Origin of the sequence: Flavobacterium sp. N1736 (genome assembly GCF_025947065.1) — a bacterium.
GTDB lineage: Bacteria > Bacteroidota > Bacteroidia > Flavobacteriales > Flavobacteriaceae > Flavobacterium.
In genome coordinates, this window is sequence record NZ_CP109994.1 from 3,633,301 (window position 1) to 4,094,673 (window position 461,373).

Sequence of the window (461,373 nt, forward strand, 5' to 3'; positions counted from 1 at the left end):
AATATGAGCCGTGAAGGTCAGGCAATGTGCTTTTTTGCCGGTGCAAATTCTATTTTTGCCGGAGATAAATTGCTTACTACGCCAAATCCGGATGTACACGAAGACATGAAAATGTTTGAAATGTTAGGATTGATTCCGCAAAAACCATTCGTAAAAGTTTCGCAGCCAAAAACTGTTGAAGCAGAAGATTCTCAATTTGCTCCTTTGGGTGAAAAACCAAAATGGTCAAGACCGGGACATACAATTGAAAGAAACCTTGAAGCTTCGATCAAAGCAAAAATTTAAGTTTTAGAGTTAATAAATCTCAAAAAATATTTTTAAATTGCTTATAACAAGTGTTATAAGCAATTTTTTTATTTAAAATGAGATGAATTTAAAACAAATCGAAAGGGTAAAAAAGATCTCAAAAGCGGATTTTATTTCCCTATACGTAAAAAATCAAATTCCCGTTGTTATTGAAGAACTGACCGAAGAATGGCCGGCTTATTCAAAATGGAAATTATCCTATATGAAAGAAATCGCAGGCGATGCCGTTGTTCCTTTATACGATGACAGGCCCGTAAATCATGAAGATGGCTTTAATGAAGCGCATACTAAAATGAAAATGAGCGATTACATTGATCTTTTAGAATCTAAACCCACAAACTATCGCATATTTCTTTATAATTTAATGAAGGAAGTGCCAACCTTAAAAAACGACTTTCTATGGCCGGATATTGGGTTAAAGTTAGTCAAGCAAATGCCGATGCTGTTTTTTGGAGGTGAAAATTCAAGAGTTTTCATGCATTATGATATTGATTATTCTAATATTCTGCATTTTCATTTTCATGGTCAAAAACAATGTATGCTTTTTGCACCCAATCAGTCGAAGTATATGTATAAAGTGCCGCATGCTTTAATTTCCAGGGAAGATATTGATTTTGATAATCCCGATTATGAAAAATGGCCGGCTCTTAAAAATGCAGAAGGATATATCACCAACCTCAAACATGGTGAAGTTTTATATATGCCGGAAGGATATTGGCATTATATGAAATATCTGACTCCGGGATTTTCTATGAGTTTGCGCGCTTTTCCAAAAAATATTACCAACTTATCAAAAGCCGCTTATAATGTTTTTATTATGCGCTATTTTGATATTATGATGCGAAAGTTTAAAGGGCAAAAATGGATCGATTATAAAAACAAAAAAGCGGTTGAAAACACCAATGAAAACTTAGCAAAATCTGCTTAGTAAAACAAAAAGCCTTTGGAGAATTATAGATTTACAAAGGCTTTTTGTCTTCTTTATACTTTCTTTTTATCTTAAAATATAATCTTATTTGTTGCTATATATCCATTCGTTAAAATTGTTTTTACGATTAAAACCTGATTTGTTACTGGCATATTTATTTCTAATACAGCTGTTTCGACTTTCTTTTTGTTGTAAATAGTTTTTCCGGAAATATCATAAATAATTACTTCCTGAATATTTTCTTTTACTGAATCTAATCTAATGACTTTGTTTTTTACGGATACGAAAAAAGTCTTTTCAAGATCTTCTAAATCTCTTGTTTCTAATAATGCATTCGTATATCGCAATACAAATCGTTCTGCAAATATTCCTTTTGAAGTTGTGAACGAATAATCACTTGCTTTTAAATCATGTATTGTATTTGTTATTTTATCTTCTAAATAAACAGATTGATTGTTTAAATTTCCATCAACATGATCTATCGCAATCGTGAAATTTCCGGCAATTGTGGTACGATAACCTAAAGGAATTGTATCGTTGCTGCTAAATGGCAAACTCCGCCCTTGAATGACCAAATTTTTAGTATCATTTATACTATAGAAATCAACATATTGATTTGCGTTTACAGATTCTGCATCATAATTTTCATCATACAAATTCGTTGCTCCATTTATATATCCTAATAAAATCTGCTTAAAAATGCCTTCATTATTTTTAAGGTTTAACCAAATCCGATGTTTTCCTGTAAAATTTTCATTTGCTTTTACTGGTTTAAAAAAAGCAGCATTTTGTCCCGAAATACGCATACTATTATCAAATTCGACAATTTCTGAATTTTTATTTGCCACAAAAAATGCTTGTCCGGAAGCAATAGTTCCATCAGGAATAATTTGATCATTAATTCCGGATGATAATGCTTTTGTGCCAACGCCGCCAAGTAAATTGTAAACAGCGTAATCATCAGAGACATATTTATTATTTGCAAATGGTGTATTATGTGTCCAGAAATATAATGTTCCTGAAATATTTGCAGCATTTTTTGTCAAAAAAACATCGGCGTTGATGGCTGAAGGATAAGGATTCCCAATTAAATTGAAACCATTTCGTTTTCCAAATGCTACAGTAACTTTTCCGTTTGTTGGAATACCTTTAAATGTGGCTTCATATTTTAAGGGATTGGTTACCGAAAAATCCTGTGGACCGCGAATAATATATCCTTTTCCGGAAACCATTATATTTGATGTACTTTCTTGTTTCCAACTGTTTGATATTGCATTATAGGAGAAAAATTTATCTGATAATGTATTGGGCGAAACATCTATTAATTTTTGATTCTGAACAGGAGACGACCAATAGGTGTAATCAAATTTTAATATTGGCGACGATTTTCTTTTGACCTTAACGGTTCCTGTATTTACAATTTCATCGTCTTGTTGATATAAACTCGCCCCATCTTCTAAAATCAAAGTTCCTGAACCGGAATAATCGAATTCAATTTTTAACGTATTTCCACTTAAAAGTGTCACCGTTTTTCCTTCATCAATATGACAGCTGCAAATATCTGAAGTCGTTAAGTTTGAGTAATTATCCTGAAAATAAACCTCTTTTCCTCCTGACGGAAAACCATTAGACCAAGAAATACCATTCCAAATTGTTGCATCTAAACAAAGTTTTAGGCGCGCAATTCTGTGTTTGGATATTCCTGAAACTGAATTAAAGTCGCCGCCTGTCATTAATTTAAAATCTGCAGTAAAAGCTATCGTGAAAAGCTTGTTGTTTAAAGGAGCATCAAAAGAAGTATCATAATCTCCTGTTTTTAGCAATCGAATTAAGCGTAAAGAAGTGAAATTTTTATACGTTCCTGAAAAGGTTCCGCCAACTAAAATACGATCGTCCGGCTGGACTAAAATACTTCGAACATCACCTTTGTTAAAACCTGTGCCGGAATCAAAAGCAGTATCTAAACTTCCGTTAGTATTTAACCGAACGATTCGTTTTTGTGAAGTTCCATTATAAACTAAAAAATTACCTCCTGCTATAATTTTTCCGTCAGATTGTAATGCTATGGCATAAATATATTTATCGAAACCTGTTCCTATATTAAAACCTGAATCTATACTTCCGTCGGTATTCAACCGAACCAATCTTGCAATCGGATTTCCGTTAAAACTATTAAATCTGCCGCCAACTAAAATTTTTCCGTCAGGCTGAATCAAAACGGTTTCGATAATACCATCTGCTCCGCGTCCAATATTAAAACTCGCATCGCGGGTTCCGTCAGGAAATAATCTCACAATTCGAAGTTGTGAATTAGCAGCGCCATTATAATTCGTAAAATTTCCTGCTGCAATTATTTTACCGTCTGCTTGAATTGCCATCGCGTAAACCTGACTATTAAAACCGGAACCTATATTAAATGAAGCATCAACTGCTCCGTCAGCTAAAATCCTGATGATGCGATTGCAATTTGTTTCATTGTATTTTGTGAAATTTCCCCCGAGAATAATTTTTCCGTCAGTTTGTAAAAGGGCACTTTTAATTAAATTATTAGCGCCTGAATTTGCCGGATTAAAACTGTCATCATAAGTTCCATCTTCTAAAAGCCGAACAATTCGTGAAGCGGGCTCGTTATTAAATTTTTTAAAACTGCCAAATACCATTGTTTTTTTGTTTGCCAATGGAAGTACTTTAAGAACGGAGTTATCGAAACCAATTCCTGCCGATAAATAACTTGTATCGTATTCTCCTTCGGGATTAATCTTTGCTAACCTACCTTGATTTAAACCATCAAAAGCCGAAAATGATCCTCCAATGTACCAAGATCCTTCTGTATCTTTTTCTAATGCTAAAACAGATGCAGATGCTGGTCCTGAACCAAAATCTAAATCAGTTTTTATAGTTCCGTTTGAATTTAAAAAACATATTCGATTGACCTCAATTCCATTATAAAAACCGGTGAAAGATCCGGCCACCATAATATTTCCTGCAAGATCTGTTTTTATAACCTGAACTGCATCTCCACTAAATCCTGATCCGGATAAAAAAGCGGTATCTAAAGTTCCATCTTCATTAATTCGGATAATTCTGTTCGCCGGAATTTCATTATAACTTGTAAACTTTCCTCCCAGCAAAATCTTACCGTTTGACTGGACTAACATCGCATTTACATCATCGTTAAATCCTGTTCCAATGTTAAAGCTTGTATCAATGTTTCCGTCTGGATGCAAGCGAATTATTTTATGAGAATCAACGCCATTAAATTTGATAAAATTTCCAGCCAATACTATTTTTCCGTTAGGTAAAACCTCAACATTTGTAATATTTGAAGGTGATCCAATTCCTGTATTAAAAGTGGTATCAAGTGCTCCATTTGGCAAAATGCGTGCAATCCTGTTTACTGTAACGCCATTGTATTTTGTAAAACTGCCAACAATTATAATTTTCCCATCAACCTGTTCGCAAACATCATAAATAATTCCGGTTGTTGCTCCAATACTGGTATTAAATGCCGCATTATATGAACCATCGGGATTTAGTCTGATAAGTCTGCCAACCGTATTTCCGTTATAGGATGTAAAACTTCCTCCAACAATTATTTTTCCATCGGCTTGAATGTGCGAAGTATAAACTTTGCCATTAAACCCGGTTCCTGTATGAAAGTTTGCATCAATTACGCCTTCTGGATTTAATCGGGTAAAATAAGGAGAAGCTATTCCGTTAAGATTTAAATAGTCGCCGCCAACAATCAGATTTTGATCTGATTCAATCGATAAAGTTCGAACTATATTGTCAAAGCCGTCTCCAAATAATCCGTCGTCGAGTGTATTGAATGTTGTATCAACTTTGCCTTGTTGTGCTGAAAGTTCGGCACTTATAAAGAGTAAGATCAGAACTATTGAAAAGAGTATTTTTTTTATCAAAATGGGAATAAATCTAGTTGTGATTGTTTTGTAAGAATCGGACTAAATTTATAATTCGTTTTAGAATCCTGCAATACCCACTTACCGTGATTTTTTGATTATTTTTCAGGGTGATTTAAAACAAAAAAGACGCACTATTTGTGCGTCTTTTAAAAGTAATTTTATGTTTTCTACTAATTAAAAATAATCTTTTTAGTAGTTGTAAAGTCATTATCAAGAGTCACTTTTACTAAGAGTACCTGATTTGATGACTGCAGGTTTTGGATTTGAAGTTCGCTTGTTCCCACTTTCTTTTTGCTGTAAATCAGTTTTCCTGTTACATCAAAAATCGTTACTTCCTTAATATTTTCTTTTGAAGAAGTTACTTTGACTGTTTTGTCTTTTACCGAAACCAGAAGACCATTTTCTACATTTTCAAAATCTCCTGTTCCAAGTGTTTTGTTGGTATAACGCAATACAAGACGATCGGCAAAAGTTCCCGCTTCGGTTGTAAAGGTGTACTTACCTGTTTTTAGATTATAAATGGTGTTGGTTTTTTTGTCTTCTATATAAATGTTCTGACTCGTTAAATCACCGTCTGCTTCATCAATCGAAATGGTGAAATCTCCAGCAATGGTAGTGCGGTATCCAAGAGGAACCAAATCAGTATCTTCAAAAGGCAATGCACGCGCCTGAATTACGTAGTTATTGCCATTGGCAACGCTATAGAAATCAAGGTATGGATTGGCATCAAAACTTACCCCGTCGTATCTTTTCTCGTATTCGTTGGTTGCGCCTGCCACATACCCTACCAGCATTTGCTTGAAAGCACCTCCTGCATTGGTCATGTTTAACCACACGCGGTGTTTTTCATCGCTTTGTGCTGATTTAAAAAACTGGCTGTTATTGGCTGCCCCAAGTCTCATACCGTTGTTAAAGGTAACGGTTCCGGCAGTTGTTGCACTTATAAAAAAGGATTGTCCCGCACCTACGTTTCCTGATGGTTTGGCGTTGTTGTTTCCCGGAATGCTTCCGCTAAGGGCAGATTCACTTGTAGCCACACCTCCGGTTAAATTATAACTCGCATAATCGGTTGAGCTGTATTGATAAGCTCCTGATAAAACCACAGGTGTATTATGGGTCCAGAAATAAAGCGTTCCGTCTAAAAACAGGTTGTCATCTAAAAATTTCTTGGCATTCAAAGCTGACGGATATGGATTTCCTACCAAATAGTATTTGCCTGCCGTCATGGTCTCTCCTGTTATGATACCGTTGTTTGGCACACCAATAAAGGGAGCCGTATAATCTGCTTTTACTGTTGTTGAATAGGTTTGCGGACCACGAATGATATATCCTTTTCCAACCACCATATTGTTGTTTCTGTTGGTTGATACCCAGTTATCGCCATTAAAGCCAAAATATTTATCTGACAAGGTTAATGGGGAAACATCAATAAGTTTTTGTGGGCTTACCGGTGTTGACCAGTAGGTGAAATCGGCGCGGCGTATCTGCGCAGTGATACGGTTATAGGTTATCTTTCCTGAATTGACACCGTTGTTGTTTACCTGAACCAGACTTGAGTGGTTGTCAAATGTTAATGATGCCGTTGGTGTAACGGTAAGTCCGTTTACGATATTTAACGTACGGTTTGAAGGTACTGTTATGGCTATTCCCGGATTAATGGTAAGTGAACAGGCATTTAAATCTGCCGATACGGTAAAAGGCCCCGCAATAATAGCTGCCTTTGTGGTATCAGGTATACCATTTGACCAAACTGAACCATTCCAGGTTGTTGAGGATTGGTCGGTGATGACAACGTTTGCCGAAGATGGCGATTTACAGCCTGCACTATTTGTTACTCTAAATGTATATGTTCCTACAGCTAATCCGGTAACGGTATAACTTGTTCCTGAACCTGTAGTTGTAATTAAACCGGGACTTCTTTCTAGTGTCCATGCTCCTGAAGGAAGATCCGTTAAGGTTACGCTTCCTAAAGTACTACAAGTTACTGGAGTTGGAGTTCCAACAGTTGGAGGTGTTAATAAAACAGTTGTAGTTGCAATATTATCATTGTTTGTTTGTCCCGAAATATCTTCCACTATATTTAATGAAGGATCTTTTCCGGTAACTTTTGCTGAATTAACAACTCGTCCGGCAGCTACATCTGCAGCTGTAATTGTATAAGTTCCGGTTAATGTTGCTTTGTCTCCGGGTGCTAAATAAGCAATCGGGTTTCCGGTAATAGTTGGTACTAACGGATCTGTAACCTGAATATCAGTTATTGGCACGTCTCTGGTGTTGGTAACTTCAAAAGTATAATTGATTTTATCGCCTAATTTTCCACAAGATGCCATTGAAGCTTTTTTAACAAGACTTAGTTCTGCAATTTTTAATGAGTTAGCATTAAAAGCAATAAAAGCACAATCTGAACTACCCGAAAAAGTAACTACAAAACGATCTACTTGGGCAGCATTACTGGCGTTAATGCCAAATGCGCTTGCTTCAATTCCTAACATTCGAATATCTCTGGTTGATGCAGGTGTAAAACCGACAGTACCATTATCTGCTCTAAATAAATCAAGGCTATAAGTACCTATTGCTGCAACAGCGTCAAATTTTATTGATAAAATACTTCCTACCGTGTTTCCCGACGCATCTACAAATTTGAAAGTGTCGTATTGGTTTCCCGGATCTGCCACCTGAGTTACAATTATGTCTGGAATATTATCATTTAAACCCGCAATATTTATGTTATTGGTTCCAATTTTAAATTCGGCTACACCTGCTTTTATATTTGCTATACCTGTTCCAATACTCAAACCATTGGTTCCATCAGTAAGTCTGGAAGCAAGCTCAGCGCCTGTAGAAGTTGTTCCTGTTAACGGAGGACGTAAAGATGCTGTAGAAGCTGATTCGTCTATCATTGAACCCTGCAAGTAATACATGCTTGTATCTAATCCTAAGGTTTGAATTTTTAATGCTCTAAATTTTTGAGCGTTAAAAGTTACTCCATGAGTAGTTAGCGCATTATCATTAACACCGGTAGAATAAGTTGCTCCATTCCATGAAAATGCTAATAAATTGTTTTCTCTGTCAGGTCGGTTTCCAACACCAGTTACGGCATTTGATGTCCAATATCCATTCCAGTCTGTGTGGATTCTTGTAATTGGAATAATGGTACTTTGGCTGAACATTTTAAAAGAAATCAGGAAAAAAAGTATTCCTAAATTTTTTAAAAATAAAGAACGGGTGGTTAAACGTATTTTTTGGGACATACAATTGTGGTTTGTTACAGGTTGGCAGGCTATTGGTTTAATTAGTACTGTTTTTAAATATTTTATTACATTGGTTATTATCCGAAAAAATCCGGCAACTTTCGCTGTCGGATTTAATACTAAATTTTATACATTATCTAAACATTGATTTTACTGTTTCGACATGGTCATTATCTAAAATTATCTTTACAAAAATGACTTGTTGACTTATACCGAGATTAGTAATTGTTACTTGTGTATCTCCAACTTTTTTCTTCGTATATAATAATTTGCCTGAAATATCATAGATGTAAACGGTATCTATATTTTCTTTGGTTGAGTTTATTGTTATCGTTTTATTTTGAACACCCACTAAAACAGCTTCTTCTTTATTTTCAAAATCTCCTGTACCAAGTGTTTTATTTGTATAACGTAATGCAAAACGCTCATTAAAAGTACCAGCGGCTGTCGTGAATTTATAATCGGTTTTAGATAAATCAGTCATTGTTCCCAATGTTTTATCTTCAAGGAAAATACTTTTGCTTGCTAAATCTCCATCGGCATTATCAATTGCAATTGTAAAATCTCCTTTTATTGTAGATGAATATCCTAACGGAACAATATCGCTATCATCTAATGGAAGCGCACGCCCCTGAATTGCCAGTGTAGTTGTACCGTCATTGATGCTATAGAAATTAATATAAGCATTTTGATTAAAGCTTACTCCATCAAAAGCACTGTCATAACCATTTGTTGCTCCATCAATATATCCTACTAAAGTCTGTTTAAACGCACCTTCGTCATTCGTTAAATTAAGCCATACACGGTGTTTTTCTGTAGCAGTTGTTTTAAAAAACTGAGAGTTTCCTATAATACGCATGCTATTATTAAAGTAAGCGCTTCCGGCAGCTTTTGTAACAGCAAAGAAGGATTGTCCGGCAGCAATTTTTCCTGCTGGTGTATTTGTGTTAGCTCCTCCGTTTTTTGCACTTTCTGCTTTTGAAGTTGCCAATCCGCCTAATCTGTTATAAGAAGCGTAATCATCTGAAGTATATTTGTTGTTTGTGTAAACTGTATTATGTGTCCAGAAATATATAGTACCTTCTAAAAATGAATTATTAACATTTGATAAAAAGGCATTGGCATCTAATGCTGATGGATATGGATTACCAATTAATTGATAAGTATTGGCAGTAAGCGCTTCACCTGTAATAATTCCGTTGTTTGGTACTCCAATGAAGTTTACCGGCTGCTCATAAGTTGTTCCTGTCCAGTAATCTTTTCCGTTAGAATAGGTACTATTTGGTTTCGGTACACGAATAATATATCCTTTTCCGGTTTTCATTGTATTATTGCTGTTTTCAACAACCCAATTCACTCCGCTAAATGACATGTATTTATCACTCAATGTGTTTGGAGATAATGTTTTTAGCTTTTGTCCAACTACCGGTGATGACCAATATGTATAATCAAAGTTTTTCATAGCAGTCGAGATACGTTCTATTTGAAACGAATCAGCAGCTCCGGTATATGTTGCATTATTATTTGTTTCTATTAATGATCCGTTGTTTTTTACAACAAGTTTACCATTTGTGTTTACAACAATACTTTCATTAACTGTTAATGTCATATCTGCCGGTATTGTAAATGTTTTATTAGCAGCAATTGTACATGAACAAACTTCTAAATTACCTGTTAAGGTTAAGTCATTATTAACTGTAATAGATGAACCAGTTGGAATTGTATTGGTAGATCCGTCATAAACAAAAGGTGCATCGATAAAATTAAATGCAACGTTGGCATCTCCTCCATCTTCTCTAAGGCGTACTTCGACTTTAGAGTTTTTATTTAATGGATAAGTCTGACCTCCATTTATTAACGAAGTTGCATTAGTGTAACCATTTTGGGTAAATATTTTTGTGCCATCAATATAAATTTCAGCAACATCATCACAGTTTACCAATTGTATTTGATAACGTCCACAAGGAAAACCCTGACGTTTATAAGTAATAGTATATTGATCTACGCCTATTGGAGCTCCTTGCCAACCTGCATAATATGAAGGCGATTTAGTTTTATTCCAAAATGCCTGTGTGTTAATGTTTGGGTTTGTGTCTACATAATATCCGGCGTAGCTTGCAGGCGGAAGTGAAAGATCTGCTAATGAAAAACCGTAAACATTCCATTTATTATCTCCGTAAGGAAATGTAGTATCTCCTTTTATTGCTCCGTATGAAAACGATAATCTTGAACCTCCTGCATTTTCATAATATTCTAAAATAAAATTATGAGTTCCGGCAGTTAAGCTGTATTGAGCCGCATAAGTAAAATAACTATGATCACTCCATGAATTTGTTGGTGTTGTAGTAACCAAAACTCCATCAATATATAATCGAATACCATCGTCACTTCCAATAGTAAAATTGTAAGTTTCAGTTGTTGCTACAGTAGTTTGCATTAAATAGCGAACAAGAAATTTATCACTTGGTGCAGTTCCACAAAAATTATTTGCTTCTACCGTTGTGTCTCCTGTAATGGTACCCTGATCAATATTTCGGTCAAAAATTGCTTTTTCGGCAATTGATCCTACGTAAGTTGTTGCCGCAGGAGTATTTCCTGTATACGTATAAACAAAACCTTTCCAGTAATTAATTCCCGCAGTTGGTGTAGCCGCACAAATAGGCGCGGTTCCATTTACATTTACAGTTGCAGAGGAGTAATTTGAATTTGCATTACGAAGTGTGTACGTAAATGATGCTGCCCCTGTAAAATTACTTGCAGGCGTAAAAGTGATATTTGTTGTGCCGTTTACCGTTACAGTTCCGTTTGAAGGCTGTGTTACAGTAATAGCTTGTAAGGCAGAACCTCCAATCACATCATTTGTCAAAATTGGAATTACAACAGCTACGTTACTTGGCGTTGAAATAGCATCATCATTAGCCGTTAACGTATTAACGTCTTTTACAGTTCCTGTTATAGCAGGTCCTTCACTATTACCATTTCCGTTTTTTATTTCGAAAGTGTTATTAGTGTTATAAACATAGAATCGTATATACACCGTTTCATTAGAAAGAACCGGATTAATATCTGAAGCTAAAGTATTTGTCAAAGTAGTCCATGATGTAGCACTTGTTGTTTCAGCAATCAAAACCTTAACTCCTGTTACAAAATTTACGTCTTTAGAATATCTAACCTGAAATTTTTGACTTCCTGCTCCTCTGTAGGTAAAATTAAATTGTTTAAGATTTAATTGATGATTGGAGTCAGGACTTATTTTAAATTGAATGTATTTATTAAGATCTAAACTTCCACCGTTTTGTTGTGGAGTTGGCCAGCTTCCTGTTTGAAAAAAAGCTGTAGTCGTATTTTGATATTGATAACTTAATGAAGCTCCAACTGTTGTTACTGGCGCATTAGAGTTAACATAAGCATTTGTAACGGGATTATAACTATTTGAAGCTCCGTTCCAAAGAGACAAAGTATCATCTGTATTGTCTGAAACAGTTACTTTTACCGTTGCCGTTGATGTTTCTGTTGCATTTGATATTGTATAGCTAAATGTTGCAGCACCGGTAAAACCAACTGCCGGATTAAAAGTTATTGTTTTATCAGGGTTAATAATTGCAGATCCCATTGCTGCTGTAGGCGGCGTAGAAATTACAAGTGATGTTACATTTGCTTTTTTTACGTCGTTATTTAAAAGATTAATGTTGACACCTAATTCTTTCTTAGTATCGACATAATCATTTACGGCTAAAATTTTTGTGGAATCAAAATTGGTAACTGTTCCCCTTAAAAGAGGCACAACATTGGTAGATTTAGTACCTGTTTTTATTTCAAACGTATTATTGGTGCTATAAGAATAAAATCTGATATAAACGGTTTCGTTATCCAGAACTGGATTTATTTCTGATGAAAAACTTGGGCTATACGTTGTCCATGAACTTGGAGAAGCAGTTGGTGTAATTAAATCTTTAACTCCGGTTGCAAAAGTAGCGTCTTTAGAATACTTAACTCTAAACTTTCCAGATCCCGATCTGCATTCAAAAGTAAATGTACTTAGATCGGTTTTATAGCCTGTATTGGGTTTTATTGCAAACTGAACATATTTTGCCGGATTATACTCACCTCCATTATCGGCTGGAGTTGGCCAGCTTCCTGATTGAAAAAATACGTTATCATCGTTATTATAAACATAGGCTAAACTTGCGCCATTTGATGTTATATTTTGACCAGCAACTGTGCTGACAATATTTGTTGGAGTTGATCTGTTACTGCTTGATGCTGCATCCCATTTTAACAGGTCAATTTGACTAAAACCAAAAAAGGGTAAAAGTAAAAATAAAAGTAAAGTTTTTTTCATGTTAAATGTTTTCTATCAGGTTGTTATGCTGGCATAATAAAATTGACCGAGCAAAGATAGATACATCTACGTGTTAGTATTATATGGGGTTTTCAGAAGAGCTATATAATCGATGAAATGTTAAAATAGTCGATGAAATACATCAAAAAAATTGACATTTTGTGTTATTTCTTATAAAACGTTAAAGTTAAAAATAAGAAAAATCGCTAATATATGACTAAATTTCATATTTTTTTTGGGCTAATTATCAAAAAAACGTCTGATATGGTGAATTATCTGCAAAATAATGATTTTCTGACATTTAGCAGAATTATGGAAATTATAGGTTTTTTTTGATTTTTAGATACAGCGTGAAAGCGATTTTACGCACAACTTTTTTTAAGTTAAAATTGATCCGGATTTTGTTCCAATTCTTTCATTTTATCATAAACCAAATTACTTTCATATCCTCTTCGTAACAAATAATCACAAAATTTCTTTCTCTTTTTTAAGCTGTTTTTTTCGTGTATACTTTCCCAGCATCTTTCAGAAAGTTGATCAAAAGTATTTTGATATTCTTCGGCAGAAATTTCTTTTAATGCCAGCTTAATATTTGTTGCTGAAATTTGTCTGGATTTCAACTCATTTGTAATTCTGATTTTACCCCAATGTTTAATCCGATGTTTTCCTCTGGCAAAACTGCAAGCAAATCGGGTTTCATTTAAAAAATTCTGCTCAATCAAATGCACAATAACCGCGTCCATTTCATCAGAAGTCATTTTAAAATCATACAGCTTCGAAGTTACTTCGGCGTGACAACGCTCCTGATAGGCACAAAAGTGTTCTAATTTTTGTATTGCTTCTTTGATTGTCATGGGTTTACGGGGAAAAATATAATAAGAAAATATTATTGATTGTTTATGAAAAATAAGAATTTACAACTAAAAAGGTAATTTTTTAAGAAAACAAAGATAGAAAATTTCTAATTACATAATTTTTGTAAGTAAAGTTTACTTTTATTTACGCAAATAGCTTTATTTCAGTAACTTAGAGATAGTACATTTTTAAGAAAAAAGATACATCGTTATTTATTCCTTAAATCGATGCTTTTTTTCCTTAAAGATAGTGCAAGTAAATTATTGTTATACTCTTAAATACCACTATTATGAGGCTAAAACTATCTTTATTACTATCTATTATTTCTATTTCTTTATGGGCTCAACCACCGCACACATTTACATCTAATGGTTCATTAATCGTTCCTGCAGGAATTACTAGCATGGCAATTCAGGCATGGGGTGCCGGAGGTGCCGGAGGTGCGGCTGCTCAGCCAGGACTTTTGACAGGAAGTTCTGGTGCTGGTGGAGGGGGTGGTGCATATGCTGCAGGTAATATTACTGTAGTACCCGGCGCAACAATAAACGCAGTTGTTGGAGGAACAGTAGCGGGCTCAACCTCAAACGGAGGAAATGGTGCAGCTTCTACAATCTTAGGTTTTGAAAATATAGTCGCTGCAGCCGGAGGTTTTGGTGGTGCAGCAAACCCAGGGACAGGAACACCTGTAGGCGGTCTCGGCGGACAAGCCTCCGCCTCATTTGGAACTACTAAAACATCAGGATCAAACGGCGGAAACGGAGCCACTGTATTATTGAGCGCTCTGTTTACATCCGGCGCAGGAGGAAACGCAGCAAATACTGCAGGGGGTGGCGGAACAGGTGGTGCTTCTATTACAAGCATAATTGGTGGCGTTACCAGTCCGGGAAATGCGGGAAATCCAGCAGGAGGTGGTGGAAGTGGCGCTATGAATGGTAATGTAACAACTACTCAGCCTGGAGGTGCAGGAGCTCATGGTCAGGTAATTGTTACTTATACATGTCCTACTTATAGTATCACGGGAAATTCTGCAACAGTTGCTTGTGTTACATCAGGTACTTCAACTATAACGTTGACATCATCGGCTACGTCATTGCCTGTTGGTGTTTATACAGTAACTTACAATCGTACTAATCCAACCGGAACAGCTTTAACTGCACCAATGACGGTTACAACAGCAGGCACAGGAACTTTTGACGTTTCAGGATTAACAACTGTAGGGAATAGTTCTATAACAATTACTTCATTAAAATCTGGCGTTTGTGTATCTTCTATATCGACAAATAATGTTGCAAGTGTAACAGTAGCTCCTATTTCTGATGGAGGATCTGTAACAGGCGGTACAACAATTTGTAGCGGTTTTACAAGTGCTTTATTAACTTTAGGAGTACATACCGGAACTGTAGTAAAATGGCAATATTCAGTAAGTCCATTTTCAACATGGACAGATATCACAAATACAGCAACAACATACACTTCGGGAGCACTTACTCAAACAACGCAATTTAGAGCAGTTGTTCAAAGTGGTACATGCGTTTCTGCAAATTCAAATTTCACTACAGTAATTGTAAATCCATTGCCAACAATTACGCTTGGCACCGTGACGCCTGTATGTGCAACGGGCATTGCTCAAAGCACAAATTTGACTTATAGTGCAACCACAAATTCACCAACAACATACAGTATTGTTTGGAATGCTTCGCCTACGAATACTTTTGCAGCGGTTACCAATCAAACTTTAAACGCAAGTCCAATTACAATTGCTGTACCTGCGGGAACTGCAGCCGGAACTTATACCGGGACAATAACCGTAAGAAATGCAAATACGTGTACTTCCAGTCCGGGAGTGAATTTTAATGTGGTTGTAAATCCGCTGCCAACAATTACCCTTGGCACCGTGACACCTGTATGTGCAACGGGCATTGCTCAAAATACAACTTTGACTTATAGTGCGACCACACAAACCCCGACAACTTATAGCATTGTTTGGAATGCTTCTCCCACGAATACTTTTGTAGCAGTTACCAATGCGACTTTAAACGCAAGCCCAATTACGATTGCTGTACCTGGAGGAACCGCGGCGGGAACTTACACCGGAACAATAACGGTAGCAAATGGTAATTCTTGTACTTCAAGTCCGGGAGTGAATTTTAATGTGGTTGTAAATCCGTTGCCAACAATTACGCTTGGCACAGTGACGCCTGTATGTGCAACGGGCATTGCTCAAAGCACAAATTTGACTTATAGTGCAACCACAAATTCACCAACAACATACAGTATTGTTTGGAATGCTTCTCCCACGAATACTTTTGCCGCAGTTACTAATGCGACTTTAAACGCAAGTCCAATTACAATTGCTGTACCTGCGGGAACTGCAGCCGGAACTTATACCGGGACAATAACCGTAAGAAATGCAAATACGTGTACTTCAAGTCCGGGAGTGAATTTTAATGTGGTTGTAAATCCGTTGCCAACAATTACCCTTGGAACGGTTGCACCTGTATGTGCAACGGGCATTGCTCAAAATACAACGTTGGCTTATAGCGCAACCACAAATTCACCAACAACATACAGCATTGTTTGGAACGCTTCTCCCACAAATACTTTCGCAGCGGTTACTAATGCGACTTTAAACGCAAGTCCGATAACAATTGCTGTACCAGCGGGAACTGCAGCCGGAACTTACACCGGAACAATAACCGTAGCAAATGGTAATTCTTGTACTTCAAGCCCGGGAGTGAATTTTAATGTGGTTGTAAATCCGCTGCCAACAATTACCCTTGGAACAGTTGCGCCTGTATGCGCAACGGGCATTGCTCAAAATACAACTTTGACTTATAGTGCGACCACACAAACCCCGACAACTTATAGTATTGTTTGGAATGCTTCTCCCACGAATACTTTTGCAGCAATTACCAATGCGACTTTAAACGCAAGTCCAATTACGATTGCTGTTCCTGCGGGAACTGTGGCGGGAACTTACACCGGAACAATAACCGTAGCAAATGGAAATTCCTGTACTTCAAGTCCGGGAGTGAATTTTAATGTGGTTGTAAATCCGTTGCCAACAATTACGCTTGGCACTGTTACGCCAGTCTGTTCAAGTGCGGGCGCTCAAAATACAACTTTGACTTATACCGCAACCACAAATTCTCCAACAACATACAGTATTGTCTGGAATGCTTCTCCAACGAATACTTTTGTAACCGTAACGGACGCTACATTATCAGCAAGTCCACTTACTATTGCTATACCGGCGGGAACTGCGGCGGGAACTTACACCGGAACATTGACTGTAAAAAATGGTAATTCTTGTACTTCAACAGGTGTTAACTTTAATGTTTTGATAAATGCGTCACCTTCGGCGCCAGTTATTGGAACAATAACGCCGCCCACATGTATGATTCCTACTGGAAGCATTGCTTTAAGCGGATTACCGGTTGGAGGAACATTAACCTTATATCCGGGCGCTATAACAGAGCCATATTCAGGAACAGCGGTTACCATTTCAGGGCTTTCTGCTAATACATACACTTTTATGGTTAGCAATGGAACTTGTACTTCATTAATTTCTACAGATGCGGTAGTGCCGGGATTGATTACAAATACCTATACAACTTCATGGTCTAACGGAACGCCAACACAAGATCAGAATATAGTTTTTGCAGGAAACTTTGTTACCGCAGGCGGAGGCTCTGGAAATATTAGAGCTTGTAGCTGTACTGTAAATCCGGGCGTAAATATCACAATTCAATCTTTTGACACTTTAACGCTAACCAATTCGCTGACAAATAATGGTGGCAGTTTAGTTTTTGAAAATAACTCAAGTTTACTGCAAATTACAAATGCTGTTAATACGGGTGATATTACTTATAAACGAACCAGTACGCCAATTCGTCAAGCCGATTTTATTTATTGGTCTACACCCGTAAGTCCTCAAAGACTTATCGATGTTTCATCCTTGACATTATCAGATAAATATTTTGGCTTTAATGGTGATAGCTGGGTAAATATCAATCGCAACAGCAATATGGTTGTGGGTAAAGGATATATTATTCGCGGTCCTCAAAATTATTCAAATACGACAAAAGTACCTTATCCGGCTTCTTTTATTGGCAAACCAAACAATGGTGATCTTTTTGGAGAAACTGTCGTAGCCGGTAAATATTATCTAATCGGAAATCCTTATCCTTCGGCACTTGACTCAAATCTTTTTTTAGATGCTAATCTTTTTTTAGATGGAACACTATATTTCTGGACACATAATACTCCTGTGGTTTTAGTTGGTGCTTATCAGTATAATTCAGATGATTATGCCAGTTATAACAGGACTGGTAGTGTAGGTACATCTGCCATTAGCGGAAGCGTTCCGGGAAACAACAACAATCCTCCAAGTGGAAAAATTGCTGCCGGACAATCTTTTTTCGCAACAGCTATTAATGCGGGAACAGTAAGCTTTACCAACGCAATGCGATTTGGAGGAATAGACAATACGCAGTTTTTTAAATCAACAAATACATCAGATGCACTAGTAGAAAGACACCGCATATGGCTTAATATGACAAATGACGGCGGAGCTTTCAAACAAATGCTGCTTGGTTATGTTGAAGGAGCCACTAATGAGTATGAAACCAGATATGATGGCGAAACATTCGATGGTAATCCATATCTGGACTTTTACAGTATTGACAATGATAAAAAATATGTAATTCAGGGTCGGGCATTTCCGTTTAATGATGAGGATATAGTCCCGCTAGGTTATAGAAGTACAATTATGGGTGATTTTACAATTTCGATAGATCATGCAGATGGTGATTTAAGCAGTCATGCCATTTATTTAGAAGATAAAGAAACGAACACAATTCATGATTTACAGTCGGGTAATTATACTTTTTCAACATCAACCGGAACTTTTACAGATCGTTTTGTATTACGATTTACAAACAAAACATTAGCAACGGGAGAATTTGAAACAAGTAATAAAAATGTAATGGTTGCTGTTCAAAACAAGATAATTACGGTTACATCTGATACAGAAAAAATAGACACTATTTACGTTTATGATCTTTCAGGTAAAATGATTTATAAAAAGACGAAATTATCAGATACAATTGTTAAAATTGACAATTTAAAGGCAAGTGATCAGGTTTTATTAATCAAGGTAATTTTAGAAACCAATTTAATAAAAACATACAAAATAGTCTACTAGAAAGCAATATTACTGCTAAAAGCCCACTTGTTTAAATGCAAGTGGGCTTTTTTTTGTTGATATAATAAAAAATTGTAGGTATAAAAAGTAGGGTTTTTAAAGCAATGTGATTTTAGTTAACATAAAAAAATGCATTTAGTCGGTAAATGATGTTATTGGTCGAAAAAGTTAATTTTTAAAATAAAACACTTGTAAGAAACTCTTTTTTATGGTTTATTTGGAATAGAATAATCTTAAAAGGAATACTTTATTTTAAAAAGTTCTGATATTTAAATAGTTAACTTTTTTTGAAAGTTGAACTGGTTTTGGTGTATCTATTTTGAAAATTTCATTTGTAAAAAAATGCTTTCAAAATGTTAAAATTTATTTTAACACTAAATAATTAAAACCGTTTAAATCAAAAAATCGTAAGTGGTTAAATATCAGTATTTTATTTTTTTAAAGAAAAACCGAGAATTCCTAGAGATAATAATCACAAATACCACAACGATATGATTAGAAAACTACTCTTACTAGTTGAGTCTTTATTCTTTAAATCTTTTTCAGAAAAAGTCTTAACTCACAATTTAAAATTCCTTTTTCTTGCGATGTTTTTTGTTGCTTCATTTACTAATGCGGCTACTAGATATTCAGTAAATAGTGGAAGCTGGAATTCTCCCTTAACATGGTCAGTGAATTCAGGCGGAGCCTCTGGTGCAAGTGTTCCAGTTGCTGGAGATATTGTTTACATTGAGGGACATACAATTACCGTTACAGCAGATGCAGCTTGTACTTCTATTACATTTAGAGGAACTGCTACTAATACTTTGACCGTAAATTCAGGATTTACTTTAACGGTTAGCGGTGCAATAACTGGCGAATCGGCTATTTCAATTTCCAGATCGGCTATTATTAGTGGTGCAGGAACTTTAAATTCTGCTTCTGTGACTGTTGGTACAACTCTAAATCCTACTACGGATATTAATACAGCTATAACTTCAACAATTTCAAATTTCAACATAACAGGAAATTTGACGCTTTATGGTAGTAGAAGTGGAGGAAATGTCAATAATGCTGCATTTTATCTTCAAAGTGGTACTGTCAATCTAGATGGTCAATTAACTACAACTAACGAGAATGGATCAAATACATCGACTTTTTCGATGGCAACCGGAGCACAATCAGGAACCTTATTATTAGGTGCAACTAACAGCCCTTTTACTTTATCAGGTACTGGTTTAAACACAATATCCTTAAATGGTACGGGTGCTACAGTTAATTATGACAGAGCAGGAAATCAAACAATCTATAATACAACTTATAACAATTTAATTACATCAGGGGGAAGCGGGACCAAAACTTTAGCAGCAGCCACAATTGTTAATGGTAACCTAAGTACCGAAGGAGGAACTACTCTTGCAACAGGTAATTTTGGATTAACTTTAGGTGGTAACTTTACAAACGGAGGCGGCATTACAGCAGGCAGTTCAGCAATAACATTGGCAGGGACTTCTAATCAAAGTATTGCCGGTTTTACAACAACAGGAAATGTCACAATGACAAAAACTGGGGGCACAGCAACTTTTACAGGAAATGTTTCAGGTAACACTTTAATATTAAGTGGTAGTAATGGAACGTTAAACTTAGGAACAAGATTATCTCACTCTTTTTTATCTGTAACACTTACAAACGGAACTTTAAATGGAGGAGCAAGTATAATTAATTTATCTGCCACAAATCCATTTAGTGGAACAGCGACTAATTTTTTACCTGCAACCGGTACAGTTAACTTAAATGGTGCCGCACAAAATACACTTCGTTCAAGTTTTTACAATTTAACTTTGTCTGGAAGTGGAACTAAAACATTTTCTGCAATCACAACTATTACTAATATCTTAACCATAACAGGAACTGCTAAAGCTACTTTAGGAAGTTTTGGAACAACACACACAGCGGCAGCTTTAGTAACAGGAGCATTGACGAGATCTTCAGGAGTTTATGGAGGAACAACTTCTTCTGCTCCACCAGCAAATATACTTACAGCTTATTTTAACACTGCAACAAGTATCGTAACAATCAGTACAGATTCATGTATGTCTTTTGCAGGAGTAGCGCCTATAACAAAGGTTACATTGAATAGTTTGAGTTCTGTAACTTCTGAAACCAGCACAACAGCTTACGAGAATATTCCATCAGGTACAGCGACTACAACACTAAACAAAGGAGATTATTACTCATTAGTAGTTAAAGGAAATACAACCGGAGATGTAAATATATATTATACTGCATTCTTTGATTGGAATGGAGACGGGGATTTTGTTGATTCAGGTGAAGGACCAATAGATATTGGAACAATAAGAAATTCTTCAGGAATTGATGAGAAAGCGGCTTCAGTATATTTTCAAGTACCTCCGGGAGCTACGGGTACTTCTATAAAAATGCGCATTATCGGACTTCTTGGTAATACTCCTAATTCAACTCCTTGTACGGTAAATGCAAGTACTGGTCAGGTAGAAGACTATACAATAACGCTTCAGTCAGGATGTACAGGTGTTTTGCCAAGTCCTGTTAGTACAGCTTCAACAGCATCAACTGTTTGTCCGAATGTGCCTTTTACACTTTCACTAGGGAATACTTTTAGTGATGGTGCCACTTATTTATGGGAAAGCTCTTCGTTATTAACAGGTCCGTGGTCAAGTTCGGCAACACCAACAATTGCTTTCTTTAACAGTAACTTTAATGTTGATCAAGCGTCTGGTTCAACTGTTGGAAATATAGCCATTTATGGTGGAACCGATACGCAAATTACAGGCGGGGTAGCAGTCTTAACAGACACTCCGTTAACTGGTCATAATGGAGGTCTTTTGATAGATAAAGCAAATACCGCGAATATTACTCCTTTTACGGTTACTTATAAATATAGAATAGAAGATGGCGGAACAGTAGGTGCCGATGGTCTGAGTTTAAGCTACGGCGGTGGTTTTGCAGCTGATGCCGGAGGTGGCGAAAGCGGAGAAGGATCAGGACTTAGAATACAATTTGATACTTATGATAACGAAGGCGTTGCTGAGGGAAGCCGTGTTAGAATACTATATAATAACACTTCTATTTTTAATACAGCAATAAACGCCCCTTTCAATTTAAGAACTGCTACTTATAAAGATGTAAATTTATATGTTGATACTGATGGATATTTAACATTAGGCATTCAAAATCCTTCAGGAACAATGGAAACAGTGGTTTCTAAATTGTTATTACCTGGTTTTGCAGCAGCAGACAAAACAACTTGGAAGTTTAAGTTTTCTGCCCGTACCGGTGGATCCAAAGATAAACATAGTATTGATGATCTAAATATTACTTTCTTAGATTCGGCAAATTCTAAAGCTAAATTTACAACATCTCAAACAGTAAAAACATATTATCGGGCTACAATAACTTGTGGTGCTTCTTCTGTAATATCTACACCTGTTTTAGTTGATATGACTTCTGCTGTTATAACAACTCAGCCAGCTGCTCCTTTGGCTGTTTGTTCTGGTGCCGGTACACGATCAATTACAGTTGCTGCAACAGGATCAGGGTTAACATACTCCTGGAGATTAGCAGGAACTCCTGTTGTTAATGGAGGTGTAATTTCTGGACAAGGAACCAACACACTTACGCTAACAAATCCTACAGGAACAAATGCAGGTAATTATGATGTTGTTATTAATGGAGCATGTTCATCAACAGTAACATCAACACCTGTAACAGTAGTGGTTAATCCTTTACCAACACCAACATTTACTGCACAGCCATTAACATCAACGTGTATTGGTACTTCTGTTACTTATACAACAGAGCCATCAATGAGTAATTATGTTTGGGGATTCCCCGGAGTTGCAGGAACTGATTATGCGATTGTTTCTGGTGGAACTGCTGCAGACAATACTGTGACTTTAACCTATAAAACGACAGGAAGCAAAACAGTAACGATCAATTATAAAACTGTTCCAAACGGATGTACTGCAGTTTCTGCAACATCATCATCTGCCGTTACAGTAAACGCTTTGCCAACACCAACATTTACCGCACAGCCATTAACCTCAACATGTATTGGTAGTTCTGTTACTTATACGACAGAACCATCAATGAGTAATTATGTTTGGGGATTCCCCGGAATTGCAGGAACTGATTATGCAATTGTTTCTGGTGGAACTGCTGCAGACAATACTGTGACTTTAACCTATAAAACGACAGGAAGCAAAACAGTAACGATCAATTATAAAACTGTTCCAAACGGATGTACTGCAGTTTCTGCAACATCATCATCTGCTGTTACAGTAAACGCTTTGCCAACACCAACATTTACCGCACAGCCATTAACCTCAACGTGCATTGGCACTTCTGTTACTTATACGACAGAGCCATCAATGAGTAATTATGTTTGGGGATTCCCAGGAGTGGCAGGAACTGATTATGCGATTGTTTCTGGCGGAACTGCTGCAGACAATACTGTGACTTTAACCTATAAAACGACAGGAAGCAAAACAATAACGATTAATTATAAAACTGTTCCAAACGGATGTACTGCAGTTTCTGCAACATCATCATCTGCTGTTACAGTAAACGCTTTGCCAACACCAACATTTACTGCACAGCCATTAACCTCAACATGTATTGGTAGTTCTGTTACTTATACGACAGAACCATCAATGAGTAATTATGTTTGGGGATTCCCCGGAGTTGCAGGAACTGATTATGCAATTGTTTCTGGAGGAACCGCTGCAGACAATACTGTGACTTTAACCTATAAAACGACAGGAAGCAAAACAGTAACGATTAATTATAAAACTATTCCAAACGGATGTACTGCAGTTTCTGCAACATCATCATCTGCCGTTACAGTAAACGCTTTGCCAACACCAACATTTACTGCACAGCCATTAACCTCAACGTGTATTGGCACTTCTGTTACTTATACGACAGAGCCATCAATGAGTAATTATGTTTGGGGGTTCTCCGGAATTGCAGGAACTGATTATGCGATTGTTTCTGGCGGAACCGCTGCAGACAATACTGTGACTTTAACCTATAAAACGACAGGAAGCAAAACAGTAACGATTAATTATAAAACTGTTCCAAACGGATGTACTGCAGTTTCTGCAACATCATCATCTGCCGTTACAATAAACGCTTTGCCAACGCCAACATTTACCGCACAGCCATTAACATCAACGTGTATTGGTACTTCTGTTACTTATACGACAGAACCATCAATGAGTAATTATGTTTGGGGGTTCCCTGGAATTGCAGGAACTGATTATGCGATTGTTTCTGGTGGAACTGCTGCAGACAATACTGTGACTTTAACCTATAAAACGACAGGAAGCAAAACAGTAACGATTAATTATAAAACTGTTCCAAACGGATGTACTGCAGTTTCTGCAACATCATCATCTGCCGTTACAGTAAACGCTTTGCCAACGCCAACATTTACCGCACAGCCATTAACCTCAACGTGCATTGGCACTTCTGTTACTTATACGACAGAACCATCAATGAGTAATTATGTTTGGGGGTTCCCCGGAGTTGCAGGAACTGATTATGCGATTGTTTCTGGAGGAACCGCTGCAGACAATACTGTAACTTTAACCTATAAAACGACAGGAAGCAAAACAGTAACGATTAATTATAAAACTGTTCCAAACGGATGTACTGCAGTTTCTGCAACATCATCATCTGCTGTTACAGTAAACGCTTTGCCAACACCAACATTTACTGCACAGCCATTAACCTCAACGTGTATTGGTACTTCTGTTACTTATACGACAGAACCATCAATGAGTAATTATGTTTGGGGGTTCTCCGGAGTTGCAGGAACTGATTATGCGATTGTTTCTGGTGGAACTGCTGCAGACAATACTGTGACTTTAACCTATAAAACGACAGGAAGCAAAACAGTAACGATTAATTATAAAACTGTTCCAAACGGATGTACTGCAGTTTCTGCAACATCATCATCTGCCGTTACAGTAAATCCTTTACCAACCGCACCAACTGTAGGAACGCCAACTGATATTACATGTACAACATTAGGAAGTGTAACTTTAACGAACTTGCCTGCTGGCAGCTGGACAATATATCAAACAGGATTCGCTTCAAATACAATATACAATTCAGGAACAAGCTATACCGTTACGGGTCTTGCGGCAGGAACTTATCAATTTACGGTAAGTAATGGTACTTGTACCTCGATAGTTTCATCTGATGCTATCATCACCGACCAATCTTCAACAACCTGGAATGGTTCAGTTTGGTCAAATGGTATACCTGATACCACAAAAGCTGCTATTATTGCGGGGGCTTTTACCGTATCGGCAGATTTAAATGCCTGTTCACTTACCATTAATCCGGGAATAGCCATAACAGTACCTTCAAACCGTACGCTGAATATCGTAAACGGACTTACCGTTACGCCAACAGCATCATTAACATTTGACAACCACTCAAGTCTGGTTCAGGTAAACAACAACGGTGTCAATTCAGGAAAGATAACCTATAACCGTATCACTGCGCAGATACGCCGCGCCGATTTCACCTACTGGTCAACACCGGTAAGCCCACAAAAACTTATTGATGTTTCACCATTAACCCTGTCAGATAAATATTTTGGCTTTAATGGCGACAACTGGGTATCAACCAACAGAAACAACAATATGGTAGTCGGAAAAGGATATATCATTCGTGGTCCGCAAACCTATTCAACAACAGCAAAAGCAGATTATACGGCTCCCTTTATTGGCGTGCCAAACAACGGTATCATAGCAGGAGAGACCATGACGGCAGGCAAATACTATTTGGTAGGAAATCCATATCCGTCAGCTTTGAATGCCAAGAAATTTTTAGACGACAACCTGTTTTTAGACGGAACGCTTTATTTCTGGACCCATAATACCCCTGTGGTTTTATCGGGAGCCTACCAATACAGCTCAACCGATTATGCGAGTTATAATTTAACCGGAGGTGTGGCTACAAGTGAATCTGCCCTAAGCGGAAGCATTCCGGGAAACAACAACGCCAAACCATCAGGAAACGTAGGTGCGGGACAATCCTTTTTTATAAGCGCCACAACTGCCGGAACCGTTACCTTTAACAACGGTATGAGACTTGGGGCAGCCAATAACAGCCAGTTTTTTAAATCAGCACAAAGCGATGAAAAACACCGCGTGTGGTTAAACATGACCAATGCAGGAGGTGCTTTCAAACAAATGCTTGTAGGGTATGTGGCAGGCGCAACTAACGAATACGAAAAAAGATACGACGGGGTAAGTTTTGATGCCAATCCGTACCTTGATTTCTATAGCGTTGCCAATGGCAATAACTACGTAATTCAGGCGCGTGCATTGCCTTTTGAAGATACTGATTTGGTTCCCCTTGGATACCGCACTACCATTGCTGGAGATTTCACCATTTCGATCGATGAAGCAGACGGTGATTTAACGAGTCAAAATATTTATATAGAAGACAAAAAAACCAACACCATTTATAATTTAAAAACAGGTAAATACACCTTTACAACCGAAGCGGGAACTTTTGCCGATCGTCTTGTATTGCGTTATACCAACAAAACACTTGGAACGGGAGATTTTGAAAATGTAGAAAATGGTCTTCTGGTTTCGGTAAAAGACAAAACAGTCAAAGTAACTTCTTCAAAAGAAAACATTAAGGAAGTAACGATTTTTGATGTAACAGGAAAACTGCTTTACAATAAAAAGAAAGTGGGAACAAGCGAACTTCAAATCCAAAACCTGCAGTCATCAAATCAGGTACTCTTGGTAAAAGTGACTCTTGATAATGACTTTACAACTACTAAAAAGATTATTTTTAATTAGAAAATCATAATCCGCAAATAAAAAATCCCAAGCTCCTATATGGAATTTGGGATTTTTTTTATTGTTATTTTATTAAGTTATTATGCTTTTTCAATTAAAATACTAACAGCATTTCCTCCAAAACCAACAGCATTAATTAAAACCTTTTTTATTACTTTCTTCTGATTTTGCTTTTCTGAAAAAGGAACATCAATAAAAGTATTATTCTCTATCATTAAAAGCGCCAGTTCTAAACTTAGTATTCCTGAAGCTCCAAAAGTGTGTCCTATTTTCCATTTATTGGTCGTTAATAAAGGTAATTTCTCTCCGAATACTTTTTCAATGGCACGCAATTCTGTTATATCTCCTTTTATGGTTCCGGGCGCATGCATTACGATTATATCAACTTCATCCAAATTATGATCTTTTAATGCCATTTTCATAGACTTTTGAAAACAATCTGCTTCGGCTGAAATCGAAATATTATGTTCTAAAATTTCGGTTGCATACCCTACTCCGGTTACATAAGCAATTGCATTTTCTTTCTCTCCGGCTTCTAAACAACAAACTGCGGCACCTTCGCCCAAAATCATGGTGTTTTGTGTTTTCTCAAAATCAAAAGCAAGATTTGGCCACGATTCGTTTTCCTGATCAATACGCGAATAAATCTTTAAAGCTCGCATTTGGGCAATTGTAAAATCGGTCAACGGAGCTTCACTTCCACCGACCAAAAACTTATCGGCCATTCCGGATTTTAACCATGCCACTCCGTTTAATAATGCATGAAGTGCTGTAGAACATGTAATAGAATGTGAAATTTCCGGACCTGTACTTTGCAAATCGTGTGCAATCCACGACGAAATATTTCCTAACGTAGTTGTTGGCGAAGCTAAGGTTTGTGCTTTTCCGGTATCGATATATTCTTTATAATGTTTTTCGAATAAATCTGTTGCTCCACGCGAAGAACCAATATTGATTCCGAAAACATCATCTTCTTTCCAGCCTGCTTTTTGCACCGCTTTTCGCGAAGCCGCCAAAGCAAATAAAACTGAATCGTCTAAGAATTTATATTTTATGTCAGATTCCCGAACTTCTGCAATAATTTGCTTCGATTCTTCTTCAAGAGCAGCTACAGAAGTTTCTTGTTGGTCTAAAAACTGTTTCGAAAAACAATGTTGATTATCAAGATATTTTTTCCAAACAGCATCAGCATTATTCCCTAAAGGAGAAATCGAAGAAAAGGCTGTTATGGAGATTTTTTGTGTATTCAAAATATTTTATTTAATTGCAAAATGCAAAATTAGACCATTTCAATGGCTTCTTCAATAATAGCATATACTTTTTGAAGCTGCTCATCAGTCATTATGTACGGTGGTAAAACATAAACAATATTACCAACCGGACGTAAAATAACGCCTTTATCAATAAAGAAATTGTACAGTTTTGTACGCATAGATCCGTAATAACTTTCTTCGGAATCTGATTTGATTTCAACTGCAAAAATAACACCCAAAGTTCTGGCTGTGATCACTTTTGTATGCTTTTCGATTTTCTGTTCAAAATTTAAATGGCTTTTATTTATTCTTTCAATATTAGCCTGCATTTCGGGAGTCTGCAACAAATCGATACTTGCCAAAGCTGCCGCACAACCCGTTGGATTTGCTGTAAAAGTGTGTCCGTGAAATAAGGCTTTATTAATATCATCATCATAAAAAGCATCAAAAACTTCCTGCGTAAAAGTGGTAATTGCCATCGGAATTGTTCCGCCCGTTAATGCTTTCGACAAACAAATCATATCGGGCTGTTCAGCAACATAATCCATTGCAAAAGTTTTGCCTGTTTTACCAAAGCCCGTCATTACTTCATCGGCAATCGTCAGGACTTTATTTGCTGCACAAATCTGGATCAGTTTTGCTAATGCTTCCGGCTCATACATCACCATTCCGGCAGCGCCTTGTACCAAAGGTTCAAAAATAAATCCGGCACAATTATGACTTTTAATTACTGCTTTCAAAGCATCAAAACTTGCCTGTTCCTGCCCTTTTACCGGAACCGGAATTCGAACGACATCAATAAACATTCCCTGAAATGCCTGCGTATAAAAGGAGATTCCGCTTGCTGCCATTGCTGCAAAAGTATCGCCGTGAAAAGCATTTTCGAAAGCAATAATTGTCGTTCGCTTTTCATTTTTGTTGAAAAAATACTGAAGCGCTACTTTTATCGCTACTTCAACGGCCGTAGAACCATTATCTGAAAAGAAAACTTTCTGCTGATTTTCAGGTAAAATCTCCATTAGTTTTTCGGCAACTTTTATCGCTGGTTCGTGTGTAAAACCACCAAACAAAACATGTTCTAAAGTCGTTAATTGTTTGTAAATCGCATCGGCAATAAATTTATTGCTGTGCCCAAAAGGGTTTACCCACCACGAAGCAATCGCATCAATATATTCTTTATTATTTTCGTCCCAAAGCAAAGCGCCTTCACCCCTTGAAATTGCAATTGGCGTTTGTGCTGTTTTATGTTGTGTATAAGGATGCCAAAGATATTGGCTGTCTTTTTCTGTTAAAGTCATGGTAGTGAGATGTTTTTTTTGTGAGATGTAAGATGTAAAATGCTGTCATTTTACATTTCACAAATTACTTTTTACATTTTTAGCTTGGGATATATCTTGTGAAATGTAAGACACTAACATTTTACTTTTCACAAATCCCATTTTACAATTCTAATAAGTTGTCTCTGAATAAATCGGCGTATTCTTTAATTACATTTTGATCGAAATACGGTTCTTCATCAATTCTTCCGATGCATTTTATGCCGGTTTTATTGAGAATTAAACTTTCTGTTGATTTGTTTTCGCTTCCGCTAAAGATAATTCCGGCAACCTCTAAACCTCGATTTCGAATGGCTTCAATCGTCAGTAAAGTATGATTGATGCTTCCCAGATAATGTCTTGAAACTACAATCACTTTATAATCGGGCTGAATTAAATCTATGATCGAATCTTTTTCGTTTAACGGAACAAAAATTCCGCCGGCGCCTTCAATAACCAAATGATTATCTGTTTTTGGTTCCTTAATTTGTTTCAAATCAATTGTAATTCCGTCAATTTCTGCTGCCAAATGCGGACTTGCCGGTGTGTTTAATTTGTAAGCATTTGGGTAGAATTGCGATTTGGCACTTCGACTCCCCTCAGTATGACAACTTAATAGATTTTTAACTTTGTGACTGTCAGAATTATCCAAATCTCCTGCCTGCACAGGTTTCCAATAATCTGCTTCTAAAGCTTCAACTACAATTGCCGAAGTTATTGTTTTTCCAACATCGGTAGAAATACCGGTTATAAATAGTTTCATAAACTTTGGTTTCGCAGAGATTCGCAAAGCAAAAAAGATCCACAAAGTCTGTGTCGCTTTGTGTTTTCTTTGTGTATCTCTGTGTAATAATAATTAAAATACAAAGTTAGCCAATAAGGCTAAAACAGCGCTGATTTCTTCTTCTGAATTATAACTGTGAATGCAAAAACGTAAACGTTCCTGACCTTCGGGAACGGTTGGCGACAATATTGGCTTTACATCAAAACCCTTATCCTGTAGCTGTTGAGCCAATTGTTTAACATTTTGATTGCCTGGAATTATTGCCGATTGAATGGCTGATTTACTTCGCACAAACATTGGCTTTAATCCTAATAAATTCTTTTGCTGATTAAAAAACACAATATTCTGACGCAACTTTTCGATTGTTTCTTTTTCGATTTCTAAATGTTGGTAAGCGGTGAGAATTGTAATTACAGAATGCGGTGATAATCCTGTGGTGTAAATAAAGCTTCTGGCAAAATTGACCAGATATTCTTTAAGATCCAAACTGCCTAAAACTGCTGCTCCGTGACAGCCTAATCCTTTTCCAAAAGTCATTATTCTGGCGAAAATTCGATCGTGAAGTTTTAAATATTGCGTTAAACCTTCCCCTTTTTCTCCAAAAACACCCAAAGTATGCGCTTCATCAACAATTAAATAACAATTGTATTTTTCAGAAAGTAAAACTAATTCTTCGAGGTTTGGACTATCACCATCCATAGAAAAGACGGTTTCTGTTACAATGTAAATATTTGTTTCAGGAAACTTTTGAATCAATCGTTCTAAATCTTCAAAATCATTGTGATTGAATTTATACGATTTTGCATTCGACATTATGATTCCGTCCCTAATTGAAGCGTGACTTAATTCATCATACAATATAACATCATTTCTTTGCGGTACAGCGCTAAAAAAACCAACATTGGCATCGTAACCCGAATTAAAAATTAAAGCCGATTCTGCCTCATGAAATTGCGCAATAAAAGTTTCTGCATTTTGGTATGCATCATGATTTCCAGAAATCAATCGGGAACCTGTTGCTCCGTTTTGTATAATTTCGTTTTCTACTAAATAATGGTGTGTCTGCCTGAAAATAGTTTCTGACTTAGAAAAACCAATATAATCATTAGAAGAAAAATCGACAAGATTATTAAAACTTGGCAATTTTCTAAGCGAATTATTTTCCTTTCGATTTTCTAATTTCTGTATAAGATTTTCTGGTAATTTCATAAAAGCAAAGTTATGAAATTGATGTCAATATAAAATTCTTTATGAAATTTGACATAGATAAAGCAATAAAAAAAGCCATTCACAATAGCGAATGGCTTTTAAATTTATTTTGAAATTGTCTTAGTCAACTAAAACAATTACTTTATTGTCTTTCATCTCGATTGTACCTGAATTGATCTCTAATGTATAGGTCTGTTCATTTACTTTCGTGAATTTGCCCGCTACCTCTTTAGAAAAATTAAATTTTGGAGCTGCAATTTTTACAGTTCCTTTTTCCAGAATAGAAACAATAGGAGCGTGATTATTCAATATTTGAAAGCTTCCATCAACTCCGGGTAATGTAACAGATGTTACTTCTCCTGAAAATAATTTTGCTTCTGGTGATACTATTTCTAAAATCATCTTTTTTTAGTTATGAGTTATAAGTTATGAGTTATAAGTTATAAGTGAGTTGAAACTCATAATTTATAACTCATAATTCATAATTATATTAAGCTTCAGCCAACATTTTTTCTCCGGCTTCGATAGCATCCTGAATAGAACCTTTCAAGTTGAAAGCTGCTTCCGGAAGATGATCTAACTCACCGTCGATAATCATGTTAAATCCTTTGATAGTATCTTTAATGTCAACCAAAACTCCAGGAATACCTGTAAATTGCTCCGCTACGTGGAAAGGCTGAGATAAGAAACGTTGAACACGACGTGCTCTTGATACTGATAATTTATCTTCTTCAGATAATTCTTCCATACCTAAGATCGCAATGATATCCTGCAATTGTTTGTATTTTTGAAGAATTTCTTTTACTCTTTGTGCACAGTCATAATGCTCAGCTCCTAAAATTTGAGGAGTTAAAATTCTTGAAGTAGAATCTAACGGGTCAACCGCCGGATAAATACCTAACTCAGCAATTTTACGAGACAATACTGTTGTTGCATCTAAGTGAGCAAATGTTGTTGCCGGCGCCGGATCCGTTAAATCATCCGCAGGAACGTAAACCGCCTGTACAGATGTAATAGATCCTTTGTTTGTAGATGTAATACGCTCTTGCATAGCTCCCATCTCTGTTGCCAAAGTTGGTTGGTATCCTACTGCAGAAGGCATACGTCCTAAAAGTGCTGATACCTCAGAACCTGCTTGTGTAAAACGGAAGATGTTATCAACGAAAAACAATACGTCTTTACCCTGATCAGTTCCTGCTCCATCACGGAAATATTCAGCGATAGATAATCCTGAAAGTGCTACACGTGCACGAGCTCCAGGAGGCTCATTCATTTGTCCAAAAACGAAAGTAGCTTTAGACTCTCTCATTCCCGGCATATCTACTTTAGATAAATCCCATCCTCCATTTTCCATAGAGTGCATGAAATCATCACCGTATTTAATAATTCCTGACTCTAACATCTCACGAAGTAAGTCATTTCCTTCACGTGTTCTTTCACCTACTCCTGCGAATACTGAAAGTCCACCGTGACCTTTTGCGATATTGTTGATCAACTCCTGAATCAATACTGTTTTACCAACACCTGCACCACCAAACAATCCAATTTTACCACCTTTTGCATAAGGTTCAATCAAATCGATTACTTTAATACCTGTGAATAAAACTTCTGATGAAGTTGATAAATCTTCAAATCTAGGTGCTTGTCTGTGAATAGACAAACCGTTTTCTCCTGTTTTTGGCAAGTTTCCTAAACCATCAATTGCATCTCCAATTACATTAAATAATCTTCCATATACATCTGGCCCGATTGGCATTTGGATTGGATTTCCTGTTCCAACTACTTCAAATCCTCTTGACAAACCGTCTGTAGAGTCCATAGAAATTGTACGAACAGTGTTTTCTCCAATGTGAGATTGCACTTCTAGAACTAATAATGTTCCGTCTTTTTTAGTGATTTCTAGTGAATCATAAATTTTTGGAAGTTCAACATCCTTACCGTTGAAAACTACGTCAACTACTGGTCCAATGATTTGAGCAACTTTTCCTATTACTTTTGACATTACTTATGTATTTATTAAATAGCTATTTAGGTTTATCGAAAATACCTCTTTTTTCAGAGCGCAAAGATAATTTTTTAAAATATAAAATCAATATTTTTTTTATAAAAAATACTGCCTTTTTGTTTGATTCCTAAAAGTCAGGCTTCAAATATCTAAAATGGCAATTTTTTTGACAAATGAAAAAAGCCACTACATTTTAGAAACGAGTGGCTTTCTTACTAAAAAAATGGGCTTTACGGCAATACCGCAGGATATAAGATAGGATAATTACCTACGTTTACTCCTTTCAGGTTTGATCCGTATTTCGTATTAATTGCTTCAATAAATTTATTGGCAATAAAAGCGTAACCTCTTGGCGATGGATGAATCCCATCCAGAGAGAAAGTTCCCCCTGTTACAAAAGTAGAAGCCATTGTAAAGTTATTGGCCACTATTCCGCCTTCATCAATTTGTTTCATAATTGTGTTTGCATCTACAAAAGCCAGGCCTTTAGAATCTGCAAGTGATTTTATAATTCCGTTAAATGCATCGGTTGCTGCTTTTAATTCTGCAATTTCTGTTGGAATCAATACATACTTATCCTGTAGCGGATATGTAATTCCAAATTTATCCAAAGGTGCCGGCGGAGCCATTCCTAATCCTGAATTTGCAGCTGTTGGAGCCGCCCCAATAGCAGTTTGTGTTGTTAACAACACTAAGTCTGTTGCAGTTGCCTGGCGTGCCTGTCCAAAAACAGCACCATAAAAAGCAGCTGTCTGAGCACCTAATGTAGGCGTAAAAGCAGCGGTTAACTGAACTGATAAATTTGTCAGTGATTCATCTTTTATCAATAATGGATTTGAAGCCGTTGTTGATAATAAGTTAATTCTTGTTCCTGCTCCAAAAGCAGTTAATGCCTGTTTTAACGGACCGTATAATTGTGAATTCAATGCATTTATCGTAGCTGTACCAACTGCTACATTTCCACTTCCTAATACAGATGCGGTTAAAGGATTATAAGGAACTGTCTTAAAAAACGGAATTGATGTTACATAAGGAATATTTGCCACGACTCCTTTTGCTCCCGCAGAAGTTAAAGTAGTAACAAGTGCGCCATAAGTTCCGTCAAAGCCAACGCCTGCTGCACCAGAAACCGGTGTAATTGGGTTTGTTCCGTCTCCTCCTGAAGTTGCATATCCAAGAACATCATTATTTCCAATCCATAAAGAAAAGAACGTTGGTGTCTGGCTCATGGCATACGCCAATACCGAAGTTGTTCCGTTTGGAGCAAAACGCACATAATACGGATTTGCTGTTCCGCCTGCTAAACCGGCGGGATCTCCATAAGTTGGAGATAATAAATGAAAACTTTTTGCTCCCGGAACTCCTGTATTATTGTAAGGTCCTGCGGCAGCAATTGCCGGATTCAACACTTCTGTTGTTGGTGTTCCGGTTACAGGAACCGGTGCTGTTCCGTTAAAATATAATCTTGGACCAAAAGCAGGATTAAATTGTCCTCCAAAAAGCAGTCCTCCAATATTATCATTTGTATATGGAATTTTAAATTCTCCACCACCAACAAGTTTAAATTGTTGTGCTAAGATGTTTGTATAAGCTCCTTCCTGTCCTTTTTTAAATAAGGCACCATCACTAAAACCTGAAGTCAGGGAATTCCCTAATGCAACATATTTTGAAAAATTAGCAGAACCTGAGGTCAAAGGCAGTCCATCAGCCGAATCGATTACCGTTACCGCATCATCATCACTATTACAGGCTACAAAGGTCAACGAAACCAATAAAAGCCATTTGAAATTTTTTATCATAATTTATATATTTTAAAATTATCACTTTCCGGATTATTCTAAGAGAAGCGAATAACATATTTGTTTTATCTGAAATACTTCATTATGGATTGATTGTCCAGGAAGCAAAAAACTGCTGTCCAATTGCTCCTGCTCCAATTACCTGAGTATATTCTTTTCCTCCAATATTTGCAGCTCCTAATTTGAAAACAGATTTCAATACCGGCACTGCATAATTGATTTGCGCATCAATAACCGTAGCTGATTTAATTAATCCATCAGCAAAACTTGATTCCCACATATATTCACTATTCCATCTTCCGCTTACGTTAAATCCGAAGTTTTTAAATAATTTTTCATTTCCAATAGACGCTTTAATTCTGTGTTTTGGTGTATTAAAACCTGATTCAAAGCTTGGGTCTTTCGCCTGATCAAAATCAAATTGAGCATAGTTGTAGTTCACTCCAACTTCAAAATCAGCAATTACTTTTTTAGAAAGTCCAATACCAAAACCAAGTGAATGAATTTCTACATCTGAGTTTGTATATAATTGATACGCTCTGTATTCTCCGTTTTGAATGGCACGTACAGATTGAACTCCCGGATCTGCTGTTCCTGCAGCCAGATTAGGATTGTCCTGAGCTGTTCCGTAATAAGTAGAAATAACATTAAGATTACCAATAAAATCATTGTAGATATTATAATATCCGTTTACATCTATGGAGAAACCTTCATAAACAGAGCGATATCCTAACTCAAAAGCTTTTACTTTTTCTGGTTTTACATAATTGGCTTTTGTTTTTTGCAACAATGCTGCCGCTGCAACTGGATTAGTTCCTGCCATCGCAGCAAATGCTGTTACTGAATTTGCCAGATAAGAGTTATTGTATGCATCTACACCGGTCATGTTTTTTGTTGCTTGCCCCCCGTTATATGTCTGACCTTCGGCACTAACATTAAATGTTTCACTAAATCTTGCCAGGTTATCAGGAGCTGAACCAATCAATACAGCATTTCCAATATTAAAACCTATATATTGATCTTGTGTAGACGGGTTTCTGAAACCTGTTTGAAAAGATCCTCTAAAGTTGTGATTCTTTTTTTCTCCTCCAGAATACACAAGGGCTAATCTAGGTGAAAAATTTCCGTCGAAGTTTTTTGATTTATCGTAACGAATAGATCCTGTAAACTTTAGTCGATCGTCCATGAATTTTTTTGCTAATTGTGTATAAGCTCCATATTCATTATAATTAATTGGGCCATTAGCATCTGTATATATTCTTCCATGCGAATTCAATTCATACAATCTGAAAGATCCTCCAACCTGAATTTCAGCAAATTTAATCATGTCCTTAAAATTATAGTTGGCATCAGAATGATATATTCTTGAATTATCAACCAATTTAGAACCTGTCAATACACTTTCGTCATTAATTACCGCATTGAAAGCATTTTTAAATTCTGCTGTACCCGGTAAAAAACGTCCTGTATCAGCAGTCGTTCTTGCGGCAGCATGAGCTTGCTCTGGTGTAGCACCGCCTAAAGTTGACTGAACATAAGCTCCTGCATATTGACCAAACCATGTTTTATCGTCTTTCCATTTTCTATCTACGTTGATTCCTGTAAATACCATGTCATAAGAATGTCCTCCATCTTCAGATGTTGTGTATCCTCTTAAAAAGAAATTTTTTCCTTTAAATTCCAATTTATGCTGCTGCATTGCAAAGTCATTCAAATAATATCTGTTTGCACCCTGATAAACAGCATTACCAAAACCAAATTTACTTTGCCAGATAATTTCCAGTCTTTCGTCTCCAAAAGGTCTTCCATGAAATGAGAAATCTATTTTAGTATTTCCGGCTTTATTATCTGTAAGATCTGTTTCTTTATAACCCGTTCTGCTCACATTAACATTTGGCAGTAAATTTACAGCTCCGGCAGGAATTAATCCAAGACCTGCCAAAGATTGTCCTACTCCTTTTATGTTTGTAGAAACTTCATCACCATAAATATTGACTCCATCATAATTTGGATTACTTCTGTCTATTCCGGCAATGGTTTTATCATTATAATCTGTTGCATACCAATCTGTAGCCTGCATGTATGTAAAGTTAGCTTTGGCAGCAAAATATTTATTAAAAGCGTGGGCGAATCTCATTCCAAAATCATAATATCCGTTATTACCGGCTGCATTTTGAGACGTTTGTCCTATTTTAAGATATGTCGAAACGCCTTGATTTGTAAACGGGCTTTTACTATTCATGAATAAAATTCCGTTAAAAGCATTTGCTCCGTACAAAGCAGATGAGGCTCCGGGTAATAGCTCGACACTTTGAACGTCTATCTCTGAAACTCCAATCATGTTTCCAAGTACAAAATTCAGCAATGGAGACGAGTTATCCATTCCGTCAACCAATTGCATAAAACGAGTATTTGCTACAGTCGCGAATCCTCTGGTGTTAACAGATTTAAAAGTCATACTACTGGTATTCATCTGTACCTCCTTCATGTTTTCCATACCGTCATAAAAAGATGGAGAAGCCGTTTTTTTGATGTCCTGAATTCCCATTCTTTCAATTGTAACAGGAGATTCTAAAACACGTTCCGGAGTTCTTGATGCAGAAACTACAATTTCATCCAGCTTATTTTCTTCACTGCTTAAACTTACATTTACCACTTGATTTGGAGATGTAATATTTATTGTTTTTGATGTAAATCCTACTGCCGAAACCTTAATTGTAAAAGGTGGCTTTGCAGAAGTGTTTAATTTAAAGGAGCCATCAAAATCAGTAGAAGCTCCGGTTGAAGTTCCAACTACATTAATATTGGCACCGGGAATAGATTGTTTGTTACCATCAGTAACAGAACCAGTAATTGTATTCTGCGCAAAGGAAATTCCGCTGAAAAACAACATAATTAGCAAATAGACTCTCATTTGGTTGGTTTTTTTGTTAGTTTATGCTACCAAAATACAAATAATTTTAGAATTAATAAAAAAACGTTAAAAAAAATTAATATAACATATCTTTTTTGCCAGTATTTTAACTTTTCCATATTCTATTTTGTTAAATTAACCACAACAACAAAGCTTTTCAAAACTTAAATAGTATGCATACATATAAAATTTAAGACAAAAATTGAGGATTTAATAAAAATACATGGGTGATAAAAAAAATTCGACAAATAAAAAAAGCGAGACATAAATCTCGCTTTTTTAACATTTGTATATTTGGTTATTTCACCAAACCCGATTCTATTTTTCCTAATCGACTTTTTAAATCTATAATCTGCTTGTTTTGTTCAATCATATAAAGTGTCATTTCTTCCATTTTTTTAAGCAAACTTAAATTCATTTCTGCCAGCATTAATCCATTTTTCTCTATTTCAGCTGCCGATGGAATTTCCGGCAAATGACTATTTTCTTTGATATAATCTTCTACTTCACTTAGCGATTTTAATTTATAATCATTGGCAAATACATAATCAGGAACTAATCCTGCATTGACAGTTACTTTTACTTCCTGAGCATGAATGTTTCCGGCAACTGTAAGTTTTGAAGTTGGGTTTAATGTACCAATACCAACATTGCCATTTGTTAGAATAGACATCTTTACATTATAATTAGTAATTAAGTGTAATGAATGATTGCTTTCTGTGCCAACAAATCCGCCGCCGCCATACCAATTTTCATTGTGTGAAAAAATGCCAACTTTATATGATGCATTTTCTGAGGTTGCTAAAATTTTTGAATCATGTATTCCAGCAACATCTAACACTCTACTCCAACCTTGAATATTTGAAGGATTTGTAGTTCCAATACCAACATTACCTTCTGTATTTATACCAATTGCCTGCTTGTCAACCCCAGCAGAAGATACAACATTGAAACTCATCGAGTTATCTAACAACCGAATATAAGAACCTCCTCTTGCCGGATTTAACAAATTTACACCAAAATAATTATTAACATTGTTTCCAATACCAACTCCGGAATATGTTAATCCGGGCTCACTTGCCCATAGCATTAGATCAGCTTGTCCAGCATCATCTCCTTTGCCAATAGAATGAAGTAAAAATTTGGAATCTGAATGGCTTCCATGCAAACTTAATAATTGAGAAGGAACGGTTGTTCCAATTCCAACATGACCTGTCGCTGGAAATGAGTTTTGAGCAAAATTAATTTGACAAACAAACAAGGCTACTATTAACAATCTTTTCTTCATGATTTATTTTGTTTCTATTTTCTCTATTCTTTTTTCTAATGATACTTGATTCTTTACAAGATTTTCATTCTCTTTCTTCATTTCAATCATATAGAGCGTCATTTCCTCCATTTTTTTAAGCAAACTTAAATTCATTTCTGCCAGCATTAATCCATTTTTCTCTATTTCACTTGCCGATGGAATTTCAGGTAAATGACTATTTTCTTTGATATAAGCTTCTACTTCACTTAGCGATTTTAATTTATAATCGTTAGCAAATACATAATCAGGAAATAATCTTGCGTTAATGGTTACTTTTACTTCCTGAGCATGAATGTTTCCGGCAACTGTAAGTTTTGAAGTTGGGTTTGTTGTACCGATACCTAAATTTCCGGAAATATAACTATTTCCGTTTCCGGCTATTTTTAGATCTCTAGATGAAATAACATCATTTTTAGAATCTAAAATATAACGCCAGCTTTCCCAGTTATTTTGATCATAAAATGCACTTCTATAAAGTATTCTGCCTCCATCCCACGTGTTGTCAAAATAAAGTTGAGAAATCAAATGATTCGTTTTACCACTTATTTCCAATAGTGATCCCCAATCAGAAGGAGCATTTAAGCCCCCATAATTATCCCATAACTTAATAGACATAGGATCAACTCCCACTCTTGGAGGCTTGTTAAAATCTTTTTGTTCTGTTGCCCATTTTAAACTTTTAGAACCTAGATCACCATCAAATGTTTGGCTATAAATGGCAGTATTGCAAATAAATGCAATAGCAAGTAATACTTTTTTCATTTTTTTTATTTTAAATTATTTTTTCGAGCGTTATATCTTGCTACCTCGCTACGCAAAGTCTCCTGACTTTGCGCTCCTTATTCTGTAGTTCTCATAAAACTTAAACCTGTAAAAGTCTCCTGACTTTTTTTCAAAATTGTCTTTAGAATAATAATCGTTTAAAATTTAGATCTTCGATACAAAACTTAATCGCTTTGCGGGCGCGAAGTTAGAGACATTCGCGCAGCTTTAACGATGAACACTTCGTAGAGCGGGAGCAGCAGAAAATTTAAAAAGTAGGGCGCGGAATTTTAAATTTGTTTAAAACTTTACCTTGATAATTTATAATTGTAATATTTTCTATATTATCAGATATAAAAATTTTTTTTTCGTTTTTGAAAAATGAAGTAGACTTTATCTGAATTCCAGGCTCTGATGTAAAAATAGCATCCAATTTTGAACCTTTCCCATCCCATAAAAAGATCTCAAAATTTGACGAAAGTAAATATTTTTTATCTTCTTTAGAATAACTTATCTTATTACTAAGAATCTGATCCATAGATGATGAATCAATCTTATTTATTATGTTTAATTCTTCTCTTTTGAAATTATTGTCTAGTGAATATTTAAAAATCCCCTTCAAATCACAATTGACAATAAAATTACTATTGCTTATGAAGTCATAACTGTTAATTGAATAATAATTGTTATCTGTAAGTTTTCTAGTTCCTTTAATCTTAAAATTATAACTGTACAAATCCATACCATTCGGATGTTGCTTTGCAATTGGAGAATGATTGGAATACTCAGAAGCTTTAATAAAATAAATTTCTTGAGCGTCATATTCCGAAAATTTTGGATTAAACAATAAATTACCACTATAGATCTCCTTCGAGTTTTTCCCATCAGAATTACATACAAAGAGATGAATAACCGGATCATTCTTTTTCCATGCCCGATAAATCATTCTCTTTTCATCAATGGTAAAACTAGGTTCAGATAAATTGTAACCCTCATTATTTATTAATATTTTCGACACTGTATCTCCAATTTTAAATCTATATATTTTTGAAGTGCCTTCTTTTTCATAAACATAATTTATTTCCTTATTGTTAGGAGACAAATAAACTTCATTAGTCAAAACTCCTTCGAATTTACCTTCTGGAAACAAAAAATAAACAAAAGCTATCAACCCAAAAAGAACGAATATCAAAATTAAAAATGTTCTATAATTCATATAATATATTTTAAGAATTAATTATTTTATTTATTAGAAATATAATGTTTTAAAAAATTGATTTTTAGAAAAAATAAAGTCCTGATATGTTGTTCGTGCATTTAGTAAACCTTGTTTTACTTGAATAATTGGGCCAAATGCAGACATAACAGCTGCCGCTCTTAGTTGGGTTTGAAATGATATTGGTTGTCGTGTTTGCGAATCAATAGTGTAATTATAATAATCATTATACACCTTTTTTGAATCATTATAAAGTTTCTGATCATATTTAAGTACATTTAAATCAAATAATGCTCCTGAAATCCCATCGGCTCCCATATAAATATATCCAGCATCATGCTTTTGTGCCGCCAAATCAACCATATCTACAGCTGTTTCTTTTTTGTAGTAAGTAGCTATGGGTGTTGGGCCAATATATTCTGTGCCCATCCATCCATCACAATTTCCTGTGCAAGGTAAACTACCTTTAGTAGAATTCACATTAATACTTGGATTTTGACTATTAATGTTTGCATATTTACTCATATTAGGCGGTGGTCCTGAATTTTTATGACCGCCTCCAAAGAGGTTTTTAAAACTAATTTTACTTTTAAACCATTGACTTATTTTATCTCCGTTGATGTTTTTATTTGCCCAATCTTTAATTCCCCATTCATCCCAATTAGCAGCAATGCTAGAAATTGCACTGCCAATAGCGGTTTGCTGACCATTGCTCAATTCTCCATCATTACAATAATCACATTTTTAGGTAAAACTAGTCTATCTAATTTTTTAATAAAATTTGAATTATTTTTAAAACTGTAATAATTATCAATATAATAGAGCCAATTTTGACATTTTTTATATGAATACTAATCCATTTTTCAAAGTTCATTTTGTTTTCTGTATCTACTGAATGTATTTTTGCTTTTAAATCATTCTTTTTCAACCAATAGTTTGAGAAAATGAAAGTTGTTACACAAAGCAATAAAAAAAGAATTGCAGGAATCATTTCATTCATATTTATAATTTTAACTTATTAGACGACACATTGAATTTATTCCAACTTTCTTCAAAAACAGGAGCAACATATGTTTCAACGTATATTTTAAAAGAAGACAGCATATTTCTTAATGTTGATTGTGGTATTCCACTCTCAATAGCTTTACCCATTCCTGCAGAAATAACAAATTGAGTCCATCTATTAGCTGCTGTTGAAAATTCACCATCAAAGATATCCATTACAGAATTACCTACTGTACCATATGCTGACATTTTCGCTCCATAAGCTGAAAATTCTAAAGAGGCACCTTCAGTAAATGGAGCACCTAAAAGTCCAATAATTTCTGCTGTACCACCACTAATTTCTGCTGCATCAAAATGGCTTCTAAATACTTGTTTATTTGAATTATATACTTTACTAATTGAAGAACCTAATTTGGCTCCTGTAAAACTGGCATTATTCAAATTCGCATATTTACTCATATTAGGTGGTGGTCCAGAATTTTTATGACGCCCAAATATATTATTAAGACTAATTTTGTCTTTTCTCCATTGGTCAATCTTTTTTAAATTAATATTTTTATTTGCCCAATCTTTAATTCCCCAGTCATCCCAATTGTTAACAACAGTACCTATTAAACCTCCAGCACCAATTTGCTGGCCCTCTGTAGGACCACAACCTTTACAATCTTTACCATCATTATAAGCATTTCCACTTGGGTCTGTATACAACAGCGGGTTGTTTAATACATAACCATACTGGTTGTAGTTTTGTGTATTGGTAGGGTCTTGTATAAAATTATCTATCTGCAAAAATCTGTGCAATACGGGGTCATAAAGTCTGGCATTCATATTAATTAAACCTACACTTTGCAGGTGTTCATGACCTGTATACCCTCTGTCTAAAAAGGTTAAGCCTTTTAAGATATTACCTGCTTTATCTTCTACTTTTATTAAAGCACCCCAGGCATCAAACAATCGTTTTTCCATAACAACTGCACTCGCATCTGTTATAGCGAGAATTGTTCCCTGATAGTCACGGTGTAAATATGAAATATTTGGAGTTGTATATGTTCCGTCATTCATGGCTACTATAGGAGCGGTGTAACCGTCGCCACCTACAAAAACGACAAATTCTGTACTGCCGGTTTTTATATTCTGCTTGATCTCCATCGTGCCATCGGCAGAATAGTGCTTGCGTAAAGGTCTTAACACTTCGTCTTCCATACTTCCGTAATACATGGTACTACGCTGGTTGTTGTCGTTATAGCTAAAACTTATTTTGTCTATAGTCGATTCTGTAATTTGCAGCGGGCTTTTAAAAGCATTATACGTAATGTCTAATTTTCTTTCTGTTGTACCGTCCTTAAAAGCGCCTTCTCTATCAACATAATATCCGTACGCTTCCGGCGTAAGTGTAATAGCCGTATTTTGATACGGTTTTTCTTTACTGTAATTATAAGTACCTAAGTTATTGTCTTTTATTTTTCCTGATGCTTCATAATTTTGTATTTCCTTAATGCCGTCTTTGTTTGTAAATTCGGTAAGTCGGTCGAGTTCATCATACTTAAAACTTTCGGTATAATTATTAAACGCACTGTTTGTACGGTTCTCTAAATTATCTGTTTTAAAATCGAATTTAGTATTTAATGTTAAAACATTCCCTGTCTGTCCTGTTGTTTTGTCAACTTGTATTTTTGATACATAGCCATTACTATCATATTCATTGGTGGTTTTTATACCGTTACCCAAAATACTTTCTTTTAGCTGACCTTTTGCATTTACGTCATTAATTTGCCACAATACTTTTTTAGTGTTATTTTCAAGAATTTGATACAAATTACCATTTTTATATCGTCTTTGTGTGGTCATGCCAATCTTTCTTGATCCTAATTCTGCCTCTTTGGTTTCTGTATCAATTCTTCCTAATCCGTCATAACTCCATATAGTAGTAAACTTAGACACACCTGTTTTATCTTCTACTATTTTCAGTACTCTTTTAAAAATATCATCATACGTATAGGTCGTAACAATTTGATTGTTTCCTACAGGTTCTTTTTTATCATTAAAAGTAGTTTTATTAAGCAGCTGCGTTGTTGCATCATACTCATAAATCGTTTCTGTATCTGTCCCAGAGCCTGTTACTGTTTTTTTGATTGGTTTACCGCCTTTGTCACGAGTAATTGTGGTTACGACTTCACCATTTTTGCTGGTTTCTGTTTCAAGTTCTCCCAGATCATTATTTTTATAGGTAAAAACTCCGGCAGACGGATCTGTAATTTTTGTTTTTCGTCCCCAGCCATCTTGTTCAATATCTATTTTTACACCATTATAATCGGTTTGTTTTAGATTTCCATTGGCAAAATAATTATACTTAATTGTTCCGCCAGTATTTTCGTTGGAAGATATAATATTGCCAATCGCATTTTTTGTGACGCTTTTTATTTTCTGACCATCAACAATAGTCGATGTTAAACCATTATATAACGCTTTTGTTGTTCTTGTATTAAATAATATTATTTCATCTGGTCGACTGTAAATATCAAATTTAGTTTCATTCCATTGCGACGGACCTGCATCAAAATAAGGTTCGCTCGTTTTATAGTTTCGGTCAAAAACATCATACATAAAGGATACGTATGCATATTTTCCGTTTAAATCTTTTTGTCCGGACTTTATTTTTCTTCCAAGATCGTCAAATGTTTCTTCGGTTGCGCTTCCGTCTAATGCATCAGTTGTTGTGCTAACGATTGCTTTTTCGGCATTTCTGGTATATACATGAGTTATTGTTTTATTTAATTTTTCATCTGTTATTGTTCGCTTTTTAAACCACGAATCATAGGTAAATGATGTAGTGAGATTATAAGGATTTGTTTGCGATTTTAAAGTTCCATTCACATTATAAACAAATGATGTAGACAGATTTTCATGATCAGTAACTTTTGTTAAAAATCTGCCGGAAGGATCATATTCATAACTGCTTTTTCTAATTGCTACGCCAGGAGCCAGAATTGATTTGTTTACAAGATTTCCAAAGTTATCATAATTATTAAGTTCTATAATAAAGTTGGTATTATGTCCTTGTCGCATAAATTGGTTTACAAGTCCGGTAACATGATCATAATAATAAATTTGTTTAGACCTCATGATATCTCCCGAAACAGAAACACTTTGTGTATTACGCTCCGGTCTTCCAATAACATAAGGCGATGTTGCAATATTATTATAGTACTCCGTATTTTCAACTGTTGTTTGAACGGTTGAAAAACCTTCTTTTAAAATAGCAGTAGTTGTTAAAGGATTATTATAGGCATCATATTCTATATATGCTTCACTATTGGTATTGGTAAGGGTATTAAATTGTTTATTAATCGTATTTTTTAATTTAAAAACCTTATTCGACAAAAGATTACTTTCATAAGTCGAAATAGATTTTGTTATAAAATCTACTGGTGTATTAGGCGAATTATTGGCTCCTTCGTTTATTTTTGCCGAAAACGTACTGCCTGGTTTAATCCAGGTATCAGGTTTTAATGTAATACTTTCTGTAGCCAGCAAATTGTCTGTACCACTTACTATATAGTCTGTAATTCCACCTTTAATAATTGAACTTGGTGTTTTACTGTCAAGACTTGATACTAAAGGTTCTCTAAAGCCGCGGATAAAATAATTTTCAATTGCGGCACCTCTTAAATTAATATCATTTTTTGTAATATTCGAAAACGTAGCTGTAGTATCATTATACCAGTCTGTTTGGGTTACAGATCTAAAACCCATAAAACCAAGACCTTCTGTATTTGATACAGCGCCATAATAAGCAAATAATCTTTTTTTGTAATCGTCTTTACTTTGTTTTTCTAATTTAGAAACTACATATAAATTAGGATCTGTAAGAATATCAAAATCAGGATAACTTGCAATCCCTTTACTTGATTTATAAATAGTCGTATTTTGATAGGTATTGGCAAATTGTGAATCTAACGGAATATACGTAATTGCTTCTTGTACACCATTGCCCGTTGTAATATTGGTTAATAAATTACTCTTTTTATAATCACCTCCAGAGTTAAAAAAATGAATTTTATTTTGATTAAAAAAGGCAATATCAAGTGTTGAATTGATTTTATTTAATATACTATTTGAATTATTGAGTGACTGAGGCAAAAATACTGGAAGTGCATAAATATTAATTTCAGGTTTTGGTCCCGTAGCAGCTCTATGTTCAGGATTAACGAAATCACCATTTATACTTTCATAACACGAAATAATAATATTGCCATTATTATTTTTAACCTCATTCCAAACTTTTATTAAGTCTGTTTTACCATCATTATTAAAGTCTGTGGCAATATAATTATAAGTGTTATAAGAGTCATTACGGCTAAAAATCGCCGTATAGGTTTTCTCTTCTTTTATCATGGTAGTTCCTGTCGAAGTATACTTATACCATTGTGATGATCCGTATGCTTTTGGTATCATGAAATCAGATTTTCCGTCTCCGTTATAATCGCCAATTAGAATTGGCATATTAGTTGTTAAATAAGGATATTCACTCGGTGCAATTAAAGTATGATCAAAAGCACTCTTATACAAAACGATAAGTTTGTTATCTCTGTTTAGCGAATAAATAGTCAAAATGCCAGCGTCGTAGACAAATAGGTCAGATTTTCCGTCGCCATTAAAATCCGCCACTTCTACTTTGGATGTTTTGCTCAATACTGTCTGTAGTTCACCTGCAAAAGTTGAAAAATCCGTGGTTTTGTCTCTTTTTAAATCAATAAAATAAACTTGTTTGCCAGCAGGATAATCTATAATGGTAGAGAAAGAATCAACGGCCAAAACATCTGTTAAGCCATCTCCGTTAAAATCACCCGCAATAATGTTTTTTAGAAAAAGGGTTTTGGGAATATTAACAACTCTTTCATAATGTTTCTGTATATTATTACTTCCAAGTGTATATATCATGCCATATATCGTAAAGGTAAATTGAGTATTTGTTTTTTTTGCAATAACCCAGCCTTGTGGTAAAATTTTATTATCAGAACTTAAAAAGGTTGCCGTAAAAATATCATCAAAAGCACCTACATTATGTTCTCGTCCGAAATTAACATAGTTTCCTGACTCAATTCCTGCATATAACCAATATTTAGTTTTAGCATCAGCACCAATTGTTGGATAAACCAAACAATCCATTTTGCCATCACTATCAAAATCTCCGGAAACAGCGCCCACATTTAATGATTCTATATTTCCAAGATCTAGTGAAGTTACTATATTTTGATATTTTATTGCCTCAGGTGTCATCCCATAATCAAAAACAGTGGGGTTATAACTTTTTGTTCCGTCACCACTTGTTTCTGTTATCTTATTGATACGATCACTTTCCATATAAGACAAACTATAATTTCTATAGCCAATTCCACTTGTAATGACTTTTATTTCTTTTAATCTTTTACTTCTTATAATATTTTGTCCTGCAACGTAACCGTTTTCAGGAAAAATTCTCTCTTCATAACTAAATTTTATTTCATTAGGCGCCGTATAACTATTTACAGACCCGTATTTAATACTATCAATATATAAAGTATTGTTTAACAATGTATATAAATAATTGATTCTAAGTCCCTGAGCATTTTCAAAATACAGAACAGACCATTCCATAATTGAGCTTGAATTTATCGAACTACCATAGAATGCCTTAGATCCATCCGGGTATTCTACATAAAAGTATGCCGGACCATAATTGGAGCCAAAATGAGAAACTCCGTAAGAAGTAACTTTAATATTTGAAAAATATTCAGTTTCATAAACTGTATTATTTGCTCCATAAACACCTGTTGTTCCTGTTTTTACTATTAGTCTTTGCCCGTCTAGTGCAAACCTGTCTAATGCATTAAAATCTACCGGATCTATCACTCCATCATGAAATTTAGTAGATGGAATTCTGGTTATCGATGATACTCCTGAAATATCCCAGCCACGCGCAGCTGTCCCGTTAAGTCCATTTTGACTATTATAAACTACACTTATTTGAGGCTCAACATTATTTATCCCTTTTGGAATTGTAATAGGAATGGTGTAGCTGGCATTTCCATTTAACGAAATTGATAATTCGCCTTCTGTAATCCCCACTTCTGCAGAATTGCCTGTTAGCGCAGTTGTTGCAGACATTACTGCAGATAATAGCGTTTTATCTGTTTTAGTAATAATTGGGGCATCACCGGAAATTTTTTTTATTGCGGTTGTTTCATTGACAATGTCGCCTTCTGTAGTTTGTGCAGAAACCAAAAAACCAAAAACTAAAAGTATAAGGGTAAAGTACTGTTTTTTCATGGCGTTTATTGTTTAATGATTTTAATCGATTTTTCTCCTCCATCTTTGTATGACATCAAAACAATATAAACTCCCGCAGGATAAGCCTGAAAAGGTATAGTAAGGTTATTGTCCTGAATGTTCTGCTGATACGTTCTTAAAACCTGTCCAGTTATCGAATACAAGTGTATTGCTGTGACATAATTATCATTGACTAACTGCCATTGCAAATACAGCTCTTCGCGTACCGGATTGGGATAATAGGAGATAAAATCTTTTTCTGAAAACTGTAATAAATCATCTTGAGTAATAGCCTCGATTTCTTTTACTTCTTTGACTGTTTTTGAAACACAGTTAATACAAAGAATTCGGTTGATTTGGTTTCCGGCAGCATCGTAACTAAAAGTTAGTTTAGGCTGTGCCTGAATAGTTGAATAAAATAATAATATAAAAAAGGACAGTATAATTTTCATAAGGCATATATTAAAATATTTCCTACAAAAATCTTTCAAATATTGCGCAAAGTAAAACAATTACTGTTAAATAACTTTTGAGCAGCATAAAAGCCAAACAATTAACATGTATATCAATAATTGATAATCGCTTCTCTTTTGCCGAATACATTTACTATTATATTTTAACATTTAAAAAAAGGCATAAAAAAAGCGAGACCTAAGTCTCGCTTTTTAACATTCTATATTTTATAAACTTTATTCTACAGTAACTGATTTTGCCAGGTTACGTGGCTGATCGACATTACAACCTCTCATTACAGCAATGTAATAAGAAAGTAATTGCAACGGAATTGTAGTAATAAGCGGTGATAAAGCATCTGAAGTTTCAGGAATCTCGATTACATAATCAGCCAATTCACGCACTTGTGTATCGCCTTTTGTAACTACGGCAATAATTTTACCGCTTCTTGATTTAATTTCCTGAATGTTACTTACAATTTTATCATAATGACCTTGTTTTGGTGCAATTACAATAACCGGCATATGCTCATCTATAAGCGCAATTGGTCCGTGTTTCATTTCTGCAGCCGGATACCCTTCTGCATGAATATATGAGATCTCTTTCAGTTTTAAGGCTCCTTCCAGCGCAACCGGAAAGTTATATCCACGCCCTAAGTACAAACAGTTTGGAGCATCTTTAAAAGCTGCTGCAATTTCTTTTGCTCTGTCGTTTGTTTCTAAAGCCTCGGCTACTTTTTCAGGAATTATTTCTAATTCTTGAAGATACGCATGAAAATCACTGTTTGATAATGTTCCTTTAGCTTTACCTAATCGCAAAGCAATCATGGTTAAAACCGTAATTTGAGTTGTAAATGCTTTTGTAGAAGCAACCCCAATTTCAGGTCCTGCGTGCGTGTAAGCACCTGCATGACTTTCTCTTGAAATAGAAGAACCGACAACATTACAAACACCAAATACAAAAGCACCATTTTCTTTGGCTAATTTAATAGCTGCCATTGTATCTGCAGTTTCTCCCGATTGAGAAATAGCGATAACAATATCATCTTTATTGATAATTGGGTTTCTGTATCTAAATTCAGAAGCATATTCAACTTCAACAGGAATACGCGTGAACTCTTCAAAAATATATTCAGCAACCAATCCGGCGTGCCATGAAGTACCACAGGCAACAATCAGGATTCGTTTTGCATTTAAAAATTTTTCCAGATTATCTTCAACACCTGCCATTTGAACAATTCCTTCATTGGCATGAAGTCTTCCTCTGTAAGTGTCTTTAATAACGCTTGGCTGTTCGTATATTTCTTTTAACATGAAATGATCGTAGCCGCCTTTTTCAATTTGCTCCAAATTCATTTGAAGTTCCTGAATATAAGGATCGACTAAAGAGTCATCTTTTATTTTTCTAACTTTAAGAGGTTTGTGCAATCTGATGTTTGCCATTTCACCATCTTCAAGGTAAATTGCATTTGAAGTATATTCGATAAAAGGCGAAGCATCAGAGGCAATAAAGAACTCTCCTTCTCCAACCCCAATTGCTAATGGACTTCCTAATCTTGCAGCCACGATTTCGTTTGGATTTTTCTTGTCAAAAACCGCAATCGCATACGCACCTACAACCTGGTTTAAAGCAATTTGTACGGCTTTACCCAGTTTTATATTTTCATTCTTTTGAACTTCTTCAATAAGATTTACTAAAACTTCCGTATCAGTATCCGATTTAAAAGTATAACCTCTTTTTATTAATTCTTCTTTAAGCGGTGCATAATTCTCAATAATTCCGTTGTGAATAATCACTAATTCACCGGAATTTGAAAGATGCGGATGTGAGTTTACATCATTTGGAACCCCGTGAGTTGCCCAACGCGTATGCCCAATTCCTATACTCCCGTTTGTATTAAAAGTATCTTTTGCTTTTGCTTCAAGGTCAGAAACTTTACCTTTTGTTTTACAAACTTTCACACCAGATTCGGCATCATATAACATAACACCGGCACTGTCGTACCCTCTGTATTCGAGTCGCTTGAGTCCTTTTATAACAATAGGATAAGCCTCTCTATGACCTATATATCCAACAATTCCACACATATATATTTATTAATTTGGTTTCGTGTAGTAAATTTCAAGCTGTAGTTTTTTACCCGTTGGAGCAGTCGAACCTGTACCTCCATACAATATCGTTCCCACCGGAGTTATCACTGTCGCTTTTGGCGCATCTGAAATAACGCTGTTTTTTAATTTCAACTTACTTGAGGCTGTAACACTTATATCATCAATAGCAACCAAACCTAACCTTACATTTTTTGCAGTCGCATCCTTAATAATATTACGAATATGATTGGTCAACCTAATTTTATAATATGATCCTCTTTTAGTACTGGAATTTACATTGATTATACCGCTATAAATAACTTTTGACATTCGTGAATCAGTTGTTACACTCGTACTTCCATCTGCGGCATAATCTACAATTGGTACATTATTATCCAGATCATATAAATAAACTCTCTTTGGCTCTTTTGCCATTTTTTTTATGTCAGCACTAGCATCGGCAGTTTTAGCCATTTGTAAAGTATCAATATAAAAAATCAAATTTGCTTCGTTAACAAGCCATTTATTAGTTCTGATTTCATCTAATTTTGCAGCAAGACCATTAAGTTCTAAAACAGCAAGTGATCCCTGACCTCCTTTTAGAAAGAGTCTTTCGTCACCATTGACTGTGTTTATATTAGCAGGATTTATTGCATTTGCATAAGTACTTTCTTTTACATCATTAAGTAAACTGGCTGTGCTGCCTGTTAAATTAATCACTATAGATCTGTCTTCCATAGTTTCTCCATCAGTTGTAACATCCGTTTTAGCTTTATATTTAATGGTGATTGTTCCTTTTGAAAAATCCATTAAAGCCATATTACCTGGATTGGCACCTGATTTTTCTACCTGAAAATATAATCCTCTAAAGTATTCCTGAAAAACATCTGCAGAAGCAAGTTTTGACTTAGCTGCAGCATCCAGGATTTTTTTCTGAAAAAAGGCTCTATTTAAACTCAAACGCATTTGTGGTGCTGTTCTTGTAGTTACATCTTCTCCCTTATCATTTTTTGTCTTGGTTACAATTTCCTTAGCATCAAAAAAGAACTGCTCATTCTGCAATACATCTGTACTATCATTTAAAGGCTTATTTGTTGTAGCATCAATTTTTTTATATGTATTAAAATCATTATTCTGATCTGTATAATACAATTGTGCAAATTGGTTACCTCCTTCAAAATAAGAAGCTCGCATTTGAACTCCTGATTCATACACACTCAATTTAAGTTTTCCTTCCGGTGCACCATAAATAGAATCTAATGCGTAAGTACTGCTTCCATCCGTATTAACAGCCGTTACATGACTAAGATAAGGCACACTAAGCACTACATTTTGAATTACAGGCGATTCTCCAATAGACGGAGCATAAGCCGCAAGTGCAACCTGTGTTGTAAAATTGGCTGTTGTTGTTCCTAAAACCGGATTATCGTAAATACCCAATGCATTTAAGCCTAAAGCATTAGACTGAATTGGTGTTACTTCCTGATTGTAAGCCAAAACATCATAATGTTCAGCTTCAAGACCAAAATGATCATCTCCAATTAAATTGTCTCCAATGGCGTTAAAATCTTTGTCACAAGAATATAAAAGAACTACAGTTGCTATTAATAGAATTTTCTTAAAGAAAGAAGTATTATACATGTTTAATAATAAAGTTAATATTTAAAGACCCATCGTTTTATAGAAATTTGTATACGCCTCTGCGAATGCATCTTTCGTGGCGAAAGGTAAAAAAGGTTTTCCTGAAGATTCTATAAATTTTGTTAAACTTGGTGATACGTTTTCAGATGCAATAATAACGGCATCAGAATGTAATATACTAGCTTTTAAAACGTTCTCGTAATTTGGAACTTCCAAATCAGCAATTGCTTCATGCGGAACGCCATCAAATTTAACCTTGTTTATCATTTCTAAATCTAAATTTTCGTCAAAAGATTGCCCATAAACAGAGGTAACAATTTTTGTTTCAGAAAACAAAGCTTCATTTTTATAATAATGTTTCATGTAAATTGGCAGCATTGCAGCCAGCCATCCATGAACGTGAATGATATCCGGAACCCAATTAAGTTTTTTTACGGTTTCAACAACTCCTTTTGCAAAAAATATCGCTCTTTCGTCATTGTCAGGATACAAAGCTCCTTCTTCATCGGCAAAAGTTGCTTTACGTTTGAAATATTCATCATTATCAATAAAATAAACCTGAATTCTTTCCTTTGGAATTGAAGCTACCTTAATAATCAGTGGCATATCTAAGTCATTCACTACCAAATTCATTCCTGAAAGTCTGATAACTTCATGCAACTGGTGTCTTCTTTCGTTGATATTTCCATATCTTGGCATGAAAATTCTTATCTGACCTCCTTGATCATTAATCATTTTCGGAACGTCATAAGACATTAAAGAAACCTCATTTTCAGCCAAATAAGGCACGACTTCAGATGATACATATAATATCCTCTTATCTTTCATAATAGTATTTTACTTAATTTTTGGTAATAAAAACGTTGCAAAATTACAAAATTTTATGCAGTTTATAACTAATATATTATGTTTGCACTAAATTTTAATAATACCAACATGCATATTTTCTACGGTAAAGTAGCTTTGATAGCCTATTTAAAAACTATCAAAACGGCAAATTCGACCATCGGGTTTGTACCAACAATGGGCGCTTTACACCAAGGGCATCTGGCTTTGATGCAAAGATCCCTTAAAGAAAACGACGATACCGTGGTAAGTATTTTCGTAAATCCAACGCAATTCAACAATCCTGAAGATTTGGAGAAATACCCAAGAACTTTAGAAGAAGATGTGAAAAAAATGCGCGGTTTGAGTGACAAAATGATTTTGTATGCACCATCAGTCGAAGATATTTACGAAGGAAATATGGTTTCGCAGGAATTTGATTTTGACGGTTTGGAAAATCAAATGGAAGGAAAATTCAGACCCGGACATTTTAATGGCGTTGGCACCATCGTAAAAAGGCTATTTGAAATCGTTACGCCAACAAACGCTTACTTTGGCGAAAAAGATTTTCAGCAATTACAGATCGTTAAAAAATTGGTCGAAAAAAATCATTTACCTGTAAATGTGGTTGGCTGTCCTATTTTTAGAGAAGAAAATCAACTTGCGATGAGCTCCCGAAATGAGCGTTTAACCCCCGAAGAACGAAAAGAAGCGGCGATTATTTATAAAACTTTAACCGAAGCAAAAGAAATATTCAAAACGAAAAGTCCGCAAGAAACAATTGAATTCGTCGAAAATTCTTTCAAAGACAATACAATGTTTGACCTAGAATATTTTGTTATTGCTGACGAATCCACATTATTACCTATCGATCACAAAAGTAAAGACAAAAATTACCGCGCATTTATAGTAGTATTTGTTAATTCTATTAGGTTGATTGATACCATTTCATTAAATTAATTTACCTTTGCAACATGCAAATTCAAGTTATAAAATCTAAAATTCATCGCGTAAAAGTAACCGGCGCCGATTTAAATTATATTGGCAGTATTACTATTGATGAAACTTTACTAGAGGCTTCAAACATAATTGAAGGCGAAAAAGTATCTATTGTAAATATCAATAATGGAGAACGTTTTGAAACTTATGCTATTAAAGGAGAAAAAAATTCAGGCGAAATTACACTGAATGGTCCTGCAGCCAGAAAAGTTCAAAAAGACGATATTATTATTATCATTTCATATGCAACCCTGGAATTTGAAGAAGCAAAAACCTTCAAACCATGGATCATTTTTCCAAATGAAAACGATAATTCGCTAACATAATCTTCCTTTTACACTTATCGCTTTAGTTTGTCAAATTTATTTTTGTACAAACAATATTCTATTGGCTTAAATTCAATATTGATTTTAAGGCAGAACTTACATTCTCATTTTTAAAAATCCTACAATAATAAAAAAGCAAATAAATTGTTATATTGCTACACTATTTCAATACTTTTTAATTCACTGAAATATCCCAAATCATGAAAAAAGTTTACTTACTATTTGCTTTAATTTCTGTCTCTGCTTTTGCTCAGAAATTCGACAACATTAAATCTGAAAAACTTGGAGAAGAGCGCAGAATTACGATTGGTCTTCCTGCATCTTACGAAGCTAATCCGGAAAAAAAATACCCGGTTTTATACTTATTAGACGGCGATTATTTATTTGATCCTTTTTCGGGAGCTGTAAGTTACGGCTCATATTGGGGCGATTTACCGGAAATGATTATTATTGGCGTTCACCAAAATAAAGACGATGAACGAGAAGACGATACTACTATTGATCAAAATACCGGACTTCCTTTTGAAAAAGGAGCTGAATTTTTTGAGTTTATTGGTGCAGAATTAGTTCCGTATATCGAAAAAAAATACCGTACTTCACCTTTCAGAATCATTGCAGGTCATGATGTAACAGCAAGTTTTATCAACTTTTATTTATATAAGGAACAACCATTATTTAACGCTTATATTTGTTTTAGTCCTGAATTGGCTCCTAAAATGGAAGTTCGAATTCCGGAAAAGTTTGCTAAAATAACAGAACCTGTCTTTTATTATTTATCTGCAGCTGACGGTGATAACAAAAAAATCAAAGAACCAATAGAAAAATTAGACAGCAATATTAAAATTGCCAATAATCCTTTGGTCAACTACAAATACGATTTATTTAAAGGAACAACGCATTACACTCAGGTTTTGCACGCAATACCAAGTGCTTTATATCAAATTTTTGAAATTTACAAACCTATTAATTCAGCAGAATACAATGATAAAATTGCTGTTCTTGAAACGGGTTATGCAGATTATTTAGAAAATAAATACAACACCATGTCTAAAGTTTTAGGAGTTCAGATTCCGGTAAGAATGAGTGATTTTAAAATTATCGAAAACCTTATCCTAAAAAAGAATGCTTACGATGAATTAGGTAAAATGGCCGAAATTGGAAATGTAAATTACCCAAAAGCCATGCTTGGAGAATATGAATTGGGATTGATGTACGAAAAAATGGGAGATCCTAAAAGAGCTTCAAAAAAATATCAAAATGCTTCGCAAATGGAGCCAATTGGTGATTTGAACAAAGATGTGATGTACGAGAAAATCGACGAAATGAATACGCTTGCTAAAAAAACAAAATAATGTCTAAAGTCAAAACTTCCTTTTTTTGCCAAAATTGCGGAACTCAATATGCCAAATGGCAAGGGCAATGCAACGCCTGCAAAGAATGGAATACTATTGCCGAAGAAATTATTCAGAAGCAGGAAAAAGTGGCATGGAAAAGTGAACCAACTTCAACCAGTAAAGCGCCACGCCCTTTAAAAATTAATGAAATCGATTCGGCTCAGGAAATTCGAATGAATACAACTGATGGTGAATTGAACCGCGTTCTTGGCGGAGGCTTGGTTCCAGGGTCATTAACGCTTTTAGGCGGTGAACCGGGAATTGGAAAAAGTACGCTTTTGCTGCAAATTTCATTAAAATTGCCTTATAAAACATTATACGTTTCCGGAGAAGAAAGCCAGAAACAAATAAAAATGCGTGCCGAAAGAATCACGCCAAACAGCGACAATTGTTATATTTTGACCGAAACCAAAACGCAAAATATATTCAAACAAATTGAAGCGATCCAGCCCGAAATTGTCATTATTGATTCAATCCAGACCTTACACACTGATTATATCGAATCTACTGCCGGAAGTATTTCTCAAATTAGAGAAACAACAGCCGAATTAATCAAGTTTGCCAAAGAAACCAATATTCCGGTTATTTTAATTGGACATATTACGAAAGACGGAAACATTGCCGGACCAAAAATTCTGGAACACATGGTTGATACCGTTTTGCAGTTTGAAGGCGACAGAAATCACGTTTACCGAATTTTGCGTTCGCTAAAAAACCGTTTTGGTTCTACTGCCGAGCTGGGAATTTATGAAATGCTGGGAAGCGGTTTGCGAGAAGTTTCTAATCCGTCAGAAATATTGATTTCGCACAAAGACGAAGAAATGTCGGGAACTGCGATTGCCACAACTATGGAAGGCATGCGCCCGTTAATGATCGAAATACAATCTTTGGTAAGTACAGCAGTTTATGGAACCCCACAACGCAGTACCACTGGTTACAACGCCAAAAGGCTAAATATGATTCTGGCTGTTTTAGAAAAAAGAGCCGGATTTCGTTTAGGCGCAAAAGACGTTTTCTTAAATGTTACCGGAGGAATTTCTGTTGATGATCCCGCAATTGACTTAGCGGTTGTAGCGGCTATTTTATCATCAAATGAAGATATTCCGATAACGAAAGGTTTCTGCTTTGCCGGCGAAGTTGGTTTATCAGGAGAAATTCGTCCCGTAAATCGTGTAGACCAACGCATTCAGGAAGCCGAAAAACTAGGTTTCAATACTATCTTTGTTTCCAAATACAATAAAATTGCTTTAAAAAACACAGGAATCAAAATAGAACTCGTGGCTAAAATTGAAGATGTAGCCAGTTTTCTTTTTGGTTAATTTTTTATAAACCCACTTTATGAAATTTCCAAAACAAAAAATATATAAAGCACTTTTAATACTTCTTTTGGTATTAGGAGTGCTTTTTTTAGGTTTATACTTTTTTCGCGATTCGCTTTTAAAACAAGCAATTGCCAAGGTAACCCTGAAAATGAATATGGAATACAACAGCACATTTTCTGTAAAATCAGCTTCATTTGAAGGTTTATCAGGAATTAAACTTACCGATGTAATTTTGGTCCCAAAAAATGCCGATACACTTTGTCACATTCAAAAAATAGAAACCAGTATTAGTTTATCGAATTTGTTGATTGGAGATGTTCAGGTTGGAACCTTAAAAATTAATAATGGTTATATTCAACTGGTAAAAAAAGGAAAAGTCCGCAATTTTGATGCTTTCCTTAAAAAAGATAAATCAGATTCTGATAAAAACGAGAAACGTAAATACGCCACTTTTGTTTATAGAATTATTTCAAAACTTTTAAATTTAGTTCCAACTGATATGAAATTGGAAAATCTGAATTTTAAAATTGATGATAATGGCAAAAAAGCTTCGATTGCGATAAATAAACTCGTTTTAGACAACAAACAGCTCGAAACCAATCTTCACGTTCAAAGCAAAGATTTTGATCAAAGATGGAATATAAAAGGTTTTGCCGACCCAAGAAATAAAAAAGCCGACATTCGATTGTTTAATTTAGATACCGGAGCTATTCGCGTTCCCTATCTTGATGAACGCTATAATTTTAAAGCAAGCTTTGATTCTATTCGCCTTAACGTTGCAAATATTGATAAAGACGGAAGCGAATTGCATATTGACGGTTATACTTCTATTGCCAATTTAAAAATTAATCACCCAAAAATTGCCAGTAAAGATGTCGTTATTAAAAATGCCCGTTTTGATTATCGCTTTTTATTGGGAGATGATTTTATTTCGATCGACAGCACTTCGACGATGCAATTGAATAAGATAAAAGTAAAACCTTATATTTCTTATAACACCGAAAAAGATACGGTTTATACGCTAAAAGTTGATATTCCGAAAATGAAAGCGCAGGATTTTATTGTTTCATTGCCGGACGGATTGTTTACGCATTTTCAGGGAATGAAAGCAACCGGAGATTTTGACTATAAACTGGATTTCAAATTCAATAAAAACAAACCAAATACTTTAGTTTTTGATAGTAAACTGAATAAACAAGATTTGAAAATCACAAAATATGGCGAAGCCGATTTGAATAAACTCAACGGAGAATTTGTGTATCGCGCGATTATTCAGAATGTATTGCAGCGTCCGGTTTTGGTTGGAAATGCGAACCCGAATTATACGCCTTTAGATCAAATTTCACCATATTTGCGAAAATGTGTTCTAACAACCGAAGATCCTTCTTTCTTTCAGCACCGCGGCTTTATAAATGAAGCTTTCAAACAATCTATTCTGAAAAACATCAGAACCAAAAAATTCTCACGCGGCGCCAGTACGATCAGTATGCAATTGATTAAAAACGTCTTTTTGACACGGGAAAAAACACTTTCGCGTAAGCTTGAGGAAATTTTATTGGTTTATATCTTAGAAAATAATCGCGTTGTGAGCAAAGAAAGAATGCTGGAAGTGTATTTCAACATTATAGAATGGGGACCAAATGTGTACGGAATTGGCGAAGCAAGTCATTTCTATTTTCAAAAAAGTCCTTCGGTTTTAAATGTTGATGAATGTTTGTTTTTGGCAACAATTATTCCAAAGCCGAGAAAATTCATGTATCAATTTAATGATGAAGGAAACCTGAAAGATTACGCCGTTAAAAATCAAAAATTCTTGCGAAGTTTAATGTTTCGCCGCGGTTTGTTAATTCCTGAAGATACTATTGGGCAATTACCTGTTTATATTTCAGGAAATGCGCGCTCTTTGATCAGAATTAAAGCTCCGGATTCAACTGCTGTTCCCGTTGATTCATTATCTGGTGAGAATGAATTTGATTTGTAAACACAGATTATTCCAGAATCTACAATGTCTACTCCTGCAAGGTTTTCAAAACCTTGTAGGTATTATTTTTTCTGCCTCTGCAAAACCTACAAGGTTTTGAAAACCTTGCAGGAGAACGAACAACTATAAAAACCTTTAATTACGGCGCAGGATCAGGAATTATCGCCTGAACTGCTGCAATCTCAGTTAAAATTTCTTTTGATAAAAACACATCAATTGTGTCGATGTTTTCTTTTAATTGCTCCATTGTTGTTGCACCAATAATGGCACTTGTTAAAAATGGCTGTTGCAATACAAAACCCATTGCCAGTTCTGTTAACGTTAAGCCATGTTTTTTAGCAATTTCCTGATACAATTTTGTTGCTTGCGTACATTGTTCACTAGCGTAACGTGTATATTGCGGAAAAAGATTAATTCTTGCATTTGGATGTGCTTCTCCGGTTAAAAACTTACCGGTTAAAACACCAAACGCTAAAGGCGAATAACCCAGCAAACCTACATTTTCATATTTTGAGACTTCGGCAGAACCCACTTCAAAAAGTCGATTTAATAAATTATATGGATTTTGAACTGTTTTAATTCTTGGCAGATTCTGATATTTGCTTTCTTCCAGAAAACGCATCATTCCCCACGCATTTTCGTTTGAAACCCCAATATGTTTGATTTTTCCTTCTTTGATTAACCCGTCAAAAGTTTCCAGGACTTCTCTAAAATTATCTTCCCATTGATCGTCAAAATCTTTGTAACCGCGTTGTCCAAAGTAATTAGTTTGTCGTTCCGGCCAATGCATTTGATACAAATCGATATAATCAGTTTGAAGGCGTTTTAAGCTATTTTCTAAAGCATATTTAATACTTGCAGGAGAAAAATCCAGTTTTTCGCGCATATAGCCAAAATTCACATTTGGTCCGGCAATTTTTGAAGCCAAAATTACTTTCTCGCGATTTCCTGATTTCTTAAACCATGTTCCAATGATTTTTTCCGTGCTTCCGTAAGTTGCTTCACTTGCAGGAACGGAATACATTTCGGCAGTATCAAAAAAATTAATTCCGCGTCCAAGCGCATAATCCATTTGGGCGTGTCCCTCTGCTTCAGTATTTTGTTGTCCGAAAGTCATTGTTCCCAGACATATTTTACTAACTTTTATATCAGTGTTTGGTAAAGTAGTGTATTTCATTTTTTCTTTTAAGGTTAAAAGTTGCAGAGGCTCAAAGATACAAAGGGAATAAGCAATGTAAAATAACACAAAAGTTAAAAAAGCTACAAAGTTGTATAAAGAACAGAGTACAAAGTTTTTTTAGTTTGTACACAAAAAAAGCCCAAAGTTAAAAACTCTGAGCCCTTTGTATCTTAAAAACTTAGTCTCTTAGAGACTTAGCAGCTTAGAAACTTAGTTTATACTATTAAGCATTTCAGCGATTTCATCTAATCTTGGAGTTAAGATGATTTCGATTCTACGATTTTTAGCTTTTCCTTCCGGAGTTGCATTGCTTGCAAGCGGAGAAAATTCACTACGTCCTGCAGCTGTCAATTTTTGTTTATTGATTTTAGTGTTTTCACTTAAAATATTTACAATTGCCGTTGCTCTTTTTGTAGATAAATCCCAGTTGTTTGCAATTGGTCCTGAACCTGCATACGGATCATCATCTGTATGTCCTTCAATAAGAACCGAAAGATCAGGATTGTCTCCCAACACTTTTCCTAATTCTACAACTGCTTTTCTACCTTCAGTTCCAACAGCCCAGCTTCCTGAGTTAAAAAGTAATTTGTTTTCCATCGAAACATATACTTTTCCGTTTTTCTGTTCAACGGTCAAGCCTTTACCTTCAAAACCATTTAAGGCTTTAGACAACGTTTCTTTTAGCTTTTTCATTGCAGCTTCTTTAGCAGCAATCATAGCTTCAAGTTCATTTAAGCGGCTTGCCGTTTTATCTAAACGTGCTTGTTCTTCGGCAAGTTTTTTAGATTTTGCTTCTAACTGTGCCAGCAATTCACGGTTTTTAGCCATATTGCTTTCAAGAGCATCATTGCTGTTTTTTTCAAGTGCGTTGTATGAATCCTGCAAAACCTTGAATTTATTTTGCGCTGCAGCTAAATCAGCTTTTTGTTTTGCAAGATCGTCTTTTGTGCTTGCAAGATCTTTTGTTAATTTGTCTCGATCTAATTCCAATTCATTTTTGGCTTTTTGCAAATCAGCATTTTGATCTGCAATAGAACGATTTTCTTTTTTTAGATCTGAATACTTTGATTCAAGATCGTTGTAAATTTTCTTAGAAACACACGAAGTCATGGACAAGGCTAATACCAGTAATCCAATGGAAGTTTTTTTAATCATCTTATTCTTTTGGTTTTTATTTGGGGCTTATTAATAATTCAAAATTTCTTATTCTACGGAATGCCCTAGCCCTGATGGGAGCGGCATCCTTTTTCTTGCTTTTTCAGCAAGAAAAAGATAATAGCGGACAGCAGGAAATAGCTCCTGATTTTCCAACTATATGCGTATTACATAATCACAGTTTTATTCTCACAATTAAAACTGCTTTTCTTTTAACAATAACAATACCAAACTTTACTCAATCTCAACTAAAACTGGGCAATGATCTGAATGCACGGCATCTGGTAAAATCACTGCACGTTTTAATCTGTGTTCTAACGAATCGCTTACCAGATTATAATCGATACGCCAGCCTTTGTTGTTTCCGCGGGCTCCGGCACGGTAACTCCACCATGAATAATGATGCGGATCTTTATTAAAATGACGGAAACTGTCTATAAAACCGGATTTCATAAAACCGTCAAGCCAGGCGCGTTCTGCCGGTAAAAATCCTGAAACCGTTTTATTACGAACCGGATCGTGAATATCGATCGCTTCATGGCAAATATTATAATCGCCACAAATAATCAGGTTTGGAATCGTGATTTTTAATTCATTAATATAGTTTTGAAAATCATCCATAAACATAAATTTATGATCTAATCTTTCAATATTTGTTCCTGACGGAAGGTATAAACTCATTACAGAACAATCATCAAAATCGGCACGAAGGTTACGACCTTCAAAATCCATATGCTGAATTCCGGTTCCAAAAACGACATTATTTGGTTTTATTTTAGATAAGATAGCCACGCCACTATATCCTTTTTTTGTTGCAGGATAATAATACTGATAAGGATAACCGGCAGCTGTAATATCTTCAACAGGAATTTGCTCCTGAGTCGCTTTGATTTCCTGAAGACAGATAACATCAGGATTGGCATGTTGCAGCCATTCTATAAATCCTTTAGTAATTGCTGCTCTGATTCCGTTTACATTATAAGAAATAATTTTCATTCAAGTTTTTTTTAAGGAATCCAAATGTAATAAAAAAGTGGAAAGTTTGTGTTTGAATCAACGAAAAGTAGAGTTTTTTGTTATCTTTGTTCGCTGCTCTAATAAATTAAAAATAGTACATGGGTTTAGTTACCGCGAAAGAAGTTGCAAAAGCAATAAATGTTGATAAGTACGGAGTTCTTGGTACTTTTTCAGGCTGGATTCTTATGAAGGTTCTTAAGATCTCTACCCTTAATAAAATTTACGATCACAATAAACATTTAGAAGATGTTGCGTTTTTAAATGGAGTTCTGGATGAATTGCAAATTAAATTTGAAATTCCGGAAGAAGACTTAAAACGTTTACCTAAAGACGGCGCCTATATTACGATCTCAAATCATCCGCTTGGAGGAATAGATGGTATTTTACTTTTGAAATTAATGCTTGAAAGAGAACCAAATTTCAAGATTATTGCTAACTTTTTATTACACCGAATTGTTCCGCTTAAAAAATATATCATGCCGGTTAATCCTTTTGAAAATCACAGGGATGCCAAATCAAGCGTGGTGGGAATTAAGGAAACTTTGCGCCATTTAAGTGACGGAAAACCGTTGGGGATTTTCCCTGCCGGGGAAGTTTCAACTTATAAAGACGGAAAATTAGTCGTTGATAAACCGTGGGAAGAAGGTGCTTTAAAATTGATTAGAAAAGCAAAAGTTCCGGTTGTACCCATTTATTTTCATGCCAAAAACAGTAGATTATTCTATTGGCTTTCTAAAATTGATGATACTTTGCGTACTGCAAAATTACCATCAGAATTGTTGACACAGAAAGATCGTGTTATCAAAGTTCGTATTGGTAAACCGATTTCTGTAAACGAACAAAACGAAATTGAATCTTTTGAAGAGTATTCAGAATTTTTAAGAAAGAAAACTTATATGCTTGCCAATCCTTTTGAAAAGGACAGTAAATTACTGGATACAGCAAGTTTAAAAATACCAAAAGCGCCTAAAAAAATTGTTACGCCGGCAAGTGAACCAAAAATGATTGACGAGGTAAATGCGTTAAGAGGAAGCGATTGTCGATTATTACAAAGCAAAAACTACGAAGTGTTTTTTGCAACCGCAAAATCTATCCCGAATATTCTGCATGAAATTGGACGTTTGCGTGAAATTACTTTCCGTGAAGTGGGTGAAGGAACCAATGAATCTATCGATTTAGACAAATTTGACCAATATTATCACCATATGTTTTTGTGGGATGATGAAACTAAAAGAATTGCAGGCGCTTACCGCATGGGATTAGGATCTGAAATTTATCCAAAATACGGGCTTGAAGGTTTTTATCTGAATGATCTTTTTAGATTTGAGCCTGAATTGCACGATATGATGCATAAATCGATCGAAATGGGGCGTGCTTTTATTGTTAAGGAATATCAGCAAAAACCAATGCCTTTATTCTTATTGTGGAAAGGAATTATACATACAACGTTACGTTATCCTGAACATAAATATTTATTAGGCGGCGTTAGTATCAGTAATCAATTCTCTGATTTCTCTAAATCACTGATGATCGAGTTCATGAAATCGAATTATTACGATCCATACATTGCGCAATATATTCACCCGAAAAAAGCGTATAAAGTTAAACTGAAAGACGCTGATAAGGACTTTATTTTTGATGAAGCCGAATCAGACCTTAATAAATTTGATAAAATCATTGATGAATTAGAACCCGGAAATTTACGTTTGCCTGTTTTAATTAAAAAATACATCAAACAAAATGCACGTGTTGTAGCTTTCAACGTCGATCCTTTGTTTAATAACGCTGTAGACGGTTTAATGTACATCAGAATCGCCGATATTCCGGAAAGCACCATGAAACCTGTTATCGAAGAGTTTCAAATAGAATTAGAACGTAAATTATCTGAAAAAGAAGATTAAGAGTTTACTTCCCGATAGAAATATAAAATCCCATTCAAATCAATGAATGGGATTTTTTTTAACTACAATTTTTTTTCTCTCAAAACTAGATTCTTTCATTCTTTCCAATCAATTTACCAAATCATTTTGGATTCGAAATACATCCTTATCCGTTTATAAAAAAGAACAATTGAATTTCGTTTGTAAAGACATGCAATATTAACTCGTGAGCAGCTTAAAATTATCCCCTATAAGTTATTAATATATAAAAAAGAGACACTAATTGAACCATAGAAATAGACTATTAAAACTCTTAAAGAAAACTGTTCTTATATTTAGAACCAGCCTTTTTGACCAATCTGATAGGTTTGATAAAACTCTTCGTCTGTTTTTGTTAAATAGAGAATTCCTTCAATAATACCAATAAGACCTCCAATTCCGCATAATCCTAAAAGAAATTGGATAATTCCTTCTCTTGTGTATCCTAAATAAAATTTATGAATTCCCAGCGATCCTAAAAAAATGGCAAAAAGCGCAGCGATAACTTTTTTATTTTCCTGTCTTGGCGGATTATTCCATGCTTCTGTTTTTGTATTTTCCATAGTATTTTTAATTAAATTATAATCTGAAATAAACTGATGTCTTTATATGTAAAGGAATCTTTTTACAATAACGAAAATAGAATTTATTCTGTTTTTAGAACCAAATCGACTGATGCAATATATCATCAAACGAATTGTTTTTTACAAAAAGTACCAATCGTATAAAATGATAAATGGCTAAGAAATAAGCCAATCTGTAAGCTAGTTTTTTATTGTATAAAAGACTTGTGAAATATTCTTTTTTGGTAATAATTTCTGCGATTAACACAATAATCGTTACCCAGCAAAAAGCGATTACAAAAGGTCCTAAAACATGGTAACTTATTGATTTGTATAAATCTCCCTGATAAAAATACACCAATGATTTTGTAATACCACAACCCGGACAAGGAAATCCGGTCATCATTTTAAAAGGGCAAAAAGACTGATCTGACTCTAAATGATCATTGTGATTATTGAGCATTAAAAAAAACGGAACTATCAGTGTAATTGCTGCACCGATAATTCCGTAAATTTTACGTTTTATTCTGTTATTATTTGTATAATCTGTTGATATCACCTTGTACGATCATTGCTGCTGCAATAGGAAAAAAGAATCCCAGAACAATTAATAAAGTAGACTGATCTTTTTGAAGCTCACCTGTTTGCTCATAAACTTTAGGCAATGCTTCTTTTCCTGCTAAATAATAAAAATAAATATTTACCGGCATACAGCATCCGGCAAAAATTGCAATAGGCTGCGAAATAACTTCTTTCTTTGCTACAGCATTGAAAACTTCTGCAACTTTAATATTCCAATAAATTAAATACAATCCGCAAGTTAAAAATCCGAAAAGTAAAACCATAATTGGATCCACTTTAAATACTGGGATTGGCTCATTAAAATTATTAGACGTTTCTTGTAAATTTTCCATTCTTTTATTATTTATATTTAGTTATTATTATTGTAATTCAACGTTACCGATTTCATTAATTTCTTCAATATTGCTTTTAGGATCTGAACCGTAGTCGTTAGAACCTGAATCACCTTCTGTACATATTACAACTAACAGCCATATTCCTCCAATAAAGGGAATTAACGCGATGAAATAAAACCATCCGCTTTTTCCAACGTCATGTAAACGTCTTACTACAACCGCAAGGGTTGGCAGAAAAGTAGCCAATGAATAAAGTGCAAAAACAAGATATCCAACAAAAAGTCCTCCTAAAGCATTGTCAAAAATGGAACCTATTCCTGCTCCAAGAATAAAAAAAGATATCAAAATTAAAAATTGCATAAGGGTAAAATACCAATACTCACTTCTTCTGGCACGACCGTTGAAGTTTGCATAGTTTTCAAAAACCACTTTTTTGTACCATTCAATCATAATTAATAAAATTAGTTAGTTTATACCTACTCTTTTGGATTTTCGGCTTCTCCTTTTCAAAAAATTTGTTAAAATTTCGAAACAATATTAACAAAAAATTATCTTAAAAACTAATTCAAAAAGTTACTTTTAAAGAAAAAGCCTGTTATTTTAAGACAACATTGAATGGAGATAAACTTTGCAAATTTTATTAAAATAGTAAAATTCTTAAATTATTTAGCATACACTTTTTTAATCTTGTTTACAATAACCTGTGCGAGTCTTTCATGACTTTCAAATGTCCAGCCTGCAATATGAGGTGTGAGCAAAACATTTTTTGCTTGTAATAAATATTGAAAAGCTTCGGGCGTATTTTTATCCTGAAAAAGAGTTTCAAAAGATAATTTTTCATACTCCAATACATCCAAGCCTGCGCCTAAAACCTTTTTTTCTTTCATGGCGCTAACTAAATCTGCCGTCACGATATTTTTACCTCGTGAAGTATTTATGATCCAAAATGGCTTTGCAAATGCGTTTATAAAATCAGCGTTGACCATTTTATCCGTTTCAGGCGTCCAAGGAAGATGTAAACTTAAAACATCCGTTTTTTGTTGTAATTCCCGCAACGAAACTTGTCTGGCATTTTCATCGCCAACATTATCCAAAATATCGTAACATAAAACATCCACTTCAAAACCATGAAGTTTTTTGGCGAAAGCTTTACCCATATTTCCATAACCAATAATACCAACGCTTTTACCGTCAAGTTCATGACCGCGATTGCTTTCACGGTTCCAGTGTCCCGCTTTTATTTCGGCGTCAGCCTGATTCAGATTATTAAAAAGCGACAAAATTACGCCAAGTGAATGTTCTGCAACAGCGTTGCGATTACCTTCCGGAGCAGCAATTAAGTGTATGTTTTTAGTCTCGGCATAATCGCAATCGATACTTTCTAAACCCGCGCCAACTCTGGCGATAAACTGTAAATTGGTGGCTTTGTCTAAAAATGTTTTATCGATTTTAAAACGGCTTCGAATTACGATTCCGTTATAATCCTGAATTTTTTCTTCAATTTCTTCTTTCGAAGATTTAAAGTCGGCGTGATTCTCGAAACCCGCTTCTTCCAATTGTCCCCAAAGTATGGGATGATTGCTATCGATATGTAGAATTTTAATGCTCATAGTATTCATTTATTATGAAACAAAAATACAGCTTATTATTTATTGGTACTCCTGTAAAATTTCAAGTTTCAAGTTTCAAGTTTCAGGTTTCAGGTTTGCGATAAAAACAAACTTATGAAACTATAACTTTTGCTGAAATTTTTTATTGCACATATTTTTTTTAACTTTGAAAATAACGTCGTTCGGAAATCCAATTGATATTTCTCTTCAAATCGGCATAACTTCTTTCAAATGAAATTAACCAAAACTTTTAAAACCTTTTTTGAAAACGAAAAATCAGGAGGACTCTTATTGCTTTTTGTTACCATTATTTCGCTTTGCCTTGCAAACTCGTCGTTTCAGACCGAATATATTGCTTTGTGGGAAATCGATTTAGGCGGACATTCGATCACACATTGGATCAATGATGGTTTAATGACGATTTTCTTTTTACTGATTGGCTTAGAATTAGAACGTGAAATTTATCATGGTGAATTATCAAGTATAAAAAATGCCTCGCTTCCAATTATGGCTGCTTTTGGCGGCATGTTAGTTCCTGCGGCGATATTTTTAGCTCTAAATTATGGAACAAATACTCAAAATGGAGCCGGAATTCCAATGGCTACCGACATTGCTTTTGCAATTGGTATATTATCGCTATTAGGCAATAAAGTCCCGCCATCATTAAAAGTATTTTTAACGGCACTTGCAGTAATCGACGATTTGGGTGCTATTATTGTAATCGCTATTTTTTATACCACTTCGATTGCTTTTACAAATCTTGCCATTGCTTTGGGAATTTGGGTCGTGTTATTTATTTTAAACAGAATGAAAATTCATAACCTGATTCCGTATCTAATTGGTGGCGTTGCCATGTGGTATTTTATGCTCAATTCAGGTGTTCACGCAACAATAACCGGTGTTATACTCGCATTTGTGATTCCGTTTGGAGATGGCGGCGAAAAATCACTTTCACATAAAATAGAACATTTTTTACATAAACCTGTTGCCTTTGTTATATTGCCTTTGTTTGCTATCGCGAATACCTGCATTGCCATTGAATCTGACTGGCATCAGGGATTAAATCACCCCAATACTTTCGGAATTATTTTAGGACTTGTTATCGGTAAACCATTAGGAATTTTACTTTTCTCTTTTATTGGTGTAAGTGCCGGTTATTGTGTATTACCAAAAAGCTTAAAATGGACTCATGTTTTAGGCGCGGGAATGCTGGGCGGAATTGGCTTTACAATGTCAATATTTATTACGATACTCGCTTTTAAAGATCCGGAAACTATCGTTTTCTCTAAAATCGCAATTTTGATTGCTTCATTGCTTTCAGGAATTTTCGGATTTGTTTATTTAAAATATGTTTTGAAGAATAAAAAGCCAAAAACATCATGACTTTACCAAACAAACTTACGGTTATACTATTTTCTACAATAATAATTTCTGCTTGTAATGATAAAAAAGCAGAATCTGTTATAGAAAAAAACAGCAATGATACCATAATTTCTACTCAAATAGCCAAAACAGACGAATCGCTTGAAGGCGTTTATAAAACTAATGAATGCGATATTTCTCTTGAAATAACAAAAACCAAAGACGGTTATGCCTATTTTTTAAAAACGAATCTACGCAAATTAAAAGGCAAAGCTGTTTTTAAAAATGAATCCGGAGAAAAATATTTGGTTTTAGAAGGGATCAAATGGGACGAGTATGAAGGCGATATTAGCAACGAAGAAGAAAACGATTCTATAACGGATTCAAAAACTGAAACTCTAGAACCGGAGATTCCCGTTGGAATTGATGCAGGTTATGTAAAAGATACGCTTATCATTCAGAATTATGGAAACTCAATGAATTCTTATACTAAGATTTCTGAATGTGGTTTGAAGTATATTCAGTTGGTTAAAAGGAAATAGATTCAAATCCCAATTTCGCGATATTTGTCTAATAAAAAACAAAAAATTCCAAACCCCAATTAAATTGGGATTTGGAATTTTATCCCGAGGCTTCGGGATTGGAATTTCTTTTTAAATCCTACCCTTTAATCTGTTTTAAAGAAGTCTTAATTCCTTTTATCAAAGACGAACTGAAACCATTATGTTCCATTTCATTCAAACCTACAATTGTACAGCCTTGTGGCGTTGTTACACGATCGATTAATTGTTCCGGATGTACTTTTTCCTCTAACAACATTTTTGCGGCTCCTTTTACGGTTTGCGCTGCAATTGCCAAAGCGGTATTCGAATCAAAACCAATTTCGATTCCGGCCTGCATCGAAGCACGAATATATCTCAAGGCATAAGCAGTTCCGCATGCGCCTAGAACTGTAGCTGCATCCATTAATTTTTCGTCGATAACCGGAGCTGTTCCTAAATCCTGAAACAAATCGACAATTGGCAAGGCTTTTTCTCTGTCCTTTTCAGGGAAAGAAATACAAGTTGCCGATTCGCCAAATTGTGCCGCAATATTAGGCATAATCCTGATTACCGGAATTGCATTATTTGTTTTAGATTGAAGCATATCAAGAGATAATCCGCTTACAGCAGAGGCAATTGTTTTACCTGCAATTACCGGTAAAATTTCTGCTAAAACAGTATCAACCTGATACGGCTTTATGGTTAAAACCACGACATCGGCTTCCTGAATATTATGTTTGTTATCTGAAGAAACCGTGATTCCGTATTCTGAAAGATATTGAATACTGGCTATATTTCTTCTCGTTACTGTAACCTGATTGTTTTTAGAAAATTTTGCAATTCCCAAGGCAATAGAAACGCCAAGGTTTCCTCCTCCTATTATGTGTACTTTCATTCTGATTGGTTTATTATTTGGTTGGTTAATAGCAATATGGGTTAATCGGTTAACTGTTTATTGTTGAATCGGTCAAATGAATTACCATTAAACAGTTAAACAATTTTAAAATCCAAGAATCAATTTGGCTACTCCAAAATAGAGCATAATTCCAAAAACGTCATTGGTTGTTGTAATAAACGGACCTGTTGCAATAGCGGGATCGATTTTATTTTTATGAAGAAAAAGCGGTACTAAAGTTCCTAAAGTTGCAGCAAAAAGAATCACTACGATCATCGAAATCGAAATCGCCACTCCCACCAAATATTGTTGATACATTAAGGAATGATATCCCAGCAAAAGCAATGAAATTATACTTCCGGAAATCATCGAAACGCTAATCTCTTTACTGAAATATCCCCGGCTAAATTCTTTTAAAGTTCCGTTTGCCAAACCCTGAACAACAATTGCCGAAGCCTGAACACCAATATTTCCGGCTGTTGCCGAAAGTAAAGGAACAAAAATAATTAAGGTTGAATATTTTTGAAAGGTCGCTTCATTTCCTTTTAAAACAAAAGAAGCCACAATTTCGATTACCATTCCAATTAAAAGCCAGGGCAAACGTGCTTTGGTTAATTCTAAAACGCTGTCATTCGATTCAACGTCTTGTGTAATACCCGCCGCTAATTGGTAATCCTTATCTGCTTCGTCTTTAATTACGTCTACGATATCATCAATCGTAATTCTTCCCACCAAACGACCAAGCTCGTCTACAACCGGAATAGCTTCCAAATCGTATTTTTGCATGATACGTGCAACCTCAACATCTTCGGTATCGACGTTTACGAAGTTTAATTTTCGAATATAAATATCACCAATTTGAGTTTTGGTTGATGTTGTCAGTAAATCTTTAAGTGATAATCTTCCTTTTAAGCGGTTTTCATCATCAACAACATAAATAGAATGCACTCTCGACACATTTTCGGCCTGAATGCGCATTTCTTTCACACAAGTTAGTACATTCCAATTTTCATTGACTTTTACTAACTCTTTTCCCATTAAACCACCGGCAGAATTTTCGTCGTAACGCAACAAATCGACAATGTCTTTTGCGTGTTCAACATCCAGCATTTCTGAGATTACCTCAGCTTTAATTTCCTGCGAAAGTTCGGCAATAATATCTGCCGCATCATTGGTTTCAAGCTCATCAAGCTCCTCTGCAATTTCCTTAGGCGAAAGTCGGCTTAAAATGTTTTCACGCAAATCATCTTCCAGTTCCAGAAGAATCTCAGCGGTTTTATCACTATCTAAAACCTTAAAAATATAAGTTGCTTCGTCGAAATCCAGTTCATCCAGGATTTCGGCAATATCGGCGTGGTGCAGATCGTTAAGTAAAATTTCAAGTTCCTTGTCGTTTTTCTTAACAATGTGCTCTTCTAATTGCTGTATTAATTCTTTGCTAACTTTGAACTCCATCGGCTTCTATTTTTTGAGTCAGTTCAATAAATTCTTCTACACTAAGTTGCTCGGGACGTTTATCAAAGATAGTGTCTAATCGCAAATTATCAGTTAAATTTAATGTTTTCAAACTGTTACGTAATGTTTTTCGTCTTTGCTGAAAAGCAGTTTTCACAACCGTAAAAAACAACTTTTCACCACACGGAAGACTGTAATCTTCCTTTCGGGTCATTTTCATCACACCCGACTTGACCTTGGGCGGAGGAATAAAAACATTTTCGTCAACAGTAAACAAATACTCGGTAATATAGAAAGCCTGCGCTAAAACGGATAAGATTCCGTAAGCTTTAGATCCTTTTTTCTCGCAAATACGTTCTGCTACTTCTTTTTGAAACATTCCGGAAAACTCAGGAATCTGGTCTCTTAACTCTAAAGTCCTAAAAACGATCTGAGTCGAAATATTGTATGGAAAGTTTCCAATTATAGCAAATTGTTTGTCTTTGTAAACCTCATTGATATTGTATTTCAAAAAATCCTGAGAGATAATCTGATCTTTTAATTTCGGATAATTTTCACCCAAATACACCACAGATTCTGTATCAATCTCGATAACGTGTGTATTTATTGGTTTGTCAAGCAAATACTTAGTCAACACACCCATCCCCGGTCCTATTTCTAAAACCTCATCGTATCCTTTTAAGCTCAAAGTATCGGCAATAGCTTTTGCAATACTTTCGTCTTTCAGGAAATGTTGTCCTAAATGTTTTTTGGCTTTTACTTTTTCCATTTTGTTTTTTAGATTCTTAGACTTTTAGACTTCTTAGATTGCCAGATTTTCAGTTAGTCTAAAAATCGAAGAAGTCTAATAATCTAAAGATCTCTTTTAATGTTCCGAAATAACTTCCAACTCTGTTCTGAAAGAAAGCATTTTATCGGCAAATAAACCTAAAGCTTCTCTGTGAAATTGTGGTTCGTCTTCGATATAATATTTTTCCAAAGTTTCTTTGCTGTCAGTCACATATTGAACAGAATAGGTAATTCCTCCCATTTCTTCCTCAATCAAAACTTTTACAATTCTTGCCGAAGAAAACTTGTTTGTAGCCAGAATTTCCGGTATGTGTTTTTCCTGCATCCATTTTAACCATTGGTCGTGAACGCTTTCGTGTATATTAGTGGTAACGTTGTAAATAATCATGCTTTTTTGTTTAATCGTTATATTCGGTTAAACGTTTAACCGAATAAACGGTTCAACCAAATTATAAATTCTTGTCTCCTCTCAACTCCCGGTATTTTTTTCTCGCATCAACAAAATAAATACTATCCTGATGGTTAAAAATTACCTTTTCATATAAAGCTTTTGCTTTTTCTGTATCATGCAATTCATCGTTGTAAATTTCTGCCGAAAAAAACAGCGCTTCGTCTACATAAATTCCGTCGCTATGGTTGTCAATGATTTGCTGGTATTGGCTTAAAGCCGAATTGTAATCTTTGAGACTTTCATAGATTTTACCTAAACGCAACATTGTAACAGCTTCTATTTCCTGTCCTTTAAACGATTTCAGAATGCTCTGAAACTGTGTAATTGCTTCTTGTTTTTTATTCTGATAAATTAAAAAATCGCCTTTTGCAAATTGCTTCAAAGCCGTTTGTGTCGAATCGGCAACCGTATTATCATTTATCAATAAAAAATATTCTAAAGCATCATTGGCAATCAATTGCGTATTCGCTGATTTTAACTCCTTAAATTGCTTTAAAGCCCATTCAAAATCCGTTTTAAAATAACTTGTTTTTGCCGCCTTCAAACTTGCTTCGTGCGACATGACATCATTCTTTAAATCCAATTGAATTTGTGAATAATAAATCAACGCCTGATTGAATTTTTCTTCTAAAAGCAAAATATCAGCCAGCTCCATTTTGGCATCTGCTCTTTGATATTCATTTAAATTGAGATCTAATGCTCTTTTTAAAATTAATTTCCCTTCTTCCGGTTTTCTTAAATTAAAAGCCAGGAAATGCGCCTGAATTATTTGCAAAGATAAGGTAAAAGGAGTTATATCATAGGTTGCAAGCAATTGTTGCAATTCTGTATTAATTATTGGATAATCTTTTTCCTGAGCATTATCAATTTTAATTTGCATTAAATTGGCATTCGTCTGAACCAGTAAATCTAAATCTTTGGTATTCTGCAGAATAAAATTCAATATTTCGGTTGCTGTTTCATCGTCATCTTCATTCATCGCAAACTGACTTAAATTAACGATGCTCATTAACGACTCAGGTTCACGCTTATAAATGGCTTTTTCCTGAATAAAAGCTTTTCCAAATTCTTTTTGCTGCACATAAAACCAACTTAAATAATGATTCCAAAAAACATCCTGATCTTTTTGTGTTCTCAGGATTAATGCTTTTCGCATCGCATCTTTAAAAGCCGTATTATCTGTTTCGCCTTGCATAAAGCGGGATAATTGCGTTTGAATCAGATTTGCATTTTGCGGATTTTGAAAAGATTCTGTCAATAAAAGATCAATCATCTGATCGGTTTTTCCTAACTGACCGTACAACATTCCTATTTGGAAATTGAAGTTATAATTCGGCTGAATCTGCATTGCGGTCTGATACGCTTTTAAAGCATATTCGAGCAATACTTTTTTCTCGAATGAACTTCCAATTCCGTAAACATCATTTGGATTTGTTTTGATTTTTTCGATAGCCTGATCGTAATAACTTTTGGCTTTCGAATCATTTTTCTGAAGCTGAAAATTATAACCCAATTCAACTAAAAAAACACCTTGTTTATAGCGGTTATATCGCTCCTGAATCAATTTTTGCGCCACGTCAAATTGCTGCATTTGCTGATACGATTCGACAGTTCTTAAAAAATATTGGGTATTTGATGGCGAACTGTTCAAAAGCTGTTCGTAAGCTATTTTGGCTTTTTCAAAATCGCCTTTATCGAAGTAATATTGAGCCAATTGCTCATTTTGTGCTAATGCAAAAGTAGACCACAACAAAACGATATAGATAAAGATGTTTTTCATATTTCAGTTTTTTTAGTCGCAGTTCTCGGTAAATAGTTTACAGTCTCGGTCGCAGTTTTCAGTCGCAGTTTGAACTGAAAACTGAGACTGCGACTCTAAACTAAATTAATCTATAATATCAAATCCGCAGTACGGACGTAAAACTTCCGGAATTACAATTCCTTCCGGTGTTTGGTAATTTTCTAAAATTCCGGCCAAAACTCTTGGCAATGCCAATGAACTTCCGTTAAGTGTGTGTGCCAATTGGTTTTTTCCGTCTTTATCTTTAAAACGCAATTTCAAACGATTTGCCTGAAATGTCTCAAAGTTAGAAACTGAACTAATCTCTAACCAACGATCCTGCGCTGTAGAGAAAACTTCAAAATCATACGTTAAAGCCGATGTGAAACCCATATCGCCGCCACATAAACGTAAAACGCGGTAAGGCAATTTTAATTCTTTCAATATATCTTTTACGTGCTCCACCATTCCGTCAAGTGCTTCATAAGACTTTTCAGGATGTTCGATACGTACAATTTCAACTTTATCAAATTGGTGCAAACGGTTTAATCCACGAACGTGAGCTCCGTAAGAACCTGCTTCACGACGGAAACATGGCGTATAAGCCGTATGTAAAACCGGTAATTCGCTTTCGTTTAAAATAACATCGCGAAATAAATTCGTAACCGGAACCTCAGCAGTTGGAATCAAATATAAATCATCAATTGTTGAGTGATACATTTGTCCTTCTTTATCCGGCAATTGTCCAGTTCCATAACCTGAAGCTTCGTTTACCAAATGCGGCACCTGAACTTCATTATATCCTGCAGCCGTATTTTTATCTAAAAAGTAATTGATCAAAGCACGTTGCAAACGAGCTCCTTTTCCTTTGTAAACAGGGAATCCGGCACCGGTAATTTTTACACCCAATTCAAAATCGATGATATCATATTTTTTCACCAATTCCCAGTGTGGCTGTGCGCCTTCGTGCAAAACCGGAATATCACCTTCCTGAAAAACATTCAAATTGTCATCCGGAGTTTTTCCTTCAGGAACAATATCTGCCGGAAGATTTGGTAACGTATATAATTTATTGGTTAATTCGGTTGCCAAAGCTTCTGCTTTTTCGCCTAATTCTTTACTTTTTTCTTTTAACGATACGGTTTTTTCTTTTAAGATTGCAGCTTTAGATTTCTCTCCCGCTTTCATTAGTTCGCCTATATCTTTGGATAATTTATTAGATTCAGATAAAGTATTGTCTAATTCTACTTGTGTTGCGCGACGGTTTTCGTCTAATTGCACCACTTCTTCAACAACGCTTTTAGCATCGATATTTCGTTTTGCTAAAGCCTTGATTACTTTCTCCTGATTCTCTCTAATAAATGCGATTTGTAACATAGCTTGGTTTTTATAACTAGTATTTTTATATAAAGGAAGCAAATTTAAGGAAATGTTTGCTAAGAATAAGACAAAGTTTAAGAGGAAAATCTATTTTTAAAGGTTATTCCACAAAGATGCGCGAAGGTTTTGCAAAGATTCGCAAAGTTTTTTATCAAAAATAGTACTTCGTGAATCTCTGGAAATTTTTGTGTCTCTCTGTGAAACTATTTTAACATCTTCAAAACAAAAAGAATTAATTAAATTGCAATTAAAATTTACCATGATACATATTGACCATTTTATTGAAGATTTTTCCATAAATTTCAAAGACTTTTCTTCGTTGCAGCCTTGGGAAATTACAACTAATCTCAAGACGATAATCGAAAAAATGATTCTGAATCTTGATGACGATTTTGTAATTGAAAACAATACTGCCATTCATAAAACGGCGATTATTGAAAACAATGTTACTATAAAATCGCCTGCAATTATTGGTAAAAACTGCTATATTGGAGCAAATGCTTATTTTAGAGAAGGCGCTTATTTAGCCGACTCTGTGAAAATTGGTCCGGGCTGCGAAATTAAAAGCAGTATTATTTACTCTGATACTGCGATTGCTCATTTTAACTACATTGGAAATAGTATTGTGGGACGAAACATCAATTTTGAAGCAGGTTCAATTGCAGCAAATCATTATAACGAAAGAGCTGTCAAGAAAATTTCTGTACTTTATAACTCAGAAATTATTGAAACAAACTCCGATAAATTTGGATCGCTGATTGGCGATAACTCCAGAATTGGCGCGAACGCCGTATTATCTCCGGGAACTATTTTAAGTAAAAACTCAATTGTAAAAAGACTTGAACTAATCGAACAAGTTGTACCCAAATAAACATTTCATTATGCTGATTTTGTGAAACTTTTCATAAAAATCAAAAACACAAATTAAGCTAATCAATTTTGTTTTAATTTTGTAAGGTTACCTAACAAGTTTAACTTTATAAATATGGAAACAAAAGATTTAGCTTCATCATTGCGTACTACAATATCGCTTCTTCACAAAAGTTTACGCAAACAAATGTATTCTGTTAATTCACTTTCGCTCACTGAAATGGAAACTATCGGGCATTTGATTCGAAATACTGCTTTACTTCCTTCTGAGCTTGCAAATTTGACACGGGTTAAAACACAATCGATGTCACAAATCATTAAAAAACTTGAAGAACTGGAAATCATTACCCGAACTCCTTCAACAAAAGATGGTCGAAAAGTCTATATTTCATTGACTGAATATGGAAAAAAAGCGGTTGAACAAACACGATTTGATCGCGATAAATGGCTTTCAGACGCTATTGATGAGACATTAACAAATGAAGAAAAGGCATTATTAGAAAAAGTAATTCCAGTTTTAAACAAAATTGTTCCAATCAATTAAAATCAAAAATATCAATGAAGATTTTAAACATCAGAACCTTCAAAGCATTTCAAAGTCGAAATTACGCTTTGTTTTTTGGAGGACAATTGGTTTCAAGAATCGGAATGTGGATGCAGCGAACCGCCGTTGTCTGGATGGTTTACAGCATGACACAGTCTACTTTTATGTTGGGATTAACCGTTTTTGCCGAGCAATTTCCTTCTTTTTTATTTTCACTTCTTGGCGGCGTTGTTGCAGACAGATACAATCGGTATAAGGTTTTAATGATTACCCAAATCATATCTGCCGTGCAAGCTATATTGCTTACGGTTTTGGTTTTTACAGAACATTATGCTATCTGGCAAATATTGTCATTAAGTGTTTTACTGGGAATTGTAAATGCTTTTGATATTCCGGCGAGACAGCCTTTGGTTCACGACATTATAAAGAAAAAAGAAGATCTCCCAAATGCTATTGCGTTAAATTCAACATTAAATAACCTGGCGCGTTTGATTGGTCCGTCGCTATCCGGAATTGTATTGACACAGTTTGGAGCAGGAAATTGTTTTTTACTAAATGCAATCAGTTTTGTAGCGGTTATTATTTCATTAATGCTAATGAAATTGCCGCCTTACAAACCAACTTTAACAAAAAAGAAAATTACAACCGATTTAAAAGAAGGCATAATGTATCTTAAAAACACGCCGAAAATTAGCATTATCATCTTAATGTTATCGCTTTTGTGTTTACTTGTTGTTCCGTACAATACACTGTTGCCTGTTTATGCCAAAATAATTTTTAAAGGAAACGCAGCTACTTTTGGTTATATCAATAGTTTTATTGGTTTAGGTGCGGTGACGGCGGCCATTTTTTTAGCCTCTTTAAAATCAAGTGCGAACCTGCAGAAAATACTGTTTATAAATACGCTTATTTTAGGTGTTAGTTTAATGATTTTTTCGCATCTCAATATTTTTCCAATAGCGATGGCAATTGCTATTATCTGCGGATTTGGAACTATGTCTCTAATTCCTATTTGCAATACAATTTTACAATTAGAAGCAGATGAAGCCATGAGAGGTCGGGTAATTAGCTTTTTTGCAATGGCAGCTTTTGGCATGATTCCGATAGGAAGTTTATTTATCGGAATGGTTTCTAAATATATTGGCGCACCAAACAGCTTACTTATTCAGGGCATTATAGCACTTATTATTGCCTTTTCTTTTTATCTTTTTTATAAAAGAAGAAAGAAAAACAAAAAAATAGTAATCCCGATACAAACAGAAGAAACAGATATTATTAACAATCAAATTTAATAGATATGAGTCAAAATACTGCTTTACTCGTCATGGATATGCAACTGGGAATTTTGTCAACTTTTCCGGAATCTCCAGCCATAATAGAAAATGTTGCAAACGCAATTGCAATTGCCCGAAGTAAAAACATTCCAATTATTTACGCCAGACTTGGTTTCAAGAATGGAGGTTCGGAAATTAGCGCTAATAACAAAGTTTTTGCTGCTACAAAAGAGCGAATAACTGAGATTAATCTTGATGAATTTTCAAAAGTTCATCCTGCATTAGAACCTCAGCTTAATGATATTGTTGTTACAAAGCGTCGTGTAAGTGCTTTTACAGGAAGCGAACTGGAAATTATTTTAAGGTCAAATGATATTAAACATCTTGTTCTTACCGGCGTGGCAACGAGCGGAATTGTATTATCGACCACAACCGAAGCCAGCGACAAAGATTATAAAGTCACTGTTTTATCGAACGGATGTGCAGATCGTGATGATGAAGTTCATCGTGTTCTAACTACAAAGGTTTTTTTACGTCACGCAAATGTATTGACTATTGAAGAATGGAAGAATTTAGAATAATTGAAAAGCGCTTTGTAACCGTAAAGCCCTAGCCCAGATAGAAGCGGTATCCTTTTCCTGCCTTCTTTAGGCAGGAAAAGATACAAGCGTATAGCTGGAAATAGCTCCTAAAAACTATTTGTGTTCTACCAATAATTCTTTTAATTCATTCGTTTTTAAATACGACGCAAAACGTCCGGCGAGTAACAACATTTCTCTTTCTTCGGGCGTTATTCTGAGTTTGGTTTCAACATGAGAAGCAAATTCGTATAGAATTAAAATTTCAGCAGCCGTCAATTCGTGAAATTTGTCTCTGGTTAAAGTTGCCAGGATAATTTCGCCGTCTTTGTCTTTTCTAAAACTAAGATCGCCAAACTGATCTATCAGATCTTGTTTAAACCTGTTCTCAAATTTTAGCCAATTAGCATATTCGTTATCCGTGTTTTTTAATTCTAAAACCAAATTTTCATACGCGGAGTCTTTCTTCATTTTCAATAAATATTCGCGCAAAGTAGTAAAACCAATAACCTGATAATTTGAAGTTGGTATTTTGTAGCGATCCATTAAATTTTCGACATCGCGCTCAAAAGTTATATATCGTGTTTGAACGGTGTATAAAGATGCTGTTTCTAACAAGGTAATCAGCCGTATCTTCTCATCAGTGATATAAGGTTCTTTTTTTCCTTGTCCCAAACAATCGATAAAAAGTGCTTTTTTGTTTTTATTGTCGACTTTAGTATCGTTATTAAGTAATTCGATTAAGGTTTTATAACCCATATTATCGGAAGCGCCGCCATCAATAATACACAATATTTTATCCTGATTTTTAACCCCGAATTTTACTTTTGGAAGCACACCCGGAAAAGCAGAACTTGCTGTAATCGCATACGTAAGCGGAAAATTATAACCGTCGTTTATCTGGTTTTCGTTTAATGAAATTGCAGCTTTATTGGGCGCTAAAGAAGCATTTAAATTTAATCCCCGAATAATATGTGGCATAAACGGAATGCGTTCGCCGTTATTATACGCGGTTCCATTGGCAACCATCATGGGTAAATACGGAACGTTTTTGCTTTCTTTGGGAACAAAAAAATCAGACAGCAGCATTTGGGTTTTAAACTTATACGGGTTTTCAGGATTTATAATATCGTATTGCAAAACCTCTGAATCTAATCGTTGTGTCATGGATATTTTATCTCCTTTTTCGTTTCGGCTATTACTTAAAAGTGATAAAATATTCGCCGATTTATCGACATAATCTTTATAAGCATCGGCTTTAGAAAAGTAAAACTCATTGAAAGTGCAGTTGTCGTGATAGAGTTTGTTTTTAAGGATTGTTAAATAATAACCTGCCGAATAACAGCCTCCGGAAACAGTCGAGAAATAATCAATTTCGTTTAAAAAATTGCGCTGGCTATTATTTTCCTTAATTTCTTCTAAACCCAAAAGAACGCCCATACTAAAAAACTGGGCACGCGAACCTCCGCCCGAAATTCCGATTCCTAATGCAATATTGGGGTTTTGAAAATTACTGTCACGTTCCTGAACCGATTTATAATCGGTTAATGAAACCGAAGGAATTGAGTTATAATTGATTTCTGAAAAAAGATTTATTTTGTTTTGAGAAAATCCTGTCTGAAGAAAAAGAAACAGCAATATTCGGCAGTATTTATATCTCATTTTTTGACTTTTATTGAATACCAAAATCAGTATAAGCGAAATTACAAGAAACTTTACAAAGTTAAATATCAGCTACTGAAATCTTTAACATTAAAAGCAATTCATTAAATTTATTATAAAACTTTGCGATAAAAAACCTCAAAACCTTTGCGTCTTTGAGCCTTTGAGCCTTTGAACCTTCAAAAATTAAGCACGCTTTATCTCATGCCCAACAAATTCTTCTAAAGCTGCAAACATATCATCGACCGAAAGTACTTCGAAATCAGGGTGATTTTTCAGGAAATTGGCATTTAGCGTAATCAGATTTTCTTCTAATTCATAAAAAGTATCATTGTTTAAGGAATCACGAATTGGCTTTACGCCTTCTAATTTGCCTTTTAAAAATTTAGCCAGCTTTACACTGCTCATCAATTTGACTTTTTTGCTTTGTTGTTGAAATAGCTCCAAATGTTTCTCGGCGCCAATTAAAGCCAAACCTTCTTCGATAAGTTCATTTAATTCTTTATTCCAACCCGATTTATGAACAAACTGAGCAAAATTTCCTTCGGCATATTGCGACCAGTAATAATCCAGATAATAACTCATTAAGGCATCTTCGTGAATAAATTCGTCGTCGACACCTTCCTCACGCATTAAATTGATTACCGATATATTTGAGTGAATAACATCCTGAAGATTTTCACTGTTCATTGCCGTTTCAGAAACTAATATTCTGCCAAATTCCTCCATCTTGATTTTTTGTTTTGTAATTGTGACTGCAAATTTCCATTAAATTAAAACAGAAAAGAAATACAATAGGTATTAAATGACATCAGATTCGTCACTATTCTTTTTTTCGTTCATTTTTGCAACTAAAGCTTTCAATCGCAATGCGCGTTCTCTTTTTTCTTCCTGAAGTTTCGCCTTTTTCTTATTTAGCAATTTGGTATGTAAAGCCTTGTTTTTGGTGTTTTTTTCGGGTCCTTTTGCCATGATTTTCGGTTCTTTACTTTGTTTTGCAAATTTCGGAGAAATAATGATATGAATGAGAATAATTTTTCGGGTGTTTTCCATCGCCGCGGATCGTCCCGAGGCTTCGGGATCACTGCAAGTCCTCGCACTTCCCTCGTCAGGCTGTGGGTTTTCCGCTGCTATCCCTAACGCGATCTCCGTTTTATAAGAAATATAATTTTGTGAGATTATCTTGAAGTTAAAAAGAGTATTTTAGCTTGAACTAACATCTATTTCACTTATGATTAAAAACTATTTTTATATTACTATTATAGCATTCATCTTTTTAAATTGCCAAAAAAGAGATTCAAACATACCTCAAAAAATAGACGAAATTGAATTTTCTTATATAAACAGTAGAAGAATTCCATTTAATGAAGTAAAAATTAAGATTGCAAGAATGTCAAGTAATGATAGTGCACTTGTATTTGTACAAACCAGACCCGCAATATATACTACTCGATGGGAATATAGTAAAATTGAAAAATTCATGACAATTGATATCAAAATTTTTAACAAATTTGCTGATGTAGCTTCTTCTTTCAATAAAATAAACATTGGCAAAGCCTTTGCAGATGAGAAAGATGGTAGCACTTGGCAAATACAATTTGGTTCAAAAGGAAAAAATCAAAGCTATAGTTTTTGGTCTCCAGACTATGATACCCAAAAAAGAGGACTAACTACATTTGTAAACTTATCTGAACAAATTATAGAAGTTTCTAAGTTAAAAAAGGAAGAAATTCTTGAAGATTAGCAAAAACAAACATATGATGAAAATATATTCAAATGCCGTATTTCTAATAATATTATTGGCAGGTTGTCAATCTCCAAAAAAGAAATACGATTTTACTTTCTTTAAATGGAATATTCGTGAATCTTATTATTTAAAATTCAACTCATCTGATACTCTTTATCATATTAACACTTATCGCCTTGAAGAACAAACTTCTTTTACAATTTTAGACGACGACGAAAGAGAAAGAATTCAAATCGCTTTAGATAACTTATCTTTTCCAAAAGAAAAGGAATTTTCAAACAGTTTAATTGAAGATGGAGAAACTAATGCTTTTTATTTAAAAGATGATAAACAATATCAACAACTTAAAATTCATGGTCATCAAGGTCCAGATCAATTTTGGCTATTTGGAAAAACATTAACAAATATTAAAAATCAACATAATTTTATGAAAATCAATAAAAAGTTTGATTTAAGTGGTATTGAGAAAATGGTAGCACCACCAATTTTATTTATACAAAAATAAACATGTCATAAACAAATCCGCGCTATCAAACCTGTCAAAAGGCACTGACTCGGGATAAGATCGCTTAATGGCGATTTCTCTTTTGTTGTTTATCTTATTTTTGTGGGGATTTAAGAGTAATGCTAAATATGTGATAATCTTTTTTAAAATTTAAAATATTACTAATCAATACATAGCAAATATTTAACAGTATTAGTTGTAACTTTGATCGTAAAAAAAGTACTAACTTGTTTTTAGAGTCAATAAACTAATTCAAAAAAAGATAAATAATGGAACAAAGAAAAGCATTAGAATATTATGTTTTAGATGTATTCTCGAATAAAAGTTACAGAGGAAATCCATTATCTGTAGTTTTTACTGATGGAATTTTAGATTTGGCAACTTATCAAAATATCTCTAAAGAATTTGGCTATTCTGAAACTTCTTTTGTTTATTATTCTACAAAACAAAAAGCGCTCAATGTTCGTTCGTTTACACCAACCGGAATTGAAATCGATGGTGCAGGACATAATTTACTGGGCGCAGTTTGTGGTGCGCTACTCAAAAAAATGCCCATTTTTGAAGATCAAAATGAAAGTGAGCCTTTTGTGATCATGAAAAATTCGCCAATACCATTAACGGTAAGTTTTGATCCGGTTACACAATATCCTGTGGTGCAAATGCATCAAAAATCGGCAGTGATTAAACAAGAAATTCCAACATATAGAATTGCGGTTGCGCTTGGTTTAAAAATTGAAGATTTAGACGTAAATGCTTTTGTTCCCACAATTGTTAAAACAGAAGTTGCACATACGATGGTTCCTATAAAAAACAGTCAAATACTCAATAACTGCATTCCTGATAATCAGCTTTTAATAGAAATTTCAAAAGAATATAAGTTTGAAGGGTTTTATTGTTTCACTATTGCTGATGAAAATCAGGAACATATAATCGAAACGCGATTTTTCAATCCAATAATCGGAATAAATGAAGATCCCGCGACTGGAACGGCTGCCGGACCTCTAATTGGATTTCTGACTCAAAAGAAATTTACTAAATCAGACAAAGAATATAAAATCCTGCAAGGTGTCAAGTTAAAACAGCCTTCGCTGATTGAAGTGATGCATCGCGAAGAAGATATTCTCGTTGGCGGTTCATCGATTATAACCATGAAAGGAGAATTATATCTATAAAAAAAGCTGCATTAAATGCAGCTTTTTTTATATTCCAACCAGAAATTAGTTCGTTTTCATTGGCGGTAAATCAAACGCAATTGAATCGTGTTCGAAATTATTGCGGTGTCCACCATCGCAAAAAGGTTTATTGTTCGATAATCCACAACGGCAAAGTCCTAATGCAGATCTTCCCTGAAGTCCGTATACAGTTCCTTCAGCATCCATGATTTCAAAGTCGCCTTCGATTTTTATAGATCCGTTTTTATTGATGATTAATTTTGTCTTGCTCATAACTTTGTTTTTGTTTTTTTCAGGGCAAAGATTGCGAAATAAATTTTGAAGATTTTAATTGAGACGCTAGTTTAAACTGGTTCTATTTTATGGGGTTATTTCATAGAGATACACAAAGAAAAAACGCGGAGATTCGGAAAGGTTTTGTTTCACGCAGATTGAGCAGATTTTAATTTAAAAATCATTTTAATCCTTTAATCTGTAGCATTAACTTAAAAAACTTTGCTTCTCTGCGCCTGCGAGATTAAAAAACTCAGCGAAAACCTTGGCGAATCTCCGTGAAATAACAAAATCTCAATTCTATTGCTTATTTTTGCACTCAATAAAATTGAGTTATGATACAAAATCCAAAGAGATATACTATTACGGCGGCTTTGCCTTACACCAACGGACCTATACATATTGGGCATTTGGCGGGGGTTTACGTGCCTGCAGATATTTATTCGAGATATTTACGTTTGCAAGGAAAAGACGTTGCGTTTATTTGCGGAAGCGATGAACATGGCGTTGCAATTTCGATGAAAGCTAAAAAAGAAGGAATTACACCACAAGAAGTTATTGATAAATATGACGGAATTATTAGAAAATCATTTGCTGATTTCGGAATTTCGTTTGATAATTATTCCCGAACTTCGGCTAAAATTCATCATGATACGGCTCAGGAATTTTTTAGAAAATTGTATGATAATGGCGATTTTATTGAAGAAGTAACGGAGCAATTGTACGATGCAAAAGCAGATCAGTTTCTGGCGGATCGTTTTGTAGTAGGAACTTGCCCAAGATGCGGTAATGAAGGAGCTTATGGCGATCAATGCGAAAATTGCGGATCGACTTTGAATGCGACAGATTTGATTAATCCAAAATCGACAATTACAGGAGAAACTCCAATCTTGAAATCTACAAAACACTGGTTTTTACCTCTTGACCGCTATACTGAATTCTTAACAGAATGGATTCTTGTTGAACATAAAAACGACTGGAAACCAAACGTGTACGGACAAGTTAAATCGTGGGTTGATGGCGGACTTGAACCTCGCGCCGTAACGCGTGACCTTGATTGGGGAATTGATGTTCCGGTTGAAGGTGCTGAAGGAAAAAAATTATACGTTTGGTTTGATGCGCCTATCGGATATATTTCGTCTACGAAAGAATGGGCATTGCGCGAAGGAAAAGATTGGGAACCATACTGGAAAGACGAAGACACGAAACTGGTTCATTTTATTGGGAAAGACAACATTGTTTTTCACTGTATTATTTTCCCGGCGATGCTTAAAGCCGAAGGAAGCTATATTTTGCCGGACAATGTTCCTGCAAATGAATTTTTGAATTTGGAAGGAAACAAACTTTCGACTTCGAAAAACTGGGCAGTTTGGCTGCATGAATATTTAGAAGAATTTCCGGAGAAACAAGATGTTTTACGTTATGCATTGACATCAAACGCACCGGAAACTAAGGATAACGATTTTACATGGAAAGATTTCCAGGCGAGAAACAACAACGAATTGGTTGCTATTTTCGGGAATTTTATTAATCGTGTTGTGGTTTTAACCAATAAATATTACGACGGATTTATCCCGACACCTAACGAATTATCTGAGGTTGACGAAAATACTTTGGCAGAATTAAAAGCGTATCCAGCCGTGATTTCAAGTTCGGTTGAGCGTTATAGATTCCGTGAAGCTCTTGGCGAATTGATGAATGTTGCGCGTTTAGGAAATAAATATCTTGCCGATGAAGAGCCTTGGAAAGTGATGAAAGACAATCCTGAAAGAGTAAAAACTCAAATGTATATTGCCTTGCAAATTGCTGCTGCTTTGAGCGTTTTGGCTGAGCCATTTTTACCTTTTACTGCGGCAAAATTGTCAAGAATATTGAAAAACGAAGGCAAATTGAAATGGAATGATGTTGCCGAAAATTCAGAATTGATTCCGGATGGTCACCAAATTGGTGAAGCCGAATTATTATTCGCAAAAATTGAAGACGAAGAAATACAAAAACAAATAGATAAATTGGAAGCTACAAAAACTGCAAATCTTGCTGAAAACAAACAAGTAGAACCTCAAAAAGATTTGATTCAATATGAGGATTTTGCTAAAATGGATTTACGCGTAGGAACTATTATTGAAGCCGAAAAAATGCCAAAAGCAAACAAACTTCTGGTGCTAAAAATTGATACCGGAATTGACGTTCGCACAATCGTTTCAGGAATTGCCGAAAGCTTTTCGCCAGAAGAAATCATTGGAAAACGTGTTACAGTTTTGGCAAATTTAGCACCAAGAGCTTTACGCGGAGTTGAAAGTCAAGGTATGATCTTAATGACAACAAACGCCGAAGGAAAATTAGTATTCGTAAATCCTGATACTGATGCTCCAAATGGAGAAACTATAAATTAATTATTTTGATAAATAATAAATTAAGAGAAAGTTATCCGCCTAAAATATCTGGCAGATAACTTTCTTTATTTAAATACGTTTATGCAATCTGAGAATAAATCTTTAATTTTAAAGAAAGAAATATTATGGACTCATCAGAACAAGAACTTTTTGAATTATCATATGAACAAAAAACGGCAATTGAAAGTAGTCGTATAGAAATTGAAAATGGAAATTTTCATAGAAATGAAGAAGTAATTTCTGAAATGCGGGAATGGCTGAAATGAAATAATTTGGTCTTTTTTAGCTAAACCTTACTGCAAAATGCCTTTTGAATATTGTTCCATTAGAAATGAAAGTCTAACTTAAAACTTATTTTTATATTCGTTTTCCTGCAAGGTTTTTTTCAACCTTGTAGGTTTTAAATATATTATCATACCTACAAGGTTGAAAAAAACCTTGTAGGATAAAAACAAATGTATTTTTCTTACATACTGAGTTTTTAGTTGTACATTCGTCTCGACTAAATATTTCAAACTTTAAATAAAAACTTATTAAAGTTAACATAAGCGAACCCTCGCCATGGTGATGGAACAGGAAACTGTCCTAAATCTATTCTTTGAATATTTAGTCACACCTAAAGCGAGGGTTTCGTGCGTTTAATATTTTCGATTATGACTAGAGAAAATGAAAAAACATCAGAGCCAGATGTAATGCGTGCAATGGCAAAATTCCTTTTAGCCCTTTGGTATGAGGAAGATTTTAGAGAGCAACCGGAAAATTTGTCTGAAATTTTCGAGACAATTCTCTTAACAGATATGGGTGACGACCAATATCTCCGTATCAAAATGGTAAGTTCTATTAGAATCAGTAAATTGTTGACAAACTTGCTTGGTTCTTTTTCTGACAGGGAAATTAACATTGCCTGCAAGAAAATCATGAATGCCTAATACCACACAAAAACAAGTTTAATCCTAAATTTTACTGATATTACCAATCAAAGATTAAAAATTGAATCTTTAATTTTTTGTGCCGTTAGGCACTAAATATTGGTAGAAAAAACATGAATTGAAATATATAGCGTGCCGTTAGGTACGCAATAGGAATCGTTTTGTTGCGTACCTAACGGCACGCTGCGGAATATGAAACCTAATTTTTTCTACCAATATTTAGTGCCTAATGGCACATTTTTTTTGCAATTTGTGCATTTTTTGTGCCTTTAAGCAAGAGATATTGATAGAAAAATACAAATGGTAATAATTTTAGCGTGCCGTAGGTACGCAATGATTACGTTTTGTTGCGTACCTACGGCACGCTGCAGAATATAAAACCTAATTTTTCTACCAATATTTAGTGCCTAATGGCACATTTTTTTTGCAATTTGTGCATTTTTTGTGCCGTTAGGCAAGAGATGTTGATAGAAAAATACAAATGGTAATAATTTTAGCGTGCCGTAGGTACGCAACAAACGATAACTATTGCGTACCTACAGCACGCTGCGGAATATGAAACCTAATTTTTCTTCCAATATTTAGTGCCTAATGGCACATTTTTTTTGCAATTTGTGCATTTTTTGTGCCGTTAGGCAAGAGATGTTGGTAGAAAAATACAAATGGTAATAATTTTAGCGTGCCGTAGGTACGCAATGATTACGTTTTGTTGCGTACCTACGGCACGCTGCGGAATATAAAACCTAATTTTTTCTACTAATATTTAGTGCCTAATGGCACATTTTTTTTGCAATTTGTGCATTTTTTGTGCCGTTAGGCACGAGATGTTGGTAGAAAAATACAAATGGTAATAATTTTAGCGTGCCGTAGGTACGCAATGATTACGTTTTGTTGCGTACCTACGGCACGCTGCGAAATATGAAACCTAATTTTTCTACCAATATTTAGTGCCTAATGGCACATTTTTTTTGCAATTTGTGCATTTTTTGTGCCGTTAGGCACGAGATGTTGGTAGAAAAATACAAATGGTAATAATTTTAGCGTGCCGTAGGTACGCAACAAAACGATAACTATTGCGTACCTACAGCACGCTTAATAATCTTAAATTCATGTTTTCTACCAATATTTATTGCCTAATGGCACATTTTTGATTGTTGCAACTCTACAATTACGGCTATTCTATATTTGTAGAAGATTAATCTTAATTTTTTATTGCTAATGTCAATCAACACAAGTTAAAAGTCAATAATTTTGCCTTAAACATTAGCATTTTTCAGCAATTTGAAAAAGCGTGAATCGATTATTATTAATTGGAAAACGCTTTTTTAAATCATAAATTATACTGAAAATATTTACAAAAATTAGCTTTCATCATTTAAAAGTAAGACATTCGCTGCAAAATGTTGATTATGGAGCTTTTAGAAAACTTACCTTACTTACTTAAATCCTTTTGGTATATAGCTATTCCCACAAGTTTAATTTTTATTATTCAAGCCATCATAACATTTACAGGTTTAGACTTAACAGATGGTATAGAATCGGATTTTGATACAGATCTAAATAACGGAAGTAGTGATTTTCAGCTTTTTTCTCTAAGAAACTTAATAAATTTTCTTTTAGGATTTAGCTGGACAGGAATTTCTTTTTATAAAATTATTAATAACCAGCTATTACTCATCCTTCTGTCTCTAGCAATGGGAGTTTTATTTATTATTCTTTTTTTCTTTATTATCAGACAAGTGCAAAAATTAGCCGAAGACAATTCGTTTAAAATTATAAATACATTACATAAAACCGCCGAAGTCTATTTAACGATTCCCGAAAACAAAAAAGGAAAAGGCAAAATCATGATTAGCGTAAACGGTGCATTTCATGAATTAGAAGCTATGACAGAAAATGAAAGAATCCCCTCAGGAACAGTTGTTAAAGTAGTAAAAATAGAAAACAACAATATTTTAATAGTAGAAACAATTTAATATGATAAACATGAATCCAATAATTTTGATTGCCGTTGCTGCAATCGTTTTATTTGTAACAATTTCGGCACTAATATCAAGATATAAGCGTTGTCCTTCTGATAAAATTTTAGTCATTTATGGTCGTACCGGTGGTACATCGGCAAAATGTGTACACGGAGGTGGCGCTTTTATCTGGCCTGTTATTCAGGATTATGCTTTTTTAGACTTAAAGCCGCTTTCTATCGAAGCTAATTTAACAAATGCCCTAAGTAGACAAAATATTAGAGTTGATGTCCCATGTAGATTTACAATCGCTATTTCTACAGAATCTGACAGTATGAATACTGCAGCTGAAAGACTTTTAGGATTATCATCCGAACAAATTCAGGAATTAGCAAAAGATATTTTATTCGGACAATTGCGTCTTGTAATTGCAACCATGACTATTGAAGAAATCAATTCTGACCGTGATAAATTTCTAGATAATATTTCAAAAAACGTTGACAGCGAATTAAAGAAAATTGGTTTAAAACTAATTAACGTAAACGTTACCGATATTAAAGATGAATCCGGCTATATTGAGGCATTAGGAAAAGAAGCTGCAGCAAAAGCTATTAATGAAGCAAAAATAAGTGTGGCTCAACAAGAAAAAATCGGAGAAACCGGTAAAGCTCTTGCTGACAGAGAAAAAGACACTCAAATAGCTGAAACCCACAGAGACAGAGATGTAAAAATCGCCATTACTCAAAAAGACAGAGAAATCAGTATTGCGACTGCTTCTAAAGATGAAACAATTGGAAAAGCAGAAGCCGAAAGAGACACAAGAGTAAAAACATCTGAAGCAAATGCTATCGCAATACAAGGAGAAAATGAATCAAAGATCGCTATTGCAAATTCAGAGGCACTACGTAGAGAAAAAGAAGCTGAATCAATGCGTATTGCAATAACTGCAGAGAAAGTTCAACAGGCAAGAGCTTTGGAAGAATCATATGTCGCAGAACAAAAAGCTGAATTGGCTCGTTCTGAAAGAGAACGTTCTACACAAATTGCAAACATCGTGGTTCCTGCTGAAATAGCAAAACAAAGAGCAATTATTGAGGCGCAGGCTGCTGCAGAAACAATAAGAGAAAATGCCAAAGGTGAGGCAGATGCTATTTTTGCTAAAATGGAAGCAGAAGCAAAAGGTCTTTTTGAAATATTAACTAAACAAGCCGAAGGTTATAAAGAGGTTGTTGCCGCTGCTGGCGGAGATCCAACCAAAGCTTTCCAATTATTGCTTTTAGAGAAACTTCCCGAATTGGTTAGAACTCAGGTCGAAGCTGTTAAAAACATCAAAATCGATAAAATTACAGTGTGGGATTCTGGAAATGGTCAAGGGGAAAATGGAAATTCATCAACTGCGAACTTTGTTTCAGGAATGATGAAAACAGTTCCGCCATTGAACGATTTATTTAATATGGCTGGACTTAATTTACCAACTTACTTAAAAGGTGAAGATATTCCTAAGGTTCTCCCAATAATTGAAGAACCACAAAAAGAGGAATAACAATCTACCGTTTATTATAAATTCTTTAAATTGCGTGAACTTTGATTCACGCAATTTTGTTTTATAAAAGATTAAAGTTCCTAACGCATTAAAATGAAAATCACCAAACCTAGACTAGCCTTAATCTGCGGAATACTTTGTATTTCGATATTTCCTATATTGATAAAACTTAAATTAGCACCTGGATTAATTTCTGCTTTTTATCGAATGACTTTTGCGGTGATTTTACTTTTGCCTTATGTGCTTATTACAAAAAGCTTCAAAATGCCAAAGACGAAATTCTTGCTTCTCGCAATGCTTTGTGGTATTTTATTCTCATCAGATGTTGCTGTTTGGAATATCGCCATTCAGGATTCAAGCGCGACTCAGGCTTCGTTGTTGACGAATTTATCTCCGCTTTGGGTTGGAATTGGTTCTTTTTTCTTCTTGAAGGTAAAACCCGCAACAAATTTCTGGATTGGAACCGTAGTTTCGTTATTTGGAATGATCACTTTGGTTGGCTTTAGCTTTTTTATGGATTTGAATTTTGATAAGGCTTTTCTTTTTGCAGTTTTATCCGGAATCTTATATTCGATTTATCTTTTGGTCAGCAAAAAAGTGCTTTCAGATGTTGATGTTCTTTCGTTTATGACCATTAGTTTATTTGCGTCGAGCATTTACTTAGGAATACTTTGTTATTGCTTAGATCAGCCTTTTACGGGATTTTCAGATACGTGTTGGTTTGTATTAATACTTCAAGCGGTTATTTGTCAATTGTGCGCTTGGCTTTCTATCAGTTATGCAACACAACATATGCGTGCAACCAGAGTTTCGCTAAGTTTATTGAGTCAGGCTGTAATTACTTCTGTTTTGGCTTGGTTGTTTTTGGAAGAACAAATAACTTTACAAATGGTTTTTGGCGGAATCATTTTGCTTCTCGGAATCAGAATTACTTTTTACGATAAAACTATATCTTTTAAGGGATTGTTTTCTAGGAATTAGAATTGAGAATTGGCACACGGATGATACAGGTTTAAACGGATTTACACAGATTGATTTTTAATTTATTGCGAAAAAAATTCTCTCGCAGATTAAGCAGATTGAGCAGATTCTTTTTTAATCTTTGACAAAAAATTAGTGTAATTCGTGGCGAAAAAACTTGAAACAAATTTTTTCATAAGACAAAAACCTGAAACCTGAAACAAAACAAACTTGAAACAACTTTTTCTATGTTACATAAAAGCAAAATACCAAACTTAAAAGTAATCGCATTTGATGCCGACGATACTTTATTTGTAAATGAACCTTACTTTCAGGAAACTGAACATAAATTTTGCGCTTTGATGGAAGATTATCTTTCACATCAGGGCATTTCGCAGGAATTATTTAAAATCGAAATCGCAAATTTACCTTTGTACGGTTACGGAATCAAAGGTTATATCTTGTCGATGATTGAAGCGGCGATGAATATTTCGAACAATACAATTCCGGTTGAAGTAATTCAGAAAATCATTCAATACGGAAAAGAATTACTCGAAAAACCAATTGAACTTCTGGACGGAATCGAAGAAACACTGCAGGCTTTACAAGGAAAATACAAATTGGTTGTTGCCACAAAAGGCGACTTAAAAGACCAGCACAGTAAATTGCACCGTTCTGGTTTAGGACATTATTTTCACCATATCGAAGTCATGTCAGACAAACAAACTGTTGATTACGAAAAATTAATTGGTCGTTTAGATATCCAGCCGAATGAGTTTTTAATGATCGGAAATTCATTAAAATCAGATGTTTTACCGGTTTTGGAAATTGGCGGTTATGCAGTTCATATTCCGTTTCATACCACTTGGGAACACGAAAAAATCAATCACAAAGTAGAGCACGAACATTTTAGTTCTTTTGAAAAAATTTCTGAAGTGCTCCATAATTTACAATAATGAAAACACTTTTAGATTTAGAAAACTGGAACAGAAAAGAACATTTTGCACATTTCAGTAAAATGGAAGAACCTTTTTTTGGTGCTACTGTCCAAATTGATTGTACAAAAGCGTATCAAACCGCAAAAAGTCTTAATGTTTCTTTCTTTATTTTTTATCTTCATAAAACTTTGGTTGCTGTAAATGCAATTGAAAATTTCAGATATAGAATTTCCGAAGGTAAAATCTATATTAATGACCGTATTGATGCTTCGGCAACAATTGGCCGTGAGGATGGCACTTTTGGTTTTTCTTTAATAGAATATAATCCTGATTTTAAGGTTTTCGAACAAAATGCTCTGGCAGAAATCGAGCGAATTCAAAACACAACCGGACTTTTTACAAGATCGTTTGATGACGATAATGTCATACATTTCTCGGCAATTCCGTGGTTAAATTTTACATCGCTTTCGCATGCCAGAAGTTATACGTTTCCGGATAGCTGTCCTAAAATTTCTTTTGGAAAAATGATTACTTCCGAAACCGGAAAAAGAACAATTGCAATGTCTGTTCATGTACATCATGGCTTAATGGATGGCTTACATTTGGGTCAGTTTACAGATCATTTTCAGGAATTAATGAACGGAAATTAGTAGTATGTTATTTTAACCTTATTCTGTTACAATTATAACTTATACCTAGGTATAATTCTTACAATTAATTGTTTTTTTGGGAAAATTTAAAATCTCAAATAACAATGAAAAAAATTGTAATTATTCTAGCATGTTCTCTAGGTTTAACGAACCTTCATGCACAAACAGAAGCAGAAAAAAACACTGTAAACGACTACAACAAATGGTCTGTAGAATTAGCGGGAGGTGTTAATAAACCGCAAAGCCCGATGACACAAGATTATTTTACTTCTACACCAAGCTTTTGGGTAGGTGATTTGGGAGTAAGATATATGTTTAACAACAAGTTTGGTTTAAAAGCAGATTTTGGATATAACAGTTTTACCGGAAAAAACAATTCAGTAGACTTTGATTCAAAATATTACAGAGCAGATCTACAAGCTGTTGCAAACTTAGGCAGAATCATGAACTTTGAATCATGGACTAAAACAATTGGTTTATTAGGTCATGCAGGTTTTGGTGTAGCTCAGTTAGAAAACAAAGACTTACATGTTAAAGACAGAATGGGTAATTTTATTGCTGGTGTTACCGGACAAATAAGATTATCTGACAGATTTGCTTTAACGGGTGATTTTACAACTATTGTAAATGCGTCGCAAGATTTAACTTTTGACTGTGCATGTCCTGTTCAATCAAGAGGTTTTAACGGTGTACTTTTTAACGGAACTGTTGGTTTAAATGTTTACTTGGGTAAAAACACAAAACATGCTGACTGGGTTGTTATTTCGCAAGAGTTTGATAGTTCTGCATTAGAAAACAAAATCGCAGATCTTGACGCGTTAGTAAAGAAAATACCAGAGAAGCAAGTAATTATAGAAAAACCAGTTACTACAACAGTAGTAAATGATAAAGATCTTTTGAAAGAAATGATCGATGCTAAATATTACAGTGTTTATTTTGACTTTAATAAAGCGACTCCAATTGAAAATTCAACAGCTGCACTTGATGTTGTTTTGACATATTTAAGAAAAAATCCTTCGGCTAATCTTGATATTTTAGGTTATGCAGATCAGGTTGGTAGTTCAGAATACAACGAAAAATTATCAAATTTGAGAGCTAATAATGTAAAAACCATTCTTGAAAAAGCGGGTATTGCATCTTCAAGATTAAATGTAGTTGCTCAAGGTGCAGATACTTCAATCCAAAAAGATTCTGAAGAAGCAAGAAGGCTGGCGAGAAGAGTTACTTTTAAAATAAGATAATCTCTTTCAAATTAAATAACGAAGCCCTAAAGAAAATTCTTTAGGGCTTTTTTTATGTTTAAACTATTGTAATTCAAAAGTACTATTTACAAAAAACATTGTTGTAGAGTATCAAATGCATTATGTGAAACGTATTCAAGCAGACTTTTATGCTTCAGTTTTTCTTCAATGAGTTAGAATCTATTATTTCACCTATGTGTCTCTACAACTTGTCAAGTTCATGTCAAAATAAGACTCAAATGAGAACTTATAAAACAAAAAAAAGCTGCAAGTATATCTTGCAGCTTTCTAATTAATTATCATTTAAATGCCTTTCTTAGGGTAAAACAAACCGAGTTTTATCTAACTCTTACTTATTATAATTTTATATAAATCTAGTAAGTGTATTCAGATGTTTCTACAGTAGTTTTACCTTCATTTTCTTTTGTCTCAATTCTTTTTACAGGATAACCATTTGCATCGTATTCATAGCTATAAGTTACAGTCCATATTGATATATTACCGCCGTTATTCGCTTTAGTTGTTTTCTTTGTTATATTGTTAACTGCAAATCCCTGGTCCATATCTACTACAGATTTAAATCCTAAAATATTAAGCCTTGGATTATTTTTAGAATCGTATTCATAAATATCTTCGTTTTCAGAGTCACCATTAGAAATCTGGTATCTAATTAGATTACCTTCAGAAAAAGTATAATTTCCAGATGTTGTAGTATGTTCTCCATCGTTTCCTGCACTATCACTTTTTATTTTATAGAAAAATATACTGCCATCTGGATTATACATATATTTTGTTTTATAGTAATTTCCAAACTCGTTACTAAAAATATAATCTACTTTTCCATTTGCATAAACATACTCTTTTGTAGAATAAACCTTTCCTGAAATGTCGGCTTTCTCAATTTTCGTTATTACATCTCCGGTATAGGTATAAAGTGTAAGGTTAGAATCATCTTTGTCTGACACTATTTTGTTATCGTTATACAGTGATTCAACTGTAGCGCTTAGCCCGCCAGAATAAGTATGAACCAGTTTTTGTAATAGGATAGGTTTAACAATTGGATCCACGATTGGATCGACTATCGGATCTACAATGGGATCCACAATTGGATCGACAATCGGATCAACATTCTTTTTTACTAAACAAGAACCATCGTAATCATTTGTACAAGAAGCAAGTGCTAATAAGGCAGCACTAAATAAATAAAGTGACTTTTTCATATTTTACAATTTTTTTACGAAAATAATGTAAGTACATATCTATCAGCTCCACTAAAAGGCATACGTGTATAAGAATAAGACTACTTTGACTATTTTTTTTAAAACAAGAAAAACTTAATAATTACAAAATAATATATCTTTAATATTCTTTAGTATTTTCCAATTTTGAATTTATAAATACAATTATTAAACTGGAATGATTTTTGTCGCACAAGATTTATGAAAAAACTTTTATTTTTATCGCTATTCATCTGCAAATCAGTTCTGTTTGGTCAAACTGTATTGGCTTCTTTTCCTTTAGATTTAAAAAAAACTGACGAATATAACCAGATTCTGAATGTTGAGAATACACAAACTCATGATGTATTTGTTTTTGCTGCTACAAATGAAAACATCAACATTTTAAAATACAACAATGCTTTGTTTCTGAACGATCAATATCTTTTTCCTAAAACAAATCTGGAAAACAGGTCATTAATTGGCTACAGTTTTGGCGAAGACCAAAATCCAAATTTATATTGGGCTTCAGAAGATTTTAAAGATATTATAGTCGCAAAATATTATTTAGAGACAAAAACGGTTAAACTGCTGAAATTTAATTTTCCGTTTTCAACCCAATATATTGTAAACTTTTTTCAGGAAAACAATGCATTTTATATCCTTTCTAAACATAAAACCGATCAAACTTTAATTTTCTATATTTTTAAAAATGGAAAGGCCGAAGAAAAAGAATTTAATTTTTCATCTTTCGTTTTTCAGAACAAAAACACACAGTTTGTCACTTTCAATAAAATTATTGACGAAAATCCAATAGAAAAAATAGAGATTGATAATTTTACTCCTTTGGATAAAAGTGCAGAAAAGAACAAAGCGTACTTAATCAAAAACCATCTGATTTTAACTTTAGACCATAATCCTAAAAAAACACAGGTATTTGATCTGGATATAGAAAATCATACCATCAACGAAAAATCCTTTGCCCAATCAGCCATTGAAAATATAAACAAGAGCAATTCATTTTTTAATGATAATAAACTTTATCAAATAAGCGCCAATAAATATGCATTTGCAATTGCGATAAAAGATTATAATTCAGGACAAACGCTAAAGGACATTAAAGTATTGAAGAATGACACGATTAAGTTTAAAACCTCTCCATTATTACTTCAAAACGATGGTCGAAAACCTATAGAATTAAAAAAAACAAGTCAGTTTTTAAACCATTTATCTTTCTTAAATATTGGATTGTCGGCTTTTAAAAATAAACAAAATACACTCGTTACTATTGGCGGAACTCCCAAAACAGAAGATTTTTATCAATATTATGATGGTGATTTTGGATTAATCGATCATACAGAAAGTGTTTATTTTGAAAGTATTCTAAATAATAATACTGATTTTATAAAAGACGAACAGCAGCCTTTGGCAATTGACAATATTTATTATTTTTTAAGTCTTCAGAAAAAAGCTGCCTTTCAAAATATCTTTAAATTTAAGGATTACTACATTTTGGGCTATTACGATTTTGACTCAAAACAATTCATCATGCGTAAGTTTACCGACGGATTTATTCAGCCCGATATTACAAATTCGATTATTAACAAAGCTATTTTTTCGAGATCTTTTCCGGTAGAAAAGCCTTAAATTTATTGAGAATTAATCCAAATGTCTCTCGTTTCGCATTTTGAAAAAAACGGAATGGATTATTTTTTTTAACTTTACAAAAAAGACACATATTATGCTATCAAAAAATATCGAAGCAGCTTTAAATAAGCAAATACGCATAGAGGCAGAATCTTCGCAAACCTACCTTTCTATGGCTTGTTGGGCTGAAGTACACGGATTAGAAGGAATCGCTCAATTTATGTACACACAATCAGACGAAGAGCGCGCACACATGCTTAAACTTGTAAAGTATGTAAACGAACGCGGAGGTCACGCTCAGATTACAGATCTAAAAGCGCCTAAAACTTCTTACTCTACATTTAAAGAAATGTTTGAAGCACTTTATAACCATGAAATTTTTGTTTCAGAATCTATTAACGAACTGGTTCACATAACTTTTGAAGAAAAAGATTATGCAACACACAATTTCCTGCAATGGTATGTAGCAGAACAAATCGAAGAAGAAGCTACTGCTAAATCTATTTTAGATAAAATCAACTTAATTGGTGATGATAAAGGCGGACTTTACTTGTTTGATCGTGATATTCAACAATTAACGGTTACAAGCTCGATCGCTATTAACCCAAAATAAAAAAGTTAAAGTTTATTTAGAATACATAAAAATAACATTTATTGCTATATATTTGCCTCTGTTTAATAATACCGAGTCAAATTGAGCAAGAAAGAAAAAGATAAGGACAAGAAAAAGGATAAAAAGAAGAAGAATAAAGCAATTCTTGAGAAACTTAAAAAGTTGGAAAACTGTAAATCTTCTTGTTGTGAGAAATATAAAAAGAGTGAGAACAAACGCTGCTCACGATGTCCTATGTTTGACTTATTAAAAAAGACTGCTTAAACTATATCATAAAAAACCCACCAATTGGTGGGTTTTTAGTTTTAAATTGCAGTCGTCTTAAAGACTCAAAATTTAATTATGAAAAACCAGATTATTATACCCAAATCAAGTCTTGATTTTTTACAGCAGCTTAAACAAAACAATAACAAACCCTGGTTTGAAGAAAATAAGCCACAGTATTTAACCGAATTAAATTATATAGAAACCTTTGCAGGTGCTTTGCTTCAGGAACTTTCTAAAACCGATGTTTTAGAAACCGCTTCGGGCAAAAAAAGTGTATACAGAATTTATCGTGATATTCGATTTGCTAAAGACAAAACTCCTTTTAAAACTTTTTGGGGAGGCAGTTTTACACGAGCAACAAGTACAAGACGCGGCGGCTATTATTTTCATCTGGAAAAAGGAAACAGTTTCTTTGCCGGCGGATTCTGGGGACCAAACGCTGCCGATTTAAAACGAATAAGAAGTGAGTTTGCACACGATTCCGGAACAATGCAAAAGATATTAAAATCAAAGTCTTTTGTGAGCACTTTTGGAACTTTGCAAGGCGAACAGCTTAAAACAGCACCAAAAGGTTTTGATATAACTCATGAAGCTATCGATTTACTTCGCTACAAACAGTTCCTGATTATTAAACGCTTTACAGATGATGAAGTATTAAGTTCGCAGTTTTTAGAACAGGCTTTAGAAACATGTAAAAATATGAGACCGTTTTTTGATTATATGAGCGAAATCCTTACTACGGATATAAACGGCGCATCGATTTTATAATTATTGACAACAACAAACCCGACAGGTTTTATCCCGAGGCTTCGGGACTGTCGGGTTTAAATGTCGAATCTACTAAACTATTTACTTAGCAATAAAATTTCACTGACAACAACTTCGGTTATATATTTCTTTTCTCCATTTTTATCATCGTAACTTCTGTGGGTTAGTTTTCCTTCAATCGCTACTTCTTTACCTTTTACAACATATTTCTCGATAATTTCGGCAGTTTTTCCCCAGGCGGTAACACGATGCCATTCGGTTTGTTCTACTTTTTCGCCTTTATCATTTGTGTATCTGTCATTTGTTGCAATCGTTAAATGAGCTAATTTTTTCCCATTTTCTAATGTTTTAATTTCCGGATCATTCCCTGCATTCCCAATTAATTGTACTCTGTTTTTCATGGCGTTCATGGCATATAATTTTTAAATGTTCGTATAAAAGAATTCGTTTATCAAATTCAACATTGCAAAGATGTGGCGACATGCAAAATTTATTCGGTTGCAAACTATTTACTTTCGGTTGTAACTATTTGTAAGCGTTTGTAAATGGAAATATTTTTTGTATATTTAGCAGAAATCTTACTATATGCAGGCGAAAATTAATAAAGTTGAATTAAGAAATTTAGAATTAGACGATTACAAACAGTTGAAAAATTCGATGGTAGAATCGTATCCTGAAATGGCTAATTCTTATTGGAGATCCAACGATATTAAAAAATTACTCTCCATTTTCCCTGAAGGTCAATTAGTTATTTTAGTTGACGGAATAGTTGTAGGTTCTGCATTATCCTTAATCGTCGATGAAAAACTGGTCGATAAAAGACACAATTATAAACAAATCATTGGCGACTATACTTTTTCGACCCATAATTCAGATGGGGAAATTTTGTACGGTATAGACGTTTTTATCCACCCGCATTATCGCGGTTTGCGTTTGGGACGTCGTTTATATGATGCCAGAAAAGAACTTTGCGAACAATTAAATCTTAAAGCAATTGTTTTTGCAGGAAGGATTCCAAATTATTCGCAGCACGCCAAAAAACTAACGCCACGATCTTACATCGACAAAGTAAAACATAAAGAACTGCACGATCCTGTACTTTCATTTCAGTTAAGTAATGATTTTCACGTTTTGCGAATCATCAAAAATTATCTGGAAGGCGACGAAGAATCAAAGGAATTTGCGGTTCTTTTAGAATGGAACAATGTTTATTATGATGAAAGCCCGAAACTTATTAATCTCGAAAAAAGCGTTATTCGATTGGGATTAATTCAGTGGCAAATGCGTCAGCTCAATAATGTTGAAGAATTTTTCGAACAATCAGAGTTTTTTATTGATGTTGTTTCCGGTTATGGTGCCGATTTTGCTTTGTTTCCGGAACTTTTTATAGCGCCATTAATGGCAGATTATAATCATTTATCTGAGGCAGAAGCCATTCGGGAACTTGCCCGATATTCTGACCCGATCAGAAAGCGTTTTCAGGAATTTGCTATTTCATACAACATTAATATTATTACCGGAAGCATGCCTTATCTGGATAACGGTAATTTATACAACGTTGGCTTTTTATGCAAAAGAGACGGAACTTCAGAAATGTATACCAAAATTCACGTTACACCAAACGAAGTTCAGCATTGGGGAATGAAAGGCGGATCTCATTTTAAAACCTTTGATACCGATTGTGGTAAAATTGGAATTTTAATTTGTTATGATGTTGAGTTTCCGGAGCTTTCAAGAATTATGGCAAATGAAGGAATGAATATTTTGTTTGTTCCGTTTTTAACGGATACTCAAAATGCATATACACGTGTAAAACATTGTTCGCAGGCGCGAGCGATAGAAAATGAGTGTTATGTTGCCATTGCAGGCTGTGTGGGTAATTTGCCAAAAGTAAATAATATGGATATTCAATATGCGCAGGCATCTGTTTTTACGCCATCTGATTTTGCTTTTCCAAGTAACGGAATAAAAGCCGAAGCAACTCCAAATACTGAAATGACATTAATTGTCGATGTCGATTTAAATTTACTAAAACAGCTTCACGAGCACGGAAGTGTACGAATTTTAAAGGACAGAAGACATGATTTATATGAAATTAAAAAAATAATTCCATGAAAACCTGCCTTGAATGTTCCGAAAAAATTGTAGGTCGGGAAGACAAGAAATTTTGTTCAGACAGCTGCCGAAATGCCTATAACAACAAAATAAATAAGGATAGTACTAATTTCATGCGGAATGTAAACAACAAATTACGTAAAAATTATCGTATTTTGTCCGAGCTAAATAAAGATGGAAAATCGAAGGCCACAAGAGATAAAATGGTAAATAAAGGTTTTGATTTTGATTTCTTTACTAATATTTTGCAGACAAAAACCGGAAATACGTATTATTTCCTTTATGATCAGGGATATCGCTCTTTAGACAATGATTATTTTATGCTCGTTAAAAAAGAAATTTAGTATATATTCAATATGAAAAAAAACCAGACTTCGATTCTTGCCTTCGTATGCGTTTTAGCAATTTTAGGTATTATATACGCCACAATGATGCCCCAATGGGTTTCAAAAAATGAAGAAGCACTTGCTGAATTCTCTACAGAAAGAGCGCTCAATCAGGTTGAAATAATTGCGCAGAAACCCCATTATGTAGGAACAACTAATCATGAATTAGTTGCTAATTATCTAAAACTCGAACTTAACCGAATTGGCTTAGAAGCCACAACTCAGGAAGGTTTCACGCTTAATGACAAAGGATTATTGGTTAAATCCAAAAATATTCTGGCTCGCATTAAGGGAACAAACAACTCAAAAGCGCTTTTATTGCTATCTCATTATGATAGTGCGCCGCATTCTTTTTCAAAAGGAGCAAGTGATGACGCATCCGGAGTTGCAACAATTCTTGAAGGCGTACGTGCTTTTTTATATTCAAAACAACCAAATAAAAACGACATTATAATTCTTTTTTCTGATGCCGAAGAATTAGGTTTAAATGGCGCTGCACTTTTTGTAAATCAGCATCCGTGGGCAAAAGATGTTGGTTTAGTATTAAATTTTGAAGCCAGAGGTTCTTCAGGTCCAAGCTATATGCTGATGGAAACCAACAAAGGAAACCAGACTCTTGTGAAAGAATTTGCAAAAGCAAAAGCAAAATATCCGGTCTCAAATTCGTTGATGTACAGCATTTATAAAATGTTGCCAAACGATACCGATTTAACTGTTTTTAGAGAACAGGGAAACATTCAGGGCTTTAACTTCGCCTTTATCGACGGACATTATAATTATCATACGCAACAAGATGATGTTCAGCATTTAAACAAAACCACTTTGTCTCATCAGGGAACTTACTTAATGCCCTTATTAAAATACTTTTCAAATATTGATTTAAACTCTACTCAAACTACAGAAGACAATGTATATTTTAGTGTTCCTTTCGGATTCATTAATTATCCATTTTCATGGGTTTTCCCAATGTCTATCATTGCTTTAGGTCTCTTAATACTTTTTATTTTTGTAGGTAAAGTGAAGCGCGTTATCTCTTTCAGAGAAATTTTCAGAGGTTTTGTTCCTTTATTGGGTGCTATAGCCATTGCAGGTTTGGTGACTTTTTTGGGGTGGAAAATACTTTTAGAGGCTTATCCTCAATATTCAGATTTGTTAAACGGTTTTACATATAACGGACACGCTTATATTGGCGCTTTTGTAACACTTAGTATAGCGATTTGTTTTGCTTTCTACCATCATTTTTCAGAAGCAAAAATTACAATGAATCATTACGTGGCACCTTTATTACTTTGGATCGTTATTAATCTATTTTTAGCCAATAGTTTAACAGGCGCCGGTTTCCTTATTATTCCGGTTTATTTTGGCATTCTTTTATTCGGAATATTTGTAATTACACAACATTACAGTTTAGGTTTAAACTTATTATTGAGTATTCCGGCATTAGCCATTATAGCGCCTTTTATCGTCATGTTTCCTGTTGGTTTAGGTTTAAAAATACTTTTTGGAAGCGCAATACTAACCGTTTTACTTTTTGGGTTATTACTTCCGGTATTTGGATCGTTTTTTAGAAAAGGAGCCTGGACTATTTTCTTTTTTATGGTTTCGGTTGCATTCTTTATTTATGCGGGTTCAAATTCAGGTTACGAATACGGAAAAGCAAAATCTAACAGTTTATTATACGTTTATAATGCCAATACAGATTCGGCAGTATGGACAACTTATGATACAAATCTCGACGAATGGACCAAAACTTATCTGGGAGAAAAAAATCAAAAAGCAGTTGGTTTAAATGGTCTTCCACTAGCCAGCAAATACAATTCGACTTTTACTTATAGTGCGATTGCACCAAAAATTGATGTTCCAAAACCAACTATTGCGTTTTTAAGAGACAGCGTGATTGGCAATAACAGGTATTTAAAAATAAAAATTACGCCAAACAGAAAAGTCAATCGTTACGATATTTTTGCAAATCCTAAAATGACCTTTTATAACTTTAAAGCAAACGGAGTTTCAACTTCCGGTCAAAAAGGAAATCGTTTAGAACGAAATGATATGAAAATTTTATGTTATTATGTTGTCGGCAACGAACCACTTGTAATGGATTTTTACATCAACAAATCATCTGTATTTGATATGGATTTAATCGAAAGTTCTTTTGATTTAATGACAAATCCTTTATTTCAGATCAAACCAAGAAGCGACTGGATGATGCCAACGCCTTTTGTTTTGAATGATGCCGTTTTGATTCAGCAAAAAATTAAAAAATATACCGAACCAGTAAATGTTCCAATCGAAACTGTACCGGTAAAAGACAGCGCTGTAATTGTAAAAGATACTTTGAAACCCATTGTAAAACCACAATAAAACAGAAACAATCTTATATAAAAGGCAAACTTCAATTAAAAAGTTTGCCTTTTTTATTTAACACGCACATTCAATTTTTAAACCTGATTTTACTCCGTTTGTTCCTTCGGTGGCGTAACCATCAAACTTCCACCACTCGATTCCGCCAATTAATTCTTTTACTTTAAAACCTAATTTTGCCATATTCAATGCTCCTTTGGTCGAAGCATTACAGCCAATTCCGTCACAATACGTTACGTACAAAACCTCTTTATCCAAATCTTTGGTGCTTTCTGCTGTCATTTCACGATGCGGAATATTAATCGCTGTCGGAATATGTTCTGCCTCATATCCAAATACCTTTCTCGCGTCAATTGCAATTACTTTTTCTCCGTTATTAAAAGCGTCAAACAAATCAGAAGGATCCATTTCGAAGGCCAGTTTATTTTCATAATGTTTAATTTGTGCTTCCATTTTCTTTTAGTTTTAATGATTTAGTTTTTTCAAAAGTAGCGGAACATTATATGTAATAAAAACGAAAAGAATTCATCGATTCGATTACTTTTTTTCATACAAAAGCAGCTTAAAATTTTGTTCCTTTGTATATTAATTCTCTAAAAATATGGAAATACGTCATTTACGATTGATAAAAGCGATTGTTGAAGAAGGAAGCATTACCAAAGCAATTGACAAACTTCATTTAACACAATCGGCTTTAAGTCATCAACTTAAAGAAGCCGAATATCAATTGGGCACGCCTGTTTTTTTTAGAATGAATAAAAAACTGGTTTTAACCAAAGCCGGCGAAAAAATGTATGAGATTGCCAATGAAATTCTGGACAAACTTTCGCAAACCGAATCTCAAATCAAACAAATGGTTTTTGGCGAACACGGCGAAATCAGAATTAGTACCGAATGTTTTTCAAGTTATCATTGGCTGCCTTCGGTTTTAAAGCAATTTCACCTTTTGTACCCCAATGTCGAATTGAAAATTGTTACTGAAGCCACACATATTCCATTACAAAAATTACTCGAAAACGTGATTGACATTGCTGTTATCAGCGATCAGATTGATGACAATAACATTAAATATCTCGAACTTTTTCAGGATGAAGTTGTTATGGCCGTTTCTGAAAACCATGCCTGGGCAAATAAAAAATACGTTGTTGCCGAAGATTTTATTGATGAACATTTACTGATTCATTCCCTTCCGATGGAAACTGTAACAATTCATCAGTTTGTTTTGGCTCCTGCCAAAGTAACTCCGAAAAAAATAACGGCGATACCGCTTACCGAGGCTTCACTTGAAATGGTCAAAGCCGATATGGGTGTGATGTCGATGGCAAAATGGGCATTGCACCCGCATTTAAAAAACAATCCCATAAAAGCCATCAAAATTGGAAAAAACGGCTTAAAAAGAAAGCATTTTATTGCAATTAGGGAAAACCAGATTTATCCCGATTATTTTCATCACTTTATTGCCTTTTTACAAACCGAAATTAACATTCAATGGACTATTTAATAAGAAGCTGCGAGGTTTCAGATTTGCCAAAACTTGTCATTCTATGCCAAAAACATGCTGAATATGAAAAGGCAGATTATGATGCAAAAGGAAAAGCAGAAGCATTAAAAAAAGCATTATTCGATTCAGATCCCAAGCTTTTTTGTTTGGTTGTCGCCGTCGAAAAAGACATTGTTGGTTATGTTTCTTATAATTTTAGTTATTCAACCTGGGAAGCCGGAGATATAATTTCTATGGATTGTTTATTTTTAGAAGAACAAGCAAGGAATTACGGAATTGGTGAAGTTTTAATCCATAAACTAAAAGAAATAGGAAAAGAGAAAAAGTGCATCAACATGCAGTGGCGAACACCGGATTTTAACGAAAGAGCTATAAAATTCTACAACCGAATTGGCGCAAGAGGAAAAGAAAAGGTTTGTTTTTTTCTGGATTTATTCTAATTCGCTAATATTTACTTCTTCATTTCAATCCGTCAAAATCTAGCGTAACGATAAAACCTTTGTACCTTTGCCCCTCTGACCCTTTGTACCTTAAAAAAAATGAAACAAATAAGCATTTTAGGCTGCGGCTGGCTTGGATTACCTTTAGCCAAAAGCATAATCGCAAAAAAGCGATATTCAATAAACGGGTCTACAACGTCTGAAAATAAGCTTGAGGTTTTAAAAGATGCCGGTATAAATCCTTATTTGGTTGCGCTTGAAAGCGAAAGTATTTCAGAAAGCATAAATCTGTTTTTAGCTGAAAGTGAAATATTAATTATTGATATTCCACCAAAGTTGAGAGGAAATATTGAGGATTCTACCAAAAAAGTCTTTGTTTCTAAAATTGAAAATTTAATTCCGTTTATAGAAAAATCAACCGTAAAAAAAGTACTTTTTGTAAGTTCAACTTCTGTTTACGGAGATGAAAATAATATGATTACCGAAGAAACTATTCCAAATCCGGAAACGGAAAGCGGGAAACAATTGCTCTTAGCAGAAGCGCTTTTGCAAAAAAATCAAAATTTCGAAACCACAATTCTACGTTTTGGCGGTTTAATTGGCGAAGATCGCCATCCGGTGAAACATTTAGCGGGAAAAGAAAATATAGAAAATCCTGATGCTCCGGTTAATTTAATTCATCAAAATGACTGCATCGGCATCATTGAAGAAATCATTAATCAATCAAAATGGAATGTCGTTTTTAATGCCGTTGCTCCTTTTCATCCAACAAGAGAGGAATATTACACTCGAAAAGCAAAAGAACAAAATCTGGTTTTACCGAAATTCAGCATAAAAAAATCGAATATAAAAAAGGTTATTTCGAGTGAAAAAATCGAAAACAGTTTAAATTACCAGTTTAAGTTGACAAATTATTAAACTATGGAAACAGTCTACATCAATTCACCATTAGGAATCACCAAAATAGTTGGTGATGAAGATGGCGTTTCTATAATTTCAGTTTCAGATGTTGGTACAAATGAAGTTTCAAAAGAGATTCCAAATGTTTTAAAAGAAGCCGTTTCACAATTAAACGAATATTTCGATAAAAAAAGAACCGATTTCAGTTTCAAACTAAACCCAAAAGGAACTGAATTTCAGCAAAAAGTATGGAAAGCTTTATTGGAAATTCCATACGGAAAAACCATAAGTTACATGGATCAAACCAAAAAGCTGGGTGATATAAAAGCGATTCGTGCAGTAGCATCTGCAAATGGTAAAAATCCGCTTTGGATCGTGGTTCCATGTCATCGCGTTATTGGTACAAATGGTTCTTTAACGGGTTATGCAGGCGGTTTGCCTCGCAAGAAATGGCTGCTTGAACACGAAAACCCAAGTACACAACAAAGTTTGTTTTGAAAAAATAAAAAGTTTGCCACGAATTTCACCAATTTAACGAATTAAAATTATAGTTTTATAAATCTTAATTATAGGTTATTGCTTACAATTTGTTTTGTAAATATTTGAAAGTCCAAAAATCTAAGGCATCTAAATAATGATTGAAAAAATAAACCTCAACAACATACTCTTTCTTGATATTGAAACCGTTCCCGAAGAAGAAAACTTCAATTCGCTTGACGCAGAAATGCAATCGCTTTGGGATTTGAAAACACAATACCAGCGAAAAGACGATTTTACGCCGGAAGAATTTTACGAGCGTGCCGGAATCTGGGCTGAATTTGGAAAAATCATTTGTATTTCTGTTGGGTATTTTACCATTAAAGGAGATATTCGGAATTTTCGTGTAACATCGTTTTTTGGCGATGAAAAGAAGATTCTTCACGATTTTAATAATCTTCTGAATAATCATTTTAACCAGCCGCAACATCTTTTGTGCGGACATAATGCAAAAGAATTTGATATTCCGTTTTTGGCACGCCGAATGATTATCAATCAAATTGCGATTCCGGATAAACTGAATTTATTTGGCAAAAAACCTTGGGAAATTGCGCATCTCGATACTTTAGAATTATGGAAGTTTGGCGATTATAAGCATTTCACTTCTTTAAAATTACTGACTAAGATTCTTGGCCTTCCATCGCCAAAAGGCGATATTGACGGAAGTCAGGTGGCTCACGTTTTTTATGTGGAGAAAGACATTGACAGAATTGTAACCTATTGCGAAAAAGATACCATTGCTGTTGCGCAGATTTTCCTGCGCTTTCGTCGTGAAGATTTATTGATTGATGATGAAATTATTCATGTTTAGTTTTTAGGTTTTAATTTTTAATGTTTTAGGAAATGACACATCAGGAAATCTCGTATTATAGACTTGCTGCTCAGAAACTTTTAGAAACAAATTCAAATTCTCCGCAAGAAATTGTGCATCATTTAGGCGCAATGCAGGCTCAGGATTATTCGATGGCAAAGTGGGCGATTGGTTCGCGATGTAATGCTACAGAAAAAGAGATTGAAGAAGCTATTGATGCTGCAAAAATTATTCGAACTCATATTCTAAGACCAACCTGGCATTTTGTATCTGCCGAAGATATTTATTGGATGTTGGATATTTCAGGACCGCAAGTACAAAAAATGACTATTTCTGCTGCCAAAAAATATGGTTACGACGTTCAAAAACTAAATCAGATAAATGCAGCAATAGAAAAACTATTATCGGGAAACAATCATTTAACGCGTGAAGAAATCATGCAGGAACTAAACATTAAAAAAAGTTCCGGTCAGGATTTTTTAGCCGCTGCAATTATGATGCATGCTGAACTTGAAGGTTTGGTTTGTAACGGAAAAATGAAAGGCAAACAAATAACGTATGCTTTGCTCGAAGAACGCGTTTCTAAACCAAAAACAAAACTGAATAAAGAAGAAGGTTTGGCGAGATTAGCTAAACGATATTTTGAAAGTCACGGACCTGCAACTTTATTAGATTTCTCCTGGTGGTCCGGTTTTTCGCCTACAATCTGCAAACAAATTATTAACGCAATAGGGTTGCAATTAAATTCTGTTGCAATTGAAAATCAAACCTATTGGTTTGGTAATCAAATTAATAAAGAAAATAATTTTAAGGAAAGCATACACTTTCTACCTGCTTTTGATGAGATTTTAATATCTTATAAATCTCGTGAAGCTTCTATTTTATTAGAACATCAATCGAGGGCTTTTACCAACAATGGCATTTTTAAACCGATTATTCTGGAAAACAGCAAGGTGATTGGAACCTGGAAAAGAACGATGAAAAAAGACCACGCCAAAATAGAAACGGAATTTTTTAATGAAACTGAAAGTCACAAAAAAGCAATTCTTTTTGAAGGAATTAAAGCTTTTGGAAACTATTTGGAAACCAAAATTGTTATCGAATAAATCGAATTTTCACTAAAACATTACAGTTTTAGGTAAATTCTTCTGGTTCGAACATTAAAATCTTTATGCATATTATCTCGAAATAATTACATTTACAAAAAAAACAGCGTTATGGTATTAAGTAGATTTTGGTTAACTATTTTTATTTCGTCGATTATCTTTATTATAGTCAGTTTGTTTACAGCCAACACTTATACTATTGATTATGTTTTGAATGGAAAGAAAGACGATCCGATTCTTGTTTCAGAAAAATACGCTGAACAGCTCCCTGCTTTCATCAAAGACAGCATCAAAAAAGCGCCGGATCAAACCATGATTATCAATCGCGATACGCTTAACGCCGACACGACTTATGTTTATAAAAACAAAACCGTAAAAATTTACAGCGGTGTTCAAAAATCCGATGGTTTATTGCCAACCTGTAAAAGTACTTTGGTCGATTTAATTTTACCGCTTATTGCCTATTTGGCTTTTTTCTGCGGATTAATGGAGCTTTTAATTATTTCAGGAGCATCCGGGAAATTGGCTAAAGGACTGAGTCCGGTTTTTGTAAAAGTGTTTCCAAGTATACCAAAAAACCATCCTTCTATTTCATATATGACCTTAAACTTCGCTGCTAATTTCTTAGGATTAGACTCTGCTGCGACTCCGTTTGGTCTTAAAGCGATGGAAAGTTTACAAGAAATAAATCCTGATAAAGACAAAGCCAGTGATGCGCAGATTATGTTTATGTGTCTGCATGCTTCGGGATTGACTTTAATTGCAACTTCAATTATTGGTTATCGCGCTGCTGCAAATGCAAGTAATCCTGCAGATGTTATGCTTCCGTGTATCATTACTTCTTTTATTGGTACAATTGCCGCTTTTTTAATTGTTGGAATTAAACAAAAAATCAACTTCAAAAGTGCTTCTCTTGTTATCGCCTTAATGCTATTAATAGCCGCCATTGTTGGTTTGCTGATGTATGTGAATCATTTGGATTTAATTGGGAAAAATTATTTCACTTCTAATCTTTCGGGATTAATTTTAATAGGAATCATTGTTTTTACGCTGATTTTCTCCTTCATAAACGAAAAGAAATTCAGTGAGGCAAACACCACTGTTTTTGATTCATTTGTAGTTGGAGCAAATAATGGTGTTAAAACCGGTGTTACTATTTTTCCTTATGTTTTAGGAATGTTAGTGGCCATTTCGTTATTCAGAAACAGTGGTTTATTTGAAATCATCAGCAACTGGATTGCTTTTATTTTTTCGAATATGGGCGTAAACAAACAAATTACTGATGCATTACCGGTTGCAATGCTTAGACCTTTTAGTTCTGCAGGATCAAGAGGCTTTTTGATTGATTCGATGAATACTTTCGGCGCAGATTCCTTAACGGGAAGATTGAGCAGTATTTTTCAATGCAGCGCAGAAAGCACTTTTTATGTAATTGCGGTTTACTTTGGCTCTGTAAACATAAAAAATACCCGTTATGCTTTGGGCACGATGCTTTTGGTTGATGTAATTTGTGTTATTACTGCGATTTTTGTGGCTAGCTGGTTTTTTTAGAATATGAGGCAAATATCAAAATTAATCTTTCTATTAATTGGAAACGTATGCAAATGGGTCGCTTATGGCGGTAAAAAATCTATGGATGACGTTCTAAAAATGAAGCCACAATACCTTTTTATTCTATTCCTTTTAATAAGCTGTCAAAAACCAAAGCCAGTTTCGCAAAATCAAACAAAAAATGTTACTGCAGAAAATAAAATAGAAGCAATTGCTACTGCAGAAAAGTTTCTAAAAACAGATACAATCCCGATTTCTAACGGAGAAGAAAATGCTATGGGCAATTATGTTCTCGCAAATCTATTAGATCAAAAAGCGGATAAAGACAGCATTGTTACTGTAAAATACCGATTGGATTTTTATGAAAATAAGGAGAAAAAAGCTTCTTCAAAAGTTACAATTGAAGGTTATCAAAAAGGAGCTGAATGGGGAGCTGATTATGGTTTAGCTACAGCTACAAACAAAAATACTTCATTTATTCAGGTTTCGTTTGGATATCCTGCATGCGGATATAATCAAAATAATTATCTGTATCATCTAAAAAACAACGATTTACAATTGGTTTATCAATGGGATTCTATGACTGACAGCGGCTGGGGAAGCTGGGTTGAATTTACAACTCCAAATGAAAAAGATACAGAGGCATTTTACTGCAAAAGAGTTGCCTTTGAGCCGGAAGATGGTGATGATGATATGGGAAAAGTTTCTTATTCTGATTCGACTGTTTTTCGCTTTAACGGAAATAAATGGAAAAGTCAGTTACTTTCTGCAAAAGACAAACCCTATTTTGAGAAAAAAATGTCGTTTAATGAATTTAATGATATTAGATAAACCTGTAAAACGATTCTTATTCAAATTCTTTCTTAGGTAAATAATTTTTAACTTTGTCAAAAACAAAGAAATGATTGATTTTATATACCAGGATCCTTATCCTATTTTAAAGGATGATACACAATACCGCAAAATTACTTCAGATTTTGTGAAAGTTGAAAAATTTGGAGAACGTGAAGTTCTGACTGTTGATCCAAAAGGATTAGAATTATTAGCTGAAGAAGCTTTAACCGATGTTTCGTTTATGTTGAGAACGACACATTTACAAAAATTAAGAAACATTCTTGATGATCCAGAAGCGACAGATAATGATCGTTTTGTGGCTTACAATTTACTTCAAAATGCATCTGTTGCTGCCGAAGGTCAGTTACCAAGCTGTCAGGATACCGGAACGGCAATTGTAATGGCAAAAAAAGGTGAAAGCATTTTTACCGGTGTTGATGACGCTGAATGGCTGAGTAAAGGAATTTTCAATACGTACCAAAAACGCAATTTACGTTATTCGCAAATTGTTCCGATTTCGATGTTTGAGGAAAAAAACTCAGGCTCGAACCTTCCGGCTCAAATTGATATTTATGCTAAAAAAGGAAATTCGTACGAGTTTTTATTTATGGCAAAAGGCGGTGGATCAGCAAATAAGACTTATTTATATCAGCAAACAAAATCTTTATTGAATGAAAAATCGATGGATGCTTTTGTTCGCGCAAAAATAAAAGATTTAGGAACTTCTGCTTGTCCGCCTTACCATTTAGCTTTGGTTATTGGAGGAACTTCTGCGGAAGCAAATCTAAGTGCCGTTAAAAAAGCATCTGCAGGATATTACGATCATTTGCCTACTACCGGAAATATGTCCGGTCAGGCTTTTCGTGATTTAGAATGGGAACAACGCGTACAGCAAATTTGCCAGGAAAGTGCTATTGGCGCTCAGTTTGGCGGTAAGTATTTCACCCATGATGTTCGTGTAATTCGTTTGCCTCGTCACGCAGCTTCTTGTCCGGTTGGATTGGGAGTTTCATGTTCTGCCGATAGAAACATCAAAGGGAAAATTACAAAAGACGGAATTTATGTGGAACAGCTTGAAATAAATCCGAAGCAATTTTTGCCTGAAACAGCGCCGCATTTAGAAGCTCCTGTAGAAATTGACCTAAACCAGCCAATGGCAGATATTTTGGCTAAATTGAGCCAATATCCAATTAAAACCCGTTTAAAACTAAACGGAACTGTAATTGTTGCCCGTGATATTGCGCATGCAAAAATCATGGAGCTATTAGAAGCAGGTCAGCCAATGCCGGAATACTTTAAAAATCACCCTGTTTATTATGCAGGTCCGGCAAAAACTCCGGAAGGAATGGCTTCGGGAAGTTTTGGACCAACTACTGCGGGACGTATGGACGTTTATGTGGATGAATTCCAAAAACATGGCGGAAGTATGATTATGCTGGCAAAAGGAAATCGAACGAAACAGGTTACAGATGCCTGCAACAAATATGGCGGATTTTATTTAGGTTCTATTGGAGGTCCGGCTGCAATTTTGGCGCAGGATAATATTTTGAAAGTAGAAGTTGTTGACTTTGAAGAATTAGGAATGGAAGCTGTTCGTAAAATTACGGTTAAAGATTTCCCTGCTTTTATTATTACTGATGATAAAGGAAATGACTTTTTTGAAAATTTATGATTTTTTAGCTTCTAAGTTACTAAGATAAATAAAACCGCCCAAAAAGGCGGTTTTTTGTTTTTTTGCGGTTAAACATCAAGCGCTTTTATCTACAGTTTCAAATGCTATAAAATGCGATAATTCTCCTTTTAGGTTAAAAACAGGAATTCCGTTGATTTTGCATTTGTATGTACGACCATTTTTTTTATAATTTTCGATTGTTTTTTCAAATGGTACCTGAAGTTTAATGGCTTCTCTAATTTCTTTTAAAGTAACATTGCAGGTTTCCGGTCCCTGAAACATTTTTGGTGTTTTTCCTAATATTTCATCTTCGGTATAACCTGTCATTCTTTTAATTCCGGTTGAGGCAAAAACAATTTTCAGATCGAGATCTGTCACGACAATTACCTCATCTTTAATTCGTTCCTTAATTTTCAGATGTTTTTCATTCCAGTTAAACTGATTTGAAATTTTGCTTACTTTTTTTAAATCTGCAAAAGTAGCTTTGAGTTCATTAACATATTCGTAATGAAAATCCCATGCTAAAATAGGAACCGAATTTCGATTTAATATTTCATCAGAATTGTCTTTTTTCATCCCCAAATGATTTATTCGTACTTAACTTCCATAAAGGTAAAATGAAAATATGGAATTTACTTACGGAAATCCTCATTTGGTGCAATTTATAACTGTTAAAAAGAAAATTTAAGCTGAACAACAACTGCCTTTTTTTCCTCGGTATTTAAATTATTCAATGAAATTCCGAGCAATCGAACTGAATCTTTCATGCGTTCCTGATATAATAATTCTTCGACGACTTCCAGAATAAGGCTTTTATCAGAGATAAAGTAAGGCAGTGTTTTACTTCTGGTTTGTTGTGTAAAGTCGCTGTATTTAATTTTAAGGGTAACGGTTTTACCTGAAATTTTATGCTTTTTTAATCTTTTTTCTAATGATGTTGCAATTCTTTCGAGTTGTTCGAGCATAAAAATTTCAGAAGATAAATTGACATCAAAAGTGTGTTCTGCTGCTACAGATTTGGCAATACGCGAAGGTTTAACTTCACTGTTATGAATGCCCCGAACTACATTATAATAGAAAGTACCGGATTTTCCGAAGTGTTTTTCGAGAAATTCAACCGATTTTGTTTTCAAATCAGCTCCGGTAAAAATTCCCAATTGATACATTTTTTCGGTTGTTACTTTTCCAACACCATAAAACTTTCTAATTGGCAGTTCTTCCAAAAAAGGTATAATCTCATCCGGATTTACTGTTTTCTGTCCGTTTGGTTTGTTGATATCGCTGGCAATTTTAGCAACAAATTTGTTGACAGAAATTCCTGCCGAAGCGGTGAGTCCAACTTCATTTAGAATTCTTAACCTAATTTCCTGAGCCAATAAACTGGCGCTTGGGTTTCCTTTTTTATTTTGGGTTACATCAAGATACGCTTCGTCAAGCGAAAGTGGCTCGACTAAATCTGTATATTCATGAAAAATTTTATGAATTTTATTTGATATTTCTTTATACCGATCAAAACGCGGACGTACAAAGATAATTTCGGGACAATATTTTTTAGCTAAAACGCCGCTTATGGCACTTCGAACTCCAAATTTTCTTGCTTCGTAACTCGCCGCCGAAACTACTCCTCTATTCTCTGAACCGCCAACAGCAACGGGTTTTCCGCGTAAAGCAGGATTATCCATTTGCTCTACCGATGCATAAAAAGCATCCATATCAATATGGATAATTTTTCTATATACAGGCGTTTCAGACATGCTACAAATTTAAATAGGAAAAGCAATAAAAAAGTCTTGAAAGTAGTTATAAATCATATCAATTTTAAAGATTCTCAACTTAATAGTTACAGACGAATGATTTTCTTTATTTTTGTATCTTATTCGAAAAAAATTGAAATGCGAACATTTGTTATAGGTGACATACATGGAGGATTACTCGCGCTTGAGCAGGTATTGAAAAAAGCCAATGTTACTAAAGAAGACACTCTTATATTTTTAGGTGATTATGTGGATGGCTGGAGTCAATCGGCAGAAGTAATCGAATATTTGATTGATCTTAAAAGCAAACAAAACTGCATTTGCATTAGAGGAAATCACGATCAGCTGGCATTGGACTGGCTTGAAAACCGCAATGAGGAATTTGATGAAGAAATGTGGTATAAACATGGCGGAAAAGCTACTGTTGAAGGATACTCTAAACTTTCTGACGAAAAAAAGAAAACACATATTGCTTTTTTTGAAGCGCTGCAGGATTATTATCTGGACGATCAAAACCGATTATTTGTTCACGCCGGTTTTACAAATTTAAATGGCGTTGTCTGGGAATACTTTCCAAAGTTATTTTATTGGGACAGAACACTTTGGGAATCAGCACTTTCTCTGGACCCCAATTTAAAACCCGGCGATTTATATTATCCAAAACGTTTTACGGTATACAAAGAAATATTTATTGGACACACGCCTGTAACCAGAATTGGTCAGACTGTTCCAATAAACAAGGCTTGTGTCTGGAATGTTGATACCGGAGCTGCATTTAAAGGCCCTCTGACGATTATGGACGTCGATACCAAGGAATTCTGGCAAAGTGATCCGTTAAATGAACTCTATTTTAATGAAAAAGGTAGGAATTAATCTGTAAAAAACTACATTTGCAATCCAAATAATTAATATTTAAGTTTATGAAAAAAGTTATTACACTTTTGTTTTTAGTATCATTCGGATTCACTCATGCTCAAAAAGCTTTTTCAGGAAAAGGTGATATGAAAGTTAATGTTGGTGCTAACCTTCAAGATGGTGGTTCAGGAATTCAAGGTTCTATCGACTTTGGTTTAGGAGAAAATTTCTCTTTCGGATTTGTTACAACTTATTTGCTTGGAGTAGATAATTTTAGTGGTGTTTACCACAATAATCCAACTCCATATTATGATCTAAAACCAGAATTTCAAGATCGTTTTGATGCCAAAGCAAGAATTAATGCAAATTTAAGCAGCGTAATTGGTGTTGAACAACTTGATGTTTATCCTGGTTTAAGTTTAGGTTTACACAATTTTGGCGGTCATGTTGGCGGTCGTTACTTTTTTACCGAAGGATTTGGTGTTTTCACAGAAATCGGATTCCCAATTGCAAAATACGGTAACAATAATGATGTATTCGATCATTTAAACAATCAGGCAACTTTTAGTTTAGGAGCTTCTTTTAATTTATAAGATTTTCCAATACAATTTATATTAGAAAGCGTTCATAATGAACGCTTTTTTTATTTCTAAAAGTCAGGAAGTTTTGTTTTCACGCAGATTCTGCAGATTCTGCAGATTTTTTTTAATCTTTTAATCTGTGGCATAAAACTTAGGTTTTGATAATTTTTGGCTTTACTTGATTAATGTTCAATCTTTACTTCAATAATCTTGTCATAAAAAAGCCCCGCAAATTGCGGGGCTTTTCATTTTTAACAATTACAATTTTTATTTCTTAGCGAATTTCTTAACGATTTTTTTGCTTCCGTTATTTAATTCAATGATGTAAATTCCTGTATTTAATTTACTTACATCGACAGCATTTTCATTAAGTTTTCCAGAACCAAGCTGTTGTCCTAATGCGTTTATAATTTTATATGTATATCCGTTACTTTCTGAAACCGAAATATTTAATTCGCTTTCAACCGGATTTGGATATAGTGCAAAACTTGAAGTTTCGGTAGTTTCTGTTAAGTTTGCAATACCTTCTTCAACAATTGCGCCTGAAGCGGTAATGTTTATAGAATAATCTTCAACTTGTCCGTAAGAGAAAGCCTCACAAGAAGTTGGAACTGCATTATATTTCATAGAAACTCTTAATCTTGTTGTACCAAGAGCTGCCGTTGCCGGAATTGTGATTGTTCCTGTTACCGGAGTTGTTTTTGATGCTGTTTTTGTCCAAACTGTTTCACCTGAATCTGAAAAATCACCATCTTGATTGTAATCTATAAATACTGCATATCCTTCATTATACGTTGTAGATGTCCAAACTGGCGTAATTGTAATTGTATAAGCCGTTCCTCTCGATGCATTTGTAGAAATAGCGGTATAATTTTCATATCCTGTTGTTCCTGTTGAAGTATTATTGATGGTACCAAACACAACTTTACTAATTCTTTCATCTGCAGTACTATTTCCCTGAGATGCACAATACGTTACACCGGCAGTAGTTGTTGTAACGTTTACTGTATTACTTGAAGCTGATGTATTTCCTGCAGCATCTTTGGCTTTTACACTAAATGTATACGCTGTTGATGCTGTTAAACCTGTTACCGTGTAAGATGTTGTTGCCGAAGAACCTTTTAAAGTTGTTCCCTGATAGATATCATATCCTGTTACTGCCACATTATCTGTAGAAGCTGTCCAGGTTAAATTAGTTGTTGTTCCTGTTGTTCCTGAAGCTGCTAAAGCTGTTGGAGTACTTGGCGCAACTGTATCTGTAGATCCTGAATATGCGGCTCCAATACCAACGGCATAAAATGCGTTTGTTGTAGCGATAACTTCTGCAGATCCTGCACCGTACAATTCAATAGCAGATTGTATTCCGTATGTTCTTGCAATTGCATAAGTCGAGTTGGCACTTAAATATTCGCTCTCTAAACGATATGCAATTTTTGCTGCTTTATCAATCGTAATTCCTGTTACGTTGTAAGCATTTCCAATATCATTTGTTCCTGTTTTACCAACTGAAAGGATATAAAACCAGTGATTTAAAACTCCTGAATTTGTATGTACACCACATTGATCATTGTTATTTGTTGGTGTACAGTTTACGTTTACCCAATATGTTCCTCCGTAAGTATCCGGTTGTCCTTCGGCATTTGGATTACTCATAGAACGCAAAGCAGTGTGCCCGCTTCTTCTCTCGATATCTTCACCTACTAACCAGGTCGATTTTGTTGGTGCAGCACGATATTCGATACAAGCTCCCCAAATATCAGAGAATCCTTCATTCATGGCTCCTGATTCTTTTTGGTAAGCCAGATTTGCTGTATAAGTACATACAGCATGTCCTATTTCATGTCCGGCAACATCCATTGCTGTTAAAACATCAAATCCTCCCGTTCCTGTTCCGTCACCATAAGTCATCACACTTCCGTTCCAGAATGCGTTATTATTATCCGGATATCCGGCGGCAACTAAGTTATAATGTACATAACTTTTAATTTTTGCTCCGGCATCATCATAACTGTTTCTTCCGTGTACAACAGACCAGTAATCATAAGTCATTTCTGCACCCCAATGAGCATCAAGAGCACCATTGTCTTTATTGGTGTTGTTAAATTCAGCCGCTGTCCAGTTATTATCTGCATCTGTAAAGTTTGTTGTTGGATATGTTGCTGTTCTGGCAGAATTATAGGTTTGAATTCCTAATCCGCGGGTTCCATCTAATAAAATATAAGAAGATCCGCTTAAAGTTGTTTGTATGGTTTGCGTTCCGCTATAGCGAGTGGCCGCATTTGCTGCAACAATTGCCATTTTTGAAGCTGCTGCATTTTTCTCTGTAGTATTTAAAATTGCGTTTGATTTTCCGTGTATATTTTCGCCGGCATGTTTTATAGTTGCGTTATAGAAAAGTGCTTTCCCTGTTTCGGCATCTATATAAAGATCTCCACGGCTTAAAGGTTTTGTGGCATAAATATCAAACTTGTATGCCAAACGAACTTTATCTGTTGTGCGTTTTTCACCTTGTTCTTCCATTGCAGGAAGTAAAACAAGTTCACCTTTTGGTTTTTCATAATCCATTGCCGCAGCATCTTGTGGTTTTTCCCAAAGATATTCTGTTGCGTGTGTGTAACTAAGTGCTTTATTAAAAGCTTCTGCTGCAGAAAGTGAAGGAGTAATTTTTACATTTTCGATATTATAGAATTCTCCATTCATGGAAATCAATTTGCCGTCTTTTGAATGCAAAGTATAATTCGCGAATTCTACTTTGATTCCTTGTTCATACAATTGAAATTTTTCATGGGTATATCCTTGTTTATCAGATACGGTTTTAATTTTTGCAAAAGACTGTGTCTCTTTTAATCCAAGTTGTTCTTTAAAAACTTTTTGTGAATCTGAACCTTTATAGGTCGATTTTTCATTAAAAGTAATTAAACTTGGTTGCCCGTTTTCTGAAACACTTTTTTGATTCACTTGCTTATCTGTCTGAGCAAATGAAGAAAGAGTGAAAGTAAATACAACAGCTGTTGTAATAAATCCTGGTAATTTTTTTTTCATAATCTAAGGGGTTTTTAAAGTTTGGTTAAATGATTACAAATAAAATATTTAAAGTAAGTAAATACTTTATTTTGGAATAAAAGTATTTTAATTTTGTTAGATAGTCGATGAAATTTGCCGTTAATCGATAAAATGCAACATTTTTTACCTTAAATTCACTTTTATTTAACAAACTGTAAGAATTTCACAAACAAAATGCCCAAAATTTATTAATTTAACTGATGCGAAAAACTTTATATAAAAAAAATAGTACAGATAATCAGTGTTATAAGTAATAAAACCTGACATACACTTAAATTTATCCTACAAAAAAATCAGCTAAAAAGCTGACTTTTATTAAGCATTATTAGCCTTAAATCGTTCATAAAATCCAATACGATTTATTAACTATTTATTTTTTGGTGAATTTTTTAACTATTCTTTTTTCGTTATTATTTAATTCTAGTAGATAAATGCCGGTATTTAATTGGGTAACATCAATGGCATTTCCTGACAACTCACCAAAAATTACTGGTTGACCAACAGTATTTGTAATAACAAATGAATATCCGGTATTGTTAAGAAATGAAATATTGAGTTTATCTACAACGGGATTTGGATATAATGCAAAACCCGAAGTATTGGTTGTTTCAAATAACTCAGAGGCTGTTTTTGATGTAAATGCGCCTTGTTCATATATAATGTTTATAGAATAATCTTCAACATCTCCGTAAAAGGAATTTTCGCAAGGACTTGAAAGAGCGCCTTGTTTCATAGAAATTCTCATTCTTGTATTCCCAAGTTGTGCTGTTAGAGGAATTGTAATTGTTCCTGTTACAGGATTTGATGTCGATGATGTTTGTGTAAAGGCAGTTTCTCCGGTATCTGTAAAATCACCATCCTGATTATAATCTATAAATACCGAATAGTATTTGCTGGATGGAAGTAAGGACCAGGACGGAGTGATTTTGATTGTATTGCCCGTTCCTATTTGTACATCTGTAGATAATGAGCTGAAATTTTCATATCCAAATATCCCTATAGAAAAATTGTTAATTGTTCCAAAGGCTACTTTATTAATTTTTTCATCTAGTCCTAAATAGCTTTGAGACGCACAGTAATTTAGATTAGGAACGCTATAAGCAGGACCAACTCCTACAGCATAAAATGCATTGGTAGTTGCAATAACTTCCGGCGAATTTACTCCATATAAATCTATTGCCGATTGTATACCGGAAAGTCTTGCAGCAGCATAATTTGAATTGGAAGTTAGATAGACACTTTTTATACGGTAAGCAATTTTTGCCGCTTTTTCAATAGTTATGCCTGTAACATTGTATGTACTTCCTATATCATTTGTTCCTGTTTTTCCAACGGACAAAATATAAAACCAATGACTAAGAACTCCGCCATTGTAATGAACTCCACAGAGATCATTGTTATTTGTTGGTGTACAATTATTTGTGTTTATCCAATAGGTTCCTCCATAAGTATCCGGATATCCTTCTCTTTTAGGATCACTCATAGAGCGTGGAGAAAGATGACCTATCCTCCTGTCAATATCTTCGCCACTTTCCCAAATAGATTTTGTTGGTGTTACCCTACTTTCTATAGCTGCTGACCAGATATCAGAAAAACCCTCATTAAGAGCTCCTGATTCTTTTTGATAAACCAAATCTGCTGTGTAAGTACATATGGCATGACCTATTTCGTGTGCAATAATATCCAATGATGTTAATATGTCCAGAAATCCTGACCCTTCTGCTTCTGTTGCATTACCGTCACAGTAAGTCATCCCAGTTCCATTCCAAAAGGCATTATTATTGTCCGGATATCCGGTTGCAATTAGATTAAAATGTACATAATTATCAATTCTTCCTCCTGCATTATCAAAACTGTTTCTGCCATGAACTTGTAACCAATAATCATAAGTCATTTCGGCACCCCAATGTGCATCAAGTGCGCCGTTATCTTTATTTGCATTTGCAAATTCCGCTGCAGTCCAGTTATTATCTGCATCTGTAAAGTTTGTTGTGGGATATGTCGCTGTTCTTTCACAATTATAAGTATGAATTCCATTTCCGCGATTTGCCTCTGACAATATGTAGGAACCTCCATTTAAGGTAGTTTGAATAATCTGTGTTCCGCTATAACGCGTTGCGGCATTTGCAGAAACAACTAAAGTCTCTGCATTAGAAATCTCTTTGTTATCCATTAATTTACCTGATATTGGTTTATCGTGACCAGGACTTCTAAAATGTTTTATTGTTGCATTATAAAATAAGGCTTCTCCGGTTTGGGCATCGATATACAAATCACCTCTGCTTATTGGGTTTGTTGCATAAATATCAAATTTATAAGCGAGCCGAACTTTATCTTCGGTTCTGCTTTCTCCCTGATTTTCCATATCGGTAAAAGAACCAACTCGCCTTTTGGTTTTTGATAGTTCATTCTTTTGGCATCTTCGGGAGTTTCCCACATATATTGCTTTGCATTAATATGGATAATTGCCTTGTTAAGTGCTTCTTCGGGAGAAAGTACGGGGCTTGTTTTTACATTTTGGATATTATAATATTCACCATTCATTGCTGTTAGTTTTCCATTTTTTGAATGCAAATTGTAACTCGCAAATTCTACTTTAATACCTTGTTGATATAGTTGAAATTTTTCGTGCGTAAATCCTTCCGGATCTGATTCAGTTTTGATTTTTATAAAAGATTGGTTTTCTTTCAAACCCAATTGATCCTGAAAGACTTTTTGTGAATCTGAAGTTTTATAAGTTGACTGATCACTAAAGGTAATTAAACCGGGTTGTCCGTTTTCTGATACCGTTTTTTGATTTACGCTCTTGTCAGTTACCTGAGCCACTGTAGATAATGAGAATACCATACCAACAGCAGCTGTTATGATCATTTTGGGTAGTTTTCCTTCCATAATAAAATTATTTTAAGTTTAATTAAATGGATTAAAAAACAAATAGTCTTTGTAAGTAAATACTTTGTTTAAGGTAAAAGTATTTTATTACTAATAGATTATCGCTGAAATTTCCTGCTAATCGACAAGATGCAGTGTTTTTTATTTTTAACGCACTATAATTAAAAAAACTATAATAATTTGATAAACAAAATGGCGGAAATAAATTATACTACTGATTTACAACATCTTATAAAAAAATAATCATTTCAACTTCTGATTTTTTTAAAACAAAAAAGGCTTGCTCTTTTCAGAACAAGCCTTTTATATTTTATGATAATTATGCTAACTAATATCCATTTCAGGAATTTCACCTTCAATAATTAACTCAGCTTCTGTAGATGCAATGATATGCTCAACAGAAATGCCTGGCGCTCGTTCTAAGAGCTTAAAACCCTTTTCAGTCACTTCGAGAACTGCAAGTTCTGTTACGACCTTTTTTACACAACCTACGCCTGTTAATGGCAAAGTACATTTTTTTAGTATTTTAGATTCGCCCGCTTTATTAACATGCATCATTGCAACAATAATATTTTCGGCGGAAGCCACTAAATCCATTGCGCCTCCCATTCCTTTTACCATTTTACCCGGAATTTTCCAGTTGGCAATATCTCCGTTTTCAGAAACTTCCATTGCGCCAAGTATGGTTAAATCTACTTTTTGACTGCGGATCATTCCGAAACTAAAAGCTGAATCAAAAAAACTTGCGCCCGGAAGCGTTGTAATAGTTTGTTTTCCGGCATTGATAATATCGGCATCTTCTTCTCCCGCAAAAGGAAATGGTCCCATACCAAGAACTCCATTTTCACTTTGAAACTCAACGGCTATATCTTCTCTGACATAATTGGCAACCAAAGTAGGTATTCCGATTCCAAGATTAACAAAATATCGGTTTTTTACTTCTTTAGCAATTCGTTTTGCAATATCTTCTTTTGTTAACATAGTTTAATGATTCAATTTAGAAATTAGATAATTAGATAATGCCTTATTGCACGATCTCAATAATCTAATTATCACATTTTATATCTAATACTTTACTTTATGTAGTTCATCTTAATAATCTAATTATCAAGTAATTTTCAATTATAAATTTTATTAACGCAACATTTTTGCATTAGTAAATTGATTATCTAATTGACAATTATCTCAATTATCTAATTATGCTCTCTGTCTTACTGTTCGCTGCTCAATTCTCTTTTCAAACTTTTCTCCCTGAAAGATACGCTGTATCATAATTCCCGGAATATGTATTTGATTTGGATCTAAGGTTCCAACAGGAACTAATTCTTCAACCTCGGCAATTGTAATTTTTCCGGCTCCGGCCATACAGGCATTAAAGTTTCTGGCTGTTCCTTTGAAGATAAGATTTCCGGCTTCGTCGCCTTTCCATGCTTTTACGATTGCAAAATCTGCTTTAAAAGCTTCTTCCATAATATGCATTTTACCATTGAATTCACGAACTTCTTTTCCTTCGGCAACTTCGGTTCCGAAACCAGCCGGAGTGAAGAAAGCCGGAATTCCCGCTTGTGCTGCACGACAGCGTTCTGCCAAAGTTCCTTGTGGCGTTAACTCAACGTCTAATTCTCCGGAAAGCATCTGACGCTCAAATTCTGCATTTTCACCTACATAAGAGGAAATCATTTTTTTAATTTGTTTCTTCTGCAAAAGCAATCCTAAACCAAAATCATCAACACCCGCATTGTTTGAAATACAGGTTAAATTAGAAATTGATGTATTTACCAAAGCAGTAATAGTATTTTCAGGGATTCCGCACAAACCAAAACCACCAAACATAATGGTCATTCCGCTTTCTATTCCTTTTATAGCATCGTGAACGCTCTCTACTTTTTTTGTTATCATAACAAAGGGTCTTTATTACTGTATATTTTTGATAAAAATACCATTTTTAGATTAAATTATAACGATTTCGTAATGTTTTTATTTTGGCAGTTTTAATGACCAATATTTAATTCCATGCGAAAATGCACCTGCTAAAGCATGTTTTTATTTATGTAAATATATCTCGTAGAGATTAAATGTTGGTAGAAAATATATTGTCCGTAATATTTTTGTCCCATAGGGACTATACGTTGAATTCATTAAGATTCTGAAAAGTTTAGTCCCTACGGGACATTCCGGAATGCCATATCGTTATTTGCTACCAACATTTAACTCCTAAAGGAGTATAGCAACATTACTCCAAAAAAAATCCTTTTGTATTCTTCCGAATTTCAGAAGGCACAAAAGGATTTTTTTTTAGATCCTGCAAGATTTTACAAAACCTTATAGAAAAACTGAAAACTGCGACTGTATGAACTGCGACTGAAAACTATAGTTCAAACTCGTCTGTATTTTGTTCTGTTTGCGTAGTATCTTTCACTTTTGGTGCGCTATAGCAATCTACTTTTATAGAAAGATTTGCCGGACGCTCAAATTCTGATTTAGAAACCTGAAGATTTGGATCGGCATAACAAAGTTTCATGAAATAAGCCCAAACCGGCAATGCAGCAGTTGCTCCTTGTCCGTAAGTTAAACTTTTAAAACGTGCTGAACGGTCTTCACAACCAACCCAAACACCGGTTACTAAGTTTGGAACCATTCCCATGAACCAACCATCAGATTGATTTTGTGTTGTTCCTGTTTTACCCGCAATCGGATTTTTGAACATGTATGGATATCCTGTCCAGCGGTTATCTCCGCTTCCACCGCCTTGTGTACGCAAACGTGCACCAGAACCGGTTTCTGTAACTCCCTGCAATAATTTGATTACGGCAAAAGCAATATCTTTATTTAAAACGTCGTGTGATTCAGGAATTGGCTCATAAATAACCTCTCCGCTTTTATTTTCGATACGGCTTAAAAATTGTGGTTTTACATAAACACCCTGATTTGCAAAGGTACTATAGGCCGCAACCATATCTTCGACAGTAATATCTACAGCTCCTAAAGCGATTGATGGCTGAACAGGAATTTCTGTTTTAACGCCTAATTTATGTGTTAATTCAACTACGGCTTCCGGACCAACACGATCTATTAATTTTGCCGAAACTGTATTGATCGAATTTGCCAAACCTTGTTTTAAGGTTACCATTCCGCGATATCTGTTGTCTGAGTTTCTTGGTTCCCAGTCTTCCGTTACGTGGTGACGTCCTTTATGAATCATAAAAGGTCCGTCTAAAATAGAATCGCAAGGAGACATATTTAATTCTTCGATAGCAGTTGCATAAACAAAAGGTTTAAAAGTAGAACCTACTTGTCTTGCTCCCTGTCCTACGTGATCGTATTGGAAATATTTATAATTGATTCCGCCAACCCACGCTTTAATATTTCCGGTTTGTGGCTCCATCGCCATTAAACCAGACTGCAAAAAGTGTTTGTAATAACGAATAGAATCCAGCGGTGTCATAATAGTATCACGCTCGCCTTTCCAGGTAAAAATGCGCATTTGTGTTTTTACCTTGAATGAAGCAATGATATCGTCTTCGCTTTTATCCATATCTTTCATGATTGCCCAACGTGTTGAGTTTTTCATGGCCTGCATCATAAGTTTATCTGTTTCTGCCTGGGTGATATTTACAAAAGGTGCATTTTTATTGTTTTTCTGTTCGATGAAAAATTGTTGTTGTAAATTTTTCATGTGTGCAGAAACTGCTTCTTCAGCATATTGCTGCATTCTTGAATCGATAGTTGTATATATTTTCAAACCATCTTTGTAGATATCATAATCAGAACCGTCCGGCTTTTTGTTTTCAGCCATCCATTTCTTCATATAATCACGAAGGTATTCTCTAAAATAGGTTGCTGTACCTTCACGGTGACTTTCAAGTTTGAATTTTAATGCGATCGGTAAGGCTTGTAATCTTTCTTTTTCTGATTCGGAAATCATCTTAGCCTTTTCCATTTGTGACAAAACCACGTTACGACGGTTTTTTACTCCTTCGGGATTTCTTACAGGATTGTATAATCCGGAGTTTTTGAACATTCCCACTAAAATAGCAGATTCATCCATTGTTAGATCTTTTGGATCTTTAGAAAAATAGGTTTGCGCCGCAGAACTTACTCCAACAGAATAGTTTCCGAAGTCATAAACATTGCAATACATTGCCAAAATTTCATTTTTGGTATATTGTCTTTCCAGACGAATGGCGATAATCCACTCTTTTATTTTCTGTACAACCCTAAAAGGCAAGAACTTAGAGCCTTCTCCGTGAAATAATTGTTTTGCTAATTGTTGCGTTAAAGTACTTGCTCCACCATTTGTTCCTAAAGTAAAAACGGCTCTTAAAGTTCCGCGTCCGTCAATTCCTGAATGTTCGTAGAAACGCGCATCTTCGGTAGCGACCAAAGCTTCAACTAAACTTTTTGGCAAATCCGAATATTTCAATTGTGATCTGTTGGTTTTGAAATACTTACCAATTACAACGCCGTCAGACGAAATAATTTCTGTAGCCAGATTAGAGTCCGGATTTTCTAAATCTTCAAAAGAAGGCATCGATCCGAATAATCCCCACGAAGCAAATAAAAAGAAAGCTAAAATGCCTAATAAAGTATAAGCAAAAACTCTCCAGAATTTCTTTTTATAGTAGTTAATATCTTTAATACTATTAGGTTGATTGTTTTTTTGGGTGGCCATAACTATTTATCTAATCTTTTTGTTCTATTCTAAAACCTACATCTGTAATACCATCTAAAGCTTCAACACCGGGTATTTTACCTGATTCACGAACTGCTTGTTTGATGTGCACTTTATATTTTCCTCTAAATTTTACATCTTCTTTATAAAACAGTTTACTTTCTTTTATGTCTGTAAAACCATTTCCTAACAATGTTCCGTCCGGATTTGCCATTTCATACTCTAAAGTATCAACTTTGGTGAAACCATTTGGCATTTCAATAGCAACAATTAAAAACAAGTTTTTGAAAGGATAATTGTTGTTATCTCTCAAATTTACAAATAAATTGTATTTTTTGGTAGAATCTAAAACCGGCAGATCAAAGGTTACAACACTGTCTTTATGCCAGGCACTTCCAACAGATTTGTACTGATCAAAAACTCTTTTTTTATCACACGAAAAAAGAAGTATTGCTGCCAAAAGAAGAATTCCGCTATTTTTTATTCTCATTTTTAGTAATAATTATAGGTTTTCTCGGTTCAGCCGGTTTATTATTTTCATTCGATTTTGGCTTATTCGAATGATTCGGCTTATTGTTATTATTCTTATTGTTCTGTTTGTTTGGATTTCCTCCTACAGGTTTATTAATGTTAGGGTTATTTGCTTGCTGAGGTTTAACCGGAGCTGCCACAATCGCATTTTCTGCGTTTGGTTTGCGTTTACGATTTGGTTTTTTCTTTCTTTTTGGCTGATCAAAACGGGTTAAACTTTCCTGACCCATTGCATTATTAAAGTCTTTTTCAGGTTCTGAAACTACTTCAATAGCAAAATCTTCCAATGAAGAAACTTTGTTTTTCTGTTTGTTTTCCGCAATAATTTCTTTTACCTGATCTATTTTCAAAACATGCCAGTTTGCGAAGTTATTAGTGTAGGCAAACCACATTAATCCTTTAAAAATATCTTGTTTTTGGCAGATTGCATCTCCTTTTTCTGTCACCAATTTAGTGTCATAATCCGGAAAATCCTTTAATGCATCCATGTAAGTGTCAAGCTCATAGTTTAAGCAACACTTTAATTTTCCGCATTGTCCGGCTAGTTTTTGTGGATTTAGAGAAAGCTGTTGGTAACGTGCCGCTGATGTATTAACACTTCTAAAATCTGTTAACCAAGTCGAACAGCAAAGTTCACGTCCGCAAGAACCAATTCCTCCTAAACGAGCTGCTTCCTGACGGAAACCAACTTGTTTCATTTCGACTCTTGTGCTGAATTCTTTTGCAAAATCTTTAATCAAAAGTCTAAAATCGACTCTGTCATTTGCTGTGTAGTAAAACGTAGCTTTCGATCCGTCTCCCTGAAACTCAATATCAGAAATTTTCATTTCAAGTTTGTGCGAAATCGCTAATTCACGTGCGCGAACTTTCATCGGTTCTTCGCGATCACGCGCTACAGACCAAATATCAATATCTTTTTGGGATGCTTTACGGTAGATTTTAGGTACTTCATTGCTTTCGTGATTTACTCCTTTTTTCTTCATTTGAATTTTTACCAATTCTCCTGTCAGGGTTACAATCCCAATATCATGTCCCGGTGATGCAACAGTTGCTACAATATCACCAATACTTAAAGTTAATTTTTCTGTATTTCTAAAAAATTCCTTACGTCCGTTTTTAAAACGAACCTCCACACAATCAAAAATTGCCTCTCCATTAGACGGACTCATGTTTGCAAGCCAGTCAAAGACGGTCAATTTATTGCAGCTATCGGTGCCGCAAGTCCCATTATTTTTACAACCTTTTGGCGCTCCGCCATCTGAGGTTGAACAACTTGTACATGCCATAATTATATATGTAGTGTTGCAAAAAAAGCAACTTAAGTTCATAAACGTTTGATCGGTAAAGATAGTATTTTTTTTAGTTTGCTTTTAACCATTGTTCTAAAGCTCTGTTAAATAGGTAACTCATTCATTTTTAAGTAAAAAGACTTTCTAAAAATTTTAAATATGGCTTATTCTAATACTCTCATGTCCTATACGGTTAATAAAATGCTACAAAATGAGGGAATTTTGCACCTTCAAACTTTACCAAATTAAAAAAAACCCTAAAGTACTGTTATTCAGAACAAATGCTGTCGATTATTAATGTAAAAAGTACCTGAATAAAGATTGAGTTTGAAAACCAAAATACCTAACTATTAATTACTTAATAACTAATTATGCAAAATTTTCAACATTTACAACTTATTTCATTTGAGCAGACTTTTTATCAAAAAACAAGATTTTCTTTTTGGAATACAATTTCATTTCAACTAGATAAAAATAATTCAGCAGGTATTTCTACGCGTTTAAGATTATTACAAATAATAGTTTTCTTTATGTATTGCTTTGCTATGCAAGGACAATGCACAGTTAATACCATAAATGCAGATTTTGAATATCCTGTAATATCCAGTTCTGGAACAAACATACATCAAGACACATATGCTCCACAACTAGGGTGGAGAACTACTGCCACAGATGGGCAGTTAGAATTTTGGAAAAATGGAGGGACTCAGAATCGTTATGCCTATTCCGGAACTCAATTTGTAGAACTTAATGCCAATCAATCTTCAGGATTATACCAGGATTATGATACATCAATTGCTACTTATTTTAACTATTCATTTGCCCATATGGGCAGAGATGGAGTGGATAAAATGGTCCTAAAAGCTGGTCCTCCCGGAGGTCCCTATACTACTGTCACAACAGTTTCTACTGGAAAAAAATGGGAATTATACGGAGGGACTTATACGGTGCCTAATGGTCAAATTAAAACCCGCTTTATTTTTGAAGCTCTTTCTACTGCTACGAGTGATTTAACGGTGGGTAATTTTCTGGACGCCATAAATTTTACTGCTACAATAGATCCTCCTAAAATTACAGATGGTGATGTTGATCCAGTTTCAGGGGCAATAGTTAAAACAATTAATACTAATACTTCTACTACTTTTACAGTGTCTGGATATCCCGGTGCCATTATTTCCTGGTACGATTCAACCGGAAGTGTATTGTTACATCAAGGTACTACTTTTACAACTCCAATTTTAACAGTAAACACAAAATATAAACTTAAACAAAAGAGTAGTGCAAATTGTGAAAGTAGTTTACAGGAGATTGAGGTTCGTATAGAAACTCCAACAATTTCTGCCTGGTTAAATGTAAGGGACGCAAATAATAATGGTATAATTGAACCGGGAGAAAATATCACTTTTATTTTAAGATTATCAAATACTGATCCTAATCATAAAACTCTTAAAAACGTAACGGGTTCTATTGATATGCCGGCTCATACAACTTTGGTGAGAGGACCGGAATTTATTACCCCTTCAGATAATTCCTTTTCATCTATTGGTGGTTCCACATATACAGATTTTCCGTATCTCTGGAATTTAGACTATATGCGTGATCCGGCTGTGTTAATCGTTGTAAAAGCAGATTGTGACTTAACCGATATAATGCAAATAGAGACCATAGGAAGAATATATATAGATGGGGAAGAGGTAAAAATATCAGTTCCTTCTATTCCAATATCAGATACTGGAACATGGGTAACAACTCCGGGAAATAATAAGTATTTAAATCCACCAACGTTAGTAAATTGTCAAAATTCTGCAGGTTGCCCTTCAGGACTGCCTGTTGCTACTAGTAAAGTAACAGTATTAAATATTACTAATCCTTCAACAGTATTTTTACCAGCTACTATAGATCTGGCAACAACTGTAAACGCAAATAGCTCACTGGGAATTTTAAGCTACTGGAAAGATTCTTTAGCAACGATTCCTTTAACAAATTCTGAAACGGTAGCCGTTTCCGGCACTTATTATATTAAAAACACAACACCTAACGGTTGTCAGATAATTAAACCAGTAGTCGTAACTGTAAATCCAAAACCAGCAATAATTGATGCCAAAGGAATTACGATTTGTAAAGGTGAATCCGGATCATTAACTGCAACTACAGATAGTAAAGCTGAAACGGTGTTTACTGGTACTTGGAATCCTCTTACAGATCCCAAAACATATATGCCAACTAATCCGCGTGTTAATCCTGGAATACCAACTCCACCCTGCTCATTTAATTCAACAGCTACTGCAACATACCATACTAAAACTTTTTCAGTAAATGTAACTGGTATTTACACTATGAAACTGACAGGTTTAAATACTGATTATAGAGCAGGATATATTTACAAAGGTAATTATACACTAGGCACTTGTCCCGGAGATGGAACATGGATTGTGGAAGGCGATGATTATGGCGTTTCGGGGGGGCAAATCCCTACACTTACTGCACGTCTCGAAGTAGGTACTCTCTATACATTAGTATCTCTTGTAAATGCATCTATTTCACAAAAACCAATAGACTATACATGGACATTAACGCCTCCTGAGGACGGCGGATTTTTCTTAAATCCTACAAATTCATGGTATACTTCAGAAACAGGGGGTAATCCAATTGCCTGGGGTTCTAATTTTAATCCTGCTGGAGTTCCCGGATCAGGTTTACCTGATACTAATACACCTGGCAAAACGACTTATTATATTTGGGATGGGATAACCGGTTCTCCTAGAATTGCGGTAGATTTTGTGATTTTACCAGAAGTAGCAAAACCTATAATTAGTACAACAGCTTCAACATGCAGCATGGAAGGCATCAATAAAATTGATAATTATGTTGGTGGCAACACTTATACCTTTGATCCATTGGGACCTGAGGTTTCTGCAAGTAGTGTTATAACCGGAATGATTCCAGGAATAGACTATACGGTTACTTCACGTGATGCGAATACTAATTGTACATCGACTGCATCTGCTCAATTTAGTAAGGTGGCTTTTGATAATTCTAATTGTTTGCCCTTTCTGACAACAGCTGTAAAGTCAATAACCAAGAATGTTTGCAATACTTTTGGGGAAATTATTTCTTATGAAATTACAATCAGCAATACAGGATTTGAAACTGCCAAAGGAGTTGAACTAAATTTAATTTTCCCAACCGGAATGTCTTTTGATTCTGCTACAGCATCGTATTCGAATAGTGCCAGTGGTCCAATAGGACAATTGACTAATGCTAATAGCTCAACTAATCCAATAGTACGGGGATTTGAGATTCCTTTTAATAGTATAGTGATAATTTCACTAAAAGGAAAAATTACTTCTGTATTTCCATCAGGAACTTATAGTGTAAATGCACAGGCAACCTACAATGACCCAACATCGCGTAATCCTAATAAAAAAATAACTCCTTATATAAATTCTTACGCAGGACTAAATAATTATGAAATAGGAGGAGATGTGCTTGGATCTAATTTTAATGGAAGTTTAACTACGGATGATGATGTAAAGATTAATGCGATGCCATTGACGCCAACAATGAGCAAAAAAGATGCAACGTGCTCGGCGGCAGCTACAAGTACCATCAGCAATTATGTTGCAGGGAATACTTATACTTTTGATCCAGCAGGACCAACTGTAGATACAGCAGGACTTATCAGCGGAATGGTAATTGGAACTCCGTATTCCGTAACTTCAGGAGATACTAACTGTACTTCTGCAGCATCAGTTCCTTTTAGCAATGCAGCTCAGTTGGCAACAGCCGAAGTTCCAACTATAACTGCTGTAACAGCAACTTGCTCGGCGGCAGCTACAAGTACCATCAGCAATTATGTTGCAGGGAATATTTATACTTTTGATCCAGCAGGACCAACTGTGGATACAGCAGGACTTATCAGCGGAATGGTAATTGGAACTCCGTATACTGTAACCTCAGGAGATGCTAACTGTACTTCTGCAGCATCTGTGCCTTTTAGTAATGCAGCTCAGTTGACAACAGCCGAAGTTCCGGTAATTGAAAAAACTCCTGCAACTTGCTCGGCGGCAGCTACAAGTACCATCAGCAATTATGTTTTGGGCAATACCTATACTTTTGATCCAGCAGGACCAACTGTGGATACAGCAGGACTTATCAGCGGAATGGTAATTGGAACTCCGTATACTGTAACTTCAGGAGATGCTAATTGTACTTCTGCAGCATCAGTTCCTTTTAGTAATGCAGCTCAGTTGGCAACAGCAGAGGTTCCAACTATAACTGCTGTAACAGCAACTTGTTCGGCGGCAGCTACAAGTACCATCAGCAATTATGTTTTGGGCAATACTTATGCTTTTGATCCGACAGGACCAACTGTGGATACAGCAGGACTTATCAGCGGAATGGTAATTGGAACTCCGTATTCCGTAACTTCAGGAGATACTAACTGTACTTCTGCAGCATCAGTTCCTTTTAGCAATGCAGCTCAGTTGGCAACAGCCGAAGTTCCAACTATAACTGCTGTAACAGCAACTTGCTCGGCGGCAGCTACAAGTACCATCAGCAATTATGTTGCAGGGAATATTTATACTTTTGATCCAGCAGGACCAACTGTGGATACAGCAGGACTTATCAGCGGAATGGTAATTGGAACTCCGTATACTGTAACTTCAGGAGATACCAGCTGTACTTCTGCAGCATCAGTTCCTTTTAGCAATACAGCTCAGTTGGCAACAGCAGAGGTTCCAACTATAACTGCTGTAACAGCAACTTGTTCGGCGGCAGCTACAAGTACCATCAGCAATTATGTTTTGGGCAATACTTATGCTTTTGATCCGACAGGACCAACTGTGGATACAGCAGGACTTATCAGCGGAATGGTAATTGGAACTCCGTATACTGTAACTTCAGGAGATGCTAATTGTACTTCTGCAGCATCAGTTCCTTTTAGCAATGCAGCTCAGTTGACAACAGCAGAGGTTCCAACTATAACTGCTGTAACAGCAACTTGTTCGGCGGCAGCTACAAGTACCATCAGCAATTATGTTTTGGGCAATACTTATGCTTTTGATCCGACAGGACCAACTGTGGATACAGCAGGACTTATCAGTGGAATGGTAATTGGAACTCCGTATACTGCAACTTCAGGAGATGCTAATTGTACTTCTGCAGCATCAGTTCCTTTTAGTAATGCAGCTCAGTTGATAACAGCAGAGGTTCCAACTATAACTGCTGTAACAGCAACGTGCTCGGCGGCAGCTACAAGTACCATCAGCAATTATGCTTTGGGCAATACCTATACTTTTGTTCCAGCAGGACCAACTGTGGATACAGCAGGACTTATCAGCGGAATGGTAATTGGAACTCCGTATTCCGTAACTTCAGGAGACACTAACTGTACTTCTGCAGCATCTGTGCCTTTTAGTAATGCAGCTCAGTTGGCAACAGCAGAGGTTCCGGTAATTGAAAAAACTCCTGCAACTTGCTCGGCGGCAGCTACAAGTACCATCGGCAATTATGTTTTGGGCAATACTTATACTTTTGATCCAGCAGGACCAACTGTGGATACAGCAGGACTTATCAGAGGAATGGTAATTGGAACTCCGTATACTGTAACTTCAGGAGATGCTAACTGTACTTCTGCAGCATCAGTTCCTTTTAGTAATGCAGCTCAGTTGGCAACAGCAGAGGTTCCAACTATAACTGCTGTAACAGCAACTTGCTCGGCGGCAGCTACAAGTACCATCAGCAATTATGTTGCAGGGAATACCTATACTTTTGATCCGACAGGACCAACTGTAGATACAGCAGGGCTTATCAGCGGAATGGTAATTGGAGCTTCGTATTCCGTAACTTCAGGAGATACTAACTGTACTTCTGCAGCATCTGTGCCTTTTAGTAATGCAGCTCAGTTGATAACAGCAGAGGTTCCAACTATAACTGCTGTAACAGCAACTTGCTCGGCGGCAGCTACAAGTACCATCAGCAATTATGTTGCAGGGAATATTTATACTTTTGTTCCAGCAGGACCAACTGTGGATACAGCAGGACTTATCAGCGGAATGATAATTGGAACTCCGTATACTGTAACTTCAGGAGATGCTAATTGTACTTCTGCAGCATCAGTTCCTTTTAGTAATGCAGCTCAGTTGGCAACAGCAGAGGTTCCAACTATAACTGCTGTAACAGCAACTTGTTCGGCGGCAGCTACAAGTACCATCAGCAATTATGTTTTGGGCAATACTTATGCTTTTGATCCGACAGGACCAACTGTGGATACAGCAGGACTTATCAGCGGAATGGTAATTGGAGCTTCGTATTCCGTAACTTCAGGAGATACTAACTGTACTTCTGCAGCATCAGTTCCTTTTAGCAATGCGGCTCAGTTGATAACAGCCGAAGTTCCAACTATAACTGCTGTAACAGCAACTTGTTCGGCAGCAGCTACAAGTACCATCAGCAATTATGTTGCAGGGAATATTTATACTTTTGATCCAGCAGGACCAACTGTGGATACAGCAGGACTTATCAGCGGAATGGTAATTGGAACTCCGTATACTGTAACTTCAGGAGATACCAGCTGTACTTCTGCAGCATCAGTTCCTTTTAGCAATACAGCTCAGTTGGCAACAGCAGAGGTTCCAACTATAACTGCTGTAACAGCAACTTGTTCGGCGGCAGCTACAAGTACCATCAGCAATTATGTTTTGGGCAATACTTATGCTTTTGATCCGACAGGACCAACTGTGGATACAGCAGGACTTATCAGCGGAATGGTAATTGGAACTCCGTATACTGTAACTTCAGGAGATGCTAATTGTACTTCTGCAGCATCAGTTCCTTTTAGCAATGCAGCTCAGTTGACAACAGCCGAAGTTCCAACATTAAGTACTGTAACACAACCTACCTGCGAAACCACAACAGGAAGTTTTACCATTACAAATTACGATATTTTATATAATTATACAATAACTCCAGAAACAGGAGTTGTTCAAACAGGAGCTATAGTAGTTGCTCCAGTCGGGCAATATTTAGTATACGCTAAAAATGGAGATTGCAAATCTGAACCTGAAAATGTTTTCATTATTGCCCCTTCAACATTAACCGCTGACCTTGTTACAAATAGTATAATTCCAGAATATTGTTCAGCAGATAAAGACGGATCATTCAAGATTGAAATTACAGGAGGAATAATGCCTTATACCGTAAGTTTAGATAATAAAAATGGTACATATACTGAAATCAACGATAATGAGAATACTTTTATGAATCTTGGTGGAGGCTCACATACCGTTTATATCAAAGATGCATCAGATTGTGTTACAGAACTTGAAGTGATTATGCCAAAAGCAACTGTAATTAATCCTGTCGCAAACGTTAGTTATTCTTGTCTGAATGATATTCCGTCAAACTCAGTTACAATTTCAGTAGACCCAAGTATTACAGATCTTAATGATTTAGACTACTCTCTGGACGGAATAACTTACCAATCAGATAATACTTTTGTAAATATCCCCCCAGGTAGTCACACGATAAAAGCGAGACACACAAATGGCTGTACACAATCAACCAGAGAATTTATTGTTGACTATATTGAACCTCTAACGTTAACGTTAGCTGATGGAGAACTAAATGAGATTGTAGCAACTACAACAGGTGGGGAAGGACAATACAGATATTCTTTTGAAGGAGAATCTTATAGTACCGTTAATAAGTTCATTATTTATAAATCAGGAACATATACAGTTACTGTAACAGATAAAAATGGATGTACAGCTACCGCTTCAAGATATTTCGAGTACATCGATGTTTGTATACCAAATCACTTTACTCCTAACGGAGATGGAGTAAATGACGAATGGGGTCCAGGATGCAGTATAAATTACAAGCACTTAACGTTCACGATTTTTGACAGACACGGTCGTATAATCGGTAATTATATGTTTGGTCAAAAATGGGATGGGAAATACAATGGCACAGAGTTGTCTTCCGGTGATTACTGGTATGTATTGAAACTCAACGACAATAAGGACAACAGAGAGTTTGTTGGACATTTCACCCTTTACAGATAACTAATAACAAAATAATTATGTTATCTAAAATTTACAATACCATGAAAAAAATTATCATAACAATTATACTTATGGCTGTAACAACAGGTTACAGCCAGGAGTTAAACTTACCGGTTTTTACACAATATTTATCAGATAATCCATTTGTTGTATCGCCAACCTATGCCGGAATTGGAGACAACCTAAGAATTCGCGCCAATGGTTTAACGCAATGGGTGGGCATTAAAGATGCACCAAACAATCAATCTCTATATGCTGATTTTAGAGTTTTGGATCGTTCCGGAGTGGGGATTTCACTTTATAATGACAGCAATGGATATACTAAACAAATGGGGGCTAAAATATCATTTGCCCATCACTTAATTTTAGATTATTATTCAAAGCAATATTTGTCACTTGGGATTTCTTACAACTTTAATAATTTTAAAATTGACGTTGATAAATTCAGACCTACTTATGAAAACCCAATTTCAGATCCCGGCATTACGAATAATCGATATGTAGCTAACAGCAACTTTGATGTAGGAGCATTATACAGAAACAAAGGTTATTTTTTGAGTCTGAATATCAGTAATATACTCGAGAAAAAGATAGATCAATTCACCGGAATAGAGCCAAGTTTACTTCGCAACTATCAATTGTATACAGGATATACGTTTAAAGCTGCTAGCAATAACAAGGTAGAATTCGAACCTTCTGTATATTATCAAATGTTTGCCAGTGATAAGCGTTCCAGTACAGATTTAAATTTTAAGTACCGACAATACAATCGTTACGAAGATTATTTTTGGATCGGAGTTTCTTACCGTTTCTTAAACGATCAGGTTTTAGAACCCTTAATGATCGGACCAATGGCAGGATTTAAAAAGAATGATTTCTATTTTGGATATTCTTATCAGGCATCATTAAACCAGCTTGGAGCTTACAATTCAGGAACACATGTTGTTACTATTGGTATTGACTTTTTACGCGGAATCAGTAATTGTCCTTGTACGCAAAGTCCGGTTCATCACTAAAAACATACGATTCCGGCTCTTATTTCAAGACTCGGATAATTAAATAAAAAAGCCTATTTCGTTTTAACGCGAAATAGGCTTTTAGATTGAACAAGGTTTTTAGTTTAAAACCTTATATATTTTGTCTGATAATCTTATTCTGAATGGAACTTCGAAAGTAACTTTATCTCCAATTTTTGCTATTGTGGTTTCAGCTCCATCAACGATCATTCTATCTAAAACCAATTCCTGATCACCGGTTGTTGGTCCTGAAATTAAGATTTTATCACCAACATTTAATTCTTGATTTTCAACAGTAAATTGTCCAACTTTTGCTTTAACGTAATAATGTTCTGCTTTTCCAAGTAATGCTTTTTTTACTTTAATCTTTTGACGGATATCAGCTGGCTTTTCGGCTGTGCCTAAAGAAGCATTTGATAGTTCTCCGGAATGTTTGAACTTTAAATTTTCAGATTTTCCCTTTCTAAAAACTTTGTTTCCAACTTGTTTTCCGGTTCTTAAACGAACTTGGTCAACCAAAGGCATATGTATAACATCCAGACATTCTGTAGAACAGCAATTTTCCATGGCGGCTTTACATTCATCACATTGAATAAATAATAAATGGCATCCGTCATTTTCGCAATTGGTATGATTGTCACAAGGTTTTCCGCATTGGTGACATTGGGAGATAATATCTTCGGTAATTCTTTCGCCAAGACGATTATCAAACACAAAGTTTTTCCCGATGAACTTGCTTTCCAAACCTTCTTCCTCAATTTGTTTGGCGTAATTAATAATTCCGCCTTCTAACTGATAAACATTCTTAAAACCCTGGTGTTTAAAATAAGCACTTGCTTTTTCACAGCGAATTCCACCGGTACAGTACATTACCAGGTTTTTATCTTCTTTATGATTTTGAAGCTGTTCGTTGATTATTGGCAAACTCTCTCTGAAAGTTTCAACATCCGGAGTAATAGCGCCTTTAAAATGTCCAACTTCACTTTCGTAATGATTTCTAAAGTCAACTACAATTGTGTTTGGATCATCTAAAATTTCATTGAATTCTTTGGCTTTCAAGTGAACACCAATATCTGTTACATCAAATGTTTCATCGTTTAAACCATCGGCAACAATTTTATCACGAACTTTAATGGTCAATTTCAAAAACGAATGATCATCATGTTCTACAGCTTCATTCAATCGTATGCCTTTCATGAAATCGTACACTTCAAGAGTTTCTCTAAAAGCCTCCAAATTTTCTTCAGGAATACTCATCTGAGCGTTTATTCCTTCGTTGGCAACGTAAATTCGGCCTAAAGCATCGAGCTTATTCCAGGCTAAAAATAAATCATCGCGAAATTTTTTGGGATCTTGAATTTTGGCATACGCATAGAAAGACAACGTTAGTCGTTGTTTACCGGCATCATCGATCATGATGGCTCTTTCTTCTGCGCTTAAAGTGTTGTACAGTTGCATGCTATAAACTTTTTTAAGTTGAGAAATAATATGTAGTGAATTCTATTTTCTGAGTGAATTCGGGTGCAAAGGTAAGTTTTTTATCTGCAATTTCAAAAACCCAAAAAGCCATTTAAATACTACTTAAAGTTTTTTTTAAATTAATTTCATCGGTCTTTTTTTCTTTTTAATCCGAAACATTAAAATATAAACATCAAAAAATCAGCTATTTACATTTATTTCGTACATTTATGTTAACAATTTTAACATTTATACGTATGAATGCTTTAAAACTACCAAAACCATTTTTCCCCATTCTTATATTTTTAACAATTTTCATCTCTTGCAAAAAAGAAGAAAAGAAAGCGCCACCGCCCATGCAAGCACCTTTTGTAACCGTCAAAAGTCAAGATGTGCCAATCTATAAGGATTTTGCCGGACAAACGTTTGGAGATTTAGACATTGAACTGATTGCGAGAGTCGACGGAATTTTGACCGGAATGTATTTTAAAGAAGGTCAAAAAGTCAAAAAAGGACAACTCCTCTATACTATTGACCCGTTGGAATATGAAACTAAAGTAGAACAAGCGCGCGGACAAGTTGCTGTTGCCCAAAGTGGTTTGGTTAATGCCGAGGAAGAATTAAAGCGAATTCGGCCGCTTGCAGATATGAACGCTGTAAGTAAACGAGAATTAGATGCGGCTGTAGCCAAAGAAAAAGCGGCAAAATCAAACTACGCGAGTGTTGTCGCAAGCTTAAAAAACCAACAAATAGAACGAGGTTATGCTAATATAAAATCTCCAATTGATGGCGTAATCGGACTTTCGAATGCGAGATTAGGCGACTATATTACGAAAGTCGGAAACTCTTCAAAATTAAACACCGTTTCAAAACTCGAAAAAGTCAGAGTGCAATTTACCGTAAGTGAATCTGATTATTTAAAATACCAAAAACAAACCAAAGCCGGAGAACGTATTACAGATCTTCAATTAATACTTTCTGACGGAAGTACACATCCTGAAAAAGGAAGTTTAAACTTCTCCGATACCAAAATCGATCCGACAACAGGAACTGTAACTATTGAAGCACAATTTCCAAATCCGGATGGGACTTTACGTTCCGGACAATTTGCCAAAGTGCGTGTTTTACTCAGAACACAAAAGGACGCCATTGTTGTTCCTCAAAAAGCAGTAACTGAAATTCAGGGACTTTTTCAGGTTTCAATAATTGATGATAAAAACACCATTCAAACCCGAATGGTTGAAGTTGGTCAAAAGATAGGCGTTGACTGGATTATTACAAAAGGATTAAAACCCAATGAAAAAGTAGCCATAATTGGCAATCAGTTTATACAGCCGGGGTCGCAAGTTGTTCCGGTTCCTTATGTGGCAGACAAAGACAAAAAACAGATTGCATCATCTCTAAATGACTAATTATGGATAATTTTTTTGTGAGAAGACCGATAGTCGCCATTGTACTATCCATATTTATCGTTATTGTTGGAGGGCTTTCTATACTAGGAACGCCCATTGCACAATATCCGGAAATTGCGCCGCCATTGGTTCAGGTTTCGACCAGTTATAGAGGTGCAAATGCATTAAATGTAGAACAAGCCGTTGCAACACCAATAGAACAAAAAGTAAACGGAGTTGAAAATATGCTCTACATGCAGTCGACCAATACTGGTGACGGAAGTATGACGCTCAACATTACTTTCGACATGGGAACCGATTTAGATATCGCAACGATGCTAACTCAAAACAGAGTTAACGAAGCCACTAATAAATTACCAAACGATGTAAAAACAACCGGAGTTACGACCAAAAAATCACTTTCGATGCCCATGCTGATTTTGTCGCTTTATTCTCCAAACAAAACATTCGACAATAATTTCCTGACCAATTATGCCAGCATTAACCTTGTAGATGCATTGGCACGTATTAAAGGAGTTGGAGAAGTTACACTTTACGGAGGAAGCAATTATGCCATGAGAATTTGGGTCAAGCCCGATATAATGGCCAAATACAACCTGACTGTTCCTGATATTATCCAATCCATAAAAGAACAAAATGCCATTTCGCCGGGAGGAAAATTTGGTGCTCCGCCCGCCAAAGACAACAACGAATTCACATACAACGTAACTTTAAAAGACCGTTTGATAAATCCCGAAGATTTTGAAAACATTATTTTAAAATCGAACATCAGCAACCAGCAAGTTCGGCTTAAAGATATTGGAACCGTAACATTAGGAACCGAAAGTTATGCCTCAGTAGCAAAATTAAATGGGAGTCCCGCAGGAACCATCGGAATCAAACAAATGCCGGGTTCAAATGCTTTAGAAGTTGCCGAAAATGTCAAAAAAACAATCGAAAAATTAAGCAAACGTTTTCCTCAGGATTTAAAATATCGCGTTTCGCTGGATACAACTTTAGCCATTTCTGAAGGAATCAACGAAATCATGCATACGCTGGTCGAAGCTATAATACTGGTAATCATCGTCGTTTTTATCTTTTTGCAAAACTGGCGCGCGACTTTAATTCCACTCTTAACCGTACCCGTTTCTTTGATTGGAGTTTTCATGCTTTTTCCTGTTTTAGGATTTTCCATAAATGTACTTTCACTTTTAGGATTAGTGCTTGCCATTGGTATTGTCGTCGATGATGCAATTGTCGTCGTCGAGGCCGTAATGCATCACATTGAGCAAGGCATGTCTCCAAAAGAAGCCACAAATCTGGCAATGAAAGAAGTTTCAGGACCCGTAATTGCCATCGCAATTGTGTTAACAGCCGTATTTATCCCAGTTGCATTAACACCCGGAATAACCGGAAGACTTTATCAGCAATTTGCCATTACAATTGCTATATCAGTTATATTCTCTGCTTTAAGCGCATTAACTTTAAGTCCGGCTTTATGTTCTCTTTTATTAAAGCCAAATCAGGAAGCAAAAGGCTGGCTTGGAAAATTCTTCGATGCTTTTAATCGAAAGTTTGGAGCTTTTACAGACAAATACACTGGTTTTTCAGGTTACTTAATCAAAAAAACAGCCCGTAGTTTTATTTTTATCGGAATTCTTATTGGAGCCATTATACTTTTGGGAGGAAAAATTCCGGGCGGATTTGTTCCTGAAGAAGATCAGGGATATATGTTTGTGAATATTGAGCTTCCCGGCGCTTCATCTTTAGAAAGAACCAGTAAAGTAATTGAAAAAATCGAACATATATTATCTAAAAATGAAGGTGTTGAATATTATACTTCAGTCGCAGGATTTAGTTTAATTAAAAATTCAGTTGCAACCAATAACGGGTTTTTCTTTGTTGCGTTAAAGGAATGGAAAGAACGGGAACAGGACGTTTTTCAAATTTTAAAAGAAGTAAACGGAAAAGTGGTTTTTGGAATTCCCGAAGCAACGGTTTTCGCTTTTGGTCCTCCGCCAATTACCGGAATTGGAAATGCCGCCGGATTCTCGATGATGCTTCAGGACAAAGAAGGAAACACACCGCAATATCTTTACGAAAATGCTCAAAGATTTATGGCAGAAGCCAGGAAACGACCGGAAATTGGAACCATCAGAACAACTTTTAATCCAAATGTGCCACAAATTAGTTTGGATATTGATCGGGAAAAAGTCACGGAACTTGGTCTTTCCTTATCCGATGTAAATCTTGCCATTGGAGCCAGTTTGGGAGGACAATATATTAACGAGTTTAACAAATTTGGACGTCAATATATTGTTTTGCTACAGGCAGATCCAAGTTTTACCGTAAATCCGGAAGACATCAATAAAATATTTGTTCGAAGTAAAGAAAACAAAATGATTCCGATTTCGAGTATTGCCACAATCAAAAAAGAAAGCGGTCCCGAATTTACAACCCGATTCAATTTGTATCGTGCAGCAGAAATTGGCGGAACGCCAGCGCCGGGATTTACATCTGTTGAAGCCATGAATGCTTTGCAGGAAACGGCCACAAAAGTTTTGCCCGCAGCGATGGATTATGAGTGGGCAAATATGAGTTATCAGGAAAAACAAGCCGAAGGAAAAGGAAACACCGTATTTATAATGGCTTTAGTTTTTGTGTTTTTAATACTTGCCGCTCAATACGAAAGCTGGAAACTTCCGTTTAGTGTACTTCTCGGAACTCCATTTGCCGTTTTTGGCGCCTTTTTAGGATTGTATCTCTGCCGATTATTTAGCCCGGATTATGTCAATAATGTATTCGCGCAAATTGGTCTTGTTATGTTAATTGGTTTAGCCGCAAAAAATGCCATTTTGATTGTCGAGTTTGCCAAAGAAGAATATGAAAAAGGAATGCCGGTAAAAGAAGCTGCGTTATACGCTGCAAAACTCCGTTTCCGTCCAATTTTAATGACTGCTTTTGCTTTTATACTTGGAGTAGTTCCGTTACTAACAGCAACCGGAGCCGGAGCGCAAGCCAGAAAAGTAATGGGAATGACCGTTTTTAGCGGAATGCTCGTAGCCACTATTTTAGGCGTTTGCCTAATTCCTGTGTTGTTTGTATTTATTGAAAGTTTTGGTAAAAAACATTCAAAAGAAACTGATGAACCTAAAAAAGAGGAATGATGAAAAATCTAAAATTAGTAGCAGCATTACTTTTGATAGCCATTTTTCCTTTCGGATGCATGGTTGGACCAAAATATGCTAAGCCGGAACACCCCAAACCAGAAAGTTTTCTATATGGCGATCATAGCACTGATACTACTGCATCAGTAAGAATGATAAAATGGTCCACAATTTTTAATGACCCGATTTTAATTGGATTAATCGAAAAAGGGCTTCAAAATAATTTCGATTTGAAAATTGCTGTGGCACGTCTGGAACAAGCTAAAGCTAATCTGGGAATCGCCAAAGCCGATTTATATCCTGCTTTTCAATATTCAGGACAAGTAAATAGTGCGGAATCCTTTCTTCAAGCCAGTTCTGCTTTTGCAAATATGTCTTGGGAATTAGATTTTTGGGGGAAATACCGCCATCAAAGCAAAGCTTTTCAAGCAGATCTTTTAGCTACTGATGAAGCCAGAAAAGTTGTCCTTTCGAATATAGTCAGCAATATTGCTATTTCGTATTTTGAATTACGCGATTTTGACAATCAGTTAGAAATTACCATTCATACTTTAGAAACCAGACAAAAAGCCTATGATATCATAAACGAGCGTTTTAAAAGTGGTTATGTAGCCGAATTAGATAAAGTTCAAATCGAACAGCAAGTCGCAATTGCCGAAGCGAATATTCCAGCAATTAAGAGGCAAATTACAGCGCTCGAAAATTCTATTTCAATATTAATCGGACAAGTTCCGCAACCTATAGAAAGAGGAAAAACCAACAGCGAATTATTGATTCTAACTACTTTTCCAACTTCAGTTCCATCGGCATTACTTGAAAACCGACCTGATGTAAAAGCCACTGAACTTTCATACAGAGCGGCAAACGAAAGAATTGGAGTTGCACAAGCCATGAGATATCCCTCGTTTAATATTGCAGCACTTGCCGGTTTTACAAGTGTTATGGTAGGAGATTTATTCAATGATGCTTCTTATTTGCAAAATGTTGGCGCCGGAGTAACTGGTCCGATTTTCAACTTTGGAAAAAACAAACGACGTGTTGATGTCAACCGTCAAATCGCCGAAGAAAGAAAATTTGATTTCCAAAAAACCTATTTGACAGCAATTTCTGAAGTCGAAAATTCATTGCAAAATGTAGCAATGTATAAAGAAGAATGGACCGCAAGAAATAAACAAGTAATCGCTGCGCAAAAAAATTACGATTTATCAAATGCCAGATATTATAACGGTTACGTATCGTATTTAGAAGTCTTAGATGCTCAACGATCGTTATTTGAAGCACAACTAAGCCTGTCTCAATTAACACAAAAACAATTAAGCTCTATGGTTCAATTGTACAAAGCACTTGGAGGAGGCTGGAATTAGTTCTTTTTGAGGTTCAAAGGGGCAGAGTTGCAAAGGTCCAAAGTGAAAAAATACTGAGATATTAAGTTGCTAAGGTTCTAAGTTCAAAAACACACCTATAAAAACAAAAAAGCATCAGCCGCAGCTGATGCTTTTTTTTAATCTTTGTACCTCTGTACCTTTGCCACTTTGAACCTAAAACCTAAGTAACTTAAAAATTAACAATACTCGTTAAATGCATCTTGCAAGTTCTCAGCGATTAATTCAGCTGGACGACCTTCGATGTGGTGACGCTCTAACATGTGAACTAATTCTCCGTTTTTGAACAAAGCCATAGATGGCGATGATGGAGGAAAAGGGAACATATGTTGTCTTGCAGCATCAACAGCTTCTTTGTCAACACCTGCAAAAACTGTGATTAAGTGATCTGGTTTTTTAGCACCTTCTAAACTCATTTTTGCTCCCGGACGTGCATTTCTTGCAGCACAACCGCAAACAGAGTTTACAACAACTAAAGTGGTACCTTCAGCTTTGATAGCATTATCTACAGCGTCAGCACTATGTAAATCTTGAAAACCTGCAGCAGTAAGTTCAGCTTGCATTGGTTTTACCATTTCTTCTGGATACATATTTTTATCTTTTAAATTTTACTTTTGAACTGCAAAGTTACAAAGTTTACTCGCAACTCGTTAATTTGAAGTATAAACTTTTGTTATAGTTAAATAGTAAATTTAAAATGGCACAAAATATTGATTCTGAATACCTAAACTACCTGTTTTAATTTTTTATCAGGAAATTGATAATTGTATTGCTTCAAATAACTATTTCTTCCTCTTATTTCGCGTCTGGTTGCTAAAACAGTAGATTTCTTTTGTTCACTAATTTCAATAGTTGAAAGGTAACTCGTCAAATATTTTTTAAGTATTTGTATGTTATCAACTTCGATAGAATAAATGATCTTTTTGCCTTCGTTTTTTATATTTACCAGATTTGCTTTTTTTAATTCTAATAAATGTTTGGATATCGTGGATTGTGCTAATGGAATTAATTCAACAATTTCACCACAAGTTCTATTATTTCTTTTCCATAACAAGGTCATAATCTGAATTCGCGTTGGATGTCCAAGTGCTTTACAAATTTTTCCTATTGCTTTTGTTTCCAGATCAAAATCGAAATGTTTAGTAACTCCCATAATTTGTCAATTAATTCATTATCGTAAATGAGCGATGACATCAGATCTACGTTGTTTTCAATTGGCAAAACTAGATGTTATATGATTTTTTAATCGCCAGAAAAAGTTCTTAAAACAAAAGAATAAGACATTTTTATACAGACAAATCTATATTTTCAAGGTATCAACTACTTTTTACGATATCAAGATTGTACTGTGATCAACTAAAAAAGTCTCGTTGAAATTTATAGTAAAAGGAAATAAAGAGAATTGCACGCAGATTCTACAGATTTAAGTAGATTTTTATTTAAAGTTATATGAATCAAAAATTGATCAAACAAATCTGCTTAAATCTGTAAATCTGCGTGAAACAAAATTTTTATCTAAATATAACCCCAAACAAAGCCTTAATAAATGGCACTTTTGGACATTTTAAAATCACTTGAAGATCTTCGATTAAGTTCGTTTCTTCATCCAGAAACTTAAAAATCAAAGCAGGATTTCCATTTCTGAATAATGAAGAAAAAACACCACTTCCGGATTCATTATGGCGATGAAGAATATCCAAAAGCAATAAATCGTAAAACCAAAATCTGTTTTTTTTATAAAACTTTGTCATCCTGAGTGATCCCGAAACTTTGGGAGAAGGAGTTTTACGCTCAAGAAACTTCACTAATTCAGATGATTTTTTGTCCGAATTTCTAAAAGTATAACCTGTACTTGCCTTTGTCCAACCGCCGGCAGTTCCAATATTCAGAACTCGTTTCGTGTTTTTTTCCCAAAAAGGATAACATGTCATTGGAATACTTCCCTGCTCCTTTTCTATAATTTCATATTGCAGAACGCCGAATTGCTCCAGATAAATTTGAATTTCATTTTCATATTCTTCTTTTGGAAGCAGGTTTTCTGAAAACAAAGTATATTCTACTAAAGCTTCGCTTTTAGAAGTTGGCAAAACATACATAAAACGCGTATTGCCTTTTTGTTCAACTGAAAAATCCATAAAAGTTGCTTCTTCAGGATTGAAATTTTCATTTTCAGTTTTTACAAACCAGCCCACAAAATGTTGTTGCAAAACCGGATATTTAGTCTGACTTAGAGCAAATGTTTTGGTATAAATACTGTTGAATAAATAATCGCAAGTGTATCGATTTGCTTCCGTACCAACAAAAACATGGGTTTCGAGTTCGTTAATATCCGTTACTTTTTCGTTTAGAAAAATAATATTTGAATATTTTGAAACTTCTTCAAAAACAAAATTGTAAAAATCTAATCCTCGAATTTGATTGTATTGGTAAGGCTTCAACGCTAAATTGCGTTTAAAATCTTCATTGGCAAATAAAGCCGAATCCCATCTTTTAGAAATAACAGAATCCCAGATTGTTTCTTCTTTTGCCCAAAAACACCAGGTTCGGTCATTGCTTTTCTTTTGATTTTCATCTAAAAGCAAAATTGACTTATCTGCAAACTTTCCGGACAAAGCCATTTTATAAACGGTCATTAAAGCAGCCAAACCCGTTCCGGTAAAAATGTAGTCGAAGTGTTTTATTTGCGAAGAATTCATCTTCAAAAATAATGAATTTTATTCTTTTAGTTTTTCCAAAACAAGTTTAAAATCCTTTGCATTGAGGTAATTGCTGTATTGAAGAATGATTTCGTTTTTTTCATTCAACACACATAAAACCGGATACACAATTTGATTGTTCATTGTTCCTAATTGCAAAGCCAGTTCATGAACGCCAACATTATTTCCTGACGGCTGATATTTAAATGTTTGATCATTAAACGTTATATTCCGTTTTTCCTCGGCATTAAAATCAATAAAATAGAAATTGGAATTCAGATCTTCAATAATTTCCTCATTCTTGAAAGTAGTGTTTTTCATTCTTTGACAAAACTGACACCAATCGGTATGAATGAAAACGACTATTTTTTTCTTTTGAATTTGCTGCAAACTATCCACTTCCTCAAAAGATCGGCTTTTAAGTTGGCAGAATCCCGTTGAAGTAATTCCTAAAAAGAAGATCATTAAAGCCAGCTTTTTCATTTGTTTTTGTTTTTATTTTTTGCCACAGATTTCACAGATTAAAAAGATTTAAACCGAATGTCATCCTGAGAATGTTATAAAAAATTTAAACGCTGTAATAAAATCCTTTTAATCTGTGAAATCTGTGGCATTAAACTTTTTACCTCAAAGTATATCGCAATCCAAAAAATCCCCGAATAGTTTGGTTTTGTCCGTAAACATAAGTGGTATCAAAAGTTAAACCATAAGGATTATCAGGTGTTACCACTACTTTTCCTGCTGAATCATATTGCACATTTTTATCAAAAGGATCATTCGTTCTTGAAATCAAAAACGGATTATTTTGCTTTGGTGTAAAATTCAACAGATTCTTGATTCCGCCATAAAGTTCAAAATTCTTCCATCCGGAATAGGTGAACTGAATATTCTGAATACTATACCAAGGCGATTTCGGACTTCTCGGATCTAAATCGCTCAATAAAGGCAAATTCATTGGGCTGTAAACATTTCCTGTATAATCTAACAATAAATTTAGCGATTCTATTTTATACGAAATACTCCAAGTTGCCGTGAAATTCTCTGTTAAAAAAGGTCTTTCAGATACGCCGTTTTCGACATTCTTATTATCTAAAACCGTAGCGCCTAAAATCATTTTTAAACCCATCGGAAAATTAACATCTACATTCGCGCTTATTCCCTGGCTTATCGCATATCCGTTGATATTGTCATAAATGATTTTGTTAGGATCCGTTTCATAATCGGAAATAATTTTATTGCTGAATCTTGTATAAAAAGCCGTAGTTTCAATTCCGATAAAAGTGCCATTCGTAAAGTTTATCTTTTGAATATAATTCAGATTTGCATTAATGGATTGTTCCGGTTTCAAATTACTTTTAAGTACAACATCTCTGGAACCTGTAAGTGCCGCGTGATCTTCGGTAAATAAATTTACAACCCGAAATCCGGTTCCGGCATTAAATCTAAAAATAGTGTTATCATTCTTTTTCCATCTGTAAGCAAATCTCGGCGTATAAATAGAGCCGTGAATGGAGTTATAATCGTAACGCATTCCTAACAAAATCTGACTTTTTGGCGAAAGCGTAATTTCATCCTGAACAAAAATCCCGGGTAACCAGGTACTTTCTGCTTCCTTTGTTGCCGTGGTATTATCGTCATAATACGAATAACGATTGGCAATTCCGGCAAGGAAATCATTTCGCCCTATTTTTTTATCCCATGTTAATTGCAAAAAACCAATTTTCTGATTGGCAATATAAGATGTCGTTCCGTAACGGCTGTCCTGATAATGAACGTTTCCGGAGAACGAAAGCATTAGTTTTTCTTCAAAAGGCAATTGATAACTTCCAATTAATTCACCACGTTTGGTATAAATACTTTCACCGTAAATTTCATCGCCGCCCCGGTATTTTTTCTCCCAACGTATATCCCCGCCCCATCTATCTTCGTACATTCCGCGGGCTGCAATCGTAAAAAGGCGATTATTATTTCTCTTAAAATTCCATTTATTAAAAACCGAAATTCTTTCAGACAGCGTTACATCGGTAAAATTGTCTTTGTCCCGATCAATAACCTGATCGTAGTTAAAGTAATTAACGCCTAAAAGAGAAGTCGCTTTTTTTCCAGCATTAAATTTCATTCCCAAATCAAGATTGCTTTCAAAATAAGAAGTAGTAAAATAATCTGCAGAAAAAACCGGAGCATTCGTTGGACTTTTAGTAATAATATTGATCAAGCCGCCAACTGCTTCACTTCCGTACAACGAAGATGCAGGACCTTTTACAATTTCAATTCTTTCTACCAATGAATTCGGAATTCCGGATAAACCGTAAACTGTCGAAAGACTGCTCACAATTGGCATTCCGTCAATTAAAATCAAAGTATACGGACCTTCCAATCCATTGATGTGAATATCGCCCGTGTTGCAAACGCCACAATTAAGCTGTGGCCGAACGCCGTTGATATTCTGAAGCGCTTCGTAAATACTTGCCGTTGGGTTTTTCTTGAAGAAAACCGTTGAATAAACCTCAACAGGAACGGCACTTTCTAATCTTTTTACTGCTTTTAAAGTTCCCGAAACTACAATTTCGTTAAGCTGGTTTTCATTATCGGTTAATTCAAAATCAAGTGAATTTACAGCATCTTTTACAACTTCAATTTTCTTTTTTAAAGTTTGAAAACCTAAATAAGAAACCTGAATAGTATGATTTCCAACAGAGACATTTTCTAAAGAATAATATCCCAAACTATCGGTAACTGTTTTTTGGTTAGTGCCCAGTAAATGCACATTCGCGGCTTGTATTTTTCTTCCTTCGCCAGAAACAAAACCAGAAACAGAAGTCTTTTCCTGAGCAAATGAAAATTGTAAACTAAACAAAATCAATATCAAAATTGAGTTTTTCATTATTATAAAATTAAATTTAGACAAAACTAAAAATTAAATTTGACAAATAATGTTTTTAAATTCAAAATTTATAACTCAATACACATCAATATGTTATATTTATATTTAAGTAATTATAAATAAAATCATAAAGATGTTTACTGCGCTTGAATAGCGTCCAGCTTCAGCTGGATGAAAATATAAATGAAAACAAAAAGGGCTTTAGCCAAATTTTATAGTTTGGCTAAAGCCTTTTTTTAATCAAATCTTTTTCCCCTAGCTGAAGCTAGGGGCTATACAAAAAAGACCTTCTACAGGCCAGGTTTCTAAAAACTTGTCTGTATTAATATTAAAAATCTTCGTCAATAAGTTCTTTATTGATTGTAGCGCCTGCAAAAGATCCGGAAGAAACGGCCATCGCCACAGATCTGGCTTGAATAACACAATCGCCGCTCGCATAAACACCAGAAATATTTGTTTTCTGCATCATATCAACATTTATTAAACCTTGTTCCGTTAAGCGACAGCCTAAAAATTCCGGCAAAAGACAATGCTGTTCAAAAGGAGGTTTGTGATAAATCGCTTTTACATCAATTTGAGATTGATCTTTAAAAACAACATTCTGAATATTTCCATTTTCATGTTTAAAGGAATTTATTTCTGTCTCGATAATACCGATATTATGTTTCTTCAAAACTTTGGTTTGTTCTTCAGTTAAAGTTGATTTACCGTTAGTTAATAATCTAAGGGCTTTTGTCCAGTTTGAAATTAATTTGGCATATTCAAATCCCATTTCTCCATTGGCGATAATGGCGGTTTTCTCTTTTTTAACTTCATAACCGTGACAATACGGACAGTGCAAAACCGAAATTCCCCAACATTCTGCAAAACCATTTATTTGAGGAAGTAAATCTTTTACGCCTGTTGCAAATAATAGTTTCCCGGCAGTAAATGTTTCTCCGTTCTCTGTTGCAATTTCAAACCCTTTTTCTGTTTTTATGGCTCTTACAGCAAGACCGTTATAAAAATGAACTGTATCATAAAAGTCAACCTGAATTTTGGCTTTCGCCGAAATAACAGCAGGCTTTTCACCGTCATGTGTGATAAAATTATGAGAATGCGGTGTTTGTCTGTTACAAGGCAAACCGCTATAATAACTAAAACCTGTCGCAAAGAACGACCCAAACTCATTGCGGCAGAAAGTCCGCTGTAACTTCCGCCAACAATAATTACTTCAAAATCTTTTTGCTGTATCATAATATTGTAATTTTAATGATTTCTGTTTCTATGCGATTTATAGTTTAAAAAATGTCCGATGATCATTCCGGTTCCACCGATAAAAATTAAATCCAGATGAATGTCGAGAATGATTTCACTCAAAACACTAATCCAAATTAAAACCATCGAAATAAGCAGAACAGTTGCTACTAAAAGATTCGATTTTTTAATAATTTTGAAAATGGCAAAACATCCTATTATGGCAAAAATTAAATCTATAAATGGATTGTGATTTAATCCTAAAGGCAGAATTGTCAGAAGCGGAAAAACCAAACAATGAACCAAACAAACGGTGGCGCTTGAAATTCCTAAAATATCGTAAAGATGTGTGGTGGTTTTCTTCATTTCTCGTACATTTGCTTAATGCAATTTTGTTGCAAATATACACATTAAAATCAATCGCAACATTGTTGCGTTAAAATATTTATATTCATATCAATGAAAACACCACGCAATACCGCAGCAAAGACAGCCGTTTTAGAGGTTTTTGGTAAATCTAAAACAGCACTGTCACACACAGAAATTCAAAAACAATTAAACGATATATGTGATCGCGTTACGATTTACAGAATCTTAGATCGTTTGGTAAATGACGACATTGTTCATAAAATTGTCAATCTTGACGGAACAGTAAAGTATGCAAAATGTCATCATCAGGCACAAAGAGTACACATTCATAACCATGCACATTTTAGCTGTGAAAATTGTCATGAAGTTACTTGTCTGGAAAGTGTGAAGCCAAGTTATATCATTCCGCATAATTACAAAGTCAATGACATAAACTTCACCTTGTCAGGATTATGTCCGAATTGTTTCAATTCTAACAACAAGATTTAGACTTGCCTAAAAAAATTGTTGTGCAAATATAATTTATAGTTATATTTGTTAAAACAACATTTTACAATGACCAAATCTTTAGAAGAAGTTCACCAATCAGTTGCAACAGAACATAAAAAAACAGGATTTAGAAAAATATTAGCCTTTTTAGGTCCCGCCTATTTAGTAAGCGTAGGTTATATGGATCCCGGAAACTGGGCAACAGATATTGCCGGCGGTAGCCAATTTGGCTATTCATTGCTTTGGGTTTTGCTAATGAGTAACTTAATGGCTTTGTTGTTACAGAGTTTAAGTGCAAGACTGGGAATTGTAACACAGCGCGATTTGGCTCAGGCTTCGAGAGAAACCTATTCTAAATTTATCAACTATATTTTATACTTCCTTGCCGAAATTGCCATCGCCGCTTGTGATTTAGCCGAGGTTTTGGGAATGGCAATCGGGATAAACTTATTATTCGGCATTCCGCTTATCGAAGGTGTTTTAATTACCGTTCTGGATACATTCATCTTATTATTTCTGATTAATAAAGGCATCCGAAAAATGGAGGCGTTTATTATCGCTTTAGTTGCTATTATTGGTTTCTCCTTTATTTTTGAAATGATTTTTGCCGAGCCTGAACTGGATAAGGTGATTTATGGATTAATTCCATCGATTCCAAGTTCAGCCGCTTTATACATCGCTATCGGAATTATTGGTGCAACGGTAATGCCGCACAATTTGTACTTGCATTCTTCATTAGTACAAACCAGAAAATTCGACAGAAGTCCGGCCGGAATCAAACAAGCACTGAAATACAACTTCATCGATTCGACAATCGCCTTAAATCTGGCATTCTTTGTAAATGCTGCTATTTTAATTTTGGCCGCAGCCACATTCTACAAAAACGGAATGTTTCAAGTTGCCGAAATTCAGGATGCGCACGAATTTCTTGAGCCTTTGTTAGGAACTAAGTGGGCGCCAATATTATTTGCCGTTGCCTTAATCGCTGCCGGACAAAGTTCGACCGTTACCGGAACTTTAGCCGGACAAATCGTAATGGAAGGGTATTTGAATTTACGTATTCAGCCTTGGGTTCGCCGAATCATAACTCGTTTAATTGCCATTGTTCCTGCTGTTATTGTGATTTTAATTTATGGCGAAAGTGTAACCGGAAAACTTTTGATATTAAGTCAGGTTATTTTGAGTTTGCAATTGGGTTTTGCGATTATTCCGCTGATTCACTTTGTGAGCGACAAAACTAAAATGAAAGGTTTTCATATTTCCAGAATCACTCAAATTGCTGCCTGGATTATTGCTTTAATTATTGTTACACTAAATGCAAAATTGGTTTATGATGAAATTTCTTCGTGGCTTGAAAATTCCAATCATCCTGTTTTTCTTTGGATTACGGTTGTTCCGCTCGCTTTTGGATTTTTAGGTTTATTGCTTTATATCGTTGTAAAACCATTTATTGCCAGAATTAAATCGAATATCGAGAACCATTCACCTCATCATTTAAAATTAGAATACACGCCAAGGGAAATTTACAATAAGAAAAACATCGCTATTTCAGTCGATTTTTCTAAAGCCGATGAAGCTGCACTAAACAATGCGTTCGAACTTGGCGGAATCGACGCGCAATATACCTTAATTCACATTGTTGAAACTGTTGGCGCATTAATGTATGGCGGTCATGTTGACGATCACGAAACAACAGTTGACGAGAAATTATTATTAGAATATAAAGATATGCTTTCGCAGAAAGGTTTCAGAATCAAAACTGAACTTGGTTTTGGAAAACCTAACAGCGTGATTCCGAAGATAATCAATGAAGGAAATTTTGATATTTTAGTAATGGGAACTCACGGTCACACTGGCTTAAAAGATATTTTATTTGGTACTACGGTAGATAAATTGAGACATAAAATTTCGATACCTTTGTTGATTGTTAAAAAATAGGCTCAAAGTAACAGAGCAACAAAGGGACAAAGGTTTAAAAACTTTGAACCATTGTCCTTTTGTAGCTTTGAACCTCAAAAAACAGGTTCTTTTTAGAGGTACAAAGGTTCAGAGGCAGAAAGCGGCAAAGGTTTTCCCTCAATCTAAAATCTAAAATCAACACTCTAAAATCTAAAATGGAATGACTTTTTCAGAAGAAAACTATCTAAAATCAATATATCATCTTACGGCTTCGAATGATGCTGAAGTAAGCACGAATGCTATTGCTGAAATGATGGAAACCAAAGCTTCTTCGGTTACGGATATGCTTAAAAAACTGTCTGAGAAAGATTTGGTCAATTATAAAAAATATCAGGGTGTTTCTTTGACGGAAAATGGAAAACTAGCCGCTAAAATGATTGTTAGAAAACATCGCTTATGGGAAGTTTTTTTGGTTGAAAAACTAAATTTTACCTGGGATGAGGTTCATGATATTGCCGAACAATTAGAACATATCAAATCAGAACAATTGATTAACCGTTTGGATGATTTTTTGGGAAATCCAACCGAAGATCCGCACGGAGATCCGATTCCGGATGCAAACGGGCGAATTGTTAAAATTGAAAAACAATTGCTTTCTGAATTAACCGAAAATCAAATTGGAGTTTGTGTTGGTGTAAAAGATACTTCATCAGAATTCCTGAAATATCTGGATAAACAAGAAATTGCCTTAGGTTCTAAAATTGAATTCTTATCCAGAGAATCTTTCGATTTATCTGTAAAAATTAAGGTTGATGGTCGTGAATTGTCGATTTCGAATAAAATAGCTTCGAATTTGTTTGTGAAGTTGGTTTAGGATTATTTCACAGAGATTCGCAAAAATTGCACAGAGGTTCACAAAGATTTTTTTATCGGATCTGTTATTTGGACGGATTAAAATCCGTTGAGGTTCACGAAGAATCTATTTTTTTTGTCAGACTGAGCGAAGTCTAAGTCCCGCAATGTGATTCAGCAAACGAGGCTTCGACTTCGCACTGCCTAACAAAGCAGGTGTCTATAACCACAAAAGATTGTAACGAAAGAGTTTATGTTAATTTGTTTTTTTCTTATCAATAAATTTCACAATCACTTTACTATTTGTCATGATTAAATAACCAAAAATGGTTTTTAAAAAGTAAAACATTATCCATGATGTTCCCATATAATCTTTAAACAATTCTTTCTGTCTTAAAAACTCATAAATTGTCGAGCAAAGTTTAGGAATAGCTTCAACAAAAACAAGGGCTCCAATAACAATTACAGCAATAGAAAGAACAGCATCGTACGGAATATTTATATCTATTTTTTCTTGGGTGAAATTTTTATCCAGTTTTAATATATTTATTATAAATTCTGTTTTAAAAAGGAAAAATCCAGTAACCAAAAGATAAACTATAAGAGTCCCAGATGTTATAAACCATACCGAAATCAAATTAGCCCAATTCAGCGTTCCATCATTAAAAGAAAATGTTGTGGCAAATTGTGGAATAACATATACGCTATTTATTAAAAGCCATAAACCGATCCCTTTAATAACAATTCTCCAAAAAGTTTTAATCTCCATATAGCTTTAAATTCTGTTTGACTCGAAATATTTAAACAATCCCCTTCTCTATCATTTCTAACATTACCGGCGAAGCGTTTTTAAACGTGGGTTCTTGTTCGATAATACTTCCCGCATTTTTCTTGTTTACTTTAAACGTCACATCATTGTCTGTCGTGAACAAAAGTGCTGTTAAAAATGGATTTTTAATGTAAGTTCCTAAAACCAATAATGCTTCATCTAAAGCGTGAATACTTTCAATTTCTTCTGTTTTGTAGCGAGAAGTTAATGAAATTGAATAGGTGTTGTCTTCATTTAAAACCAATCGGAAATAGATGTTTTTAAGTTCTGTATCTCCAATTGTTTTCGCTAAAGTTAGTTTGGCAAAAGTGCCGGCTTGAATGCTCTCTTTGACGCGTTCGCAAAAAAGAGTAAATATAGGTTCGTAGGACATGATTTTATTTTTTGTAATTGAATATTAGCCACTAAGGTTCTGAGTCACTAAGTCGCTAAGATTTTGAAAACCTTTGTGAGTCTCTGCGTAAAACCTTTGTGCGACTTTGTGTTATAACTTATTTCCCTGTAAATTCAGCTTTACGTTTTTCTAGAAATGCAGTTGTACCTTCTTTAAAATCCTGAGTTCCGAAGCATTTTCCAAATGATTTAATTTCGGTATCAAATCCGTTTTTACCATCTGTAAAATTAGCATTGATTGCTTTTATTGCTCTGCTGATCGCGAATGGTGCATTCTTGATGATTTTTTGTGCAATTGTATTTGTAAAAGTCAAAAGTTCAGCTTGCGGCACAACGTGATTTACTAAACCATACTCTTTTGCTTCTTCGGCAGAAATCATTGCTGCGGTCATGATCATTTCCATCGCACGGCCTTTACCCACTAATTGTGGCAAACGCTGCGTTCCTCCGTAACCGGGAATCAATCCTAAAGTTACTTCCGGTAATCCCATTTTTGCATTGTCTGATGCTACTCTAAAATGACACGCCATTGCCAGTTCTAATCCGCCGCCAAGAGCAAAACCGTTAACGGCAGCAATTACGGGTTTCTTTAAACCTTCTATAAAATCAAATAAACTTTCTTGTCCTTCTGCTGCAAGTTGCGCGCCTTCGACAATAGTATAATTTGCAAATTCTGAAATATCGGCTCCGGCTACAAATGCTTTTTCACCAGTTCCGGTAATTACAATAACACGAACATCATCATTTTTGGCTAATAATTTTACTGCTTTACTCAAATCACTAATCGTCGCTTTGTTTAAAGCATTCAATTTTGTAGGTCGGTTAATAGTTACGGTTGCAACTTTTTCTTCAATAGAAATTAAAAGATTTTCGTAGTTCATGACGGTGGTTTTATGAGTTTGTGATAGGTAAAGAAACTCTAAATGTGGTTCCTTTTCCGTAAGTTGATTCAAAGGTAATTGTTCCTTTGTAATTTTCGATAATGTTTTTGATAATTCCGAGACCAAGTCCCATTCCGCTGGTTTTCGTGGTGAATTTTGGTTCGAAAATTCTACTGATATCCTGTTTCTGAATTCCGATTCCGTTGTCTTTTACCGCAATTTCTACATTATTGTTTCTGCGTTTTACTGTAACTAAAATAGATTTATGAAACTGACTTTCGGGAATTGCCTGAGTTGCATTTTTTACCAAATTGGTAATGACACGAATTAATTGCGTTCGATCCATTTTAGAAATAATTTCCTCTTCTTCACTTTCAAAAACAATATAATCTTCGTTAAAAATATCCAATGAAAGCTCTACAACCTCAACCACATTTAAGGTTTCGTTTTGCTGTGCCGGCATCGAAGCAAAATTCGAAAATGCCGAAGCCACTGCCGACATTGTATCAATTTGCTGAATAAGGGTTTCTGAGTAATCGTTCAGTTTCTGTTTTACATCTGGTGCTGTCGGGTCAAACTTTCGTTGAAAACTCTGCACGGTCAATCGCATCGGCGTAAGCGGATTTTTAATTTCATGCGCTACTTGTTTTGCCATTTCACGCCATGCTTCTTCACGCTCACTTTGTGCCAATTTTATAGCACTTGTCTCTAATTTATCGACCATTCCGTTATAAGCCTTTATCAGGAAGTTCACCTCTTTACTATTGGCTTCTAATACAATTTTCTCGTTTTTCTGATCTAAATTGGTTTCTTCCAATCGGTCTGAAATGGTTTTAAGCGATTTTGTTATATAAGTAGAAAGAAAATAAGCCAATGCAAAAGCTACAATTAACATAAAGGAATAAACCTGGCTTAACCGAATTAAAAAAGTATTTAACTCGTTATCATAATAACCATCATCTTCTAAATAGGGAAGATTTAAAATTCCGAGCGGTTTGAATTTTTCGTCTTTGATTAAACTATAAGAAGATCTCTTTTTAACGCCATCGATGGTTTTAATGTCTACAAAACGCTTTTCGATAGAGGAACGCACTAATTTTAGGATATATTCCGGAATTGGCGGCGCTACTTTATCAACCGCAAAAGATTCTTTTGAGGATTTTAGTAATTTGCCGTCAAGGCTATAAATGTTGATTTCGATTTTATGAATCTGCGCTAATTCGTGAATTTTATCTTTAAAAATCAAATCCAGATTTCCTGTTTTTAAAGGATAAGTTGTTGTATTCAACACATAATTAATATGTTCTTTTACGGCATTTTCTTTTCGTTCAAGACGTTCCTGATGATATTCTTTAGCTTCATTTTTAAATTGAATAATAGAAATGGAAGCCAGTAAAAAAGATGCCACAACAATCAATACAATCATCGAAAGGAAAATCCTGACACGCAATGAAAGCATCGACATTTTGAAGTTACTCAGCATATTTTTTGTTTTTGTTTGTTTCAGGTTTCAAGTTTCAGGTTCCGTTGCGGTCGACAACTTGAAACTTGAAACCTGAAATTAAAAAAACTATTTTCTCTCTCTGATTCTCTTATAAAACCTAAATCCCAGCATAATAATAATCGAAAATAAAAAAATTCCGATTACACCGAAAATCCAGTTGATGGCACTCTTTAAAACTACTAAAAAAACTACTGCAAAAAGTATAATCGTTGCACCTTCATTCCATAAACGCATAAAATTGTTTGAATATTTTACCTCATCATTTTGCAATTGCTTAAATATCTGATGGCATTTCAAATGATACAAATACAGCAGGAAAACAAAACATAACTTAACGTGCATCCACGGCATTTTGAGCCAGGCATTTCCTAAATCGGTAAAAAGCAACATCCAAAAAGCAAAAATACTAGCCAAAATTGCGGATGGCCAAGTAATAATATACCACAAACGATATGTCATTATTTTGTATTGCGCTTGTAGAATTTCCTTTTCCGGAGATGGTTTTTCATTGGCTTCTATTTGATATACAAACAAACGCACAATATAAAATAATCCCGCAAACCAGGTTATTACAAAAATAAGATGCAGCGATTTTAGATAATTATAATATTCCATTATTATTTATTTCAAGTTTCAAGTTTAAGGTTTTTTTTAAAGTTGATTGTAACTTGAAACCTTAAACTTGAAACAACTATTATTTTGCCCAATCATTAATCCAATTCCCAACTGTTTGGCACCATTCATCGTCGTCATTCAAACACGGAATTGCTAAGAATTCTTCTCCTCCATTTGCTTCAAAATCTTCTTTGGCGCGCATCGCAATTTCTTCCAGAGTTTCTAAACAATCAGAGACGAACGCTGGTGTTACAACTGCAAGGTTTTTGATTCCTTTTGCCGGCATTTTGTCGATTTCAACATCAGTATATGGTTCTAACCATTTATCTCCTGCTAAACGCGATTGAAAAGTCAGACTATATTTATCTTCCGGAAGTCCTAATAATTTTACGACTTGTCTGGTAGTTTCATAACATTGATGACGATAACAAAAATCGTGCGCCGGTGAAGGTGTGCTGCAACAAGAACCATCAATTTTACAATGTGATTTCGTTATATCTGTTTTGCGAATATGGCGTTCCGGGATTCCGTGGTAAGAAAACAATAAATGATCATAATCAAATCCAACCAGATATTTCTGAATAGAATCGGCTAAATTCTTGATGTAATCCGGTTTGTTGTAAAACGCAGGAACATCGGTAAAAGTCATTTGAGGGAATTTCTTTTTACGGATTTCTTCGGCTTTTACTAAAATCGTCAAAGTCGAAGCCATTGCATATTGCGGATATAAAGGAAAAAGCAATACTTCGGTAACGCCTTTATCGTGCAATTCCTGAAGTCCTTTTTCGATCGTCATGCTTCCGTAACGCATTGCCAGCGAAACTGGAACATTTACCAAAGGCTGTACTTTTTTCTGCATTCTTTCTGAAAGAACCACTAATGGAGAACCTTCATCCCACCAAATTTTCGCATAAGCGTGAGCTGATTCTTCCGGTCTTTTTCTTAAAATAATTCCTCGAACCAACAAAGCTCTCAATAAATACGGAACATCGATCACGTATTTATCCATTAAAAATTCGTCTAAATATGGTTTTACATCTTTTGTAGTTGGACTTTCCGGAGATCCTAAGTTTACTAATAATACGCCTTTCATTTATTCTTTGCTTTAGGCTTTAAGCTTTAGGCTTTAAGCATTTTGTTTGTTTTAATTTTCGTCAAAAGTAGAACTTGTCACTTTTTAGAAATATGATAAATGTTATTTTTTATTTATGTTCTGATATCTAAAACTGATGCTAAATTACTCTCCATTTAAGATTATATTGTTTAACTCTTTCTTCATTTTTTCTTCCCATCTTTTTCCATTTCTCTTTTCAAGATAAATGTTTGTTATTTTATAATATTTACTAACTGCACTATCCAATTCTTCATTGCCTACTGTACAGCCTAAATTCTTTATAAACAAACCGTATTTGCGATAGACATTTACTATCTTGTTACCTCTTAATAATTCTAAAGAATCACGAGGCGGAAGTACTAATCCAAAACTAAAAGTTTTTACGCTATCGGCTTTAATATCATGATATGCCTGATTTTCATATTTTGCCAACAACGGATTCTCTTCAGATTTACAACCACAAAAAGCGATTAAAGCAATCAAAATACCTTTCTTCATTATTATACATTCGTATTAATCGACATTAGATATTTCTTTGGAGTTGTGGCAAACTTTTTCTTGAAAGCCGCAATAAAATGACTTCCGGTGCTGTAACCAATTTTCAATCCAACTTCGTTTACATTATAAGATCCGCTATCAAGAAGTTTTCGGGCGAAATCCATTTTGTAATCAAATAGAAAACCGTAAACCGTGTCGCCGTAAATTTGTTTGAAACCCATTTTAAGTTTCTTCAAATTCAAACCAATTTCATCTGCCAGCTCTTGCAATCCGGGTGGTTCAGCCATATTGGCGATGATAATTTCTTTGGCTTTTCTGATCTTCAAAACGTTATCTTCATCAATCAAAAACGGACATTGTTCTGCATTTGGATCTTCGGTTCTGTTAAAATACAGACTCAATAATTCATATCCTTTTCCTTTATAATAAAGGTTTTTTATGGATGGATGAAGGTTGTAATGAAACAGCTGACTTAGCACAATAGCCATTGAAGGACTTATATTTCCTTCGTTATAGTACTTTTTGTCCTTATTATCAGGACTTAAAAAAGTAATATAATCTGCTTCGGCAGAAAACAATGCGTGAAATTTCTTTATTGATACAATTACTGAAATTACCCATGAATTTGGAGCGAGTTCTAAATTCAACGGTAATTCTTTCTGCGGATTGTATAAAAGCAACGATTTTTCTTCTTTCAAATCTAAAGCATAACTACCCTGATTGAACAAGAATTTAGCATTTCCTTTTATCCCGAAATGAAACTGTATCAGGCCACTACCTACTTCATGCTGTGCAAAAAAAGGCTGCGGACTGTCGTTTTGAAAACGAATAAGCGTAAAGTCGTCTTCAATTTTTATAATTTCCTGAGAACTCATAGCGATATTTTTTTGAATCGAAAATCAAAACAAACTCAAAATGTTATTTAGAATCACTCTAAACAAATCATTTCAAACAAGTTGATTTTGCTACAAAAATACTTCTTTTTGCATAAATACAGACGTTTAGAAACAAAAAAACATGTAGCGATACAAAAAGTACTTTGAGCGTTACTTTTGTAAACACTATAATGATAATTTTGTTGCACTTTTATGAAAGTGAATTTATGGAAAACAATAACGTACCGAAACACCTGTATTTTTACTCAGTTGGTCTGAGTTATAAAAAAGCTGATGCTGAGGTTAGAGGTCAGTTTAGTTTGGATGCGATTGCCAAAACGCGTTTGCTGGAACAAGCTAAAACAGAAGGAATAGAAAGTTTAATTGTCACTTCGACTTGCAACAGAACCGAGATCTATGGTTTTGCAGAGCACCCTTTTCAATTAATAAAACTAATTTGTGATAACAGCAACGGTTCTGTTGATGCTTTTCAAAAAGTTGGTTTCGTTTATAAAAATCAGGAAGCAATTAGTCATATGTTTCGCGTAGGAACTGGTTTAGACAGTCAGATTTTGGGCGATTTCGAGATTATTTCTCAAATTAAAACCAGTTTTGCCCATTCAAAATCATTAGGTTTAGTTAATGCTTTTATGGAAAGGTTGACAAACGCTGTGATTCAGGCGAGCAAAAAAATCAAGAACGAAACAGAAATCAGTTCCGGAGCGACTTCGGTTTCTTTTGCATCGGTTCAATATATCATCAAAAATGTAGAAGATATTGGCAATAAAAATATTTTACTTTTCGGAACTGGAAAAATCGGAAGAAATACTTGCGAAAATCTCGTAAAACATACCAAAAACGAACATATTACTTTAATAAACAGAACGAAAGACAAAGCTGAGAAATTAGCCGGAAAACTAAATTTGATTGTTAAAGATTATTCGGAGTTACATCTGGAACTTCAAAAAGCTGATGTTGTTGTGGTTGCCACTGGCGCTCAAAACCCAACGGTTGACAAAACAATTTTAAATCTTAAAAAACCTTTGTTGATTTTAGATTTGTCTATTCCGAAAAACGTAAATGAAAATGTTGAGGATATAGAAGGTGTAACCTTGATTCACATGGATTATTTGTCTCAACTGACAGATGAAACTTTGGAAAACAGAAAATTACACATTCCGGCAGCTGAAGCGATTATTGAAGAAGTAAAAGAGGAATTTGTTGTCTGGACAAAAGGACGCAAGTTTGCACCAACTATAAATGCTTTAAAAGAAAAACTGAATGAGATTAAAGTTTCAGAATTAGATTTTCAAAGCAGAAAAATTGCTGACTTTAATGAAGCTCAAGCTGAAATTATCAGTAACAGAATCATCCAGAAAATCACTACACATTTCGCAAATCACTTAAAAGACGACAACACGATGGTCGATGAAAGCATCGAATGGATCGAGAAAGTCTTTAAAATAAAAGCATCTTAGTTTTTCTTTAAACATTAAGATATTAAGTTAACTTTAGCTTTGCGGTCAAAATATTTTACCATTAAGATATTAAGTTAATTAAGCTTTGTGCTTAAAAAAATAATGAAAGAGAATCATTAGACATAAGAATTAATTAAACTTTGTATGTATAAAGACAACCTTAACTTTCTTAATATCTTAATGGTTCAAAAATAAAAAACCTTGGTTTTTCAAAATAAAAACATGGCTGAAAAAACAATTAGAATTGGAACTCGCGATAGCGAACTAGCACTTTGGCAAGCACATACTGTCGAAAAAAAACTAAATGATTTAGGTTATAAAACTTCAATTGTTGCGGTAAAATCCCAAGGCGATATTATTCTTGACAAACCTCTTTATGAACTTGGCATTACAGGCATTTTCACAAAAACCTTAGATATTGCCATGATCAATGGTGATATTGATATTGCGGTGCATTCTATGAAAGATGTTCCAACAGCTTTACCAAAAGGTATTATTCAGGCAGCAGTTTTGGAGAGAGCCAATGTTCTTGACATTTTGGTTCATAAAGGAAATCCTGATTTTACGAATCCAAGTACAATTGCAACCGGAAGTTTACGTCGTCAGGCGCAATGGTTTAATAAATATCCAAATCATACGGTAGTTGATTTACGCGGAAACGTAAATACACGCATGCAAAAACTACAAGACAATAATTGGGACGGAGCTGTTTTTGCTGCTGCAGGTTTGGAGCGCATCAACTTAAAACCAGGAAATTATATAGACTTAGACTGGATGATTCCTGCGCCGGCTCAAGGCGCAATGCTTGTTGTGGCAATGGAAAATGACAATTATACTTTGGATGCACTTTCGCAACTAAACCATATCGAAACTGAGATTTGTACTTATATAGAACGTCAATTTCTAAGAACGCTGGAAGGCGGTTGTACCGCGCCAATCGGGGCTTTAGTAAATTATAACGAAGACGAAGATACTTTGCATTTTCAAGGTGTTTTACTTTCTGTTGACGGGAAACAAAAACTTGAAGTAGACAAGACCGTTGATATTTCTGAATGGAAAAAACTAGGTTTCTTCGCTGCTCAGGAAATTCTGAACAATGGCGGAGCTGAATTGATGGCATCTATTAAAGAAACTTTAAAAAAATAATGAGTAAATCAATTCAAATATTATCTACAAAAAAGCTATTGGGCGAACAGAAACAAGCATTGGTAAAAGCCAATATTGAAGTAATCGAATCTGATTTTATTCAAACCCAAAATAAACCTTTCGAACTTAAAGACCTCAACGATAATTTGATTTTTACAAGTCAAAATGCGGTTCACAGCGTTTTATCAGATCCGAAATCGGAAGAACTAAAAAGTAAAAACGTATTTTGTGTTGGCTTAAAAACCAAAATTCTTTTATCTGAAAGCGGCTTTAATGTTGTGGCTTATACAGGTTATGCTTCAGATTTAGCCGAAATTATAACTTTGATTTATCGCAGTGAAAGCTATACTTTTTTCAGTGGAAATCTTCGTAGAGAAACTTTGCCACAAGCGCTAAAAGATGCTGATGTAAAGTTTAATGAAATTCAGGTTTATGACACGTCATTAACGCCTCAAAAAATAAAAACTGCTGTTGATGCAATCTTATTTTTCAGTCCTTCCGGCGTTGAAAGTTATTTGAAAGACAATACTATTAAAAAAGAAAAGTGTTTTTGCATTGGAGAAACCACCGCAGAAGCTTTACATAAAATTACAAAAAACATCATCATTGCAGATCAGCCAACGGTTGAAGACGTAATCGAAGATGTAATTGAAGAATATAAATAATAAACACGATTTCCTACAAGGTTTCCAAAACCTTGTAGGTATATAAACTATCATCAACAATACCTACAAGGTTTTGGAAACCTTGCAGGATAAACAAATAAGAAATGTTAAAAAACGACCTATTTTTAAAAGCATTAAAAGGAGAAACTGTTCAACGTCCGCCAGTATGGATGATGCGTCAAGCCGGAAGATATTTGCCGGAATTTATCGCTTTGCGTGATAAATATGATTTTTTCACTCGTTGTCAAACTCCGGAATTAGCTGCTGAAATCACAGTTCAGCCAATTCGCAGAATTGCTCCGGATGCAGCGATTTTATTCTCTGATATCTTAGTTGTTCCGCAAGCAATGGGAATCGAAGTTTTAATGAAAGAGAATTTTGGTCCTTTTTTACCAAATCCTATTCGTTCAATGGCTGATGTTCACAGAGTTTATGTTCCGGATATTCAGGAAAGTTTAGGTTATGTAATGGATGCTATTAAGTTGACTAAAGAAATGCTGAACGATGAAGTGCCTTTAATCGGTTTCGCTGGTTCACCTTGGACAATTTTTTGTTACGCTGTTGAAGGAAAAGGTTCTAAAAGTTTTGATACTGCAAAAGGTTTTGCTTTCTCAAACCCTGCTGCGGCACATACTTTATTACAAAAAATCACCGATACTACTATTTTATACTTAAAAGAAAAAGTAAAAGCTGGTGTTGACGCTGTTCAGATTTTTGATTCTTGGGGAGGAATGCTTTCTCCTGTTGATTATCAGGAATTCTCATGGAAATACATCAACCAAATCGTTGAAGCGTTGGCAGATCACGCACCGGTAATCGTTTTCGGAAAAGGATGTTGGTTTGCACTTGGTGAAATGGGAAAAAGCAGAGCTTCGGCACTTGGTGTAGACTGGACTTGTTCGGCTAGAAATGCTCGTTATTTGTCTGGTGGAAATATTACTTTACAAGGAAATTTTGATCCGTCAAGATTGCTTTCTCCAATTCCAACCATTAAAAAGATGGTTCACGAAATGATCGACGAATTTGGAAAAGATAAATATGTTGTAAATTTAGGTCACGGAATTTTACCAAATATCCCTGTAGATCACGCAAAAGCGTTTATTGACGCGGTGAAGGAATATAATCAATAATATACAGTTTTTAGTCGCAGTTTCAAGTAACAGTTCGGCTTTCCTGCAAGGTTTTCAAAACCTTGTAGGTATAAATTAGGTCTTGTCGTTTATAAATCAGCAGACCTACAAGGTTTTGAAAACCTTGCAGGACACGTTGGAAAAATAATAACAATATGAAATTAGAGGTTTTAGAAAGAGATTGTTATTATCACATTTATAATCGTGGCATTAATGGAATAAATATTTTTGAGAATGATGCCAATAAGATTTATTTCTTAAAACAATTTTCAAAGTATTTATCTGATAAGATTTCAATTTTTGCTTATTGTCTGATGAATAATCATTTTCACTTAGTCATTCGATTAAATAATGAAGAGAAAGAAGTTACACAGGCTTTTTCAAACTTGTTTAATTCTTATGCAAAAGCATTTAATAAGCAGACAAACAGAACAGGAAGTTTATTCGAAAAGCATTTTAAACGAATAAAACTAAAAGATGAAAGCTATTTAAAGCAACTTATTCTATACGTTCATTTAAATCCGAAACATCATTTCAATATAGATTTTAAAGATTTCAGATTTTCATCTTATAAAGCTTTTTTATCTGATAAAGAGACAAAAATAGAACGTGAAGAGGTTTTAAATTTATTTGGAGATTTAGAAAATTTCATCTTTTGTCATAATCAAAAGAATGAATTTTTAAATGAAACATACACTTTTGAATAATTTTGGTTCGTCCAGCAAGGTTTTCAAAACCTTGTACTTGTAGGTCTGAAATATAAATTATAAATGGATTTAGCTTACCTAATAATAGAATACCTACAAGGTTTTGAAAACCTTGCAGGAAACAGAACTGAACAAACATGTTAAACAAAGGCCTCAGAGACGAAGAAGCAATAAGAATTGACAATGTCCTGAAAACATTGCGGTCTCTCGACTTTTTGCCTGAAAACTTGAATAACGACAAGAAGTTCGAAGTTGAAAATCAGTTAAAAGAATTCGGTTTAAATATTGAAACTTTAGTCCGTTATCAAAATGAAGAATTAATAACATTATTAACTCGCTGTCATTTAGATTTTAACCAACTAGAACAGTTTGCAGATTTCTTAACAGACTTTTCAAAAGTAGAAAATTATAATTTCGAAAATAAAGCTTTAGCCATATATCAATATATTCAACAAGAAAGTAAAGTTTTTTCGTTTGGAATAAATACTAAAATCGCTTCGGCTAAAAACAAATAAAGATGAGTTTTACAGATTGGAAGATAGATCGAATTGAACATGTTCACCCCTCAGCGTTTTTTAAACTAGTCAATAAAAACAGACATCACATCGGAAAAACTTTTCCTGTGACGCTTGCCAATTCTGATTCTCTAAAAAAAGCAGAAGATTTTCTGGAAGTCAGTCTTGATAAAGAAAAAAACAAGGAAGGTTTTTACTTTTATGCAAGAGACATCAAAACCAACGATTTAATTGGTTATTTATGTGTAAAAACTATAGATTATCGCATCTCAAAATGTGAATTAGGATATTTTGTTGATGAGGATTATCAGGGAAAAGGAATCACCTCAAAAATGGTTTCAAATGCACTCGCCTTTTGTTTCAATGAATTGTTAATGAACAAAGTTTTTATCTGCACCTCAGAAATTAATAGCGCAAGTCAGCAAATTGCTTTAAAACATCATTTTAAACAAGAAGGAATTTTACGTGACGAGTTTAGAAATGGTGACGGCGAATTGCAAAACACTGTTTATTTCGGCTTGCTCAAATCAGAATACAATACTCATGAAAGATAAATTTTACGCCTACATACAAAAGTTACAAGACCAGATTTGCGCCGGATTAGAAGCTGTTGACGGAACTGCAAAATTCCGTGAAGATCTTTGGAAAAGACCGGAAGGCGGTGGTGGACGAACACGCGTAATTGAAAATGGTGCCGTTTTCGAAAAAGGCGGTGTAAACATTTCAGCCGTTCACGGAACATTACCGGAAGCGATGCAAAAGATGTTTGGCGTTGGCGAAGCTGATTTTTTTGCTTGCGGATTAAGCTTAGTTTTACATCCTAAGAATCCTATGGTTCCTACTGTGCACGCTAATTGGCGATATTTTGAAATGTATGACGAATCCGGAAAAGTGATCGAACAATGGTTTGGCGGCGGACAGGATTTAACGCCTTATTATTTGTTTGGAGAAGATGCAACACACTTTCATCAAACATGTAAAACAGCTTGCGACAAACACAATCCTGAGTTTTATCCAAAATATAAAAAACAATGCGATACTTATTTCTGGAATGCACACAGAAACGAAGCTCGCGGAATTGGCGGTTTGTTCTTTGATTATTGCAAAGCAAATGAACAAATGTCGATGGAAGATTGGTACAACTTTGTAAGTGAAGTTGGAAACAGTTTCTTAGAAGCGTATGTTCCAATTGTTGAGAAAAGAAAAAATCTGGAATATAGTCCGGAAAACAGAAACTGGCAGGAAATCCGTCGTGGTCGTTATGTTGAGTTTAATTTGGTTCACGACAAAGGCACTTTATTTGGTTTAAAAACCAATGGAAGAATTGAAAGTATATTAATGAGTTTGCCTCCGCATGTACAATGGGTTTATGATCATCATGCAGAAGCTGGAAGTGAAGAAGAAAAATTAATAAATGTATTAGAAAATCCGCGCGAATGGATTTAAACTAGTCAAGGTATTTATAGTAAACTAAAATTTCGGTATTATGGAAAAGAGAGATTTACAATTAAACCGCATGCATTCCGGTAAAGGATTTATCGCTGCATTAGATCAAAGTGGCGGAAGTACTCCAAAAGCATTATCGCAATATGGCGTTAATGAAAGTAGTTACTCAAATGAAGAAGAAATGTACACGCTTGTACATGACATGAGAACCCGTATTATTAAAAGTCCTGCATTTGACAGTGATTATATCCTGGGAGCTATTTTGTTTGAAAACACTATGGATCGAAAGATTGACGGACAATGGACTGCTGACTATTTGTGGGAAAAGAAAAACATAGTTCCGTTTTTAAAAGTTGACAAAGGACTTGCTGATCTTGCAAACGGTGTACAACTGATGAAACCTATTGCTAATTTAGATGAAATGTTGACGCATGCTGTAGAAAGAAATGTTTTTGGAACCAAGATGCGTTCTGTTATTAAAGAAGCAAACACAGAAGGAATTCGTGAAGTTGTCGCCCAGCAATTTACAGTAGGTTTACAAATCTTTAAAAAAGGACTTGTACCAATCATTGAACCTGAAGTTGATATTTATAGTGCCGATAAAGAAAAATCAGAAGAAATTTTAAAAGAAGAAATCAAGAAACAGCTTCGTTTATTAGATAAAGATGTAAAAGTGATGCTAAAATTATCTATTCCAACTGTGAATGATTTTTATAGCGAATTAATGTCTGATCCACATGTTGTGCGTGTTGTAGCATTATCTGGCGGATATGGACAGGATGAAGCCAATCTAAAACTTTCACAAAACCACGGATTGATCGCAAGTTTCTCAAGAGCATTGTCTGAAGGTCTTAGCGCAGGTCAATCTGATGCTGAATTTGACACTAAAATTGGCAAGACAATTAAGGAGATTTACACAGCTTCTATCACATAAATAAGTCGAAAGTTTAAAAGTCATCAAGTCAAAAGTATTGACATCAATTAATAAAAATCTAAAATCTGCATTCTTAAATCAAAAATTTAAAACAATGTTCCCATTACAAAGAAACCGCCGTTTAAGAACCAATGAATCTATTCGTTCATTAGTTCGCGAAACAAGTTTAAGTCCACAGGATTTTATGCTTCCTATGTTTGTTGCAGAAGGAAAAGATGTAAAAGTTGCTATTCCGTCAATGCCGGGAATTTACCGTCATTCGTTAGACAATACCATTAAAGAAGTAAAAGAGGCCTGGGATTTAGGAATTAAAGCGGTTAATATTTACGTAAAAGTAAGTGACAAACTTAAAGATAACAAAGGTGTTGAAGCGTGGAATAAAGACGGTTTAATGCAACAAACTATTCGCGCCATAAAAGATGCTGTTCCTGAAATGATTGTAATGCCGGATGTAGCTTTAGATCCTTATTCAATTTATGGCCATGACGGAATCATTGAAAGCGGTCAATTGATAAATGACGCCACTGTTGATGCTTTAACCCGAATGAGTCTGAGTCATGCTGATGCCGGAGCTGATTTTGTAGCGCCAAGCGACATGATGGACGGAAGAGTTTTAGCAATTAGAAAAGCATTGGAAGAAAACGGACATCACAATGTGGGAATTATGAGTTATAGTGCGAAATATGCGTCTGCTTTTTACGGACCTTTTCGTGATGCTTTAGATTCTGCTCCGGTAGATTCTCAAAACATTCCTAAAGATAAAAAGACCTATCAAATGGATTATGCAAATCGAATTGAAGGAATTCGCGAAGCATTATTAGACGTTGAAGAAGGTGCAGATATTGTAATGGTAAAACCGGGAATTGCTTATTTAGACATTGTTCGTGAGGTAAAAAATGCCGTTCATGTTCCGGTTGCTGTTTACCAAGTATCAGGTGAGTACGCTATGGTAAAGGCCGCAGCAGAAAGAGGATGGCTTGATCATGACAAAATTATGATAGAGCAACTTTATTGCATTAAGCGTGCTGGAGCCAGTATTATCTCGACTTACTTTGCAAAAGAAGCCGCTGTAATTTTAAATAAATAAGAATGAAAAAAGAAGTATTATTCTTGTCAGCAGTTTTAGCTTTTGCATCTTGTAAAAAAGAAAGAATTGAAAACACCAATCAAAATACAACAGAATCCTATTCAGAAGGAGAATCGGCGAAAGCCAAAACACCTGAAGCTTTAGGAAAAGAAATTTTTGAAGGAAAAGGAAATTGTACCGCTTGCCATCAGGCTGATCAAAAAATAATTGGACCAAGTATTCAGGAAATTGCCAAAACATACAAAGACAAAAAGGGCGATATTATCACTTTCTTAAAAGGAAATGCAGAGCCCATTGTTGATCCGAGTCAGTTTGATGTAATGAAAACCAATTTTCCGGTTACAAAAGCAATGTCTGATGAGGAGCTAAAAGCAATCGAAACCTATATTTACAGTAATCTGAAATAAATAAAAGTTATAGATAAAAAACGGCGCTAATTTTAGCGCCGTTTTTATTATTTTATCTTACCAGATTTTAACTCTCTTTTCCGGTTCAATATACATTTTGTCTCCTTGTTTGATTCCAAAAGCCTGATAAAAAGTATCGACATTTTGAATTGGAACAATTGCTCTGTACATTCCCGGTGAATGCGGATCTGTTTTTACCTGACTTTTAATCGCTTCGTCTCTCGATTTTGTTCTCCAAACAGTCGCCCAAGAAATAAAGAATCTTTGCTCTGGCGTAAACCCATCAATTAAACCCGGATTTCCATTTGCTTTCAGGTACAATTGCAAACCATCATAAGCAGCATTAACTCCGCCTAAATCTCCAATGTTTTCACCTAAGGTAAATTTACCATCAACGTGAATTCCCGGTAAAGGCTCTAAAGCACTATATTGATTGGCAAGCGCAGTTCCTAATGCTGTAAATTGTTTCAAATCGTCAGCTGTCCACCAATCCACAAGATTTCCATCTGCATTATATCTTGCTCCGGAATCATCAAAACCATGTGAAATTTCGTGACCAATTACAGCTCCAATTCCACCATAATTTACAGCTTCATCAGCCTCGTAATTGTAGAAAGGCGGTTGTAAAATTGCCGCAGGAAAAACAATTTCGTTATAAGATGGATTGAAATACGCATTTACAGTTTGTGGCGACATTCCCCATTCAGTTTTATCAACCGGTTTACCTAATTTATCTAAATCTTCTTTATAATCCCATTTTGACAAGTTTACAGCATTGTCAAAATAAGTTCCACCTTCAGCAACATCTTTAATTTGCAAAGCCGAATAATCTTTCCATTTATCAGGATATCCAATTTTGATGGTTAGTTTCTTTAACTTCTCAATTGCTTTTACTTTTGTCTCACCAGACATCCAAGGCAACGCATTGATTCTGTTTTCATAAGCCAAAATCACATTCGCAATCATCTTCTTTGCTTTTTCTTTTGCTTCAGCAGGAAATAATTTCTCTACATAAAGTTTTCCTAAAGCTTCACCGGTTGCTCCGTTAATTACCTGCAAAGCCTGTTCGTCTCTTGGACGCTGCTTTAAAGCTCCGGTTAATGTCTTTCCGTAAAAATCAAAATTTGCACTTTCAATATCGGTAGACAACGAAGTTGCAGCTCTGTTTAAAGCACACCATTTCAAGTATTCTTTCCATGCCGCCACTTTGTTCTCTGTAAAAGTTTTCTCTAAAGCAGCCATATAACGCGGCTGCGTTACATTTACTGTATCTAATTTTGTAATTCCGATTCCGGCAAAATATTTATCCCATTGAATCGATGGCGTTGATTTTTTTAAATCAGCAATAGCCGTTGGGTTGTATTGTTTTCTACGGTCTCTGCGTTCAACACGATCCAGTCTTGGAGCAGACATTTCGGTTTCTAAAGCCAAAATCTGTGCAGCACTTTCTTTTGCTTTTGCAGGAGATTCTCCAATAAACTGCATCATTCGGGCAATATGAAGTTCGTATTTTTCGCGTTTTTCTTTAGAATCTTTATCATCAGCATTGTAATAATCCTTATCTGATAATCCTAAACGTCCAGGACCTAAATTTACTGAATTTACATTACTGTTTTTTGCATTTGCTCCAATAGAAATTCCAAAGAAACCAATGCCTCCCTGCGGTTCCATTTCAATTAAGAAATTTTGCAGGTCGGTAACATTTTTAATCGCATCAATTTTCTTTAAATAAGGCTGAAGTGGCTTAACTCCTCTTTTATTTCTTCCAACCGTATCAAGAATCGTGTTGTACAATGCAACCGCTTTTCCCTGATCTGTATTTGATTTGTACTTGGGGTTTTTGGATGCTTCTTTTAAAATTGCAAGTGAATTATCATCTGTTTTTTGACGTAATTCATTAAAACTTCCCCACGAAGTCCGATCGCTTGGAATTTCAGTTTTATCTAACCAGGTTCCGTTTACGTAGCGAAAAAAGTCTTCGCCCGGACTAATTTTAGTATTCATGTAGGAAACATTAATACCAGGTTCTTTGGCTGTTGCATTTTGAGCTTTGACTGCAGTAAAGGATAATATTGCAGAAAAGGCACAAAATAATGGTTTTGTAATCTGTTTGTTCATTTTCGAGTGTATTTATAGTGTATCTACAAACATATTGTTATTATTCTAAAATTTATGTTAAAACCACACAATATTCAACGTAAGTTTTTTAATGCAAATATTTCATCGCTGTCAGCAAAAATTTTCATGAATATATCTATGCTTTTTATCTTCTATTTAATTTTGTTTTTGGAATATTTGTTAAAAGAATCAAATCAAAGTGAGAGCAAAAATTCAGAGTGCATTTTCGGGAAAAATAGAAGCGATCGGTCTTCCAATTTTGGCTTTATGCTGGGTAAGTTTTTTTTGGGGAACTACCTGGCTGGCTTCAAAAGAAGGCGTAAAACATATGCCGGGTTTACAGCTGGCAACTATACGACAGTTTTTAGGCGGAATTCTATATGTTGGTTATTTTCTTCTAAAAAAAGAACCGTGGCCAAAAGGCAAACAATGGCGCACTATTCTGGTTTTGGCAATTTTAAATTTTGCTTTAAGTAACGGTTTAAGTACATGGGGCGTAAAATATATCAGCAGCGGATTAGGCGCTATTATCAGTGCGATTTTTCCAATATGGATTATCATAATTAATTTTTTTCATGGTGAAAGAGTTGCTAAACTTGCCATAACGGGAATTCTAATTTGCTTTGGAGGAATTTGTATCATTTTCATCGACCATTTGGCTGATTTCCTAAGACCTGATTTTCAATTCGGAATCATCCTGACGATTGCTTCAACAATATCCTGGGCTTTTGGAATTTTACATACTAAGAAAAAAGCAGCAAGTTTTAATCCCTATTTTAGTTTAGGATTACAAATGCTGATTTCGAGTGTACTGCTTCTTGTAATTACGGAAGCTTCGGGAACTAATATTCCGTTAAACGAAATTCCGTCTCAATCATGGTGGGCAATTGGTTATCTGGTTATTATTGGTTCGGTTTTAACGTTCATTGCTTTTATTTATTCGCTGCAGCATCTTCCAACAGAAATTAGCAGTATTTATGTTTACATTAATCCAATCGTTGCGATGGTTTTGGGCGCTATTATTTTCGGTGAAAACCTTACTTCTGCCATTGCAGTTGGTTCCGTTGTAACTTTAATTGGGTTATATCTGGTTAATAAGTCGATTAGAAAAACTAAAGTAAAATGAATCGCCACGAATTAATATTTAATCTTGCAGAGCCGCAAAGATTTTGTCATTTCGACGCAAGGAGAAATCACACAAGAAGCTCTACAAAGATTGGCAATTATCTGTGCGGAGTTACGTGTGTGATTTCTCCTTGCGTCGAAATGACATAAAATACGAAAATATATCTTCGAGACTTCAAAGATGTGTTTGTTAAAACAATCCATAATTAGCTTTTTAAAATGCGCTTTTTGTATTTTTGCGACAAATTATTTTTATGAAATCGTTTCTTTACAAATACCGTAAATTCTTTATTGTTTTAATTGTTTTTTCGGTTGTCACTATATCTCTGTTTTATTCGGCCTTAAAGCCACAAAAGACTTTACCAATTTACAATCCTGCCGATGTAAATCCTGAATTGGTTGACAGTACGATTCAATATAAAAGCAAATACCACACAATTGCTGATTTTTCGTTTGTAAACCAAAACGGTGATACTATAACTCAGAAAAATTATGAAGGCAAAATTTATGTTGCCGACTTCTTCTTTACAACTTGCGGATCTATTTGCCCAAAAATGACAACTAATCTTGAAGAAGTTCAAAAAGCGGTTTTGAATAATCCGAAAGTGATGTTACTTTCACATACCGTTTTTCCAGAAGTTGACAGTATTCCGGTTTTAAAAGAATATGCGATCAAACATCATGTTGTAGACAGCAAGTGGAATTTGGTTACCGGCGATAAAAAAGAAATCTATACAATGGCAAGAAAATCGTATTTAGCTGTAAAACTTGGAAGACCAGATCAATTGTACGATATGGTTCATACGGAGAATTTTGTTTTGGTAGATCAAAAACGCCGTGTTCGCGGATTTTATGACGGAACAAATAAAGAGGATATGAATCGTCTATTAGAAGATATCAATTTCTTGTGTCAGGAATAAAGCCCTTATTTTTAGAAAGATTTAGCATATTCAAAAGTGTTAAATGCCTTTGAATAAAGAATAATTGTCTACTTTTGTAATCTAAATTCAATCTAAATAAGCTTGCAAAATACAATTCACACTCTGAAAAAAGGCGAGAAAGCCATTATCAAAGATTTTGACATCGATCTTATTCCTCTAAAATTATTAGAAATGGGATGTTTGCCGGGCAACTTAGTCGAATTACTTCAAATTGCTCCTTTTGGAGATCCTTTATATCTTGACATTAACGGCTCGCATGTTGCGATTCGTGTTGAAACTGCTCGTGAAATTGAAGTTGAACTTATCAAAACCAATTTATAATGAGCATTCAAAATATTAATGTCGCCCTTATCGGGAATCCTAATACAGGAAAAACGTCTGTTTTTAATCAGCTTACAGGTTTAAATCAGCAAGTTGGGAATTATCCCGGAATTACGGTTGAGAAAAAAATAGGTTTCTGTAAACTACCTCATAATATAAAAGCTAACATTCTGGATTTACCCGGAACGTATAGTCTGAATGCGAGTTCGATGGACGAAAGTGTTGTTATTGAACTTTTGCTGAATAAAAATGATAAATTATATCCGGATGTAGCGGTTGTTGTTACAGATGTTGAAAATCTGAAACGAAACTTATTGATTTACACTCAGATTAAAGATCTTGAAATTCCGACGATTTTAGTTATTAATATGTCTGATCGTATGGAAAGAAAGGGAATTACTTTAGATATTCCGTTTCTTGAAGAAAAGCTAAAAACTAAAATTGCTTTGGTAAGTTCCCGTAAAGGTTTTGGAATTGAGGAATTAAAAGAATTAATTGTTTCTTATAAAACCATTCCGCACGAAGCTTGCTTAAATTCATCTGTTATTGATGCAGAATATTTTGAAAAACTACAACATGCTTTTCCGAATCAATTATTATACAAATTGTGGCTGGTGATTACGCAGGATGTGAACTTTTCGAATTTGGACCGAAATGAAATTCGAAGCACTTTTACCAAATCGCATTCTGAGTTAAAGCGTTTACAGCAAAAAGAAACCATTAAAAGATATCAGTTTATCAATGATGTTTTAAAAGAAGGTTTAAAGGTTGACGCCTCAATGGCAAAAGATTTCAGAGCAAAACTGGATCGTGTTTTAACGCATAAATTTTGGGGCTATTTTATTTTCCTTGCCATTCTGTTTGTTATTTTCCAGTCTATTTTTAGCTGGTCAACAATTCCAATGGATTTCATAGACAGTACTTTTGCTTCGTTAAGCAGCTGGGTTTCCTCAGAATTACCCAGCGGAATTTTAACTGATTTACTATCGCAGGGAATTATACCGGGAATTGGCGGTGTTATTATATTTATTCCGCAAATTGCTTTCTTGTTTTTGTTTATTTCAATTCTCGAAGAAAGCGGTTATATGAGTCGGGTTGTGTTTTTGATGGATAAAATAATGCGCAAGTTTGGGCTTTCAGGAAAAAGTGTTGTGCCTTTAATTTCAGGAACTGCGTGTGCGATTCCGGCAATTATGGCAACGAGAAATATCGAAAACTGGAAAGAACGCCTTATTACGATCTTGGTAACGCCTTTCACGACTTGTTCTGCAAGATTACCTGTTTATGCGATTATAATTTCTTTGGTAATTCCAAATAAGCGTGTTTTTGGAATTTTAAATATGCAGGGATTATCCTTAATGTTATTGTATTTATTGGGTTTTGGAACTGCAATTTTATCTGCCTATATATTGAATAAAATATTAAAACAAGATAACAAAACGTATTTCGTGGTTGAAATGCCAAGTTATAAAATGCCTTTACTCAAAAACGTTGGAATTAATGTTGTGGAGAAAACGAAGGCTTTTATTGTTGGTGCGGGTAAAATCATTCTTGCTATATCTGTTATCTTGTGGTTTTTGGCTTCGTACGGACCCGGGAAAAATTTCAATGAAGCTGAAACTATTGTAAAGGAAAGATTTGTAAATAACCCTCTAGACCAGGTTGCATTTGAAAATGAAGTTGCTTCTCAAAAATTAGAAAATTCTTATATCGGAATTATGGGTAAAGCAATCGAACCTGCCATTGCGCCTTTGGGTTACGATTGGAAAATTGGAATTGCCATTATTAGTTCGTTTGCAGCGCGTGAAGTTTTTGTGGGAACTCTGGCAACAATTTACAGCGTTGGAAATAGTGATAATGAAACGACTATAAAAAGTAAAATGCAGGAAGAAGTAAATCCTGAAACAGGAAAAAAGATATTCAATTTTGCTTCGGGAATTTCGTTATTACTTTTTTATGCTTTTGCCATGCAATGCGCCAGTACTTTGGCTATTACAAAAAAAGAAACCAATTCGTGGAAATGGCCTGCAATGCAGCTGGTTTTAATGAGCGGACTGGCTTATTTTGTGGCACTTTTAGCTTATCAACTTTTAAAATAAAATGCCATGATTCAGGAAATTATCTCTTTTGTAATATTGTTTATCGCTGTTGGTTTTTTAATCAAAAAGTTCTTTTGGAAATCTAAAAAGAAAAAAGACTGCGGCGACGGAAATTGTGGATGTTCTTAGGGAAAGGTTCTGAGTTCCTGAGTTCCTGAGTAGCTGAGTTTCTAAGATTTATAGGTATAATGGTTAGACATTTTTGTCTTTTTTTGACACAATTAAATCCTTAACTTCCTTTTTGTCAATCGTGTAACTTTTAATTTTGTTTTATTAATTCAAATTTTAAAGAGATGACAGATTTTGATAGAACAGAGATTATCAGAGACAATAGAGTTTCTAGAATATTGTGGTTTATGCTTGGTTTTTTAAGTGCCGGAGCGGTTTTTTATTTCTTTATGAAACATCATTAGTAATAATTTTAAAAGTCTGAAAAAGTTAAACTGAGACTAACTAACGACTAAATTATTTAACTCCTTCCCATTCTGCATAGAACTGCGCCAAAAATGATTCCATAAAACGATGTCTTTCTGCGGCGATTTGTTTTCCGGTTTCGGTATTCATTTTGTCTTTTAAAAGTAAAAGCTTTTCGTAGAAATGATTTATTGTTGGTGCATTATTCTTTTTATATTCTTCTTTTGTCATATTCGATATTGGCGCAATTTCAGGGTCGTATAAAGATCTGTTTTTAAATCCGCCATAATTAAAGGCTCTTGCTACACCAATTGCCCCAATTGCATCTAAGCGATCTGCATCCTGAACAATATCCAATTCTATAGACGAGAACTTCTTTTCGAAATTTCCGCCTTTATAAGAGATGTTTTCGATGATGTTTACCACATGCTGAATAACGTCTTCTGAAACATTTTCAGATTCTAAAAACAAACGCGCCGTTTTTGGTCCGATTGTTTCGTCTCCGTTATGAAATTTACTATCGGCAATATCATGAAGCAACGCGCCTAATTGCACTACAACCAAATCACAATTGGTGTCTTTTGCAATCAAAAGTGCATTTTTATACACACGCTCAATATGAAACCAGTCGTGTCCGCCTTCGGCATCATTGAGTTTTTCTTTTACGAATGAAATTGTTTTGTTTATTAGATCGGTATTATTCATAGTTTTATTTGTTGTCTTGAAATTTCACGCAGATTTTAGATTTAAGCGGATTTACATAGATTATTGTTGATTTATTCTTTCTAAATCTTATTGAATAAAAAATGTTGATTGCCAAAGTTATAAACTTCAACAATCAACAAATATTTTAATGCTAATCAAAAATCAACTACAATGTCAAAAATCAATTGCAATATCAATTTAAAATCTGAAATCTAAATTCTAAACTCTAAATTCTAAAATTTACAATCTAGCTGGTTCTACCCATTTAAAGATGTGTGATTCCTGTGGAATTACTATTCTCTCTGAGATTCTGGCCATACGAGATGGCAATTTCATTAAATAATCACGTGCTTTTTCGGCTTCATCTGTTAAATTAGAAATCTTGTCAATTTCCCATTTGTCGATCAATTTTTGCATGATGTCTACATAATCATTTGCCGTGTAAACACCGATACGTTGTGCAGAATCAGAAAATTGCTCAAAAGCTGAGCTTATTTTTTGACCGGATTCTCTTAAAAAATGTGCTGGCATTACGATTTTTTGTTTCATCATATATTGAAACGCTAACATCATTTCGCTTGGATCTACTGCAAAAATACGGGTAACAAATTCACTGTATGCATGGTGGTGACGCATTTCGTCTCCGGCAATCATTTTACACATTTTCGATAATTTGTTATCACCAAATTTCTTAGCCATTTGGGCTACTCTATTGTGCGAAACATAGGTTGCTAATTCCTGAAAACTGGTATAAACAAAGTTTTTATACGGATCAGAACCGGTTCCAATATCAAAACCGTCGTTGATTAAATGCTGTGTTGTCATTTCGATTTCACGCATGTTTACACGACCAGACAAATACAGGTATTTATTTAGTAAATCTCCGTGACGGTTTTCTTCTCCGGTCCATTGTCTAATCCACTTAGACCAACCGTTTCCACCATTTTCAACCTGATTTACTCCTTCTACATCCATTAACCAGGATTCGTATGTTGGCAAAGCTTCTTCGGTGATTGTATCACCTACAAGTGTTACCCAGAAATCATATGGTAATTCTTTGGCAATTTCACGTAATTCTCTAACCTCCTCAAAGAAATTATCTCCTTCAGAATTAGGCAGAAAATCTGACGGCTGCCAAATTTTTTCTACTGGAATTAAATACTGTTCTACGAAGCTATCCACGTTTTTTTCTAAAAACTGCATAACTTCTAATCTAATGTTTTTTATAGACATTACTAATTTAAGATTGGGATTTAAGTTTTAGTTCTTTACTAAAAAACAAAAATCTATTTATACTCATTTACTCCTTCTACTACTGCTTTTTCGGTCAAAGCTATTAACTCGGCAAAATCATAATTTTTTACTGCCAAAGCTTTATGAACGGTAAAGGTAAGATGATTTCCTAAACCTACCGGAAAAAGACCAAACTTTACCATTTTCCATGAATTATTAATACTCACCGGAACAACGTATGCTGACGGTGCGTATTTACATAATATCTTTAAACCATTTTGGGCAAATTCTTTAGGCTTTCCGGTTTTGCTACGCGTGCCTTCGGGAAATATTACTGCAGATCTTTTATGTTTTTCAATATATTCAGACAAGCCTTTGATTACAGGAATCGCTTGTTTCGGGTCTTTACGGTCGATTAGCACAGATCCTCCGTGGCGTAAATTGTATGATACGCTCGGGATTCCGCTGCCTAACTCTTTCTTACTTACAAATTTACAATGAAATCGTCTAAAATACCAAATCATTGCTATAATATCGTACATACTTTGATGATTTGAGACAAAAATCAAAGGTACATCAGTAGGAATTGTCTCTCTGTTTTCAATTTTATACGTTGTTCCAACAAGGTTTGTGCATCTTAATAACCAAAAGTTTAAATAATCGACGCTTTTTTTGTGCGCCTGATAACCAAAAACATTTAGGCAAAACCATTGTATTGGATGAAAAACCAATAAAACTGAACTAAAGATCAAATAGTAAATTACGGATATGGGATACGAAATTATTTTTTGCATGCTTTAAAAATTAATGCCCAAAAGTAATAAATAAATTTTTAGCGGTATTAAAATTGAAAACAATAACTGTTTTTATCGTTTAATTGTACCTTTGCCACAAAAACGGCACTTTTTTTCTGAATTAAATGAACTTTACTTACCCAAAAAGCGAACGCTTAAAAAGCAAAACAACGATTGGATTACTTTTCTCTGAAGGGAAATCGGTTTCTAAATATCCGTTGCGTTTGGTTTACCGTCATGCGGAAGCTGATTCAGAAGAAAAAATTAAGATTGGTGTTTCGGTTTCAAAGAAATATTTCAAAAAAGCCGTTGACCGCAACTACTTCAAACGTGTTTTAAGAGAAACGTACCGATTAAACAAACATTTGCTTTGGGATAATCTTGAAGAACCGTATTCCCTGATGTTTTTTTATCAGACAAAAGATCGTTTATCTTATGATGAAATCAACGTTAAAACGATTCAGTTGTTTGAGAAATTTCTCTTACAAGTGAATAAAACTCCCGATTCTGAAACCAAATCTGAATTGTAAAATCGTTTGTAATCAATCGTTTTGAAGGTATCATTTGAGATTCACCTCAAGGACGCACGGTTATTAATGATTTATTCTTATTTTAGTGCTTTATTTATTTCAGATATCATACAAATATGGCTACTTTTTTCAAAAGAAAAATCATTATACCAACTGTTGCGGCGGCATTTCTATTTATTGGAACCAGTTTCAAGGACGACTTCTTTGAAATTGCCAAGCAAATAGAAATCTTTACAACTTTATTTAAAGCTGTAAATACGAATTATGTAGACGAAACAAATCCGGGTGATTTGATGGACAAAGCCATTAAAAGCATGTTGGGAAGTTTAGATCCATACACGGTTTACTTTAATGAACAGGATGTTGTAAATTTCAAAATCAACAATACGGGAGAATATACCGGAATTGGTGCTATGATCGCCAGAAAGAAAGACCGTTTAATTGTTCGTGAACCTTATAAAAATTATCCTGCTGATAAAGCCGGACTAAAAGCGGGTGATGAAATTATTCAGATTGGCGATGTTTTAATTGCTGATTTTAAAGATGATGCTTCGCAATTATTGAAGGGAACAAAAAACACTAAGATTACTATAAAATACCTTCGTCAGGGAAAAACTTTTACTACTGAATTGGTTTTGGATGAGGTTGATATTAAATCAGTTCCATTTTATGGTAAAATTGATGACAAAACGGGTTATATCGTTTTGGCTCATTTTAGCCGAAAAGCTGCTGTTGAAGTAAGGGAAGCTCTTGAAAAATTAAAAGCTGACGGGGCGACGCAAATTGTACTGGATTTAAGAGGAAATCCGGGTGGTTTATTAAACGAAGCTATTGATATTTGTAATTTGTTTGTTCCGAAAAATGAAGTTATCGTAACAACAAAGTCAAGAATTGAAAAACACAACAATACTTATAAAACGCAAAACCAGCCTATAGATACCGAAATTCCGCTGGCAATTTTGGTAAACGGAAGAAGTGCATCTGCATCAGAAATTGTTTCGGGGGCTTTACAGGATTTAGATCGTGCCGTAATTTTAGGAAGCCGCAGTTTTGGTAAAGGTTTGGTACAACGATCTGTAGATTTGACTTACGGAACTCAGCTTAAAGTAACTATTTCCAGATATTACACACCTTCGGGCAGATGTATTCAGGCTTTGGATTATGCTCATAAAGACAAAAATGGCGTTGCCGTAAAAACAGATTCTAAAAACTTTAATGCTTTTAAAACCAGAAAAGGCAGAACGGTTTATGATGGCGGAGGAGTTTTACCGGATATTGAATTGGATGAAGCAAAAATGAGTCCTATTACGACTGCTTTATTGAAGAATGACGGGATCTTTGATTATGCTACAAGCTATTATTATAAAAATCCAAATTTAGGCGATAAAATCCCGGTTCTAACAGATGCGGATTACACCAGCTTTAAACAATATTTAAAAACGAACAAGATTACTTTTGATACTGAAACTGAAGTTGCTTTAAAAAATACTTTGGCTGCAGCCAAAAACGAAAAAATAGATGAAACGATCGCACCGGAATATCAGCAGTTATTAAACGCCTTAGAGAAAAGTGAAACCACTTTATTGGACAAGAACCAAAAAGAAATTAAAAACCTGATTCAGGAAGAACTGATTAAGAGATACCAATATCAGGAAGGTCTATATCAATTTTACATTAAAAACAATTCAGAAATTAAGAAAGCGGTGAGCGTTTTAAATAATCAAACTGAGTATAAAACCATTTTAAAAATGTAAAAAAATGAAACTTTGTAAAGTCTTCTTGTTTTTCTTTACTTTCTATTTATCGGCTCAGCAAAAAACAATTGAAACTATATTTTTTGATTTCGATAAATTTGATCTTACTGAACAGCAAACAGGCGTTGTTACGAATTTTATAAAAAAAATAGATACTTCAAAAGTAGAGTCAATACAAATCTACGGTTACTGTGATGATCGCGGAGATGACGATTACAACTTCAAATTGTCTAATAACAGGGTTAATACAATTCAGGAGTTACTGGTTTCGAAAGGTTTTAATCAAAGTAAAATCATCATTCTTGAGGGCAAAGGCCGTGTTATTGTAAAACCGGATACGGTTGAAAATCTTAGTGAAACACGATCTAAAAATCGGCGGGTTGATTTAATCGTCGTAAACAGAAACAGCTTTGGCAAGGGCGTTTATAATTCATTTAAAAACAAACTAAAAGTTGGCGACAAAATCTATCTGGAAAGCATCTTATTTGATCTTGGAAGCGCAAAACTAACGCACAATTCTAAAAAAGAATTAGATAAAATTGCTTCTATTTTACAAGATAAAAAGAATATTCAGTTTGAAATAAGAGGTCATGTTTGTTGTACTCCCGAAATTTATAGCGACGGAATTGACAAAGATACCAAAGAAAGAAGGCTTTCCTGGAATCGTGCCAAGACCGTTTTTAAATACCTGATATCAAAAAGAATCTCTTCGGGCAGAATGACTTTTCAGGGTTGCGGAAATAAATATCCTTTGGGAAAAGGCGATAATTATGACCGACGTGTGGAGTTTTGCATTACTAAACTTTGAGATGTAGTTTCTGCAAACTACAAAATCGCCAAGATATTTACTTAAAGTTATGATTTAAAATAAGTTGTTAATCTTTTGTTTATTAAGGTTTTACTTTTAAAATATAAGGCAATAATACTATCGCAACTAGTTTGCAATAACGAAATTTGACGTCTTTCTTGAATCAATCTTTAATATTCTATAAAAGTTACGTAAGTTCTTCATCAAGCCAAGAAACTATATCATTTATCAGTTTTTGAAATTGATCAAATATACTATGATCGGAATTTTCAAAAATTATAAATTTTGACTTGTACTTGTTTTCTAAAGTCTTTTGATAAAGTTCTTCACTATTAAAAAGTGCTACTTTCTCATCCTGATCTCCGTGAAGAAATAAAAAACTTTCTTTTTTGTTTACTATTGAATCAATCTGAAATATTGGTGATACTTTATTTGAATAGTAAATAGAATCTAATGCATAGTTCCTGATTCTATTTTGATAAACAGTAAACATTTCTTTTCTCTTTATTTTTAAAATGTTACTTGGTCCGGCAATATTAATTGTTGTTCTAATTTTCTTTGTTCTTTTCAATAATTGAAAATTTGTAATGCCTCCTCTGCTCCAGCCCATTTGGGCAATTTTAGTGCTGTCTGCAATTTTGATGCTGTCAATAATGTCAAATAATGCCATTACATCGTCTATGTCTTTGCCGCCAAATTCATCAACACCTTCACTACCTTCTGAACCTCTTAATTGTGATCCAATTATGACAAAACCTCTACTGGCTATTTTAGATAAAAAAGCAATAATGTACTGATCGTTGACCATTCCATAACTGCCATTTCCGCCACGATTAAAAATTATGACCGGATACTTTTTATCCTCTTCTGTTGGCAATAGTAAAAATCCTTTAACTTTTGTATTATCAAAAGACTTATAGGTTAAATCATAGATGTTTACATTTTCAAGCTGCTTCTGGATTTTTTTCATTTTGCTGTATCGTTCCGGAGCAAATCTGTCGGTCATAGTGTAGTTTTTATGCTGCACTATTGATTGCGCATTACTGCTGAGGAAAAAAAATAACGCCAGAATAAGTAAATAATGTTTCATCGGATTAGCTGTTTAATTTTTTCTTTTGAATAATTTGCGGCGAACTTTTATGTAATAATTAAACTAACTTTTACGAAGTCAACCAATTTATTACATCTTTAAAAACTTCATCCCAGTGATATGAATCTTCTGTAGGTTTGCCATTAACATCAAATTCTTTCTTTTCATAATTATGTCCATAATTAGGATACGCTTTAAGATTGACATTATTTCCCGATAATAAAAAAGGTATCAAATCATTGTGTATTGAGCCAATATCAGCTGTACCATATACAATTAATAATGGCTTTTTAAATTTTCTAAGGCTTTCATAACTTAGATTCTCATTGTAGCTCAACCAATTATTAAATCCTATGTTAGTCTTGTATTTTATTTTGCTTGATGGTATATTTTTGTAATCATTAATCAATTCGTTGATTTCTAATTGATTTGAAGTATCATTTTTTGTTTCAAAAGATTTAATACGTTCTCGCATTATACTTTCAGAAATTCTGTTGAAAGGGTCTGCAGACATACAAACTAATTTTGTAATCTTCTTATTGTCTTCTGCTAACCTTGCTGCAACTCTATAACCTTCTGAATGCCCAATGACAAATATTGAATCTTTTTTTACTCTTTTATCTTTATGCAAATAGTTTAGAACCGATTTAACCTGACTAACTCTGTAATAGAGATTATTATTTTGGGTGTATTCTTTAGGAATCTCTGCTTTTTCGTTTACATAACCTTGACTATCTCTATCATAGCTGCCTATTAATGGAATTCCTTTTCTAGCAACAATTACAAAATTGAATTTATTTATATATTCTTTTATGCTAAACGGAATAGTGGAATTTGCAGATTCCTGATCGTAAAAAATTACAGGCAATGGCAGTGATCCTTGTACAAATAAAATAGTGGGCTTTGCATTATTAGAATTGCTTACGGAAGTCAGAAAAACAATTGTATCATTCTTCGTTTTTAAAACTGTTTTCGTAAATCCCGCTTTTTGAAGATAAAAATCATCACTCTTTTGAGCATTTACAATTAAATTCGAAAAAAAAATTATGATGTATAGTACAAGTAATTTAATTATTTTCATTTGAAAAAGATTTAGTTATATCATTAAAATTAAGATACTCTATTCCTGATTCTAGTATTGTTTCTTTGGACATATCGTTTAATACTTCATTCTGGATATAACAAATAAGTTCAATTATTTCCTTACAATAAATAGATGGGTTATCAAATAAATTAGTTTTTGAAAAACGATGACCTAAATAACCACCACCACAAACTGGTTCTATTATGCAATTCTGACAAGTATTACATAAATTAGTATGGCTATTATAATACATTCTTGCAAGATTTGATTCTTTATATATTAGATTTAAGTCATTACTTAATACATTAAATTTAGTATTTGTAAATCCATCACCACAAATTTTTAAAGTATCAACGGTTTCTATACTACCATCTGTTTCAATTATTAAGGTTTGGTTTATACTGCTTCCAAAAATCTCAGTACCTCTAGTTTTACCAAAAATTAGTGCGATTAGATCTGTTAATGGTCTTATATTGGGTTTCTTCTTATCATTGTCATTGTACCATATCTCAAACATTTCACTAAGCCATTTTCCAACTTTTGGCACATCTTCTTGTGTAGATTGGATATAGTTAAAATCCTGAAATAAAAAATGAACGGATTTAGCGCCTAATTTTTTAAAATGGCTATAAACTTTACTTGCTTCTTGTGTAGTATCAATTACACAAAGACAATTTGCCATTTCATCTCCATATGTTTTCCTTACAATATTAAATCCTTTCACAATTTCATTATAAGATCCTTTTCCGTTATGATAAATTCTGTTATTATTATTTGACTTTGGCGAGCTATCAATACTTATTCCTATCTGGATATTTAATTTTTTTAAAGCATCTGCAAATTCCCTTGTTAATAAAGTACCATTAGACTGCATTGAGTATTCAATCAAGATATTATCTGGAATAATTTTTTTCTGAGTTTCAACAAAATTTATATAAAAATCTATTCCTGCAAGCAGAGGTTCTCCACCATGAAAAACTATAAAAAATTCTTTAAGATTGTTTTCAATACAATTATTTTTAATTCTCAACAGCATTGATTCTATGACTTCCTGACTCATAAATTTTGGTTGTCTTTTATAGCTAGTATCACCCATATTATATACATAACAATATGTACAATTTAAATTACATAGACTTGCGACTTTTATTACTAGGTTTGAGGTATACATATCGTATCATTAAAAATGGGCGATTAATCGCCCATAAAAATTATTTGAAAAAATTAACTAACGTCTTACATATGTACTTTCTGTATAGGTTCTATCATTTGAAGGATCCCTATCCAAATTCCCTCCGGTAATTTTTTTCATTTGGCTCTTTTCTAAAACAATGGAAGCATCAATCTCTTTTTCATTTTTCTCAAAGAAAAATTTTTTCTTTTCTGTTTTCATAATTAATTTTTTAATTGTTAGTATTTACTTAAAAAAACCTTTAATAAATCAAGTCGACTTTGATTAGATATTAAAGATACCTTTAAGATTACTCCACAAACATACAATGCAAAGCATTATAACCCTATGCAGTATTATGCGAATTTATTTGCATAATGTTTTTTATACTAAAATAATATCTTACAAAAAATATTGTATATATTTAAAAATTCTTAAATTATTATTACTTTATTAATCGAGAAATGAATTAAATATGAGCAAGACAAAACTTATACAAGCCAGATTAGCAAAAGGATTCTCTCAGCAGGAATTGGCAGATTTAATAGGTATGTCGCAATCTAATTACAGCCGTAGGGAAAATGGACGCAAAAATATTTCGGACATCGAGTGGAATAGAATTGCAAAAGAATTAGCTGTAGAAAAGGAATCTATTTACGAAGCTGATGAAGAAAAGTCTGTCGAAAATGCTGAAATAAATATACGTCAAATCAATATCCCTGACTTTATCATGGAACACATTGAATTATTAAAGGAGGAAAATAAAAATCTCAGAGAAGAATTAAAGAGATTAAAAGGTCAATAATTTTATTCTCTCGTCATCTCAATATGCGGAATGTCATCTTCAAGATACATTTCACTGGTTTGCACAAATCCGTGGCTTTCGTAGAATTTCTTTAAATACAACTGTGCGCCAATAGTAATTTTATCTTTATTGAAGTTAGACTTTATTCCGGCAATGGCTTCACGCATTAGATCATGTCCCCATTTTTTATCTCTGTAATTGGCATCAACTACTACTCTGCCGATAGATGCATTATCAAAACTAATTCCTGCATCAAATAAACGTGCATAAGCCACAATTTTATTATCGTATTCTCCAATTAGGTGTAATGCTTTCTTGTCTTTGCCGTCAATGTCTAAATAGACACAATTTTGCTCTACTACAAAGATCTCGCTCCTTACTTTGAGCAAATCATACAATTCATTAACAGTTAATGCCTCAAAAGGCTTTATTTTCCATTTTAATTCCATTTTACTACTTGCTGTTTTTACAAAGAGCTAAATTACTTGAAAATTTTAAATTACTATTTATTTTAAAAAAGAAATCCTGATTACAGTTTGTAATCAGGATTTTCTTATTGTCTGAATCTGAATATAGATTTTATTTTTTCTTCATTATAATTTCCATGCTTTTAAATTCTTCACCATTTTTTACATCAAACATTTCCATTTTACGGGTTGTTGCATCAACAATAGTATAGATTTCACGATATGGTGTTTTTTTTCCGTTTAACGGATTGATCATATCACCTTTTAGTTCCATGCTTTTGTTTTTATCATCAAATTTACCTGTGGCAACTAACATTCCTGTTCCCATATTATCGATAAAAGTGGTTGTATATTCTTTGTTTGCATTGTTGTATGCCAATGTACTTTTTCCCTGAAATGATTGTCCCATCATTGTTCCGCTATAGTTTGTTTCCTGATAACGACCGCCAAGTATCATTTTTATGATTGCTGTTGAATTTGCTTTCTGCGGTTTACCATTTGGTTCTGACCAAAAAGTCATATCACAGTTCCATGTACCTGTTTCATTGGCCATTAATTTGTGTGCACTACCCGGAGTTGCATAATCGGCCCAAGCTTTCATTTGTGCTGCAGAATCCAGAGGTTGTTCTGCTATTGGCTGTTTTGTTTTTATAGTATCGGTAACGTTTACTTCTTCAGTATCTGCCTTTACTTCCTTTTTACAGGAAACAAAACACAGTGCCAAAATTGACAATGTAAGATAGATTTTTTTCATGATTAATCGATTTATTGGTTATGACGCCAAATGTACGAAAAATAAAACAAATTACCTTTTGTCGACTTTTACCGATTTTATAATTGCTTCTAATTCAAGCATTAAGTCTCTTTCCTGATTTGACGGTGAATAACAAAATCCTTCAATTACTAAAATCCTGCTGTACGCTTCGTCGATAATTGCATAATTAATAAAAGGCCCGGTCATAAAGTCATTTTTCAATTCCCAGGTTCCTTTTGTCTCAAAAGCTTTCTTTCCGTCTAATTCGGTATTTGAAAAATAAGGCGCATAAGCTTCACCGGTAATCATTGGTGTATCCGGTTCGCGGCCTTTTATATATCGTCCAATTGAATCTCTCATTCGAACAATATTGCCTACAATATCTGAACCTTTGGTGAGTCTCCGAATTGGAATTTGATAAATAAGCAAACTTGTGTTCCCGCTTATAATCTCTTTTTTAAGCCACATAAAATTCTTTTTATGCAACATATATTCGTAACCGGAAGGAATTTGTAAGCTGATATGAAACTTGTTCTTTATTACTGCCGGATTCAATAACGATTTTCTATTGTCCTGCTGAATCTTTTGAATCTCGGCATCACGAATCATTTTGATAATTTGTGTCGAATTTAACTCGATACTGCAAATAATATCATCTACAGATTTTCCGTAAATACGAAATGTATTGTGTGGTAATGTTTTGCTGTGTTTGATTGCAAACTTATCTGTTGCCGTTTTTTTAACTACAATAATGCTTCGGCTATCGGTAACAAAACCTTCGAGTAATTTAGCCGGATATTGATTGATGGTAAATAACGGTTCTTCCTGGGTGAGTCCCAAAACGGGAGATGCAAATTTATTTCGAATGGTATCGCCTACTTCGCCATACCACAACTGATCGTCGATGATAATAGATATAGTATTTGTTTTGCCGGAAACAGGCTGTGGCTGCTTCTCGTTTTTAGCACAAGAAACGAACAAACACGAAAGTAACAGGTATAAAAAATGGGTTTTATTCATTTTCTTAGTTTAATGAAATAAAACCCAAATTTAGTCAAGATTTTTTATTATCCGTTTATTTTAAGTTTCATTCCGGGTTTAATATCTCCGTCTTTAATGTTATTCCATTTTTTAATGTCTGAAATAGTTACTCCGGGATATTTTTTTGAAATACTATATAATGAATCTCCTTTTTTAACGTAATAATCTTCTCCAATATTTTTTGCTGATGCTGTTTTTTTTCTGAATGAGTCAACTGATGCTGAAGCTACTGCAGTATTTGCTGTCGTTGTTGTTTCTTCAAAATGAATTTCTTTACCAACAATTAATGTTTTTCCTAATCCAAGATTGTTTGTAGTCAGATTGTTTAACTCTTTTAAATCAGCAATTGTTGTGTCGAATTTTTTAGCAATACTTCCTAAATTATCTCCGGCAACAACTACGTATTCCAGATTTTTACCGGATTTTGTGTTGTTATCTGATGATGCAACTGCTTCTTCAACTTGTTTTTTATCAATTTCAGGTGTTTTCAACTCTTTTGGAGCTTTTGCAATTGAATCAGTGTTTGCTTTGATTTTCAAGGTTTTTCCAAGTGCGATTGCATTTCCTTTAAGATTGTTCCATTTTTTTAATTCTAAAATCGAAACGTCATATTTGTCTGCAATTGAACCAAGGTTATCGCCTTTTCTAACTTTATAAAATTGTGTTTCTGATGCTGCAACAGCATTATCCAATTTCGCTTTTCCTTTTGGTGTAACTTTTAAAGCCAGTTGTTTTGGAAGTCCTTTGTGTTGCGATTGATAATTTACGTAAGCATAAATTTGAGCTTCGTTAGAAACAAAAGTTGAAATTTTATCTTTTGGCAAACGTAAAAAATGTGGTTCGTTTTGATAAAATGGAACTATGCCTAACTTATACGAAGGATTTAAAAGTTGTATTTGTGATTGTGGCATGTCTAACAAATCTGCAATTTGTTTGAATGACATTTGATTTTTGATTTGAACTGTATCTGTTTCAAAGTTTTTAACAACAGCTCTTTCCGGGTTAATTCCGTGTTCTTTATGAAATTCAAAAAGATACATTGTTGCAAGAAATGCAGGAACATAACCTTGAGTTTCTTTTGGAAGATGGTTACGGATATCCCAGTATTTTGTTTTTCCTCCGGAACGACGAATCGCTTTTGTAACATTTCCGGGACCTGAATTATAGGAAGCCAAAACTAATTCCCAATCGCCAAAAATTTTGAACATTTTGGTCATATATTCTGAACATGCTGCTGTCGCTTTTAAAGGATCGCTGCGTTCGTCAATATAGGAATCTATTTTAAGATTGTATTGTTTTCCGGTTCCGTACATGAATTGCCAAAGACCGGTGGCGCCCATTTGAGAAACTGCTTTAGGGTTTAAAGCAGATTCTACAACGGCTAAATATTTAATTTCTAATGGAACGTTTTGTTTGGCAAAAGCGTCCTCAAAGATTGGGAAATAATATTCTGACAAAGACATTAATCGTGAAAATGATTTTTTACGATTTTTAAGAAATGACTTTATTATGTTTTCTAAGCCCTGATTGTATTCGATCTCAAAAGGCGATTTTTCATTCATAACCTGTAGTCGCTGTTTAAGCAACTCAGTTGGCAATTCCTCATCTACAGTAATATCTGTATTGATGGTTTGAATGTCTTTGGTTAAATCATCGTATATATCTAAACTCACTAATTCGTTCATCCAAAGACTGTCTACGCGTGTAGCCATATCATCTTTTTTGAAAGAGCTTTTTACTGAATCTAAATACGAGATCTTAACATCTGGTTTAATTTGGATATCTGCCTTCGCAACATCTTGCGCAAAAGAAGCCATCGAAAATAAAACCGAAACCGCTAATGAAATTTTTTTTACAATCATATAACTTTTATTTAAAATTCTATAATTCAACCAATTACAGAACTGTTACTTTTGCAAACTTAAACAGATTAACGAAGAAAACTATGTAAAAAAATGTTAATTGTGATATTTAGTCTAAAATCGCAGCGATTCCAGGCAATACTTTTCCTTCTAACATTTCAAGCATAGCACCACCTCCGGTAGATACGTAACTCATTTTATCTTCAAATCCGAATTGTTTTACTGCGGCAACAGAATCTCCTCCTCCAACTAGTGAAAAGGCACCTTTTTCTGTAGCTTCTGCAATATAATCTCCTAAAGCAATGGTTCCTTTAGCAAAAGATTCCATTTCAAAAACGCCTAACGGACCATTCCATAATATTGTTTTTGACTCTAGAATTACTTTTTTGAAATTTTCTAATGATTTAGGACCTGCGTCAAGACCTTGCCATCCATCAGGAATTTCTCTTACATCTACTACTTTTGTATTTGCTGTGTTTGAGAAATCATCTGCAGCAATAACATCAACAGGTATATGAATTTGTACTCCTTTTTCTTTAGCCAGTCTTAAAATTTCAAGTGCTAATTCTTGTTTATCATCTTCACAAATAGAATCTCCAACTTTACCACCTTGTGCTTTGATGAATGTAAATGTCATTCCTCCGCCAATAATCATGTGATCTACTTTATCTAAGATATTTTCGATTACGGTAATTTTCGAAGAAACTTTAGATCCCCCAAGAACGGCTGTAACTGGTTTCTCGCTATTTTTAAGTACTTTGTTTAAACTTTCAATTTCTTTCGCCAATAATGTTCCGAAGCATTTTTCTGTTGGAAAAAATTGTGCAATAATGGTTGTCGAAGCATGCGCTCTGTGTGCGGTTCCAAATGCGTCGTTTACGTAGATATCTCCAAGTGAAGCTAATTCTTTTGCAAATGCAACATCTCCGGCTTCTTCTTCTGCATGAAAACGTAAATTTTCAAGTAATAAAACTTCTCCCGGTTTTAGGTTTTTTGCAGCTGACTGTGCTACTTCGCCAACGCAGTTTTCAGCAAACTGTACCGGAACTCCTAAAATCTCTGAAGCTGTTTTTAAAATATGTTTTAATGAGTATTTTTCTTCGGTACCTTTTGGTCTTCCTAAATGCGACATCAAAATTACGCTTCCACCTTGCTTTAATATGGCATCAATGGTTGGCTTTGCTGCTTCAATACGTGTTGCATCTGTTACATTAAAGTTTTCATCCAAAGGCACATTGAAGTCAACACGGATTATTGCTTTTTTATTTTTAAAGTCGAAATCGTTTAAAGTTTTCATTTGATAATTTTTTAATTTTTTGAAAGAATAACAAATATAGAACTTTTAATGAAGTATTAAATTCGGAAAATCTAAAAATAACCTATCAATAACAACGAAAACGTTGTAAATTAAGAAAACAAACAAATTTATTTCAAAAAATACAAAATTGTCTGATATAATTTTTAACAGTTAAAAGTTACTGTAAACCAAATATTGGTCTTTCATTTTTATTTTAAAACGAAAAAATATAGTATTTAGTTTACAGTAAATCTTATCTGCAATATTAGTCGTGAACCGGACTTTGTGTACAAGGACAGTTACTGATTGATCCGAAGAAATCGAAACCAATAGTTATGGAGTGTGTTCCTGTATTATAATTTCCAAGATCGTTGAACATTACCTGATAGGAATATCCGAAGTAAAATTTAGATTTCATGAAACCTACCATTGGCCCAACTGATAATGGTTTTGGAAACTGGTCGTTTAGGAAACGGTATGAAACTCCTATCCAATAATAATCTTCGTAACGATTGTAACGTCTGTATTTGAAGTTAAAATCGGTTGTAGAACGTTTATCACTTGCAAAATATTGGTAGTAAACAGATGGTTCGTATTCGATACGGCTGTTTTCTCCGTCTTTAAAAATCATACCGGTATACACTTGATAGTTTGAAAGTAAACTTGGTTCTACTCCACGATATCTATCGGTATTTTTTTGCAAAATGTTATTCGCATTAAAACTTAAATAAAAGTTTTTGTTACGGTATAAAGCACTAACATCAAAGTTGTTATTTGATGTATAACGATTATCTGTTACCGAAGGATCCAAAATAGGATGTTCGATTGTATTATTGAATTCATCAATGTCAATTTTAAAGGTATTAAAGTTATATGAAATACCAAAAGACAGATATTGTTTGGAGTAATAATCCAATATTAAGTGATGTGCAAATGAGACCTTAGCTCCCGTTTGTCTTGTATATCCATTTTTATCATTGTATAGCGAGATACCTATTCCGGAACGATCTAAAATACGAAAATCCGCATATAAAGACTGATTTTCGGGCGCATCTTTAATTCCAACCCATTGTGTAAGTCCATTGGCTCGAATTCTAAGATTATCACCAATACCCGCATAAGCAGGAGAAAGTACAAAAGGGTTATCAGCTAAATACTGGGTAAATACCGGTAGGTTTAACTCTTGGCTGTAACTTGTTGTTACAGCCATGAGTACTAAGGATAAAATTAATTTTTTCATTGTAATAATTTTTTTAGATAACATAATTTGGGGCTCTATTTTGTTATCTGTATAAAGTGAAATGTCCAACAAACTCTCTATCATCTTTCTCGTCATTTAGTTTAAGAACATACCAGTAATCACCTGAAGGTAATTCTTCTCCGTTATATCTACCATCCCATTTTTGACCGTAGTGGTATTTGGCAATTACACGACCGTATCTGTCAAAGATTGAGTACGTAAGGTTGTTGTAAATATTTGTACAACCAGGACCCCATGTGTCATAGACTCCATCTCCGTTTGGCGTAAAGTAATTATCAAGACAAACGTCATAATAAGTTCCAGGGAATTTCCATTCGAAAGTACATCCGTTTTGATCTCTAACGATTATTATATAATCTCTGGATTCGTAAATTTTGAATTTATTTTCAGATGTAAACGGTCCACCATCAAAACTATACTCATAAGCCGGAGCTCCACCTGTACCAATAACCGAAATAATATTCATTTCTTGTTTTCCGTCTAGCTTCAATCCTAAAGCAGTGTATGCTTTTATGTTGAACTTAACATCGGCAGGACATCCGTTTGTATGTCTCACTGTAATAGTGTGATCACCCTGAGCAACATTTGTAAAGATATTACCTGGCACGAATGCAGCACCATCAAGAGAATAATCTATTTGAGAATGATCTTCGTAACCTGGGTCAACTTTAACAAAATTAGCCTGAGTATTATTCACACAATCGTAATTTACCTCTACTGTTGGCTTCAGAGCTACTGCATCTGGCATATCAATATCTACTTGACTGATACATCCATTACTGTCTTTTATGAAGACACTACGTTTTCCACCTACAAGACCTACATAGTCTTTAATATTTCCTGCAAAAGGTTTAAATGGTCCATCACTGTTATCCAGACTTTCAAAATATGGACCTACTCCACCTTGAACCTGAATACTAAATGCTGCATCTTTATCTCCTGCGCAAATTTCAGGCAATACAGAGTTAGGAATAATAGAAGCAATTAAAATATCTGGTTGCAATACATCTATGTAAAAAGGAGAACCTCCTGTACAACCTAATACATCCTGAACAATTACTGTATATCTTCCAGCTTCTAAACCTGTAAACACATTGTTTTCTACAAACTGGCTTAAGTTTGGCGAAATTGCATATTTAATAGTTCCTGTTCCGCCAGTTGCGTTTATAACAATTTTACCGTCTTTATCTGACCAGCATTTTACTGGAGTAACATCAAAAGTAGCATTCAAAGCAGTTAGAGTTTCTGTTATTACAACAACTTTATCTTCTTCACAATCCACACTCTTAACGTGAACGGTATAGGTACCTGCGTAAAGGTTTTCGAAAATTCCTTCAGCTTGCGCCGGTCTGGTTTCTTTACCTGATAATGAATATTCATAATCACCTAAACCACCTGTTGCCGATACGAAAATTATTCCGCTGTTATTTCCTGTACAACTAACATTTAAACCATTTGCATCAACAGTCATAGCCAGAGGCTCAATAGCCGGTACTTCAATCTCATTTGTTTTATAGCTCACACAACCTAAATTGTCTTTTACGAAATAAGTATGTTTACCTACTAACGCCGGAATATCAACAGTTGAATTGAAAGTTGGACTAAAGTTGTTAATACCATCTACACTATAACTGTAAGGACCTGTACCTCCTGTTACACTAAGTGTAAGTACAGCATCTGTTTTACAAGTGTTTCCAATTTTTGTAGATAAACTTGGTTCTACCATAGTTGGTTCAGCAATACTTAATGTACTTGATGCCTCACAACTAAAGCCGTCTCTAACAGTTACTGTGTAATCTCCTGATCCTAAACCAGTAAATACATTTGAAGATTGTGGACCCCATGAAACTATTTCTCCATTATAAACATAACTTAAAGTATAGTTGTAACTAGTTCCTACTCCTCCTGTTGGAGCTGAAACGGTTATTATAGCATCTTTATTTCCAAAACATGTTAACACTGTTACGCTTGGTGTTGCTGTAAAGTTAATTGCATTCGGAAGAGTTAAGATTACCTGATCACTATCTATACATCCTTTACTATCCTTAACATTAACGGTATATGTACCAACTGCCAGGTTATCAAAATAGTATTTATCTGAGTATCCTCCAGTGTTTCCTGGTCCTACCAATTGGTATTGGTAATCACCTGTCCAACCACCTGTAGCAGACGCTGTAATAGTTCCATTATTATTAGCAGCACAAGTAATTACTGTGTGCTCTAAATTAATTGCCAATGCTTCTAAAGGCTGATCAATACTAAATGATGTCTCTACATCACATCCTATTGGGTTTACCATTGTCGCTGTGACATGGTAAATACCTGCTTTAAGGTTTGGTATTGTAAACGGACCAGCATTAGCTGTTGTTCCCGTAAGGTGAACTGTTCCGTCTTCGCTATCAATAACATATGAGAACGCTCCTGCATCATTTGATGGAGTTGGCTGATTATCTACAAAAGTTAAATCAACACTTCCGTTAGTTGTACCAAAACAAATTTGACTTGTTGTTGCTACAGCCTGAATTGCATAAGTATTAGGATCTTTAACATAATGGTAGTCTTCAAGTATACAACCTGTATCTGTATTTACTACTGTCATTAAGAAATCTCCAATACCTAAACCTGCAAACAATCCATTTGTATTTGTTTGATTGTATCCGTTAGGACCAGTTACTGTATAACTTAAATTAGGTGTTGCTCCTGCCGGAGTAGTTTTTACAGTAATCTGAATTGTTTCTGGTACTTTACAAGTAATTGCTTGGTTTACTGCTACTTGAATAGCATCTATACTAATGAATGGAGCAATTGCTGGTACAGTTGTAGTACCATCACAACCTTTATCATCTATTACTTTTACAGTATAACTTCCTCCTGCAAAATCAGTTTCAGTGTATACGTTCGAAGCTCCGTCTTGTACTACTGTAGTTCCTCTTGTAAATATGTATCTCACATAGTGACCTGCACCTGCTCCACCATTTACAGAGTTAACAGTAATCGTTGCTCTGATTGGTGAGTTTCCTGTTGTACATTTATATTGAGTTACAAGCGGAGGATCTACAACAATAGGATTTGGTTGATCTATAGTAGTTGTCGCTGTATCTGAACAACCTTTTCCTGATGTAACTTTAACTGAATATGATCCTGCAGCTAATCCTGAAAACAAATTACTTTGTTGTGGACCAACCACTGCTAATGTAACCGTATTTGTTAAAGTATACTCATAAACCGGGTTATTGTTTGAAGCAGCAAGACTTACAGTAATACTACCGTCTGAGTAACCATTACAAGTTGCCGGTCTTGGCGTTAATGTAATTCCTGTTACAAGTGTTGGAGCCTCAATTGTTTGAGATACCGGTTTCTCACAACCTGTAGCAATATCTCTTACTATGAAGTTATAAGATCCAGGTGCTAAATTACCAAACACTCCTGTTGGCTGAGATGTTAACCAACCATCTTTTGTATAAAGATAACCACTTGGTACTGTTCCTCCAGAAGCAGTTAAAGTAATCTCACCATCAGAAGCAGTACAATTAGGTGTTTTAGTAACCTCTGCACGTAATTCAAGCGGTGCCAAGATATTAACTGTAGCTGTGTTTCCACATCCGTTTACATCATGAATCGCAACACTGTGATTCCCTGAAGATAAACCTGTAATAGGGAATGGCGCCGTACGTGACTGGAACGCTCCTCCGTCAATACTAAACGTGTATGGCGAAACTCCTACAGTTGGTACCGTTACGTTGATAACAAAGTTACCCTCCGCAACATTACACTGTGCAGCTAATTGTGCATCTACAACCGGGGTTGGGTCTAAACCAATTGTAACGGCTTGTGATTGTGGACAATTGTTGGCATCTTTTACATACACAACATAATTTCCTGACTCTGCATTTAAAATGTTATTTGTTGTTGCCCAGCCTGCATCTGTTACCAGTGGCGGTGTAGCGGCTGCCGGTAAGATTTGGTAATAATATGGTGCTGTTCCGCCTTGCGCTTCTGCAACAATTTTTCCTGCATTTACATTACAGTTGTCATTAACTATTACTGCTGGTTTCAATGTTACTGCTGCGCTTGGTGAACCAATGGTTACCACATTTGAGGTTACTGAACAGAATGGACTTGCCGTTTCTGTTACAACAACGGTATAGTTGCCTGCCAATAATCCTGCAATAACGCGTGGGTTTACTGTTGTATCAGTTGAAATTGGTCCTAATACTGAAGTTCCTGCACCGTTTAGTACACTATAATCGTAAGTTCCTGTATAATTGGAAACATTGATTGACAATGCTCCGTTGGAATCTCCAAAACAGCTTACCGGTGTAGTGGCTGTAGCCACAAGGTTAATAACGTTGTATGGGGCTACTTTAAATACCGGTGCATCATAATAACAATGTGTGATATTATCAATTACTCGGAAATAATAATCTCCAGGTGCTGTGATAATAAAGAAGTTATTGGCTTGTGGTGCGCCGCTTGGCAGTAGTTGGTAACTAAAGTCTCCTGAACCGCCTGTTGCTGTAATTGTAGCTCTACCTGCGTTTAGACAGTCAATATTTGTACCCGCAACTGTTACGTTGGTGATTTTTGGAATGGTTGTAATTGGTACGAATTCATCATCAATACATCCGTTCAAATCTTTAACATAAACATGTAATGTCGTAGATGCTCCTGTATCTGCAACTGTAAATACATTGCTTGAGAAATAATCGGTACCGTTTATACTGTAAGTATAAGGTATATGACCATCCTGAGCGTTTATTGTTACTGTTGTTGTATTTACTGAATTGTCTGGCGCACATTCAAAAGCAGGAACTGCTACTGATGTAATCGTTACAGGATTTACTTCTGTAATCGTCACCAATTGTGGTGTAGTACAGCCTCCTCTTGCAGAGGTAACTGTAATGCTGTATTCTCTGGCTGTCAAGCCTGCAAATACATTATTATTAAGCTGTGTTACTGATACTACCGGAAGACCTGTAGTAGATGTTAAGGTATAAGTATAAGGAGGGTTATCATTTGTTGCCGGTAAAACAACTGTGATTTTTCCGTCATTGCCTCCAAAACAGCTAACATTAATCTGAGTCGTACTAAACGTTACCGGTGTTGGTTTTGTTAATACAACTGGTTTTGTTACTGAACATCCTGACGCGGCAGCAATATCGGTAACGGTAACGTCATAAGTTCCTGCAGCAAGTCCTGTAAAGGTATCTGATACCTGTGGTCCTGTGGTTACTGATGTTACTGTATTCAATAATGTATATCTGTAATTAGCAGAAGCTGAACCTCCTGTTGCCGTAACTTTGATAGATCCGTCATTATCAGCACATGTTGGTAATGCAGCAATATCTGCCAGCATGCCTAATGGTGACAGGATACTTACCGGAACCGTATTTCCACATCCGTTTACGTCTTTAATCGCAACGGTATGAGACCCTGATGATAAGCCTGTAATGCTGAATGGTGCAGTACGGGACTGGAATGCGCCGCCGTCAACACTAAACGTGTATGGTGACATGCCTGCCGTTGGTACCGTTACGTTGATAACAAAGTTACCCTCTACAACATTACACTGTGCAGCTAATGCCGCTGCTACAACCGGGGTTGGGTCTAAGCCTATTACAACAGCTTGTGATTGCGGACAATTGTTGGCATCTTTTACATACACAACATAGTTTCCTGACTCTGCATTTAAAATATTGTTTGTTGTTGCCCAGCCTGCATCTGTTACCAATGGCGGTGTAGCTACTGCCGGCAAGATTTGATAGTAATATGGTGCTGTTCCGCCTTGCGCTTCTGCAACAATTTTTCCTGCATTTACATTACAGTTGTCATTAACTATTACTGCTGGTTTCAATGTTACTGCTGCGCTTGGTGAACCAATGGTTACCACATTTGAGGTTACTGAACAGAATGGACTTGCCGTTTCTGTTACAACAACGGTATAGTTGCCTGCCAATAATCCTGCAATAACGCGTGGGTTTACTGTTGTATCAGTTGAAATTGGTCCTAATACTGAAGTTCCTGCACCGTTTAGTACACTATAATCGTAAGTTCCTGTATAATTGGAAACATTGATTGACAATGCTCCGTTGGAATCTCCAAAACAGCTTACCGGTGTAGTGGCTGTAGCCACAAGGTTAATAACGTTGTATGGGGCTACTTTAAATACCGGTGCATCATAATAACAATGTGTGATATTATCAATTACTCGGAAATAATAATCTCCAGGTGCTGTGATAATAAAGAAGTTATTGGCTTGTGGTGCGCCGCTTGGCAGTAGTTGGTAACTAAAGTCTCCTGAACCGCCTGTTGCTGTAATTGTAGCTCTACCTGCGTTTAGACAGTCAATATTTGTACCCGCAACTGTTACGTTGGTGATTTTTGGAATGGTTGTAATTGGTACGAATTCATCATCAATACATCCGTTCAAATCTTTAACATAAACATGTAATGTCGTAGATGCTCCTGTATCTGCAACTGTAAATACATTGCTTGAGAAATAATCGGTACCGTTTATACTGTAAGTATAAGGTATATGACCATCCTGAGCGTTTATTGTTACTGTTGTTGTATTTACTGAATTGTCTGGCGCACATTCAAAAGCAGGAACTGCTACTGATGTAATCGTTACAGGATTTACTTCTGTAATCGTCACCAATTGTGGTGTAGTACAGCCTCCTCTTGCAGAGGTAACTGTAATGCTGTATTCTCTGGCTGTCAAGCCTGCAAATACATTATTATTAAGCTGTGTTACTGATACTACCGGAAGACCTGTAGTAGATGTTAAGGTATAAGTATAAGGAGGGTTATCATTTGTTGCCGGTAAAACAACTGTGATTTTTCCGTCATTGCCTCCAAAACAGCTAACATTAATCTGAGTCGTACTAAACGTTACCGGTGTTGGTTTTGTTAATACAACTGGTTTTGTTACTGAACATCCTGACGCGGCAGCAATATCGGTAACGGTAACGTCATAAGTTCCTGCAGCAAGTCCTGTAAAGGTATCTGATACCTGTGGTCCTGTGGTTACTGATGTTACTGTATTCAATAATGTATATCTGTAATTAGCAGAAGCTGAACCTCCTGTTGCCGTAACTTTGATAGATCCGTCATTATCAGCACATGTTGGTAATGCAGCAATATCTGCCAGCATGCCTAATGGTGACAGGATACTTACCGGAACCGTATTTCCACATCCGTTTACGTCTTTAATCGCAACGGTATGAGACCCTGATGATAAGCCTGTAATGCTGAATGGTGCAGTACGGGACTGGAATGCGCCGCCGTCAACACTAAACGTGTATGGTGACATGCCTGCCGTTGGTACCGTTACGTTGATAACAAAGTTACCCTCTACAACATTACACTGTGCAGCTAATGCCGCTGCTACAACCGGGGTTGGGTCTAAGCCTATTACAACAGCTTGTGATTGCGGACAATTGTTGGCATCTTTTACATACACAACATAGTTTCCTGACTCTGCATTTAAAATATTGTTTGTTGTTGCCCAGCCTGCATCTGTTACCAATGGCGGTGTAGCTACTGCCGGCAAGATTTGATAGTAATATGGTGCTGTTCCGCCTTGCGCTTCTGCAACAATTTTTCCTGCATTTACATTACAGTTGTCATTAACTATTACTGCTGGTTTCAATGTTACTGCTGCGCTTGGTGAACCAATGGTTACCACATTTGAGGTTACTGAACAGAATGGACTTGCCGTTTCTGTTACAACAACGGTATAGTTGCCTGCCAATAATCCTGCAATAACGCGTGGGTTTACTGTTGTATCAGTTGAAATTGGTCCTAATACTGAAGTTCCTGCACCGTTTAGTACACTATAATCGTAAGTTCCTGTATAATTGGAAACATTGATTGACAATGCTCCGTTGGAATCTCCAAAACAGCTTACCGGTGTAGTGGCTGTAGCCACAAGGTTAATAACGTTGTATGGGGCTACTTTAAATACCGGTGCATCATAATAACAATGTGTGATATTATCAATTACTCGGAAATAATAATCTCCAGGTGCTGTGATAATAAAGAAGTTATTGGCTTGTGGTGCGCCGCTTGGCAGTAGTTGGTAACTAAAGTCTCCTGAACCGCCTGTTGCTGTAATTGTAGCTCTACCTGCGTTTAGACAGTCAATATTTGTACCCGCAACTGTTACGTTGGTGATTTTTGGAATGGTTGTAATTGGTACGAATTCATCATCAATACATCCGTTCAAATCTTTAACATAAACATGTAATGTCGTAGATGCTCCTGTATCTGCAACTGTAAATACATTGCTTGAGAAATAATCGGTACCGTTTATACTGTAAGTATAAGGTATATGACCATCCTGAGCGTTTATTGTTACTGTTGTTGTATTTACTGAATTGTCTGGCGCACATTCAAAAGCAGGAACTGCTACTGATGTAATCGTTACAGGATTTACTTCTGTAATCGTCACCAATTGTGGTGTAGTACAGCCTCCTCTTGCAGAGGTAACTGTAATGCTGTATTCTCTGGCTGTCAAGCCTGCAAATACATTATTATTAAGCTGTGTTACTGATACTACCGGAAGACCTGTAGTAGATGTTAAGGTATAAGTATAAGGAGGGTTATCATTTGTTGCCGGTAAAACAACTGTGATTTTTCCGTCATTGCCTCCAAAACAGCTAACATTAATCTGAGTCGTACTAAACGTTACCGGTGTTGGTTTTGTTAATACAACTGGTTTTGTTACTGAACATCCTGACGCGGCAGCAATATCGGTAACGGTAACGTCATAAGTTCCTGCAGCAAGTCCTGTAAAGGTATCTGATACCTGTGGTCCTGTGGTTACTGATGTTACTGTATTCAATAATGTATATCTGTAATTAGCAGAAGCTGAACCTCCTGTTGCCGTAACTTTGATAGATCCGTCATTATCAGCACATGTTGGTAATGCAGCAATATCTGCCAGTATGCCTAATGGTGACAGGATACTTACCGGAACCGTATTTCCACATCCGTTTACGTCTTTAATCGCAACGGTATGAGACCCTGATGATAAGCCCGTTATGCTGAATGGTGCAGTACGGGACTGGAATGCTCCGCCATCAACACTAAACGTGTATGGTGACATGCCTGCTGTTGGTACTGTTACGTTGATAACAAAATTACCCTCTACAACATTACACTGTGCAGCTAATGCCGCTGCTACAACAGGTGTTGGGTCTAAACCAATGATCTTAACTGTAGTAAATTGAATACATCCATTTGCATCTTTTGCATATGCTATATAACTACCAGCGGCTAAATCAAATGATGTGTCAGTTACCCAATTAGTATCAGCTGCAACCGGAGCCGGAGCCGATGATAATAATACCTGATACATATAAGGTGCTGTTCCGCCTTGAGCGGCAACACTAATATTACCTAATTTATTACAATTTTCAGTTCTATTTACTGTTGCATTTACTTTTAATGGAATTACAGATTGTGTAATTGTAAATGTGGCAGATGAATTTTTACAACCTGGGTTTGAACCTCCAACTTCTGTAAATAAAATATAATAAGTTCCCGGAGCAAGTGGACCTGCTGTAATCACAGGACTAGTTACAGTTCCAATCAAACCTGGTACCGTTCCCGTGATAGCCGGAGTTACTGCCTGATTAGTTTGAGAATTATAAATCTGATAACTAACAGTAGTAAGTGTTGGGAAATTTTTTGTGAATGTGAAAGATACACTTCCGTCAGCAGCTCCAATACATGTTACATTTGCTGGCGTAACAGTACTTGTTAAAGTTGACAACGTTGGTGTTTTTGTATCTGCTTGTTTAAAGAAATAACAATTTGTTGATTCATCATAAACAATGAAAGAATATAAAACTCCCGGATTTAAGCCAGTAAAAGTAGCCTTTAACAAATTAGGGTCTCCAGGTAAAGCTGGTGGACTAACTGCATCTGCATCATGATATGCAGCCAAGTGTGTTAAGTAATCGTAATCGTTTGGATTTAACGGATTTACCGGATATAATGCAAAATGATATGGTCCTCCAGGAATTGGTGGGTTAACACTAACTACAACTGTCGCATTTGTACATGATGCTGCACCTTGAGTTACATCAATAGTTAAATCCTGAGGTGGAGACGCTATATTTATCGTTTTAGTAACTGAACAACCGTTAAAATCTGTAACTGTTAATTCATAAATACCAAAATTTAAAATTTGGAAACTATGATCTTCTTTTGCATCCGGAGCAAAAGTTTGCGTTGCACTTGTATTACTTGTTAAGGTATAAACAAAACCTGATTTTGCAGGTAATGGTAATCCTGAAGTTGTTCCTCCTGTTAAAGCGGTAACTGCGATAGAACCTAATGAAGTTCCTGCACCACCTCCAACACATGTAATTTGAGTAACCGCTTCAGTAAATACAATCTGATTCGGCTGAGTAATAGTAACATTTTTAGTAAGTAAACAACCATTTGCATCAGTTACGGTTACAATATAATCACCTCCAGGAAGTCCTGTAGTTTGTGTACCATAATTAACATTTGGTATTGCTAAAAGTGTATTGTCTTTTACAACATTTATTACATAAGGAGCAGCACCAACAGTTGTATCAATTGTTACAGTGATAGATCCCGTAGCTTGCCCGTTACAGTAAATAAGATTTCCTTGTACTGCTGTAAAGTCAGGGTTTGTTTTAGGCTGAACAATTACTGTTGAAGTAGCGCTACAACCCGCAGCATCGCTAAATGTGAATAAATATGTTGTAGGAGTTGTAGCAGTTACAGCTGTAGCATCAGTATATGTAAAAGCATTTCCAACTACTGCATGTACAGTAGGATCTAATGTTCCGTTTATTGTTACTGTATAAGTATAATTTGGAGTTCCGGCATTAACTGTTCCATCAATAGTAATATCTGGTGCAGTACATTTTGGACCATTTGTCAGTACAGTACTTACTTGCAACTGATTTGCAATAGGCTGAACAATAGCTGTAGAAGTACATCCATAAGCATCTTTTACCAAAACGGTATACGTTCCAGGTACAAGCCCTGAGAAGGTATTGCCTGCCTGATAAGTTGCTCCGTTATTGATACTGTATTGGTATGGTGCAACTCCATTAGTTACCGTAACGGTAATAGTTGCCTGATTCGTTGCATCGTAACAGATATCTGATCCTGTTACACTTGCAATAGGTTTCACCGGTGTGCTTAATGTAAAAGGACTTGTAATATTACAATTGTTTGAATCTGTTACACTTGCCGTGTAATTTCCTGTTTGGGTTAAATTGCTAAATGTATTGGATGCCTGTGGTCCTAAAATAGTTCCGTCAGGCTGGGTTAAGCTATACGCATTTCCTCCCCATCCGCCTGTGGCAGTAAGTGTTACACTTCCCGGTGCGTCACAGGTAATTGGTGTTGGGGTATTGCTTAATGCTAATGCTGCTGCAGGTGCTGCAATAGTTACCGATGCAGTAGCCGTACAACCTGTTGCTGTATTGGTTACTTCAACTGTATAGGTACCTGCTGCCAATCCTGGTAAGTTGATTGGTGAAGTAGTTCCTGTCTGAGCAACTGTATTTAAGGTATAAGTAAAACCTGTTGATCCGTTTACGATAAACTGTGCTGTTCCTGTTAATGTTCCTGAACACTGTACATTGGTACGGGTTCCCGTTACAGTCAAGGCCGGAAGTGGCGCAACTGTAAAACTATCACTGTACGTACAATCTTTTTGATCTTTTACCTGAAATGTATATGTTCCCGGATCTAAATTAGTAAAGATTCCGTTGTTTAATCCAGATGTATTACCAATTGCTGATGCAGGGGCAGTAATACTATATGTTTTTGTTCCAAAACCTCCTGTTGATGTAACGGTAATACTAACCTTGTTGGTTGGACACGTAAGTGCCGAATTACTGAAAGCTAATGCTGTTGGAGGGGTTAATGGTGCAATAGTTACAGGCGCTAATGTTGCTGTACACATATTGGCATCTCTAACTGTAATGGTATAAGTACCATTAGTTAATCCTGTAAAGGTTGCACTTGTCTGGAATGTAGTTCCGTTGATGCTGTACTCATAAGCTCCTGTTCCCCCTGATGGGCTGGTAACTGTAATAGTAGCTGTTTGTAAACACGTATATGGTGTAACCGTAGTAGTTGCTGTAATTGGATTTGGAGCTGTAAGGGTAACCGTACCTGCAGTTGATAAACACTGGTTGCTGTCTCTTACCTGATAACCGTAAGTTCCTGCTGCCAAACCTGTATATAAAGACTGGGTAGTAAATGCACTTCCGTTAAAACTGAACATATATGGTCCAACTCCGCCTGAACCTGCTAATTGTACCGAACCATTTGTACCTGCATTACACGTAGGGTTGATTGGCGTACGGGTAGCAGTAACTGGTGTTAATGCATGTACTGTAGAAACTGTAGAAACAGCCTGACAAGTACTCGCATCGTTTACCTGAAATTGGTATGTTCCTGCAGTTGTTGTATCGTATGTAAATGTCGTTCCTGCAACTGTACCAACTAATGTATAGGGTGCTCCATTGATAGAAACACTATATGTAATTGGCGCTGTTCCGCCAGAAACTGTTCCGGTGATTCTTGCTGCCGGTGGTACGTTACAATCTATATCTTTAGTTAAAACTGTACCTACCGCTAGTTGATTTGCAATAGGCTGAACAATAGCTGTAGAAGTACATCCGTAAGCATCTTTTACCAAAACGGTATACGTTCCAGGTACAAGTCCTGAGAAGGTATTGCCTGCCTGATAAGTAGCTCCGTTATTGATACTGTATTGGTATGGTGCAACTCCATTGGTTACCGTAACGGTAATAGTTGCCTGATTCGTTGCATCATAACAGATATCTGATCCTGTCACACTTGCAATAGGTTTCACCGGTGTGCTTAATGTAAAAGGACTTGTAATATTACAATTGTTTGAATCCGTTACGCTTGCCGTGTAATTTCCTGTTTGGGTTAAATTGCTAAATGTATTGGATGCCTGTGGTCCTAAAATAGTTCCGTCAGGCTGGGTTAAGCTATAGCTGTTTCCTCCCCATCCGCCTGTGGCAGTAAGTGTTACACTTCCCGGTGCGTCACAGGTAATTGGTGTTGGGGTATTGCTTAATGCTAATGCTGCTGCAGGTGCTGCAATAGTTACCGATGCAGTAGCCGTACAGCCTGTTGCTGTATTGGTTACTTCAACTGTATAGGTACCTGCTGCCAATCCTGTTAAGTTGATTGGTGAGGTAGTTCCTGTCTGAGCAACTGTATTTAAGGTATAAGTAAAACCTGTTGATCCGTTTACGATAAACTGTGCTGTTCCTGTTGATGAACCTGAACACTGTACATTGGTACGGGTTCCAGTTACGGTCAAGGCCGGAAGTGGCGCAACTGTAAAACTATCACTGTACGTACAATCTTTTTGATCTTTTACCTGAAATGTATAAGTTCCCGGATCTAAATTAGTAAAGATTCCGTTGTTTAATCCAGATGTATTACCAATTGCTGATGCAGGGGCAGTAATACTATATGTCTTTGTTCCAAAACCTCCTGTTGATGTAACGGTAATATTAACCTTGTTGGTTGGACACGTAAGTGCCGAATTACTGAATGCTAATGCTGTTGGAGGTGTTAGTGGTGCAATAGTTACAGGCGCTAATGTCGCTGTACACATATTGGCATCTCTAACAGTAATAGTATAAGTACCATTAGTTAATCCTGTAAAGGTTGCACTTGTCTGGAACGTGGTTCCGTTGATGCTGTATTCATAAGCTCCTGTTCCCCCTGATGGGCTGGTAACTGTAATAGTTGCTGTTTGTAAACAGGTATATGGTGTAAATGTTCTGGTTGCTGTAATTGGATTTGGAGCTGTAAGGGTAACCGTACCTGCAGTTGACAAACACTGGTTGCTGTCTCTTACCTGATAACCGTAAGTTCCTGCTGCCAAACCTGTATATAAAGACTGGGTAGTAAATGCACTTCCGTTAAAACTGAACATATATGGTCCAACTCCGCCTGAACCTGCTAATTGTACCGAACCATTTGTACCTGCATTACACGTAGGGTTGATTGGCGTACGGGTAGCAGTAACTGGTGTTAATGCATGTACTGTAGAAACTGTAGAAACAGCCTGACAAGTACTCGCATCGTTTACCTGAAATTGGTATGTTCCTGCAGTTGTTGTATCGTATGTAAATGTCGTTCCTGCAACTGTACCAACTAATGTATAGGGTGCTCCATTGATAGAAACACTATATGTAATTGGCGCTGTTCCGCCAGAAACTGTTCCGGTGATTCTTGCTGCCGGTGGTACGTTACAATCTATATCTTTAGTTAAAACTGTACCTACCGCTAGTTGATTTGCAATAGGCTGAACAATAGCTGTAGAAGTACATCCGTAAGCATCTTTTACCAAAACGGTATACGTTCCAGGTACAAGTCCTGAGAAGGTATTGCCTGCCTGATAAGTAGCTCCGTTATTGATACTGTATTGGTATGGTGCAACTCCATTGGTTACCGTAACGGTAATAGTTGCCTGATTCGTTGCATCATAACAGATATCTGATCCTGTCACACTTGCAATAGGTTTCACCGGTGTGCTTAATGTAAAAGGACTTGTAATATTACAATTGTTTGAATCCGTTACGCTTGCCGTGTAATTTCCTGTTTGGGTTAAATTGCTAAATGTATTGGATGCCTGTGGTCCTAAAATAGTTCCGTCAGGCTGGGTTAAGCTATAGCTGTTTCCTCCCCATCCGCCTGTGGCAGTAAGTGTTACACTTCCCGGTGCGTCACAGGTAATTGGTGTTGGGGTATTGCTTAATGCTAATGCTGCTGCAGGTGCTGCAATAGTTACCGATGCAGTAGCCGTACAGCCTGTTGCTGTATTGGTTACTTCAACTGTATAGGTACCTGCTGCCAATCCTGTTAAGTTGATTGGTGAGGTAGTTCCTGTCTGAGCAACTGTATTTAAGGTATAAGTAAAACCTGTTGATCCGTTTACGATAAACTGTGCTGTTCCTGTTGATGAACCTGAACACTGTACATTGGTACGGGTTCCAGTTACGGTCAAGGCCGGAAGTGGCGCAACTGTAAAACTATCACTGTACGTACAATCTTTTTGATCTTTTACCTGAAATGTATAAGTTCCCGGATCTAAATTAGTAAAGATTCCGTTGTTTAATCCAGATGTATTACCAATTGCTGATGCAGGGGCAGTAATACTATATGTCTTTGTTCCAAAACCTCCTGTTGATGTAACGGTAATATTAACCTTGTTGGTTGGACACGTAAGTGCCGAATTACTGAATGCTAATGCTGTTGGAGGTGTTAGTGGTGCAATAGTTACAGGCGCTAATGTCGCTGTACACATATTGGCATCTCTAACAGTAATAGTATAAGTACCATTAGTTAATCCTGTAAAGGTTGCACTTGTCTGGAACGTGGTTCCGTTGATGCTGTATTCATAAGCTCCTGTTCCCCCTGATGGGCTGGTAACTGTAATAGTTGCTGTTTGTAAACAGGTATATGGTGTAAATGTTCTGGTTGCTGTAATTGGATTTGGAGCTGTAAGGGTAACCGTACCTGCAGTTGACAAACACTGGTTGCTGTCTCTTACCTGATAACCGTAAGTTCCTGCTGCCAAACCTGTATATAAAGACTGGGTAGTAAATGCACTTCCGTTAAAACTGAACATATATGGTCCAACTCCGCCTGAACCTGCTAATTGTACCGAACCATTCGTACCTGCATTACACGTAGGGTTGATTGGAGTACGGGTAGCGATAACTGGTACTAATGAATCTACAGTTCCGTCAATAGTTGTCGTGCAACCATTTTTATCTGTAACATCAAAAGTATATGTCCCTGCATTTTGAGTTGAATATGTAAATGTTGGGCCTGCAATAGTACCACTGGTGAACAATACTACTCCTGTTGCTTTATTTGTTACAGTATATGTATAAGGACTTGTTCCTCCTGTAATAGTAACTTCAATAGTTGCATCTGGCGTAGCCGGATCACAAGTTAATGAGTTTTTAATTGCTGTAGTTGCCGTAATTTTTGGGTCAACTTTTTGACTTGCTAAAATTACTTTACATCCATTACTTTTATCTATAATGGTAAAATCATACGTTCCCGGTGCTGTAGCATTATAGGTGAAAGTAGGTGAAGGAAATTCTGCTACCGGAGCACTAAGTGCACCTCCGTTATAACTTACCTGATACGTATATGGACCAACTCCGTCGGTAATGTTTACCGTAATAATAGCACTACCATTACCAAAACACAAACCAGAACTATGAGCAAGTTCTGCTTTTGGTGCATCGGCAGGTTTGATCGTTAAATTTGTACTACCTATATCTGAACAAGCTCTGTCATCAGTTCCTGAAACGGTATAGTTTCCTGGTTTAACATCATTTAAAATATAACTTCCTACTGGAAAAGGATATATTTTAGTTGGATCAGTATTATCTATAAGCACCAAATGATACGGTATAGTTCCTCCTGTCGTACCACTTGCGTCTACTGTACCTAAATTATTACTAGCACATGTAGCATCTATCTTTGTAACTTTTATGTCAAATACTGCTTTTTCAGTTACTATTGGCGAAAGGGTTTTTTCACAAGGAGAGGTAGCGGTGCCAGCTCTGCGAACTCTAACATCATATGTTTTTGCCGCTAAACCTTGAACTAAAACTTCTAAAGCAGTAGATTCTATCCAAGAACCTGCAACTCCTCCATTTAATGAATATTCCCATTTATCACCAAAATTTTTGACAACAATTTTAAATGAACCGTCTGCTTTACCATTACATGAAACATCACCAACTGGAATAATTTCCGCATCAAAAGCATTATCTTTTGGTACCGTGAACTTTGTTTCAAATTTATCTCCACAAATTCTAGGAACCTGATACACTTTTATATCATCTAATGTTAAATCGTTTCCTCCTGTCGCAATACTATAGGACCTTACAACAAAATCTAAAGTAGTATAATTACCCGGATTTAAATCCATATTATAATTTTCCCACTTATTGCTTTTTGGTATAATACCAGTTGCTTGCGATGCAACTAAGGTTTGTGTTGGCAAACCAAAATCTGCAATTAATTCAATGGTGATATCCGGGTCAACATCTGGATAATTCTTACCTCCTTCAATTAAGTTCTCAACCCAAAATGAAATTTTTACATCTTGATTTGGAATTACATCGTAAATAGGTTTTCTGTAAATAATTCCACCAACTCCTGCTACACCACCAATATTAATGGCAAGGAATCTTCCTTGAGAATCTACAGGTCCTGCAGCACTGGTATGATCTCTAATGTCCAGCCAGGTTCCAAATCTATAAGTAATATAATTGGTTACGGCATATTCCCCATCATTAATATTATTATCCTTATTACAAGGATAATCTGTTGGATGCGTTCCGGACATATTTTCGAAACAATATGCTGTATTAATACCCGGTGATGTGGTTGGATTTCCTCTACCAAAATCTTCGGATAATAAATTACTGTAGGTTGAAACCTTTTGTAGATTATATACCACCTCAATTGTATGTTGACCACTTCCAATATTAGTAAAAACATTTGCAGGGATATTAGTGTTCTCTACCCCATCAATTTTATAAGTATAGGTATAATTAACGCCTCCCGGATTAGTTGCCGTTGCAGTTATTGTACCAAAACCATTACAATCATAGGTTACTCCACTAAATATAACATCCGGATTAGCTGGTTTAGCATCAATAACAATACCTGACATTGAATAAATACAAGGTGTAGGCGAAGAATCTTTTATATATACTGTGTAACCAGTAGGTGAACCTGGATTCGGCGCCATATCTGCTTGATTTGAAGCAATAAATGTATTACCGCCATCAAAACTATATGTATAAGGAGGAATACCCCCTGATGGATTAGCAATTTTAACAATACCACTTTTTCCATCAGCACCGCAACCGGCTAAAGCAGCCACACCCGCAGATGCCGTTAAACCATTTGGCGCGTCTGTTATAGTAACAACATTAGTGTCGACACACCAGGTTCCTGAATTGCCAATTCTATATCTAACATAAACAGTATATGTTCCAGGATTAAGATTACTATAAGTAGTTCCTGTAGTACCAGATACATAATCACCATTATTTGTACTATTTAAACTATAACCCATTGAATAACCGTTAGCATTATTAACGGTTACTTTTATTGAACCTTTTGTTATACTACAATTAGGGCTTGTAGGTGTAACAACATAATCTGGTTTTGTAACTGCACTTCTAGTAATTGATGTTGTAAATTGACAACCGTTAGCATCTTCTACACGAACAGTATAGGTTCCCGGTGTTGTTACAACAACAGTTGTAGATGTATTAGGAACAAAAGCACCACTATTTATACTTAAAAAATATTTATAAGGTGATGTTCCTCCTGTAGCATTAATTTGAAGATTTTTGGTGCTACATCCTGATGCAGTGGCAATATCAGTTAATGTAGCTGATAAACTGCTAGGCGGAGCCTTAATTGTTAGATTATTAGGTGACGTATTATACGGATGACAAGTAGAATTAGTACTGCTTATCTCTACTTCTACTCTATAATTATTTGCCTGAGCTAAACCGGTAAAAGTATATTCAGGAGATCCTGAATTCGTTATAGTCGTTACTAAAGTAGCTCCTTTATAAAGTCTATAAGTATAATTAAGACCAACATCATTGGTTTTAACCAATATACTACCTCCGTCTCCACTACATTTTGGATCAATAATTGTTGTTGCAACATTAACAGCAGCAGTAGTAATTGGAACATTTAAAACTCTAAAAACACAAGAGCCCGGTACATTTTTTAATCTTATGAAAACATTATAGTTTCTTGCAGTTGTAATATTTCCAAAAATTGGACTGTCCTGCCATCCTGTTGTAGGCGCTGTTGTACCATTACTACTAGCGCTAATAGTGTATTCGTAACTTGCGTTAAAACCATTAACTATTATTCTGCCAGGGAGCGTACAAGAACCTGTTGTACCTGTAATAATATTACTTTTAGAGATATTTGTTGGGTCAATATCACTTGTATAAACATTAAAGTAGAATGTAAATACTGTTTTATCTGTATAAGTAATAACCAGTTTATATTCACCAGCTGTGTCGGCAGAAAAAGTTTGACCGGTTGATAAATAATCCCATCCACATGCAGCAGCATAATTAGGGCAATTTGTATTAGCAAAAGCTGTACATCCGGTTCCGGTTTTTAATTTCGACCATACAATAGTGGCATTTGCGGGTAAAATGCCTGTATCAATTAGTCTTGCGTCATTTTTACCACATAAAAATAATTTGGGAAGCTGTTCACCATTGTTGGGACAAGTAGAAACCGAACCAGCATAAGAACCCGTGGCATACTTAATTACAGGGTTAGGGATAATTGGTGCGGCCATCTTATCAGTACCGGTAACAGTAGTATCTAAACTAACAGTATCACCAGACTGATTCTTTGCTTTTAAGAAGATATTCTCATGTCGATTATCTTCAAATTTTGAATTGTAAGCTATTAAATTTTGCGAGTAGGATGCAAAATTTAATAACAATGCCAAAGCAAAAATTAGCGTTCTTAAAATAGTAGGTTTTTTCATAATCATTCTTGTTTTACTTACACTTCAGTTTCTGAGGGGCATCAGAAAGCAAAATAATTAGTACTATAAACATTTAATCTTTAAGTATTTACTCTAAAAAAGAGTTTGCCTATACTTTTATTTATCTTTAATTCTCCACTTTTACGATAGCCATTTTTCCGTTATATGGCTCTTTTCCTTTAGATTCCATAGCCTTTTGAGCTTCTTGCAATCCTTCGACTTTTTCGTAATAGATGTAATATTTACTTGTTGTTACGTTGTAGAAGAAATTCACATCTGTACGTCCTGCGGCAACCGCTTTAGTTAAGAATTCATCTCTTTTTTCAACACTGCTGTGAACGGCAATAATTAAATAGAAACCGCTGTCAGCATTTTTAATGTTTTTAATAATCTGCATATTCGACTGGTCTTCACCAAAATCAAAATCACTTGCAGTTAATGGCGTACTACTTGGTTTTGTAGTCTCTTTTATACGTTTAAGAGCAGCCACATCCTGCGCATATCTTCCCTGATCATTCTCGTATGCTGCCTGTTTAATTCTACGTTTTTTCTCAATTTCAGTTTCAGCTTTAATACGTTCTAAATTCGCAAGTAACGCTGCACTGTCTGCTTCCATTTTTAATTGTGCTGCTTTCAATTGGTTTATTTTCTCTAAATAAGCCCTGTTTGTAGCATCATTTTTATTAGGGAATTTTTTAAGTCTTTCGTTATATAAATTCGTCAGCCTTGCAATTTCATCTTTCTGAATTCTGTTTGTTTCCGCTATTTGTAATTTTAAAGCTTCTATCTGACTATTCTCAGCAGCTACACTTTTAAACGGTTTTGGTTCTTTATAAATTCCTTTATCACTTAAATCATTTTCTTCTTTTAAGTCATCAAGATCTTTCTGTTTATTGGCTACTGTAGCATTAAACTGAGTCAATAAATCACTTTGAGTTTTAGCAGATGCATCTAATGAAAGTGATAATTCATCAATCGCTTTTGCTGCATCATCCGTCGCGCTGGCTTTAGCGAGTGCGTCGGCATCTGCTTTTGCTTTAGCATCTGCAAGCAGTTTGGCTTGTTGAGCTTCTTCGGCTAATCTTAATTGTCTGCTTTCTTCTTCTGCTCTTAATCTCTCGTTAGCTTCTGCATCAGCTTTCGCTTTTTGGTCTGCCAATAATTTAGCTTGTTGCGCTTCCATATCCGCTTTTGCTTTTGCATCAGCAGCTAATTTTGCTTGTTGAGCTTCTGCATCGGCTTTAGTTTTAGCTTCGGCGGCTAATCTTTTTTGTTCAGCTTCCGCATCTGCTTTTGCTTTTGCATCAGCAGCAAGTTTCGCCTGTAGCGCTACGGCATCAGCTTTTGCTTTTGCATCAGCAGCTAATTTTGCTTGTTGCGCTTCTGCATCGGCTTTCGCTTTAGTTTCCGCAGCTAATCTTTTTTGTTCAGCTTCTGCATCTGCTTTCGCTTTTGCATCTGCTGCAAGTTTTGCCTGTAGCGCTACAGCATCTGCTTTTGCTTTATCAGCAGCTAATTTTGCTTGTTGCGCTTCAGCATCGGCTTTCGCTTTAGTTTCCGCAGCTAATCTTTTTTGCTCAGCTTCTGCATCCGCTTTTGCTTTTGCATCTGCTGCAAGTTTTGCTTGTTGAGCTTCTGCATCCGCTTTGGCTTTTGCATCTGCAGCTAATTTCGCTTGTTGAGCTTCAGCATCTGCTTTGGCTTTTGCATCTGCAGCTAATTTCGCTTGTTGCGCTTCTGCGTCTGCTTTCGCTTTAGTTTCGGCAGCTAATCTTTTTTGTTCAGCTTCTGCATCCGCTTTTGCTTTTGCATCTGCTGCAAGTTTTGCTTGTTGAGCTTCTGCATCTGCTTTCGCTTTTGCATCTGCAGCAAGTTTCGCTTGTTGTGCTTCTGCATCGGCTTTAGCCTTAGCTTCAGCAGCTAATCTTTTTTGTTCAGTTTCAGCATCCGCTTTTGCTTTCGCATCTGCGGCTAATTTTGCTTGTTGAGCCTCAGCATCAGCTTTAGCTTTTGCATCTGCTGCAAGTTTTGCCTGAAGGGCTTCAGCATCTGCTTTGGCTTTAGCCTCAGCAGCTAATCTTTTTTGTTCTGCTTCTGCATCCGCTTTCGCTTTGGCATCTGCAGCTAATTTTGCTTTTTGTGCTTCTGCATCGGCTTTCGCTTTATCAGCAGCTAATTTTGCCTGACGCTCTTCTTCTGCTGCTTGTAATTTTTTAGCTTCTTGTTCTGCTTTTAATCTTTCAGTAGCTTCAGCATCCGCTTTTACTTTGGCATCTGCCAATAATTTTGCTTGTAAAGCTTCCATATCCGCTTTTGCTTTTGCATCAGCAGCCAATTTAGCTTGTTGAGCTTCAGCATCAGCTTTTGCTTTAGCATCTGCTGCAAGTTTTGCTTGTTGTGCTTCAGCGTCTGCTTTGGCTTTAGCATCTGCAGCTAATTTTATTTTTAATGCTTCAGCATCCGCTTTCGCTTTCGCATCTGCAGCAAGTTTTGCTTGTTGCGCTTCTGCGTCGGCTTTAGTTTTAGCTTCAGCAGCTAATTTTGCTTGTACTTCAGCGTCGGCTTTCGCTTTGGCATCTGCTGCAAGTTTTGCCTGAAGTGCTTCGGCATCTGCCTTAGCTTTAGCTTCAGCATCAAGTTTTGCTTTCGCGTCTGCATCAGCTTTTGCTTTTGCATCAGCAGCTAATTTTATTTTCAATGCTTCAGCGTCTGCTTTCGCTTTTGCCTCTGAAGCTAATCTTGCTTGTCTTGCCTCTTCATCTGCTTTTGCTTTAGCTTCTGTTGCGGCTTTTTCTTTTAATGCGGCTTCCTGAGCGGCTTTCTCTTTAGCATCGGCAGCTAATTTTGCTTTGTTTGCTGCATCAATACTTGCTTTTGTTTTTACAGCTGCTGCAGCTTTGGCTTTAGCTTCTGCAGCTAATCTCGCCTGAAGCGCATCAGAATCTGCTTTTGCTTTGGCATCAGCAGCTAATATTGATTGTAAATCTGCAGCTTCAGCTTTCGCTTTAGCATCAGCTTTACGTTTTGCTTCTGCAGCATCGGCTTTAGCCTGAGCATCTGCAGCTAGTTTAATTTTTAATGCTTCAGCATCAGCTTTTGCTTTATTATCTGCGTCTAGTTTGGCTTTTGCAGCAGCTTCAGCATCTGCTTTCGCTTTATCAGCAGCCAATTCTGCAGCTGTTTTTTGTGGTTCGGCAACTGTTTCTGTAACAGCTGCTTTTTTAGCCACACCTTCAGCATCTACTTTTCCTTTTGAAGCTGCTAATCTTGCTCTTTCTGCAGCCTGAGCATCTACTCTGGCTTTATTATCTGCGGCTAGTTTTGCTCTTTCAGCATCTTGCGCATCTGCTTTTGCTTTGTTATCAGCAGCAAGTCTTGCTCGCTCTGCAGCTTGTGCATCTGCTTTTGCTTTATTGTCGGCTAATAATTTTGCTCTTAGTTCAGCTTGTGCATCAACTTTTGTTTTATTATCTGCAGCCAATCTTGCTCTTTGTTCCGCTTGTGCATCGGCTTTCGTTTTATTGTCTGCAGCAAGTCTTGCTCTTTCTACTGCCTGCGCATCAGCATTTGTTTTATTACCAGCTGTTAATCTTGCTCTTTCTGCAGCTTGGGCATCAGCTCTTGCTTTATCAGCAGCCAATTGCGCAGCTGTTTTTTGAGTTACTGCAGCAGTAGTAGGTTGAGTTGCTGTTTTTGGCTTGTTTGCAGCAGCAAGTTGTGCTTTTGCAGCAGCCTGCGCATCAGCTTTGGCTTTAGCATCTGCAGCCAATCTTGCTCTTTCTGCAGCTTGGGCATCAGCTTTTGTTTTATTGTCTGCGGCAAGTCTGGCTTTTTCCGCGGCTTGTGCATCGGCTTTCGCTTTTGCATCAGCGGCTAATCTTATTTTTAATGCTTCGGCATCTGCTTTAGCTTTATTGTCGGCTTCTAGTTTTGCTTTCGCTGCGGCTTCGGCATCAGCCTTCGCTTTTTCTGCAGCTGCAAGTCTTACTCTTTTTGCTTCGGCGTCAGCTTGTGCTTTTGCTTCGGCAGCTAATTTTGCTTTTTCAGCTCCATCAACTCTCGTAATCGGAGTTGTAGATGTTGTTTTCTTAGCCATTACCGGTTTAGCTTTAGCCGGATCTATAAGGGCTCCATCTTCATCATCTCCGTAATAGTAATTTTTATTTTTGAATTTGTAAGCAATCGCAAATTCATGAGAACCACCCAAATTGGTGAAATTCCCCATACCTCTTTCATAATTATATTCTATCGCAATATTTGGCGTAATATTAAACCCAAGTCCTGCAGAAACTCCATATAATGTATTATATCCTGCCTGAGCCCATACTCCTTTTGGAACTGCGATCATGGCAAGACCTGAAATAACTGTTTTTTCTGATTTAACTTCTGTTTTTACTATTGCAGAAAATTTACTTTGTTCAAAAAAACCGTAACTGTCAATGTATCCTGTATACATTGCGTGTAATTCTATGGCTCTTTCGGGATCGTCTTTTACAACTCCTGAACCAAAATTATATAGGATTAAATTGTTTACAGATAATCCGAAATCAAGAAATGCTGTTCCGTAGTTAATACCAGGATTTACAGTAAGCATTGTATTTGAAGGATATTCACCGGTTAAAAGATCAGTATCGTCAGATATGATTTTTCCTTTGTCTAAACCACTTTGGTAAGCACCAACGTTTAAACCAAAAGTTAAATTGCTGTCCTGATCTAAAACGATGTTATGCGCAAAGTTACCTACTCCGCCAAAAACGGTCATTAGACCATAATTTTGTTGAAATAAGCCAAAAGCAAACGCTTCGTTTTCTTTAAAACGACCAGAGTAACCAAATAAATAGCTATTTGGGGCGTTTTCAAACTGCGTCCATTGTCTTTTATTATAAAAACTTAAATAAGCATTTTGCTCACGAACGAAACTAAATGCCGGGTTAATTAAATATCTATTAAACTTTAAAGAATTTCTTATAGGTAATGAAAACGAAACAACTCCATTCTCAGAAGCATCCTGTGAATAGAGTAAATTTGAAAAACCGTAGAATAAAGTTATGAATAGTAAAATTTTCTTCATATTATTTAATCACAGTTATTGATCCTTTTTTCTCACCTGTGTCGCCTTTAATGACATAGTAATAAACTGGATTTACATTTTTAAAATCAATTGAGGTCTGTGGCCAATCGCCTTGATAATCGACAACATCCAGAACCATATCACCATTCGAACTTATAATCATTACTTTGGTGTTTGCATTTTTATATTCACTAGGGATATTCCAATATGGATTTAAACCACTTAATTTAATAATATTTGGAATAACCGTTGACGGACCTGACGGACCGGTAACTTTAAAATTAAACTCTCTCGTAGCCACACATCCTGATGCCTGAGAAATTACAACTTTGTAATTACCTCTTACGGCTATCACATGATTTGCAGTTGTTACACCGTTTATGATATTACCATTTAAATACCACTCAAATGTTGGACTTGTTGCATCGGTTGTTATGCTAACACTTAAAGTTTCACCTTCTTCTATAGTATTAGTTTCAGGAACATCAATGCTCGCATTAAAACCACTGCTGTTAAGATTAATACTTCCTGATGCTACACAACCACCAAAATCTACTTCAACTTTATAAACTCCTGAATCATTTGTAGTATAACTGCGATTGGTTGCTCCGCTAATTTCAGTACCGTCTTTGAACCATTTGTAGCTATTTCCAGATGTTGCTGTTAAAACTGTTCCTGTACCATTAGAGCAAAAAGGGTTTCCTAAACTTGAACTAATAGTTACTGCAGAACCAGAACTTGACGAAACAACATTAACCCTGTTTGAACTAATATTTGGTTCTGTACAAACTCCATAATCTACCTGAGAATAATACTGTCCGGGAGCATTCACGCTAAGTGATTTACCGGTTTGACCAGAAATAAGAACATCGTCCTTAAACCATCTGTATTTAAGATTTGGGAAATTTGCCGGTGATGAAGTCTCGGTAACGACAGAAAGTGTTATGCTTCCACCTGAACAAAGTGTTGCTGTACTGTTTTTGTCATTAATGAAAAAAGAGGCTTCGAAATTTTTGTAATAAGCTCCAAAAGAAGTATTTCCTGCTGCATTTTTAAATCTTGTACTTACAGTTCCTGTAGAACTTTTAACACGTACGCCATAATTATCAGCACCAACTAAAGTTGTTGGTACCGCAAATTTAATAGTTTGTTGTGTTGGAGTATTATTAACAGGCGGCTGTAGTAAAGTTGTAGCTACAGGATTATTTGAAGGATCCAAAAGCTCAATTACAAAAGTTGTTCCTACCGGAAAATTAATATAACTGAATGTAGCATAAAACTCATTGAAAGATTCTCCGGCGCACATTTGTACAAACCCATCATCAAATGTTTGCGGCACAATTGTTTGTGCATTAACGTTTGATTCGATTGCAAGAAATGCGCCGAAGAATAATATCAATTTAGTAAAAGATAGAGTAATTTTTTGAATCATATAGTGCGTGTTCTTGCTAAATCTATATCTTCAAAAAACAAAATATCAATAAATGTCTCAGAAAAATCGTATTTGTAATTCTCAATGATGCCTTTTGCAAGAACCGAATAAGAACCAGCAATTACTGAATTTTCTTCACATTCTGAAGTTGACTGATTATCCTGATCAGCTGCCATAGTAAGGCTATCTTTGGGGGTAGATAGCCCTACTATAAACTGATTAGAATTATCTAATTTGCTGATACGTTTATCAGCTATATCATTCTTTTGATTAAGTGTACACGAAGTCATTGCGCAATCAGAATGAATAGAAAACGTAGGCTCTTCTACTTTACTCTGTGCATACAAACATAACGTTACAGGCGAAATCAAAAATATTATACGAGTAAAATATCTTTTTATCGGGGCCATTATTTTTTGATCTTTATTTGGGTCCGTTGTAGACGAAATACATAAATTGTGTCTGGGGACTTATTAATAAAATTTACGCTCTGAAATAAAAATCTAAATGTATCTATCTGTTTCCGCTAGATGCTGTAATTTTTCCTAATTGTAGTCTGAAATCTGGTTTCTTAGGGTTAAAGATATCAATGAATGTCTCTTTGTTGTCGCTTTCAGATTTAACATTAAAGAAAACAGTATTACCATACCAGCTCTCTAAATCTTCGTTGTTAGAATTGTATTCTGTAAAGATGTTTCCTTTACATAAGTTGAAATACATTTCTTCAAATTTGATTTTTTTAAGGTTAGCATCGTTAATCTCCGTTTTGCTATCTAATAAAACAGCAGGATTAAATCCAGAGATTACGCTTCTTTTCATTTCAAGAGAAGCATTTTCAGCAACATAAATCGCCTCTTTTACTAAACCTGATTGAATATCAGCACTAATGTTTTCGCTATCATTAAGCATTGTAATGTTTGTTGCAGCAACTAAAGTTTGTTTTTTAGTAAAATCTGTTTCACTTTTCTTTTCGTATGATTTTACTTCCATGCAACGAGAACCATCTTTATTACTTGATAAATAAGAAGATCTTACCGCTAATGAATTGTATAAACGACATTGAACACCTTGAGTAAATTTGTAATCGTCGTTGATTGATTTGTAAGAAACCAATTTAGTAGCATTCAAATCACCTCCATAAAAAGCAAATGAGTCACCACCAGAGTAGCTTACCATTACGTTTTCAAGAATTGTTTTGTTTCCAACACCAGCAACTGTTAATCCGTTGAAAGTGTCAGCACCTTTAACTTTTTTACCTGCAAACTCGATTCTCACAAATCTTAAAATTCCTGAGTTACCAGCTACATTGTCACCACCGTAAGTAGTAAGTGTAGGGTCAAGATCTAAGTTATAAGAACCAACATTTCCAAATTTATTAATTGGTGCATCACCAAGCATTACAATTCCACCCCAGTCACCAGCTTTTTTCTGGCTGCGGTTTGATGTAAATACAATTGGATCTGTTTCTAAACCATCTGCAACAAGTTGCGCACCCTTTGTAACTACCAATGTTCCTTTTGTTTCGAAATCACCAATAATTAAAGTTCCCGGTTCAATTGTTAAAACGGCGTTGTTAGTAACATAAACGTTTCCTTGCAAAACATAAATGTTTCTTTTTAGCAATTTAGTATTAACAGAAATGTTTCCTGCTAAAATTTGGTTTGCTTCTCCATAGTCCACTTTGTTAGGCTTAAATTCAGTCCAGTTGTTCAACCAGTTGTTGTAGCCCATAATTCCTTTTTCTTGTTGAGCACTCATACTCGTAACTGTCAAAAGAACGCAGATAATTTGAGTAATTTTTTTCATGATAAAGGGTATTAGGTTAATAATAAATTTGGGTATGCGTAATATGATAAAAACTCATCTCGATTTTTCTGAAAAGATCAGAACACATCGAGAACGAGTTGATATTTTTAAACTTTCTTTTAAATGTTCGTGTTCATTTACGTAAACATTCCAAAAAAGGTTTTAAAAAATTATTCTTTGATTACATTTCGTTCAATTCGTTGAACTCATGTAAAGATTTTAATGTGCTTTCGTAAAATAAAATAGCTGCAATCAAGTTTCCTTTATCAGAGTAAGGCATCATTTTTCTTTGAAACTCTACAGTCACATCTAAAAATGCTGACGTACCAACAGCCTGATTATCTAAAACTTTTTTGTGCTCAGAATCGTCCGGAATACCTAAGTCTGCCATCGTCACACCAGGTTTTGTAACCAATGCAATGTAAGGAAGAGTCTTAACTAAAACTTTAATTCTTTCAATATACAACTCCAAAAGTTCTCCTTTTTGCATACCACTCAATTCTTTTTGATCATGGTATTTACGAATAAGAGCCGTTGTACTAATAATACTTCTGGGAGCGTTTTTAGCTTGAGCCGATGCTGCCGCAGTTGTCAAAATAAAAAATAAGCTTAAAAAAATAATTTTCCCTTTCATAAATTCTTATTAAAATTGGTTGTTGATGAAAACAAAAATATATAAATTATGTTAAATCGCAACTTTAATGTTTTATTTTTTGAAAAACCGACCTTCATTTTACCCTAAAAAAAGGTCGTAGGTCGAGAAAATATGCGTTTTGCCGAAGATTTTGTTAATTTTGTTAAAATTTTTTCTTGTGAGAAATGGATTATATTAACAAACCCTTTACGCATAATTTTAATTAAAAAAAACATATGATTTAAACATTTTAACAAAAACTATTAACAAAAAAATCTTAATATCTATTCAAATCATCTCAGTATTGATAAAACTTTAGCAGAAATAAATCAACAATTCAGTTAAAAACCTTTTCATAAATACAAAAATGAATGCAAAGATTTAAACTTTTTACTGAAAATTTTTGACTACATCATTTTCTGCTATCTTTGCTTCATGCAATTTTCACAAATTTTAGGTCAGGATTACATCAAAAGTCACTTGATAAAAAGTGCATCTTCCGGACGAATTCCGCACGCACAATTATTTATTGGGCCAGAAGGAAGCGGCACCTTATCGACCGCTATTGCTTACGCGCAATATATTTTATGCAACAACACAGGCGACGAAAATTCAAACGGAAATGATTCCTGTAATCTAAAATTCCAAAACATTTCACATCCGGATTTGCATTTTATTTATCCAACCGTAACAACCGAAGATGTTAAAACAAAACCCAAGAGTTTAGATTTCATCCAGGACTGGCGAAATTTTATTCAGGAAATGCCATACGGCGGATTATTTGACTGGTATAAAATTCTGGGCGTTCAAAACAAACAAGGCGAAATCAGGGTCGAAGATGCGCAGGAAGTTTTAAAATCACTTTCGTTAAAAGCATACGAAGGCGGTTACAAAATTATGATCATCTGGATGGCCGATAAAATGAATATTGCGGCATCAAATAAACTTTTGAAATTATTGGAAGAACCTTCGGATAAAACCATATTTATTCTGATTTCTGAAAATGAAGAAGACATCATACAAACCATACGCTCTCGCTGTCAGGTAATTCACTTTAATGGTTTACCCGAAAAAGTAATTGCCGACGCACTCGTTTCTCAGGAAAATACAGATTCAAATCTCGCCAAAAAAATTGCACATCAGGCACAGGGAAATTTCAACAAAGCCATTTCTTTATTAAAAGAAGACGATGCTGAATATCCTTTTGAACAATGGTTTGTAAATTGGGTTCGCGCCGCTTTTAGAGCCAAAGGAAATGCCGCAGCAATTCAGGATTTGATATCATGGAGCGAAGAAATTGCAGGATTAGGCCGTGAAAGCCAGAAAAAATTCATTCAGTTTTGTATCGAAATGTTCCGTCAGGCACTTTTGCTAAATTATGAAGCGCCGGGTTTGGTTTATATCGAACCAAAAGTCGACAAATTTAAACTCGAAAATTTTGCGCCTTTTGTAAACGGAAACAACATTCACGATATTTTCAAAGAACTTTCAGATGCAATGTATCATATTGAAAGAAACGGAAATGCAAAAATAATTCTTACCGATTTATCTATAAAACTGACTCGTTTAATTCATAAAAAATAATTTTCAAATGAATAATGTTGCCTCTATTTTACTTTTGATTTTTTTGGCCTTAACATTTTTACAATCAGGCTACGAGAAAATATTTTACTGGAAAGATAATGTTTCCTGGTTAAAAGAGCATTTTGCAAAAACGCCACTCAAAAATCAAGTGCCGCTTGCCTTGCTTCATCTTTTAATTTTAGAATTAATTTCAGGAACATTATGTGTCGTTGGCGCTATACAATTACTTACAAACAGTGGTCGTGAATTTGGTTTTTACGGTGCCGTTTTTTCTTGTATTTCATTGTTAATGATGCTTTTCGGACAACGGCTTGCCAAAGATTACGATGGCGCAAGAACCATTGTTATCTATTTTATTCCGGCTGTTATGGCTGTTTATTGGCTGAATTAAATTAGCCTCAATTTTAAAAAATAGCCACAGATTTCACAGATTCTCACAGATTTTTTAATCATTTTAATCTGTGAAATCTATGGCAAAAAAATAAATTTATTCGCTTTAGCGAATAGCAAAAACAAAATTTTATTATTAAAAAAATGAATCCAAAACATCCTTCAGAATCTCTAACTATTTTAACTGATTTAGTTTTGCCAAGTGAAACAAATCCTTTAAACAATCTTTTTGGCGGCGAATTATTAGCCAGAATGGATCGTGCAGCAAGTATCGCTGCCCGCAGACATTCGCGCCGAATTGTGGTTACGGCTTCTGTAAATCACGTCGCTTTTAACAGAGCAATTTCATTAGGAAGCGTTGTTACTGTTGAAGCAAAAGTATCCAGATCTTTCAAAAGTTCGATGGAAGTTTTTATCGATGTTTGGGTTGAAGACCGCGAATCCGGAAACAGAACCAAAGCAAACGAAGCTATTTATACTTTTGTTGCTGTTGACGATACCGGAAGACCGGTTGAAGTGCCGGCAATTGCTCCTGAAACGGAACTTGAAATACAGCGTTTTGATGCTGCATTGCGTCGTAAACAGTTGAGTTTACTGCTTGCCGGAAAAATAAAACCTTCTGAAGCGACAGAATTAAAGGCTTTATTTTTATAGTAAAATTTGTGACAATTTGGAACAATTTGAGGTAATGATACTTCAAAAAAAAGAACTAATTTTACAAAATTACATGCCCATGAAAATCTAAATCAGGAAGTTATTTCATTTTCTGATTTACACTTGAAAGAGAAAATATAAAAACTTAGATGAAAGAAAAAGAAAAAGAAAAGATGAGTTCAGAGAAAGATGCCAAATTAAAAGCGCTACAACTTACGCTTGACAAACTAGATAAAACTTACGGAAAGGGAACCGTAATGAAAATGGGCGATAAAGCCATTGTAGAAGTTGAAACAATTTCTTCTGGTTCTCTTGGTGTTGATTTAGCACTTGGAGTTAATGGTTATCCAAGAGGAAGAATTATCGAAATTTACGGACCGGAATCTTCTGGTAAAACTACATTGACATTACATGCAATTGCCGAAGCTCAAAAAGCAGGCGGAATTGCAGCTTTTATAGATGCAGAGCACGCTTTTGATAGAAATTATGCCGAAAAATTAGGCGTAGATATCGAAAACCTAATTATCTCACAACCAGACAATGGTGAACAAGCTTTAGAAATTGCCGAAAACTTAATTCGTTCAGGAGCAATTGATATTGTTGTTATTGACTCGGTTGCTGCATTGACTCCAAAAAGTGAAATCGAAGGCGAAATGGGAGATTCTAAAATGGGTCTTCACGCTCGTTTGATGTCTCAGGCTTTGAGAAAACTAACCGGAACTATCAGCAAAACAAATTGTACTGTTTTCTTCATCAACCAGTTGAGAGAGAAAATTGGTGTAATGTTTGGAAATCCTGAAACTACAACGGGTGGTAATGCCTTAAAATTCTATGCTTCTGTACGTTTAGATATTCGTCGTTCATCTCAAATTAAAGACGGGGAAAATGTGATCGGAAACAGAACCAAAGTAAAAGTGGTTAAAAACAAAGTAGCACCGCCTTTTAAAACTGCCGAATTCGACATTATGTACGGTGAAGGAGTTTCTAAAACCGGTGAAATTTTAGATTTAGCTGTTGAATTTGATATCGTTAAAAAAGCAGGATCCTGGTTTAGCTACGGAGACACCAAATTAGGACAAGGACGTGACGCAGTAAAAGCATTAATTAAAGATAATCCAGAATTAGCTGATGAGTTAGAGCTTAAAATTAAAGCTCATATCAAAGAATTGGCTAACGCTTAATAAATTAAAAGTCAGTAAATTACCGACTTTATAATTCCAACCCGACAGGTTTTAAAAACCTGTCGGGTTTTTTTATTTAAAAAAAGTAAAAAAATTGACGCAACCATTTTCAAACAATTGCATCTTATAAAAAGACTTACGATTTTACCTGGTATTTACTGCCATAAATACTGTATTCGAGAGTTTATTTTTAGAATAAATTTGGTTGTTTATTGTTTAATGAAAATCCGTTAGTTTTTTGGTGCTAACGGGTTTTTATTGTTTTTAAAGAAATAGTTTACTTTTCTGCGCAACCTTTCGTGTTTCTTACAATCTAATAATTGTGACGTTAACCTGAGTTCTAATCAAACTCTTTATTATCAACCTTTAAGATTGTAACCATGAAAGAGAAACTGGAAGTGTTGTTGAATAAAAACCGCAAAAAAACCAAATTAAAAATTAAGAAAGTATTACGTTTTATTTCTGAGAAAATAATACATCGATAAATTTTGAATATAAAAGGGGTTTTAATTCAAAATAAAACCCGGCAAACTGTAAAAGCTTGCCGGGTTTATTATTTAATTACTCTTGTAGTTTTTCCTTTTTAAATTCAAGTAAGCCTTTATAAATCAATTGTCTTACCTCGTCTCTAAGCTCTTTTCTGTTTTCGCTTGCAAGTCCTTTTGTTTCAACAAATGGTAAAACTTTAATTCTCATTTTGCCCGGACTTCCGCTTAAAAATGTATACGAAAATCGTTCTTTATTATCGGCAAAAACAATTGGCACAATCGGAATTTGATGATCAATTGCAAGGCGAAAAGCACCATCTTTAAATTCATCCAATAAAATACTTTCATCGTCCGGAACGCCTCCTTCAGGAAAAATACAAATACTAAGTCCTTGATTTAATCTGTCTTGTGCTCTTTTAAAAACTTCATTTTTACTTCTTGATGAACTTCTGTCTACTAAAATGCAGGTTCTTTTATAGAAAAATCCAAACAACGGAATCTTCGAAAGTTCTTTCTTTCCAACAAAAACAAACGGATTTCGAACAATCACCAACATCAGCATAATATCTGTCATTGAAGTATGATTGGCGACAATCATATAACTTTTGCCTTTCTCCAGTTTTTGCAAACGCTCGATTTTGTAATAAAAACCCATTCCGAAAAGGATAAATCTAGCCCAAATACGAGCCATTTTAAAGAAATATGGATATCCACTCTCAGTTATTATAGAAACAAGCAAAAATGGCAGCATAATCAATATCGGAATGGCCATTAAAATGTAAAACCAAATGCGCCAAACAATCCAAAAAACAATTTTAATTCCTTTCATGGTTTCAAATGTAAGAAATCAGAAAGGAATTTTACAAAAAGAATTAATCTTGCCTGGAAATCTTTTTAAATCCAATGACAATCGTACTGTTTGTCATTTCGACGGAGTAGAAATCACACATAATTCTACAAAGATTGGCGACTCTGCTTGTGGAAATTCTAGTGTGATTTCTCCTCCGTCGAAATGACATAAAATGAGAAATGACATAAAAAGAGAAAAAAACTTTGTGTTCTCTGTGGTGAAAAAACGATAAGATGGGATAATAAAATTTGAAACTTTACAAAAACTTACACATTTTGAGTTAAAAAAACGAACTTTGCGTTTAGTAATAAGAAAAAACGAGAATGGCAAAAATACTGACTGGTGTTCAGAGTACTGGAACGCCACACTTAGGCAATTTATTGGGAGCAATTATTCCTGCAATCGAATTATCAAACAATCCGGCAAACGAATCATATTTGTTTATTGCTGATTTACATTCGATTACGCAAATAAAAGATGGTAAAACATTAAGAGAAAACACTTATAGTACTGCAGCGGCGTGGCTTGCATGTGGTCTAAATCCTGATAAAGTTACGTTTTACAGACAATCTGATGTGACGCAAACTGCTGAATTAACCTGGTATTTAAGTTGCTTTTTTCCGTTTCAGCGTTTGACTTTGGCACATTCTTTCAAAGATAAATCCGATCGTTTGGATGATGTTAATGCCGGACTTTTTACCTATCCGATGTTAATGGCAGCAGATATTTTATTGTATGATGCTGAATTTGTTCCGGTTGGAAAAGACCAATTGCAGCATTTAGAAATTACGCGCGATGTGGCTTCCCGTTTTAACCACCAAATGGGAGAAACGTTTGTAATTCCGGAAGCTAAAATTCAGGAAGACAGTATGTTGATTCCGGGAACAAACGGAGGGAAAATGAGTAAATCTGCTAATAATATTATCAATATTTTCCTTGACGATAAAACGCTTCGCAAGCAGGTTATGAGTATTGAAACAGATAGTACACCACTTGAAGAACCAAAAAATCCGGATACCTGCAATGCTTTTGCAATTTATTCTTTATTGGCAAATGAAACTCAAATTGCCGAAATGAGAGCGAATTATTTAGGCGGAAATTATGGTTATGGGCATGCAAAACAAGCTTTGTTTGAATTGATTACAGAAAAATTTAAAACCGAAAGAGAAAAATACAATTACTACATTAGCAATCTTGAAGAAGTCGATAACTTATTAAAAAAAGGTGCTTCAAAAGCTTCTGTTGTTGCTGATGGCGTTCTCCAAAAAGTTAGAGAAGTTCTTGGATTTGGAAAATAAATTCGAAGCTGAACAAAATAAAAATGCCTCCTGAATATTCAGGAGGCATTTTTATTTGTAAATGTGCGAAAACTAATAAATAATTTGTAATTTCATCATATTCAATAAGTTGCATTAAAAATCAGTTAAAGCTTCAAACAAATCCATAACTAAAACCAAATAAAAATGAACAAATTAATAGAAGATTATGACGTTCCGCCTTATTTGTTTCAAATTCTGAACGTTATTTTCGCCATTATTATAATCATTGTTTTGTACCAATTGTACAAGCATTTTAAAAGTAAAAGCTGAGTTTATCATTGGGGAAATGATTTGAAAATCAGAATTTTAAAGAAGGAACAACACCATTCGTAGAAAAACGTAAAGCTGAATTTACAGGGAAATAAGTTATACCACAAAGCTGCACAAAGATTTCACAGAAATTCACAAAGTATTAAAAACTTAGGAACCGCTATTTAAAAGAATTTACGCCTTAAATAGATTCGAATAATTTGCCGGGCAAAGGTCGAATTACGCCTTTAAGTTCCATATTTAAAAGCATTCCTGATATTTTAAAAATCGGGAAATCACATTGTAGCGCAATAGTGTCAAGTAATTCTTTTCCGTTTTTGAGTAAAAAATCATATACCTTTTGTTCGTCGGGATCAAGATCAACAAACAATGATTTCTGAATAGGTTTTACTTTTTTCTCAATATCCCAGTTAAGAATATAAACTAAATCTGCGGCACTCGACAAAACATTTGCCTTTTGTGTTTTAATCAGGTTATTGCAACCCTGACTATACTTATCTGTAACTCTGCCGGGAACAGCAAAAACATCACGGTTATAATCATTTGCCAGATTTGCTGTAATTAGCGATCCGCCTGTATCAGCAGATTCGATAACGATTGTAGCCTCGGTCATTCCGGCAACGATACGGTTTCTGCGTACAAAATTCTCTTTATCAGGATTTGAAGAGCTCCAAAATTCAGTAATAAAACCACCGTTTTGTTCCATTTTTGCGACATATTTTTTATGTGTTTTTGGATAAATCTGATTTAAGCCATGCGCCAAAACTCCAATGGTTTGCAAGTTATTTTCCATGGCAAACTGATGCGCCATAATATCAACACCATAAGCAAATCCACTGACTATTACAGGATCAAGCGGCGCGAGATCTTCTATGAGTTTTCTGCAAAATTCAGTTCCGTACGAAGTAATCTGCCTCGTTCCAACAATGCTGATAATTCTTTTATTTTTAAGATTAATGTTTCCTGCAGAAAAAATTAAAACCGGCGAATCAATGCAATGTTTAAGCCGCTCCGGATAATCTTCGTCTTTAAAAAAAGAAACATTTATATCATTTGCCTTAATAAATTCAAGCTCTAAACTGGCTTTTTCAAAAATAGATTTGTCTCTTAGATTTCTCAATAATACAGATCCTACTCCGTCAATCGCAGCAATTTGATTTGTTTTGGCTGTTAAAACATCATTGGCACTGCCAAAATGCGTCAATAACTTTTTAGCCATAATATCGCCAACGCCGTCGACTTTTAATAAAGCTAATAAATAAAATAAATCCTGTTCTAACATACTTGTATTTCGTTTTTAAGAAGTCTAAAAAATCTTAAAAACAACATCAGCCTGACTACTTTTAAGAATAACAAAGATATGAAATAGATGTAAATTCTTCCTAAAATAAAAATTTTAAAGCAAATTATAATTATTTCCAAAAAAGTAATTACTTTTAAATTACTGAAAGCGAATCTTCTACAGATCTACGGAAAGTTGTTAATAAAAATTGTGAATAAAATTTTGATAACTATATTGGATGCATAACTTTGTTACTATGAAAATCGAAACTTACATCGCGCAATTATTGTATCGTTACCAGTGTGTAACGGTTCCTGGATTTGGAGCATTTCTAACAGAAATTCACCCTGCTCAGGTTAATGAGAGCACAAATTCGTTTTTTCCACCAAAAAAAACGATCTCATTCAATAGTCTTCTAAAAAACAACGACGGACTATTGGCAAATCATATTGCTCAGGCAGAAAAAACATCTTATGGTTTTGCTGTCAGTGCAATTGCCCATGAAGTTATGAACTGGAAAAAAACGTTAGAAGAATATGGTGTTTTAAACTTAAAAAACATTGGTGATATTCGTCTAAACGCAGATCAAAACATGGTTTTCAGTCCAAACGATCAGCATAATTACCTAACTACTTCATTTGGATTAAGTCCGTTTGTTTCTCCCCTTGTAAAAAGAGAAATTTTTGAGAAAAAAGTCGCAGAACTTGAAGAAAGAGAAGTTATAGCATTACTTGAAAATGAAGAGGAAGAAGTAAAATCTTCTAAATCTTATTTGAGATATGCAGCAATATTTGTTTTAGGTCTTGGAATTACAGGAAGTATTGGATATCCGATATACCAAAACCAAATTGCCACACAAACACTTATCGTTCAAAGTGCTGTTCAGAAAAAAGTAGAAAACAAAATACAAGAAGCAACATTCTTTATTCAAAATCCGTTGCCGGCTGTTACACTTTCTGTAGATTCATATAAAACAGAAACTGTTGAAACAAAAATGCCTTATCACATTATGGCAGGTGCTTTCAGGAGTGAACAAAATGCTAAAAAAGCGTATGACCAATTAATTAAAGATGGTTATAATGCCAGAATGCTTGGCGAAAACAAACACGGATTATTCCCAGTTTTATACGGAAGCTACGCTACAATGGCTGAAGCCGAAAAAGCTCAAAAAGAAATTCAAAAAGGCGAAAATCCACAAGCCTGGATTTTAGTCGAATCTTTATAAAAATTAAAAAAATCCAGTTCTAAAGAATTGGATTTTTTTTGCCTTATTTTATCTTCTAAAAACCTTATACAATCACAGCGCCAATAATTCAACGTTTATTTTTGTTTTCAATTTAAAAATAATCGAAATGAATAGTACCATTAAATTCACATTGGCAATAATGTTAATGCTAAGTTCTCAGGCGTTTTTTGCGCAGCAAATAGTAACTAGTGACAAAGAACAGCAAATCATCAATCAAAAGGCTCAAAAAGAAGCTAAAAAAGCATCTGATGAATATCATGCGAAACTAAATGACGAACAGGATAAATTAAAAAAAGAGCAAAAACGTGTAGAGAAACATCAAAAAGATTTGAAAAATTCTGAAAAAGATCTGCAGAACAACAAAAAGAAAGTTGCAAAACTAGAAGCAGATAATCAAAAGATAAGTTCTAAATTAGGTTCACTTTCTGATGAAGATGCACAGAAACAACAAGTGAAACTGAAAAAGAATGAACTTGAAATTCAAAAACTTAAAGTAAAACAAATTGATCAGCAAAAGGCTTTAGACAAAGTACAAGCCGAGATATAAAACAAAAAAGCCTGTTTCATGTGGAACAGGCTTTTTTTTTACTTCACTATTTTTGCATTCTGAGAGAGTATTTCTTTTTGGTTTTGATAGATCGTTAATGTTGCCGGCGGCGAACTATCCTCGCCCATTACAATGATATAACATTCATAAAGATAAGCTCCTTTTTTAAAATTATATTTACCGTTTCCTCCGCTTCCATCTGCAATCCACTGTCCGTTAGTAATCACTAAATCAGGCTCTGCACTCATTGGTTTTTTAATAGACCATGAAGCATATCTGTAATTGTCATTTCCCAAATTATCATTTCCTAAATTGTCAATTCTGATTCTAAATTTAGAAGTTTCCAAAATATAAACCGGATTAATAAACTTCGCGATCGACGGATGAAGTTTGCTTTTTTCAGCAGCTACTAACTTATTTTCCAGATCTGCTTCAAATTTTGACTGATAATTAATTGCAAAAACTTTCCCATTTGTATCAATCCATAAAGTACCGTTATTCAGCATTATGCCACGCCAGCCAACGTCGCTCCAATCTTTTGCAGGATTTGATTTAATAATTTCATTCCTCAGAGTGACATCAAAAATCTGATCGTATCTTTTTATAAAATCGGTTTTGTTTTTAACCGCAGTGATTGGATATTCTCTTTTAAGCGGAAAAGTAATAAAAGTCGCAATTCCTTCTTTGTCATTACTTTTCACTTTCGCAATAAAGCTTTTAACGAACTTTTGATACTCTGGTTTTAAATCTTGCCCTATTGCCAAATGACTCGAAAAAATAATGATGATGATATATAATAGCTTTTTCATAAATTTTTAGATAACGTTATAATATTTAAACCGATAAACTCTAAGTTACAAATATTTGCTGTTTAACGTGGAACAATTAAAAGAAATAATTACTTCCAATTCCCCTATTTTACATAATGTTAGTTAGCAAAATCTAAAATCTAAAATCTAAAATCTAAAATCTAAAATCTAAAATCTAAAATCTAAAATCAGTTTATGCTGGCTTTAAACATTTTAAGCTCATCCCATGTAAATTCGTCACCGTATTTTTCTTTTAACGGATTTAAAGATTCTTCCTGGTAAAACTGAAAAGCTTCACGAAGTGCGAGAATTTTATCATAAGGAAGCACATCGGATATATCCACTTTTTTCGCCTGAATAAGTTTAACAAAATGCATTTCTACAGTTTGCACCGTGAGTTTCCTGATTCTTGCAATATCCTGAATAGAATTTTTTTCAAGCCATAAATCGTGCGTTTCTTCTATTGTCGTTTTCTTTATAGCTTTTGGTTCGTTTTTATCCAGTTTTTTGGCTGTATAACGTATCGCAGGTTCATCAAGTTTAAAAATATCTGTATTAGTCATTTTAAACTCCTCCCGAATCCTGGCAATTTTATCTGTTTTATAATTTTTAATTGCCAAAGATGTTAGTTTTTCTTTGCAGATCGTTTCTCCCGAAACCACAATTTCAATTAGTAATTTGGCTTTCATTAAGCGTAAAACAGCCTTTGTTTGCAGATCATCTAAAAAAGCTAATTCTTCGTAAAATTCTTTTACTTTTTTAAATTTCTGAATCTCAGCCATTTTCTGCAAAAGATCTGTCACCAATTTGTCCATCGGTTTGAAAAAATAATCATAAGCTGCCACTACCCTTTCCTGCACAAAAAACAAATCGACGGTTTCTTTATTGAAAATTTTATTAAGTTGATGAATGAACTTTTGTGAAGGATCTATCAGCAATTCAATAGTTTCTAAACGTTTTGCGGCCCAAACTGAATGTTTTGCTTTTTCAGAATTGACGGCATTTTCGTTATAACTAAAACGGTGATTGCGCCATTCCTGAGCTAAATCTGTCCAGTTAAAACTGTTTATCAAATAGTTATGAATAAAATTCTTCGTTTCAAAATGCAAAGAATTCTTTAAAACTTCCTCAGTTGCTTTGTTCAAAGCGTAATCCATTACATCCTGATCATTCGAAATACCATTCATTTGTATCGGAGAAAGCAAAATAAGCCCGTTTAAGGAAGTTAAACGCGATAATGCAACATATGCCTGTCCGGGCAAAAAAACTTGCGATACGTCGAGCGCAGCTTTCTCAAAAGTTAATCCCTGACTTTTGTGCACCGTAATTGCCCAAGCCAATTTAAGCGGATAATGTGCAAATGTGCCCAAAACCTCCTCTTCTATTTCTTTTGTGAGCTCATTTACTTTGTATCGAATGTTTTTCCATTCGTACTTTTCAACTTCAATGGTTTTATTCTCTTCCGGAAAATGAACAAAGATTTCTTCTGGCGAAAGCGATTTTATAACGCCCATTTTTCCGTTGAAATAGCGTTTCTCAAAAGAAATATCATTCTTAACAAACATAACCTGCGCGCCTACTTTCAACTTTAGATTTTCTTCAACCGGAAATATTTTTTCAGGAAAATCACCAACAATAAACGGTTGAAAAGCAAATTCATTACCTGCTAAATCATTTATTGCCTGTTCGTTAATCGAATCAGCTTTCGCATTATGCGTTGTAAGCGTGATATAACCGGGATTGTTTTTTAAATCAAAATCCGGCTGCACATATTCGTTTAAAATCTGAATATCCTGCGGCGTTATCTGGTTATTTCGAAGATTGTTTAAAACAGAGATAAAAGTATCATCTGTCTGGCGATAAATCTTAGATAATTCAATATAAAGCGGCGGATTTTGCTGAATTGCATGTGAATGAAAAAAGAATTTCCCTTTGTAATAATTGCGCAAAGTTCGCCATTCTTCATCGCGAATTACGGGCGGCAATTGCAACAAATCCCCAATAAAAAGCACCTGAACGCCACCAAATGAGCGCGAATTCCTGCGAACGGTCTGCATCATAAAATCGATAGCATCCAGTAGATCAGCGCGCAGCATACTTACTTCGTCAATAATCAGCAATTCCATATTGCGAATTACATTTCGCTTGACATTATTCATTTTAAAATGCCTGCGAAGCGTTTCCTTATTCTCAAATTTCACGGTTTCTGTAAATTGAGAAGCTTCATCATAAGACGGAATAAAAGCCGAAAATGGCAATTGAAACATAGAATGAATCGTAACTCCGCCTGCGTTTAAGGCTGCAATTCCTGTTGGCGCCACTACAACTGTGTTTTTATGTGTTGTAGCGATAATTTCACGCAAAAGCGTCGTTTTTCCTGTACCTGCTTTACCGGTAAGAAATATAGATTTTTGCGTTTGATTGATGAATTGTAAGGTGTAAGCAGCAGCTTCTGAAACGTTTTGCATTGGGCAATTATTGAAGAACTAAAGTATCTTATTTTTATAAAAGAAAAAACCTAAATCGTTAAGGATTTAGGTTTTTTAAAATTGTTCGTTAGTTTGGTATTATTTTTTAGCTTCTTCGCCTTCTTTAGCAGCAGGTTTGTCAGCTTTTGGAGCATCTTTGTACTTATCATTCAAAGCTTTAATGATATCTTTTGTGATGTCATATTTCTCTTCAGCGTATAGTATTGAAGCTGCATCACCAGTCCCGTAGATATAAGAATAACCGTTTTTCTTACCGTAATCTTTAATGAATTTTTTAACACCGCTTACAAGAGAATCCATTTCAACACCGCTTTCTTGTTGCAATTGTTGCGATAATGCTTGTTGAGCATAACTTAATTGCTGCTCTCTTTTTTGCAGTTCAGCACCTCTTTGTTGAGCCCAGGCTTGTCCGTTTGCTTGTGCCTGACTTTGAAAATTAGCAGCGTCTTGTTTAAAACGAGTAATTTCCGCTTGTAGCTGTCTTCCCTTTTCTTCTGCTTGAGCTTTATATTTTGCTTCAAGATCTTTTGCTTCAGTGTACTCTTTCATTAAAACTGAAGTATCAACGTAAGCTGTTTTTACTTCCTTAACCTCTGCTGTTTTATTACACGAAACAACCAAAATTGAAAGTGCGATAATTACTAATGCTTTTTTCATTTTCTAAATTTCTAATTTTTTTAATGTATTGAAGACAAAAATATAAAAAAATAAATAGCATCAACATAAAGTTTAAAAAATGCTCGAATTTTATGATATTAGTTTTCCTTATAGCTCTTAAACTTACTATAAAATATCACTATTAAAAGTGGCTTTTATAGCTTTTGTTAGAGCTCGTTTCTCAAAAAAGAGGATATTTCTCCTCGCCAGCACCAAAATAGTCCTGCAAACACGCTTATTTTGCGTTTTAGCTGTTTTTTATGACGTAAATGTGCGATGAATACTCTTTCGTACCGCCTGCTTTTAAATTTGATCGTAAACCAACAAAAAATGCATTGATGTAATTCATTTTTCCCGTTTTGTATTTTTCAGATAATAAGCTCACATAAAAAGAATCAAATTTCATTGGAAGCACTTTTTCCAATTTCATATCGACTTTTTGAAAAAGCGACTGAATCGCTTTTTTTGAGAAATGCCAAAAATGAATTGGCACATCATAAGCTGCCCAAAATTCATTATAATATTTTGCGTCGTACGATTTAAAATTTGGAACCGCAACAATTAATGTTCCAGTTGGTTTTAGCAAACGCTTCAATTCCTGAATTTGAAGTTCTAAATTTGGAACGTGTTCTAAAACGTGCCACATTGTAATTACGTCAAAAGAATTATTTTCAAGTTCGCTAATTTCTTCCACAAAAGAAATTCCTTTTTGCTTTGCGATATTTTTTGCTCTGTCGCTTGGTTCTACTCCAACAGTTTCCCAACCATCATTTTTTGCCGTTAATAAAAAATCTCCGGTTCCGGCACCAATGTCTAAAATTTTTCCTTTTTGAGATTGTTCAGCATTTATTAAATTGAGTTTATTTTTTAAAGCAATATTTTTCACAAAGTGATATGCTTTTTCAAATAACGAACGTTTGTTATCTGTGTGCGAAATATAATCTTCGCTTTCGTAATATCTTCCCAAATTTTGTAAATCTGGTTGCGGAGATGTAATCAACATGTCTAAAGTTTCATCGTAATACAATTCGAAAATTTCTTTAGAAACAGAATGGTCTTTTACAGTAAGAAAATGTTTTTTGTTTAAAACGTCCATTTTTTAATTATAGGTATTTTTGGTTTAATGTTATAGCAAACCCTAAAAGTAAAATTTCACTTTTAGGGTTTCATTTTTAATATTTATATTTTTTCTTCGCTTCTCCAATTAATTTTTACAGCCGACATTTTTTCATTTTCAATTCTGGTTTCTGTCAAAATTGTAAAACCATTTTTAATATAAAACGGCATTGGAGATTTATAGAATTCATTATTTTGTTTTAATTCCTTTTCGTTATCAATTACCCAACCATTCAAACTAGTGTTTTTCTTTTTAATTTGATTGATCAAAAGCGAGCCGTTTCCTTTTCCCTGAATTTTGCTGTCCAAAATTATAGCAAACCAATCTTCTCCTTCTCTCAAAAAAGTAAATGTCCAACCAATAATTTTGTCTGAATCATCAAACAGTAAATAATGTTTTGTATTCGAAAGTCCGTTTAAATAGATTTCAAAATCTTCAATAGTTTTTAAATGCAATCTTGCCGGATATTCGTTGTTCCAAATCTCACGTAGAATTTCTTTTTCTTCTAATGATAAAATTTCTTTTTCAATAATTTTCATAATCCGAAAATTTACATTTAAACTTTTGTTATTCCTAACGAGGACACGAGCGAAAGCGAACTAGCGAAGCAATTTCCATTCAACTTTTTTGTCATTCCCTAACAAGGAATGTCCTTTACAATATCGACAAAGATTGGTTCTTTAGATTGAGGAGTTTCTTTCGGAGATTCCTCGGAATGACAAACTATGTCAAAAATCTTTATAATGTTTTTCTATTTCAAAATAGTTTCACGTGGAACAATACAAAAAACAGTCTCAGTATTCAGTTTTAAGTTTACAGTTCTAACTGAATACTTAGACTGGAACTTTCCTATAAGTTTCACGTGGAACAATTCATGTTACAGTCTCAGTATTCAGCAGCTGTTTCAAAACTGCAAACTGAATACTGAGACTGAAAACTTCTCTACCTCCCCATATAAATCAACAAAACCGAAATATCACTTGGTGACACTCCGCTTATTCTTGAAGCTTGAGAAATTGTTACAGGACGAATCTTGCCTAATTTTTGTTTTGCTTCAATCGACATTGATTTAATTTTATTATAATCGAAATTCTCCGGAATCTTCACTTCTTCTAAACGAGTTAGTTTATCTGCGTTGTTTCTTTCCTTTTCGATATAACCAGAATATTTAACCTGGATTTCGGCTTGTTCCAAAATTTCCTGATCAACATCATTGGCTTCGATATACTCCTTTACTTTTTCAAATTTCATCATATCCTCTAAATCAATTTGAGGGCGAGAGAAAACTTTAAACATTTTATCGCCTTGCGTAATTGGAGCTGTTTCTTTTGCTTCTAGAATAGGATTTGTTTCGGCAACCGAAACACTTGTTTCTTTAAAGAAAGCAACCATCTTTTCAGACTCGTTTAACTTCTTTTCCATTCTGCGTAAACGTGCTTCAGAAGCCAAACCAATTTCATGAGACATTGGTGTCAATCTAAAATCAGCATTATCCTGACGCAACAATGTTCTATACTCCGCTCTTGATGTAAACATACGATAAGGTTCTTCTGTTCCTTTTGTAATTAAGTCATCAATCAAAACACCAATATAAGCTTCATCACGTTTTAAAATTAACGGGGCTTTTTCATGCACTTTTAAATGCGCATTTATTCCGGCCATCAAACCTTGAGAAGCTGCTTCTTCGTATCCTGTAGTTCCATTAATCTGTCCGGCAAAATATAAACCTTCGACTAACTTTGTTTCCAAAGTATGTTTTAATTGCGTCGGCGGAAAATAATCATATTCGATTGCATATCCAGGACGGAAGAATTTCACATTCTCAAATCCAACAACAGAACGCAACGCTTTAAATTGAATATCTTCCGGAAGCGAAGTTGAAAATCCGTTTACATAAACTTCACAAGTATTCCAACCTTCCGGTTCAACAAATAATTGGTGACGCTCTTTATCAGCAAAACGATTTATCTTATCTTCTATCGAAGGGCAATATCTTGGTCCAAGACTTTTAATTCTTCCGTTGAACATTGGCGAACGATCAAAACCTTCTCTCAAAATATCATGAACTTCCAAAGACGTATATGTCATGTGACAAGATCTTTGAAGCGTTAACGGAACGGTTAAATCCGAATAAGAAAACTTATCCGGTTTTGCATCTCCTTTTTCTTCGTTCATTTTAGAATAATCCAAAGAACGTCCATCAACTCGTGGCGGTGTTCCTGTTTTCATTCTGCCTGCTTCAAAACCTGCTTTAACCAAATCTTCGGTAATTCCGGTTGCAGCACTTTCGCCTGCCCTTCCACCACCAAATTGTTTTTCACCAATATGAATTAAGCCATTCAAAAAAGTTCCATTTGTCAAGACAACAGATTTAGATCGAATCTCAACTCCTAACGAAGTTCTGATTCCTTTTATCTTTCCGTTCTCGATAATCAAACCTTTTACCATCTCTTGGTAGAAATCCAAATTTGGAGTTCCCTCCAACATCATTCTCCATTCTTCGGCAAAACGCATTCGATCACTTTGAACTCTTGGCGACCACATTGCAGGTCCTTTTGATTTGTTCAACATCTTAAATTGAATTGCAGTTCGGTCAGAAACAATTCCTGAGTATCCTCCAAGCGCATCAATTTCACGCACAATTTGTCCTTTTGCAATTCCGCCCATCGCCGGGTTGCAAGACATTTGCGCAATGTTCTGCAGGCTCATTGTAACCAATAAAGTTTTTGAACCCAAATTTGCAGCGGCGGCCGCAGCTTCAGATCCAGCATGACCTGCACCAACAACTATAACATCGTATTCTTCTAAAAACATTTTATTTTTTATTCTCTGGGATACCGTTTAAGTCGGTTCTCAGAATTAACTTTATACTCTTTTGTTCCACGTGGAACAGGTTTTTTGTTTCAGGTTTTTCTTGCTTCAAGTTTCAGGTATCACCCGATATAAAGTTCTACATGAAACATCTTTACTTTTCTTTTCTTAAAACATCAGATCAAATTTTAAACTAAATGTTCCACGTGAAACATTTCAATACAGGATTAAAAACCTTATCCTGTTCCACGTGAAACATTTTAAATTCAATATTAAAATTGAGATTTTTTTAATTGTTCCACGTGAAACATCTTTTAAAACATTAATTCAAAATAGCGTGTTTCACGTGGAACAATTAAAACATGTTTCAATAATAATTTTAAGCCTGAAGCCTGAAACAAGAAAAACCTGAAACTACTTTCTACTGTTCCACGTGAAACATTGCTATCTTTTCATCCTCTTTCGAACGCATTAAATCTGCATCTTTTTCTGATTTATCTTTGTATCCACAGTAATGTAATATGCCGTGAGCAAGAACTCTTTTTAATTCTTCTTCAAAAGAAACATTAAAATCCTTCGCGTTGTCTTCTACTCTTTCTACAGAAACAAAAATATCTCCGTTCAATTCGTTTCCAACTGTGTAGTCAAAACTAATAATATCTGTAAGCGTATCGTGATTAAGATATTCTACATTTATCTTATGAAGATATTCATCATCACAAAAAATGTAATTTATCTCCCCTTCGTTTTTACTTTCAGAAACAATTACAGCGCTCAACCAATCAGAAAAGGCTTGTTCGTTGTCTAAGGTAAATTCGGTTTCGTAATTAAAATTGATCATTTTGTATTAAAATATTCTTGAACCTTTTGATTAAAATTCGAGCGCAAAGGTAGTGATTGTCTATTTAAAATTTCTACACTGTTTAAATATTCTAAAAGTGAGCTTGGTAAAGCATTCGTTCTATTTGTAAATTCAGCTTTATTTGTTTCAGATTGACGTTTCGTATCCTGACCTTGTTGTTGAACTGCATTGTTTAATTTTAATAATTCCTGTTGAATATTAAGTATACGTTGCAGGTTTTCATTCTTAAAACCTTTATTTAAAATCTGCTTTTCTGAAGCTTTCATTTGATCGATTACAGATTTACCTTGAGAATCTAATCCCTGTTTTGCTAATTCTTTTTGCAACGCTTCACGAAGTTTTACTTGTTCTTTATATATCTCCATGATCGCTTCCGCATCTCCTTCTCCATCATTTCCATTCTCTCCGTCTTTTCCTTCGCCACCATTTTTACTTCCCTGTCCATTTTTACTATCACCATTCTTTCCTTGATTTCCTTTTCCTTGTCCTTCTTTTCCATTTCCATCTTTACCACCTTCTTTTCCCTGACCTTGTTTTCCTTCTCCGCTCTGTCCTTGTTTTCCTTCACCGGGTTTGTTGCCTTGCTGCATTCCTTCTTTCATTTTATCACCAAGTCCTTTTTGCTTTTGAATAATATCCGGTAATTGCATTCCTTGTCCGTCACCTGGTTTTGGTTTTCCTGCTCCAGGTTTAGACATAGACATCTGCATGTTGTTTAATAAATCACTTAAAAAGTCGGCCAATTTATTTGCAGATGAAGTGGCATATTGTTGGTGAGAAACTCCTTTTGGAATTTGAACATCAGTCAAAGTTTCGATAGCTTTATCAATATTGTATTGAACATTTCCAATTTCTTTTGTTACATCTTCTGCTACTTTTGGATTACGCAAAGACAATGCAAACAAACTATCATCAACATGTTTGAATTGCTGTTTCAAATTCTGCTGAATCTTTATGTTCTTTGTATATGCAGACGAACCTAATTTCATCGATTTAAATTGTTTCATTACATCTTCCTGAGATAAAGAATATGCTAAAAGATTATCAAGAATCTGACGAAGCATGGCAACATCTTCTTCCAATTGTTCCTGATCGCCGCCTTCCATACTTGACTGCATTTCCTGAGACATGCTTTTCATTTTCTTAGCCGCGCTTTTTTGTTTTGGCTTAGCTGAAGAAGTATTCTTTTTACTTAATTCTTCAGACGCTTTTTGCAAATCAGAATCAACATCTTTTTCTTTTGAAGCATCAGAAGGAATATCAATTGGAGATTTTAAAGTTTTGTTTTCCTGCTTTAAATCTTTTAAATCCTCTTTGATTTTATCAAACGCTTTATTAATATCGTCTTGTTTATCTTTAGTGTTTTCTCCCTCTTTGTTAGAAAGCTTTTCTTGTTCTTCTGCCAATTTGTTCAATTTCTCTGCAACCTGTTCTGCTTTCTTTTCAACATAAAAACGTTTGGTTAACTCAACTAATTGTTCCAAATTACGAGACTGGTTTTTGCTGATTTGTTTGAATTTTTCCATTTTATCAAACAACTCTTCGCTCTGTAATTTGTCATTTAAGTTCTTCAACTCGTCCATTAACTTCTGATTCTTTTCTAAATCTTTCTCTGCATTATCCAGACGCTTTTGTAAATCATCAGCAGTTTTATCTTTCTTTTCAGATTGAAACTTATCTAAATTCTTATTCATTTTCTCAGCAAATTGTTTCATCAATTCGTCTTGTTGTTTCTGACGTTTGATAAAATCATTTACTTTTTGCTGATCTTTAAATTCTAAATTATCTTTTTCCTTTCCGCTTTTTTGAATCTTATCCATCTCAGAAAATTGTTTATTCTGATTTTTTAAAGACTTTTCTAAACTATTGATATTGTCATTTTGCTGCTGTAATTCCATATCCTGAACTTCATCTGTAGTCGAAACACGATCAGAAAAAACAGAAGACTTTGTACTCTTAAATCCATGAGGCGCATCGTTATCAAAAACCTCAAAATAGTATTCATAAGACACTCCCTCTTCTACTGCAAGATTACTTGGAAAGTTAAAAACGAACTGATCAAAAACGGTTTGCTTTACCGGAATAGTTCCACGCTTTGCCGTTTGCGGTTTGTTACGTTCGTAGTAAACAATCTGTAATTTTGATAAACCGTAATCATCGCTTAATCTTCCTAAGACATAATTTTTATCCAGCTTTAAACTATCCGGCGCAGGCGAAACTGTGATTGTTGGATGCTGATCTTTAATAACAGTCACCTGATAATCTAGTTTTTCGTAGTTTTTGACCTTATTATTCGAAGTAAGGATTTGATATTCTGTGTTTTGACTAATGTTTTTAGCCAATTTAAACTCGTTTTCTGCTTTTCTAAACTTAAATATGGCGTTCTCATCCTTCCAAACAATCTCCTGAGTCGATTGTGTATTCATTTTCCAGGTTACCAAAGTTCCTTCCGGTACGATTGCATTTCCTGTTCCCTGAATAGTTTCTGATTTCTTTTTTAGATAAGATGGAAAATTCAAAACCATTTCGAAGTTTGCAATTGATGGAACTGTGATCACTTTCAATTCATATTCTTCAGATGAAACTGAATTTCCTTCAAATGAAAATTCAACATTTGATACTGGTTTTTCAATCTTGAATTCAAACTTTCCCGGTACAGATGATTCCATAAAATAGCTTTCGCTGCCAATATGAATCATTACATTTTCTGGAACTACATTTCCAACAGATTCTACTTTTACAACAAAATCTTTGTTTTGTTCTGTTTGCAAATTCTCATTTAAAACCATAAATTTAAATGGAGCCGGCGGTAAAAATGTCGCATTAAAATGCACTACTCTATTTAAACTTTGAGAAATAATATTGCTGTTTCCTGAAATATAAAACACAGCAAAAAGCAAAAGTGGTATAATTGCCAATGGCAAATATTTCTTATTTGTTTTAAAATTGATTGCATTTCCAAACGGAATTGGCTGCAATGAATTTGCTTTTTGTTCTATTGAAGCCAACATTAATTCTGAACTTTCAGCTGAATTCTCAGAAGCAGAAAGCTGTAAAAAGTTGGTCAGTTTATCACTTACTTCTGTAAAATGATTTCCAATAATGGTTGAAGCCTGATTATAATCGATCCCTTTTTGAAGTTTGAACAACTTAAAAATCGGGAACAAAATAAATCGGAACAAAAGGAAAACTTCCACACCTATAAATATCCAGAATAAAAGTGTTCTTCCAAGAGGTTTTAACCAAAGGAAATACTCAATAAAAAGCGTAAACAGAAAGTACAATAATCCGAAACCGATAAAAAGAAGTCCTCCTTTTATCAATTCGTTAGTGTAATATTTTTTAATAAACGCTTCTAATTTTAGATATATAGCAGATGTTGTTTTCAAAATAAAATCTCTTTTAATTATAACCCATAAAAGTAGTAATTATAAGTATAAGTTTGAAAGTCAAAAGTCGAAAGTCAAAAGTTCCAATCTTAACACAAAAGCTTTGAGACTTTCGACTTTTGACTTTTGACGAATGTTGTATCTTTGCATCAAAATTTAAACAAATGTCAAAGCAAGTTCGTGTGCGTTTTGCACCAAGTCCAACAGGACCTTTACATATTGGCGGCGTTCGTACTGCCCTATTTAATTATTTATTTGCCAAAAAAAACAATGGTGTTTTTTATTTAAGAATTGAAGATACAGATCAAACTCGTTTTGTTCCCGGTGCCGAAGCTTATATTATGGAAGCATTAGAATGGTTAGGAATTGCTCCTGAAGAAACCGTTGGAAAAAATGAAAAATTTGGTCCGTACAGACAAAGCGATCGTAAAGATTTATACCAAAAATATGCCGATCAATTGATCAATTCTGGTTGGGCATATTATGCTTTTGATACTCCTGAAGCTCTTGATGCTTTAAGAAAAGAACAAGAAGCTGAAGGAAAAACATTTATTTACAATCATACCATTCGTGAAAAGTTAGATACATCTTTGGTACTTTCTGCTGAAGAAGTTGCTAAAAGAATTGCAAATGGAGAACATTATGTGATTCGTTTTAAAACTCCGGTTGACGAAACTTTGCATTTAAAAGATATTATTCGTGGTGACGTAAAATTCGAAACTAGTTTACTTGACGATAAAGTTTTATTTAAAAGTGACGGAATGCCAACGTATCATTTAGCCAATATTGTTGATGATCACTTGATGGAAACTTCACACGTAATTCGTGGTGAAGAATGGTTGCCATCAATGCCGCTTCACGTTTTATTGTACAGAGCTTTTGGTTGGGATGCTCCGGAATTTGCACATTTACCTTTGATTTTAAAGCCCGTTGGAAACGGAAAATTATCAAAAAGAGATGGAGATAAATTAGGATTTCCTGTGTTTCCATTAGAATGGAAAACTGAAGAAGGCATTTCATCCGGTTACAGAGAAAAAGGATTTTTCCCGGAAGCAGTTATAAATTTCCTTGCGCTCTTAGGTTGGAATGATGGAACTGATAAAGAATTATTTTCTTTAGAAGAACTTGTAGAATCTTTTGACTTGAACAGAGTTCATAAATCCGGAGCTAAATTTGATCCGGAAAAAAACAAATGGTTCAATCATCAATATTTAATCAAACAAAATGACGCTGATTTAGCGGAAAGCTTCTCTTCTATTTTAGTTGAAAAAGGCGTTGATATTTCTAAATATGATGTAACAAGGATCGTTTCATTGATTAAAGAACGTGCCCACTTTGTTTCTGAATTTTGGGATTTGACAGATTTCTTTTTCCAGGCTCCAACATCTTATGATGAAAAAGCAAGCAAAAACTGGAAGGAAGAAACACCGGCTTTAATGCAGGAATTGATTTCGACTCTTGAATATATTGATGGTTTTGATTCAGCAAATATTGAAGCAATCGTAAAAGACTGGTTAACGAAAAATGAAATTGGAATGGGTAAAGTAATGCAGCCTTTCCGTTTGAGTTTGGTTGGTGCTTTAAAAGGTCCTCACCTATTTGACATTGTTGAAATTATAGGAAAAGAAGAAACTATTTCAAGAATTCAAAAAGCAATTGCTACTTTATAAAACAAAAAAGCTCCCAAATTGGGAGCTTTTTTTTAGTCTTTAAATAAGAGAACTTTATAATATTCTTTGTTATCAGTTTCAATTAACCAAATTCCCTGATCAGAAAAAACAGTTTCAAAATAAACTGAATTTCCCTTACTTGGAATTGTTTTTAAATAGCTATCCATAGTTGGACTAAGATCCATCGCAACAAATGAAACAGGTGAAAATGCTTTATTCTTCAAACTTTCTTTGTCGTATGTATTATTAATAAACGCCCTGGTTCTAGCAAAACTTGTCGTATTATTATAATTTACTCTATTCATTTTTAATACATTACCAGAAGATTTATCAATGACAGCATAATTAGAAAACTCAGTAGCTTCATTTACAGAATTAGTAAAAAGAAGTTTTCCATTGTATACAAATAAATTAAGCTTAAAGCTCAAACTACAACATACATCTTCAAAATATTTATCTTTGAGTGGATTAATAGATTCCCATATTTTATTTCCGTCTTTATCAAACTTAAAAATATAAAATCCAACAGGGTCAAAACCTTTATGAATTTTAGATTTCTTATTGGTATAGATTCCATAAACATACATATCACCATTCTTAGAATCTTCGTAATAATTATTGACTGCCTGTACATCCCAAACAAAATTGTCAACATAACCGTTACCACAGGAAGATAAAACAAAAAAGTTGTCCTTTAAATTTAATTTCAGCGCTACATCCTTTATCTTCTTACCTTGAATATCATAAGTAGTTTTATAAATAGTAGTTTCATTTTGTTCTGTTGAAAGTGATTTTGTCACCATATCAAAAGTATCATTTCCTTTTAGCCTGCAACTAAAAGTCACTCCATCCGTTGATTCTATTAATGAATTTCCTTTTAATAAATCTAACTTTGGCGTTTCTAATTTTACTCTGTTTTTTTGGTTGGATTTTAAATCAAAAACCTCTAAATAAAGTTCATCTTTCTCAAAATTAATCTTGTCCTTACCTTTCTGATTTGTAAAACCCAAATCATAAAAATCATTAAAAGAACTATAAAAAAGGCTGTAAAAAAAAAGTTTACCTAAGGACTCTCCTATTCTCTGTTTAAATTGATTATTACTATTTACAACTCCAAAATAATTATTGCCACTCTTTTTAATATCGTCTTTCTTAATACTACCATTATAAACATTATTTAGGTAATATTTTAGATCTGATTTAGTTGATATTTTATCTCCTCCATAGGCTTTAAAAGAATTTTCAGTTACCGAGAATGTACAATTGGCTAATTTTTCATTTTCAAACAAAGTAGATTTACTGCCGTTTTCATCAAAACTATAAGCAGACTTTGTCATGAAAAAAATGGTTTCACCATCCATAATACCTAACGGTACTGTTTCTCCTTTAAAAATTACAAGCTTTTTTGAGTTAGGAAGATATCTAAATCCTGTAGGTTCATTTTTCTTTTCAAACTTTTCATCAACAATAACAGTTTGAGCTGATAAATAAACAGAAGAAAGTAAGGCAATACTAAAAAGTATTCTTTTCATAAATTTTGGTTTTGGTTTTAATTGGAATCAAAAATAGAATAAAAATTAACAAATGAAATCTTCTAAAGAAATTAATATATAGATCAATGTCATTATATAATTCGTAATTTTAAAAAATTAATAAAATCTAAATTAATATCATTATGAGTACAGCACTTATTATCATTTTAGTCCTCGCTTTCTTTATTTTCATGTCGTCCTTCTTTACTGTAAAACAACAAAGTTCTGTTGTAATTGAAAGATTTGGAAAATTCCATAGCGTAAGAAATTCAGGATTACAACTAAAAATTCCAATAGTTGATAGATTGGCCGGACGTGTAAATCTTAAAATTCAACAGTTAGATGTTATCATCGAAACTAAAACGAAAGACAACGTTTTTATCAAAATGAAAGTTTCGGTTCAGTTTAAAGTTATTCAGGAAAAAGTATACGATGCTTTTTATAAACTTGAATATCCACACGATCAAATTACTGCTTATGTATTTGATGTCGTTCGTGCCGAAGTTCCTAAACTAAAATTGGATGATGTTTTTGAGAGAAAAGACGATATCGCAATTGCAGTAAAAAGAGAATTGAACGAAGCAATGACAACTTACGGATATGATATTATCAATACCTTAGTAACAGATATTGATCCGGACATTCAGGTAAAAAATGCAATGAACAGAATTAATGCTGCCGACAGAGAAAAAACGGCTGCAGAATTTGAAGCTGAAAGTTCAAGAATTAGAATCGTTGCAAAAGCAAAAGCCGAAGCTGAAAGTAAACGTTTACAAGGACAAGGTATTGCAGATCAGCGTCGTGAAATTGCAAGAGGTCTTGTAGAAAGTGTTGAAGTTTTAAACAATGTTGGAATCAATTCTCAAGAAGCTTCTGCCTTAATTGTGGTAACGCAACATTATGATACTTTGCAGGCAATTGGAGCCGATGCAAATTCTAATTTAATTTTATTGCCAAACTCTCCACAAGCCGGAAGTGATATGTTGAATAATATGGTCGCATCATTTACGGCTTCAAACCAGGTTGGTGAAATGATGAAAAAGAATAATAAAAAGATAGAAAAACCAAAACCAATTCAGCCACAATCTGGTTACGAAGATGATATTCAACCGGAAACAAAAGAATAGATAAAATAAAAAAGAGGCTTAATTGCCTCTTTTTTTATTAATAAACCAACCAATAATATAAGGTAAAATAGATTGTATAATGCTTACATATGAATTTGAAAAATAATCTTTATAGGAAGAAAATAATCCACCAACAATATTTTGAGGTGTAATAGTTTCCTTTGTTTTTTGAAAACTTAAAACCAATTTCTGATAACTAATTTCTTTCTCCAATTTTAAAATCTCAAGATCTCTTTCGATCTCTGCGTACGAGCTGTATTTTTTTGGTTCCATAAATTAATCGTTAAAAAATATTTCTGAAAATTTCTCTAAGATTGGACCTTCAACAATCTTATCTTTTATTAAGAAAAGTAAAATAGTGACCAAAAGATACATCCCTCCTACTGTTAAAAATCCTAAAGCATAACTTCCGAATATTGCACTAAAAGCAAAAGCTGCCGCTACAGATCCAAAAAGTAAAACCATACTAAAACATAATAAGATTAAAGCAAACTTTAAAATTAAAGTTGTGGATTTCATAGCAACTTTAAAACCCCAAAGTTTGTAATAAGCCAAATGACTTTCGAGATAAACTTTAGCCTGATCCTGAATATTTTCGGTATTCTCTTTTAATTCTTCAAAAGCCATAATTAGATTTTAAGTTAAAAAAAAGCACAAAACCGACTTATAAAAGAAGCAGGTTTTGTGCTTTATGAATTATTATTTTTGAAGTTTAGCGTTTTGAGCTTTTAAATCTGCCAATTTTGATTCTAAAAAAGTAATCACTTCTTCCGTTTTATGACTAACATTTGAAAGTAACTCATCTAAAGTTCCGTCAAGGTTTTGAGTCGCTCCGGCAAATTTTTCACGAAGAACATCAGAAGTAGCTCCTAATGAATCTTTTAAATTGTGTTTTGCATCATCAAAACCTTCTTTTAGTTTAGCTCTTGTATTTGAGCCTTTATCCGGAGCCAATAAAATTCCGATCGCTGCTCCTACTGCAGCACCAGCCAAAATAGCTGCAATTGTATTTGAATTATTTGACATAATATTAAAATTTAAATGAATACTAAAGGTACAGTTTTTTGAAATATAAAAAATTGATTAAAATACATTTACTAAAAATTTAACACTAAAATTAATACATATAAGCTACCGCCTGATATTTACTATCTTTTTCAATGATGCTTACAAAAGGATAACCACTTGAAGCTGATTGAGTTTTGATTCTCATTGCAGTATGATTTTTATTTGCAATTGGCGGTTCTCCTTTTGTTTTTGTCGAAACGCCACTAAAAGCAGCCGCTTGTTTTAAACCTATTGTTTTTTCCTGAGGTAAAACGGTTACCATTTTATAATCTGATTTCGAATCTATTATAACTTTGTTTGATATTTTTTGAGTTTGATTTGTTTGTTTATTGGTAATTTGTGAAACTGCATATTTGCTAATTTTATGTTCTTCAGAACTTCCGTTTAAGGAATAGTAAACTAAATCATTTTCAGCTTTAATAAAATTAACATCAAGTTGTTCCCCATTGTGTTTTGTAATTTGATGTGTTTGAGAAATTGAAATGTTGGCAAATAAAATAGATAGCGTAAAAAATAAAATTTTCATAGATTTAAATTTAAGTGATTAAAAATTATCGTAATGAAATTTTAAATTGAAATACTACACAAAGCTAATTTTATGGAATTTTGAAATTATGTGTCATTTTGAAAAATACTTTTACGCTGAAATATTATCAAAATAAAAATCACAATTGAAATGAGAACATAAATTTGTTTTTTAAGAAATCAGATAGAAATCAATTCAAATAAAAAATGTCTTTCTTAGTTTGAATAATTTCTGTTTTGAATCTTGAGTGAAAATTTCAATTTTATAAAATCATTATTGACTTTTGGTATAAGGCTAAAAATAGCAACTTTATAAACAATTGTATGTTAATAACCCGTTAAACTAAGAAAAATGATAGTTAAAAGTGAAATAAGGCTTAAAAATCAACTATTATTTAAAATATGAGTTAAGAGATAGAAGAACTAAAAAAATGTCTTAAAAATGATTTATGAAAGTCACTTTTTATCTAAAATAACTATAATTTTAATAAATACGATAGATTTAATAAATAATAAATATAATCAACTGTTTATTTAAAATTAATCAAATAAATTGATACGTAAAGTTGATGCAAATTTTGATTTTTGAATCGATTTTTGTGCTCATATTCTAAAATTAGAAGAAACCAGAGTTATAAACAAAACGTTGTTAATAAGCGTAAAACGGGAGTAAAATTACATCTAAAACTAAAATAAAGCGTTTTAAATAATCAATTTTAAAAAGATGATAATTGAGCTGGAAGAACTAAAATTTTCGCTTAAAATTAATTTATGAAGGTCACTTTTAATCTAAAATATTTATAAATTTAAGTATTTTGATAGAAAAAATAAATAATAAAAAAAGCGCTTATAAAAAGCGCTTTTCAATAGATTGTGATTATTTATATCTTCACCATTTCGGCTAGAATTTCAATTTCTCTTTCCGAAGCATTTTTTTGTGGATTTGAAAAAGATTTCAAAATATCGTCCTGAAATTGATTTCTCAAACTTTCATTTTCTAAATCTCTTAAATTTAAAAGTGCTTTTGATCGAACATAAGTTGATTCACTTCTCAAAGACATTGTATATAATTTCTTAATATCGTCTTCTTCAAAATCCGTAGATTTCCAATTCGAATATTTCAAAATAAATTGAGCAAATAACAATGAAGCTTTATTATTGTTGATATTCTTTTTTAATGAATTTTGTAATAAAGAAAAACTAGAAACATTTTTAATGCTCTCTCCTATCGCACTTTCAATTGCAATACGTTCCGGTTTACTCTCAACTTTAAAATATTTATTGATTTCCTTCAAAGAATTATTTATACTGTTTTCTTCTTTTTTGCCTTTTTCTTCCCAAGCATCTTTAAGTCCAACAGTTTTGTTAAATACTAATTTTGAAGCAGTTGAATCTTTATCAACAGTAAAATAACCCAAACGTTGAAACTGAAATTTCTCTTCATTTTGAGCTGTTGCTAAACTAGGTTCAACAAATCCTTTTACAATTTCTAATGAATTTGGATTCACAAAATCCAAGAAATTTTTCTCTTTATAACTGTCCGGCGCTTCATCTGTAAACAAACGATCGTACATACGAACTTCTGCCTCAACTGCATGCGGGATAGAAACCCAATGCAATGTTCCGGATACTTTTCTTTGGCTTGCCTCGGTCCCGCTTCCACTTAAAGAATCAGTATCATACGTTACATGAATTTCTGTAATATTTCCTTCTGAATCTTTTATAACACTTTCTCCTTTAATGATATACGCATTTTTAAGACGTACTTCTTTTCCTAAAGTCAAACGGAAAAATTTAGCCGGAGCTTCTTCTAAAAAGTCTTCTCTTTCTATGTATAATTCTCTGGAAAAAGGTACTTTTCTGAAACCTGCGTTCTCATCTTCCTGATTATTTTCAGCTTCCAACCACTCCTCTTTTCCTTCAGGATAATTTGTAATTACCAATTTTACAGGATCTAAAACAGCCATTACACGTGGTGCAATTTTGTTCAAATCTTCACGAATACAGAATTCTAAAACGGAAACATTGATCAAATTATCACGTTTTGCAATTCCGGTTGTATTGGCAAAATTACGTAAAGATGCAGCTGTATAACCACGTCTTCTTAACCCTGAAATCGTTGACATTCTTGGATCATCCCAACCGTTAACGTGCTTTTCTTTAACAAGTTGCTGTAATTTTCTTTTACTAACAACGGTATGCGAAAGATTACGTCTGGCAAATTCTCTTTGCTTTGGACGTATCTGATTTTCATCAATAATCTGGTCTAAAAACCAATCGTATAATTCGCGGTGTGGCAAAAATTCAAGTGTACAAAATGAATGTGAAATCTCTTCCAGATAATCACTTTGTCCGTGTGCCCAATCATACATTGGATAAATTTTCCAGCTATCTCCTGTTCTATGATGATGTTTATGCAAAATCCTGTACATGATAGGATCACGCATTAACATATTGGTAGATTTCATGTCAATTTTTGCACGAAGAATATGAGTTCCAGCCTCAAATTCACCGTTTTTCATTCTTTCGAATAAATCTAAATTTTCTTCTACAGAACGATTTCTGTATGGAGAATCTGTTCCGGTTGTAGACGGAGTTCCTTTTTGAATCGCCATATCTTCAGAAGATTGACTGTCAACATAAGCTTTATCTTTTTTAATTAATAAAACTGCCCAATCATACAATTGTTGAAAATAATCAGAAGCATAACGTTCTTCTGCCCAGGTATAACCCAACCATTCGACATCTTTTTTAATGGCGTCAACAAACTCCTGTTCTTCTTTTTCAGGATTCGTATCGTCAAAACGTAAATTTACAGGTGACTGATAATCAATACCTAAACCAAAATTTAGAGCAATAGAACTCGCGTGTCCGATATGCAAATAACCGTTTGGTTCTGGTGGAAAACGAAAATGAAGTTTAGTTTTAGAAAGACCTGATTTTAGATCTTCTTCTATGATTTGTTCAATAAAATTGAGTGATTTCTCTTCTGATGCCATTATTTTATAGTAATTTTAGCAAAGATAAAAAAGTTTACAGTTTTCGGTTTACAGTTTACAGTTTTCTTTAGAAACTTCGTAATAAACCCTAAACTTAATTTATTAGTATTTATGCTTAAATATTGAAAGTTATGAGACAATTAACTGTTACAATTCCAGATGATTTTTATGAAACTTTTATTAGTTTTTTTAAACATGTTCCAGATGTTTCTATTGATGAAAACACAGCGAATGAAATTCCGTTATGGCAGCAGGAAATGGTTTTAGATCGTATAAAAAACGCTAAACCAGAAGACTATATTAGTTGGGAAGAGTCTAAAAAAAGACTCAACGATAAATGGAATAAATAAATGTATGAAATAATTATTCTCCTACGAGCTGATTTAGAAGTAAATAAAACTGCTGAATATTATGAATCTTTATCTAATGGTTTGGGAACAAAATTCTTTAATGAATATCAAGAATATATAGAAACATTAAAGACATTTCCTTTTTTTGAAGAAAAGTACGATACTGTTCGTACTTTACCCTTAAAGAAATTTCCATACACAATCCATTTTACAGTTGATGAAAACAAAAAAATAGTTTCTGTACAAGCTGTAATATCCAATTACCAAGATCCAAACATTACAAGATTAAAATTATAAAAATGGGAGTTATAAAAATGGGAGTTATAAAATTAAAAAACATTCGCACTTTTTCGTACCACGGATGTTTAATCGAAGAAGGAAAAATAGGATCTGATTATACTGTCGATCTAAAAATTAAAACTAATTTACAAAAATCAGCAGATTCTGATCATCTTGCAGATACGGTTGATTATGTACATTTGAACAAAATTGTAACTGAAGAAATGGCAATTCGTTCGCATTTATTAGAGCATGTAGCCCAAAGAATCAATATTCGCGTTCTTGCTGAAATAGAAAGTATAGAAAAAACTACAGTTTGGGTTTCTAAAATAAATCCTCCTATTGGTGGTGATGTTGAAACAGTTACTATAAAAATGACTGAAAATAGAAAGTAATTTTTTTAATTAAAAAACTAATTTTTCAAAATACTTCATTTTAATCTTTTGAAATTTAAAGATTTTAGTTACTTTTGCCATCCGTTCAACTACGGCGTCGTGGCCGAGCGGCTAGGCTGGGCTCTGCAAAAGCTCCTACTCCGGTTCGAATCCGGACGATGCCTCCAAAAGAGATACAGAAATGTGTCTCTTTTTTTTATGCTTAATTTTTGTCCTTGCGAGGAACGAAGCAATCTCACTAATTGATCGACAAAGATTGTCGAAGTTCTAAGCGGAATTTCTTGTGTGATTTCTCCTTATGTCGAAATAACAAAATTGACATAAAAAAACCTCTCATTTTGAGAGGTTTAAATTTATATTTTTGAGTTATTAACAACTACTTTTCAATCTTCTCAAAAGCATTTCTAACCATTTCTTTTTCTTTTGGAAACCATCCCTGCGTTATTAAAACTACTCCAAAAACCATTAAAACAATACTAATTGCTTTTTTGATTTTAAGGATATTAGTTGGTGTCATTTTAGATTTTAATTGTTTGGCTAATAGTATTTTAATGCAATCTACAAGCAAATAAGTAATGATAACAGAAGTAAAAAAAGTAACCATTCTTGAGTTTTGCATTTCTAATTTTGGTCCGATTGAAATAATAACAGCCAGCCAAAAACCAAGAACTCCTATGTTAATAACGTTCAATAAAAAGCCTTTTATAAATAAACTGCCATAATTTCTTTTTATAATATCGCGATCAATTTCTTCGTCATCAATTTTTTCTTCATTTCTTAGTCTTACGAAAGAAATAATACCGTAAGCCAGCATAATGATTCCTCCAAAAATAAAAAGTGCCGGTTTATCTTTTAAACTCTGAATTAGCCTGTAACTTCCTAAATAGGCAATTGCTATAAAAAAAATATCACCTAATACTACACCAAGATCAAAGACTATAGCAGCTCTGAATCCTTTTGTAATACTGGTTTCAAGTAGTATAAAAAATACCGGACCTACCATAAAACTTAAAAAAAGTCCCCATGGCAGTCCAGCTAAAATATCATTTATCATTCAAATACAATTTGTTATTTAACCTCTTCAATCTTACCGCCAAGAACCGTTTTCTGATTGATTTGTTTTGGTTTTCCATAAATGTAAATAGAGCCTCCTGCGCTTACTTTTGCATCAACAAGAGTAGAAGCATTCACATCTGCTTTTCCTCCCGCAGAAACGCTTACTTTAGTTTGAGACGTACTTAATTTACTTGCTAACAAATAACCACCTGCTCCAAGACTTGCATCCTGATTAGAAGCTTTACCTGTTAAAGTGATTTCTCCGCCTGAAACTGAACTTACATTTAGTTTATCAACATCCAAATCTACATTAATTTTACCACCTTCCTGCGCACTAACTTTAAAAACTGTAGCTTTTATGGCATCTTTACTAGAAACATAAGCACCTTCGTTAACATCAATTAATTCTAAATGTTTATAATAAACCGTAATATCAAGATCATCTCCTGATAATAATTTAGGAAATGGCATTCTTAATTTTAACAAACCTTTCTTGTTAACAATTTCAACTTCTGCTTCTCGTGCTCCTTTTATAACAATCTTATTTTCTGATGACTGCACTAATTTTACACTTAATTTATCGAAAACTTTAACCGAATCAAAATCTCCTAATTCTTTTGTAACCTGGGCAAAAGACATTTGTGCAATTAATATTGCAGCTCCTACTAATAACTTTTTCATCACTTTATTTTTTAAATTCAACAATTATTCTGCTCTTCTTAAAAAATGAAAATCCAGTTGTTTTTTAACTAAATCAGCATTTTTTACTTTAACGTAAATTTCATCTCCTAATTGCAATATACTGTTTGAAGTCGCTCCAACTAAAGCATATTGTTTTTCATCGAACGTATAGTAATCATCTTTTATTTCTCTGATTCTTACCATTCCTTCACATTTGTTAGAAACAATTTCAACATAAATTCCCCATTCTGTAACTCCTGAAATAACTCCAAGAAATTCTTCATCCTGGTGATCCTGCATGTATTTAACCTGCATGTATTTAATACTATCTCTTTCAGCATTAGTCGCTAAACTTTCCATATTAGAACAATGCAGACATTTCGTTTCATAAACTTCATCATCTACAGAAGCTCCATTATCCAGATAATATTGCAGTAAACGATGTACCATAACATCGGGATAACGACGAATTGGCGAAGTAAAATGACTGTAATAATCAAAAGCTAAACCGTAATGACCAATGTTTTCTGTCGAATATTTGGCTTTACTCATACTTCTAATAGCAAGAGTATCAATTAAGTTTTGTTCTTTTTTACCGTTTACTTCTTCCATCAATGCATTCAAAGACTTTGAAATATCGCCTTTGTTACGGAAATCTATTTTATAACCAAATTTAGCAATTACGGTTTGCATCGCAATTAATTTATCTTCATTTGGTTCATCGTGAATCCTGTAAACAAAGGTTTTCTTTTGTTTTCCTATGTATTCAGCCACTTTTCTATTGGCCAAAAGCATGAATTCTTCGATCAAATGATTGGCATCTTTAGAGACTTTAAAGTAAACTCCTTCTGGTTCTCCTTCGGCATCTAAGTTGAATTTTACTTCTACTTTATCAAATGAAATAGCACCATTAGCCATTCTTTTCTTTCTTAGAATCTTAGCTAATTCATCTAATTTTAAAGTTGCATTTGTTATTTCATCAGAAACTGTATACGATTCTCCGGTAATTGAAACATCAACCGGAATTGTACTGTCTTTGGTTTCAATGATATATTGTGCTTCTTCATAAGCAAATCGCTGATCAGAATAAATTACTGTTCTCCCAAACCATTGATTAATAACCTGTGCATTTTCTGAAACTTCAAATATCGCTGAAAATGTATATTTCTCTTCCTGCGGACGTAACGAACATGCAAAATTAGACAATACTTCCGGAAGCATTGGCACTACTCTGTCTACTAAATAAACCGAAGTTGCTCTTTGATATGCTTCATCATCCAGGATTGTTCCTTCTTCAAGATAATACGAAACATCGGCAATGTGAATTCCAATTTCGTAGTTTCCGTTCTCTAACTTTTTGAAAGACAAGGCATCATCAAAATCTTTTGCATCTTTTGGATCTATCGTAAATGTAAGCGTATCACGCATATCACGACGTTTTGCAATCTCAGATTCCTGAATAGAGGTATCTATTTTTTGAGCAAAAACCTCTACTTCTACCGGAAAATCTGATGGTAAACCATATTCAGCCAGAATTGCATGAATCTCAGTATTGTGTTCTCCGGGTTTTCCTAAAACTCTGATCACAGATCCAAACGGACTATCAGCTCTTTTTGGCCAGTCTTCAATAGTAACTAAAACAACATCACCATTTTCTGCCTCTCCAATTTTATCTTTTGGAATAAAAATATCCGTATACATTTTAGGATTTGCGGTAGATACAAAAGCAAAATTTGCCTGAATATCTATTACGCCAACAAATTCAGTTTTGTTTCTTTCTATAACTTCAATTACTTCACCTTCAGGTCTTTTTCCTTTTCTTCTGTTATAGACGTAAACTTTTACTTTGTCTTTATCTAATGCACGATTCAAATTATTGGTTGGAATAAAAACATCTTCTGAAAAATCCGGACAAATAAAATATGCCGTTTTTCTGCTCGTCATATCAATTGTTCCTTCGTAATAATCCTGACTTTCAGCTTTTACTAAATATTTACCGGGTTCAGATTCTATAATTTTTTTTGCAGCAGCCAGAATTTTTAAATCTTTTATTATTTCATTTCTGCTTTTTGTATCGTCAAGTTCAAGCTTTGCTCCTATCTGTTTATAATTGAATGCTTTATTAGGGCTTTGCGATAAAATTTTCATTATTTTACTCGAGAAATCGCTCTCTTTTTTTATCGGCTTTCTAATTTTCTTACTCATATATCTTTTCTTAAAAAGTTAAAATTACAAATAAGATATCAGATTATAGATTTTAACAAATAAATTATTAAAAATATAACTTTCAAAAATAGATCTTTATTGGTTTTCAAAAGTCATTTGTAATTCTCATATTTAAGTAATGCTCATTTCGTATCTTTATAAAAAGACACTTTATGGAAAGCTTTAAAACCATCGCTATCTTCAATTATCAGCATGAAACCGTTGTTCTGAAACACTTATTAGATCAGGAAGAAATTCCGTATTATTTTGAAAACGAAATGACACTTTCTGTCGTTCCCATGTATACTTCGGCTCTGGGTGGAATCAAACTTAGAATTCATCCCAACGATTTCGAAAGAGTTCAGCAAATTCTTGACGATCTCAATAATCCACTTCAAATCGTTTAAAAGAGTTTCTTTTTTTTCATTCTAAAAATTTTTTTTCTCTTTTCAAATTTTAAAGTTGTCAACATATATTAAATACAACAAAAAAGAAATTTTAAATTTAATTAATTTTTGATGGTTATTATAGCTTGTTAATATGTCGAATAAATTTATTTTTAAATGTATTGAAATGAAGTTTTCTTTAGTTATCGGGAGTTATCAACATACTTATATTTTGTTAAGTGATTAATTTATAAGACTTTTTGTATTTTAATTAACAACGGTTGACAACCAAAAATGAGTTCATTTTGTAGATAACTTGATAACTTGATTTTTGTTGAAAATGGCATTTTTGATATTGATAACTTTTCTAAAAATTCATCAAACTTTATTAGGATTTTTAATTCCAATTTTGGATTAGGTTTTTTTTCGACACAACCAAAAAAAACTTCTAATATTCTATCTGAACTTATCAACAAATAATGTTAATTTAAAGTTAACTGAATATCAACGAATTAGGTTTTAGTATTAACATTCTAAAATTTTAACAAAAAGATTATTTATTTCTAATTGATAATCAGATTCTTATATAGATATCAAGATTGTTGATAAGTGTTAAGGATTTGATATGAAGCTAGTTGTAAAAGAAGGTTCTTTTGCTAAGAATTTCGCGAATGTACATCAATTATACTGATTTGTTAAATTGTTTTTTAAAGTTTTAAAAAAGAAAAAATTAGTGAAAATTGATGTAATTCGTGGCAAACATTTATTAATTGAGTAAATTTGCAAAACACAACTTAATAGTATTTAAAATGAAAATTTCGATAGGAAACGACCACGCAGGACCGGATTATAAAAAAGCAATTGTTACAATGCTGAAAGCAAAAGGATATGAAGTAACAAATTACGGAACAGATTCTGAAGATTCTGTTGATTATCCTGATTTTGGACATCCGGTGGCGAATGATGTATCTGAAGGAAAAGCCGATTTTGGAATTGTTATCTGCGGAAGCGGAAACGGAATTGCAATGACGGTTAACAAACACCCGAAAGTAAGAGCTGGTTTATGCTGGACTAAAGAAATCGCTTATTTGACACGTTTGCATAATGATGCTAATATTGTAAGTATTCCGGCGCGTTTTACATCGATTCCGCAAGCGGTAGAAATTGTTGAAACGTTTTTAGCAACTGCTTTTGAAGGTGGAAGACACCAAAACAGAGTGAATAAAATTGCTTGTCAGTAAAAAGTCAAAAAAAATCGGGTGCTTCGCACCAATATAAATAACAAGCCGGGCGAATTTTTAAAAATTCATCCGGCTTTTTTAGTTTATGAATAAAATTCCTGATATAATCACCAAATTAACGTTAATTGAAGTAATGTACTGACTGAATTAATGTTAATTTGATCAACGTACTGACTGAATTAACGTTTTTTAGATATATTTGTATTCTGATTCTGATTTTAATAGAATGAAAACATATTTAAAAAGAGCCGTAGTTCAGGAGTTTGAAAAAAAGATATTACCTAATAAAGTTCTTATTTTATTAGGAGCACGACGTGTTGGTAAAACAGAATTAATCAAAAATTATTTAAAAACAATTTCAACAGGAAGTTATTTACAACTTAACGGGGAAGATATTAATGATATAAATTTATTAAAGGAGCGTTCTATTGCTAATTATAAAAGACTTTTATCAGGTATTGATTTACTGGTAATTGATGAAGCTCAAAATGTTCCGGAGATTGGACAAATCCTTAAATTGATTGTAGATTCTATTGATGGAATTAAAATTATTGCCACAGGATCTTCGATGTTTGATTTAAGTAATAAACTTGGTGAACCATTAGTAGGTAGAAAAAATACAATTTACTTGTTTCCTTTGGCTCAAATGGAATTTTCGGAAAAAGAAAATTACAAACAAACGGTTGAAAATTTGGAAGAAAGGCTTCTTTTTGGAGGATATCCGGAATTGATTCAATATGAAACCTGGGAGGAAAAAAAAGATTATATTTTTGAAATTATCAATTCTTATTTATTAAAGGATATTTTGGTTTTTGAAGGAATTAAACATGCTGATAAAATCTATGATTTATTGCGTTTGATTTCCTATCAACTCGGAAAAGAAGTTTCGATACAAGAATTAGCGAATCAGTTACAACTCTCAAAAAATACGGTTGCGAACTATTTGGATTTACTTTCAAAAGTATTTATCCTCTTTAAAATAGAAGGTTTTAGCCGAAATCTGCGTAAGGAAATTGTAAAATCAAGCCGATGGTATTTTTATGATAACGGAATTAGAAATGCGATTATAAATAATTTCAACACCTTAGATTTAAGAAATGATGTTGGTGATTTATGGGAGAACTATTTGGCAGCAGAAAGGATAAAAAAACAGCATTATAAAAAGATAAAAACCAATAATTATTTTTGGCGTACTTATGATCAGCAAGAGTTGGATTGGCTGGAAGAAATAGGAGATAAGCTGGAAGGATTTGAGTTTAAATGGAACGAAAAGAAAAAAGTAAAAATTCCAACCGCATTTGCCAAAGCTTATCCCGAAGCTGATTTTACTGTTATAAGCAAAGATAATTATTTAGATTTTATCAGTTAATTTTAGATAAATCAATACAATTTGAAATATAAAAATGAGTGAAAACTTTATAATAAAAGAAGATTTACTCGTTTTATGTCTAAACAGAAGCATTGCTAACAATAAACCAATTGTTCCGCCAATAGCTGCCATAGTAAAAAGAGTATTTTCAGGAATTCTGTGCTTTTTATTTATTGCCAAATATTTGTCATATCCAGCTGCGACAAAGGTTACAAGATTTATGATTAAAAAATATACTAATAAAACTTCCATTGGCTTAAAATTAAAAACAAAGATATTATTTTAGCGAAGTGATTGACGACTTTATAAACATAGTTTTTAAAGATAAAACGGAATCATTTTCTAAGTAAGAAATTATTATATTATAAATATGACTAATATTCAATTCATTGCCAAGACTGTTCAAACAGCAGCGATTAACATTCAAAACACGGTAAAATTATTAGAGGAAGATTGTACGATTCCGTTCATTTCCCGTTACCGAAAAGATACAACCGGAAATCTTGATGAAGTTCAGATTGAGCAAATTGCCAAGCTTCAAAAAGATTACGAAACGATTGTAAAACGTAAAGAAGCAGTTCTGAAATCTATTGAAGAACAAAAATCGCTTACGCCGGAATTGAAGCAAAAAATTGAGCAAAGTTTTGACTTACAAGAAATTGAAGATTTTTATCTTCCATACAAAAAGAAGAAAAAAACAAAAGCAGATGTGGCGCGCGAATTTGGCTTAGAACCTTTGGCAAAAATTATCATATCTGAAAATGATGTTGATGTCGATTTTATTTCGACGCAATATTTAAATGAAAATGTTATTAATGAAGAAGCTGCAATGCAAGGCGCAAGAGATATTGTAGCCGAATGGATTAATGAGAATATTTATGTTCGTAAACAATTGCGACGACTATTTCAGCGAAAAGCAACGATAGGAACTAAAGTTGTAAAAAAGAAAGCCGAAGAAGAAGGAGCTCAAAAATTCAGTCAGTATTTTGATTGGGAAGAACCTTTAACAAAAGCGCCTTCACATCGATTATTAGCAATGCTTCGTGCAGAAAATGAAGGTTTTGTGAAGATGAAAGTTGATGTTGATATTGATGAAGCTTATGATGTTATTGATGAAATAATCATTAAAAAACAAAATAATACAACAGCACATTTGCAATTAGCAATTGAAGATAGTTATAAACGATTATTGAATCCGGCAATTGGAAATGAAACCTTGCAGGAAGCAAAAGCAAAAGCTGATGCAAACTCCATTCAGGTTTTTGCAAACAATTTAGGGCAATTATTATTGGCGCCGCCTTTGGGTGAAAAACGAATTCTGGCCATTGATCCGGGATTTAGAAGCGGTTGTAAAGTGGTTTGTCTGGACGAAAAAGGCGATTTATTATACAATGAAACGATTTATCCGCATGCACCTCAAAATGAGGAAGCAATGGCAATAAAAAAAATCCGTTCTATGGTAAATGCGTATCAAATTGATGCGATTTCTATTGGAAATGGAACGGCTTCGAGAGAAACGGAATTTTTCATAAAAAAAATCGCGTTCGACAAACCGCTTCAGGTTTTTATTGTTTCTGAGGCTGGAGCTTCGGTATATTCGGCTTCAAAAATTGCGCGTGAAGAATTTCCTAATTATGATGTAACCGTTCGTGGTTCGGTTTCTATTGGAAGACGACTTTCAGATCCTTTGGCCGAATTGGTAAAAATTGACCCAAAAGCAATTGGAGTAGGACAATATCAACACGATGTTGATCAAACCAAATTAAAAGAAGAATTAGACAGCACTGTAATTCGCTGCGTGAACTCGGTTGGAATCAATATCAACACGGCGAGTAAACATTTACTAAGTTACGTGAGCGGAATAGGAGAGAAGCTGGCAGAGAACATTGTACAATATCGTTCAGAAAATGGCCCTTTTGAAGATAGAAAACAGCTAAAAAAAGTGCCTCGCCTAGGCGAGAAGGCGTATCAGCAAGGCGCGGCTTTTATTCGAATTTCGAATGCTAAAAATCCGCTGGATAATTCGGCAGTACATCCGGAAGCATATCCTGTTGTAGAGAAAATGGCGAAAGATTTAAATCTTTCGGTAAACGACTTAATTGCAAACAAAGAGAAAACCGCTTTGATTAAGGCTGAAAAATATATTACACCCGAAATTGGTTTACTTACACTTAAAGACATCATTAAAGAGCTTGAAAAGCCGGGATTAGATCCAAGAAAGTCGGCTAAGGTTTTTGAATTTGATGCGAACGTAAAATCTATCAAAGATTTGAGAACCGGAATGATTTTACCGGGAATTGTGAATAACATTACCAATTTCGGCTGCTTTGTTGATATCGGAATCAAAGAAAGTGGTTTGGTTCACATTTCACAATTAAAAGCCGGTTTTGTAAGCGATGTAAACGAAGTGGTAAAACTGCACCAGCACGTTGATGTGAAAGTAACGGAAGTTGATGAAGACAGAAAAAGAATTCAATTGACGATGGTACTTTAGAACTAAATTCCAAGAAAAAAAATCAAAATTCCAATGCATTGGAATTTTTGAAATAAAAAAACTCCCAAACAACAATCGTCGTTTGGGAGTTTTTATTTTTAGGATTATTTCAAAATTACTTTTTTAGTAATACTTCCCGAAGGAGAAATTACAGAAATAGTTGATTGCTGAGATGCATTAATTGTGATTCGATGATCGCCCGGATTTCGAAAAAGCGTGACACTAGATTTTTGAGATACAAAAATGCAATACTTAATAAAAGTAGGTTTTTCATAGTATTAATATTTATTTGATTTAGGGACTCTAAAAATAAGAATTTTTAGATATAAAAAAAATCCCAAACTACAATTGTAGTTTGGGATTTTGAAAATCTTTAAAAAGAAATTATTTTTTTATGATGAACTTTTCCGCTTTTATTTTGGAATCGCCAGCACTTTTAATAAAATAAATTCCTTCTGATATATTCTCCATATTGATGGTATTAATTGTATTTTCATTTAAATGAACCAATTGAATAATTTTTCCGGATTGATCTATTATGCTATAATTTCCTCCATTTGCAGTAACAATATTTATTATTCCATTGCTAGGATTAGGATAAAGTTTAAATTCATTTGGTTTGAATTGACCAACTGCCAAACTTGTTATTGTAACACAATCGGAAGCAATTGTACATTCGCCAACTGTAATTTCAACTTTATAGTCGCCAGCCGTTAAAGGTGTGTAAGACTGATTTGTTTCGTTTGAAAGCAACGTATTTGGGCATTTGTACCATTGATATGTGGCCCCTAAATGATTTGATGTTAGTATTCCTGAATTTAAACTTACAGCTTTATCAATTGCTGATAAATTGTTTATTGTTAAATCTAAAATTTTAGTATCACAACCATTTACATACGAATATGTTCCGGAAACGGTGTATGTAACACCATTAACTGCCCAGTAATAGCTGTCGCATGCTGCAATTTTTTCAGTAGCTGACGTTTCTGGCGTAATTGTAAGGTTTAAAGTCTTGGTATCGCATCCTACAGTATAAGAATATGTTCCTGTTGTCGAATAAGTTGCATCGGCTAATGGCCAATAATAACTTCCACAAGCAGTTTGAGTTTCAGTAGCTGATGTTGCAGGCGTAATGGTAAGGTTTAAAGTTTTGGTATCACAGCCTACGGTTTTTGTTTTGATTCCCGAAGTTGTATAGGTGTTTCCGTCTACTGCCCAAAAATAACTATCACAAGCAACCTGCGTTTCCGAAGATGAAGTTGATGGTGTTATGGTAAGGTTTAAAGTTTTGGTATCACAGCCTGTGGTTTTTGTTTTAATTCCCGACGTTGTATACGTTTTACCATCTACTGCCCAATAATAACTGTCACAAGCAACCTGAGTTTCCGAAGATGATGTTGATGGTGTTATAGTAAGGTTTAGAGTTTTGGTATCGCATCCTACGGTTTTTGTTTTAATTCCCGAAGTTGTATAGGTGTTTCCGTCTACCGCCCAAAAATAACTGTCGCAAGCAACCTGAGTTTCCGAAGATGATGTTGATGGTGTTATGGTAAGGTTTAAAGTTTTAGTATCACATCCTACGGTTTTTGTTTTGATTCCCGACGTTGTATAGGTGTTTCCATCTACCGCCCAAAAATAACTGTCACAAGCAACCTGAGTTTCCGAAGAAGATGTTGATGGCGTTATGGTAAGGTTTAGAGTTTTGGTATCACAACCTACGGTTTTTGTTTTAATTCCCGACGTTGTATAGGTGTTTCCATCTACCGCCCAAAAATAACTACCACAAGCAACCTGCGTTTCCGAAGAAGATGTTGATGGTGTTATGGTAAGGTTTAAAGTTTTGGTATCGCATCCTACTGTTTTTGTTTTGATTCCCGAAGTTGTATAGGTGTTTCCATCTACCGCCCAAAAATAACTATCACAAGCAACCTGCGTTTCTGAAGATGATGTCGATGGAGTTCCTGTAACTGTTTTTACCAGTAATCTGTCGCTTGCACAATATGCAGCTTCACAGGCTACACAATACGTTGTATTGTTTGCTGTAGGCGTTGCTGTTGCTGTTGATCCTGTTGCAAAACTGCTGCCTCCGGTTAATGCGGTATACCATGTCGCTGTTGTACCAAGCGGACAAGTAGCGTTTAATGTTACTGCGGTACTGCCTAAGCACGGAATATTTTCTGTCGTAGTTGTAACGGTTGCGTTACCGGGTTTGATCGACGTTGTTGTAATATTTGAATTTACAGTCGCAAAATTAGTTCCGCTTACAGCTGCCTGATTCGTAACAGCACATGTATTTGCCGGCAATGAAGCAGCCGCATTTATTGTTGCACTGAAAGTTATTACAGTACTTTTTCCGCTGGCTAAAATAAATGGACCAACAGAAATTGTTTCTCCTGATGTTGTTTTTGCAGTGCTGTTTCCTCCGGCAGATTTGTTGGTAATGTTAGTAATTTCGTTATTACTTTGGCTTTCTGCAATTGGTGTAGTTTCTTCAGTTTCTTTTTGAGGTACCATTTTTGAAGCTGATCCATTAGAAGGAGTTGCAACTGTTCCTGAAACAATTGTTCCGCCGCCTAATTCATCTTTCGCAGTTCTTGTTGATGCCGAATTGTTTGCATTCCAGAAAGCAGTAAGTGCTGCAGATCTGTCGCCTGATCCAGCTGCAAGAGCAGTTGCACCTTGTAATATTACTTTATTTAAAGGGCCATAAGCCAAAACATCAAAAGTTGCTGTACCAAGATTAACTGTGGCATTAGTTATATTATTACCAATGTTCGCAGCACTTATTAGCGAAGAGCCTGCAACTGTTCCTACAGAAACTACCCCAACATGCGCATATGAACTTGGAACGACATTAATATTATTATTTTTTATAGTGGCATCCATTCTGGCACTACTAGTCGCTAAATTATTATCATTAGCTTCAGAAACAATACCATAGTTATTGACATTGGTAATGATATTATTTAATATTTCTGTAATATGTTTGGCATTTCCATAAGCCGCTACAGAAATACCATTAGACACAGATCCAGCTCCGCCACCGTCTATAGTATTAAAATTTATTCTTCCATTCATAGTTCCTGTATCCTGATTTCCAACATTACAGGTAAATGAACCGGTGAAACTTGATTTTATAGTATTGTTTATGATATTATAATTAACTATTGCTGCTGAATTTCCCTGAAGTGATAAACCATTACTTCCGGGACTTGCTGCTGCATTTATAATATTTCCGTCAGCAAGAGTATTTCCGCCAACCTGAACAGTATTTGTTGAGGAACCGCCAAAATTTAGTACTAAACCATAATTTTTTGCATTAGAAAAATCATTTCCTTTTAAAACTAAAGTATTATTTGAAGCTCCATAGCCTTCAAATATAAAATTACTGTCACCATTATTTTTATCAAAAGCATTTTTAAACTGAGACCCTGTTACCGTTACATTAGAAGTCCCGTAATCATTATGGGCATAAAATCCGCGACCCCATGAATCATTAACTTTTGTATTGGTTATTGTAGAAGTTCCGGTTAGATTTGTTGCGTAGATACCACCAGTTTCTGAACCGTTAATATTGTTTCCGCAATTACTTAAAACACTATTCGTTAATTCAAAATTATTTACATCATCTAGTTTAATTCCAAAAAGCCCGGCATTTGTAAAATTCATGTTTTTTAATGAAATATTTGTACATGAAGCAAATTTGGCACCAATTAATCCATTGGTAATATTTTGAATTGTTCCTCCAGATCCTGCAGTAGTACCAGTTCCTGTAACCTGAAAAGAACCCGGGATATTATTTATAACTATTCCGCCTGCACCGCCATTTGCAGAAACACTTTGAAAAATACAATCTATAGAATTTCCTCCATTAATGTTTACTGCAATTGCACTTCCTCCGGTAATAGAAGCATTTCTTACTTTTAAATTTCCAACACTTGTCCCGGTTATATCTGAAGATAAAATGACTGCTTGAATATCATTATTTGCTTTAAGAGAAATCGAAGAAAAAGTTGGATTTGTACCACCAGTTGTTGGTAAAACATTACTGTAAGATGGAACAGTAAGATTTAATATCGTTGCCAAACTAGCTGTTGCTCCCTGACCAATTACTTTTTGATTGTCTGATAAGGCTAATGTTGTACCACTATTAGCAGCTCCTGTGTAAATAAAAACAGGATTTGACCCCATTCCGGTTGCATTTTGTACTAATTTAAAAGGGCTTAATAAAGTTCCCGTTCCGTTTGTGGCAGCCGAACTGTTTATAAAATATATTGGTGCCGAAATTGTAACGGTTACTGTTGCAGTATCTGTTTTTCCGTTGGTACTTGTTAGTGTATACGTAAAAGTATCTGTACCGGAATAACCCGCTGTTGGGTTGTAGGTAAAAGATCCGTTAGAAGATATAGCTGCAACTCCATGACTTCCATTTGCTAAAATAGCGGCAGTCAATGCAGTTCCGTCAGGGCTAACATCATTTGCCAATATACCCTGGGCTGTGTTTAATGTTATTCCAACATTTCCGATACAATTATAAGCATCATTTACCGCAACTGGAGTAGCTTTAAGAGAACCCGGTACCAAAGTTAGATTAGAATCTAAAATATCCTGAAAAGTAGTTCCCGTAGCATCAGTTCCCGTATTATTGATAGTAATAGTAAAATCAAGTTGTGAACCCGGTTTTGCATTTCCTCCTCCGTTTACAGCAACAGCATTAGTAACACTAATAGTTGCTGCTACAGCTGCAGCGTTAACACTTGCTTCTTTTTTTACCGGAGCCTGATTATTCTTGTTAGGATTTATCTTAGCAACAATTTGTTTCTCAACTTCTGCTACCTGTTTTATAAATGGCGTAACAACATTTTCCTTAATAACATTATTATATGACATTCCGAATGTTAGGAATCCCATTAAGATTATAACAATTAAGAGTTTGTTTTTTTTCATTTTTTTTACTTTAATGAGTTAGCATTATTAAGAAAATATAGCTTCGTATTTCATGCCCACACTGTCAAAACCTAATGGAGAAAGAAACAAATCTAAATTGCCTTTTTGAGGATGAATAATTGTAAAAATACCTTGTTGGTAATACTCGTTTTTTTGTTCAGTACGAAAAACTATTGAAAAAGGACTCCTTTCCAAAGGAGAATAATTATTCAGCTTTGTTAGTTCAATTAACTCCGCATCAAGTTGAATTTCATCCGATATTTTAATCGTGAATGCTTTGTTTAAGAATGCGCTAAAATCATTTAAAGTAAGTAAAGCTATATCCATACATTATATTTTGTCGTTAATTTCTTTGCGGACTCCATTCCATGAGATGATAAACACCATTTGTCTCGCTAATTTTCGTAAATCCTAATCTTTTATATAATTCCATAGCAGGATTAAAACTTTCAACATGAATAGTAACATTCATATTTGTTTTTGCTGCTTTTTCCAGTATTTCTTTTAAAATTGAACTGCCAATATTTTTTCCACGCCAATCTGGCAATAGCGTAATATCAATAATTCGGATTCCCTTTTTTTCAAAAAAGAAATCAACATATAATCTTCCAACAGTGGTATTATCTTTTTCAACGATATAAAACTTAGCGCCTATATAATTTTTTTGATAATATTCATGCTGAGCCGAAAACTGATGTTCAATAAAAATATTCTTTTGTTCATCGCTCCAGTCTGTTCCTTTTTCTAATTCTTCGGTACGTGTACTGCCGTATATTTTGCACAGAACAGGCAAATCGCTTTCGTGTATATCACGAAGCGTAATATTTTGTATATCTAAATTCAAAGCAATTATTTATTAACTTCTTGGAGGAAAAATTCCCTGAAGAGCAATACAAAAAGACATAGTCAAATAAGGCATCATATTGTTATGAGGCTGACCACCTCCTGTAGGAGCGAGCGAATTAACATCCATAAGTGCTTCCGCTCCCGGAAGATCTGTAGAATAAATTTTTACAGGATTGCCTCGGCCTAAACTATTGTTTGTTGGAGTAGTAGATTGCGAATTTAAGCTCGCAGCCATTAGTGTATGAGTATGAGAAGGTATTTCTGATTCCAGTAAAGTTACAGTATCAGAACCGCCTGTTTCACCTAAATCATGCAATGACAATCCTGGTCCCTGACCTGGATGCATTGGTGTTCTTCCCTGCAAATCAGGTAAAGCAAAAGTTGATTTTCCATTGCCACCATAATTTGTACCTAATAAGGAAAAAAGAGCGGTGTTTTGAGATAAAGGTAAAATTTGTCCATCACAAAATGCCCAGCCCTTAGGAGCAAAGTTGAATGAAAATATGCGTATTTCGGCCACAAATGGATCCATAATATTTTATTTAATTTCTTATTAAAATTTTTAAGAACACTGTATTTAATTTTATGTTGGTGATGGAAATATCCCAAATAAGGATATTATAAAATTTATACATAAATAAGGTTGAAAATTGGTATGAGGCTGACTGCCGCCATCTGGTACAATTGCAGTATTATTTAATGCTACAGTTGGAGCACTTAGAGAATATATTTTACTTCCTGTTGCAGTGGTACTTAGAACAGCATCGGCAGGATTACCGGTATTGGCAATATCTGTTGTTGCTGTTAAAGGATGCGAATGACTGGGAATCTGGTTAACTGTTAAATTCACTTCTTCAACACCGCCGTTTTCAGCCAATATAAAGCCATTGCCATTATGTAAAGGAACACGACCGCGCATATCAGGCAGCCCAAAAGTGCTTTCTGCATCACCGCCATAAGTAGTTCCAATTAAGTTGAATAATGTTTCATTCTCTGAAATCGGCAGTAATTGTCCTTCGCAAAATGCCCATCCTGCAGGAGCAAAATTTCCGGCAAACATTCTGATTTCACCAACGTACGGTTGTGCCATAATTGTAGTTTTTTATAAATTATTAAGTAGGTGAAGGAAAATATCCTATTAGAGCAATACAAAAATTCAATGTTAAAAAAGGCTGCATATTTAAATGTGCCTGACTACCGCCAATGTTTGTAATTGATCCGGAATTCATTGCCGTAAAGTTTTTACCAGTGTTATTATACACTTGGTTAGGAGCTGTATTTGCTAATACAGTTGAATTTGAAGGAATGTTTGTAGTTACAGCCTGATTAATAACTTTTAATCCATGAGTATGAGTTGGTAATTCAGCTATACTTATTGTATGGGCCTGTTCACCACCTTTTTCACCAAGATTATGACCATTTCCACCATGTATGGGAATTCTTCCGCGTAAATCCGGCAAACCAAAAGTAGTTTGTCCATTACCGCCAAAAGTAGTTCCCAATAATGAAAATAAAGCCTGGTTTTGGTTTATAGGTAAAAATTGTCCATTGCACATTGCCCAGCCTTTTGGTGCAAAGTTGAAAGACATAATTCGGGTTTCAGCTAAAAATGGTTCTGCCATAATGAAACTATTTTATATGTTTGTTTTTTGAAGTTGGTTAGTTAAACTAAAACAGAATTAACAACTAAACTATGTTTAGAAATTATTTCCTTTTGATATACAACAGTATTTCCTTCTTTTATAATAATTTTTGTTGCCGTATTTTCAGGAGACAGTATTGTTTTTAGGTAAACGCTGCCTTTTTGAGTCATAAAACCATACGGTTCCAATTGTGTAGAAGCTGCAGGAAACAAATAGTGTGATAAATTTACATTGCTGTTATGCATTTGTAATTCTTCCATCGCTACAGTTATTGCTTCTAAATCAAATCCTGATAATGATTTTAATGATTTCCATTCTCCATTAGCATTTTTTCCAAAACACAACAAAACGTCATCTAACTTTCCGGCGCCATCAACATGAAGATGTATTGGAAACATTTTTAGACGATTCTCATCAGAACTATAACAGAAATTGTCGGAAGACTGATAACCTGTTTTTTGCCAATTTACAATTGCTTTATTATAACAGTCCGAAAGAGCTTTATCTAAAAGAAAAGCATTCGAAATACTTGATTTAGAAAATTTCGATAGAATATTTTTTTCTTCCTTATCCGAATCTGAAAAACCGGTAAAAGCATTTTGACCCAAAAGAGATCCACAAAAGAGCGTTGTGGCACCTACAAATCCAACATTTTTAATAAAATTTCTGCGAGTTAAATCTGTCATATTCAAAGCTTTTTAATAAAAATTTAATTGAATGTACTGAAAACAAGCTCAGAAACTAGAAAAATTATAAATTTTTGTTAAAACGTACAATAATATTTACTTTTTAGAGTTGTTCCGGTTTTTTTCTAAGAAAAGGTAGACATCAAAAGTGTATTCAAAGTAAAATTTGGACATAAAAAAAATCCCAAACAACAATCTTACAATTGTTGTTTGGGATTTTTAATAAGTTGAAGGATATTATTTAATTTCTTCCTCTTCTTTTTTTACAGCAGGACCAGGTTGATCGTCTTTAGCAGCGTTTTTAAATTCCTTAATTCCGCTTCCTAAACCTTTCATTAATTCTGGAATTTTTTTACCTCCAAAAAGTAATATCACAATACCTACTATAACAAGGATTTCTGTAAGACCTAATCTTCCCATGGTTGTATATTTAATGCCGAAGCAAATTAATTCTTAATTTTGATGCAAAGTTATATAGAATATACGAAGAACAAGTGCTTTTGGATTAAAAATTTATTTTTTAAGAGCGTTAAATATTTTATAAAATCATTAAATTAATACGCCATTCCATTTTTGTCCGTTATTAACAAAGACGATTAATTATTATATTTGCGAGTATATCCAACAACAATGGCAAGGAAAAAACGGAATTTAAGAAAAAAATTATACACCAAAAACAGATTGGTAATTTTAAATGAAGATACCTTTGAGGAGATATTTTCATTTAAATTAACCCTAATGAACGTCTTTGTTGTTTTTTCATTGGGCGGAATATTCTTAATATTAGTAACCACTTTTATTATTGCCTTTACACCATTGCGGGAATTTATTCCGGGATATTCTTCCACACAATTAAAAAAGAATGCCACACAATTGGCCATAAAATCAGATTCATTAGCTGTAGCTTTAAAGAAAAATGAAGCGTATATAAATGGAATTCAAAAAGTATTAAGAGGCGAATTAGAATACGCAAAATTTAATAAAGACTCCATTTTATCCGAAACCGAAGAAACCCCACATCTTGATATGAGAGCTTCTGAAGAAGAAATTAAATTGCGGGAAGAAGTAGATACCATAGAGCATCCAACTAAGAAAACGGGAAGTAAAAATAAAAAAGCCAAAAAATAACCACCATAAAATGTCAATTAAATCAATAGCAGCAAAATTATTTGCCGGTAAAATATATCATCAAACACTGGCTTGGTCCAATAAACCTGTTGAAACTCAATTGGCAGTATTTGAGAGTTTAATCAAAAATGCAAAAAACACAGCATTTGGCGTTGATCATCATTTTGACAAAATAAAAACATACGAAGATTTCACAAAAAATGTTCCCGTTCGAGATTACGAAGACTTAAAAACCTACATCGACAAAGTTAGAACAGGAGAAAAAGATATTCTCTGGAAAGGGAAACCGCTTTATTTTGCCAAAACATCAGGAACAACATCCGGAGCAAAATATATTCCGTTAACCAAAGAATCAATGCCAACGCACATAAATGCTGCCCGAAATGCGATTCTGCATTATATTAATGAAACCGGAAATGCTGATTTTGTTGATGGAAAAATGATTTTTTTGCAGGGAAGTCCAATTTTGACTGAAAAATACGGAATTAGATTTGGAAGACTTTCCGGAATTGTGGCACATTTTGTTCCTAAATATTTGCAGAAAAACCGAATGCCTTCTTGGGAAACCAATTGTATTGAAGACTGGGATACAAAAGTAAATGCAATTGTTGACGAAACGATAAAAGAAGACATGTCCGTTATTTCAGGAATTCCAGCCTGGGTACAAATGTATTTTGAGCGTTTACAGGAAAAAAGCGGCGGAAAAAAGATAAGCGAGATTTTCAGAAATTTTAATTTGTTTATTTACGGCGGCGTTAATTATGAACCGTATCGCGCCAAGTTTGAACAAATGATAGGCAAAAAAGTCGACAGTATTGAGTTATTTCCCGCTTCTGAAGGATTTTTTGCGTATCAGTCCCGAAATTTCGGGATCAAAAATGAAGAAGGAATGTTGCTGCTTTTGAACTCAGGGATTTTCTACGAATTCATTAAAACCGATGAATTCTTTACAGAAAATCCAAAAAGATATACAATTGGAGAAGTAGAAATGGGCGTAAATTATGCTTTGATTATTTCGACAAATGCCGGACTTTGGGGTTATAATATTGGTGATACAGTTCAGTTTACGTCCTTGTTTCCGCATCGTATCATTGTTTCCGGCAGGATTAAACATTTTATTTCTGCATTTGGCGAACACGTTATTGCCAATGAAGTCGAAAAAGCGATGAAAGAAGCAACAGAAGCAACAAAAACAGTTATAAGCGAATTTACAGTGGCACCACAAATTAATCCGTCAAGCGGATTGCCTTATCACGAATGGTTTGTAGAATTTGAAAATGAACCCGAAAATATGGAATCGTTTCAGGAAGCAATTGACGATTCGATGCGAAAACAAAACATTTATTATGATGATTTAATCACCGGAAATGTTTTAAGAAAAGTAGTGGTAACCAAAGTTTCTAAAAATGGATTTCAGGATTATATGAAATCACAAGGAAAATTAGGTGGACAAAATAAAATTCCGAGGTTATCAAATAATAGAGATATTGCAGATAATTTGAAATAGAAAACTTTAAATAAAATCCTCTCCATAAGTTTTTAATTTGCAGAAAATAAATTACTTACTATAAAATTATATTCTAATAACAGTTTAGTAATAGTGATGTTTTGCAGACTTAACATTTTTAATTCCTATTTTCGCCTAAATAAATAATACTCAGATAAATCTTCTATAGTTGAAGATTTTTAAAATAAAAAGCATGAAAGAAACCAAACATATATCAAGATCAAGAGCACAGGAATCATCTGCGGCGATTGAAAAAATGTACATTACAATGCGCCACTTATTCAACCGTGGTTTTTATAAACCAATGGGGGTTTCAGGCGATAGTCTGCGCGAATCATTATTGGCATTACGTCCGGAAATTTACGGAAATATAGGCGAAGAAAAAGTTGAACTTAATGGGCTTTTGTACGTTATAGAGCGTCTTCCGATAGGAATTGAACAATGCCGTTTTATAAATTTAACTTCGGATGAAGGATATTCTAAATCACATTTTCAGGCAATTGTTCCTCCAAAAAGAAGAAGAAATTGTTACCGAATTGATGAGGAACAAATGAATGTTGAAATCACGCGTGGACGTTCAGATATTTACGATATCTTGACGCATTTGACTTTTATTTTTATCGAATCGCATAAAATAAAAAACAGAGTTTTATTAGATGATGGCGGCGAAGTTTCGCGCGACTGGATGAAATTAGAACAAGCTGTATTGCAGACTAAAAAGCTTTCTCAAATAGAAAAAGAAAAAGCAATCTCGCATGTTGCCAACATTTTAGGCAGAACATTTGAAGAAGTTTTAGATATTTATGATGCTTTTGGATCTGAAAATGCTCCGGACCGTTTTCTGCATGTTATTTATTGGTTAGGAAAATTAGCGATCGAAGAAATGATCGATAATAATAAGCGTACTATTACTTTTAGTCCCGTTTTAAGAGAGCGCCTTGGACATCATATTCATGGCGAAATCTGGGCAACAAATATCAAGGAAGTTTTAAAAGCGAATAATCTTTTAAAACGTCCAATTCATGTAATAAGTGCCAATATGCACAGTGTCATGAATTCGATTTTTGCAACGCCGTTGTTAAAAACAAAATTCAAAGACAAATCTGATTTCTTTATTTATGAAGAATTAAGTAAATCGGGCGCTAAAGAAGTTAGGGCGCAAGTTGAAGAACTGGCGTTGAAAAACGGAATGATTTCATTACCGGACAGTTCAGGAACGAATATCGATGTTCAGATTTTTGACACAGCCAAAATTGACTGGTCAAAAACGACATTTTCGTATGCGAATATTGACGAAGAAAAACCTGTAATCATTGTAATGGATTATGCATTTGGTGAACAGGCTTACGAAACAATCGACGAGCTTTTAAAACCGTATAAAAAAGACACTTTACTAAATGTAAAATCGGTTTCGATAATGGGAAAAGCCGGAATTCTGGAAGGTGGAAAAGGAGATATTATGATTCCGACGGCACATATAAATGAAGGAACAGCAGATAATTATTTCTTCGAAAACGAATTGACAGGCGCCATGTTTGAAGGAAATGACATTGCAGTTTTTGAAGGCGCAATGGTAACCGTTTTAGGAACATCATTGCAAAACAGAGATTTGTTGAAATTCTTTCACGAGTCCACGTGGGGTGTAATTGGTCTTGAAATGGAAGGATCTTATTATCAAAAAGCAATTCAGTCAGCATCAAAAATCAGAAAAAGCGTTCCGCATGATATTAAAGTACGTTATGCTTATTATGCATCAGATAATCCTTTAGAAACCGGAAGCACACTGGCTTCAGGCGGATTAGGAACCACTGGTGTAAAACCAACCTATTTGATTACTATTAAAATTTTGGAACAAATTTTCAACGTAAAATAAAAACATAAATGAGTACAAAAGTACCCCAAAATACCACAGATCAGGAAATTGATATTTTTGATATTTCGAAAAGTATAACGAGTTTTATTGAGAAAACAAATGTTTTTATTTTTCGCGTTATCCATTTTTTTGTTCGCAACTGGATTTTAGTTTTGATTTTGATTGGTCTTGGTTTTGGTCTTGGTTTATATTTAGATGCCAGTAAAAAATCATATAACAATCAGATTATTGTAACTCCTAATTTTGGAAGTGTTGATTATTTGTACTCAAAAATTGATTTGATACAAGCTAAAATTATTTCGGGCGATACTGTCTTTTTGAAAAATGTAGTTGGTATTGCACATCCGCAAGCAATAAAAAAAATAGAAATTAAACCAATTTCTGATGCTTTTAAATTTGTAGAAGATAAAGAGCAAAATTTTGAACTTATTAAATTAATGGCTGATGATGGCGACATTAATAAAGTTTTAGTTGATAATGTTACCAGTAAAAATTATACACTTCATACGATTTCTTTTGTTTCAAATGAATTGACAGATGAAAATAAGTTTGTTGAGCCATTACTAAAATACCTGAATAGTTCTGAATATTTTAATGCTGTTCAAAAAATTGGGTTTAAAAATCTGGAACAGTTAATTGCTCAAAACGATACAATTATTTCTCAGATAGATCATGTTTTAAATGGTTTTACAAATTCTGTAAAAAACACATCTAAAAACGACAAATTGGTATATTATAATGAAAACACACAACTGAATGACATTATAAAAACAAAACAATATTTAGTTACAGAACAAGGAAAGAACCGATTAAAGCTGGTTGGTTTTGATCGCACAATTAAAGAAATCAGTTCGACATTAAATATAAAAAACACGCAATCGCTAAATGGAAAACTAAAATTCATTTTACCGATTTTGTTTATTTTGATGTTTGTTTTCATTTATCTTTTCAAAGGTTTTTACAGAAAACAATCTCAAAAGAACCTTTAGAATTAAAGCTAGAAACATGTTTACAAATAAATTTGCTGAAACTATTGTTGCAAACAAAAGGCATATTAATTCTTCCTTTTTTTTGTTTTTAATCAATTTCATCAATTTTGTTTATCCACTTTTGATCTCGCCAATTATTATAAAAAAATGTGGCCTTGAAGGTTTTGGTTTAGTGATTCTGTTTCAATCCGTTTTCATTTTTATAGCCTCAATAACAGATTATGGTTTTAATATTAATGCCACCAGAGAGATAACATTAAATCAAAATAAGGAGCAATTTGTAAACCATCATTTTTTTGTAATTGGTTATACAAAAGCACTTTTGTTGTTTTTAGCACTTTTGCTTTCGATATTCATTTACTTTCTTTTACCAAAGGCAAATGAATATTCTACACTGTATTTTTTATCTCTGGTTATTTTAATTGGAAGAGCTTTTAATCCTTTATGGATTTTACGATCAATACATAAAATCAAATATTTTTTTTACTTTTTTATTCTCTTCAAACTAATAAGTTTTTTAATAATCTGCTTCTTTTTGAATGATGAAAGTAATTTATATCTGGTGAATTTAACCATTGGATTATCTGATTTTTTAACCTGTTTGTTGTCGATTTTAGTTTTGTTTTTTAGCATGAAATGGCATTTTTGCAAACCAGATATTGCAGCTATCAAAAAAGAAATTATAACGGGTTTTAGCATTTTTATTCAGGTAATTTCAATTAACGCCAATGCTTATCTTAACCCGGTAATTTTAGGTTTATTTGTAAATGAATATGCTTTGGGGATTTATTGTGTGGTCGAAAAAATTATTTTGGTCGTTAAGTTTTGTGGCTCATTTGTCATTCAGAGCATTTTTCCAAAAGCTTGCGAAGTAGCGGCAAAAAGCATTTTTAGTTATAAACTTTTTTCGCGAAAAATATTTCTTTTTTTATTGGTTTCGATGATTTTGGCAGGCATACTCTTAACTGCTTTTTCAGACATTTTTGTTTCTTATTTCTTAAAAACGAATAGATTAATTTGCAGTGAATTTTTAGTTTATAACGCCTGGATTCCTTTTGTGGTGGCTTTAAATATGGTTCCGTATATGACCTTTATGGTTTTTGGAAAACAAAAAAGCATAACATCAATTATGATATTTTCTGTGATATTGAATGTTGTTATAAACGCAATTCTCTCAAAATATTATGGAATCTATGGTATAGCCACAGGAATTTACATAACAGAAATTTTTATTTCAATATCTTTATGGGCAATTTTAATACTTAAATTCCCAAAACTTAATTTTATGAACAATGACAAATAAGCTTAATATTGGTTGCGGAAATGATATTAAGGAAGGGTTTGTAAATCTAGATATTACACAATTACCCGGCGTTGATGTTGTTTGCGATATTGAAAATAGCCCATTACCATTTGAAGATAATTTTTTTGAATACATTGTATGTATAGATGTTTTAGAACATGTTGAATACATCAAGGTTTTAAAGGAAATACACAGAGTTTTAAAACCCGGAGGCATTGTCGAAATTAGAGTTCCACATTTTACATCGAGTAATAATTTTATTGATCCTACGCATAAAAAAATGTTTTCATTTCGAACTTTCAATTTTTTTGCAAACAACATAAAGTACAATCGAAATTATTATTTTGATTTTCAGTTTAGCGAAGTCCTCTATTCGAAAATTACATTTATTCGCAAAAATCCTATCAATTGGCCTTTTATTGTCTGGGTAAACATTAATAATGTAACCAAAAAAATTTACGAAGAAACATTCTTTCGTAATATCGCTCCGGCATTTAATGTTGAGGTTCAGCTGAAAAAGTAAACAAAAAAAAGAATCTATTTATAAATCGATTTTAGTTAAAAGTGAAAATAAATACAAATAATCTTAAATTGATTTTGACAGTTTGTTTGATTACATTTTGTATTCAAACGCCTGATGTTAAGTTAGGTTTTGTAAAAATTTCAGAGATTTTATTATTACTTATTGTACCATTTCTCTTTAAAAAATCGATCAATAAATTTATATTTTATTTTCTTGTTTTTTTTACCGTTGAAGCCATTTTGGGGCTTATAATGACATCAACACATCATTTTGAAATTCTTGGGCCATCAAAGTTTAAGGCACCATATATTATAACAATTGGTCGTTATTTTGAGTTAATAGCCTGCATAAGTTTGTGCATTTTAACATTTCGATTGTTTAAAAAAAGCCCTCAGGATTCAAAAAAAATAATTGACTATTTAGTAAATTGGAATGTTGCTATTACAGCAATTTTCTTTTTGATTTTTTTAGTCGTTAAAATTGGTCTGTTGTCAGCGCAGCATAGTATTGTTATTTATGACTCAAATAGATTAAGAGGACTTTATAATGAAGGCGGACCATTTGGATTAATGCTGTCTTTTATTTTTATACTTACCTTTTTTCAGGAAAATACACGTCAAAGGCTTTTTAAACAACTATTTTTATTTATAATTATTGCTTTTTGTGCCAGATCTAAAGCCGGAATTTTATTTGTTGTTGTTTGGATAGCATTATATAACTTCCAAATTTTGAAACACAAACTTCGTGCATTTGTAATTCCGTTGATACTCATTTTTTCGGTTGGATTTTACTTTCTGTTTATTAACGTTAGTTATATGTATTTTAATGAATTTAACAGAATAAAATTATCAATTAAAGAGCGTCCAACAGATATTAATTTAATTTTAGGAAGAGTTTCTGGAGTTTACATTGTACCAAAAATGGTTGAAGATAATCCTGTTTTTGGAATCGGAATGGGGAATTATCCATTATTAAGAAATAATGCCGAATACAGATCTATTTTTCCTAAACCACCAAAAGAATCAATAGATATTGATGCACATGGTTTTGGCGGAATTGTAGATATTATTGTAGAAATGGGACTTGTTGGTTTTTTCTTTTTTATGTTTATTATTTATGGTTTGTGTCAGGAAATAAAAACTTTTAATAAAGGAACCGTTTTAGTGTTGGGTTTTTTACTGATTTATTGCTTTGGTGTGCAAATTTACTTTTTATATCCATGGGTATTATTGGCTGTTATTTTGGCCTACAGAAATAATTATATAGATGAAATTAGTAATTGATATTAGGCTGATAAATGCCTCTGGAATTGGAACCTATTTAAAGAATGTAATTCCGGGGATTTTACACGCATTTGATGAGGTTTCTGTTTTAGGGAATACTGCAGAAATTCAACTTTTTGATTGGAGTAAAAATGTTGAAATAATAGAATTTAATGCAGCTATTTATTCAATAAAAGAGCAAATTCAATATCCATTTATAGTTCCAAAATGTGACATATTATGGTGTCCGCATTTTAATGCACCAATTTTTTCTGTCAAAGCCGATAAAATTGTAACAACAATTCACGACGCCTATCATTTAAATCCGAGTGCTTCCATTTCTTATTTAAAGAAAAAATATGCTAAAATTTTATTTGAAAATGCAGTCCGAAAATCTAAAATAATATTTACCGTTTCAGAATTTTCAAAATCTGAAATTTTAAAATATACAAATGCCAATCCTGAAAAATTAAAAATTGTTTATTGTGGAGTCGATAAATCATTTTTTAGAAATGTAAAATATAAATCGGATTTAAAACTTCCTCAAAATTATATTCTGTATGTTGGAAATATAAAACCACATAAAAACCTGATCGTTTTATTAAAAGCATACGCTTCTTTTTCAGAAGAATTTAAATCAAAATATTCATTAGTTTTTGTTGGCAAAAAAGAAGGTTTTTTAACAGAAGACAACCAAATTCACAATTTTATAATCAGTAATAATCTGCAAAAACACATTACATTTACAGGTTATATTGACGATTCTGAAATTCCAAAGATTTATCATGAAGCAAGATTATTTGTTTTTCCATCTTTATATGAAGGTTTTGGATTGCCAATTTTAGAAGCACTCGCTTCACACACAAAAGTAATAAGTTCAAGTGCAGCAAGTTTACCCGAAGTGGGAGGCGAAGCAGTTCTTTATTTTGATCCAGACAATTATTTAGAACTTGCCGGAATAATTAAAAACAACATTGAAGATTCGTCTAAGAATGAACTTTTATTTGCTCAAGGCGAAAAACAATTAGAAAAATTCACCTGGAAAAAATCTATTGAAGAACATTTAAATGCATTTAAAAAATTAAAATGAAACAATTTATTTTAAAATATAATAATTCCGTTTTCTATTTTTTTCTATTAGCAATAGCACTCTTTCCTATTTTACCAATGGGAGTAGAAAGTGTTTTAATGTTTAGCGGATTTCTGTTTTCGCTTCTTTATTTTATTGTTGAAGGGAAAAACTTTTGGACAAAAGAGAAAACAATTCAATTGATTTTATTTTCCTCATTATTTTTAATTTTTACATTTTCATTGCTTTACACTAACGATGTTAAAACAGGAATTAAATTCATAACCAGACTTTTACCAACTATTTTGTTTCCGGCTATTTTTTTATTCAATGAAAAAAAAATTATAAATACTGATCGATTCAGTAAAATAACCAGCGTTTATTGCGGTGCAATATTACTTGTACTTATCTATTTGAATATTGTTTTGTTTCAGGAACTATATATTTCCAGTGTTAAATTTTGGGATTTCAGACAATTTATCGAAATAAAAACAAAAGTACACGGGACTTATCTGGCCATGTGGGTAGGTTTTGCAATTGTTCTCCTTTTATATAAAATTAAAAATGAAATTTTGTCAGCAAAAAAGTATTCTACTATTTTTTTGATGTTGTTTGTTATCGTTTATTTCTTTTATTGGCAATATGTCATAGGTTCCAGAATGCCTTTTTTGGCAACAATAATAGTTTGCTTTTTTTGCCTTTTTAAAAATCTAAAACAAATGGTTTTGGCTGCTATTTTATTAGTCTTTTTAAGTGCGCTATTGGTTTTAAAAATGGATAGAATTGGCGAAAGATTTGGGAAATTAAAAAACTACGATTTCACCTTTCCAGAAGGAAAATACGAAGATAATTATCCCAATATTAGTAACGAGCAAATTAGAAATGGAATTTATTTTTGCAGCTACCAAACTCTAAAACAAGAGCCTTTTTTGGGTTATGGAGTTGGAGATGTTGATGCCAAATTACAATCCTGTTATGATAATACTTTTACCAATACTGATACTTATAAAGTAACAAATTATAATTCGCACAATGAGTATTTAAATATAATTTTATCAGCAGGAATTCTTGGACTTATTTTGTTTTTACTATCTAATTTTTATTTTATAAGAAAAGCGGTTAGCAGAAAATCAGGTATTTATATCTCATTTATTTCATTTGTTTTTCTAAATTTTTGCTTCGAAAACATTTTAAGCAGACATGATGGTGTTGTTTTTTTTAGTTTTTTTAATTCCCTACTTTTTTTTCAATACAATAATTTAAATGAAAAAAGCACTAATTAACGATTGGTATTATGTAAATGGAGGTGCAGAAAAGGTAATTCATTCTCTTAACTCCATTTGGGATGATTTTGATCATTTTGCATTGATTGATTTTTTAAATAATGACGATCGCAATTTCATACTTAATGGAAAAAAAGCCAGGACAAGTTTCATTCAAAAATTACCAACAGCAAACCAAAATCATCGTAAATTTTTGCAATTATTTCCATTAGCAATTGAACAATTTGATCTAAGTAATTACGACCTAATAATTAGTTCATCATCTGCAGTGGCAAAGGGAGTTCGTACAAAAAAAAATCAATTACACATTTGTTACTGTCATTCACCTATGCGCTATGTTTGGGATTTGCAAGAGCAATATTTGCAGGACGCAGGTTTAAATAAAGGTTTAAAAGGCTGGTATGCAAAATATGTTTTAAATAAAATTAAAAAATGGGATCTTGCCAATTCTCAAAATGTTGATTTTTTTATTGCTAATTCTAATTATGTTGCCCAAAGAATAAAGCGAATTTATAATCGGGAATCGACTGTGATATATCCTCCGGTTGATGTTGATTTTTTTGAGTTGGAAGAAAATAAAGAGAATTATTATTTTACATCGTCACGTTTAGTTTCATATAAAAAAGTTCAGTTAATTGTAGAGACGTTTAATGAATTACCTCATTTAAAATTAATTGTTGGAGGAGACGGACCAGAATTTCAAAAATTAAAAAAAATAGCAAAAAGCAATATTGAATTTGTTGGCTTTGTTAATTATGAAAAGCTTAGAAAATTAATGCAAAAAGCAAAAGCATTTGTTTTTGCAGCCGAAGAAGATTTTGGAATAATTCCAGTCGAAGCACAAGCCTGCGGAACTCCGGTTATAGCCTTTGCAAAAGGTGGAGCTCTGGAAACTGTTGTTGAAAATCAGACAGGAGTTTTCTTTGAAGAACAATCAATTCAAAAATTAAAAAACGCCATAAGGGCTTTTGAAAAAATAGAATTTGACCCCAAAAAAATTCGGGAACATGCAATTAGATTTTCTAAGCAAAGATTTGAAAATGAAATGAAAACTTTTGTTGAAAGCAAATTTAAAGAGCATTTAACTAAAAGATAATTGAAATAAGAATAACGTTATCATTTGAGATTTTTTTGAGAAGATATACAATATATTGTTAAAGATTTAATCAAAAGTTTTTCTGGAAACGAATAATTTTAACAGTAAAATAACTATTTTTAAAAAATTAATCTCAAATCATTAAGTCATGAAAAAATTATTTTCAATGTTTACATTGTTTATTTCAGCAATATGTTTTTCTCAAATTTATACGCCTTATGGTATTACATATGCTACTACAAATGCCAGTACAACAAGCAATATTGGAATTGCTGTAACTGATCCAAACGAGAAATTAACAATAGACGGAAATATAAACCTTATAAATCCGCCAAATGTGACTCGTAAAATTGGATTTACAACATCTGATAGTTTTCAAATTCGCAAACAAATAATATGTCAACTGCTACGTATGGTATGACTTTCGGTAGATTTGATAATTCTAGTTCATCACCAACAATTTCATTGTCCGGATGGAATGGAGTTAATTTTTATACTAATAATACAGAAAGAATGAAAATAAGTGGTTCTGGAAAGATAGGAATTGATGTAACAACATTTCCAACAAACTCGCTTTATGCAAATTATAAACTTTTTGTAAAAGGTGGTATTTTAACAGATGAAATTCGTGTTAGTTTAAGCGCAAATGGAACTTGGGCAGATTATGTATTTCTTAACAATTATAAATTAATGCCTTTATCAGAATTGGAAACGTTCATTTCTATTAATAAACACTTACCAAATGTTCCTTCTGCTGAGCAAGTAAAAGAAGATGGAATTAATCTAGCAGATATGATTAGAATTCAACAAGAAAAAATTGAAGAGCTTACACTTTATATGATTGAACAAAACAAAAAGATTGAAGCCTTAGAAGCAAAAATTACAAAAAAGACTAACTCTAGAATTCTAAACAAACATTAATGTTAACAAAAAGGCAATAATTTGTTTTTAAAGTGTTATAAAGCTGTCTAATTAATTTTAGACAGTTTTTTTTTAGAATTGTTTTTATAATTTTCAAATCAGTTACATTTGCGATGTATAAATAACCATTATGAAAAGAATACTTATTACCGGAGCGGCGGGTTTTTTAGGATCACATTTATGCGATCGCTTTATCAAAGAAGGATATTATGTTATTGGTATGGATAATTTGATAACGGGAGATCTTAAAAATATTGAGCATTTATTTAAATTAGAACATTTTGAATTTTACCACCATGACATTACTAAATTTGTGCATGTTCCGGGTGATTTAGACTATATATTACATTTTGCTTCGCCAGCAAGTCCAATTGATTATTTAAAAATTCCTATTCAGACTTTAAAAGTTGGATCTTTAGGAACACATAATTTATTGGGTTTAGCCCGAGTAAAAAAAGCCAGAATTTTGATCGCTTCAACTTCTGAAGTTTATGGAGATCCGCTTGTACATCCACAAACAGAAGAATATTATGGAAACGTAAATACCATTGGACCAAGAGGTGTTTATGATGAAGCCAAACGTTTTCAGGAATCTATTACAATGGCATATCATACTTTTCATGGCGTAGAAACCAGAATTGTCCGTATTTTTAACACTTACGGACCAAGAATGCGTCTTAATGACGGACGTGTAATTCCGGCATTTATTGGTCAGGCACTTCGCGGTGAAGATTTAACCATTTTTGGAGACGGAATGCAAACCCGTTCGTTCTGTTATGTCGACGATCAGGTTGAAGGTATTTTCAGATTATTACATTCTGATTATGTTTATCCGGTAAATATTGGAAATCCGGATGAAATCACTATTAAAGATTTTGCCGAAGAAATTATCAAACTAACAGGAACAAATCAAAAAGTGGTGTATCATCCTTTGCCAATAAACGATCCGTTACAACGTCAGCCGGATACAACCAAAGCAAAAGAATTATTAGGCTGGGAAGCAAAAGTTAGCCGTTCTGAAGGAATGAAAATTACATACGATTATTTCAGATCACTTTCAAAAGAAGAACTTTCAAAAGAAGAGCACAAGGATTTTTCGAATTACATCAAATAATATTAGAAAAAAGTAATTTCATAAACTATATAAAATCAGGATACGTAGTAAAATGATGGTTTACAGTAACTAAATATGACAGTAACAGGAAGATACTCAAAATATATCAGGCCAATTAGTATATTAATCGACCTTGCGGTAATTACTGCGGTAAACTTTTTTGTATTTAAAGGGCTTGTTTCAAACATGCTGTTTTTTATTTTCTATCAATATATTGGTTGGGGATTATTAGCTTTTTCAATTCAATTTTATGAGGTTTATCGTTTTACAACTCCAATTGAAATTGCTTCAAAAATACTTAGACAGGGAATTTTATTTCTTCTGGTTGTGATCGCTTTTTTTCCTTTTTCGAGAATGACTGTTTTTCGGGAATCGTCAATTATAATGTTTATTTCGCTTGTATTGATGTTAGTATTTATTTTTAAATTTTCATTGTTTTTTTATTTAAAAGAATATAGAATAATAACAGGCAGTAATTATAGAAACGCTATCATCATTGGATTTACACCGGAAGCAATTCGTTTAAAAAATCTTTTTGAAATTAGAAAAGATTATGGATATCGATTTCTCGGATATTTTTCAGACAAGAAAGCAGGTATTGACATTACAGGAAAACTGACCGACCTGAAGCCTTTTGTAATTGAGAATGCTGTAGATGAAATTTATTGCTCTTTGAATGAAGTATCAAATAGTTACTTAAAAGATTTAATTGAATTTGCAGATGAGAATAAAAAAACCATAAAATTTATTCCGGACACAAAAGAGATTTTTTCAAAGAATTTAAAAATAGATTATTACGACTTTTTCCCTGTACTTTCCTTAAAGCAAACAATGCTTAATGAACCTGCAATACAATTGTTAAAACGTTCGTTTGATGTTTTTTTCTCCATTTTAATAATTGTTTTTGTACTGTCATGGCTGGTTCCCTTATTGGCAATTTTGATAAAATTAGAATCAAAAGGCCCTGTTTTTTTTAAGCAGGGAAGACCGGGATTGGGCGAAAACGAATTTGTATGTTATAAATTCCGCTCCATGCGAATTAATAAAACTACCGAAAAAGAAGCTTCAAAAAACGATCCTCGCGTTACAGTAATTGGTCGGTTTATTAGAAAAACCAGCATAGATGAATTGCCGCAATTTATCAATGTTTTAAAAGGAGACATGTCGGTTGTTGGACCAAGACCACATCTTTGGTCGCAAAATAAAGAATACGGAAACAGAGTAAAAAAATATATGGTGCGGCATTGTGTTAAACCAGGAATTACCGGACTGGCACAAGTGAGTGGTTTTCGAGGCGAAATCACAATAGAAAGAGATATGATTAACCGAATAAAATTTGATGTTTTTTATATCGAAAACTGGTCTCTCATTTTAGATTTGAAAATAATTTTTCAAACTGTAATCAATATTTTCAAAGGCGATAAAAAAGCATATTAATGAGTGAATTAGTTTCGATTATAACACCAACTTTTAACGCCGAAAAATACATTAAGGCGACAATACAATCCGTGCAAAATCAAAGTTACCCAAATTGGGAAATGATTTTGGTTGATGATGCTTCTACAGATGAAACAGTTTCTATAATAAAAGAATTTGCTCAGAATGATAATCGAATAAAGCTAACCGAATTATCTAAAAATTCAGGAAATGGCTTTGCCAGAAACGTAGCTTTAGAAAACGCAACCGGAAAATATATTGCCTATTTAGACGCAGATGATTTGTGGTTTCCGATTAAATTAGAAAAACAGATTGCCTTTTTAAAAACAAATAATTTACCCTTTACATTTAGCTTTTACGATTGTATAGATGAAGAAGGAAACAATTTGCGCAAACGTGTTGAAGCACCTTTAAATTTAACTTACAAACAATTGTTTTTTTGCAATTATGTAGGCAATTTAACAGCAATTTACGATGCAGATTATTTCGGAAAAATTGTAATTGAAGCCACACAAAAAAGACAAGATTGGCGATTGTGGCTTACTATTTTAAAACAAATAAAAACTACTAAACCAGTTCCGGAACCTTTAGCGTTTTACAGAATTAGAAAAGATTCTATTTCATCATCAAAATTCAAATTGATAAAACACAATTTTGGTGTTTACCGAGATTTTCACGGATTTAATTTTGTGTTTTCTGTTTTATTAATGATCCGATTTTTATTTACGCAATTGATTATTAAGCCAAAATATATAAAGAAAGCATAGGTATTCTTCAAGGTCGCAAATTGCGACCTTAGAGAAATCGGTTTCCATTTTAAATCTTGAAGTCGCAAATTGCGACTTCAAGTTTAGAATCTTCAAATCCTACTAAGGGAAACATACAACTTGAGGTCACAAATTGTGACATCAAGTTTTCAAAGTCACAATTTGTGACCTTGAAAAATTTATTATTTTTTATATCCAATTTTCACTCTTTCACTTCCATCTTCTTTTTTCTCAGTTAGTTCATCTAAATAAGAAAAAACCAATTCAATATTTTTATCATGATTCTCTAACTTCTTCTGAATCTGTAGAATATCAACTTTTATTTCTGTTGTATCCTGAAGCATTTGTCTCACTTTCGTGAAAATTCGCATGATCTGAATATTGGTTTGAATTGCTTTGTCGCTATTTAAAATACTTGATAACATCAAAACGCCATGTTCTGTGAATGCCATTGGTAAATACCGCAAACCCATCTTTTCAGAATTGGAGGTCGCAAATTGCGACCTCCAATTTTCAAATTCTATTTTAGTAAGTTCAAACATAAAGTCTTCAGGAAAACGATTCCTGTTTCTTTTTACTTGTTCTTTTAATCTTTTAGTTTCTATTCCATAAAGTAAAGCCAAATCACGATCAAGCATCACTTTTTGACCGCGTATAAAATATATTTTATTAGAAATAGTTTCTTCAGAAAGTAGAGAATGATCGTCCATGAGTTTTTTATTAGTAAAAACAAATGTAAGATTTTATTTATATTATAAATACGATTTAAATTGCTTTAATTTTCCGCGATTAGTTCTTTCCAGAACTGTTTTTCGAGTAAAAGTGAAGTTTAAATTAGGTTCAAGATACAGCGCAATAGCTTCTTTAATTTTCTCAATTTGATCTGAATTCAATTCTTTTTCAGCAACATATTCAATTTCAAAAGTATCTAATTGCGTTTGTTTGATGATAAATTCTTTTACATTTCCGTCATCTTCAATAATGGTTTTGGTTACATAATAAAAGGTCAAACCGGGCGATTTTTTCCCGCTTGGTAAGATTGCTACATCATTGGTTCTGCCAATTAATTTTTTTAAAATTGGTTTTTGAGGATTGCTTTTTTCATCCAGAATTCCAATATCGCCAATATCATATCTTATAAAAGGATTTGCTTTATTAAATAAGGAAGTAATCACAATTCGACCTTCTTGTCCGTAAGGGAGAACATTATTATTGTCGTCTAAAATTTCGACAAACAGCGTTTCAGCATTCACTTGCCATTCGCCTTTTGGGTTTTCAAAAGCAATTAAATCCAATTCTGATGCACCGTATTCGTTAATAATAGGAATACCAAATTGTTTTTCAAGAAGTTTTTTATCTGATTCAAAAAGCATTTCCGAAGTAACAAAACAAGCTTTTAAAGTTGGACAAACTTCTTTTAATGTGATGTTTTTCTTTTCTAAATATTTAGCAAATAAAACAATCGAACTCGTGTAACCATTGACATAATCGAATTTTTTCGATTTGAATTTTTTTAAAAATTTTTCCAGAATTTCATCTGATAAATCAAAAACCGGAAAACGAAAACGTCCGCTCAAAAAATCCTTAAAACGTTCTTTTTGATATCCAATAAAATCCATCGGAATACCATAAAAACGAGCTTGGTACGAATGATTAAAATCAATGCCAAACCAGCCAAAACGCATAATATTTGACGCCCAGGTTAAAGCGTGAGAATATTTATCTTTAGCAAAAACAAAAGGCGTTCCGCTTGAACCGGATGTTTTGTTGAGGTAAACATTTTTTAAAGTAAATCCTTTTGAAAGCCTTTCTTCAAGTGGTTTTTGTAAATTTTGTTTGTTTAAAATGGGTAAATCTTCCCATTTGATATCCGTTTTATTTCCTACTAATTCCTGATAAAATGAATTATTTTTCAAATGAAAATCGACAATTTCTTGTTTTTTATTTTGAAGAAAAACAGCATAATCTTTTTCAGATAAATTCACGATTTTACTCAATTCAGTTTTTGCTTCCTTTATAGGAAAGCCATTTAATTTTAAGGAAAGATCAAAAAGTGAAATCATTTAAACTGCTTCTTTTAAGTCGTAACGTTTAATCGATTTTAACTCCTGACTTTTGTTTGATTCTTCTTGTTCAATATCAAAATCGTCTTGAAGTCCCAACCAAAATTTAGCTGAATTTCCAAAATAGTGACTCAAACGCAATGCAGTATCAGCCGTAATTCTTCGGTTTCCTTTAACAATTTCAGAAATTCTTGTCTGTGGAATTTTCAAATCTTTAGATAAACGATATGGAGTAATGTTTAGAGGAATTAAAAATTCTTCTGCTAAAATTTCTCCGGGATGTATATTTTTTAGTTTTTCCATTTTATAATTTTTTAATGATAATCAACAATTTCCACATTTAAAGCATTTCCATTTTCCCAAACAAAAATTATCCGCCATTGATTGTTAATCCTTATACTGTAAAAATCTTTTAAATTACCACTCAGCTTTTCTAATCGGTTTGAAGGCGGAATTCTCAAATCGGTTAAGTTTTGAGAGTTGTGAAGCATTCTGAGTTTTCTTCTGCCAATTTGTTGTATGTCAACGGAAGGTTTTTTAACAACAATACCATTCCAAATTTTTTCAGTTTCTTTCGACCCAAATAAAATTATCATACCTTTCGCATTACTAACGTCAAAAGTAAGTAAAAAAAATTATTATTTAAGGTTAAAACCCACTATTTTTGCACCACAACTAAATACAACTATAACATGACAATTTTACTATTGGGATCAGGCGGAAGAGAACATGCATTTGCATGGAAAATGATTCAGAGTCCGCTTTGCGAAAAACTTTTTGTTGCACCAGGAAATGCGGGGACGGCTGCAATTGCTACAAATGTGGCAATGTCTCCAACCGATTTTGATGCAATTAAAACATTTGTATTGCAGGAAAATGTAAAAATGGTGGTTGTAGGACCAGAAGATCCTTTGGTAAAAGGGATTTACGATTATTTTAAAAACGACGAAAGTTTACAGCATATTCCTGTTATTGGACCATCAAAATTAGGAGCTCAACTTGAAGGAAGTAAAGAATTTGCTAAAGAATTCCTGATAAAACATAACATCCCGACTGCTGCTTACGACAGTTTTACTGCAGAAACAGTAGAGAATGGATGCGTATTTTTGGAAACTTTACAACCTCCGTATGTTTTAAAAGCAGATGGTTTAGCGGCCGGAAAGGGAGTTTTGATTATTCAGGATCTTGATGAAGCTAAAACTGAATTGAGAAATATGCTGGTTCACCAAAAATTTGGAGCAGCAAGTTCTAAAGTTGTGATCGAAGAATTTTTGGACGGAATCGAATTAAGCTGTTTTGTTTTAACTGACGGAAAAAGCTATAAAATTCTTCCAACGGCAAAAGATTACAAAAGAATTGGTGAAGGAGATACAGGATTAAACACAGGCGGAATGGGAGCGGTTTCTCCGGTTCCTTATGTTGATGCTGTTTTGATGGAAAAAATTGAAACAAGAATTGTAAAACCAACTATTGAAGGTTTCCAAAAAGACGGAATCGAATATAAAGGTTTTGTATTTATTGGTTTGATTAATGTAAAAAATGAACCAATTGTTATTGAATACAATGTAAGAATGGGTGATCCTGAAACTGAAGTTGTTGTACCAAGATTAGAATCTGATTTGGTAGAATTGTTTTTATCAGTTGCAAATCAGGAATTAGATACTTTCGAATTAAAAGTTGATCCAAGAAGTGCGACTACAATTATGGTAGTTTCCGGCGGATATCCTGAAGATTTTGAAAAAGGAAAAGTAATTACCGGATTAGAAAATATAACAGATTCTATAGTTTTTCATGCAGGAACAAAATTAGATGGCGAAAATGTCGTTAGTAATGGAGGACGTGTATTGACTGTAACATCATACGGAGACGATTTTCAACAGGCCATAAAAAAATCTTACCAAAATATAGATAAACTAAATTTTGATAAGATGTATTTTAGAAAAGATATTGGCTTCGACTTACTTTAAAAAAGAGTGAGCTGTAGTATCTTGATTTTCTGTTCCGGCGTCATCAAAAATGCGTAATTGTTTAATCCAATAAACGATTGCGCATGCGCAGATGATCATGAAGATCCAGTTAATTGTATTCGCACCAAACCAACTAACACGTTCAAAATGACGTAAAAAGTCAAGTGGAGCAAATAAAATGTTAACGAATAAGTATTGTATTCCTTCAAAAAAAGCTGTCATAATTTATAAAATTATATGTTATTTATTGTTGTGTCACGCATTGAAAACAAATTCAGATTTTAGAATCTTTTTTCAACTTGTTGGTTTTACTTTTTAAACAAGTATTATATTTACAATCACAAAAGTATAAAATATCCTTATGATAACAAGTGTTTTTAGAAAATCTACACCATTAAATTATTCATTGGTCGTAATTTTAATACTGGTTTTCTTTTTTATGTTTCAATTTCAGGAACCATCGTGGATGAGTTCTTCATTTTTGGCGTTTCAAAAAATGAGTTTATTGTGCTTTTTATTTGCATCTTTTTTTCTGATAAATTTTATCGTAAAAAAGAACGGACTCAGTAAAGACAACGGTTACGCGATATTTTTTTACTTATTGTTTCTGTTATTTTTTCCAACAATATTCAATAATGCAAATGTTATATATGCCAACTTTTTTATTTTGCTGGCACTTCGAAGGCTGATTTCTTTACAATCATTAAAAGCTTCAAAAGAAAAAATATTTGATGCTTCTTTTTGGATTTTAATAGCTTCTTTATTTCAATTTTGGTGTATTCTTTTTCTGGTATTGGTTTTTATATCGATTATTTTTCACGTTTCACGCGATTATCGAAACTGGGTTTTGCCTTTTATTGCGCTTATGGCTGTTGCAGTAATTTTTTTATTGATATCATTAATCTTTCATATTGACGCTATTGCCTTTTTTCAAAAACGTGCTGTAGTCGATTTTAATATTGATTATTTTAAAGATAATTACGAAAACGGAGCTCTTTCAATATATGTTGCTGTTGCTTTATTTTTTGTGGTTTCGATGTTAATGACTTTTTCAAACAGACCTCAAATTGTGCATTCATCATACAAAAAAATTGTAGCGTGCTTTTTTATAGCGGCTTTTGTTTACCTTATTTCGCCTAATAAAAGCAACGATTTATTGCTATTCAGCATTGCTCCTTTAACCATGATGGCATCAAGTTATGTCGAATATGTGCAGCAAAAACTGAACAGTGAAGTTGTATATTATACTTTGATTGCGTGTAGTTTATTTACTTTTTTTACACAATTATAATTTGCTTCCGTAAGCAAGATCGCCGGCATCGCCAAGTCCCGGAACAATGTAATTTTTCTCATTTAGTTTTTCATCCAGAGAAGCAATCCATAAATGACAATTTTCAGGCAGATTTTTTTCAAGATACGCTACGCCTTCAGGTGCGGCAATAACAACAACAATATGAATTTCACTTGGAGTTGCATTCTGAACTAATTTTTCATGAACTGCCACAATCGATTGTCCTGTTGCCAACATGGGATCGAGAAGTAAAACAGTTTTATTATTGATGTCTGAAACAGCTTGATATTCAACCCTAATTTCAAATTCATCATCATTATTTGGATGATATCTGCAAGCCGAAACAAAACTATTTTCGGCATGATCAAAATAATTTAAAAAACCGTTATGAAGCGGTAATCCGGCTCGTAAAATCGAACATAAAACCAAATCGTCATTTATTTGAGTCGTTTTTTTTATGCCAAGCGGTGTTTGAATGTCAACATTTTTATACGATAAATCTTTGCTAAGTTCATAAGCCATGATTTCACCAATTCGTTCTATATTTTTTCGAAAACGCATACTGTCGTTCTGAACATTGATGTTTCTGATTTGACCTAAAAAGTGGTTTAGTACGCTGTTATTTTCAGAGATATAATGAATTTTCATGATGAATGTTTAAAATTATAATTACAATCTTAGCAAAAACGAAAAATTTCTACTTTTTTTCGGACTATAAAAGTATAAAAAGTATCTTTGTTACTCTAAAAAATAAAGACATGTTTTCAAAATTAGCATATTCTGTTTTCGAACAAAGCATTAAAGATTATCACCAGTTTGATAACGTTGATCAACCGATAAGCAATCCTTATCCGAAAGATAAATTTGAACATTTATTATATTTGAAAAACTGGATTGATACTGTTCAATGGCATTTTGAAGATATTATTCGTGATCCGCAAATTGATCCGGTTGCTGCATTAACTTTAAAAAGAAGAATCGATGCATCAAACCAGGAACGTACTGATATGGTAGAATATATCGATAGTTATTTTTTACAAAAATACAGCGATGTAAAAGCAAAAGACGGAGCAAAAATCAATTCTGAAAGTCCGGCTTGGGCTTTTGACAGATTGTCTATTTTGGCGTTAAAAATTTATCACATGCAAGAAGAGGCTAATCGTGCAGAGGCTTCGCAAGAACACAGAGATAAATGTCAGGAAAAATTAAATATTCTTTTAGAACAAAGAAGTGATTTATCAACTGCAATTGATGATTTGCTGGCTGATATTGAAAGTGGAGAAAAATTCATGAAAGTGTACAAACAAATGAAAATGTATAATGACGATGAATTGAATCCGGTTTTATACCAAAATAAAAAATAATTGGCAGAATTGTCCAATAAAATTAAGCATATAGCCGTCATGAGACTTTCTGCAATGGGAGATGTCGCCATGACGGTTCCTGTTTTACGCGCTTTTGTAAAACAGTATCCGGAAGTTAAACTAACGGTAATTTCACGCCCGTTTTTTAAACCGTTTTTTGACGGAATTCCAAATTTGGAGTTTTTTGCTTTTGATGAAAAAGAACGTCACAAAGGTTTTGCGGGACTTTTGAGATTGTTTAAAGATATACGGAAATTAAAAATTGATGCTTTTGCAGATCTTCATAATGTTTTAAGATCTAAAATTGTGAGTTTGCTTTTCGCTTTAAGCGGAAAAAAAAGAGCGACAGTCGACAAAGGCCGTGACGGAAAAAAAGAATTAACCCGCGCCGAAAATAAAATTTTCAAACAATTACCAACAATGTTCGAAAGGCACGCAAAAGTGTTTGAAGAACTTGGTTTTCCTTTAAATTTATCTAATCCTAGTTTCCCTGAAAAGGCAAAATTGAGTTCAGAAATCTTAGAAATTATCGGAGATCAAAATCAAAAACTAATTGGGATTGCACCTTTTGCACAATATGATTCTAAAGTTTATCCGTTAGATTTAATGACGGAAGTTATTACAACTTTGGCAAAAAATCCAGACTATAAAATTTTGCTTTTTGGTGGTGGAAAAAAAGAAATCGAAATTCTGGATTCACTTTCACAACCATTTGATAATGTAATTAATATGGCTGGAAAAATTAAATTTCAGCAGGAGTTACAATTAATAAGCAACCTCGATGTCATGCTTTCTATGGATTCTGGAAATGCACATATTGCGGCAATGCTTGGCGTAAAAGTAATTACACTTTGGGGCGCAACACATCCTTATGCGGGATTTTTGCCTTTTAATCAAAGCTTAGAAAATGTGTTAACTTCTGACAGAAATCAATATCCAAAATTACCGACTTCTGTTTACGGAAACAAAATTGTTGAAGGTTATGAAGATGCAATGAGAACGATTTCTCCTGAGAAAATAGTTTACAGTATTCAGTCGCAGTTATCATAGAAAATTTGAAATTTCATTTTATTTCTGAAATTCCAACTTTTTAATTCAAATGGCTTTATCTTTGATTCTTCAAAAAATTGATATTCATTATGGAACAGAAAATACATCAGGGAAGAAACGTAAAACGTTTCAGAGAAATGCTTGGCATCAAACAAGAGGCATTGGCTTTTGATCTGGGAAATGACTGGAATCAGAAGAAAATTTCTATGCTTGAGGCAAAAGATGTTATTGAAAATAGCCTGCTTAAACAAATTTCAACAATATTAAAAATTCCAGTTGAAGCTTTTCAGAATTTTGATGAGGAGCACGCGGTGAATATTATTGCCAACACTTTTCATGAAGGAGCAGTTGCTAATAATTCTGGATATTTCAATTGTACTATTAATCCGATTGATAAAATCGTACAAATACATGAAGAAAAAATTGTGTTATATGAGCGTATGTTGAAGGAGAAAGATGAATTGGTGGCAAGACTTGAAAAATTAATTAATAAATAATTTCAGAGCAGCTCAAAGAAAAGATATCCCATTGCTTTCTTTTTGTTTCTGTCGACTACGACTTTAACAAAATGATTTTCTTTTTCTGTAGCCAGTAAAATATGTTCAAAATCCTGGGTTGAATTTCTGTAAACTTTATGTATCAATTCAGATTCCTTAATTTTATTGGATAAAATTTTGGCTGCTTTTAATTCACTTACAAAAGGCCAAATATTAAAATAACTATCATTAGAAACTGATATTTCTGCCAGTCCATCAATCATTGATGCATTATATTTTTCTTGCGAAAGTAGTTTAGGTCCTTTTTTGTTTCTTCTTTTTTTAATTATAAAATAGACACAAACAATAGATGTAATTACAAAAAGTAATATAAAAGACAGACGAAGGTAGTGATGCATTGCCATGATATTTAATGTTTAAAGTTGACAATTTAGTTAAGCTTTAGAAATCTCAAAAAACAGGAGATTGCGATTACTATAATTTCACCTCTAATATAATAAAAATTCAGCAATATTTTAGCAAAAATTTGTTTTTATTGTAATTTCACTTATAGGCAGATTTTCTCCAGTCGCAGTCGCAGTTGCAGTCGCAGTCGCAGTCGCAGTCGCAGTCGCAGTTTTCAGTAACTAATAGACATAAAAAAGAGTTTGCATTGCAAACTCTTTTTATAACTGAGACTGATAACTGAGACTGATAACTGAGACTGATAACTGAGACTGATAACTGAGACTGATAACTGAGACTGATAACTGAGACTGATAACTGAGACTGATAACTGAGACTGAAAGCTGAGACTGAAAGCTGAGACTGAAACTCTATACGTCGTCGTAATCTACATAAATAGATTCTGAAGTTGGATGCGCCTGACAAGTTAATATTAAACCCGAAGCGATTTCTCCGTCAGTTAAAATAGAATTTTTAGTCATTTCTGCAGTTCCAGAAGTTACACGCGCTAAACAGCTGCTGCAAATTCCGCCCTGACAAGAATATGGAGCGTCGATTCCTTGTTTTAAAGCGGCGTCAAGAATGGTTTGTTTTTGAGACATTTCGAAAGTAACTTCATCATCATCAACCAAAACGGTAATTTTTGTATGTCCTTCTAATGAAGTTTTTATTTCATGTTCTTGTGATGAAGATGTAAAAAGTTCGAATTTAATGGCTGATTCTTTTACATTTTTTTCTTTCAAAATTCCGGAAACGGTATTGATCATTTCTTCGGGACCACACAAATAGAATTTATCAAACTCTAATTCTTTATGTTTGTTATTGAGCACAAAATTTACAGCTGATTTTTCGATTCTGCCAAACAAAGCATTTTCGGCTTTAGCCTGACTAAAGACATAATGCACAAAAAAGCGTCCCACATATTGCAATTGCAAGTCGTGTAATTCCTGGTAAAAGATGGTATCTTCGGGAGTTCTGTTTCCGTAAACTAATACGAATGAACTTTTTGGCTCACTTTTTAATATCGATTTTATAATAGAAAGTACAGGCGTAATTCCGCTTCCGGCAACAAAAGCTGCGTAGTTTTTTTGTCTTTCGGCATCTGGTTCAAAAGTAAATTTCCCTTCAGGCTGACCTACTTCAAGAACGTCTCCGGCTTTTAGTTTTGTATTGGCAAACTGCGAAAACAAACCATTTTTTACTGCTTTTACAGCAATTCGTAATTCGCCGCTTTCTGGTGCTGAACAAATAGAATATGCACGACGAATTTCTTGATTATCAAGCGTTAACTTTAAATTTAGGTATTGTCCGGCAACAAATTTATAGTCTGATTTTAGTTCTTCGGGAACATTAAAAAGTACAGAAACCGCATTGGCAGTTTCACGTTTAACCTCTTTAATTATAAGTTTTAAGAATGAAGGCATGATTTAATATTTTATGCAAAAGTAGCAAACAGCAACTAATTGATAGGTACTAAATTATTATTTTTAACTTTTTTTGTAACGTTTTCTTACATTTGGTCTCTTACTTTAAACTCAAAACCAAAACCATGATTAAAAAGTTTATTTATCTCGAATGGAAAGCCTTTACAAGATCAGCCTCTTTTGGAGCAAATTTGGCCATGAAAATTTTGATTGGTTTTTTGATGATCTATTTTTCTGTCATCTTTATCGCAATGGGAGTCGGGACATTTTATCTTCTTAAAGAAATGAATCTTGAACCATTAATAACCGTCAACAAATTTTTAATTTATTATTTTTTATTTGATTTAGTGATTCGTTTATTAATGCAGGCAATTCCTGTACTTAATATAAAACCGTTGTTGGTTTTACCTTTTAAAAAACCAACTATTGTTCATTTTTCGCTGGGCAAAACGGCTTTATCATTTTTCAATTGGGTTCACGCTCTTTTTTTTATTCCTTTTGCAATCGTATTATTGTTAGAAGATTATGATGTTATTGGAATTGTATTTTGGCTTTTGGCAATTTTCTCTTTAATATATATCAACAATTTTCTAAATATTATTTTAAGTAATATCGACAAATTGTTTGTTGTTTTTATTGGAGTTGCTTTGGCTTTGGGTGCAGCTCAATATTATGATTTGTTTAATATCACTGTTTTTACAACGCCTTTTTTTCAAGGACTTTATACGCAAAAAGGTTTGTTTTTAATTCCTGTTTTGGTTTTAATTGCATTGTATCAATTTACTTTTAAATATTTCAAAAACAATTTATTTCTAGATGCCGGACTTTCTAAAAAGGAAGATATTGCAACGACCGAAAATCTTGCGTGGCTAAATCAATTTGGAACTATAGGAACATTCCTTAAAAATGATATTAAATTAATTCGAAGAAATAAAAGATCGAAAACGACTCTTATCATGAGTTTTTTCTTTTTGTTCTACGGACTGATCTTTTTTGGTAATACGCACCAACCTGCGATCATGCATATTTTTGCCGGAATATTTGTTTCGGGCGGATTTTTATTTGTCTTTGGACAGTTTGTACCAAGCTGGGACAGTTCGTATTATCAATTAATGATGACACAAAATATTCCGTATCGCGGATATATTACGTCAAAATGGTGGCTGGTTGTAATTGCTACTTTTATCTCGACCATTTTAGCCTCTTTTTACCTTTTTTACGGATGGGAAATTTATCTGACTATTGTAGTTGGTGCCATTTATAATATTGGAGTCAATTCACATTTGGTACTTCTTGGCGGAGCTTTTACAAAAACACCAATTGATTTAAGCAATGCAAGTGGCGCTTTTGGTGATAAAAAAGCATTCAATGTAAGTGCGATGCTGCTGACTTTGCCAAAATTATTATTGCCTTTGGGATTATATGGTATCGGACTTTATTTAGGAAATAAAAACCTTGGATTAGCTTTGGTGGCCGGAGCAGGAATTTTAGGTTTTATTTTTAGAAACAGTGTTTTTTCATTAATCGAAAAAAGATATAAAATCGAAAAGTATAGTACAATAAGCGCTTACAAACAAAAGAGTTAATTAGAGAATGTGCCAATTTGATAATGAGATAATTTTTATCGGATTGCGAACCAAATTAACGATTAACCAAATCAACAATTAAACATTAAAAAAATGATACAAGTAAACCAACTTTCAAAAATATATAACGGAACAACAGTTTTAAACATTCATAATCTTGAAATTCCGAAAGGGCAAAGTTTTGGATTAGTGGGAAATAACGGAGCAGGAAAAACTACTTTTTTTAGTTTATTGCTTGATTTGATTCAGCCTTCGACAGGAAATATTAAAAGTAATAACATTCAGGTCAATGAAAATGAAAACTGGAAATCTTTTACGGGTTCATTTTTAGATGAAAGTTTTTTGATTGGCTATTTAACTCCCGAAGAATATTTTTATTTTATTGGAGATTTGCGTCATCAAAACAAAGCTGATATTGATGCATTATTAGCACAGCATGAAGAATTTTTTAATGGAGAAATCCTGAATAATAAAAAATATCTTCGCGATTTGTCTAAAGGAAATCAAAAGAAAGTGGGGATAATTGCCACACTTATAGGAAATCCGGAAGTAGTTATTCTGGATGAGCCTTTTGCGAACTTAGATCCGACAACCGTGAGTCGATTAAAAAAAATAATAAAAGAACTGGCGCAAAATCCAAACGTTACAGTGCTGGTTTCCAGCCATGATTTGCAGCATACCGTTGAGGTTTGCGATCGAATTGTTGCCTTAAATAAAGGAGAAATCGTAAAAGATATCCAAACATCGGAAGAAACCTTACAAGAACTCGAATCGTTTTTTGCAGTTTAAGTGTCGATATGTCAAAAAGAAACGTAATTTTACAGGGCTTTTATACTAAAAATCCTTTTTAGAAGTTAATTGATTTAAAAATCTTTTCTATTGAAAAAGAATACTCTTAAATATAGTTCTGCATTAGTGTTTTTATTTATTTTGATAGCTTGTTCTACCAAGAAAAATACTTTTTTGTCCAGAAACTCGCATGCTTTAAGTACAAAATATAATATTTTGTACAATGGCGGTATTGGTTTAGATAAAGGTTTAAAGTCAATTCAGGCTGATAATCAGGATAATTTCTGGAAGATGCTGCCTATTGAAAAAATGCAGGTTGATGAAGGTTTTGCTGAAGAAGGAAAAACAAAAAATCCTGATTTTGAAAAAGCAGAAACCAAAGCTACAAAAGCCATTCAAAAGCATTCGATGAATATTGGAGGCAGAGAAAAAAACTCCCAAATTGATGAAGCTTATTTAATGTTAGGAAAAGCCAGATACTACGACCAAAGGTTTATTCCGGCTCTGGAAGCGTTCAATTATATTTTATACAAATACCCAAACAGCAGCAATATTTATACGGCAAAAATTTGGCGTGAAAAAACCAATATGCGCCTGGGAAATGACGCTATTGTAATTAAAAACATTAAACTCTTATTAAAAAATACGGATTTAAATAAGCAAACATTTTCAGATGCTAATGCTTTATTGGCGGAGGCTTTTTTAAATTTAGAAGAAAGAGACAGCGCGGTTGCGAAACTTAGAATTGCCGAAGAATTTTCGAGAGTAAATGAAGACAAAGCCCGATACCGTTTTATTCTTGGGCAAATGTATCAGGAAGTTGGAAAAAAAGACAGCGCCTTTTATTTTTATGATGAAGTAATTGATATGAATCGTAAAGCCGACAGAAAATACATGATGCATTCTTATGCAAAAAAGGCTCAAATGTATGATTATGAAAATGGCAATGACACGATATTTATAGAAACCTACAATAAGCTGGTTAAAGATCGTGAGAACAGACCATATTATGATGTTCTTTTTTATGAAATGGGTGTTTTTTATGATAAAAGAAAAGAACAAAAAAGTGCGTTGGAATTCTACAATAAATCGTTGGCAAGAAAATCTAAAGATTCTTATTTAATAGCTTCGACTTATAGAAATATTGGTGACATGTATTTTAAAAATACAGATTATACAATGGCTGCCAAATATTATGACAGTACATTGGTAAAATTAGAACCAAAATCGAGAGAGTACGCTTTTATTCAAAAAAACCGAAAAAATCTGGATGATGTCATTAAATATGAAGCAATTGCAAAACGTAATGACAGTATTATAAAAGTACACGATTTGCCGGCACCGGATCGAAAAATTTATTTTGAAAATTATATCGCTGAGCTGAAAAAGAAAGATGAAGCCAAACGTATTTTAGAAGAAAAAGAAAAGGAAAAATTAGCGAATATAGAACGCAATACAAATTCTGACAATGGACCGGCGGCAGTAAACCCAAATTCGTTAGGAAAACCTTCTGATCCTAATGTTGGCTCAATTATTCCGCCTGACGGAAATACTACTGCAAGCACTTTTTATTTTTATAACCCAACAACTGTTGCGTACGGAAAATTGCAATTTAAAAAAATGTGGGGAAGTAATAGAACTTTAGGTACCAACTGGAGACTGGCAGCTGTAAAAGCGGCAAATAATGCGGCTTTAAATGATACTTTAAGTATTGATCCTGATATAGCAAATGCAGTAAAAGATACGATCGTTATTGAAAAGTATACAACAGAGTTTTATGAAAAGCAGCTTCCAACATCTCAAATTGTAATGGATAGTATTGGTAAGGAACGCAATTTTGCTTATTATCAATTAGGGCTTATTTATAAAGAAAAATTTAAAGAATATAATTTAGCAAGCGATAAACTGGAGCAGTTATTAAAAAACAATCCGGAAGAAAAATTGGTTTTGCCTACAATGTATAATTTGTATAAAATCTACCAGATTACTAATCCTGCGAAAGCCGAAGCTGTAAAAGCAAAAATTACAGGAACGTATCCAAATTCGAGATATGCTCAAATTTTGAATAAAACAAGCGAAGAAGATTTAATTACGCCGGACAAAGAATACAATAAATGGTATAAGTTGTTTGAAGAAGAACAGTTTAATGTTGTTTTAGAAAATATTGATAATTTGATTAACCAATATTCCGGTGATGAAATTGTTTCAAAATATGAATTACTGAAAGCGAATACTTTAGGAAAAGTAGAAGGATTGGCTGCTTATAAAAAAGGTCTTGAAGCAGTTGCAGATAATTATCCGAATACGGAAGAAGGCAGAAATGCCCGTGAAATTCTTGAAAAACAAGTTCCGGGTTTAGAGAAACTTGATTTTACGGCAGTTGATAGTAAAAACTGGAAAATTTTATATTTAATTCCTGCTAACGATTCTCAGACACGTAAAAAAATTGAAGAAGCAATTCGAGTATTTTTGTTAGTTGAAAATTATGAGAGATTAACAACTTCTGTGGACAAGTACAATAAAACCTACAATTTTGTAGTTATCCATGGAATGAAATCGGAAGGTTATGCAAACGATGTTGTGGGAATTTTAAGAGATGATAAAAAATATAAAATTGCACACAAGCCAATTATTATTTCTAGTGACAATTACAAAGTAGTTCAAATCAAGAAAAATCTTGACGCATATTTAGCCCCAAAAAACCCATAATCGCATGTTTGATAAAGTAAAAAAACCAGGAACGGAACTTTTAGGAAAAACCAACAGAATTGTTGAAGGAACTTCTATAATAGGAGATATTGTTTCTAAAGCCGATTTTCGGTTAGACGGAGAGTTAATAGGAAACTTTACGTCGCAAGGAAAATTAGTTATTGGAGCAACAGGAGTTGTTAAAGGAGAAATTGTTTGTAATAGCGCAGATATTGAAGGCGAATTTCAAGGCAAAATAAAAGTTTTGGAAATCCTTAATATAAAAGCATCAGCGCATATTCATGGAGAAGTAGCCGTTGGAAAATTGTCTATTGAACCGGGAGCCGAATTTACGGCTACATGTACAATGTTGGCAAATACTAAAGAAGTAATAGTAAAAGATGGAAAAGGAGCCGAACAAAAACAGAAGGAATAAATGGTTGCCGCTCATAAATATTCCTGTTCAAATGGGAATTATTATTTTTTTGTTTTCATATTTTGGATCTTGGTTAGATGAAAATCATCCAAGTCCAAAAGTTTATTATAATACTATTTTCGTTATGCTTGGTGTTGGTCTTGCCTTATACAATGTAATCAGACAGGTAAATGACATTAACAAAACAAAGTAAATTATCTTTAAAAACAGCTTTAAATAAATATTGCATCTTTGCATAAAATTTATTTTCATGTTTTTAAAAATTTACAGACCTATATTACAATTATTCTTTTTAGCTTTGGCAGCCTACATTTTGCACAAAGCAGCTTTCTTACTTTTAAAAGTTAACCCCCAAAACTTTTATTATAGTATAGAATTTTTGTATTTAATTTTTTTCGGAATATCCGCATTGTTATACCTTATATTATTAATAGTAAAAAAGAAGAATTTTGAAATTGTTGGAATGGTTTTCCTGTTTGGAACCTTTACACAAATGTTATTAGGATATTTAATTTTACGACCTATTTTAGAAAGCAAATCTGAAGAGGTCATGATTGAAAAAATCAGTTTTTTTATAACATTTATTTTATTTTTGTTATTTGAAACGCTTTTAACTGTCCGATTATTAAATGAAAAGCGTTAAAATAGCGATTCTGTAAAACAAGGTTCAAAAATAATTTTTCATATCCTTTTGAATATTAATAAAAAATGTACCTTTGCACCAAATTTCAGAAACGTAAAAATAAGATTTTTAACAGATATGGTGATTTCAAACAGACCTCTTAAATTTATTCTTGCAGCTTTAGTAGCTTGTCTTCCGGCATCGGGTTTTGCAAACTCAGAGAATGACTCAACGCATGTACAAACTGAGGTAGCTCATGAAGAGAAAGTAGTTTCGCATGATAATGCTGAAGCAGAACATGTAGCACAGGATCCAAAAGCAAAAGTGGACGCTTTTATTGATCATCACTTACAAGATTCTCATGATTTTGTTTTCTTTTCAGATGAGAAAGAAAATAAACATTATGGTTTTCCATTACCGGTTATTCTTATTGACGGAGGTTTGAAAATTTTCTCGTCTTCAAAATTACACCATGGTGAAGAAGTTGCAGAAGTTGATGGAAATTTCTACAAACTTGTTCACGGTAAAATATACAAAACAGATGCTGCCGGAACAATTACTTTTAATGAGCACGGACATCCTGAAAATGAAAAACCACTGGATTTTTCTATTACAAAAAATGTTGTGTCAATGCTTTTTGTTGCAGTGTTATTATTCTTCATGTTTACAGGTTTAGCAAAATCATATAAAAAAGGACCAATCCCAACAGGATTTGGAAGGGTATTAGAGCCGCTAATTATTTTTATCAGAGACGAAATCGCTGTTCCAAATATTGGTGAGAAAAAATACAGAAAATATATGGGTTACTTATTAACCGTGTTTTTCTTTGTGTGGATGTTAAACTTATTAGGCATGACTCCGCTGGGAATTAACGTTACAGGAAATATTGCCATTACAGTTTGTTTAGCAATGTTTACTTTTATCATTACTCAATTTAGTGCTAACAAAGATTATTGGGGACACATCTTCTGGATGCCGGGAGTTCCTGTACCAATGAAAATTATCCTTGCACCAATCGAGGTGTTAGGAACACTAACAAAACCATTTGCATTATTAATTCGTTTGTATGCAAATATCACTGCGGGTCACGTAGTAATTATGAGTTTAATTGCAATGATTTTTGTTGGAAAAAATTTAGCTGCAGATTTGCCAATCTCTATGGGATTAACATTATTTATTTCTGTTATCGAAGTTTTGGTTGCATTCTTACAAGCATTCATTTTTACAATGTTATCATCATTATTTATTGGTATGGCTGTTCAGGATCATGATCATGCACACCACCATGAAGATGAAACAGCAATTATTTAATTTAGAAGTTTAATTTTATATATATAAATACTTATGGGAACAATTCCAACTTTAGTAGGTGCAGGTTTAGTAGTAATCGGTGCAGGTTTAGGTTTAGGTAAAATCGGTGGATCTGCTATGGACGCGATTGCTCGTCAGCCAGAAGCTGCTGGTAAAATTCAAACTGCGATGATTATTATCGCGGCTTTATTAGAAGGTTTAGCATTTGCTGCTTTAATCTTAGGAAAATAATAAAGAAGAAAATAACAACATCTTTAACGGTTGGTTAAAGGTGTTGTTACCTTTTAAAAAAAGAAATTAAATATTTTAATATAGTATAAAATGGATAAGTTAATTAACGATTTTTCATTCGGTTTATTCTTTTGGCAAGCTTTAATCTTGTTGGTTTTAATTTTACTTTTAGTAAAATTTGCCTGGAAACCTATCATGCAATCTATCACAGATAGAGAAGAAGGTATTAAAGATGCATTACTTTCTGCTGAAAATGCAAAGAGAGAAATGGAAAACTTGCAAGCTGATAATCAAAGAATTTTGAATGAAGCTCGTGCTGAACGTGACGCGATGCTAAAAGAAGCTCGTGAAATGAAAGAGAAAATGATAGCTGATTCTAAAAACGAAGCACAGGTGCAAGGTCAAAAAATGATCGAGCAGGCAAAAGCTGCTATCGAAAATGAAAAAAATGCTGCTATGGCCGAATTGAAATTACAAGTTTCAACTTTATCATTAAGCATTGCTGAAAAATTGTTGAAAGATGAATTATCTAACAAAGAATCTCAAACTAAATTAGTGGAGAAAATGTTAGGTGACGTAAAGTTAAACTAAGATTATGGCAAGTACAAGAGCAGCAATTCGTTATGCAAAAGCAATTCTGGACTTAGCAAACTCTAAAGGTGTTGCCGAAGTTGTCAATAACGACATGAAATCAATTGCATCAGCAATTGAAACAAATGAAGAATTGAGTACGTTTATTCAAAACCCAACTACAAAAGTTGAAGTGAAACAAAGTGCTCTTTTAGAAGTTTTTGCAGATGTAAATGGAGTAACTAAAGGTTTATTTCATTTATTATTTGAAAATAAAAGATTCGAAATTTTAGAAGCAATTGCTTTAGAATATAAAAAATTATTTGACATAAATAATGGAGTTGAAGTAGCAACAGTTACTACAGCAATTGCAATGGATGCTGCATTAGAAGCTAAAGTTTTGGCGAAAATTGCAACATTGTCAGATAAAAAAATAACAATTGAAAATATCGTAGATCCATCAATTATTGGAGGATTTATTTTAAGAATAGGTGATAATCAATACAATGCTTCTGTTGCAAACAGATTGCAGGTATTAAAAAGAGAGTTAAGTAATTAGTTTTATTACACATAAAAGTGTCTAAATTATAAATTAAGATGGCGGAAATCAAACCTGCTGAAATTTCAGCAATATTAAGAAAGCAAGTAGAAGGTTTTGAATCTGGTGCTACGCTAGAAGAAGTAGGAACAGTACTTCAAGTTGGAGACGGTATTGCTCGTATTTACGGGCTATCGAATGTACAATATGGTGAGTTAGTTGAATTTGATAACGGACTTGAAGCTATTGTATTGAACCTTGAAGAAGATAATGTTGGTGTGGTACTTTTAGGACCATCAACAGGAATCAAAGAAGGATCAACAGCAAAAAGAACACAACGTATCGCTTCTCTTAAAGTAGGTGAGCAAATGGTAGGACGTGTAGTAAACACTCTTGGTTTTCCAATTGATGGAAAAGGACCAATTGGCGGAGACTTATACGAAATGCCTTTAGAAAGAAAAGCTCCTGGAGTTATCTTCCGTCAGCCAGTTACTGAGCCATTACAAACTGGAGTAAAAGCAGTTGATGCTATGATCCCGGTTGGTCGTGGACAACGTGAGCTTGTTATTGGTGACCGTCAAACAGGTAAATCTACTGTTTGTATCGATACAATCTTAAATCAAAAAGAATTTTACGATGCAGGAAAACCTGTATTTTGTATATATGTTGCAATTGGGCAAAAAGCTTCAACTGTAGCAGGAATCGCTAAAATGTTAGAAGAAAAAGGAGCAATGGCTTATACCGTTATTGTTGCAGCAAACGCTTCTGACCCAGCTCCAATGCAAGTTTATGCTCCTTTCGCAGGTGCTGCAATTGGAGAATATTTTAGAGATTCAGGTCGTCCGGCTTTAATTGTTTATGATGATTTATCTAAACAAGCTGTTGCTTACCGTGAAGTTTCTCTTTTATTAAGAAGACCACCGGGACGTGAAGCATATCCTGGAGACGTTTTCTACTTACACTCTCGTTTATTAGAGCGTGCTTGTAAAGTAATTGCTGATGACGGAATTGCTAAAAACATGAACGATTTACCAGATTCTATCAAGTCTATCGTAAAAGGTGGCGGTTCATTAACTGCATTGCCAATTATCGAAACTCAGGCTGGTGACGTTTCTGCATATATCCCAACAAACGTAATTTCGATTACAGATGGTCAGATTTTCCTTGATGGAGATTTGTTCAACTCTGGAGTTCGTCCTGCTATTAACGTAGGTATCTCTGTATCTCGTGTTGGAGGTAATGCTCAAATTAAATCAATGAAAAAAGTTTCTGGAACTTTAAAATTAGATCAGGCTCAATTCCGTGAATTAGAAGCTTTCGCTAAATTTGGTTCTGATTTAGATTCAGTTACTTTAAATGTAATTGAAAAAGGAAAAAGAAACGTTGAAATCTTGAAACAAGGTTTAAATGATCCTTATCCTGTTGAAAATCAAGTTGCAATTATTTACGCTGGTTCTAAAAACTTATTGAGAAACGTTCCTGTAAATAAAGTAAAAGAATTTGAAGCAGATTTCTTAGCTTACTTAAACAGCAAACATAAAGATACGCTTAACGCGTTGAAAGCTGGTAAGTTAGATGACAACATTACTGATGTTATCGAAAAAGCAGCAAAAGAAATTTCAGCAAAATATATCTAATTAGAGAATTCGTAAATTAGATAATTAGAAAATATCTCAAGAGAATTTCAAATTATCTAATTTTCAAATTGTCACATTTTTTAATCGACAAATGGCAAATTTAAAGGAAATCCGTAATAGAATTACTTCCGTTTCATCGACGATGCAAATTACATCGGCAATGAAAATGGTTTCTGCAGCAAAGCTTAAGAAAGCACAAGATGCGATCACTGCGATGCGTCCTTATGCCGAGAAATTAACGGAGTTGTTGCAAAACCTTTCTGCTACACTTGATGGTGAAGTTGGAGGTGATTATACAACACAACGTGAAGTAAAAAAAGTATTGCTTGTAGCTATAACTTCAAACAGAGGTTTATGTGGTGCATTTAATGCAAATATTATTAAAGAAGTTAAAAATCGTGCTGCTTTTTATGCAGGAAAACAAGTTGATGTTTTTCCTATTGGTAAAAAAGGAAATGATGCACTAAGTAAATCTTTTAAAGCACACGGTCACCATAATGCAATTTTTGATCATTTAACTTTTGAAAATGTTGCTGGAATTGCTGATAATCTTACTGAAAAATTCTTATCAGGAGAATATGACAGAATTGAATTAATCTACAATCAATTTAAAAATGCTGCGACACAAATCGTTCAAACAGAACAATTTTTGCCTTTAGCGCCAATTAAATCTGATGTACCGGTTTCTACTGGAGATTATATTTTCGAACCTTCAAAAGAAGAAATTGTATTGACTTTGATTCCAAAATCATTGAAAACACAATTGTATAAAGGTATTCGCGATTCATTTGCTTCAGAACACGGAGCGCGTATGACAGCTATGCACAAAGCAACTGACAACGCAACTGAATTGAGAAACCAATTGAAATTGACTTACAATAAAGCACGTCAGGCCGCAATTACTAATGAGATCTTAGAGATCGTTGGTGGAGCAGAAGCTTTGAACGGATAATTTATTTAAGAATACAAAAAGAGCCGACAAGTAGTTGTCGGCTCTTTTTTTTTAGAATTGATTTCTATTTTAAAAAATCTTAATCAATTATCTGTAAAGGGTAAAATGTCCTGTAAACTCTCTGTCATCTTTAGAGTCGTTGAGCTTTAATATATACCAGTAATCTCCAGATGGTAATTCATTACCATTATATTTTCCATCCCATTTTTGACCTAACTTATAATTAGCTATTATTCTACCATATCTATCTACGATAGTGTAGGTTAAGTTTTTAAAATTTACTGAACATCCAGGTTCCCATTCATCATTAATCCCATCACCATTTGGTGTAAAATGATTAGGAATACAAAGATCAATATATTCAAAATATTTTGAAACTGTAGTCGTACATCCATTTTTATCTGTTACCGTAACAATATAAATTTGAGATTGATAAAAAATTAATTTATTAATTGTGCTAAAGGATTTTTCACTAAATGAGTATTTATATGGTGCTTGACCACCGGTAACTGTTGCTACAATTTCATTTAATGCTCCATTATTCAATGTTAATCTTAAAGGTTGAATATCCTTTACGGTGAATGGCAATGTTGTTTGTTCACAACCATTTGTATGTCTGGCTCTGATTGTATGTACTCCGGGTGCAATATTTTTAAATACATTATCACGTTGATATGTAGTTGTATTATCTAATGCATAATCGATATCATCTAAATCAATGTTATCTGCCTGAATTGAAATAGTTACAGAATTTATTGTTTCATTTTTTATACAATAATAAGTGATTTCTGTTTGAGGTTTAAATATGACAGCGTTTTCCATATTCACTTCAATTTCTGTTATACAACCGACGGCATCTTTAATAAAGACCTTATATTTTTTACCACCAACAAGTTCTGTAAAATCATATTGTGAATCTGGGATCTCTTTATAAGGTCCGTCTGAATTATCAAGACTCACACTATATGGAAGAGTTCCTCCAAAAATTGAAATACTAAATTCACCATTTTTATCTCCTTCACAAATTTCCTGTAACACTGGATTAATAACTTTGGCTTGTAAAACATCTGGTTCCTTTATTTCTAAAATTAATTGTTCGCTTCCTGAACAACCTAATTCGTCCTGAGCTAAAATTTGATAAGTACCGGGAGATAAGTTATCAAACTCAAATTTATCTTCAAACTGTGATAAGTTTGGGGAGATAGCATATTTAATAAGACCAGTTCCGCCTGTGGCTGTAATTTTAATTTTACCGTCATTAGCTCCATTACAAGTAATATCAATTGCGTTGCCAGTAAAGATAAGAGGCGGTGGTTCATTGATTAAAAAATTGACCTGATCAGTACATCCTGATATATTATCGGTAACGCTGAAAGTATATTTCCCTTTTGATAAATCTGCAAAAGATATTAGATTCCCTGTTTGAGAAGATGTTAATCCTGATATATTAGGTATAAGCTCATACGTATAATTAGTTGAAGATATAAAGTTGCTTACGATAAAAGATATTGATCCTGTATTTTTGCCATTGCACATTATATCAATATGTGATTGTACATCTATATTAATTTGTGGTGCTTTTAAAACTTCAATAGATTTTGTTACGGAACATTTTGAAACATTATCAGTTGCCTTAATTTGATAAGTGCCTGGTGATAATCCTGAAAAAATCCCTGTAGAATTTGGTTGAGCAATCCCAATAGGATTTATAATTTCGTAAGTATATAAAGAACCAGTTGTTGCGCCTATTATATTATTTACAGTAACTGTTGCAACAGCACCAATAGTATTACAATAGATAGGCGTTGCTGAAATTTCTAAATCTCTTGGAGGATTATACCCAGGAACAAACACACTACCTGTAACTTTACAACCGTTTTCATCTTTAATGATATAGTTTATTGTTTGTTCAGAATTTACAGCAATAGAATTTTTTGTATTAGAGAAAGTAGTTCCATTATCGAAACTATAACTATATAATTCATTTTCTTTAATTGGATTAAGTTTTACAACAGCATCAAGCAACTCATTGTCAATAGAACATCTAAACGGAGTTAATTCTATTTTAATTTCCGGAGCTTTTAACTTCTTTAAGGTCAGTTTTTTAATCTCGAAGCAATTTGTTGTTTTACTTTGAAATCGGACCCAAATTTCTGTTATTCCCACATGAATATTATAGTTCGACAAATTCGATTTTGGAATTGAATTGATGAGTGTTGGGTTTTGCGCATCAGATAAATTAGTATAAAAAACAATTTCTAAATCGTCCAGCAAATTAGAATATTCAGGAATGCTATTGATCTGAGAAGTCATATGCTTAACTTCATCCAATAGATTTAAAATACTTTCTGTTTTTCCGTCAGATTCAAATTCACAAATACTCGCGCTTATGTAATCATTTGCCTTAATATACGGGTATATTTTTAGTTTGATTGAAGCAATATTATCACAATAACCAGCGGCATTAACCCTGACATATACAATATGTTCGTAAATATTTAGATTTCTCCAATTGGTAAAGTTGATTATTTCATTGGTGCTATTTTGCGCGTCATTTTTGGTAGGATAATATTTAAATCCAACATTTGTGTCTGTAGAAATGTTGAGTTTTACAGAACTTAAATCAAAATTTATTTTTCCGTCATTGTCTGATTCATCACATTTAAAAAGCTCCGGCTGGATTGAATTTACAGAAACTTTTTTATTAATCTGGAATTGTATACCTACAACAGAGAAACATCCGGTATTATCTTTTTTGTCAATACGTGCATAAATAGTATGGGAATCGGAAAAATTTCCGGATAGTACATCTGCTTCTGTAAAAGTATAATTTAAATTATTAACTGTATTTCCGTTTCCTGCAACAGCATCAAGTTGGTTTTTATAATAAGTATAGATGTATAGATTTTCAAGATTAGATTCTCCGTTAATTATTCGGGTTTTAAAAACATGTAAATCAGGAATGACATATTCTCCATCCAGTTTCCCATCCGTTTCATCGCAAACGGCCTCATATATATCCTGTGCTTTAGGAGTATCATAAATAATTACACTCAATTTTTTAATGATATAGCACCCCGTTGCTTTAGAGGCAAATTTTATCCAGATTTCACTTTTACTGGTTGCGATAAATCGTGTTATGTCCAGATTTAAAATAACATTATTTACTGCATTAGCTCGTGAGTTGTGATAACTTATGGCAAAATCATTTAGGTTTGAAGATGCTGTTATCATTTGTGGAGGGTAATTTCGTAAATCAACTTCCTTAGACATTTCTCCATTTCCGCACGCAATAATTTCAGAATCTATGATAACATTTTCCAGAGAAGGAGTTTGTTCGAAAATAATTGGTTTGATAGAAAAACATCCGGTTGGTGTATAAATTACTCTCACCCAAATTGTTTTAGGAAATGAAGTTATCGTATAAGCAGAAGATACTTTGCCAAAACTTCCTCCTGCAATAGCATCATTTTCAGAAGTGTCATAATAAGTAAATGTATGATTAGCAGTTATTGGAAATCCTAAAATATCATCTCTGTATTTATCTAATATCACATTTTCTTTAATTGCAGCATTTTCATTCCCTGTATTATTATTACAAATTGTATAAACCAGCGGTTTTGTTTCTAATTCGGGAGACTTTACCAGATCAAATTTCAGTTCAACTATTATTGGGCAATCTCCGATATTTTGAGCAACATTAACCCAAACAGAATTAGCTGAAGTTCCTTCAATAGCAGCAATCAAAGATGTTGTGTTAGCTATGGATTCTGCCTGCGTTTTATAAAATTTATAAACCATACCGGCTGAAAGACTTGGATTGTTAGCAATAAGTTGATCCTTTATATAACTAGCGGTTAAAAGTTCCTTACCATCATTTTCAAAATCACAACTTTTAATAATGGTATTAGTAAGTACCGGAGTTTTAATAAGATTGACATTAAAAGATACTATTTTCCAACAGGTAGTAATTTTATCGTATACCCGAACATAAATAGTCGTGGGAGAAACCGTTACCAGATAATTTACTGCCAATATATTAGAAATAAAAAATGGTGAACCTTCATTTCCTGCCTCTGCGGCAGACAAAGTAGCGTATAAAGTAATTTCAGCATTTGGATCACTGCTTACCAGTCCTTCATTTAAATTCACAAATTCCTGATTATCATTATTTACATCACATATAAGTAAGTTTTTAAGAACAGGCAAAGCTACAGCAGTAGTAAACTGAAATTTAACTTCAACTATAACAGGACATTCCTCATTTATGTTGAGTCTTGCAAATACAGACATTTGCAAAGGATTGATCTCAAAATTAGTGAGATTAGAAATATAATTTGTTGCTCCTGAATGAGCTTGAACCAAAGTTCGATAGTATCGTATTGGAGTTTGTAATTTGCTTAATTGTGTGGCTGACAGTTCATTTTTTATATCTGTTTCATTATTACTTATTTTAATTATGTCTACAATTTCTTTTTTATCATCATCAAAATCACAAACTACATAAGCAGGATTTATTGATTTTTCGATAATAGGAACCAGATTAAAATTTAGTTCATGGGTATAAATACAACCATAATATTTTACATAAACATATATCGTTGTCTGGGAACGAATTAAATTTATGTCGGTTATAATTTTAGTAATATTACTTGGGTCAGCTTCATAATTATTCAAATCTTCCAAGGCAGCAAAAAAATGTATTGTTGCTCCGGGATATTCTGCTTCCAATGCCATTTGCCATTTTGGTTTTGGATCGTAATTTGACTTTATAGTAATGATTTCTTTTCCGTCATTATAGATATCACATATTTCAAAAGTGCTCGGATTTATTGTTGCTTTTTTTGATGCACTTACCGGAAAATTGACATACGATTCTATCCCGCTATTATTTATTTTATATCGTGCCTGAACTACTTTAAAAAAAGGAGGTGAAAAAATATAAGTATAAGGAGCCATATCCGTAAGCAGGGAATTGTTGGCAGAATCATAAAACCCAATCAGGGTAATATCGGATAAAGTCAATCCTCCCTGTAAATAGAATTTGAGATAATCTACATCCAGATTCACTGTAAATGAAGTTTCATTTGTATCACAAATAGCGCCACCACCACCGCCGGGACCGCCGGGACCAGTTGCTGTTCCTCCTCCGCCACCGCCACCTCCGCCAGGCGAGCCGTCACAATCATCATCTGCTGCAAGTGAAATTTGCGTATATGCATCACAATAACCAACAGCTGTTGCCTTTACATAAATAGTAGTATTCATAGTCAAAGTTGCAGAAGCAGGATTGAGTATTTTATAAGAAGCAGCATAACTGGAATTAGTATAATATTCAAGGTTTATTCCTGTAATTGGAGAATCCAGAAGTTGTGCTTCATGCTGAGTTAAATTATAATTTTTTATTAATTGCCCCTCCGTTACATTACAAATTAAAAAAGCTTTATCTGGTGTTTTTACTTTTATATACTGTTTTAGTTTTATTTTAAATGGAACAATAGTATAGCAATCCGGATCATTATATGAAGTATTCCATACTCGTAAATACAAGGTTTTTGTATTATCAGATTCTCCGTTAACATCTAAAGGATAAGCCGTATAATTGGTTATTTCAGGATTACCATTATTAGCAGCTTCCTGAGATTCAAAATATTTATAAGTAATTCCATTTAACCCCGTAATGCCCAGAGTATTTAAATTAATGGTTTCTTTTCCATCATTATTTTCATCACATTTTTCAAAGAATTGATTCGGAGTAATTATCGGTTTTTTATTTAATTTCAGATTTAACTTTGTGGTACTGTAACAAACTCCACTTTTTAATACCTTGACATATATTGTTTTATTATTCGAAAAAGAATACGCATTTTTAGAATCAGATATTGGAATTGTAAGATTTTGATCTTCAAAATAAGAGAAGGAAAGTGACGAATCGGGATTTATTTCTGGTTCATACAAAGTTAAATCCAGCGTATAACTTTCGCCATTATTTACGCAAAAGGCAGCTGTTGTAATTTCTTTCGCGGTTGGGAAATCCTGAGAAAATTGTACTTCTATAGTATCTGTAACCCAAACTGGAGTACACAAATTATAAGTTACGGTTACTTCATATTTTGCATTTTGAGTGGGATAAACCAGTATGTTTTCCAAATTTCGTGTTCCTGTAATTTCACTTCCATCATTAAACCATTGTATAGCAATATTGGTATTTCCATTTGGAGTAAACCTCCATGCTTCATTATGAGCTTCCCAATTTCCGCTATCTCGTCCAGGAGCAGCAATTCCTGCGCTTGAGTCGTAATTAGTAAGACCTATAGCTGCATTTTTTTGAAATGAATTTCCATCAATGACAGAATTACTACCTTCATTTTTAAAGCGGTCTTTTACATACACATCTATTATGTTGGTTGTTTCATATAAAACAATTTGCGAAGTGGAACTTTTACCAGCCACTCCATAACCATACTGTGGGAGATTATTATAATTAATAATAAATTTTCTGTTAGGAAAATTTCCTTCTTGTCTATATAATATCTTATCTACACCTTGCATATCATGAAAAACTCCGAAAATAGAATTTCTGGTAAGTCCATTAGGAATCGACCCAGAAGGAGCACGATCAGACTTCTGTTCTGTCAAAAGAGTATTAAAATTTACTATTCCGTTATCACTTATTATAATTTGTGAATATAAATTACCGTAAAAACAAAAGGCAAACGGTAAGTTTATAATTTTGCTATAAACATCATCACTCTCACTAATATTAAAAACCTTTTCTCCTCTATCAAAATCTCCAACCGGAGCATAATCAACAGAAGATACATTATAGCTGTTTGTTTCTCTTATCTCAGGATATTGCGCAATTAGTTGAATTCCATTATTAGGTAAAAAATCATAATCACAATCAATATTTATTACAGCCGTGTTTTCTTTGTGATCTTTTATTTTTACCAAAGGAATAGTAACATTTTGCGAAAAAATATTCTTTAAAGGAAATAATAAGAACAGAAAAAGGAATAGTTTGACATTTAGTAATTTCATAATGCTTTATTCATTTAATTAACTCCGATAATAAATAGTAATGAAGCAATGATTTCCTTAAATAATCCAGATTAAAAAGGCTTAGACATTGTCGATGACTATTTTTTAAGAAATTCGGAAAAAGAAAGTTAGATAAGATTATGATAGCACAATAGCCACTATACGTTTTATAAGTAACAGAATAAGGCTTTTGTAGAAGCACTAACTATGAAAAAAAGGCACAAAAAAACCGACAAGTAATTGTCGGCTCTTTCTATTTATAGTAGTTTTTTAGTTTTTCTTTTTAAACTTATAAAACGGTGATTCTCAATTAATCAAAAAAGAGAATCAACACCATTTTATAAAATTTATAGGTAGATTTACGTCTCCGTATTGCTTTGTCTTTTATGGGAACAAACTAGCTTTATTAGTCCCAGTGCTCTGTTTTTTTAAGGGTTACAAATCAGCTGTTATCAAATCCCTACAAAACAAATTTACTATAACAATGTTGTTGGATTATTATATGATTTTTAGGTTTTGTTATACATTTATCATTTCATTATTTGAAAAATTAAAAATGTAATATTTCTGATATAAACACAATAAAAAAGAGCCAGCAATTATATTGCTGGCTCTTTTTGTATTAATATATAGTAGTTTTATTTTAAATAAAAATGATTATAAAATGGTGATTCCCAATTTGATCATAAACCGAGAATCAGTACCATTTTATAAATCTAAAAGGCAGATTTATGTCTCTGCAGTGCTTTGTCTTTCATGGGAACAAACTAGCTTTATTAGTCCCAATGCTCTGTTTTTTTAAGGGTTACATTTCAGCAGAATCAATCCCTTGTGCTTTGTCTTTCGTGGGAACAAACTAGCTTTATTAGTCCCAATGCTCTGTTTTTTTAGGGTTACATTTCAGCAGAATCAATCCCTTGTGCTTTGTCTTTTATGGGAACAAACAAGCTTTATCAGTCCCAGTGCTTCCTTTTTTATACGGGTTGTATTTAGCTTTCTCAATCCCTGTGAAGCAAATTTAAGAAGAGACTGTTAAAAAAATGTTACATAATTTTTGACAGGAATTTATATATTTCACATGTTTTAGTTCTTTTTTAGATGTTTAAACTGTAAAACCTCTTAAAATCAAGAGATTATCTCTGTGAGCAATCTATTGTTTCCGTTCAGATACAAACTGTAATTCATCTTTTATTTTGACTAATTAATACTATTTTCAATCCTGAATAATTTGTTTTTTATTAATTTTGACAACTATCTTAAAACATCATGGAATTAAAAATACGAGAACTTACTACAATTCAGGATATGTTGGAAAATATTGAAACCATACGATTTCTTTATCCCAATATTTCCGTTGAGAAATATGAAGATTATCTTTCTCAAATGGTACCACACAATTATATCCAGATTGGAGTTTTTGAAAGTGGAATTTGTCTTGGAATTACCGGATGTTGGTCTGCAACTAAGTTATGGACAGGTAAATATCTTGAAATAGATAATTTTGTTGTTAATCCTGAGTTTCGTTCCAGAGGAATTGGAAAATTGCTTACAGATTATATCGAACAAAAAGCCATAGATTTAGATTGCAGCAGTATTGTTTTGGACGCTTTTACAGGAAATTTTGCTGCACATCGTTTTTACTACAATCAGGGTTATGGTCCAAAAGGATTTCATTTTGTTAAAATTCTGGACGAAAAAAAATTAACCGTATAAAAATATACCGAAGTTTTTTTATTGAATTCAACAAAATCAATAATAAACGAAAGAATTGGTTATTTTTGTGTTACAAACTTTATTACATACATATTTTGGGATTATATAAAAGTCTATTCAAACAAACTGCTATTTACGGATTAGCAACAGTATTACCCCGAATGCTAAGTTTTTTATTAGTACGACTGTATACCGGGATTTTACCAACTGCAGAATACGGAGAAGTTTCGATTGTTTTATCCTGGATGGTTTTCTTTAACGTTGTACTTTCTTATGGAATGGAAACGGCTTTTTTTAGGTTTTACAGCGCCGAAGAAGACAAGAAAAATGTCATTGCAACATCAACAATATCAATATTTTGGTCGTCGATCGGGTTTCTTTTTGCGGCATTAATATTTAGAAATACCTTAGCAAACTGGGCCGAAGTTGACGCGCAATATATAACCTATTCAGTTTGGATATTAGTTTTGGATGCTCTGGTTTTAGTACCATTTTCAAAATTAAGAGCCAACCAGAGACCAATGGTTTATGCAGCAATTAAGATTGGAAATGTGTTCATTAATATGTTGCTGAATTTCTTCTTTTTAATATACTTGCCAAAATTGGCAGCGTCACATCCAAATTCTGTTTGGGATAATTTATATGTAGAAAATTTCCAGATTGCGTATATTTTCATTGCAAATCTGTTGGCAAGTTTAGCCACTTTTGTAGTGCTTTCGCCGAATTATCTTTCACTTGGCAGAAAATTTGATCCAGTACTTTGGAAAAAAATGATGAAATACGGTTTACCAATTTTGGTTGCCGGACTTGCATTTGCAGTTAATGAACATTTTGATAAAATTTTGCTTGGATATTTATTACCAGAAAATTTAGCCAAGTCAGAAGTGGGGGCTTATTCTGCCTGCTATAAATTAGGTTTATTTATGGTTTTGTTTGCAACCGCTTTCAGATTAGGAATTGAGCCATTCTTTTTTAGCCACTCAAAAAACGAAAATGCACCACAAACATATGCTGTAATCACCAAATATTTTGTGATTTTTGGTTCGTTGATTCTATTGGGAGTTATTGTTTTTGCAGATGTTTTAAAATATCTTTTGCTGGATAATAAATCATATTGGGAAGCCATGAAAGTGGTACCTTTAATTATTCTGGCCAATTTCTTTTTAGGAATTTACAACAATTTATCCGTTTGGTATAAGTTAACAGATCAAACAAAAATTGGCGCTTACATTTCTATAGTTGGTGCTATTGTAACATTGGTTTTAAATTATATATTAATTCCAAAATACAGTTATTACGGCTCAGCAATCGCAACAATTTCAGCTTATGGAAGTATGATGTTAATCTCATACATTTTAGGAAATAAATATTATCCAATACCTTATGATATGAATAAAATTGGAGCATATTTAGGAATTTCAATTTTGTTTTCGGCTATTTCTTTTTATGGATTTAGAGAAAATTATTTTGTTGGAATTCCGTTATTATTAGCTTTTATATATTTTGTTTATCATAACGAAAAAGACACCATTAAAGGAATTATGAATAGAAAGTAGTGTTACTTTTTAATCTTTATAAAATAAAAATGAAAATACAAATAATCAATAAGTCACAACACGCATTACCAAATTACGAAACAATTGCTTCGGCAGGAATGGATTTACGTGCCAATTTAACCGAATCAATAGTTTTAAAACCATTAGAAAGAACCATCGTAAAAACAGGACTTTTTATCGAATTGCCAATTGGTTATGAAGCGCAAGTGCGACCAAGAAGCGGCTTGGCAGCAAAAAAAGGAGTAACGGTTTTAAATTCTCCCGGAACTGTCGATGCTGATTACAGAGGCGAAATAGGCGTAATTTTAGTAAATTTATCTAATGATGAATTTGTAATCGAAAACGGAGAACGAATTGCACAATTGATTATTGCCAAACATGAAAGAGCAGAATGGATGGAAGTTGCAGAACTTTCTGAAACTTCAAGAGGCGAAGGCGGTTTTGGAAGCACAGGAGTTAAGTAGTTTTCAGTAATCAGTTTTCAGTCGCAGTTTCAGCGATCAGTTTATAAACTTTGCGGCCTCAAAATAAAGCGAAACTAACTTTGTAATCTTTGTGAAAACCTTTGCGAACTTTGTGGTAAAAATTTTAAGAGAAACAGAAATAAAACCTTAGGATTGCAAACTTTGCTGTAGTATAATTTGAACTAACCAAACTGAAGATTTTTAATCTTCCCATATTTAAAATAATTTCAAAATGAAAATAATCGTTCCAATGGCGGGTCGAGGATCAAGACTTAGGCCACATACATTAACTGTTCCAAAACCATTAATTCCGGTTGCAGGAAAATCTATAGTACATCGTTTAGTTGAAGATATTGCAAAAATATTAAAAGAACCAATCGAAGAAGTGGCTTTTATTTTAGGAGACCCTGCTTTTTTTGGCGATGATCTTGTAGCAAGTTTAGAAGAATTGGCAGGAAGTTTAGGAGCAAAAGCGTCTATTTACCGTCAGGATTTACCTTTAGGAACCGGACATGCCATTATGTGTGCCAAAGAATCTCTATCAGGTCCGGCAGTTATAGCCTATGCAGATACATTAATACGTGCAGATTTTGAATTAGATCCTTCGGCAGATGCTGTGATTTGGGTAAAACAAGTAGATCAGCCGGAAGCATTTGGCGTTGTAAAATTAAACAACAACAATGAAATCGTAGAATTGGTTGAGAAACCAAAAGAATTTGTTAGCGATTTGGCCGTTATCGGAATATACTATTTTAAAGAAGTTGGAGATTTGAAAAAAGAACTTCAGGGCGTTTTGGATAATAATATTCAAAATGGTGGTGAATATCAGATCAATGACGGAATCAAAGCAATGATGGCTAACGGAAAAGTTTTTAAAACCGGAAGCGTAGATGAATGGATGGATTGCGGAAATAAAGATGTAACTGTAGAGACTAATACAAGAATGTTAGGGTTTTTACACAATGATGGTGAGCATTTAGTAGATTATGACGTAACTTTAGAAAACTCAACCATTATTCCGCCTTGTTTTATTGGCGAAAATGTAGTGTTGAAAAATGCAACCGTGGGTCCAAATGTTTCTTTAGGAAAAGGATGTCATGTTATCGACAGTTCAATAAAAAACAGTTTAGTACAAACGTATTCGCAAATAAAAAATGCTAACCTGGACAATGCAATGATTGGAAACCACGTTAGTTATGATGGTAAGTTTACAAGTATTAGCATTGGTGATTATTCTGTTTTAGAATAATACTTTAAAAAGAAATTATGTAAATGATGAAAAAAAGAGTTTTAGTAATTTTAATATTCGCTTTGTTTAGCAATATATTTTCGGTTATGGCACAGACTAATCCGGAAGATATTGCTATGGCAACAGATGAGTATCAGGACTCTTTTTATGAATCATTGAAACAAAAAGGAATTGAAAATTACGATAAAGCGATTGTATCTTTAGAAAAATGTATCAAACTAAAACCTAATGACGCAGTAGCTTATTTTGAATTAGGGAAAAATTATCTGGCATTAAAAGATTATAATAATGCCCAAAGTTCATTTGAAAAAGCGACACAATTAGATCCTAAAAATAAATGGTATTGGTTGGGAATTTACGATGTAAGTTATGAAACCAAAAACTATCCTTTGGCAATCGAAACAATTCAAAAAATTATTCCGTTTGACGAAGAATATAAAGATGATTTAATTTCGTTGTATATGATTTCAAATCAGTACGATAAAGCGCTTGCAACGATTAATGAAATGAACGATAAGTTTGGTAAATCTGAAGATCGTGATCGTTATAAAATGCAAATTTTGTCGCAGGGAAAATATCAAAATTCAGAGGCTTCAAATTTAATTGACAAGATTAAAAAGAATCCAAAAGAAGAATCAAATTATACAGATCTGATTTTTTTGTATTCAAAATCAGAAGAAACAGAAAAAGCGCTGGATGTTGCAAAACAATTAGCAAAAGAAATTCCAACTTCAGAGTGGGCGCAGGTAAGTTTGTTTAAAGGATATTTAGACACTAATCAGTCAGAAAAAGCAATTAATTCGATGAATATAATTTTGGCAAGTTCAAAAATTGATTCAAAAATAAAACATCGCACATTAAATGAATTTTTGATTTATGTGAATAAAAACCCGCAATATGCACCCGCTTTAGAAAAAGCAATTGGTTATTTTGATAATGACCCAAATGTTGATGTTGCGAAAGAAATAGGTAAATTTTATCATAGCAAAAATCAATTTGAAAACGCAATCAGGTATTATGAAAAAGACCTGAAATCAAATTCAGATACAGATCGCGAAACCAATTTGCTTTTGCTTGATGCTTACACACAGGCAAAACAATTTGAACCGATGACAAAAAGAGCGATGACTATGATAGAAGTTTATCCAAGTCAGCCGCAATTTTATTATTATGCAGGATTAGGAAGCAATCAGCTGCAGCAATTTAAAAACGCAAAAACCGTTTTAGAAATGGGATTAGATTATGTGGTTGATGATGTTAAGCTTGAAGCAAATTTTAATATTCAGTTAGGAGAAGCTTATAATGGATTGGGAGATGCCAAGAAAAAAGAGGAATACTTTTTGAAGGCAAATGAATTATTAAAGAAAAAGAAGTAAAAAGAAAATTCAAGATGAAAAGATATATAGTAATTGTATTGGCATCAGTTTTTATGATTTCATGTAAATCAAAAGCAGTTGCAGTACAAAACACAGATACTAACGAAGTTGTTGCAAAAAAGGACAATAAAGTTATAGAAAAACATTACGATAATAAATTAGATTTTAAAACATTATACATAAAAGCAAGTGCAAAATATGTTGATGAAAAACAAAGTCAGAATGTAACAGCCGAAATTAGAATCGAAAAAGACAAACAGATTTTAATAAGTGTTCGTTTTCTTGGCATCACAATGGCAAAAGCATTAATTACGCCAACAACTGTAAGCTATTACGAAAAAATAAACAGTACCTATTATGAAGGAGATTTTACCAGTTTAAGTAAATGGCTGGGAACAGAACTTGATTATAGTAAAGTGCAAAATTTATTGGTTGGAGAAGCTTTAGACGATTTAAGAAAAGGAAAATATACACAAACAATTGTAGAAAACCTGATTCGTTTAGAAGATGAAAAAGACACTCAATTGAAAAAAGCTTTCTTTTTGGAACCTGAAAAATATTTGCTGCAAAAAGAACAAATTACGCAGGCGACAGAAAACATTATGTTAGAGATTAAATATGCTGACAACAAAGTTTTCGATCAGGGAAATCTTCCAACAAGTATCGAAATTAATGCGATACAGCCAAAAGGAAAAACAGACATCAATTTAAATTACAATAATATTTCGTTTAATGAAGAACTTTCTTTCCCTTATAGCGTGCCGGGTGGTTACAAGAAAGTTTTAATTAAGTAAATTTGCAAAAAGAAAAGATAAACATGCCGAAATTTCTCCTCAGCCTAATTTTTATATGTGCCACAACTTTTACGTGGGCACAAGATTCGCAGCAAGAAAAACTTGAACAGCGAAAAGCTCAGATTCAGCAGGAAATTAGAGACAACGAAAAAATGTTGCAATCTGTAAAGAAAAAAGAAAAATCAGCAGTAAATGTGTTTTTAATTCAGGCTAATAAAATTAAACTGAAAGAAAAACTGATTAATACAACAGCAAAACAAGAGAAAATCTTAAATAACGATATGTATATTAACCAGGTTCAGGTTAATAAACTAAAAAAAGAACTTACGGTTCTAAAGGAAGATTATGCTAAAATGATTTTGAAATCATATAAAAGCCGATCTGAACAAAGCAGAGCCATGTTTATTTTATCTTCTGAAAGTTTTCTGCAAGCGTATAAGAGAGCACAATATTTAAAACAATATACCAATTTCAGAAAAAATCAAGGATTAGAAATTCAGTCAAAAACAGCTCAATTACTTGATTTTAATGCAAAATTGGACGGACAAAGACAAGTAAAGAAAAAAATTATTGCTGAAAATCAAAAAGAAAAGCAAAGCTTAGAAATTGAAAAGAAAGAACAGCAAAAACTTGTTAACGAAATTAAAAGAGATAAGAATAAAATTATTGCCGATACAAGAAATAAACAGGCAGAAGCAAAACGTATTGACAGACAAATTGATCGTTTAATTCGTGAAGCTATTGCCGAAGCAAACAGAAAAGCAGCTCTTGAAAAAGCAAAAGATAACCCGGGATCAACAGCATCAACAGCACCGGTTTCATCATCTAAAATTGCATTAACACCCGAAGGTAAAATTTTAGCTGCCGATTTTAAAGCAAACCGTGGAAAATTACCATGGCCGGTAGAAAAAGGATTTATATCGCTGGGATACGGAGATCAGCCACACCCGCTTTATCCATCATTAACCGTACATAACTCCGGAGTTGAAATTACTACAGAACAAGGAGCAACAGCCCGTGCGGTATTTGAAGGAGAAGTTTCGAGCGTTATGGTTTTATCGCCAATTAACAGAGCCGTTATGATTCAGCATGGAGATTATTTTACCGTCTATCAAAACCTGAGTCAGGTATTTGTAAGCAAAGGCGATAAAGTAAGTATCAAGCAAAGTATTGGAAAAGTAAGAACCAGCGGCGATACCGGAAAAACAATTATTAAGTTTTTAATTCTTCAAAATACATCAAATAACAATCCGGAAGGATGGTTACAAAACAGATAAAGAAAAGGGAGCAATTAGCTCCCTTTTTAATATTATAATTTCAATTGAAATTTAAAAATAGTATTTTTGCATTATGGAAACAAATAGACAGAAAAAAATAGGCGGTGTCATCCAGAAAGATCTGGTTGATATTTTGCAAGGTGAAGTGAGAAAAAACGGAATTAGTAATTTGGTAATTTCGGTATCCAAAGTTAGTGTTACTTCAGATTTATCTGTGGCAACGGTTTATTTAAGCATTTTTCCTCAGGACAAAGCACAGGAAACTTTAGACGGAATAAAATCAAATACAACATTAATCAAACACGATTTATCACAACGTGTACGTTTGCAATTGCGCCGCGTACCAAATCTTGTATTCTTTATCGATGACTCTTTAGATTATATCGAAAAAATTGATAACGCTTTATCAAATAGAGAAAACCCAATCGAAAATCGTGATCTTTTAGACAAAAGAAGAAAATCATAAATTGAATTTCCCCCTTTACATAGCCAAACGTTATATTTTTAGCAAAAGTAAAAACAACGCTATTAATATTATCAACCGCATTGCCAGCTTGGGAATTATAGTTGGTACAATGGCTTTGTTTGTGGTTTTATCCGTTTTTAGCGGATTAAAAGTTTTTAGTCTTTCGTTTACAAACGAAATCGATCCTGATTTAAAAATGACAAGTACGCACGGAAAATCATTTTTGATAACACCGGATCAGGACCATCAGATTAAAAAAATTGATGGCGTCGCCTCATACACCAAAATTATCGAAGAACGTGTTTTGTTTTTGTTTAAAGACAAACAACAAGTTACTTATTTAAAAGGAGTTGACAGTCTGTATCCCGTAGTAAACGACATCAATAAAAAACTTTTTAACGGACAATGGATTAAACCAGACACATATCAGGTTGTAGTGGGTTATGGCATTGCCAGAGATTTTTCGATGGGAATATTAGACTTCGAAAATCCGCTGCAAATATTTGCTCCAAAACCCGGAAAAGGAGCTTTTGAAAATCCCGAAGAAGCATTTAATAAAACCGATGTTTTACCGGTTGGAATTTATTCTATAAGTGAAGATTTAGATTCTAAATATGTATTTGCTGACTTAGCTTTAGCGCAGGAATTGTTGATGTACAAACCCAATCAGATTTCAGGTATTGAATTTCATCTAAAAGAAAATGCGGATGAAAACGCAATAAAGGCTCAACTCGGGAATATTTTCAAAAACAAAATCACCGTAAAAAACAGAGCACAATTAAATGAGTCTTTATATAAAATGCTCAATACAGAAAATATAGTAGTCTATCTAATTTTTACATTAGTGATTATTGTAGCACTTTTTAATTTGGTTGGAGCACTAATTATGATGATTTTAGAGAAAAAAGGAAATCTTAAAACCCTTTTTAATTTAGGAACTGAAATCAATAATCTTCGAAAAATATTTTTACTTCAGGGAACATTATTAAGTGTATTTGGCGGTTTAATTGGTTTGGTTCTGGGTATTATTTTAGTGCTTTTACAACAACGATATGAACTAATTATGATCACCCCAACATTAGCATATCCGGTTGTTTTTAATCTCGAAAATGTTTTGATTGTTATGACAACCATTGTTTCACTTGGTTTTGTATCATCATTAATTGCCAGCAGTCGTGTGAGTAAAAACTTATTAGATTAATATTTCTTCCTAAAAAATATTACTTATATTTATCGCCGTAAAAACTACAGCATATGATTGTTTCTGCCTAATCCTATTTATCTTTCGAATAATTAGGGTACTTACGCTTATTTCTCCCGAGTTTAGATTAACGAATCTGAGCTAATTTTATCATTTATCCTAACAAATCATGACAGAAACTACAATAAAGAAAAGTTTATTTTCTAAAATTTTCACCACATTAAGACAAGCAATCAAAGGAGATGAATCTTTTGATTATACTGCCGGAAGTATCAAAAAAGCAGTCATTTTATTAGCCATTCCCATGGTTTTAGAAATGATGATGGAATCCGTTTTTGCTTTGGTCGATTTATATTTCGTCGGACATTTAGAACACAGCAGTTTTGCCATTCAAACCGTTGGTTTAACAGAATCTGTTTTAACAATTATATATTCCCTGGCAATTGGAATGAGCATGGCGGCAACAGCGGTTGTTGCGAGACGTATTGGAGAAAAAGATCCAATCGCTGCAGCAAAAGCCGGAATGCAGGCTATTATTATTGCATTTGCAGTAAATAGTGTAATGAGTATTTTGGGTGTTATTTATGCCAAAGATATTCTCCTGTTGATGGGAGCATCTGTTGATGCCGCTGAACACGGTTATCGATTTACACAAATCATGATTGGCTCAAGCTTATGCATCATGCTTTTATTTTTGATTAACGGAATATTTCGTGGAGCAGGAAACGCAGCCATTGCAATGAAAAGCTTGTGGATTGCTAATATTTGCAACATTATTTTATGTCCGATATTGATTAATGGTCTAGGACCAATTCCTGCTTTTGGATTAACAGGCGCCGCTTTGGCAACTACTTTAGGAAGAAGTATTGGAGTATTGTATCAGGTATATCATTTGTTTTCCGGAAACGGAATTTTAAAAATTAAAATAGCTTATTTCGCCCCTGATTTTAAACAAATAAAAGCATTAGTAAAAATTGCCGCTCCGGGAATTTTACAATTTGTAATTGCATCCTGCAGCTGGATATTTTTAGCACAATTAGTAGCAACAACAGGAGGCGATCACGGTTCTGCAGGTTATCAAACGGCGTTAAGAATTATGATGTTTTTCATTCTTCCGGCTTGGGGATTAAGTAATGCCGCCGCAACTCTGGTTGGGCAAAATTTAGGAGCAAAGCAAATCGACCGTGCCGAAAAATCTGTTTTTACAACAGCTAAATATAATGTGATTTTCATGGCAACAATTATGATAATTACACTGTGTTTTGGAAAATATATTATCTCGTTTTTCACGAATGACGAACTGGTAAAAACAGTAGCCGTTGAAGCGCTGCAAATTATGAGTGTTGGATTTATTTTCTACGGAATCGGAATGGTTTTAATCAATACATTCAACGGAGCAGGCGATACCTGGACTCCAACCGGAATTAATTTTTTCGGATTTTGGCTGTTTCAAATTCCGCTCGCATTTATATTGGCCAAACATTTTAATATGGGACCAACAGGTGTTTTCATTGCAATTCCGGTTGCAGAAACCGCTATTACTTTGGCGGGAATTTTCTTTTATAAAAGAGGAAAGTGGAAACGTATTCAAGTTTAAATTTCAATAAAAAAGACCTTCAATTTTGAAGGTCTTTTTTATTAAAATTATTTTGTACCTTTGAACGTACAAATAAAAGTACGCTATAAATTTAAAAAATGAAAGCAATAACAATATCAACATTAAGAAAAAATATTAAAAACTATTTTGATGAAGTATCTGAATCATCAGAAATAATTGTTGTTCCGAGAAATACAGAGGAAGATGCAATTGTAATAATATCTATGAAAGAATACAACTCGATATTAGAAACGCAACATTTATTATCAACTAAAGCAAATAGAAAGAGACTTTCAGAATCTATAGAGCAAATGGAAAATGGAAAACTTACCACATATAATTTAGATGAACTTTAGATTTTATGGATATTTGTTTTACAAAAAATGGTTGGGAAGAGTTTGAATTTTGGATTGAAAATGACACAGACACAGCGATAAAAATAAAAGAATTAATTAAATCAATTAGAGAAAATCCATTTAAGGGAATTGGGAAACCAGAACCTTTGCGTCATGATTTAAAAAGTTTTTGGTCCCGAAGAATTAACGGAGAACATCGTTTAGTTTATAAAGTTTCAGGAGCTAAAGGTGTTGACCAAAAATGTGTAATATTGCAATGTAGATTTCATTATGATGATTAATTTACACAAAAAAGACCTTCAAATTTGAAGGTCTTTTTTTTATATTTAAACAAATTCGTATCCTGCATAAACCTGTTCGATTTCTTTCATAATTGCAAAAAGATTTTCAGGTTCATCAGTCGTAACTAATTTTTGTTTGTATTCTTTAAACGAATGAATTCCTTTAAAATAATTGGTATAATGACGACGCATTTCAACAATTCCCAAGCGTTCACCTTTCCATTCCATCGACCACATTAAATGATTTCTGGCGGCTTCTACGCGATCAATAACGGTCGGTGCAGGCAAATGTTCTCCCGTTTTAAAAAAATGTTTAATTTCATTAAAAATCCACGGATAACCAATTGCGGCACGGCCAATCATGATTCCGTCAATACCGTATTCGTTTTTATATTTTAATGCCTTTTCAGGGCTGTCGATATCGCCATTTCCAAAAATAGGCATTGTAATTCTGGGATTGTTTTTTACACGTGCAATATGCGACCAATCGGCGTGACCTTTATACATTTGTGCACGGGTTCTGGCGTGAATTGTTAAAGCCTGAACACCAATATCCTGAAGCCTTTCAGCAACTTCATCAATATTAATAGAGCTTTCATCCCAACCCAAACGTGTTTTTACCGTTACAGGCAAATCAGTACTTCTGATAACCGCTTTTGTCAAACGCACCATCAAATCGACATCTTTCAAAACTCCGGCACCGGCACCTTTGCAAACTACTTTTTTTACCGGACAACCAAAATTAATATCAACCAAATCCGGTTTTACAGTAGAAACAATTTTAGACGAAAGCGCCATTGCTTCCTCATCTCCTCCAAAAATCTGAATTCCGACCGGACGTTCGTAATCAAAAATATCCAACTTCATTCTACTTTTGATTGCATCACGAATCAATCCTTCCGATGAAATAAATTCAGAATACATTAAGTCAGCGCCATGTGTTTTGCATAATCTGCGAAACGGCGGATCGCTAACATCTTCCATCGGTGCGAGTAATAAGGGAAATTCAGGTAATTCTATGTTGCCAATCTTGACCATCTTCAATATTTTGTGCAAAATTACAACATTTAGTTCAATTTGTACCAAATTGAGGTTCAAAGGTTCAGAGCAACAATCCCGAAGTCTCGGGACAAAGTTTTTTATCAGATTTTCACAAAACGTTTGTCCCTCTAAACCTTTGCAACTTTGTACCTTTATTGAACTCTATAATCAAAAAAGCGAATTGGTTTTCTGCTCATCGGATTAAAAACTAAAGGATTTAATATTTCTTTTGGAGCAAATTCTATTTTTGGAGTTACTCTTAATTTCGCTCTGAAATGGTCTTTTATTTCCTGTAAAAATTCAGGAGTCTGATTTTTTGAAGCGATTTTTATCAGGATTTCATCCGTTCCTAAATCATTGGTAGAAATCTCAATAATATGATTTTCGATGTTATCAAAATCAGTCAAAACATCATTCATCGCCGGCGGATAAAGCGTTGTACCTTTATATTTAATCATTTGTTTTTTACGGCCAACAACCGGACCAACACGTACCGTATTTCTTCCGCAAGCACAAGGTTCATTGTGTAATTGTACAATATCTCCGGTTTTAAAACGTAATAAAGGCATAGCTTCAATACCTAAAGTGGTAAAAGTTAATTCACCGATTTCACCATTTTTTACCGGATTATTTTCTTCGTCTAAAACTTCGATAATAATTAATTCCGGATGATGATGACCACCAATTCCGTGTTCACATTCTGTAAAAGCAGTACTCATTTCTGTAGAAGCATACGTCGAAAACAACTTAATATTCCACTTCTCAGTAATTTTTTTAGATAAAGTATTCATCGAAAAATCCTGATTTCTTAACGATTCACCAATACAAATTGCTCCTTTTATACTCGAATTATTATAATCGATTCCATGAATTTCAGCGTATTCAATTAATTTCAATAAAAAAGAAGGAACCGTAATTAAGTACGAAGGTTTGTATTTTAAAATAGAATCCCATTGTAATTCCGGAATTCCGGCGCCAACACGAATAACACCAACCTGTAATTTTCGCAAACCTAAAAAGTAAGCCAGACCAGCCATAAATTTTCGGTCAATTGTAGTCATTAATTGCACCACATCGCCTTCGGCAATTCCGGCGCAGGCAAATGAAATAGCTTCGTTATAAGCAAGTCGATCAAGATCAGAATCGGTTAAACCAAAAGTAACCGGATCGCCTAAAGTTCCTGAAGTCGAGGCATAATCAATAATTTTATGTTGCGGAACACATACAAAATCATCATTATATTGTTGTAAATCTTCTTTTGTAGTAACAGGTAAATGCTGTAAATCGTCAAGTGTTTTAACTTTTGAAACATCAATATTTTGTCCGGCAAAAAGGCGTTTGTAAAAAGGAGAATTTTGACTGATATAAGTTAAAAGCTCCGTTAATTTCTGCTCTTGAAAATTTTTAATTTGTTCTAAAGAATCCTTTTCTATTGTTGGAATCGTGTTCATTTTCTTTTGAGTTTTTTTAAATATTTTTCAATTGCTTCTTTTTCAGGAACAGTTGTAATTTCTTTGGTTAATGCTTTTTCGAAATTGTTTTGTGCAAACTGAAAGTATTTCTGTTCGTAAAAGTACAATCCCGCTTTATAATATACAACCCAATAATCAGGGTTTAAAGATTGGTAATTCTGAATAAATTCGAAAGAAATTTTCGCTTTATTTTTCAAATACAAATCCATTTTACGATCTTCAATTTTAAACTTCTGATAGTTTGAAAAAGCCGCACTTTCTATAAAAGGATCTCTGGCAATATTAAGGTTTTCTTCTTCCATAGAAACAGCCGGAGCAGTTTTTCTTTCCTTAAAAATCGAATCTAAATTATAACAGACAAATTCGCCCAATTGATACGGATTTGCAGAAACCCAAACTAATTTTTCTTTCGGTTTAAAAATAATTCCGTGATGTGCCATTAATTGGTTTAACGCTTTTTCGTTGCCATAACCCAAAGCAATATCATGTAAACCTTCTGTATTTCGCAATATTTTTGAAGCAATTTCAGGATTAATTTTTGGGTTTTCACTAAAAAGTTCCTGCATTCTGTCATAGCGATATTTCGAATGACTATTTGCAATTTGCAATTGATTACGTTCATCATTTTTAAAAGCGTCACTTTGAAAATGATTCGAACAAATTAACTGATTACTGTTTGGAACATCAAAGACATCCATTTTTTTAGGCGAAACTTCAATCAAAACAGCTTTATTATCCTTTGCGCTTCCAACCATAATAGATTCTGAAACAAATACTTCCCTTTTTTTTGCAATGGTAATTGCTTCATCAATATTTTGGGCATGCTGCAAAATCTCACGGGTTAATATCGAAATAGGAGTTTTTGCAACGATCGGAATTTTCGATTTTCCGGCATTAATCGTTACCGTTAAACCTTCCTTATTCATTCCGGAAACGGTACCAATCATTCCGGGCCAGGTAACCATCATAAACGGATAACCTTCTTTCGGATTTATAAACGCAGTTATCTTATTTTCTGCGAAAGCATCGTTAACATAAAAATCAAAATTTCGACCTAAAATTAAATCTCCATTTTCAGATTTTTCGCCCCATGCAGCAAAAGAAGAACAGCCAACTAAAGCCAAATCCTGCAAAGCGTGCCCAATATCGTGCGCGCCGTGCAAATATAAACTGCGTTGAAATTGTGGTGCAATATTGTCAAAATTGGGAGACGTGTATTGCGAAATGCCATAAATTTCGGTTTGGTATTCTTCCGGAACATTCAGGTATAATTTTCGATTGTACCATTTTAGAAAATTACGAAGCAGATTTTGTTGAAATCTTGACGGAACAATATCTTCAACTCTGGAGAAAAATATTTGTTCCTGCTTTTTTAAAAGAGAATCGGATAATGCTCCCGTTGCAAGTCCAATTTCTAAAGGATCACCTTCAACATATAATTCCCAAAGACCTTGTTTATTTTTTAATAAAGAGTTTTTTCCCGAAGTAAAAAGCTCCGGAGATTGTTTTATTACGATTGGTTTTTGTGCATCATAATGAGCAATATCAGGCAAATGACGCATTGATTTTGATGTACCGCAAGAAACAAATATCAATATAAATACTATAAAGAATAGAAGTAAACTTTGCTTTTTCATATCGCTATTTATTCAGAGGCTTTGTTAATTTTAGTGACCAGATATTCTTTTCCAAGAATTTCAGAACAAGTTACAACTGCACCAATTGTTACGCCCAAAACACCGTGCATATTAATGCTTTGTCCTGTAAGATAGAGATTGTCTAATTTTGTTTTTGACGGAATTAATGTTTTCATCGGGTTCGCAGCATCTTTTACATAACCGTACATATTGCCGTTTGTGCCGCCAATATAATCACGATACGATAGCGGCGTAGATGTATGAATAGATTGAATACAATCTTTAATTCCCGGAAATTTTATCTCGATTTCATCTAAAAATTTTGCAACTTTTCTCGATTTAAATTCTTCATAACTTTCTCCACGATCGTTTTTTTCGACAGTTGTATTAAAGGTATTCGCCCAAAGACTAACATCGTCGTATTTCATGTAGGTTATAAAAGTCATTCCTTCTGCCCATTCTTCCTGTTTTTTTGAAGCATTCATTGATGCCATAAAAGCCTTTGGCCAGTTGGTTTCATCATAATCATGGCAAGTCCAGACATCATCGGCTTTCTTAAAATGATAATGGTTATGATTGATATATTTGAACGTTTCCGGTTTAAAAACAATATACAAGCTAAAGGCGGAAATGACACCTTCAAGACTTTGAACACGGCTAAAAAATGATTTTCTAAAATGTTCTTCACCTACCATTTTCAAGGTAGTTTTTGGTTCAATATTAGAAATGAAATAAGAGCCCGAAACCTGAGTTCCGTCTTTCATTTCAACACAAGTTACTTTATTATCTTCAACATTAAATTTGACAACTTCTTTGTATTTATAAAATTCGCCACCATACTTTTTAAGCTGTTTTAAAAGCTGTTTTGTAATCTGACTTCCGCCATTAATGCAACGCCACGAACTCTGAATATAAGAGTTTACCGAAAGGGCATGAACGTAAAAAGGCGATTTATCAGGAATACCTGCGTATAAAAAATTAGAACCCGCCAAAACGGCTTTTAATTTTTCATTTTTGGTACATTCTTCAATCGTTTCTTTTGCATTTAAAGCCAGGATTTCATTATCATATTTCCCCTCCCATTTTAAATTGTACAGCGGAAAAGAGTCACAGATAACTTTTATTTTATCGCAATAATTTTCAATATTTTCTTTTTCATCGGGAAAAAAAACACCCAGCTGATTGACAAAATTATCGTAACCCTGCGCATGCGGATATTCGTTTTTATCATCGCCAAAAGAGATAATATCAAAGCCATTCTCATCCATTTTTTTTAAATTCAAATGGTCGATAATATCCAGATATTTAAAATATTTATACAAATTTTGTCCTTCACTTAAACCTCCGATGTAATGAATTCCGGTGTCAAAAATGGTTTTATCACGCACAAAAGTTTGCAGATTTCCACCGTATTGATTGTTTTTTTCGAGCACACAAACGCTATATCCTTCCTTTGCCAGAATAATTGCCGAGACCAAACCGCCTAAACCGCTGCCCACAATTATGACATCATACTGCTCTTTCATTTTAATTTTTCTTTAATATAATTAACGCGTTTTCTTCTAAAATAGAATCAAAACCAAAGTTAATCAATGTGTTTTTTAAACCCGGATTATCAATTAAAATAATACATGAAGCTGCAGCAATACTATTTTCAAGATCAATTTTGTACTCTTTATCAGAAATTAAAACAGCATCGTATTGATTTTCTAACAGAGATTCAAGGTTTTCTAAATACGTTATTTTTCTTTTTCTAACAATATAATTGATTTTGGCAACGTCCTGTTTTTCCTTGTCAATGTTGTACGAATATATTTTTCTTTGCGGTTCCTGCAAGGTTAACAATAAATCGAGCTGACCATAATCATTTGATATATGTAAAATTTTAGCTTTCGCCGAAAGATGTTTGTTTAAATGATGATATGTTTCTAATTGATTTTCTAAATTGTTTTTGACACTTTTTATAATTTCAATTTCCTTATAATCATAACTATGCAAAAGCATTTTTTTGAAATAAGAAGGACCCTCAAATTCCTGACGAATCTTATGATATTCATTTTTAAAAAACGAACTTAACAGCTTGGTTCTTTCCGCATAATTTTTTCCAAAAGAAAAATTATTTGGCGCAATTCTTTCTAAAATAGAAACCGTAAGATAACTATGGTGAATGACAAAATCGCCTTTCGGAATTGCTTCTGAAGCACCGTGAATAACTACAGGAATTATATCCAAATTAAATTCTTCGGCAAGATAAAAAGCACCTTTATGAAAACGCTTAATCTGATTACTTTCTGAACGGGTTCCTTCAGGAAAAATCATCAGTGAATATCCTTCGTTTACTTTTTGACGCAAATGTTCAACGCCGCCTTCAATTCCTTCAGAAACCGGATAAAAACCTGCCTTTCTTACCGTTCCGCCAAAAATAGGAGAGTTGTAAACCCAGTCGCTCACTAAAAATATTATTTTCGGGCTCAACATTCCCATTGCCAGAATATCTATAAACGACGAATGGTTGGCAATAATTATCGCTGGTTTTTCGAAAGTTTCATTAAATTTATTAATGACTTTTTTATGAATAAAAGGATTTGAATATAATACCGATTTCATGAATTTTGAAATCACATATCGAAATCCTTTCATTTTTGTTTTTTCATTTATTGGAATAATCGGCATAATTGTCATGCTGAAAATCGACATTAAAATACCGCCCATTCCGTAATAAAAAAACGAAATTACACCGTGAATAAAAGTGCGTAAAACAAAAGGAGGATTTCCTTTTTTTGATCGGTTTGAAATAAATAATTTAAAGAGAATCGGGTAGAAAATAAAGGTAATAATCAGCGCTGCAAAAACTCCAATTAAAGAAACAGATGAAATAGAACGCAATGCCGGATGCTTTGCAAAAATCATCGCGCCAATTCCCAGAATCGTAGTGATAACGGCCAAAATTATCGAAGTTCTGTAAATCGCAATCTCATTCTTTCCGTTCGTATATTCTTTTTGAAGCGCACTTGTCATAAAAATGCTAAAATCGACACCGTGACCAAAAATCAACGTGCACACAATCATGCTGAAAATATTCATTTGAATGCCAAAAATGCCCATAATTCCTGCCGTAACAATTCCGGTTAAAGCAATTGGAATACAGCTAACAATAACCAATTCAATTCTGCGGAAAAAGAAAAACAAAATCAAAATTACGGCAACAAACGAATAATTAACCAGCGAATTAAAATCAGTTTTTAAACTGCTGAAAAACGTTTCGTTCATTTGCTGACGGTCGATGGCAATACTATTATTTTTGGCTGCAGCCGATTTTATAAACGAATCACGCTGCTGTGGAGTAACTTTTACTAATGTCGAAATGGTATAAAAACCATTTTTTTCGGTTACAAATTCTTTTAATTGTAAAGCCTGAATTTTTAAATAATCTTGTGCCGAAACAGGTTTGAAATCAAAATTTAAATGATCAAAAAATGCGCTGTACGTTGTAGGTTTGAATCCTAATTTTGAACCTTCGGCAATTAATTCTGATTTTAAAATTTGTTTTTTATTGTTGTTCCAAAACGAATTCCATTGTTCGATCTTTTGTTTTTGCGCTTTCTGCGAAAGCATAATTCCTCCAACGGAACTGAAATTTAAAATTTGGTTACGTTGTTTATCTTTAGATAAATCGGTAAAAAGCTGTGTATTATGCTGCAAAACTTCTTCCATGCTATTTCCATAAGAAGCAACATAAATTGTTTTTGAAGTTAAACTCGTGCTTTCTTCAAGATCTTTTTCTGCGGATTTAATTTCTTTCGGAACAAAATTTAATTGCGACAAATCGTTATTGAACCCAACATTATTATACGTAAAACAGCAAATAATGGTAATAAGAACGCAAAAGCCAATTAAGAATTTATTGTTATGAAATGAAAAATGAGCCAGTTTATCGATCACATTTTTCTTATGATCAAAATTATTTTCTTTCGGTTTGTACAAATGTGGAACTATCAAAAGAGAGAAAAAAGCCGAAGCCATGACAATTACCGCAGCAAAAATACCTAAGTCGTTTAAGGCATCAGATTTTACAAAAAGCAAACATAAAAATGCAACAGCCGTTGTAGAACTGCTCATAATTACGGGCATCGTTATATCTTTATAAAGCGTTTTTACGTCACTGTTATGTTTGTAATGTGTTAGAATATGAATCGAATAATCGATCGTGATTCCTAATAAAATAGAACCAATTCCGAGAGAAATAGCTGAAATGGTTTCTTTTACAAAATATAAAAAAGCAACAGCAAACAAAGCGCCAAATACAGTTGGAAGAAAAATAATGAGCGGAATGAAAATCTTTCGATAAAATAAAATTAAAATCAACATCAGCGTAAACATGGCAATTGATGTCGTTAAAATAATATCGCTTTTAATTTGATTGGCATTTGCAACCGCAATTAATGCTGAACCAAAATAACTAATGGAAGTTTTAGTTTTAAATTGCTGATTTAAATTATCCTGAATCGATTTTAGTTTAGCAGCAAAAATGGTGTTTTTTTCTGTTTCGCTGGATGGAAGATTTGACGTAAGAAATAGTAATAATTTCTTTTTGTCTTTCGTCATTACAAAACCATTGTCGAGTGTAAAATCGTCTCCGATATTTAATTGCTGTAATTTTTTTAATGCGATAAAAGAAATTCCAAGCGGATCCTGCAGAATAAAATCTTTGGTTATAAAACCCGATGGCGAAATAATAGATTTGTAATTTCCCTGAACTGTTGCCGCAATACTATCTTTTTGAAGTTTATTTTCGATCGCAGCATAATCGTTATGATCTAAAAAAAGAGGTAAATTTTGATAAACAAAATCGATGGTTTCCTGAATGTTTTCTTCATCAATTTTTCCCTGAATTCCGGTTATGTAAGGTTTGCAGGATTTGGCAACACTGTCCGAAAACACGCTTGCCATTTCTTTCAAATCTTCATCGCTTCCGTTTTTTTCAAGTTTAAAAATAACGGTAATCTTATCGGCAAAATTAAGTTGTTTTAACACTTTTGCCGTAACATCTGCCTTATCGTTTGTTGGAATAAGTTTGGTAATATCTTCTTCAAATTTAATTTGGGAAGCAAAAAAACCAAAGGTAAAAAGCATCAAAATAGCCAGAAAAACCGACAAGGATTTTCTTCGGTTTACAAATAAATGAATGGCGTAGAAATAGTGATGCATGGTATTGTTTTTTTTTCCGCCACGAATTTCACGAATTAATTGTGTTGATTAGTGAAATTCGCGGCAAAAACTTTTACTTAATATTCGGTTTATTTTTAGAACTAAAAATGGTTAAAAGTAAGTAACTTAAAAGTCCGGATGATAGCGCTAAAACGGATGCTAAAATAAGACTTCCGACGATATATTGTGTAGCATTTTTTTGAATATCGTCAAGCGTAATTGAACTATCTAAAATTAATGGAGCGTCGCCAGATACAAAAAAGCTTCCCATTTTTAGTGAACCGTAGATAACAAAAGGGATAAAAGGAGGAAAGCTCACGTTTGATGCCATATAGGCAATGACTTTATTGAGCTTAAAAATGGTAGCAAAAAATAACAGCAAAATCGTCTGAAATCCCCAAAATGGCGAAATTCCTATAAAAACGCCCAAAGCAATTGCAGCAGATTTTTTAAAATTAGAATCGCCGCTTTCTAAAATATCTTCAAGAAAGAATTTTTTAAAACCTTTTTTTTTTGCTTTCCGAAAAAAGTTTCTTGGTTTAATGTAAAGCAAAGCATTTAAAACCAAAACAGTATTTAAGATACTAATTCTGGTAAAATCCTTAAATGGACGAAAATGCGAAACACGTTCTGCAGGATCGTATAAAATCTCGATAGGAATATTTTTTACCACAATTCCTTTCCATGCAGATCGCACAATTACTTCAATTTCGAATTCAAATTTGTTGGTATAAAATCGCTTCGGAAGTAATTGCAACGGATACAATCTAAAACCGGATTGTGTGTCGTCAAGTTTAATTCCCGTTTCGAACTGAAACCAGAAATTAGAAAATTTATTTCCAAAACTGCTTTTCTTCGGTACATTTTCCTGCGTCATATTACGGCTTCCAATCAATAGAGAATTTGGTTCTCTTTGAATTTCAGCAATAAAATTTGGAATATCAGCAGCAAAATGCTGTCCGTCAGAATCGATCGTAATGGCATATTCAAAATTCATTTCGATTGCTTTTCGAAACCCATTTCGTAACGCCCTTCCTTTTCCTATATTTTTAGGATGGTGAATTTGCGTGAATTGCGAATATTGTTTTAAAATTTCACTTGTTTCATCAGTCGATCCATCATTAACAATAATGATGTTTTGAGTGAAATCTACAATAGAATCCAATACTCTTTTTAATGTTTTTTGATTATTGTAAGTTGGCACAATAACACAAAAATGAGTAGAACTAAGCAATTCCTGCTGAGATAAAATTGGTTGCATGAGGGGATTTTTTTCTTTGCCTACTTCACAAATTGCTTCTCTTTTTCAGAGAAACTTTTCGATTGTAAAACAAAGTCTTTTAAATATTCCTTCAAAGCACCGCTTTGCTCAGCATAATGTGTGGTAATGAATTTTTTATCTTCTTTAATATTTTTTTTGTATCCTGTAATTCCGGGAACATCTTCCTGAATACTCAATCGGATCATTCTGATTTCGATATTGTTTGGATCGCTTTTTATGGTCGCTTCAAGAAGTTTTGCACCTTCTTTAAAACGTGAAATTTTACTTCCGATAAGGCTTTCAAATTTAGAATCAACCAAGATTGAAGCCGCTTTGTAAGCCACTAGAATTTTCTCGTCGTTATTTGAAATTACGGAAAGTTTTTCTGTAAATTCTTTAGCGTTTGCTTCTGATTTTGCCACATCAGGATATATTTTTCTAATAGCAGCCAAGTCTGGAGTTGTGGTAAAATTTACCAACAATAATAATGTCAATAGTAATTTCATAATTATAATTTTTTATACACATTGCTTAATTTCAAAGCAACGGTGTCGTTAAAATAAGTCGTGTTTTTCACTTTAACCAAATCATCTTCGGTTGTAACAATGTCAAGTTCTAAGCGCAATTCCGGAGTCGCTTCCGGATTAATAAGCGCCATGAATTTTACATTCGAGAGCGTTTGAATCATCAAAGTACTTTGCGTAATTTTCTCCGTAAGTTCTTTGATAATCTGAATCATGCAAACGCCGGGCATGATAGGATTTCCAGGAAAATGGCCTTTAAAAACATCATGTTTTTCATTGACCAAAATCGTAATTGTATATTTAGAATCAGTTATTTTTTCTTCTGACAGAACTTTATAAAAGTCTTTTAAAACCATATATTTTTTACTTTACTTTAAATGTATAACTAATACCAATCTGGAAAACCTGATTTAAAATAAGATCTTCATAATAATAATTGTCATTATTATCATAATCAAGACCATCATAACCATAAATATCAATTAATCCTTGTTTAAATCTTGCTTCAAATGTTAATCCGTTTGGCAAAGAATAACCAATTCCCGCTATTACAGAAAAATCAAAATCTATTGGATTAAAGCCATATTGACCAAAATTATCACTTGTTTTAAAATCTGCAGAAGGACCGGCTAAAATATGAAAACCTTGTCCGCCAAAATGAAATTTAGCAACAGCATCTACGGATAGATAGTTTAATTCATATTTTGCAGGAGTGCCAAAATCGGGGTTTTGATCGCTGTAATATCTCCCTTCAGAACCTTGTTGAGAATACGTTAATTCAGGTTGAAGTGTAAAATATTTATTGAATTTTATAGCGACAAATCCGCCGGCATAGAAATCAGATTTCAAACCATTATCATCAATATTGGTTAATCTTGAAAGATTTAAACCTCCGCGTAAACCCGGACTAACAGTTACTTGTGCCTGAGATGTTAGGATTCCGAGACATAAAACAAATGCAATTATGGTTATTTTTCTCATTTTGATTTTAGTTTAAATTTCTACTCTGATTTAAAATAATTTAATTCAATTTTTAGTTTAATATTCTGATGGATAATCTCAATTTTCTCGGCAAAAATATTGTTTTCTGAACTAAAAAGAAGCGTTATCTTTTCTTTTGTTTTCGACGAATTAATGACTTTCTCTAATTTACGATCTTTTTTTGATATAAATAAATAATTATCTCGTTTTCCGTCAGCAGATTTGTAAATATCGTCTGACTCGTTTTCAAATTGTTCCTGAATTTGAAAATCCTTCTTTAAAAGCAAACGAAAATCTTCTTTCAAAGTATTGATTAAAATTTTTCGGTCTAATTCAGATACAATCGAATTGACTTTGAAATTTTTCTCAGAAATTTCAAAATCTAATAATTTGTTGCCAAACTCTGTTGTGAAAACAACGCGATGCGTCGTGTCATTTATTTTCTTGGCAATAAAAATTCCGGATAAGTCGTGACCATAAACCGTAATGTTTGTTTTATAAACATAATCGGTTTTCGAATCTTTAAAATAGGGAATTTCGTAAGCCGTTTTATCTAATTTTTTGGGTGTATAATTTTTTGCGACTGAGCCACAAGAAGCCAGAATAATTGCAAGAAAGCAATTAATTAGTAAAAACTGAATCGTCGATTTTTGCATTGATTACTTTATTTTTAAGTACAATTCGGGTATAATCTTCAGATGATTCCAATAATTTTACTTGTTCTACCGTAGCTTCTTTATCAAAAGTCAACTCAATTTGTTTGATGTATTTTTTTAAAGTTGCATCTTTCGGAATAAACTTCGCAATGTTTTGTCCTTTCGATTTAAAATAAGAAATCGTAAATTCTTTATCGTCAAACATATTTCCGCTCACGCTTCCAATAATTAATTTATTGATTCGGCTAAAAATTTTGCTGTTGCCAATATCAACGGCACTTTTTTTACCTTCATCATTAATCAAGATTTTATTGTTTTTAAAAACGATACTATAATTGTACGGTTTTTTATATTGCCATTGCAGTAAATTGGGCTCTTTAAAAATCATTTTTCCTGAAGTTTCAATATCTTTCGATAAAAAATCCAAATGCTTATATTGTACAAAATCAGTACTTAGTGTTTTAATTTTTTTAGAAACTACATTTACATCTTCTTTAAAGGAAGCAATTTCTGCAGCAGTCATTTTTTGTTCCTGAGCAAATAAATTGCCTGAAATAAATAAAATTAGTAGTGCTATTTTAGTTTTCATATTTTTTTAAAATTGTGCTTTAAAATATTTTGCCACAGATCATTATTGAATTGAATTAAAGCCATTGGGTGTAATTATTTTAACACATAGAAACATAGAATTATTGAACGCAAAAAAGGCGTTTCACTTGCATTAACAAACATAGCTATGTTTGATAAACGAGTTTCTTTTGATTTGTGTTTAATTAAATTTTTCAGCATTACACTTATGGTTAAGTTAAAATCCGTTTTTATCCGCGTTTTCGCTTTAGCGAATCTGCGTTATCCGCGTTCAAAATAATAAGCATTGAGATTCAAAAGTTCTTCAATCGAAATCACTTTATAATTGTTTTGCTGTAAAAATTGCAAAAACTGTTCCAATACCAAAACAGAGTGAGGTGCCGTATCATGCAAAAGTACAATTCCGCCGGGAGAAATACGTTTTATTATGCGATTGAAAATTAAACTTTGATTTTTTGTTCCTCCGTCAAGTGACCGAATATTCCAGCCAATTACTTTATGACCGGTAATTTTTAATGCTCTTCTTATCGAAGGCGTTGTAACTCCGTAAGGCGGACGAAAGAAGTTTATTTTTTTGGAAGTATATTTTTCTAAAACGACATCTGTTTTTTCAATTTCTTCTCTGATTTTTTTTGCGTTATAAAAGTCAAAAAAAGGAGAATGATTGTACGAGTGATTTCCCACCAAATGCCCTTCGGCAATAACTTGTTTTAGAATTTCGGGATGCGCTTCAATATTTTTTCCGATGCAAAAAAAAGTCGCTTTGACATTGTATTTTTTTAGAAGTTCTAAAATTTCCAAAGTAAAAATACTTGGTCCGTCATCAAAAGTTATGGCAATTTTTTTTTCTGTTTCAGATGAGTTATTGCAGTATGCTTTTACATGATAATTAGAAGATATTCGGGCAGAACCAACACCATTAATTATTAGCCAAATCAAAATAGAGAGAACAAACCACCCTATATTTATTGCTATATAAAAATTCAAAAGAAACAATAAAAGCAATAAAAAGATAAAAAATAGTGATATGTTTTTATGCGTTATCATTTTGAGATTAACGTAAAACTATGATTTTTTCCGTTTAACTGATTGTATAACAAAATGGTTTTATAAGCTGTTTTTTCAACTGAATTTACTTTTATAATTTCCGGAATTTCCTGTGTTTTCAATACTTTTGCCGCCATCCATAAAGCAAATGCCGAAGCAGTATCATATTCGCCGCTTAAATGTTTGTAATACAATTGCGTTGTATTTGCAAAAGCATTTTCGCCCAGATTTCTATAATAAACCTCAAAATCGATATTGCCGTCAAAACCTAAAACCAAAGCATCGATATCTGAAATTTCTAAATTATTTGCTTTTAGAAAAGATTTGGTTTCAGCTTCGATTTCGTTTGGTTCCAATGTATTTATGATCGCAACGTCCAGAATTTCAGCATAAGTTGTTTCTTTTCTTTCGTTTTCTAAAACAAAAAAACTGGCGCCTTCTCCGTAAACTGCGCCGCTCGTATCAGAATCTAAAAGATTATAAGGTTGCTTATTGTCTGGTTTTATACGTCCTGATAATTTAAAAAGCGCTGTCGTATACTCACCATTTTCATCTACTCCGCCAACCAAAACCGATTGTGCTTCGTCTTCTTCGATTTGCATTTTAGCATCTAAAAGAGCAGATTCAAAAGAAACCGCACCGTTTACATACGTAAAATTATATCCTTTACATTGCTGTAAAAGTGCAATTTGCGCACCAACTGTATTGTGTGTAGATTGAATAAACGATGTTGGCGTTAAAAATTCTTCGTTATTATCCAGAATATTTTTCAGGAACTTTTCAGAATCTTCGATGCATCCCAAACCTGTTCCGGTAATAATCGCGTCTACATTTTCAACATTTGCATCTTTCATGGCAATTGCCGAAGCTACAATTCCGTTTTTTACCCCTTTTGCCATTCTTCTGGCGGCAGCAGGCGAAATAAAATCTTTGTAAACCGGCGGAACTATTTTAAAAACGTTCTCGTCATGATTGTGTACAGCTTCTTCTAAAAAAACGGTATCAAATGTTTTTTGAGTCGAAATACAACCTATTCCATTTATATATGTTTTTTTTAATTGCATTTTGAAAATATAAGTGTAGAACAATTTCCTCCAAACCCGAATGAGTTGGATAAAACGTGCTCAATATTTTTATTTTTTAAAGATGTCTGTGGCTTCAAATCAAATTCTTCCATTGGTGTTTCGAAATTCAGATTTGGGTAAACTACACTATTCTGAATTGCCAAAACACTGTAAACAGCTTCAATTGCTGCTGCGGCTGCCAATGTGTGTCCGGTAAAAGGCTTTGTAGAACTAAAATCCGGAACTTTTTCATCCTGATAAATTCTCTTTATCGCTCTTCCTTCAGATAAATCATTATTTGGAGTTGCAGTTCCGTGTACGTTGATGTAATCAATTTCAGAAGGTTTTAAACCTGAAACTTCAAACGCTTTTTTCATTGCCAAATAAGCGCCATCGCCATTTTCTGAAGAAGCAGTTTGATGAAAAGCGTCATTTGCATTTCCGTAACCGGAAACACGTGCGAGAACTTTTTTGTTTTGCTTTTCAACAATTTCATCTGATTCTAAAACTAAATAAGCTGCAGCTTCGCCAAGGTTTAATCCTTTACGATTATTGTCAAAAGGTTTGTTATAATCGTCAGATAAAATCATCAGCGTTTTAAACCCGTTGATCGTGAATTTTGCCAAACCATCCGTACCGCCCACGATAACGCGATCCAGTTTTCCGGTTTTTATCAAGCGCGCGCCCAGCATAATTGCATTTGCTGCAGATGAACAAGCGGTACTAATAGTGGTAACGAGTCCTTTTAAGCCTAATTCTTCAGCAATCTTTTCTGCCACGTCGCCGCCATCATGACAACTAATGTATTTTACAAGTTCAGGATGTTTGAAATAATCGTAATAATGTTTTTCAGTCATATCCATTCCGCCCACACTTGTAGCCGAAATAAGTCCGGTTCTGAATTCATTTATAGCACTAATTCCTGCATTTTCAACGGCTTGTTTGGCAGCAAAAGTACCAATCATAGCCGTTCTCGAAAAGTTATTATCTTCGTTAAGTTGTAATTCACTGACCAATTCTTCATTGGTTTTTTTAATTTCACCTACTTTGATAATATCGGCGTGAACAGTCGAAATATTTTCGATACGGGTAACGCCAATTTTATTTTCAATCAACGAAATATAGTTTTCTTCGACTGAATTTCCAATCGAAGAGATAATTCCCATTCCCGTTATAGCAACACCTTTACTCATTTTAGATTTTAGATTTTTAGATTTTAGATTATTAGACTATTCTTTTGGTTCGCAAAATTGAAAACCATTTTGAATTAGATTTTGAATATTTCTATCTAAGAAATCTAAAATCTAAAGTCTAAAATCTTTAATCTATTTAGTTCTGTTAGCGCTAATGTAAGCAGCCATACTTTCGATTGACTGAAAAATAGTTTTTCCTTCTTTTGGGTCGACCAATTTAATTCCGTAATCTTTATCTAAAATCACGATCAATTCAAGTGCATCAATCGAGTCTAAACCCAAACCGTCACCAAACAAAGGATCGTTATCTGCAATATCTTCAATTGCAATATCTTCAAGGTTAAGAGTAGTAATGATTTTGTTTTTTAATTCTTCTTTTAATGCTTCCATGATTATTTATTATATAATGTTTTGATAGTTTCGTTTTTATAGTTTTCGTTTTCTTCCTTACTAATTGTGCAAAGAAACGCTTTGTAATTGTCATTAAAAAATTCAACCCAGCCGCAAAGCACCATTTCTGCCTTATTTGAATTCAGCAGAATGTTGGAATAATTCGACATAAATTCAGGATTGAAAGCCTCAAATATAAAGAAAGAATTTTCACTTTTTAGCTGATGACGAATACTTATTTCGCCCAGGCAAATATTTGGCAGCGTATAAACAAAAACCGCCGGACTCGGAAAATAATTTTCTTTATCTGATATAGATTCCTGATACTTAACATCTGTATCTAAACTTGATGATTTATTCGCCAAAACCAAAGCAATATTATTTTCTTGTTCAGTTGAAGTTATCGGACTCAAAAGCAATTCAGATCCTAAAAAAGCCAGTTTACTCAAAGCATCCATTTTGAAAAATTTCGGATATTGCATATCAAAATTTCGATATGCTTGTTTCGAGAAATCGGCAAAATCTGTTGGTTCAATTTTGAATACAGAAGTTCCGCTCAAAACAATTTCGTTGTTTTCGATACTTATGTAATCTTGTATGTAGGTTTTATTTTGAATCATTATTTTAATTTAACACGAATTCCACGAATTGGCACAGATTATTTTTGGGTTTAAATTACACTAATTAATCTGTGAAAATTATCTTCTTCTTTAAGAAACCCAAGTATCAACAATATTTGTAATATGCCATTCTCCGGATTTGTTTTCAATTGTAATCTCAAATCCTCTTCCGCATTTTCCTCCCCCGCATGAAGCGTGGGCAGATAAAACTCCATATGTCCTCGTTTTATTGAAATGAATTTTATAAACTTTAATAGTGCCAACCGGCATTTTGTTTTTTTTGTCGTTAAGGTCCCAATATATTTCTTCAGGAAATTTAGAACTATATTGAAAATCAAACTTTTTATTGTTTCTAAATGGAGACAAATCAAATTTTTCATCATTGATTTCATTACTTACTATAAAATCATGAACACTAATTAAAATTCTTTTTTTATCATTTTTAATACTGTCTTGCTCAATCTGATATCTTTTTAATTTATCATGATATCCAACAGTATCTTCCTTATTAGTTTTAAAATCTATCCTTGGCATTGGTGGCGGTTCCATTGTTCTTCGATCCATATATATAGAATCAACAATTTCGACAAAAACATTATTTAAAACATCTTTTTCAAAATCAGATTCAGACACTTCTTTCTTTTTACATCCAAAAGATGACAGAAGAACTAGTGTTATAAATATGAATTTTGATAATTTCATTTACTTCAAATTTTGAACTTTCAAGATTTCCTTGCAAGTTGGATTTTTTTATTTGAACTCTTCGGAATTTCCTAACAATTCAAACACCTTAATTCGTGAAAATTTGTGTAATTAGTGTTTTATCTTTTCAAAAATCACAGCCGTATTACAACCCCCAAATCCAGAAGCCGTTTTCAAAAAATATTCAATCTTCTTTTCTTCGTTTTTTTCAATCACATTTATCGTTTCGCTCACGCCGATTTCATCAAAACCTTTCGATTCGAAAAGCATATTTTTATTGGCCGATTCTATTGCGATTACGGTTTCTAATAATCCCGAAGCGCCTAATGTATGGCCGTAAAATCCTTTTAAACTATTTATTGGAACGGTTTGTAAATTTAACCGACTTAATGCAATCGCTTCCATTTCGTCGTTAAACGGAGTTGCAGTTCCGTGTGCTGAAATATAATCTAATTTATCAGCATCAATTTGAGCTTCTTTCAAAGCATTCTGAATACTTCTAAACAAACCTTCTCCCGTTCTTGACGGTCCGGAAATATGATTGGCATCGTTTATTGAACTATCTCCAATCACTTTTATTTTAGCGTTTTTGGCTTTTGCCGAAACTAAAACGGCAGCTGTTGCTTCGCCTAAACTTACACCGGTTCTGTTTTTAGAATAGGGTTTACAAGGTAAATCGCTCATCGCCTGAAAAGCATTAAATCCCGATAAAACAAATTCTGAAACTTCGTCGCCGGCAACAACAAAAATATTGTCGTACAACTCAGACTGAATCATTCTTTTAGCAATTGAAACGGCTAAAATTCCCGAAACACAAGCATTTGAAACGACAATTGGCTGTGTTTTGAATTGGAAGTAATCAGCAACATTTTTTGCTAAAACATCTAAATGTGCATTATTAAAACTTGTTTCTGAATCATTTTTTAACGCCGTAACATTTCCTTTTGTAGTCGAAAGTATAAAAGCAGTTTTCGAATTTAATTCAACTCCGGAGTTTTTTATAATCGGCTCTAAAGCCAAAATCATCATTTTTTCTAAACGAGAATATGTTGCGTCAGCACTAATTTTTTCAAAAGCACTGTTTATTTTTTCAGTAGAAATAATAGCCGCATAAAACGAATTCGGCATTAAAGAAATATCTCCATGTAATTGAATTCCAGATTCACCACGAATAATTGCTTCGGTATTTGATTCAACATCAAATCCTAAAGGTGTGATACAATTGGTTTCGGTAATGTATATTTCTCTTATCATTTTATCTTTTTTATTCCTGCAAAATTTTTATTCTCCTGCAAGGTTTTCAAAACCTTGTAGGTATAGGTTCAATAGGACTTTAAAAATTCAAACCTACAAGGTTCTGGAAACCTTGCAGGAAGCGAATTAGATTATTTTAGAAGTCCCACTTTTCGTTTCCATTCTTCATAAAAAGGAGGATTCGTAAGCATTAAATTTCCTTCTTTATCTAAAAAAACCTGAACAGTTTCGCCCGTACAGGCAACTTCTCCTTTTGCATCGATAATTTTAAAACGGTAAATCATTTTGGCTGCCGGCGTATCAATAACTGTTGTTTCTATTGTTACCACATCGCCGTAGCGCAATGACAATTTATGTTCGCATTTTGATTTTACGATTGGAGTAGTATAACCGGTTTTTGCAATATCAAGATAGGTAAGTCCGTGCTGGCGTCCAAACGCTTCTCGTCCATCTTCAAAATAGGTAATATAATTGCCATGCCAAACGATTCCAAGTGGATCAGTTTCGTTAAAACGAATTCTGATTTCGTGAGAAACGGTTAGAGAAATGGCTTCGTTATACTGTTCTTTTCTTTTTGTCATAAAATAATGCGATGGATGTTGTACTAATAAAAAACAAAAACAATAAACTTATTTTTGGTATGATTTCCAAGAAAGAAGTGTTGCGTAATAAAACATCATAAAAACCTTCTAATGCCCAATTCATTGGTGATGATTTGGCAATAATCTGCATGATTTTTGGCATTGCAAAAACAGGAACCCATACGCCGCCAACGGCAGCTAAAATAATGACGCTTGTTGCACCAAAAGGAGCAGATTGTTCTTGTGTACTTGCAACGGTTCCTAATAAAATGCCGAAACCAATTGCTGCAAATCCGGAGAATAAAGCAACAATACTCATTAAAAATAAATGACCTTCGATGTTTAAGGAAGGCAAACCAATATGCGGAAATAAAAATACTGCAACGGCAACCATCATATAAAACTGAATCATACAAATGATGGAGTAGGTAATGGTTTTTCCGATAAAGACAACTAAGTTTGAAACCGGATTGGTTCTTAACCGAACAAAAGTTCCCTGTGTTTTTTCTTTTACAATATTAATAGACAACGGAATTACAATAAAAAATATTGCAAAAAGTGTCCAGGCGGGAACATTATGCTGTACCGAGTTTGGGAGTACTTCTTTGTTGTTTATTTTCGGAATTATTTCTTTGAAAGTAATGAAACTCTTTTGTTCAAATTTGGCATTTCCTTCTCCTAACTGATTTTGAAAAGTGGTGTAAATTGATTTTGTTTCGATTTGAGAAATCATTTTGTCAATCGAATTCATAACCGCATTTTTAAAACTCAATTGAACCGCTGGATCAAAATACAGTTTTACTTCTTTTTGTTTTATTGCTTTTGGCGTTGTTAACGGCGCTTCACTATTGGTTAAACCAATACTGCTTACAATATTCTCTACGTTTTGATCAATTTTTGTCTGTAAATCAGTACTTAGATTTTCGGGAATTACAATGGCTAATTGAAATTTTCCTTTGTAAACGGCTTCGCGCGCGATATCTTCTGTAATTGTTTTATTGTCGATTTGAGTGACAACACTAAACAACTGGCTTTTTTCGAGATTATCAAAAACGGTTTTAGAAACAGAACCTTTGTCTTTATCGACCAATAAAATGGGAATTTTATTATCGCTAATGGTTTTAAAAGTACTGTCTTGTATTAATGTAACGGTAATTACAAGTACCAGTGGCATTATAAACAAAATAATTAAACCGCCCAAATCTCGTTTTAGCAACAGGAATTCTTTTACGACCGACATCCAAATTTTATTCACCATCTCTGAATTCTTTACCGGTTAATGAAATAAAAACATCTTCAAGATTTCTGGCTTCATCTGTAGAAGCGATTAAACTTGACGGCGTTCCCTGGGCAAAAATTCTGCCTCGGTCTAAAATAGCGATATTGCTGCAAAAATCTTCGGCTTCAGCCAAATGATGTGACGTATATATAATGGTCGTTCCGTTTTGATTTAAGAATTTTAAATAATCGATAATGGCATTTTTAGATTGTACATCGACACCAACTGTTGGTTCATCCAAAAATAAAACTTTAGGATTGTGCAAAATTCCGGCAATCAGATTCACTCTTCGTTTCATTCCGCCCGAAAAGGTTTCAATGCGTTTATCGGCAAATTTTAATAAGCCTAAAAGGTCTAAAGTTTCCACCACTTTATCTTTTAAATGCGACCCTTTCAAGCCGTACATACTTCCAAAATAAAGCAAATTTTCACGAGCCGTAAGTGTAGGATATAAAGCATATTCCTGAGGTACGACACCGATAATTTTTTTGATTTTTTTAGAATGGTTTGCGTAGTTCAGATCATTAATGGTAAAATGTCCCGAAGTTGGTTTTACCAATCCGCAAAGCATAGAGATTAATGTGGTTTTTCCGGCACCATTTGGACCTAATAAACCAAAAATCTGACCTTCGTTTATGTTCAGCGAAAAATCATTCAAAGAATACATTTCTGCATTTTTGTATTTTTTCGAAAGTGATTCTATTTTAATTATTGGATGCAAAATATATTTAGCTTATTGCTTTTTTAAGTTTTTTGAAAAAGATTTCTTCTCTATTGGCAATATCCAAAAGTTCATCTGCGATGGTGTTATATGCATCTTCTTTGGCACTTCTGTTTTTGTAAATACGTGAAGCTTCTACGGCAAAATCACGCCATGAATCACCAATTTGAGTCATTTCTTTCGACAGCACTTTTAATTCGTCATTATTTAAAATAACCGATGCTTCTTGTAAAAAAGCGGCATATATAAAACGAAAACCTCCGCCTCCGGTTCCTATTTCTTCCTGCATACGCACCATTTGTGCCAGATAATGATTGGCTTTTTTAGTACCGTGTTTTATAGGCCATTTTCTAATTTGCCTTGATACAAGTCTAATGCCGCGTACACCAACAATTGGCACGGGAGCAAGCATATCTCTGCATGTATTTTTAATTCCTTTGATGATCGCGCTTTTCAAATCAACAGTTTCCGGAATTTGAATCGGATAGTACATTTGTCCTCTTGGAGCAAAAGCGCCTTTGGCAAAACGTACTTTATCAAGTTCATCGTGCGTAAGTGTTGTAACGCTTTCCATAACCGGATCACTGATTAAATAATCAGTTTCGGTTTTTCCGTAAACGACTAAATTATGTGCGTTAAAATGAAAGCGATATTCATCAGGAAAATAACTTAAATGATATACGCCAACTTGTAATCCGGTTGGAATATTATTTTTTAGATTTTCATCTAATGCTTTATTGGCATTTACTGAAGATGAAAATTTTTGTCTTTTTATTTTTAAATTTAAACGGCTTGCGAGTTTATTAAAAATTTGCCCGGGTAAAGTTCTATAACTAATTGCAGGCGCATGATTTACTTTTATAAAAGGCAAATACACAAAAAGAAGTCCAGAACCAATACCAAAAACCATCGGCTCACTAATATTGAGACCGTTGTATTTTAACAAATTCGAAGCTACTCCGTTTTCGCAATGGGCAGATTGATGGTGTGTGAAATTTGTCTGCATTATTCTGTTATACTATTTTTTAATTGTTCTACCGAAATCTCAAAAGCATCGGCGTATTTTTGTAAAGTTTTATCGTTTAGTTTTGCAAAAACAGCGGGTTTAAAATGTCTTTTTACGCGCCATTTCCAAAGTCCTACGTAACTTGCTAAAATAGTTAAATCCATTTTGTTGACTTCCATAAAATAACAAATCGGACTAACTTCGCCAGTTTCTACTTGTTGTTTTGCTTCGGCAATTCGCTCGTTTATTTCGTCAATAGAATTTGAGAGTGCAATTGTTTTTGGCTCCCAACCAGTACTTAAAGTAGTGGTATAATCGCCATTTTCATCGGTTGCATAAAGCAATTCTTTCAGATTATTTTTGGTTAGATTGCCTTTGTCTTGTGGTACTTTTTCTTTTTCCATGACTCTTTTTATTTTCGATAGAAATTATGAAATAACCGAAATCGTTTTTTGAATGAACAAATTAATTTCGCATTCTAAAAGCTTTTTTTCGCCAAGTAAACTTTCGCATCTCATGGTGCATAAAGTATAATCGTCGCCTGAAAATTTTGAGACCAAATTTGCTTTGGTTATAATTGTGTCTCCCACTTTTGGCAATTCGTGTATTTTCAGATTTTTTATTGCACTGATAAAACCCAGTACATTTACGTTTTCATTTTCTGTTCCGTCATCTTCAAAAAAATATTTTTTCCCTACAATAGACGAACAGGTTTGTGCTGTGTTTTCGATTAAACCGGCTTCGATAAAAGTGTCTTTGTCAACAAAAATATTGTCGTCTTTTATCAAAAATACCGTTTCAACAAAGTCTGATTCGATTTCCAAAATCAAATCCACCATAAGCAACGGTGCCCGGTGTGGTAAGTAATTTTGTATGTCGACAGCAGCAGTGTTCATACTTATATTATTTGGCTAAAACGGTTTTCATTTGCCCTTTAGCAATTTCTTCATTATTTAAAGTCGTTACGATATCGACTAAAGTGATTCCTGCAAATTCCTGCAAAATCGTTACTGTTGACTGAATCGTATCGTCTATTTTCGGTAATTTTTTTATTTCAATTTCTTTAATAGAGCCAATATATCCGGTTGGAGCGATTTCATTTCTTAAAAAATACTCGTAACCTGTATGTAAGGCAACAGATTGCGCCATGTGTTCGATTAATCCGGCTTCTAAAAAAGTATTATGATCAAAAAAAATATTGTCGTTTTGAATCTTTAAACCAGAAACTAATGAGGTTTCGGTATACGAATACATTTTATCGACCATTACAAAAGGACACTTTTGTGGCAATAAATCCTCAACCGCATTTTTTTCTAAAAGTAAAGTTCTTTCCATTAACAAACTGTTAAATAAGCATAGGCAAAAGAAAATCTTCCGCTTTCAGGAACTGATAAAAGAATTCGTTCTCCTTTTTTTAATTTACCGGAATTCATCAATTCTTCAAGTGCCAAATAAATCGAGGCAGAACCTACATTTCCAACTCTTGAAAGATTCATGAACCATTTTTCATCATCCATTCCAATTCCTTGTTCACGCAATCCTTTTTTTAATCCTTCAACAAAAAAGTTTGAAGAAACATGCGGAATAAAATAATCAACCTGATCTGATGTAATATTATTTTTAATCATGGCATCTTTCATACTCTCAGCACCTTTAGAAAGTATAAATTCATCCAATAATTTCACGTCTTGTTTGATTGCGAAAACAGATTCGTTAAGCAATTGTTCCGGCTCATAATCACTCCATGATTTAATTTCGCCGTTTTCTAATTTATCACCACCTGCATACATACAAGTCTCTAATTCAAATGCATATGAAAAAGCTTCCATCCATTCGATTTTAAGAGAAATGTCTCCGCCTGGTTTATTTTCTAATAAAAAAGCTCCTGCGCCATCCGATAACATCCAGCGTAAAAAATCTTTTTTGAAAGCAATAATTGGCTGCTCTTCAAGACTTTTTAAATTGTTAACTTCCTGACTGTATTTTTGTGCTATAAGCCAGGTCGAAACTTTTTCTGATCCTGTACAAACAGCATTTTTTGAATTTCCTGATTTTACAGAAAGAAAACCAAATTTTAACGAATTCATTCCGGCACAACAAACTCCGGTTGAAGAATTTAGCTCGACTGATTTGTTTTTAAGTAAACCATGAACCATTGCAGCATGCGAAGGCAGAAAAATATCAGGTGTTGAGGTTCCGCAAGAAAGCACTTCTAAGTCCTGAGCTGTAAAATTTTTATCGAATAATTGCTCTACGGCATTTCGAGTTAACTCGGCATTACTATGCGTACTTTTTCCTGTTTTGTCAACAGCGTAATAGCGGCTTAAAATTTTATTATTGCGTAAAATAATACGTCTTGCTTTAGAAGCAGTATCATTTATAAGGCCTAAATAACTTTCCATTTCATCATTTGAAACAGCTTCGTTTGGCAAAAATTTTGCGGCTTTGGTAATATATACTTCAAACATAATCTACTTTCGTCTTCTAAACTCCTTGATAATATTGAGTTTCTTTTTTTATGGTATTTAACTTAATGGGGTATGTAATAAGGTGCAATATATATACTATTGGTGAGATTAACCATATCGCAAGGAATAAATAAACATTAAATACTTTAAGGAGCAGTTTTCTGTTATTTTTATTTTTATAAATCAGATTTGACCATTTATTGAAAATTTTATTGGCAGTTTTGTCAACAGTCACAAGATACGAGCTAATTTTTACCGCACCAATTCCTGTTAATTTTGGCTGCAAATTGGCTAAATTATTCTGGTTAAATTCAGAAAGCATTACTTTTCCAAATTTTTCTGATTCCCGGATGTCTTTTTCAGAAACGCCCGGTAGTGGGAAAATTCCCAGATATTTTTTCTTTACTCCGGAGAACATCCATTCTACAATAGTAATAACACTAATTAAATTTCCAACTCTGTCTACCAAAGCTACATTTCCTACCAATTTTGCATTGGCTTCTTTTAGCAATACTTTAATTTTTTCCTGCGCCATAATCCACATATTTCGAGAACCGCTAATGGTTATAACAGGCGTGTTGTCTAATATTTTTTTAGCATCGGCACTTTTTAAAAATGAATTAACAGGAATTGACGGTGATAAATACCAAACCTGATAATGCATCAAAACAAGATCAAATTTTGTGTTTAAAATATCTTCCGGAATTGGTTTTAATGGGGTTGGAATTTGCAGAAAAGATTCTGGAAATGCATCAAAAAAAGAATTTTTATCCCAAGGAAAAGGGAAAGGTTTCTCTAGTTGAATTTCGTGAAAAGTTACTTTTATATCTTCTGAATTTAGAAATGGTTTAGCAACATTTCTTGCAATTTCTTCTAATTGCCCAGATTGAGAATAATAAACAACAAGAACATTTTTCATTTGAGATTGGTGGCTTTTTGGTTTAGTTGCAAAAGTAATTAATTTTATTAGAAGAATTCCTCTGTTTTTAGATGTTCATTTTTATGAATAAAATGAGGTGTTTAGAGGATGAATCGTATGAAAATTCATAAAAAAAGTAAAAAGCAGCCGAAGCGAATTTTACCTTAACTGATTCCAAAAATCAAAGTAATTGAACCACTGTAAAGGATATTTTTGCAGCATTGATTCTACGCTTTCAACATATGATTTTAAAAGTGCTTTTTCGTCGCGATGTTTTACAACGGCTTCGCGTGCGTATAAATGATAATGTAAATTTTGCTCTTTCATAACATAAACAAAAACTACCGGAACTTTTAAGCGCGATGCAATTAAAAACGGACCTGCAGGAAAGTTGGCTTCCTGACCTAATATTTTTTCGGAAATTGATTTCGTTCCTTCAAAATAGCGATCACCGGTAAAACATATTAATTCATTATTGCCCAAAGCAGCATTTATTTCAAATATATGAGACAAATCGTCTTTGATAATGATGAATTTTACGGTTGGTTTTTGTGTAACGCTTTCCAGATATTTTTTAATAGCGGAATGTTCTAAATCTGTAGTCACGAGATTAATTTGGAAGTCAAGATCAATTTCTCCAAAAAAATGTTCAGCAATTTCAAAGTTTCCAATGTGAGCACTAATTAAAACGCCGCCTTTTTTCTCGGCCAAAAGTTTTCTCAGAATGTCGATTCCGTCAAATTCGTACGTGAACTTATTTCGCATTCCTGCCGAAATAGAGATTTTATCAATAATGGTCTGTCCAAAAGTGTAATAACTTTTGAAAACCATTTTTTTAGATTTGAAGTAGGAATATTTTAGCCTTTCCTTAAAATAATATGAAATTGCCCGATTACTTTTTTTTAGAAATAAAAAATAATAGGAAGCAACAAAATAAAGTAAGACATAAGCGGACTTAACACCCGCTTTTTGTATTAAAAAAACGAATATCTTATAGCCTAAAACTGTTCCTTTTGATTTGCCATCCCATTGACTCATTAAACGGCTTTAGCTTTTAATTTGTTTTCGATTAAGTCGTAGAAAGTTTGAAACGAAGAAATTCCAACAAAATCAGCTTCAACTAATTTTACACCAAAAGTAGCTTCAATAGAAACCACTAAATCAACATAGTCTAAACTATCTAACCCTAGTGTATCTTTTAAATTTGCGTCTGGTTCAATATCATCATTGTCTACTTCAAATTCATCAACCAAAAAACCATTAATTTTTTTTATTATTTCTTCTTTATTCATCGCTTCATTTAAACTTTTTAACTACCAGTGCAGAGTTGGTTCCTCCAAATCCGAAGGAATTTGACAAAAATATATCAATTTTTTTATTTAACGTAGTTTTAACTAAATTTAATTTAGCTGAGTCTTCGTCTGTATTTTCTAAATTGATATTTGGTGCTATAAAATCGTGCTGCATCATCAATGTTGAATAAATTATTTCGCTTGCTCCTGCCATCCAGCATTCGTGACCAGTCATTGATTTTGTAGAACTTACGTAAGGATTGCTTTCTCCAAAGATTTCAAAAATAGCTTTGGCTTCGTTGCTGTCTCCAACCGGGGTCGAAGTTGCATGAGCGTTGATATAATCAATATCACTTGCTTTTAATTGTGCATCGTCAAGCGCTCTTTGCATGGCTGTTGCCGGTCCTTCAACATTTGGTGTCGAAATATGACCGCCGTTTGATGAGAATCCGTAACCGCCAATTTCGGCAATAATCGTAGCTCCACGCGCAATTGCTGATTCGTAACTTTCTAATATTAAGGTAGCGCCGCCGCCACTTGGGATTAATCCGTCGCGTCCGGCATCAAATGGTCTTGAGGCTTTTTCAGGATCACTTTCTCTAGATGAAAAAACGCCCAAACCATCAAAACTGCTCATGGCATATTTATTGATTTCCTGCGCTCCTCCGGTAATAATAATATCCTGAAAACCGCTTTTGATTAAAAAATAAGCCAATCCAATAGAATGTGAACCGCTTGCACAAGCAGCACTTATAGTTAGATTGATGCCTCGAAGTTTAAAAATCGTTGACAAATTCATGGTAACTGTAGAATTCATCGATTTAAAAATCGCTCCTGAACCAATTAAAGCGGTGTCTTTTTTCTCACGTACAATATCTGTAGCTTCGATAATTGCTTTTGATACACTATCGTTTCCGTACATAATACCAACTTCGCGCTCGTCAAAAAAAGCATCATCAATATTGGCATTTTTAAGTGCTTCAATTGTTGCCATATAAGCATATTCGGTTTCTTCACCAATGCTCATACGCTGTCTTCTGGTCAATAAAGATTTCAAATCAGTTTTTGGAACCATGCCTGTTAAGGCTGATTGAAAACCAAATTCTTTTCTTTCAGAATCAAACTGAATACCAGATTTTCCGTTGTATAATGACTCCTTTACTTCATCTAACGAAGTTCCTATACAAGAATAAATTCCCATTCCGGTAATTACAACTCTCTTATTCATGGTCTTTCAAAGTAATTTTTTAAGAATATATTCCTCCGTTAATGTTGATAATTTCTCCGGTAATATAGCTTGATTTTTTAGAAATTAAAAAACTTACTAAATCGGCTACTTCTTCTGCTTCGCCAAAACGATTTACGGGAATTAGTTTTAGTAATTCTTTTTCGTCTAACTGGCTCGTCATATCTGTTCTTATAAAACCCGGAGCAACTGCATTTACAGTAATATTTCGTTTTGCAACTTCTTGAGCAAGTGCTTTTGTAGCTGCAACAATAGCACCTTTTGCTGCTGAATAATTGGTTTGTCCGGCAGTTCCTTTTACGCCCGAAACAGAAACCATATTTACAATTCGGCCATATTTATTGCGTAACATTTTTTGAATAAAAAACTGTGTTACATTAAAAAAGCCATTCACACTTGTGTTTATAACGCCATTCCAGTCTTCGGGAGTCATCCACATAAAAAGACCGTCTTTTGTAATTCCGGCATTGTTTACAATTGCTTCAACGATAGCTTCCGGATTTGCTTCCTGCCATTGCGTTAATATTTTTTGTACTTCTTCAAAATTAGAAACATCAAAACCTAAGATTTCTCCGGTTGCGCCTAATTTTTGTATTTCCTGCAAAGTTTCTTCTGCAGCAGTTTTGTTAGAATGGTAATTAATCAGAATATGATAGTTGGATTCAACGGCTAATTTTTTGCAAATAGCACTTCCAATTCCTCTTGAACCACCCGTTACTAATACACATTTCATTTATGTAAGTTTTATTTTTTATAGGTCATAAATGGTATCGCTTTTTATTGGTGTTTGTTTCACAAACGGTTATTTATTGGCGATTTCATTATGTAAGTTTTATTTTTTTATAGAACACAACTGTTATTTCTTCTTTTTTGTTACTGTTTTTGCAGCTGCCGGTTTTGTTGTTTCCGGTTTCGCTTTTTCTGTAACGGCTTCAGTTGTGTTGTTTTTTTCTTTTGATTTCGAAAATAGTTCAGCGTTATCAAACCATTGATTTCCTATTACAGTTCCGTCTGGTTTAAGAAATCCCCATTTTCCTTCGTTTTTTACTCTGGCAACACCATCAATAAATCCTTTATCTTGTTGTACAAACAATGCAATAACAAATCCGTTTGAAGTAATGCCATATTGAGTTGGTATGACCAATTTTCCGGTTTCATTGATAAATCCCCAATTACTTTCTTTGACAGGAGCCAATCCATTTGGACTAAAAACTTCTGCATCACTATATGTTGGCGAAATAACAAATTCTGCTTTTGGATTTATATATCCCCATTTAGATCCTACACAAACCGGCGCTAAATTTTTAGAGAATGCTTTTGCTTTATCGTAAATAGGTGTAATTACCCAATTTCCTTTAAGATCGATGAAACCAATTTTCCCGTTTTTTTTGGCATAAGTCAAATCCTGCGTTTCAAAATCCCAAATTTTTTCGGCACCATCAACCGGAATAAATTTTCCGGCACTTACAATTCCAAAAGTTTTGTCTTTTCTCGCCCAGGCAGTACTTTTAAAGTAATTTCCAATTTCAGAATAAGCAGGCTCAATTACTTCTTTACCGGAAGCATTTATAATTCCCCAGTTTTTATTAAGTTCAACTCTTGCAAAACCATTTTCAAAAGGTTTTATCATGTCGTATTTTGGTTCTAAAACAACGGTCATTTTTGAATTAATTAATCCAATTTTGTTTCCTTGTTTTATAAACGCTACACCATTGTTAAAATCAAATAATTTTTCAGAAGCAGGAGCTTTCAAAACCTCTCCTTTTTCATTTATGTAAACCCAATCCTTACCTTGTTGTACGATCGCAATTCCGCTGTTAAAATCTTTGGCATTTTCAAAAGATGCAGGAATTACCCAGCTTCCTTTTGTATCGATAAATCCCCATTTTCCGTTATTTTCAACAGCTGCCAAACCTTCAGAAAAACTTTTAGCAGATTTGTATTGAGGTTCGATTTTAAAAGATCCGTCTTTAGATATATATCCAATTTTCGAATTCTTTTTAACTAATGCCAATTCCTGACTATTAACAAATTGAATAAAGAATAGCAACAAAAAAATAAGTGGTTTTTTCATGGTTTTAAAATTCAATATTAATAATATAAGTAAAAGCTTAACTATTGATAAGATAATCTTTTACCTGCTGAACAAACGGATACATAACCTGATCTTCCTTAAATACAGGAATTATTTTTCGAACATCATCGTACCATTTTCTGGTAACAGATGAAATTTTATCTTTTTGTGCCAAATAATCAATCGCCTGAACAATGGTAATCAATTCAATCGCCAAAACTTCAAATGAATTTTCGATTACTTTTGATGTAATAACGGCAGCGTTTGTACCCATACTTACAATGTCTTGATTGTCATTGTTGTTCGGGATACTATGAACGTACATTGGGTTTGATAACATCTGACTTTCGGCAGTTGTTGAGGTTGCAACAAATTGAACGCCCTGCATTCCGAAATTAAATCCTAATGTTCCTAAATTGACAAACGGAGGAAGAATTTCGTTGATTTTTGAATTCAACAGATAATTCAACTGACGTTCTGCCAACATCGTTAATTTGGTAATAACAATTTTTAATTTATCCATTTCAAGCGAAATATAATCGCCGTGAAAATTACCTCCGTGATAAACATGTTTGTTTTTTACGTCGATAATTGGGTTGTCGTTTGCCGAGTTAAATTCGTCTTCAAGAATAGAGGCAACGTTATTTATTGTTTCAAGAACCGGACCTAAAATTTGAGGTACGCAACGCAGTGAATAATATTCCTGAACTTTTTCTTTAAAAATTTCCTCTGTATTTTCGCCGGAATATAAGTGATCTTCTCTTTTACGGATTAAAGTACTGTCAGAAAGATTGGCTCTCATTTTTGCAGCCACTTCCTGTTGTCCTTTATGACGTTTTGTTTGGTTTAATTCTTCAGAAAAGTGATCATCATAAGCCTGAACCAATTCGTTTATGGCGCAAGAAGCTTTTAATGACCAGTCTAATAATTTATTTGCATGATGAACATTTACAACTCCAATTCCGGTCATTACAGATGTTCCGTTTATTAAAGCCAGACCTTCTCTGATTTCTACCTGAATTGGTTTTAAACCTTCAATTTCAAAAACTTCCTGAGTTGGTCTTCTGTCACCTTTATAAAAAACTTCGCCTTCGCCAATTAAAACTAAAGCTAAGTGTGATAATTGTACTAAATCACCGCTGGCTCCAACGCCGCCGTGTTCAAAAATTAACGGAGTAATATCTCTGTTAATCAACTCAGCCATTAAATGAATTACAGAAGGATGAACTCCAGAATTACCTAATGACAAGGTATTTAATCGGGCCAAAATTGCTGCTTTTGCACAAACAGGGCTTAATGGTTTTCCTGTTCCCGAAGAGTGGCTTCTAATTAAATTGTATTGTAATTGAATCTGGTCAGATTCTTTAATTCGGTATTGAGCCATTGGGCCAAAACCAGTATTTACGCCATAAATAACTTTATTTCCTGAAAATTCTTTTAGGAAATTAAAGCTTTCATTAACTCGATTTAAAACAACGTCGCTCACAACAACTTTGTTATTTCCAAATATTATGGATTCGAATTCTGCTAAACTTAAATATTCATTAATTGTGTTCATTAAATTGTTTTTGGTTGCGCTAATTTAATTTTATTTATCAAAATAAATGTAGTTATTTTGATGATGGCAAATGTAGGTTAATAATTGATAACATTTTTAATATGATAAAGGAGTTTGTTGATGTTTTAGTAATAGGTGCAGGACCATCCGGATGTGTTTCGGCATCTTATCTTCATAAAAACAATATTAAGGTAAAAGTTGTAGAAAAAACAAAGTTTCCAAGGCTTGTTGTTGGCGAAAGCCTTATCCCAAGAGTTATGGATCATTTTGATGAAGCAGGACTTTTGGACAGCCTTAATGCGATGAATTTCGAGAAAAAACTGGGCGCACGTTTTATCAGAGGCGAAGAAATTTGTGTTTTTGATTTTAGTCAAAAATTTGGAGAAGGCTGGGATTGGACATGGCAGGTTCCAAGAGCTGATTTTGACAACACAATGGCGCAGGAAGTTGTTAGAAAAGGAATCGATCTTGAATTTGAATCGGAAGTTTTGGAAGTTTCCTTTGAAGGAAAAAATTCGAAAACAATCGTAAAAGATAAAGACGGAAACCTAAAAGAAATTCACGCTAAATTTATTATTGATTCCAGCGGATACGGACGCGTTTTACCAAGACTTTTAGATCTTGATACGCCATCAAAACTAGATCCGCATTCTTCGATTTTTACGCATGTAAAAGATATTAACAGAGAAGAAGGCGAAGAAGGAACTCAAATTTCGTTTGATATTCTGGAGACCGAAGTTTGGTTATGGGTAATTCCATTTTCTAACGGAAATACAAGTTTGGGCGTTGTTGGTCCAACAGATTTTATCAATTCACTTTCAGAAAATAAAGATAATTCCGAAGCTTTGAGAAACGCAATTCAAAAGTCGGATTATTATATTAAAAGATTTAAAGGAACAGAGTTTTTGTTTGAACCCGTGAAATTAGAAAATTATTCAAGAGCGGTAAAAAGAATGTATGGCGATGGTTTTGCCTTAACGGGAAATAGTTCTGAATTTTTAGATCCTGTTTTTTCTTCGGGAGTTGCTTTCGCGACAGAATCCGGAATGCTGGCAGCGAAATTATATATTAAAGAATCGCAGGGAATTGCTGTAGATTGGGAAACTGAATTTACAGAATATATGAAAAGCGGAATTGCTGTTTTTACCACTTACGTGAAAGAATGGTATACCGGAAATTTACAAACTTTATTTTTTCACCAACCGGAAAATCCGGAAGTAAAAGAAAAAATTTGTTCGGTTCTCGCAGGTTATGTTTGGAACGAAGAAAACCCGTTTGTAAAAAAACATGATCACGTAATTAAGAATATGGCCTATTTACTGAATATGCAGAAGGAAGAAAAAGAAAACGAAGGTTCTAAGTAAAAAAAAGCGCAAACGTCTATTTAGACTTTGCGCTTTTTTATAAAATTATATACTAAGAATATTATTCCCGTTATGAACTATTTGAATGCCTTATAAATATCATTTCCATTCGCAAATAGAAGTAGGGCAATAAGTAATACAAAACCAATAATTTGAGCGTTTTCCAGGAATTTGTCACTAGGTTTTTTACCACTTATTATTTCGTAAAGTAAAAACATTACGTGACCTCCATCGAGTGCAGGAATAGGTAACAGGTTCATTACTCCAAGCATAATAGATAAAAGAGCTGTGTTACTCCAAAACGTTTCCCAGTTCCATACACTAGGGAAAATTTTATAAATAGCTGCAAATCCACCAACTTGTTTATACAATTTTGTTTCAGGACTAAAAATCATTTTGAGTTGATTGCCATAGCTTACTAATTGCTCTTTTCCTTTTTGAAGTCCTGCAAAGATAGATTCCGAAAAATTGAATTCTTGTTTTTTATTTTTGTAAAATTCAAATTGAACTCCTATTTTTCCTTCGTTAGAAACAATAATCGGAATTTGTTTTTCTTCCCCATTTCTAATTAAAGTGACCGTTATGCTTTTGTTTTTATTTTTTTCTAATATCGCTTCTACTTCGTATAGATACCTTGACTCTTGACCATTTAAAGATATAAAAACATCTTTTGGCTTTAATTCCTTGTTTATTGAATTAGGGTCAACTTCAGAAACTGTAGATGGTACCCTAATTGATATTACAGGCTTTTTTTTATCTGTTTTTGATAATTGATCTACAAAATCAATTGGCATTTTAATTTCTTTTTGAATACCATTTCTTTCAATAAGCACTTTTTTAGACATCATGATTTTCATGATCATATCTGTGTTGAACTTTTTAATTTTTTCATCATCTATTGATAGGATTTTATCTCCAGTTTTAAATCCAGCCGCAATCATTACTTCATTCTCAATTAGAAGGCCATCTTTGAGATCGGCATTTGCAAGATAGGAATCGCCATATGTAAAAGCCATTCCAATATAAATGATAAAAGCTAAAATAAAATTGACTGTCACGCCACCTAACATAATAATTAAACGTTGCCAAGCTGGTTTAGAGCGAAATTCCCAAGACTTGGCAGGCAAAACCATTTGTTCTTTGTCCATACTTTCGTCGATCATTCCTGAAATTTTTACATAACCACCAAGTGGTAACCAGCCAATTCCATATTCAGTTTCGCCAATTTTCTTTTTTAACAGAGAATATTTAACATCAAAAAATAAGTAAAATTTTTCAACTCTTGTTTTAAATAATTTTGCAGGAATAAAATGTCCTAGTTCATGTAATATTATAAGCAACGATAAACTCAATAAAAATTGAGAAAGTTTGATGATTATTTCCATAGCGACTATTGAGTTTATTTTTTTGTATTAATTTATTTACAAATAAAGAGAAAAACATCTTAAAAAAGTAAGAAATCGTTTGAAAATTTAATAAACACACTCTTAAATGTTGTAAATCAGTTAATTATATTTTGTATACATTTTAAATAATTTTGAGGTTTAAGTTTAAAATATGTTCGGTTTTTTCAGGTTATGGTTATTTCTGGAACGAATAAAATTCATTTATAAAAAACGCGAAAAGTATTGTCGGCTCTTTTTTTTGTTTTATATAAAATGAGATTCATTTTTTAGTTTTTCTTAAATAAAGTATTGCTTCTTTTTTGTAGTCATTAATTTTCTCAGATGGAATTTTGATTGGTAAATGGATAATTCTAAAAGCCATTTCCCTGGCTTTTGCTTCATGATTTGTTTTAACATATAATCTAAACAAATCCATATTAGCATCATACCTAAAGGGCTCAACATTCATATTGTATAAATAAATTTTTTCCGCTTCATTGTATTTCCCTTGTTTTTGATAAAATCCGGCTAAAATTTTTCCCAAACTTGGTTTCCCTGAATATTCGAAACCTTTTGCTAAATAATGAATACCTTCTGATGGATATTTATTTTTTAGTAAAACTCCACCAGTCATAAAAAATTCTTCTCCTTTTGCATCAATTCGCGTTATGTAGCTTTCAATATTTTTTAAGCTTGTAAAATGTCGTTTTCCATTATAATAATCTAGTAACTTATATTCTGCATTTAGTCTTAAAAAAATAATTGCTAAAAACAAACATGGAATTACGACAATTCCTATTTGAAAAAAAACATAATTATTAAAGGTATAAATTGGTTTATTGTCAATCAAATTAATAATATTTACAAAGCAATAACAGCCAATAATAAGAAAAAGAGGAACTGACAATATGCTATTTGTCAATGCGAAAAACAGGAGGCAAATTAAAATTAGTGCACATGTTTGCGTTTCCGTGCTTTGAAGTGAATAAGAAAGCAACCTGATTATAAGATAAGTAAAAATAAGCATCCATAATATACCAAATTCAAAAGCTAATTCAATAAAATCGTTATTGGCACTATAAATATAGCTTGCATTTTTAATTTCATTCCACGGTCTTTCTGTTGCAAAATAGTTCGCTTTGGCTGCATTATATTTTAATGAAAACGAATCAATTCCATAACCCGCTAAAGGATTTTTCATAATTTGTTCAAATGTTTGTTTTATGATGAACATTCTGCCTGAAACTGACTCTGATTTTACCGAATTGGTGTTTCCAATTATTAAAAATAGCGCCAAAGTTATAAGTAAGATAGCCGCAGATAATTTTGGTTTAGAATAGTTTTTTATTTTTTGTCTTACTATATACAAGCGAAATAAAATAGCGGCACTTACTCCTAAATAAGCGCCTCTGCATTCAGACAAATACAAACCATACAACAGAACAATAAGCGTAATGCATAAAATGATTCTGATACTTTTTTTGGTAGCATTTCTAAGTATTTCAAAAGTACTTATCAAGCCAAGAGCAAGATAAATCCCTAATTGATTTGGCGAAAAAAATAATCCGGTTGAACTAAAATATTCATTTGACGAATGAAGAATATAAATATTCTGTAAAACAGCAATAATGACATTTAAAAGAGCTGTTATACTTATAAAATAAAGTACAAAGCGTAGATTTTTTTGAATGACTTCTTTGCCAAAAAGTTTTTGTCTCAACGTAATATATAGCATAAGATAGCCGAAATAATACCAAATAGTTACATTATAAATTGTTGCGTTAGACAGATAAATGAAGTTTAATAAACCTATAGAGGTAAGAATTAAGACAATAATGTCAAAGTAGTTTAACTTATATGGCTGTTTTTGAAGGTTTACCAACAGAAAAAGGCTTCCAAATGTACTTGCAATTAGCCAATAAATATATTTTCCTTTCAAAAATGGCAACAATTCAATCTTACAGCTAAATAGTGATAATGCTAGTAAAATCAACAGGTAACAAGTTATTTTTTGAATTTTCATATTGTATTCGAGATTAAATCCTAAGAAAGCCGCGTAAATTTAACATTTTTTATTTTTTTTCTTACTTTTTTAGTATAAAATTGTAATCTTTAACTTATATAAAATGATAAAGATATTTACAATTACTTTTTTGCTGGTTTCTTATACTTTTTTCTCGCAATCGATTTCGCAATTTGATGTTTTGAAAGTTAATTTAGAGAAAACCGTTTTAAACCATTATCAATTCGACTCAGAAAAGCAGGAAGCTGCGCGGTTTTTAATTTCAAATATGGATATTCATTATAGCGAAAACTATAATTGGGTAGACAAAAGTGATGCAATAATTGATTTTAATGAATTCAATTATCCTAATCTGGAAATTGCTGTAAAAGCTTTTAAAAAACTACAGGACAGTATACAGATTACTCCGAAAGTTTATAAAATAATGGATGTTAATCTGATAACTCCCGAGTTATTAATTAAGAATATTAATCTGGCTTTTCATGTATGGAAAAATAATCCGTGGTCGAAATCCTACGATTTTAAAACTTTTTGCGAATACATTTTACCTTACAGAAGTTTAACAGAACCTTTAGAAGACTGGCGTGAGGATTATAGCGTTCTTGTTTCCGGTGCTGTTAATACGGTTACTAACAAAGAAGATCCTGTAGATGTAGCCACTCAAACAATTTTGGCTCTCAAAAATTTTAGATTTTTAGATAGCCGCCCGGATCCAATTGCTTATTTGAGTCCTGCACAATTGCTTTTTAGACGTGAAGGCGCCTGCAACGATCTTGCGAACTTAACCTTGCTCGCCTGCAGATCTGTAGGTCTTGCCATAACTTTTGATTTTACGCCTTTTTATGGAGCATCTTCCAAAAGACATTTTTGGGATACTGTAATTGATGAAAACGGAAAACATATTCCGTTTAACGGAAACTGTTTTGGTAATCCTAAAGGTCTGCCTTATGCTTATAACGCAACCGAAAAACGCCTAGCAAAAGTTTTTAGAAAAACCTATTCTATCCAGAAAAATACGCTGGCTTTTTTGCAGGACACGTTATCAATACCAAAAGGTTTTTTGAGAGAGAAAAATATTCTCGATGTAACGGCAGAATATGTTCCTACAGCAAAAATAATTTGTCCGGTTGCAGCTGCAAACAAAGATACTATTGGTTATCTCAATGTATTTAATCTCACTAAATGGAATGTAATTGATTGGGGAAAAAGAGTCAATAACACTATTGAATTTGAAAACGCAGGTACTAAAATAGTGTATTTACCGAGCTTCTATAATTCAAACACACAAAAAATGAATTATGCTCATTATCCAATTTTTTTAGATCAGGATAAAAAACAGCAATTGCTGCGTCCTGATTATTCAAAAACTTTTTCGTACAACATAAGCCGTGATAAAACCATAAAAGGACCAACACTTGATTTTAATTCATTTGAAGTATTCGAAAATGAAATTTTTAAACTCTATGTCTGGGACAATGGCTGGAAAAAAATCGAGGAAGCCAAAGCACAAAATGATTTTATCAGATTTTCTAAAATACCGGACAACGGATTGTTTTTAGTGTTATGCCCAAAAAGTAATGGTTACGAGCGCATTTTTAGAATTAATTCCCAAACAAAACAAATAGAATGGTACTAATTGTACCGCATTATAAATAATTAAAATTTTTTAATATGAAAAAACTAATCGCTCCCGTTTTCGCCATCTTCTTTTTTATGACGGGACTTTATGCACAAAATCCAGAATCGAAAGGAATGAACATTCAGGATGAAAAAGAAAATTTAACCGAATCTGCCATACAGCAAAATTTTTATGAAAGTGCCAAACGAGCGGGTTTAACAGATACTAAAATGACTGAACTGCTTAAAATAATTGAAGAAAGAAATAAGGTGCTAAAAGATTTAGATACAAAAAAGAAACAGGCATCTGCGCCGTATAGTATTCAGGATCCGGGAACACTTTACAATTTTAAAATTAACAATGCCAGAAATTATTACGCTAAAAAAATAAGCGGTTTCCTGACTTATAAAGAATACTGTGAGTTTGCTATGGCAGATTACAGGACAGAAGCGAACGAGAGCGCCAGATTAGAGTTTAGGCAAATAATTGCTAGTAATGACAATCTAAACGATGATCAGAAAAAGAAACTTTCCGGTTTGGTGTATCATTATCACTTACATCAGCTCGTAACATCAGCGTATTACAGTTATGATAAAACACTGCAAAAACCAAAACTCGGAATTCTGAGATTCAATTTTGAAAAAGATTTAAAAAAAATGTGCAAAGAATATAATATAAAAGCTTCTGAAGGAGGGGAAGGAAATACAAACAGTTTCCAATGGAACTGATATGAACTAAATGCCACAATCAATACGAATACTAACTATTAGCCAAAAAAAAGAATATGAAAAAGATGTATACCCTTATTTTCCTGTTCACAGCTCTGGGAGCTGTAGCGCAGGTTGACTGCACAGTCAAATTAGCAAAAGCTAAACAAATTTTAGACAGTAATAAACTTTATAAAAATTACAGTCAGCTATTTCAGGACATTTCATCGTGCGCAGAGTCCGGAGATCCAATGGCTCAAAACTATGTGGGACTTATGTATGTGTACGGCATGGGTACAGAAAAAGATGAAGCCAAAGGATTTACCTATATCGAAAATGCAGCCAAAAGTGGCAACGCGATAGCCCAAAACAATTTGGCGGTTTTATATCTCCACGGATATGGCTGTAAAATAGATTTAAACAAGGCTATTGAATGGTTTCATAAGGCTATTGATCAAAAAAATGCCCGGGCCACTTACTTATTAGGCTATATGTACATGAAAGGTTTTGGTGTACCGCAAAATTACAAACTGGCAACAGAATGGTATAAAAAAAGCGACTATGAAATGGCAAAACACTGGTTGGGAGTTTGCTATTATTTAGGATACGGTGTGCCTCAGGATACAGAGAAAGCTCTGGAATGTTTCTACGGAAATAAAACGCCTAACAGTGTCGCTTTTTTAAGAAACCTAAAAACAGAAAAACGAGATCTGGTTTTAAATCAGGCAGAAAATGCCATTCATGAAGCCAATAAAGGAGATAAAAAAATTGATCCTGAACTAATTGCTGACAGCAGGGAAATTGTGGTTTCGGGAGAAGCGCTACACCAAAATATCAAACAAAAAAACATTGTAGGCGAATGGACAGGACGTTTTGTAGAATACGACTGGTCAGGAACTACACCGCAGCGCATTTTGCCTATAGACATAAGTTTAAGTAAAAATGAACAAGGCGATTTACACACTAAAATAATTTTTGAAGGCAAAACTTTTGAAAATACGGCTTTGCTTAAAGACAATGTTTTGTTTGTTAACGATTTAAAGTTTAAACTGGATCAGTTATATCCGCATGATTTTAAAAACGAAAAGCTCAATTTTGAAATTTTAGGAATGAACCTAACGCTGAAAACCCATAACAATGTACCGTATTTATTAGCAGACATAGATAGTTTTATTGATAACTGGCGTGAACCGGGAATGCCTGTAACATTGGTTTTGAGACCAAAAAACAATACCGTTTCTGCTCAGGACGAAGCACTGCTTTTAGCATTAGCATCGCAAAAAGCAGAGTTTATTAAGGTATATCCTGTGCCGTTTAATGAGCAGTTATATATTGCCTTTGATTTAAAAGAACCTGCCCAAGTACAGCTTAATCTTATTAGCGTAGCCACGGCACAAACACAAAAAGTTGCGGTAACAAATCTTGAAGCGGGAAACCAGTCCTTTACAGTAGATACAGCAAATTTATCCAAAGGCTTTTACATTGTACAAGTGCAGGAAAATAGTAAGGTACACACCAGAACCATAATAAAAAAATAAGCCATGATAAAAAATTTAAAACAAGGCAGTACCATATTGTTACTGTTTGTATTGTTTATTTTTAGCAGTACACTAACGGCACAACCTCCTGAAGGCGGTGAGGTTCCATTTGATTTTCACGGATTGAATGAATTAGATAATCTGGATATTCCGCCAAAAAATGAACACGAGGCTCCACCGGATTTTGCATATGATTATGATTGGGACAATCTTGGTAAAGATTCTACCCCGCATAGTGATAACCCGAACAACGATGAAAATACTAATTACCCTACCAATCCGGGGCAGGCAAGCTCCGGTGGTGGCTTTAGTAATGCTGTAAATCGACAAACGAGTTCTTTAATTACTTTGACAAAAGCAGTAAAACCCGGGCAAACACATACCCAGGCGGTAAAAGTGCTGCGTGACACAAGTAATAGTGCGAACAAATATGTTTCGAATTTAGTTATAAACGGAGTTGTAGTGGGAACCATAACCTTTTCTGATCCTCAAAAAGATGAGAACGGAATTGATATTTATACCAAATTAACCGTCGAAGTATTTTCGAATTCGCCAATTGCTATAGCCAGTTTATCACCTCAGGATGCCGAAACATCAGAGTATGAAGGTTCACAGCATAGTACAGATGGTAATTTGAAGACTGTAATGGCAAATGTGGTTTTTGTTGATAACATTATGAAGATAGAATTTGTCTTGCCCGTTAATGATAACGAAGATTTGATTATTGGCGGAATGGATATGCCTGTAGATACACCACAATCGTATGAAAATGCCCTGAATGCCGTAAGCAACGGAGACTACATTATTACCAATGGTGTCGTTAAAATAAAGGCAGATAAAGGAAATATTTATACCTTAGTCTCAGAGGCAGATGTAAATTCGCCAAGTGTTTTGCAAAGGGTAAAAAATCTAGCAGCGATTATAGCAAAAAGTCTCGGAGGTAGCGGAAAAGACATTTTGATTAATGTGGAGAAAGGAGATGTATTATCTTCAAAAAATCCTGCATGGACTCGAAAAGTTAGTACAATTATTTTTAATAGTAATGGTGGGTTAAGTCCTTTTTTGAATAATATTAATAACTTTAAAAGTGTTATTAAACATGAGATTTTTCATGTTGAGGATAATAGAAAATCAGGATTTAAAACTGATATTTCTACGCACGCAGATGTCTACGTTAAAGCAGCAAATGATTATACCTTTAATAATACTACTGATGATTTTAAAAAAGATATTGCAGGTTCTTTTGCTAAATATTTATTAAATATGGCAACCGATGCTAATATCTCGCTCAGCGACATTTTAGCAAAAATTGATTCATTTAATAAGAACAATGCAGGAGTGCAAATTCTAAAACCCATTGGTATAATTACCAAAGCAAATTTAAGTTTACGAGTACAATATAAAAATGTAATATCTGATTCTATAAAATATGAAAAAATCGATGTATAAAACTAAACTAATAATGGTATTTTTTATTGTACTATGTATTTCATGCAGCAAAAAAAGTAAAATTGAATCCATATTTATGACTAATAAAAATGAATATTGGCAATATAGAGACTATTGCTGGAACACTAAAGGTATTTACTTTCGTTATAATAAAGATGGAAGCAGCAATCAATATTTTTTGCATATTAATGATGGATTTACTTTGTATGATAAAAATGGAACTTTGCGAAATGGTTCTGCTCTTTGGTCAATAAAAAATGATTCAACTTTTGTATTTGACGATTTAGAGTACAAAATAGAAAAAATTACTAACAAAGAAATTTTACTTTCATACTATAATCCAGAATTTAAAGATAAAAAGTGTTTTGTAAAACTTTCAAAATGGATAGATGGTCCAGAAGGTCCTAAACCATTAAATAATCAAGATAAACATGAAAAAATATAAATTTTTATTAGTATTCCTATTGGTATTGTCAATATCATGTACAAGAAAAAATAAGATAGAGGATATTTTTATTACCTCTGAAAATTATTATTGGCAATTCAACAGTGAATGTCAGGGAGCTTTTGGACATTCTATCAATTTTAAATTTGATAAAGATGGTTTGTCTCATCAGTATGGCTTTAGTGTAGAAAAAAGTTATCATTCAGTTGAGGGTGAGTCTCTAGCTCCTAAAAAATGGTTTATAAAAAACGACTCTATCTTATCATGGGATGATATGGATTATAAAATTGAACATATTGATGCTACAATAATTATTTTAAGTCGTTACCATCCAATTGACAAAAAACAAAAATGTAAAATAAGTTTCCTTAAAGTCGTCGATGGTAAATTAATCAATTAAAGCTATAAGATTTAAATTAAATAAAAGCACAGTGAGAGCTGTGCTTTTTAATAAATCATAAATATGAAAAAAATTAAACGAATTGTCGTTCTGTTTTTTTTGTTCATGACTTTTATTTCATGTAATAAAAAAAATAAATTGAAAGGTATTTTTATTTCTTCCAAAGATTACTATTGGCAATATAACGATGAATGTCATCCAAATGGGGGCTTAGGATCGATAAATTTTAAGTTTGATGATAAAGGTTTATCACATCAATATTCACTTGGTGCAACTAAGGGTTATGCTTTAGTTGAAGGAGAATCTCTTGCTGCTGAAACATGGTCAATAAAAAATGACTCTATCTTAACATGGGGAAATCGAGATTATACAATTAATCATATTGATAAGCGACTAATTGTATTAGTTTATAAAGATTCTAACAATAAAGATAAGAATTGCGTTATAAGACTTTTAAAAGTTGTAGATGATAAGTAATTGAATAATTGCTTTTTTTATAAAATAAAAGATAAAAAGTGTTTTGTAAAACTTTCAAAATGGATAGATGGTCCGGAAGGTCCTAAACCATTAAATAATCAAGATAAACTTGAAAAATAAACTTTTTTGCAGCTAATTTAATGTTAGCTGCAAAATACTGTAAGGCATTAAAATTTAAAGAAGCCGAATCTTATTAAGATTCGGCTTTTTTAAATTTTAGAAATGAGAATAAGAATAGAATCTACAACTCAAAAATCCTTTCCATTAAAACCCATTTTTCGCCTTCTTTTGCCCAGGGCAAAGCTTGTTGAAATTTCCACATTAAGGTTTCCCATTCCTGAACTTTTGGGTTTTCAGCATCTGATTTTGATTTTTTTTCGAATGAAAAATAAGCATCAGCTTCAATAATCATAAACAATCTGTTGCCGGTACAATAAATATCCAAAACAGAAATTCCGCTGCTTTTGATGCTTTCAATAATCTCTGGCCAAACGTTTTTATGGAGTGTTGTATATTCGCTAATTAAAGCAGGATCGTCTTTTAAATCTAAGGCTAAACAAATTTTTTGTGTGGTCATACTATGTAGATAGAAAGTTGGATTGTTGTTTTTCTGAATGCATTAATTTACAAAAAAAAGACTGTCATTTGCAGACAGTCTTTTATTCTTCAAAAATAATATAGTAAAAAATTATACTACCAGAATTTAACGTAAAGCGCAATAATTGCCAATACGGTGATTACGATTAAAACAGTTGTTTGAGGTTTTACTTTAAACATTTCTGTATCTAATTCAAAAGCTTTTGGATTAATTTTTGGACCGGCAAAACTGATAGCAACCATCGCTAATGTTGTAAAGAAGAATGATAATCCCATACAAATATGGAACGGAATTTCGAATCCGCCTTTACCGTTGTTATAAGCTGTGTATAATAAAGTTTCGTTTCCAAATAAAGCAGGTGCATATTCGTTGAATAAAACAGATAATAAAAATCCTAAAATTACCCCAACAATAGCAGCCGCTCCTGTTGTTCTTTTCCAGAACATACCCAGAATAAACATAGCAAATACTCCAGGGCTAATAAAACCGGTATATTTTTGAATGTAGGTGAATCCACCAACACCGCCAATACCAAGAACGTCATTCCATGTAAATAAAACAGCTAAAAGCATTGCAGCAAAAACAGCAATTCGACCAATGTTTACCTGTTGTTTTTCACCAGCGTCTTTTTGAATATATTTTTTATGAATATCTAAAGTATAAATCGTAGAAATACTGTTTACTTTTCCGGCTAACGAAGCTACAATTGCAGCCGTTAATGCAGCAACCGAAAGTCCTTTTAAACCGGTTGGCAAGAACGTTAATACAGCAGAATAAGCGCCATCTTTTCCTCCAACTAATTGAGGTAAATGTCCGTTTTGGTATAAAACATAAGCAGCAATACCAGGAAGCATTACGATTAAAGGCATTAATAATTTTAAGAAACCTGCAAATAAAATACCTGTACGGGCAGTTTGCAAATCAGCGCCCAAAGCTCTTTGAGTAATATATTGGTTACAACCCCAGTAGTTTAAGTTGATAATCCAGATTCCGGCAAGGTAAGATAGCAAACCAGGAAAAGTTAAGTATTTATCAATATCAAGTTGAGATGAAGTCGCAGTTGGTTTTGGAATAATCATTTTGAAATGTTCCGGAGCTTCTCTCATTAAAACCTTGAAACCGGCAATAGCATTTTCGCCTACGCCAAAATATTGTCCTACAGTTGTTAATGCAATGTATGAAGTTACTAAACCACCAATGATTAAAACAGCAACCTGAATAACATCAGTATAAGCTACAACTTTCATTCCTCCCAAAGAAATAAACAAGGCAAAAACTGCTAATCCTACCATAATAACATGAAGATATTCTCCTCCGGCAAGACCGTTAATCGCAACAGCACCTAAATATAAGATCGAAGTTAAGTTTACAAATACATATAAAAACAACCAGAAAACGGCCATAATCAATGCAGTCGATTCGTTATAACGTGTTTTTAAGAATTGAGGCATTGTGTAAATCTTATTTTTAAGATAAACAGGAATAAACCAAACGGCTACAATTATCAAAGCAATAGCAGCAATCCATTCGTAGGCAGCAACGGCAATTCCTAAAAAGAAACCTTCACCGCTCATTCCGATGAATTGTTCTGCCGAAATATTTGAGGCGATTAAAGATGCTCCAATTGCCCACCAGGTTAAATTTCCTTCGGCCAAAAAGTAAGCTTTAGCATCTTGTTCGTCTTTTTTACGTTTGTGGTAAATTGTATAACCGTAGGATGCCACTACGATAAAGTAGATAATAAAAACCGCATAATCTGCGAAAGCAAGGTTCTGGTTCATTGTTAGTATTTTAAAAATTAGTATAGGGTGATTGTTTGTTTAATTTTTTGTTTTAAAAAGCAGTACTTTCTAAAACCGGTTTATTTATTGTTTTTATTTTTATAAAAAAGAGAGCAAAAACTCAGATAAAAATCTTAATATCAAACTCATGCAAATGTGTTTTTTACATTTATATAAAGCGTAATTGTGTTAAGATTATTTTCTTTTTGTTATACTTATACTTTACTTTTTTCTTTGTTTTTATAATGTACAGTTGATAATTCTCTTAAAACTTCTGCGCTCTTTTCAGGTGAAATATCTCGTTGCGATTCGCCCAGCATTTCGTAACCCACCATGAATTTTTTTACACTTGCAGATCGCAATAACGGCGGATAAAAATGCATGTGAAAATGCCATCCCGGATGTTCTAAACCATCTGTTGGCGCCTGATGAATTCCTGACGAATACGGAAAAGAAGTATTGAATAAATTATCGTATTTTGTCGTTAACTCTTTCAATGTTTTGGCATAAGCAAGCGTTTCTTCCGGAGTAAAATCAGTGATTTTTCCAAAAGCCCTTTTGCTGATAATCATCGTTTCATAAGGCCATATTGCCCAAAACGGAACCAAAGCTACAAAGTGTTCGTTTTCGATTACAATGCGTTCTCCGGATCTTAATTCGGCATGAAGATAATCTGCCAGTAATGTTTTTTGGTTTTTATCGTAGTAGGCTTTTAGGCTGTTATGCGTTTTTTCAACCTGAGTTGGCAATGATGATTGTGCCCAGATTTGTCCATGCGGATGCGGGTTGCTGCAACCCATAACACTTCCTTTATTTTCAAAAATCTGAACGTAATTGATGTATTTAATATTTCCTAAATCAGTATATTCTTTTTGCCATGTTTTAATGATGTTTTCGATTTCATCAATAGTCATTTCAGGCAAAGTAAGATCGTGTCTTGGCGAAAAACAAACCACTCTCGAAATTCCACGTTCCGGTTGTGCTTTAAAAAAAGTGTGTTTAATATCTTCTTCAAAAATAATTTCGTCCTGTTTCATGGCTGCAAAATCATTTTCAAAAACAAAACTGTCCTTATAATCCGGATTGTTTACTCCGTTTGCACGAACATTTCCCGGGCATAAATAACAGGTAGAATCGTATTTTGGCAATGTTTCAGTTAAAACGGTTTCGTTTTGTCCTTGCCACGGACGTTTGGCGCGATGAGGTGATACTAGAACCCATTCATTAATTAATGGGTTGTAACGTCTGTGCGGGTCTTCGTTAATGTCAAAATTTTTCATTGTAATTGTTGTCGTATTAAAGTAGTGTTGTTCCGTTTGCGATTTTTACATCGTAAAATTTTAGTTCGATACCAAATATATCTAAATAAAGATTTGCAAACTTATTTTTCACCTCATTTTCGTGACCTTTTTTAATTAAATTTATGGTACAGCCTCCAAAACCACCACCCATTAATCGCGAACCAATTACATTATCATCTGCTTTTGCGGTATCTACAAGCATATCCAGCTCCTCGCAACTCACTGCATATTCCTGAGACAAACCATAATGGGTCTCAAAAAGCAATTGTCCTAAAAGTTCTATATTTCCATTATCCAAAGCCTCGCAAGCCTTCGTTACACGACCAATTTCTTTTACTACAAAATGAACCCTTTTAAAAACCGTTTCATTCATTTTATCACGAATACTCAAAATTTGTTCTTCCGTACAATCCCTGAAACTTTTTACCTCCGGAAAATGATTTTTGATAATCGATAATCCTTCTTCACACTCCATTCTTCTTGTATTATATTCAGATGTAAAAAGCGAATGTTTTACATTACTGTCGAATAAAACCAAAGAATAATCTTTGAAATTTGCATCGTGATATTCAAATTCAAGCGTATTGCAATCTAATTTTATAACCTTATTTTCAAGTCCGTGAACACTCGAAAACTGATCCATAATACCACAATTAATACCAACCCAATGTTCAGCTTTTTGCCCCATTAACGCAATATCAACCTTATTAATCGTAAGATTAAAAAGAGCAGCAATACCAAAAAGCATCCCGCATTCTAAAGCTGCAGAAGACGATAATCCGGAACCAACCGGAATATTACTGCTAAAAACACAATTAAAACCTTCAAACGAAAAACCATTATCCTGCAATTGTTTAATAACACCGCGAATATAATTCGTCCAGACAACATCACTTAATGTAACTTCCTGAGTTAAATCAATTTCAAATTCTTCTTTTAAATCGATCGCAATTATTTTTGATTTTGAAGAATTGCTTTTTTCAAATGCGAAACAAATTATTTTGTCGATCGCAGCAGGCAAAACATAACCGTCGTTATAATCTACGTGTTCTCCAATAATATTAATTCGGCCGGGAGAAAGCACCACTTTTTGAGGAACAGATCCAAAAGATTGCTCAAAAAATGCGGTTGTGTTTTGTATTAAAATGTCATTCATTGGGGTAATAACTAAATGTTGTTTTTTATAATTTATAGTTTATGGTTTGAAACTGATAAACTGTTTTTTGGTGGTATTGTTCTCCTTTTTTCAAAACCGAATTTGGAAAATGAGCATGATTTGGTGCGTCAGGAAAATTTTGCGTTTCAAAACAAATTCCGCTTGACGGGTGATAAGCCGCATTTTCCTTTCCTTTTAAAATGTCAAAACAATTTCCGCCTACATAGACATGCACACTTGGCTGATCTGTATAAACGTTTAGTTGCAAATTGTTTTTTGTGCTCAATAAAGTCGCAGCAATTTCATTTTTAGATTCAACCACAAATGAATTATCAATTACAGCAGGACAATTTTTTGGCGAACTGAAATCAAAAGCATGATTCGCAAGATTCGTGAATTTTCCTGATGGAATATTTTCGTCGTCTGTCTCTAAAATTTTATCAGAATTGACAAACATTTCCTGATCCAGAACGGTAGAATCATGACCGTTGAGGTTAAAATAACTATGATGCGTCAGGTTTATAACCGTATCTTCAGTCGTTGTAGCATTATATTCTAATTGTAATTCGTTTTCTTCCGTTAGTGTATACGTTAAATCGGCGTGTAATTCTCCCGGAAAATTTTCGTCTAAATTTTCACTTAACAAACTAAAAGTTATCGATGGGTTTTTACCTTGAGTGAATGCGGTAACAAACCATACTTTTTTTCCAAAACCAATATTTCCGCCGTGTAAAGTATTACCGTTGTTATTACCGGCTAATTGAAATTTTTTATCATTTAAAGTAAAAATTCCTTTATTGATTCTTCCGGCATATCGCCCAACAGTAGTTCCAAAATAAGGAGCGCTTGGCAAATTGTAAGATTGCAGATACGCATCTAAATTGTCGAAACCTAAAACAACATCAACGAGTTTTCCGTTTTCAAGAGGAATTTGTAAGGAAGTAACCGTTGCACCATAATTGATGATCTGTACTTTCATTCCTTTTTCGTTGGATAATTCAAAAGAATAAATCTTCTCTCCATCTGGCATTAAACCAAACAATTTAGCGGAAGATATATCTATTAAATGTGATATGTGTTTTAATTTCATAAAAAAATTACTAAAAATGAAATCCAAAAATAGAAACATTTTAAAATTATACATACCAGTACCTACCAGTTTTTTGTATATTGCCAAAAAATTCTGTTTCCATGAATATAATTTCCATTCAAAACAATCTTGGATTGCCAAAATATAAACAGATTATTCTTTCAATTGAAAAAGCAATCGAAGACGAACAATTGATAAAAGGAGACCGGCTTCCATCTGTAAATAAAGTTTGTCTCGCTTTTAATTTGTCTCGCGATACCGTTTTACAAGGTTATGATGAACTCAAAAAAAGAGGAATTATTTATGCCATTCCGGAAAAGGATATTACGTTAAAAGCGTTGAAATCACTATAAAACAAAAGATTTTTTTACTTTTTGATGAATTAAATATTTTCAAGGAAGATATTTATAATTCGTTTTTAAAGCATATCGGAAAAAATGTTCAGGTCGATATTTTCTTTCATCATTTTAACGTTCAGGTTTTCCAAAAGCTGATAAATGACAGCATCGGAAATTACACAAAATACATTATTATGCCCACAAACTTAATCGATATAGTTTATTCGATAAAAACCCTACCAGTAGGTGACGTAATTATACTCGATCAAACCAATCCTGATTTAAAAATATATCCTGCAATTTATCAAAACCACCAAAAAGATATTTTTGAAGGTTTACAAAAAGGAAAATCCAGATTAAATAAATACAAAAAACTGATTTTGATTTTTCCCGGATTTCGGGAACCACTGGGAATGAAAATTGGGTTCGAAAATTTTTGTGCCGAATATCATTTTGAATCTGAAATAATAACAGAATTTACCAACAGAGAAATTACCGTGGGTGATCTTTATATTATTCCGAATGACCGGGATTTGGTTCGCGTAATCGAAAATGCCAGAAATAAAAACTTGAAACTTGGAGTTGATTTTGGAATTATCTCGTATAATGAAACGCCTCTCAAAAAAATTGTAGCCAACGGAATAACCACAATTTCAACCCATTTTGAAGCGATGGGGAAAATTTTGGCCGAAATGGTTTTAAAAGGAATAAAAGATCAAATAGAAAACAAATCTTCGTTGATCATGCGAAACTCGTTGTAAACACAGATTTTACAAACTGAACAACTATACAAATTCGTGTAAATCCGTAAAATTCGTGTTTAATATCACAGTCAAATCAAGTTTTGTTTAATAAACCTTTAAGCTTTTAATTAAAAAATAATTATTTGTTTTAATAGAATTATTTTACATACATTTGTAAATGTAAATTCTACACTTATTTTTATTAATGTGGATTAAAAAGAAAATAATTTGTTAGTTTTTTAATTAGTAGTTTTATTGAAGGAAAAAAACCCTGAAAGATTGTAGCTTTCAGGGTTTGTTTTTTTATAGAATCGTCACAGATTAAAAGATTAAAATGATTAAAAAAATGTGTGTAAATCCTTTAATCTGTGGGTAAAAACTTTTCGTTATAAATTCAGAATAAAATCGTTCAATAACTTTTCTTCGTATTTTTCTTTGTTGAACGTATATAAATAAGATCCTTTTCTGGAAGACTGCATATCTTTTTCATCTAACTTATTTAGAATTTCCAGAGAATTAATTTTACTGATAAAATTTCGTTTGTCTAATTCTTTGCTCAAAATAGCTTCATATAATTCCAGTAATTGACGCATTGTGAATTTTTCCGGCAGCAATTCAAACCCAATTGGTTTTATCGAAGTTCTGTAACGTAATCTTCTAATGGCGTAATCAACCATTTCGTTATGGTCAAAAATTAAATGCGGCGCTTCGGCAATACTAAACCATTGCGCATTATAATTTTGAATCAATTCAGTATTATGATTTTCAATATTAATCAATGCATAATAAGAAACCGAAATTGTTCTTTCTACCGGGTCACGATCGATTTCACTGTAAGCATATAATTGCTCCATATATATATCATTCAAACCCGTATACGTTTTCAAAATTCTAATGGCAGCATTGTCTAATACTTCATCGCGCTTTAAAAACCCGCCAATTAAAGACCATTTTCCCTTTTCAGGTTCAAAGTCTCTTTGAATGAGAAGGATTTTTAACCCCTCGTGGTCAAATCCAAAAATGATACAATCTACTGCTAATAAAACCTTATCGGCAGAGCTATAACTGTTTAGCATATTTAATAATTTATTGGTAAATATATAAACTTATTAAGTTGTTTCATAATTTATTAATGTATTATGCACACTTATAAAGGTGAATTGACAAATAAAATAAAGTTTTAACAATTAAGAATTGTCTAAAACTAAAATGATTTGTTCTGTTTATTACTCATTTTAATGTTCAAATCAAGGTCAAAGGTAAAAACATTTTTAAAAGAAAATTCGTATAATTATTATTTTTCTTTCAAAAATTTAAACGCGTAATCTATTGTGAAAATAATGATGTTTAAGATTTTGATGTTTTCCTGGCTTATTCTTAAACGATTTTCAATGCTACAAATTGCTATATTTTTAGATTGTTTAAAATGTAATTACGAAATGTGTTTTTTGCAACCAGTTGTTTTGAGAAATTAATTTGTTTTTGAGATCTTTTTTTATTTAAATTTACAAATGTTGAAAAAACACTTATAAAATAACAATTAACCAAAGAAATAGTCTAACCAACTTTATTTAAATAACCACAAAACCTCATGAAAAAACCATTTTTTATATTGTTTGCTATACTATGTATACAAACAATGTCAGCACAAAAAGATCCCACAGTTATAACAATAAAAGACGATGTTTCGTCGCCTATTATCAACAAAAATATTTACGGACATTTTGCAGAGCACTTAGGACGATGTATTTACGGCGGATTTTTTGTTGGCGATACCTCAAAAATTCCAAATACAAACGGAGTGCGAAATGATGTTATTAAAGCACTGAAAGATTTAAAAATTCCAAATTTAAGATGGCCCGGCGGATGTTTTGCAGATACCTATCATTGGAAAGACGGAATTGGACCAAAAGAACAAAGACCAACAATTGTAAACCAATGGTGGGGCGGCGTAACAGAAGATAACAGTTTTGGCACGCACGACTTTTTAAATCTTTGTGAAGTGCTTGGCGCCGAACCTTATTTATCCGGAAATGTGGGAAGCGGAACCGTTCAGGAATTTGCAGATTGGATGCAGTATGCCAATTTTGGAGGTAAAAGCCCTATGAGCGATTTGCGAAAAAAGAACGGAAGAACAGAGCCGTGGAAAGTTAAATTTTGGGGAATTGGAAATGAAGCCTGGGGCTGCGGAGGAAATATGACGGCAGAATATTACGCAGGCGAATATAGAAAGTTTGCCACTTTTATGACGGACTGGAATAATAGCGGCGGCATTAATCGTATTGCATCAGGAGCAAATAGCAGCGATTATAACTGGACAGAAGTTTTAATGAAAAACATTCCGTTAAAAATGCTGGGTGGTATTGGCGTACATCATTATTCTGTAATTGACTGGAATAAAAAAGGTGATGCTGTTAATTTTTCTGAAGAAGAATATTTTAAAACCATGAAGCAGGCTTTAAAAATGGAAGAATTAGTAACAAAACATGCCGCTGTAATGGACAAATACGATCCGGAGAAAAAAGTTGCGATGGTTGTAGACGAATGGGGCGGCTGGTATGATGTAGAAAAAGGAACAAATCCGGGATTTTTATATCAGCAAAATACAATACGAGATGCCGTTTTGGCCGGAGCAACACTAAACATTTTCAACAATCACGCTGATAGAGTTCGAATGGCAAATTTAGCGCAATGTGTAAACGTGCTTCAGGCTGTAATACTTACAGATAAAACAAAAATGATTTTAACGCCAACGTATTATGTCATGCAAATGTACAACGTGCATCAGGATGCAAAATTATTACCGTTGAGTTTTAATTCGCCATTATATACGTTTAAAGATCAAACAATTCCGGCAGTTTCTGCATCGGCATCAAAAGATAAAAATGGTGCAATTCATATTTCGCTGGTAAATATTGACGCAAAAAACAAACACACAATTGAGATTGATACAAAAGATTTAGGTGTTAAAAATTTCACGGCAAATATCATTACTTCATCAAAATTGCAAGATTATAATTCTTTTGAAAATCCAAATAAAATTAGTCCTGTAGCTTTTAAATATTTTGAGAATAAGAAAGGAAAATTAGAAATCAATATACCTCCTTTTTCTGTTTTGGTTTTAGAAGGAAAGTAATTCAAAGGAGAAAAATTCAGATAAAATAGAGTCAGAAAAGCAGTTTGCATACCACAGTTTTTAATCTAAAGATGAAATAATCGCAACATAATAAATGTTATTCATACGTTTATTTTTTGATTTACTCTTAAAAGGCTGTTTCAGTGCAATATCTGCAAAAAATCACTGATGTTTTTTTGTTAAGTGTTTTTTACACACTTATAATATTTATAAGTATATTTGTCACCATTAAAAATAAAATCAGAATGAAAAAATATGTAATAGGATTAGACTACGGAACAGATTCTGTTCGCGCGGTGCTGATTGATACTGAAAATGGACAGGAGTTAGCATCAAATGTTTCTCATTACAAAAGATGGAAAAACAAACAATATTGTGACGCATCGATAAATCAATTTCGCCAGCATCCATTAGACCATATTGAAGGTCTGGAAAGCACGATTCAGAATGTTATAAAAGAAAGTAAAGTTGATGCTTCGCAAGTACGCGGAATTTGTATTGATACAACTGGATCTTCTCCGGTTCCGGTTACGAAAGACGGAATTCCGTTAGCATTAACAAAAGGTTTTGAAGAAAACCCGAATGCGATGATGGTGCTTTGGAAAGATCATACTGCAATAAACGAAGCAAACGAAATCAACGAACTGGCAGTTAGCTGGGGCGGAGAAAACGTAACGAAATATGTAGGGGGAATTTATTCATCGGAATGGTTTTGGGCAAAAATCCTGCACATTGCCAGAGAAGATGAAGCCGTTAGAAATGCAGCTCATACGTGGATGGAGCATTGCGATTTAATGACCTATTTATTGATTGAAGATAAAGATTTAAAATCATTTAAAAGAAGCCGTTGCGCTGCGGGACACAAAGCAATGTGGCACGAAGACTGGAATGGTTTGCCTCCAACAGAATTTTTAGAAAAACTACACCCGTATTTGGCAACGCTTCGCGGAAATTTATATGACGAAACGTATACATCTGATTTAGTTGCCGGAAAATTAAGCCAGGAATGGGCAGATCGTTTAGGACTTTCGACAGAAACAGTTGTAGCTGTAGGAACTTTCGACGCACATTCTGGAGCCGTTGGAGCAAAAATTGGAGAAAACACTTTGGTTCGCGTTATGGGAACTTCAACCTGCGATATTTTGGTGGGTTCTTATGATGAAGTAGGAACGAAAACTATTCGTGGAATTTGCGGACAAGTGGACGGATCTGTAATTCCGGGTTATATTGGTTTAGAAGCCGGACAATCTGCTTTTGGAGATTTATTGGCTTGGTACAAAGAATTATTGCTTTGGCCAACAGATCATTTATTGACTTCTTCAACTGTTTTAAATGACGCTCAAAAAGAACAATTAAGAGAAGAATTCAGCGATAAATTAATTGTTGAATTAACGAAAGAGGCCGAGAAAATTCCAGTTTCAGATAGTCTTCCAATTGCTTTAGACTGGATTAACGGGCGTAGAACTCCGGATGCCAATCAGGAATTAAAAAGCGCGATTTCGAATTTATCATTAGGAACAAAAGCGCCGCATATTTTTAAAGCTTTGGTAAATGCTATTTGCTTTGGAGCGAAAAAAATCGTCGATCGTTTTGAAGAAGAAGGCGTAAAAATTGACAGCGTTATCGGAATTGGCGGCGTTGCTCGTAAATCTCCTTTTATCATGCAGACTTTGGCAAACGTATTAAACAAGCCAATTAAAATTGCAGCCTCAGACCAAACTCCTGCTTTGGGAGCGGCAATTTATGCAGCAGTTGCAGCCGGAATTTATCCAAACGTAATTGAAGCAAGTCAAAAAATAGGAAGTGATTTTGATGGAGAATATTTCCCTCAATTAGACAAAGTAGCAGCATATCACAAATTGTTGTTGGCGTACGATCAATTAAGTGCTTTTGAAGATCCAACTATAAAAACATCACAACATGAGTTCTCTTTATAAAGATTTAAAACAGGAATGTTACGAAGCCAACATGCAGTTAAACGCATTGAATTTGGTTGTATATACTTTTGGAAATGTGAGTGCGGTTGATAGAAAAAATGGTGTTTTTGCTATTAAACCAAGCGGTGTTCCGTATGAAGATTTAAAACCGGAAGATATTGTTATCGTAGATTTTGACAATAATATTATTGAAGGAACAATGCGTCCGTCATCAGACACAAAAACGCATGCTTATTTGTATAAAAACTGGCCAAATATTGGAGGCGTTGCACATACTCACGCCACATATTCGGTTGCCTGGGCGCAATCACAGCATGATATTCCAATTTTTGGAACTACGCATGCCGACCATTTAACGGCTGATATTCCGTGTGCTCCACCAATGGCAGATGCACTTATAGAAGGAAACTACGAACACAATACCGGAATTCAGATTTTGGATTGCTTCAAAGAAAAAAATCTTTCATACGAAGAAGTAGAAATGGTTCTAATTGGAAATCACGGTCCATTTGCATGGGGAAAAAATGCAGCAAAAGCCGTTTATAACAGTAAAGTTCTTGAAGTCGTTGCCGAAATGGCGTATCTGACTTTGCAAATAAACCCAAACGCACCAAGATTAAAAGATTCTTTAATAAATAAACATTACAATCGTAAACACGGAAAAGACTCGTATTACGGACAATAAGGAATTTTAGATTGCAGATTATTGATTTTAGATTTAAGATCAAACGAAAAAACGATTAAACAGTTCAACAAAATAACGATTAAACAATGATAGATATATCTCAAAAAGAAGTATGGTTTGTAGTAGGAAGCCAGGAATTATACGGTGAAGAAACTTTAAGAAAAGTGGCAGAACATTCGCAAATAATTGCGAAAGGATTAGGAGCTTCATCTCAAATTCCGGTAAAAGTGGTTTATAAAGATGTGGTAAAATCACCTTCTCAGATTCTGGATGTATGTTTAGCGGCAAATTCGGCTAAAAACTGTATCGGAATTATAGCCTGGATGCATACTTTTTCTCCGGCAAAAATGTGGATTGGCGGTTTGAGTATCCTGAAAAAACCTTTGTGTCATTTACATACACAATATAATGCTGAAATTCCGTGGGGAACTATCGATATGGATTTCATGAACCTGAATCAGTCTGCACACGGAGATCGCGAATTTGGTTTTATTATGTCAAGAATGCGCAAAAAGCGTAAAGTCGTTGTTGGACATTGGGAAGACGAAAGAGTTCAGAAAAAATTAGGTATCTGGACAAGAGTAGCTCTTGGTTGGGATGAACTTCAAAACTTAAAAGTAGCTCGTATTGGAGATAATATGCGTGAAGTTGCGGTTACGGAAGGTGATAAAGTAGAGGCTCAAATTCGTTTCGGAATGTCGGTTAACGGTTTTGATTCTTCAGATGTTACAAAGTATATCGAGAAAGTTACGGATAAGGAATTGAATGATTTATTAGCAGTTTACGAGGCTTCTTATACTTTAACTGATGCTTTAAAAGAAGGCGGAGCGCAAAGAAGTTCTTTAGCGGAAGCGGCAAAAATTGAATTAGGTTTAAGAGCTTTTCTTGAAGAAGGAGGTTTTGGAGCTTTTACAGATACGTTTGAAAATCTTGGTGTTTGGAAACAATTACCTGGAATTGCAACACAAAGATTAATGGCTGATGGTTATGGTTTTGGTGGCGAAGGCGACTGGAAAACAGCAGCAATGGTTCGTGCATTAAAAGTGATGAATGTGGGTCTTGAAGGAGGAACTTCTTTCATGGAAGATTATACGTATCATTTTACACCACAAAAATCGTATGTTTTAGGATCACATATGTTAGAAATTTGCCCGTCTATTGCAGATGGAAAACCTTCTTGCGAAGTACATCCTTTAGGAATTGGAGGAAAAGAAGATCCTGCTCGTTTGGTATTTAATTCACCTGCGGGAGATGCAATCAACGTTTCTTTGGTTGATATGGGAACTCGTTTCCGTTTGATTGTTAACGAAGTGGAAGCGATTAAACCTATGGCTGAATTACCAAAATTACCGGTTGCCAGAGTTTTATGGGATTGTAAACCAAATCTTGATATTGCTGCAACAGCCTGGATTCTTGCCGGAGGAGCGCATCATACGGTTTACAGCCAGTCAATTACAACAGAATACATGGAAGATTTCGCTGATATTGCCGGAATCGAATTATTGGTTATTGATGAAAAAACTACCGTAAGAGACTTTAAAGATAAGATTAATGCGAATGAAGCTTATTATCATTTGTTTCAACATGGGCTGTAATCTGAGGTGCTGAGGTTCTAAGTTGCTAAGATTCTAAGTTTTTGTTACTTTTAGACTTTCACATCTTACATTTAACATTTTACAACAATTAAAAAATATCATTATATGAATGTATTAAAACGTTGCGTTTTTGGAATTGGCCTAATGAGTTTGGCTACAGTTTCAGTTCAATGTAAAAGCGATAAAAAAACGGATGCTACAACAGTTTCTTCAGATGAAAAAGCTACGGTTACAATCGAAAAATCTTCTTACGGAACAACTGCTAAAGGAGAAAAAGTCGACAGTTATAAGCTGAAAAACCAAAATGGGATGGAAGTTGATATCATCACTTTTGGTGGAAGAATTACAGATTTAAAAGTGCCTAATAAAGAAGGTGTTTCTGAAAATGTAGTGATCGGGTTTAATTCTTTGGCACAATATGAAAAAGAAAATCCATTTTTTGGAGCTTTAATTGGAAGATACGGCAACCGAATTGCGAAAGGAAAATTTACTTTAGACGGAAAAGAGTATAAGTTAGTAATCAATAACGCACCAAATGCTTTACACGGTGGACCGCAAGGATATTTTAATGTTGTTTGGAAAGCCGATGAGGTAAAATCCGGAAATACAGCTTCTTTAAAATTATCCTATTTAAGTAAAGATATGGAAGAAGGTTATCCGGGAAATTTACAGGTTTTTGTAACCTATACTTTGACAAATGATAATCAATTAGAAGTACTTTATGAAGCAACGACTGATAAGAAAACAGTTGTGAATTTAACGCAGCATTCGTATTTTAATTTATCGGGAGATTTTACAAAAACAATCTTAGATCATGAATTGACTTTAAATGCGGATAAATTAGTTCCGGTTGACGCTACTTTAATTCCAACAGGAAAATTAGAAGATGTTGCCAATACGCCTTTCGATTTTAGAACTCCAAAATTAATTGCAAAGGACATCGAAGTGAAAAACGAACAATTAGAAAGAGGAAAAGGTTACGATCATTGCTGGGTATTGAACAATCCTGAAAAAGGAAAAACAATCATAGCAAAAGTATATCACGCAGCAAGCGGAAGAGTTATGGAAATGACAACTGACGAACCCGGAATTCAGTTTTACTCTGGAAATTTCCTTGACGGAACTTTGCCAACACGCGACGGAAAAACGTATGCACACAGAACAGGATTATGTTTAGAAACAGAACATTATCCAGATTCGCCAAATCAGAAAAACTTCCCGACAACGGTTTTAAACCCGGGAGAAAATTATAAAACTAAAACTACTTTTAAATTTTCTGTGAAAAAATAGTTTTGGAATTATGTTAATTAGTTAGTAATTCTCTAAGAAACCTCGAAAGCATTTTCGAGGTTTTTTTATATTTTAAGTTTGACACTAATTTCACGAATTAGCACGAATTTTTGTCGTTTCGACGTGAGGAGAAACCTAACTCGTAACTCTACAAAGATTGGCACTTTTAGGCACTGAGTTTCTTGTGTGATTTCTCCTCACGTCGAAATGACAATATTGTGTTTAAACTTTGCGGCTTTGCGTGATTAATTCATTTGCAGCTTATAAAGTTTTAATTTAGCAATAGCAAAATCAAATATAAAATGAAACATCTATTTAAAGCAGCATTAAATTGGACTTCTACCAAAAATCAGGAAGAAGCAACTTCAAAATTTTACAGTAAAAGTCATAAGATTACTATAGAAGGAAAACCAGTTTTAAATGTTTCAGCAGCCAAAGCTTTCAAAGGCGATCCTGAATTATACAACCCCGAAGATTTATTATTGAGCAGTTTGGTTTCCTGTCATATGATGTCCTATTTATATGTATGCTCTCAAAACGGAATAGAAGTTATGGAATATTCAGATAACGCCCAAGCAACACTTGAAGTTTATGCCGATGGAAGCGGACGTTTTACGGAAGTTAGACTAAATCCTAAAGTGAAAATTTCAAATCCAGATAAAATTGAATTAGCAAATGAACTTCATAAAGAGGCAAATCGATTGTGTTTTATAGCTAATTCTTGCAATTTCCCTGTTTTGCATGAGGTGAGTTGTGAGTGAAATGAAAACATATAAAATCAAAAAAACCTCTTCCGTTAAGAAGAGGTTTTTTGTACCCGGAGCCGGAGTCGAACCGGCACGGTTTCCCACAGGTGTTTGAGACCAGCGCGTCTACCAATTCCGCCATCCGGGCTTAGCAGACGAAAAAACAATCAATAAATTAATTATTTTAACGCAATAGAATAAGTGATTATGATGCCATAAATGTGCTTATTCCTTTAACACGGTGCAAATGTAAAAAATAAAATTAAATGTTCTACTAAAAATACTTAAATATTTCCTTTCAGTGTCCAATAAATTTTCTAAATTTGCACCTCGTTAAAACGACGCACACACAACTAACTACAAAACAACAAATTATAATGTCGCACCTAGAACCAGAAGCTAAAATTTTTGCGTGTTCAAAAAGTGTTTATCTTGCAGAGAAAATTGCAGAACAATACGGAATTCCGTTAGGTAAAGTAACGATGTCAACGTATAGCGATGGTGAATTTCAACCATCTTACGAAGAGTCAATCAGAGGATTACGTGTTTTTATCGTGTGCTCAACTTTCCCATCGGCAGATAATTTGATGGAATTGTTACTAATGATTGATGCAGCAAAACGCGCATCGGCAAGACATATTACAGCTGTTATGCCTTATTTTGGTTGGGCAAGACAGGATAGAAAAGACAAACCAAGAGTTCCGATTGGAGCGAAGTTAGTAGCTAATTTACTAACCGCTGCAGGAGCAACAAGAATTATGACAATGGATTTGCACGCAGATCAAATTCAGGGATTCTTTGAAAAGCCGGTAGATCATTTATTTGCATCAACCATCTTTTTGCCATATGTGCAGAGTTTAAATTTAGAAAATTTAACTATTGCATCTCCGGATATGGGAGGTTCAAAAAGAGCATATGCTTACTCTAAGTTTTTAGAATCAGATGTAGTAATCTGTTACAAACAAAGAAAAGCAGCCAACGTTATCGACACTATGGAGCTAATTGGTGAAGTAAAAGGCCGTAACGTAATATTAGTAGACGACATGATCGATACTGGAGGTACATTAGCGAAAGCAGCAGATTTAATGATCGAAAAAGGAGCATTAAGCGTTAGAGCAATTTGTACACACGCTATTTTATCAGGTGGCGCTTACGAAAAAATTGAGAATTCGAAGTTAAGCGAATTAATAGTTACCGATTCTATTCCGTTAAAGAAAGAATCAAAAAAAATCAGAGTAGTGAGTTGTGCACCTCTTTTTGCCGAAGTTATGCACATGGTGCACCACAACAATTCCATTAGTGGAAAGTTTATAATGTAGTCATTGCGAGGAACGAAGCAATGTCATTACAATAAGGATTAGAATATTTATTAATAACTATATTTTTTTACAATGAAATCGATTACAATTAAAGGATCAGAAAGAGAAAGCGTGGGCAAAGTGTCAACTAAAGCCTTACGTAATGCTGGAGCGGTTCCTTGCGTGTTATACGGAGGAAATCAAGCAGTACACTTCTCAGCAGACGCTGCAGCGTTCAAAAACTTGGTTTACACTCCAAACGCACACACAGTTGTGATTGAGCTTGGAAAAGGAAAATCATTCAATGCAATTTTACAAGATATTCAGGTTCACCCGGTATCTGACAAAATCTTACACATTGACTTCTTTCAATTATTTGATGACAAAGAAATCACTATGGAAGTTCCGGTAAAAGTTGTAGGTACATCTAAAGGTGTTCTTGCAGGTGGTGTTTTACGTTTGAACACTCGTAAATTAAAAGTAAAAGCTTTACCTAAAAATCTTCCTGATTTTGTTGAAGCTGATATTACTCCACTTGAAATGGGTAACAAATTATATGTTACTAAAGTTGGTACACCAGATTACAAAGTTATGCACCCGGAGAACACAGTTGTTGCACAAGTAAGAATTTCTCGTGCTGCTATGAAAGCTGCTCAAGAAGCTGCAAAAGCTGCAAAAGCTCCTGCAAAAGGAAAGAAAAAATAATTTTTTTCAAATTCAATATCAAAGCATCAATCGAAAGATTGGTGCTTTTTTTTGCTTTAAAGGTTTTCTAAGAAAAGGTACAAAGGATCAAAGAGGCAAAGTTGTAAAGTGCAAAAACGCATTGATCAGTTTAAATGTGCATCATCTCCGTGCCATTCTTAGCGCGCTTTGCGTAAAACAGGGCTTATTTGCGGTTAAGTTCAAATTATTTAATTGCCACATTTCCTAATTATCTAATTAACACATTTTCTAATTACCAAATTAACCCTATTTTTGCAAACATGATAAAATGGATAACAAAACTGTTTTCATCAACACAAAAAGAAGAGAACATAGATAATATGAAAAAATATTTAATCGTAGGACTTGGTAATATTGGAGCCGAATACGTAAATACAAGACATAATATAGGATTTAAAGTCCTTGATTTTTTAGCCAAAAAAGAAAGCCTTTCATTTGAAACTGCAAAACTTGGCGCTTTAGCCGAATATAAATTTAAAGGAAGAACCTTCTTTTTGCTTAAACCAAACACGTACATGAATTTAAGCGGGAAGGCGGTAAAATACTGGATGGACAAAGAAAACATTCCATTAGAGAATATTCTGGTGATTACAGACGATTTAAACTTGTCATTCGGTACTATCCGGATTAAACCAAAAGGCAGCGATGGCGGTCACAACGGATTAAAAAACATCAACCTGGTATTAAATACACAACAATATACCCGTTTTAGATTTGGTATAAGCGACCAGTTTAAAAAAGGACAACAAATAGATTATGTTTTAGGCGACTGGGACGAAGAAGAAAAAGCAAAATTACCGGAACGCTTAGAGGTCGCTTCCGAAATTATTAAATCTTTTGGAACAGCAGGATTAGAAAATACAATGACAACTTTTAATGGAAAATAAAGATTTCCAACTATTTACGCATTAAATAACTAAATTATTAATTAATTAAATGGAATTATAACGAAATAGTATTTTCTATTCCAAAGTTAAATGTTTAAATTTGGGATAAATTATTATAAACCATAAAATCATAATATCATGGCTTTTGAATTACCACAATTACCTTATGCATATGATGCATTAGAACCACATATTGATGCACGTACAATGGAAATTCACCATTCAAAACATCATAATGCATACACAACAAATCTTAATGCAGCAATTGCAGGTACAGATTTGGAAGGAAAAACAATCGAAAACATCTTAATCAACTTAGATAAATCAAACGCTGCAGTTCGTAACAATGGTGGAGGTTTTTACAACCACAATTTGTTCTGGACTGTAATGACTCCAAACGGTGGTGGATTACCAACAGGTGATTTGTTAGCTGCAATTGAGTCTTCTTTTGGAACTTTTGAAGAGTTTAAAGCAAAATTTGCCAAAGCCGGTGCAACACAATTTGGTTCAGGATGGGCTTGGTTATGTGTGCAAAAAGGTGGAAAATTAGATGTTTGCGGAACTCCAAACCAAGACAACCCATTAATGCCGGAAGTTGGCTGCGGTGGAACTCCAATTTTAGGAATGGATGTTTGGGAGCACGCTTATTATTTAAACTACCAAAACAGAAGACCAGATTATATTGAAGCTTTCTTCAACGTAATTAACTGGACAGAAGTTGCAAGAAGATATGCTTTAGAAAAATAGTCTGGAGATAATAGAATAAAGAGTAAAGAAAAAAGACGAATGACCCGATGGTTATTCGTCTTTTTTTATTTATACATTTCCTTGTCTTACTATTTTCTTTTCTCTTTGTTCTTTTCTCTTTGTTCTTTTCTTTCTTTGTGAGAGTTTATTCCAATAAAAAAGGTGAAATTTCTTTCACCCTTTTTGCCCCAAATCTACCATATACTTAACCTACTAATGTTATGGTGTAATAAATTTATGACAGCTATTTTGTTTTGCCAAATATTTTAGACGAAATGCAAGAATAATCGATGAAATGCGTAATTTCTTACTTTAGAAAGGTTTTGAGTTTATTCCAATAAAAAAGGTGAAATTTCTTTCACCCTTTTTGCCCCAAATCTACCATATACTTAACCTACTAATGTTATGGTATAGTAAATGTATGATAGCTATATCGTTTTCACAAATATTCTAGATAAAGTGCAAATAAATTCGACGAAATACGTAATTTCTTACTTTGGGTGGTTTTCTTGAGTTTATTCCAATAAAAAAGGTGGAATTGCTTCCACCCTTTTTGCCCCAAATCTACCATAAACTTAACCTACTAATGTTATGGTTTCCCAAAAGTATCGTAGCTGTTCGATTTTGCCAAACATATAGGACGAACGGCAAAAAAAACCGATAAACTGCACAATTTAACCTTTTGTTAGTATTTTTTTAATATGCTCTTGCATCTTTTCCTTCATAAAAATTCATGAATGCTCTATTTACAACACGATTTCCTCCCGGTGTAGGATAGTCTCCTGTAAAATACCAATCACCAAGATTTTTAGGACATGCTATATGTAAATCTTCTACTTTTTGGAAAATAATTTTTACCTCGGCATTAATTTCCGGAGAACTCAACATTTCGGCAATTTTGTCTGAAATTTCTTCAGGAGTAAATTGATCATAAATTGCGGTTACATAATTTACAACATCTGTATCAATATAATTTTCCTGAGCTTTACATTTAGCATAAACTTCATCTACGATATGGTATAGGTTTCTTTCTTTCAACAAAGCCAAAGCTGCTCTAAAAGCAACAAGACCTTCCAGTTTTGCCATATCAATTCCGTAACAATCAGGGTAACGAATTTGTGGAGCCGAAGAAACGATAACGATACGTTTTGGTTTTAAACGATCCATCATTTTAATGATGCTCATTTTTAAAGTAGTTCCACGAACAATACTGTCATCAATAATAACTAAATTATCAGTTGGTTTGATAACTCCATAAGTTACATCATAAACGTGAGCAACTAAATCATCACGACTACTGTCTTCTGTAATAAAGGTTCTTAGTTTAGCATCTTTTATTGCAACTTTTTCAGTACGAATTTTTACAGCTAATAATTCCTGTAAAGTTTCGGCTGTAAGTGTATTTCTGTTTTCCAGAATATAATTATTTTTTCTCTGATTTAAGAAATCCTGTGCAGCTTCGATTAGACCATAAAAGGAAGTTTCGGCAGTGTTAGGAATATAAGAGAAAACAGTATTGTCTGTATCGCTGTCAATTGATTTAAGAACGGCTGGTAAAATTAATTTTCCTAAATTTTTACGTTCCTGATAAATTTCAGCATCACTTCCTCTGGAGAAATAGATTCTTTCAAAAGAACACGCTTTTTTAACGGTTGGTTCCAGAATTTGTTCCATCGAAACTTTTCCGCTTTTTTTGATGATCAAAGCATTTCCGGGTTCAATTTCCTGAACTTTTTCAAAAGGAACATTAAATACCGTTTGAATAACCGGACGCTCAGAGGCAACAACTACAACTTCATCATCCTGATAAAAATAAGCAGGACGAATTCCAGCGGGATCTCTAAATACAAAAGCATCACCGTGACCTAATAATCCGGCCATTGCATAACCTCCATCAAGATTTTTTGCTGAGCGGGATAATATTTTTGTGATATCCAATCGTTCTGCAATTACCGGAGAAGCTTCTCTTTTAGAATAACCTTCCATTTTACAATCCTGGTAAAGCTGCATAACTTCCTTGTCAAGAAAATGCCCAATCTTTTCCATTACGGTAACAGTGTCGGCCATTTCTTTTGGATGCTGTCCAAGCTCTACTAAGTTTTCGAAAAGCTCTTTAACATTTGTCATATTAAAGTTTCCTGCCAAAATCAAATTACGGTGCATCCAGTTACTTTGACGTAAAAATGGGTGAACACTTTCGATGCTGTTTTTTCCGAAAGTTCCGTAACGAACGTGACCTAAAAATAATTCTCCTATATAAGGAATGTTTGCTTTTTGAGCTGCAACATCATCTGCATATTCCGGATGAGCACCTAACTCTTCATTAATACGATCATTAATTTGGGCAAAAACATCTTGTATAGGCTGTGAATGATTCGAGCGAACTCTGCTAATGTAGCGTTGTCCCGGATCAACATCTAATTTAATGCTTGCAAAACCTGCTCCGTCTTGCCCACGGTTGTGTTGCTTTTCCATCATCAGATACATTTTTTGTATTCCGTAAAAAGCAGTTCCGTATTTTTCTTTGTAATATTCAAGCGGTTTAAGAAGTCTAACTAAGGCTATACCACATTCGTGTTTTAACGCGTCGCTCATTGTGTTTTGTATTTTTGTGTTGTTGTAAGTTGTGTGTATTAACGTAATAAAAAAGCCCCGTGTTATCGAGGCTTTTGGGCATTATATTTCTATGTCAAACTGCGTTAACGATTTAAATTGTTGTAATCGAATCGCTACTTCAGCTTTACTTAATGTTTCCATCCTTTCTGTTCCAAATTTCTCTACACAAAATGATGCTAAATTCGAACCGTAAATAATTGCATTTTTCATATTGCCAAACGATATGTTTTCGCTTTGTGCAATGAATCCTGAAAATCCACCTGCGAAAGTGTCTCCGGCTCCTGTTGGATCAAAAACATCTTCTAATGGTAAAGCCGGTGCAAAGAATACTTCTCTGTTGTGGAATAAAAGTGCACCGTGTTCTCCTTTTTTGATCACCACATATTTTGGTCCCAATTCCTGGATTTTAGCAGCAGCTTTTACTAACGAATATTCTCCCGAAAGTTGTCTTGCTTCTTCATCATTGATTGTGATAACGTCTACACGTTTAATAACATCTAATAATTCAGGTAAAGCGCAATCCATCCAGAAGTTCATAGTATCTAAAACCACTAATTTTGGTTTTTTCTCCATTTGATCTAAAACGCTGCTTTGTACTAAAGGATGTAAGTTTCCTAACATCACAACATCAGCATCTTTATAATTTTGAGGAACTTTTGGTTGAAAATCAGCCAAAACGTTTAACTCAGTTACTAAAGTATCTCTTGAGTTTAGATCGTTGTGGTATAAACCGCTCCAGAAAAAGGTTTTTCCGCCTTTTACAATTTCGATACCAGAGATATCAATATTTCTTGAAGTTAAAAGATCTAAATGTTCTTGTGGAAAATCGTCGCCAACTACAGAAACAATGGCCGATTGTAATTTAAAAAATGATGCAGATAAACCAATGTACGTTGCAGCACCACCTAATATTTTATCTGTTTTTCCGAAAGGAGTTTCAATCGCGTCGAAAGCAACCGTTCCAACAATCAATAATTTATTCATTTTATGAATTTCGAATTAGGGTGCAAAGATACTTTATAAGTTACAATATTGCAACGGTTTAGGTTCTCAAAATTTTCATAAAAAAACAATATCGTTTGCGATGCTAAAACTATTGTAAATGAATGAATTATATTAGATTCTGTGCAGTGCTTAAAATATGTTTTTTGGATTTAAAATGCAATAATTATTTTTGAAAAAAGCAATGAATTTCTGTATCAGTAATTCTAAAAGACAATAATTCTATAACTCATACTTCTTATCAAAATAATTTTTCAAAACTCCAATCTGAATTAAAAACATAACAGGTACTATTAAAAGCCCATATAATATATTTTTAGAAAAGTGAATTCCTGAAAATAGAGTAGAAGCTTTATCTGAATATATTTTTACAATTTCAAAATTAGAAATGTTGTTGCTTGAAAGAGAATAAAAAGTCAAAGCAATTAAAGATATACCAATAAATATCCATGTTGTTTTAGAAATCAACGGTTTATAAGCTTTAATTTTACTTTTTTCAGCTACTAAAACCTGAGACATTATTTTTGAAGTAAAGTCAATTGATGGCGATTCCAAAGTGTTTTCAGCCATCATTTTATCAATAAGATTCTCTATATTTTTATCGCTCTCTTTCATAATATTCTACTATTTCTGGTTCTAATCGCTTTTTCAAAATTACAGCTAATTTTTGTCGGCTCCTAAATAATTTTACTTTTACATTATTAGCATTAATGCTCATAATTTTCCCAATTTCCTCTAAGCTCTGATCTTCAAAATAAAATAAAGTTAGCAAAAAATTCTCGTCGCTTGGTAACAAATTCAAACAATTCTGAATCGTTTGCTTTCGTTCTTTATCTTCTAAAGCGCTTAAAGCATTGTCCATCGTCTTGATTAAATGTGACGAAAATTCATCTATCGAAATGTTATTTTCTTCCTTTTTGTTTTTCTTCAAACGATCTAAACACGTGTTATAAGCAATCTTGTAAATCCATGTCGAAAATTTAGAATCACCTTTAAACTTATTTAAAGAATTATAAATTTTTATAAAAGTATCCTGAGCAACTTCTTCGGCTTCTTCTCTGTTTTTAACCATTTTTAAAGCCAAAGTAAAAATCATATCCTTATAACGGTCAACCAGCACGGCAAACGAATTTGTTTCGCCCTGCAAAATTTTATCGATATAATGTTGATCACTTATTGTACTCATATTATATAGGACGACAGTTTATTTATAAAGGTTACAACTTTTCTAAAATAAATTTCAAATTCCAATCTATATATAAGTATAGATTTTTGTATTGTCATCTCGACGGAGGAGAGATCGCACGCGAAACTCCGTAAAGTAAATCGCCAATCGTTGTCGAGCTTCTAGTGTGATCTCTCCTCCGTCGAGATGACAAAATGAGGGTTGTTTAAAATTTGATTTTCATAAAAAACTCAAAATTACTGATAATCAGTGTTTTTTCTTCCCAAGATTTCGGGATGAATTTAAAAATATTGAAATTTTTCACTTTTGTTGTAACCTCAATTCAAAAGGTGTCGTCATATGGAGTATCAATCAATTAAATAAAACAAAATTATGGGAGCACAAATTTTAATACCAATTAGCATGTTTTTGATGATCTTCGGGATTATCTATCTTTTTTTCTCAACTAGAAACAGAGAGCGTATGGCTCTTATAGAAAAAGGTGTTGATGCCAGTATCTTTTTCAAAGGAGTAGGAAAAAGAGGTTCAGCATGGAAAGTTTTCGTTGTAAATTTTGCATTCTTATTAATAGGTACAGGAGTCGGAATTTTTCTTGCCTTATTAATTACAACGTATACTTCTTTAGAAGATGATGCCGTTTATCCGTCGATTATCTTTATCATGGCCGGAGTCGGCTTATTAACCGGATTTAAAACGGCTAAAGATTTAGATAAAGAAGAATAAGATTTTTTTAAGTTAGTAGTTTGAATAACGTATCGGGAGTGGTGATTCCTGATACGTTATTTTTTTTATTCCATTTTTGAACCAATGGTTTCGTAATATTCATCAACAGAAAGTTTGGGCTGCATAGATGCCATAACGGCCAATTGATCGCAGCGTTCGTTTTGAGGATGATTATTGTGGCCTTTAATCCATTTAAAATCGACTTGGTGTTTGCGGTAAATGATTAAAAATCGTTTCCATAAATCGGGATTTTTCCTTCCGGCAAATTTCTTTTTTTCCCAGCCCAAAACCCATTTTTTTTCGACAGAATCAACTACATATTTAGAATCTGAAATAACTAAAACCTTCATATTTGGGTTTTTTAGTTTTTCTAAACCCACAATTACAGCCAAAAGCTCCATTCTGTTATTAGTAGTAAGACGAAATCCTTCATAAAATTCTTTTTTATGCGGTGTTCCCACCAATTCCATTACTACACCATAACCGCCATTACCCGGATTTCCTTTTGCCGCGCCATCAGTATATATATGTACTTCGTGATTCATTATTTTAGATTGTAGAATTTAGATTTTAGATTGTTCAAACTGTATCTAAAAATTGGAATTTAGGATTTTTATATTGGAATTTATTTCTCCAATATAGATTGAATTATTTCCGGAAAATACTTTTGTTCCAGTTCGTGAATCTTTTCGGCGACGGTTTCTGGAGTATCTTCGTCTGTGAGCGCTATATTTTTCTGGAAAATAATTCCGCCTTCATCATAATTTTCATTTACATAATGAATCGAAATTCCGGTTTCTTTTTCCTTATTATTGATTATGGCCCTGTGTATGTGCATTCCGTACATTCCTTTGCCTCCATAATTGGGTAAAAGTGCCGGATGAATGTTGATTATTTTATTAGGATATTTCTCGATTATGTTTTCCGGGAACTTCAATAAAAAACCAGCCAGAATTATTAGGTCCGGGTCGATTTCTTGTATTTTTTGTAATACGTTTCGCTCCAAAAGTTCGTTTTTTGAGAAGATTTCGACCGGAATTTGATGATTTTTTGCTCTTTCGATAACTTTTGCAGATGCATTATTTGTAAAAACAGAAACCACTTTTGCAATTTTGGTATTCGAAAAATATTTTATAATGTTTTCTGCATTAGTTCCTGATCCTGAGGCAAAAACAACAATTTTTTTCATAATCTAGTTTATTTTGAGAATGCAAAAAACGGAATAAAAATCGAAAATAAATAGTATTAAAAGGGCTTTCTTGAAATTAATTTTATAAATTAGTATCACATTTATAAACTAAATAGTTGTTTTAAAATAAAGTTTTTTATTTTTGCCAACAAATTAAATTCTAAAATTAAAGATTATGTCAGACATTGCATCAAGAGTAAAAGCGATTATCGTAGACAAATTAGGTGTTGACGAAAACGAAGTTGTAACAGAAGCAAGCTTCACTAATGATTTAGGAGCTGACTCATTAGACACTGTTGAGCTTATTATGGAATTCGAGAAAGAATTTGATATTCAAATTCCAGACGATCAAGCAGAAAACATTGCTACTGTTGGTCAAGCTATTTCTTATATCGAGGAAGCTAAAAAATAATAATACTGCACCCGATTTTTATATTCTATAAGTCGGGTGTTATTATTTTTTTAAAATTTTAAATTTCGATTGATTTTCAATCAAAAAGATATATTTATATTGTAATGCCCATGGCTCTTAAGTAAACAATACAGTTAAGAAAGCGTGGGTTTTATTTGTTTAAAGTACAAAACACATATTTATGACGTTAAAGCGAGTTGTTGTAACAGGATTAGGTGCTCTTACTCCTATCGGGAATAATATCCAGGATTATTGGGAGGCACTTGTGAATGGGGTTAGCGGAGCCGCTCCTATCACGTATTATGATACAGAGAAGCATAAAACGAAATTTGCTTGTGAGGTAAAAAACTTCAATATTGAAGATTACATGGATCGCAAGGAATCTCGAAGACTAGATAAATTCGCTCAATACGCTGTTGCTGCAAGTGACGAAGCTATTAAAGATGCCGGACTTACTGATGATAATATCGACAAAACAAGAGTTGGTGTTATTTGGGGAGCAGGAATTGGAGGTTTAGAGACTTTTCAGGAAGAAGTAATTTATTACGCTAAAGGAGACGGAACGCCAAAATTCAATCCGTTTTTTATTCCAAAAATGATTGCCGATATTGCACCAGCGCACATTTCGATGCGTAACGGTTATATGGGTCCAAATTATACGACAGTTTCTGCATGTGCATCTTCTGCAAATGCATTAATTGATGCTTTCAATTACATTCGTTTAGGAATGTGTGATGTTATTGTATCCGGTGGTTCAGAAGCTGCCATTACGATTGCAGGTATGGGAGGTTTTAACTCTATGCACGCTTTATCAACACGAAATGAGAGCCCTGAAACAGCTTCAAGACCTTTTGATGCAACCAGAGATGGTTTCGTTTTAGGAGAAGGCGCAGGAGCTTTGGTTCTTGAAGAATATGAGCATGCAAAAGCAAGAGGCGCAAAAATTTATTGTGAAATTGGCGGAGGCGGAATGTCATCTGATGCTTACCATTTAACGGCACCACATCCGGAAGGAATTGGCGTTATTGCTGTAATGAAAAATACATTAAGAGATGCCGGAATGAATCCTGAAGATGTTGATCACATCAACACACATGGAACTTCTACTCCGTTAGGAGATGTTGCCGAACTAAAAGCGATTAGCGCTGTTTTTGGTGAACATGCAAAAAACATCAATATCAACTCTACAAAATCAATGACAGGACACTTACTTGGTGCTGCCGGAGCTATTGAAGCAATTGCTTCTATCTTGGCAATGCAACACAGTATTGTTCCTCCTACGATTAATCACACTGTTGTAGATGAAAACATTGATCCGTCATTAAACCTTACTCTGAACAAACCTCAAAAAAGAGAGGTAAATGTTGCTATGAGTAATACTTTTGGTTTTGGTGGACACAATGCGTGTGTATTGTTTAAAAAATTAGTTGACTAGTTTAGTTTTGTCTATGAATATTATCAAAAAAATATTTTCAAAATCCCGTTCTCAAGAAGACGGGATTTTTTTTGACACTATTCAGAAAATACTTGGTTTTGAGCCTGTTTCCGTAGACTTTTATAAGAAAGCATTTACGCACCGATCATCAAATAAATTGGATGAACACGGAAATCCAATTAATTATGAAAGATTAGAATTTTTAGGCGATGCTATGTTAAGTGCCGTAATTGCTGCACATTTGTTTAACAAAGCACCAAATGGCGATGAAGGTTATTTAACCAAAATGCGTTCTAAAATTGTAAGTCGTGAACATTTAAATGAATTAGGAAAAGATTTAAACCTGGTTCGTTTTGTAGAAAGTAAAGTACCGGTACAGCATTTTGGAGAAAATATTCATGGTAATATTTTCGAATCACTTGTTGGCGCTATTTATTTGGATAGAGGATATTCGTTTTGCGAAAAATTTATTCAAAAAAGAGTAATCACGCCATATGTTGATATTGCAAGGCTTGAAGGAAAAGTAATTAGTTATAAAAGTTTGGTTATCGAATGGTGTCAAAAAGAAAAGAGAATCTTTCATTATGATATTTTTGAAGATAACGGTATTGACGGCCAACGCTTGTTTGGTGTAAAATTAAGTATAGACGATAAAGTAATTGCTAGAGCAAGAGCTACTTCAAAAAAGAAAGCAGAAGAAAAGGCATCGCAACGTGCATATTTTGCCTTTCAGGAAAAGATAGATAAGAAATAACGCCAGAATTGCCGTAACTTTATCAAAGCTATAACGTTTTCGTTTATAAATTAACAAAAACAACCACATCTTAACTATTGATGCTCCAATAGAAATAGTATATTTACACCTAGATTTTTCATGATATGGCAATTCATAGATTGGATTTAGACGAATTTGACGAAATTGATTATTATTTAATGGCAATTCATACTTCATTAGAAGATTATAGACTGGCCTATTTTATCAATAAAAAACTTCCTGTTAATTTAAGTAAGAGCAAAAACGAGATCCATGCTCAAACTAAGGAAGGACAGGCAAATTTTTCTAGGTTTTATTATTATGATTCTGAAAAAGCCGTTGCGTGGAATCTAATTCAGAATAAAAATGAAATCATTTCAGTGAGTACAAATGATTTCCAGAATTTGTTTTCTAATGAAACAAGTGAGGTTTCAACAACAATTCATTTACTTCCTGAATTTAAAAAGGTAGATTTTTTCCTGAAAATAGAGAATAGTGACGAGGCTATTGATTTTTCAGAAATTCAACAACAATTAAATACCATCGAGAGCATCGCCGCTATTTATGTCGTTGATACCAATAAAATAAAATCAAAAAACAATTTAATTTTTTAAAAAAAATGCTAACAAACAAAAAAACTAAAATTGTAGCTACACTTGGACCTGCATGTAGTACGAGAGAGATTATCAAAGATATGATCGAAGCAGGTGTTAATGTGTTTAGAATCAATTTTTCGCATGCAGATTACGAAGGAGTAAAAGACAAAATTAATATCATTAGAGGTCTAAACGACGAGTTTGGTTACACAACTGCAATCCTTGGAGATTTACAGGGACCAAAACTTAGAGTTGGAGTAATGGAAGAAGGAACAGTTGTACATGATGGTGATTTAATTACTTTTACAACTGCCGAAGATATTTTAGGAACAGCTCAAAAAGTGTTCATGAAATATCAAAATTTTCCAAATGATGTTAATCCTGGAGAGCGTATTTTGCTTGATGACGGAAAACTTATTTTTGAAATTATTTCTACAGATAAAAAGACAGAAGTTGTTGCTAAAGTAATTCAGGGTGGAGAATTAAAATCTAAAAAAGGAGTTAATTTACCAAACACTAAAATTTCTTTACCGGCTTTAACTGAAAAAGATATTGCAGATGCTATTTTTGCTATCGAACAAAAAGTAGACTGGATCGCACTTTCGTTTGTAAAAACACCTCGCGATTTGCAAGATTTGCAAGAATTAATTGCGAAGCATTCTGAATACAAAATTCCAATTGTTGCTAAAATTGAAATGCCGGAAGCTTTAGAAAATATTGATAAAATTATAGCTTATTGCGATGGTCTTATGGTAGCGCGTGGAGATTTAGGAGTTGAACTTCCTGCACACGAAGTACCATTGGTTCAAAAAGATTTGATTCGCAGAGCAAAAACTGCCAGAATTCCTGTTATCGTTGCCACACAAATGATGGAAACAATGATTACAAGTTTAACACCAACAAGAGCCGAAGTAAATGACGTTGCAAACTCTGTAATGGACGGTGCAGATGCTGTAATGTTGTCTGGAGAAACTGCTACAGGAAACTATCCGGTACAAGTTATTCAAAAAATGACTCAAATTTGTGAGGCAGTTGAGGATTCTCCGCTTATTCAGGTTCCACAAAATACACCGCAAATTAAAACAAAACGTTTTGTTACAAAAACAGTTTGTCATCAGGCAGCTTTATTGGCAAACGAAATCAAAGCAAAAGCAATTTGTACGTTAACAAATAGCGGATATACAGCTTTCCAAATTTCGGCCTGGAGACCATCTTCACACATTTTGGTGTTTACTTCAAACAAAAGAATCTTAACACAATTGAATTTATTATGGGGAGTAAAATCATACTTCTACGATAAAGACGAAAGTACAGATGATACTGTTACTGATGTTAACGAAATTGCAGTTCAAAAAGGTTATGCTGTAAAAGGTGATTATTTAATTAATCTTGCAGCAATGCCAATTAAAGATAAAGGAATGGTAAATACCATGAGAGTATCTGAAATAGAATAGTTTTCCATTAAGAAAAATTGTAATATAAAAAGCCATTCGATGCGTCGAATGGCTTTTTTGCGTTTTATAAATCTACTTTTTCAATTACTTCATTTCTCCTCTTTCTGATTATAGAATTTACAAGAATGGAAGTTATTTCTGTGTAAGTGTTTTTTCAACGCTTCTCTGTTTTTATACTTTTCTACTTTACAAATACTAAATGCATCAAAATAAAGCATTTATATCGTTTCATTTTATAAAATGAAACAACGTCATCCCCTATAAATACATTTTTTCGGTTTTATATTAATTAATTTTGGATCAGTTAAATAAAAGCTAAGAAAATTCTTGTTTTAGAATAACCCTCAAAAAACTAGAAAACTGAAAACAAGCAATTTAACTTTTTTCACAGTTTCCAAAAGCATAATATTTTTCTTAATATTTTAAAGTAATTAGTGAAATTATTAATAAATTTTATTACCATGAAACAAAGTAAACTTAAAATTGAATTTAGAAATTCGATAATGCTTTTTGCATTAGTATGTTTTTCAGTAATACAGGCACAGAATACAAAAAAACCTAATATTCTTATAATTTGGGGCGACGATATTGGTACTACAAATGTTAGCGCTTATAGTGATGGATTAATGGGCTATATGACCCCAAACATTGATCGTGTAGGTAATGAAGGAATACGTTTTTTACATTATTATGCAGAACAAAGCTGTACCGCAGGACGTGCTGCCTTAATTACAGGGCAACATGGTATTCGTACCGGATTGACTAAAGTTGGTTTTCCCGGAGCACCAATGGGAATGAGCCAATTAGACCCAACAATTGCCGGAGTACTTAAACAGTTAGGATATGCAACCGGGCAGTTTGGTAAAAACCATTTGGGAGATCGAAATGAAAGTTTGCCGACTGTAAATGGATTTGATGAATTTTTTGGAAATCTGTATCACTTAAACGCAGAAGAAGAACCGGAATTACCTGATTATCCAAAAGATCCCGCTTATGTAAAATTATATGGACCGCGAGGTGTATTAAAATGTACGGCTACAAATGTTGATGATCCTACAATAACAGATGCCCGTTTTGGAAAAGTTGGAAAACAAAAAATCGAAGATACCGGAGCTCTTACTAAAAAAAGAATGGAAACAGTAGATGATGAAACCGTTGCTGCTGCTATTGATTTTATTAAAAGACAAAATGCTGCGGGGAAACCTTTCTTTGTATGGTGGAATGGTACTCGTATGCACTTGAGAACACACGTAAGAGCAGAACATCGGGGCAAATACACACACGGAGACAGTGAATATATGGATGGAATGATCGAACATGATCTAACTGTTGGAGAACTTTTAAAGGTTTTAGATGATTTAGGAATTGCAGACAATACATTAGTTGTTTATTCTACAGATAATGGCCCTCATATGAATACATGGCCTGATGGTGGGTACACATCTTTCCGTTCAGAAAAAAACACCAACTGGGAAGGTGCATTTAGAGTTCCTTGTATGGTACGCTGGCCAGGCGTAATCAAACCAGGTCAGGTAACTACCGAAATGATGAGCCACAACGATTGGTTTCCTACTTTGGTGTCAATAGCCGGAGAACCGGATATCATAAATAAAATGTTGAAAGGCTATAAAGCAAACGGAAATACGTACAAAGTACATTTAGATGGCTATGACCAATCAGCATTTTTAGAAGGAAAAACACCAAAAAGTGCCAGAAATGAATTTTTCTATTCTGATGATGATGGATTGCTTGTAGGGATGCGTCAGGGAGATTATAAATACGTTTTTGCAGAACAGCGTATGGCAGGAACAATGGGATTGTGGGCAGAACCTTTTGTGAAACTGCGTTTGCAAAAAATATTCAATTTATATCAGGATCCTTATGAAAGAGCAGACTTTACTTCAAATACATATTGGGATTGGGTGATTAATCATATAGGTTCTGTGTATGGAATGAATGTCGAAGTAATGAAATTTGCCGCAACTTTTAAACAATTTCCTCCACGTTCTATACCGCCAAGCTTTTCACCTGTAACAATTATGGAAGAAACACTTAATGAAATTAAACTGCAAAAAACAATACAACAAGACGCAGCTTCAAAGAAAAAATAAAAATATTAGCATTACAATAGAGCTTGAGTTCCCCATAATTCGAGCTCTGTTGATTTAAAATCAATATCATGTATAGAAAAATATATCTATTGCCTCTCTTTTTGTTTTTACTGGTTTCATGTAAAAAAAATGAAGATGCAACAACCGTAAATCCTAAAGACAGTACAGCTGTAGTTGCAAATAGCGCAGATCCGCTGCCAAGCTGGAACGACGGAACCCTAAAAAATGATATCATTGCTTATGTTACTAAAGTCACAAAAAAAGGAAGCCCTGATTTTATTCCGGTAGAAAACAGAATTGCCACTTTTGATAATGACGGAACACTTTGGGCTGAAAAACCCTATGTTCAGGAATTATTTGCTTTTTACCGCGTTAAAAAAATGGTAGAAGCCAAACCTGAATTAGCAAAAAAACAACCTTTTAAAGCTGTTATAGAAAAAGACAAAACTTTTTTTGAAAAAGGTGGTGATAAAGCTCTTATTGAATTGGTTGCCGCAACACATACCGGAATGACCGAAGATGAATTTGAAGCTTCGGCAAAAGAGTTCTTTTCCGGTGCCAAATATCCGGGCAAAAATGTTCCTATAAAACAAATCAGATACCAGCCACAATTGGAATTATTAAATTATTTACGTGCAAACGGATTCAAAACTTTTATTGTAACCGGAGGAACTATTGAGTTAGTACGTGCAATTTCAAATGATTTTTATGGCATCCCAAAAGAACAAGTGATAGGAACTTCTTTCAAATACAAATTTGATGATGCTAAAAATATCGTGTTAAGAGAACCAGCTTTAAATCAATTTAATGATAAAGAAGGAAAACCGGTTGGCATACAATTACACATTGGTCAAAGACCTGTTTTTGCCTGCGGAAACGAAGGCGGTGCCGGAGATCTTGCCATGTTGAGATATTCTCAGGGAAGCAAATATCCCTCTTTTCAATTAATTGTAAATCACAATGATGCTAGCAGAGAATACAATTATCAGGAAAAAGATAATCTTTCATTAAATACTGCAGCAAAATACAAATATCATATAATCAGCATAAAAGATGATTGGAAAAAAGTATTTCCGGACAAATAGTTTGTATCAAACAAACCAGATTTCTGTGAATAAAATTTAGAATTGAAATTATATAATTTATTCAGAACACCACCTTATGAAAACAAACTTTCTATCAATTAAATCAGCCAATCATGCTAAGATTTTTGGCTTGCTTTTTTGCTTCCTTATAGCCGGTATCGGATATGGACAGAAAAGCCCAAACATTATTATTTTATTATCGGATGATACCGGATGGGGAGATTTGGGCCCTTATGGAGGTGGAGAAGGACGCGGTGCGGCAACTCCAAATTTTGATCGAATGGCAAAAGAAGGGATACAATTTTGGTCCTTTTACGGGCAGCCAAGCTGTACACCGGGAAGAGCAGCATTAATAACAGGAAGAATTCCAAATAGAAGCGGAATGACCACTGTAGCTTTCCCAGGAGATGGTGGTGGTTTGCCTAAAGAAGAGTGGACACTTGCATCCTTACTAAAACGTAAAAACTACAACACCTTTTTTGCCGGAAAATGGCATCTTGGAGAAGAAGATTATTCCATGCCAATTGCACAAGGTTTTGATGTGATGAGAAATGTAACCTTGTATCACTTAAATGCTTATACGTATGCGGATCCGGATTGGAATCAGGATATGCCGGCTGATATTAGGGCAACATGGGCAAAAGGAACAAAAGGAGCATTGGATGGCGAAGCAGGAAAACCATATAGAGAAGTTAGAAAAATTGATGGAAAAGTAATTCCGTTTATTGATCAGTATACAGAAGAGGAATCTTTAAAATGGCTGAGAGAAAATGGTAAAAAAGACAAACCATTTTTTATGGAAATAGCATTTGCAAAAAATCACCAGCCTAATTTACCGCATCCTGATTTTGTTGGTAAATCAGAAGGTCAAAATAAATACGCTGATTGTATCGTAGAATTAGACACCAGAATTGGTCGTATTATGGATGAGGTTCGTAAAATGGGAATTGCAGAAAACACCTTAATTATTTACACAGTAGATAATGGTACATGGCAAGATGTATATCCAGATTGCGGTTATACCCCTTTTAGAGGAACAAAAGGAACTGTTCGTGAAGGAGGAAGCCGAATTCCAACAATGGCTTGGTGGCCGGGGAAAATTAAACCCGGAACTCAAAATCATGATATTTTAGGAACACTTGACTTTATGGCAACATTTGCAGCTTTATCCGGTCAGGAATTACCAACAGTTGACAGAGATGGTAAACCAACAATTTTTGATAGTTACGATATGTCGCCGGTTTTATTTGGCACCGGAAAATCAAAAAGAACAATGTGGTTTTATTTTACAGAAGACGAATTAACTCCTGGAGCAATTCGAGTAGGGAAATTTAAAGCAGTATTTAATTTACGTGGAGACGGCGGTATGCCAACCGGTGGTTTGGCAGTAGATTCAAATTTAGGATGGAAAGGCGCTAAAAGTTATGTAGCCCTGGCTCCGCAAATATTTGATTTATGGGCAGATCCGCAAGAACGATATGATTTGTTCATGAACAACTTTACAGAGAAAACCTGGTTCCTGCCTACGATTCAAAATATTATAGGAGACTTTGTTAAAACATACGAGAAATATCCGCCACATAAAGTACAGAGTAACTTATATCCCGGCCCTACCACTATTCAGGATTTCCTGATGTTTAAACATGTACAAGAAGCTTTAAAAGCAAGTTCTACTGCGAAAAAAAGTAGTGGAGGCTGATAAATAACTTAGGGACAATAGAATAATTTGAATATAGCTAAGATCAAAATGAAACAACTTTTACAAGATAAAAGCGGCTTCATTTTGGTTTTAAGAATCATTAAAAGAAAGAATTATGAAACTTCCAAACTTTTCTATTTCCATTAAATCTTTAGCACTGTTGTTGTTTCTAAATTTGACAGCATTTGCTCAGGAAGAACCAAAAGCAGGATCAAGCGCTCAGGAACTCGCAGATAAATTAGCCAATCCGGTTGCAAGCCTTATAAGCGTGCCATTGCAAAACAATCTTAATTATGGTATTGGTCCATATAACGGATCAAAATATACGATAAATGTACAGCCCGTAATTCCGTTTAAGTTAAGCGACAATCTTAATTTAATTACCCGTTACATACTTCCTGTTGTAGATCAAAGAGATATTACCGGCGAAAACACACATCAATTTGGTTTGAGTGATGCAACCGTAACCGCTTTTTTTGCACCAAAAACAAAAGGAATAATCTTCGGGTTTGGACCTGCATTTTTGATTCCGACCGCTACAGATGATTTTCTGGGAACAGAAAAATTTGGAGTTGGACCAAGCGTATTGGTTATGCATCAGGGAAAAGGACTTTCTGTTGGTTTTATCGCCAATCAAATCTGGTCCGTTGCAGGAAATGAAGACCGCGCAGATGTTAATCAGTTTTATACCCAAATATTCCTTTCGCATAGTTATAAAAGCGGAGCAAGTTTAGGTTTAAGTTCAGAGATTACTCAAAATTGGCAAGGCAATACAACACTTATTACAATCAGTCCCAATATTGGAGCCGTTACAAAATTAGGAGATCAGGTCGTTCAGTTTGCCATTATGCCATTGATTCCAATTGTTGGTCCACATGAAATTAAACCCGATTGGGGATTAAGAGCCGTTTTGGCTTTTGTGTTTCCGGGTTCTTAAAATTGCTTCAGAATTTCTTTCATCTTAAAAAACAAATTATGAGATCAAAAATTTTATCAATTGCTATAATCATTTTGTTAGTCGGATGCACAAGTTCAACGAAAAAAAACGAAACAACAACGGTTACAGATACCACACAAACCACAACATTTAAACCGGTAGATTTCGAAGAACAATTAGTATACAATCGTGCCGTTGAAGCTGTTATTTGGGGAATGCCTGCAGTTAATTCAGAATTAATGCACGAAAGTTTATTAAAAGCAAAAGGAGATTATAATCAAATAATTTATTGGTCAGGATTGATTAGTTCAAAAAATCAAACACTGACGCCAAATCCCGATGTGATTTATATAAATCCGTTATATGATACAAGAAAAGGTCCGGTTGTTCTCGAAATTCCGCCCGTAGAAGGCATTTCATCCTTAACAGGCAGTTTAGATGATGGCTGGCAAACGGCCATTGAAGATATTGGTCCGGCAGGAGTTGACAAAGGAAAAGGAGGAAAATACCTTATTTTACCGCCCAATTATAAAGAGCCAATTCCACTGGGATATATTCCGATGCCGTCCTCAACTTATACCGGATTTGCAATTCTGCGCTCCAATATTACAGACGGAAGTGCAAATGATATTAAGAGAGCTGTTGAATACGGAAAAAAAGTAAAAATATATCCGCTTTCTGAAGCCGATAATCCGCCGCCAACGACATTTATCGATTTAATTGATACACCGTTTAGCAATACCATTCCGTATAACCTGCATTTTTTTGAAATACTAAACCAATTTGTACAAAGAGAAGACTGGTTAACGCGTGATATGGCAATGATTGATCAGTTAAAATCAATAGGTATAGAAAAAGGAAAAACTTTTCAGGCAGATACCAGAAGACAAGAAATTTTAAATGCGGCAATTAAAGATGCACAAAGATGGATTGATACAAAGTATGAAAAAATTTTTACACCTCCTTTTTATGAAGGAACAAATTGGGCATTACCGGCATCAGCGGATGTTGTTAAAAGTCTTCCTACCAATTACACACTTCCAAATCTTTATCCTGTAGACGAACGAGCCATAAGTTATTCGATTGCCTATTTTAGTGCGAAGCATTTAGGAACCGGACAATTTTATCTCATGACGACCAAAGATGATCAGAAGCAGTCTTTTGATGGTTCAAAACTATATAAACTTCATATTCCTGCCAAAGTTCCCGTAAAATTATATTGGTCTGTAACCGCTTATGATCGCGAAACACACGCTCTTATTCTTGGGATGAAATACTCCAGTCGTGCCTCAACATCGCCTGGGCTTCAAAAAAATACTGATGGTTCAGTAGATATTTATTTTGGAAAAAAAGCTCCTGAAGGAAAACAATCAAATTGGGTTCCGACCAATCCGAAAGGAAAATTTGAATTACTCGCACGCTTCTATGGTCCTGAAAAAGGATTTTTTGAAAAAAGCTGGAAGCTGGGAGATGTTGAAGAAGTAAAGTAAAAAAGGATTTTTTGACATGGATATAAAGGATATAAAACAAAAAACTTCATGGACAAAAAACACACAGATATAATCGAAAACTTATTTGATCCGGAAGCATCAAAAGCAACACGTTTTGAAAATGGCGTTGCAATTAGAAAAGTTACGCCACGTTCTGTTCATCAACAATGGAATCCATCTGAGAATAGAGAAGATCCGATTGAAATTTTGATTAAAACAAATATTGGCAGACTTGAAAATTTGTTACCCATACGATATAGCCGAATGATGGAATCGCCATTTGCTTTTTTTCGTGGAGCAGCGGCGATTATGGCAGCAGATTTGGCACAAACACCAAATACCGGAATTCATCTTCAGCTTTGCGGTGATTGTCATTTGATGAATTTTGGCGGATTTGCAACTCCGGAACGCAAACTGGTCTTTGATATAAATGATTTTGATGAAACATTTCCCGGACCGTGGGAATGGGATTTAAAAAGACTTGCAGCGAGTTTTGCCATTGCCGGAAGATGGAGAAAATTTTCGAATAAAAACTGTAAAGAATTTGCATGGAATGTGGCAGATAGTTACAAAAGACATATGCTGGAATACAGTAAATTATCGGCACTTCAAATTTGGTATGCCGATATTGATCTGGCAAAACTTATAGAATTAGGAGCAGACGAAGAGATAAAAGAATTTCAGCAAAAGCGAATTAAAAAAGCATCAGAGTATACGGCTCATGAAAAAGAGTTTGCTAAAATGACCTATCAGGATGGATATCGAGCCAGAATAAAAGACGATCCGCCATTGATTTTTCATCCCACAGGAGAAGAAGGAAAACGAATAATACGAGAGGCAGAAATTGCACACAAACATTATATCGAGTCATTGCCGGATGATAAAAAGGTTTTATTAAGCAGGTATAAACTGCATGACCTTGCAATGAAAGTGGTAGGTGTAGGAAGTGTGGGCACAATTTGCGGAATAAGTTTATTAATGTCAGCAACGGGAGAACCTATTTTTTTGCAGTTTAAAGAAGCCAGACAAAGTGTATTAGAATCAAATTTGAAAATAAAAAACAAGTACAAACATGAGGGAGAACGAATTGTTATGGGGCAAAAGTTAATGCAATCAGCTTCGGATATGTTTTTAGGATGGACAAATGATGATCAGAATAAATTTTTTTACATCCGTCAGCTTCGTGATGCCAAAGTAAAACCCGTTCTCGAAATCATGAAAGCCAGAAATATGGCAGATTATGCAAAAGCCTGCGGATGGGCATTGGCAAGAGCACACGCTCGCACAGGAGATCCTTCGCTATTATCAGGTTATCTGGGAAACAGTGACGAATTTGCAAACGCAATTGCAAAATTTTCTATTTCATATGCAGATCAAAATGATAAAGATTATAATAAAATGTTGCAAGCAATAAAAGAAGGACGATTACCAATTTCGGCTGAAATATAAATTTTTTAATAATAGTAAAAATGCTTAATGTGAGGAAAAATAAACTAATAAAAAAGAAATATTTTTATTACAAATTAAATTATTTTTTTTAAGTTTATACTTAGAAAAAATTATTTAATTATGGGTTGCTAAATGCGTTAAAGAAAAATGATTTATCTTTGTCAGTCTGCAACTAATTGTTTAATAGATATTTAACATCTTATTAAGCTTTTTACAAGCCATTTCCTCAGTTCATTACAGTTTGAAGCATTTTTTTTTAATAATTAGCAGTTATACTCAATTAATCATTAATTTAAATATCACAAAATGAACAAGAAAATCACATCTCTTAGAATAATCCCAATGTTTTTTTTGGGTTTAATTTACAGTTGCTCGCCAACCGTAAATGTTACATCAGATTATGACCATGCAGCTAATTTTAGCGAATATAAAACCTTTGCGGTTTATGATTTAAAAGCGCAGGAAGGTCAGGTAAACCAATTAAATGTAGATCGTGTTACCAATGCAATTCGTTCTGAAATGATAGCAAAAGGTTTTACAGAAAGCAGTACACCTGACTTAAAAGTAAATGCAGTTTCGATATTGAAAAACAAACAATCGGTTACGGCAAATTCTGATTTTTATGGCTATGGCGGTATGTACCGTCCATACGGATATTGGGGTGGCGGAGCCATGATGGGCGGCGGAACCACAACATTTAATACGTACGATTATGTAGATGGTTCTTTGGTAATTGATATTGTTTCTACTAAAACACAAAAATTGGTTTGGCAAGGTATAGGTAATGCACAAATTGATAGTAAACCAGACAATCCTGAAGAATTCATTGCAAGCTCGATCAAAAAAATATTGGCAGGTTTTCCTCCTGGTTTAGCCAAAAAATAACATGTAAGTTGTTATCGTTAGTTATTATAAATGAGATTATGCTTGTCTTTTCAGGACAAGCTTAATCTTTCAAAAAGCAGATAGTCCCATATCGAAGAAATAGTAATAACTGAAATTTAACCGTATGATTGATATAATACTTTCTCTTTTCTTTTTTATAGCGACACTGGTTGGTTTTGCTACATCTTTCATGGTTCTTTTTTCACGAAAAAATTACTCAAAAAGTTTTTTTTTGGGATTATTTTTGTTCAGTCTCGCCGTTGTCAGCATTTATAATTTTTATTTGTCAGCCAACATATTTAAACATTTTCCGGATCTTTTTATGATCACAAAATCGTTTATTTTTTTGGCGGCACCATCGGCATTTCTTTATGTGAGAACCATTTTGTTCTCCTGTAAAATATTTAAAAAATACGACTGGCTTCATTTTTTACCATTTCTGCTTTATTTTGGGTTAACCATTTTTGTCTGGATCGGTAACTATATCAATCTTCGTGCAATTGATTATATCTCTCTCAAAGTAAAAAACCCGTTTTCGATGTTAAGTCTCACAGTTTGGCTGTTATACGCTTTTTGTCAAACGATGATGATTTTAAATTATGATTTGAAAAAATTTAAAGAAAATCATTTTCACAGAGTAAAAGTGTTAAGCTGGATACGGGTTTATAATTTGATGACCTTGTTTTTGTTCTCGACGCTTTTTGTGCATTATTTTTTGACCAGTCAGGTTAATAATCTTGATTTCTCCTGTTATATTTTAATTTCTACAGTGCTGGTTTTTACAGTTGGCTGGCTTTATTTTAAGCCTCAGGTTTTTTATGATTTTAATAATGAACAAAATGATGATTTTAGGTTAGTAACCCATGATTCATCAGTATTAAAAACAAAAGAGATTAAAAATAACCTGCCATTAGTAAAAGAATTAACACCCGATAAAAAACAGGAATATCTGGAAAAACTGGATTATATTTTTTCTGCCAAAAAACTCTTTTTGAAAAAAGATTTTGTGATTCGCGATTTATCAGATGAAACCGGAATATCCGTACATCATCTTTCTAATTTGATAAATTCAGAATTTAATCTTCATTTTCAGGATTATGTAAATTTAAAAAGAATCGAATATTTTAAAGATAAGATTAATGATCCTGAATGGAAAGATTTGTCGCTCGAAGGAATGGCCTGGGGATCTGGATTTAAATCAAGAACCACTTGTTTTAGAGCTTTTATAAAGCATACCGGTAAATCTCCTTCAGAATATTTTAAAGTAATTAGAATTAATTCTGAAAAAGCAAGTGCATATATTTAAAATAATAAAGCAATTGCCGGGTCTCATTAATTTAAAAAAATACACGATGAAAACGAAATTTAACATAGAAAGACAAGCAGTAAAATCAATCTTAACGTTATTCCTTTTATTGATTTATTTTACAGGAAATGCGCAGCTCAAAGGCGGACATATTCTGGGCGCAATGGGTTTACAATCCGGAACGCAGACTCCTGAAAACACTTTAAGTCTGTATGTTCCCGGATATTTTTATACCGCATCCTGTTTAAGAGATGCCAATGGCGACGAAGCTTTGGCAAATCCGGATTTAAATATGGCTATTACCGGAGTTGGCGCTTCATGGGTAAGCAATTTTAAAATATTGGGCGCTAATTATGGCGCAACCGCTTTGGTTGCTTTTGCATCAAATACCATTCAGGGAAATAATGTAAACGTCAATAATTCTTTGGCATTTACAGATACTTATATTCAGCCGCTGCAATTAGGATGGCATCATAAAAGAGCCGATTTTGTTTTTAGTTATCAAATGTATCTGCCAACCGGTAAATTTACTGCGGGTGCTTCTGATAATGCAGGTTTAGGAATGTTTATGAATGAGTTTTCTGCCGGAACAACCTTATTCTTCAATGATAAAAAAACGTTTCATTTTTCTGCTTTAGCATCCTATGAAATTAACGGAAAAAAGAAAGATACCGATATTAAAACCGGAGATATTTTAAGTGTCGAAGGTGGTTTAGGAAAAACATTTTACATGATGAATACTGAAAAAACAGCGCCAAAATCAATTATTAATGCAGGGCTAATTTATTATTTGCAATATAAAGTAACAAGCGATAAAATACCTGTACCTGTAATTGGAATTGTTGAAGGCAAAAATGACAGGGTTGGAGGTTTGGGTGCCGAGATAAATTATTTACATATTGGTTGTATGACTTCAGCAGGATTACGCTGGATTGCTGAGGTAAATGCTGTAAACAGATTTCAGGGAAACACTTTTTTTGTAACACTTGCACATGTTTTTAGTTTGAAAAAAGAACAGCCGCAATAGCGCTATTTTGAAGTATTGGAAATAGGTTTTATGATGCCATAAATTCTTAATTAGTTTAAAATGAAATTCGGACACTAATATGAAAAACACAAAACTTTTCCTGAAAAATATAGGTATTAATGTTTTCTTTCTTTTGTCATTTAATCTAATGATGGGACAAAAGCCTCATATTAGTGTAAAAGATTCTCTTGACGGAGCATTCGATTTAAGCGATTATATTATTTATGCACACGGTTTTATTGTAATTCCAACGGTTATAACCGAGCCTGCTTTGGGTGGAATTGGAGGTGCGATTGTTCCCGTTTTTCTAAAAAAACATGCGCCGGTAATTGATGATAACGGTAAAAAAAGATTTGTAAATCCTGATATTACGGGAGGAATTGGAATGTATACCGGAAATAAAAGCTGGATGGTGGGCGCGTTTCGTTCCAGCAGTTTAATAAAAGAAAGAATTTTATATCGAATAATGGGTGGTTATGGTGATATGAATTTATCATTTTATGAAAATCTGCCTAACGGAAACGATAAAGAATTTAAACTCAATTTTAAATCATACGCCTTTTATACACAATGGTTAAAACAATTTCGAAACCCGAAATGGAGTGCTGGTCCGCAATATCTTTTTCTAAATTCAGATATTAATCTTCCTGAAGTTGATCTTCCTTCTTTCGCCACATTAAAAGACATAAAAAGTACCGTGAGTCAGTTTGGTGGAGCGATCCAGTTTGACGGACGCGATAATATTTTTACACCAGATAAAGGTATCAGATTACAATCGGATTTCTTTTGGGCAGATAATGCGATAGGAAGTGATTATGATGCCTGGCGTGTAAATTTGTCTGCAATTGGATATTATCCCGTAACTAAAAAATTAATTGGCGGACTCCGAATTGAAGGAGAACAAGCCTTTGGAAAACCGCCTTTTTATCTCTTGCCGGGAATTAATTTAAGAGGAATTCCAGCAGCAAGATATCAGGGAAAAACAAGTATAGTAACCGAAGCCGAATTTAGATGGGATGTGTACCGAAGATGGAGTTTAATGGCTTACGGCGGTCTGGCAAGTGCTTTTAACGATTGGGATCAGGCATTTGCAAAACCAGTCGTATATAGTTACGGTTCAGGTTTCAGGTATTTACTGGCACGAAAATTCAAACTCAGAATGGGTGTTGACGTAGCAAAAGGTCCCGAAGATTGGGCTTATTATATTGTTTTTGGAAGTAATTGGATGCGATAAAATCTCATAGCAAACCCGACAGGTTTTTAAAACCTATCGGGTTTATCTTTAAAAGGTGGTTTTTATTTATTCTTCCAATAAGGTTTCACAATCTTGTTTCCTTTCTGACATAAAAAAAGTAATATCACTGAGGCTATAGAACAAAATATGATTGCCTGAAAACTGCCTTCAGGACCAAATTCTCCTCCGGTAATCCATACAGAACCTACGGTTTTGGTAACCAATAAACTCTCTGTTTTTTCATTTCCTGATGTTATCGCGCCAAAAACACCAGATTGCATAAAATTCCATGCAAAATGAATCGCGATAGGAAACCATAAATTTCGGCTGTACATAAAAGCGGCGCCGAGTAATATACCTGCTTCAATGGCAACACACAATGCAGAAACTAATGTTGCGCTTGGATTTGCCAAATGCAGAGCACCAAAAATAATAGCCGAAATAATCAAAGCATTATAACTTCCTAGTTTTTCTTCTAAAACCCGGAAAAGAATACCGCGAATTAAAATTTCTTCGAGAATAGCAGCTGTAAAAGCTACCGTAAGCGGAATAATGATGAATGAAACAGGATTTACAGCAACAATATTAAAACCGCCATTTATATAAATAACTAAAATAGTAAGCGATTGTAAAATAACGCCAATCAAAATTCCGACGATTAAATTTTTGGCAAGATTGTTTGTTGCTAATTCAGTTACCTTTCTTTTTTCGTAGTATTTAAAAAAAAGAATATATCCGGTAATCGCCAGAGCTGACACGAAAATCCCTTTAATAAGATTTCGGTAATTGCGATCAAGAGACGTTAAACCTAACAGTTTGCCTATAACTTGTTGTCCGATAATGACCAAAGCCATTGTGACAATTAATGCAAGAATGATCTTGATTAACGGGAAATTAAATATTTTTTGTTTTGTAGTAAAAGGCTGAGCTTCCATTTTGATTTGGTTTTAATTTGAAACAAATGTAGAAGGTATAAAAACCAAAAAATAGAATGAAATTTGCCTCTCTTATAATTTTTGAAACTGTTTGGGTAAAAATCCTGTTTGATTTTTAAATGTTCTTATAAAATGACTTTGGTCTGCAAAACCACATTGGAAACTAATTTCGGTCAGATTTATTTTATTGGATTCTATCAGCGAAAGCGAACGATTTATTTTAATTCTTCGCATGTATTCGCCCAAAGTACAGCCAAAATATTTAGGAAAATGTTTCGATATCGTGATTGGATTTAGGTTTAAAACCTGCGCCAAATCCTGCAAATTCGGATTCTCATTCCAGCAATCGTTCAATAATTCGTTTAAGCTTTTTACCCAAAAAGGACTTTTTTCAAAGCGTTCCAAGTGTGAACCGGAATGTGTTAATTGTGCAAAAAGCATCGTGATCGTATCGCTCGAAAAAGCATCGGCAACGAGAGATTCCTTAAAAATTTTCAGAATTAAAAATTTAGTAAGCGTAGTATTTTGAACCGATTTTTCGAGTATACCTTCGCTTATCTGAAGTTCTTTTAAAAGATTTTCTTCAAGTTCGATATTGATGTTTTTAGACGGAAAAAGCGTGTCGTGATTTAAATGTAATTCGTCGCTGTGGTAAAATAATAACGAACCCGGACCCACAGTTTCACTAAAGCTTTTTCGTTTTTCTGAAGTTCCGCCTTTTAGAAAAAGTGTAATATGCGCATTATTATGCGAATGCCAGCCTTCATAAACCTTATCTTGATACTCCGTTTCTACAACAGCAATTCCTTGCGTATTGTTGAATATTTTTTTGGTATTGCCTAAGTATTTTTCTTTTTGCAGTTCGTACATTTTTGGATTTATGTGGCGCTGTTACGGCAGGCAAATTAATACTTTTTGGTGAACAAATAATGAGATTATATGTTGATTTTAAAGCACATACTATTTTTGCTAATTTTGTAAGGTTATATCGCTTAACAAAAACATTATGAAAAAATTAACGGTTATACATCGCACAAATTATGTAATATTTAATTGATTTGTAACAAATATAGATTCCAGGCTACTAATTAGTCAACTATTTAAATCATTGATTATGTATAAAATTACGTTGAAATCAGTTTTCGTTGCATCGGCTTTTTTAGTTGGTGTAAGCAGCTCTTTTGCACAAGACGTTTTGGTTAACTCACTAAAGTTAAATGCAAGTGATAAAAGTAAAGAGAACTTTAAATTCACAGAACAAATTAATTTGGGAACAACTTCGGTAAAAACGCAAGGTTCATCAGGAACATGCTGGAGTTATTCTACAAACTCATTTTTAGAGTCAGAAATGATTCGTTTAGGAAAACAGCCTGTAGAATTGTCTCAAATTTACTCTGCAAGAAACGTTTATGTAGAAAAAGGAATTAATTATGTGCGTATGCATGGCGCAGTTACTTTGGGTGACGGAGGTGCATTGCATGACGTAATTAATATGTACAAAAAATACGGAACCGTACCAAGGGAAGTTTACACAGGATTAAACTACGGAACAGATAAAAATAAATTTGGCGAAATGGCCGCTATTATCGAAGGTGTTTTGACTGCTGTGGTGAAGAATCCAAATGGTGAATTAACACCAAACTGGCAAAAAGCTTATGCAGCCGTTATCGATTCTTATTTAGGAAAAGTGCCGGATAACTTCATCTATAAAGGAAAAAATTACACGCCACAATCGTTTGCTAAAGAAGTAGTAGGAATTAATCCTGACGATTATATCGAAATGTCATCTTTTACAACGGCTCCATATTACCAAAAAACAACCATGATGGTACCGGACAACTGGTCATTCGATCAGGTTTACAACGTAAAAGTAAACGACATGACAGATGTTATCGACAATGCTTTGAAAAAAGGATATACTGTAGCGTGGGCAACTGACGTAAGCGAGAAAAGCTTTAGCTGGAAAAATGGTGTAGCTTATGTTCCGCAAAAGAAATTCGATGACATGACCGTCGAAGAAAAAGCAGACATGTTTAACGGACCAAAACCAGAACCGGAAATTACTCCGGAAATGCGTCAGGCTGCGTTTGACAACTACACAACAACAGACGACCACGGAATGCACATTATTGGTCTTGCAAAAGATCAAACCGGAAGAGAATATTACATCGTAAAAAATTCTTGGGGAGAAACAAACGACTACAAAGGTTTCTTATTCGTAACCAAAAATTTCGTAAAATATAAAACGACTGCTTTAATGGTGAATAAGGGTGGAATTCCTACTGAGATTGCTAAGAAGTTGGGGGTTTAATAAGAGGGTTTTTTAAGAGATAGAAAAGCGCTGCAAGTAATTGTGGCGCTTTTTATGTTTATTCTTCAAACACATTGAGAAGCTTATTTGGCGTTTTTTTTGAATATTATTTTACTTTCATTTGATTTTTTCGGCTATTACATATGCAATTGAATTTTTTTTGGTGTGGCTAATACTAACATGCCAAGAAGTTATTCCAAGATTGTCGGATCTTTTTTTCACCTCTCCAAATAATTCAATGAATGGTTGACCATTTTTTGATTGTAAAGTTTGAATATCTTTTAATGAAAGTCCATCTTCCATGCCTATTCCTAAACATTTTAATACTGCTTCTTTTACAGCGAATCTTCCAGGAATAAAATTTGATTTTTTGTGAGTATTGTATAAATCTATTTCTTTTTGAGAGAAACATCTTTTTTGTAATTGCGCATTCGAATTCCATTTCAGTTTTTTTATTAAGGAATGCTCAACAATATCACAGCCAATACTAATTATCATATTGATATAATTAAGTTTATAAACTTAACTCATAAATAGCAGTCTTTTCTATCATGTTGAAATGTATATTTCCGCCATTGTTTTTTACTAAGTCATTGAATAATGAATATCCTTTTAATATTGCACATTCCCATTCTTTCTTACTTCGTTTAGCTACTTCGAAAGTAGATGTCAATTCCTTAATTTGTTTTAATAGAGAAGAACTGATTTTAGTTTGATTTTTGAAAAAATCTTTTTGTTTAGCTTTATTAAATATAAGTAGAGAAATTGCTTCTTCCGTAATTGTTGCTCTAGCTCCATCTTCAAATTCGTCAACAGTAAATATGCTTTTCCTTTTTCTTTTCATCATTGCTCTTGTACATGGAGACCATCCTAACATAGTTGCAAACGTGTAATGAAAGACATCATGAAATCTATACGAATCAGCTTCTTCAGAGTTGTCGTCAATAATATCACCAATTTGAGTTCCATTGATTGATACCTTAGTTTTAAATCTTGCATCAACTTTTAATGAAACAAAATTCACAGTATATTCTCTTAGAAGCTGTTCATGCTCTTCAAAATTTGAATCGAAAAAAACTATATTCTTTTTCATTTTATGGATTTTTGAGACGTTTAATTGTTTTATTTAAACTATCAATTTTAACATTTAGATCGATAATCTTAGATTCCATTTTTTTATACATAGAATCAGAACTAATTTCAATTGCCTTATTATTATAACCAAACTCAACTGCTTTTTCCATGTTGTTATGATCAGTCCAAAATTTGACATTAATACCAATTACAAGAGTTAAAATTGCAAGACCAACCCATTCTATTTTTGTTAAATGATCTTTTAAGGTATCAATTCTAGAACTAAGTACATTTGGTGAAGCTAATTCATTTTGACTCAATGCTTCAACAGGTTCATTAGGTATTTTTTCTTGATGTTCATGCTTTCCTTTGTAATCATCTGTCTTACTAATATCCGCAAACCAAATAGGAAAATATTTTTCTCCACTACTTAAAATTATAACAGCGGGTCCAGCATTATAAACAGAAAATAATAACTTACCTTCAAATCCAGGATCTACATGAAATCCCGAAACATTTACAAGACCTTTAAATTTAATTCCTGCCTTTATTGAAATGAAGGCAATTTTATCTTGGGGGACTTTTACTGTTTCTTCTGTAAGAAGCAAAGCAAATTGTCCAGGAGAAATATATATTTTTTCATCCTTACTCAGCGTTTTTACTGTCCTTGGTTTACTATCTGTCTGAAATACTTGATTACCTAATGATAATTCATAGGCAGCATTTTTTATATTTGCTTCCTTATAAGGTACAATTACATCTGTTGCCTCAAGAATTTTTATTAATTTTTTGTTACCTACAAATGCCATTTACTACTAAGTTTTAACAAAGTTACAATAGTTATCTGTTATTTCATCTAAAAACCAGATAATTACAATCAATCTTTTCAATACTTTTGTTTAATAAAACTAAATGTTTTTATTTATATCCCATTTAGGAGGGAACCAAAAATCAATAGGTTGTTGGTTCATTTTAAATGTTTGTTTTATTCTTAATCTATCGCTGTTTCCCATTATATCAGGATGTTTGACTCTAGCGTATTTATCTACCTCACAAAAGATGTTTTGACAATCTATAAGTTGTAATCTACGACCCCACAATGTTCTGAAAGATAGTTCCAGCCTTTCGAATTCTTTTTCTTGTATATCGGTCATAAATTTTATGATTTCAACATTACTTAATCCACCTGTATCACTAAAACATTTACTTATGCCTCCTTTTGCTCCAGGTCCAGCTACAACAAATTCAGACTCAGAAAAACTTAAAATAGGCGAGTAGTTAATATCAATAACAAGTTGATAAGCTAAAAAATCACCTAGCCCAGGAAAGCTCTTTAATAATTCAAAACACTGTTGCATAGTTTTAAAAGACATTAAAAGATCATGGGTGTTTTTATTTATTATTAGTTCAATTAATTTAAGATGATTACTATGTTTTCTTAAATGTCCAAAATATGATTTACATGAAGACATAATATACGCAGCTGAATAAATTGTATTTTTTGAAATAGCATCTGACAAAACTCTATCGTATTCTTTAAAATTGTAATCTTCCCACGTCAAATTAAAATTAACAGAAAGTAACTCCCATGTTTCAATTTTGTTAAATAATTTAAATAATAATATTCTAAATAAAATTTCTTTTGGAGAATTTGGTAGATTCTCATTATAAATTACATGTTTTATTAAATATTGACTAACTCTATCACTGGCTCTATAAACATTAGTAAACTTATATTTATTAATGATTGGATCTGAAGTAAACGGGAAATCCATACCTTGAAATCTATTGAAAAAGACTTCTTGTCTTAAAGAAGCAAATTTCCAATAGGAATCAAACACTTCAGTTGTTTTTGCTGGTGCCAATGGCACATGAATAATAATTTTACTTTCTTTAGCTTTTAAAACTAATTTTTCCTTTAATTGCTCCATATTGCAAAAATAGCAGTTAATTACTCACAGACTATATTTTCCTTAATATTTTGTAACAATTTTAGACCTTCCTTTTTCCCCAAATAATCAAGTTGCTCCACACCTACAAAACAATTGAATTTTTCAAATTCTAAATTCATTTCTTTCGCCATAAATTGTCCTAAATATATTAAACCTAGCCAATTCCCATATCCTCTTTCATACAAATATTGTATCGCATAAAAACTGTTTAATATTAATCCTCCATTTTTATTCACATAAAATGTTACATGTTGTAAGCAAGGGAATCCTTGGTATGGTAAATCAGTATGGTCATATCTTGGATCAAAAATAGATGCTTGTAATTTTGATCTCCTAACACCTTTGTCTTTTAGATAAGAAGATATAATAGTTTCTAATTGATTTTTATGTCCATCATATGAAATTAACCTTTCAAAATATGTTCCATTTCTATTCTTTGAGCTTGCTTTTTTTATGCGTATTAAGTTAGTTTTGTATCTTTTGTATAATTCAAAACGGTCATATTGCAAATATTGATATAATGATTGTGGAAATATCGTTTCAGCAACAGTTTGAATAGTTGCTTTTTGATTGTCTAAAAGACTTTTGTCTAATATTTCTCTAATTTTTATATCTTCTTCGAACCCTGTCAAGGTAATTAAAAATGGTGTAAGTTCTTTATGTTTGCTATTGACAGTTAACTCAAGCGTTTTATACCATGCTTTTGATAAATTTGTCTCCTCTACTTGTTCAATCATCTTATTTGTTTTTTTAGTTCTCTAAATGGCGATATTCTGAAAGGCCAACATATCTTTCATTTTGTATTCTGATAAAACAGGAAATTTCGTCATTTGTAGCTCTCGATATTCCAGCTTTTATTGATTTATAAGCAATCCCTAAAGATGTAACTTTAAATTCTTGTAAATGATCACTTTTAATTTTTATTGAGGGTGGTAAAATGATATAATTGTTGACTTCTAAATCAATGATTTTTGGATCTGATTTTCCATCAAGAATTTTAAAATGAGTATTTTCAACTTGTTCTCCGAATATGCTTTTTAACAATTTTGCAGGTGTATATTTCAAAAGAGATTCAGCTTTTGATTTACTAATAATTTTATTTGCACGACAATGTACTATTAGCGTTCCATAACCTGTCCCAAAGATTGAAGAAATCGTATAGAATTCGAAAGGACCAACCTCTTCTGGAATCCAGTTTCTCTTAACAAATTCAGCCTTTATAGCTATGATTGGCATTAGTAGCGCTCCGGCAAACATATCTACTAATTTTTCCTCTTCATTATTAGATGAAAATCCATTACTATTTAATTCATCCACTTTTGTTCCATGGTTAAAAACATGATGTCCAAGTTCATGTGCGCAAGTATAAGCCCTTCTTGGCATGGGGCGAAGACTTGAAAGTAAGATAGTTGAGTAAGATGAAGTATTCTTTATATACATTCCTTCCATATTAATATCTGCAAATCTTACATCTAAACCTAATTTTGTGCATGAATCAAAGATATTAATTGGCTCATGCAAACTAAGTTTAAGTGTATTTCTAATTTCACCAGCCATCCTTACTGCTTGCATATAAAGAAAATCCATATTTTAACGTTTTTTAGGAAGAATTTTTAAAATATCCATTACCTTTTTTAAATCTTCTTCACTTAATTTTTCTAATTCTCTAGCGGCCAGTTTAAATTGTTCTGTTTCTTCTTGGGAATCTTGAAGCAGTAACCAATTACTATCAACCTTATATAAATTGGCAAATTGAATTACTTCTTCGGCACTTACTTTTCGATTACCTGCTTCAATTTCAGAGATTGCTGGCCGTTGAAGTTTTAGCTGGGTTGCTGCTTGGGCCTGTGACAAACCAGATGATATTCTAGCTTCTTTAAGTCTTTCAGCAATTTTTTCCCGACTTGAACTCGCATTATTATTTTCCATAGTCTTTTCCTTCTTTAATCAGTTTTTTAGCCGCTTCTATTATTGATAATTGTTTTTTAGATTTTTTATCATGAAATATATAACAATCGTGAGGGATTTCTACTTTTAATTTGATGGATAATTCGGATATTACATCAATGAGAATTATGCTAGATATGCCTGAAATATTTCCAGGACAACTATTACTGTTGATTTCACCTCGAATTCCTAAAAGTTTTTGTGTGTCAGTGATAACTTTTACAATCTCATTTTCTACTATTTGTTGACTAAGTGTTACCATTTGTATGATTTTTATACAAATGTAGTAAGAAAATCTTACCAAGCAAATTTTTTGTGAACTTTTTTGCTCTCATTGTTGTAAATAATCTACTGTAGTTGAATTTGTTAGTGATGTTTGCAAAAAAAAGAGGCTTTGTAAGAGCCTCTTTCTTGATTATATATTTTATGAAAAGAAATCCTACTTCCCTTTCAACAGCTTCTCTAAATATTCTACTTTTTCTTTTTCAGCCAAAACCAAACGCTCATAAAGTTCCACAACTTTATCAAGAGGATTAAATGAGCATTGATGATTTACCGTTGGTCCAGCATTAATAACAGATCCTTCATAGTTATTTTGGATATTGTTTAAAATAGCTTCTTCAGAGAAATTTTTAATAGCTTCAGCCGAAACACCTAATATTTTAGCAATTGCCTGAAGTTTTTCATCATCAATTGTTTCGCTGTTTTCCATAATCGAAATAGACTGTTGGCTCACGCCTAAAGCATACGCTAGTGCTTCTTGTTTCATATCTTGAAGTTCACGAATACGGCTAATTTTTCGCCCTATATGATTTGGTTTTGTTAGTGTGCTCATAATTCAAAGATATTTAAAATTCTTGAGAAAATTATTTGTGTTGTAAGATACTAGATTGTATTTGTGCGATACATTTTTTGTGTGTTTCTTTTTTTGTTTAATTACAGAGTTGTTAAACAAAAATACAATTTTTCGTACACGTAACAAGTGCCTTTTGTCATTTCGACCGAAGGGAGAAATCACACAAGAAGTTCCACAATCATAATCGCCAATCTTCGTCGAGTTACGTGTGTGATTTCTCCTTTCGGTCGAAATGACAACATAATCAACTCAATGATTATTGTGGATTCTAATTTGCAGTTTTATCAAAAAAAAATACCACTTACAATTTGTAAGTGGTATTTAATAAGCTCCCCCTCTTGGGCTCGAACCAAGGACCCTCTGATTAACAGTCAGATGCTCTAACCAACTGAGCTAAGGAGGAATCACCTTAAAGGTAAATATGTTTGCTAAAAAAAGTTGCTCCCCCTCTTGGGCTCGAACCAAGGACCCTCTGATTAACAGTCAGATGCTCTAACCAACTGAGCTAAGGAGGAAGTTGTTGCTCTTTTTAGCGAGTGCAAATATAGTCGAATTTTTAATTCTCCAAAAATATTTTAACTCTTTTTATTAAATATTTTTACTTGCCTACAATTGCCTTGTAAATATCGTTTCCGTTAGCAAACAAAAGCAGCGTGATAAGTAATACGAAACCAACCATTTGGGCGTTCTCAAGGAATTTATCGCTTGGTTTACGACCACTAATTATTTCGTATAATAAAAACATCACATGACCACCGTCAAGTGCCGGAATTGGCAATAAATTCATAACTCCAAGCATAATCGACAATAAAGCGGTAATCGACCAGAACGTTTCCCAGCTCCAAGAAGTAGGGAAAATATTAAAAATCGCCGCAAAACCACCTACTTGTTTATATGCTTTTGTTTCAGGATTAAAAATCATTTTCAATTGCTTGCCGTAACCTACTAATTGATCCTTACCTTTTGTAAGTCCAACCGGAATAGATTCGAAAAAGCTGTATTCTTTTGTGCTTATTTTATAGTAACCAAGTTTTTCTAAAGATTCCATACCCAAACCACCGGTAATAACACCTAATTTTCCTGTTGCCGAAACCTTTACAGTAATTGGAGTTTCTTTTAAATCTCGTAATACAACTGCCGGAATAGTTTTTCCTTTATTAGCTTCTAAAACAACTTTTGCTTCATCAAAATATTTTATTTTTTGACCATTCAGGCTTACAATTAAATCTTTTGGTTTTAGAGATGAATTTCCTGACTCTTCGGCAACTTTACCTACAACAAATGGCATTCTAATACCTACAAGTAATCCTTTTTCGTGTTTTGATAACTGATCTACAAAATCATTCGGGATATTGATCGTTTGCTGTTGTCCGTTTCTTTCAATCAATACATGTTTCGACATGATGACATTCATGTTCATATCATTGTCAAAATTCTCAACTTTTTTACCATCGATAGAAATAATTTTATCTCCGGTTCTAAATCCTGCTTTAATCATTGCGGGATTTTCAATGTAAACACCATCTTTCAAATCAGAATTTGCCACATAAGTATCGCCATAAGCAAACGCCATTCCGATATAAATAATAAATGCCAGGATAAAGTTTACTGTAACACCGCCCAACATAATAATCAAACGCTGCCAAGCTGGTTTCGAACGAAATTCCCAAGGTTGAGGTGGCAAAGCCATTTGTTCCTTGTCCATACTTTCGTCGATCATTCCAGAAATTTTCACATAACCACCAAGCGGCAGCCATCCAATTCCGTATTCTGTTTCGCCAATTTTCTTTTTTAACAGCGAATATTTAACATCAAAAAATAAGTAAAATTTTTCAACTCTCGTTTTAAACAATTTTGCAGGAATAAAATGTCCTAATTCGTGAAGAATAATAAGTAAAGATAAACTCAATAGAAATTGAGAGAGTTTGATAACTATATCCATTTTGTATTTTTAGTTCGTAATTTAACGCACAAAAGTAACGTTTCTATTTTAATTTAATAGTGCAAGATAATACATAAGGTTTTAAATGTTTGTTAATTAATAAACATTTAGATTTCTACTTTTAAGAAGAAGCTTTAACTTTACTTTTTTATACACTACCATACCAATTGGTAGCTCAAAACCATTAAAAGTTACAAATTATGGCTTCATTGTTATTTTCTCCTCTTACTATAAAAAAAATTACCTTAAAAAATAGAATCGTTATATCGCCTATGTGCCAGTATTCTGCAATTGACGGATTTGCAAACGATTGGCATTTGGTTCACTTAGGAAGCCGTGCCAGTAGCGGAGTTGGTTTAATTATTCAGGAAGCTACAGCGGTTTCTCCCGAAGCCCGAATTTCTCCTTCCGATTTAGGAATCTGGAAAGACGATCACATTCAAAAATTAAAAACAATCAACGAATTTATCGTTTCTCAAAATGCAATTCCCGGAATTCAGTTAGCACACGCAGGACGAAAAGCAAGTGTTTCAGCTCCCTGGCTGGGCAATAAAAAGTTAGATTTCGCTCAGGGCGGATGGCAAACCGTTGCGCCAAGTGCAATCGGGTATCATGAAGACGAACCGTTTCTTCCTGAAGCTTTAGATAAAAACGGAATTCAAAAAGTAATAACTGATTTTAAAGCAGCAACAAAAAGAGCTGTCGAAGCCGGATATCAGGTTTTAGAAATTCACGGCGCACACGGTTATTTATTACACCAGTTTTTATCGCCTTTAACCAACACAAGAACCGATGAATATGGTGGAATTTTCGAAAACAGAATCCGTTTTACCTTAGAAATTGTAGAAGCAGTACAATCAGAATGGCGTTCAGATTTACCTTTGTTTGTTCGAATTTCAGCCACAGATTGGGCAGAAGGAGGATGGAATCCGGAAGAATCTGTGAGACTTTCGGCAATCTTAAAAGAAAAAGGAGTAGATTTAATTGACGTTTCATCCGGCGGATTAGTTTCACATCAGCAAATACCGCTGCATCCTAATTATCAGGTACCGTTTGCAGAAAAAATCAAAAAGGAAGCGTCCATTTTAACCGGAGCCGTTGGTTTGATTACGCATGCCATACAAGCCGAAGAAATCTTGCAGAACAATCAGGCCGATTTGGTTTTATTCGCCAGAGAATCTTTAAGAAATCCGAATTTACCTCTAGATTTCGCCAAAGATTTAAACGAAGATATTTTATGGCCAAAACAATACGCAAGAGCTAAAATTTAATAAATTATTTACCCACAGATTTTCATGATTAAAAGGATTTTTAAAAATAAAAGTTTGCCACGAATTTCACGAATTGTATTGACTTCAAAATTAAATTAAAATTCGTGGCAGAAAAAAAATCCTTTTAATCTGTGAAATCTGTGGCGAAAAAAACTAAATACCATACAAAATGCAAAAAATAAAAACAGCACTATTATCATACGGAATGTCGGGAAAAGTTTTTCACGCTCCGTTTTTAGATATTCATCCCGGTTTTGAATTATTAGGATCTTGGGAAAGAAGCAAAAAACTCATTCAGGAAGATTATCCAACTGTAAAAAGTTATCCAACAATCGATGATGTATTAGCAGATAATGTCGATTTGGTAATTGTAAATACGCCCGTTGGAACCCATTATGAATATGCTAAAAAAGTGCTTTTGGCAGGAAAACATGCCGTTGTAGAAAAAGCATTTACAACAACTGTTGCCGAAGCTGAAGAATTAGCAAAAATCGCTAAAGAAAAAGGATTAAAATTAGCCGTTTTTCAAAACAGAAGATGGGACAGTGATTTTAAAACCATTCAAAAAATAATCAAAGAAGGAACTTTGGGAGATTTGGTTGAAGCCGAATTTCATTTTGACAGATATAACCCATTATTGAGTCCAAAAGCGCACAAAGAAACCGTAAATGATGGCGCGGGAATCCTGAAAGATTTAGGGCCGCACTTAATCGATCAGGCTGTTTGTTTGTTTGGTTCGCCAAAGTCGGTTTTTGGAGATATTCGTTATACGAGAGAAAACACTTTGGTTGATGACTGGATGGATTTATTGTTGATTTATGAAGATTTCAGAGTGCGTTTAAAAGCCAGTTTTTTTGTTAGAGAAGCAAATCCTGCTTATACCATTCACGGTAAAAAAGGATCTTTCTTAAAACCTCGCGGCGATGTTCAGGAAGACGAATTGAAACTCGGCAAAAAGCCAAATTTAGAAAGCTGGGGAACAGAATCGGAAATCTTTCAGGGACTTTTGCATGCAGATGTTGACGGAGAATTAGTTCGCGAAAAAGTACCAACGCTTCAGGGAAATTATTTTTCATTTTTTGATGGCGTCTACGATTCAATTGCAAATGATAAAACAGAACCTGTTACAGCACAAGACGGTGTAAAAGTAATGCAGATCATTGAAGCTGCGATTGCAAGCAATACACAGAAAAAAGTAATTGACTTATAACAACAGTTTTCGCCACGAATTGCACGAATTTCCACAAATTAAATGGATTTCAAACAGAATAAAATTAGAGAAAATTAGTGAAATTCGTGGCAAAAAAAATCCTTTTAATCTGGAAAATAAGGGGCAAAACAATAAATTTCCTTCATTACAAAACCGTAATTTATAAACAATAACGTTATAAATAGAGCAACTACACGAGATAAATAGTCTATAAAAAAGGTTTTTAGTATTTTTATAGTAACAAACCCAAAAAAAATACGCTTTGATAGATTTTAATCCGTTATCACTTTTCCAAACCAAAGGAAAAATCAAGAAAGTATATAGAGAAGCAAAAGTCTCTTACTTAAACCGAATTCGCGTTGCTGTCGGGATGTTTTATTTTGGTATGGGTTTAAGTTTTGCAACCTGGGCAAGTAGAATTCCGGATATTAAAACCGCCTTACATTTAACGGAAGGTGATTTAGGTTCCATACTTTTTGCGCTTCCAATGGGACAATTGATCATCATGCCTTTTTCAGGAAAAATGGTTACTAAATTCGGAAGTCATCGCATTTTGGTTTTCTCCTTAATTATGTATGTTTTGTGTCTGGCCAATTTAGGTTTGGCAACAACAGCATTACAATTATCATTAGGATTATTTTTGTTTGGTTTATTTGAAAATCTTGCTAATATAGCGGTAAATACACAGGGCGTTTATACCGAAGTTCTTTTCAAAAAAACAATCATGTCGTCTTTTCATGGTATGTGGAGTTTTGCAGGATTCACGGGCGCTTTAGTTGGTCTGGGAATGTTAGCTTTAAACCTTTCTCCACTACATCATTTTTTAATTGTTGGAGCCGTAGTTATACTTATGGTAGCGTTTAATTTTAAATTTTTGGTAAAAGCCAAAGAGAAAAAAATCAAACAAAAAACGGAAGAAAAAAAAATATTTACAAAACCGGACAGCGCTTTAATTTGGCTTGGTGTAATTGGTTTTTGCAGCATGGCCAGCGAAGGCGTAATGTTTGACTGGAGTGGTGTTTATTTTAAAGACATTGTAAAAGCACCGGGACCTTTAGTGGTTTTAGGATATACTTCATTTATGATTATGATGGCCGGAGGAAGATTTTTAGGCGACGGATTAATCAATAAATTTGGACGTGAGTGCGTAATGCAAATTAGCGGAGTCATGATCTCTGCGGGTCTTTTTACAGCCGTTTTTCTTCCTTATATCATTCCGTGTACACTTGCTTTTATGCTTGTAGGTTTAGGCGTTGCTACAATTGTACCTACAGTTTATAGTATGGCAGGTAAAAACCCAACAGTTCCGCCGGGAGAAGCTTTAACAATAGTTTCCAGTGTAAGTTTTCTGGGTTTCCTTATGGGACCTCCGGTAATTGGTCATATTGCCCAAAATTTCGGACTTCAATTCTCCTTTGCTTTTATCGGAATCTTTGGGGTTTTAATTGCCTTTATGGTTTCTAAGATTAGAACGACGTAGTTTTTCTAAAAATAATTAATAAGAAATAACTTAGTTTATAATTTTTTTGTTCTACATTTGAATTTTAAGACTCAACCCAAAAATCAATTTTATTCTTTGAATGAAGAATTGAAAATGTATTCTCACCAAATTCATTTTCATTCGAAAACTAGTATTCAAAGTAAATTGGTTTTTTATGAGGAAGAAGTACTTGATGTTTTTTATTTTATTGTCTTTCAGTTTTGCTTTTGCGCAACAAACAACAATTATTTCAGGATTAGTGCTGGACTCTAAAACACAAAGTCCAATCCAGAATGTTGTTGTTAGCATCCAAAACTCTTCAATTACAGAACTTACAAAATCAAACGGAAAATTCGAATTACATGTTGCGCTTCAAGGACAACAATTGCTGCTTTTGCGCAGTCAGGGATATAAAGATTTGCTTTTAAAAGTAAGTTCAAATCTTGGAATTGTTAATCTTGGAACATTGCAAATGGAAGAAAGTTTTTCAGATGAAATCCCCGGAACATTAATCACCTTATTAGAAAGCGATTTATCAGATGACAATAGTTCATCTGAAATGACTTCCGGACTTTTACAGTCTTCAAAAGATGCTTTTATGCAAGCTTCTGCTTTTAATTGGGGTCAGGCCCGATTTAGGATTCGGGGCTTAGATAGTGAAAACGGCACAATGATGCTTAATGGCATGACCATGAATAAAATGTATGATGGAAGACCGCAATGGAGCAATTGGGGAGGCTTGAATGATGTACTTAGAAATCAGGAATTCTCAGTTGGCGCAGCAGCTTCAGATTATACTTTTGGCGGAATTTTAGGCACGCAGCAAATTTCTACACGAGCTTCATTATATAAAAAAGGCAGCCGACTTTCGTTTTCAGGAAGTAATACAAGTTATAATTGGCGTGCGATTGGTACTTATGCTTCGGGCATGAATTCAAAAGGCTGGGCGTTTGCTGTTTCTGCCGGAAAACGTATTGGCAATGAAGGCTATTTTGACGGAACTAATTTTGATGCAGAATCTTTTTTTATAAGTGTTGAAAAGAAATTAAGCCGTAAACACGCTCTAAACTTCACTGGATTTTACACACCAAGTTCCCGCGGAAAAAACTCAGCAAATACAACAGAAGTAACACAATTAACAAATGAAAAATACAATTCGTATTGGGGTTTTCAAAATGGCGAAAAACGCAATGCAAGAGTAAAAAAAGTCGAAGAGCCATTGCTGATGCTGAATCATTATTATAAAATAGATGAAAAAACAAATCTGAATTCAGCTATAATGTATCAATTTGGAAAAGTTGGCAACAGTACAATTGATTATCAAAATACAAACAGTCCGGATCCTGTTTATTATCGCAAATTACCAAGTTATTATGCTTCGCTTTATGCAAAAGACAGCGGTGAATTTTCGGGAGAATTTACTCCGGATTATGCAAATGCCGAAAAAAGTAAAACTATATTTCTTCAGAATTCCCAAATCAATTGGGACGAAATGTATCGCGCCAATCAAAAAACTATAACAAATTCTAACGGAGAAATAACAGGTTATGAATCCGGCAAAAGCCATTATGTTTTATATGATGACCGAACCGATGATAAAACATTTGCAGCAAACACAAACCTAAATATACAGCTTACAGAAAACAGTGCTTTTGATGGCGCAATTATATTTCGAAATTTAAAATCACATCAATTTCAATATCTTTTAGATTTATTGGGAGGAAAATATTTTGAAGATATTGATGCGTTTTATACCGGAAACGAAGCACAATCAGATTTGCAAAACCCAAATCGTCAAGTTAAAGAAGGAGATATTTACGGATATAATTATAATTTTTTAGCCCGTTCAATTGAAGCTTTTACGCAGTTTAAATTCAACTACAAAAAGGTTGATTTTTACTTGTCTCAATCGTATTCCGTCTCAAATTATCAAAGAGAAGGATTGTACCAAAACGGAATTTATCCAACAACTTCATTGGGTAAAAGTGAGAAAGTGAATTTCGAAAATTTCGGTTTCAAAGGCGGATTTACATATAAAATATCAGGAAAACAATGGTTGTTTTTTAATGGAATGCATCTTAGCAGAGCGCCTTCAATTCGCAACACTTTTTCAAATTCACGCTTAAATAATTCAGTTGTAAACGGACTTGAAAATGAAAGCATAAGTAGTGCCGAGATAAATTATGTTTTTCGCTCGCCTAAATTTAAAACCAGAATTACAGGTTATTGTACCTTGATAGAAAACACAACTAAAACCTCCTTTTTTTATGCAGAAGGAATTTTTGACCGCGGCGCAAGTTATAATAATACAGATGCTTTTGTGAGTCAGACATTGACTGGTTTAGACAAGAAAAATGTCGGACTCGAATTGAGTGTTGAATATCAGGTTTCAGCAACATTAAAAACGACTTTATCTGCAGGTTATGGCAATTATACATACATAAGTAATCCAAATGTTTCGATCACAAACGATGCAAATGCCGCAAAAGGAGACGCATTAACTTTTGATTTTGGAGAATCATATCTTAAAAATTATAAGCAATCCGGAATGCCTCAACAAGCTTATTCATTAGGATTAGAATATAGAGATCCAAAATTTTGGTGGCTGGCAACAAACATGAACTATTTGAACGAGAGTTATATTGATGTATCGCCCATTGCAAGAACTGCTCGTTTTTATAAAAATCCGATAAGCGGACTTGTTTTTCCTGAAGCGACAGAAGAACGGGCGTCGCAATTATTAAAACAGGAGAAATTTGATCCTATTTCATTATTAAATATTTCAGGAGGAAAATCCTGGCGTATTAAAAGTAAATATATTGGACTTTTTGTGAGTGTAAATAATGTTCTTGGCCGGATTTATAAAACAGGAGGTTTTGAGCAGGCTCGAAATGCTAATTTCAGAGCACTTAATCAGGATGTTTCGAGTGGAGCGCCATCATTTGGACCCAAATATTATTACGGTTACGGAAGAACTTATTTTATAAACCTTGCCATTAATTTATAAACTTTCAAAAAAGACTCTTTATGAAAAATAGATTTTTAAATTCACTTTTTGCACTAACAATTTTTATTTTTTGCTCTTGCAGCAGTGAGGTCGAAATTCCTAAATTAGGATGTACACAACCAGATTTAACAATAAATCAAACGGTTGAAAAAGTTAAAAATATTTCTGGCACATCGCCCAAAGTATATAGTTACGACGATGTTATTGAAGCTTATGTGGTGTCAAGTGATGAAGGAGGAAATTTTTTTAAAACGATTTCTTTTCAAACTTTAAAAACAGACAAAATGCCGGCAATAGGATTTAGTGCTCCGGTTGACGTTACAAATACGTATGTAGATTTTCGTATTGGGAATAAAGTGTATATAAAACTTAAAAATCAATTTACTGATTTATATTTTGGTGCATTGCGCATTGGAAGCTTGTATGTAAGTAATGCAGGCGACCCAACTATAGGCAGAATTTCGCAAAATGACTATAAAAATGTTCTAAATGCTTCGTGTATCATAATTGATGAACAGCAATTAGTGGAGCAGATTTCGATACAAGAAGCATTAAATGAAAGTAAACTGAACACTTTAATAGAATTAAAAGATGTTCAGTTTGCAGAAGCGGCAATTGGGCGACATTATTTTGAAGAATCTAACAATGTTGGCGGTGCTACAAATTGGAATTTAAGCGATAAAACCGGAAATCAAATCATTTTTAGAACTAGTAGTTATGCTGGCTTTGCGAGTAGTTTTGTACCGGAAGGAAGTGGTAAAGTTCGCGGAATTCTAACAAAATTCGGAACCGATTATCAGTTAATGATAAGAGATGAAAAAGATGTTGTTATGACGGGAAACAGAAGTGTTCCGTTTTTTTCAGAAGATTTTCAATCGGTTAAAAACAATGTCAATTTTGCACGTCCGGGTTGGAGCAATATTGTAGAAAAAGCATCAAAATTATGGAAAAGTATGCTTTATGCAGGAAATGGTTATGCGGAGTTTAATACCACAAGTACAACTGCTGCCGAAAATATTGCATGGCTGGTTTCACCAAAAATAAATATGACAGGTTATAAAAATGCAGTATTATCTTTTAGAAGTGCACAACATGATTTAAAAGTAGATTCTCCTTTAAACTCTTTAGAAGTATATGTGTCGACAAATTTTGACGGTTCAAGTATAAGCAAAGCAAAATGGACAAAACTAGAAGCAAAATTTCCGTCATTATTATCTCCTGCGCGCGAATTTATGAGTTCTGGCGGTATTGATTTATCATCGTATTCAGGAAATATTCATATCGCATTTAAATACATTGGTTCTGGAAAAGATAAAACACTTAATGGCGCTTTTATGGTAGATGATGTTAAGATTTTTGGAGAAAAGCAGGTTTCAGTTTTTTAAAAGTAAAATTAATGTGCTGATTTTTAGATGATACTTTAATAATTTATAGTTTTTAAATTACAAACTGTTTAAAATTGATAGAATTTTGTATTTTGGTCATCCCAAATTGATACAAAACTATGAAAACCTATTTTATTGCCATCTTGATGATGGTCTTTCCATGCTTAGTGCACAGCCAGGATCAGGCACCTGTAAGATTAAAACAGATTAATATTGTAAAAACAAATTACCAGAATTTTAAAGATGGTGAAATTGTGAACAAAACTGTAGTATTTAAAGAGGGTAAAATTCAAACAATTACCACTTCTGATGTTATACAGCATTTCTTTTATAACCCAAAAGGATTATTAGACATGACTGTTAAAGACAAAGTAGGAAGCGACTGGAAAGAAGTTGTGAATTATACGTATGATGCGGATAACAATATTACAAAACTTGTTAAAAAGTATCAGGAAGGTAATGACTATATTACTAAAACGGTAACCTTTACTTATGAAGGAGCAAGAATAAAAGTGATTACCAAAAAAAGTACAAATCACCAGAATGTTGTTGATGACATTGAATATATTGTTGAGAATGGCATTATTGTAAGACGTACATCTCGTGATAGAAACAAAGCAATTATTGGTAAAATAGAATATAGTTATACGAATGACAATGTGGTAAGACACAGAGGTTTGGTTGGAGATAAAATATCTAAAACATTTACTTTTGATGATAAAAAATCGGTTGATGCATTAATCGTTCAAAACTTGTTTGGTGATAATTATAAAATTATTGTGCCAATGATTTCATATCACGAAGACGAATTTGCATTTGAATCAATTTCATATAACAATGAAACAAATTTTAGTCCTTCATCAACAGTTTTAGTTGGTGTAAGTAAAAAATACAAATACAATAAATTAAATTTCCCAATCTCTTGTTCACAGCTTGAAGAAAACGGAATTGTAAAAACTGAAAAAACATTTATTTACGAATAAAGGCAGTTTACTAAACACTTTTCAACCATTTAAAAATTAAGTTTCATTGAGAAAAAATTCTGGATGATCTTAATTTCTAAATGGTTTTTATTTTTATCAGAAAGCGAAATTCTTAAATAGAACTTAAAAACCAAATTCTATAAGCGTTAGTAGCTTACAAATCATTAAATTTGCACCTTATTCAAAGCTATGTTAGAAAAAGAAGTTATAAATTTTGAGAGAACAGCCATTGTTGGTATTGTAACTCAAAATCAAAGTGAAGAAAAACTACACGAATATCTTGACGAATTAGAGTTTTTGACTTTTACCGCTGGAGGTGAAGTGATGAAGCGTTTTTCGCAAAAAATGGAACGCCCAAATCCGAAGACTTTTGTGGGGACGGGAAAAATAGAGGAAATCAATCTTTTTGTAAAAGAAAACGACATATCGACTTTAATTTTTGATGATGAATTATCACCATCACAACAAAAAAATATTTCGAAAATTATTGATTGTAAAATCTTAGACAGAACCAATTTGATTCTGGATATTTTTGCGCAAAGAGCCGAAACTTCATACGCAAGAACTCAGGTTGAATTAGCACAATGTATTTATTTATTACCAAGACTTTCCGGTTTATGGACGCACCTTGAACGTCAAAAAGGTGGTATTGGTATGCGTGGTCCCGGTGAAACTGAGATCGAAACGGATAGACGTATTGTGCGTGACCGAATTTCGTTATTGAAAGATAAAATCAAGACGATCGATAAACAAATGGGTGTTCAGCGTAGTAATCGCGGTGCAATGGTACGTGTTGCTTTAGTTGGTTATACCAATGTTGGAAAATCGACTTTGATGAATGCCGTTGGTAAAAGTGATGTTTTTGTTGAGAATAAACTATTTGCAACTCTGGATACAACCGTTCGAAAAGTGGTGATTAAAAACCTGCCATTTTTACTTTCAGACACGGTAGGTTTTATTAGAAAATTGCCAACTCAATTGGTAGATTCTTTTAAAAGTACACTTGATGAGGTTCGTGAAGCCGATTTGCTTTTGCATATTGTCGATATTTCACATCCTGATTTTGAAGATCATATTGAATCTGTAAACCAGACTTTGCAGGATATAAAAGCGCATGAAAAACCTGTAATTATGGTTTTCAATAAAATTGATGCTTATAAACATTTGACTATTGATGAAGATGATTTAATGACGGAGAAAACGCCGAGACATTATACACTTGATGAATGGAAAACAACATGGATGCATCGTTTAGGAGAAGATAATGCATTGTTTATTTCGGCTACGAACAAAGAAAATTTTGAGGAATTCAGAGAACGTGTTTATGAAGCTGTTCGCCAGATTCATATCACGAGATTTCCGTATAATAAATTCTTGTATCCGGATTATAAAGATGCAATCGAGAAAGAAGAAGATCAGGAAGATCAGGAATAAAGAAAAACGGCTTTTGAAAAATATTTCAAAAGCCGTTTTTTTTGTCACAGATTAAAAGATTTCAAATGATTTTTTAAATCAACTTGAACTGTTAATCGTTAAAATCCTTTAATCTGTGGCAGTAAAAAGTTTATGCTCCTTAATTAGAATCCAAAATTAACTCCTAAACCAAATACTTCTCTGGTTTGGAGACCCTGAAATGCGTTGTCGTCGTAAATAGCCTGAAATGCTAAATTGGCAGATAAGAATTTATTTACTTTCATGACAATATTTAGAGAGTAATTAATATCTACATTTTGTGGATCTTCTAAATAATTTGAATAGAGATTTAAGGTGTTTTCGGCAGTTACGTTGGTCATAATAGCCAGTTTGTAATATACAGAAGCGTAAAATCCGAGTTCGTAACGCATGGTTTTATTAGCATCAACTCCAAAATAATCTCCATCAACATAAGGCAAACCAGTTCCTGGATCGATTCCTGATGTATAAGCGCCGTCTACAAAAGTGAATTTTGAAGTTAAAGGAGCGAAGTTTATTTTTAGATTGTCATCTTTTGTCCAATAAATACCCGGACCTGTTGTAAGGTAGCCCGGAGACATAAATTTGGTGCTTTCCGTTCTGATTTCTTTGCCGTTTTCATCCTGACCATAAATATAGCCTGTTGTAAATTGCGTTCTGAAATTCAGAAAATAAGAGTAATACCATTCACCAAAAGCTCTTTTACCCAAAATAGAGTTAAATTCTAAACGGTCATCTGTCTTCTTTTCGAAATCGGCATTTTTAGTTTGTAAAAGTCCGTAGTAGGCTAAAACTTTATTATCCCAGGTAACATCGTCTTTTTTATAATTGAAATCGTAGTTTATTCCTAAAGTTCCGGAAAAACTATCTTCACCTCCGGCAATCCAGTTATTAAAACTCGACTGATTTAATAAAAGAGAAACTGTTCCTTTTGCTTTCCAGCCTTCGCCCTCGATTGTGTCATTAATTTTCTTTACCGCTTTTTCGGTATTTTGGATCAATTCCTTTTCTGAATTTTGTGCTTGTACAAAAGTAAAGTTCGCTAAAATAAAAAGTAATAAAGCTATCTTTCTCATGGTGTCTAGTTTAAGTGTATGTTAACAAATATACTAAAAACCGTGAAAAGGTAAGAGTTTATTGATAAGAATTGACGGTTATTTCTTCGTTTCCTTGTATAAAGGTACTGCAGAACATGCCTCGCCATACATAATACTTCGGGCAAAAGGCTGTAAATAGGTAGTTGCCAAAATATACGCGCGCATAGGAACGGGTTTTCTTGAACAGCCTTTTACAATAACAGGTTTGTTTTTGTATGCAGCATAATCTAGTTTGGTTAAGATTTCTTCGTATAAACTTCCGTCTAAATCTTCGATTGTTCCATTAACCGTTTTTTTGGCATAAGGCGCCAATTGAACAGCTACTAAAATTAATGCCCAAGCCGGCACTATAGCGTCTGTACTGCAATTAACGGCCACATATTGATCTTGATATTGCGACCAATCGTGATTTTTTAAATGTTCCCGAAAGTCTTTTTCTTTCAATAAAAATCCTTCCAAAAGCCATTGCGAAATGTCAATTTGTGTTCGTATTCCTTTTGGATAATAATCCTCAAGATCAAAAACTTCTAAAGTACTATTGGCAACTTTATTGATGATTTCTTCCATAAATGAAGTCTTAAAGTCGAATGTCGAAAGTCATAAAGTTTGTTCATTAAGACTTTATGACTTTCGACTTTATGACTAATTTTTAAAGCATTCCTAATTCTAATTTTGCTTCTTCGCTCATTAAATCTTTACTCCAAGGCGGATCAAAAGTAATTTCAACATCAACATCTTTTATGTGTTCAATTGTTTTTACTTTTTCTTCTACTTCTCTTGGTAAACTTTCCGCAACCGGACAGTTTGGAGATGTTAATGTCATCAGGATTTTTACTTCATAATCAGTATTTACCATTACGTCGTAAATTAATCCTAACTCATAAATATCTACAGGAATCTCAGGATCGTAAATGCCTTTTAAAACCTTTACAATTGATTCTCCTAATTCGTTTGTGTCTATTTCTTGTTCCATTTTTGTTTTTTGTTTTTCACTATATAAGTGATATAAGTTCATTTAAACAGCAAATGTTTTTTTCTAACCATTAAGATATTAAGAAAAATTAAGCTTTACTTCTTTGTAGATTAATGTCTTAACGTGAAAAATTCGACTTTACTTAATTTTTATTTTTTGAATCAAAAGCCAAAGCGTACATTTTGATGTTTTTTATCATCGAAACCAAACCATTGGCACGAGTGGCAGATAAATGTTCTTTTAAACCAATTTCGTCAATAAATTGAGTATCAGCATTAATAATATCTTCTGCTTTTTGATTGGAGAAAGCACGAATTAAAATGGCGATAATTCCTTTGGTTAAAATCGCATCACTATCCGCAGTAAAAACAATTTTATCGTCTTTTTGTTCTCCCTGCAGCCAAACTTTCGATTGACAGCCTTTGATTAAATTCTCGTCAATTTTGTACTCTTCTTTTATTATTGGAAGACTTTTTCCTAATTCGATGATGTACTCATAACGTTGCATCCAGTCATCAAACATCGAAAATTCGTCTATTATTTCGTTTTGTATTTCTTTTATTGTCATAATTATTCTTTCGTAAAATCAGTCAGCAAATTTACCAATTTTTCAATTTCCTTTGGAGGAAAACCGTTATCAAAACCTTTAGTTTCATATGTTTTCTGATTTTGAGTTATTTTTAGATTTCCAATTGCAGCGCCATCATAAAAACGTTTTTCGGTTGGTGCTTTTAAATTTGGAATACTATCTAAATTTACTTTTCCAAACTCGGCTACAATTTTGTTCCATTTTGCAGTATCTATTTTGCTTTCAGTTGCTTCTCCGCCGCGACTGTTAACCACAGAAACGGTTTGGTTTTGAACTATAATCTGTTTGTATAAACCTCTTGAAACCGCCGAATACTCAATTTGGGTAGCTGTCATATCTGCTTTTTTTTGGCTTGAACAACCAGTTGCAATAAAAATCGTTAACAGCAATAAAGATAATAGTCTCATAAAAATTTGTTTTAGCTTAACATTGTTTTTGCTTTTTTAACCGCTTCTACCATCGAATCAATTTCTTCTTTTGTGTTATAGAAAGAAAACGAAGCACGAATAGTTCCCGGAATGCAGAAGAAATTCATAATAGGTTGTGCGCAATGGTGACCGGTTCTCACGGCGATTCCTAATTTATCGATAATTGAACCAACATCGTAAGGATGAATTCCGTCAATATTAAACGAAACTACGGAAGCTTTATTTTTTCCGGTTCCGTAAATTTTCAAACCTTCAATTTCTAATAATTGTTTTGTTGCGTATTCTAATAATTCATTTTCATATTGCTGAATATTCTCAAAACCAATGTTATTTAAATAATCAATTGCGGTTCCTAAAACAATTCCTCCGGCAATATTTGGAGTTCCGGCTTCAAATTTATGAGGAAGATCTGCATAAGTCGTTTTTTCGAAAGTAACTTCCTTGATCATTTCACCGCCACCTTGATATGGAGGTAATTTATTTAACCACGCTTCTTTTCCGTATAAAATTCCGGTTCCTGTTGGACCGCACATTTTATGTCCGGAAAAGGCATAAAAATCACAATCTAAATCCTGAACATTCGGTTTTAAATGCGGAACAGCCTGCGCACCGTCAATTAAAACGGCTGCACCAACAGCATGAGCTTTTTCAATAATATATTTAATAGGATTGATGATTCCCAATGCATTCGAAATATGGTTTACCGTTACAACTTTAGTGTTTTCTGAAAGTAAAGCATCAAAAGCCTCTAAAATTAATTCGCCATCCTCATTCATCGGAATAACTTTTAAAGTTGCTCCTGTTTTTTCGCATAACATTTGCCACGGCACAATATTACTATGATGCTCTAAAGACGAAACAATTATTTCGTCGCCAGGTTTTAAAATAGAAGCAAAACCATTGGTTACTAAATTGATTCCGTGCGTTGTTCCTGAAGTAAAAAGTACTTCATGCGCAAATTTTGCATTTATATGCTCTTTTACTTTACCACGGGAAGCCTCGTAAGCATCAGTAGCTAATTGGCTTAAAGTGTGAACGCCACGGTGAATATTGGCGTTTATTTCCTGATAATATCTGACTTCGGCATCAATCACAATTTGTGGTTTTTGCGAAGTTGCTCCGTTATCGAAATATACTAAAGGTTTTCCGTTTACTTTTTGGGTAAGAATTGGAAAATCAGCTCTTATTTTTTGGATATCTAACATGTCTTATTTAGAAAAATTCTATTTACAAAAGTACTAAAACTAAATTGGTTTATCCATCAAAACTATAATTTCCTTTTATGATGCCATCAATGAAAGGCTTTAATAGTGATTCACTAAAAATTAATTCCCTTTTCTGAATTTTATGAATCGTAATTCTAAATTGAGTCATAAAATCGTGCACATAAATTAATTATATTGCAATAAAAAATAGCTGTAATCATTATGAAAAAATTTCTCAAATTACTTGTTTTAGTTTTAGTTCTTGCATTTTTATACTTCGGATTTACAACATATCCAAAACTTGATTTAATATCCGGTTTTTCGGCTAAAAGCATTGCGTCCGGACATTTTATCGATAATCGTTCAAAAGAGTTAATCGAAAAAACCGACAATGATATTGATATGATTGATTTGGCGACCAATACGATTAATGATTCCGGAAAGTTTGCCACTTCGGCAGTCTATGGTTTAAAAGAAAGAAAAGCGATTTACAGAGAAGGTTTAGGTGCAACTTTGATTAATGATGATTATGATATTTCTAAGCCTTATTTATTACCAAAGAGAACGAAATTAGTTAATAATCTTCCTTTTCCTTACGGGAATAACGAACCAAAAGATACGCTTTTTGCTAATGTCGATTATTCTAAATTGAAGAATGCGGTCGAAAATGCTTTTGATAAAAACGAAGGAAAAACAAAAAGAACCCGTGCCGTTGTGGTTTTATATAAAGATAAATTGATTGCCGAGAAATATGATAAAAATTTTAATAAAGACAGTAAAATTTTAGGTTGGTCAATGACAAAAAGTATTACGAGTTCTGCTTTTGGAGTTTTAGCCAAACAAGGAAAAATTGATATTTATAAACCAGCTCCAATTGCTGAATGGCAGAAAGACGATCGTAAAATTATCACGATAAACGATTTGCTTCACATGAATTCCGGTTTAGAATGGGAGGAGAATTACAGCACCATTTGTGACGCCACAAAAATGCTTTTTCAGGCCGAAGATATGGGGAAAGTGCAAATGGATAAACCTGCTCAATTTAAACCAGACACGCATTGGAATTATTCGTCCGGAACTACAAATTTATTGTCCCGAATTTTAAGAAATCAGTTTAAAACACAACAAGAATATCTTGATTTTTGGTACAGCGCCGTAATCGATAAAATCGGAATGAACTCGATGATTGTTGAGCAGGATATGTCGGGAACATTTGTAGGTTCGTCTTACGCATGGGCAACGCCAAGAGATTGGTCAAAATTTGGATTATTATATCTGCATAAAGGAAATTGGAACGGAGAACAAATTCTGGATGAAAGCTGGGTAAAATATACAGCAACGCCAACCAATACTTCTGAAGGAAAATACGGTGCACAATTTTGGCTAAATGCCGGAGGAAAATTTCCTGATGTGCCTCGCGATATGTTTTATTGCAGCGGATACCAAGGACAAATGGTAGCGATTATTCCGTCTCTGGATATGGTAGTTGTGAGAATGGGAGTGAGAGAAGGAGATAAAAGGTTTGACTTTAATGGCTTTTTGAAAGGCGTAATTGAAAGTGTGAAGAAATAGTCTAGATGCACAAAACCCGACAGGTTTTAAAAACCTGTCGGGTTTGAATATAATGTCAAATAGAATTATTTACAAATCAAATCCTAAATTCACGCCTAATTTCATGGCAATGATTTTAGTAATTCTTTGTTTTAATTCCGGTATTTTAATGCTTTCGATAACGGCATTTGAGAATGCGTACATCAATAAAGCTTTAGCTTCTTTTTTCGGGATTCCACGAGATTGCATGTAGAACATGGCTGTTTCGTCAAGTTGTCCAACGGTACAACCGTGAGAACATTTTACGTCATCAGCAAAAATCTCTAATTGTGGTTTTGCATTGATTGTAGCTTTGTCACTCAATAAAATATTGTTGCTTTTTTGGAAAGCATTTGTTTTTTGAGCTTCTTTATCAACCAAGATTTTTCCGTTGAAAACACCTGTTGAGCGATCAGAAAAAATTCCTTTATAATCCTGGAAACTTTCGCAATTTGGCGTTGCGTGGTTTACCAAAGTATAATGATCAACATGTTGCTTATCATTTAAAATAGAAATTCCGTTAAGCGTACTTGTCAATCTTTCACCAAAGTGATAAAAGTTTAAATTATTACGCGTAAGATTTCCACCAAACGAAAATGTATGAACCGAAGCGTGACTTTCTTGTTGTTGAGAAACATAAGTGTTGTCAACTAAGTTCGCTTCGCTATTGTCATTTTGAATTTTGTAATAGTCAACAATGGCACGTTTTTGAGCAAAAATCTCTGTAACCGAATTCGTTAAAACCGGATTTTCGTTCAAACTTTGGTGACGCTCGATAATTTGAACATGTGAATTTTCACCCACAATAACCAAATTTCTAGGCTGAACCATTAAAGCAGCTTCGTTTCCTGTTGAGAAATACATGATTTCGATAGGTTTATCTGCTACTTTCTTTTGCGGAATATTGATAAAGGCTCCTTCACTTGCAAAAGCAGTATTCAACGAAGTCAAACTGTCGTCTTTGCTTGCGATTTGATTGAAGTATGTATCAATAACCATTTTGTATTTTGGTTTGGTTAATGCCGATGACATTAAACAAACATCGATTCCGTCATGTGTTGTAGAAGACAAATGCGAACTAAAAACACCATCTATAAACACTAATTTATATGTGTCGATTTCGTGTAAAAAGTATTTTTTTACATGATTAAATTCGATTGCATTTTCCTGCTTAGGAAAAACCGTAAAGTCATTTTTTAAGATGGCATTTAGCGATGTATATTTCCAAGCTTCTTCTTTTTTGGTTGGGAAACCTTTATTTTCAAAGTTTTTTAAGGCATTTGTGCGAATGTCATGTAAATCTGAATGTACATCGACACGCTCTTCAAAAGCCATAAAAGACGATACTAATTTTTCTTTTAAATCCATTGTTCTTTTTTAGTCTTAAAGTCGAAAGTCGAAAGTCGAAAGACTCAGGATTGTCGACTGTTTGCCCAAAAGGTCAAAAAATTAAAGTATAAAGTTTGTACTTATGACTTTCTGTTTTATGACTTTTGACTCAAATATTTAATGAAACCACTTAATAATTTCGATATTTCTGTTACCGATTCTAAAAGTATTTCAAATTCTTCCTTAATAATGTATTCCAGATCAAATGCTAAATATAATTGAGATCGAACTTCTCCTGCTGATGCTTTTGCTACATATAAAAAGTAAATAAACTCTTTGTCTGTATTTCTCTCAAAGCCTTCAGCTATATTTGATGATATAGAGATTGATGCTCGTCTAATTTGTCTAACAAAATCGAAGTCTTTTTTAAAATTAGAGTTTTCAGTAATCAGATAAATTCTTTTATTAAAAATTCTTGATTTTTTCCAAGAATTAATTTCTTCGAAAGAATTAAATTTACTCATAATTTCTTTTGACTTTAAGACTTGCGACTTTGGACTGTTTAGTTCTCCGCTTTAATCCAGTCGTATCCTTTTTCTTCCAGTTCGTAAGCTAATTCTTTTCCTCCTGATTTTACGATTTTACCGTTGTAAAGAACGTGAACGAAATCCGGAACGATATAATCTAACAAACGTTGGTAGTGCGTGATAACGATAATTGCGTTTTTCTCGCTTTTTAGTTTGTTAACTCCGTTAGCAACAATTCTTAGGGCATCGATATCAAGACCAGAATCGGTTTCGTCAAGGATTGCTAATTTTGGCTCTAACATTGCCATTTGAAAAATTTCATTTCTTTTTTTCTCACCACCAGAAAAACCTTCGTTTAATGAACGAGATAAAAATTTACGATCGATTTCTAATAATTCAGATTTCTCACGAATTACTTTTAGCATTTCGTTAGCCGGCATTTCTTCCTGTCCGTTTGCTTTACGAGTTTCGTTAATTGCAGTTTTCATGAAGTTTGTTACACTTACTCCGGGAATTTCTACAGGATATTGAAAAGAAAGGAAAACTCCTTTGTGTGCTCTTTCTTCCGGAGCTAAGTCAGCAAGATCTTCTCCATCAAGGAAAACAGCTCCATCTGTAACTTCATAATTTTCGTTTCCGGCAATTACAGCCGAAAGTGTACTTTTTCCTGAACCGTTTGGTCCCATGATAGCGTGTACTTCGCCAGCATTAACTTCTATATTAATTCCTTTAAGGATTTCTTTATCACCAATTGAGGCGTGAAGGTTTTTTATTGATAACATTGTTTGCTTTTATTTTATATAAATGTCAATTCTATTTTTGTTTTTTGGTCAAGGATATTTGCATTAAAATGCGCGTGTCCTAAATATTCCATGCCTAAATAATCGGCTGTTTTTTTGAAGGGAATGTAAAAACTTTCTTCAATTTCATTATCGTGTGAATTTGATATCACACCAATTTTCTTTCCTCTAAGTTTTCGTCCGGTTTCTTTTTCAATTCGGATCAAATCCGAAAAACGATCAAAGAAAACCTTCATAATTCCACTCATATTATACCAATATATTGGCGTTGCAAAAATTAAAGTTTCGTACTCTTCAAGTATTCTTCTTATTAAAGGAAGAAAATCGTCTTCTCTGTTTTTGCTTTCGTAATCATAATGAGAAATGTTATAATCACTTAAATCAATTACGTCTATTCCATGTTCTTTAGAAATCTCATCCACAATTTTTGTTGTGTTTCCGTTTTTTCTGGCTGAACCTAAAATGATTACTTTTTTGTTTTCCATTAATGCTTATTCGTAATGTCCTCTTAAAGAAAGAATATCTAATATATCGATTGTGTCTTCTTCGGTAATCTTGTAAATTATTCGATGTTCTTGATTTATTCTCCTAGACCATTTTCCAGACAATTCATATTTTAGAGGTTCAGGTTTTCCGATACCTTCAAAAGGATGAAGCTGTATATCTTCAATCAAGGCAGTAATCTTATTCATAATTGCTTTATTCCCAGATTTTTTCCAATACTCTCTGTCTTTTTGAGCTTTTTCAGAATAAATTACTTCCACAAATCTTCTAATTTTATTTTAACTCCTTTTCCGTCCTTTATACTTTGCTCAGCATCTAAAATCTCTTTTACAAATTCTGGATTATATGGTTTTTCATTTTCTTCAACAATTTCAAAACCAAGAGATTTTGCCAGTGATTGAAAAACTGGAAAATCTTTTTTCTTTACATTTTTTAAGATGATATCCATATCGCTTTATTTTTATTAACCTACAGATCCTTCTAAAGAAATCTCTAATAATTTTTGAGCTTCAACAGCAAATTCCATTGGAAGTTTGTTTAATACATCTTTACTGAAACCGTTTACAATTAAGGCAATCGCTTTTTCAGTCGGAATACCTCTTTGGTTGCAATAAAAAACCTGATCTTCTCCAATTTTACTTGTAGTTGCTTCGTGCTCTATTTTTGCCGATGGATTTTTACTTTCGATATAAGGGAAAGTATGCGCTCCACAATTGTTCCCCATTAATAGAGAATCACATTGCGAAAAGTTTCTTGCATTTTCAGCTCTTGGGCTAATTTGCACTAATCCACGGTAACTGTTTTGTGATTTACCAGCCGAGATACCTTTAGAAATAATAGTCGATTTAGTGTTTTTTCCTAAATGGATCATTTTAGTTCCCGTATCTGCTTGTTGGTGATTATTGGTAACGGCAATTGAATAAAATTCTCCTACCGAATTATCTCCTTTTAATATACAAGAAGGGTATTTCCAGGTTACAGCAGAACCAGTTTCTACTTGTGTCCATGAAATTTTAGCGTTTGTTTCGCATAAACCTCTTTTGGTTACGAAGTTATAAACTCCACCTTTTCCTTCTTTGTTTCCGGGAAACCAGTTTTGAACTGTAGAATATTTAATTTCGGCGTCGTCTAAAGCGATTAATTCAACTACAGCAGCGTGCAATTGATTTTCGTCACGACTTGGTGCAGTGCAACCTTCAAGGTATGATACGTAACTTCCAGCATCAGCAATAACAAGAGTTCTTTCGAATTGCCCTGTTCCTGCCTGATTGATTCTGAAATAAGTTGAAAGTTCCATTGGGCAACGAACGCCTTTTGGAATATAACAGAAACTTCCATCAGAGAAAACCGCTGAGTTTAATGCTGCATAAAAGTTGTCTTTTTGAGGTACAACAGTTCCTAAATATTTACGAACTAATTCAGGATGTTCTTTAATGGCTTCTGAAATTGGACAGAAAATAATTCCCTTTTCTCCCAATGTTTTTTTGAAAGTAGTGGCAACAGAGACAGAATCGACAACAATATCCATAGCGACATTGTTCATCATTTTTTGTTCGTCGACAGAGATACCTAACTTTTTGTACATTTCTAAAAGTTCCGGATCTACATCATCCAAAGTTTTATTTGGATCTACTTGTTTCGGAGCAGAATAGTATGAAATTGCCTGAAAATCAGGTTTTACATAATGAACGTTTGCCCATTCCGGCTCGATCATTTCTTTCCATGCACGAAAAGCTTCGATACGCCATTCGGTCATCCATTCCGGCTCTTCTTTTTTAAGAGAAATAGCTCTTACAATATCTTCGTTTAAGCCAATAGGAAACGTTTCCGATTCAATATCGGTGTAAAATCCGTATTCGTATTCTTTGGTTTCGAGTTCGATTTTTAAATCGTCTTCAGTGTATTTGCTCATTGTTTTTTTATTGAAAGATTTAAAAATTGAAGGATTTAAATTAAATCACTTCCGTAATTTTTAAATCTTTAAATTTTGCAATCATTTAATTATTTTAAAGAGAGAATGATTCTCCACAACCACAAGTTCTGCTTGCATTTGGATTATTGAATACAAATCCTTTTCCGTTTAATCCTCCTGAAAATTCAAGAATTGTTCCGGCTAAATACAGGAATGATTTTTTTTCAACTGCAATTGTTATGTCGTTGTCTACAAATATTTTATCGTCGTCGCCTTTGGTTTTGTCAAATTTTAAATCATAAGACAAACCAGAGCATCCGCCACTTTTCACTCCTACGCGTACGTAATCATGTGCGGCATCAAAACCATCATCATTCATTAAGTCGATGATTTTCTTTTTGGCTGTATCAGAAACTTTTATCATTTTTATGGTATTTGTTTTTCTTCATTTTAATGTACAGCTAAAAACAGTAATGAATTTATTACAATTAAAGCGCTGTATGTCAATGTTGAAATGAAATTATCCGCAAAGATACGACTTAAAAACCTTTTTCCATAACGCTTCACATTATTATAACAAATGTTAAAATAGATAATAGTTATTTAAGGAAATCAAATAGTTCCAGAATTGATTTTTATTAAGGTTTTTATAATTTATTAAACAAATAAGAAATTATAAAAAGCGCTTCGATTGCTTTAGAATAATAGCGTTTTGAGTTTTTTAATAGAATATTTAGCATAACGAAATTGTATTGCCTAGCTTTGTTTTTCATATTAGAAATTTATACTCATGAAACTTTATCCAATAGAATCCGGAAATTTTAAATTAGACGGAGGCGCTATGTTTGGTGTTGTTCCTAAAACAATTTGGAATAAAACCAATCCGGCCGATGCAAATAATTTGATTGATATTGCAGCGCGTTGTTTACTTATTGAAGATGGAAATCGCCTGATTTTGATTGACACCGGAATGGGAAATAAGCAATCTGAAAAGTTTTTTGGATATTACTCGCTTTGGGGATCACATTCTATAGATAAATCACTGGCTAAATATGGTTTTCACCGAGATGATATTACCGATGTTTTTATGACACATCTTCATTTTGATCATTGTGGAGGAAGTGTTCAGTGGAATTCAGACAAAACCGGATATGAACCTGCTTTTAAAAATGCAAAATATTGGACTAATGAAAATCATTGGGATTGGGCAACAAAACCAAATCCTCGTGAAAAAGCATCTTTTCTTTCAGAGAATATTTTGCCAATGCAGGAAAGCGGACAATTGAATTTTATAAAACGCCCTGAAAGTGATTTTGGCTTTTCTGAAGAAATGAATTTCGGGATTTATTATGTTGATGGACATACCGAAAAACAAATGATTCCGCATATTCAATATAAGGATAAAACAATAGTTTTTTGTGCTGATTTATTGGCGACAGCCGGACATATTCCGTTACCTTATGTTATGGGTTATGATACCCGACCTTTGTTGACAATGCCGGAGAAATCAAAATTTTTAAACGCAGCGGCAGATAATAATCACTATTTGTTTTTGGAACATGATGCTCATAATCAAATTATAACGGTAGAACATACTGAAAAAGGGGTTCGACTGAAAGAAGTATTTACTTGCGAGGCTATTTTGTAAAGAGATTTAAAACATAAAAAAAATCCCATTCGCCGCAGCAAATGGGATTTTTTAGTTTAAAGAATAAAAAATTATTCGACTATAATTTTCTTAGCCGAAGCCGCATCCTGATTGATTAAATAGATGTAATAAACACCTTTTGACAAACCGGATAAATTGATTGTATTATTTGTATTATTTGAATCTAAAGTAAAAGTTTTTACCAGCTGCCCCAATTCATTATAAACATTTGCTTTGTCTAAAATGATATTACCAATGTTTACTTCTCCGTTAGTTGGATTTGGGTAAATCGTAGCTTTTGCAAAAACAGAATCATCAACACCTAATGTTTTACAAGTGTTAGAATAAATTGTAGTTGCTTCTTTAATTTGTGACCAATTTGCATTCGAATAATCTGCATCATCAACCTGAATACAGCCTAGAGTTGTAAGTCCTAAAAAGGTGGTGTATAAACCAGAAGCCGATTGTTTGGCAGTTTGTGTTGGCAAAATAAAGTTTTTATTATTGCCGTTTCGAAGGTTTAATGAAATCAAAGGATTATTTGTTATATAAACAATAGTCAGTTTAGTATTTTTAGACAAATCTAAAGTTGTAAGTTGGTTTGAAGAAACATCTAATATTTCTAAAAGTGCATTTTTGCTTACATCTAATGATTTTAATTGATTATTTCTAAGGTTTAAATAAGTTAGTGACGTGAAATTTTCAATACCTGATAAATCAGAGATATTACTGTTTGAAAGATCCAAAGAAGTAATAGAACTTATATTCGAAGCCGTTATTTTTCCGTTCAATCCATCTGTATCAATTCCTAAATCAATTAGTTTTTGCTCGAAATTCTGATCAGGAATTGCAACATAAAAAATGGAGCAATCTGTGCTAAAGTTTGCTGTTGCATCTTTTGCAGCAGACCAATTTGTGTTTGAATAAGATGCATTATCAACTTCAATACAGCTTAAATTTGGATTAATTGTAAATTTAGTAGAATACTGGCTAACTACAAAATTGGTATTGTTACCGTTTTTTACATTCAAATATGTAAGTTCATTCGAAAAGCAAACCAAATCAGACAAAACAATATTTTTAGAAATATCCAGGCTTTTTAATTTATTTCTATAGCAATGCAGTTGTTTCAAGCCTGTATTAGTAGAAACATCCAGGTTTGTTAATTGATTATCCGGACAATCCAGAGATTCTAATTTTTTTAGACTGGAAACATTTAAATTAGTCAATAAATTATCATAACAATATACAGTTTCCAATAGTTTATTTTGAGATAAATCTAAAGTAGTCAGTTTATTTGAGAAACAATCTAAATACCATAAATCAGGATTTGAATTTAAATTTAAGCTGGTTAATTTATTTTGATAGCATTCCAGTTGTTTCAGCTTTGTGTTTTTAGAAAAATCAAGAGTTGTTATTTGGTTATCTCCACAATATAAAGTCTCTAAAGCAGTAAATCCTTCTATACCGGTCAAATCACTAATAGAAGATTTATACAAATCTAAATCTGTAACAGAGGCAATATTTGCCGTCAATACCTTTCCATCAGGAATACCTAAATCCAGACCTCTGCTAATTAATTTTTTTTCAAAATTTATGTCGGGAATTAAAGTATAACTGCCATCACATAAAACGGTATAATTGGCAGTTGCATCTTTTTTGTCTGACCAGTTTAAGTTTGAATATGCGACATCATCAACCAATATACAAGTTAGATTTGGATTGTTTGTAAAATCTATAAAACGAGGTATTAAACTCGGATTGTTTCCATTTTTTAAATTCAGTTCAACTAAATTATTATTCTTTAAAATCAATTCCTTTAGTGCTGTATGCTTTGAAAGATCTAAACGGCTAAGTTGATTATTAGCGGCATGCAATGCGAGCAGTTTTGTGTTTTTTGAGATATCTAAATTAGTGATATAGTTGTTGTCAAAAACAAGAGCAAGCAGTAAAGGATTTTGTGATAAATCAATAGTTGTTAATTTGTTTTCAGCAAAATAAAAATCATCCAAAAGAATGTTTTTTGTTACATTTAATGAAGTCAAAAGATTTTGGGCACAATACAAATATGTTATTTCTACATTTAGAGAAACATCCAAAGCAGTCAGATTATTTGAAATACAATTAAGCATTGAAAGATGAATGTTCTTAGAAATATCCAGAGTAGTCAATTTATTATTCGGGCATTGGAGGAATGTTAGTGCCGTATTTTTAGTAACATCAAGGTTAGTAAGGTTATTACCAGAGCAATCTAAAGTTTTCAGACTTTTAAAATCCTGAATTCCGGTTAAGTCAGATATTGAACTTGCCTGAATTTGCAAGGTCTCAATATTCGCTATATTAGCAGTAAGAACCTTTCCGTCCGGAGTTCCGGAATCAAAGCCAAGAGAGATTAATTTATTTTCAAAATTTATATCAGGAATTAAAGTAAATAGAGACACACAAGTTTCATTATATGCTGCAGTTGCATCTTTTTTAGTTGACCAGTTTGCGTTTGAATAAGCTGCATTATCAACCTGTATACAAGTTAAATTTGGATTTGTTTTAAAATTCAGTGATGAATTTAAAATCGTGTTATTACCATTTTTTAAATTTAACTCAACCAACTTATTATTAAGAACACTCAGGTTTGTTAAAGCCGGGTTTTTAGAAACATCTAAACTTAATAACTGATTATTTACAGCATATAAAATAATTAATTTAGGATTTTTAGAAACATCAAGATTCGTTAGAAGGTTGTTGTGACAATATAAAGAAATCAATAAAGGATTTTTAGATAAATCTATGGTTGTTAGTTTATTATCAGAAAAATATAAATCGTCTAAAAGTATATTTTTTGTCACGATTAATGACGTTAATTTATTATTATAACAATATAACCAGGTTAATGCGGTGTTTTTTGAAACATCTAAAGATGTCAGTAAATTTACATTACAATCTAACTTTTTAAGATTGATATTTTTAGATAAATTAAGACTTGTTAGTTTGTTGCTGTCACAATTTAGAGTTGTCAGACTTATGTTTTTTGAAAGATCAAGACTCGTTAAATTATTATTGCTGCAATCTAAAGCAGTTAAATTTTCGAATGCCTGAATCCCCGTTAAGTTAGAAATCGAACTAAATTGCATGCTCAATTCTGTTACAGGAGTAATATTCGAGGTTAATACTTTTCCGTTTATACCATCAGTATCAATTCCTAAAGCAGCTAATTTTTCTTCAAATTTAATGTCTGGAATTACCGTGTACGGATAAGCGCAATCTGTACTAAAAACAGCAGTTGCATCTTTTTGTGACCAAAAGGTATTTGAATATGCGATATTATCAACCTGAATACAAGTTAAATTTGGATTGTTTGTAAAGTTGATAATATTATCTAATAAAGTGTTTTTCCCATTTTTAAGATTCACGGATGTCAGATTATTGTCATTGCATAAAAAATAGATCAAAGCTGTGTTTTTAGAAAGATCTAAATTTTTCATGAGGTTGTTATTACAAATAAAATACGTTAACAATGTGTTCTTTGATACATCAATTGTTTGTAGTTGATTTGCTTCAAATGTCAGTTTTATTAAAGCCGTATTTTTGGATACATTCAAACTCGTTAATTTGTTGAATCCTGTGTGAAATGTTTCGAGAGCTATGTTTTTCGAAACATCAATAGTTGTTAATTGATTGTTGTGAGACAATAATTCTTTTAATAATACATTACTCGAAATATTAAGGGCTGTCAATTTATTAATGCTGCAGTCTAAAGATGTTAAAGCAACATTTTTAGAAAGATCCACATTTGAAATTAAATTATGTGAAAAATTCAACGTTTTTAAAGATGTAAAATCCTGAATACCGGTTAAGTTAGAAATATTACCGTAAGAAATGTCCAAAGTAGTCAGTGATGTAACATTTGCGGTTAAAACCTTACCATCTGCAACTCCCGAATCAATGCCAAGAGCTATTAATTTGTTCTCAAAATTAATATCCGGTATTGAAGTATATTGAGCGTAAATAGAAAAATTTGCTAATAAAAGCAACAAAAGTAGTTTTGTTCTCATAGATTACATTTATGGTTTTGGAAGTACAAGAATACGAATTACAATTGGAATTTTATTACGGAAAGACGTATTAAAAATGTAAATATTAATAATGCCGTTGTAGTACGCCAAATTAGATAAGCTACTTAAATTTAGCGCTATAAAGTTTTTCCTGCAAAGAGATTCCAAAGAAAAAATGCATAAAAAAAATCCCATTCGCCGCGACGAATGGGATTTTACTGTTTACAATTTAATTGTTATTTTATGATAATTTTTTTAGCCGAAGCTGCATCCTGATTGATTAAATAGATGTAATAAACACCTTTTGACAAACCGGATAAATTGATGGTATTATTTGTATTATTTGAGTCTAAAGTAAATGTTTTTACCAGTTGCCCCAATTCATTGTAAACATTTGCTTTGTCTAAAATAATATTGTCAATGTTTACCTCTCCGTTAGTTGGATTTGGGTAAATTGTAGCTTTTGCAAAAACAGAATCATCTACACCTAATGTTTTACATGTATTAGAATAAGTTGTCGTCGATTCCTTGATTTGTGACCAATTCGCATTCGAATAAGCTACATTATCAACCTGAATACAACTTAGAGAAGTAAGTCCTAAAAAGGTTGTGTATAAACCAGAGTCAGCTTTTTTTCCGGTATTTGATGCTACAACAAAGTTTTCATTATTTCCGTTTTGGATATTTAAATATGTTAACGGATTAAAAATAACATGAGCCAGTGTAAGTTTTTTGTTATTCGACAAATCTAATGAAGTCAACTGATTTGATGAAGCGCTTAAATGCAGCAATTCCGGATTATTTTTTAGATCCAGCGCTTTTATTTGATTATTATAGCAATAAAGATCTTCCAGTTTGCTGTTATTAGAAACATTTAGCTCAGCTATATTATTTAATGAACATTCCAGCGCTATTAAATTTGGAAGGTTTGAAACATCAATTGTTGTTAAATTGTTACTTCCGCAAAAAAGTATTTCAATAGCAGGATTTGCCGAAAGATTAATACTGCTAAGTAAATTTCTGTCTGCGGCTATTATATGCAGGTTTTTATTTTGAGATAAATCGATTGTTTTAATCTGATTTAAACTAAAAGTTAGATTATATAAGTCCTTATTCGAACTAACGTCTAAACTTGTTAATTGATTATCATGTAGCGACAATTTAGTCAGTAACTTGTTTTTACTAACATCAATGGTACTTATTTTATTAAAATTACAGTCTAAATACGTTAAGGCAGTAAATTTTTCAATACCGGTTAAGTTTGTAATATTACTATTAGAGAGATCAAGATAAGTAACTTTGCTAATATTTGAAGTTACAATTTTTCCATTTAATCCGTCCGTATCAATACCTAATGAAATTAATTTTTGTTCAAAATTACTATCAGGAATTAACGTATAATTAATGCAGTCTAAGGTATAAGACGCCGTGCTGTCTTTAAGGTCTAACCATTTTTGATTGGCATAAATTTCATCATCGACAATAATACAAGTTAAATTAGAATTCTTTACAAATGTAGAATTCAGATTTAAATTTTTATTGTTGCCATTTTTTAAATTCAAACTAACCAGATTATTACTGCTGCAATTGATAAAAGTTAATGCTTTATTTTTAGAAAGATCTAAAGAAGATATATAGCCTGAATTACAGTCTAATGAAATTAGAGCGGTATTTGCTGTAAGATCTAATTGATTTAAACCAAAATTGGTATTAATTACCAGCGATGTCAATTTTGTATTTTTAGAAAGATCAACAGTGCTGAATTTATTTGACGAGCAATTCAAAGATTCTAAATTTATAAAGCTCTGAATACCGGTTAAATCAGAAATAGAGCCGGAAGAAACATTTAATGATGTCACCGTATTTATACTCGAAGTAAGGACTTTTCCATTTACTCCATCAGTATCAATTCCTAAATCAATAAGTTTTTTCTCGAAATTACTATCAGGAATTAATGTGTAAACTGCCTGACACGGA

Annotated in this window: 378 protein-coding genes, 4 tRNA genes and 2 pseudogenes (2 of these 384 cut by a window edge); 180 read left to right on the plus strand and 204 right to left on the minus strand. The window is 33.8% G+C overall.

Annotation, left to right across the window (positions count from 1 at the left end):
- Positions 1–285: the end of a biotin synthase BioB gene (gene bioB / locus OLM54_RS15505; protein ID WP_264535479.1), read on the plus strand. Its footprint begins 804 nt before the window's first position; the window shows 285 of its 1,089 coding nt (coding positions 805–1,089); its start codon lies off the left edge, out of view; the stop codon is at positions 283–285.
- Between the two features lie 82 nt (positions 286–367).
- Positions 368–1,234 carry a cupin-like domain-containing protein gene (locus OLM54_RS15510; protein WP_264535480.1) on the plus strand — a complete coding sequence of 289 codons (867 nt, stop codon included), beginning with the start codon at positions 368–370 and terminating at the stop codon, positions 1,232–1,234.
- 71 nt (positions 1,235–1,305) lie between these two features.
- Here OLM54_RS15510 and OLM54_RS15515 read toward each other — a convergent pair whose 3' ends face one another.
- The 4 genes from OLM54_RS15515 to OLM54_RS15530 all read right to left on the minus strand — a co-directional run bounded on the left by OLM54_RS15515 (position 1,306) and on the right by OLM54_RS15530 (position 13,604).
- Positions 1,306–5,154, minus strand: coding sequence for a calcium-binding protein (locus OLM54_RS15515; RefSeq protein WP_264535481.1), 3,849 nt, complete (start codon positions 5,152–5,154; stop codon positions 1,306–1,308).
- A gap of 173 nt (positions 5,155–5,327) precedes the next feature.
- Entirely contained in the window at positions 5,328–8,408 is a 3,081-nt protein-coding gene (locus OLM54_RS15520; RefSeq protein WP_264535482.1) for a T9SS sorting signal type C domain-containing protein, read from the minus strand.
- 133 nt (positions 8,409–8,541) lie between these two features.
- Positions 8,542–12,750 (minus strand): Ig-like domain-containing protein, encoded by a 4,209-nt coding sequence (locus OLM54_RS15525; protein WP_264535483.1) that lies wholly within the window; start codon positions 12,748–12,750, stop codon positions 8,542–8,544.
- Positions 12,751–13,133: 383 nt separating this feature from the next.
- Positions 13,134–13,604 (minus strand): regulatory protein RecX, encoded by a 471-nt coding sequence (locus tag OLM54_RS15530; protein WP_264535484.1) that lies wholly within the window; start codon positions 13,602–13,604, stop codon positions 13,134–13,136.
- 290 nt (positions 13,605–13,894) lie between these two features.
- Here OLM54_RS15530 and OLM54_RS15535 point away from each other — a divergent pair, with 290 nt between their 5' ends.
- Positions 13,895–18,811, plus strand: a complete 4,917-nt coding sequence (locus tag OLM54_RS15535) for a T9SS sorting signal type C domain-containing protein (protein WP_264535485.1) — start codon at positions 13,895–13,897, stop codon at positions 18,809–18,811.
- Positions 18,812–19,398: 587 nt separating this feature from the next.
- Positions 19,399–26,661 carry a T9SS sorting signal type C domain-containing protein gene (locus tag OLM54_RS15540; RefSeq protein ID WP_264535486.1) on the plus strand — a complete coding sequence of 2,421 codons (7,263 nt, stop codon included), beginning with the start codon at positions 19,399–19,401 and terminating at the stop codon, positions 26,659–26,661.
- Positions 26,662–26,741: 80 nt separating this feature from the next.
- Here OLM54_RS15540 and OLM54_RS15545 read toward each other — a convergent pair whose 3' ends face one another.
- From OLM54_RS15545 to OLM54_RS15630, 18 genes are all read right to left on the minus strand, one after another.
- Positions 26,742–27,911 (minus strand): beta-ketoacyl synthase N-terminal-like domain-containing protein, encoded by a 1,170-nt coding sequence (locus OLM54_RS15545; protein ID WP_264535487.1) that lies wholly within the window; start codon positions 27,909–27,911, stop codon positions 26,742–26,744.
- Positions 27,912–27,940: 29 nt separating this feature from the next.
- Positions 27,941–29,212 carry an adenosylmethionine--8-amino-7-oxononanoate transaminase gene (gene bioA, locus OLM54_RS15550; protein WP_264535488.1) on the minus strand — a complete coding sequence of 424 codons (1,272 nt, stop codon included), beginning with the start codon at positions 29,210–29,212 and terminating at the stop codon, positions 27,941–27,943.
- 142 nt (positions 29,213–29,354) lie between these two features.
- Complete coding sequence (bioD, locus tag OLM54_RS15555) at positions 29,355–29,993, minus strand: dethiobiotin synthase (protein ID WP_264535489.1); 639 nt, start codon at positions 29,991–29,993, stop codon at positions 29,355–29,357.
- A 93-nt stretch (positions 29,994–30,086) separates the two neighbouring features.
- Positions 30,087–31,223: an aminotransferase class I/II-fold pyridoxal phosphate-dependent enzyme gene (locus tag OLM54_RS15560; protein ID WP_264535490.1), complete on the minus strand. Its 1,137-nt coding sequence runs from the start codon at positions 31,221–31,223 to the stop codon at positions 30,087–30,089.
- Positions 31,224–31,343: 120 nt separating this feature from the next.
- A complete protein-coding gene (locus OLM54_RS15565) occupies positions 31,344–31,625 on the minus strand; it encodes a F0F1 ATP synthase subunit epsilon (RefSeq protein WP_264535491.1) in 282 nt (93 codons plus the stop codon).
- An 88-nt stretch (positions 31,626–31,713) separates the two neighbouring features.
- The gene (atpD, locus tag OLM54_RS15570; RefSeq protein WP_264535492.1) at positions 31,714–33,225 is read right to left on the minus strand and encodes a F0F1 ATP synthase subunit beta; all 1,512 of its coding nucleotides are present in this window, start codon (positions 33,223–33,225) and stop codon (positions 31,714–31,716) included.
- Positions 33,226–33,458: 233 nt separating this feature from the next.
- On the minus strand, positions 33,459–35,027 hold the full coding sequence (locus OLM54_RS15575) for a G-D-S-L family lipolytic protein (protein WP_264535493.1): 1,569 nt from the start codon (positions 35,025–35,027) through the stop codon (positions 33,459–33,461).
- A gap of 82 nt (positions 35,028–35,109) precedes the next feature.
- Positions 35,110–37,941 (minus strand): TonB-dependent receptor, encoded by a 2,832-nt coding sequence (locus OLM54_RS15580; protein WP_264535494.1) that lies wholly within the window; start codon positions 37,939–37,941, stop codon positions 35,110–35,112.
- A gap of 298 nt (positions 37,942–38,239) precedes the next feature.
- Positions 38,240–39,229 carry a tail fiber protein gene (locus OLM54_RS15585; protein WP_264535495.1) on the minus strand — a complete coding sequence of 330 codons (990 nt, stop codon included), beginning with the start codon at positions 39,227–39,229 and terminating at the stop codon, positions 38,240–38,242.
- A 3-nt stretch (positions 39,230–39,232) separates the two neighbouring features.
- Positions 39,233–40,012 carry a tail fiber protein gene (locus tag OLM54_RS15590; protein ID WP_264535496.1) on the minus strand — a complete coding sequence of 260 codons (780 nt, stop codon included), beginning with the start codon at positions 40,010–40,012 and terminating at the stop codon, positions 39,233–39,235.
- 268 nt (positions 40,013–40,280) lie between these two features.
- Positions 40,281–41,228: a hypothetical protein gene (locus OLM54_RS15595; protein ID WP_264535497.1), complete on the minus strand. Its 948-nt coding sequence runs from the start codon at positions 41,226–41,228 to the stop codon at positions 40,281–40,283.
- A 33-nt stretch (positions 41,229–41,261) separates the two neighbouring features.
- Positions 41,262–41,945 carry a hypothetical protein gene (locus OLM54_RS15600; RefSeq protein ID WP_264535498.1) on the minus strand — a complete coding sequence of 228 codons (684 nt, stop codon included), beginning with the start codon at positions 41,943–41,945 and terminating at the stop codon, positions 41,262–41,264.
- A gap of 46 nt (positions 41,946–41,991) precedes the next feature.
- On the minus strand, positions 41,992–42,228 hold the full coding sequence (locus OLM54_RS15605) for a hypothetical protein (RefSeq protein WP_264535499.1): 237 nt from the start codon (positions 42,226–42,228) through the stop codon (positions 41,992–41,994).
- A 2-nt stretch (positions 42,229–42,230) separates the two neighbouring features.
- On the minus strand, positions 42,231–48,542 hold the full coding sequence (locus OLM54_RS15610) for an FG-GAP-like repeat-containing protein (RefSeq protein ID WP_264535500.1): 6,312 nt from the start codon (positions 48,540–48,542) through the stop codon (positions 42,231–42,233).
- Positions 48,543–48,547: 5 nt separating this feature from the next.
- Positions 48,548–48,994 (minus strand): T9SS type A sorting domain-containing protein, encoded by a 447-nt coding sequence (locus OLM54_RS15615; RefSeq protein ID WP_264535501.1) that lies wholly within the window; start codon positions 48,992–48,994, stop codon positions 48,548–48,550.
- Positions 48,995–49,231: 237 nt separating this feature from the next.
- Complete coding sequence (gene glmS / locus OLM54_RS15620) at positions 49,232–51,082, minus strand: glutamine--fructose-6-phosphate transaminase (isomerizing) (RefSeq protein ID WP_264535502.1); 1,851 nt, start codon at positions 51,080–51,082, stop codon at positions 49,232–49,234.
- A gap of 9 nt (positions 51,083–51,091) precedes the next feature.
- A complete protein-coding gene (locus tag OLM54_RS15625) occupies positions 51,092–52,726 on the minus strand; it encodes a DUF4270 domain-containing protein (RefSeq protein WP_264535503.1) in 1,635 nt (544 codons plus the stop codon).
- Positions 52,727–52,747: 21 nt separating this feature from the next.
- Entirely contained in the window at positions 52,748–53,554 is an 807-nt protein-coding gene (locus OLM54_RS15630) for a glycogen/starch synthase (RefSeq protein WP_264535504.1), read from the minus strand.
- A gap of 78 nt (positions 53,555–53,632) precedes the next feature.
- On the opposite strand from OLM54_RS15630, the gene panC reads away from it, so the two are divergent.
- The 5 genes from panC (at position 53,633) to OLM54_RS15655 (ending at position 59,573) form a co-directional block, all read left to right on the plus strand.
- The gene (panC, locus tag OLM54_RS15635) at positions 53,633–54,511 is read left to right on the plus strand and encodes a pantoate--beta-alanine ligase (protein WP_264535505.1); all 879 of its coding nucleotides are present in this window, start codon (positions 53,633–53,635) and stop codon (positions 54,509–54,511) included.
- A 14-nt stretch (positions 54,512–54,525) separates the two neighbouring features.
- Positions 54,526–54,876 (plus strand): aspartate 1-decarboxylase, encoded by a 351-nt coding sequence (gene panD, locus OLM54_RS15640; RefSeq protein WP_026727479.1) that lies wholly within the window; start codon positions 54,526–54,528, stop codon positions 54,874–54,876.
- A 200-nt stretch (positions 54,877–55,076) separates the two neighbouring features.
- A complete protein-coding gene (locus OLM54_RS15645; protein WP_264535506.1) occupies positions 55,077–56,228 on the plus strand; it encodes an alpha/beta hydrolase in 1,152 nt (383 codons plus the stop codon).
- Entirely contained in the window at positions 56,228–57,589 is a 1,362-nt protein-coding gene (gene radA / locus OLM54_RS15650) for a DNA repair protein RadA (RefSeq protein ID WP_264535507.1), read from the plus strand. Before OLM54_RS15645 ends, radA begins: the two co-directional genes overlap by 1 nt.
- A gap of 19 nt (positions 57,590–57,608) precedes the next feature.
- On the plus strand, positions 57,609–59,573 hold the full coding sequence (locus tag OLM54_RS15655) for a transglycosylase domain-containing protein (RefSeq protein WP_264535508.1): 1,965 nt from the start codon (positions 57,609–57,611) through the stop codon (positions 59,571–59,573).
- 139 nt (positions 59,574–59,712) lie between these two features.
- Here the strand turns inward: OLM54_RS15655 and OLM54_RS15660 are convergent, their stop codons facing one another.
- The 3 genes from OLM54_RS15660 to OLM54_RS15670 all read right to left on the minus strand — a co-directional run bounded on the left by OLM54_RS15660 (position 59,713) and on the right by OLM54_RS15670 (position 62,904).
- Positions 59,713–60,750 carry an aldo/keto reductase gene (locus OLM54_RS15660; RefSeq protein WP_264535509.1) on the minus strand — a complete coding sequence of 346 codons (1,038 nt, stop codon included), beginning with the start codon at positions 60,748–60,750 and terminating at the stop codon, positions 59,713–59,715.
- A gap of 213 nt (positions 60,751–60,963) precedes the next feature.
- A complete protein-coding gene (locus OLM54_RS15665; protein WP_264535510.1) occupies positions 60,964–61,908 on the minus strand; it encodes an OmpA family protein in 945 nt (314 codons plus the stop codon).
- Positions 61,909–62,142: 234 nt separating this feature from the next.
- Entirely contained in the window at positions 62,143–62,904 is a 762-nt protein-coding gene (locus OLM54_RS15670; protein WP_264535511.1) for an exodeoxyribonuclease III, read from the minus strand.
- 119 nt (positions 62,905–63,023) lie between these two features.
- Between OLM54_RS15670 and OLM54_RS15675 the strand changes: the two genes are divergently transcribed.
- Positions 63,024–64,826: a lysophospholipid acyltransferase family protein gene (locus OLM54_RS15675; RefSeq protein WP_264535512.1), complete on the plus strand. Its 1,803-nt coding sequence runs from the start codon at positions 63,024–63,026 to the stop codon at positions 64,824–64,826.
- 314 nt (positions 64,827–65,140) lie between these two features.
- Here the strand turns inward: OLM54_RS15675 and OLM54_RS15680 are convergent, their stop codons facing one another.
- The 5 genes from OLM54_RS15680 to OLM54_RS15700 form a co-directional block, all read right to left on the minus strand.
- The gene (locus OLM54_RS15680; RefSeq protein WP_264535513.1) at positions 65,141–65,407 is read right to left on the minus strand and encodes a TM2 domain-containing protein; all 267 of its coding nucleotides are present in this window, start codon (positions 65,405–65,407) and stop codon (positions 65,141–65,143) included.
- Positions 65,408–65,501: 94 nt separating this feature from the next.
- Positions 65,502–65,966 carry a DUF2752 domain-containing protein gene (locus OLM54_RS15685; RefSeq protein WP_264535514.1) on the minus strand — a complete coding sequence of 155 codons (465 nt, stop codon included), beginning with the start codon at positions 65,964–65,966 and terminating at the stop codon, positions 65,502–65,504.
- On the minus strand, positions 65,941–66,321 hold the full coding sequence (locus OLM54_RS15690; RefSeq protein ID WP_264535515.1) for a DUF4234 domain-containing protein: 381 nt from the start codon (positions 66,319–66,321) through the stop codon (positions 65,941–65,943). The genes OLM54_RS15685 and OLM54_RS15690 overlap by 26 nt, the downstream gene beginning before the upstream one ends.
- 27 nt (positions 66,322–66,348) lie before the next feature.
- Positions 66,349–66,774, minus strand: a complete 426-nt coding sequence (locus OLM54_RS15695) for a DUF805 domain-containing protein (protein WP_264535516.1) — start codon at positions 66,772–66,774, stop codon at positions 66,349–66,351.
- A gap of 212 nt (positions 66,775–66,986) precedes the next feature.
- Positions 66,987–67,934 (minus strand): 2-hydroxyacid dehydrogenase, encoded by a 948-nt coding sequence (locus tag OLM54_RS15700; protein WP_264535517.1) that lies wholly within the window; start codon positions 67,932–67,934, stop codon positions 66,987–66,989.
- A gap of 231 nt (positions 67,935–68,165) precedes the next feature.
- On the opposite strand from OLM54_RS15700, the gene nhaA reads away from it, so the two are divergent.
- Positions 68,166–69,317, plus strand: a complete 1,152-nt coding sequence (nhaA, locus tag OLM54_RS15705; RefSeq protein WP_264535518.1) for a Na+/H+ antiporter NhaA — start codon at positions 68,166–68,168, stop codon at positions 69,315–69,317.
- Positions 69,314–69,838, plus strand: a complete 525-nt coding sequence (locus OLM54_RS15710; RefSeq protein WP_264535519.1) for a hypothetical protein — start codon at positions 69,314–69,316, stop codon at positions 69,836–69,838. Before nhaA ends, OLM54_RS15710 begins: the two co-directional genes overlap by 4 nt.
- Before the next feature lie 118 nt (positions 69,839–69,956).
- On the opposite strand, the gene proC is transcribed toward OLM54_RS15710, so the two are convergent.
- The 6 genes from proC to serS all read right to left on the minus strand — a co-directional run bounded on the left by proC (position 69,957) and on the right by serS (position 76,585).
- Positions 69,957–70,733 (minus strand): pyrroline-5-carboxylate reductase, encoded by a 777-nt coding sequence (proC, locus tag OLM54_RS15715; RefSeq protein WP_264535520.1) that lies wholly within the window; start codon positions 70,731–70,733, stop codon positions 69,957–69,959.
- A 105-nt stretch (positions 70,734–70,838) separates the two neighbouring features.
- Positions 70,839–72,188, minus strand: a complete 1,350-nt coding sequence (gene mgtE / locus OLM54_RS15720; protein WP_264535521.1) for a magnesium transporter — start codon at positions 72,186–72,188, stop codon at positions 70,839–70,841.
- Complete coding sequence (gene rsmA, locus OLM54_RS15725; RefSeq protein WP_264535522.1) at positions 72,172–72,957, minus strand: 16S rRNA (adenine(1518)-N(6)/adenine(1519)-N(6))-dimethyltransferase RsmA; 786 nt, start codon at positions 72,955–72,957, stop codon at positions 72,172–72,174. Before rsmA ends, mgtE begins: the two co-directional genes overlap by 17 nt.
- A gap of 96 nt (positions 72,958–73,053) precedes the next feature.
- Positions 73,054–73,365 carry a DUF4286 family protein gene (locus tag OLM54_RS15730; protein ID WP_264535523.1) on the minus strand — a complete coding sequence of 104 codons (312 nt, stop codon included), beginning with the start codon at positions 73,363–73,365 and terminating at the stop codon, positions 73,054–73,056.
- Between the two features lie 61 nt (positions 73,366–73,426).
- Entirely contained in the window at positions 73,427–75,208 is a 1,782-nt protein-coding gene (locus tag OLM54_RS15735) for a tetratricopeptide repeat protein (protein WP_264535524.1), read from the minus strand.
- Between the two features lie 105 nt (positions 75,209–75,313).
- The gene (gene serS / locus OLM54_RS15740) at positions 75,314–76,585 is read right to left on the minus strand and encodes a serine--tRNA ligase (protein ID WP_264535525.1); all 1,272 of its coding nucleotides are present in this window, start codon (positions 76,583–76,585) and stop codon (positions 75,314–75,316) included.
- Between the two features lie 262 nt (positions 76,586–76,847).
- Between serS and OLM54_RS15745 the strand changes: the two genes are divergently transcribed.
- From OLM54_RS15745 to OLM54_RS15760, 4 genes are all read left to right on the plus strand, one after another.
- Entirely contained in the window at positions 76,848–77,459 is a 612-nt protein-coding gene (locus OLM54_RS15745; protein ID WP_264535526.1) for a DapH/DapD/GlmU-related protein, read from the plus strand.
- Between the two features lie 114 nt (positions 77,460–77,573).
- Positions 77,574–78,002, plus strand: a complete 429-nt coding sequence (locus tag OLM54_RS15750) for a MarR family winged helix-turn-helix transcriptional regulator (RefSeq protein ID WP_264535527.1) — start codon at positions 77,574–77,576, stop codon at positions 78,000–78,002.
- A 14-nt stretch (positions 78,003–78,016) separates the two neighbouring features.
- Positions 78,017–79,294, plus strand: coding sequence for an MFS transporter (locus OLM54_RS15755; RefSeq protein WP_264535528.1), 1,278 nt, complete (start codon positions 78,017–78,019; stop codon positions 79,292–79,294).
- A 5-nt stretch (positions 79,295–79,299) separates the two neighbouring features.
- On the plus strand, positions 79,300–79,857 hold the full coding sequence (locus OLM54_RS15760) for a cysteine hydrolase family protein (protein WP_264535529.1): 558 nt from the start codon (positions 79,300–79,302) through the stop codon (positions 79,855–79,857).
- Positions 79,858–79,971: 114 nt separating this feature from the next.
- Here the strand turns inward: OLM54_RS15760 and OLM54_RS15765 are convergent, their stop codons facing one another.
- The 3 genes from OLM54_RS15765 to OLM54_RS15775 all read right to left on the minus strand — a co-directional run bounded on the left by OLM54_RS15765 (position 79,972) and on the right by OLM54_RS15775 (position 82,488).
- Positions 79,972–81,516, minus strand: coding sequence for a patatin-like phospholipase family protein (locus OLM54_RS15765; protein ID WP_264535530.1), 1,545 nt, complete (start codon positions 81,514–81,516; stop codon positions 79,972–79,974).
- A 186-nt stretch (positions 81,517–81,702) separates the two neighbouring features.
- Positions 81,703–82,245: a hypothetical protein gene (locus tag OLM54_RS15770; protein ID WP_264535531.1), complete on the minus strand. Its 543-nt coding sequence runs from the start codon at positions 82,243–82,245 to the stop codon at positions 81,703–81,705.
- A 72-nt stretch (positions 82,246–82,317) separates the two neighbouring features.
- Positions 82,318–82,488: a hypothetical protein gene (locus OLM54_RS15775; RefSeq protein ID WP_264535532.1), complete on the minus strand. Its 171-nt coding sequence runs from the start codon at positions 82,486–82,488 to the stop codon at positions 82,318–82,320.
- 259 nt (positions 82,489–82,747) lie between these two features.
- Between OLM54_RS15775 and OLM54_RS15780 the strand changes: the two genes are divergently transcribed.
- The 3 genes from OLM54_RS15780 to OLM54_RS15790 all read left to right on the plus strand — a co-directional run bounded on the left by OLM54_RS15780 (position 82,748) and on the right by OLM54_RS15790 (position 84,940).
- Positions 82,748–83,260, plus strand: coding sequence for a hypothetical protein (locus OLM54_RS15780; protein ID WP_264535533.1), 513 nt, complete (start codon positions 82,748–82,750; stop codon positions 83,258–83,260).
- Positions 83,261–83,273: 13 nt separating this feature from the next.
- Positions 83,274–83,768, plus strand: a complete 495-nt coding sequence (locus OLM54_RS15785) for a hypothetical protein (protein WP_264535534.1) — start codon at positions 83,274–83,276, stop codon at positions 83,766–83,768.
- Positions 83,769–84,037: 269 nt separating this feature from the next.
- A complete protein-coding gene (locus OLM54_RS15790) occupies positions 84,038–84,940 on the plus strand; it encodes a PhzF family phenazine biosynthesis protein (RefSeq protein WP_264535535.1) in 903 nt (300 codons plus the stop codon).
- 45 nt (positions 84,941–84,985) lie between these two features.
- On the opposite strand, the gene OLM54_RS15795 is transcribed toward OLM54_RS15790, so the two are convergent.
- Positions 84,986–85,213, minus strand: coding sequence for a CDGSH iron-sulfur domain-containing protein (locus OLM54_RS15795; RefSeq protein ID WP_264535536.1), 228 nt, complete (start codon positions 85,211–85,213; stop codon positions 84,986–84,988).
- A 335-nt stretch (positions 85,214–85,548) separates the two neighbouring features.
- Here OLM54_RS15795 and metG point away from each other — a divergent pair, with 335 nt between their 5' ends.
- From metG to OLM54_RS15840, 9 genes are all read left to right on the plus strand, one after another.
- Positions 85,549–87,606 (plus strand): methionine--tRNA ligase, encoded by a 2,058-nt coding sequence (gene metG, locus OLM54_RS15800; RefSeq protein WP_264535537.1) that lies wholly within the window; start codon positions 85,549–85,551, stop codon positions 87,604–87,606.
- A 125-nt stretch (positions 87,607–87,731) separates the two neighbouring features.
- Positions 87,732–87,872 (plus strand): hypothetical protein, encoded by a 141-nt coding sequence (locus tag OLM54_RS15805; protein WP_264535538.1) that lies wholly within the window; start codon positions 87,732–87,734, stop codon positions 87,870–87,872.
- Positions 87,873–88,259: 387 nt separating this feature from the next.
- Positions 88,260–88,535, plus strand: coding sequence for a hypothetical protein (locus tag OLM54_RS15810; RefSeq protein WP_264535539.1), 276 nt, complete (start codon positions 88,260–88,262; stop codon positions 88,533–88,535).
- A gap of 1,409 nt (positions 88,536–89,944) precedes the next feature.
- Positions 89,945–90,511 (plus strand): NfeD family protein, encoded by a 567-nt coding sequence (locus tag OLM54_RS15815; protein ID WP_264535540.1) that lies wholly within the window; start codon positions 89,945–89,947, stop codon positions 90,509–90,511.
- A 10-nt stretch (positions 90,512–90,521) separates the two neighbouring features.
- A complete protein-coding gene (locus tag OLM54_RS15820; protein WP_413614455.1) occupies positions 90,522–92,039 on the plus strand; it encodes a flotillin family protein in 1,518 nt (505 codons plus the stop codon).
- Positions 92,040–92,132: 93 nt separating this feature from the next.
- Positions 92,133–93,020 carry a DMT family transporter gene (locus OLM54_RS15825; protein WP_264535542.1) on the plus strand — a complete coding sequence of 296 codons (888 nt, stop codon included), beginning with the start codon at positions 92,133–92,135 and terminating at the stop codon, positions 93,018–93,020.
- A 227-nt stretch (positions 93,021–93,247) separates the two neighbouring features.
- Positions 93,248–93,955: an HAD family hydrolase gene (locus tag OLM54_RS15830; protein ID WP_264535543.1), complete on the plus strand. Its 708-nt coding sequence runs from the start codon at positions 93,248–93,250 to the stop codon at positions 93,953–93,955.
- The gene (locus OLM54_RS15835; RefSeq protein ID WP_264535544.1) at positions 93,955–94,587 is read left to right on the plus strand and encodes a chloramphenicol acetyltransferase; all 633 of its coding nucleotides are present in this window, start codon (positions 93,955–93,957) and stop codon (positions 94,585–94,587) included. Before OLM54_RS15830 ends, OLM54_RS15835 begins: the two co-directional genes overlap by 1 nt.
- Positions 94,588–94,691: 104 nt before the next feature.
- Positions 94,692–95,828: an OmpA family protein gene (locus OLM54_RS15840; RefSeq protein ID WP_264535545.1), complete on the plus strand. Its 1,137-nt coding sequence runs from the start codon at positions 94,692–94,694 to the stop codon at positions 95,826–95,828.
- Positions 95,829–96,202: 374 nt separating this feature from the next.
- Here the strand turns inward: OLM54_RS15840 and OLM54_RS15845 are convergent, their stop codons facing one another.
- Positions 96,203–97,048 carry a hypothetical protein gene (locus OLM54_RS15845; RefSeq protein WP_264535546.1) on the minus strand — a complete coding sequence of 282 codons (846 nt, stop codon included), beginning with the start codon at positions 97,046–97,048 and terminating at the stop codon, positions 96,203–96,205.
- A 219-nt stretch (positions 97,049–97,267) separates the two neighbouring features.
- Between OLM54_RS15845 and OLM54_RS15850 the strand changes: the two genes are divergently transcribed.
- From OLM54_RS15850 to OLM54_RS15860, 3 genes are all read left to right on the plus strand, one after another.
- The gene (locus OLM54_RS15850) at positions 97,268–98,692 is read left to right on the plus strand and encodes a hypothetical protein (protein ID WP_264535547.1); all 1,425 of its coding nucleotides are present in this window, start codon (positions 97,268–97,270) and stop codon (positions 98,690–98,692) included.
- Positions 98,693–98,786: 94 nt separating this feature from the next.
- Positions 98,787–99,305: a ferritin gene (locus OLM54_RS15855; RefSeq protein WP_264535548.1), complete on the plus strand. Its 519-nt coding sequence runs from the start codon at positions 98,787–98,789 to the stop codon at positions 99,303–99,305.
- 342 nt (positions 99,306–99,647) lie between these two features.
- Positions 99,648–100,340 (plus strand): DUF2461 domain-containing protein, encoded by a 693-nt coding sequence (locus OLM54_RS15860; protein WP_264535549.1) that lies wholly within the window; start codon positions 99,648–99,650, stop codon positions 100,338–100,340.
- Between the two features lie 77 nt (positions 100,341–100,417).
- Here OLM54_RS15860 and OLM54_RS15865 read toward each other — a convergent pair whose 3' ends face one another.
- Positions 100,418–100,750, minus strand: a complete 333-nt coding sequence (locus OLM54_RS15865; protein ID WP_264535550.1) for a single-stranded DNA-binding protein — start codon at positions 100,748–100,750, stop codon at positions 100,418–100,420.
- Between the two features lie 175 nt (positions 100,751–100,925).
- Between OLM54_RS15865 and OLM54_RS15870 the strand changes: the two genes are divergently transcribed.
- Genes OLM54_RS15870 through OLM54_RS15880 form a run of 3 tightly spaced genes read left to right on the plus strand, consistent with a single transcriptional unit; the run spans position 100,926 to position 105,205 of the window.
- Entirely contained in the window at positions 100,926–102,455 is a 1,530-nt protein-coding gene (locus OLM54_RS15870; RefSeq protein WP_264535551.1) for a bifunctional GNAT family N-acetyltransferase/carbon-nitrogen hydrolase family protein, read from the plus strand.
- The gene (locus tag OLM54_RS15875) at positions 102,452–102,799 is read left to right on the plus strand and encodes a hypothetical protein (RefSeq protein WP_264535552.1); all 348 of its coding nucleotides are present in this window, start codon (positions 102,452–102,454) and stop codon (positions 102,797–102,799) included. The genes OLM54_RS15870 and OLM54_RS15875 overlap by 4 nt, the downstream gene beginning before the upstream one ends.
- A gap of 12 nt (positions 102,800–102,811) precedes the next feature.
- On the plus strand, positions 102,812–105,205 hold the full coding sequence (locus OLM54_RS15880) for a M28 family peptidase (protein ID WP_264535553.1): 2,394 nt from the start codon (positions 102,812–102,814) through the stop codon (positions 105,203–105,205).
- Between the two features lie 57 nt (positions 105,206–105,262).
- Here OLM54_RS15880 and OLM54_RS15885 read toward each other — a convergent pair whose 3' ends face one another.
- Positions 105,263–105,658, minus strand: coding sequence for a rhodanese-like domain-containing protein (locus tag OLM54_RS15885; protein WP_264535554.1), 396 nt, complete (start codon positions 105,656–105,658; stop codon positions 105,263–105,265).
- 148 nt (positions 105,659–105,806) lie between these two features.
- On the opposite strand from OLM54_RS15885, the gene OLM54_RS15890 reads away from it, so the two are divergent.
- The 9 genes from OLM54_RS15890 to OLM54_RS15930 all read left to right on the plus strand — a co-directional run bounded on the left by OLM54_RS15890 (position 105,807) and on the right by OLM54_RS15930 (position 114,557).
- Positions 105,807–106,706, plus strand: coding sequence for a LysR family transcriptional regulator (locus OLM54_RS15890; RefSeq protein ID WP_264535555.1), 900 nt, complete (start codon positions 105,807–105,809; stop codon positions 106,704–106,706).
- A complete protein-coding gene (locus tag OLM54_RS15895) occupies positions 106,694–107,146 on the plus strand; it encodes a GNAT family N-acetyltransferase (RefSeq protein ID WP_264535556.1) in 453 nt (150 codons plus the stop codon). Before OLM54_RS15890 ends, OLM54_RS15895 begins: the two co-directional genes overlap by 13 nt.
- A gap of 99 nt (positions 107,147–107,245) precedes the next feature.
- Entirely contained in the window at positions 107,246–108,064 is an 819-nt protein-coding gene (locus OLM54_RS15900) for an NAD-dependent epimerase/dehydratase family protein (RefSeq protein WP_264535557.1), read from the plus strand.
- Positions 108,065–108,067: 3 nt separating this feature from the next.
- Positions 108,068–108,544, plus strand: a complete 477-nt coding sequence (locus OLM54_RS15905) for a methylated-DNA--[protein]-cysteine S-methyltransferase (protein ID WP_264535558.1) — start codon at positions 108,068–108,070, stop codon at positions 108,542–108,544.
- Between the two features lie 136 nt (positions 108,545–108,680).
- The gene (locus OLM54_RS15910; protein ID WP_264535559.1) at positions 108,681–109,394 is read left to right on the plus strand and encodes a 3'-5' exonuclease; all 714 of its coding nucleotides are present in this window, start codon (positions 108,681–108,683) and stop codon (positions 109,392–109,394) included.
- Positions 109,395–109,426: 32 nt separating this feature from the next.
- Entirely contained in the window at positions 109,427–110,500 is a 1,074-nt protein-coding gene (locus OLM54_RS15915) for a winged helix DNA-binding domain-containing protein (RefSeq protein WP_264535560.1), read from the plus strand.
- Between the two features lie 111 nt (positions 110,501–110,611).
- Positions 110,612–112,051 carry a nucleoside recognition domain-containing protein gene (locus OLM54_RS15920; protein ID WP_264535561.1) on the plus strand — a complete coding sequence of 480 codons (1,440 nt, stop codon included), beginning with the start codon at positions 110,612–110,614 and terminating at the stop codon, positions 112,049–112,051.
- A 99-nt stretch (positions 112,052–112,150) separates the two neighbouring features.
- The gene (locus tag OLM54_RS15925) at positions 112,151–112,882 is read left to right on the plus strand and encodes a hypothetical protein (RefSeq protein WP_264535562.1); all 732 of its coding nucleotides are present in this window, start codon (positions 112,151–112,153) and stop codon (positions 112,880–112,882) included.
- A gap of 70 nt (positions 112,883–112,952) precedes the next feature.
- Positions 112,953–114,557: a fumarate hydratase gene (locus OLM54_RS15930; RefSeq protein WP_264535563.1), complete on the plus strand. Its 1,605-nt coding sequence runs from the start codon at positions 112,953–112,955 to the stop codon at positions 114,555–114,557.
- A 75-nt stretch (positions 114,558–114,632) separates the two neighbouring features.
- On the opposite strand, the gene OLM54_RS15935 is transcribed toward OLM54_RS15930, so the two are convergent.
- Positions 114,633–115,133 (minus strand): PAS domain-containing protein, encoded by a 501-nt coding sequence (locus OLM54_RS15935; RefSeq protein WP_264535564.1) that lies wholly within the window; start codon positions 115,131–115,133, stop codon positions 114,633–114,635.
- Positions 115,134–115,228: 95 nt separating this feature from the next.
- The gene (dinB, locus tag OLM54_RS15940; protein ID WP_264535565.1) at positions 115,229–116,311 is read right to left on the minus strand and encodes a DNA polymerase IV; all 1,083 of its coding nucleotides are present in this window, start codon (positions 116,309–116,311) and stop codon (positions 115,229–115,231) included.
- 138 nt (positions 116,312–116,449) lie between these two features.
- On the opposite strand from dinB, the gene OLM54_RS15945 reads away from it, so the two are divergent.
- Entirely contained in the window at positions 116,450–117,184 is a 735-nt protein-coding gene (locus OLM54_RS15945; RefSeq protein ID WP_264535566.1) for a metallophosphoesterase family protein, read from the plus strand.
- Positions 117,185–117,231: 47 nt separating this feature from the next.
- Positions 117,232–117,759, plus strand: coding sequence for a DUF6646 family protein (locus OLM54_RS15950; protein ID WP_264535567.1), 528 nt, complete (start codon positions 117,232–117,234; stop codon positions 117,757–117,759).
- A gap of 255 nt (positions 117,760–118,014) precedes the next feature.
- On the opposite strand, the gene OLM54_RS15955 is transcribed toward OLM54_RS15950, so the two are convergent.
- From OLM54_RS15955 to OLM54_RS15990, 8 genes are all read right to left on the minus strand, one after another.
- Positions 118,015–120,789, minus strand: a complete 2,775-nt coding sequence (locus OLM54_RS15955) for a M4 family metallopeptidase (RefSeq protein WP_264535568.1) — start codon at positions 120,787–120,789, stop codon at positions 118,015–118,017.
- Positions 120,790–121,180: 391 nt separating this feature from the next.
- Entirely contained in the window at positions 121,181–123,175 is a 1,995-nt protein-coding gene (locus tag OLM54_RS15960; protein ID WP_264535569.1) for a M4 family metallopeptidase, read from the minus strand.
- Positions 123,094–123,702, minus strand: a complete 609-nt coding sequence (locus OLM54_RS15965) for a hypothetical protein (RefSeq protein ID WP_264535570.1) — start codon at positions 123,700–123,702, stop codon at positions 123,094–123,096. The genes OLM54_RS15960 and OLM54_RS15965 overlap by 82 nt, the downstream gene beginning before the upstream one ends.
- Positions 123,703–124,026: 324 nt before the next feature.
- Positions 124,027–124,683: a 3-oxoacid CoA-transferase subunit B gene (locus OLM54_RS15970; protein WP_264535571.1), complete on the minus strand. Its 657-nt coding sequence runs from the start codon at positions 124,681–124,683 to the stop codon at positions 124,027–124,029.
- Between the two features lie 216 nt (positions 124,684–124,899).
- Complete coding sequence (locus OLM54_RS15975) at positions 124,900–125,601, minus strand: CoA transferase subunit A (RefSeq protein ID WP_264535572.1); 702 nt, start codon at positions 125,599–125,601, stop codon at positions 124,900–124,902.
- A 469-nt stretch (positions 125,602–126,070) separates the two neighbouring features.
- Positions 126,071–128,374, minus strand: a complete 2,304-nt coding sequence (locus tag OLM54_RS15980; RefSeq protein WP_264535573.1) for a penicillin-binding protein 1A — start codon at positions 128,372–128,374, stop codon at positions 126,071–126,073.
- A 10-nt stretch (positions 128,375–128,384) separates the two neighbouring features.
- Positions 128,385–128,864: a gliding motility lipoprotein GldH gene (locus tag OLM54_RS15985; protein WP_264535574.1), complete on the minus strand. Its 480-nt coding sequence runs from the start codon at positions 128,862–128,864 to the stop codon at positions 128,385–128,387.
- Complete coding sequence (locus OLM54_RS15990) at positions 128,848–130,191, minus strand: stage 0 sporulation family protein (protein WP_264535575.1); 1,344 nt, start codon at positions 130,189–130,191, stop codon at positions 128,848–128,850. The genes OLM54_RS15985 and OLM54_RS15990 overlap by 17 nt, the downstream gene beginning before the upstream one ends.
- 374 nt (positions 130,192–130,565) lie before the next feature.
- Between OLM54_RS15990 and OLM54_RS15995 the strand changes: the two genes are divergently transcribed.
- Both OLM54_RS15995 and OLM54_RS16000 read left to right on the plus strand, forming a co-directional pair.
- Positions 130,566–138,263, plus strand: a complete 7,698-nt coding sequence (locus OLM54_RS15995) for a T9SS type B sorting domain-containing protein (RefSeq protein WP_264535576.1) — start codon at positions 130,566–130,568, stop codon at positions 138,261–138,263.
- 41 nt (positions 138,264–138,304) lie between these two features.
- A complete protein-coding gene (locus tag OLM54_RS16000) occupies positions 138,305–139,279 on the plus strand; it encodes a type IX secretion system membrane protein PorP/SprF (protein WP_264535577.1) in 975 nt (324 codons plus the stop codon).
- A 99-nt stretch (positions 139,280–139,378) separates the two neighbouring features.
- On the opposite strand, the gene OLM54_RS16005 is transcribed toward OLM54_RS16000, so the two are convergent.
- Positions 139,379–140,737 carry a rhodanese-related sulfurtransferase gene (locus OLM54_RS16005; RefSeq protein ID WP_264535578.1) on the minus strand — a complete coding sequence of 453 codons (1,359 nt, stop codon included), beginning with the start codon at positions 140,735–140,737 and terminating at the stop codon, positions 139,379–139,381.
- 230 nt (positions 140,738–140,967) lie between these two features.
- Here OLM54_RS16005 and OLM54_RS16010 point away from each other — a divergent pair, with 230 nt between their 5' ends.
- The 3 genes from OLM54_RS16010 to OLM54_RS16020 are packed head-to-tail and all read left to right on the plus strand — an operon-like array spanning position 140,968 to position 146,659.
- Positions 140,968–142,149 (plus strand): efflux RND transporter periplasmic adaptor subunit, encoded by a 1,182-nt coding sequence (locus OLM54_RS16010; protein ID WP_264535579.1) that lies wholly within the window; start codon positions 140,968–140,970, stop codon positions 142,147–142,149.
- A 2-nt stretch (positions 142,150–142,151) separates the two neighbouring features.
- Positions 142,152–145,295: an efflux RND transporter permease subunit gene (locus OLM54_RS16015; RefSeq protein ID WP_264535580.1), complete on the plus strand. Its 3,144-nt coding sequence runs from the start codon at positions 142,152–142,154 to the stop codon at positions 145,293–145,295.
- Entirely contained in the window at positions 145,292–146,659 is a 1,368-nt protein-coding gene (locus OLM54_RS16020) for an efflux transporter outer membrane subunit (RefSeq protein WP_264535581.1), read from the plus strand. The genes OLM54_RS16015 and OLM54_RS16020 overlap by 4 nt, the downstream gene beginning before the upstream one ends.
- Before the next feature lie 197 nt (positions 146,660–146,856).
- Here the strand turns inward: OLM54_RS16020 and OLM54_RS16025 are convergent, their stop codons facing one another.
- The 7 genes and pseudogenes from OLM54_RS16025 to OLM54_RS16055 all read right to left on the minus strand — a co-directional run bounded on the left by OLM54_RS16025 (position 146,857) and on the right by OLM54_RS16055 (position 153,859).
- Complete coding sequence (locus tag OLM54_RS16025; protein ID WP_029271207.1) at positions 146,857–147,267, minus strand: BrxA/BrxB family bacilliredoxin; 411 nt, start codon at positions 147,265–147,267, stop codon at positions 146,857–146,859.
- A 134-nt stretch (positions 147,268–147,401) separates the two neighbouring features.
- On the minus strand, positions 147,402–147,830 hold the full coding sequence (locus tag OLM54_RS16030; RefSeq protein WP_264535582.1) for an ArsR/SmtB family transcription factor: 429 nt from the start codon (positions 147,828–147,830) through the stop codon (positions 147,402–147,404).
- A gap of 358 nt (positions 147,831–148,188) precedes the next feature.
- Positions 148,189–149,373, minus strand: a complete 1,185-nt coding sequence (locus OLM54_RS16035) for a lycopene cyclase family protein (protein ID WP_264538573.1) — start codon at positions 149,371–149,373, stop codon at positions 148,189–148,191.
- 18 nt (positions 149,374–149,391) lie between these two features.
- Entirely contained in the window at positions 149,392–149,856 is a 465-nt protein-coding gene (locus tag OLM54_RS16040; protein ID WP_264535583.1) for a thioredoxin family protein, read from the minus strand.
- Positions 149,857–149,995: 139 nt separating this feature from the next.
- On the minus strand, positions 149,996–152,257 hold the full coding sequence (locus OLM54_RS16045; protein ID WP_264535584.1) for a TonB-dependent receptor: 2,262 nt from the start codon (positions 152,255–152,257) through the stop codon (positions 149,996–149,998).
- Between the two features lie 328 nt (positions 152,258–152,585).
- Positions 152,586–153,493, minus strand: a pseudogene (locus tag OLM54_RS16050) (NAD(P)/FAD-dependent oxidoreductase).
- 12 nt (positions 153,494–153,505) lie between these two features.
- Entirely contained in the window at positions 153,506–153,859 is a 354-nt protein-coding gene (locus OLM54_RS16055) for a MerC domain-containing protein (protein ID WP_264535585.1), read from the minus strand.
- Positions 153,860–153,952: 93 nt separating this feature from the next.
- Between OLM54_RS16055 and OLM54_RS16060 the strand changes: the two genes are divergently transcribed.
- From OLM54_RS16060 to OLM54_RS16070, 3 genes are all read left to right on the plus strand, one after another.
- On the plus strand, positions 153,953–154,351 hold the full coding sequence (locus tag OLM54_RS16060; protein ID WP_264535586.1) for a Fur family transcriptional regulator: 399 nt from the start codon (positions 153,953–153,955) through the stop codon (positions 154,349–154,351).
- A gap of 66 nt (positions 154,352–154,417) precedes the next feature.
- Entirely contained in the window at positions 154,418–156,289 is a 1,872-nt protein-coding gene (locus OLM54_RS16065; protein ID WP_264535587.1) for an Nramp family divalent metal transporter, read from the plus strand.
- 181 nt (positions 156,290–156,470) lie between these two features.
- The gene (locus OLM54_RS16070; protein ID WP_264535588.1) at positions 156,471–157,124 is read left to right on the plus strand and encodes a metal-dependent transcriptional regulator; all 654 of its coding nucleotides are present in this window, start codon (positions 156,471–156,473) and stop codon (positions 157,122–157,124) included.
- Positions 157,125–157,358: 234 nt separating this feature from the next.
- On the opposite strand, the gene OLM54_RS16075 is transcribed toward OLM54_RS16070, so the two are convergent.
- From OLM54_RS16075 to OLM54_RS16110, 8 genes are all read right to left on the minus strand, one after another.
- On the minus strand, positions 157,359–157,871 hold the full coding sequence (locus OLM54_RS16075) for a hypothetical protein (protein WP_264535589.1): 513 nt from the start codon (positions 157,869–157,871) through the stop codon (positions 157,359–157,361).
- 31 nt (positions 157,872–157,902) lie between these two features.
- Positions 157,903–158,304: a hypothetical protein gene (locus OLM54_RS16080; protein WP_264535590.1), complete on the minus strand. Its 402-nt coding sequence runs from the start codon at positions 158,302–158,304 to the stop codon at positions 157,903–157,905.
- Between the two features lie 118 nt (positions 158,305–158,422).
- Positions 158,423–159,205, minus strand: coding sequence for an enoyl-CoA hydratase/isomerase family protein (locus OLM54_RS16085; protein ID WP_264535591.1), 783 nt, complete (start codon positions 159,203–159,205; stop codon positions 158,423–158,425).
- 10 nt (positions 159,206–159,215) lie between these two features.
- The gene (locus OLM54_RS16090) at positions 159,216–160,631 is read right to left on the minus strand and encodes an ATP-binding protein (RefSeq protein ID WP_264538574.1); all 1,416 of its coding nucleotides are present in this window, start codon (positions 160,629–160,631) and stop codon (positions 159,216–159,218) included.
- A 144-nt stretch (positions 160,632–160,775) separates the two neighbouring features.
- The gene (locus OLM54_RS16095; RefSeq protein ID WP_264535592.1) at positions 160,776–161,324 is read right to left on the minus strand and encodes a CopD family protein; all 549 of its coding nucleotides are present in this window, start codon (positions 161,322–161,324) and stop codon (positions 160,776–160,778) included.
- Positions 161,325–161,403: 79 nt separating this feature from the next.
- The gene (gene hemH / locus OLM54_RS16100; protein WP_264535593.1) at positions 161,404–162,417 is read right to left on the minus strand and encodes a ferrochelatase; all 1,014 of its coding nucleotides are present in this window, start codon (positions 162,415–162,417) and stop codon (positions 161,404–161,406) included.
- A 144-nt stretch (positions 162,418–162,561) separates the two neighbouring features.
- A complete protein-coding gene (locus OLM54_RS16105) occupies positions 162,562–162,936 on the minus strand; it encodes a hypothetical protein (RefSeq protein ID WP_264535594.1) in 375 nt (124 codons plus the stop codon).
- Positions 162,937–162,938: 2 nt separating this feature from the next.
- Complete coding sequence (locus OLM54_RS16110; RefSeq protein ID WP_264535595.1) at positions 162,939–163,811, minus strand: helix-turn-helix domain-containing protein; 873 nt, start codon at positions 163,809–163,811, stop codon at positions 162,939–162,941.
- A 227-nt stretch (positions 163,812–164,038) separates the two neighbouring features.
- Between OLM54_RS16110 and hemA the strand changes: the two genes are divergently transcribed.
- From hemA to OLM54_RS16165, 11 genes are all read left to right on the plus strand, one after another.
- Positions 164,039–165,289, plus strand: a complete 1,251-nt coding sequence (gene hemA, locus OLM54_RS16115) for a glutamyl-tRNA reductase (protein ID WP_264535596.1) — start codon at positions 164,039–164,041, stop codon at positions 165,287–165,289.
- Positions 165,290–165,511: 222 nt separating this feature from the next.
- Positions 165,512–166,435 carry a hydroxymethylbilane synthase gene (gene hemC, locus OLM54_RS16120; protein WP_264535597.1) on the plus strand — a complete coding sequence of 308 codons (924 nt, stop codon included), beginning with the start codon at positions 165,512–165,514 and terminating at the stop codon, positions 166,433–166,435.
- Positions 166,435–167,100, plus strand: a complete 666-nt coding sequence (locus OLM54_RS16125) for a uroporphyrinogen-III synthase (protein ID WP_264535598.1) — start codon at positions 166,435–166,437, stop codon at positions 167,098–167,100. Before hemC ends, OLM54_RS16125 begins: the two co-directional genes overlap by 1 nt.
- A 104-nt stretch (positions 167,101–167,204) precedes the next feature.
- Positions 167,205–168,230, plus strand: coding sequence for a uroporphyrinogen decarboxylase (hemE, locus tag OLM54_RS16130; protein ID WP_264535599.1), 1,026 nt, complete (start codon positions 167,205–167,207; stop codon positions 168,228–168,230).
- Positions 168,231–168,385: 155 nt separating this feature from the next.
- The gene (locus OLM54_RS16135) at positions 168,386–168,937 is read left to right on the plus strand and encodes a transposase (protein WP_264535600.1); all 552 of its coding nucleotides are present in this window, start codon (positions 168,386–168,388) and stop codon (positions 168,935–168,937) included.
- Between the two features lie 137 nt (positions 168,938–169,074).
- On the plus strand, positions 169,075–169,452 hold the full coding sequence (locus OLM54_RS16140; RefSeq protein WP_264535601.1) for a hypothetical protein: 378 nt from the start codon (positions 169,075–169,077) through the stop codon (positions 169,450–169,452).
- A gap of 2 nt (positions 169,453–169,454) precedes the next feature.
- Positions 169,455–170,006, plus strand: coding sequence for a GNAT family N-acetyltransferase (locus tag OLM54_RS16145; RefSeq protein ID WP_264535602.1), 552 nt, complete (start codon positions 169,455–169,457; stop codon positions 170,004–170,006).
- Positions 169,996–170,898, plus strand: a complete 903-nt coding sequence (hemF, locus tag OLM54_RS16150; RefSeq protein ID WP_264535603.1) for an oxygen-dependent coproporphyrinogen oxidase — start codon at positions 169,996–169,998, stop codon at positions 170,896–170,898. The genes OLM54_RS16145 and hemF overlap by 11 nt, the downstream gene beginning before the upstream one ends.
- Before the next feature lie 40 nt (positions 170,899–170,938).
- A complete protein-coding gene (locus OLM54_RS16155; RefSeq protein ID WP_264535604.1) occupies positions 170,939–171,832 on the plus strand; it encodes a fructose bisphosphate aldolase in 894 nt (297 codons plus the stop codon).
- 94 nt (positions 171,833–171,926) lie between these two features.
- Positions 171,927–172,919, plus strand: a complete 993-nt coding sequence (gene hemB, locus OLM54_RS16160; protein WP_264535605.1) for a porphobilinogen synthase — start codon at positions 171,927–171,929, stop codon at positions 172,917–172,919.
- Between the two features lie 2 nt (positions 172,920–172,921).
- The gene (locus OLM54_RS16165) at positions 172,922–173,326 is read left to right on the plus strand and encodes a c-type cytochrome (protein ID WP_264535606.1); all 405 of its coding nucleotides are present in this window, start codon (positions 172,922–172,924) and stop codon (positions 173,324–173,326) included.
- 57 nt (positions 173,327–173,383) lie between these two features.
- Here the strand turns inward: OLM54_RS16165 and OLM54_RS16170 are convergent, their stop codons facing one another.
- Positions 173,384–175,444 carry a M13 family metallopeptidase gene (locus OLM54_RS16170; protein ID WP_264535607.1) on the minus strand — a complete coding sequence of 687 codons (2,061 nt, stop codon included), beginning with the start codon at positions 175,442–175,444 and terminating at the stop codon, positions 173,384–173,386.
- Positions 175,445–175,643: 199 nt separating this feature from the next.
- Here OLM54_RS16170 and OLM54_RS16175 point away from each other — a divergent pair, with 199 nt between their 5' ends.
- The 5 genes from OLM54_RS16175 to OLM54_RS16195 all read left to right on the plus strand — a co-directional run bounded on the left by OLM54_RS16175 (position 175,644) and on the right by OLM54_RS16195 (position 180,059).
- Positions 175,644–176,570 carry a DMT family transporter gene (locus tag OLM54_RS16175; RefSeq protein ID WP_264535608.1) on the plus strand — a complete coding sequence of 309 codons (927 nt, stop codon included), beginning with the start codon at positions 175,644–175,646 and terminating at the stop codon, positions 176,568–176,570.
- Positions 176,571–176,823: 253 nt separating this feature from the next.
- Entirely contained in the window at positions 176,824–177,489 is a 666-nt protein-coding gene (locus OLM54_RS16180; RefSeq protein ID WP_264535609.1) for an SCO family protein, read from the plus strand.
- A 102-nt stretch (positions 177,490–177,591) separates the two neighbouring features.
- A complete protein-coding gene (locus OLM54_RS16185) occupies positions 177,592–177,831 on the plus strand; it encodes a FeoA family protein (RefSeq protein ID WP_017495803.1) in 240 nt (79 codons plus the stop codon).
- Positions 177,831–179,930, plus strand: a complete 2,100-nt coding sequence (gene feoB, locus OLM54_RS16190; protein WP_264535610.1) for a ferrous iron transport protein B — start codon at positions 177,831–177,833, stop codon at positions 179,928–179,930. The genes OLM54_RS16185 and feoB overlap by 1 nt, the downstream gene beginning before the upstream one ends.
- Positions 179,931–179,936: 6 nt before the next feature.
- On the plus strand, positions 179,937–180,059 hold the full coding sequence (locus OLM54_RS16195; protein WP_264535611.1) for a FeoB-associated Cys-rich membrane protein: 123 nt from the start codon (positions 179,937–179,939) through the stop codon (positions 180,057–180,059).
- Between the two features lie 336 nt (positions 180,060–180,395).
- On the opposite strand, the gene OLM54_RS16200 is transcribed toward OLM54_RS16195, so the two are convergent.
- The 3 genes from OLM54_RS16200 to OLM54_RS16210 all read right to left on the minus strand — a co-directional run bounded on the left by OLM54_RS16200 (position 180,396) and on the right by OLM54_RS16210 (position 183,076).
- Positions 180,396–181,049, minus strand: coding sequence for an HD domain-containing protein (locus OLM54_RS16200; RefSeq protein ID WP_264535612.1), 654 nt, complete (start codon positions 181,047–181,049; stop codon positions 180,396–180,398).
- 240 nt (positions 181,050–181,289) lie between these two features.
- On the minus strand, positions 181,290–182,282 hold the full coding sequence (locus OLM54_RS16205; RefSeq protein WP_264535613.1) for an acyl-ACP desaturase: 993 nt from the start codon (positions 182,280–182,282) through the stop codon (positions 181,290–181,292).
- A 53-nt stretch (positions 182,283–182,335) separates the two neighbouring features.
- Entirely contained in the window at positions 182,336–183,076 is a 741-nt protein-coding gene (locus OLM54_RS16210) for a lysophospholipid acyltransferase family protein (RefSeq protein ID WP_264535614.1), read from the minus strand.
- Positions 183,077–183,201: 125 nt separating this feature from the next.
- Between OLM54_RS16210 and rnpA the strand changes: the two genes are divergently transcribed.
- From rnpA to OLM54_RS16225, 3 genes are all read left to right on the plus strand, one after another.
- Complete coding sequence (rnpA, locus tag OLM54_RS16215) at positions 183,202–183,606, plus strand: ribonuclease P protein component (RefSeq protein ID WP_264535615.1); 405 nt, start codon at positions 183,202–183,204, stop codon at positions 183,604–183,606.
- 116 nt (positions 183,607–183,722) lie between these two features.
- Positions 183,723–185,360, plus strand: a complete 1,638-nt coding sequence (locus OLM54_RS16220) for a S41 family peptidase (RefSeq protein WP_264535616.1) — start codon at positions 183,723–183,725, stop codon at positions 185,358–185,360.
- Positions 185,361–185,364: 4 nt separating this feature from the next.
- Positions 185,365–186,168 (plus strand): OmpA family protein, encoded by an 804-nt coding sequence (locus OLM54_RS16225; RefSeq protein WP_264535617.1) that lies wholly within the window; start codon positions 185,365–185,367, stop codon positions 186,166–186,168.
- A 187-nt stretch (positions 186,169–186,355) separates the two neighbouring features.
- Here the strand turns inward: OLM54_RS16225 and OLM54_RS16230 are convergent, their stop codons facing one another.
- The 4 genes from OLM54_RS16230 to OLM54_RS16245 all read right to left on the minus strand — a co-directional run bounded on the left by OLM54_RS16230 (position 186,356) and on the right by OLM54_RS16245 (position 189,735).
- On the minus strand, positions 186,356–187,258 hold the full coding sequence (locus OLM54_RS16230; RefSeq protein ID WP_264535618.1) for an alpha/beta hydrolase family protein: 903 nt from the start codon (positions 187,256–187,258) through the stop codon (positions 186,356–186,358).
- Between the two features lie 70 nt (positions 187,259–187,328).
- Complete coding sequence (locus OLM54_RS16235) at positions 187,329–188,339, minus strand: acyl-CoA thioester hydrolase/BAAT C-terminal domain-containing protein (RefSeq protein WP_264535619.1); 1,011 nt, start codon at positions 188,337–188,339, stop codon at positions 187,329–187,331.
- Positions 188,326–189,513 carry a radical SAM protein gene (locus OLM54_RS16240; protein WP_264535620.1) on the minus strand — a complete coding sequence of 396 codons (1,188 nt, stop codon included), beginning with the start codon at positions 189,511–189,513 and terminating at the stop codon, positions 188,326–188,328. The genes OLM54_RS16235 and OLM54_RS16240 overlap by 14 nt, the downstream gene beginning before the upstream one ends.
- A gap of 57 nt (positions 189,514–189,570) precedes the next feature.
- Positions 189,571–189,735, minus strand: a complete 165-nt coding sequence (locus OLM54_RS16245; RefSeq protein ID WP_264535621.1) for a hypothetical protein — start codon at positions 189,733–189,735, stop codon at positions 189,571–189,573.
- A 253-nt stretch (positions 189,736–189,988) separates the two neighbouring features.
- Between OLM54_RS16245 and OLM54_RS16250 the strand changes: the two genes are divergently transcribed.
- Complete coding sequence (locus OLM54_RS16250; RefSeq protein ID WP_264535622.1) at positions 189,989–190,318, plus strand: helix-turn-helix transcriptional regulator; 330 nt, start codon at positions 189,989–189,991, stop codon at positions 190,316–190,318.
- A gap of 2 nt (positions 190,319–190,320) precedes the next feature.
- On the opposite strand, the gene OLM54_RS16255 is transcribed toward OLM54_RS16250, so the two are convergent.
- The 12 genes from OLM54_RS16255 to OLM54_RS16310 form a co-directional block, all read right to left on the minus strand.
- Positions 190,321–190,767 (minus strand): GNAT family N-acetyltransferase, encoded by a 447-nt coding sequence (locus OLM54_RS16255; RefSeq protein ID WP_264535623.1) that lies wholly within the window; start codon positions 190,765–190,767, stop codon positions 190,321–190,323.
- A 130-nt stretch (positions 190,768–190,897) separates the two neighbouring features.
- Positions 190,898–191,539: a DUF1579 domain-containing protein gene (locus OLM54_RS16260; RefSeq protein ID WP_264535624.1), complete on the minus strand. Its 642-nt coding sequence runs from the start codon at positions 191,537–191,539 to the stop codon at positions 190,898–190,900.
- Between the two features lie 51 nt (positions 191,540–191,590).
- A complete protein-coding gene (locus tag OLM54_RS16265; RefSeq protein ID WP_264535625.1) occupies positions 191,591–192,559 on the minus strand; it encodes a DUF4837 family protein in 969 nt (322 codons plus the stop codon).
- A gap of 47 nt (positions 192,560–192,606) precedes the next feature.
- Positions 192,607–194,442, minus strand: a complete 1,836-nt coding sequence (locus OLM54_RS16270) for a LysM peptidoglycan-binding domain-containing protein (RefSeq protein ID WP_264535626.1) — start codon at positions 194,440–194,442, stop codon at positions 192,607–192,609.
- 109 nt (positions 194,443–194,551) lie between these two features.
- A complete protein-coding gene (locus tag OLM54_RS16275; RefSeq protein ID WP_264535627.1) occupies positions 194,552–195,739 on the minus strand; it encodes a phosphoglycerate kinase in 1,188 nt (395 codons plus the stop codon).
- Between the two features lie 265 nt (positions 195,740–196,004).
- A complete protein-coding gene (locus OLM54_RS16280) occupies positions 196,005–196,979 on the minus strand; it encodes a type IX secretion system membrane protein PorP/SprF (RefSeq protein WP_264535628.1) in 975 nt (324 codons plus the stop codon).
- 43 nt (positions 196,980–197,022) lie between these two features.
- Positions 197,023–216,618 (minus strand): T9SS type B sorting domain-containing protein, encoded by a 19,596-nt coding sequence (locus tag OLM54_RS16285; protein WP_264535629.1) that lies wholly within the window; start codon positions 216,616–216,618, stop codon positions 197,023–197,025.
- A 127-nt stretch (positions 216,619–216,745) separates the two neighbouring features.
- On the minus strand, positions 216,746–221,689 hold the full coding sequence (locus tag OLM54_RS16290; protein ID WP_264535630.1) for a PorP/SprF family type IX secretion system membrane protein: 4,944 nt from the start codon (positions 221,687–221,689) through the stop codon (positions 216,746–216,748).
- A gap of 1 nt (position 221,690) precedes the next feature.
- Complete coding sequence (gene sprC / locus OLM54_RS16295) at positions 221,691–223,121, minus strand: gliding motility protein SprC (RefSeq protein ID WP_264535631.1); 1,431 nt, start codon at positions 223,119–223,121, stop codon at positions 221,691–221,693.
- Positions 223,118–223,531: a hypothetical protein gene (locus OLM54_RS16300; protein ID WP_264535632.1), complete on the minus strand. Its 414-nt coding sequence runs from the start codon at positions 223,529–223,531 to the stop codon at positions 223,118–223,120. The genes sprC and OLM54_RS16300 overlap by 4 nt, the downstream gene beginning before the upstream one ends.
- Positions 223,532–223,634: 103 nt before the next feature.
- A complete protein-coding gene (locus tag OLM54_RS16305; protein ID WP_264535633.1) occupies positions 223,635–224,927 on the minus strand; it encodes a hypothetical protein in 1,293 nt (430 codons plus the stop codon).
- A 181-nt stretch (positions 224,928–225,108) separates the two neighbouring features.
- On the minus strand, positions 225,109–225,561 hold the full coding sequence (locus OLM54_RS16310) for a hypothetical protein (protein ID WP_042564935.1): 453 nt from the start codon (positions 225,559–225,561) through the stop codon (positions 225,109–225,111).
- 435 nt (positions 225,562–225,996) lie between these two features.
- On the opposite strand from OLM54_RS16310, the gene OLM54_RS16315 reads away from it, so the two are divergent.
- From OLM54_RS16315 to recA, 4 genes are all read left to right on the plus strand, one after another.
- Positions 225,997–227,145: an ATP-binding protein gene (locus OLM54_RS16315; RefSeq protein ID WP_264535634.1), complete on the plus strand. Its 1,149-nt coding sequence runs from the start codon at positions 225,997–225,999 to the stop codon at positions 227,143–227,145.
- Positions 227,146–227,152: 7 nt separating this feature from the next.
- Positions 227,153–227,536, plus strand: coding sequence for a DoxX family protein (locus tag OLM54_RS16320; RefSeq protein ID WP_264535635.1), 384 nt, complete (start codon positions 227,153–227,155; stop codon positions 227,534–227,536).
- A 143-nt stretch (positions 227,537–227,679) separates the two neighbouring features.
- The gene (locus OLM54_RS16325; RefSeq protein WP_264535636.1) at positions 227,680–228,189 is read left to right on the plus strand and encodes an acyl-CoA thioesterase; all 510 of its coding nucleotides are present in this window, start codon (positions 227,680–227,682) and stop codon (positions 228,187–228,189) included.
- 173 nt (positions 228,190–228,362) lie between these two features.
- Entirely contained in the window at positions 228,363–229,370 is a 1,008-nt protein-coding gene (recA, locus tag OLM54_RS16330; RefSeq protein WP_264538575.1) for a recombinase RecA, read from the plus strand.
- Positions 229,371–229,931: 561 nt separating this feature from the next.
- On the opposite strand, the gene OLM54_RS16335 is transcribed toward recA, so the two are convergent.
- On the minus strand, positions 229,932–230,687 hold the full coding sequence (locus tag OLM54_RS16335) for a lysophospholipid acyltransferase family protein (RefSeq protein ID WP_264535637.1): 756 nt from the start codon (positions 230,685–230,687) through the stop codon (positions 229,932–229,934).
- Between the two features lie 344 nt (positions 230,688–231,031).
- Here OLM54_RS16335 and trpS point away from each other — a divergent pair, with 344 nt between their 5' ends.
- On the plus strand, positions 231,032–232,006 hold the full coding sequence (gene trpS, locus OLM54_RS16340) for a tryptophan--tRNA ligase (RefSeq protein WP_264535638.1): 975 nt from the start codon (positions 231,032–231,034) through the stop codon (positions 232,004–232,006).
- A 165-nt stretch (positions 232,007–232,171) separates the two neighbouring features.
- On the plus strand, positions 232,172–232,297 hold the full coding sequence (locus OLM54_RS16345; protein WP_264535639.1) for a hypothetical protein: 126 nt from the start codon (positions 232,172–232,174) through the stop codon (positions 232,295–232,297).
- A gap of 181 nt (positions 232,298–232,478) precedes the next feature.
- Here the strand turns inward: OLM54_RS16345 and dprA are convergent, their stop codons facing one another.
- Positions 232,479–233,579, minus strand: a complete 1,101-nt coding sequence (gene dprA, locus OLM54_RS16350; RefSeq protein ID WP_264535640.1) for a DNA-processing protein DprA — start codon at positions 233,577–233,579, stop codon at positions 232,479–232,481.
- Between the two features lie 256 nt (positions 233,580–233,835).
- Here dprA and OLM54_RS16355 point away from each other — a divergent pair, with 256 nt between their 5' ends.
- On the plus strand, positions 233,836–234,804 hold the full coding sequence (locus tag OLM54_RS16355; RefSeq protein WP_264535641.1) for an SPOR domain-containing protein: 969 nt from the start codon (positions 233,836–233,838) through the stop codon (positions 234,802–234,804).
- A 127-nt stretch (positions 234,805–234,931) separates the two neighbouring features.
- Positions 234,932–235,372 (plus strand): hypothetical protein, encoded by a 441-nt coding sequence (locus OLM54_RS16360; protein ID WP_264535642.1) that lies wholly within the window; start codon positions 234,932–234,934, stop codon positions 235,370–235,372.
- A 38-nt stretch (positions 235,373–235,410) separates the two neighbouring features.
- On the opposite strand, the gene OLM54_RS16365 is transcribed toward OLM54_RS16360, so the two are convergent.
- From OLM54_RS16365 to OLM54_RS16400, 8 genes are all read right to left on the minus strand, one after another.
- Positions 235,411–236,181 carry a hypothetical protein gene (locus tag OLM54_RS16365; protein WP_264535643.1) on the minus strand — a complete coding sequence of 257 codons (771 nt, stop codon included), beginning with the start codon at positions 236,179–236,181 and terminating at the stop codon, positions 235,411–235,413.
- A 188-nt stretch (positions 236,182–236,369) separates the two neighbouring features.
- The gene (locus tag OLM54_RS16370; protein WP_264535644.1) at positions 236,370–238,649 is read right to left on the minus strand and encodes a helix-turn-helix domain-containing protein; all 2,280 of its coding nucleotides are present in this window, start codon (positions 238,647–238,649) and stop codon (positions 236,370–236,372) included.
- Positions 238,650–238,748: 99 nt separating this feature from the next.
- Positions 238,749–239,327 carry an OmpH family outer membrane protein gene (locus OLM54_RS16375; RefSeq protein WP_264535645.1) on the minus strand — a complete coding sequence of 193 codons (579 nt, stop codon included), beginning with the start codon at positions 239,325–239,327 and terminating at the stop codon, positions 238,749–238,751.
- 247 nt (positions 239,328–239,574) lie between these two features.
- The gene (locus tag OLM54_RS16380) at positions 239,575–240,423 is read right to left on the minus strand and encodes a class I SAM-dependent methyltransferase (RefSeq protein ID WP_264535646.1); all 849 of its coding nucleotides are present in this window, start codon (positions 240,421–240,423) and stop codon (positions 239,575–239,577) included.
- A gap of 83 nt (positions 240,424–240,506) precedes the next feature.
- The gene (locus tag OLM54_RS16385; protein WP_264535647.1) at positions 240,507–240,983 is read right to left on the minus strand and encodes a GNAT family N-acetyltransferase; all 477 of its coding nucleotides are present in this window, start codon (positions 240,981–240,983) and stop codon (positions 240,507–240,509) included.
- A 403-nt stretch (positions 240,984–241,386) separates the two neighbouring features.
- A complete protein-coding gene (gene mnmG, locus OLM54_RS16390) occupies positions 241,387–243,258 on the minus strand; it encodes a tRNA uridine-5-carboxymethylaminomethyl(34) synthesis enzyme MnmG (RefSeq protein ID WP_264535648.1) in 1,872 nt (623 codons plus the stop codon).
- 418 nt (positions 243,259–243,676) lie between these two features.
- Positions 243,677–244,096 carry an rRNA maturation RNase YbeY gene (ybeY, locus tag OLM54_RS16395; protein ID WP_264535649.1) on the minus strand — a complete coding sequence of 140 codons (420 nt, stop codon included), beginning with the start codon at positions 244,094–244,096 and terminating at the stop codon, positions 243,677–243,679.
- Positions 244,093–247,506 carry a DUF4175 family protein gene (locus OLM54_RS16400; RefSeq protein ID WP_264535650.1) on the minus strand — a complete coding sequence of 1,138 codons (3,414 nt, stop codon included), beginning with the start codon at positions 247,504–247,506 and terminating at the stop codon, positions 244,093–244,095. Before OLM54_RS16400 ends, ybeY begins: the two co-directional genes overlap by 4 nt.
- 164 nt (positions 247,507–247,670) lie before the next feature.
- On the opposite strand from OLM54_RS16400, the gene gltX reads away from it, so the two are divergent.
- Positions 247,671–249,176 (plus strand): glutamate--tRNA ligase, encoded by a 1,506-nt coding sequence (gene gltX / locus OLM54_RS16405; RefSeq protein WP_264535651.1) that lies wholly within the window; start codon positions 247,671–247,673, stop codon positions 249,174–249,176.
- 32 nt (positions 249,177–249,208) lie between these two features.
- On the opposite strand, the gene OLM54_RS16410 is transcribed toward gltX, so the two are convergent.
- Entirely contained in the window at positions 249,209–250,708 is a 1,500-nt protein-coding gene (locus tag OLM54_RS16410) for a hypothetical protein (RefSeq protein WP_264535652.1), read from the minus strand.
- 143 nt (positions 250,709–250,851) lie between these two features.
- On the opposite strand from OLM54_RS16410, the gene OLM54_RS16415 reads away from it, so the two are divergent.
- Positions 250,852–251,835 carry an SPFH domain-containing protein gene (locus tag OLM54_RS16415; RefSeq protein ID WP_264535653.1) on the plus strand — a complete coding sequence of 328 codons (984 nt, stop codon included), beginning with the start codon at positions 250,852–250,854 and terminating at the stop codon, positions 251,833–251,835.
- An 18-nt stretch (positions 251,836–251,853) separates the two neighbouring features.
- Here OLM54_RS16415 and OLM54_RS16420 read toward each other — a convergent pair whose 3' ends face one another.
- From OLM54_RS16420 to OLM54_RS16440, 5 genes are all read right to left on the minus strand, one after another.
- A complete protein-coding gene (locus OLM54_RS16420) occupies positions 251,854–252,108 on the minus strand; it encodes a DUF6327 family protein (RefSeq protein WP_264535654.1) in 255 nt (84 codons plus the stop codon).
- A gap of 3 nt (positions 252,109–252,111) precedes the next feature.
- Positions 252,112–252,462 (minus strand): competence protein, encoded by a 351-nt coding sequence (locus OLM54_RS16425; protein WP_264535655.1) that lies wholly within the window; start codon positions 252,460–252,462, stop codon positions 252,112–252,114.
- A 72-nt stretch (positions 252,463–252,534) separates the two neighbouring features.
- Positions 252,535–252,861: a YtxH domain-containing protein gene (locus tag OLM54_RS16430; protein ID WP_264535656.1), complete on the minus strand. Its 327-nt coding sequence runs from the start codon at positions 252,859–252,861 to the stop codon at positions 252,535–252,537.
- A 91-nt stretch (positions 252,862–252,952) separates the two neighbouring features.
- A complete protein-coding gene (locus OLM54_RS16435) occupies positions 252,953–253,429 on the minus strand; it encodes a hypothetical protein (protein ID WP_264535657.1) in 477 nt (158 codons plus the stop codon).
- Positions 253,430–254,309: 880 nt separating this feature from the next.
- The gene (locus tag OLM54_RS16440) at positions 254,310–256,427 is read right to left on the minus strand and encodes a glutamine--tRNA ligase/YqeY domain fusion protein (protein WP_264535658.1); all 2,118 of its coding nucleotides are present in this window, start codon (positions 256,425–256,427) and stop codon (positions 254,310–254,312) included.
- A gap of 131 nt (positions 256,428–256,558) precedes the next feature.
- Here OLM54_RS16440 and OLM54_RS16445 point away from each other — a divergent pair, with 131 nt between their 5' ends.
- From OLM54_RS16445 to OLM54_RS16460, 4 genes are all read left to right on the plus strand, one after another.
- On the plus strand, positions 256,559–256,777 hold the full coding sequence (locus OLM54_RS16445) for a hypothetical protein (RefSeq protein ID WP_264535659.1): 219 nt from the start codon (positions 256,559–256,561) through the stop codon (positions 256,775–256,777).
- Entirely contained in the window at positions 256,778–257,074 is a 297-nt protein-coding gene (locus tag OLM54_RS16450) for a hypothetical protein (protein WP_264535660.1), read from the plus strand.
- A gap of 17 nt (positions 257,075–257,091) precedes the next feature.
- A complete protein-coding gene (gene folB, locus OLM54_RS16455; RefSeq protein WP_264538576.1) occupies positions 257,092–257,451 on the plus strand; it encodes a dihydroneopterin aldolase in 360 nt (119 codons plus the stop codon).
- A gap of 93 nt (positions 257,452–257,544) precedes the next feature.
- A tRNA-Cys gene (locus OLM54_RS16460) sits at positions 257,545–257,618 on the plus strand.
- A gap of 209 nt (positions 257,619–257,827) precedes the next feature.
- On the opposite strand, the gene OLM54_RS16465 is transcribed toward OLM54_RS16460, so the two are convergent.
- Genes OLM54_RS16465 through rnr form a run of 3 tightly spaced genes read right to left on the minus strand, consistent with a single transcriptional unit; the run spans position 257,828 to position 261,393 of the window.
- Positions 257,828–258,505 carry a LysE family translocator gene (locus OLM54_RS16465; RefSeq protein WP_264535661.1) on the minus strand — a complete coding sequence of 226 codons (678 nt, stop codon included), beginning with the start codon at positions 258,503–258,505 and terminating at the stop codon, positions 257,828–257,830.
- 14 nt (positions 258,506–258,519) lie between these two features.
- Positions 258,520–259,188, minus strand: coding sequence for a head GIN domain-containing protein (locus OLM54_RS16470; protein ID WP_264535662.1), 669 nt, complete (start codon positions 259,186–259,188; stop codon positions 258,520–258,522).
- Between the two features lie 24 nt (positions 259,189–259,212).
- A complete protein-coding gene (rnr, locus tag OLM54_RS16475) occupies positions 259,213–261,393 on the minus strand; it encodes a ribonuclease R (RefSeq protein ID WP_264535663.1) in 2,181 nt (726 codons plus the stop codon).
- Positions 261,394–261,566: 173 nt separating this feature from the next.
- On the opposite strand from rnr, the gene OLM54_RS16480 reads away from it, so the two are divergent.
- The 3 genes from OLM54_RS16480 to OLM54_RS16490 all read left to right on the plus strand — a co-directional run bounded on the left by OLM54_RS16480 (position 261,567) and on the right by OLM54_RS16490 (position 264,389).
- Positions 261,567–261,800, plus strand: a complete 234-nt coding sequence (locus tag OLM54_RS16480) for a DUF2007 domain-containing protein (protein ID WP_264535664.1) — start codon at positions 261,567–261,569, stop codon at positions 261,798–261,800.
- Positions 261,801–262,588: 788 nt separating this feature from the next.
- Positions 262,589–263,020, plus strand: coding sequence for a ribose 5-phosphate isomerase B (gene rpiB, locus OLM54_RS16485; protein WP_264535665.1), 432 nt, complete (start codon positions 262,589–262,591; stop codon positions 263,018–263,020).
- A 226-nt stretch (positions 263,021–263,246) separates the two neighbouring features.
- Positions 263,247–264,389, plus strand: a complete 1,143-nt coding sequence (locus tag OLM54_RS16490; protein WP_264535666.1) for an ATP-binding protein — start codon at positions 263,247–263,249, stop codon at positions 264,387–264,389.
- On the opposite strand, the gene OLM54_RS16495 is transcribed toward OLM54_RS16490, so the two are convergent.
- Positions 264,372–264,641 (minus strand): DUF1294 domain-containing protein, encoded by a 270-nt coding sequence (locus tag OLM54_RS16495; protein WP_264535667.1) that lies wholly within the window; start codon positions 264,639–264,641, stop codon positions 264,372–264,374. The genes OLM54_RS16490 and OLM54_RS16495 overlap by 18 nt on opposite strands.
- A gap of 118 nt (positions 264,642–264,759) precedes the next feature.
- Between OLM54_RS16495 and OLM54_RS16500 the strand changes: the two genes are divergently transcribed.
- Positions 264,760–266,883 (plus strand): Tex family protein, encoded by a 2,124-nt coding sequence (locus tag OLM54_RS16500; protein ID WP_264535668.1) that lies wholly within the window; start codon positions 264,760–264,762, stop codon positions 266,881–266,883.
- 384 nt (positions 266,884–267,267) lie between these two features.
- On the opposite strand, the gene OLM54_RS16505 is transcribed toward OLM54_RS16500, so the two are convergent.
- From OLM54_RS16505 to OLM54_RS16540, 8 genes are all read right to left on the minus strand, one after another.
- The gene (locus OLM54_RS16505; RefSeq protein WP_264535669.1) at positions 267,268–271,830 is read right to left on the minus strand and encodes an Ig-like domain-containing protein; all 4,563 of its coding nucleotides are present in this window, start codon (positions 271,828–271,830) and stop codon (positions 267,268–267,270) included.
- A 27-nt stretch (positions 271,831–271,857) separates the two neighbouring features.
- The gene (locus tag OLM54_RS16510) at positions 271,858–272,157 is read right to left on the minus strand and encodes a DUF6916 family protein (RefSeq protein ID WP_264535670.1); all 300 of its coding nucleotides are present in this window, start codon (positions 272,155–272,157) and stop codon (positions 271,858–271,860) included.
- Positions 272,158–272,173: 16 nt separating this feature from the next.
- Positions 272,174–272,674 (minus strand): GNAT family N-acetyltransferase, encoded by a 501-nt coding sequence (locus OLM54_RS16515; RefSeq protein ID WP_264535671.1) that lies wholly within the window; start codon positions 272,672–272,674, stop codon positions 272,174–272,176.
- Positions 272,675–272,686: 12 nt separating this feature from the next.
- On the minus strand, positions 272,687–273,208 hold the full coding sequence (locus OLM54_RS16520) for a phage tail protein (RefSeq protein ID WP_264535672.1): 522 nt from the start codon (positions 273,206–273,208) through the stop codon (positions 272,687–272,689).
- A 51-nt stretch (positions 273,209–273,259) separates the two neighbouring features.
- Positions 273,260–273,766: a phage tail protein gene (locus OLM54_RS16525; RefSeq protein ID WP_264535673.1), complete on the minus strand. Its 507-nt coding sequence runs from the start codon at positions 273,764–273,766 to the stop codon at positions 273,260–273,262.
- 22 nt (positions 273,767–273,788) lie between these two features.
- Complete coding sequence (locus tag OLM54_RS16530; protein WP_264535674.1) at positions 273,789–274,298, minus strand: phage tail protein; 510 nt, start codon at positions 274,296–274,298, stop codon at positions 273,789–273,791.
- A 41-nt stretch (positions 274,299–274,339) separates the two neighbouring features.
- A complete protein-coding gene (locus tag OLM54_RS16535; RefSeq protein WP_264535675.1) occupies positions 274,340–275,005 on the minus strand; it encodes a hypothetical protein in 666 nt (221 codons plus the stop codon).
- Between the two features lie 237 nt (positions 275,006–275,242).
- On the minus strand, positions 275,243–275,425 hold the full coding sequence (locus OLM54_RS16540; RefSeq protein WP_264535676.1) for a twin-arginine translocase TatA/TatE family subunit: 183 nt from the start codon (positions 275,423–275,425) through the stop codon (positions 275,243–275,245).
- A gap of 210 nt (positions 275,426–275,635) precedes the next feature.
- On the opposite strand from OLM54_RS16540, the gene OLM54_RS16545 reads away from it, so the two are divergent.
- The 15 genes from OLM54_RS16545 to OLM54_RS16615 all read left to right on the plus strand — a co-directional run bounded on the left by OLM54_RS16545 (position 275,636) and on the right by OLM54_RS16615 (position 291,277).
- On the plus strand, positions 275,636–276,133 hold the full coding sequence (locus OLM54_RS16545) for a peptidase (protein ID WP_264535677.1): 498 nt from the start codon (positions 275,636–275,638) through the stop codon (positions 276,131–276,133).
- Between the two features lie 10 nt (positions 276,134–276,143).
- On the plus strand, positions 276,144–277,640 hold the full coding sequence (locus OLM54_RS16550) for a GH3 auxin-responsive promoter family protein (protein WP_264535678.1): 1,497 nt from the start codon (positions 276,144–276,146) through the stop codon (positions 277,638–277,640).
- A gap of 193 nt (positions 277,641–277,833) precedes the next feature.
- On the plus strand, positions 277,834–279,513 hold the full coding sequence (locus OLM54_RS16555) for a DUF6909 family protein (RefSeq protein WP_264535679.1): 1,680 nt from the start codon (positions 277,834–277,836) through the stop codon (positions 279,511–279,513).
- An 8-nt stretch (positions 279,514–279,521) separates the two neighbouring features.
- Positions 279,522–280,502 carry a hypothetical protein gene (locus OLM54_RS16560; RefSeq protein WP_264535680.1) on the plus strand — a complete coding sequence of 327 codons (981 nt, stop codon included), beginning with the start codon at positions 279,522–279,524 and terminating at the stop codon, positions 280,500–280,502.
- Positions 280,503–280,518: 16 nt separating this feature from the next.
- Positions 280,519–281,805, plus strand: coding sequence for an oligosaccharide flippase family protein (locus OLM54_RS16565; protein WP_264535681.1), 1,287 nt, complete (start codon positions 280,519–280,521; stop codon positions 281,803–281,805).
- Entirely contained in the window at positions 281,795–282,328 is a 534-nt protein-coding gene (locus OLM54_RS16570) for a class I SAM-dependent methyltransferase (protein ID WP_264535682.1), read from the plus strand. The genes OLM54_RS16565 and OLM54_RS16570 overlap by 11 nt, the downstream gene beginning before the upstream one ends.
- Before the next feature lie 41 nt (positions 282,329–282,369).
- Positions 282,370–283,611 (plus strand): O-antigen ligase family protein, encoded by a 1,242-nt coding sequence (locus OLM54_RS16575; RefSeq protein ID WP_264535683.1) that lies wholly within the window; start codon positions 282,370–282,372, stop codon positions 283,609–283,611.
- Positions 283,595–284,680 (plus strand): glycosyltransferase family 4 protein, encoded by a 1,086-nt coding sequence (locus OLM54_RS16580; RefSeq protein WP_264535684.1) that lies wholly within the window; start codon positions 283,595–283,597, stop codon positions 284,678–284,680. Before OLM54_RS16575 ends, OLM54_RS16580 begins: the two co-directional genes overlap by 17 nt.
- Positions 284,677–285,942 carry an O-antigen ligase family protein gene (locus OLM54_RS16585; RefSeq protein ID WP_264535685.1) on the plus strand — a complete coding sequence of 422 codons (1,266 nt, stop codon included), beginning with the start codon at positions 284,677–284,679 and terminating at the stop codon, positions 285,940–285,942. The genes OLM54_RS16580 and OLM54_RS16585 overlap by 4 nt, the downstream gene beginning before the upstream one ends.
- Positions 285,923–287,038 (plus strand): glycosyltransferase, encoded by a 1,116-nt coding sequence (locus OLM54_RS16590; RefSeq protein WP_264535686.1) that lies wholly within the window; start codon positions 285,923–285,925, stop codon positions 287,036–287,038. Before OLM54_RS16585 ends, OLM54_RS16590 begins: the two co-directional genes overlap by 20 nt.
- 148 nt (positions 287,039–287,186) lie before the next feature.
- Positions 287,187–287,459 (plus strand): hypothetical protein, encoded by a 273-nt coding sequence (locus tag OLM54_RS16595; RefSeq protein ID WP_264535687.1) that lies wholly within the window; start codon positions 287,187–287,189, stop codon positions 287,457–287,459.
- Positions 287,435–287,959, plus strand: coding sequence for a hypothetical protein (locus OLM54_RS16600; protein WP_264535688.1), 525 nt, complete (start codon positions 287,435–287,437; stop codon positions 287,957–287,959). Before OLM54_RS16595 ends, OLM54_RS16600 begins: the two co-directional genes overlap by 25 nt.
- A 130-nt stretch (positions 287,960–288,089) precedes the next feature.
- Positions 288,090–289,073: a UDP-glucuronic acid decarboxylase family protein gene (locus OLM54_RS16605; protein ID WP_264535689.1), complete on the plus strand. Its 984-nt coding sequence runs from the start codon at positions 288,090–288,092 to the stop codon at positions 289,071–289,073.
- A gap of 75 nt (positions 289,074–289,148) precedes the next feature.
- Positions 289,149–290,510, plus strand: coding sequence for an undecaprenyl-phosphate glucose phosphotransferase (locus tag OLM54_RS16610; protein WP_264535690.1), 1,362 nt, complete (start codon positions 289,149–289,151; stop codon positions 290,508–290,510).
- Positions 290,510–291,277 (plus strand): glycosyltransferase family 2 protein, encoded by a 768-nt coding sequence (locus tag OLM54_RS16615; RefSeq protein ID WP_264535691.1) that lies wholly within the window; start codon positions 290,510–290,512, stop codon positions 291,275–291,277. Before OLM54_RS16610 ends, OLM54_RS16615 begins: the two co-directional genes overlap by 1 nt.
- Before the next feature lie 182 nt (positions 291,278–291,459).
- Here the strand turns inward: OLM54_RS16615 and OLM54_RS16620 are convergent, their stop codons facing one another.
- From OLM54_RS16620 to OLM54_RS16635, 4 genes are read right to left on the minus strand one after another with little or no spacing between them, the layout of a single operon-like run.
- Positions 291,460–291,987: an ORF6N domain-containing protein gene (locus tag OLM54_RS16620; protein ID WP_264535692.1), complete on the minus strand. Its 528-nt coding sequence runs from the start codon at positions 291,985–291,987 to the stop codon at positions 291,460–291,462.
- 42 nt (positions 291,988–292,029) lie between these two features.
- Positions 292,030–293,340 carry a phenylacetate--CoA ligase family protein gene (locus OLM54_RS16625; RefSeq protein ID WP_264535693.1) on the minus strand — a complete coding sequence of 437 codons (1,311 nt, stop codon included), beginning with the start codon at positions 293,338–293,340 and terminating at the stop codon, positions 292,030–292,032.
- Positions 293,341–293,643 (minus strand): HigA family addiction module antitoxin, encoded by a 303-nt coding sequence (locus tag OLM54_RS16630; protein ID WP_264535694.1) that lies wholly within the window; start codon positions 293,641–293,643, stop codon positions 293,341–293,343.
- An 11-nt stretch (positions 293,644–293,654) separates the two neighbouring features.
- On the minus strand, positions 293,655–293,936 hold the full coding sequence (locus tag OLM54_RS16635) for a type II toxin-antitoxin system RelE/ParE family toxin (RefSeq protein WP_264535695.1): 282 nt from the start codon (positions 293,934–293,936) through the stop codon (positions 293,655–293,657).
- Between the two features lie 96 nt (positions 293,937–294,032).
- Here OLM54_RS16635 and purD point away from each other — a divergent pair, with 96 nt between their 5' ends.
- Positions 294,033–295,307 carry a phosphoribosylamine--glycine ligase gene (gene purD, locus OLM54_RS16640; protein ID WP_264535696.1) on the plus strand — a complete coding sequence of 425 codons (1,275 nt, stop codon included), beginning with the start codon at positions 294,033–294,035 and terminating at the stop codon, positions 295,305–295,307.
- Here purD and OLM54_RS16645 read toward each other — a convergent pair.
- The gene (locus OLM54_RS16645) at positions 295,299–295,529 is read right to left on the minus strand and encodes a DUF6341 family protein (RefSeq protein ID WP_264535697.1); all 231 of its coding nucleotides are present in this window, start codon (positions 295,527–295,529) and stop codon (positions 295,299–295,301) included. The genes purD and OLM54_RS16645 overlap by 9 nt on opposite strands.
- Before the next feature lie 139 nt (positions 295,530–295,668).
- Here OLM54_RS16645 and OLM54_RS16650 point away from each other — a divergent pair, with 139 nt between their 5' ends.
- A complete protein-coding gene (locus tag OLM54_RS16650) occupies positions 295,669–296,598 on the plus strand; it encodes a DUF6427 family protein (protein ID WP_264535698.1) in 930 nt (309 codons plus the stop codon).
- On the opposite strand, the gene upp is transcribed toward OLM54_RS16650, so the two are convergent.
- Entirely contained in the window at positions 296,593–297,246 is a 654-nt protein-coding gene (upp, locus tag OLM54_RS16655; RefSeq protein ID WP_264535699.1) for a uracil phosphoribosyltransferase, read from the minus strand. The two genes, OLM54_RS16650 and upp, sit on opposite strands and share 6 nt — an antisense overlap.
- A gap of 110 nt (positions 297,247–297,356) precedes the next feature.
- Here upp and OLM54_RS16660 point away from each other — a divergent pair, with 110 nt between their 5' ends.
- From OLM54_RS16660 to OLM54_RS16670, 3 genes are all read left to right on the plus strand, one after another.
- Positions 297,357–297,962 (plus strand): DUF4254 domain-containing protein, encoded by a 606-nt coding sequence (locus tag OLM54_RS16660; protein ID WP_264535700.1) that lies wholly within the window; start codon positions 297,357–297,359, stop codon positions 297,960–297,962.
- A 39-nt stretch (positions 297,963–298,001) separates the two neighbouring features.
- Positions 298,002–299,012 (plus strand): glycosyltransferase family 9 protein, encoded by a 1,011-nt coding sequence (locus tag OLM54_RS16665; protein WP_264538577.1) that lies wholly within the window; start codon positions 298,002–298,004, stop codon positions 299,010–299,012.
- Positions 299,013–299,101: 89 nt separating this feature from the next.
- Positions 299,102–299,509, plus strand: a complete 408-nt coding sequence (locus OLM54_RS16670; protein ID WP_264535701.1) for a helix-turn-helix domain-containing protein — start codon at positions 299,102–299,104, stop codon at positions 299,507–299,509.
- Positions 299,510–299,511: 2 nt separating this feature from the next.
- Here the strand turns inward: OLM54_RS16670 and OLM54_RS16675 are convergent, their stop codons facing one another.
- Both OLM54_RS16675 and OLM54_RS16680 read right to left on the minus strand, forming a co-directional pair.
- Positions 299,512–299,913, minus strand: a complete 402-nt coding sequence (locus OLM54_RS16675) for a hypothetical protein (RefSeq protein WP_264535702.1) — start codon at positions 299,911–299,913, stop codon at positions 299,512–299,514.
- A gap of 411 nt (positions 299,914–300,324) precedes the next feature.
- A complete protein-coding gene (locus OLM54_RS16680; RefSeq protein WP_264535703.1) occupies positions 300,325–301,377 on the minus strand; it encodes a ferredoxin--NADP reductase in 1,053 nt (350 codons plus the stop codon).
- Positions 301,378–301,502: 125 nt separating this feature from the next.
- On the opposite strand from OLM54_RS16680, the gene OLM54_RS16685 reads away from it, so the two are divergent.
- The 12 genes from OLM54_RS16685 to atpG all read left to right on the plus strand — a co-directional run bounded on the left by OLM54_RS16685 (position 301,503) and on the right by atpG (position 312,737).
- Positions 301,503–302,963, plus strand: coding sequence for a DUF5687 family protein (locus tag OLM54_RS16685; protein WP_264535704.1), 1,461 nt, complete (start codon positions 301,503–301,505; stop codon positions 302,961–302,963).
- 93 nt (positions 302,964–303,056) lie between these two features.
- Positions 303,057–303,752: an ABC transporter ATP-binding protein gene (locus tag OLM54_RS16690; protein WP_264535705.1), complete on the plus strand. Its 696-nt coding sequence runs from the start codon at positions 303,057–303,059 to the stop codon at positions 303,750–303,752.
- A 90-nt stretch (positions 303,753–303,842) separates the two neighbouring features.
- Positions 303,843–306,461, plus strand: coding sequence for a tetratricopeptide repeat protein (locus tag OLM54_RS16695; RefSeq protein WP_264535706.1), 2,619 nt, complete (start codon positions 303,843–303,845; stop codon positions 306,459–306,461).
- A gap of 4 nt (positions 306,462–306,465) precedes the next feature.
- Positions 306,466–306,876: a bactofilin family protein gene (locus tag OLM54_RS16700; RefSeq protein ID WP_264535707.1), complete on the plus strand. Its 411-nt coding sequence runs from the start codon at positions 306,466–306,468 to the stop codon at positions 306,874–306,876.
- Entirely contained in the window at positions 306,842–307,069 is a 228-nt protein-coding gene (locus OLM54_RS16705; protein WP_055096813.1) for an AtpZ/AtpI family protein, read from the plus strand. The genes OLM54_RS16700 and OLM54_RS16705 overlap by 35 nt, the downstream gene beginning before the upstream one ends.
- Before the next feature lie 57 nt (positions 307,070–307,126).
- Positions 307,127–307,519: a hypothetical protein gene (locus OLM54_RS16710; RefSeq protein ID WP_264535708.1), complete on the plus strand. Its 393-nt coding sequence runs from the start codon at positions 307,127–307,129 to the stop codon at positions 307,517–307,519.
- 117 nt (positions 307,520–307,636) lie between these two features.
- Positions 307,637–308,809 carry a F0F1 ATP synthase subunit A gene (gene atpB / locus OLM54_RS16715; RefSeq protein WP_264535709.1) on the plus strand — a complete coding sequence of 391 codons (1,173 nt, stop codon included), beginning with the start codon at positions 307,637–307,639 and terminating at the stop codon, positions 308,807–308,809.
- A 33-nt stretch (positions 308,810–308,842) separates the two neighbouring features.
- Positions 308,843–309,040, plus strand: coding sequence for an ATP synthase F0 subunit C (gene atpE, locus OLM54_RS16720; protein ID WP_008465835.1), 198 nt, complete (start codon positions 308,843–308,845; stop codon positions 309,038–309,040).
- Positions 309,041–309,130: 90 nt separating this feature from the next.
- Positions 309,131–309,631: a F0F1 ATP synthase subunit B gene (locus OLM54_RS16725; RefSeq protein WP_264535710.1), complete on the plus strand. Its 501-nt coding sequence runs from the start codon at positions 309,131–309,133 to the stop codon at positions 309,629–309,631.
- 4 nt (positions 309,632–309,635) lie between these two features.
- Positions 309,636–310,169, plus strand: a complete 534-nt coding sequence (gene atpH, locus OLM54_RS16730) for an ATP synthase F1 subunit delta (RefSeq protein WP_264535711.1) — start codon at positions 309,636–309,638, stop codon at positions 310,167–310,169.
- A gap of 38 nt (positions 310,170–310,207) precedes the next feature.
- Positions 310,208–311,785, plus strand: coding sequence for a F0F1 ATP synthase subunit alpha (atpA, locus tag OLM54_RS16735; RefSeq protein ID WP_264535712.1), 1,578 nt, complete (start codon positions 310,208–310,210; stop codon positions 311,783–311,785).
- Positions 311,786–311,876: 91 nt separating this feature from the next.
- Positions 311,877–312,737 (plus strand): ATP synthase F1 subunit gamma, encoded by an 861-nt coding sequence (atpG, locus tag OLM54_RS16740; protein ID WP_264535713.1) that lies wholly within the window; start codon positions 311,877–311,879, stop codon positions 312,735–312,737.
- An 87-nt stretch (positions 312,738–312,824) separates the two neighbouring features.
- On the opposite strand, the gene OLM54_RS16745 is transcribed toward atpG, so the two are convergent.
- Positions 312,825–319,778: a T9SS type B sorting domain-containing protein gene (locus OLM54_RS16745; RefSeq protein ID WP_264535714.1), complete on the minus strand. Its 6,954-nt coding sequence runs from the start codon at positions 319,776–319,778 to the stop codon at positions 312,825–312,827.
- A 1,266-nt stretch (positions 319,779–321,044) separates the two neighbouring features.
- On the opposite strand from OLM54_RS16745, the gene OLM54_RS16750 reads away from it, so the two are divergent.
- The 12 genes from OLM54_RS16750 (at position 321,045) to OLM54_RS16805 (ending at position 332,108) form a co-directional block, all read left to right on the plus strand.
- Positions 321,045–321,491, plus strand: coding sequence for a GNAT family N-acetyltransferase (locus OLM54_RS16750; protein WP_264535715.1), 447 nt, complete (start codon positions 321,045–321,047; stop codon positions 321,489–321,491).
- Between the two features lie 95 nt (positions 321,492–321,586).
- A complete protein-coding gene (locus tag OLM54_RS16755; RefSeq protein WP_264535716.1) occupies positions 321,587–323,047 on the plus strand; it encodes a lipopolysaccharide biosynthesis protein in 1,461 nt (486 codons plus the stop codon).
- 29 nt (positions 323,048–323,076) lie between these two features.
- Positions 323,077–323,511 (plus strand): dUTP diphosphatase, encoded by a 435-nt coding sequence (gene dut / locus OLM54_RS16760; RefSeq protein WP_264535717.1) that lies wholly within the window; start codon positions 323,077–323,079, stop codon positions 323,509–323,511.
- 232 nt (positions 323,512–323,743) lie between these two features.
- Positions 323,744–324,760, plus strand: coding sequence for a sugar phosphate nucleotidyltransferase (locus tag OLM54_RS16765; RefSeq protein ID WP_264535718.1), 1,017 nt, complete (start codon positions 323,744–323,746; stop codon positions 324,758–324,760).
- A 26-nt stretch (positions 324,761–324,786) separates the two neighbouring features.
- A complete protein-coding gene (locus OLM54_RS16770; RefSeq protein WP_264538578.1) occupies positions 324,787–326,136 on the plus strand; it encodes a tetratricopeptide repeat protein in 1,350 nt (449 codons plus the stop codon).
- A 14-nt stretch (positions 326,137–326,150) separates the two neighbouring features.
- A complete protein-coding gene (locus OLM54_RS16775) occupies positions 326,151–326,930 on the plus strand; it encodes a DUF4292 domain-containing protein (RefSeq protein WP_264535719.1) in 780 nt (259 codons plus the stop codon).
- A gap of 23 nt (positions 326,931–326,953) precedes the next feature.
- A complete protein-coding gene (locus OLM54_RS16780) occupies positions 326,954–328,207 on the plus strand; it encodes a murein hydrolase activator EnvC family protein (RefSeq protein ID WP_264535720.1) in 1,254 nt (417 codons plus the stop codon).
- 73 nt (positions 328,208–328,280) lie between these two features.
- The gene (gene rbfA / locus OLM54_RS16785) at positions 328,281–328,673 is read left to right on the plus strand and encodes a 30S ribosome-binding factor RbfA (RefSeq protein WP_264535721.1); all 393 of its coding nucleotides are present in this window, start codon (positions 328,281–328,283) and stop codon (positions 328,671–328,673) included.
- Between the two features lies 1 nt (position 328,674).
- Positions 328,675–329,874 (plus strand): ABC transporter permease, encoded by a 1,200-nt coding sequence (locus OLM54_RS16790; protein ID WP_264535722.1) that lies wholly within the window; start codon positions 328,675–328,677, stop codon positions 329,872–329,874.
- A gap of 169 nt (positions 329,875–330,043) precedes the next feature.
- Entirely contained in the window at positions 330,044–331,471 is a 1,428-nt protein-coding gene (locus tag OLM54_RS16795) for an MATE family efflux transporter (protein ID WP_264535723.1), read from the plus strand.
- Between the two features lie 98 nt (positions 331,472–331,569).
- Positions 331,570–331,827, plus strand: a complete 258-nt coding sequence (locus OLM54_RS16800; protein ID WP_264535724.1) for a type II toxin-antitoxin system Phd/YefM family antitoxin — start codon at positions 331,570–331,572, stop codon at positions 331,825–331,827.
- A 5-nt stretch (positions 331,828–331,832) separates the two neighbouring features.
- A complete protein-coding gene (locus OLM54_RS16805; protein WP_264535725.1) occupies positions 331,833–332,108 on the plus strand; it encodes a Txe/YoeB family addiction module toxin in 276 nt (91 codons plus the stop codon).
- Between the two features lie 45 nt (positions 332,109–332,153).
- On the opposite strand, the gene dusB is transcribed toward OLM54_RS16805, so the two are convergent.
- From dusB to OLM54_RS16970, 33 genes are all read right to left on the minus strand, one after another.
- On the minus strand, positions 332,154–333,146 hold the full coding sequence (gene dusB, locus OLM54_RS16810) for a tRNA dihydrouridine synthase DusB (RefSeq protein ID WP_264535726.1): 993 nt from the start codon (positions 333,144–333,146) through the stop codon (positions 332,154–332,156).
- Positions 333,147–333,301: 155 nt separating this feature from the next.
- Positions 333,302–334,600 carry a phenylacetate--CoA ligase family protein gene (locus OLM54_RS16815; RefSeq protein ID WP_264535727.1) on the minus strand — a complete coding sequence of 433 codons (1,299 nt, stop codon included), beginning with the start codon at positions 334,598–334,600 and terminating at the stop codon, positions 333,302–333,304.
- Positions 334,597–336,258, minus strand: coding sequence for a C45 family autoproteolytic acyltransferase/hydolase (locus OLM54_RS16820; protein ID WP_264535728.1), 1,662 nt, complete (start codon positions 336,256–336,258; stop codon positions 334,597–334,599). The genes OLM54_RS16815 and OLM54_RS16820 overlap by 4 nt, the downstream gene beginning before the upstream one ends.
- Before the next feature lie 8 nt (positions 336,259–336,266).
- Positions 336,267–337,784 (minus strand): phytoene desaturase family protein, encoded by a 1,518-nt coding sequence (locus OLM54_RS16825; protein ID WP_264535729.1) that lies wholly within the window; start codon positions 337,782–337,784, stop codon positions 336,267–336,269.
- A 1-nt stretch (position 337,785) separates the two neighbouring features.
- Positions 337,786–341,466 (minus strand): 1-acyl-sn-glycerol-3-phosphate acyltransferase, encoded by a 3,681-nt coding sequence (locus OLM54_RS16830; RefSeq protein ID WP_264535730.1) that lies wholly within the window; start codon positions 341,464–341,466, stop codon positions 337,786–337,788.
- A gap of 73 nt (positions 341,467–341,539) precedes the next feature.
- Positions 341,540–342,727 (minus strand): DUF2062 domain-containing protein, encoded by a 1,188-nt coding sequence (locus tag OLM54_RS16835; RefSeq protein ID WP_264535731.1) that lies wholly within the window; start codon positions 342,725–342,727, stop codon positions 341,540–341,542.
- A gap of 20 nt (positions 342,728–342,747) precedes the next feature.
- Positions 342,748–343,233, minus strand: coding sequence for a hypothetical protein (locus OLM54_RS16840; RefSeq protein ID WP_264535732.1), 486 nt, complete (start codon positions 343,231–343,233; stop codon positions 342,748–342,750).
- Between the two features lie 2 nt (positions 343,234–343,235).
- Positions 343,236–343,607 carry a 3-hydroxyacyl-ACP dehydratase gene (locus OLM54_RS16845; protein ID WP_264535733.1) on the minus strand — a complete coding sequence of 124 codons (372 nt, stop codon included), beginning with the start codon at positions 343,605–343,607 and terminating at the stop codon, positions 343,236–343,238.
- 7 nt (positions 343,608–343,614) lie between these two features.
- Positions 343,615–344,232, minus strand: coding sequence for a porin family protein (locus tag OLM54_RS16850; RefSeq protein WP_264535734.1), 618 nt, complete (start codon positions 344,230–344,232; stop codon positions 343,615–343,617).
- Between the two features lie 20 nt (positions 344,233–344,252).
- Positions 344,253–344,888 (minus strand): hypothetical protein, encoded by a 636-nt coding sequence (locus tag OLM54_RS16855; RefSeq protein WP_264535735.1) that lies wholly within the window; start codon positions 344,886–344,888, stop codon positions 344,253–344,255.
- Positions 344,854–345,477, minus strand: coding sequence for a LolA family protein (locus OLM54_RS16860; protein ID WP_264535736.1), 624 nt, complete (start codon positions 345,475–345,477; stop codon positions 344,854–344,856). Before OLM54_RS16860 ends, OLM54_RS16855 begins: the two co-directional genes overlap by 35 nt.
- Before the next feature lie 260 nt (positions 345,478–345,737).
- The gene (locus tag OLM54_RS16865; RefSeq protein ID WP_264535737.1) at positions 345,738–346,415 is read right to left on the minus strand and encodes a polysaccharide deacetylase family protein; all 678 of its coding nucleotides are present in this window, start codon (positions 346,413–346,415) and stop codon (positions 345,738–345,740) included.
- A 104-nt stretch (positions 346,416–346,519) separates the two neighbouring features.
- The gene (locus OLM54_RS16870) at positions 346,520–347,587 is read right to left on the minus strand and encodes a beta-ketoacyl synthase N-terminal-like domain-containing protein (protein ID WP_264535738.1); all 1,068 of its coding nucleotides are present in this window, start codon (positions 347,585–347,587) and stop codon (positions 346,520–346,522) included.
- The gene (locus tag OLM54_RS16875; protein ID WP_264535739.1) at positions 347,578–348,780 is read right to left on the minus strand and encodes a beta-ketoacyl-[acyl-carrier-protein] synthase family protein; all 1,203 of its coding nucleotides are present in this window, start codon (positions 348,778–348,780) and stop codon (positions 347,578–347,580) included. The genes OLM54_RS16870 and OLM54_RS16875 overlap by 10 nt, the downstream gene beginning before the upstream one ends.
- A gap of 132 nt (positions 348,781–348,912) precedes the next feature.
- Entirely contained in the window at positions 348,913–349,170 is a 258-nt protein-coding gene (locus OLM54_RS16880) for a phosphopantetheine-binding protein (RefSeq protein WP_042564839.1), read from the minus strand.
- A 2-nt stretch (positions 349,171–349,172) separates the two neighbouring features.
- The gene (locus OLM54_RS16885) at positions 349,173–349,790 is read right to left on the minus strand and encodes a 3-oxoacyl-ACP synthase (protein WP_264535740.1); all 618 of its coding nucleotides are present in this window, start codon (positions 349,788–349,790) and stop codon (positions 349,173–349,175) included.
- Positions 349,791–349,880: 90 nt separating this feature from the next.
- The gene (locus OLM54_RS16890) at positions 349,881–350,492 is read right to left on the minus strand and encodes a hypothetical protein (protein WP_264535741.1); all 612 of its coding nucleotides are present in this window, start codon (positions 350,490–350,492) and stop codon (positions 349,881–349,883) included.
- A 111-nt stretch (positions 350,493–350,603) separates the two neighbouring features.
- Positions 350,604–351,746 (minus strand): beta-ketoacyl synthase N-terminal-like domain-containing protein, encoded by a 1,143-nt coding sequence (locus OLM54_RS16895; protein ID WP_264535742.1) that lies wholly within the window; start codon positions 351,744–351,746, stop codon positions 350,604–350,606.
- A gap of 131 nt (positions 351,747–351,877) precedes the next feature.
- Positions 351,878–352,327, minus strand: a complete 450-nt coding sequence (locus tag OLM54_RS16900) for an acyl-CoA thioesterase (RefSeq protein WP_264535743.1) — start codon at positions 352,325–352,327, stop codon at positions 351,878–351,880.
- A complete protein-coding gene (locus tag OLM54_RS16905; protein ID WP_264535744.1) occupies positions 352,302–353,585 on the minus strand; it encodes an ABC transporter permease in 1,284 nt (427 codons plus the stop codon). The genes OLM54_RS16900 and OLM54_RS16905 overlap by 26 nt, the downstream gene beginning before the upstream one ends.
- On the minus strand, positions 353,575–354,273 hold the full coding sequence (locus tag OLM54_RS16910) for an ABC transporter ATP-binding protein (RefSeq protein WP_264538579.1): 699 nt from the start codon (positions 354,271–354,273) through the stop codon (positions 353,575–353,577). Before OLM54_RS16910 ends, OLM54_RS16905 begins: the two co-directional genes overlap by 11 nt.
- A gap of 61 nt (positions 354,274–354,334) precedes the next feature.
- On the minus strand, positions 354,335–355,333 hold the full coding sequence (locus tag OLM54_RS16915) for a BtrH N-terminal domain-containing protein (protein WP_264535745.1): 999 nt from the start codon (positions 355,331–355,333) through the stop codon (positions 354,335–354,337).
- Entirely contained in the window at positions 355,333–355,737 is a 405-nt protein-coding gene (locus tag OLM54_RS16920; RefSeq protein WP_264535746.1) for a hypothetical protein, read from the minus strand. The genes OLM54_RS16915 and OLM54_RS16920 overlap by 1 nt, the downstream gene beginning before the upstream one ends.
- A gap of 24 nt (positions 355,738–355,761) precedes the next feature.
- Positions 355,762–356,229, minus strand: a complete 468-nt coding sequence (locus tag OLM54_RS16925; RefSeq protein WP_264535747.1) for an ABC transporter permease — start codon at positions 356,227–356,229, stop codon at positions 355,762–355,764.
- Between the two features lie 7 nt (positions 356,230–356,236).
- A complete protein-coding gene (locus OLM54_RS16930) occupies positions 356,237–356,668 on the minus strand; it encodes a hypothetical protein (RefSeq protein ID WP_264535748.1) in 432 nt (143 codons plus the stop codon).
- On the minus strand, positions 356,668–357,801 hold the full coding sequence (locus tag OLM54_RS16935; protein WP_264535749.1) for a beta-ketoacyl-ACP synthase III: 1,134 nt from the start codon (positions 357,799–357,801) through the stop codon (positions 356,668–356,670). The genes OLM54_RS16930 and OLM54_RS16935 overlap by 1 nt, the downstream gene beginning before the upstream one ends.
- A 16-nt stretch (positions 357,802–357,817) precedes the next feature.
- Positions 357,818–358,720, minus strand: coding sequence for a dialkylrecorsinol condensing enzyme DarA (locus tag OLM54_RS16940; RefSeq protein WP_264535750.1), 903 nt, complete (start codon positions 358,718–358,720; stop codon positions 357,818–357,820).
- A 159-nt stretch (positions 358,721–358,879) separates the two neighbouring features.
- Complete coding sequence (locus OLM54_RS16945) at positions 358,880–359,758, minus strand: lipid A biosynthesis acyltransferase (protein ID WP_264535751.1); 879 nt, start codon at positions 359,756–359,758, stop codon at positions 358,880–358,882.
- Positions 359,758–360,012, minus strand: a complete 255-nt coding sequence (locus OLM54_RS16950) for an acyl carrier protein (RefSeq protein WP_042564825.1) — start codon at positions 360,010–360,012, stop codon at positions 359,758–359,760. The genes OLM54_RS16945 and OLM54_RS16950 overlap by 1 nt, the downstream gene beginning before the upstream one ends.
- A gap of 4 nt (positions 360,013–360,016) precedes the next feature.
- Positions 360,017–361,240, minus strand: a complete 1,224-nt coding sequence (locus tag OLM54_RS16955; RefSeq protein WP_264535752.1) for a beta-ketoacyl-[acyl-carrier-protein] synthase family protein — start codon at positions 361,238–361,240, stop codon at positions 360,017–360,019.
- A gap of 19 nt (positions 361,241–361,259) precedes the next feature.
- Complete coding sequence (gene fabG / locus OLM54_RS16960; protein WP_264535753.1) at positions 361,260–361,991, minus strand: 3-oxoacyl-ACP reductase FabG; 732 nt, start codon at positions 361,989–361,991, stop codon at positions 361,260–361,262.
- 123 nt (positions 361,992–362,114) lie between these two features.
- The gene (locus tag OLM54_RS16965) at positions 362,115–363,332 is read right to left on the minus strand and encodes a WG repeat-containing protein (RefSeq protein WP_264535754.1); all 1,218 of its coding nucleotides are present in this window, start codon (positions 363,330–363,332) and stop codon (positions 362,115–362,117) included.
- A 37-nt stretch (positions 363,333–363,369) separates the two neighbouring features.
- Entirely contained in the window at positions 363,370–364,890 is a 1,521-nt protein-coding gene (locus tag OLM54_RS16970) for an HAL/PAL/TAL family ammonia-lyase (protein WP_264535755.1), read from the minus strand.
- Positions 364,891–364,991: 101 nt separating this feature from the next.
- Here OLM54_RS16970 and OLM54_RS16975 point away from each other — a divergent pair, with 101 nt between their 5' ends.
- Positions 364,992–366,254, plus strand: a complete 1,263-nt coding sequence (locus OLM54_RS16975) for an NAD(P)/FAD-dependent oxidoreductase (RefSeq protein ID WP_264535756.1) — start codon at positions 364,992–364,994, stop codon at positions 366,252–366,254.
- Between the two features lie 77 nt (positions 366,255–366,331).
- Here OLM54_RS16975 and rseP (OLM54_RS16980) read toward each other — a convergent pair whose 3' ends face one another.
- Both rseP (OLM54_RS16980) and OLM54_RS16985 read right to left on the minus strand, forming a co-directional pair.
- On the minus strand, positions 366,332–367,639 hold the full coding sequence (rseP, locus tag OLM54_RS16980) for an RIP metalloprotease RseP (protein ID WP_264535757.1): 1,308 nt from the start codon (positions 367,637–367,639) through the stop codon (positions 366,332–366,334).
- A gap of 280 nt (positions 367,640–367,919) precedes the next feature.
- Positions 367,920–369,662, minus strand: a complete 1,743-nt coding sequence (locus tag OLM54_RS16985; protein WP_264535758.1) for an O-antigen ligase family protein — start codon at positions 369,660–369,662, stop codon at positions 367,920–367,922.
- 103 nt (positions 369,663–369,765) lie between these two features.
- Here OLM54_RS16985 and OLM54_RS16990 point away from each other — a divergent pair, with 103 nt between their 5' ends.
- From OLM54_RS16990 to OLM54_RS17020, 7 genes are all read left to right on the plus strand, one after another.
- Complete coding sequence (locus OLM54_RS16990) at positions 369,766–371,298, plus strand: transglutaminase-like domain-containing protein (protein WP_264535759.1); 1,533 nt, start codon at positions 369,766–369,768, stop codon at positions 371,296–371,298.
- Between the two features lie 35 nt (positions 371,299–371,333).
- On the plus strand, positions 371,334–372,008 hold the full coding sequence (locus OLM54_RS16995; protein ID WP_264535760.1) for a hypothetical protein: 675 nt from the start codon (positions 371,334–371,336) through the stop codon (positions 372,006–372,008).
- A 56-nt stretch (positions 372,009–372,064) separates the two neighbouring features.
- Positions 372,065–373,525 carry a T9SS type A sorting domain-containing protein gene (locus OLM54_RS17000; RefSeq protein ID WP_264535761.1) on the plus strand — a complete coding sequence of 487 codons (1,461 nt, stop codon included), beginning with the start codon at positions 372,065–372,067 and terminating at the stop codon, positions 373,523–373,525.
- 3 nt (positions 373,526–373,528) lie between these two features.
- Positions 373,529–374,974, plus strand: coding sequence for a hypothetical protein (locus OLM54_RS17005; protein ID WP_264535762.1), 1,446 nt, complete (start codon positions 373,529–373,531; stop codon positions 374,972–374,974).
- Between the two features lie 76 nt (positions 374,975–375,050).
- A complete protein-coding gene (locus OLM54_RS17010; RefSeq protein ID WP_264535763.1) occupies positions 375,051–375,419 on the plus strand; it encodes a hypothetical protein in 369 nt (122 codons plus the stop codon).
- A complete protein-coding gene (locus OLM54_RS17015; RefSeq protein WP_264535764.1) occupies positions 375,406–375,819 on the plus strand; it encodes a hypothetical protein in 414 nt (137 codons plus the stop codon). Before OLM54_RS17010 ends, OLM54_RS17015 begins: the two co-directional genes overlap by 14 nt.
- 63 nt (positions 375,820–375,882) lie before the next feature.
- Positions 375,883–376,296 (plus strand): hypothetical protein, encoded by a 414-nt coding sequence (locus OLM54_RS17020; RefSeq protein ID WP_264535765.1) that lies wholly within the window; start codon positions 375,883–375,885, stop codon positions 376,294–376,296.
- A gap of 241 nt (positions 376,297–376,537) precedes the next feature.
- Here OLM54_RS17020 and OLM54_RS17025 read toward each other — a convergent pair whose 3' ends face one another.
- From OLM54_RS17025 to OLM54_RS17045, 5 genes are all read right to left on the minus strand, one after another.
- Positions 376,538–376,873, minus strand: a complete 336-nt coding sequence (locus tag OLM54_RS17025; RefSeq protein WP_264535766.1) for an L-rhamnose mutarotase — start codon at positions 376,871–376,873, stop codon at positions 376,538–376,540.
- A gap of 116 nt (positions 376,874–376,989) precedes the next feature.
- On the minus strand, positions 376,990–378,675 hold the full coding sequence (locus OLM54_RS17030) for a sodium/sugar symporter (protein ID WP_264535767.1): 1,686 nt from the start codon (positions 378,673–378,675) through the stop codon (positions 376,990–376,992).
- A 215-nt stretch (positions 378,676–378,890) separates the two neighbouring features.
- Entirely contained in the window at positions 378,891–379,955 is a 1,065-nt protein-coding gene (locus OLM54_RS17035) for a UDP-glucose--hexose-1-phosphate uridylyltransferase (RefSeq protein WP_264535768.1), read from the minus strand.
- Positions 379,956–379,971: 16 nt separating this feature from the next.
- A complete protein-coding gene (gene galK / locus OLM54_RS17040; RefSeq protein WP_264535769.1) occupies positions 379,972–381,132 on the minus strand; it encodes a galactokinase in 1,161 nt (386 codons plus the stop codon).
- Positions 381,133–381,157: 25 nt separating this feature from the next.
- Positions 381,158–382,162, minus strand: coding sequence for an aldose epimerase family protein (locus tag OLM54_RS17045; RefSeq protein WP_264535770.1), 1,005 nt, complete (start codon positions 382,160–382,162; stop codon positions 381,158–381,160).
- Positions 382,163–382,323: 161 nt separating this feature from the next.
- Between OLM54_RS17045 and OLM54_RS17050 the strand changes: the two are divergent.
- Positions 382,324–383,321: pseudogene (locus OLM54_RS17050) on the plus strand (GntR family transcriptional regulator).
- A gap of 368 nt (positions 383,322–383,689) precedes the next feature.
- Here the strand turns inward: OLM54_RS17050 and OLM54_RS17055 are convergent.
- Positions 383,690–384,379 (minus strand): NUDIX hydrolase, encoded by a 690-nt coding sequence (locus tag OLM54_RS17055; protein ID WP_264535771.1) that lies wholly within the window; start codon positions 384,377–384,379, stop codon positions 383,690–383,692.
- 515 nt (positions 384,380–384,894) lie between these two features.
- On the opposite strand from OLM54_RS17055, the gene OLM54_RS17060 reads away from it, so the two are divergent.
- From OLM54_RS17060 to OLM54_RS17085, 6 genes are all read left to right on the plus strand, one after another.
- Positions 384,895–386,439 (plus strand): alpha-N-arabinofuranosidase, encoded by a 1,545-nt coding sequence (locus OLM54_RS17060; RefSeq protein ID WP_319802288.1) that lies wholly within the window; start codon positions 384,895–384,897, stop codon positions 386,437–386,439.
- 245 nt (positions 386,440–386,684) lie between these two features.
- Positions 386,685–388,376: a ribulokinase gene (locus OLM54_RS17065; RefSeq protein WP_264535773.1), complete on the plus strand. Its 1,692-nt coding sequence runs from the start codon at positions 386,685–386,687 to the stop codon at positions 388,374–388,376.
- Entirely contained in the window at positions 388,360–389,061 is a 702-nt protein-coding gene (locus OLM54_RS17070) for an L-ribulose-5-phosphate 4-epimerase (protein ID WP_264535774.1), read from the plus strand. The genes OLM54_RS17065 and OLM54_RS17070 overlap by 17 nt, the downstream gene beginning before the upstream one ends.
- Positions 389,062–389,147: 86 nt before the next feature.
- Positions 389,148–390,656: an L-arabinose isomerase gene (gene araA / locus OLM54_RS17075; RefSeq protein ID WP_264535775.1), complete on the plus strand. Its 1,509-nt coding sequence runs from the start codon at positions 389,148–389,150 to the stop codon at positions 390,654–390,656.
- 105 nt (positions 390,657–390,761) lie between these two features.
- Positions 390,762–391,946 (plus strand): aldose epimerase family protein, encoded by a 1,185-nt coding sequence (locus OLM54_RS17080; RefSeq protein WP_264535776.1) that lies wholly within the window; start codon positions 390,762–390,764, stop codon positions 391,944–391,946.
- A 302-nt stretch (positions 391,947–392,248) separates the two neighbouring features.
- Complete coding sequence (locus OLM54_RS17085) at positions 392,249–392,707, plus strand: OsmC family protein (RefSeq protein WP_264535777.1); 459 nt, start codon at positions 392,249–392,251, stop codon at positions 392,705–392,707.
- Positions 392,708–392,760: 53 nt separating this feature from the next.
- Here OLM54_RS17085 and OLM54_RS17090 read toward each other — a convergent pair.
- Positions 392,761–392,840: transfer RNA gene (locus OLM54_RS17090), tRNA-Leu, on the minus strand.
- Positions 392,841–393,069: 229 nt separating this feature from the next.
- Here OLM54_RS17090 and OLM54_RS17095 point away from each other — a divergent pair.
- From OLM54_RS17095 to OLM54_RS17110, 4 genes are all read left to right on the plus strand, one after another.
- The gene (locus OLM54_RS17095; RefSeq protein WP_264535778.1) at positions 393,070–394,011 is read left to right on the plus strand and encodes a ribose-phosphate pyrophosphokinase; all 942 of its coding nucleotides are present in this window, start codon (positions 393,070–393,072) and stop codon (positions 394,009–394,011) included.
- A gap of 72 nt (positions 394,012–394,083) precedes the next feature.
- Entirely contained in the window at positions 394,084–394,695 is a 612-nt protein-coding gene (locus OLM54_RS17100) for a 50S ribosomal protein L25/general stress protein Ctc (RefSeq protein WP_065451677.1), read from the plus strand.
- Positions 394,696–394,976: 281 nt separating this feature from the next.
- On the plus strand, positions 394,977–395,603 hold the full coding sequence (pth, locus tag OLM54_RS17105; protein ID WP_264535779.1) for an aminoacyl-tRNA hydrolase: 627 nt from the start codon (positions 394,977–394,979) through the stop codon (positions 395,601–395,603).
- A 138-nt stretch (positions 395,604–395,741) separates the two neighbouring features.
- Positions 395,742–396,350 (plus strand): superoxide dismutase, encoded by a 609-nt coding sequence (locus tag OLM54_RS17110; RefSeq protein WP_042564798.1) that lies wholly within the window; start codon positions 395,742–395,744, stop codon positions 396,348–396,350.
- Positions 396,351–397,046: 696 nt separating this feature from the next.
- On the opposite strand, the gene OLM54_RS17115 is transcribed toward OLM54_RS17110, so the two are convergent.
- The 4 genes from OLM54_RS17115 to OLM54_RS17130 all read right to left on the minus strand — a co-directional run bounded on the left by OLM54_RS17115 (position 397,047) and on the right by OLM54_RS17130 (position 401,154).
- On the minus strand, positions 397,047–398,945 hold the full coding sequence (locus tag OLM54_RS17115) for an amidophosphoribosyltransferase (RefSeq protein ID WP_264535780.1): 1,899 nt from the start codon (positions 398,943–398,945) through the stop codon (positions 397,047–397,049).
- 81 nt (positions 398,946–399,026) lie between these two features.
- Positions 399,027–399,950 (minus strand): PfkB family carbohydrate kinase, encoded by a 924-nt coding sequence (locus OLM54_RS17120; RefSeq protein ID WP_264535781.1) that lies wholly within the window; start codon positions 399,948–399,950, stop codon positions 399,027–399,029.
- Between the two features lie 240 nt (positions 399,951–400,190).
- Positions 400,191–400,583, minus strand: a complete 393-nt coding sequence (locus tag OLM54_RS17125; RefSeq protein ID WP_264535782.1) for a hypothetical protein — start codon at positions 400,581–400,583, stop codon at positions 400,191–400,193.
- Complete coding sequence (locus OLM54_RS17130; RefSeq protein WP_264535783.1) at positions 400,567–401,154, minus strand: RNA polymerase sigma factor; 588 nt, start codon at positions 401,152–401,154, stop codon at positions 400,567–400,569. Before OLM54_RS17130 ends, OLM54_RS17125 begins: the two co-directional genes overlap by 17 nt.
- Before the next feature lie 372 nt (positions 401,155–401,526).
- On the opposite strand from OLM54_RS17130, the gene OLM54_RS17135 reads away from it, so the two are divergent.
- Complete coding sequence (locus tag OLM54_RS17135; RefSeq protein ID WP_264535784.1) at positions 401,527–401,877, plus strand: DUF6249 domain-containing protein; 351 nt, start codon at positions 401,527–401,529, stop codon at positions 401,875–401,877.
- 65 nt (positions 401,878–401,942) lie between these two features.
- Here OLM54_RS17135 and rnhA read toward each other — a convergent pair whose 3' ends face one another.
- Both rnhA and purN read right to left on the minus strand, forming a co-directional pair.
- Entirely contained in the window at positions 401,943–402,422 is a 480-nt protein-coding gene (gene rnhA / locus OLM54_RS17140; protein WP_264535785.1) for a ribonuclease HI, read from the minus strand.
- Between the two features lie 80 nt (positions 402,423–402,502).
- Positions 402,503–403,066 (minus strand): phosphoribosylglycinamide formyltransferase, encoded by a 564-nt coding sequence (gene purN / locus OLM54_RS17145; protein WP_264535786.1) that lies wholly within the window; start codon positions 403,064–403,066, stop codon positions 402,503–402,505.
- 175 nt (positions 403,067–403,241) lie between these two features.
- On the opposite strand from purN, the gene OLM54_RS17150 reads away from it, so the two are divergent.
- The 15 genes from OLM54_RS17150 (at position 403,242) to OLM54_RS17220 (ending at position 420,940) form a co-directional block, all read left to right on the plus strand.
- On the plus strand, positions 403,242–403,478 hold the full coding sequence (locus OLM54_RS17150) for an acyl carrier protein (protein WP_007137004.1): 237 nt from the start codon (positions 403,242–403,244) through the stop codon (positions 403,476–403,478).
- A 181-nt stretch (positions 403,479–403,659) separates the two neighbouring features.
- Positions 403,660–404,913: a beta-ketoacyl-ACP synthase II gene (gene fabF / locus OLM54_RS17155; protein ID WP_264535787.1), complete on the plus strand. Its 1,254-nt coding sequence runs from the start codon at positions 403,660–403,662 to the stop codon at positions 404,911–404,913.
- A 13-nt stretch (positions 404,914–404,926) separates the two neighbouring features.
- Complete coding sequence (gene rnc, locus OLM54_RS17160; protein WP_264535788.1) at positions 404,927–405,667, plus strand: ribonuclease III; 741 nt, start codon at positions 404,927–404,929, stop codon at positions 405,665–405,667.
- A 125-nt stretch (positions 405,668–405,792) separates the two neighbouring features.
- The gene (locus tag OLM54_RS17165) at positions 405,793–406,281 is read left to right on the plus strand and encodes an IPExxxVDY family protein (protein WP_264535789.1); all 489 of its coding nucleotides are present in this window, start codon (positions 405,793–405,795) and stop codon (positions 406,279–406,281) included.
- 5 nt (positions 406,282–406,286) lie between these two features.
- Positions 406,287–407,717, plus strand: a complete 1,431-nt coding sequence (pyk, locus tag OLM54_RS17170; protein WP_264535790.1) for a pyruvate kinase — start codon at positions 406,287–406,289, stop codon at positions 407,715–407,717.
- Between the two features lie 461 nt (positions 407,718–408,178).
- Positions 408,179–409,828 carry an arylsulfatase gene (locus OLM54_RS17175; RefSeq protein ID WP_264535791.1) on the plus strand — a complete coding sequence of 550 codons (1,650 nt, stop codon included), beginning with the start codon at positions 408,179–408,181 and terminating at the stop codon, positions 409,826–409,828.
- Between the two features lie 68 nt (positions 409,829–409,896).
- The gene (locus OLM54_RS17180; RefSeq protein ID WP_264535792.1) at positions 409,897–410,913 is read left to right on the plus strand and encodes an HAD family hydrolase; all 1,017 of its coding nucleotides are present in this window, start codon (positions 409,897–409,899) and stop codon (positions 410,911–410,913) included.
- A gap of 76 nt (positions 410,914–410,989) precedes the next feature.
- Complete coding sequence (locus tag OLM54_RS17185; RefSeq protein WP_264535793.1) at positions 410,990–412,612, plus strand: arylsulfatase; 1,623 nt, start codon at positions 410,990–410,992, stop codon at positions 412,610–412,612.
- Between the two features lie 115 nt (positions 412,613–412,727).
- Positions 412,728–413,549, plus strand: a complete 822-nt coding sequence (locus OLM54_RS17190; protein WP_264535794.1) for a hypothetical protein — start codon at positions 412,728–412,730, stop codon at positions 413,547–413,549.
- 38 nt (positions 413,550–413,587) lie between these two features.
- Entirely contained in the window at positions 413,588–415,039 is a 1,452-nt protein-coding gene (locus tag OLM54_RS17195; RefSeq protein WP_264535795.1) for a DUF1254 domain-containing protein, read from the plus strand.
- Between the two features lie 48 nt (positions 415,040–415,087).
- Positions 415,088–416,488 (plus strand): DUF2252 domain-containing protein, encoded by a 1,401-nt coding sequence (locus OLM54_RS17200; RefSeq protein ID WP_264535796.1) that lies wholly within the window; start codon positions 415,088–415,090, stop codon positions 416,486–416,488.
- Between the two features lie 306 nt (positions 416,489–416,794).
- Complete coding sequence (locus OLM54_RS17205; protein ID WP_264535797.1) at positions 416,795–417,373, plus strand: DUF4136 domain-containing protein; 579 nt, start codon at positions 416,795–416,797, stop codon at positions 417,371–417,373.
- 283 nt (positions 417,374–417,656) lie between these two features.
- Positions 417,657–418,679 (plus strand): helix-turn-helix domain-containing protein, encoded by a 1,023-nt coding sequence (locus OLM54_RS17210; RefSeq protein ID WP_264535798.1) that lies wholly within the window; start codon positions 417,657–417,659, stop codon positions 418,677–418,679.
- Positions 418,680–418,725: 46 nt separating this feature from the next.
- The gene (locus OLM54_RS17215) at positions 418,726–419,706 is read left to right on the plus strand and encodes a transporter (protein ID WP_264535799.1); all 981 of its coding nucleotides are present in this window, start codon (positions 418,726–418,728) and stop codon (positions 419,704–419,706) included.
- 79 nt (positions 419,707–419,785) lie between these two features.
- Positions 419,786–420,940: a BamA/TamA family outer membrane protein gene (locus OLM54_RS17220; protein ID WP_264535800.1), complete on the plus strand. Its 1,155-nt coding sequence runs from the start codon at positions 419,786–419,788 to the stop codon at positions 420,938–420,940.
- Positions 420,941–421,002: 62 nt separating this feature from the next.
- Here the strand turns inward: OLM54_RS17220 and OLM54_RS17225 are convergent, their stop codons facing one another.
- Positions 421,003–421,875, minus strand: a complete 873-nt coding sequence (locus tag OLM54_RS17225; RefSeq protein WP_264535801.1) for a CPBP family intramembrane glutamic endopeptidase — start codon at positions 421,873–421,875, stop codon at positions 421,003–421,005.
- Positions 421,876–421,947: 72 nt separating this feature from the next.
- A complete protein-coding gene (locus OLM54_RS17230; protein WP_264535802.1) occupies positions 421,948–422,745 on the minus strand; it encodes a helix-turn-helix transcriptional regulator in 798 nt (265 codons plus the stop codon).
- Positions 422,746–422,989: 244 nt separating this feature from the next.
- Between OLM54_RS17230 and OLM54_RS17235 the strand changes: the two genes are divergently transcribed.
- On the plus strand, positions 422,990–424,186 hold the full coding sequence (locus OLM54_RS17235) for an aminopeptidase C (protein WP_264535803.1): 1,197 nt from the start codon (positions 422,990–422,992) through the stop codon (positions 424,184–424,186).
- Positions 424,187–424,303: 117 nt separating this feature from the next.
- On the opposite strand, the gene acpS is transcribed toward OLM54_RS17235, so the two are convergent.
- The 12 genes from acpS to rseP (OLM54_RS17295) all read right to left on the minus strand — a co-directional run bounded on the left by acpS (position 424,304) and on the right by rseP (OLM54_RS17295) (position 431,957).
- Positions 424,304–424,684, minus strand: coding sequence for a holo-ACP synthase (gene acpS, locus OLM54_RS17240; RefSeq protein ID WP_264535804.1), 381 nt, complete (start codon positions 424,682–424,684; stop codon positions 424,304–424,306).
- 16 nt (positions 424,685–424,700) lie between these two features.
- The gene (locus OLM54_RS17245; protein ID WP_264535805.1) at positions 424,701–425,279 is read right to left on the minus strand and encodes a nucleotide pyrophosphohydrolase; all 579 of its coding nucleotides are present in this window, start codon (positions 425,277–425,279) and stop codon (positions 424,701–424,703) included.
- A 1-nt stretch (position 425,280) separates the two neighbouring features.
- Positions 425,281–426,069: a dCTP deaminase domain-containing protein gene (locus OLM54_RS17250; RefSeq protein ID WP_264535806.1), complete on the minus strand. Its 789-nt coding sequence runs from the start codon at positions 426,067–426,069 to the stop codon at positions 425,281–425,283.
- A 99-nt stretch (positions 426,070–426,168) separates the two neighbouring features.
- Positions 426,169–427,191, minus strand: coding sequence for a nucleotide kinase domain-containing protein (locus OLM54_RS17255; RefSeq protein ID WP_264535807.1), 1,023 nt, complete (start codon positions 427,189–427,191; stop codon positions 426,169–426,171).
- Between the two features lie 20 nt (positions 427,192–427,211).
- Positions 427,212–427,949 (minus strand): hypothetical protein, encoded by a 738-nt coding sequence (locus OLM54_RS17260; RefSeq protein ID WP_264535808.1) that lies wholly within the window; start codon positions 427,947–427,949, stop codon positions 427,212–427,214.
- Between the two features lie 13 nt (positions 427,950–427,962).
- Positions 427,963–428,799 (minus strand): ImmA/IrrE family metallo-endopeptidase, encoded by an 837-nt coding sequence (locus OLM54_RS17265; protein WP_264535809.1) that lies wholly within the window; start codon positions 428,797–428,799, stop codon positions 427,963–427,965.
- A gap of 3 nt (positions 428,800–428,802) precedes the next feature.
- Positions 428,803–429,141: a helix-turn-helix domain-containing protein gene (locus OLM54_RS17270; protein ID WP_264535810.1), complete on the minus strand. Its 339-nt coding sequence runs from the start codon at positions 429,139–429,141 to the stop codon at positions 428,803–428,805.
- Complete coding sequence (locus OLM54_RS17275) at positions 429,131–429,421, minus strand: hypothetical protein (RefSeq protein ID WP_264535811.1); 291 nt, start codon at positions 429,419–429,421, stop codon at positions 429,131–429,133. Before OLM54_RS17275 ends, OLM54_RS17270 begins: the two co-directional genes overlap by 11 nt.
- Before the next feature lie 177 nt (positions 429,422–429,598).
- A complete protein-coding gene (locus OLM54_RS17280; RefSeq protein ID WP_264535812.1) occupies positions 429,599–429,994 on the minus strand; it encodes a helix-turn-helix domain-containing protein in 396 nt (131 codons plus the stop codon).
- Between the two features lie 350 nt (positions 429,995–430,344).
- Positions 430,345–430,418 (minus strand) — tRNA-Asn (locus tag OLM54_RS17285).
- Positions 430,419–430,456: 38 nt separating this feature from the next.
- Positions 430,457–430,530: transfer RNA gene (locus tag OLM54_RS17290), tRNA-Asn, on the minus strand.
- Between the two features lie 83 nt (positions 430,531–430,613).
- Entirely contained in the window at positions 430,614–431,957 is a 1,344-nt protein-coding gene (rseP, locus tag OLM54_RS17295) for an RIP metalloprotease RseP (protein ID WP_264535813.1), read from the minus strand.
- A 200-nt stretch (positions 431,958–432,157) separates the two neighbouring features.
- Here rseP (OLM54_RS17295) and OLM54_RS17300 point away from each other — a divergent pair, with 200 nt between their 5' ends.
- The 7 genes from OLM54_RS17300 to hflX all read left to right on the plus strand — a co-directional run bounded on the left by OLM54_RS17300 (position 432,158) and on the right by hflX (position 442,727).
- Entirely contained in the window at positions 432,158–433,228 is a 1,071-nt protein-coding gene (locus tag OLM54_RS17300; RefSeq protein ID WP_264535814.1) for an NADH:flavin oxidoreductase/NADH oxidase, read from the plus strand.
- 169 nt (positions 433,229–433,397) lie between these two features.
- On the plus strand, positions 433,398–434,438 hold the full coding sequence (locus OLM54_RS17305; protein ID WP_264535815.1) for a Gfo/Idh/MocA family oxidoreductase: 1,041 nt from the start codon (positions 433,398–433,400) through the stop codon (positions 434,436–434,438).
- 262 nt (positions 434,439–434,700) lie between these two features.
- Entirely contained in the window at positions 434,701–435,918 is a 1,218-nt protein-coding gene (locus OLM54_RS17310; RefSeq protein ID WP_264535816.1) for an MFS transporter, read from the plus strand.
- A gap of 175 nt (positions 435,919–436,093) precedes the next feature.
- Positions 436,094–438,925: a TonB-dependent receptor gene (locus tag OLM54_RS17315; RefSeq protein ID WP_264535817.1), complete on the plus strand. Its 2,832-nt coding sequence runs from the start codon at positions 436,094–436,096 to the stop codon at positions 438,923–438,925.
- Positions 438,926–438,945: 20 nt separating this feature from the next.
- Positions 438,946–440,310 carry a DUF5689 domain-containing protein gene (locus OLM54_RS17320; protein WP_264535818.1) on the plus strand — a complete coding sequence of 455 codons (1,365 nt, stop codon included), beginning with the start codon at positions 438,946–438,948 and terminating at the stop codon, positions 440,308–440,310.
- Positions 440,311–440,429: 119 nt separating this feature from the next.
- Entirely contained in the window at positions 440,430–441,293 is an 864-nt protein-coding gene (locus tag OLM54_RS17325) for a hypothetical protein (RefSeq protein ID WP_264535819.1), read from the plus strand.
- Between the two features lie 189 nt (positions 441,294–441,482).
- Complete coding sequence (gene hflX / locus OLM54_RS17330) at positions 441,483–442,727, plus strand: GTPase HflX (RefSeq protein ID WP_264535820.1); 1,245 nt, start codon at positions 441,483–441,485, stop codon at positions 442,725–442,727.
- 143 nt (positions 442,728–442,870) lie between these two features.
- On the opposite strand, the gene OLM54_RS17335 is transcribed toward hflX, so the two are convergent.
- The 6 genes from OLM54_RS17335 to OLM54_RS17360 all read right to left on the minus strand — a co-directional run bounded on the left by OLM54_RS17335 (position 442,871) and on the right by OLM54_RS17360 (position 447,037).
- Positions 442,871–443,821, minus strand: coding sequence for a DUF3078 domain-containing protein (locus OLM54_RS17335; protein ID WP_264535821.1), 951 nt, complete (start codon positions 443,819–443,821; stop codon positions 442,871–442,873).
- Between the two features lie 78 nt (positions 443,822–443,899).
- Entirely contained in the window at positions 443,900–444,409 is a 510-nt protein-coding gene (locus tag OLM54_RS17340; RefSeq protein WP_264535822.1) for a DUF2480 family protein, read from the minus strand.
- Between the two features lie 82 nt (positions 444,410–444,491).
- Entirely contained in the window at positions 444,492–444,815 is a 324-nt protein-coding gene (locus OLM54_RS17345; RefSeq protein WP_053472865.1) for an SUF system Fe-S cluster assembly protein, read from the minus strand.
- 142 nt (positions 444,816–444,957) lie between these two features.
- Positions 444,958–445,383 carry a SufE family protein gene (locus OLM54_RS17350; RefSeq protein ID WP_264535823.1) on the minus strand — a complete coding sequence of 142 codons (426 nt, stop codon included), beginning with the start codon at positions 445,381–445,383 and terminating at the stop codon, positions 444,958–444,960.
- 2 nt (positions 445,384–445,385) lie between these two features.
- Positions 445,386–445,811 carry a hypothetical protein gene (locus OLM54_RS17355; protein WP_264535824.1) on the minus strand — a complete coding sequence of 142 codons (426 nt, stop codon included), beginning with the start codon at positions 445,809–445,811 and terminating at the stop codon, positions 445,386–445,388.
- A gap of 11 nt (positions 445,812–445,822) precedes the next feature.
- Positions 445,823–447,037, minus strand: a complete 1,215-nt coding sequence (locus OLM54_RS17360; RefSeq protein ID WP_264535825.1) for an aminotransferase class V-fold PLP-dependent enzyme — start codon at positions 447,035–447,037, stop codon at positions 445,823–445,825.
- A 222-nt stretch (positions 447,038–447,259) separates the two neighbouring features.
- On the opposite strand from OLM54_RS17360, the gene OLM54_RS17365 reads away from it, so the two are divergent.
- Positions 447,260–448,609, plus strand: coding sequence for a serine hydrolase domain-containing protein (locus tag OLM54_RS17365; RefSeq protein ID WP_264535826.1), 1,350 nt, complete (start codon positions 447,260–447,262; stop codon positions 448,607–448,609).
- Between the two features lie 69 nt (positions 448,610–448,678).
- Here the strand turns inward: OLM54_RS17365 and sufD are convergent, their stop codons facing one another.
- The 8 genes from sufD to OLM54_RS17405 all read right to left on the minus strand — a co-directional run bounded on the left by sufD (position 448,679) and on the right by OLM54_RS17405 (position 454,123).
- A complete protein-coding gene (gene sufD / locus OLM54_RS17370; protein WP_264535827.1) occupies positions 448,679–449,995 on the minus strand; it encodes a Fe-S cluster assembly protein SufD in 1,317 nt (438 codons plus the stop codon).
- 116 nt (positions 449,996–450,111) lie between these two features.
- Positions 450,112–450,480, minus strand: coding sequence for a four helix bundle protein (locus tag OLM54_RS17375; RefSeq protein ID WP_264535828.1), 369 nt, complete (start codon positions 450,478–450,480; stop codon positions 450,112–450,114).
- Between the two features lie 38 nt (positions 450,481–450,518).
- Positions 450,519–451,265 (minus strand): Fe-S cluster assembly ATPase SufC, encoded by a 747-nt coding sequence (sufC, locus tag OLM54_RS17380; protein ID WP_264535829.1) that lies wholly within the window; start codon positions 451,263–451,265, stop codon positions 450,519–450,521.
- Between the two features lie 14 nt (positions 451,266–451,279).
- Positions 451,280–451,768, minus strand: coding sequence for a flavodoxin family protein (locus OLM54_RS17385; RefSeq protein WP_264535830.1), 489 nt, complete (start codon positions 451,766–451,768; stop codon positions 451,280–451,282).
- Between the two features lie 6 nt (positions 451,769–451,774).
- Positions 451,775–452,047, minus strand: a complete 273-nt coding sequence (locus tag OLM54_RS17390) for a Txe/YoeB family addiction module toxin (RefSeq protein WP_264535831.1) — start codon at positions 452,045–452,047, stop codon at positions 451,775–451,777.
- A complete protein-coding gene (locus OLM54_RS17395) occupies positions 452,038–452,235 on the minus strand; it encodes a DUF2683 family protein (protein WP_113677130.1) in 198 nt (65 codons plus the stop codon). The genes OLM54_RS17390 and OLM54_RS17395 overlap by 10 nt, the downstream gene beginning before the upstream one ends.
- Positions 452,236–452,250: 15 nt before the next feature.
- Complete coding sequence (sufB, locus tag OLM54_RS17400) at positions 452,251–453,699, minus strand: Fe-S cluster assembly protein SufB (protein ID WP_264535832.1); 1,449 nt, start codon at positions 453,697–453,699, stop codon at positions 452,251–452,253.
- Between the two features lie 94 nt (positions 453,700–453,793).
- Positions 453,794–454,123 (minus strand): HesB/IscA family protein, encoded by a 330-nt coding sequence (locus tag OLM54_RS17405; protein ID WP_264535833.1) that lies wholly within the window; start codon positions 454,121–454,123, stop codon positions 453,794–453,796.
- Positions 454,124–454,489: 366 nt separating this feature from the next.
- Here OLM54_RS17405 and OLM54_RS17410 point away from each other — a divergent pair, with 366 nt between their 5' ends.
- Positions 454,490–455,347, plus strand: a complete 858-nt coding sequence (locus OLM54_RS17410) for an MBL fold metallo-hydrolase (protein WP_264535834.1) — start codon at positions 454,490–454,492, stop codon at positions 455,345–455,347.
- 71 nt (positions 455,348–455,418) lie between these two features.
- Here the strand turns inward: OLM54_RS17410 and OLM54_RS17415 are convergent, their stop codons facing one another.
- Both OLM54_RS17415 and OLM54_RS17420 read right to left on the minus strand, forming a co-directional pair.
- Positions 455,419–459,396 carry a leucine-rich repeat domain-containing protein gene (locus OLM54_RS17415; protein ID WP_264535835.1) on the minus strand — a complete coding sequence of 1,326 codons (3,978 nt, stop codon included), beginning with the start codon at positions 459,394–459,396 and terminating at the stop codon, positions 455,419–455,421.
- A gap of 236 nt (positions 459,397–459,632) precedes the next feature.
- On the minus strand, positions 459,633–461,373 hold the final stretch of the coding sequence (locus tag OLM54_RS17420) for a leucine-rich repeat domain-containing protein (protein ID WP_264535836.1). It continues 3,719 nt past the right edge of the window; 1,741 of the gene's 5,460 nt are visible here — the last part of the coding sequence; the start codon falls outside the window, past its right edge; it ends in the stop codon at positions 459,633–459,635.

Excerpts from the sequence above, each read along its gene's own strand:
- sufD (WP_264535827.1), bottom strand. The coding sequence starts at position 449,995 with ATGGATTTAAAAGAAAAATTAGTATCGTCTTTTATGGCTTTTGAAGAG.
- OLM54_RS16860 (WP_264535736.1), bottom strand. The coding sequence starts at position 345,477 with ATGAAAACTAAAATAGCACTACTAATTTTATTTATTTCAGGCAATTTA.
- OLM54_RS16245 (WP_264535621.1), bottom strand. The coding sequence starts at position 189,735 with ATGAAAACAGAAAAGAAAAAATTTTTCTTTGAGAAAAATGAAAAAGAG.
- OLM54_RS16110 (WP_264535595.1), bottom strand. The coding sequence starts at position 163,811 with ATGAGTTCTCAGGAAATTATAAAAATTGAAGACGACTTTACGCTTATT.
- OLM54_RS17235 (WP_264535803.1), top strand. The coding sequence starts at position 422,990 with ATGTATAAAATTACGTTGAAATCAGTTTTCGTTGCATCGGCTTTTTTA.
- hemB (WP_264535605.1), top strand. The coding sequence starts at position 171,927 with ATGTTCCCATTACAAAGAAACCGCCGTTTAAGAACCAATGAATCTATT.
- OLM54_RS15890 (WP_264535555.1), top strand. The coding sequence starts at position 105,807 with ATGGAAATACGTCATTTACGATTGATAAAAGCGATTGTTGAAGAAGGA.
- OLM54_RS17070 (WP_264535774.1), top strand. The coding sequence starts at position 388,360 with ATGAGTTCTCTTTATAAAGATTTAAAACAGGAATGTTACGAAGCCAAC.
- OLM54_RS16580 (WP_264535684.1), top strand. The coding sequence starts at position 283,595 with ATGAAATTAGTAATTGATATTAGGCTGATAAATGCCTCTGGAATTGGA.
- OLM54_RS17150 (WP_007137004.1), top strand. The coding sequence starts at position 403,242 with ATGTCAGACATTGCATCAAGAGTAAAAGCGATTATCGTAGACAAATTA.
- OLM54_RS17180 (WP_264535792.1), top strand. The coding sequence starts at position 409,897 with ATGTATAGAAAAATATATCTATTGCCTCTCTTTTTGTTTTTACTGGTT.
- OLM54_RS16610 (WP_264535690.1), top strand. The coding sequence starts at position 289,149 with ATGACAGTAACAGGAAGATACTCAAAATATATCAGGCCAATTAGTATA.
- OLM54_RS16985 (WP_264535758.1), bottom strand. The coding sequence starts at position 369,662 with ATGAAAATTCAAAAAATAACTTGTTACCTGTTGATTTTACTAGCATTA.
- OLM54_RS17345 (WP_053472865.1), bottom strand. The coding sequence starts at position 444,815 with ATGGAACAAGAAATAGACACAAACGAATTAGGAGAATCAATTGTAAAG.
- OLM54_RS16670 (WP_264535701.1), top strand. The coding sequence starts at position 299,102 with ATGGAACAGAAAATACATCAGGGAAGAAACGTAAAACGTTTCAGAGAA.
- OLM54_RS16325 (WP_264535636.1), top strand. The coding sequence starts at position 227,680 with ATGAATCCAAAACATCCTTCAGAATCTCTAACTATTTTAACTGATTTA.
- rnr (WP_264535663.1), bottom strand. The coding sequence starts at position 261,393 with ATGAGTAAGAAAATTAGAAAGCCGATAAAAAAAGAGAGCGATTTCTCG.
- OLM54_RS17375 (WP_264535828.1), bottom strand. The coding sequence starts at position 450,480 with ATGAGTAAATTTAATTCTTTCGAAGAAATTAATTCTTGGAAAAAATCA.
- OLM54_RS16300 (WP_264535632.1), bottom strand. The coding sequence starts at position 223,531 with ATGGCCCCGATAAAAAGATATTTTACTCGTATAATATTTTTGATTTCG.
- OLM54_RS17045 (WP_264535770.1), bottom strand. The coding sequence starts at position 382,162 with ATGCCAGATGGAGAGAAGATTTATTCTTTTGAATTATCCAACGAAAAA.
- sufC (WP_264535829.1), bottom strand. The coding sequence starts at position 451,265 with ATGTTATCAATAAAAAACCTTCACGCCTCAATTGGTGATAAAGAAATC.
- OLM54_RS16195 (WP_264535611.1), top strand. The coding sequence starts at position 179,937 with ATGATTCAGGAAATTATCTCTTTTGTAATATTGTTTATCGCTGTTGGT.
- OLM54_RS16320 (WP_264535635.1), top strand. The coding sequence starts at position 227,153 with ATGAATAATGTTGCCTCTATTTTACTTTTGATTTTTTTGGCCTTAACA.
- OLM54_RS15770 (WP_264535531.1), bottom strand. The coding sequence starts at position 82,245 with ATGGAGGAATTTGGCAGAATATTAGTTTCTGAAACGGCAATGAACAGT.
- OLM54_RS16680 (WP_264535703.1), bottom strand. The coding sequence starts at position 301,377 with ATGCCTTCATTCTTAAAACTTATAATTAAAGAGGTTAAACGTGAAACT.
- upp (WP_264535699.1), bottom strand. The coding sequence starts at position 297,246 with ATGAAAATTCATTATATCTCTGAAAATAACAGCGTACTAAACCACTTT.
- OLM54_RS15665 (WP_264535510.1), bottom strand. The coding sequence starts at position 61,908 with ATGATTAAAAAAACTTCCATTGGATTACTGGTATTAGCCTTGTCCATG.
- OLM54_RS15680 (WP_264535513.1), bottom strand. The coding sequence starts at position 65,407 with ATGGAAAATACAAAAACAGAAGCATGGAATAATCCGCCAAGACAGGAA.
- OLM54_RS17320 (WP_264535818.1), top strand. The coding sequence starts at position 438,946 with ATGAAAAATAGATTTTTAAATTCACTTTTTGCACTAACAATTTTTATT.
- OLM54_RS16255 (WP_264535623.1), bottom strand. The coding sequence starts at position 190,767 with ATGGAATTAAAATGGAAAATAAAGCCTTTTGAGGCATTAACTGTTAAT.
- OLM54_RS16105 (WP_264535594.1), bottom strand. The coding sequence starts at position 162,936 with ATGAAGAAAGGTATTTTGATTGCTTTAATCGCTTTTTGTGGTTGTAAA.
- OLM54_RS16600 (WP_264535688.1), top strand. The coding sequence starts at position 287,435 with ATGTCAACTGCTACGTATGGTATGACTTTCGGTAGATTTGATAATTCT.
- OLM54_RS16800 (WP_264535724.1), top strand. The coding sequence starts at position 331,570 with ATGAAAGCAATAACAATATCAACATTAAGAAAAAATATTAAAAACTAT.
- OLM54_RS16950 (WP_042564825.1), bottom strand. The coding sequence starts at position 360,012 with ATGAATAAAGAAGAAATAATAAAAAAAATTAATGGTTTTTTGGTTGAT.
- atpG (WP_264535713.1), top strand. The coding sequence starts at position 311,877 with ATGGCAAATTTAAAGGAAATCCGTAATAGAATTACTTCCGTTTCATCG.
- hemA (WP_264535596.1), top strand. The coding sequence starts at position 164,039 with ATGGAAAACAATAACGTACCGAAACACCTGTATTTTTACTCAGTTGGT.
- OLM54_RS17340 (WP_264535822.1), bottom strand. The coding sequence starts at position 444,409 with ATGGAAGAAATCATCAATAAAGTTGCCAATAGTACTTTAGAAGTTTTT.
- OLM54_RS16825 (WP_264535729.1), bottom strand. The coding sequence starts at position 337,784 with ATGAAAGAGCAGTATGATGTCATAATTGTGGGCAGCGGTTTAGGCGGT.
- OLM54_RS16850 (WP_264535734.1), bottom strand. The coding sequence starts at position 344,232 with ATGAGAAAAATAACCATAATTGCATTTGTTTTATGTCTCGGAATCCTA.
- OLM54_RS17115 (WP_264535780.1), bottom strand. The coding sequence starts at position 398,945 with ATGAGCGACGCGTTAAAACACGAATGTGGTATAGCCTTAGTTAGACTT.
- OLM54_RS16385 (WP_264535647.1), bottom strand. The coding sequence starts at position 240,983 with ATGAAAATTATTGAAAAAGAAATTTTATCATTAGAAGAAAAAGAAATT.
- OLM54_RS15855 (WP_264535548.1), top strand. The coding sequence starts at position 98,787 with ATGCTATCAAAAAATATCGAAGCAGCTTTAAATAAGCAAATACGCATA.
- OLM54_RS16445 (WP_264535659.1), top strand. The coding sequence starts at position 256,559 with ATGAGACAATTAACTGTTACAATTCCAGATGATTTTTATGAAACTTTT.
- bioA (WP_264535488.1), bottom strand. The coding sequence starts at position 29,212 with ATGACTTTAACAGAAAAAGACAGCCAATATCTTTGGCATCCTTATACA.
- OLM54_RS16650 (WP_264535698.1), top strand. The coding sequence starts at position 295,669 with ATGATAACAAGTGTTTTTAGAAAATCTACACCATTAAATTATTCATTG.
- OLM54_RS16260 (WP_264535624.1), bottom strand. The coding sequence starts at position 191,539 with ATGAAAAAAATCTATCTTACATTGTCAATTTTGGCACTGTGTTTTGTT.
- pyk (WP_264535790.1), top strand. The coding sequence starts at position 406,287 with ATGCTAACAAACAAAAAAACTAAAATTGTAGCTACACTTGGACCTGCA.
- OLM54_RS16750 (WP_264535715.1), top strand. The coding sequence starts at position 321,045 with ATGGAATTAAAAATACGAGAACTTACTACAATTCAGGATATGTTGGAA.
- OLM54_RS16045 (WP_264535584.1), bottom strand. The coding sequence starts at position 152,257 with ATGAAAAACTCAATTTTGATATTGATTTTGTTTAGTTTACAATTTTCA.
- OLM54_RS16265 (WP_264535625.1), bottom strand. The coding sequence starts at position 192,559 with ATGAATAAAACCCATTTTTTATACCTGTTACTTTCGTGTTTGTTCGTT.
- OLM54_RS16660 (WP_264535700.1), top strand. The coding sequence starts at position 297,357 with ATGTTTTCAAAATTAGCATATTCTGTTTTCGAACAAAGCATTAAAGAT.
- OLM54_RS17030 (WP_264535767.1), bottom strand. The coding sequence starts at position 378,675 with ATGAACCAGAACCTTGCTTTCGCAGATTATGCGGTTTTTATTATCTAC.
- OLM54_RS17335 (WP_264535821.1), bottom strand. The coding sequence starts at position 443,821 with ATGAGAAAGATAGCTTTATTACTTTTTATTTTAGCGAACTTTACTTTT.
- panD (WP_026727479.1), top strand. The coding sequence starts at position 54,526 with ATGCAAATTCAAGTTATAAAATCTAAAATTCATCGCGTAAAAGTAACC.
- OLM54_RS15955 (WP_264535568.1), bottom strand. The coding sequence starts at position 120,789 with ATGAAAAAAAAATTACCAGGATTTATTACAACAGCTGTTGTATTTACT.
- OLM54_RS16815 (WP_264535727.1), bottom strand. The coding sequence starts at position 334,600 with ATGAACACGATTCCAACAATAGAAAAGGATTCTTTAGAACAAATTAAA.
- OLM54_RS16590 (WP_264535686.1), top strand. The coding sequence starts at position 285,923 with ATGAAAAAAGCACTAATTAACGATTGGTATTATGTAAATGGAGGTGCA.
- panC (WP_264535505.1), top strand. The coding sequence starts at position 53,633 with ATGTTTGCACTAAATTTTAATAATACCAACATGCATATTTTCTACGGT.
- radA (WP_264535507.1), top strand. The coding sequence starts at position 56,228 with ATGTCTAAAGTCAAAACTTCCTTTTTTTGCCAAAATTGCGGAACTCAA.
- OLM54_RS17060 (WP_319802288.1), top strand. The coding sequence starts at position 384,895 with ATGAAAAAACCATTTTTTATATTGTTTGCTATACTATGTATACAAACA.
- OLM54_RS15810 (WP_264535539.1), top strand. The coding sequence starts at position 88,260 with ATGACTAGAGAAAATGAAAAAACATCAGAGCCAGATGTAATGCGTGCA.
- OLM54_RS16210 (WP_264535614.1), bottom strand. The coding sequence starts at position 183,076 with ATGCAAAAAATAATTTCGTATCCCATATCCGTAATTTACTATTTGATC.
- OLM54_RS15805 (WP_264535538.1), top strand. The coding sequence starts at position 87,732 with ATGGACTCATCAGAACAAGAACTTTTTGAATTATCATATGAACAAAAA.
- OLM54_RS15885 (WP_264535554.1), bottom strand. The coding sequence starts at position 105,658 with ATGGAAGCACAAATTAAACATTATGAAAATAAACTGGCCTTCGAAATG.
- OLM54_RS16495 (WP_264535667.1), bottom strand. The coding sequence starts at position 264,641 with ATGGAAGTTTTATTAGTATATTTTTTAATCATAAATCTTGTAACCTTT.
- OLM54_RS16305 (WP_264535633.1), bottom strand. The coding sequence starts at position 224,927 with ATGAAAAAAATTACTCAAATTATCTGCGTTCTTTTGACAGTTACGAGT.
- OLM54_RS15745 (WP_264535526.1), top strand. The coding sequence starts at position 76,848 with ATGATACATATTGACCATTTTATTGAAGATTTTTCCATAAATTTCAAA.
- OLM54_RS16500 (WP_264535668.1), top strand. The coding sequence starts at position 264,760 with ATGACTAATATTCAATTCATTGCCAAGACTGTTCAAACAGCAGCGATT.
- OLM54_RS16990 (WP_264535759.1), top strand. The coding sequence starts at position 369,766 with ATGATAAAGATATTTACAATTACTTTTTTGCTGGTTTCTTATACTTTT.
- OLM54_RS17065 (WP_264535773.1), top strand. The coding sequence starts at position 386,685 with ATGAAAAAATATGTAATAGGATTAGACTACGGAACAGATTCTGTTCGC.
- OLM54_RS16140 (WP_264535601.1), top strand. The coding sequence starts at position 169,075 with ATGTTAAACAAAGGCCTCAGAGACGAAGAAGCAATAAGAATTGACAAT.
- OLM54_RS16075 (WP_264535589.1), bottom strand. The coding sequence starts at position 157,871 with ATGGAGATTAAAACTTTTTGGAGAATTGTTATTAAAGGGATCGGTTTA.
- OLM54_RS16560 (WP_264535680.1), top strand. The coding sequence starts at position 279,522 with ATGAGTACAAAAGTACCCCAAAATACCACAGATCAGGAAATTGATATT.
- OLM54_RS15535 (WP_264535485.1), top strand. The coding sequence starts at position 13,895 with ATGAGGCTAAAACTATCTTTATTACTATCTATTATTTCTATTTCTTTA.
- OLM54_RS16200 (WP_264535612.1), bottom strand. The coding sequence starts at position 181,049 with ATGAATAATACCGATCTAATAAACAAAACAATTTCATTCGTAAAAGAA.
- atpE (WP_008465835.1), top strand. The coding sequence starts at position 308,843 with ATGGGAACAATTCCAACTTTAGTAGGTGCAGGTTTAGTAGTAATCGGT.
- OLM54_RS17010 (WP_264535763.1), top strand. The coding sequence starts at position 375,051 with ATGACTAATAAAAATGAATATTGGCAATATAGAGACTATTGCTGGAAC.
- OLM54_RS15850 (WP_264535547.1), top strand. The coding sequence starts at position 97,268 with ATGAAAAAACTTTTATTTTTATCGCTATTCATCTGCAAATCAGTTCTG.
- OLM54_RS17100 (WP_065451677.1), top strand. The coding sequence starts at position 394,084 with ATGAAATCGATTACAATTAAAGGATCAGAAAGAGAAAGCGTGGGCAAA.
- OLM54_RS16220 (WP_264535616.1), top strand. The coding sequence starts at position 183,723 with ATGGCTACTTTTTTCAAAAGAAAAATCATTATACCAACTGTTGCGGCG.
- OLM54_RS15915 (WP_264535560.1), top strand. The coding sequence starts at position 109,427 with ATGACACATCAGGAAATCTCGTATTATAGACTTGCTGCTCAGAAACTT.
- OLM54_RS17365 (WP_264535826.1), top strand. The coding sequence starts at position 447,260 with ATGAAAAAATTTCTCAAATTACTTGTTTTAGTTTTAGTTCTTGCATTT.
- sufB (WP_264535832.1), bottom strand. The coding sequence starts at position 453,699 with ATGAGCAAATACACTGAAGACGATTTAAAAATCGAACTCGAAACCAAA.
- OLM54_RS15985 (WP_264535574.1), bottom strand. The coding sequence starts at position 128,864 with ATGAGAATAAAAAATAGCGGAATTCTTCTTTTGGCAGCAATACTTCTT.
- araA (WP_264535775.1), top strand. The coding sequence starts at position 389,148 with ATGATAGATATATCTCAAAAAGAAGTATGGTTTGTAGTAGGAAGCCAG.
- OLM54_RS17305 (WP_264535815.1), top strand. The coding sequence starts at position 433,398 with ATGCAAAAAATAAAAACAGCACTATTATCATACGGAATGTCGGGAAAA.
- OLM54_RS15995 (WP_264535576.1), top strand. The coding sequence starts at position 130,566 with ATGCAAAATTTTCAACATTTACAACTTATTTCATTTGAGCAGACTTTT.
- OLM54_RS16645 (WP_264535697.1), bottom strand. The coding sequence starts at position 295,529 with ATGACAGCTTTTTTTGAAGGAATACAATACTTATTCGTTAACATTTTA.
- OLM54_RS15980 (WP_264535573.1), bottom strand. The coding sequence starts at position 128,374 with ATGGCCACCCAAAAAAACAATCAACCTAATAGTATTAAAGATATTAAC.
- OLM54_RS16020 (WP_264535581.1), top strand. The coding sequence starts at position 145,292 with ATGATGAAAAATCTAAAATTAGTAGCAGCATTACTTTTGATAGCCATT.
- OLM54_RS15935 (WP_264535564.1), bottom strand. The coding sequence starts at position 115,133 with ATGAAAAAAGACAATTCTGATGAAATATTAAATCGAAATTCGGTTCCT.
- OLM54_RS17005 (WP_264535762.1), top strand. The coding sequence starts at position 373,529 with ATGATAAAAAATTTAAAACAAGGCAGTACCATATTGTTACTGTTTGTA.
- OLM54_RS16315 (WP_264535634.1), top strand. The coding sequence starts at position 225,997 with ATGCAATTTTCACAAATTTTAGGTCAGGATTACATCAAAAGTCACTTG.
- OLM54_RS16165 (WP_264535606.1), top strand. The coding sequence starts at position 172,922 with ATGAAAAAAGAAGTATTATTCTTGTCAGCAGTTTTAGCTTTTGCATCT.
- OLM54_RS15610 (WP_264535500.1), bottom strand. The coding sequence starts at position 48,542 with ATGAAAAAACAGTACTTTACCCTTATACTTTTAGTTTTTGGTTTTTTG.
- OLM54_RS16155 (WP_264535604.1), top strand. The coding sequence starts at position 170,939 with ATGGAAAAGAGAGATTTACAATTAAACCGCATGCATTCCGGTAAAGGA.
- OLM54_RS15670 (WP_264535511.1), bottom strand. The coding sequence starts at position 62,904 with ATGAAAATTATTTCTTATAATGTAAACGGAATCAGAGCAGCAATTACT.
- hemF (WP_264535603.1), top strand. The coding sequence starts at position 169,996 with ATGAAAGATAAATTTTACGCCTACATACAAAAGTTACAAGACCAGATT.
- OLM54_RS16505 (WP_264535669.1), bottom strand. The coding sequence starts at position 271,830 with ATGAAAAAAAACAAACTCTTAATTGTTATAATCTTAATGGGATTCCTA.
- OLM54_RS15905 (WP_264535558.1), top strand. The coding sequence starts at position 108,068 with ATGGAAACAGTCTACATCAATTCACCATTAGGAATCACCAAAATAGTT.
- atpB (WP_264535709.1), top strand. The coding sequence starts at position 307,637 with ATGGTGATTTCAAACAGACCTCTTAAATTTATTCTTGCAGCTTTAGTA.
- OLM54_RS15925 (WP_264535562.1), top strand. The coding sequence starts at position 112,151 with ATGAAGCCACAATACCTTTTTATTCTATTCCTTTTAATAAGCTGTCAA.
- OLM54_RS16770 (WP_264538578.1), top strand. The coding sequence starts at position 324,787 with ATGAAAAAAAGAGTTTTAGTAATTTTAATATTCGCTTTGTTTAGCAAT.
- OLM54_RS15675 (WP_264535512.1), top strand. The coding sequence starts at position 63,024 with ATGGGTTTAGTTACCGCGAAAGAAGTTGCAAAAGCAATAAATGTTGAT.
- OLM54_RS17220 (WP_264535800.1), top strand. The coding sequence starts at position 419,786 with ATGAAAAACACAAAACTTTTCCTGAAAAATATAGGTATTAATGTTTTC.
- OLM54_RS16480 (WP_264535664.1), top strand. The coding sequence starts at position 261,567 with ATGGAAAGCTTTAAAACCATCGCTATCTTCAATTATCAGCATGAAACC.
- OLM54_RS15930 (WP_264535563.1), top strand. The coding sequence starts at position 112,953 with ATGATTGATTTTATATACCAGGATCCTTATCCTATTTTAAAGGATGAT.
- OLM54_RS16595 (WP_264535687.1), top strand. The coding sequence starts at position 287,187 with ATGAAAAAATTATTTTCAATGTTTACATTGTTTATTTCAGCAATATGT.
- OLM54_RS17250 (WP_264535806.1), bottom strand. The coding sequence starts at position 426,069 with ATGGCATTTGTAGGTAACAAAAAATTAATAAAAATTCTTGAGGCAACA.
- OLM54_RS16065 (WP_264535587.1), top strand. The coding sequence starts at position 154,418 with ATGACCAAATCTTTAGAAGAAGTTCACCAATCAGTTGCAACAGAACAT.
- OLM54_RS16605 (WP_264535689.1), top strand. The coding sequence starts at position 288,090 with ATGAAAAGAATACTTATTACCGGAGCGGCGGGTTTTTTAGGATCACAT.
- dprA (WP_264535640.1), bottom strand. The coding sequence starts at position 233,579 with ATGTTAGAACAGGATTTATTTTATTTATTAGCTTTATTAAAAGTCGAC.
- OLM54_RS15860 (WP_264535549.1), top strand. The coding sequence starts at position 99,648 with ATGAAAAACCAGATTATTATACCCAAATCAAGTCTTGATTTTTTACAG.
- OLM54_RS15960 (WP_264535569.1), bottom strand. The coding sequence starts at position 123,175 with ATGGAAAATCAGGGAGAAAGCAGAACCGAAGATAAAGTTCGGCTCGCT.
- OLM54_RS17085 (WP_264535777.1), top strand. The coding sequence starts at position 392,249 with ATGAAACATCTATTTAAAGCAGCATTAAATTGGACTTCTACCAAAAAT.
- OLM54_RS16570 (WP_264535682.1), top strand. The coding sequence starts at position 281,795 with ATGACAAATAAGCTTAATATTGGTTGCGGAAATGATATTAAGGAAGGG.
- dut (WP_264535717.1), top strand. The coding sequence starts at position 323,077 with ATGAAAATACAAATAATCAATAAGTCACAACACGCATTACCAAATTAC.
- OLM54_RS17015 (WP_264535764.1), top strand. The coding sequence starts at position 375,406 with ATGAAAAAATATAAATTTTTATTAGTATTCCTATTGGTATTGTCAATA.
- OLM54_RS17035 (WP_264535768.1), bottom strand. The coding sequence starts at position 379,955 with ATGAAAAATTTTGACATTAACGAAGACCCGCACAGACGTTACAACCCA.
- OLM54_RS16125 (WP_264535598.1), top strand. The coding sequence starts at position 166,435 with ATGAGTAAATCAATTCAAATATTATCTACAAAAAAGCTATTGGGCGAA.
- OLM54_RS16905 (WP_264535744.1), bottom strand. The coding sequence starts at position 353,585 with ATGGTGAATAAAATTTGGATGTCGGTCGTAAAAGAATTCCTGTTGCTA.
- OLM54_RS16430 (WP_264535656.1), bottom strand. The coding sequence starts at position 252,861 with ATGTCAAATAATTCAAATACAATTGCAGCTATTTTGGCTGGTGCTGCA.
- OLM54_RS16805 (WP_264535725.1), top strand. The coding sequence starts at position 331,833 with ATGGATATTTGTTTTACAAAAAATGGTTGGGAAGAGTTTGAATTTTGG.
- OLM54_RS16900 (WP_264535743.1), bottom strand. The coding sequence starts at position 352,327 with ATGACAAAAAGAAAAGAACAGTATAACGAAGCCATTTCTCTAACCGTT.
- gltX (WP_264535651.1), top strand. The coding sequence starts at position 247,671 with ATGTCAAAGCAAGTTCGTGTGCGTTTTGCACCAAGTCCAACAGGACCT.
- OLM54_RS17055 (WP_264535771.1), bottom strand. The coding sequence starts at position 384,379 with ATGCTAAACAGTTATAGCTCTGCCGATAAGGTTTTATTAGCAGTAGAT.
- OLM54_RS17110 (WP_042564798.1), top strand. The coding sequence starts at position 395,742 with ATGGCTTTTGAATTACCACAATTACCTTATGCATATGATGCATTAGAA.
- OLM54_RS16360 (WP_264535642.1), top strand. The coding sequence starts at position 234,932 with ATGAATAGTACCATTAAATTCACATTGGCAATAATGTTAATGCTAAGT.
- OLM54_RS15845 (WP_264535546.1), bottom strand. The coding sequence starts at position 97,048 with ATGAAAAAGTCACTTTATTTATTTAGTGCTGCCTTATTAGCACTTGCT.
- OLM54_RS15605 (WP_264535499.1), bottom strand. The coding sequence starts at position 42,228 with ATGAATGAAATGATTCCTGCAATTCTTTTTTTATTGCTTTGTGTAACA.
- OLM54_RS16910 (WP_264538579.1), bottom strand. The coding sequence starts at position 354,273 with ATGTATTCTTTGAATGATTTTTCGCTGAACATAAACGAAGGTCAGATT.
- OLM54_RS16240 (WP_264535620.1), bottom strand. The coding sequence starts at position 189,513 with ATGTATACCTCAAACCTAGTAATAAAAGTCGCAAGTCTATGTAATTTA.
- OLM54_RS15615 (WP_264535501.1), bottom strand. The coding sequence starts at position 48,994 with ATGAAAATTATACTGTCCTTTTTTATATTATTATTTTATTCAACTATT.
- OLM54_RS16060 (WP_264535586.1), top strand. The coding sequence starts at position 153,953 with ATGAAAACACCACGCAATACCGCAGCAAAGACAGCCGTTTTAGAGGTT.
- OLM54_RS15735 (WP_264535524.1), bottom strand. The coding sequence starts at position 75,208 with ATGAAAAACATCTTTATCTATATCGTTTTGTTGTGGTCTACTTTTGCA.
- OLM54_RS17125 (WP_264535782.1), bottom strand. The coding sequence starts at position 400,583 with ATGAAAGAGAGCGATAAAAATATAGAGAATCTTATTGATAAAATGATG.
- rsmA (WP_264535522.1), bottom strand. The coding sequence starts at position 72,957 with ATGGAAAAAGTAAAAGCCAAAAAACATTTAGGACAACATTTCCTGAAA.
- OLM54_RS16725 (WP_264535710.1), top strand. The coding sequence starts at position 309,131 with ATGGATAAGTTAATTAACGATTTTTCATTCGGTTTATTCTTTTGGCAA.
- purN (WP_264535786.1), bottom strand. The coding sequence starts at position 403,066 with ATGAAAAAAATTGTTGTTTTTGCCTCAGGATCAGGAACTAATGCAGAA.
- fabF (WP_264535787.1), top strand. The coding sequence starts at position 403,660 with ATGACGTTAAAGCGAGTTGTTGTAACAGGATTAGGTGCTCTTACTCCT.
- OLM54_RS16250 (WP_264535622.1), top strand. The coding sequence starts at position 189,989 with ATGAGCAAGACAAAACTTATACAAGCCAGATTAGCAAAAGGATTCTCT.
- galK (WP_264535769.1), bottom strand. The coding sequence starts at position 381,132 with ATGAATGACATTTTAATACAAAACACAACCGCATTTTTTGAGCAATCT.
- rpiB (WP_264535665.1), top strand. The coding sequence starts at position 262,589 with ATGAAAATTTCGATAGGAAACGACCACGCAGGACCGGATTATAAAAAA.
- OLM54_RS17080 (WP_264535776.1), top strand. The coding sequence starts at position 390,762 with ATGAATGTATTAAAACGTTGCGTTTTTGGAATTGGCCTAATGAGTTTG.
- OLM54_RS16635 (WP_264535695.1), bottom strand. The coding sequence starts at position 293,936 with ATGATAATTTTATTTGGGTCGAAAGAAACTGAAAAAATTTGGAATGGT.
- OLM54_RS16135 (WP_264535600.1), top strand. The coding sequence starts at position 168,386 with ATGAAATTAGAGGTTTTAGAAAGAGATTGTTATTATCACATTTATAAT.
- OLM54_RS16410 (WP_264535652.1), bottom strand. The coding sequence starts at position 250,708 with ATGAAAAGAATACTTTTTAGTATTGCCTTACTTTCTTCTGTTTATTTA.
- OLM54_RS15690 (WP_264535515.1), bottom strand. The coding sequence starts at position 66,321 with ATGGAAAATTTACAAGAAACGTCTAATAATTTTAATGAGCCAATCCCA.
- OLM54_RS17025 (WP_264535766.1), bottom strand. The coding sequence starts at position 376,873 with ATGACCACACAAAAAATTTGTTTAGCCTTAGATTTAAAAGACGATCCT.
- OLM54_RS16530 (WP_264535674.1), bottom strand. The coding sequence starts at position 274,298 with ATGGCAGAACCATTTTTAGCTGAAACCCGAATTATGTCTTTCAACTTT.
- OLM54_RS16945 (WP_264535751.1), bottom strand. The coding sequence starts at position 359,758 with ATGAGTCAATGGGATGGCAAATCAAAAGGAACAGTTTTAGGCTATAAG.
- OLM54_RS16230 (WP_264535618.1), bottom strand. The coding sequence starts at position 187,258 with ATGAAACATTATTTACTTATTCTGGCGTTATTTTTTTTCCTCAGCAGT.
- OLM54_RS17130 (WP_264535783.1), bottom strand. The coding sequence starts at position 401,154 with ATGAGTACAATAAGTGATCAACATTATATCGATAAAATTTTGCAGGGC.
- OLM54_RS16795 (WP_264535723.1), top strand. The coding sequence starts at position 330,044 with ATGACAGAAACTACAATAAAGAAAAGTTTATTTTCTAAAATTTTCACC.
- rnhA (WP_264535785.1), bottom strand. The coding sequence starts at position 402,422 with ATGAATCACGAAGTACATATATATACTGATGGCGCGGCAAAAGGAAAT.
- OLM54_RS15540 (WP_264535486.1), top strand. The coding sequence starts at position 19,399 with ATGTTTTTTGTTGCTTCATTTACTAATGCGGCTACTAGATATTCAGTA.
- OLM54_RS16095 (WP_264535592.1), bottom strand. The coding sequence starts at position 161,324 with ATGGAATATTATAATTATCTAAAATCGCTGCATCTTATTTTTGTAATA.
- OLM54_RS15835 (WP_264535544.1), top strand. The coding sequence starts at position 93,955 with ATGAAAACACTTTTAGATTTAGAAAACTGGAACAGAAAAGAACATTTT.
- OLM54_RS16000 (WP_264535577.1), top strand. The coding sequence starts at position 138,305 with ATGAAAAAAATTATCATAACAATTATACTTATGGCTGTAACAACAGGT.
- OLM54_RS16585 (WP_264535685.1), top strand. The coding sequence starts at position 284,677 with ATGAAACAATTTATTTTAAAATATAATAATTCCGTTTTCTATTTTTTT.
- OLM54_RS15710 (WP_264535519.1), top strand. The coding sequence starts at position 69,314 with ATGACTTTACCAAACAAACTTACGGTTATACTATTTTCTACAATAATA.
- OLM54_RS16705 (WP_055096813.1), top strand. The coding sequence starts at position 306,842 with ATGGAAAAGGAGCCGAACAAAAACAGAAGGAATAAATGGTTGCCGCTC.
- OLM54_RS16840 (WP_264535732.1), bottom strand. The coding sequence starts at position 343,233 with ATGAAATTACTATTGACATTATTATTGTTGGTAAATTTTACCACAACT.
- purD (WP_264535696.1), top strand. The coding sequence starts at position 294,033 with ATGACAATTTTACTATTGGGATCAGGCGGAAGAGAACATGCATTTGCA.
- mnmG (WP_264535648.1), bottom strand. The coding sequence starts at position 243,258 with ATGTTTTTAGAAGAATACGATGTTATAGTTGTTGGTGCAGGTCATGCT.
- OLM54_RS16935 (WP_264535749.1), bottom strand. The coding sequence starts at position 357,801 with ATGTTTGAAGTATATATTACCAAAGCCGCAAAATTTTTGCCAAACGAA.
- OLM54_RS16830 (WP_264535730.1), bottom strand. The coding sequence starts at position 341,466 with ATGCATCACTATTTCTACGCCATTCATTTATTTGTAAACCGAAGAAAA.
- fabG (WP_264535753.1), bottom strand. The coding sequence starts at position 361,991 with ATGAAATGTGTATTAGTAACGGGTGGTTCAAGAGGAATTGGAAGTGCT.
- OLM54_RS16440 (WP_264535658.1), bottom strand. The coding sequence starts at position 256,427 with ATGGCATCAGAAGAGAAATCACTCAATTTTATTGAACAAATCATAGAA.
- OLM54_RS15990 (WP_264535575.1), bottom strand. The coding sequence starts at position 130,191 with ATGGCATGTACAAGTTGTTCAACCTCAGATGGCGGAGCGCCAAAAGGT.
- OLM54_RS16085 (WP_264535591.1), bottom strand. The coding sequence starts at position 159,205 with ATGAACTACGAAAATCTTTTAATTTCTATTGAAGAAAAAGTTGCAACC.
- OLM54_RS16565 (WP_264535681.1), top strand. The coding sequence starts at position 280,519 with ATGTTTACAAATAAATTTGCTGAAACTATTGTTGCAAACAAAAGGCAT.
- OLM54_RS16035 (WP_264538573.1), bottom strand. The coding sequence starts at position 149,373 with ATGAATTCTTCGCAAATAAAACACTTCGACTACATTTTTACCGGAACG.
- OLM54_RS16870 (WP_264535738.1), bottom strand. The coding sequence starts at position 347,587 with ATGCAATTAAAAAAAACATATATAAATGGAATAGGTTGTATTTCGACT.
- OLM54_RS15590 (WP_264535496.1), bottom strand. The coding sequence starts at position 40,012 with ATGAAAAAAGTATTACTTGCTATTGCATTTATTTGCAATACTGCCATT.
- OLM54_RS16520 (WP_264535672.1), bottom strand. The coding sequence starts at position 273,208 with ATGGATCCATTTGTGGCCGAAATACGCATATTTTCATTCAACTTTGCT.
- OLM54_RS17205 (WP_264535797.1), top strand. The coding sequence starts at position 416,795 with ATGAACAAGAAAATCACATCTCTTAGAATAATCCCAATGTTTTTTTTG.
- OLM54_RS16820 (WP_264535728.1), bottom strand. The coding sequence starts at position 336,258 with ATGAAAAAGCAAAGTTTACTTCTATTCTTTATAGTATTTATATTGATA.
- OLM54_RS16235 (WP_264535619.1), bottom strand. The coding sequence starts at position 188,339 with ATGAAAATAATTAAATTACTTGTACTATACATCATAATTTTTTTTTCG.
- OLM54_RS16355 (WP_264535641.1), top strand. The coding sequence starts at position 233,836 with ATGAAAATCGAAACTTACATCGCGCAATTATTGTATCGTTACCAGTGT.
- OLM54_RS15520 (WP_264535482.1), bottom strand. The coding sequence starts at position 8,408 with ATGTCCCAAAAAATACGTTTAACCACCCGTTCTTTATTTTTAAAAAAT.
- OLM54_RS15730 (WP_264535523.1), bottom strand. The coding sequence starts at position 73,365 with ATGATTATTTACAACGTTACCACTAATATACACGAAAGCGTTCACGAC.
- folB (WP_264538576.1), top strand. The coding sequence starts at position 257,092 with ATGGGAGTTATAAAATTAAAAAACATTCGCACTTTTTCGTACCACGGA.
- OLM54_RS16930 (WP_264535748.1), bottom strand. The coding sequence starts at position 356,668 with ATGGAAAGAACTTTACTTTTAGAAAAAAATGCGGTTGAGGATTTATTG.
- OLM54_RS16055 (WP_264535585.1), bottom strand. The coding sequence starts at position 153,859 with ATGAAGAAAACCACCACACATCTTTACGATATTTTAGGAATTTCAAGC.
- metG (WP_264535537.1), top strand. The coding sequence starts at position 85,549 with ATGATACAAAATCCAAAGAGATATACTATTACGGCGGCTTTGCCTTAC.
- OLM54_RS17415 (WP_264535835.1), bottom strand. The coding sequence starts at position 459,396 with ATGAGAACAAAACTACTTTTGTTGCTTTTATTAGCAAATTTTTCTATT.
- trpS (WP_264535638.1), top strand. The coding sequence starts at position 231,032 with ATGGCAAAAATACTGACTGGTGTTCAGAGTACTGGAACGCCACACTTA.
- OLM54_RS15970 (WP_264535571.1), bottom strand. The coding sequence starts at position 124,683 with ATGTTAACAAAAGAAGATATTGCAAAACGAATTGCTAAAGAAGTAAAA.
- OLM54_RS17200 (WP_264535796.1), top strand. The coding sequence starts at position 415,088 with ATGGACAAAAAACACACAGATATAATCGAAAACTTATTTGATCCGGAA.
- OLM54_RS17275 (WP_264535811.1), bottom strand. The coding sequence starts at position 429,421 with ATGGTAACACTTAGTCAACAAATAGTAGAAAATGAGATTGTAAAAGTT.
- dusB (WP_264535726.1), bottom strand. The coding sequence starts at position 333,146 with ATGGTCAAGATTGGCAACATAGAATTACCTGAATTTCCCTTATTACTC.
- hflX (WP_264535820.1), top strand. The coding sequence starts at position 441,483 with ATGTTAGAAAAAGAAGTTATAAATTTTGAGAGAACAGCCATTGTTGGT.
- OLM54_RS15565 (WP_264535491.1), bottom strand. The coding sequence starts at position 31,625 with ATGATTTTAGAAATAGTATCACCAGAAGCAAAATTATTTTCAGGAGAA.
- OLM54_RS15595 (WP_264535497.1), bottom strand. The coding sequence starts at position 41,228 with ATGAATTATAGAACATTTTTAATTTTGATATTCGTTCTTTTTGGGTTG.
- OLM54_RS15920 (WP_264535561.1), top strand. The coding sequence starts at position 110,612 with ATGGTATTAAGTAGATTTTGGTTAACTATTTTTATTTCGTCGATTATC.
- atpH (WP_264535711.1), top strand. The coding sequence starts at position 309,636 with ATGGCAAGTACAAGAGCAGCAATTCGTTATGCAAAAGCAATTCTGGAC.
- OLM54_RS16470 (WP_264535662.1), bottom strand. The coding sequence starts at position 259,188 with ATGAAAAAGTTATTAGTAGGAGCTGCAATATTAATTGCACAAATGTCT.
- mgtE (WP_264535521.1), bottom strand. The coding sequence starts at position 72,188 with ATGGAGTTCAAAGTTAGCAAAGAATTAATACAGCAATTAGAAGAGCAC.
- OLM54_RS16545 (WP_264535677.1), top strand. The coding sequence starts at position 275,636 with ATGGCAAGGAAAAAACGGAATTTAAGAAAAAAATTATACACCAAAAAC.
- OLM54_RS15760 (WP_264535529.1), top strand. The coding sequence starts at position 79,300 with ATGAGTCAAAATACTGCTTTACTCGTCATGGATATGCAACTGGGAATT.
- OLM54_RS17245 (WP_264535805.1), bottom strand. The coding sequence starts at position 425,279 with ATGAAAAAGAATATAGTTTTTTTCGATTCAAATTTTGAAGAGCATGAA.
- OLM54_RS16375 (WP_264535645.1), bottom strand. The coding sequence starts at position 239,327 with ATGAAAAAAGCATTAGTAATTATCGCACTTTCAATTTTGGTTGTTTCG.
- recA (WP_264538575.1), top strand. The coding sequence starts at position 228,363 with ATGAGTTCAGAGAAAGATGCCAAATTAAAAGCGCTACAACTTACGCTT.
- OLM54_RS16425 (WP_264535655.1), bottom strand. The coding sequence starts at position 252,462 with ATGGCTTTTGAAGAATTAAAAGAGAATACCGAAAATATTCAGGATCAG.
- OLM54_RS15910 (WP_264535559.1), top strand. The coding sequence starts at position 108,681 with ATGATTGAAAAAATAAACCTCAACAACATACTCTTTCTTGATATTGAA.
- OLM54_RS15895 (WP_264535556.1), top strand. The coding sequence starts at position 106,694 with ATGGACTATTTAATAAGAAGCTGCGAGGTTTCAGATTTGCCAAAACTT.
- OLM54_RS15580 (WP_264535494.1), bottom strand. The coding sequence starts at position 37,941 with ATGAGAGTCTATTTGCTAATTATGTTGTTTTTCAGCGGAATTTCCTTT.
- OLM54_RS15585 (WP_264535495.1), bottom strand. The coding sequence starts at position 39,229 with ATGAAGAAAAGATTGTTAATAGTAGCCTTGTTTGTTTGTCAAATTAAT.
- OLM54_RS16765 (WP_264535718.1), top strand. The coding sequence starts at position 323,744 with ATGAAAATAATCGTTCCAATGGCGGGTCGAGGATCAAGACTTAGGCCA.
- OLM54_RS15525 (WP_264535483.1), bottom strand. The coding sequence starts at position 12,750 with ATGAAAAAAACTTTACTTTTATTTTTACTTTTACCCTTTTTTGGTTTT.
- OLM54_RS17135 (WP_264535784.1), top strand. The coding sequence starts at position 401,527 with ATGGGAGCACAAATTTTAATACCAATTAGCATGTTTTTGATGATCTTC.
- OLM54_RS16025 (WP_029271207.1), bottom strand. The coding sequence starts at position 147,267 with ATGTATCCAGAAGAAATGGTAAAACCAATGCAAGCTGAACTTACTGCT.
- OLM54_RS17195 (WP_264535795.1), top strand. The coding sequence starts at position 413,588 with ATGAGATCAAAAATTTTATCAATTGCTATAATCATTTTGTTAGTCGGA.
- OLM54_RS17395 (WP_113677130.1), bottom strand. The coding sequence starts at position 452,235 with ATGGATATCATCTTAAAAAATGTAAAGAAAAAAGATTTTCCAGTTTTT.
- OLM54_RS17120 (WP_264535781.1), bottom strand. The coding sequence starts at position 399,950 with ATGAATAAATTATTGATTGTTGGAACGGTTGCTTTCGACGCGATTGAA.
- OLM54_RS16225 (WP_264535617.1), top strand. The coding sequence starts at position 185,365 with ATGAAACTTTGTAAAGTCTTCTTGTTTTTCTTTACTTTCTATTTATCG.
- OLM54_RS17260 (WP_264535808.1), bottom strand. The coding sequence starts at position 427,949 with ATGATTGAACAAGTAGAGGAGACAAATTTATCAAAAGCATGGTATAAA.
- OLM54_RS16290 (WP_264535630.1), bottom strand. The coding sequence starts at position 221,689 with ATGAAGAAAATTTTACTATTCATAACTTTATTCTACGGTTTTTCAAAT.
- OLM54_RS16925 (WP_264535747.1), bottom strand. The coding sequence starts at position 356,229 with ATGAACACTGCTGCTGTCGACATACAAAATTACTTACCACACCGGGCA.
- OLM54_RS15880 (WP_264535553.1), top strand. The coding sequence starts at position 102,812 with ATGAAAAAAAACCAGACTTCGATTCTTGCCTTCGTATGCGTTTTAGCA.
- OLM54_RS15790 (WP_264535535.1), top strand. The coding sequence starts at position 84,038 with ATGGAACAAAGAAAAGCATTAGAATATTATGTTTTAGATGTATTCTCG.
- OLM54_RS16145 (WP_264535602.1), top strand. The coding sequence starts at position 169,455 with ATGAGTTTTACAGATTGGAAGATAGATCGAATTGAACATGTTCACCCC.
- OLM54_RS17315 (WP_264535817.1), top strand. The coding sequence starts at position 436,094 with ATGAGGAAGAAGTACTTGATGTTTTTTATTTTATTGTCTTTCAGTTTT.
- OLM54_RS16975 (WP_264535756.1), top strand. The coding sequence starts at position 364,992 with ATGATAAAGGAGTTTGTTGATGTTTTAGTAATAGGTGCAGGACCATCC.
- dinB (WP_264535565.1), bottom strand. The coding sequence starts at position 116,311 with ATGTCTGAAACGCCTGTATATAGAAAAATTATCCATATTGATATGGAT.
- OLM54_RS16890 (WP_264535741.1), bottom strand. The coding sequence starts at position 350,492 with ATGAAATTATCAAAATTCATATTTATAACACTAGTTCTTCTGTCATCT.
- OLM54_RS15750 (WP_264535527.1), top strand. The coding sequence starts at position 77,574 with ATGGAAACAAAAGATTTAGCTTCATCATTGCGTACTACAATATCGCTT.
- rseP (WP_264535757.1), bottom strand. The coding sequence starts at position 367,639 with ATGGAAATAATCATCAAACTTTCTCAATTTTTATTGAGTTTATCGTTG.
- OLM54_RS16370 (WP_264535644.1), bottom strand. The coding sequence starts at position 238,649 with ATGCAAAACGTTTCAGAAGCTGCTGCTTACACCTTACAATTCATCAAT.
- OLM54_RS15510 (WP_264535480.1), top strand. The coding sequence starts at position 368 with ATGAATTTAAAACAAATCGAAAGGGTAAAAAAGATCTCAAAAGCGGAT.
- OLM54_RS17020 (WP_264535765.1), top strand. The coding sequence starts at position 375,883 with ATGAAAAAAATTAAACGAATTGTCGTTCTGTTTTTTTTGTTCATGACT.
- rnc (WP_264535788.1), top strand. The coding sequence starts at position 404,927 with ATGAATATTATCAAAAAAATATTTTCAAAATCCCGTTCTCAAGAAGAC.
- OLM54_RS16690 (WP_264535705.1), top strand. The coding sequence starts at position 303,057 with ATGATACAAGTAAACCAACTTTCAAAAATATATAACGGAACAACAGTT.
- OLM54_RS15870 (WP_264535551.1), top strand. The coding sequence starts at position 100,926 with ATGCAGGCGAAAATTAATAAAGTTGAATTAAGAAATTTAGAATTAGAC.
- OLM54_RS15865 (WP_264535550.1), bottom strand. The coding sequence starts at position 100,750 with ATGAACGCCATGAAAAACAGAGTACAATTAATTGGGAATGCAGGGAAT.
- OLM54_RS15575 (WP_264535493.1), bottom strand. The coding sequence starts at position 35,027 with ATGATAAAAAATTTCAAATGGCTTTTATTGGTTTCGTTGACCTTTGTA.
- OLM54_RS17255 (WP_264535807.1), bottom strand. The coding sequence starts at position 427,191 with ATGGAGCAATTAAAGGAAAAATTAGTTTTAAAAGCTAAAGAAAGTAAA.
- OLM54_RS15700 (WP_264535517.1), bottom strand. The coding sequence starts at position 67,934 with ATGAGCATTAAAATTCTACATATCGATAGCAATCATCCCATACTTTGG.
- OLM54_RS16015 (WP_264535580.1), top strand. The coding sequence starts at position 142,152 with ATGGATAATTTTTTTGTGAGAAGACCGATAGTCGCCATTGTACTATCC.
- OLM54_RS16775 (WP_264535719.1), top strand. The coding sequence starts at position 326,151 with ATGAAAAGATATATAGTAATTGTATTGGCATCAGTTTTTATGATTTCA.
- OLM54_RS16270 (WP_264535626.1), bottom strand. The coding sequence starts at position 194,442 with ATGATTGTAAAAAAAATTTCATTAGCGGTTTCGGTTTTATTTTCGATG.
- OLM54_RS17265 (WP_264535809.1), bottom strand. The coding sequence starts at position 428,799 with ATGGATTTTCTTTATATGCAAGCAGTAAGGATGGCTGGTGAAATTAGA.
- OLM54_RS16280 (WP_264535628.1), bottom strand. The coding sequence starts at position 196,979 with ATGAAAAAATTAATTTTATCCTTAGTACTCATGGCTGTAACAACAAGT.
- OLM54_RS16080 (WP_264535590.1), bottom strand. The coding sequence starts at position 158,304 with ATGTCCTACGAACCTATATTTACTCTTTTTTGCGAACGCGTCAAAGAG.
- OLM54_RS16875 (WP_264535739.1), bottom strand. The coding sequence starts at position 348,780 with ATGAGTAAAGGTGTTGCTATAACGGGAATGGGAATTATCTCTTCGATT.
- OLM54_RS16550 (WP_264535678.1), top strand. The coding sequence starts at position 276,144 with ATGTCAATTAAATCAATAGCAGCAAAATTATTTGCCGGTAAAATATAT.
- OLM54_RS16335 (WP_264535637.1), bottom strand. The coding sequence starts at position 230,687 with ATGAAAGGAATTAAAATTGTTTTTTGGATTGTTTGGCGCATTTGGTTT.
- OLM54_RS15655 (WP_264535508.1), top strand. The coding sequence starts at position 57,609 with ATGAAATTTCCAAAACAAAAAATATATAAAGCACTTTTAATACTTCTT.
- OLM54_RS16465 (WP_264535661.1), bottom strand. The coding sequence starts at position 258,505 with ATGATAAATGATATTTTAGCTGGACTGCCATGGGGACTTTTTTTAAGT.
- OLM54_RS16955 (WP_264535752.1), bottom strand. The coding sequence starts at position 361,240 with ATGAATAAGAGAGTTGTAATTACCGGAATGGGAATTTATTCTTGTATA.
- OLM54_RS15695 (WP_264535516.1), bottom strand. The coding sequence starts at position 66,774 with ATGATTGAATGGTACAAAAAAGTGGTTTTTGAAAACTATGCAAACTTC.
- serS (WP_264535525.1), bottom strand. The coding sequence starts at position 76,585 with ATGTTACAAATCGCATTTATTAGAGAGAATCAGGAGAAAGTAATCAAG.
- OLM54_RS16510 (WP_264535670.1), bottom strand. The coding sequence starts at position 272,157 with ATGGATATAGCTTTACTTACTTTAAATGATTTTAGCGCATTCTTAAAC.
- OLM54_RS15780 (WP_264535533.1), top strand. The coding sequence starts at position 82,748 with ATGATTAAAAACTATTTTTATATTACTATTATAGCATTCATCTTTTTA.
- OLM54_RS15965 (WP_264535570.1), bottom strand. The coding sequence starts at position 123,702 with ATGGAAGGAAAACTACCCAAAATGATCATAACAGCTGCTGTTGGTATG.
- atpD (WP_264535492.1), bottom strand. The coding sequence starts at position 33,225 with ATGTCAAAAGTAATAGGAAAAGTTGCTCAAATCATTGGACCAGTAGTT.
- OLM54_RS15755 (WP_264535528.1), top strand. The coding sequence starts at position 78,017 with ATGAAGATTTTAAACATCAGAACCTTCAAAGCATTTCAAAGTCGAAAT.
- OLM54_RS16625 (WP_264535693.1), bottom strand. The coding sequence starts at position 293,340 with ATGATTTCACTTTTTGATCTTTCCTTAAAATTAAATGGCTTTCCTATA.
- OLM54_RS15625 (WP_264535503.1), bottom strand. The coding sequence starts at position 52,726 with ATGTATAATACTTCTTTCTTTAAGAAAATTCTATTAATAGCAACTGTA.
- OLM54_RS16780 (WP_264535720.1), top strand. The coding sequence starts at position 326,954 with ATGCCGAAATTTCTCCTCAGCCTAATTTTTATATGTGCCACAACTTTT.
- acpS (WP_264535804.1), bottom strand. The coding sequence starts at position 424,684 with ATGATAATTAGTATTGGCTGTGATATTGTTGAGCATTCCTTAATAAAA.
- OLM54_RS17355 (WP_264535824.1), bottom strand. The coding sequence starts at position 445,811 with ATGAGACTATTATCTTTATTGCTGTTAACGATTTTTATTGCAACTGGT.
- OLM54_RS16365 (WP_264535643.1), bottom strand. The coding sequence starts at position 236,181 with ATGAAAAAGCTATTATATATCATCATCATTATTTTTTCGAGTCATTTG.
- glmS (WP_264535502.1), bottom strand. The coding sequence starts at position 51,082 with ATGTGTGGAATTGTTGGATATATAGGTCATAGAGAGGCTTATCCTATT.
- OLM54_RS16995 (WP_264535760.1), top strand. The coding sequence starts at position 371,334 with ATGAAAAAACTAATCGCTCCCGTTTTCGCCATCTTCTTTTTTATGACG.
- OLM54_RS15830 (WP_264535543.1), top strand. The coding sequence starts at position 93,248 with ATGTTACATAAAAGCAAAATACCAAACTTAAAAGTAATCGCATTTGAT.
- nhaA (WP_264535518.1), top strand. The coding sequence starts at position 68,166 with ATGAAATTAACCAAAACTTTTAAAACCTTTTTTGAAAACGAAAAATCA.
- OLM54_RS15945 (WP_264535566.1), top strand. The coding sequence starts at position 116,450 with ATGCGAACATTTGTTATAGGTGACATACATGGAGGATTACTCGCGCTT.
- ybeY (WP_264535649.1), bottom strand. The coding sequence starts at position 244,096 with ATGATCAATTTTAATTACGAAACCGAATTTACCTTAGACAACGAACAA.
- OLM54_RS17385 (WP_264535830.1), bottom strand. The coding sequence starts at position 451,768 with ATGGAAAACAAAAAAGTAATCATTTTAGGTTCAGCCAGAAAAAACGGA.
- OLM54_RS17300 (WP_264535814.1), top strand. The coding sequence starts at position 432,158 with ATGGCTTCATTGTTATTTTCTCCTCTTACTATAAAAAAAATTACCTTA.
- rbfA (WP_264535721.1), top strand. The coding sequence starts at position 328,281 with ATGGAAACAAATAGACAGAAAAAAATAGGCGGTGTCATCCAGAAAGAT.
- OLM54_RS16630 (WP_264535694.1), bottom strand. The coding sequence starts at position 293,643 with ATGGAAAAACTAAAAAATATACATCCCGGAGAAATTTTAGCAGAAGAA.
- OLM54_RS16700 (WP_264535707.1), top strand. The coding sequence starts at position 306,466 with ATGTTTGATAAAGTAAAAAAACCAGGAACGGAACTTTTAGGAAAAACC.
- OLM54_RS17230 (WP_264535802.1), bottom strand. The coding sequence starts at position 422,745 with ATGTACGAACTGCAAAAAGAAAAATACTTAGGCAATACCAAAAAAATA.
- OLM54_RS16540 (WP_264535676.1), bottom strand. The coding sequence starts at position 275,425 with ATGGGAAGATTAGGTCTTACAGAAATCCTTGTTATAGTAGGTATTGTG.
- OLM54_RS16620 (WP_264535692.1), bottom strand. The coding sequence starts at position 291,987 with ATGGACGATCATTCTCTACTTTCTGAAGAAACTATTTCTAATAAAATA.
- hemH (WP_264535593.1), bottom strand. The coding sequence starts at position 162,417 with ATGAAAGGCGTATTATTAGTAAACTTAGGATCTCCGGAAAGTCCAACT.
- OLM54_RS16285 (WP_264535629.1), bottom strand. The coding sequence starts at position 216,618 with ATGAAAAAACCTACTATTTTAAGAACGCTAATTTTTGCTTTGGCATTG.
- OLM54_RS17175 (WP_264535791.1), top strand. The coding sequence starts at position 408,179 with ATGAAACAAAGTAAACTTAAAATTGAATTTAGAAATTCGATAATGCTT.
- OLM54_RS15645 (WP_264535506.1), top strand. The coding sequence starts at position 55,077 with ATGAAAAAAGTTTACTTACTATTTGCTTTAATTTCTGTCTCTGCTTTT.
- hemE (WP_264535599.1), top strand. The coding sequence starts at position 167,205 with ATGTTAAAAAACGACCTATTTTTAAAAGCATTAAAAGGAGAAACTGTT.
- OLM54_RS17410 (WP_264535834.1), top strand. The coding sequence starts at position 454,490 with ATGAAACTTTATCCAATAGAATCCGGAAATTTTAAATTAGACGGAGGC.
- OLM54_RS15785 (WP_264535534.1), top strand. The coding sequence starts at position 83,274 with ATGATGAAAATATATTCAAATGCCGTATTTCTAATAATATTATTGGCA.
- OLM54_RS16170 (WP_264535607.1), bottom strand. The coding sequence starts at position 175,444 with ATGAACAAACAGATTACAAAACCATTATTTTGTGCCTTTTCTGCAATA.
- OLM54_RS15560 (WP_264535490.1), bottom strand. The coding sequence starts at position 31,223 with ATGAAATTACCAGAAAATCTTATACAGAAATTAGAAAATCGAAAGGAA.
- OLM54_RS17095 (WP_264535778.1), top strand. The coding sequence starts at position 393,070 with ATGTCGCACCTAGAACCAGAAGCTAAAATTTTTGCGTGTTCAAAAAGT.
- OLM54_RS15660 (WP_264535509.1), bottom strand. The coding sequence starts at position 60,750 with ATGAAATACACTACTTTACCAAACACTGATATAAAAGTTAGTAAAATA.
- OLM54_RS16880 (WP_042564839.1), bottom strand. The coding sequence starts at position 349,170 with ATGGAAGCATTAAAAGAAGAATTAAAAAACAAAATCATTACTACTCTT.
- OLM54_RS16845 (WP_264535733.1), bottom strand. The coding sequence starts at position 343,607 with ATGGTTTTAAAAGACTTTTATAAAGTTCTGTCAGAAGAAAAAATAACT.
- proC (WP_264535520.1), bottom strand. The coding sequence starts at position 70,733 with ATGAAAGTACACATAATAGGAGGAGGAAACCTTGGCGTTTCTATTGCC.
- rnpA (WP_264535615.1), top strand. The coding sequence starts at position 183,202 with ATGAACTTTACTTACCCAAAAAGCGAACGCTTAAAAAGCAAAACAACG.
- OLM54_RS15950 (WP_264535567.1), top strand. The coding sequence starts at position 117,232 with ATGAAAAAAGTTATTACACTTTTGTTTTTAGTATCATTCGGATTCACT.
- OLM54_RS17280 (WP_264535812.1), bottom strand. The coding sequence starts at position 429,994 with ATGAGCACACTAACAAAACCAAATCATATAGGGCGAAAAATTAGCCGT.
- OLM54_RS16380 (WP_264535646.1), bottom strand. The coding sequence starts at position 240,423 with ATGGACGTTTTAAACAAAAAACATTTTCTTACTGTAAAAGACCATTCT.
- OLM54_RS16010 (WP_264535579.1), top strand. The coding sequence starts at position 140,968 with ATGTTAACAATTTTAACATTTATACGTATGAATGCTTTAAAACTACCA.
- OLM54_RS16895 (WP_264535742.1), bottom strand. The coding sequence starts at position 351,746 with ATGATAAGAGAAATATACATTACCGAAACCAATTGTATCACACCTTTA.
- OLM54_RS17000 (WP_264535761.1), top strand. The coding sequence starts at position 372,065 with ATGAAAAAGATGTATACCCTTATTTTCCTGTTCACAGCTCTGGGAGCT.
- OLM54_RS15975 (WP_264535572.1), bottom strand. The coding sequence starts at position 125,601 with ATGATAACAAAAAAAGTAGAGAGCGTTCACGATGCTATAAAAGGAATA.
- OLM54_RS17350 (WP_264535823.1), bottom strand. The coding sequence starts at position 445,383 with ATGACAATAAAAGAAATACAAAACGAAATAATAGACGAATTTTCGATG.
- OLM54_RS16005 (WP_264535578.1), bottom strand. The coding sequence starts at position 140,737 with ATGCAACTGTACAACACTTTAAGCGCAGAAGAAAGAGCCATCATGATC.
- sprC (WP_264535631.1), bottom strand. The coding sequence starts at position 223,121 with ATGATTCAAAAAATTACTCTATCTTTTACTAAATTGATATTATTCTTC.
- OLM54_RS16965 (WP_264535754.1), bottom strand. The coding sequence starts at position 363,332 with ATGAAAAAACCACTTATTTTTTTGTTGCTATTCTTTATTCAATTTGTT.
- pth (WP_264535779.1), top strand. The coding sequence starts at position 394,977 with ATGATAAAATGGATAACAAAACTGTTTTCATCAACACAAAAAGAAGAG.
- OLM54_RS16525 (WP_264535673.1), bottom strand. The coding sequence starts at position 273,766 with ATGGCACAACCGTACGTTGGTGAAATCAGAATGTTTGCCGGAAATTTT.
- OLM54_RS16685 (WP_264535704.1), top strand. The coding sequence starts at position 301,503 with ATGATTAAAAAGTTTATTTATCTCGAATGGAAAGCCTTTACAAGATCA.
- OLM54_RS16915 (WP_264535745.1), bottom strand. The coding sequence starts at position 355,333 with ATGCAGACAAATTTCACACACCATCAATCTGCCCATTGCGAAAACGGA.
- OLM54_RS16920 (WP_264535746.1), bottom strand. The coding sequence starts at position 355,737 with ATGGAAAAAGAAAAAGTACCACAAGACAAAGGCAATCTAACCAAAAAT.
- OLM54_RS15900 (WP_264535557.1), top strand. The coding sequence starts at position 107,246 with ATGAAACAAATAAGCATTTTAGGCTGCGGCTGGCTTGGATTACCTTTA.
- OLM54_RS15775 (WP_264535532.1), bottom strand. The coding sequence starts at position 82,488 with ATGGCAAAAGGACCCGAAAAAAACACCAAAAACAAGGCTTTACATACC.
- OLM54_RS15765 (WP_264535530.1), bottom strand. The coding sequence starts at position 81,516 with ATGAGATATAAATACTGCCGAATATTGCTGTTTCTTTTTCTTCAGACA.
- OLM54_RS15530 (WP_264535484.1), bottom strand. The coding sequence starts at position 13,604 with ATGACAATCAAAGAAGCAATACAAAAATTAGAACACTTTTGTGCCTAT.
- OLM54_RS16415 (WP_264535653.1), top strand. The coding sequence starts at position 250,852 with ATGAGTACAGCACTTATTATCATTTTAGTCCTCGCTTTCTTTATTTTC.
- OLM54_RS16420 (WP_264535654.1), bottom strand. The coding sequence starts at position 252,108 with ATGGAACCAAAAAAATACAGCTCGTACGCAGAGATCGAAAGAGATCTT.
- OLM54_RS17185 (WP_264535793.1), top strand. The coding sequence starts at position 410,990 with ATGAAAACAAACTTTCTATCAATTAAATCAGCCAATCATGCTAAGATT.
- OLM54_RS16970 (WP_264535755.1), bottom strand. The coding sequence starts at position 364,890 with ATGAACACAATTAATGAATATTTAAGTTTAGCAGAATTCGAATCCATA.
- OLM54_RS15840 (WP_264535545.1), top strand. The coding sequence starts at position 94,692 with ATGAAAAAAATTGTAATTATTCTAGCATGTTCTCTAGGTTTAACGAAC.
- OLM54_RS17325 (WP_264535819.1), top strand. The coding sequence starts at position 440,430 with ATGAAAACCTATTTTATTGCCATCTTGATGATGGTCTTTCCATGCTTA.
- OLM54_RS16180 (WP_264535609.1), top strand. The coding sequence starts at position 176,824 with ATGAAATCGTTTCTTTACAAATACCGTAAATTCTTTATTGTTTTAATT.
- OLM54_RS16940 (WP_264535750.1), bottom strand. The coding sequence starts at position 358,720 with ATGAAAAATGTTCTTGTTGTTTATTATTCTCAATCTGGGCAATTAGAA.
- OLM54_RS16205 (WP_264535613.1), bottom strand. The coding sequence starts at position 182,282 with ATGTCTATAAAAAACATTAGATTAGAAGTTATGCAGTTTTTAGAAAAA.
- OLM54_RS16490 (WP_264535666.1), top strand. The coding sequence starts at position 263,247 with ATGAAAACATATTTAAAAAGAGCCGTAGTTCAGGAGTTTGAAAAAAAG.
- OLM54_RS17190 (WP_264535794.1), top strand. The coding sequence starts at position 412,728 with ATGAAACTTCCAAACTTTTCTATTTCCATTAAATCTTTAGCACTGTTG.
- OLM54_RS16710 (WP_264535708.1), top strand. The coding sequence starts at position 307,127 with ATGTTTTTAAAAATTTACAGACCTATATTACAATTATTCTTTTTAGCT.
- OLM54_RS15820 (WP_413614455.1), top strand. The coding sequence starts at position 90,522 with ATGAATCCAATAATTTTGATTGCCGTTGCTGCAATCGTTTTATTTGTA.
- OLM54_RS17405 (WP_264535833.1), bottom strand. The coding sequence starts at position 454,123 with ATGATAAAAGTTTCTGATACAGCCAAAAAGAAAATCATCGACTTAATG.
- OLM54_RS17165 (WP_264535789.1), top strand. The coding sequence starts at position 405,793 with ATGGCAATTCATAGATTGGATTTAGACGAATTTGACGAAATTGATTAT.
- OLM54_RS16535 (WP_264535675.1), bottom strand. The coding sequence starts at position 275,005 with ATGACAGATTTAACTCGCAGAAATTTTATTAAAAATGTTGGATTTGTA.
- OLM54_RS16450 (WP_264535660.1), top strand. The coding sequence starts at position 256,778 with ATGTATGAAATAATTATTCTCCTACGAGCTGATTTAGAAGTAAATAAA.
- OLM54_RS17360 (WP_264535825.1), bottom strand. The coding sequence starts at position 447,037 with ATGTTAGATATCCAAAAAATAAGAGCTGATTTTCCAATTCTTACCCAA.
- OLM54_RS15825 (WP_264535542.1), top strand. The coding sequence starts at position 92,133 with ATGAAAATCACCAAACCTAGACTAGCCTTAATCTGCGGAATACTTTGT.
- OLM54_RS16275 (WP_264535627.1), bottom strand. The coding sequence starts at position 195,739 with ATGAAAACTTTAAACGATTTCGACTTTAAAAATAAAAAAGCAATAATC.
- OLM54_RS16665 (WP_264538577.1), top strand. The coding sequence starts at position 298,002 with ATGAGACTTTCTGCAATGGGAGATGTCGCCATGACGGTTCCTGTTTTA.
- OLM54_RS16040 (WP_264535583.1), bottom strand. The coding sequence starts at position 149,856 with ATGAAAAAGCTGGCTTTAATGATCTTCTTTTTAGGAATTACTTCAACG.
- rseP (WP_264535813.1), bottom strand. The coding sequence starts at position 431,957 with ATGGATATAGTTATCAAACTCTCTCAATTTCTATTGAGTTTATCTTTA.
- OLM54_RS16030 (WP_264535582.1), bottom strand. The coding sequence starts at position 147,830 with ATGGGAGTTACTAAACATTTCGATTTTGATCTGGAAACAAAAGCAATA.
- OLM54_RS17270 (WP_264535810.1), bottom strand. The coding sequence starts at position 429,141 with ATGGAAAATAATAATGCGAGTTCAAGTCGGGAAAAAATTGCTGAAAGA.
- OLM54_RS16555 (WP_264535679.1), top strand. The coding sequence starts at position 277,834 with ATGAAAGAAACCAAACATATATCAAGATCAAGAGCACAGGAATCATCT.
- OLM54_RS16090 (WP_264538574.1), bottom strand. The coding sequence starts at position 160,631 with ATGATTGTATTGATTGTTGTGGCATCTTTTTTACTGGCTTCCATTTCT.
- OLM54_RS16345 (WP_264535639.1), top strand. The coding sequence starts at position 232,172 with ATGAACAAATTAATAGAAGATTATGACGTTCCGCCTTATTTGTTTCAA.
- OLM54_RS16310 (WP_042564935.1), bottom strand. The coding sequence starts at position 225,561 with ATGAAAGGGAAAATTATTTTTTTAAGCTTATTTTTTATTTTGACAACT.
- OLM54_RS16615 (WP_264535691.1), top strand. The coding sequence starts at position 290,510 with ATGAGTGAATTAGTTTCGATTATAACACCAACTTTTAACGCCGAAAAA.
- bioD (WP_264535489.1), bottom strand. The coding sequence starts at position 29,993 with ATGAAACTATTTATAACCGGTATTTCTACCGATGTTGGAAAAACAATA.
- OLM54_RS15815 (WP_264535540.1), top strand. The coding sequence starts at position 89,945 with ATGGAGCTTTTAGAAAACTTACCTTACTTACTTAAATCCTTTTGGTAT.
- OLM54_RS15630 (WP_264535504.1), bottom strand. The coding sequence starts at position 53,554 with ATGAAAGATAAGAGGATATTATATGTATCATCTGAAGTCGTGCCTTAT.
- atpA (WP_264535712.1), top strand. The coding sequence starts at position 310,208 with ATGGCGGAAATCAAACCTGCTGAAATTTCAGCAATATTAAGAAAGCAA.
- OLM54_RS17215 (WP_264535799.1), top strand. The coding sequence starts at position 418,726 with ATGAAAACGAAATTTAACATAGAAAGACAAGCAGTAAAATCAATCTTA.
- OLM54_RS15875 (WP_264535552.1), top strand. The coding sequence starts at position 102,452 with ATGAAAACCTGCCTTGAATGTTCCGAAAAAATTGTAGGTCGGGAAGAC.
- OLM54_RS16885 (WP_264535740.1), bottom strand. The coding sequence starts at position 349,790 with ATGATTCAAAATAAAACCTACATACAAGATTACATAAGTATCGAAAAC.
- OLM54_RS16745 (WP_264535714.1), bottom strand. The coding sequence starts at position 319,778 with ATGAAATTACTAAATGTCAAACTATTCCTTTTTCTGTTCTTATTATTT.
- OLM54_RS16835 (WP_264535731.1), bottom strand. The coding sequence starts at position 342,727 with ATGCAACCAATTTTATCTCAGCAGGAATTGCTTAGTTCTACTCATTTT.
- hemC (WP_264535597.1), top strand. The coding sequence starts at position 165,512 with ATGGCTGAAAAAACAATTAGAATTGGAACTCGCGATAGCGAACTAGCA.
- OLM54_RS16070 (WP_264535588.1), top strand. The coding sequence starts at position 156,471 with ATGACTTTTTCAGAAGAAAACTATCTAAAATCAATATATCATCTTACG.
- OLM54_RS15795 (WP_264535536.1), bottom strand. The coding sequence starts at position 85,213 with ATGAGCAAGACAAAATTAATCATCAATAAAAACGGATCTATAAAAATC.
- feoB (WP_264535610.1), top strand. The coding sequence starts at position 177,831 with ATGAGCATTCAAAATATTAATGTCGCCCTTATCGGGAATCCTAATACA.
- OLM54_RS17225 (WP_264535801.1), bottom strand. The coding sequence starts at position 421,875 with ATGGAAGCTCAGCCTTTTACTACAAAACAAAAAATATTTAATTTCCCG.
- OLM54_RS16435 (WP_264535657.1), bottom strand. The coding sequence starts at position 253,429 with ATGAAAATTTTATTTTTTACGCTATCTATTTTATTTGCCAACATTTCA.
- OLM54_RS16855 (WP_264535735.1), bottom strand. The coding sequence starts at position 344,888 with ATGCAAAAATCGACGATTCAGTTTTTACTAATTAATTGCTTTCTTGCA.
- OLM54_RS16675 (WP_264535702.1), bottom strand. The coding sequence starts at position 299,913 with ATGGCAATGCATCACTACCTTCGTCTGTCTTTTATATTACTTTTTGTA.